This window comes from [Clostridium] scindens ATCC 35704, assembly GCF_004295125.1.
In the GTDB taxonomy this organism is placed as follows: Bacteria; Bacillota; Clostridia; order Lachnospirales; family Lachnospiraceae; genus Clostridium_AP; species Clostridium_AP scindens.
Genome location: NZ_CP036170.1, coordinates 2,230,172 through 2,684,749 on the forward strand (window position 1 = coordinate 2,230,172; position 454,578 = coordinate 2,684,749).

Genomic DNA, 454,578 nt, shown 5'->3' on the forward strand with positions numbered 1-454,578 from the left:
AATAGCTATGATAGACCCAGCGTTGATTGACGTTGGGTCTTTTTATATAGAAAGTTTTTATTTTATGACACAAATATACGTATGGTCAATAATTAGAAGAATATATAAAAAGAAGCGATTAGACATTCTTTTTTTTATGTCTGATAATTAATAAGGCACGGTAAGTGTAATCTGATTGTACAAAGGAGAAGAGAGATGAAGAAAATTATTTCGAGCATGTTAATCGTAGTAATGTTTGCGACAATGCTGGTGGGATGTGGAAAACAGACGGAAGAAAACAAAGAAACCAAGACAGAGGAAAAGAAGAAAATCGTTATGGGAGGTCCTGCCATGTTCATGGATTATATCGATTTCCTTCCAGAAGTTATGGCAGAAAAAGGATATGAAGTGGAAATTCAGGTATTTGATGATGTGGTAACACCGGATAATGCTTTGGCAGAAGGTTCTATTGATGCTAATTTCTATCAGCACAAGCCATATCTGGATGCTTATAACGAAGCTAATGGAACGGACTTATATGCGTGTGAGCCATATATTATGGCGTCTTATGATTGTGTAGTCAGCAAAAAGTATACAAGTTTAGATGAACTACCAGACGGCGCAAAAGTAGCAATTTCAGATGATGCGAGCAATTTGTCTGCAAATCTGCACAGCCTGGAGTTCCTGGGATTAATTGAATTAAAAGATATTCCGGAAGGCTCTTATTATACAACATTTGATATCACAAAGAACCCAAAAAATCTGGAGTTTGTTGAAGTTGAGATGAATTCTAAATATGCGATTCTAGATGATGTGGACATTGCAATGGTATTCTACAGCAATAAATCAGCAGAAAAATATCAGTGTAATATATTGAAAATCTTAGATGATGATCCGGTTGTTGCATTCCCGGTAATCGTAGCTGTAGATGGTAAGAATAAGGACCAGCAGTGGGTGAAAGACATGATGGAAGCTATGACTGGCGAGGAAATGAAAGCAAAACTTGATGAATTAAACACACCGAATAAAGCATGGAGAGTTCTTTTTGAAGAGAAGTAAGTTGTTATGATAGAAATTTGTGATTTAAATAAATCTTTTGGAGAGTTAAATGTATTAAAAAATATAAATCTTACAATACCAACAGGTGAAATATACGGACTTGTTGGCAGAAGTGGGGCTGGAAAGTCGACATTGCTGCGCTGTATGAATGGGTTGGAAGGATATGATTCAGGCAGTGTGAAGATAGATGGCATCGAAGTAAAAGACAGAGATAAAGATGAGATGAGAGATCTTCGCAAAGAAATGGGAATGATTTTTCAGACATTTTCATTGGTAAGCAGACGTTCTGTTTACCAGAATGTTGCGTTGCCATTAAAGTGTTGGAAATATCCTAAACAGGAAATAGATAAACGTGTAAAAGAATTACTTGAGTTAGTAGAAATTACTGAGAAAGTAGATGAACGCCCGGAAGTGTTGTCGGGAGGACAGAAGCAGCGGGTCGCTATCGCAAGAGCATTAGCCCTGAATCCGAAGATACTGCTATGTGATGAAGCGACTTCTGCATTAGATCCGAAGACTACGCAGTCCGTGCTGAATCTTCTGCAGGATATTAATCGTAAATTAGGTCTTACAATTGTCGTAGTAACTCATCAGATGGAAGTAATTCGTAGCTGTTGTGATAATGTTATGATTTTGGAAAATGGAAAGATTTCTGAACAGGGTTCGGTAAAAGAGATATTCTTGAGAAGACCTGTGGCTCTTCTTAATTTGCTGGGTGAGAATTCTTATCTGAAAGGAAATTATGACCAGATGATTTCGTTTTTAATAAAACAGGATCAGACAGATGTTATCTCATACCTATTTAGTACATATCCCGGACATATCAAAATTGTAGAAACAAGTACGAATGAGTATCAGAATAATGTGTACACACAGTATACAATAGAACTGGATTTGCCAGAAGAATGTCGGAAAATAAAGCAGTTTTTGATACAAAGCATATTTTATGGGTGCAGCCTGAAGAGAGGAGGCTAAAGGATGGAACGGCTTAGCTTATCTGAATATATAACCAAAGTTGTCTGGCCTGCATTTGGAGTGACAATGCGGATTCTGATTGCAACGGTTATTCTGGCAACCATATTAGGGCTTATCATGGCTATGCTTCTTACGGTTACAAAGAAGGATGGAATAAAGCCTAATAAATTTATTTTCAATACACTGGACTTTCTTATTAATATTATACGCTCTTTTCCGTTTTTGATATTATTGGTTTCACTTGTACCGGTGACGAGATTTATTATGGGAACATCTATCGGGGAAAGAGCAGCTATTTTTCCACTGACAGTGTCAATGTCTCCTTTTGTTGCACGATTAATTGCGTCTCATATGGACAGTGTCGAAAAACAATTGATAGAGGCGGCGCAGTCCTTTGGTGCTCTGCCACGCCAGATACTGTGGCATGTTATTATGGTAGAAGCTGTTCCTGGAATTGTATCAGTTATAAGTTTTACATTTGTGACAGGATTAGGAGCAACAACAGCTGCTGGTATGGTCGGTGCAGGTGGACTGGGAAGTATTGCAATGCGGTATGGGTATAGCAATTTTAATGATAAAATTATGTATTCCACAGTTTTAATTCTAATTATTCTAGTTCAGATTATTCAATACATTGGAGATTGGGTTTATAGAAAGGTGAAATAGGGTGGAAGGATGACATATGAAGAGTTGCTTCGAGAAATGGAGAAGCAAAAGGATGAAATGACGGTAATGGAGCGTATGATGGAGTACGCGAAAGGAAATGAAGTGGACCATATTCCGTATATGCTTTGTGGAGCAGATACGGCGGCTAATATGTATGGATATACATTGAGCAGTATCGAGAATCATTGGATGTGAGATTTGATATTATGGAAAAGATGAATAAAGAGTTTGGTACAGCGGCAGTAGGAATCGGAGTTGGCTTGAAGTCAATTGGAGAAGCAGTAGGCTCTACTCTGCGTTATCCGGAGGATGGTTTGGATTTTGTAACAGATCATATATTAAAGGATTATGACCAGCTTGATGATATGAAGGTAGTGGATCCATATAAATGTTCAAACCTCAAGAAGATCATGGATGATTTTAGAAAATCAAAAGAAAGATTCCCCAATTGGGGGTCAGGAAACAATGTGGCAGGTCCTATGACAACAGCTACATCTATACGGAGTCTTGAGGCAATCTTAAAGGATAGTGTAAGACGTAAAGAAGATCTGCATAGATTGTTAGATTACTGTGTAGAATGTAATTTGAGCTGGATACGTGCTGTGACAAAAGAATTCGGAGTGCTTCCGGTTAACATTGCAGAACCGGCAGCTTCTCTGAGTGTGCTGAGTAAAAAGCAGTTCCTGGAATTTGAAAAGCCTCACTTGCAGGATATGATTGCTGGTATCAAGGAAATTACAGGCAGAATGCCTACAACACATATATGTGGAAAAACGAAAGGAATATGGGAAGATTTGATCGAGATGGGCTTTACATCTTTAAGTGTTGATAATAGCGAAGATCTGGAAGAAGTAAAGCATTGTGTGGGAGATAGAATGAGAATTTCCGGTAATGTTCCGCCAGTAGAAGTGTTGAAGTATGGAACAATTGATGAAGTTATTGCGTCTGTAATTAGTTGCTTGAAAAAAGGAAGTGACAGTCCGATGGGTTATGCTTTAGCAGCAGGATGCCAGGTTCCGCCAGGAGTACCAAGAGAGAATTTGTATGCATATATCTATGCGGCAAGGAAATACGGAAGGGGAGCGAAAAAAGGCTGTCTTCCAAAAGGACTAAGTGAAACTGTATAGTAGTATTTTATATTATTTATGTCAAAAATAGGGGCTGTAAAAAAAGTCCCCTAAAAGAAAAATCGCTGAGGTCGTGAGACTTCAGCGATTTTTGGGTATAATTAATTATGCTAAAAATAAAAAATACCAATATCCGTATCTTCTCGACGGCATGAAAACTCCTTCTTACCTTTATGCGAATCAAACGGGATTACATGGGAAATGATCAGCTTATTCCGGCGTACAACTTCCAGGCTGCCATATCCTTTTTGGCAAGCGGATCATTACTGGCAGTATTTTTCCATATCTTCTTCGAAGCCTGCAATCTGCCTGGCAAGGGACTCTCTGTGTGCATCAGTCAGGGCCGCTGCCAGAGCTGCCATATTCTCTTCAATCTGGGCAGGGTTATAAGGAATATCCAGGGCAAAATCGCTGAATGCGCGTATCTTCTGAAAATACAGATTCGTATCAGGCTCCTCATGACCGTTTCTGCACATGTGGTACATAGTAACGCAGTCTGTTGCCTCGGTATCTGTACATTCCTTGCAGATCCATTTTCCCAGATAATAATACCTTCCCCCAATATCATACAAGAATCCAGGGAGTTTTAATAATTTTTCCACCATCATTGAACGATACCTCCTTTATCTAAATACAACAGTAGCAAATATGGCGGGAAAAAGCAAGCCTTCTGAAGACTTCTGGCGGAGAGGGAGATTCGCCTGCTTCTGCGCCTATATAGACAGGTTCTTCCGGCTGAAATGCGCGATTGCGATCAGGTAGCAAAGAATCCCGACGGCATACAGGATCAGGCATCCGAGAAAGGCATCGCTTTTGGAGGTGGCCAGGCCGTCCGGATCAAAGAGGGTGAGCGGCGTAGCGTACTTTAGATTCTCAAATTTGTCCCCTACCTGGGAAATCATCTGCATCAGGATGGAGTACACAACGATTGCAGACGATGCTCCCGTGCAGTATCTGCTTTCATTAAAAAGGCAGGAAAAGAAGAAGCAGATTCCCCCAAAAAAGAGGAACAATCCCAAAAGCCCGACATTTACCCGCAGGAAGGCGGTCTTTTCCAACTTGCCGGGGAAGAGCGCTTCACTAACGATAAGTATCAAGAGAGTGACGTATACTGCCATCGCAAGAAGGCAGGCGACCATGAAAAAGGCCTGTGTCCCTGCCAGCTTGCTTCGCTTATGAGGAACGGACAGCAAATATGCCATAGAGCCATTGTCTACATATCTTGCAATAAGCCGGTTGGATAGGAGGATGATGAAGACTCCTGGAAACGCTGTAAACAGTATACCATATAAATAGCCTATGATAGACTCCAACAGCGTGGTTCCTACATCTGCCATTCCAAACGCGGAGAACAACTGGGGCATGCTCTCGGCCATGGCTCGCAGGCTGTCGCCAAGCTTAGGGTCGAACATGGCAATGATCATGCAGGAATACATGCTTAAAACGGCAAGAAATATGAGAAGCAGTATATAGTTGGATTTGAATTCTTTTTTTAATAAGGTCGTGTTAATCATCTTCCTTCCCTCCGTAAAAATGCATGAATATTTCCTCCAGCGACTGGGTCTTTATATCCAGATCAGCCACAGAATACTCGGAAGCCAACTTAACCAAGGCATCCATATTGCCCTTAATCTTGACGGTGACGGATTCCCCGTTCCGGCGGGCAGAAGGCATTCTGGATGCAAAGTCCAGGGCCATTTCCGCGGAGGGGAATTTTAATTCTACGATCTTACGCTTGTTCTGGCGAAGTTTTTCTATATCCTCCACTGCTGCCAGACGTCCTTCACGTATGATGGCGGCGCGGTCGCAGGTACGCTCCACCTCTTCAAAGATATGAGAGGACAGAAGGATCGACTTACCCTTCTTCTTCTCGTCAAGAATCAGGTCGATGAAGGCGCTTTGCATCAGAGGATCCAGGCCACTGGTGGGCTCATCCAGTAAAAGGATGTCAGGATCCTGCATAAAAGCACATACGATACCTATTTTCTGCTTGGTTCCTTTGGACATTTTCTTGATCTTGGGAGAAGGATCCAGTTCAAACTGCTCCATCAGCTGACGGGCGCGGCCAAGTTCCTTCATGCCCTTCATCCGCGCAATGAACCGGATGAATTCCATGCCGGTCATAGAGTCGATGAACGCGATTTCCCCGGGAAGATAACCAACAAAGCGCGCAATCTGGTCTGCTTCCTTGAAGCAGTCTTTTCCCAGAATCAAGACCTTGCCTTTGTCAGGCTTTAGGAATCCCATCAGCTGGCGGATGGTAGTGGTCTTTCCGGCGCCATTGGGGCCGAGGAAGCCCAGGACTTCCCCGCGCTTTACCTGGAAGGCAATGTCAAAGACGCCCCGGCCGCCGCCGTAATCTTTGGTTATATCCTGAATGTCTATAATGTTCATGCCAGATATTCCTCCTTGTATACGAATTTGCGGAACATATCCATCCATTTCGTGAATTCGGTCATCAGTGCGTCCATATCCGGTTCCTGATTCAGCATGCGGATTTCATGCAGATAGCCGTCTGCCATCCAGATCAGCATCTTGCAGATCTCATGGGGGGATATGCCATCCTTGAATTTGCTGGCATCTATATGGCTGAAATAAGCCTGATAGATCACATCCTGCTGGACGAAATTATGATTCCTGAGGTCATTCGAAACATCCTCTTTCTCAGAGTAAAATGCCCGCATGGCAAAATCCATGATATAGGGGCTGCCTTGCTCCATTACCTTTGCTTTTTGACGGGCCGCGTATTCCAGAAGTTCAAAGAAATCGGTAATATTAAGAATGTCCCTGTCAGGTAACTGTTCCTTCATCACATCCATGATATAGTCATAAAGATACAAATACAGTTCCTTCTTATTATGAAAATAATAGAACAGAGAGCCTTTGGAAATCCCTGCTTTTGCGGCGATCAGGTCGGTGGAAGCGTGCTTGTAATCGTACTTGGAAAATACTTCTATGGCTGCGTTGATGATCTGATGGCGTTTTTCTTCTGGAAGGGCAAAGAATTTTTCGTTCATATAACCTCCTTTATATAGCCGGCGTTGGCCGTTCACCGGTCTTATTGACTGGAATGGTCATTCCTTAAATATCAGAATACCTGATTGACTGGAATTTACAACCCCTTTACGAGCAATTTCTTCTATTTTTCAAAGCAGTTTTCCAGGACTGATGGAAGAGCCAGCCGCCAAAGACCGTGGCTGCGATATAGGAGAGGATTCCGGCCTCATTGCCCCATAAGCGTACGATATCACGGAACACGATCTGGTTCATATAATAATGAGGTCTGATATAGAACATATTGATAGCGTCATAATGTACCCACGGAATTACCAGGCACAGATACATGGGGATGCTGCATGGCTGAAATGGAAAATACCACCAGTTATATTGCCTGTGGTTCAGGATATAAGTAAGGCACCATTGCTTCCATAACTCGCTTAAAAGTATCAGGATGCCGCAGTATAGGTAAAAATGATTCTGCTTCCTCATATCAGATAATCTCCTTGCTTTTATTATACACAAATAAATGGCATTATGCTATAATACGGATAGTTGTCTGCTGACAAAAGAAATATAGATATCGGAGTGAGCGTTATGAAAATTAAAAATGGAATTATGCTGGTGCTGACCGCATTTATATGGGGGACGGCCTTCGTGGCCCAAAGCGTTGGGATGGACTATTTGGGGCCTTTTACTTTTAATGGCGTGCGAAGCCTGATTGGCGGCGCAGCGCTGCTTCCCTGTATCTGGCTCTTTCAGAAGGGAAATGGCAAAGACCCGGAGAAACGCAGCGGTGGCGCCAGAAAGGATCTGATCGCAGGCGGAATTGCCTGCGGGTTTCTTCTGTTTGCGGCCAGCAGCCTGCAGCAGATTGGAATCCAGTATACTACGGCAGGAAAAGCAGGATTTATCACTGCGTTTTACATCGTGATCGTCCCGGTGCTGGGGATATTTCTTCACAAGAAGATCGGATGGAAGGTCTGGGGGGCCGTGACCATAGCGCTGGCGGGACTGTACTTCCTCTGCATTACGGAGAAGGTTGCGATGGGAAAGGGGGATATCCTAATATTCCTATGTGCTCTTGTATTTTCCATTCATATACTGGTGATTGACTATTTTTCACCCAAGGTGGACGGAGTGAAGATGTCCTGCATCCAGTTCTTCGTCTGCGGCATCGTATCCCTGCCGCCCATGTTCTTTAAGGAGACGCCGAAGATCGGGGCTATGGTGGAAGGGTGGGCGCCGCTTTTATATGCGGGCGTGCTGTCCTGCGGCGTGGCTTACACTTTGCAGATCATTGGCCAGAAGAACGTGAACCCGGCGGTCGCTTCATTAATCTTAAGCCTGGAGTCCTGCTTTTCCGTGTTAGCCGGATGGATGGTACTGGGAGAAAAACTTTCCGTGAGGGAATCCGTAGGATGTGTCCTGATGTTTGCCGCGATTATTCTGGCACAGCTGCCGGATAGGAAGAAGGAGGTGCTGCAATATGAATAATCAGCTGATCATGGAGATGACACGATATTATAGCGGGGATCCAAAACATATCCAGCATTTTATGAAAGTCTATGCATATGCCAGGATGATCGGCGAGATGGAGAGGCTTGACAGAAAGACGCAGCACATGCTCGAGACGGCGGCAATCGTCCACGATATAGGGATTAAGGAAAGCATGGAAAAATATGGAGACAGTGCTGGGCATCATCAGGAGCAGGAAGGTCCTGCGGTGGCGGAGAATATGATGGGGCGTTTGGGTTATGAAGAAGATGTTATTAAAAGGGTCTGCTATCTGGTAGGCCATCATCATACTTATCAGGACATAGAAGGCCTGGACTATCAGATCCTGGTGGAGGCGGACTTCCTGGTGAACCTGTATGAGAATGGCTCATCCAAAGAGACGGCTCGTGAGGTCCTTTACAGAGTATTTGTTACAGAAAGTGGAAAAGATATCCTAAGGAATATGTTCCTTGCTTGATATGAAACTATGAAAAAGGAGAAAATGGCAATGATCAGAGAAATCAGAGAAGAAGATAAGCAGCTGTATATGGATTTAACGGAAGAGTTTTATAATTCCGAAGCCGTGCTTCATCCGATTCCGGAAGCATACCGAGAGGCGACCTTTCATGAGATGATGCGCTCGCAAGATTATGTAAAGGCCTATATTCTGGAAAAAGATGGGCAGGCCGCAGGCTATGGTCTGACCAGCTATACATTTTCACAGGAAGCTGGCGGCAAGGCAGTATGGCTGGAAGAATTGTATATCCGCCCCCAATTTCGCTGTCATGGACTGGGAAAGGAGTTCTTTGCCTACGTGGATGAACAGATTGCCCCTAAGGTAATGCGCTTGCGGCTTGAGATCGAGCCGGATAACCTGAGGGCCAAGAAACTCTACCTGGCAATGGGATATGAGGATCTTCCTTATGCACAGATGATAAAAGAAGTACAGGAGGTACAGTAGATGCGTTTTGTAATACAGAGAGTGTCCGAAAGCGAGGTTAAAGTAGACGGACAGGTAATTGGAAAGATCGGGAAAGGCTTTATGGTGCTGATTGGCGTATGCGATACCGATACCAGGGAAATTGCAGACAAGATGGTTAAGAAGATGCTGGGGCTTCGGATATTCGAAGACGAGGAAGGAAAGACGAACCTATCGCTGGATACGGTGGGCGGAAGCCTCCTTCTGATCTCGCAGTTCACGCTGTACGCAAACTGCAAGAAAGGAAACCGTCCAAGCTTCATCGAGGCCGGAGAGCCGAAGATGGCGGAAGATATGTATGAGTACATTATCGGGAAATGCAAAGAACAGGTAGAAGTGGTAGAAAGAGGCCGGTTTGGCGCTGATATGAAGGTAAGTTTGGTAAACGACGGGCCGTTCACGATTATACTGGATTCGGAGAAGCTGTAGGCTAAGTGGACACGTAACACTTTTCAAAAGTGTTACGTGTCCACTTAGCTTTTTTGGTTAAAATATCTAATTAAATTTCTGTAAAAAGTTATAGTGAATTCTTAAATAAATATAAATACATTGACATTTATGGTAATATTGACTAATATAATCGTTAGATATCTAACTAATTGTTGGATTAGACTTTTGAGAGGAGGCGCATCATGCAGGATACAAAGGATGTATCTGTCTTTATACTGCTGTTCCAGATACAGCATCTAAGCAGATATCATGCCATGAAACGGCTGGAGGAACTGGAATTAAAGCCAGGGCAGGCCGGAATATTATTTACATTAAATGTGGAAGGGGTACTCTCCCAGCGGCAGCTGGCCGAGAAAATTGGGATTACGCCTCCGTCCATGACGGTTGCCTTAAGAAAACTGGAAGAACGGGGATACGTTCTGAAGGAGCCTGACGGCAGAGACCAGAGGATCATCAGAATCCGCCTTTCAGAGAAGGGGAAAAAATGTGTAGAAGACCTGAAGAAGGTTATGGGAGATATGGAAGAGATTATCTATCAGGGAATGTCCCGGGAGGAGAGACTGCTGCTGAAGCGCCTGCTTCTGGAAATGCGAAAGAGTCTGATGGATTCGAAAGACTTTAAGGGGATGGATATGTGCTCTATCATGGAGAAGACCCGTCCGTCCAAGGGACCTAATGATTTCTAGAAAAGAAAGGAAAGACGTTATATGAGTAAATTATTGAAGTTTTTGAAGCCATATGCGGGCGCGGTCCTTGCGATCCTGTGCGTGCTGATCGTTCAGGCGTACTGCGACCTGTCGCTGCCTACCTACACCTCCGAGATTGTAAATGTAGGCATACAGCAGGGCGGCATTGATGAGACTGTGCCGGATACCATATCGGAGGAAGACTTGGATCACCTGCTGCTATTTGTGCCGTCGGATAAGAGAGAGGCAGTAGAATCCGCGTATAAAGAAGATGCGGGTGATTATGATTATGACGGAAAAGTCATGAAGCTGAAATCTTCCGTGAAGAAAGACGAGGATAAGATGGATGAACTGTCCTCCCTTCTTGGCAAGCCTATGCTCCTTGCTTCCGGATTCGATTCCGACAGCGACATGACGAAGAAGATGGAAGAGCAGATGAAGCAGCAGATGCAAAGTCAGATGCCGGATGTAAGCAAGATGTCCGTCTATGACATATTTGAGATGATGGAAGACGGGCAGAGAGATTCTGCGGTAGAGGAGATCGAGAAGCAGATGAAATCCATGCCGGATTCCATGATTGAACAGGCTGCGGCCACATATATCAGGAGCGCGTATGGCAGGATAGGCCTGGATACTGATAAAATAGAAACAGACTATATCCTGGCTACGGGGGCAAAGATGCTTGCGCTGGCGGCTCTTGGCATGGTGGCCAGCATCATCGTAGGGCTGATGGCGTCACGGGTGGGCGCCAGCGTAGGAAAAGGCTTGAGAAGGGATGTATTCCGCAAGGTAGTCGGATTCTCCAACGGGGAGTTCGATAAGTTTTCCACAGCCTCGCTGATCACAAGGAGCACCAACGATATCCAGCAGATCCAGCTTCTGACCGTCATGATCCTTCGAATGGTGCTGTATGCGCCGATCATGGCAATTGGAGGAATCTGGAAGGTATTTAATACAAACGTGGATATGTCCTGGATTATCGGCATTGCGGTAGGCCTTATCGTGATGGTCGTAATCGTACTGTTCGTGGTGGTAATGCCAAAATTCAAGATTGTACAGAACCAGGTAGACCGGCTGAATCTGGTAAGCCGGGAGATACTGACAGGGCTTCCGGTTATCCGGGCATTCAGTACGGAAAAATATGAAGAGAAGCGTTTTGACGGAGCAAACCGTGACCTGACGAAGACGAACCTGTTTGTAAACAGGGCTATGACTTTCATGATGCCTTTGATGATGCTGATCATGAACTGTATTGCAGTGCTTATCGTATGGATTGGCGGCCATAGCGTAAATGACGGCGCTATGCAGGTTGGCGATATGATGGCATTTATCCAGTATACGATGCAGATTATCATGTCCTTCTTAATGATCTGCATGATCTCTGTCATGCTGCCAAGGGCAGCCGTATCCGCAACCCGTGTGGATGAAGTCCTTGTGAGCCATACGCTGATCCACGACCCTAAGAATCCGAAGAAACTTCCGCAAGATGGCCATGGAGAAGTGACATTTGATCATGTATCCTTCCGGTATCCGGGGGCAGAAGAGGATGTCCTGCATGACATATCCTTTACGGCTAAGCCAGGACAGACCACGGCCTTTATCGGAAGTACGGGAAGCGGCAAGTCCACGCTTGTCAATCTGATACCGAGATTCTATGATGTGACCGAAGGGAAGATCACCCTTGACGGCGAGGATATCCGCAATATCACGCAGCATGAGCTGAGGGATAAACTGGGATATGTGCCGCAGAAGGGAATCCTGTTCTCAGGAGATATTGCTTCGAACATATTATACGGCAACCCTGACGGAAGCGAGGAGGATATGAAAGAAGCCGCTACGATTGCCCAGGCTACGGAGTTTATCGAGGCGAAGAAAAAGAAGTACCAAAGCTCGATATCCCAGGGCGGCTCAAATGTGTCCGGCGGACAAAAGCAGCGCCTGTCTATTGCAAGGGCGATCGCGAAGCATCCAAAGATCTATATCTTTGATGATAGTTTCTCCGCGCTTGACTATAAAACGGATGTAACGCTGCGGAATGCGCTGAAAGAAAAGACGGCCGACAGTACAGTCCTGATTGTGGCACAGAGAATCAGCACGATACTGCACGCAGAGCAGATTATCGTGCTGGATGAAGGAAAGATCGTAGGAAAAGGAACCCATGAGGAACTGCTTAAGAATTGCGATGAGTATTATCAGATTGCGTCTTCCCAGTTATCGGAGAGGGAGTTGGAAGACAATGTAAAGGAGGTGGGCTAATATGCCAAGAAGAGGTCCAGGACATGGTCCGATGCCTGGGGAGAAGGCAAAGGACTTTAAAGGCACTATGAAAAAACTGATGGGTTATATGGGAAAATATAAGATCGCCCTGCTCTTTGTGGTCATATTTGCCATCGGCAGTACTGTATTTAATATTATAGGCCCCAAGATTCTTGGAAAGGCGACCACGGAGATATTTACCGGCCTGGTAGGCAAGATATCCGGAGGAAGCGGAATTGACTTTGCAAAGATCGGAAGAATTCTGGCGACATTGCTCTGCCTGTACCTATGCAGCGCCTTCTTCTCGTTTATCCAGGGATACATCATGACAGGCGTGTCCCAGAAGCTGACCTACCGGATGAGAAGGGAGATCTCCGAGAAGATCAGCCGGCTGCCAATGAATTACTTTGATAAGCTGACCCACGGAGAGAGCCTGTCACGCATCACCAATGACGTGGATACCCTGAGCATGAGCTTGAACCAGAGCGCGACACAGGTAATCACCTCGGTGACGACGATCATCGGAGTGCTGATCATGATGCTCAGTATTAGCCCGCTGATGACGGTGATCGCCCTCTTGATCCTTCCGGTGTCCATGGGACTGATCTCTGTGATCGTCAAGCGCTCCCAGAAGTTCTTCAAAAGCCAGCAGAGGTACCTGGGCCATGTCAATGGGCAGGTGGAAGAGGTGTACGGCGGACATAGCATCGTAAAGGCATTCAACAAGGAGGAAGACGTGATCGAGGCATTTGACCGGGACAATGAGATCCTCTACCAGTCTGCATGGAAGTCCCAGTTCCTCTCAGGAATGATGATGCCTATCATGCAGTTTGTTGGAAATCTTGGCTATGTGGCCGTAGTCATCCTTGGTGGCTACCTTGCGATCAAGAAGACGATAGAAGTAGGCGACATCCAGTCATTTATCCAATATGTAAGAAGCTTTACCCAGCCGATCCAGCAGGTAGCGCAGGTGGCAAACATGCTTCAGTCCACGGCAGCGGCTTCCGAGCGTGTATTCGAGTTCCTGGAAGAGCCGGAAGAAGACCAGACGGTACCGGATGCAGTGGCTTTGGAAGGCCTGGAAGGGCGTGTGGAATTTGACCATGTGCATTTCGGATACAATCCGGATCATATCATTATCAATGATTTCAGCGCCAAGGTAGAGCCTGGGCAGAAGATTGCCATCGTTGGGCCTACCGGAGCCGGCAAGACCACCATGGTCAAACTGCTGATGCGGTTCTATGACGTCAACAGCGGCGCCATCAAGGTAGACGGCCATGATATCCGTGACTTTAACCGCAGCGAGCTGCGCCAGATGTTCGGCATGGTACTGCAGGATACCTGGCTGTTTAAGGGGAGCATTGAAGACAATATCCGCTATGGCAAGCTGGACGCTACCCATGAAGAGGTGGTCGAAGCTGCCAAGGCTGCCCATGTACACCGTTTTGTACAGACGCTGCCGGGAGGCTATAGCATGGAGCTGAACGAAGAGGCAAGCAATGTGTCCCAGGGACAGAAGCAGCTTCTGACTATTGCCAGGGCAATTCTGGCGGATCCGAAGATTCTGATCCTTGATGAGGCTACCAGTTCCGTAGATACCCGTACGGAAGTCCGGATTCAGAAGGCGATGGATAATTTGATGCGTGGCAGGACCAGCTTCATTATTGCACACCGTCTCTCAACCATCCGAGACGCAGACCTGATTCTGGTCATGAAGGACGGAGACATCGTCGAGCAGGGGACTCATGAAGAACTGTTGGCAAGAAACGGCTTCTATGAGGATCTTTATAACTCTCAGTTTGAAAGAAGCGCATAGGAGGGCAAAATTATGGAGCGTATAGATCAGCAGTTTGAATTCTTAAGAGAGATTGACAAAGAGAAGTTTATTGGCCGCCAGACCTATCTGACAGACGGAAAACGTAAGGAAAATGATGCGGAGCATGCATGGCATATGGCGATTATGACCATTCTTCTTGGCGAATATGCCAATGAAGAGATTGACGTCTTAAAGACGGTGACCATGCTGCTGATCCATGACATTGTGGAGATTGACGCGGGTGATACCTATGCCTACGATGAAGAGGGTAAAAAGACCCAGCGGGAGCGGGAAGAGAAGGCGGCAGAGAGGATATTCGGCCTCCTGCCAAAAGACCAGTGCAGGAAGATGAGAAGCCTGTGGGAAGAATTCGAAGCCTGCGAGACAAAAGAGGCTAAGTTTGCCCGTACCATGGATAACCTTCAGCCGGTCATGCTCAATGATGCTACAGACGGAAAAGCGTGGGAAGAGCATGACGTTTGGCTTCAGCAGATACTGAACCGCAACCGAAATACTGCGGATGGCTCCCAAACCCTGTGGGAGTACTCCCTTAATCGCTTTATCAGGCCGAATGTAGAGAAAGGCCGTATAAAAGACAGTGAAAAAAGGAAGGATAGCATCTGATCTGCAATGGAAACAGCCGCCCGGATTCGGGCGGCTGCTCTTGTGTAAGGCCTGCTAGTAAAATATGCGGTCCATTACTTCATGGAAAGTCCTGTCAATACGGATTTTACGTGGTCGATCTCCTGCTGTGTCGCTTTTGCGGCAGGGACATAATAACTCTTTTCTCTTGCAACCTGGTAAAGTTTTTCCTGAGACATTTCGCATTCGTTGCGAAGCTGCTTTAAGCAGGCTTTTAATTCCTTGTTTTCTGTCTGTGAAATCATCTCGCCGTAGCGTACAAGTTCTCCATTGACGCCTGCTAAGGCGTCAGATACCATTGTTTTGTCATCTAACATCTCGCTTACCTCCTATAAGAATTTCATCAAGTCTTGCTTATTCTTCATTGCAGATTGTGCAGCATCCTGGAAGAGTTTCTGCACTTCCGGATCCTGTGCCTGTGAAGCATAGTCCTGCATCTTGCAGTGACTTGTGTCAAAGCCGCCGATCAAGTGGCGTAAGTTCTGTAAGTCGAGTATAGATATATCAGCCATATTCGTTTCCTCCTTTTACCCTTTGGATTCAAGATTATTTTGTCCCTAAGTCGGAGAAAATATACTGTAGATTCTTTGCATCTGCGGCTTTTTTTAAAAAAGCATGGAACAACTTCTGCATAGGCTCCATGGACTGGTACATGCATTCCGGATGCCACTGTACGCCGAGGACGAAAGGGCGGCTTACAGATTCTACCGCCTCGATGACGCCGTCAGAAGCGATGGCAGTAATTTTAAGGTCCGTTCCCAGCGTATGAACAGATTGGTGGTGGAAACTATTAACGCACGCGGAGTCTCCGAGAATATTATATAGCATGCTATTTTGTGAGACCGTGATTTTATGGCTCGTGTCCGCGCGGCTCTCAGATAACTGCATATGGTTTAGGGAGGATGCCGGACGTAAGGCAAGATCCTGGAAGATGGTTCCGCCGAGAGCAATATTAAGAATCTGCATGCCCCGGCAGATGCCTAGGATTGGAAGTCTGGTCTTGAGGGCATATTCCATGAAGGAAAGGTGGAAGATATCCGTACGGGTATCCGTCCTGCCACGATCTGTCTGTAGTTCTTCGCCGAACAGGAGCGGACTTACATCATCACCTCCGCAGAACAGGAATCCGTCGCAGATCTTCCCATAGTGAGGATATGCCTCATCTTCCTTGGTACAGGGAAGGATCACTGGGATGCCTCCGGCATCTTCAATGGCACTGATATAAGTCTGCGGCACGAATTGGCGCTGGTCCGTGGATCCGCACGCTACGATTCCGATGATAGGGTTCATATATGGCTCATCCTTTCAAAATAATGTTCATTTTATACGCAAACGGAGTATACTTATAATTGACAAATGTTACTATGAAAGTATGAAAAGAGGCTGGTAATTATGAAACTAATCGATATGCACTGCGATACTTTGTGGAAATTGATGGATCTGGATAAGAAAGGGGATCTGATGGAAAATGCCTGCAGCATAAGCATCCCTTATATGAAAAAAGCGCGATCCAAGGCTCAGTTTTTTGCATGCTTCACCTATATAAAAGATTATGAGTCCAACGGAGGGTATGATAAGGCATATGAACATGTATTTGAGATGATTGCCTATATGAATTCCCAACTGGCTGCGTATGATGGGGAGATATCCATGGCCCGTTCATATGCGGAGATGGAGAATAACGCAGCAGAAGGAAGGATATCCGCATTTCTGACGGTGGAAGAAGGCGGAATCCTGAATGGGCAGATGAAGCGTCTGGAAGATCTGTATGGAAGCGGCATAAGGCTGATGACGCTTATGTGGAATTATGAAAACTGCATCGGATATCCCGCCAGCAAGGACGCATCCGTGATGTGGCAGGGGCTGAAGCCCTTCGGGATAGAGGTGGCGCGTCGGATGAATGAGCTGGGAATGATCATAGATCTTTCCCATGCGTCGGATGGCACGTTCCGCGATGTGCTGGAATATGCGGCAAAGGGCCCGGTGGTAGCGTCCCACTCCAATTGCCGGGCAATCGCGGACCATCCCAGGAACCTGTCGGATGAGATGATACGGAGGCTGGCAAACGCAGGAGGCGTTGCAGGCCTGAACTTTTATGGCCCGTTTCTTGGAAACGATGAAGAGTCAGGAATTGACCAGATGGTGGCTCACATTCTTCATATGATCCGGACAGGAGGAAGCGAATTCCCTGCAATTGGAACGGATTTTGACGGTTTTGACGGAATGAAGGTTATGGAGGTTCCGGATATATCGCAGATGGAAAGACTATGGGATGCGATTAAGAAGGCGGGCGTTGGGGAACGTCAGCTGGATAAACTATGGGGTGGAAATGTGGAGCGGATTTTAAAGTACATATAAAGCATGGCAAAGGCGGGCAGTTCGATTTATGAACTGCCCGCCTTATGTATAGTGGGATTCTATTTAGGATTATTTCTGGCTTTTTTCAACTTCCTGCATCTTCAGGGCGCGAACCTTTAATGGCAGTCCAAACAGATTGATGAACCCTTCCGCATCATGATGATCGTACAATTCTCCGGTGGTAAAGCTTGCCAGAGACTCGCTGTACAGGGAGTATGGAGATGTGGTTCCAGCCTTGATGATATTTCCTTTATAAAGCTTGAATTTTACTTCTCCGGTCACATATTCCTGAGTGCTTTCAATAAATGCCTGCACTGCCTCGCGAAGAGGCGTGAACCATTTTCCTTCATATACGATCTGACTAAGCTTGTTGCCCATTTCTTCTTTTACTTCATAGGTGGCGCGGTCTAACACCAGCTCCTCCAGCTGCTGGTGGGCCTCATAGAGAATCGTTCCGCCAGGAGTCTCGTATACGCCGCGGGACTTCATGCCTACGACACGGTTCTCTACGATATCGCAGATACCGATGCCGTGCTTGCCGCCAAGTTCGTTTAACTTGCGGATGATATCGGAGACTTTCATCTCTTCTCCATTGATGCTCTTAGGAACGCCTTTTTCAAAGGTCATGGTAACATACTCGCCCTCGTCCGGCGCTTTCTCAGGCGTTACGCCCAATACAAGGAGATGGTCGTAATTTGGCTCGTTTGCCGGGTCTTCCAGTTCCAGGCCTTCATGGCTGATGTGCCATAAGTTACGGTCACGGCTGTAACTGTGGCTTGCATCGAACGGAAGGTCGATTCCGTGCTGCTTACAGTACGCAATTTCCTCTTCACGGGAATTCATGGTCCAAACGTCCGTCATTCTCCATGGAGCGATGATCTTAAGATCAGGAGCAAGGGCTTTGATGCCAAGCTCGAAACGAATCTGGTCATTTCCTTTTCCAGTAGCTCCGTGGCAGATAGCGCTGGCGCCTTCCTTTCTTGCAACCTCAACCAGTTTCTTGGCGATTGCGGGACGTGCCATGGAAGTACCCAGAAGATACTTGTTCTCGTATACAGCGTGTGCCTGTACGCAAGGAACAACATAGTTGTCGCAGAAATCATCGACGATGTCTTCTATGTATAACTTGGATGCGCCGGAAAGTTTTGCCCGCTCTTCCAGCCCGTCTAATTCTTCACCCTGTCCGCAGTCTACGCAGCAGCAGATGACTTCGTAATCAAAATTTTCCTTTAGCCATGGAATAATGGCTGTGGTATCCAGTCCGCCTGAATATGCTAATACAACTTTCTCTTTCATGTGTAAATCCTCCTAATATAGAATCTTTATTTGACTTTTTTAAAATTCATAACTGCATCATTGTCAATCGCAAAACATACTATACACTATTTTTTATAAATATGCAAGAATAAAATGCGAAAAAGTAAAAAATATACAATATATGCATGTGATTTGAATATAAAGTAAAAAATATGCAGCCTTTATGAATAAATCTCCAGAAGAAATGTAAGGGCACCGCTTGACATATATCGACAGTCTATGTATTATATAGATAGTCGATATATAGACTGCCAAAATAAATTGGAAAGGAGAAACGATATGGCGATTGATAGAAGTCTGGTGTCCGGAAGCACGTCAATGCTGATATTGAAACTGCTGGAAGAAAAGGATATGTATGGCTATGAGATGATTGAAGCCTTGCGTGAAAAATCGAACAACGTATTTGAATTGAAGGCAGGAACCTTGTACCCGCTTCTGCATGGGATGGAAGAAAAAGGATATCTTGGATCTTACGAACAAGAAGAGGGAGGGAAGATACGAAAATATTATAGTATTACGAAAGAAGGAAAGAAGATCCTGAAGCAGAAAAAAGAAGAATGGATGGCATATTCCAAGGCTGTCGTGGATGTATTGAGCGTACAAGGAGGGATGGCATGAAGGCGGAAGAATATTTGAATAAACTGACGGATCAGATTCGCTGCGCGAAAGCCAGGGCGGCGATCGCTGAAGAGATGCTGGGACATATTGACGAGCAGAAGCATGCCTATATAAGCCAGGGGATGGACGCTGAGGAAGCGGAGGAGGCCGCTGTAAAGGAGATGGGAGATCCAGTGGAAGCGGGTAGCCTGCTGGATAGCATCCACCGGCCCAGGATGGCCTGGAGAATGATCGGCCTGATTGGCGCGCTTAGCATTGCAGGCTTTATAATCCTGAATCTGCTGCAAAGAAACTTTAGCGACATGACTTTTGTGGTGGGAAGCGCAATACATTATGGAGGCTGGGTAGTTGCGGGATTTGTCCTGATGATAGGGGTGTGCTATACAGACTACAGCAGGATCGGGCGATGGGCAAAGGAGATCATGCTGGGGGCTTTTATAGTTCTGTTTCTGGGCGTGACAGCCTTCGGGACAGCAGTAAATGGCTCTGTCACCGTTATCTATGGATATCATGTGAATGTAAAAATGCTGGTATTCCTTTTTGTTCCCCTGTATGGGGCTGTATTATGCCGATACCGCGGAGAGGGGAAAAGAGCAGTTGTAAAAGGTCTTCTTTGGATGGCCCCGGCGCTTCTGATCGCCCTTAAGATACCCAGTCTGGAAGCGGTGCTTATTCTTTTTCTGGCGTTCATGGCAGTCTTGTCAGTTGCTATATATAAGAACTGGTTTTGCGTATCCCGCAAGGCGGCGCTTGGCATTCTATGGCTGTCAGCGCTTCTGATTCCAATCCTGTTCTGTCTGCGGCTTCTTGGAAGCGGCCCGGCATATCAGCGTTCAAGGCTGCAGGCCATGCTGCACCCGGGAGAGGCAGCCAAAGGATCACAGATATACGCCATAAGGCAGCTGCTGTCTGACAGCCGGCTTCTTGGAAACGGGAACCGAGGATATGGAAAGGCAGCGCGGCTTCCAGATGGCAGTGACTATGTACTTGGCTATGTTGCGTCCTGCTATGGAATTCTCATAGCCGTGCTTCTTGTAACGCTGATGACGGTCCTGTTCCTGTACTTCCTGAAGGTATCGTTAAAGCAGAAGAATCAGCTGGGAATGATCATGGGGTGCGGATGCTCTGTGGTGCTGTTCGCCCAGCTGCTGTTTTATATCCTTATTAATACGGGGGTGCTTCCGGCAGGAAGCGTCTATTGTCCATTCATAACTTATGGAGGTTATGGGATGCTGGTGACTTACGTGCTTCTTGGGCTTCTGCTAAGCATATACAGGTATCAGGACGTGCCTCTAAAAGTAGAGAAAACTGCTAGGAAAAGAAATAAAAGGAAGCCTGTTTCAGAGTAAAAAATTGTTTAATCATGAAAAATTACTTGACAAAGATGAAAACATGAGTAAAATTATTAGAAAATGGGATACTAAATAACGACTATACACAAAAAGGAGTAGTTATTATGAAAAGTTCATACATCATAAATAATGACAGCATCATAAATAACGCATACTCTGCTCTGCCTTCTACAGACAGTGTTGTTTTTGTGCCGTGCCGCCCCAATCCCCTTGGGGTGTATTTGGCATAAAATTCAATATTGTTTTTGGAAGATAGGATACGTTGTACTTGTCGCTTTATATTTGCATAGATAATAGACGGAATATAGAGAAACAGAAGTGTGGCATATGCTTCTGTTTCTTTTTTTGCTTATTTTGCTCCGATCATGCAGGAAAGACGACAGGCATTTATATGAGCAGAGGAGAGAAAAATCATGGACTACAGGCAGGATTTAAAAGATAAGAAAAAGATTGTGATCAAGATAGGGACGTCGACCATTACCTATCCTGAGACAGGCAATATCAATCTGGACAAGCTGGAAAAATTCGTAAGGATACTGATCAATCTTAGAAATAAAGGAAAAGAAGTCATCGTAGTGTCTTCCGGCGCCGTGGGAATCGGAAGGAATGTGCTGGGCTTTTCCGAACGGCCAAGGGAGAAGGCAATCCGCCAGGCCTGCGCGGCGGTAGGGCAGGGAAGGCTCATGATGATGTACGAAAAACTCTTCGCAGAGTACAGCCAGCTTACGGCACAGGTACTTCTGACGAAAGAGTCTATTACCAATGAAGAGTGCAAGAAAAATGCGAGGAATACTTTTGATGAATTGGCCGCAATGAGCGTGGTGCCTATCGTAAATGAGAATGACGCGATATCCGTAGACGAGGAGTTGTATGGAAACTTTGGGGATAATGACACAATGGCTGCGTATGTGGCGTCTCTGGTAGATGCAGACCTTCTGATCCTGATGTCGGACATCGAGGGGCTGTATACGGATGATCCAAAGAAGAACCCAAACGCACGATTCGTCCATACGGTAGGGAAGATAGACGGGGAACTGGAAAAGATGGGGAAGGGATCTGGAACCGGACTTGGAACCGGAGGAATGGCAACCAAGATAGAAGCCGCAAAGATCGCGACACACTCCGGCGCGGATATGGTGATTGCCAATGGAGATAATATCTATACGATCAATGACGTGATGGCAGGAAAGAAAGTAGGGACGCTGTTCCTGGCAAAGGACAGAGGCGATATGGCAGGAAATGAACTGGCGCCGGTTCGCGAGCAATTCCGCAGGCAGGCAAAGAGACGTAAAAAGGAAGGCATAAACAAAGAACTGGCAGGGAATGTTATTGGCAGCCAGATTAGTACAGGAGGACAGGCATATGGATTACATGCAGGAGATTGGTAGGACGGCAAAAGAGGCTTCATCCAAGGTTCAATTCTTAAAGCAGACGCAGAAAAATGAAGGACTGTGTTCTGTGGCAAGAGAACTGCGGATGCAGACGCCTTTTCTGCTCAGGGAAAATGCGAAAGACGTGGTAAGAGTCAAAGGGGAAGGAATGAAGCCAGCTATGATCGACCGGCTGCTGCTTACGGATCAAAGGATCAATGCCATGGCGGACGGGCTGGAGCAGATAGCGGAACTAAAGGACCCAATCGGAGAGACTGCCACCATGGAAGTAAGGCCCAACGGACTGCAGATTGGCAAAAGAAGGGTGCCTCTTGGAGTGGTGGGGATCATCTATGAATCCAGGCCGAATGTGACTGCAGATGCCTTTGGACTTTGCTTTAAGACTGGGAATGTGGCCATCTTAAGAGGCGGTTCGGATGCAATCCGATCGAATAAGGCAATCATAAAAGTGATTAAGGATGGGCTTAAGAAGGAGCAGCTGCCCCAGGATGCGGTGCTTCTGGTGGAGAATACGGACAGAGACGTGGCCACCCAGATGATGCGGATGAATGAGTATATCGATGTGCTCATCCCGCGGGGAGGCAAGGGGCTGATCGCAAACGTGGTGAAAAACAGCACGGTACCCGTGATTGAGACAGGAACTGGCAACTGCCATATCTACGTGGACGCAACGGCGGATATTAACATGGCGGTATCTATCATCGACAATGCAAAGACGCAGCGCATGGGCGTGTGCAATGCCTGCGAGTCTCTGGTGGTCCATGAAGAGATTGCGCCTGTGGCAATACCTGCAATCTACGAACGGCTGAGGCAGAAGCAGGTGGAGGTACGCGGAGATGACAGGGCATGCCAGATCCAAGAAGGAATGATCCGGGCAGGGGAAGAAGACTGGGGAATGGAATATCTGGACGCAGTCATATCCCTTAAGGTTGTCTCCGGGATTGAGGAAGCCATTTCCCATATCAATCAGTATAATACCGGTCACTCAGAGTCCATTATTACCAGGGACTATGCCAGCGCGCTGAAGTTCCAGGACGAGATTGATGCGGCAGCCGTATATGTCAATGCATCCACGCGCTTTACAGACGGGCATGAGTTTGGCTTCGGGGCTGAGATTGGAATCAGCACCCAGAAACTTCACGCCAGAGGGCCCATGGGGCTGGAGGCGCTTACAACGACAAAATACATTATCTTTGGCAATGGACAGATACGTCCTTAAGCAGCATATTTGAATTCCCCCCAAAAAAGTACTTGCATATTATTCATATTGGATGTATAATTATGCAAGTACTTTAATTTTGGACTGTACCTGGACATTTGTAAAAAAGTGGTATAATACTTACAGGTGCATGGTTATAAATACATTCAGGAGGATATAAAATAGATGATTAAGGTAGGAATTATAGGCGCTACAGGCTATGCCGGCGGCGAACTGGCAAGGATATTGATGGGGCACAAGGATGCAAAAATCGTATGGTATGGCTCCAGAAACTACATAGATAAGAAGTACGCGGATGTATACCAGAACATGTTCCAGATCGTGGACGCCAAATGTCTGGATGACAATATGGAGGAACTTGCAAAGAAGGCAGATGTCATCTTTACCGCCACGCCGCAAGGATTCTGCGCTTCCGTGATCAGCGAAGCCATCCTGGCTGATACGAAGATCGTGGACTTAAGCGCTGATTTTCGGATCAAGGATGTGGATACTTATGAGAAGTGGTATGGAATCCAGCATAAAAGCCCGCAATTTATAGAAGATGCCGTGTATGGCCTGTGCGAGATCAACCGGGAGGATGTCAAAGGCGCAAGGCTGGTTGCCAATCCGGGCTGCTATACGACTTGCTCGATCCTTACTGCCTATCCGCTGGCCAAAGAAGGGCTGATCGATATGAGTACCTTGATCATAGACGCAAAGTCCGGGACATCCGGCGCGGGAAGAGGCGCCAAGGTGGGGAATCTCTACTGTGAGGTAAACGAGAACATCAAGGCCTATGGAGTGGCAAGCCACAGGCATACGCCGGAGATTGAGGAGCAGCTGGGGTATGCGGCGAAGGAGGATGTGCGGATCAGTTTTACGCCGCATCTTGTCCCCATGAACCGGGGCATTCTGGCAACCGAGTATGCAACGCTTACAAAGCAGACAACCTATGAAGAAGTAAAGGCAGTCTATGATAAATATTATAAGGAAGAGAAGTTCATACGCGTGCTGGATGAAGGCATATGTCCGGAGACAAAGTGGGTGGAAGGAAGCAACTACGTGGACATTAACTTTAAGATAGACCCCAGGACGAACCGCATCATTATGATGGGAGCCATCGATAATCTGGTAAAAGGAGCGGCCGGCCAGGCGGTACAGAATATGAACCTGATGTTTGGCCTTCCGGAAAGCGAAGGACTGGAACTTGTTCCAATGTTCCCATAGAGGTGGCTTATGATACGGACAATGACGATTGAAGATTACGATGAAGTATATGCGCTGTGGACCAAGATCCGCGGGTTCGGGCTAAGAAGCGTAGATGACTCCAGAGAGGGGATCGCGCGCTTCCTTAAGAGGAATCCAACAACCAGCGTTGTAGCGGTAGAAGATGGGAAGGTGGTTGGGAGCATTCTCTGCGGGCACGACGGACGAAGGGGCTGTCTGTACCATGTCTGCGTGGATGAAGATTACCGGAGGCGGGGAATCGGAAAATCCATGGTGGTAAAGGCTATGGAAGAGTTGAAAAAAGAACAGATCAATAAGGTATGCCTCATAGCATTTACAAAAAATGATGTGGGCAATACCTTCTGGAACACGATTGGATGGGCGGAGAGGCTGGATCTGAATTATTATGATTTTGTACTGAATGAAAAGAATATTACGGCATTTAATGAACAATAACAGGCCGCATATAAGGAGGAAGAAAGTTATGGAGATCATAAAAGGCGGGGTTACCGCGGCAAAGGGATTTGAAGCAGCAAGCACGGCAGCAGGAATCAAGTATAAGGATCGGACAGATATGGCGCTGATCTACAGCCAGGCGCCTTGCGTGGCCGCTGGCACATTTACGAAGAATGTCGTAAAGGCTGCGCCGGTCAAATGGGACCAGCAGGTAGTCGGAAGCGGCGCCAAGGTTCAGGCGGTCGTGGTAAACTCCGGAATTGCCAATGCATGCACAGGAGCAGAAGGGTTTGGCTATTGCAAGGACACTGCCGTGGCTGCGGCCAAGGCTCTGGATATCCCTGAAGACGGTGTGCTCATAGGCTCTACCGGAGTCATTGGGAAACAGATGCCGATTGATAAGCTGACCGCGGGCATCGATGTATTGGCTGGAAAGAAGAATGATACGCTGGAGAATGGCACAGAGGCTGCCAAGGCTATCATGACAACGGATACCTGCGAGAAAGAACTGGCAGCTGTCATAGAAGTAGGAGGCAAGCAGGTGACCATCGGCGGCATGGCGAAAGGCTCCGGCATGATTCACCCCAATATGTGCACCATGCTGGCATTTGTTACCACGGATGCCGTGATTGCCAAGGAGACCCTTCAGAAGGCGTTAAGCGGGGATGTGGATGATACATACAACATGATATCCGTAGATGGGGATACTTCTACCAATGATACGGTGATTCTGCTGGCAAACGGGCTGGCAGGCAATCCGGAGATTGTGTATGGAAGCCCGGAGTACGAAGAATTCGCGCTTGCCCTTCATGCCATCAACGAGTATCTGGCCAAGAAGATCGCAGGGGACGGCGAGGGAGCCACGGCGCTGTTCGAAGTAAAGGCCGTAGGCTGCGAGAGCGTGGAGCAGGCCAAGACTCTTGCTAAATCCATCGTATGCTCCAACCTTACCAAGACGGCAATCGCCGGTCACGACGCTAACTGGGGAAGAATCCTCTGCGCGATGGGATATTCCGGAGCGCAGTTTGATCCGGAGAAGGTAGATCTGTTCTTTGAGAGCAAGGCAGGAAAGATCCAGATCATCGAAAATGGAACAGCAGTGGACTACAGCGAGGCAGAAGCCACGAAGATTCTTTCCGAGCCTGAGGTTACCGCTATCGCGGATGTGAAGATGGGAGCGGAGGAAGCAGTCGCATGGGGATGCGACCTGACCCATGGCTATATCGAGATCAATGCAGACTACAGAAGCTGATGCGAAAAATAGGGGGGGCGAAGATATCATGAATCAATCAATGCAGAAATATCTGGATAAGGCGGAGGTGCTGATTGAAGCCCTGCCATATATCCAAAGATTCAACCGGAAGATCATTGTGGTGAAGTATGGCGGAAGCGCCATGATAGATGAGGAACTCAAAGAACATGTCATCCAGGATGTGACTCTGCTGAAACTGGTAGGATTCAAGCCGATCATCGTACACGGCGGCGGCAAGGAGATAAGCAAGTGGGTTGGCAAGGTAGGCATGGAGCCGGAATTCGTCAACGGACTGCGGGTGACGGATGAAGCGACGATGGAACTGGCCGAGATGGTTCTCGGGAAAGTAAATAAAAGCCTGGTACAGCTGGTGGAAAGCCTGGGCGTGCGCGCGATTGGAATCAGCGGAAAAGACGGCGGATTGCTGAAGGTGGAAAAGAAACTGGCAGATGGCGAGGACATCGGATTCGTGGGGGATGTCAAAGAGGTGAATGCAGATATCCTTTATGACCTTCTGGAGAAGGATTTCCTTCCAATCGTATGCCCGGTGGGACTGGACGATGAATTTAATACATATAATATCAATGCGGATGATGCCGCGTGTGCCATCGCCAGAGCGGTAAAGGCGGAGAAACTAGCATTCCTTACGGATATCGAGGGCGTATATAAGGATCCGAAGGATCCGGATACCCTAATCTCGGAACTGCGAGTATCAGCAGGCAAACAGCTGATGGAGGAAGGTTATATCGGAGGCGGAATGCTCCCGAAGCTTCAGAACTGTATCGATGCCATCGAGAACGGCGTTTCCAGGGTGCATATCCTGGATGGAAGAATTCCTCACTGCCTGCTTCTCGAGATATTCACCAACAAAGGAATCGGGACGGCAATTTTAAATGATACTGAGGAAAAATATTATCACGGAGAATAGAAATGAATAAATATATAGAAGAAACAAACAGTGGACTTGTGCACACTTATAATCGCTTTCCGCTGGTGCTGGACCGGGGGGAGGGAGTCTATCTTTACGATGAAAAAGGCGGCAAATATCTGGACTTTGCAGGAGGCATAGCTGTATCCGGCCTGGGATATGGCTGCCAGGAATTAAATGATGCCCTGAAAAGCCAGATAGACAAGATGATTCACAGTTCCAACCTATACTATAATACGACCTGCGGACATGCGGCAGAAGAACTGAAGCGTATCAGCGGGATGGACAGGGTATTCTTTACCAACAGCGGGACAGAGGCCATTGAAGGCGCGCTGAAGGCAGCCAGGAAATACGCGTATAAAAAGCAGACCGGGCGGTATGAATTCATTGCAATGGAGAATTCATTTCATGGCAGGAGCATGGGCGCATTGTCGGTGACGGGAAGCGATGCTTACCGGGAACCCTTCGAGCCATTGGTTCCGGGCGTGTCGTTTGCAGAATTCAATAACCTTGACAGCGTCAAGGCTCTGGTGACCAGTCAGACTTGCGCGATTATCTTAGAGCCTCTCCAGGGAGAAGGTGGAATTAATGTTGCCACAGAAGAATTCATGGCCGGAATCCGAAAACTTTGCGACGATGAAGGCATACTGATGATCTGCGACGAGATTCAGTGCGGCATGGGACGGACCGGCGCTATGTTTGCCTACCAGTCTTATGGGACTAAGCCGGATATTATCGCTATGGCCAAGGCTATCGGAAGCGGCATGCCGGTAGGGGCATTTGCCATGACGGAAGAGGTGGCGGAGTTTTCTCTGGAGCCTGGGGATCATGGAACGACCTATGGGGGAAATCCGCTGGCCTGCATGGCAGTAAGCAAGACGATAGAAATCTTTGAGAAGAAAAATATGATCTCCCATGTGCAGGAAATTGGCGCCTATCTGGCAGAACAGCTGGAGAGGCTGGTGCAGGAAAAAGACTGCGTGATCGCGAGAAAAGGAAAAGGCCTGATTCAGGGAATCGAGATATCAAAGCCCGTAGGAGAAGTAACAAACGCCGCGCTTAAGGAAGGGCTTCTGGTTATCAGCGCCAGGGGAAACGTGATCCGTCTGGTTCCGCCTCTTGTGATAGAGAAGCAGCATGTGGATGAAATGATCGATAAATTGTCAAAAGTGCTATAGACATAAAAAAACAATCATTGGATATACTATCTACAGGAATGTAGGAGGTATATCTGATGATTGGTTTTTTTATTGCGCTTTTATCCGGGGCGCTGATGAGCGTCCAGGGAGTATTTAATACACAGGTTACAAAGACGACAGGCATGTGGGTGAGCAATGCATGGGTGCAGTTGAGCGCATTTGCGCTGTGCCTGGTGGCATGGCTGATCGCGGGGAGGGATAGTGTTACTACCCTGGCAAAAGTAGAGCCGAAATACGTCCTTTTAGGAGGCGTCATTGGGGCAGGCATTACCTGGACCGTAATTAAGAGCATGGAGCAGCTGGGGCCTGCCAAAGCGGCACTTCTCATCGTCATTTCACAGTTGATCGTCGCCTATGTGATAGAGCTTCTTGGCCTGTTCGGCGTGGATAAGGAGCCTTTGGAATGGCGCAAGATAATCGGCATGGTGATTGCACTGATTGGAGTTGCAATTTTCCAATGGAAATAGTACAATAACTTTATCTAGGCATAATCGGGGGATTTGCAGTTTCGACAGACTGTAAAGGAGTTTTTTATGCATAGAAATAGAATAAAAATGATATGTTTTACTATCGGTTTAATGATGGCGGTCCTCTTGGCCGGATGTTCCGGGAAACAGGATGCCAGGACTGTGGAACTGTCGGAGGCAAAAGAAGGCAGCGTTGCCGAAGAAAAAGAAGAAGAGACAGAAGATAGCGCCATCGAGGAAAACGAAGATATCTATGTACATGTATGCGGGGAGGTAAATCAACCGGGCGTATACTGCCTCCCGGCAGGCAGCAGGCTGTATGAGGCGATTGAGGCGGCTGGAGGGCTTAAGGAAGGTGCGGCGGCAGAATCTCTGAACCAGGCACAGGAGGCCAAGGATGGGCAGCAGATTTACGTTCCTTCTATAGAAGAGTCGTTAAAGGAAGGAGTATCTGGAGAGGGAGAACCGGCTGAGGCATCCGATGGAAAGATTAATCTTAATACAGCAGCCAAAGAGCAGCTGATGACCTTAACTGGAATCGGAGAGACTAAAGCAGCGGCAATCATCCGCTACCGGGAAGAGAACGGAGGCTTTCAGAGCATAGAGGAATTAATGGAAGTAGAAGGAATCAAGGAAGGCGTATTTAACAAAATCAAAGACCAGATCAAGATTTAATAAGGGAGATATGTAATGAGTAGACGAGTATTGGTTGTGGATGATGAAAAACTAATCGTAAAAGGCATCCGTTTCAGCCTGGAGCAGGATGGAATGGAGGTTGACTGCGCTTATGATGGGGAAGAGGCGCTGAAACTGGCGAAAGAGAATGCATATGATATGATACTTCTGGATATTATGCTGCCAAAGCATGATGGCTTTGAAGTGTGCCAGCAGATCCGGGAATTTTCCGATGTTCCGATTGTAATGCTGACTGCCAGGGGAGATGACATGGATAAGATACTGGGCCTGGAGTATGGGGCGGATGATTACATAACAAAGCCGTTTAACATCCTGGAAGTCAAGGCGCGTATCAAGGCAATCATGCGACGTACCAGTAAGAGAGATAAAGCCCAGCCGAATGACAAGATTATTATCAAGGGAGATATGAAGATAGACTGTGAAAGCAGAAGGGTATTCATTGGCGAGAAGGAAATTAATCTGACGGCCAAAGAGTTCGACCTGCTGGAACTGCTGGCTATGAATCCGAATAAGGTATACAGCCGGGAGAATCTGCTGAATATCGTATGGGGCTATGAGTATCCGGGAGATGCAAGAACAGTGGACGTACATATCCGGAGGCTGCGGGAGAAGATAGAGACGAATCCGAGCGATCCGAAGTACGTTTATACAAAATGGGGAGTTGGTTATTATTTCAGGGGTTAGGAAGTATTTTAAACACAGGGTATTCAGGAGTCTCCGCTTTCGGATTATCCTTCTGGTTATGCTGGCAGGGATTATTCCCGGGATAATCATGAAGGCGGTGATTCTGAACAGTTATGAGAAAAGGGCAGTAGATGTACGGACTGCAGAGATACAGAATCAATGTACAATTCTATGTAACCAGCTGAGTAATTCCAGTTACTTGGACGGTATTACATCCGAAGTGATCAAAAGCGAGCTGGTTCAGCTGTCCAATATTTACAATGGACGAGTCATGGTCATCGCAAATGATTTCCGAATTGCTGAAGATACATATGATATGGATAAGGGAAAGACCATCGTGTCGGAAGATGTCATCCAGTGCTTTCAAGGAAAGGGCACCAGTAATTATGATGCAAAAAACAAGTATATTGAGGTGACGTCGCCAATCCTGGATGGAAATACGGAGGATGTCACCGGAGTCATGCTGGTCAGCGTTTCTACGGATACCATCGTGGACAGCCTTGCCGTCCTGGATGGAAAGGCGAGCATTGTTGGCATTACCATAGGAGTGGTAATCCTGGTGCTGGCATCTCTTGCGGGGGTTGTTATGGTGAAGCCCTTCCAGCGCATCACGCGTTCTATATCGGCTGTGACGGAAGGATACGATGACAATTATCTCCATGAAAATGCCTATACTGAGACACAGCTGATCTCAGACGCATTCAATAAGATGCTGGGTAGGATGAGGGTTCTGGATGATTCCAGGAATGAATTCGTCTCCAATGTGTCCCATGAACTGAAGACGCCTCTTACATCCATGAAGGTACTTGCAGATTCCCTTCTGTCGCAGGAAGATGTTCCGGCCGAATTGTATAAGGAATTCATGGGAGACTTATCCGAAGAGATCGAGAGGGAGAATAAGATCATCAATGACCTGCTGTCTCTGGTTAAGATGGACAAGACGGCAAATACGCTGAATATTAAGTCGGAGAATATGAATACCCTGGTAGAAAAGATCCTGAAGCGGCTGCGTCCAATCGCGGCAACCCGGAATATTGAAGTGGTATTTGAAAGTTTCAGGCCGGTCACTGCAGAAGTAGATGAGATGAAGCTGTCTCTTGCAATTTCCAATCTGGTGGAAAATGCCATCAAGTACAATAAAGATGATGGCTGGATCCACGTATCTTTGAATGCGGATCATAAGTATTGCTACATCGAGGTGGCGGATTCCGGAATCGGAATTCCGGAAGAATCGGCGGAACATATCTTCGAGAGATTTTACCGCGTGGACAAGTCTCATTCCAGGGAGATCGGCGGAACCGGGCTGGGACTGGCCATTGCAAGAAGCGCTGTTTTGATGCACAGAGGAGCCATCAAGGTGTACAGCCAGCTGGGGGAAGGAACTACATTTACCATACGTATCCCATTGACATATGTATCATAGTTCGGAGGTAAGAGGTATGAAAAACAAATTTTGGTCCAGCCTGTGCGTAACGCTGTGTGTCCTTCTTCTTGCCGGGTGCGGAAAGGGAAAGGAGCCGGATGGCTCCGGCACGTATCTGTACTATGTGAACCAGAAAGGCACGGGGCTGGTTAAGGAATCCTATGAGTTCAAAGGCGATTCTGTGGAGGATGAGATTAAAGATGTGCTGAAAACAATGAAAAAAGAGCCCGACTCCATAGATTATAAAAGCGTGTTCCCCAAAGAGGTACGCATCAAGAACTGGACGCTGAATGATACCAAGCTGGATCTTCATTTTAATGGGAGCTATAAGGATATGCCGCTGGCATCTGAAGTGCTGCTTCGAGCGGCGGTAGTCCAGACGCTGGTACAGATTGCCGGCGTCGACTATATAGACTTTTTCATAGAGGATGAGCCGCTTACGGACAGGAACGGAAACCTGATCGGATACATGCGGGCCGAAGATTTTATACAGAATACGGGCTCGTCTTTGCATTCCTATCAACAGGGGGAACTGCGCCTTTATTTTGCCAATGACAAGGGCGATAAACTGGTGAGGGAGGATGTAAGCGTCCGGTATAATAGTAATATCTCCATCGAGAAACTGATCGTGGAGCAGTTGATAAAGGGGCCCTCATCGGATAAGGGAAAGCCGGCGATTCCGCCGGAAACGAAAGTTCTGGGGGTTTCGTTAAAAGACAGCATCTGCTATGTGAACCTGGATGAAGGGTTTCTCAACAACGCCTATGTGCTAAATCCCAGGCTTACGGTGTATTCCATTGTCAATTCGGTGATAGACGGTGGCAATTCCAGCAGGGTACAGATATCCATCAATGGAGAATCCGATATCAAGTATATGGACAGCATTGATCTAAGCAAGCCTTTGTCCAGAGACCTGGATATTGTGGAGGAGAGTGGAAAATGAAAAACAGGCCGCTGTTATGTACATGCCTGATACTGCTGGCGGGGGTCATCTTAAGCGTTTTCGCGGGAGGCAGCGCGCTGATCCGCCAACTGCGGCCCTCCCCGCTGGAAATACACGCGAAGCAGGGAGAGGTGCTTGCCATTACGGGCCAGGCATATAAGATTGAGAAAAAAGAGAAGCATCAGGCAGTCTATCTAAAGAATAATTCTATTTTACAAATTCAAAAAGATCAGAAACAGTCGTTTCAAGAACCCAATTTTATTCTATATACAGATCCCGAAATACAGATACATATAGGCAATGCCATAAGGGCTACAGGAGAACTGTCCTTTTTCCAAAATGCCCGCAATCCGGGGAACTTTGACCAGAAACTCTATTATCAGAGACAGGCCATACATGGATTGGCCTGGGCCAAAGAGGTGGAAGTCGCGGACGACTCCGTCTGGAAGATCAGGGACTGGCTGGCCGGATTCCGCAGCCAGTGGAAGAAGGCCCTGATCGAGGCCTTGGGGGAGAAGGATGGCAATGTCCTAAGCGCAATGATGCTGGGAGAAAAGTCGGAGATGGATCCGGACACGAAGGAACTGTATCAGGCGAGCGGAATCGGGCATATCCTGGCCATCTCCGGGCTTCACCTGTCCTTTATCGGTATCGGAGCGTACCGAATCTTTAGAAGGATGACAGGCTCCTATACGGCAGGAGGCATTGCGGGCATTCTGCTTCTGGTCCTATATGTCATGATGATCGGGTTTACGGTATCCGCTGTCCGTGCCCTGGTCATGTTCTTATTCCGGGTGGGCGCGGATATGACGGGACGACATTATGACCCGCCTACAGCGCTTGCGGCAGCTGCTGCGGCTGTCCTTTTATGGAGGCCGCTTAGCCTGTATGACGGAGGCTTCTGGCTGTCCTTTGGCGCGGTATTTGCCGTGATCATCGTCCTCCCCATCTTCAAGGGGCTGCCGGTGCAAGGATTCTGGGCAAGCGTGAGCATCAACCTTACGATACTTCCTGCCATGTTATTCTATTTCTTTGAATTTCCGTCCTATTCCCTACTCCTGAACCTGTTCGTAATCCCCTTGATGTCTGCCATGCTGTTCCTGGGCTTGCTGGGAAGCGCGGCGTACGCGGCAGGCATTCCTATAGCCGTCTTTGGGCTTAAGATATGCAAGGCAATTCTCTGGTTTTATGAGAAATGCTGTGAGATTGGCATGGGCATACCCAGGGCGCGTATGATTGCAGGAAAGCCCCGGTTGTGGCAGATCGCGGCTTACTATATCTTGCTGGCGGCAGCCCTGGTATTCCTTAGGCGGTTGCGCCGGAAAGAAAAAAAGAAAGCCTCCGGAATGGAAACTGCGGGCAGGATAAGAATCATACCATTGCTTGCCCTTGCCGCCGGAATTTTCATACTGACATTCCGGTTCGGAGAAGCAGGAAGACTGTCGGTGACGATATTGGATGTGGGGCAGGGAGACGGGATATTCATCCAAGGCCCGGCTGGCGGGACCTATCTGATTGACGGAGGAAGCAGCGATATAAAGAAGGTAGGGCAATACCGGATAGAGCCATTCCTCAAATCCCGTGGAGTGGGGAAGTTGGATTATGTCCTGATATCCCACGGTGACAGCGACCATATAAACGGCGTGGCAGACCTCATTGAGCGCAGAAGGATCGGCATAGAGATAGGCACCCTGGTACTGCCGATGCGGGAGGTGTGGGATGAGGCTCTTTGCAGTCTTGCCGATATGGCGGGCCGGGCAGGGATACAAGTGGCGGCAATAGGACCGGGACAAGGCATCCAGGAGAAGGATATGTCCTTATCCTGCATACAGCCGGCAAAAGGAGATGATATTTTGCCAGGCAATGAGGCATCCATGGTTCTATCCCTCTCAAGCGGGAAGTTCGATATGCTGCTGACCGGGGACGTGGAAGGGGATGGGGAAGAACTGCTGACAGAACGCCTGACAAGAAAGGAGCAGGCCCGGACTTGGGAGGTGCTGAAAGTGGCACACCATGGATCCGGGAATTCTACGAGCGAACTCTTCCTTCAAGGTGTTCAACCGGCATTTGCTATCATATCCGCAGGGGAGCAGAACAGCTATGGGCATCCCCATCAGGAGACGCTTTCTCGTCTTAAGGAAAGGGGAACGCAGATTTATTCTACCCAGGACAAAGGCGCGGTTATGATAGAAGTCAAGGATGGGAAAATGACCATCTACTGAAAATTGGAAAATCTGGGGTAGAAAAATAGTTTTCTTATACCAGACTGGTAGTTGAATTTGAGGGAAAAAAACAGTATACTTCTAAGAAGAGATGAAAACAGACAGATAGGAAAAGAGGGAACTAAAAATGACTTATGAAGAGGTATTAAGCAATGCCAAAACTTGTATGGGAGAATTCTGCAAGGCTTGTCCGGTATGCAATGGCAAGGCGTGCAGCAACAAAGTGCCGGGACCGGGCTCAAAAGGGAGCGGGACGGTGGCAATCCGCAACTATGACAAGTGGCAGGAACTGTGTATAAATATGGATACTATCTGTGAGAATAAACCGCTGGACCTGACATCTGAGATCTTTGGCAGAACATTCAAGTATCCAATCTTTGCGGCACCGATTGGCGCCATGAAGCTTCATTATGGAGACAAGTATGATGATCTGGAATATAATGATATCCTGGTATCGTCCTGTGCGGACGCGGGGATTGCAGCATTTACCGGAGACGGAACCAATCCGGCGGTAATGGAAGGCGCAGCCAGAGCAATCAAGCAGAAGGACGGAAACGGCATTCCGACCGTAAAGCCATGGGATATCAATACACTGAAAGAAAAACTTGCGATGATCAAGGATGCAGGATCTTTTGCAGTGGCTATGGATATTGACGCGGCAGGGCTTCCATTCCTCAAGAACCTGACACCTCCGGCAGGAAGCAAGACAGTGGAAGAACTTCGCGAGATCGTGAAGGAGGCAGAAGTGCCATTCATCATCAAGGGCATCATGACGGTAAAGGGCGCGCTGAAGGCAAAAGAAGCAGGAGCGGCAGCGATCGTCGTATCCAATCATGGCGGGCGCGTGCTCGACCAGTGCCCGGCTACGGCAGAGGTGCTGGCAGAGATTGCAGATGCAGTGGGAAATGATATGAAGATTCTGGTAGACGGCGGTATCCGTTCCGGCGTGGATATCTTTAAGGCATTGGCGCTTGGCGCAGATGCGGTGCTCATTGGACGTCCGTTCGTAACCGCGGTATATGGCGGAGGCGCCGAAGGGGTTGCTGCCTATACGGCAAAACTGGCGGCAGAACTGGAAGACACTATGGCAATGTGCGGCGCGCACAGCCTTTCTGAGATATCAAGAGATATGGTAAGGTAATGAAAAGTTTAAACGAAGATATTAAGACAGGACAATTCAAGCCGGCCTACCTCCTCTATGGGGAGGAGGCCTATTTAAAAAAGCAGTATAAGGATAAGCTTACAAAAGCCATGCTTCCGGAAAGCGACACCGTGAACTATGCTTACTATGAAGGGAAAGGCACGAACCCGGCGGAACTGATCGATCTGGCTGAGACAATGCCGTTTTTTGCAGACCGCAGGCTGATCGTGGTGGAGAACTCTGGCTTCTTTAAAAACGCGACTCCAGAACTTGCGGATTATATTAAGAATATGCCAGAGACGGCATGTTTTATTTTTGTGGAAAGCGAAGTAGACAAGCGTGGCAAGATGTACAAGGCCGTCAAGGACAAGGGGCGGGCCGTGGAGATGGGCCGTCAGGACGAGAAGACGCTTCTGTATTGGCTGGCCGGGATGGTTAAAAAGGAAGGAAAGCAGATCAAAGAGTCCACTGCCAGGTATCTGGTGGCCAAAACCGGGACGGATATGGAGAATCTGGAAAAAGAGATGGAGAAACTCTTTTCTTATACGCTTGGACAGACGGAGATTACCGTACAGGATGTAGATGAGATCTGCACCACGCAGGTTACCAATAAGATCTTCGACATGGTGGAAGCAGTAGCCGCAAAGCAGCAGAAGCAGGCGCTGGATTATTATTATGACCTGCTGGCGCTGAAAGAACCCCCCATGCGGATCCTGTATCTACTTGCCCGCCAGTTCAAACTGCTGATGGAAGTAAAGGATTTGTCGGGACGCGGGTATGATAAGCCGCAGATCGCGAAGACGGCAGGCCTTCATCCTTTTGTTGCAGGCAAGTATATAAAACAGTGCCGCAGCTTCTCCAAAGAAGAATTAAGAAGCATCATGGAAGAAGCGGCGAATACGGAAGAAATGGTGAAGACCGGGCGGCTGAACGACAGGATGAGCGTGGAACTTTTCATTGTAAAATATAGTTCCCCGTGATATACTGGACGCATGGCAGCGGGCAGGACAGGCAGGTGTCTTCATAAGTATGTCCGCTGGAACTTCGAGAAATATACAGCTAAGGGGAAGGATATAAGTGGCAGGAATAGATCAAAGCAGAATTCGTAATTTTTGTATTATCGCGCATATAGATCATGGAAAATCTACGCTGGCAGACAGGATTATAGAGAAGACAGGCCTTCTTACCAGCAGGGAGATGCAGTCCCAGGTATTGGATAATATGGAACTGGAACGAGAGCGGGGCATTACCATCAAGGCCCAGGCTGTTCGTACCGTCTATCAGGCCAAGGATGGGGAAGAATATATCTTCAATCTTATTGATACGCCGGGACATGTAGATTTTAACTATGAGGTATCCAGAAGCCTGGCAGCCTGCGACGGCGCCATTCTCGTGGTGGATGCGGCCCAGGGAGTGGAGGCACAGACACTTGCCAACGTCTATCTGGCGCTGGATCACGATCTGGATGTCATGCCGGTGATCAACAAGGTAGATCTGCCAAGCGCAGAACCAGAGCGTGTCATCGAAGAGATCGAAGACGTGATCGGCATTGAGGCAACGGATGCGCCGCAGATATCGGCAAAGACAGGACTGAATATAGACCAGGTGCTGGAGCAGATCGTGGAGAAGATCCCTGCGCCCCAGGGGGACCCAAAAGCGCCTCTTAAGGCGCTGATATTCGATTCCCTGTATGATTCTTACAAGGGCGTCATTGTCTTTTGCAGGATTAAGGAAGGCAGCGTAAAGAAAGGCACGCCGATTCAGATGATGGCAACAGGCGCAAAGGCGGAAGTCGTGGAAGTAGGCTACTTCGGGGCCGGACAGTTCATTCCTTGCGACGAGTTGAATGCCGGAATGGTAGGCTATATTACTGCAAGCCTTAAGAATGTGAAGGATACGCGGGTAGGCGATACCATCACGGATGCATCCCGGCCATGCGACAAGCCTCTGCCGGGCTATAAAAAGGTCAATCCCATGGTGTACTGCGGCATGTATCCGGCGGACGGGGCGAAGTACCCGGATCTTAGGGACGCGCTGGAGAAACTGCAGCTCAATGACGCATCCCTGCAGTTTGAGCCGGAGACATCCATAGCGCTGGGATTCGGATTCCGCTGCGGCTTCCTGGGACTTCTGCATCTGGAGATTATCCAGGAGCGTCTGGAGAGAGAGTATAATCTGGATCTGGTAACCACGGCGCCGGGGGTTATCTATAAAGTATATAAGACCAACGGGGAAGTGATCGAACTGACGAATCCCTCCAATCTTCCTGACCCGTCGGAGATCGAATATATGGAAGAGCCTATGGTAAAGGCAGAGATTATGGTGACTTCCGAGTTCATCGGCGCGATCATGGATCTGTGCCAGGAGCGGCGTGGTATCTATGAAGGAATGGAGTATATCGAAGAAACCCGTGCGGTGCTTCGGTATCATCTGCCCTTGAATGAGATTATCTATGACTTCTTTGATGCACTGAAGTCTCGTTCCAGAGGCTATGCCTCTTTTGATTATGAGATGGACGGCTACGTGCAGTCGAATCTGGTGAAACTGGATATTCTGATCAACAAGGAGGAGGTAGATGCCCTTTCCTTTATCATTCATGCGGATACGGCTTATGAGCGGGGCCGCAAGATGTGTGAGAAACTGAAGGAAGAGATTCCGAGGCAGCTCTTCGAGATTCCAATCCAGGCGGCGATCGGAAGCAAGATTATAGCAAGAGAGACGGTAAAGGCTATGCGAAAGGATGTGCTTGCCAAGTGCTATGGCGGTGACATCAGCCGGAAGCGAAAACTTCTGGAGAAGCAGAAGGAAGGCAAGAAGCGCATGCGGCAGGTAGGCAACGTGGAGATCCCGCAGAAAGCCTTTATGAGCGTATTAAAGTTGGATGATAAATAATGAGACCATTAGAATTATATATTCATATTCCATTTTGCATCAGTAAATGTAAATATTGTGATTTCCTGTCCGCGCCTTCGAAAGAGGGAGAGCGGCAGAAGTATGTGAAAAGCCTTTGCAAGCGGATCCGTTCTTATGGGACGCTGGCAGAGGCTTATCATGTTGTAAGCATATTTATAGGAGGAGGAACCCCCTCCCTTCTTGATCCAGTACAGATATCTGCCATATTTCACGCGGTCCGGGAGACGTTCATGGTGGACAAGGATGCAGAGATTACCATTGAGATGAATCCGGGAACGGTATCCCCGGAGAAGCTGATAGCATATCGCCAGGCCGGAATCAGCCGCCTTAGCATCGGTCTGCAGTCCATCCGGAACGAAGAATTAGAGGTGCTGGGTAGAATCCACACATTTGAGGAGTTTCTTCATACCTACGAGATGGCAAGAAGAGAGGGATTTGGAAATATTAACATTGACCTGATGTCCGGGATACCGTTCCAAACCCTGAACGGATGGAAGGAAAGCCTGAAAAGGGTGGCAGACCTTGAGCCGGAGCATATCTCAGCCTACAGTCTGATCATCGAAGAGGGAACTCCTTTCTATGAGCGTTACCGGGATGCAAGGCATGAGGAAGAACTGCCGGATGAGGAGACGGAGCGCCAGATGTATCATCATACCAGGGAAATACTTGGGGCGTATGGCTATCGAAGGTATGAGATATCCAACTACGCAAAAGAAGGCTATGAATGCAGGCACAATCTTGGCTACTGGAACCGGACGGAATATCTGGGCATCGGAACCGGCGCAGCTTCCTTGATCGGTAACAGGAGATGGAGCGAAGGAGAGGAGCCGGAGGCATTAAGCCGGGAAAATCAGATGGAAGAGTATATGTTTCTGGGACTTCGCAAGATGGAAGGCGTTACAAAGTCAGAATTCCTGAAAGAATTTGGCTGTACCATGGAGAGCAAGTATAGCCATGTGCTTAAGCGGATGTATGCCGAAGGCTTGATGGAGGAATCAGGGGATTATGTAAGGCTTACCGACCAGGGGATTGATATCAGCAATTATGTGATGAGTGAATTTTTGTTCTGATCATGAGTGTTCTCAGGATCCGTAAAAGAAAATGCAAGATAAGGAGACAGACGGATGTATTTTGAATATGGTGATACAGAGATTGAATACCTGAAAAGAAAGGATAAGAAATTAGGAGAAGCCATTGATCATATCGGACACATCTACCGGGAGGTGGACGCAGATATCTTCCAGTCAGTAGTGCACCAAATCATAGGCCAGCAGATATCCAATGCAGCTCTGGCTACCGTGTGGGGGAGATTCAGGAATATGGTGGGAGAAGTGACGCCGCAGGCGGTCTTAAAGTACCAGGCGGAGGAACTAAAAGGTCTGGGGATGTCGTTTAGAAAGGCTGAGTATATCCGGAATTTTGCCGAAAAAGTCTGTCAGGGAGAACTGGATTTGGAGGAGTTGTGCCAGATGGATGACCAGAAGGTGATCAAGACCCTGTCATCCTTGAGGGGGATTGGCGTATGGACCGCCGAGATGCTTCTCATCTTCTGCATGCAGAGGCCTGACGTGCTTAGTTATGGAGACGGCGCGATTCTGAAAGGAATGCAGATTCTGTACCATCACCGGAAGATGGATAAAAATCTGTTTGAGAAGTACCGAAAGAGATACAGCCCATATGGGTCGGTGGCAAGCCTGTACCTTTGGGCGATTGCCGGCGGAGCCCTGGAGGGCTGATAGTTGGGCGGCTCTTTTTGCCTATATTTAAATTTTCAGAACGATTCCAATGACTGCTCCGGCCAGGATCCACAAAATGGGATGCAGTTTTCCCAGTTTCTTTACCTGTAGGAGCAGGAAGGTTCCAAGGCATATGACGACGCTAGTTACGTTGATATGCAAAGAACCATTCACGGTAGATACCAGGGCGATCTTTAACAGTTCCCATACCGCGTAGCCAATCAAGGCGGCCACGGTAGGGCGGATGCCATAGAATACGGCCTTTACCGTAGGATTCTCGCTGAAATTCTCCAGGAACCTTGCGATGATCACGATAATAATCAGAGCAGGCGCCGTCAGCGCCAGGGTTGCCACCAGCGCGCCTGGGATGCCGGCTACGCTGTATCCGGCAAAGGTAGCCATGTTGATGCCCACCGGGCCGGGAGTGCTCTCGCTGATTGCCACCATGTTGGCCAGATCGCTGGCAGTGTACCAGTTGTATTTTGTGGTCAGGTCCATAAGGAATGGAAGGGTGGCCATGCCGCCTCCAATGGAGAACAGGCCGATTTTAAAGAATTCAAATGCCAGTGTCAGATAAATCATGATTCTTTCCGCCCCCCAATCTTTTTGATGACGACTCCCGCGATTCCCGCCAGGATGACGATGGCGGCGGTAGGAACGGGAGTGAAGCATGCCAGCAGAAATGCTGCGACAAATAGCAGAGCGCCCAGCTTATCCACGATTCCTTTCTTTGCCATGGTGACTACGGTATTCAGCATCAGCGCGCAGACGATGATCCGAATGCCTGCCAGAGCATGAAGGACGACAGGAAGATGGATGAAGTTCTGCAAGATGGATGCTGCTAGGCAGATGATGATAATGGAGGGAGAGATGACGCCCAAGGTGCCAAATACGCCGCCCAGGAATCCAGCCTGCCTGTAGCCCACATAGGTGGCAGTATTGACGGCGATAATGCCGGGCGTGCACTGCCCGATCGCGTACATATCCAGCAGTTCCTCGTCGGTACACCATTTTCTGGCTTCCACCACTTCCCTCTGGAGCATGGGAAGCATGGCAAGCCCTCCTCCGAACGTAAGGCCGCCAATTTTAAAGAAACTGATATAGAGTTCAGCCATTTTTTTTAATTTCATAATAATACCTCGCTGCTTGACTTTCAAAGTAGATTAGACATGATCAAGGCATAAACTTCCTGATTCTTTTTCGCCCAGTTGTTGGCGATCGTCTCAGCCTCGGCCTGTGTGGGAACAGACAGCGTCAGATCGATCAGAGGAGTATCATGCTCAATGACCTGGCAGCGGACAGAATATTCCATGTTGGAATTCCGGTAATAGTCTGACTTGACGGCCACTTCATTTTTCAATTCATATTGCTTTTCCTTCAGGAAAGTATCGATATCTTCCTGAATAGCAGGAGAGATATCATTTTTGAAGAAATGTATCGTCTGTGCCCCTTCTTCCGTGAGGTGGTAGAAGGTACGGCTGTGGGTGGATTCTTCATGAATGAAGCCGGAGCCGATCAGTTCTGATATTGCCTGCTGGAGCTTAAAGTAGGTAGTATAGCCCTCATCCAGGATAAATTCCGATATCTGGGAATTGGTCAGGGGGAAGTCTACCTTGTTCAGCATATAGAGTATGATTAGTTTGTATAATGTAAAAGATTTGGCCATTGTTACAACTCCTTTCCTTGCCAGATGTCCTGCTTTTTTAAGTATGCCTGCATCTGGTTCAATACCTGGCGCTTATTCCCTGTCCATAAGGGGGCTATCAGGAGTGACTTGGGACCGTCTCCGGTCAGCCGGTGTATGACGATATCCGGGCTAAGAGCACACAGGCATTGGCCTAGGATTCCAAAATACTCTTCCATGGAAGGGAGGTAGAATGGATGCTTTTCATAATAGCCTGCAAGGTCCGTATTCTTTAGTATGTGCAGCAGCTGGAACTTCATGCCTTGTATGTTCTGGCAGTTCAGATACCGCACCGTGCGCAGCATCATTTCCATATCTTCGCCGGGAAGGCACAGGATTGTATGGACAATTACGTCAATGTTCAGCAGACGCAGGCGGGATACGGCCTGCTCAAATACCGAAAGATCATATCCTCTGCGGATGAAGCGGGCTGTATCAGGATGGATTGTCTGGAGGCCTAATTCAATCCAGACAGGCTTGATCTGGTTTAGTTCATCCAGAAGCTTAAGCACATCCTCTCCAAGGCAATCCGGCCTTGTGGCAATGGAGAGTATCTTTACCTCGGGATGCCTGATAGCCTCCATGAACATATCGCGTAAATAGGCAATTGGCGCATAAGTGTTGGTGTATGCCTGGAAGTAGGCAATATAGGAGGTGCCTGGATGTTTGGCGGCAACCTGCCTTTTTCCCTGCTCGATCTGTTCCGTAATGGATAACTTGCGGTCAGATGCAAAATCGCCAGAACCGCCGGCGCTGCAGAATACGCAGCCCCGGCGTCCCAGCGTGCCGTCACGGTTAGGGCAGGTCATGCCTCCGTCCATAGAGATCTTATATAGTTTTTCTCCATAAGTATTCTTAAGGTAATGATCCAGAGAGTAGTATCTCTTATCACCCCAGCGTTTGACCATACTAAATCAGTTCCTTTACTGCCTGGCTGACAACATCTGCAACGCGCGGATCAAAGGCTTCCGGCAGAATGTTGTCTTCGTTTAGCTCGTCTTTTGGAATCAGCCCCGCAATCGCCTTTGCGGTAGCCAGCTTCATCTCTTCTGTGATCCTGGTGGCGCGTCCTTCCAGAGCACCCTTAAAGATTCCGGGGAATGCCACTACATTGTTGACCTGGTTCGGGAAGTCGGAACGACCCGTTCCCACAACTTTTGCACCGGCTTCTTTGGCAAGATCCGGCATGATCTCCGGAACGGGATTGGCCATGGCAAAAAGAATGGAATCCTTATTCATGGAAGCCACCATCTCCTTGGTGACAATGTTGGGGGCGGAGACGCCCACGAAGATGTCGGCACCTTCCAAGGCGTCGCTGAGAGTTCCCTTCCTGCCTTCCAGATTGGTTACCTCCACCATCTTTTCCTGCATCCAGTTCAGATGCGGGGACTCCTTGCTGAGGATTCCATTGATATCGCACATAGTGATATGCCTGAAGCCGTAAGTAAGAAGCAGCCTGGTGATGGCGACTCCTGCGGAACCGGCGCCATTTACCACGACCTTGGCCTCTTCTTTGTTCTTGCCTGTGACCTTCATGGCATTGATGATGCCCGCAAGAACGACGATGGCCGTGCCGTGCTGGTCATCATGAAAGACGGGGATATCCAGCAGTTCTTTTAGACGCTCTTCAATCTCGAAGCAGCGGGGAGCGCTGATGTCTTCCAGATTGATGCCGCCGAACGCGGGGGCGATGTTGACGACCGTGCGGATGATCTCTTCCGTATCCTGGGTGTCCAGGCAGATAGGAAATGCATTAACGCCGCCAAATTCTTTAAACAGTACGGCCTTTCCTTCCATGACCGGCATAGCGGCATGCGCGCCGATGTTGCCAAGTCCGAGCACCGCGCTCCCATCGGAGACGACGGCTACCGTGTTTGACTTTATGGTATAGGTATAAGCAGCCTCTTTATTGTTGGCAATGGCCTTGCAGGGTTCCGCAACGCCAGGAGTGTAGGCAATAGACAGATCCTCGCGGGAATGCACATGGGATTTTGCGGTCGTTTCGATCTTTCCATGCCATTCCTCATGCATTTTCAGTGCTTTTTCATTTGTTGTCATAGGATTACCACCTCTTTTATTTTCTTCTTATTAATAAGTTTTATAAGTCCGTATTTTTTATAATAGCATTCCTTTAGCCTCAAATCAATAAAGTTTCGGGAAAGTTTTGAGGAGGGGCAGGATAAGAAAAGGGGGGGGCGGCGGAAACGGGAAAACCCGGGATTATGTCGCGATTTTTTGTATTTTGTCATAAAAACTCGGATATAACATGGTTTAAAAAGAGGCGAATTATAAAGAAATACTTTTAAAATCAAGATTATTGTAGTATAATACTTTCATATTTCAGATGAGTCAAGTCAGACTGGTGTTCCCGATATAGATAATTTTGGTGAATATGAAAGGAATAAATGATGATGAGAGAAAAGTATGAATCACTGCCTTTAGCTACGTTAAAAGATCTTGCAAAAGCAAGAAGGCTCAAAGGCATATCTACGATGAAGAAGGCAGAGCTTATTGAGCGCATGCTGGAAGAAGATGAGAAGGAAAAGCAGGCTTCCAAGGAGACGGTAAAAGAGATGTCTGCCAATACCGGAGATAAGGAGATCCATGACATTGACAGGCTGGACAGCGGAGTGATCGCCCATGGCATCCTGGAAGTGCTTCCGGACGGATATGGATTCATCAGAAGCGCTAACTATCTGCCGGGAGAGAATGACGTCTATGTATCCCCATCCCAGATACGCAAGTTCAACCTTAAGACGGGAGACATCTTGGAAGGCCATACCAGGATTAAGACGCAGCAGGAGAAGTTCAGCGCCCTGCTCTATCTGACCAGGATCAATGAGATGGACCCGATGAAGGCCATGCGCCGAACCAATTTTGAAGATATGACCCCGATCTTCCCGGATGAAAGGCTGCGGCTGGAGTGTGGAAGGACAAGCACCGCCATGCGGATCGTTGACCTCCTGTCGCCGATCGGAAAGGGACAGAGGGGAATGATCGTATCCCCGCCAAAGGCCGGAAAGACGACGTTGCTTAAGCAGGTAGCCCTGTCTGTCCGTCAGAACAATCCGGAGATTCATCTGCTGATCCTTCTTATTGACGAGCGGCCGGAAGAAGTTACGGATATTAAAGAAGCCATTGAGGGAGAGAATGTGGAAGTCATCTATTCTACGTTTGATGAACTTCCGGAACATCATAAAAGAGTGTCAGAGATGGTGATCGAGCGGGCGAAGCGCCTGGTAGAGCACAAAAAAGACGTCATGATCCTTTTGGACAGCATTACCAGGCTTGCAAGGGCTTACAACCTGACGGTACCGCCATCAGGAAGAACCTTGTCCGGCGGTCTTGATCCTGCGGCCCTCCATATGCCGAAGCGGTTCTTTGGAGCGGCAAGAAATATGCGCGAGGGCGGAAGCCTTACCATATTGGCAACTGCGCTGGTTGATACCGGCAGCAAGATGGACGATGTAGTGTATGAGGAGTTTAAAGGAACGGGTAATATGGAACTGGTGCTGGACCGTAAATTGTCTGAAAAGCGGGTGTTCCCTGCAATTGATATACCCAAGTCAGGAACCAGAAGAGAGGACCTGCTGCTTAGCAGGGAAGAACAGGAGGCAGTGGAGACCATGCGCCGGGCGCTGAATGGTATGCGCGCGGATGAAGCCGTGGACAATATCCTGAATATGTTTACCCGGACCCGCAATAATGAGGACCTGATACAATTAGTAAAAAAGACAAAATTTATCTAGACAAGGCCGCGCTTTTATGATACAATGACAACGCTGTTTAGATAACGAACATTTATCGCACATCGTGCATGTGACAAAATAAAGAAGAGGTGAAAATCATGAAAGAAGGAATACATCCAGCATATCATCAGGCAACAGTAACTTGTAACTGTGGCAACACATTCGTAACAGGATCTACAAGCGAAGACATCCACGTAGAAATCTGTTCCAAATGCCATCCGTTCTATACAGGACAGCAGAAAGCTGCTCAGGCTCGTGGCCGTGTTGATAAGTTCAATAAGAAATACGGAATGGACAAATAGTTTCACAAGTATCGGGTTGAGGTTGTATAATCTCAACCCTTTTATGTTGCAGAGGAGTTCTATATGAAGTCATCAAATATTGGCGGACAGGCCGTCTTAGAGGGAATCATGATGAAGCACAAAGATGCCTACTCCGTTGCAGTACGCAAGCCGGACGGGGAGATTATCGTGCAGAAGGATGAGTACCACAGCATTGTGGGAAAGTGGAAGAAACTGACTATGATTCCGTTTATCAGGGGAATATTTAATTTTATAGATTCTATGGTGCTTGGCATTAAGACCTTGACTTACTCAGCCAGTTTTTATGAGGAAGAAGAGCAGGAAAAATTTACGGAAGCAGAGACTTTGAAGAAGGAGAAGCAGGAGAAATGGCTGATGGGCGGAACAGTGGCATTTTCCGTGGTAGCAGCGGTAGCCATCTTCATGGTGCTGCCTTACGTTCTATCCTCGTTTCTTAAGCCGCTCATTCCATCTTATCACATCCGCACAGTGATCGAAGGCTTTGTGAGAATCGGGATATTCATAATGTATGTGCTTCTGATATCAAGGATGGAAGATATCCAGAGGACATTCATGTACCATGGGGCAGAGCATAAGTGTATCAACTGTATCGAGCATGGCCTGCCACTGACGGTGGAAAATGTAAGGATCAGTTCCAGGCAGCATAAGCGCTGCGGGACCAGTTTCTTGTTCTTTGTCCTTGCAATCAGCATTATCCTTTTGCTGCTTGTACAAGTGGAGTCGCCCCTCATGCGGGTGGCAGTCAGGATTGTCCTTCTACCGGTGATTGCCGGAATCTCCTATGAGATACTCAAACTCGCCGGGAGCAGCGATAACGCGCTGATCAATCTGTTTAGCAAGCCAGGGCTGGCAATTCAAAAACTGACCACCAAAGAGCCGGATGAGGGCATGATCGAAGTGGCCATCCAGGCCGTGGAGGCAGTATTTGATTGGAGAGCATATGAAGAAGAGAACTTTGACATTTCAGCAGATTTATAGGGAAGGGACTTCCATGCTTAAAGAGGCAGGCATCCGGGAGGCAGCGCTGGATGCGTGGTATCTGCTGGAATTTGCGACTGGAATCTCCAAGGCTTCCTATTATGGCGACCCGGATAAAGAGATAAAGGAAGAAGAGGCGGCCCGGTATCTTGGTTATATAGAGATCCGCAAGAGCCGGATTCCATTGCAGCATATTACGAAGGAACAGGCATTCATGGGCTATCCCTTCTATGTGGATGAGCATGTGCTGATCCCAAGGCAGGATACGGAGACGCTGGTTGAAGAAGCGCTCAAGGTATTAAAGCCCGGCATGCAGGTACTGGATCTATGCACCGGATCCGGGTGTATCCTGATAAGCCTGATGAAGATGTGCAAGGGGCTTTATGGAACCGGAAGCGATATATCCGAAGATGCGCTGGAAGTGGCCAGGAAGAATGCCTGCAGGCTGGAGGTCAATGCAGCGTTTATAAGAAGCAGCCTGTTTGAGCATATCAGTGGAAGATACGACCTGATCGTATCCAATCCTCCCTATATCCCTACGTCGGTTATCGAGGGACTCCAGGAGGAAGTAAGGCTTTACGATCCCTTCATTGCCCTTGACGGCAAGGAAGACGGGCTGTATTTTTACCGGGAGATCATCAAAGCAGGCATACGTTATCTCAGGCCGGAAGGATATCTGATGTTCGAGATCGGGTACGATCAGGGAAATGAAGTGGCCTGCCTTATGGAGAAGCAGGGATATAGGAATATACTGGTAAAAAAGGATTTGGCAGGTCTTGACCGTGTGGTTTCAGGCATGTACAATGGAGAATAACTGTTAGAGAAATGTTAAGGAGGAAATGGTATGTTTGACAAATTAGAGGATTTGCTCATTCGTTTGGAAGAGGTACTTAGCGAACTGCAAGAGCCGAATGTGGCTAATGACCAGAACCGGTTCCGCAAGCTTATGAAAGAACAGAATGAACTGACTCCTATTGTTGAGGCATATAAGGAATATAAGGCCTGCAAGCAGGCGATCGAGGACAGCCTTCAGATGCTGGAGGAAGAGTCCGATGAAGAGATGAGGGAACTCGCCAAGGAAGAACTGAATGACTCAAAAGCAAGGGTTGAGGAATTAGAGCATGAACTTAAGATTCTGCTTCTGCCCAAGGACCCCAATGATGATAAGAATGTCATAGTCGAGATCCGTGCCGGCGCCGGCGGGGATGAGGCGGCCTTGTTCGCGGCCGAGATCTACCGCATGTATCTTCACTATGCAGAGAGCCGGCGATGGAAAGTAGAACTGGTGGAATGCGAAGAGATCGGTATAGGCGGCATGAAGAATGTGACTTTCATGATTAACGGAAAGGGAGCATATTCCGTGATGAAATACGAATCCGGGGTACATCGGGTGCAGCGGGTGCCCGAGACAGAGTCCGGCGGACGTATCCATACTTCCACGATTACGGTTGCTGTCATGCCGGAAGCGGAGGATGTAGATATCCAGATTGATGAAAAAGATATCCGCATCGACGTCATGCGGGCATCCGGCAACGGCGGACAGTGCGTCAATACGACAGATTCGGCAGTGCGCCTGACCCATTATCCAACAGGAATCGTGATCTACAGCCAGACGGAGAAATCCCAGCTGCAGAATAAGGAAAAGGCATTCGCCCTTCTCCGGGCAAAACTGTATGATATGGAATGCCAGAAGCGCCATGACGCAGAAGCTGAGGCGAGAAAGAGCCAGATTGGTACCGGAGACCGTTCTGAAAAGATCCGTACTTACAATTTCCCGCAGGGACGCGTGACGGATCACCGTATCGGCCTGACATTATATAAACTGGATAAGATCATGAACGGTGACATCCAGGAGATTATTGATGCCTGCATCGCAGCAGACCAGGCAGCAAAACTGGCAAATATGAATGAGTAAGGCAAGACAGGAAAAGGCCATGAGAGAAAATTGGAAAGATTCAAAGAAGGTAAAATATGAAGGAAATACAGTTTAAACGAGCAGAATTAGAAGATAAGGAAGTTATTTCTCATTATTTTAAGCACCATACCAGCAGAAGCTGCGAGAGGACATTTGCCAATGTGTATTTGTGGTCCAGGCAGTATCCTGTCAAGTGGGCAATTGTGGAGGACGCGCTGGTATTCAAAAGCGAGGATGAGAATCATCTGGCATTTGCCTACCCGGCCGGAGAACCGGAAAATGTGAAAAAGGCGCTGGAAGTACTTATGGAGTACAGTAAGGAAAGGGGCGTTTCCTTCCAGATGTATAATGTAACGCCGGATAATTTTGATATGCTGGAAGAATGGTATCCGGGAAGATTCCAGATCGAGTATAATAGGGATCTGGCGGACTACGTGTATGAGGCAGAGAAACTGGCAACGCTCTCCGGCAAGAAACTGCACGGAAAGAGGAACCACATCAATAAATTCAAGACGATGTATGAGGGACGCTGGTCCTATGAGAGCGTGACCAAGGAGAATCTGGAAGATTGCTTCCAGATGGCTCTTAAGTGGCGCAACCAGAACGGGTGCGAGGATGATCCTGAGAAAAGAGGCGAAATCTGCGTAACGCTGAACGCGCTTCGTCTGTTTGAAGAATTGGAACTTGTAGGAGGCATTCTTAAGGTAGATGGAGAGATCATAGCTTTCACACTTGGGGAGCCGGTCTGTTCCGATACGTTTGTGGTCCATATCGAGAAAGCATTTGCCGAGATCCAGGGCGCATATCCTATGATCAACCAGCAGTTTGTGGAACATGAGTGCCAGGAATATACGTATGTGAACCGGGAAGAAGATACAGGTGCGGAAGGCCTTAGAAAGGCCAAATTATCCTACCGCCCGGTTTTCATGGTCGAAAAAGGAAGAGTAACTGAGCGTGCATAGAGAATAGAGAAAGGAGAAAGGATTATGATAGCAGAGAAAATGAAGAACATGGTAGCAAATAGTTCCGCCATCCGGGCAATGTTCGAAGAAGGCAATCGTCTTGCGGGCATCTATGGAGCGGAAAATGTATATGACTTCAGCCTGGGCAATCCGAATGTGGCTGCGCCGGAAGCGGTGAAAAAGGCCATTATCGAATTGCTGGATGAAGATGATCCGGTCGTGCTTCATGGCTATACGAACAGCAACGCCGGCTATGCAGACGTGAGGGAGACTGTGGCGGAGTCGCTGAACGAACGCTTTGGTACTAGTTTTGAGGGCAAGAATATCGTGATGACAGTTGGCGCCGCAGGAGGCCTGAATGTAATACTTAAGACCTTGCTGAATCCGGGGGATGAAGTAATCGCATTTGCTCCATATTTTGGAGAATACCGTTCTTATACCAATAATTATGACGGGGTGATCGTAGAGATCTCTCCGAATACGACGGATTTTCAGCCGAAGCTGGACGAGTTCGAAATAAAGATCACGCCAAAGACCAAGGCTGTCATCGTGAATACGCCAAACAACCCTACCGGCGTAGTTTATTCCGAAGAAACCATTAAGAAGATGGCTGCTATCATGGAGGCAAAGCAGAAAGAGTACGGCACAGATATTTATCTCATCGCAGATGAGCCTTACCGCGAGCTTGTCTATGACGGGACAGAGGTTCCTTACCTTACAAAGTATTATGACAATACGATCGTAGGCTATTCTTACAGCAAGTCCCTGTCGCTTCCGGGAGAGCGTATCGGATATCTGGTCATCCCGGACGAAGTGGAAGACAGCGAGACGATACTGACCTCGGCAGGCGTTGCCACCCGCATCCTTGGGTTTGTAAACGCGCCGACCCTGCAGCAGAAGGTGGTGGCGAAGTGCATCAATGAGAAGACGGATCTCTCTTACTATGACAGGAACAGGGAGACTCTGTACAATGGCCTGAAGGAGTGCGGATTTGAATGCATCAAGCCTCAGGGGGCATTCTATCTGTTCGTAAAGTCTCCGGTTGCGGATGAAAAGGAGTTCTGCGCGGCTGCCAAGAAGTATAATATCCTGATCGTGCCGGGAAGTTCCTTTGCGTGTCCCGGATATGTGAGAATTGCGTACTGCGTATCCTACGGCACGATCGTAAACGCCCTTCCAAAGTTTAAGGAACTGGCAAAAGAGTATTTCTAGAGGGATGAGTCATGAAGGCATTTGAAAAGAACATACGAAAAGTTGAGCCTTACGTTCCCGGGGAGCAGCCCCAGCGCAAGGTGATTAAGCTGAACACCAACGAAAATCCATATCCTCCGGCACCCGGGGTTGCGAAAGCCTTAAAAGGGATGGAGACTGACCGGCTCCGCCTGTATCCGGATCCGGCAGCGACGCCTCTGGTGGAGGAACTTGCCAGATTCTACCAGGTGCAGCCTGATCAGGTATTTGTAGGAGTGGGGTCAGATGACGTGCTGTCCATGTGCTTCCTGACATTTTTTAATTCCAAGAAGCCGCTGCTGTTTCCTGACGTTACCTATTCCTTTTACAAGGTATGGGCAAAATTATACCGGATTCCGTACGAATGCCAGGAACTGGATGAGGACTTCCATATAGTGAAAGAGGATTATTATAAGGAGAACGGGGGAGTAATCTTCCCGAATCCCAACGCCCCAACCGCCATCTATGAAGAACTGGATGTGGTGGAGGATATCATCGCCCATAACCAGGATGTCATCGTCATTGTGGATGAGGCATATATCGACTTTGCCGGACGGTCCGCACTGGAATTGATTGATAAGTATGAGAATCTCCTGGTCGTGCAGACATTTTCAAAAGCCCGCTCCATGGCTGGGATGCGGATCGGATATGCCATCGGCAATCCGGTGCTGATCCAATATCTCAATGATGCGAAATATTCCTTTAATTCTTATACGATGAACCAGACATCGCTGGCCTGCGGAGTCGAGGCAGTCAAGGATGTCCGGTATTTTGAAGAAGGAATCCAAAAGATCATTAGGACTAGGGAATGGGCAAAGGAAGAACTGGAGAAACTTGGTTTTAAGTGCCTGGAATCTCAGGCAAACTTCATATTTGCCATGCATCCGGAATATGATGCAAAGGAAATGTTTGAAGCATTAAAAGCGAACGATATCTATGTCCGCTATTGGGGAAGCAAACGGATCAAGCAGTATATGCGGATTACGATAGGAACCAGGGAAGAGATGGAAGCCTTGTTTGCTTTTCTTAGAAAATATATGAACAAATAAAGGAGAATTCTATGACTGAAACTTTAGTGCAAAGCATTATCGATGCCCTTGGCGGAAGTGTTGGAAAGGAAGCGATCGTATTTATCATATCCATGATACCGATCCTGGAACTTCGAGGCGGCCTGCTTGTGGCAGGCCCATTGCTTGGCGTGCCGGTATCGACGGCAATTCCGCTATGTATTATCGGCAACATTATTCCGGTGCCGTTTATCCTGCTCTTGATCACTCCCATCTTTAAATGGATGAAGGGGACGAAGACATTTAAGCCGATGGTAGATAAACTGGAGGCAAAGGCAATGAGTAAGAGCGATAAGATAGAGAAATACGAGTTCTGGGGACTGGTGCTGTTTGTTGGAATCCCACTGCCCGGGACAGGGGCCTGGACAGGATCCCTGATCGCAGCCCTCCTTGGCGTGAAGTTTAAGAAGGCATTTCCGGCAGTGATACTTGGAATCTGTATAGCAACTGTCATCATGTGGTTCATATCCTATGTTATCCTGGGCGGTGTCCAGGTGATCCCATAGAAATTGGAAATATAAAAGAGAAGCGTTGGCTTCTCTTTTGCTATTTGGCGAATGCGCCAGGAACTTTGCAACGCATTTTCGGGCACTTTAAAAATTACTCATAGTGTGGTAAAATGTTTAAAAATGTTTGGATAAGGAGTATAGGGTATGGAAAGATTATATGATGTAACTGCAATGGGCGAGATGTTGATTGACTTTACATTGAATGGACAAAGCGAGCAGGGGAATCATCTGTTTGAGGCATGTCCGGGAGGCGCGCCATGCAATGTACTGGCGATGCTCAATAAATTAGGACGTAAGACCGCCTTTATCGGCAAGGTGGGTGAGGATCAGTTCGGACGCCTTCTAAAAGGAACGATTGATGAACTGGGAATAGAGACCAAGGGGCTGATTCTGGACAAGGAGATTCATACGACGCTGGCGTTTGTACATACTTTCCCGGATGGGGACAGGGAGTTTTCTTTCTACCGCAAGCCAGGGGCAGATATGATGCTGACAGAAGAGGAGGTGGATTATGACTTGATCCGCCAGTCCAGGATCTTCCATTTCGGAACCCTTTCTATGACAGACGAGCCTGTTAGGTCTGCGACAAAGAAAGCGCTGGAGGTAGCAAAAGAAGCAGGCTGCCTGATCACCTTTGATCCGAACTTGCGCCCTCCGCTTTGGAATTCCCTGGACGAGGCCAAGAAGCAGATGGAGTATGGATTCCAATACTGTGATATGCTGAAGATCTCTGACAACGAGATCCAGTTCGTATCAGGCAAGGAAGATTACGATGAAGGAATCTGCTATCTTCAGGACAAATACAACATTCCCCTTATCTTCCTGACCATGGGAAAGGATGGAAGCCGTGCATATTACAAGGATATACGGGTGGAGAGAAAGGGATTCCAGGTAAAGGCCATTGAGACCACCGGCGCCGGGGATACGTTCTGTGGCTGTTCTATTCACGGGCTTCTGACCCATGGGCTGGAAGGGCTCACAGAAGAGATCCTTGGGGATATGCTGACTTACGCGAATGCAGGAGCGGCGCTTATCACCATGAAGAAAGGCGCGATCCGCTCTATGCCGGAGCCGGAAAATATAACAAAATTAATCGAGGAAAAATAAAAATATGAGACTACGCAGAATGCTGGCCATTTGGGCGGCCAAGATTACCGAGAAAATCAGCGTCCATGTATTCCATCGCCAGGGTGTGACATGGGCAGGAAAAATCGCTTTAAAGATATGCCCAACTATACTGAAAGAACTGGCAGGACAGGTAAAGAAGGATATCTTTATCGTCTGCGGCACCAATGGAAAGACGACCACCAACAATATGCTTTGCGCAGCCATAGAAGCTGAAGGATACCGCGTCATCTGCAACCACACAGGCTCCAACATGCTCAACGGCGTGGTTGCGGCTTTTGTGCTGGGGGCCGGGAACGGAGGAAGCCTTCATGCTGACTATGCCTGCATCGAGGTAGACGAGGCATCCACCAGAAGGGTTTTTCCCCACTTTAAGCCGGATTATATGGTGCTGGCCAATCTATTCAGAGACCAGCTGGACAGGTATGGGGAGATTGATATTACTATGAATATCCTGAAAGGCGTCATGCAGGATGCTCCGGATATGAAGGTGATTGTCAATGGAGACGACGCCCTGTCCGCATATCTGGCGATGGACAGCGGCAATCCTTATATCACTTATGGCATCAGCGAGAAGGTGGTTGAAGATGAGGATTCCAGAGAGATCCGGGAAGGGCGCTTTTGCAAGCGCTGCGGCGCGCCTCTTCAATATCGTTTCTACCATTACAGCCAGTTGGGCGATTATGCCTGCACCGGGTGTGATTTTAAGCGTCCGCAGATAGACTTTGACGCTTCGGAAGTTGAAGTTGGCACCAGATTGGCGTTTACGGTGGAAGGACGAAGGATTGAGGCGAATTACAAGGGGTTCTATAATGTTTATAACATACTGGCGGCATATGCGGCAGCCAGGACAGGCGGCCTTGCACTGGAACACTTCAATGAGATGCTGTTAAGATTCAATCCAGAGAACGGACGTATGGAGCAGTTCCAGGTAAAAGATACGAAGATACTGCTGAATCTTGCCAAGAATCCGGCAGGCTTTAACCAGAACATATCTGCCGTGATGCAGGATGAGGCTCTCAAGGATATTATTATCGTAATCAATGATAACGCGCAGGACGGAACCGATATATCCTGGCTGTGGGATGTGGACTTTGACCGGTTTAAGAATGACAGCATAAGTTCCATCACAGTCAGCGGAATCCGGTGCCAGGACATGCGGCTGCGCTTGAAATATGTAGACATCCCGACCGCGCTTGAGGCAGACGTAGAAAAGGCTGTCCGCGGGCGCATAGAAGATGGATGCGGCAACCTGTATGTTCTTGTGAACTATACCGCGTTATTTAGCACCCGGAATGTATTAAAGAGATTGGAGGGGGAGAAGTGATGGATACGACAGACATGAAGATAACGATCGGGCATCTCTATCCTGACCTTCTGAACCTGTATGGGGATAGAGGCAATATCGCCTGCATGATGAAGCGCTGCCAGTGGCGGGGCATTGAGGCGGAGACGATCGAATTCAATACGGGCGATGAGATTGATTTTTGCGGACTGGATATTGTGCTGCTTGGCGGCGGCTCAGACAGGGAGCAGGCGATCGTATGCCAGAATCTCCTGAAGATACAGAAACAGTTTCAAGAGTATGTAGAAGATAATGGAGTCGTTATTGCCGTATGCGGCGGATACCAGCTGCTGGGAAGATACTATAAGACGGATGACGGCATGATAGAAGGGTTGAACCTGGTGGATATCTATACTGAGCAGGAGGAAGGAAGGCTGATTGACAATATTGTGCTTCAAAGCGAGTTAGCGGATATGCCGATAGTTGGATTTGAGAATCACGGCGGGCGAACCTACATTAATGGTAACAAGCCGTTTGGCAAAGTATTATATGGTTCCGGCAATGATGGGAAAAGCGGATATGAGGGAGTGGTATATAAGAATGTGATAGGTACTTACCTGCACGGCCCATTGCTTCCCAAAAATCCGCAGATCTGTGATTACCTGATTCAGAGAGCATTGGAGAGAAAGTATGGGCCGATGACGCTTTTACCATTGGATGACAGCCAGGAGCAGGAGGCTAACGAGTATATATACCGCAGATTTGTGAAAGAATAGATGAGATGTTAGGTGGCTTCTTGTTCTCGGTCACGTAATTCTAGAAGATGAATATATTCCAGCAGATCTTTCTGGGAACGGGAAGAAAGCATCTTATACTTATACAGGAGGTTCTGTTCCATGGGAGGCAGATTATCATTCTGCGCCAAAGCCATGTGGATGACCTCGTCATCTTCCAGGAGATAGTCGATTGTTACGTGGAAGAGATTGGCAAGGGCTGCCAGTTTCTCATGCGATGGCTGTCGGTTCTTCGTCTCATATCCGGCTATGGTTGAACGTGCGACGTTCAAGCGGCTAGCAACATAGTCTTGTGTCATTTCGTTTTCTAGACGTAACGTTTTTAACTTTTTGGAAAAAGACATGGCCGGCACCTCCTTAGTTTTTTTGTTAATTTTATCAATTGTTGCAGTAAAGAACATAAAAAGTGCCGAATATCAACAAAGTGTTGCGTTAGGTTGCAAAGTGGAACAATGTTGAGCAAAAGTAAAGAAATAGAAAGGAATAGGCAATAAATGAGGCAGGAAAGATTCAAAATGGAGAGAGAAGGCTTGGTTAAAGAGGGACAGGAAGTAGAAATCAGCGAGCGGAGTGCCGTGACAGGACAGTATACATATCTGGTTGAACCTTCGATTGCCATGTCCGGAATATACCGGACCAGCCAGAGATTCAAATCCCGCAAAGGAAGGATCAGAAAGATCGAGAAGACAGAGAAAGGATTCTACCTGCTGGTAGACATAGATGAGTAATGGGAAGTACCCCGTTGACACCAGGGGGCAAAGAACATATAATTTAAAGTGAAGCAAATAATGTAAGACTCGAAAGGAACTGGATAGATGATAATAGCGAAGAATGATGAAGCGAAAAGAAGTAAGATCTGGAGGATTGTCACACTTGTCTCATCTGTCCTGATTATAGTTATAGCGATTTTTCTTCTGACAAAACTCTTCACAGCCAATCCGCTGGAAGGAACATGGGTGGACGAAGACAGAAGTCTTAGGCTGTCAATAAAGAGCAATGGAACGATCGACGTGAGTGTTCCGGAGGTTGCTGAAGATGTCAGCGTGGGCGTGAAGTTGAATTATACGATGGACAAAGAAGAAAAGACCATTACAATTAAGGCGGATGAGTCGGAATTTAAGAAAATTGCAGAAAAGTCTGATGGAAAGTATACGCAGGAGGACTTGAAGAATGCCCTGGATTCCGTGACTACGACATTTGACTACAGCGTGGATCAGGAGCAATTGACGCTGACAGAACGCGAATATGGAGAACAGATGACCTTTATAAAAGAATAGCAATGATATGCCCCTCTATTTGAGACACCGATCAGACAAGGTGACCGATAGAGGGGTTCTACTGTTCGCAGGATACTGTATTATGGAAAGGATAAAGCCAATGTTTAGAGACAAGACGAAAAAGGTTTGGATAGGAGATGTGTGCATAGGCGGGGGGAGCCCGGTTGCCATCCAGTCTATGACGAATACCAGGACGGAGGATGTGGAGGCGACGGTGGCCCAGATTCTTGAACTGGAGAGGGCGGGATGCCAGATTATCCGCTGCGCGGTTCCGACGATGGAGGCAGCGCAGGCGCTTGCAAAGATCAAGAAGAAGATTCATATTCCGCTGGTGGCGGATATTCATTTTGACTACCGCCTGGCAATTGCGGCAATTGAGAATGGCGCAGACAAGATCAGGATCAACCCTGGAAATATCGGGGCCAGAGAACGCGTACAGGCAGTGGTGGATAAGGCAAAGGAACACCAGGTGCCTGTCCGCGTCGGCGTAAACAGCGGCTCTCTTGAGAAGCCTCTGGTAGAAAAGTATAAAGGCGTGACGTCGGAAGGCCTGGTTGAGAGCGCCATGGACAAGGTGCACATGATAGAAGAGATGGGATATGACAATCTGGTGGTAAGCATCAAGTCTTCCGATGTTATGATGTGCGTCAAAGCCCATGAATTAATTGCAGATAGGTGTCAGTATCCGCTGCACGTAGGGATCACAGAGTCAGGGACCCTGCTGGCAGGCAACATCAAGTCTTCCATAGGCTTGGGGCTGATACTGAACCAGGGAATCGGAGATACCATCCGGGTATCCTTAACCGGAGATCCAGTTGAAGAGATCAAGTCTGCCAAACTGATACTTAAGACGCTGGGCCTTAGAAAAGGCGGCATCGAAGTGGTATCCTGCCCGACTTGCGGCAGGACTAAGATCGACCTGATCGGGCTGGCAAACCAGGTAGAGCAGATGGCGGCGGATATTCCGCTGGATATCAAAGTGGCGGTAATGGGCTGCGTTGTCAACGGGCCAGGAGAAGCCAAGGAGGCGGATATCGGTATAGCCGGCGGCATAGGAGAAGGCCTGCTGATCAAAAAGGGACAGGTCGTAAAGAAAGTAAAAGAGGATCAATTGTTAGAAACGTTGAGACAGGAGTTGGTGCGCTGGAATGAGTAAGCCGTTCTTTGAAGTATTTCCAACATTAAAAGTAAATGAAGATATCCGCATGCTGTTTGAAGGCGTGGAAGTAACGAAAGTTGCGACCAATTCCGACCGGGATTTTATCAAGGTGCATCTTTACAGCCGCCATCTGATCCAGAAAAGGCGTATCTACGAAGTAGAGAGGCTGCTGAAGGATCAGCTGTTCGGACGCAGCCGCATCCAGATCGAAGTGAAGGAAAGGTATGAACTGTCAGAGCAGTATACGCCTGAGAACCTGATGAATGAATATTTTGACAGCCTTCTGCTGGAACTGAATGAAAAAAGCGTGGTGGAGCGCAGCATGCTCCAAGGCTCAAGGTATCAGTTCGAAGAGGGGAATATCCTTTGCCTGACGCTTACTGACACCATAGTAGCCCAAGGGAAGAAAGAATCCCTGTCCGGTTATCTGGCAGAAGTATTTCAGGAAAGATTCCAGAGGCCCATTGAAGTACGGGTCACATATGAGAAGCCCAAGGATAGCAAGTTAAGATATAATGATGTCAAACTCAAGCAGGAAGTAGACGCCATACTGGAACATGCAGAAGCAGTTCAGGAGGAGAAGGAACTTAAGAAGAAGGCCCAGGATGAAAAGGAAGGCGCTTCTTCAAAGCCCACGAAGAGCCAGAATGGAAATGGCGCGGGCAAAAAGGAAAAGAAGGCGTTCTTCGGGAATGGCAGAAGGGATGGATTCTCTTATAAGAAGAATTCCAATGATCCGAACCTGATCTTTGGACGAGATTTTGATGATGAGACGATAGAACTAAAGCAGTTAGTTGGCGAGATGGGTGAGATTACCATCCGCGGCAAGGTCATCAGTTTTGACACCCGGGAGATCCGTAACGAGAAGACAATCATCATGTATGCGGTGACAGACTTTACAGATACGATCATGGTCAAGATGTTTGTGCGAAACGAGCAGCTGCCGGATATTCTGGCAGACGTAAAGAAAGGCGCGTTCCTTAAGATCAAGGGAGTCACCACCATTGATAAATTTGACGGGGAACTTACCATTGGGTCGATCACAGGAATCCGAAAGATTAATGATTTTACGGAGTCCAGGAAGGATACGGCTCCGGAAAAGAGGGTAGAGCTTCATTGCCATACGAAGATGAGCGATATGGATGGCGTATCGGAAGTAAAGGATCTTGTAAAACGTGCCCATGACTGGGGACACAAGGCGATTGCCATTACTGACCACGGAGTAGTCCAGGCATTCCCGGACGCCAACCATTACATCGAGACCCTGGATAAGGACGATCCTTTTAAGGTGATCTACGGAGTAGAAGGCTATCTGGTAGATGACCTTACGGATGTGGCCTTGGGTGAAAAGGGGCAGACCCTGGACGATGTCTATGTAGTATTCGATCTGGAGACGACGGGCTTTAGTCCGATTAAGGATAAGATTATTGAGATAGGCGCGGTGAAGGTAGAGAACGGGAAGATAACAGAGCGGTTCAGTACATTTGTGAATCCCAAGATTCCAATCCCGTTTCGTATTACCCAGCTGACCAGCATTACGGATCAGATGGTCATGGATGCGCCGGATATTGATACGGTGCTCCCACAATTCTTGGAATTCATTGGGGACGCAGTTCTGGTAGCGCATAATGCGTCTTTCGACGTGGGATTTATCGAGCAGAATTGCAGATACCAGGATATTGTGCCGAATTTTACTTCTGTGGATACGGTGGCCATGGCCAGAATCCTTCTTCCTACATTGTCGAAGTTTAAGCTCAATGTAGTAGCCAACGCACTCCATATATCCCTGGAGAACCATCACCGGGCAGTGGACGACGCAGGCGCCACCGCGGAGATCTTCGTGAAGTTCGTGGAGATGCTGAAGGAACGCAATATCAATGATCTGGCAAGGTTAAACCAGTTTGGCAGCAATAATGCGGATGCGATCAAGAAGCTTCCCACATACCATGTGATCATACTGGCTCTGAATGAAGTAGGCCGGGTGAATCTATATACCCTGATATCCAAGTCTCATCTGGATTATTATGCCAGGCGGCCCAGAATCCCCAAGAGCGAGCTGTCCAAATACAGGGAAGGACTGATGGTAGGCAGCGCCTGCGAGGCGGGAGAACTGTATCAGGCTATCCTGAACGAAAAGTCGGAAGAACGGATCGCGAGGATCGTTAATTTCTATGATTATCTGGAGATACAGCCATTGGGAAATAACCGATTTATGATTGCCAGCGACCGTATTGAGAATGTACAGAGTGAAGAAGATCTTAAGAAGATCAACAAGAAGATCGTGGATCTGGGAGACCGATTCAACAAGCCGGTGGTAGGTACCTGCGATGTGCATTTTATGGATCCGGAAGATGAAGTCTACCGGCGCATCATCATGGCAGGAAAAGGCTTCGGGGATGCGGACGAGCAGGCGCCACTCTATCTGCGCACCACCGACGAGATGTTAGAAGAGTTTGAATATCTGGGTTCGACAAAAGCAAAGGAGATCGTGATAGACAATCCCTGTAAGATTGCGGATATGGCAGAAAAGATTACGCCGGTAAGGCCGGACAAGTGCCCGCCCGTAATTCCCGATTCCGATAAGATGCTGAGGGAGATCTGCTACAATAAGGCCCACTCCATGTACGGGGAAGAGCTGCCGCCGATTGTTACGGAGCGTCTGGAGAGGGAACTGAATTCCATCATCTCCAACGGCTTCGCAGTAATGTACATTATAGCGCAGAAACTGGTGTGGAAGTCCAATGAGGATGGCTATCTGGTTGGATCCCGTGGCTCCGTAGGATCTTCCTTCGTGGCGACTATGGCGGGAATTACCGAGGTAAATCCCTTGAGCCCTCATTACTACTGCAAGCATTGCCATTACAGCGACTTCGAGTCTGAAGAAGTGCGGGCATTTGCCGGCGGCTGCGGATGGGATATGCCGGATAAGAACTGCCCCGTCTGCGGGGAGAAGCTGGTTAAGGACGGATTCGATATTCCTTTCGAGACGTTCCTTGGGTTCAAGGGGAACAAGGAGCCGGATATTGACCTTAACTTCTCTGGCGACTATCAAAGTAACGCCCACAAGTATACGGAGGTCATCTTCGGCGCAGGCCAGACATACCGTGCAGGCACGGTAGGAACATTGGCAGATAAGACGGCGTTCGGCTATGTGAAGAATTACTATGAGGAGCGGGGGCAGCGGAAGAGAAACTGCGAGATTGACCGGATTGTCCAGGGGTGTACTGGAATCCGAAGGAGTACCGGACAGCATCCGGGAGGCATCATTGTGCTTCCTCTGGGGGAAGAGATTAATTCATTTACTCCGGTACAGCATCCGGCCAATGATATGACGACGGACATCGTCACCACCCACTTTGACTACCATTCTATTGATCACAATCTGCTGAAACTTGACATCCTGGGCCATGATGATCCGACCATGATCAAGACGCTGGAAGAGTACATCAGTTCTCCAGCGCTGGAAAATGAATACAATGAGTCGGACAACCGATTCGTGGCAACCAAGATTCCTCTGGACGACAAGGGGGTAATGTCCTTGTTTCATGATACGTCGGCCCTGGGAATCAAGCCGGATGACATTGGCGGCTGCCCGGTGGGATGCCTTGGCATCCCGGAATTCGGAACGGACTTTGTCGTACAGATGGTGGTTGATACCCAGCCAAAGACCTTGTCTGACTTGATCCGTATCTCCGGTCTGTCCCATGGCACGGACGTGTGGCTTAACAACGCCCAGGAATTGATCAAGAGCGGAAAGGCTACCATATCAACGGCAATCTGTACCCGCGATGATATCATGACCTACCTGATCAATAAAGGGATGGACAGTGAATTATCCTTTACCATTATGGAAAAAGTAAGAAAAGGAAAAGGGCTTACAGACGATTTCGAGAAATCCATGAAGGAGGCCGGAGTCCCTGACTGGTATATCTGGTCTTGCAAGCAGATCAAGTATATGTTCCCGAAGGCCCATGCGGCGGCCTACGTTATGATGGCGTACCGGATCGCTTACTGCAAGATCAATTATCCGCTGGCCTATTATGGGGCGTATTTTGGAATCCGCGCGGACGCGTTCTCCTATGAGATCATGTGCCGAGGCAAGGATGTGCTGCAGCATTATATCGATGAATATAACAGCCGGTCTGCGACTCTGAGCAAGAAGGAACAGGACACGATGAAAGATATGAAGATTGTCCAGGAGATGTATGCCAGAGGGTATGAATTTATGCCCATGGACATCTACAAGGCTCAGGCGACCAAGTTCCTGATTATTGACGGGAAACTGATGCCGCCCCTTTCAAGCATTGACGGAATGGGAGAAAAGGCGGCAGAAGCGGTGGCGGAAGCGTCCAAGGACGGGCCATATCTGTCAAGGGACGACTTCCGGCAGCGTACCAAAGCCAGCAAGTCGGTCATTGACTATATGGTGGAACTGGGCATACTGTCCGACTTGCCGGAATCCAATCAGCTGTCGCTGTTTGACTTCTAGCGTGCCGGAATCCGAAGTGACTGTGCGGTATGATAGAAGAAAAATAAGAAATAAGAAATGAGAGGAAAACCAAATGTGGCTACTATATGCTGTGGGCTCTTCGTTTTTTGCAGGGATTACTGCGATCCTTGTGAAAATCGGAGTGGAAGATACGGACTCCCACTTGCTGACTGCGCTTAGGACGATCGTAGTATTAATATTTTCCTGGATTATGGTATTTGTCGTTGGATCCCAGGGAACCATCTCAGAGGTATCGCCAAAGACGCTGCTATTCTTGTGCGCGTCCGGAATTACTACCGGGGCATCCTGGATCTGCTATTTTCACGCATTGCAGATCGGAGATGTCAATAAGGTGGTGCCCATCGACAAGTCCAGCGTAGTGCTGACGATTCTTCTGGGCGTCCTGTTCCTGGGGGAGCCCATGAGCGTGTCAAAGGGAATCTGCGTTATACTGATTGCCGCGGGAACCTATCTGATGATCGAGAAGAAGCAAGGGACGGAAGAAGGAAAGAAAAAGAGCAAAAGCGCCATTCTATATGCCCTGCTGTCGGCTGTCTTTGCGTCGCTGACAGCACTGCTTAGCAAAATTGGCATTGTAGGGATAGAATCCAATCTTGGCACGGCTATACGTACCATTATCGTTCTGATCATGGCGTGGCTGATCGTGGTGGCGGGAGGAAAGCAGAAGCAGATCAAGGATGTAAGCAGGAAAAGCTGGACTTTTATCATCCTATCCGGAATCGCTACCGGCCTGTCGTGGCTATGCTATTACCGGGCCTTGCAGGATGGGCCGATCAGCGTAGTGCTGCCGATTGACAAGTTAAGCATCCTGATATCCATCGCTTTTGCATATATTATATTTAAGGAACGGCTTACGAGGAAATCAGGCCTGGGACTTGCCATGATTGTAGCCGGGACACTGGGGATGGTGGTGCTATGAGTGGCAGCAGGCGTTATAAAGGAATCTTATACATTATCCTGTCCGCATTCTGCTTCGCGCTTATGAACCTTTTCGTCCGCCTGGCAGGCGATTTGCCTTCAATCCAGAAAAGTTTCTTCCGTAACTTTGTTGCGGCAATTTTTGCATGCATGATCCTTTTAAAAGATGGCGTGCCGTTTCGGTGCAGGAAGGAGAATCTAAAGTTTATGCTTCTGCGCTCCGTCTTCGGGACGCTTGGAATTCTTTGCAATTTCTATGCAGTGGATCATCTGGTGCTTGCAGATGCGTCCATGCTAAATAAGATGTCTCCATTTTTTGCGGTGCTATTTAGTTTCCTGATTTTAAAAGAGCAGGTGAAGGTACCCCAGGCATTGATGGTGGCAGGCGCATTTGCAGGAAGCATGTTCGTTGTAAAGCCGACGCTTACGAATATGGATCTTGTCCCATCCATGATCGGGCTTCTCGGCGGAATTGGCGCGGGCGCGGCTTATACGATGGTCAGAAAACTGGGAGAGAATGGGGAAAAAGGCCCGTTTATCGTGTTCTTCTTCTCGACGTTCTCATGCTTATTCACCTTGCCTTGGCTGATCTTTGACTATCATCCTATGTCCCTGTCCCAGACCGCTACCCTTCTAATGGCTGGTATTGCGGCGGCAGGAGGGCAGTTCTCCATAACCGCGGCCTATTGCCATGCGCCGGCAAGGGAGATCTCCGTCTATGATTATTCGCAGATTATCTTCTCGGCTGGATTGGGATTTGTCATATTCGGACAGGTTCCGGATGCTTTTAGCTGGGTTGGATATGGAATTATATGTACGATGGCAGTACTGATGTTTTTATATAACATAAGAAACCAATAGCCTCTTTTCTGTATACACTATAAGTGAAAACAGAAATAGAGGCTATTATTATGAAATTAAGATACTGCAATAAGAATCAGGAATGCATTGACTTTTTTGCACAATATGGGACAAGTTCCAATCCGGCAAGTGGAAGTTTTATCCCGGATGCGCGTTTAGGCTGGCTAAAAAAAGTGGTGAAAGAGCAGTTTGTGCATATACTATTTCAAAAGACTAAATTATAAGGTATGCAAAAATATGAATCAATATGTGACATTATCATTAGAGTCCCACTTATTTTTTGGAAGAATTATGAAAGAGCACGCGCTATTTCTAATGGCAGGATTTCCTGCAAAGAATGAGGCGTTCATTGAGAAGGCGGATTGGTATCGTGCCCAGTTTGAAGACTTGCTGGCACAGGCCGTAAAAATCAGCAATGGGACTATAAGGCAAGGCGTGCTGAAGTCAGGAGAAATATTTACCGAATATACAATAAAAGCCGAAAAAAGCACGAGTTGCCTTACGGGAATTTCTATTGATACTTGCATTACAGAAGATGAGATGAAGTTGGTGCCAGGTGACAAAATGACCTTGAACAGGGAACAGAGCCAGTTGATGGCAAGGCGGGTGAGGATGCTGAATGAAAGAGCGCTGGAACTGGTAACCGGCCTGATCTGCCTAAAGGAAGAGATATTGGAAGCCATGACAAAGTGTAAGATATATAATAGCAATTATCCGTTATTGATCCGGCATATCATAAGAGAGGCCAAACTATACAAGGAAACGATTACGGAACTCAATACCAAAGGCTATATCTGTTCCAGAAATCTAAAAGCTATAGAAAAATTCTGGAATCAGATCATGATGGAACATGCGCTATTTATCCGCGGGCTTCTGGATCCTTCGGAAGAAGAGTTGATTGAGGCTGCCGATGCATTTGCAGGAGATTATAAGAAATTGATTCGAGAGGCCCGGGAAATGGACTGTAGGACGATGGACGGACTGACAAGAAGGACGATAGAGGAGACAGTACGGTACCGGGAGTTTAAGGCAGCAGGAACAAAGGGAATTACGGAATGCAGGATTGAGTCGATCATACTTCCTTTGCTGGCGGATCATGTTCTAAGGGAAGCAAGCCACTATCTGCGCATCCTGCAATCGGAAGCAAAACGGTAAGACTTCCTCCATGATACATGATTATGTGTCGAAAGAGCAGACGGCAAGGGCGGTATTAATAAGACAAAAGCGTGACAGGATCGCCCATCTGAATGCCAAGTTCTCCATTCAGGCTGATAAGCGCGATACCGAGGATTGCGATAAATGCAGCCAGGCCATCCTTTTTCAGTGGCCTGGCTTTTGTGATGGACCATGCTGCAAGCGGCGTAAAAGGGGGGATGAAGAAAATGGTCCGTGGATTTGCAGCGGGATGCCTTCCAGATTCGAAATTATGCTCGTCGGAGGAATGTATGTTATAGTAGTAGCAGGTAAGTAAAAGGGAGGAAGACGATGAAGATTGACAGACTGATCGGTATATTATCAATATTGCTGCAGCAGCAGCGGGTGACGGCTCCTTATCTTGCAGAGCGGTTCGAGGTCTCCAGGCGTACGATCAACAGGGATATCGAAGACTTGTGCAAGGCCGGAATTCCGCTAGTGACCGTGCAGGGCGCAAATGGCGGCATATCAATCATGGAAGGATACAGGCTGAATCGGACCCTTCTTACATCTTCGGATATGCAGGCGATCCTTGCCGGGCTTCGCAGCCTGGACAGCGTATCCGGTACCAGCAGGTATCAGCAGCTGATGGATAAGCTGGAGGTGAATCATACGACGCTTGCTTCCAACAGCCATATTCTGATCGACCTGTCCTCCTACTACAAGTCCACCCTGGCGCCGAAGATCGAATTGATCCAGGATGCCATTGAGGGAAGACATTATATCCAGTTTGACTATTATGCGCCAGGCGGGGAGGGCGGTCGGTTGATCGAGCCTTATCTTTTGGTCTTCCAGTGGGCCTCCTGGTATGTGTGGGGATGGTGCACGAAGCGGGAAGATTACCGGCTGTTCAAGTTAAACCGGATGCTGGAATTAAAGGTCGCAGGAGAGCAGTTTGAAGAACGCGATCTTCCCAAGTACGAGCCAAAGGTGGAGGCGGCATATCCTTTTGAAATCTCGGTGTCGGCCGTGTTCGAGCCGGAGATGAAGTGGAGGCTGATCGAAGAATATGGCGTGGACAGTTTCAGAATCAGGGAGGATGGGAAGCTGCAGTTTCAATTTTATTTTCATGACAAGGAGAATCTGTTTAGTTGGCTGCTTACATTCGGCGATAAGGTGGAATTATTAGAGCCGGAAGGCCTTCGGGAGGAAATCCGGCTGCTGGCAGAAAATATCGGCAAAAAGTATAAGAAGAATTAGAAACATGACACATAGGTGTCGTGTTAGGCGTGATATGCTTGTCATAAATAAAGAAAGCAAGAGGAAAACAGCATGGATTATGAAATAGTGGAACTGAAAGAAAAGGCGTGACGGCGATGACGATCCCGGGAGGCAGATATGCCCGATTCGTTGTCTATGGAGACATGCAGGCAGCTGTGGCAAGATTCTGGCAGGAACTTTGGGAGATGGATCTTGACCGGGCCTTTACCTATGATTTTGAAGAATACCAGGATGACAGTATGGAGGAGACTTGTATCCATATGTATATCGCGCTGAATTAGAGGAGGTAGCGTATAATGGCTTCCAGCAAAGAGTTTGTTCATTATGTAGAAGAGCAGTTAACAGATGCAGGAGAGATTACGTGCCGGAAGATGTTCGGAGAATATGGAATCTACTGCAATGGCAAGATTATAGGAGTGATCTGTGACGATCAATTGTTCCTCAAGATTACGGAAGCAGGAAGGCGCATCTGTCCGGATGGAGAGGAAGCGCCCCCATATGAAGGTGCAAAGCCGTATCTGCTGATAGATGATATTGATGACCGTGGTTTTATGACGAGGTTGGCGCAGGCAGTCTATGAAGAATTACCGGAGCCGAAGCCGAAAAAGGCAAAGAGAAAAGGGGGACAAGAAAATGGAAAAAATGGATTATAAGAAGGCATATAAGGATCTGTATATGCCCAAGAAGAAGCCTTCCGCTATTCAGGTGCCAAAGATGACGTTTATCATGGTGGATGGCAGAGGGAATCCGAATACATCAAATGATTATGAGGACGCCCTGGAAATTCTCTATGGCCTGTCTTTTACCATTAAGATGAGTAAGATGAGCGGCCGACAGCCGGAAGGATATTTCGAGTATGTGGTTCCGCCGCTGGAAGGCCTGTGGTGGGCGGATGACTGTGCCTTTGACGGCAGGAATATTACGGATAAAGACAAGTTCTGCTGGACTTCTATGATCCGGCAGCCGGAGTTTGTAACGTCAGAAGTATTTGAGTGGGCCAAGGCGGAACTTAAGAAGAAAAAACCAGAGATTGATTTTACAAAGACCAGGCTTGAGACTTGGGAAGAAGGGCTGTGCTGCCAGATTATGCATATAGGTCCATATGATAATGAGCCGGCAACGATAGAGGTTTTGGAAGAGTATATCCAGGCATCCGGGTATATTACGGATATTTCAGATCAGAGATGGCATCATGAGATCTATCTGGGAGACCCCAGGAGGACAAAGCCGGAGAATCTCAAGACGGTGATACGACACCCCATCAGACAGGAGGCATAGAATTTATCAGGATTACGAAGGAAAGTCTGGAAAAGGAGCACATCTGCTGTGCGATTTCCGGTAATAAAGACTGCCAGGTGGCTTCAAAAAAGCAGTGGCTGTCAAAACGATTCCAGGAAGGACATGCCCATTTGCCTTCACATCCTACTGCCTGTTTTATGACGGAAAGTTTCTGACCAATGAGATTCTATCGGAAAAGAAGTTTGAAAAGATTGCAAAACGTCGGGCATGAGGGCCGTGTGGTCTCTGCGCCGGCGCTGTTTTATGTATGGGCTTTAGCCTGTTCAGGGCATTGGAGGTTTTCGTGTTGGTATGAATCGACAATGAAACAGCTTGCAATGTATCGGGATATAGAAATATCTGAAAGACAGATAGAAGCAGGGCAGGTAAAAGATGCAAGAATGGCACTTAAAGAAATGAGGACGAAATATGGGTTATAAATTGAATGTTACAGAGCATGCAGAAGAGTTGCTTGATCATCTTGTGTATCATTTGATTTATCGTTTGAAGAATAAAGAAGTTGCAAGACATTTATTAGATAGTATATATTGTAAATGTAGTTGGCATTTTTCATCAGTTGGAGAACTATCAGAGCAAATTATAGTAAACGATTGGAAAAGATGAAGAATTGGATCAATCGGCATCGAGCTTGGTGTAGAAGGAGTACTCGCAGGAGGCGCCCTGATAGACACCAAAGAGAAATCGCATATGGGTTAATTAAGGACAAACTACAGTTTGTATGCCTTGTGATGGGCGTATCAATAAAGGAGGAGGTGTTTCTATGACAGAATTAGAAAAATGTATGTCGGGGGAAGTTTATAATTGTCATGACGAAGTCTTTCTGCAATATAAGAAGCAGGCGAAAGAGATGCTTGACATTTATAACAGATTAACTTATGACCAAAAAGAAGAGAAGAAAGAAATTCTACATAAACTATTTGGCAGGATCGGAACAAATGTGTCAGTAGGGGCCCCATTTTTGTGCGATTATGGATGTAATATTTTTACTGGCAGCAATGTGTCAATCAATATGAACTGCTCATTTATAGATTGTAATCAGATAAAAATCGGCAATAATGTTATGATTGCTTCAAACGTGCAGATATATACGGCAACGCATCCGGTAGAACTGGTGGAACGTTTAACATCAGATTGGACGCCGGAGAGTGGAAAGCACTTCTGCCAGGTGTATGCGCTGCCTGTTGAGATTGGAGATGGATGCTGGATCGGCGGAGGCGTCATCATTCTCCCCGGGATTAAGATCGGGGCAGGCAGTGTGATTGGAGCCGGCAGCGTTGTGACTCATGATGTACCGCCCAATTATGTGGCAGCCGGAAACCCGTGCAGAGTGATACGCAGAATTAACGAGGAATCAGAGCATGATTAAATTAGTGGTATTTGACTTGGATGGAAAGTATGAAGGCATCATCCCCAAAAGTTAGCTTGGCCGGATTTCTTCAGGTAAATGGGCTTTACTTAGATGATCATCGGACAGGTTCAGCATATTTCTGTTGAGAAAGAATATGCACAGGGTTATGAACAACGATATGGCAAAGATGGATTTAGGAAGGCCTATAGGAATTTATATGGAGGAATCAACGAATATGAAAATATATATTGCGTTTCTGCGCGGCATTAATATAAGTGGTAAAAATAAGGTTCCAATGGCTGAATTAAAGAAAGCCTTTGAAGAACTTGGGGGTGGAGCAGTTAAGACATATCTGAACAGTGGAAATGTGATTTTTTCAAGTGGTGAAGATAATATAGGGAGTCTTACAAGCCGGATCGAGGTAATGATAAAAGATCGGTTTGGTCTGGATATACCGGTTTTCGTCATATCAAAAGAAGATCTTGAAGATATTTTGCAGCATGCACCTGACTGGTGGGGTGACGAAAATAAGGAAATCTATGATAATTTAATTTTTATTATGCCTCCTGCTACATTTGCCGAATTATGGGGTGAGATCGGAGAACCCAAGGAGGGCTTGGAAAAGATTAAGGATTATAAGGAAACGGTATTCTGGTCTTTCAGCCGGAAGGATTATCAAAAAACAAACTGGTGGCCAAAGACAGCAAGCACGAACATTAGCAGAAAACTGACAATCAGAACGGCAAACACCATCAGAAAGATAGTTGGAATGTAATTGCTTTACAGATTCCGGGGTTAGCAGGAGTTTATGGGATTCTCTGCTTTGGGATGGGGCTCACATTGCGGGATGGGAAAAGGGAATATTTCTATAAACAGTTGGACCTTCTGTTTCCAGGTATGAAAGAACGATATATACAACAATGAATAGTTTGGCAGAGGAAAATTTTACAGTCTACAGATGGTAACGCAGAAATGATTTCCGTTGGTTCGGGAAGTTCCTCAAAATTAAGAAAAAGCAGCGTAACATACGTTTGTACATTACGCTGCTTATTATATAACGAAAGAATTTTCCCGCTGGCCTGGCACTGTTATAAAACTAAAGAGGGCGCGGAATATACCCTTGCAGCCAGTTCGGAATCCAGCATATAGAGGCTTCTGGAGTCATGGCCGAAGAGGTTGAACTTGGTAATCAGATCATCCGCATTCTTCTCTTCCTCACCCTGTTCCTTTACAAACCAGTCTAGGAACTGCATGGTCCGGAAATCCTTCTGCGCATAGGCAGCGTCATAGATGGCGTGAATCAGGCTGGTGACAAACTGCTCATGCTCAAGGCCCGCTTTTAGAGGATCTTCAAATCCGGCCAGAACAGCATCAGGCTTATCGATAGATTCCAGTGTTACTTTCTCCCCGTTATTCTGTAGATATTGAATGAAAAGCATGGCATGGTCGCGTTCTTCCTGTGCCTGGATATTATACCAGTTCGCGAATCCATCCAGCCCTTGGTCTTTATAGTAATTGGCGAAATCCAGATATAGGTAGGCGGAATAGAATTCCTTATTAACCTGCGTGTTTAATAATTCAGCTACTTTTGGATCTAACATATTGATTTCCTCCTTTAAGTTTAAGGTCTGCAGAATTTCTGCAAATTTATTATAACATTTTAACGGGATGGTGGCAATGGGAAGTGTCGGAAGGAAGTGTCGGAAGGAGTAGAAGTGGATTTTCTGATTCTTATATGATACGATATATCCAGAAAAAAGAAGGGGGAAGAATTATTGAGACCATCGCAGATAACGGACTGGTGCCATGAGATCATCCGTTCCCAGGCTGCTGCCGGGGGATTCTATATTGATGCCACGATGGGAAATGGAAAGGATACGCTGATGCTTTGCACGCTGGCCGGAAAGGCCGGAAGCGTGCTGGCTTTTGACATCCAGGATACGGCGCTTCAAGCCACACAGAGGCTCCTGAAAGAACAGGGATGCCTTGAGCGTGCCAGTCTTATAAAGGACGGACACGAACATATGGACTTGTATGCAGGGGAAGGCACCGCAGATGTCATCTGCTTTAACTTCGGGTATCTTCCAGGCGGGAGCCATCACATAGCCACCAGAGCCACAACCAGCGTGGAGGCAATCCAAAAAGGATTAAAGATTCTGAAAAAAGGCGGCATGATGAGCCTGTGCATCTACAGCGGAGGAGACACGGGGTTTGAAGAAAAGGAGAGGATACTGGACTATCTCAGGGAACTTCCGGCGCGGGAGTATACGGTAATCGTAAATGCGTACTATAACCGGGCAAACAACCCTCCAATCCCTGCGTTTATCTTTAAGAATTGACGCTAAAAGCAGGGAGTTTTACGGGAAAGGGTTTGACATTTCAGGAAGATTGAAGTATGCTTAAAAGGTCCAAAGAATCATAGATCAATATATCCAGGAAAGGAAGGCGAGATTATGGACGGTAATTCGGCGCGAAGTTGTAGCTTTACAATGACAATCGGATACGGGAACACCATAAGTATGCCTTCTTTTAGGATTTACTGTAGGGAGAGGAGGACTCTCCTTCGATAAATGCCTTTTCATCTGAAGGTTTGATTTTGCGTGCTGCCATATCCGGTTGGAGATGGCAGTATTTTTATGCCCGAATGCGCGAAAATAACATTTCAGACAGGAGGCAGAGACAATGGCAAAGAGTATTTTATTAGAATTATTAGAGGCGAGAAACTACAAAGAATTAAAGAGACTGATGGGAGAGTATAACCCGGTGGATCTGGCAGAACTTTTGATGGAATTAAACGACCGGGATCTGGCAATCGTATTCCGGATGATTGAGAAGGATAAGGCAGCAGAAGTATTTTCCTATATGGACGATGACCAGAGGCAGACACTTCTTGACTGCTTTACCAGCCAGGAGATCAAGCATATCCTGGACTCCATGTATACGGACGACGCGGTAGATCTGCTGGAAGATATGCCGGCCAATGTAGTCAATAAGCTGCTGGATCAGGTGAGCAAGGATACGCGTGCGGATATCAACCGGCTTTTAAATTACCCGGAGGATAGTGCGGGAAGCATTATGACGGTAGAGTATGTGGATCTGTCCCCAGACATGACGGTAAGGCAGGCCCTGCAAAAGATCCGTACCATCGGAATCCACAGTGAGACGGTGTATACCTGCTATGTGATCGTCCAGAGGAAGCTGGTTGGCATTATTACGGCACAGGCGCTGATGACCAATGATGAGGATGTACAGGTGAAAGATTTGATGGAAGAGAATTTTATCTTTATCCGGACCACCGACGACAGGGAAGATGCAGCCAAACTCTTCCGCAGATATGGACTGATCGCAATACCAGTACTGGATAAGGAAGGATTTATCGTAGGAATCGTAACCTTTGATGATGCTATCGGGGTTCTGACGGAAGAGACTACCGAGGATATCCACAAAATGGCTGCGATCTCTTCCAGCGAAGAGTCTTATCTTAAGACATCCGTATTCCAGCATGCGAAGAACCGTATTCCGTGGCTGCTGATCCTGATGTTCTCGGCGACGATCACAGGAGCGATCATCACGAAGTATGAGAATGCATTCCAGGTGGTCCCAATCCTGGTGTCCTTTATTCCCATGCTGATGGATACAGGCGGAAATTGCGGCTCGCAGAGTTCAACGCTGGTGATCCGGGGGCTGGCGGTGGATGAACTGCATTTTTCAGATTTCTTCTCCATCGTGTGGAAGGAATTCCGCGTATCCCTGATCGTAGGAATTGTGCTGGCAGCGGTCAACGGCGTAAGGATATACTTGGTATATGGCGGCGATGTGCAGTTGGCGATGGTGGTTGCGGCTTCGCTGATAGGAACGATCGTGGTGGCCAAGATGGTAGGCTGCATGCTGCCAATTTTTGCAAAGCAGCTGCATCTTGACCCGGCAATCATGGCATCCCCTTTGATTACGACGATCGTAGATACCTGCTCTATCATGATATATTTCCGTATAGCGACCCTTGTATTCCGACTTTAGGATTGCGTCCGTCTATATCTTTGCTACATGGCAGCAGGATTCCTCCTGAAGGGAGAATTAAATTCCCCGTGCAAGCCGGTAGATATCTGCTATGTGCTCCCGGTTGAGTTCCCGTACTTTTCCGATTGTACGGGTATTGCCAAAACTGCATTTGTCGGCGAGTTCCAGAATCTGCTCTTCGCTGGGGGCGATTCCAAGTTTGTGGAGGCTGGTAGGCATTCCGATGCTGCGGAAATAATCTTCCATAGCCTGAATGCCCAGAAGAGCCATCTGTTCCAAGTCTTCACTGTGAGGAATCAGAAGAACATTCTCGGCAAACTTGGCAAACCGGTCCAGGCGATCCTTGCACACATAGCGGGCCCAAGTGCCCCATATGGCCGCAAGGCCCGCGCCATGGGCTACGTCGAACATGCCGCCCAGTTCATGTTCCAATTGGTGGGAAGCCCAGTCTCCGCCATCGGTACCGCATCCGGTGAGGCCATTATGAGAGAGGCTGGAAGCCCACATGACTTCTGCACGGGCGTCATAATTTTGGGGATCCTTTTTCAGAATCAGAGAATTCTTCATGACGGTACGAAGCAGCGTCTCGCTGATTCCGTCCGTCATCTCCATATTCGTGCTTTGGTTGAAGTAGCGTTCCATCGTATGCATCAGAACATCCACGCATCCGCTCTGCGTCTGGTAATCCGGAAGCGTATATGTAAGTTCCGGATTCAGGATGGCAAACCTGCAGCGGCAATATTCACTTTTATAGCCACGCTTCTTTAAGCCGTCTTCATTCGTAATGACAGAAGAGTTGCTCATCTCGCTTCCGGCAGCCGCGATGGTAAGGATGGCGCCAATTGGCAGGCAGGCGGAAGCGGTACGCTTCCTCGCATAAAAGTCCCAGACATCTCCCTCATTTGCCACGCCATAGCCGATTGCCTTGGAGGAATCGATAACGCTTCCGCCGCCTACTGCCAGGATAAAGTCGACTCCTTCCCGCTGGCACAGTGCGATTCCCTCGCGTACTTTGGTAAGACGGGGGTTTGGAACCACGCCTCCCAAGGAAGCATAGGGGATGCCTTCGGCATCGAGGGAGGCATATACGCGATCCAGAAGGCCGCTTCTTATGACGCTGCCGCTTCCGTAATGAACCAGGACCTTCCTGCATCCCTGCTCTTTGATAAGGCTTCCGGCTTTGGACTCGGTATCTTTGCCAAAGACGACTTTGGTAGGCGTATGATATTCAAAGTTTAACATATTAGACACTCCTTCTTGCTCATTTTTTCATGACCATTCTATCATATTTAGCCATAATAGGGTATGGTACAATAAAATATCGAATCATTAACGGAGATTATTCAATCTGGCTCGATATACTGGTACATTAAAGACAAGGACGTCGTATCGTTGATACGGCGTCCTTTTTTGATCTTAACAGGCGTTTATCTGTCTAACTTGAGTTCCAGGGCATAGACGATACCGGATAATGTATCCATACCGGAAGAATGTCCGATTTCAGAAAAAGATTTTAAAATATCTTCGAACGGAGGCAGCAAGGTCAGCGAGATTACGGCGCGGCTGAAATGGGATACTAAGGCACAGTTAAGGAAAGCCCTGCTGATCTCGTTTGTATTGGCAAGCCGTGGGCGTATCTGGCAGCCAAGTTCCAGCGCGAAAGGATGCGAGCCCTGATTTCTAAGGAGGAGGCCAGCCAATACGCCGCACAGGAAATCATCGCCGCTGGGAGTAAGGCCGATCCCAAGTCCGAGAAGTCCGGCTAAGGTGCTGGCAGCTTCCTGATACTGCCCCTGCTCCAGAAGGAGCATGCAGGATGACATCCGCTTCCTGGCAGTTTCCAGGATGAGATCAAAAGGTTCTGCCGAACTTTTATAGGAGTCAGACAGCAGGCAAAATCCTCCAGTGTCCGATGTGGACAGGACGGATGGAAAGCGGATCCATGGATTGCCCCTCCATATCTGTGATCAGGCTGATAGGGGACAGAGGGGACGCGGTTGACTGCAGTGCCAGCAGATGCTATCCCAGCCGGATATTGATCGTCTTTTTATAAACAGAATGGACAGTCCCGGATATACGGCAACTTAATATCTGGTCTGCATAAGTGGATGTCGTGGTAATTACATGGCACATGATATAAATACTCCTTTGTCTATAGATTTTACCAAAGAATAGAATAAATTACAAAAAATAGATAGAAATCCATATTTTTTTATACATATCAGACAAAAATAACACGTTTTTTTCCGTTTTCATGTAATTGTTTTTCAGAATTGTATCTAATAAAATACACTTAAGTATTATTAATGGTTAATCAGAGAATGATAAAAAAGACAAAAAAATATGAATATAGCAGTTCTTATAAAACAGGTTCCTGTTTCCAATGACGTTTCCGTTGATCCGGAAACCCACGCTCTGGTTCGTGCAAGTTCGGAAGGAATGATCAATCCCGCGGATTTGAACGCCATAGAGGCGGCAATGGTCTTAAAAGAGCAGACAGAAGGAAAAGTCGTAGTATTTACGATGGGACCTCCGGACGCAGAGAAGGCTTTAAGAGATGCTATGGCTATGGGCTGTGATGAGAGTTGTCTCATTACAGACAGATGCCTGGCAGGAGGAGATACCATTGCTACTGCAAAGGTCCTTGCCAGAAGCATTGAGAAATTTGGAAAATTTGACCTGATATTAAGCGGTGCATTATCCGCGGATGGAGCCACCGGACAGGTGGGAGCTATGGTAGCGGAATATATGGGGATTCCTCACGTATCTGAGATTCAGGGAATCGCATACGATGAGAACATGGCGGACAGCATTATCGCCACTAAGAAGGCCCAGGGAATGGAATGGAAGATCAAGGCTTCATTGCCGGCGCTTATGAGCGTATGCTTCGGCTGCAACGAGCCGCGCCTGGCTACCCTTCGTACCAAGAGGGCAGCCAAGAGCAAGCCGATGGAGGTGTACACCAACGCAAAACTTCAGATGGACGCAAGCGAGATCGGGCTTGCAGGATCGCCAACGGTAGTCACAGACTCCTTCGTGCCCGAGAGTACCAGAAGAGCCGAGATGCTTACCGGAACTCCGGAAGAACTGGCGCTCAAGCTGCAGGAGTTAATCGAGATTGAGAAAGGAAAAGAATAAATGGCTAGTGGAATTTGTGTTTTCGCAGAAAATTATAATGGTAATATAGAATCTGTCGTGGCAGAACTGGTTCGTGCAGCACATTTCATTAAAGAGACAACCGGCGAGAAGATACAGGCTGTTGTCGTGGCCAAGGACTGTGATCATCTCGTAAAACAATTGGAACAGTTTGGCATAGATGAAGTATATGCTGTCAAGGCAGACAGAGAATGTGCATTCCAGGATGATGCGCTAAGCCAGGTGATCGCTGAGATGATTCAGAGAATCGACCCGTCAAGCGTGCTGATTCCGGCAACCCCAACGGGGCGCTCCATCTTCTCAAGAGTTGCTGCACGCTTAGGCTGCGGGCTTACAGCGGACTGCACAGAGTTATTGGTAGATGCACGGGAGGACAACACCTTTTATATCAAACAGAATAAACCTTCCTTCGGAGAAAATGTTTTCGTTACGATTGTGACAAAAGAAGGATTCTACCCCCAGATGATGACGGTAAGGCCGGGCGTGTATAGGCCATATGAGGCCGCCGAAGATAGAAAGGCAGAGGTCATATATTTTGACGATATTGTCCTTCCGGAATCTAAAATAGAGGTAATCGAGTCTGTTCTGGCATCCAATGAGACCGATAGCATCCTCTCGGCAGAAGTCGTGGTTGTAGGAGGCCGAGGAGCAGAAAGCGAGGAAAACTTCGCGCTGTTAAAAGCATTCGCCGATAAGCTTGGTGCGGCAATCGGGGGCACAAGGCCGCTGGCAGACACAGGCTTCATTCCGTTCGAGCATCAGATCGGACAGACCGGATTCACCATCCGTCCGAAGATCTGCATCTCCCTTGGAGTATCCGGAGCCATACAGCATACAGAAGGAATTAAAGACACAAAATTATTTGTGGCGATCAACCTGGATGAAGGCGCTCCAATTTTCAATGTATCCGACTATGGCATCATTGGGGATATGAAAGAGGTGCTGAAATCCTACCTGAAACTGTAATCAACCCTCCAATCGATATAGCAGATAAAATCAGAAAAAGATATCTTGACACGGATATCTTTTTCTGGTGTAACTATAAGTAGAAAGCAAGGAAAGGATGATATTTATGGATTTATTAGAAATTATGAGAAAGAGACGCAGCATCAGAAGTTATACGCAGGAGCAGATTCCGGAAGAGAGCCTGATGAAGATCCTACAGGCAGGCCTTCTGTCCGAATCAGGGAAAGCAAAACGCCCCTGGGAGTTCATTGTTGTCCGTGATAAGGAAACGCTTGCATACCTGTCCGGCTGCAGGGCAGGCGGCGTGAAAATGCTCAAAGAGGCGCAGTGCGCCATCGTGGTGATCGGTGACGCAAAAGAGCAGGATGTCTGGGTGGAGGATTGCTCCGTGGCAATGGCTCACATGCATCTGATGGCATCCAGCCTGGATATAGGCAGCTGCTGGATTCAGGGAAGGCTCAGAGAGTCGGATGAAAAGACTACGGAAGAATACGTCAGAGAAAAACTAGAATTCCCGGAGCATTATAAGTTAGAAGCAATCCTGTCTCTTGGCATGCCGGCAGTTAAAATGCCAGCCTACCAGTTGGAAGAACTTCCTATGGAAAAAGTAAAGTGGGAGAAGTTTTAGGGGATGGCTTTGGATGCGGACGGCAGGGAGGATTTCCCTTCCGGCTCCCTTCGCCGGGGAAGTATAAGCAGAAAGGCCCTGAAATGAGAAATGGACATGTGGCCGGGAATGGATTAAAATAGATATTACTGGTGCAGTTACTGCATCTGGAAGAGGAGGAGACGGGTATGCGTAGGAAAGACCGGGAAGTGACGGATATTGAAAAGATAGAGGAGATACTGGATGCCTGCAAGGTGAGCAGGATTGGCCTTATGGATCAGGGAAAGATCTATATCGTGCCGATGAACCATGGCTACAGCCTGGAGGATGGCCGGCTGGTATTGTATTACCATGGAGCCGATGAAGGGAAGAAACTGGAACTGGTGAAGGAGAATCCGCAGGTGGGATTCGAGATGGATTGCGGCCATGAACTGGTGGAGGGAAGGCTGACCTGCCAGCACAGTTATCATTATGCCAGCATCATAGGAAATGGCGAGGCCAGAGTTATTACGGAACCGGAAGAGAAGTTGAAGGCACTGGCAGTAATTATGAAGCATCAGACGGGAAAGGAGTTTCAAGAATTTGAGACGAATCCAAGACTTGAAAAGGCCGTATCAATCATAAAAGTAGAGGTAGGGGAATATACCTGTAAACGTTATGGCAAATGATAGAAAATGATTTTTGTATGGTTTTCGCAAATTAATGCTTTAACTTGCGAAAGTAATGTGCTATACTTAACAGGTAACAGACGTAGTTTGCATTTTGCGCCTGCTTTTCAATAGAGTAAGGGGAAGGTTCCCTTTGGGATGAAGGAGGAAATAACATGATTTGGGCGAAGGAAGAAACCCTGCCAAGAGTTGAGATTGAGAGCATCCAGCTTAAGCGACTGAAGGAGACGGTACACTATATCTACGACAGAGTAGAGCCTTATCGCAGGAAAATGGAAGAAGCAGGGATAAAACCCGATGATATCCAGAGTCTGGATGATTTAAAGGAGATGCCATTTACATATAAAGCAGACTTTAGAGACAATTATCCAATGGGATTATTTGCAGTAGATAAGAAGGAACTGGTACGGTTCCATGCCAGTTCGGGGACAACCGGAAAGCCGACGGTGGTAGGATATACCAGGAAGGATCTGGATGTCTGGCTGAATAATGTAGCCAGAATCGCGTGCATGGGCGGCGCAACGCCGAATGACGTGGCACAGATCGCATTCGGCTATGGAACCTTTACAGGAGCGTTAGGACTACATGGCGGCTTAGAGAAACTGGGGGCATCCGTAATCCCAATGTCATCCGGCAATACCAAGAAGCAGATCATGTTCATGCAGGATATAGGCACGACGCTTCTGGTCGCAACCCCTTCCTATGCGCTGCATCTTGGAGAGGAGATACGGGCCAGGGGCCTGGATCCGTCAAAAGATCTGAGGGTGCATATTGGATTATTTGGCGGAGAAGGCATGACGGAACCTATGCGGGATGAGATGCACAAGGTCTGGGGAGAGCAGTTCTTCTGCACCCAGAACTATGGCATGAGCGAACTATGCGGCCCCGGTGTGGCGGGTGAATGTGAAGAGTTATGCGGCATGCATATCAATGAAGACTGGTTTATCCCGGAAGTGATCAATCCCGAGACAGGCGAGGTACTTCCTCCGGGAGAGCGGGGAGAACTGGTCGTGACCTGTCTGGGAAAGGAAGCGATCCCTTTGATCCGCTATCGGACCGGAGACTTGACCCGGCTGTTCTATGAGCCTTGCAAATGCGGCAGGACGACTGCGCGTATGGAGAACCTCTCAGGCCGGGCCGACGATATGCTGGTGATCAGAGGCGTCAACGTATTCCCGACACAGATTGAAGAAGTGCTTCTGCAGATTCAGGAGATCGGGCCTCATTATGAGATTCTCGTGGAGCGGAAGAATCGTCTGGATGTCATGACGATTACGGTAGAACTGGTAGATGACAGACTGCTTGACAGTTATGCGCAGTTAAGCGAGCTGGAACAGAAGATTAAGAAGGGGCTGAAAGCACAGCTTGGCCTTGCAACCCATATTAAGCTGGTTGCGCCATATTCCCTGCAGAGATTTGAAGGGAAAGCAAAGAGAGTGACAGATTTACGAAAGGATGGATTATAAGATGTCGGAGAATAAGAAAGTAGTTATGCTGGGCAACGAAGCGATTGCCAGAGGGGCATACGAGGCGGGCGTGAAAGTATCCGCTGCCTACCCGGGAACGCCAAGCACGGAGATCAGCGAATATCTGGTACAGTACAAAGATGATTTATATTGCGAATGGTCGCCGAATGAGAAGGTTGCCACAGAGGTAGCGATCGGCGCGTCCGTAGTAGGCGTACGCTCTATGGCCTGTATGAAGCATGTGGGGTTCAATGTGGCTGCCGATCCGGCTTACACCGTGTCCTATATGGGCGTGAACGGAGGCCTCGTCATCGTCGTCGCAGACGATCCGGGACTTTACAGTTCCCAGAATGAGCAGGATACCAGAATGGTGGCAAGAGCGGCACAACTGCCGGTACTGGAGCCGTCCGACAGCGCGGAGGCAAAAGATTACATCAAAGTGGCTTATGAGTTAAGCGAGAAATATGACCGTCCATTCGTATTCCGCATCACTACGAGGCTGGCGCATTCCCAGGGGCTGGTAGAACTTAAGGATCGTGTAACGATAGAAGATAAGGAATATGTAAAAGATGTCAAGAAGACGGTTATGATGCCAGGCAATGCAAAACTGCGCCATGTAGAGATTGAGAAGCGGAACCTGGAACTGGCGGAGGCTGCCGAGATGCTTTCTATCAATACGGTTGAGATGAAAGATACGAAGATCGGAGTCATTACGAGCGGAATTCCTTATCAGTATGTGAAGGAAGCGCTGCCAGATGCCTCGGTATTGAAGCTTGGAATGGTGAACCCGCTTCCAAGAAAGATGATTGAAGATTTTGCGTCTAAGGTTGGTACCCTCTATATTGTAGAAGAACTGGATCCGGTTATTGAAGAACAGGTGAAATCCTGGGGGATCAAGGCAATCGGGAAAGAGATCTTTACCGTGCAGGGCGAATACAGCGCGAATATGATTCGAAGGGCGATTCTGAAAGAAGAACTGGACATAGACCAGCCAGCTAAGATCCCTGGAAGACCTCCGATTCTGTGTCCGGGATGTCCGCACAGAAGCGTATATTACGTGCTGAAGAAACTGAACATGCATGCGGCGGGAGACATTGGATGCTATACCTTAGGGGCGGTTCCTCCGCTTAGCACCGTTGATACGACGATCTGCATGGGAGCCAGCATTTCCAGCCTGCATGGAATGGAAAAGGCAAAAGGCAAAGAGTATATCAAGAACTGGGTAGCGGTAATCGGCGATTCTACGTTCTTACATACAGGCGTGAACTCTCTGATGAACATGATGTATAACAACGCGACCGGAACGGTTATGATCCTGGATAACTCAACCACCGGAATGACCGGACATCAGGACCACGCGGCAACCGGAAAGACCTTGCAGGGAGACGCCACCTACGCGATTGACATTCCGGCGCTCTGCCATGCGATAGGCGTGAAGAATGTGACGGAAGTCAATGCATTCGACATAGAGCAGCTTGAAAAAGTCATAAAAGAAGAAGTGGCGAAGGATGAAGTCTCCGTCATCATTACGAAGTCACCTTGCGTACTGCTTAGCAAGGCGAAGAAGCCGGTATATATCGCCCATGAGGATAAGTGCAAGAAGTGCGGCATGTGCATGAAGCCGGGATGTCCTGCAATGACCAGGAAGCCGGATGGAACGATCTACATTGACGATACGATGTGTACAGGATGCGGGCTTTGCGAGAGCCTGTGCAAGTTTGGCGCGATTGAATTAGTAAAGGCAGGTGACAGATAATGGCTACAAAAAATATTATGATTGTTGGAGTCGGAGGACAAGGAACGCTGCTTACCAGCAGAATTTTAGGCGGCCTTGCCATTGCCAGAGGGCTGGATGTAAAACTTTCAGAAGTACACGGCATGGCACAGCGAGGCGGAAGCGTAGTTACATTCGTCCGCTATGGCGAGAATGTGGCGGAGCCTATCGTGGAAGAAGGGCAGGCAGATGTCATCATTGCCTTTGAAAGGCTGGAGGCTATGAGATATGCGCACTACCTCAAAAAGGGAGGAGTGCTGATCGTCAATGACTGGAGAATCGACCCTATCTCGGTTGTTATCGGGGCAGCCGAGTATCCGGAAGATATTATAGATACATTAAAAGAGAATTACAAGGTCTATACCGTAAATGCCACGGAGGAGGCTAAGAAACTGGGCAATTCAAGAGTATTTAACTTGATCGTGCTTGGAATCGCGGCGCAGCACATGGAGTTTTCCCTGGATGAATGGTATGACGTTATTGAGAAGACCGTGCCATCAAAAACGATTGACATAAACAGACAAGCGTTTGATGTTGGATATCAATTATAAGGAGGTGTCATATGATCAGGCAACTATCAGTATTCGTGGAGAACAAGCCGGGCAGCCTTATGGATGTTACGTCAAAGCTTACCGAAGCGCACGTCAATATCCGGGCTGTAGCGACTTTTGATACACCGGAATTTGGGATCCTTCGTCTCGTAGTAGATAAGCCAGCAGAGGCGAAGGGTTACTTGACTGAGCGGGGATTTGTCGTAAGAGTCCATGAGGTCATGGGCGTGGAATTAGAAGATAAGAAAGGCAATCTCAATCAGATGTTGGCAATACTTGCCGATGGCAAGATCAATATTAACTACATCTATTCATTTGTGATCCGCGAAGGGAAAGCGCCGGTTATGGTATTTAACACGGATGATTTTGAGAAAGCAGCTCAGATTCTTAAGGAAGCAAATGTGAAGATCGTAGAAGAATCAGATTTATAAAATTAAGAATAGGAGTAGGAAGAACATGGGAGGAGTAGCATTAAAAGACTGGAAAGAACAGATCAGAGATCCCAAAATTGAATGTATGAGCAGGGATGAGATGTCCGCGCTTCAGAGCGAGCGTCTCGTAAAACAGGTAAAGAACGTCTATGAAAATGTAGAGTTCTACCGCAAGAAGATGGATGATCTGGGCGTGGAGCCTGGAGATATAAAAGGAATAGAAGACATTAACAAACTTCCATTTACGACGAAGGAGGACTTAAGGGACAATTATCCATTCGGGCTTCTGGCAGTTCCTCAGGAAAAGATTGTAAGAGTACAGGGGACATCTGGAACCACCGGCAAGCTTACCCTGGCTTCCTATACCCAGAAGGACGTGGACGTATGGGGCGAGTGCGTGGCCAGAGGGCTTACAATGGCAGGGCTTGATGCAACGGACCGCATCCATGTGTGCTATGGATATGGGCTCTTTACAGGAGGCATGGGACTGGACTTTGGAGCAAAGGCACTGGGGGCTATGGCAATTCCGATGTCAGCCGGCAATACGAAGCGCCAGCTGATGTGCATGGAAGACTTCGGGGCAACCGCATTTGCCTGCACGCCTTCTTATGCGCTGTATCTGGCTGAGGCAGCAGAGGAAGCAGGCGTTGTAGACCATCTTCAGTTAAAAGCCAGCATTAACGGCGCAGAGCCGTGGACGGATGAGATGCGTAAGAAGATTGAGGGAATCCTCCACATCAACAGTTTTGATATCTATGGGCTGTGCGAGATTACCGGACCTGGCGTTGCCATGGACTGCATCCACCATAAAGGACTGCATGTATATGAAGATTATTTCTATCCGGAGATCCTGAATCCGGCTGACCATACCGCATGCGCGGACGGTGAGACAGGAGAACTTGTCTTCACCACTCTTGCCAAAGAAGGCATGCCGTTAATTCGCTACAGGACCAAAGATTTGACGAGCATTGAGTACAGCATCTGCGAGTGCGGAAGAACGCTTCCGAGAATCCAGAAGTTTACCGGACGGACGGATGACATGAAGGTTATCCGCGGCGTCAATGTATTCCCGACACAGGTTGAGACAGCTCTTCTTTCTATGGGCGGCGGCGTAGCGCCTCACTACATGCTGATTGTAGACCGGGAGAATAACCTGGACGTACTTACGGTAATGGTAGAGGTTGACGAGAAGTACTTCTCAGATGAGATCCGTAAGCTGGATGAACTTAAGAACAGAGTCGGGGCCGTATTAAAACAGGCATTGGGCCTGGCAGTAAAAGTAAAACTCGTAGAGCCTAAGACAATCCAGAGAAGCGAAGGCAAGGCAAAACGTGTAATTGACAACAGAGACCTGTAAAAGGAGGGGAATAGAAGATGGGTATGAGCAATACGATTCAGCAGTTATCAGTATTTATGGAAAATAGGGAAGGACGTCTGGATGAGATACTAAAGATCCTTTCAGAGGCAGGCGTCAATATCGTGGCACTTAGCCTGGCAGACACCTCAGAGTACGGCATGCTCCGCATGATCGTATCAGATCCGCACAAGGGACGCGCGGCGCTGAAAAATGAAGGAATCACCGCCATGCTGACGGATGTGGTGGCGCTTAGGGTTCCACATGCCACAGGCTCCCTCAGCAAAGCAATGCACCAGATTGTAGAGGGAGAAGTAAATATCGAGTATATGTATGCATTTGCCAACGGAAGCGATGCTGCGGCAGTGCTTAAGAGCGATGATCCAGCGAGAGTAATCGATATCCTAAAAGGCAGCGGGTTCGACGTATACAGCGCGGACGAGGCATACAGGGCTAATATGTAAGAATGGTTTTTAATCAAAAAGATATCAATATATCAGATTTTAGCAGATCCATTAAGAGTTGTCGGGCATCTTCGTAAAGTTTCTTAAGAGGGACGTTTTCGGAATGCCCTTCATTGATGAATCCCACCATGCCATAGCAGAGGAAGCCGGCGATTCTCTGGGGAGAATACTTTAACTTCATGACCCGGCTTTCTTTGGCGGTATGCATTTCTACCGTCTGAAGCACATAGTTGTAGAAACTGAAGGCCAGATGGGGATTCTCGTCAGGAGCCGTGTGGCGGAAGAAATCCAGATTGTCGTAGAACAGGATCAGGATGCTGTCCAGCACGTTGCAGTAGCTGACCACAGGATCCATCTGCTGGTTATTTTCTATCTGCATGCCTTCGTAAATCTTCGTTCCGGCCTCAATCATGTCCATGAAAATATCGTCTGCCAGAGCATATTTATCACTGTAATGGGTATAGAATGTAATGCGGCTCGTGTCTGCACGGGTGCACAGTTCGGTGACGGAGATACGTTCAAAAGGCATATCCTGAAGCATGTCTATCAAAGTGCGTTTGAGATTTCTTTTTGTCTTCTTTATGCGGCGATCTTCCATAAGTTTACACTTCCTTGAATTTGTATAGATAACTGACAGATCCCGGAATTTGTCAATTGTTAAGAAACCGGGCACTGTGCTATAATTTTAACACGTGTAATAATAATGGTCAACGTGTAAAGGAAACAGATGAGGTTATCAGGAGGTTAAGATGTCTGATATTGCAGTAATGACAGACAGTAATTGTGGATTGATGCCGGAAGAAGGCAGGAGATATGGAATCTGCATTTTGCCTATGCCGGTATTGATAGACGGAAATACATATTATGAAGGAGTAGACATTACGTCAGAGATGTTTTACGAAAAGCAGAAGGCAGGCGCCTTGATTACTTCGTCCCAGCCTTCGCCTGGAGACGTGATGGGGATGTGGGACCGGCTTCTTAAGGAGCATGACGAGGTGGTATATATTCCGATGTCCAGCGGGCTTAGCCAGTCCTGTGCAAGCAGCATGTCGTTCGCTAGGGAGGAAAAGTATAAAGATCGCGTATTTGTGGTGGATAACCATAGAATATCGGTGACGCTTACCCACGCCGTGCTGGATGCGCTTAATCTGGCAAAGCAAGGGAAGAGCGGTGCGAAGATCAAAGAGATTCTCGAGCAGGAAGCCATGGATTCCACCATCTATATTGCTGTGGATACGCTGGAATATCTCAAGAGAGGCGGAAGGGTGACCGCGGCCGGCGCGGCTATCGGAACGGCTCTTAATATTAAGCCGGTGCTTACGATACAAGGAGACAAGCTGGATGCATTTGCTAAGGTAAGAGGAATGAAGTCGGCATTTCGCACCATGTGCAAGGCGCTTCATAAGGATATAGAGACCAGATTCTCACATCTGTATGAAAAAGGGCTGCTTCAATTGGGAATTGCCAACACGTGGATGGATACGGAAGCGATAGAAAGATGGAAGCAGGCGCTGACTTTAGAATTTCCGGGAATGGAACTGACCCATATACCGCTGACGCTCAGCATCGGCTGCCATACAGGCCCGGGGGCTCTGGGAATCGGAACTGTCAGAAAACATGTACTATGAAAGGAACTTCAGCCTATGATAGAAAAGGCTGGAGTTTTTACTTTTCTTACCGCAATATTCATGTTATCCTAGAAAGAAATAGTAAGAATTATGCCTGAAAAGGCCGTCTGAAAAGGGGGCAACCACAGGTTGACAAATTACCAAGCGCTGTTTTCTTGTGGATTGGACAGACATCTACTATTCTATATGCATCAAAAGGAAAAGGCAGGGAAACTATATGGAATTTTCTGAGAAATTAATACAGCTTAGAAGGAAACAGGGGATGTCCCAGGAGCAGTTAGCGGATCGTCTGGGGATCACGCGCCAGTCTGTCAGCAAATGGGAATCCGGCAGCGCCGCGCCGGAATTATCCAAATTAATCACGCTGTCAGAGATGTTCCAAGTGAGCATAGACTACCTGGTAAAAGATGCCGAAGAACCGAAAGGGGCAGAGAAAGAAGAAAGCAGGCGCTTGGAAGAAAAGGTGGACAACATCGTCCGGTATATGAAAGGATATCATTACACAAGCAAGGCCATGATAAAAGGCGTGCCTTTTGTATGCGTCCGGCTATCCAGGCGGCTCGGTAAGGAAGGGGTGGCGAAAGGGATTATTGCCGTCGGAAACGTGGCCATTGGCGTGCTGTCGTTTGGCTGCATCTCCGTGGGAGTCATCAGCATTGGCTGCCTGGGCTTCGGAATTCTGGCATTGGGGTGCATCGCCGTTGGCTTGATGGCCCTAGGGGCAATGGCAGCCGGAATCGTAGCGATCGGTTCCCTGGCGATCGGGATCTATGCGGCTGGCGCGGCGGCGTTTGGAAAAGAAGTCGCGATAGGAGCCGCTGCACATGGAAATACAGTGATTGGAGAGTCCGTGAAGGGGGCACATTGCCTCAGATGGTACAGCGGACTTAGCGCAGAGGAGGCCGAGCGGTTTATTCTGGAAAGCCATCCCCGCCTGTGGAGTCCTCTGCTTAAGTTTCTCGCCGCAATAGCCGGCAGCATGGGAAGATAAGGGATAAGGCTATGAAAAAAGAGGAGATAAGGATGAATTTTTTAGAAGAACGTATATTGAAGGATGGAATTGTAAAAGATGGAAATGTGCTCAAGGTGGACAGTTTCCTGAATCATCAGATGGATATCGCTCTGTTTAATGAGATTGGAAAGGAATTCAAGAAACGATTCAAAGGAAATAAGATTAATAAGATCCTTACCATCGAAGCGTCCGGGATCGGAATCGCCTGCATCGTGGCACAGCATTTCGACGTGCCGGTGGTGTTTGCCAAAAAGGCTAAGAGCATCAATCTGGAAGGCGAGATGTATGTGGCGGAGGTAGAGTCGTTTACCCATAATTGCAAGAATCAGGTGATCGTAGCCCAGAAGTTCCTCGGTGAAAAAGACCATGTCCTGATCATTGATGATTTCCTGGCAAATGGCTGCGCGCTTCAGGGACTGATCCAGATCGTGCAGTCCGCGAAAGCCACGGTGGAGGGAATCGGGATCGCCGTGGAAAAAGGCTTCCAGCCAGGGGGAAGGATCATCCGGAATCTGGGAATCCAGCTGGAATCGCTGGCGATCGTGGAACGCATGGATTCTACGACCGGCGAGATTGAATTCAGAGTGCAAGAAGGATAGAAAGAAGATGGAAAAGACAATCTTAGTGGTGGAGGATGACCGGGGACTTAACCAGGGCGTGGCTATGGCCCTTAAAAATCCACAGTATCATTTCCTGCTGGCTTATACATTGAAAGAAGCCTTTGAATACTGGAAGGACGATCAGATCGACATGGTCATTCTGGACATCAATCTGCCAGATGGTAGCGGCTATGGATTCTTAGAGTCCGTACGGAAGGAATCGCAGATTCCTGTGATCATGCTGACAGCCAATGACATGGAGATCGACGAAGTGCGAGGCATCGAGATGGGTGCGGATGATTACATTACGTAGCCTTTCAGTCTGATGGTCCTTCGGGCCAGAGTAGAGCGCCTGTTTGCCAGAGTGGGCAGACAGGAAGGCAAGGAGTATCAAGAGGAAGGATACCGATTTTCCTTTGACCGCCAGGAATTTGCTGTGGAGGGAAGACCTGTTGAATTAAGCCGGACGGAACAGAAACTTCTGCGGATGCTGGTTACGCGTCCGGGACAGACGCTTACCAGAGAGATTCTCAATGAGGGGATCTGGCAGGAAGGCTCGGACTATATAGATGAGAATGCTTTGTCAGTTACTGTGGCAAGGCTTAGGAAGAAACTTAAACTTTCGCAAGAGGAATGTCCGATACGTACGGTTTATGGAATAGGCTACGTGTGGGAGAGAGGGAAGGAGAAATGAGCATTTTGAGGACCGGGAGGACGCTTAAGCGTTTGGATGAGATGCTGACGGAAGCAATCGAGGGAAGGTTTGAAGAGGGAAAATACGATGAGACAGAACTTTCCAGGCTGGAATCCCGGTGGAAGGAGTATCTGACCACATCCAAACTGTCGGTAGAAGCAGCCAGAAGGGAGAGGACGGATATCAAGTCTATCCTGTCCGACATCTCTCATCAGACGAAGACGCCGCTTTCGAACATCATTCTATATAGCGAACTGCTAAAAGAGCAGCCGCTTACCCCGGAGGGGCTGGAGATTGCGGAACAGCTTGGCGGTCAGGCTAAAAAATTGGAATTCCTAATCCAGGCACTGGTCAAGATGTCCCGGCTGGAAAGCGATATTCTGGAAGTAAAGCCTAAAAAGCAGCCTCTGGCGCCGCTGGTGGAGCGGGCCGTAAGGGACGTATCATCCAAAGCCAAGAAGAAATCTATTACGATTAAGCAGGAACCATTCGGCGAGATTCAGGCAGTGTATGATTTGAAATGGACCCGGGAGGCGCTGTTTAATATCCTTGACAACGGCGTGAAATATTCTCCGCCCGGGAGCGCCATCACAATAAGCGTGAAAACTTACGAGATGCATGTCTGCATCCAGGTGGAAGACGAGGGCCCGGGGATACCGGAAGAAGAACGGACCAAGATCTTTCAGCGGTTTTACCGCAGGGAAGTCAACCAGCAGGAAGAAGGCGTAGGCATCGGCCTGTACCTGGCCCGGGAGATCCTCAGAAAGGAAGACGGATATATCAAGACAGGCTCGGGGCACGGAAAAGGAACGGTCTTCGGGATATATCTGGGAATTGATGAATTCTTTCAGAATTGTTAGAATCCGGACAGAATGTGGTAAGACTTATCCTGTAATATGTTAGATAGCAAAGGAGATTGTACTTCAGTGCAGTCTCCTTTTCTTAAAAAAGAAGCAGGAGGCGTTATGTAATGGCAATATTGAAGACAGAAAACCTGAAGAAATATTATGGGAAAGATACGACACTGGTGAAGGCCCTAAACGGGGTGGACTTGGAAGTGGAAAAAGGAGAGTTCCTGTCCATCGTGGGAACCAGCGGCTCGGGAAAGTCTACGCTCCTTCATATGCTGGGAGGCCTGGACCGTCCTACCAGCGGCAAGGTATATGTAGATGGCAAGGACATCTTCAAGCTAAAGGATGAAGAACTGACCATCTTCCGCAGAAGAAAGATTGGCTTCGTGTTCCAGAACTATAATCTGGTCCCTATATTAAATGTATATGAGAACATCGTGCTGCCAATGGAGCTGGATGGAACCCGGGTGGATCAAAAATATGTAAAAGAGGTTATAAAAACGTTGGGATTGCAGGAAAAGATCTACAGCCTTCCATCCCAGCTCTCCGGCGGTCAGCAGCAGAGGGTTGCCATCGCCCGGGCGCTGGCGGCAAAGCCAGCCATCATCCTGGCAGACGTAAACTGTACCCATTGTACTTGCTGTGCATAGAGTATATACAGTCAGAAAACAAGGGAATATAGGTACAGGATACACAGGTGATAAGAAAATATGTGTATATAGTGAATAAAAGATTTGAGTATGATTGGTATTGGAAAGGAAATCCAAGAACCAGTCTTTTTTTATGAATATGGAAGGATTGTTGTGTAATTGGGAACAAAGGGAAAAGTCGTTGTATAGTTGTACCAGATCCAGAGCGAAGTTTTTTAGTAAGTTTAATGAATAGCTTTTTATGAGAATTATGGTAAAGTGTTGGCTGGAAAAGTAAAAGGGAAGGAGTGAGAATAATCAAAAATGCTATTCAAAAAATTCCTTGGATAAAAGAATCAGATATGGATGTGGATAAACGAATTGTTGAATATCTAAAAGAGCATAATCAGGAATATATGGATTTAGGAAAAGAAGTTGATAAAATTCTTGATGATTATCCAATTTTGTCACAGCTTTTAGATAAGGAAAATGCAATTACATTGACGGAAGAGCAGCACAAAGCATACCGAAAATATATTTTCCTGAAGGAAGATATGGAAAATTTGGAGCGGAGTGGAAGATACCTTATGGGACAGGCAGACATGATACCTTACATGATTGTGATGAGTCAAATCGAAAGGAAGCTGGAAAAAGATAATGGAAACTATAAAGAATTGAAAAAGACACAAAAGGATTTGTTTATGAAGGGATTACGTGATGGATATAAGCTGGCACAGATTTTGAAAGAAGAATAGATATTTGTTTCTTCTGGATAAGAGAGCCGAGGCCGCCAGAGAGCGCAAGATGTTCCGGTATAAGGCGTTTTACTCCCTCGATTGTAACGATGGAATCGAAAATGCCGCTATCGGCTGGGCACAGCCATCGCCGGAGGATCATCTGATAGAAAAAGAAGAATTAGCCGAATACGAAGAACTGATACGGCGGTTGTATGAAGCCATTTCTTCTCTGCCGCCTATGCAGGCCCGCCGTGTCCACGCCCGCTATATGCTGGGTATGAAAGTGAAAGATATTGCCGCAATGGAGGGCATCACGCCATCACAGGCGGGAAAATCCATCCACGCCGCACTGCGGAGGCTGCGCCGGTATTTTGCGTGTCGGAAATGGACGGTCAATCTATGAGCGTTTCCAAAGAAAAGAGGTACATGATATGAACGAAAAAAATACAGCCCAAACCCCAAAAGAGGAACGGGAGGAAGTCCTGAAGGAGATCCGGCAGCTTGAAAACCGCAAGAAGATTTTGGAGAATACAAGGGAACCGGAAACCCTCATGTCCATATCATGCTGACGCTCCGGCCTCTGAAAGAAAATGGACAGTGGGGCGCAAAGTGCCGCAAGGCATACGATCTGGACGAGAATGGACAGCGTATCCCGGATGGGAAAGGCGGCTGGAAAAATCATCGGGAGGATACGACCGACTGGAACGATAAAGGGAATGTGGAGATTTGGCGGGCAGCGTGGGCGGCCTACACCAATCGGGCACTGGAATCTGCCGACAGACCAGAGCGCATTGACCACCGCAGCTACAAGCGGCAGGGCATTGATAAAATTCCCTCTGTCCATCTGGGGCCAGCTGCCAGTCAAATGGAAAAGCGCGGCATCCGCACCGACAAGGGGGAAGTAAACCGGCAGATTGCTGCTGACAACAAGCTGCTGAAAGAAATCAAAGCCCGTATTACCCGCCTTTATCGCTGGTCGAAAGCGGAAACGGAAAAACCACAAACACAGCAAAGTAGCTTGACCGCCTTATGGGAAGCCCAGCAGCAGTTGAACGCTCCCCGCACCCGCACCGGCAAAATCCGGGCTTTGCAGGAAAGCGCCGCACTATTCAGCTTTTTGCAGGCAAACGGCATCCAGTCTATGCAGCGGCTTCATGAAAAAATCTCTGATATGAACAGTCATTACTATGACCTGCGGGGAAAGATCGTCAAGGCCGAGCGCCGGATCGCCACCCTTACCGAGCGCGGAGAGATGTGGGAACAGTACAACCAGTACAAGTCCATCCACAAGTAGCTTGCCAAAGTAAAGCCGGAAAAGCGGGAACAGTTTGAGCAGCGCCACAGCCGGGAACTGATCCTGTATGACGCAGCAGCCAGGTATTTGAAAGAATTGAAAGACTGCGGCGAGGCAATCACCCCGAAGGCATGGCAGCGGGAGATCGACCAGCTGGCCGCCGGAAAGCAGACGGACACGCTTGCCATGAAATCCATGCGGGAGGATTTGAAGGCAGTGGAACGGCTCCGCAAAACCGCCGAGCAGCTGTCCCGGCAGGAACGAAACAAGTCTCACGACCGGGAGCCGGAGCGGTAAGGGCTACCGCGTTTTGGCGTACCCCTGTCAAGGGCGTCGCGTTTCACGACATCCTTTTGCACATAGAAAAACCGCCGTACAGGTTTCCCCATACGGCGGCAGACTGTTTATTTGCCGAACAAGTCGCTGTGTGTGCCGGTGCGGGCCAGCGTCAGCACCAGAACATCATCCTCTATGCGGTAGACAAGCAGCCAGTCCGGGAGAATATGACATTCCCGATGTCCTGCCCAATCGCCGGACAGGTCATGGTCACGGTTCTTATCCGGCAGCGGTTCGCCCATCGCCAGCAGTGCTACGATCTGCTCCAGCAGCTCGATCTTCAAGCCACGCTTTATGGCTCGTTTGTAGTCTTTTTTGAAACTAGTCGTGTACTTGACGGTATATTTGGTTTCTCTCATCTTTTCAGGTCAGCAAACAACTCGTCAAGGTCATTGTAGCCCTTTACAGACGGGTCTTTTGCAATCCTTTCCGCTTCCAGCATGGCAGCAACCGTTTCTTTGTTCGGCTGTTCCAGCCTTACTTCAAAGGGAATGCCGCCCTCACGAAGCGACTGGCGCACAAAGATGTTAAACGCCGTAGTCAGGTTCATGCCAAGTTCCGAAAACAGTGCGTCCGCCTGGGCTTTCAAATCTGCGTCCATGCGGATACTGATGTTTGTGGTATTTCCAGCCATACGATCAACCCCTTTCTGCTGGCAATTATAGTATATGCCATTTGCACGAAGAAAACAATACTTTGCACGAATATTTAACAATAAATTCATTCAAGGAGGTTACACGCTTTATGCAAGAAATCACTTTACCTGTCACGATCCATCTGAATATCCGCCTGCTTCTTCCTCTGGTGCAGCCGGAACCGGCAGATACGGACAGCCGCCCGGAGGCTCAACACTGCCACAGCTGCGGTGGATGTGGAAACTGCCGCTATGAAGAACAGCAAGACTGAAGCTATCCCCGTCATGGATTACCGCCAGTATCGCAGAGCGCGGAGGCTGGTGCATGAGTGCTGCAACTACATCGACGGAAACTGTATCGCCCTGGACGATGGGGAGGAATGTGTCTGTGTCCAGTCTATTTCCTACTCCCTGTTGTGCAGGTGGTTTCGGGCGGCAGTGCTGCCGCAAGATAAGGAACTGGAAACGGCTCTGTTCTATCGGCTGAATGCTAAGAAATGCGCCGTATGCGGGGCGCTGTTTACCCCCGCTTCTAACCGGGCCAAATACTGCCCGGAATGTGCCGCGCGCATGAAGCGGATCAACGCCGCAAAGCGCAAGCGGAAACAACGGGCTAAATGTCACGCTTTAGGGGCTGAAAAACCCTTGTAAATCAAGGCTTTTTTCGAGGGTGTCAAAGGCAGTCTGATAGATTTATCCTCTGACCCCTAAAATGTCCTTAAAATGCGTACAGAATCCCAAGAGAACCCCCAAGGAGGAACCCTATGTCAGACAATCGAAAATATTATTACCTGAAACTCAAAGAAAACAATTTTGACGATGATTCCATCGTGCTGCTGGAAAGTATGCAGGACGGTGTGCTGTATTCTAACATTCTGCTCAAGCTGTATCTGAAATCGCTGAAACATGGCGGACGGCTCCAGCTTGACGAGGACATCCCTTACACGGCGCAGATGATTGCCACCATCACCCGCCAGCAGATCGGCACTGTGGAGAGAGCCTTGCAAATCTTTCTGAAGCTGGGGCTTGTGGAAGTGCTGGACAGCGGCACATTCTACATGAGCAACATCGAACTTTTGATAGGCCAGTCCTCTACCGAGGCCGAGCGAAAGCGGGCTGCGAGGCTTCAAAATAAGGCGCTTTCTGCACCCCGGACAAGCGGCGGACATTTGTCCGACATTCGTCCACCAGAGATAGAGATAGAGTTAGAGAAAGAGTTAGAGAAAGAGAAAGAGATAGAGATGGACAAGCTGAAGCTCTCGCTTCAGGGATATAATTACGGGAATAGATACATAACATGGGCAATCCGGAATCATGGAGGCTACAGTGCGGCCAACGCTCTGCAGTTTTCTCAGGAACAGGCTGCCGCTTATGGATGGGAACGGTATGGAGATCCGGAGTATGTGCCTCATGTTTTAAGATATTATTCGGGTGGAGGTCTGTTTGCCGGACTATTCGGAAACCAGCAGATCGTTACCATAGCAAAGAGCCAGCTTGGAAATGAAGGCGGTCAGAAGTTCTGGTCGTGGTGGGGATTTACCCAGAGGGAAGAATGGTGTGCCTGCTTTGTCAGTTGGTGTGCGGAACAGGCAGGACTACTTCAAAATGGAGCAGTACCGAGGTTTTCGTATTGCCCGGATGGAGTGGACTGGTTTCAGGCGCAGGGGAAATGGCAGGCGGCAGGGAGTATTCCAGCAGCGGGAAGTATTATCTTTTTTGACTGGGATCATGATGGCGTCAGTGATCATGTAGGAATCGTGGAAAGCTGTGATGGAACGACAGTCTATACGGTGGAAGGAAACTTTGGGGATGCGGTTGAGGAGAATAGTTATACGGTTCAATCAACATCTATCATGGGATATGGAATTGTTGGAACTAAGTAATCGATTTATTAGGGAGTAGCAAAAGAAAAGACCTGAACATGAATAGGAAATTTTCACTACAAAAGGCAATAAAAAATGTAGCGTGCCGGAAAAGTTTTTAGTATAATTTAAATGAAATTTTTTGTAGTGAGGGTAATACGATGATACATGTAGCGATTTGTGATGATGAAAAAGAATTTGTATCAGAAATGAGAGGATTGATAGAGCGTTATTCGGAAGAAAAGCAGAATGAAATTCGTATTTCTTCTTTTGCGAATGGTTTGGAATTAATGGAGCATTATGATAAAACTATAGATTTGATTTTTCTTGATATACAGATGAAGGGAATGGATGGATTAAAAGCAGCAGAAAAGATCTGCCAACAGGATGAGGAAGTTGGTATTATATTCCTTACATCTTTAAAACAATATGCATTGGAGGGATACAAATATCGGGCAGTAAATTATATTGTGAAACCGATGAAATATATTCGATTGAAGGTTGAGCTGGATCGGTGGATAGAGAGGTTTCGGAACAAAAATCCGCATATTGTAGTAACAAACGATAGTGGTACATTTAAGGTAATGCTGAATACACTTCATTATGTGGAAACATATAAGAGAAATCTTTTATTACATACGGATGATGGAGAAGTAATTTCATATAAAAATATGAAGGAACTGGAAAAAGAGTTAGTACCTTATGGGTTTTATCGGTGTCATGTGGGATTTCTTGTAAATATGGAGTTTGTAAAACGAGTAGAGAAGTTGAATATAGAATTAACTTCTGGTGAAACCATTTATGCCAGCAAACCCAAAAAGAAGGAATTTATGGAAGCAATGGCTGAGTATTGGGGGAAAAGGCTGTGATCGTTTTAGAAACTTTATACCGGTTGATAGACTTACTTTATACTATGGTGTTATTGCTTATTTTTTGTGAAACACTGACTATTCGCAAAAATAAAATTTTGCAGATATTAGCACTTTGCCTTTTATGGTTTATAGGAACTGTGCCGATATATTCTCATGATGTGAGAAGCGTGATTATTGCCTTAGTTGAATTTATTGTATTTTTGGCGATTTTCTTCAATGACGGGTGGGTTAAAAAAGTTTTGATGCTTTCATTTTTTTATCCATTCATTGTTTCGATAAATTATTTGATGATAAATCTTTCTGAGAGAATATTCTATGCAGTTACTAGTGTAGAGCGGACAGCAGACTGGACGCAAGAAGTAATTTTGATAGATAAGAGTATTATTTGTTCATTTTCTTTTGTTCGGCTCCTGCTAGGGATTGGTTTTTATTTATATTTGCGTAGATATTTAAGAGAAATTTCGGAAATGATGCCAGATAAGATTTGGAAAGTCTTGGCTACGATATTGATAATGCCGCTTTCTTCAATTCTAGGAATAGTTTATTTCTTTCCAGAAGGAACGGTATTCTTATATCCGATTTGTATCGTAACTATAATTACTGAATTTGCATGCATTTATCTTTCGGCTTATATCTGCAGAAAGATAGTATCTGAAAATGAAGCTCGTGAATTGAGAATGAAGCAGGTGTTTTATGAAGAACGTCTAAAAGAAGAAGATCGTATTCGTTCAATTTATCATGATCTGAAAAATCATTTGTTAATTTTACAATCGAGGGTAACTAATGGAGAAGAAACTCAGGAAATGATTCAATCTTTACAGAAACAAATATCAGATTATGAGAATTATGTAGAAACAGGGAATTCCTTTTTAGATGTGATATTTGGGGATAAAATGAAAATGGCGAAAGAGAAGAACATTGATTTTCATTCTGAGATTGATTTTTCTAAAGGAGATTTTTTAGATGGTCTGAGTGTTAGCACCATATTTGGAAATGCTTTGGACAATGCGATAGAAGCGTGTGAAAAAATTTCTGAAGAAGAGCGTTTTATTACTGTTAGAGGCAGTGTAGAACAAAGTTTCCTTGCCATCCAGATTGAAAATGCTGCGTGTCAGAATGATTGCGGACAGAGTGTGAATACTACAAAAAGTGATAAGTTCCTGCATGGCTTTGGAAAACAGAATATTCAAAGGGCAGTAGAAAAATATGATGGTAATGTTGCATGGGGGTATAAAGACGGAATTTATACGTTGTCTATCCTGATTCCTCTGGCGAAGTAAAATAAAATATTGAATGCAGATAAGCTGTATACGGTTCAGTCGTATATGGCTTTTCTTTATGAAAAATTATGAGAGGTCAAATTGCGCATTGTAGAGGTCAAACAACGCATCTGGCATTGAAAAATTCTGCTGAAAAAATATACTGAAATCAAAGAAACTAAAGGAGGAATATTTACATGAGCATTTTGGCTGCAAGAGAATTAAAAAAATATTATGGTAAGGGTGAGAGCCTTACAAAAACTCTGGATGGAGTCAGTCTGGATATAGAAAAGGGAGAGTTTGTAGCGATTATTGGAGCCTCTGGAAGCGGAAAATCTACTCTGCTTAACATGATTGGGGGATTGGATATATCTACTTCTGGGAAAGTAATGATTGGTGGGAAAGAGATGGATCAGTTGTCAGCAGATGAATTGACGGTATTTCGGCGGAGGAACATTGGATTTATTTTTCAAAATTACAACTTAATTCCAGTATTAAACGTGATGGAGAACATTACTTTGCCGATTGAGTTGGATGGAAAGAAACCGGATAAGAAGTTTATTCAGCAAATTATTGGATTATTGGGATTAACAGAAAAGGTTCAGAAAATGCCTTTCCAGCTTTCAGGAGGTCAGCAACAGAGAGTGGCAATCGCAAGGGCTCTGGCAAGTAAGCCGTCCATTATTCTCGCCGATGAACTGACTGGAAATCTGGATTCGGAAACTAGTGATGAGGTGATGAAATTATTAAAGATGACTAGTGAGAAATTTCATCAGACCATCATTATGATTACTCATAATCCAGAGATTGCAGAGCAGGCAGATCGGATGATTCGGATTGCAGATGGGAAAATTGTGGAAGGGGAATGTCATGCGGGAAGATAAGAAGATACAAAAACAGGCAATAGTCCGTCTGGTAAAAAAGAATTTCAAGAAAAACAGGTTAAGGAATATAGTTTTAATACTGGCAATTATGCTGGTTACGATTTTGATGACAGTTATGTTTGGCGTAGGCATCAGTATGATGGAAAATATGAGTCAGGCGAATTTGCGTATAAAGGGAACTGAGGCGAATGGACTTTTACTGAACTAAGGTAATGTAGATGAATATTTGCGGATTACGGATAAAATCATATATAATGATACTGAGAATATCCATAGAATGAAGAGAGCATATGACTCAAAAACAGAACTCTTAAATGAAAATCCTAATCCCCCAGCTATGCTGGGGAGAATGGAGTAAGCAGAAGCGTGTATGATATCAATAAAAAACCTCCTATGATACAATGAGAATGGTATCGCAAGCCAAACTCAAACATAGGAGGTGGTCCTTATGGACAATAAAAGTTTATCACACACAAGATGGAAATGCCAGTACCATGTAGTTTTTATACCTAAGTATCGCAAGAAAGTGTTATATGGGAAATTGAAAGTTGATGTACGAGAAATACTTAGCATCTTATGCCGCTATAAAAATGTGGAAATAGTAGCAGGAGCAGTATGCGATGATCATGTACATTTAAGTGTAGCGATTCCACCTAAAATCAGTATATCAGATTTCATGGGATATTTGAAAGGAAAAAGTACATTAATGCTATATGATAGGCATCCCGAATTACAAAGTAAGTGGGATAAGGCATTTTGGGCAAGAGGGTATTACGTAGAAACAATTGGTAATATTACAGACGAAGCAGTACAGAAGTATATTAAAGAGCAAGCAGAGGATTCAAGAAAAGAAGATTCAAGAGGTGCGGCTTTATAGCGGACCAGTAAAAGTGCTTGCGATACCGCCCTTCGGGGCGAGCAGTAACAATAGCCCTTTGGAGGGCTAAGGCTAAACCACCACTTGAAGTGGTGGTTGTAACTAATCATTCCCATACTTTTTTCGATTATTTCGCCACCCAGATAAGGTATAATATGGGATTCCCAACTGAGCCGCAGCTGCTTTGACTCCGATCTCATCGGATAACTTTACTGCTTCATCTTTAAATGATTTGTCGTATTGCATTATCTCACCGCACGTTCAGCGGTATTATTCGGGTGGGGGCTTATTTGCCGGTCTATTCGGGAATGACCAGCTTGTGACGATCGCAAAAAGCCAGCTTGGGAATGAGGGCGGAGAGAAATATTGGTCATGGTATGGATTTGCACAGAGAGAAGAATGGTGCGCTTGTTTTGTCAGCTGGTGCGCGGATCAGGCCGGACTGATCCAGAGCGGAGCAGTCCCGAAATTTTCTTTATGCAGCGCCGGTTTGGAGTGGTTTCAGAGCAAGGGGAAATGGCAGGCTGCCGGGAGCGTGCCAAGCGCTGGAAGTTATGTCTTTTTCGATTGGGATTCTGACGGAACGTGCGACTATGTAGGAATCGTAGAAAGCTGTGACGGTACGGTTTTACATACGATAGATGGAAATAGCGGCGATGCGGTAAAACAGAACACTCATTCAGTAAATGCAACGTCTATTATGGGATATGGAATAGTTAGTGGATAAAAATCCTCTAACTATTCCAATAAAAGCCAGTACATTCAGCGCCACGCAGATTTATCCTATCATTTTTATACTATTTATTCTGCTCAGAGAAATGCTGATGAGGCGCATATTTCTGCCTGTATTCACTGGGGCTGAATCCAGTGTATTTCTTAAAAATAGAAGAAAAATAGGTCGCATCATTGTAACCAACCTGATTTGCAATTTCATATGTGAGCATATTGGAGTCTTTTAAGTACTCTTTCGCCTTTTCAATCCGGGTTTTATTTACATATTCAGTCAGAGATTCATCACAATATTTTTTAAACGTACGGCTCAGATGAGAAGCTGATATATGTAAATGCTCGGCAATGACTTCCAAAGATAAAGCGGTCGCTAAGTTTTGATGGATAAATTTTATCGTGTTTTCAATGATCCTGTTCTGCGTGCCGTTAGAACCATTGAACTGATTTTTCGTATATTGAAATAATTCATTTACCGTGTTTTCCAGTATGAAAATATCCGGAGCGGAGTGGATCCTTGCAAGCAGCTCGCTGGATGGCGGTATGGCTTCTCTTTTTTTGAGAACGCGGTAACAGATATAATATATCTGAAAACAAATATTTTTGGTCTCTATGGACGATACAAAGTTGCTTTTAAATTTAGAAAAAATATTTTTTAAAACCTGTTCTGCATCTTCAAATAAGCGGTTGAAAAGATGGTTTTCAAATTCGAACAGATCAAAAGTATTTTCAGCGGTCAGATCATACTCTGAAGATTCTACACAATCAGAAAAAAGAAAAATATTTTTTTCTGAATAAAAATTTTGCGTTAAGGCATGAATAGATTCCGCCACGGCAGAACGAAAATCCGCAGCGCCCCGGTGGCAATGGCTGATGCCGATCGCTACGTGCTTAGAATCTAACATTTCTGTAATCGTACTGATCTCCTGACAGTTTTGCAGTATATGTTCAGGTATTTGTCCCTCAAATTTTTCCAAAAAGTAAATAGTTATGATCAGATTATTATAACGGTAACAGTAGGCGTTTTTCTTCTCGTCAATGATTATTTTTTTCAATGCAGTAATATCGTTTTCCAGAGGAACCAATTGAAATGCGGCGACATAATAATCGTTTAAACTCAAATTCAGTTTAGACAGCCGCTTCACAAAAGACGGGACATAGGGCATGGTCGTCATTTCGAGCAGCAGCTGGTCGCGGAGAAAAGCAATTTCTTCTTTGGCAATGGAGGAACGGTTTCTTGAGATTATGATTTGTTCCTGCGCCTTTTTGACCGCGTCAAATAAATCTCTTTTATTTGTTGGTTTTACAATAAAAGAAACGACGTCGTATTTTATAGCGGTTTTCGCGTATTCAAAATCTGCATATCCGGTAAGGATGATCACTTTTATCTGCGGATATTCGTCGTGTATGAACCGTGCAAGTTCCAAGCCGTCCGCTCCCGGCATTTTAATATCTGTCAGGACGATATTAACGTCACTATTTTTTAGAAAGTCCATTGCGGCCAGACCGTTTTCAACGGCTCCGACAACCTGACAGTCTAAAGAGTCCCAATTCATAAAATTGGTGATGCCTTTTCTCATAGTAGCTTCATCGTCAACAACTAATATTTTAAAGATCATGTAAAGATACCCCTCCCCCCCGTGAAATAGGTATTTTGAATGATATGCTTGTACAGACGCCGGGCGTACTGTCAATACTTAAATGCGCCATGTCTCCATACAGCAGGAAAAGCCGTCTGTCCAGGTTTTTCAGACCGATATGTGTATGACTGTCGGTATCAGAGGAGGCAATGTCCCTGACCTGAAAGTCTTTCGGGAATCCGACTCCGTTATCAATGATCGAGATTTCCATACAATGATCGTCAGTTTCTAAAATTTGCACGATTAATTTCCCTTTGCCCGTTTTTGGCTCCAACCCATGTACGATCGCGTTTTCCACGAGCGGCTGGATACTGAAACAGGGGATTAGAAAGTGCATAAGCGTTTCCGGCACGCGGATATCGCAGGAAATTTTATCTTCAAAGCGCTGCTGTTGTAAATAAATATAAAATTTCACATATCTTAGTTCTTTTTCAAGAGCAATACAGTCCTGTTCTTTGGACAGAGTGTTAGCCTTTAAAAATTCGCCTAATGAGATTACCATCTGATAGATTTCCTCGTTATCACTGATCTGTGCTTTCCATGCGATCGTGTTTAAAGTATTCAGCAGGAAATGTGGATTCATCTGTGTCTGCAGCGCATGGATTTCCGAATTTTTAAGTAATAATTGTTTTTGGAAAATATCATTATAATATATATCCAGTTGTTTCAGCATTTTGTTAAACGAATCCGCCCAGACATCAAACTCACGGTATATTTTCATTGGCGGCAAAGCGCTCTGTTTCTTTTCGGATATCTGATTAATATTGTAAATCATTTTATCTATTGGTTTTGTAATCGCGCGGCTGATCGCAATAGCGGTAAACAGACCGATCAGAACGATCCCCGTTAACAATAGTAAATAAGATTTCAGGATACTGTTCAGGTCGGCAAACATTAAAGATTTCGGCGCGGCGACGCTGGAAGTCAGATCAAGTCCCGACAGTTCCTGTGAAGCGACGAAATATTCCCTGTCATTTAAGCGGGCTGTCTGGAATGAAAGTTCTCCGATCCTCTGCCCGTGTTCTTTGAGCGCCATACATTCCTTCTCCATATCAGGATCAGAGAAAACAGCCATAGAGGAATTATACAGGCACAGAAACCAGGACGGATCCAGATCTTTGGTGTGGTAAGATAAGAATCTGTCTTTATCAATATTAATTATGAAAGTTCCAATATAGTTTCCGGTGTTAGAGCTAAACAGGTTCCGGATAAAATAGATATTTCCATCGTCCCGGGGCAAAGTCTGACAGATCAGTTTCGGTTCTTTTTTGTCCAGCGTTTTTAATAGTTCCCGGCATTGAAACTCCGCAGGCTCAGGAGAACTGGAGGTTCCAATCTTAAAAATGGTCTCGTCCTGTGAAATAATATAAATGCTGTTAGTAAAATTTTTGCTTGCAAGAGACGTACTATAATATAAGTAGGACATCTGTTTCTCGATCTGCAGCCTGTTTTCAGCCGATTGCTTACCGGTATCTACGGATTCCAGAGGTTCCGAGATAATGGTATCTGCTAAATAAAGCGGGATAATAGAATCAATCAGGTCTATTTGCTCAATAAATTGATGGTTTATTAACTCCAGGTTTTGTGTAATACTGTTTTCATAATTTTCAGTTAAAATCGCAGATGTTCTTGAATAACAAAACCAGATTGAGCATAGCAAGACGACGGTTACAATGATAGAAATCGCGGCGGTTATAAACGTACGGAGAGATGGTATTTTTGTTTTTTTATATTTATCCATAGTCATATAAATCACTCTTACTCGGTTATTATCGTAAAATAATTATGACATATCCAAAATGAAGATTCAATGTATGTCAAATAAAATGCGGAAATATTCAAATGAAACAACAAAATATTAAAAGAATCAGAATTTCATATATTTTTTTCAAAAATATGACATCTGTTTTGAACTTTAAAATGTAAGAAAAAGGCAATGTAATTTATTAAAAAAATATAAAATTGAATATATAATAAATGTAAATTTATTACGTGAGGAGGAAAAATTATGAAACGTAAATTTGTGAAAAGGTTAATGGCATCTGCCCTGATCGGCAGTATGGCGCTTGGACTTGTTGCCTGCAGCGGCGGCGACAAAGACAAGGAATCCTCAGATGATTCAGGGAAAATAGTACTGAATGTCATCAACTATCATGTCGGAACAGATTATGCGGCAGATTACTACTCATATCTGTTTGAAGAATTCCAGAAAACTGAGGCGGGTAAGAATGTAGAATTCAATTTCGAGGAAATTCCTACTACCGACGCGTATAACCAGAAGATCAAACTGCTGATCTCCAGCGGCGATCTGCCGGATATTGTGTTCAACGGCGGAAACAATATCACAGAATTAGCGGCAAAATCAGGAAAGGTAGCAGATTTAACACCGTACTTTGATGAGGATCCGGAGTGGAAAGCGCTCTTTGATGATACGTCATTAGAGTTTAACACCGTAGACGGCAAGATTTACGGCGTTCCGGTTTCTAAAGAGATCTCTTACATATATTATAATAAAGAACTGTTTGAAAAGGCAGGGATCGAAGCTCCGGAAACAGCATTCGCATCCTGGGACGAGTTTTTTGAAGTATGCGATCAGTTAAAAGCAAAAGGAATCACCCCGCTTGGAATGGATACCGCGGATTCAGGCTGGCTGACAAACCTCTGGATGAGCGCGTTGATCGGAACGAACGGTGAAGCTGGAAATGAGTGGATGAATACCATGTATCCAACAGATTTCAATACGCCGGAAGTAGAGGCTGCCGCTGAGAAGATCCAGACAATGTTCAAAGAATATACGACGGCAGACGCAGTTGGCGGGAAATATGATCCGATGGCAACACATTTCTTTAACGGCGAAGTAGCAATGTTCCCGAATGGTCCATGGATGATCCCGGACTTCCGGGAGCCGGAGAAAGCGCCGGAAGGATTTTATGATAAAGTTGGTATCATGTTAATGCCTGGCAACGGTATGGAAATGGTTCCGACACCTGGCGATATGGTAGGAGCAACAGAGAAAGAAAAGATTGAAGCGGCAGTCGCATTCCTGAAATTTGAAACAAGTCCTGAGAACCAGATTAAGGCGCTTGAAATGACAGGTCTTCAGCCTGTATCAAACGATCTGGAAATTCCAGACACATTGACAGAGAGCGATCCTCTTATGGCGCAGGTATTAGAAATTCAGAATAAAGCAGAAGTTACTTATGGACAGAATCAGGCATATTGGTATCAGAATACGATCGATACATTTTCAACAGAGCTTCCGGAACTTGCATACGGAAATATTACACCAAAGGAATTCTGCGAGAAATTGACAGAGTCAGCGGCAAAAAATCAGGAATAGCTTGAATGAGTGAAAGGTCCGCAAGTATTCAATACTTGCGGACCTTCTTTTGTAGGAGGTAGAACGTATGAAGGTAAAGAATAGAGGGGTCTGGATCGTACTGTTTACAATGCCCTGCATGATTTTATTCGCAATTGTCTACGCGGCGCCCATTATAACAGTTCTTTACACATCTTTTTGTAATTATACGACATTTTCAGGACCGGAGTTTGCCGGTTTGAAAAATTTTACACAGATATTTGGAGATAAAGACTTCCTTATGTCTATAAGAAACACATTGGTATGGGTTCTTTTGCAGTCTACGTTCCATGTGACTCTTGGACTTGTGATGGCGCTGGTTTTGAGACGCAAGCCGAAAGGATGGAAAATTGTGCGTACAGCATATATGATCCCCAATATCATCCCTACGGCGGCGACCGGCGTTATGTTCACACTGCTGTTAAACCCGACATTTGGAGTGGTCAATCCATTTCTTGAGGCGATTGGTATACACATGGATCAGGTGCCGAACCTGTTCGGTAATTCCAGATATGCGTTTTGGACAGTGACCGTTACATGGATGCTGTATTCCGGTTTTAACACCATTATCTTCCTGGCGGAAATGGGAGCTATTGATAAAGAGATCTATGAAGCGGCGAGAGTAGACGGAGCAAGGCCGTGGCAGCTGGATCGTTATATCACACTTCCGCTCATGAGAAATATATTCGGAACCTGTGTGACCTTAGCATCGGTAGCGATGGTATCCCAGTTTGATATTATCTATATGACAACGAAAGGCGGACCGGGAAATACAACGCTGAACCTGCCGATCTATCTGTACAAAGCGGCGACGCTGGAAAACAATTACGGAAAAGCCAATGCGGTTGGAGTGATACAGATTATCATCGGTCTTACGCTTGTTCTTGCAATACAGCGATTATTTAAGGAAAGAAATGAAGTGGAAAGGAGGAAAAATAAATGAAACAGACATCACAAATTTCAATCATAAGTGCGAAAACGGCAAAATATATTTTCATGCTATTTTTCTCTCTGATAGCAATAGGACCTATTGTATGGGCGTTTATCAGTTCGTTTAAAACATATGCGGAGATCAATTCTTCGGCGCTGTCCTGGCCGTCCTCATTTAATCTGGACAATTATAAGGCGGCGTTTATGTACGCGCCGATTGCTAAATATTTCTTAAACAGTGTAATTATTGTCGGGACCAGCGTGCTGGTCACAGTGACATTAGTAGCGATGTGCGCTTATATTATTTCCAGGTTTAATTTCAAATTAAAGACACTGATCATATTGCTGATATCCGCATCTTTAATGTTACCGGCGCAGGCAATATCACAGCCTCTGTTTGCGATTTTCCAGAAATTAGGAATATTCGACACAAAGTTGGGACTGATCATTGTTTATTCAGCGATGGGAATCCCGATGTCATTCTTTGTTATGACAAGTTATTACAAGACTATATCTATGGCGTTAGAAGAATCTGCCTATATTGACGGGGCGTCGTTTTTGCAGACGTTCTGGCATATTATTCTGCCATTGGCGAAACCAGGACTTGTAACGATCGCCCTTTTGCAGTTCATCAATACCTGGAACGAATTTTACTTTGCGTTGATGCTTACGAGCGGCGATACGGCGAGAACCGTTCCAATCGCGCTGAATTATTATATGGGAACATTTGCAAATAATTATTCGGCGTTGTTTGCGGCGGTTGTTATGACTGTTTTGCCTACGATATTCGTATTTATTATTTTACAGAGACAGGTTATGGAAAGTCTGACGGCTGGAGCAGTGAAAGGATAAGACAATATGAGATTAGATAAGAAAGCAATTTATCCGATTCAGGAGTGGGATATTACAGAAGACAAGTTCGACCGGAAACATAATTATCGGAATGAGACGACGTTTTCGTTGTCAAACGGCTATATCGGAACAAGAGGGACTTTTGAGGAGGCGTATGCGTTTGATATTGATACCGGACTGGAAGGCAATTTCGTGAACGGTTTTTACGAGCGCGAGAAGATCCGGTACGGGGAAGCGAACTTCGGCTCTCCCTTATTCAGCCAGTCCTTATTGAATCTTCCGAACCTGAAAGAGACGAAGTTATACATAGACGGCGAAGAGTTCGATATGGAACAGGGGACGATGGAAGATTATCAGAGGACGCTGCATATGAAAGACGGCGTCCTGGAGAGAAAGATGGTCTGGCGTTCGCCGCAGGGAAAACGGATTAAGATTGAAATTAAACGGCTTGTCTCTTTTGAGATGAAAAATATTATGAGTATTTCTTATGAAGTTACGCCAATGAATTTTTCGGGAGAGATCAGGTTTGTCTCCAGGCTTCAGGCGGATGTGGAGAACCATACGCGAAAGACCAATCCGATCGTGGACTATGGACCGTTTGGGCGGAAATTAGAACCGGAGAAACTTTTCGGAGATGAAAAACGCTTATATTACAAAGGTATTACACAGAACAGCCGTCTCACCGTAGCGTGCGGAAGCGCCCACAAGATCGTTTCAGAAGACGCCGTTGTAGAAACGTCAACGGAGGTTGGAGAGCTGGACGCGGCGCTGACCTTAAAAATAACAGGCTGTGAAGGGAAAAAAATCACGCTGGAAAAAATGATCTGTTATTCTACCAGCCTGGATATGGCTGAGGAGAAGCTGGAGACCTTTGTGGAACAGACGTTGTATGCCGCAGAGGAGAAAGGCTATCTGAAACTGGAGCAGGCGCAGAAACGGTATATGCAGAGTTTCTGGAACGTAGCCGATATCGAGATCCGGGGCGAGGAGAGCGCGTCGCTGCAGCAGGGGATCCGGTTTAACCTCTTTCATGTTTTACAGTCGGCGGGCAGAGACGGAAGAACCGGAATGGGCGCGAAGGGTTTGTCTGGCGAAGGGTATGAGGGACATTATTTCTGGGATACAGAGATGTATGTCCTTCCGGTGTTCGTATATACCGAGCCGGAGGTAGCCAGAAAATTGCTGGATTTCCGTTACAGTACACTGGATCAGGCGAGGGCGAGGGCAAGGATCCTGGGTCATGAAAAAGGCGCTCTGTATCCGTGGAGGACGATCAACGGCGAGGAGGCATCCACCTATTATCCGCTGGGAACGGCGCAGTATCACATTAACGCAGATATCGCGTACGCCCTGTCTCTGTATCTGCAGGTTACTGGGGATACCGGGTATTTAAAAGAAAAGGGCGCGGAAATGTTTATCGAGACTGCCAGAGTATGGGCGGATGTAGGAAGTTTTGCGAAAAATAAAGACGGCAAATACTGTATCTGCTGTGTGACGGGACCGGATGAATACAATGTGCTGGTGGATAATAATTTTTACACTAATCTGATGGCGAGAGAGAATTTGAAAGACGCGGTTGCAGCCGTGGCATATCTGTCGGAGAAAGAGCCGGAGTTGTTTGAAAGATTAAAAGAGAAACTGGGATTTTCAGAGGACGAGCTGGAATTGTGGAAACGTATCATCGACAATATGTATTTTCCGTATGATGAAGAACGCGACGTCTATCCGATGGACGATGGCTTTATGATGCGTAAGCCGTGGGATGAGTCTAAGATCCCGGAGGAAAAGCGGGCGTGGTTATACGAGAATTATCATCCGTTATTTATTATGAGACACCGGATGTCCAAGCAGGCGGACGCGATCCTGGGGATGTATCTTCACAGCAATTTATTTGAAGAAGATGAGATCCGCAGAAATTATGACTTTTATCAGGAAGTGACCCTGCATCATTCCTCCCTGTCTACGTGTATCTTCGGGATTGTTGCGTGCGACATCGGGTATTATGACGAGGCGTACCGTTATTTTGCAGAATCTGCAAGAATGGATCTGGACGACCACCATAATAATTTTTACGCTGGTATCCATGCGGCGAATATGGCGGGTACATGGCAGGCGATCGTCAATGGTTTTGCGGGAGTACGCTGCCAGCAGTCGGCGCTGAAGTTTAAACCGTGGCTGCCAAAGCGCTGGGAGAGGTATTCGTTTAAGATGAGATTCCGGGGAAGTCTCCTGAAAGTAGAAGTGTCAAAAGGACAGGCGAGGTTCGTGCTGGAAGAAGGAGACAGTATCCGGTTTTTCATAAGTGGGAAAGAAGTAATGATTCACGAAAAGGGAGGTGAGTACATTGAAAAAATATAAAGCCATATTTTTTGACTGGGACGGAACGGCGGTATTGTCGAGGACAGCGCCGGTGGATGAAGTGGTCGTTCCCATGAAGAAACTTCTTGCACAGGGAATAAGGCTTGTGATTGTGAGCGGAACAACGATTGAAAATATTGCGAAGGGAAAACTGCACGAGTATTTTACACCGGAAGAACTGAAAAATCTCTATATGGGTCTTGGGAGAGGCGCGTTTAATTACGCATATGATCAGGCGGGACAGCCGTTCCTTCTTTCCCACAGGATCCCGGAAAAAGAGGAACTGCTGAAGATCCACAGGATCTGTTATGAAATCCACGAGACGTTATTGAAAGACTATGATTTCAGAACGGATATCGTGTTCAGCCGCCCCAATTATTGTAAGATCGACCTCATGGTTGAAAATAACCGGGGAGATAACTTGTTTTTCCAGGAAAATGAGTTGGAGATCCTGAAGGAGAACTTAAACGGACATGGATTTGAAGGGGGACTGAAAGGTCTTGTAAAACTTGCGGAAGAAACTGCGAGAGAGTATGGGATGGATCTTTCCGCCACTACAGACGCCAAATATCTTGAAGTGGGCGTGTCCAGTAAAAGCGATAATGTGGATATGATCTTACAGCATTTATGGGAACAGGATCAGATACAGCCGGAAGATTGTACCTTCTGGGGCGATGAATATATCGGCCTGGACGAAGGTCTCTTTGGAAGTGATAACTTTATGAGAACAGAAAAGACAAAAAAGGGCGATTTCTTTGACGTATCAGAGGCAAAGGGAATACGCCCGGAGGCAGTAACAGTTCTCGGAGGCGGCGTACAGACATTTATTCGGTTCCTGGAAGATCAAAGCAAAATGTAAAGTGTAAAAATGAGGAGAAAGCATATGCGTAAAAGTATGAAACGAGGATTTGCAGCGATTTTAACGGCGGCTCTCGTATTGCAGTATATACCGGAAATATCTGTAAACGCCGAAAAATCAGCGGGGGAGGGTAAAACCTACTATGTAGATCAGGACGGAGGAAATGACGCCAACAGCGGAACAAGCGAAAAGGAGGCATGGTCTTCGCTTGAGAAAGTAAATGAAACGACTTTCCAGCCCGGCGATAAACTTTTATTTGAAAAAGGCGATGAGTGGGTTGGGCAGTTAAGTCCGAAAGGTTCAGGTGAAGAAGGCAATCCAATTGTGATCGGCTCCTATGGAGACGGGAATGAACGTCCGTTGATTTCCGGTAATAACTGGTGCGGAGAGAATGGGGACGACTTAGAGAACCGTATCTTTAATGCGGCTGTATATTTTTATAATCAGCAGTATTGGGAGATTACAGATTTAGAAGTCACGAACAGGATCCCGGGAGACAACCCGGACGACCACATTAAAAAATATGGCGTGCTGATCATGGGAGAGGATGCTGGAACCCTTCGCCATATGTATTGTAAAAATCTGGACGTACATGACGTAGTGTCACATCCGATCGGCAATCAGGCAGGTATCGGGCGGGGCGGCATCGTGTATATTATCCGTGGAAATGAAGTCCCGACAAACTGGGATGATATTTTAATTGAAGGAAATCAGGTAGGACCGAATATCAATCACTATGGAATCAGTTTCCTGTCGACCTGGGGAAGCAGTTCTTTTCCGGCAGAATCCGGAATCCCGGCGAACGAATATGCCGATCAGAGAGTGAACAGTACCAATATCGTGATTCGCAACAATTACTGCGAGGATGTTGGAAACGCGGCAATTTGTCCATCTGCCTACAGCAACGCGCTGATCGAATATAATGTGTGCGACGGATGTAACAGCGGTCCGAACGGAAACGTGCCAATCTGGTGGGAATATGGCGATTATACAGTGGCGCAGTTTAATGAAGTGTTTGGCTCGGGAGCATCCGACAGCAAAGAAGATTCACAGGCTTTTGATGCGGACGTAGCCGCCAAAAAGAATTATATCCAATATAACTACACACATGACAATCCGTCGGGAGCATTTTTCGAGTGCGCGCTCGGGTCAAAATATGAGACGCATATCCGCTACAATGTCAGCCAGAATGACGGGAGCGGAACAAACAGTTACGGCGGCGGAGCGATCGTGACGATCGGCGGTTATTCTACTGGCGACGGAAATAAACTCAATGTTTATAATAATGATTTCTATCTGGCAGAAGGCTACGATAGTTGGATCACAAACAACTGGGACGGTCGGGAAGTGAATCCGGAGACTTATCAGTTCCGTAATAACGTTATCTACAGCGACGGAGAATCGAAAGGCTGGCATCAGTATCTGCAGGGAAGCGCAGATCACAATGCTTACGGCGGTTCAGACAAGAATATTTTAAGGGCTGATGATGAAAACGCAGTTTCTATATCCAAGGCAGATTTTAAAGCTATCGGAACAGGCGCGAGCGGAATTGACTCTGTGGATGGATATCAGCTCGCGGAAGGTTCCGCTTGTATCAACGCAGGTACATTGATCGAAGGGAACGGCGGGAGAGACTATTGGGGCAATCCTGTTTCCATAACAGAAGTTCCGAATATTGGTGCAGACAATAAGGGAGCGGCGGGAGTCAAAGAAGATTATGGAATTGACTTTGAGGACCGCGCGGCAGAAGAAAAAGCGCTTACTGGAGAGTATGAGGGGTGTAATTTCGGAGAGGGATGGCTTACGGCGGAAGTGAAAAATTCCAAAGTATTATATGCAGACGGAACAAAGACAACCTATCTTATTGAATTACCGGACAACCGGACGTTGGAATCTTTCCAGGCATTCTGCGAAGATTCAGCCCTTGTAACGCTCAGTGGAAACGGATATGAAAGAGAATTTGCGATCACATCCGCAAAAACCACATATTTAACGGATTTCCCATCTGCGCTGAAAGAGGTAAAAATAGAGATCGTTTCTCCGAAAGGAAGCGGCGCGGTGAAATTTGATAATCTCGTTCTTCGTGAAGCGCAGTACGAGAGAAATAACATCGCGCGAGGAAAATATTCCTGGGAGGAAGGAAAGTCACAGTATCCCGCATCCAATGGAAATGATGGCGATGAAGACACTTTATGGGTCCATGAAGGCAATGATAAAGTGGGTTGGATGGTAGATTTAGGGCAGGATTATGACCTCTCTGATTTTGAACTGGTATTTGAGAATGAAGGAGACGTATGGAAATATGAGCTTCAGGGTGCGCGCGATGGAGACCAATACTTTGAAGAAATTCCGATTTATGACGCCACAGACAATACCGACGGTTCCAAAGTGCAGAAGGGATCCTTTGAACCGGGAACTGTATACCGCTATGTGCTTGTGAAACTTACGGACTTCCCGGCAGAAGATTATTGGCCGGGCTTTGCAGAATTCAAATTGTATGCAAGAGATTACAGCGAACTTGATAAGTCGGAACTGACAAAGCTGATTTCAGAAGTAAAATATATGAAGCCGGGCAATTACACAGACGAGAGTTATGCAAATCTCCGCACAGCTTTCGAACAGGCGAAAAAGGATTTTGAGGAAGCGGATACCAAAGAAAAGGTCAGCGCTGCAATTGAAAAATTGCAGGAGGCGATAGACGCTTTAAAGATTAAGGAAGGCGCTAACCTCGCACTTGGAAAGCCAACGAAATCATCTACGCAGAATGTAGACGAGAGACCTTCTTCTAATGGAAATGACGGAGATGAGAGTACCCTGTGGGTAGCAACCGGAAACTATGAAGACACTCCATTACCACATTGGTGGCAGGTAGATCTTGAAAAAGAATATGTGCTGGATAAATACCGCATTGTCTTTGAGGATGACAAGAATCCGGGCGCATGGAAATACCGGATTGAAGGTTCTAAGGATGGAGAGAACTTTGACGTATTGTTTGAACAAAAGTCTTCACCGGATGGAACGAGAGAGGACGAGCAGAAGATACAGAGCAAAGAGTCTTACCGTTATGTCAGAGTTGTGATCACAGACTATCCAGAGTGGGAAGGAGCTGACTATTGGACTGCATTTGCCGAGTTTGAAGTATATGGAAGCAAAGCAGGGTCAGAAGTCGTGACAAAGAATCTGGAGATCAAGCTGGCAGAGGCGAAAGCGTATACAGAAGAAAAATATACAGAAGAAAGCTATAAGGCGCTTCAGGAAGCAATCAAAGCAGCGGAAGCTGTTCTGGCAGATGAGGAAAAAACGCAGGCGCAGGTAGACGAACAGGTGAAGAAACTTGCAGAGGCGATCAAAGAACTTGAGAAGAAAGAGGATCCTGGTCAGCCGGGTACGGAGAATCTGGCGCTGAATAAACCGACCACATCATCTACGAAGGACATTGATGAGAAACCTTCCTCTAACGGAAATGACGGAAAGGCAGATACGCTTTGGGTAGCAACCGGAAATTACGAAGATACTCCATTACCACATTGGTGGCAGGTAGATCTCGGAAAAGAGTATGCACTGGACAGATATAAAATCATGTTCGAGGAGGATCAGAACTCAGGCGCATGGAAATACAGGGTTGAAGGTTCTAAAGATGGAGAGAACTTCGACGTATTATTTGAACAGAAGGATTCGCCGGACGGAACGAGAGTGGACGAGCAGAAGATACAGAGCGGGGAGACTTACCGCTATGTCAGAGTTGTGATCACGGGCTATCCAGAGTGGGATGGTTCTGTCGAATGGGATTATTGGACAGCAATGGCAGAATTTGAAGTGTATGAGAAAGAAGTTTCCCCATCTGTTGATAAGTCGGGTCTGGAGAATAAACTGAAAGAAGCAAAGGATTATAAGGCGGACGGTTACACGGCAGAAAGCTATGCGACGCTCCAGAAAGCAATAGAGGAAGCGGAAAGTGTTCTGGCGGATGAGAAGGCAACGCAGGATGCACTAGACGCACAGGTTGTAAAACTCGAGACTGCCATTTCAGTTTTGGACGAAGTAACGGAACCAGAAGAACCGGAGGATCCGAAAGATCCGACGCCCAATCCGGACAAAGAACATCCAGTCGATAAGCCGGGAGATCAGTCTGACAAGAATATAGATCATTCCCAGTCAGGTAAAGGACAGAATAATTCTGGCAGTCATGGCGGGAAGTTAGTACAAACCGGAGACGAAGCGCCGATCATGGCATCCGCTTTCCTGATGATGGCGGCAATGGTTGTGATCTGCGGAGTTATAGTACGAAAAAAGAGGAGATAATATGAGACGTCGGATATTAAGATTACTTCTGCTAATGTTTGCAGCATTTATATTGCCGGCTTGCGCAGGATCGGAAAAAGCGGCAGAGTCTGAAAATGAAATGTTTGATACGCATACAAAGCAATTTCTGAAGTATGCTGAAAAATATGGACTGATAGAATCAGCAGAATACCAGGATTTGGAAGATCAGTTGGAAAAAGAAAATGACCGGCGAAAAAAGGCTCTGGAACAGGGGGAAGTAATCTATGGTCCGACACAGTATACTATGGAGACGTATATAAAGTATATATGCGGCTCCATGGAACCAGAATTGATAGAAAAAATGAAGGGGAAAGAAATCTCATGTACAGAAGAAGACGTACGGGCTTATTATGAAGATAATAAGGAATATATTGCGGTTCAGGAGGCTGCAATGCAGTTTGACGTGATCATGACGTCACAGGAAAACAAGGAGTTACTAGAAAAAATAGCGCAGGAGGATGACGTTATAAAGTACGCAGAATCCGATGCAGAGGTTTTTACTGTTTCTGAGATGGAGTTTCAGGAAAATAGTGTGGTATATAACCGGAATCCGGACTTAATGGAACAACTATTTGGAATGAAATCCGGAGACCGCTATCTGACGGAAGATATAGAAGGGATCGTATATCTCTATGTGTATAAAGGAGAGACAGAGAGTTGTATTCTGCCTTATGAGCAAGTAAGAGAAAGTGTAGAAAATATGTATTTAAGAGCGGAATTTGATGAAATTCTTTCACGGGAATAAAAGAGGAGGAAAGGCAATGAAGGAGAGAAAGCTAATAGCTTTGGGTATGGCTGGCATGTTGTCGCTGAGTGGTTTGTTTACTTTTTCAGGGATAGAAGCTGAAGCTAAACTTCCAGATAATCAATTAGTGATCGACTTTGAAGATTTGGGAACGGAAGCACAAAGTTTAACAGGTAAGTATCAGAATTGTAATTTTGGAAACCGGGGCTGGAACACAGGAGCGGTTGACGGAGACGTTAAATTATGGGCAGATTCTTTCACGAAAGATGGCCAGGTGAATAAAATTGCGATTCCATATGGTAAGATATTCAGAGGCTTTTCTGCAAAATGTTCTGAGAGCGCGACTATAAAAGTAGTGTCCGGATCTGAGACAAATACATTTGAAATAGGCGCAACAGAAAAAGAATTTACTACAGACTTCCGGACAAATCAAATGGCGGTATATCTAGTGATCGAATGTGCAAAGGGAACAAGCGACGTAAAGTTAGATGATTTGATTCTGGAAGAAGTAGATATAAGTAAACTGAATGTTTCACAAGGGAAACCAACAAGTACATCTGGAGATTCGGAGCGTCCGGCATCAAACGGAAATGACGGCGATGAGAATACGATGTGGGTAAATAATGGTGCTGGAGCTGATAAATGGTGGCAAGTGGATCTTCAGGAAGCATATACTATTTCTGATTATGAATTGGTTTTTGAAAAAGAAGAAAGTAATCCGTGGAAATATAAAGTTGAGGCATCAGCAGATGGCGAAAATTTTGATATGCTGAGTGATAAGACAGAAAATACGGATAGTGCAAAAGTTCAGACAGGTGAAGTTTCCGCAGAAACAAAATACAGATATGTCAGAGTTACAATTACAGGATTGCCAGCAGAGACGTATTGGGCTGGATTTGCAGAGTTTAAAGTGTATACAAAAGATATCATGTCTAATGTTGCACAGGGAAAATCAACAAGTCAATCCGGAGGATATAACAGTTCTGATCTGGCGGTAGATGGAGATGTGACAACTTTTGGTGGAAATACAGATACATTCCCATACTGGTGGACAGTTGATTTAGGTGATACATATAACGTAAAAGAAGTGGAAATCGAATGGGAAGATTTGAAAGACGGAGATACCAATATTGCAGAAGACTGGAAATATAAAATAGAGTATTCTGCCGACGGTGGAAGTACATGGGAAGAACTAGTGGATTATACATCCGAAACACCATATACAGACCCGGAAACATCTGTTGTTCAAAATGAAGCCTGTGATATCGAGTGTAATGCTTTTAAAGTGACCATTACAGACAAGCCGCCAAAGAGACCTTTGGCGTGGGCTGTTCTTCCTGAATTCAGAGCCTTTGCCGTGGATACACATATACCGGAAGAAGAAGGGCAGAATATCAATATTGATATAGCATATGGACAGCCGGTGAAGGCATCGTCTGTTGCTGAGGGATATAAGGCATCAAATGTTACAGATTATGACAGCGCTTCCACATGGAAACCGGTTTCTGAAGACGATACTGCATATTTACAGATTGATTTAGACAGAGAATATAATATTCAGAATCATAAAGTAGAATTTACATCTGCTGTATCTTCTTATAAGTTCTATGTATCTATGGATAATGATACATGGACAGAGGTCTCCGATGTATCCGCGGATCAGGCTGATAAAACGGTAGATATCGAAGTAACAACTGCAAAATATGTTAGATTTGAATTTGCCGGTCAGTCTGAAGACTTAGAAGTAAAAGAGATTCATTTTGACGGATTAGATGCAGGAGTACCAGGAGAAAAGAAAATCCTAGTTTTAGCGCCGCATGAAGATGATGAGATGTTGATGGCAGGCGGTGTTATGAATCGTGCCGCAGAAGTCGGAGATGAAGTGAAAGTTCTCCTTGCAACTAACGGAGATTATAATGGCAAGAGTACGGGAAAAGGAAGAATTGTAGAAACCATCAATGCATTGGAAGTTATAGGTGTGGAGAGCGAAGACATCATGTTTATGGGATATGCAGATACAGGAGGTCTGGGCGGAGCCCAGACATATCAGGACAGTTTTCTGTATAAAATGTATACTGCAGACGATACACAAGTATTTAAAAGCAGATGGGGTAATGAATATACTTATGGAAATCCAAATGCGAAACAGGATTATCATTATGAGGTGACAGGTGAGCACGCGTTATATACTCGTAAAAACTTCCTGAATGACTTAGAGTATGCGATCAGTACCTATAAGCCGACAGATATATATGTACCTTCACGTTATGATATGCATTTTGATCATGCATACTTTGATTTATTTGCGATTGAAGCAATACAGAATATACAGGCAGAAGATCCTTCCTATAACCCGACTTTGCACGAAAGTATTATTCATTCATGTGCCGGAGACAGCAATTGGCCAATTGTAAATTCGGATGAAAAAGGAATCAGAGCATTAAATATGCCAGAAGGTTTGGAAGAATTAACAATGTTTAATTGGGATGAGCGAGAAAATATCAATGTTCCATATGCTATGAGACAAGTTCCGTTCGCGTTTAACCTGAAAGATCAGGCGTTAAGACTTTATACTTCCCAGTATTACGATTATATTGGCTCATTTGCGAAGGTAAATGAAATATTCTGGAGCAGAGATTTTAGTAGCTTTGCTAAAGAAGCGGAAATAACAGCATCATCGGAGTGTGCAAACGAAGATAGAAAAATAGATCAGAGTGCTGTTAAAGCTGTTGATGGAGTACGGGATGGCGCTGCAGAAGGCTTGCCATATGATCATCCGAGATTCCCGCACGCAGAATGGGTATCTGACAAAGAAACAACAGGCGCGTGGATAAATCTGGAATTTGATAATGAAAAAGAAATTAAAAAGGTCGTGTTATATGACAGACCAGATATGGATAATCAGATTTTAGAAGGGAAACTGATTTTTGATGATAATTCTGAAATTATTGTCGGTGAGTTACCAAATAATGGTGAACCTTTAGAAGTCCAAGTTGATAAAAACTCTAAAAATGTTAAGTTCGTAGTAACAAAAGTTTCTGTTAGCACTGAAAGTGTCGGTTTGGCAGAAATAGAAGTTTATTAGAGCATGAAGCCCGACAGGCGATATCGGCCTCTTGTCTTTTGGACAAGAGGCTGATTAATGTTCCGCAATATTTATTTGGATTTATGATGGCGATATTAGGGGTGGTGAAGTATTGATATTTTGACATTTCCGTAATTCAGAGGAAATGTGATTGGTGTCAACAAAACTTACAAAGGAGACAATCTTACCTGCATATAAATCGTTTGAAAATGCCATATTCTTTTAGAATCGGATAAAACGAAGCTACAGATCTTACTGCTTAAGATATGGGGATTTACTGTGAAAGAAATATCTTACCGGATAGATATTCCGGAAAAAACCATTTGACGTGCCGACGGGAAATTTGGACTCCGTGACCAGCCAGGACGTATTAAGCCTGATGAAGATTACCAGCCAGCGTTACGGACAGACCATGGTCATGATTACCCACAATGAGGAGATTGCTCAATTATCAGACAGGATCATCCGTATCGAGGACGGGAAGATTACAGGCAAAGGCGGTGAAGCATATGCGTAAGGTAGCAAATAGAGAAACTGTGCGCCGCCATCGCAAGCAACGGGAACTGGGCCTACGTGTCCGATGAGGCAGATGCAGACCCTATGACCATAGGGGCTGTTGCAGGAGGGCTGCTTGCGGGATTCTTTGTAGGAAAAGGGCTGGTGCCAGTCATCATGAAATCCCTGGGAGATATGGTGGAATACAGCACGGTGCCGGCAAATCCGCTGATCTTTATCGGTGCGGCCATCTTTTCCCTGGTAACGGTATTCATTTCCACGGGGCATCCGGCCAGAATGGCAGCCCGGGTATCCCCGATCGAAGCGCTGAGGTATACGGAGGGAGCAAGGCGCGCAAAAAAGGAAAGCACTCTTTAAGCGGAGGCAGGATATGGCGGATGGCTTTGTCGAATCTGGGAAGAAGCAAGGGAAAGACGACGATTATCATTGCATCGCTGTCCCTGGCGATCATCCTTCTAAACAGCGTATTTACGATAACCCATTCGTTTGATATGGATAAGTACCTGCAAAGTTTTATGAAGCCGGATTTTATCATCGGGAACGCAAAATATTTTGGCATGGACAATTATAGAGGCAGGAACTTAGAAACCATTGATGAGGAAAATCTGACGGAGTCGTTTATCGAATACTGCCAGGGATTAAAAGGCTATGAAGATGGCGGAAGGCTCTACGGGGCAGGTTCCTTCGTGGGCGTAAAACAGAAAGGCATCACCATTCCTTCCGGAATAGAACAAGATTCCAGCGGAATGCCCGGGGAATACTATGGGAAAGAATTCATTCCATTTAACACCAATGAGCAGGGTGATTTTGAAGTGTACCTCTATGGGGCAGAAGACTTTGCCGTAAATGAGATGCAGGTCTGGGAAGGAGTTTCTATACGCTGACGAATATGTTCTTGCTTATCGGCGGAGCCTTGGCTTTTGTCATAGGAGTAATCGGAATTTTGAATTTTATCAATTCCATCCTTACAGGAATCATTACCAGGCAGAGAGAATTTGCCATGATGGAGGCCATCGGAATGACGAAGAGGCAGCTGACAAAAATGGTGATCGCAGAAGGGCTTTATTATGCCATTCTGACCGTAGTATTCTCGCTTGTGGCCGGCGTCCCAATCCTGCTGGCATTAGGAGGACTGGTGCCTTACCTGGCATTCCGGTTCGGAAGAAGGGGAACCGTGGTAGAAGAATTGCAAAAAGAATAAGCATTCGCTGTCTTCCCCAAAAAGTTTTTTGTTGACACATGTGAAAATAATGCTATGATAACATCATGTGACATTCCAGAATAGGGGGAAAAGGCTATGGATTACCAAAGAATCGTGCAGGGGATTTTGGACATTGGAGAAGCGATGCTAATCTGCGGAGCGGAAAATTTCAGGCTGGATGACAGTCTTTATAGAATGTGCAGAAGTTACGGCTTTAAACGTTATGATGTGTTCGCGATACCCAGTAATATCCAGATAACTGTAGAGACTCCAGAAGGCGAAATTATTACTCAGGTCCGGCATATTGAATCTACAGATATAGATTTTGACAGATTGGATTATCTGAATAATCTATCCAGATATGTATGCCAGAATAAGCCGGATGAACAGACGCTTCGTGAGAAATACGAAGAGGTCATGAACAGGCAGTCCCAGAAGCCGTATACGAAGTATTTTGCGGCAGTAATGGGGGGCACCGGGTTCGCAGTATTCTTTGGGTGTAATTTTGCGGATGCAATTGTTGCAGTTATTGTCTCGCTTATGATTGTTATAGTAGGGGGATGGCTCAGCAGAAGAGAAGAGAATTTGATGGCCTATAATATGATACTATCTTTTTTGTCGGAAGTTATTATTATCCTGGCGGTACGGATGGGGCTTGGCAGTCATCCTGAGAGAATTATGATAGGAATTGTTATGCTGCTGATCAGCGGTCTTAGTACCACCAATGGAATCCGTGAAGTGCTGCAAAGAGACTTTATATCCGGTACGTTGAACATCATGAATTCTATGCTTGGGGCGGCTGGCATTGCATTTGGAACTGCGCTTGCAATGCTGTTGCTTAACGGAGTGTCTGCGGAAGGGTATGTACTAAATCATAATACTTGGATTCAGTTGATATCCTGTACAGTGGCCTGTATTGGATTTGCCTTTTGGTTTAAAATCCGTGGGAGACAGGTAGTCTATTCAGGAGTAGGGGCTTTTTTTACATGGGGAATCTATGTTGTGATCTATCATTTCTGGCCTAGCAATTTTTTGGCCACACTGGTTGCAGCAGTGTTTGTGGCTTTTTATGCATTTATCATGTCCAGAATTAACAAGGCACCGTCCACTATCTTTTTGACAGCATCCGTATTCCCGTTGATTCCTGGACCGAATTTGTATTATATGATGTATGGCTGCGTGAGCCGTGATTATGGAATGGCTGTTGGTGAGACGATTGTATTGCTGGCTACCTGCCTTGCAATTGCTTTTGGCTTTAATATTGTAGATATTATATCGAGGACAATCATGAGAGTCATGAAAAGAGAGTATCATATCGGGAAAAATCCACAGGGCCGGGAATAAAGAGAACAGGTGTCGGATTATGAATCAGCCCTCCCGGGAATGATTCATAATTATAAAAAGACATTTGCAGACAGAGAAGAAATGTTCTAAAATGGAGAGAGCAGCGGCTGATCATATGGAAAATAAAGTCTGGCCGCAGGGGGTATGAAATGAACGAGATTGTAAATGAAAATCCTAATCCCCCAGCTATGCTGGGGAGAATGGAGTAAGCAGAAGCGTGTATGATATCAATAAAAAACCTCCTATGATACAATGAGAATGGTATCGCAAGCCAAACTCAAACATAGGAGGTGGTCCTTATGGACAATAAAAGTTTATCACACACAAGATGGAAATGCCAGTACCATGTAGTTTTTATACCTAAGTATCGCAAGAAAGTGTTATATGGGAAATTGAAAGTTGATGTACGAGAAATACTTAGCATCTTATGCCGCTATAAAAATGTGGAAATAGTAGCAGGAGCAGTATGCGATGATCATGTACATTTAAGTGTAGCGATTCCACCTAAAATCAGTATATCAGATTTCATGGGATATTTGAAAGGAAAAAGTACATTAATGCTATATGATAGGCATCCCGAATTACAAAGTAAGTGGGATAAGGCATTTTGGGCAAGAGGGTATTACGTAGAAACAATTGGTAATATTACAGACGAAGCAGTACAGAAGTATATTAAAGAGCAAGCAGAGGATTCAAGAAAAGAAGATTCAAGAGGTGCGGCTTTATAGCGGACCAGTAAAAGTGCTTGCGATACCGCCCTTCGGGGCGAGCAGTAACAATAGCCCTTTGGAGGGCTAAGGCTAAACCACCACTTGAAGTGGTGGTTGTAACTTAGAACATTATATCTGGAATGCTATTCCGGCATCAGCGGCGATATGATGGCTGCAGCGCTTTTGGACCTTGGAGCGGATCAGCAGGCGTTAAAGGATGCACTTGAGAGCCTGCCGCTGGAAGGCTTCCGGATCGAAATCGGCAGGGTAAAGAAATCCGGGCTTGATGCCTGCGACTTCGCGGTGATTCTGGACAGCGCCCATGAAAACCACGATCATGATATGGAGTATCTGCACGGACATGGAACGGTACATAGCCATAGTCATAAAGGAAGCCATGAGCACCGTGGAATGAAGGAAATCCTGCATATCATAGACAATGGCGCAATGACACGGGAGGCGAAAGCAATCGCAAAGCGTATCTTTGGCATATTGGCTCAGGCAGAAGCCAAAGCCCACGGCGTTCCTTTGGAAGAGGTTCATTTCCATGAAGTGGGGGCAGTGGATTCTATCGTGGATATTATCAGCGTCGCCGTATGTCTGGATAATCTTGGAATTACGGAATGCATCGTCCCTGTCCTGTATGAAGGGTGCGGCACCATCCGGTGCCAGCATGGCATTCTTCCGGTGCCGGTACCGGCGGTTGCGAATATCGCATCCGAACATAATCTGGATCTTTGCATAACTGAATCCAAAGGCGAATTCGTAACGCCTACCGGAGCGGCAATCGTAGCGGCAATCAGGACAGCAAAGGAGTTGCCGGAAACATTTTCCCTAAGGAAAATAGGCATAGGGGCCGGGAAAAGAGAGTATGACAGGCCTGGAATCCTAAGAGCCATGCTGATTGAAGGGCAGGCGTCTTATGGCAGAGACTGCATCTGGAAGTTGGAAACCAATATGGATGACTGCACGGGAGAGGCGCTGGGGTACGTAATGGATCGCCTCTTTGAGGCCGGAGCCAGAGATGTAAGCTATACGCCTGTCTATATGAAGAAAAACCGTCCGGCTTATCAGTTGAACGTCATCTGTACGGAAGAAAATGTAAAGCAGATGGAACAGATCATATTTGAAGAGACGACAACCATCGGCATCCGCAGGCAGCAGATGGAGCGGAGCGTCCTCGCGCGCAGCATGGAGACGGTTCGCACATGCCTCGGGGATGCGCAGGTAAAAGTATGCGCTCTGGGCTCGCAGATAAGGAAATATCCGGAATACCAGAGTGTTGTCAGACTTTGTAAGGAGCATGATAGATCATTTCAGGAAGTTTACCAGATGGTCCTTTCGGAGTGTATGAAGGAGGAAGGGAGTCGGACAGAAGTTCCTCGTTGGTAACGCCTATCTTGTCCGGGATAGAGGGTATCAAATGCTTCTGAAATGGCATCCCAGCCGGGGGCCTCTGAGTTTTCGCCTAGCAACTCTAGCTGAGGGGGTTCGTTATCTTCCTTTTTTCTTTTGAATTTATCTAAGATTCCCATACATTAATATCCTTTATATGCTTGCTAATATATAGTTTCATGCCATAACCCGCTGGGTATGACCTTATATAGAAGCATAATTGGGCTTATTTCTTGTGCCAAGCAGGAAAGAAGTGAGATAGAAACATTTGGAATTGGCTAAACCAAATACCAAAAATAAAAAACAAAAAATGTGCATAAAAAGCGAAAGAATAATAGTGCATAATATATAAAAATGTTGCTTTAAATTGACAAATATTATATAAAATAATATAATAATCATACAATGACAGAAAAATAACAAAAACTGGTATGACCAGAAAAGGAGTTGTGAGTGATGGGAGAATTCAGGGTTCTTGAAATCAAGCAGAGCGTTTTTGCGGATAATGACAGGCGTGCAAAGGAACTGAGGAAAGAATTAAAAGAAAAGAAGGTATTTCTGCTGAACCTTATGTCTTCGCCGGGATCAGGAAAGACGACGACTCTGTCGCGTACGATCGAGCGGCTGAAAGACGAGATGAAGATCGGCGTTATGGAGGCAGATATCGATTCCGATGTGGATGCAAAGACGATTGCCAGCCTTGGAGTTAAAGCAATCCAGCTTCACACCGGAGGCATGTGCCACCTGGATGCAGATATGACGGCACAGGGACTTGCCGGACTGGAGACTGGAGATGTGGAACTTGCCATTCTGGAAAATGTGGGCAATCTGGTATGCCCGGCGGAATTTGATACGGGAGCGGTAAAGAATGCCATGATTCTAAGCGTGCCGGAGGGAGACGATAAGCCGCTTAAATATCCGCTCATGTTTTCCATCTGCGATGTAGTCCTTATTAACAAGATTGACGTGCTGCCGTATTTTGATTTCGATATGGAAGCATGCAGGAAGAATATTCTGATGCGTAATCCCAATGCACGGATCATTCCAATCTGTGCCCGTACCGGGGAAGGCATGGAGGAATGGACGGACTGGCTGAGAGATCAGGTAAAGGAATGGAACGGATAGCGGACAAAAAGATAAGCGGAGAGGAGAGAGAGAATGTCAGAACGAAGGGAATTGATTTTGCAGCTGGGTCAGATGATCACAGACCGAATAGGCCATAAAGTGACCACAGAGGATCCGGAATACTGGGGGCTTGCCTGTATCGTCACCGATGAGATGGCAGAAGTAGCGTTAAAGATGAAGGTGCGAAAGCCTATGACGTTTGAGCAGATGCTGAAGGTTACGGGGAAAGAGGAAAAGAAGCTTCAGGAACTGCTGGATGAAATGAGCCGGGTAGGGCTTATCGAATACAACTGGGAGAATCCAAAGCGGGAGAAGCAATATGTGCTTCCCATGTTCGTGCCAGGCAGCGCGGAATTCACTAATATGAATAAGCAGCAGCTTGAAGAGCATCCGGAACTGGGCAGGTTCTTCGAGCGGATGTCCAGGCTTCCTTTGGAGAAGGTAACCCCTATGGTTCCTCCGGGAGGCGCAGGCATCGGCATGCATGTCATACCAGTGGAGAAAGCCATTGAGATGGAGAATCAATCCATTGATATCGAGCATATCTCCCACTGGCTTAAGAAATATAATGGCAAATACGCCGCAAGCCCCTGCTCCTGCCGAATGTCCCGCCAGACTTATGATGAAGGCTGCGCCGATGATCCCGAAGACTGGTGCATCGCGGTAGGAGATATGGCGGACTATGTGGTGGAGACGAATAAGGGTGGAAGATATATTACATACGACGAAGTGATGGAGATTCTCAAGCGTGCGGAGGACAACGGGTTCGTGCATCAGATTACCAACATTGACGGCGAGAATAAGATATTTGCCATCTGTAACTGCAATGTCAATGTCTGTTACGCCCTTCGGACTTCCCAACTGTTTAATACTCCCAATATGTCCCGCTCTGCCTATGTGGCAAGAGTGGAGACGCAGGACTGCGTAGCCTGCGGGCGCTGCGTGGAGTATTGTCCGGCAGGCGCGGTCAAGCTGGGACAGAAGCTGTGCACCAAGGACGGTCCCGTATCCTATCCGAAGCATGAACTTCCGGATGGCGCAAAATGGGGACCGGAAAAGTGGGATGAGGATTACCGGGATAAGAACCGGATCAATTGCTATGATACTGGAACGGCCCCATGCAAGACCGCCTGTCCGGCGCACATCGCTGTACAGGGGTATCTGAAGAAGGCAGCCCAGGGCAAGTACAGGGACGCGCTGGCGCTGATCAAAAAGGAGAATCCATTCCCCGCAGTCTGCGGGCATGTGTGCAACCGCCGATGCGAAGATGCTTGTACCCGGGGAACGGTAGACCAGGCGGTGGCCATCGACGAAGTGAAGAAGTTTATCGCCCGGCAGGATCTGGAAGCAGAGAACCGGTATATTCCGCCAATCGTTCCTCCTACGACAGGCCGTCTGTTCGAAGAGAAGATCGCGATCATCGGAGGCGGACCGGCCGGACTAAGCTGCGCATTCTATCTGGCAGAGAAGGGATACCGTCCGGTCGTATTCGAGAAGAATGAGAAGCCGGGAGGCATGCTGGTGTATGGCATTCCATCGTTTAAGCTGGAAAAGGATGTGGTGGATGCAGAGATAGAGATTATCCGCCAGATGGGCGTTGAGATACGCTGCGGTATCGAGGTGGGCAAGGATATCACCTTGGATGAACTGCGCGCCCAGGGATATAAGGCATTCTATCTTGCCATAGGGTGCCAGGGCGGAAGACTGGCAGGCATCCCTGGCGAGACGGCAGAGGGCGTGATGACGGCGGTAGACTTCCTTCGTAAGACGGGAGCAGATAAGTCCTATCCGGTAGAGGGACGCACGGTCGTTGTGGGCGGCGGAAATGTAGCGATCGATGTGGCGCGCACCGCGACAAGATGCGGCGCTTCAGAAGTGTCTATGTATTGTCTGGAAGGCAGGGACATTATGCCGGCATCCGCGGAGGAAGTAGAGGAAGCAGAGGAAGAAGGAATCGCTGTGAACTGCGGCTGGGGGCCAAAAGAAATATTGACGCAGGATGGAAAGGTCACCGGCATCGTATTCAAGAAATGCCTGTCTGTGTTCAATGAAGAAAAGCGCTTTGCTCCTGTCTATGATGAAGAAGATACGGTTACGGTTCCTTGCGAGCGAGTGTTCTTAAGCATCGGACAAAGCATCCAGTGGGGAGAACTGCTGAATGGCTCCAAAGTAGAACTTGGAAGAGGAAATGCGGCGGTAGCGGATCCGGTGACCTATCAGAGTTCCGAGCCGGATATCTTTGTAGGCGGCGATGTATACACAGGACCCAAATTCGCGATTGACGCCATTGCGGCAGGCAAGGAAGGAGCCATCTCCATCCACAGGTTTGTGCAGCCGCGCAGCAGCCTTACCATCGGAAGGAACCGGCGTCAGTTTATCGAACTGGATAAAGAGAATATCAAGCTGGATGCTTATGACAATTCCTCGCGCCAGATACCGGGAATAGATGAAACCATTGATCGGCGCAAGTCATTCAGGGATGCACGCAAGACGTTTACGGAAGAACAGGTGCGGATTGAGACTGCCCGATGCCTGGGCTGCGGCGCGTCTGTCGTGGACGAGAATAAATGTATCGGCTGCGGCGTGTGCACGACAAAATGCGAATTTGACGCGATCCATCTTTACCGCGAGCATCCGGAGTGCAGTAAAATGTACCGGTCTGAGGATAAGTTCAAGGCGATTCTGCCATATGCGATGAAGCGGGGGCTTAAGATTAAGTTTGGAAGGAAGAGCCAGTGATAGAAAGGATCGGTAGATTATGCACGAACTGGGAATTGTATTTCATATCATCAACAGCCTGGAATCGGTGGGCAGGGAAAACCAGCTTACCCAAGTGGCAAATGTAACGCTGGAAATCGGGGAAGTCTCAGGCGTAGTGGATTCTTATTTGAAAGACTGCTGGAAATGGGCATCTGAAAAATCGTCTCTGCTGCGGGGAGCCAAACTGATTACCCAGGAGATACCGGCGGTGACATATTGCGAGGACTGCCATCAGACCTATGGAACGGTGGAGCACGGGAAAGTATGTCCGTTCTGCTTGGGGGGAAATACATATCTGGTGGCAGGAAACGAATTTAATATCAAGGAAATAGAGGCATGCTGAGAAAGAGGGAGGGATAATCATGCTATTTCAAATCTATGGAGAGAATGCCGGCTGGCAGCTGCTTGGATGGCTATTGGTATTTGCGGGACTGATTCTTGCGAATGAACTGGCAAGACGTACGAAGGTGGGAGGGATATTCTGCTTTCTGATCGTACCGGCAGCATTGACCGTGTACTTCATTGCCATCTATGTTGGCGCGGCTAACGGTGCGGAGTGGGCGCTTAATAATCCTACCTATGTACATATGAATAGCTGGTTCCACTATGCAAAACTATACGCGGCTACCGCGGGATGCATCGGCTTCATGATGCTGAAGTATAAGTGGAAGATCGGCAAGACCAACTGGTTCAAGGTGTTCCCGTTTGTGATCGTGGCAATCAATATCCTGATCGCAGTCGTAAGCGACTTTGAGTCTGGCGTAAGGGGCGCGATGGCCCTGGCAGAGTATGGAGACCGCTGGTGGCTGTCATCCGAGAACGTATGGCTGTATGGCGGATGGTGGAACTGGGTCAACGGAATCGCCGGCATATTAAATATCCTTTGTATGACAGGATGGTGGGGAATCTATTCCTCCAAAGACAAAAAGGATATGCTGTGGCCGGATATGACCTGGTGCTTTATCATAGCCTATGACCTGTGGAACTTCGAGTATACTTACAACAACCTTCCGACCCACGCATGGTACTGCGGACTGGCGCTTCTGCTGGCTCCTACTTTTGCCAATGCGCTGTGGAATAAGGGCGGATGGATTCAGAACCGTGCTAACACGCTGGCATTGTGGTGCATGTTCGCGCAGGTATTCCCGATGTTCCAGGATACCAGCCGGTTCGCCACGATTCCGATCCTGTATTCCGATGGATTCATGGATGCAGCCACAAGACCTGCGGCAGTTGATCCGACGATGCAGGGCGTAGTGGCATTGCTGGCACTGGCAGCGAATGTGATCTGCCTGGCTGTGATTATCAAGCGGTCAAAACAGCAGAAGAAGAACCCCTATAAGAATGAAATATTCACGGATCAGAAAGATTTCCAGATTGCAATGGAAAGAGCGGAGGTATAAGGGATGGATTTGTGGATTGGTGGACGCCGGGGCGGCAGAAGCGGGTTTTCTGCGACGTTCCGGCACCTGCGGCTAGTCCACCGGTATGTAAGTCTGCAGAAGAGTCGTCATAGGACTCCTCTCCTGCGGACTAACATACCGGGGACGGATCCTCCGGATGCCTTCACTTACCTTCGAAAACCCGCTTCTGCCGCCCCGGCTTGCGCCAATTTGCTGGCAATCTGCGAGGAGTGCGGGCGTTAACGTACACTGTGCAGGGAGAAGATTGCGGCAGGGGAGCGGTTGAAAGAGCGGATAAGAGCAGGGATTTTTAGTTAGAGATTAGACAATACTGATATTTAGAGATAAGCCTACAGCGGGAGCGATGGAGTCGGTTCTGCTGTAGGCTTATTTTATTGGAATTAGACAGGTCAAGGCCGCAAAAGAAGTTTCGGCGTAAGGTGTGCATATGGGGCAGCGCGGGCGCTGAATCGCCGGTAAATTGTCGGGAGCCCGGGGGTGTCTGGGGAATTCTGGAGGTAAGCGGATGGGACGAAGAATCCCCCAGACCCCCCGGGCGGTCGCCAACTCGCCAAGATTCCTTTACTCGTAATAGATCTGCCGGCTTCCGCTGATGCATTCGCCCAGGGAATAATTAATCCACTCGATGGCGCCTTTGGTGTCCCGGTTGCGGATATAGGTCCACATGACATAGTTGCTCTCGTAGAGGGACTGGATGCCATAGAGGTCGCAGTAGCGCTCCCACATCGTGAAGATAGGAGCCCGGAAGGACTGGAAGATCAGTGGAAGCAGGGTGTTCTGGGATGCCAGGGCGAATTCATGCTGGAATTCGAACGCGGCCTGGATTGCCTCTTGATTGTCTTTGGCATCCCGGATCTGCTCGATGATTTCCAGAAGCACCTGCACTTCCTCGTCGCTGATACGGTCAATACACAGTTGGGCGGCCAGAGTGTCAAGCGCGATTCGCACTTCAAAGATGGAGCGGATTTCTTCGTTCCGGATGCGGCCTCCGTTGTATTTCATTATGGACATCAAGGTGTCCAAGGTTCCCTTGCGTCTGTAATCGGCTACATAGGTTCCGCTTCTTGGCTTTACGATAAGGAAGCCTTTCTTTTCCAGTTCAGAGATGCCGCTGTTCACTACGGCGCGGCTTACCTGCATCATTTCTGCCAGCTGGCGTTCGGGAGGCAGTTTTTCGCCAATTTTTAGTTTGCCGGACAGAATCATATGTTCCAGCTGGTCTACGAAGAGTTCCCGCAGAGACGGAGAACTGATCTTTTGAAATTCCATGAAATCCCCTCCTTTGTACTGGCTTGATTGTATCATATACCATTGGACGGTTCAAGAAATTGGAAGTATATTGGCGCAAACCATTTATTTAAGAAGCGACAGCCAGACGGCGTAAAAATGTAAGGACAATGAAAGGTTCCGGAAATGTCCACGTAAGGATGGCGTGATAGAATTTTCCTAGAAAGAGATAGGAGGATACTATGAGACGAAGAATGATTACGATACTATTAACATCCGGATGCATGATGTTCCTGGCCACAGGCTGTTCCAAGGCTCAGATCATAAAACAGTATGACAATGTGCTGCAGTCCATCGGAGAGAAAAGCATTACAAAGGACCGGAAGCTGCAAGGGGAGCGAAAACTTGGGGAAGATAGCTATGTGGGGAGCTATAAGGCAGATTATGAGTCTTTTAGCGGAGAAGAAATCGTGTTCGGGGGAACAGGACTTTCGCGGGATGCAGGAAATAAAATTAAGGTCTCCTGCAAGATTGAGGCGGAAAACGGCACGGCGAAGATCACCTTCCAATCAGGAATGGAGGATGCAAGAATATTGTGCGATGGCACGGGGGAACATACGGAGACGATAGAACTGCCTTGCGCCAGCAACTATCTGAAAATCGAGGGGAAAGATTTTACCGGGACAATCGAACTGGACAGCGAATAGGAGAAACAGAGGCATGATCTGGCAGCGGGACCAAAAAGTAGGCGTATCCCGAAAGCCGAGATTGTGGATGTGCCATTGAAGATCAAGATTGTCGGACAAGAAGGACTCCGGGAATGCGTGGAGGGATGCCCTGGTTTTTCGGGACGCTTTGTCCAAGATCCGTTTCGGAGGTAGCGGCCATCTTTTCTATGAATTCTTCATAAACATTGCAGCATTGGGCCTGTTCTGTGAAGTCTACCACCGTCAGGTCTCCGTAGTCCGGGGTGAATAATCTGGCTCATAAGGTGTTCAATAGCTGTGCGTCGCCCTTTAGAATGGGAACAGGAAATTGGATGATTCCGATATGGGAGTTTCCTTCCTTATCGGCAACATCCCTTCCTGCCACATCCGGCATCTTCATGCCCATTGTAATTCCAAGAATGGCGGCGGTATTGGCAATTATGCCCAGCGGGAGCGCCTCGTCGATAATCATTACGCATTTTTCATTTTCCAGATTCATAGCTATATCCTCATTTCCATTTTAAATTTCATGCGATAAATTTCATGCACCGTTCTATTTTACTTGGCATTAGAATTCATTTCTTGCAAGATATCTTCAATTTTATAAATTCATCTTTAAATGCAGAAATTTGGCAGGCTCTGATTATACGGGGCTTCCTTTGGCTTGCGTGTTGACTTTGCGACATGAGTGTCTTATAATAAATTACAGACACATGTGTCGCAAAAAGCGAGAAAAGAAGAGGAGTTTGATATGAACAGAAAGGGAATGGAGACAAGGCAGCATATAAAGACTAAGGCCTGCCAGCTGTTTGCCAAAAAAGGATTTAAAGAAGTGACGATGAAGGATATCTGCGATTCGACAGGATTAAGCCGTGGGGGACTATATTGCCATTATGACAGTACCGCCCGGATATTCGATGAGATTCTGAATGACTTTATGGATAACCAGGATGAAGAGTTTCGCTCTAAAATGCTGGAAGGGCTGTCTGCCGTAGAGATTCTGGACGACGTCCTGGATCGTTACAGGGAAGAAATGATCGACGGCGAGGCGTCCTTAAGCGTCGCGATTTTCGAGTACTTCAGCGGGAGAGGGAACGCTTGCGAGGAAAATCCTCTGTACCAGCAGTACCTGTTTTCACGAAGGATGTGGGAAGAATTGATCCAGTATGGCATTGACAGGAAGGAGTTTTACCAGGTAGACAAGACGGCGGTATTTGATCTGATCGTGTTTTCCTATCAAGGGGTGCGGATGTACAGCCGGATCATGACCATTACAGAGGATATTCCGCTGCGCATCACGTCCCAGATCAGGAAGATCTTAGTAAGGAGGGAAGGATAATGGCAACTGTATTTGAAAATTATGATGCTGCAAGGACAGCGTTTATAAATCCTGGCGATTGCGTAAAGGCACAGGAAAACTTTCCGGAAGTCTGCATCACGACTTTTTCAGAGAGCATTATCGAAGATTTTGCCAAAAAGAATTCCGCAGAAAAAATCGCGGAACTATACACGGCAAACGGAGTACTGCCAGTCTATGGCATCGAATATGCAGGGATAAGAATGGCTTTCTATCTATCCAGGGTAGGTGCGCCGGCCTGTGTGGCAGGACTGGAAGAGATGATTGCCATGGGAGCGAAAAAGATGATCATCTTTGGATGCTGCGGCGTTCTGGATGAGGTGGAGGTGCAAGATAAGATCATCATTCCCAGCAGTACCATCCGGGATGAAGGAACCAGCTACCATTATCTTCCCGCCGGGGAGGAGATCGGGCTGGAGGATTCCTGCGCCGGGATATTGGAGGACTGCCTTGTAAAGACGGGAATGCCTTATGTTAAGGGAAAGATCTGGACGACGGATGGAATTTACCGGGAGACTCATGGACGCTTGAAGGAGAGGAGGGAACAGGGGTGTATTGCGGTTGAGATGGAATGTTCGGCTGTATTGGCAGTGTGCAGGTTCAGAGGTGTTCCGGCCATTCAGTTTCTATATGGAGCGGATAACCTTTCTACAGATAAATGGGAGCCCATGGACCTGATGGAATATGGAATCAGGGAATGCGACAGATATATGGCCCTTGCGCTGGAATGCGGGGCTAGATTGTAGCCGGAGCCTCCTGATATCCAGGCAAATAAAAAATAATCATAAAATCCAAAGAGAATCTTTCAGATATGTTAAGAATTACTCCAAGGAAATCTTTAGAATTGGCGAGTAAGATAAGGACAAAGATGAAGAAAGAATGGGGAAGGAACATGAACGTACTTATACTCAGCAGTCAATTCGGGATGGGTCATCAGATGGCAGCAAAGGCAATTGGAGAAGAGATTCTTAAGTTGGATAAAGATGCAAATGTTATAGAACTTGATTTGTTAAGATATTATTATCCAAAGGCAAGCCGATATATTTTCCGGCTATTCCAGATGATGGTAGAACATTGCTATGGAATCTATAATCTGGTATATAAGACAACCGGAAAATTGAAGGTAGATCTAAAGCCTATGGGCATTAATCTCTACAGAAAACTGGAAAAGTTGATGGAGGATCATTATCCGGACATGATTGTATGCACCTTGCCGCTGTGTGCCAAGTCGATTGCCTCGTATATGGAAAGGACCGGGAAGCATATTCCGCTGGTCACCTGCATTACGGATATCAGCATCCATCCGGAGTGGATCACGCCTCAGGCGGATGCCTATCTGGCGCCAACGAAAGAAGTCAAGGAGAATCTGGTACGCAATGGTGCAAGTCCGGAGCAGATATTCGTCACGGGAATTCCGGTCAGGCAGCAATTCCTGGGAGAAGTGCCGATGCGTGATAAGGGGCAGAAAAAAATACTCATTATGGGGGGCGGGCTTGGAATTATCCCGAATCTGGATCGGCTGATGCAGGTAATCCACCGTATGCCGGGCATCACGGCAACCGTCATAACCGGGAAAAACCGAAAGGCTTATGAAGCGTTCCAGGGGAGATATGAAGACATTGAAGTACTTGGATACACGGAGAATATCAGCAAATATATGAAGGAAGCAGACCTTGTAATAACAAAAGCAGGAGGAATCACGCTCTTTGAACTGATCCATTGCCAGGTGCCTCTGTTCGTCATCCATCCTTTCCTTGAGCAGGAAGTGAACAATGCAAGATACGCCCAGAATATGGGGATTGCAAAGGTCATATGGAATAAAAGCAGTGATTTTCCCGGAATATTAGAGAAATTCTTATCCGATGGAAGACAATGGGAGCAGATGGCGGAGAACATAAGCAAGGCAAAGGATGAGATTATGGAATGGAGCCTGGATGATGCGATGAATACGGTGATGGAAAGGATGGCGGCATAATGAAGAAAATGATATTGATGACCGCATTAGCGGGCGCGTTTGGCTACAGCATCCTCCCATCGTTCGGACTCAGGCATTATCAGAGTCTGCGACGCAGGAAGAACAATGAAGGCAGGATTCTCTACCTGACCTTTGATGACGGGCCAAGCGAGGCATATACGGAGGCCTTGCTTGATCTGCTTGATGAATATGATATCAAGGCATCCTTCTTTGTAGTGGCAGAGTTTGCGCAGAAGAACCCGCGGATCATCCTGAGAGCTAAGAAGGAAGGCCACCTTATTGGCATTCATTCTGTGAATCATCAGAACGCGCTTTTTCGGGGGAACAGATTTGCCTTTTCTGACTTGGCAGCATCCATTCTGACTTTGAAGAAATTAGGATGCGACGCAGGGTATTACCGTCCGCCGTGGGGACACCTGAATCTATTCATTCTGTACTGGGTAAAGAAGATGAATCTGAAACTTGTATTTTGGGATGTTATGGCTCAGGACTGGGCAGCGGACGCTACGCCGACATCCATCCGCGCGAAACTGCTTCGACGCGTTTACCCGGGAGCCATCATCTGCCTGCATGATGGAAGAGGCGCCGCGGGAGCGCCAGGAAGGACCATAGAAGCATTGAGAGATGCGCTTCCCCAATTGCTGCGGGAAGGATATGAATTTAAAAGGCTTGACCAATATGAATGATACGATATCAATAAAAAAGACAGGAAAACAGATACTGGTATTTCTCTTCTTTCTTTTTTTGATTTTTTTATTTCTTTTAAAAGGAAAAGATGTAAGCCAGATACTTAAGATCGCCGCTTGTGCTTCCTTTCCGGCTATTGCGGCAGGAATTGCCATGGCTGGAGCCTTTAACCTCTCAGAAGGCTTGAATCTTGGTATTCTGCTAAAGGCAATGGGCCATAAGGTGTCTTTTGCCCAAGGGATGAAGTATGCTTATACGGGATTCTTTTTCAGTTCCATCACCCCTTCGTCTACAGGGGGACAGCCTATGCAGCTCTACGCGATGAAAAAGGATGGAATAGACCTGTCCCATGGCTCGCTGGCGCTTTTGATGGAACTTGCCAGCTTCCAGGCTATGGCGTTCTTGTTTGAACTATTTGCGGTGGCCATGATTCCTGTGCTGGGGATAAGCCTGCCAGTGACGATCAAGATCCTGATCATTGCCGGATTTATCATGAACGCGGCTTTTGTCGCTTTCCTGCTGGTGGTGATTTTCTCAGAACGGATGGGGCAGAGGATCTTGGGCCTGCTGAAGAAGATCTTGCCGCGACTCCCATTTGTGAAGGAAGAGACCAAGAGCCAATGGATTGGGAAAATGGAAGATGGGCTGCAAGAATTCCATGCCTGCGCCCTGCTGATGAAGGAGCATAAGAGGGCCATCGCAAAGATGTGCGTTATCAGCGCAGGCCAGATTATCTGCTGGTTTGGCGTGCCGTATATGGTGTATCTGGCGCTGGGGTATCAGGGGAGTTCCTTCCTCCATCTCTTTGTACTGCAGATTCTGATCTATATGTCCTCGTCCCTTCTGCCTCTGCCGGGAGCCATGGGTATCAGCGAATATGCCTTCCTTCAACTGTTCGGAAGCATTTACAGTGGCAGTTCCATGACGGCGGCGGTTCTTTTAAGCCGGGGGATCAGTTTTTACTTTCTGCTTGCATTGAGCGGAATCATGCTGCTTCTTATCTACGGCGCTGCGCGGCAGCGCAAATGTAAAACTATTTTTTCCTGATTTTTCTATACTTTAAGCAGGCCTTGCGGTATAATGGGAAAATAAGGTTTTAACAGAGAGGTTAGAGACAGAATGAGCAGGAATGATAAAGATGCGAATGTAAAACAGGATACGATGGAGAAAATGCGTAATTCGGAGGCAGTCTTTGTGATTTTGTCGGATTACACGCATATGCCATATGTGGCTTGCGATCCTAAGACTTTTGATGACCAGGTGTTCTTGTATTTTAGCGAGGAGGATGCCAAAGAAGCGGTGAGAAGATTTGCCGGGAACCAGGAGAGCACTCGTGCTGCAAAACTTGAGAAGAATGGGTTCCTTGCATTTTATACGAATCTTTTCGCGATGGGAGTGAACTGTATCAAGATGAACCAGGGAACTTCCCGGGAAGTGGCAGTCCAGCTGGGGGAACTGGTACGAAGGCCGGAGGCGGACAAACTGCCGCAAGGGCAGGTGAGAATCGAGAATCCAGAACTTCATCTGACCGCCCTGTATTATATGCAGGAACTGCGAAAAAGACGGGATGGAGGAACCGATCAATTAAAGGAATTGAATGAGGAATTAATGGCCCATTTCAAAGAGGGCAGATATATCGTCGCGGTGCAGGAGGGAAAGGGAATCCCGATGCTGCAGAAAGAGGGAAAGGTATACCAGCCATTATTCACTGACTTCCAGGAATTCCAGAAGTTTAACAAAGAGAAGAAGTTCAAGACAGCAGTCGTAGAAGCCGGCAAGATAACAGAATTCCTTTCATCACAGGCGGTTGGCGTAGTCATTAATCCGATGGGCGTAAACCTTCTGCTGAACATTGCAAGATAAGGAATTGGCAATGTAAACAAGAGTAAAGAGGAAATAACCCGGACAGGGCGCGGATATGAAAAGGCCAGGCAGCGATACGCTGCCTGGCCTTTGCCATAATCTCATTTCGTGTAGTTCTTTTAAATATCTAAATCAAATCTTGCTTTATATATATAAAAGGTACAACTAAATTCCGATTAGTGATTTTGAAATTAAAGTCTTGTTACGTTAACTGCCTGAGGTCCTTTTGCTCCTTCAGTCACATCGTATTCTACTTCCTGTCCTTCTTCCAGAGACTTGAAACCATCCATATTAAGTCCTGAGTAGTGTACGAATACGTCGTTTCCAGCCTCATCAGAGATGAAACCGTAGCCTTTTTGGTTGTTGAACCATTTTACTGTACCTTTCATTACGATACCTCCATAAAAATAAAAATAAATAATTAGATACCGCATTATCCATAAAACTAATCTATAGATAATACCCCGTCAGATTAGCATATATTTATAAAAAAGTCAATGGATTTGACAATCTTTTTATTGTTTTTCACAAAAAAACGGACATAAGAATTGCCCTGGGCCGCTTTTTCAGATACAATGAATATCAAGAATAGTTAGGAAAGAAATGAGAGGCCTATGAAAATATCAACAAAGGGAATCTACGCATTGGAGATCATCACTGACCTGGCCATGCATACAGGGGATGGGGCGCTGGAAAGCATCGGCAGCATTGCCAGGAGAAGAGGGCTTTCGGTCAAGTACTCCGAACGCCTGATTAAGGAACTGAAGGAGCAAGGACTGGTGGTCAGCATCAGAGGCGCCCATGGGGGATACTGCCTGGGAAGGGATGCCGGGGAGATAACGGTCAGGGAAGTGCTGCAGGCTGAGGAAGGAGAACTGGCTCCTGTGGAGTGCCTGACAAAGGAAACTGATTGCGGAATCGACTGCAATACCTGCGCCACCCGGGAGATATGGAGCCAGATATGGCAGATCATTCTCGATACGGCACAGGAGGTGACGATCGGGGATATTATTGAAAAGTCAAAAAATTTGAGATAAGTATTGACATATGGAAAAAATAGGTGTATAAAATAACTCATATAAAACTTATTGGTTTAGTAGGATATGCAGGAGGAAGTATGAAGATATCAACGAAAGGAAGATATGGTCTTCGGGCATTGGTTGATCTTGCAGTATATTCCCAGGGCGAGCCCACCGCGCTTGCTATGGTAGCTGCTCGCCAGAAGATTTCGCTGAACTATCTGGAACAAGTATTCGGGCAGCTTCGGAAGGCTGGACTGGTGCGAAGCATCAAAGGGCCCAGCGGAGGATATCTGCTTGCAAAGCCGGCGAAAGATATTACGGTGAAGGAGATACTGGAAGTCTTGGAAGGGCCATTCTCTATCGTGGGAGAAGATCTGGACAGAAGCAGCCTGGATGCCATGCAGCTGGCGATCAAGAGCCTGGTGTGGGATGAGATTGACGCCCGGATCAATGAGTTCATGGAGAAGCGTACGCTGGAACATCTGGTTAACGAGTATAGAAGTTATCAGGATAGTCAGGATATGATGTACTATATCTGATATTTTTAAAAAGTTAAATCCTACTATACCGATAGGTAATATATGATATAAAAAAATAAAGAAAGAAGGACAACGATATGAGCCAGAGAAAAGAATTGAGATTTGAAACGTTACAACTGCATGTAGGGCAGGAACAGCCGGATCCGGCAACGGATGCAAGGGCGGTTCCAATCTATCAGACTACGTCCTATGTATTCCGCGACTGCCAGCATGCTGCGGACAGATTCGGACTTGCGGATGCAGGCAATATATATGGAAGGCTGACCAATTCCACGCAAGACGTGTTCGAGAAGAGAATGGCGGCTTTGGAAGGCGGGGCGGCAGCCCTTGGAGTTGCCTCAGGAGCGGCAGCCATCACTTATACATTCCAGAATCTGGCTCAGACAGGAGATCATATCGTGGCCAGCAAGTACATATATGGCGGGTCCTATAATCTTCTGGAACATACGCTTCCAACCCAGGGGATTGCCACTACATTCATAGATCCGGACAAAGAAGGCGCGTGGGAGGCTGCGATACAGGAGAATACCAAGGCATTGTTCGTGGAATCCATCGGCAATCCTGGCGCTAATCTGGTGGATATTGAGAAGGTTGCAGAGATTGCCCACAGGCATGGCATCGTACTGGTCGTGGACAGTACGTTTGCTACGCCATACCTTCTGCGCCCGCTTGCGTACGGGGCGGACATCGTGGTTCATTCCGCCACTAAGTTTATCGGAGGACATGGCACGGCCCTTGGCGGAGTCATTATCGACGGCGGCCGATTCGACTGGGATGCATCCGGGAAGTATCCGCAGCTGACTGAGCCGGATCCCAGCTATCATGGCGTCATATTTACCAAAGCGGCAGGGGAGGCCGCATTTGTGACCAGAATCCGCGCGGTGCTGTTAAGGGATATGGGAGCGACCATCGCGCCGCTTCATGCGTTTTTGTTCCTGCAAGGGATAGAAACCTTATCTCTTAGGGTGGAGCGTCATGTACAAAATACATTAAAAGTAGTAGAATATCTTGAGAAGCATCCCAAGGTAGAGCGGGTGAACCATCCGGCGCTGCCAGACAGCAGATATCATGGCCTGTATCAGAAATATTTTCCAAAGGGAGGCGCATCCATCTTTACTTTCGAGATCAAGGGCGGGGAGGAAGAGGCCAGAAGATTCATCGATCACTTGCAGATATTCTCTCTGCTTGCCAATGTGGCCGATGTGAAATCCCTGGTGATCCATCCTGCTAGTACCACCCATTCCCAGATGACGGAGGAAGAACTAAAAGCCTCGGGGATCCAAAAGAACACAGTACGCCTTTCCATCGGGACAGAGCATATTGATGATATTATTGAAGATCTTGAACAGGCATTTCAGGCAGTATAGACGGTGATAGAACGCATATCATTGATTAAGGACGATCTACTATATTAATATGGAGGAGACAGACATGGGAAAAGTATACCAGAATGTAGAAGAATTAATCGGAAAGACGCCTCTAATGGAGGTGTCGAGGATTGAAGAGGTGGAAAAACTGGAAGCCAGGATCTACGCGAAGCTGGAACTATTCAATCCGGCGGGAAGCGTTAAAGACAGAGTGGCGTTCTCCATGATCCTGGATGCGGAGGAGAAGGGGCTGATTAGCCCCGGAGCAACGATCATTGAGCCAACCAGTGGCAATACCGGTATCGGCCTGGCAGCCATAGCCGCGTCAAGAGGATACAAGGCCATTTTCACCATGCCGGAGACGATGAGCATCGAGAGAAGGAAACTCTTAAAAGGCTATGGAGCCGAGATTGTGCTAACGGACGGCAAGGCTGGCATGACAGGAGCGATAAAGAAGGCGGAAGAACTGGCGGGCGAGATGGACAATGCCATTGTCCTGGGACAGTTTGTGAATGAATCCAATTCCAAAGCACACATCAATACTACCGGGCCGGAGATCTGGGAGGATACGGACGGGAAGGTAGATATATTCGTGGCTGGCGTAGGAACCGGGGGGACAATTACGGGAACCGGCAGATATCTCAAGGAAAAGAATCCGCTAATCCAGGTAGTGGCAGTGGAACCATCCGATTCTCCCGTGCTCTCGGGCGGCAAGCCGGGACCTCATGGCCTGCAGGGAATCGGCGCGGGATTCGTGCCGGAGATTCTGGATACGGATATCTATGATGAGATATTAAAGGTGGAGAATGAGGAGGCCTATCAGGCTGCCCGCCTGATCGCAAGGAAGCAGGGGATTCTGGTAGGGATCTCGTCAGGGGCCGCGCTTCACGCTGCAATCCAACTGGCGAAGAGGCCGCAGAACGCAGGAAAGACCATCGTCGCGCTGCTTCCGGACACGGGTGAGAGATACCTTTCAACCCCGCTGTTTGACTAATCATTTCTCTTGACGAAATGCCCGTAAGCGTGTAAAGTATATAGTGCTAATTACCAATAAAAGATACGAATCAAACAGTAGAGGATATAAGGTATGATTACACTGACGGGGAAAAAGGTGTCCGAGGGCATAGCCATCGGGAAACTGTCTTTTTACAAGAGAGATACGAAGGAGAATCGTCGCATCTATGTAAAGGATGTGGAGAAAGAGGTCATGCGTTTCCAGAAGGCCCGGCAGAAGGCAATATTGGAATTGAAGATTCTCTATGACACAGCGGCGAAGGAAGTGGGAGAAGCCAATGCCGCTATCTTTGAGATGCAGCAGGCAATCCTGGAAGACCGGGATTTTATAGATCAGATTACGAATATCATCGCGACTCAGAAACTGAATGCAGAATATGCCATCCAAAGCGTAGCGCAAGGCTTTATATCAGATGCGGTAGCGAAGGAGAAAGACTATGTGCAAGGACACGATGCAGACGTGAAAGATGTGGCAAACCGTGTCCTTCGCATTCTGTCCAGAGGATGGAAAGACAAGATGCTGACGGATGAGCCTTTTGTACTGGCGGCGGGCGAACTGTACCCGAGCGAGGCAGTGCAGCTGGATAAGACCAAGGTGCTGGGGTTTGCCACGCGGTATGGAACGATCAATTCCCATACGGCGGTACTGGCGCGCACGAAAGGAATCCCCTCTGTCATTGGACTTGGAGAGGCGCTTAAGAAAGATTATGAAGGCAAGATGATCATCGTTGACGGTTTTGAGGGCAAGGTTTATATTGAGCCTGATTATACTACGATTACCAGGATGAAGCAGAAGCAGGATGAGAAGCACACCCATGTGAAGAACCTGGAGCGTCTGAAAGGAAAGGACAATATTACTCAGAGCGGCCAGAGGATTGATGTCTGCGCCAATATTGGAAGCCGGGAAGATGTAGAGAATGTTATCCGCTGTGACGCAGGCGGAATCGGACTGTTCAGGAGTGAATTCCTGTACATGGAGAATGGGGCCAAGCCTCCTACAGAGGAACAGCAGTTCCAGGCATACAAGCTGGCGGCAGAATCCATGGGCTCGAAAAAGGTGGTCATCCGTACTGCCGACCTTGGAGGAGATAAAGTGGCAGAGTGCCTGGATCTGGGCGAGGATGCCAATCCAGCCATAGGGTATCGTGGAATCCGCGTCTCCCTGGATAAGGAAGAACTATTCAAGACCCAGTTGCGGGCAATTCTGCGGGCATCCGCGTTCGGGAATCTGTCGATCATGTTTCCGATGATAACATCCATTGAAGAAGTGACACATGCCAAGGTCATGCTGGAAAGAGCCAAGAGAGAATTAAAGGATGAAAAGACTTCCTTTGATGAGGAGATTCCTGTAGGCGTTATGATAGAGACTCCGGCGGCCGTCATGATAAGCGGAGAATTAGCCAGAGAGGTTGATTTCTTCAGTATTGGAACCAATGACCTGTCCCAGCTTACTCTGGGAATGGACAGACAGAACGGCAAGATTGATAAGTTCTATGATCCGCATCATCCGGCATTGCTTAAGATGATTCGGATTATTGCCAATAATGTACATCTGGAAGGCAAGCATATCAGCATCTGCGGAGATCTGGCGGCAGATTTGGAACTGACGGAATATTTTATCCAGATAGGAATCGATGAACTGTCGGTGGCTCCGAACCAAGTACTGAGCCTTCGCAAGAAGATCAGGGAAATTCAGTAAGTTCAGATAAGATTATAGATAATAAGAATAAGAATCACCATGATATCACATGATAATCATGGTGGTTTTTTCTTACTTTATAGGAAAGTTCTCCTTTCGGAGAACTTGGGGACTAAAATAGCCCGCTCAAAAGCGGGCATAGTGAATCAGACGGTTTGGATTAAAAGATGTAAAAGCCCTCTTCACCAAAATCGTCATCATCAAGGTTATCAAATTCATGTAAGAAATAATCCATATCCAGAAGTTCGTCGTCACTCATGTCATGGACTTCTTTAGAAGTCATACCTTCTGGTGGATTTTTAATGTACTGTTCCCTTAGTTCCTTTGCGAGTTCTGCTTCTGTTATACGTTTCATAGTGTGGCCTCCGTTCTTAAGATATATTGAGTTTATCATGAGAAAAGAGGTTTTGGAAGATATGAAAACGAGGCAGGCGAACGACATCTATGTTTTTGCATAGCCTTTTCGTATAATTCATGCAAAGGAACAGGATTATGATTAAAATATAGTTCTAAAAATAGCATGGTTTTTCCACAGTTCGGACATTTTAAAGGATCGTAACCAAAAGAATGTAAGATTGAATCACGCCACCTATTGAGTGAAAGAAAAAAGTTATGTTTTTCTCTGGAAATGGCTTTTCGTAAAAAATTGTCAGAATTACGGTGACGAGCGTAAATACCATAATAGCGAATCATTTTAAAATGTTTTTCAGGGATGTGTTGTGTTAAGCGGTCAATGAATTCCAAAACAGGAACAGTTTCTGTAATAAGTTTATTGTCTTCATGACGGTTGTAATGGAAGGTGACAAAATCACCATCGTAAGAATCAATGCGAGAAGTAGCAATAACAGGTCTGCCAAGATAACGACCGATATATTTGATAACCTGAGAAGGATTACACTTGTTAGGCATGGCGCGAACATAAAAACCATTTTTATCTTTTGCATAGATAGCAGATTTTACTTTTTTGAAAGCTGGACCTATTTTTTGATGGAGTTCATTTAAAAGAGCAGTTTGGAACGCATCACGTAAAAAATGATAGTTAAAATGTTTGAAGTGTCGCCAGGAAAGAGTATTACCAACACCACCTTCAGAAACAAGGCAGTGAATGTGAGGATTCCATTTTAAATCTCTGCCAAAGGTATGAAGGACGCAAATAAATCCAGGAGTAAATAATTCAGATTTATTTTCTTTATGGAACATACGAGAAATCACGCTGTTGACTGCCGAAAAAAGGCAGTTAAGAAGAGAACGGTCTTTAAGAAAAAAAGGCCGCAAAGAATCATCAATGGTAAAAACACAATGCCGATGTTGTACATCAATAATCTTAAAAGACATAGCAGTAGTTCTGTCAATGGAATACATGTTACCACAAGTTGGACAGAAGCGAGAATGACAACGAAAAGCAGTAAATTTGAAATTACCACAATTGGGACAAATATACATGGCGCCACCATAAGATGGATCGCCACAATGAATCATTTTTTCTACATTCTCAACAATAGCATCACGAGGATGTTGAAGATAAATCATTTCTTCATAATGTTCGATAAAAATTTTTTGTAAGATATTCATAAGACCATTATGAAGCAAAATGAAGCAAAAAGAAACCCCTATCCCTCATGATTGAGGGGCAGGGGAGTTGAAGTGTCGAAGACACTATTTTTATTATAAAATGGATATCATTCGCAAGTCAGCCCTTAGTCATTCATAGTCTGTTCAAACTTGGTTAATGTGTAAACGTCAAACCATACGCCTGACGTTTACTTTTAATCTGTCTCAGAAGATGATTCTCTGGAATCATGGAATCTATATCAAGGATTATTATTTGGATTTGTCCGTTTTGTATTCCCATCATAAAAAGTAACCTCCTGCAATTGATATAATAAGTATACCATACAGAAAGTCATTTTTCTTTAGTTTGTCAACAGGTCCACTAATCTTATATTTATTCAATTGTCTACTTGACGGGATGCACACCAAATGACTCCTGCCCACTTTTTTGCAAAGTCCAATAAATGAAAGCATGTTGCGGGTGAGGTATTTGCTTTTGTGATAAATAATATTCAGATTTCGAGTTAACGGGGTTTTAAACGGCAGGTAATTGACGTTATGTTCTTCAATATCTCTTTTAATTAAAAGATAAGGAAGAACAGCAACACCAAGATTCATAGAAACTCCTTTTACAATAGCCTGAGTACTGGAACTTTCCCATAAAGGGTTTACATGAATATTTTTTAAAGAAAAGCAGGCGTCCAGAATTTCTCTCCCGGCACTTCCTTTTTCACGCATTAGAAATGGACGTGAAGCCAGTTCTTCAAGGGTAATATACGCCTTAGAAGAAAGTGGATCTTCGTTTGGAACGATTGCGCAAAGATTATCTTTCATAAACGGTTGAGAGAGAATCTCGGGATGATCAGGCTGGTTTTCAATTAACCCAATATCAATTTTATTATCTAAAATATGTTGTTCGATCGTGGCTGATTTATTTACAGTTACCTTGATTCTGAGATAGGGAAAGTCTTTCTGATATTCCTTGATTAATCCAGGAAGAATGTGTGTACCGATTGTAATGCTAGCACCGATACGCAGAGTTCCAACATTATCCCAGTTTTTTATACGCTGCGCCATTTCATTGAAGAGAGAGACAATATGAATTGCATAGCTGTAAAGTTCTTTTCCCGCTTCTGTAGGGGTAATCCCACGCCCGATCCGGTCGAATAGTTGAATTCCATAATATTCTTCCAATTCTTTTATTACCAGACTGACAGAAGGCTGTGCAATGTGAAGTGCATCAGCAGCTTTGGTAATACTGTTGTACTCATATACAGAAACAAAAATATTCAAATGCCGTAATGTCATAAGCGTTCCTCCTAAAATACATAATGAAAAAGTTATCTATTTCATATAATAATAGTATTTTACATAAGTGTCAACCGAGGATATACTAAGAGACGGTGAAGGGAGATAAGATAGTTATGAAATGTAAGAAAAAAGTACTATGGAAAATATTTATTTCAACATTATATTTAAGTGCCTTTACATTTGGCGGTGGTTATGTAATAGTTACGTTGATGAAAAAGAAGTTTGTAGATGATTATCACTGGATTGAAAAAAATGAAATGCTGGATCTGGTAGCGATTGCGCAGTCATCACCAGGGGCAATCGCGGTGAATGGAGCAATTGTGGTGGGATATAAGCTGGCGGGAATGTTGGGAACGCTGGTTGCAATTGTTGGAACTATTATTCCGCCATTCCTGATTATATCTGTGATATCTGTTTGCTACAATGCATTTCGGAGTAACTATCTTGTGAGTCAGATGCTGGAAGGAATGCAGGCGGGAGTTGGTGCAGTGATTGCTTCAGTGACTTATGAAATGGGAGCAGGAATTGTTGAGAGTAAAGACGCATTATCTTTACTGATCATGGCAGGTGCATTTGGAGCGTCCTGCATTTATGGCGTGAATGTAATATATATAGTCATTACTTGTGGAATGATTGGAGTAATCCGGACTTTCCTTGTAAGGAAAGGAGCACAAAAATGATTTATCTGCAGTTGTTTTTTAGTTTTTTACAAGTTGGTATGTTTAGTTTTGGTGGAGGATATGCAGCAATGCCGCTGATTCAGGGGCAGGTTGTGACGGCGCATAAGTGGCTCAGCATGTCAGAATTTACCGATCTGATTACGATTTCGCAGATGACACCTGGACCGATTGCTGTTAATTCAGCTACGTTTGTTGGAATCAAGATTGCGGGAATTCCAGGTGCTTTGGTGGCAACCTTTGGATGCATCTTACCATCCTGTATTATTGTTACAGTTATTGCGAAATTGTATCTGAAATATCGGAATATGGCTATGCTGCAGGGAGTATTGAACTCTCTAAGACCGGCAGTGGTTGCGATGATTGCCTCAGCAGGAATTTCTATTTTAATTACTGCTTTTTGGGGAAATGCAGCAGCCATTGCACTGGCAGGAACAAAATGGAGTCTGGTCGTGATTTTTGTGGTATGCATCGTATTACTTCGGAAAATCAAGATGAATCCAATCTGGGTTATGGTTCTGGCAGGGGTTATGAAGGTTGGAATATCATTCATTGGAGGATAAAGAATGAGGAATATAAGTGTATTAGTGAAGCCGGCATCCGGGATGTGCAATATGACATGTGATTACTGTTTTTACTGTGATGAAGCAGCCAAAAGAGAGCAGGAATTCTATGGAATGATGAGTGAAGATACTCTAAAGAATTTGATTCGCAGAACAATGCTTCAGGCAGAAGGTGTTGCGAGCTACACCTGGCAGGGCGGAGAACCGTCACTTCGTGGACTGGAGTTTTTCCGGAGGGCAGTCTGGTTTCAGAAAAAATATAATCGAAACCATGTACGGGTGATCAATGCATTTCAGACAAACGGATATGCAGTTACAAAGGAATGGTGTGAATTCTTTAAAGAAAATCAATTCCTGGTTGGATTATCAGTAGATGGTACTGCCAGGATACATAATTCTATGCGTCACAGTAAGAATGGGGAAGATACGTTTGAGCGGATAAATAAGACTGCAAAGTTACTGGATAAATATGGTGTGGAGTATAATATTTTAACAGTGGTAACACCAAAGATTGCTGAAAATATAAAAGAAATTTATTCGTTTTACCGGCAGCAGGGATGGCATTACCAACAATATATTGCCTGTCTGGATCCATATGGAGAAGAACATGGAAAAACTGCATATTCAATTAAGCCAGAACAGTATGGAAAGTTTTTGATGGAACTATTTGGGTTATGGTATGAAGACCTGAAAAAAGGATGTCATCCGTATATCAGACAGTTTGAAAATTATGTGGGGCTGGCAGCAGGGTATATGGCTGAGTCCTGTGAACAGAGGGGGCAGTGTGGAATTCAGTATGTAGTGGAAGCGGATGGCAGCGTGTATCCTTGTGATTTTTTTGTGCTGGACGACTTTTACCTGGGAAATCTGAATACGGACATTATTTCAGAGATTGATGAAAAACGTAAAGAGTTAGGATTTGAGGAACGTTCAATGGAGCTTGATTTAAAATGTAAAAAGTGCAGGTACTACAGACTTTGCGGAGGCGGATGTATGAGAAACCGGGAGCAGGGGGACTCCGGATATTTGAATTACTTTTGCGAAGGATATCAAATATTTTTTGAACATTGTTATGAACAAATCATGGAACTTGGAAATCGTGTAAATTGTTGATGGTTTATGAGAGAAAAAGTGCATATTGCTTATAATTTTGTGCATGTACAGACAGGCATAACATTTTTATAATCAATAGTAGAACAAGTAAACGAAACTATCAAGAGGTATGAAAATGCTGAAAAAATAAAATAGTGGACTGAATATTAATCAGCCCACCAGTCGGGAGTATTTGAAGTAAGCAAAGACTGCTGGAATTCTTTTGGAGGAATTCCGGTAGTCTTTTTAAATACTCGGCTAAAGTAAAGGGAGTCGGTAAATCCTACCATTTGAGCAATATCTGATAAATTCATGGAATTAGTAGCAATCAATTCTTTTGCCTTTTCTATACGAAGTTCTGTGAGATATTTCATAGGAGCACTCCCCATACGTTTCTTGAAGAGATGTGAGAAATATCCGGTACTGAGTTTACAATACTCTGCCATAGACTCTATGTTCCAGTCATCCATATATTTCTGATTCAACTGGATTACAAGGCGGTTTATGGAAAAATCATTCTCAAGAGGAGAGAGAATCTGCTGATGAGAACGTGCGATGGTAGCAAGAATCTGTAGGAAATTACTTAACACCATCTCTTCAAAATAGGGTTTCTTTATTTGTAATTCGATAATTATTTCCTGAAATAGCGTTTTTAATAAACTATGTTCACCGATATAACAGTTATGCAGGTTGTATTTTTGGATTATTTCTTTACATTCATTTCCAGTGAAGTGTATCCAATAGATTTCTGGATGTTCTTCAAAATAATAAGAATAAGTTTGAGGCTCATGTGGTCGGAACAGCAGAATATTTCCGGCACTCAGATTTTCCCATTTTTTGTGCAGGTAATAATGTCCAGCTCCTTTATGGATGTAGATTAACTGGTAATCTACACGACCAGCTGCACGATTCTGCGTATAATCCTTAGTTTTAAAGATCTGCATGCCACAGCAATTTACAGACAGTGAAGCGGAATGATCTTCAAAGCCAATGGATCTTCGTTCGTTTCTAAAGTGACCTGATACGTTAATCATAGAGGTCCCTCTCTTTCGCATATATTCATATTCAAATACTGTCAAGATAGCAGGCGTTTGCCTTTGGTTTCTGTAAATTCAGATCTTCTATGATAATTAATGGGGCTTGACGGCGGATTCCGCTGTCAAGTCCTTGGTTAATACATATCAGAAATAAACTGGTATGTCAAGAGCGGCCGGAAGATAATCCATAATCCGGGCATGCATTTAGTCTTGGCATTCCGGCGGTTTTTGCTACTCTGGCATCCTTTCCGGATACATGATTGCGAGTTCACCCCTTACCTTCCCCCCAATACCGTATTTGAAGCCTTATACAACAGAAGGTTTTCTTGAACCACGTTCTGTGAATGAGTCAAAAGTATTGACAACTTCACAGGCACTTATCTTTTTCACATAATTCCTGAGAAGCCAAAAGTAAATCCGTCCATTGATATTTTTTTAATCTCTTTCGGATCTGTCTTAGTTCTTAGAATGTTTCTGTGTATATATAACCATTCGTTGACGTTGGTATTTCTGCTGTGATAAGATTGACATGCAAGGATTCTCCCTTCGTTTAGATTATTATCGAAGCGAATCCTTGTTTTTTTATGTTACCTATCTATTGTATCCCAACAGCAAGCGCTTGCCTTTGGAAAAGCAGAATCGTCCATACGAAACACATAATCTGATATAGGAATACTACAATCGGGGTACTATACTGAGTATGCAATTAAGTGACGGGCAGAATCAATCATAAATTGAAATCGAGGAGGATGAAAGATGAAAAAGCAAGTGATATTTCTGATGACAGATACGACCAGGAAAGATATGGTGGGATGCTATGGAAATCCGAAAATGAAGACACCAAATCTGGATCGTCTGGCAGAAGAAGGTATCCGTTATGAAAATGCATATACCTGTCAGCCGGTGTGCGGTCCAGCAAGAAGTGCAATTTTTACTGGTACATTTCCACATACGAACGGAATGGTAACGAACAGTATTGCAATGGGGGATAATGTTAAAACAATTGGACAGAGATTGCACAATCATGGGATTTCATGTGGGTATATTGGAAAATGGCATCTGGATGGATCTGATTATTTTGGAAATGGGCGATGTCCAGAAGGATGGGATCCGGAATACTGGTATGATATGAAAACATATCTGGATGAGTTGACGGATGAGGAAAAAGTAAGGTCCAGAGATCCAAAAGAATGTTATAAAGATGGTTTCTCAGAAGAATTTACTTATGCACATCGTTGTTCAGACCGTGCGATCAAATATTTAGAAAACCATCAGGACGAAGATTTCTTTTTAAGTGTATCCTATGATGAACCACATGGACCATCACTTTGTCCGGAGCCGTTTAACCATATGTTTGATGGATTTAAATTTGAAAGTTGTCCGAACTTTCAGGATGATCTTTCAAAAAAACCATTTATGCAGAGACTTTGGTCGGGAAAGAATCTGCATGCAACTGAAGATGAAATTAACCAGCCGTCAGATGGATTATCACTGTTCTTGGGATGCAATTCCTTTGCGGACTATGAAATTGGAAGAGTTTTAGATAAAATCCGGGAAGTTGCACCAGATGCACTGGTCATTTTTACTTCGGATCATGGCGATATGCTAGGTGCACACAGATTATTTTCTAAAAATGCAGCGGCATATAAAGAAGTCGCAAATATTCCATTGATTATTAAAGGTGGGGAAAGGGGATATGTAGAAGACGCAATGGCATCCCATATTGATATTGCACCAACGATTCTGGATTATTTTGGACTCCCGATTCCGAAATTACTGGAAGGAAAGAGTATGCTTCCACAGATTAAGAACCCGGAGAAAGAAATTAATGATGTAGTATTTACAGAGTTTACAAGATATGAGATAGATCATGATGGATTTGGTGGACTGCAGATTATGAGAGCAGTAATGTCTAAACGTTATAAACTGGTCATCCATCTTCTGGATACAGATGAATTCTATGATCTGGAAAATGACCCATATGAGATGAACAACCTGATCGAAGATAAGAAGTATATAGAAGAGCGCAATGCATTACATGATAAACTGATTCAGCATATGAACGATACGAGAGATTTATACCGTGGATATCAGTGGAGTATGCGTCCGTGGAGAACCGATTTTATTCCAGACTGGGAAAATGAAGGATATACAAGACAGCGAGAGAATGAAGAATATGAACCAAGACAATTGGATTATGATACCGGGCTTCCGATGGAAGAAGCAGTAAGAAAAAAATGTTAAATGAATAGGGGAGTGAACACGATGGAAGAAAAGAGATATTTAAAATGGTATAACAAAGTAGGATATGGCTCCGGCGATATAGGAGGCAATGTGGTATTTGCATTCTTATCTTCGTTTATTATGATTTACCTGACAAATACTGTTGGATTAAAGGCTGGTGTAATTGGTTCGCTGATCGCAGCATCGAAGGTACTCGACGGTGTTTCGGATGTTATTTTTGGTTCAATGATTGACCGTACACATACCAAGATGGGAAAAGCAAGGCCATGGATGTTTGGTGCATATTTTGGATGTGCAATTACACTGGTTGCAGCATTTTCAGTTCCGACTACATTAGGAAAAACTTCTCAGTATGCATGGTTCTTTATTACTTACCTGTTATTAAATGCAGGATTTTATACAGCAAATAATATAGCATATTCCACATTAACAGCACTGGTAACAAAGAATTTAAAAGAACGTGTGCAGATGGGATCTATCCGCTTCATGTTCGCATTTGGTACAAGTTTTCTTATTCAGACAATTACAGTAGGATTGGTTAAGCAACTTGGCGGGGGAGCAGAAGGCTGGAGAACAATCGCAATTATTTATGCGATTATTGGCTTGATTTCTAATACACTGACTGTATTTTCGGTAAAAGAACTTCCAGAGGAAGAACTGAGAAATGGAGAGGAAAAATCCGAAGAAGAAAAATACAGTTTGATTGAATCTATTAAAATGTTAATACATAACAGATATTATATCGTAATTCTTGTTGTTGATATCCTCAGACAGACATATTCGGCAATTATAAACTGTGGAATTTACTATATGACATACGTACTCGGAAAAGCAGAACTGCTCGGAACATTTTCTGGAGCGATAAATCTGGCGCTTATTATAGGTCTTGCGTTTTTACCGGCAATGGTAGCAAAATATAAAGGATATTATAAGTTGAACTTCTCTGGATATTTGATTGCAGCAGCTGGACGTGGAATTGTGATCATTGCAGGATATATGGGAAGTGTTCCTCTTATGCTGGTGGGTACAGCGATTGGAGCGATTGGTATGGCTCCATGGCAGGGAAACTTAAATGCATTAGTAGCTGAGTGCTCTGAACATACATTTTTACAGTATGGAAAGAGAATTGACGGAACGATGTATTCCTGTACTTCTATGGGATTAAAAATTGGTAGTGGACTTGGCACAGCAATTGTGGGATGGTTACTTGACTTTGGTGGTTTCGATGGAAAACTGGCAGTACAGTCACAGTCTTGTATTAATATGCTTCACTTTATGTATCTGTGGCTCCCAATGATTATTAATATTCTGGTAGCTTTACTGCTTACACAATTGAATGTAGAAAAAGCAAATCAAAAATTAAGAGAACAGAAAGCGATAGAAGCAAAATAATAAGTGGTTAGTAAGATAGGGTTCGTAGAAACTTATTCGCTCCGGCAGTCATGTAGACATTAACAAGTTGGTTGCAAATATCCGAAAATAGATCTTTATTTCTCATTTGTTAAACCAAGCATATAATCTGCGGAAACGTTATAAAACTGGCAGAGTCTGATAATATATTCTACTGGCATGGAACGTTTGCCAAGTTCGTATTGGGAATAAGTAGTCTGACCAATGCCGAGATAATCCGCGATAGTTTTCTGTGAAAGATCGCTATCTTCTCGCAGCGCCCTAAGACGATCTCTATAAATCATATACAAGTCTTCGTGATACGTCATACAAATTCCCTCCTATCGGAAACATATTATTATACTTGAACCAATCACGTTGAGATTTAACTCAAAATGAGTTATCATATATTAAAAAACAGTAGATGGTGGTATAAATATGTGTATGAATAAGATAAGGATTTCTTTAAGCAAAATTAAATATTATATACGCGTAGTATTTGCGTACGGGACAAGGACTAATCGTAATCATGGCCTTTCTTTTAATGGATATATGAAGATGGCCAGGAGGATGCTGGAAGAGGACAGGATCGTTGAATATACGGAATTTATGGAGCGGTATCCGGAGTATGCCAGCCTGGAATGGGAGTATTTGGAAAAGTATGTCATTCCGGAAGAGGGCGTGGAGGAGACGGAGTATAAGGAGATGTCGGAAAGAGTCTGGGAAAATATTAAGAAAGAGATCAAGAAACAGGATGAATAGCATGCATACATACAGGAGGAGATTATGGAGACACGCGAGATACTGGAAAGGTTAAAGAAGGGGGAACTGAGCCTTGAGGAAGCAGAAGGCGCCTTGAGACGCCAGCCTTTTGAGGATCTGGGGTATGCCAAGCTAGATACCCACAGGAAGATACGCTCCGGTTTCCCGGAAGTCGTATTTTGTGCCGGAAAAGCAGATGCGCATCTCCTTGCGATCTTTGGCAGGCTGTATGAGGAAGAAGGGGAAGTCCTTGGCACCAGGGCATCCAGGGAACAATATGAACTGATAAGGAGCAAATACGCACAGGTGCAGTATGATGAGACGTCAGGAATACTGAAGATAGAACATGAGGGAAAGGAAAGAGCAGGCCGCATCTCCGTCTGTACGGCAGGCACGGCAGATATTCCGGTAGCGGAGGAAGCGGCCCAGGTGGCCGAATATTTTGGCGCCTGCGTAGAGCGCGTTTACGATGTGGGAGTAAGCGGGCTGCACAGGCTGCTCGCCAGGCTGGAGACCATACAGCGGGCCAATTGCGTGATCGCGGTGGCCGGCATGGAAGGCGCTCTTGCCAGCGTTATCGGAGGCCTGGTGGATAAGCCGGTTATTGCCGTCCCGACTTCGGTTGGCTATGGCGCCAGCATGCATGGACTGTCGGCCCTTCTGACCATGATTAATTCCTGCGCCAATGGCATCTCGGTGGTGAATATTGACAATGGATACGGGGCGGGCTATATTGCGGCCCAGATAAACAGGCTGGGATTAAGAGGAAGGCAGGAAGAGGAAAGGGAATGAAAAGGAACGAAGAGAAGATGCAGTGCCTGAGAAGACAGATGGAAGGCTATGCCAAGAAGGACGTGATCGTTGCATTTTCCGGCGGAGTGGACAGCAGCCTGCTGCTGAAACTTGCCTGCGAAGCGGCGTTAAAAAGTAATCGGAAGGTGTATGCAGTCTTCCTTCATACGGCGATGCACCCGTCTGGTGACGCGCAAAGCGCCAAAAGGGTTGCCGAAGAGATTGGGGCTGATTTCAGGATACTTAAGATTGATGAACTGGAAACCGCGCAGATTGCGGACAATCCGACAGACCGGTGCTATCGCTGCAAAAGGCATTTGTTTGAGCAGATCCAGGGCGAGGCCGCTAAGCTGCAGGCAGGATGGATAATGGAAGGGACCAATGCGGATGACCTTAAGGCCTATCGCCCGGGTATCCGCGCGATAAGAGAACTGGGAATCATCAGTCCTTTGGCGGACGCCTGCATTACCAAAGAAGAGGTCAGGCTGCTTGCGAAAGAATATGGGATCTCCGTAGCGAAGAAGCCTTCGACGCCTTGCCTGGCCACCAGATTCCCTTATGGAACCAGGCTGACTTATGCGGATATGCGTAAGGTGGAAGACGCAGAGTCTTATCTTAAGGAACTTGGGATTTACAATGTACGGGTCAGAGTTCATGGCGATATTGCCAGAATCGAGGTGGACTGCCAGGCTATGGACGTGGTCATGGAATACAAAAAGGAGATTGCAGAATATCTCAAGAGCCTGGGCTATGTCTATATTGCGCTTGATCTGGAAGGATTCCGGTCTGGGAGCATGGATCAGAATATAGAGGCTCATGATAGGGAGGATTAAGATACTAATATGATTATTATAGCCGGAAAATGTGAAGCAGATATGTCAGAAGACGGAAATGTTTCTAAAGAATCTTAAAAAAACGGAAGAAATTATTGGAAAAATATATCCTGCATGTACCGAAAGAGATGTACTGGCAGGATATAACGCAGCAGGAGGGATTTGAACCCCCGGAGCCTTTCGGCTCTTCTGCTTTCGAGGCAGACGCCTTCAGCCAACTCGACCACTGCTGCATAGTGTATGGCTTCGGATGGAAGCCACGTACTGATTATAGCATAAGAGATTCGTCTGAGGGAATACCTAATGTAAAAATTATTCATTTTTTTGCACAGAGAGAGAGCCGGCACTTATGCGCCGGCCCGAAAGGGGGATGAAAAAATCTATGTAAATTTTACGTATTGTTAGGCGAAGTCCGGTAATCATACAGACACCTCAGTACGACTACCGTCTTCTTTAATTGATAAGTTTATTATAAGGAATAAATGTGACGTAAGTATGTCAACAGTCAGAAAAATTTCTAAAGATTCTTAAGAAAATCATAAGCCAGGCAAAAGGCCTGTTAAGGTTTATGGATCCAGCACCGATTGCATGTCCTCGGGAAGCGGCGCGATGAATTCCATATCCTCCCCGGTAATTGGATGAGGGAATGAAAGCTTATGGGAATGAAGCGCCTGTCTCCCAATATATTCCATGTCAGGATTATACAGATAATCTCCGATGAGAGGGTAGCCCAGATGTTTCATATGAATGCGTATTTGATGTGTGCGGCCAGTCTCCAGGCGAAGTGAGACGAGGCTGTGTCCGTTCTTTTCATCTACGACGCAATAATGGGTGATGGCTGTCTCTCCCTGCTCCCAGTCTACGGTGCGCTCGATAATGGAGCCGGGCTTTCGTGATAAAGGAGCATGGATGGTTCCGGCAGAGGGCGTGATATGGCCTCTGCAGATTGCCAGGTATTCCCGGTGAAGCATCCTGTCGGCGGCCATGGACGACAGAACATTGCCGCTTAGCATATGCTTGGAGACAACGGTGAGTCCGGAAGTATCCCGATCCAGCCGGTTCGCGCACCGGAATACGAAAGCCTTCCCCTGTTCCTGATAATACCAGGCAAGGGCATTGGCAAGAGAATTCCTGTAATTATTCTGGGAGGGATGGATAGGCATTCCGGCAGGCTTATTGATGACGATGATGTCCTCATCCTCGTACACAATATCCAGAGACAGGTTTACCGCAGGAATATTTTTGGAGGATTCATGTTCCTGTATGTGGATCACCAGTTCGTCACCAGATGTAAGACGGCGGTTCAGATGAAGCCACTGGCCGTTTACAAGCACGCTTTCTTTCATTTTCTTTAACTGGGTGAGATTCTGAAGCGAGTATCCTCTGCGCAGGAGAAACTGCTCAATCCGAAGCCCTCCCTCGGAAGGGCCAATCTGATAAGTTAATATTCTGTCCATATTCCGTCCCCCATATTTCGCAGACATCCGTTAGGCATATCTGCGTATTCTTAGTGGTATATCCAGCGAGGCGGCCAATTTCTTGCATGCCTCGATTTCCTCCTTGGGCAGCACATCTACAATCGTAAGTTTCACCGAAGGAATTTGTCCTTTGCATTCCGTTGCGAATTGAAGGAGTCCTTCAAACGCGTTGTCAAGCTGTGGGCGGGAAACTTCATTATACTGCTCGCTGGTAGGCGCATTCAGGCTGATGGATACGGAATCTACCGCTTGTGCAAGAAGGGGAATGACATCTTTTCCATAGTATAGGTTTGCCAGCCCGTTGGTGTTCACCCGGATGGACAGTCCATATTTCTCTTTTGCATATTTTGCCGAAGCGACCAGGTTATCGATCGCGCAAGTGGGCTCTCCATAGCCGCAGAAGACCAGTTCCTTATAGCCGGCAAAGTCAAAGGCGTCCATAGCTTCCTTGATCTGCTCAAGTGTGGGATCAGTCTTGTGCCAGAGAGTGTCTGCATCGCCTACGCCGTCTTCGTGGCTTCGGATGCAGAAGCGGCAGCGGCAGTTGCATTTGTTGGTAATATTAGCATATACCTGGTCTTTGTAAGTGTATAAAATATCAGCCATCGTATATCCTTCCCTTCTGTAATCTTAGTGATTGCTGAATAAAAACTGCTGTGTCTTGGCTTTTATATGGATTCGGTCAAGCGCTGCCGCGGTAAGAAGAAAGATAACCGCGCTTCCGCCGGACTGTATGGCGCTTCCTGCAAGAGAAGCCAGCGGCGCTGCAAAAGAGCCGAAGAGGATGCCCTCCGCCAGATAGTAGCCTGTTGCGGACAGGAAAAGGGCAGGGAGCGGAGCGATTATATTGCGCATCTCCAGCATCTTTGTGCTATGGCTGGTAAATGGAAGCGTGATAAGCATCTTGATCAATATGGTCGCGGGCGCCCACATTGGCGCGGTCATGAGATCTGCAAGCCCGCCCCCGATCGCCGCTGCGGCCAAGGCATACGGACGGGGCAGGAGGACGGCGGCGATATAGATCAGAGCATCTCCAAAGTGGATATATCCTCCGTTCGCTCCATAGGGTATGTGGAAAATATATGCGGTCATCAAGGCGATCATTGCTGCGAATAGGCCGGTGACGGTGATGAGGGCAGCGGGCCTGTTGGTAGTTTTCATAATTCATCATCCTTCCTTATGATTAAAAAAATTGTTACATTCCGGAATTAGGCAAGACAGGTATTTCTCGTAGTTTACGCCATCATTGCGGGGGATTCCATCTGCTACGGTATCCTTGATGGCCAGTTCCAGAAACTGTCCGGCAGTTTGCATAATGTCTGGGAGAGGAATGCTTCTGGCCATCCCCGCGCTGATACAGGAGGCGAATAAATCCCCAGTGCCCGAGTAGCTTCCGCCAACATAAGGCAGAGAGCAGAAAAAAGAATCCTTATGATTCATATATAGGTTGCCTACCTGCTGCGTCCCGTCAGCATCCGTGAAATTGATTCCGGTGACGACGATGTCACGGGGGCCGTCTTGGCAGAACGACTGGCCCAATGCGCGGATGGCGGACAGCTGCTGGTCTATCTGTGTAAAGTTGGCGATCTTGTTATAATCCGCTTCCGCCAGAAGACAGAATTCCGTAAGATTAGGGGTAATGATATCTGCCCTCATAGCAAGCCTTCTCATCTGTGCCAGGAGGGACGGAGTAAAGATAGAATAGGTACGTCCATTATCCCCCATTACTGGATCTACCAGCAGAAATGTATCCGGGCTGTCGAAGGTGTCTATGAAGTTGAAAATCTGCCGGATCTGCGCTTCTCCGGCTACAAAGCCGGTGTATATGCCGTCGAAATGCTGCCCCATCTTCTTCCATTCGGCGCGGTAATGCTCCATCTTGTCTGTGTAGTCATCACAGTAGTAGCTGGGATAGCCGGTCTGTGCAGTCAGGATTGCGGTTGGAAGCGGGCAAGCCTGGACGCCCATGGCAGAATGGACGGAGATGGCCGCAGTGAGAGAGCAGCGGCCGAATCCGGACAAATCATTGATTACAGCGATCTTTTTCGTCAAGTCGGTTCACATCCTTTAATGTATTATAGATTGCAATTGCTTTTCTGTAGACTATACTATCACTAAAGTGGATGGCTTAAAAAGTCCAGATACAAAGAAAACAAACAGGCCAGTTTTTTGAAAAGTTTCTATTTACTTTTAAAGCAATACATGATATAGTAATAAATGTAATCGGGTAATGTATGAATCGGACCTATGTTTGTAAGTCGTTTCCACATGATTTACGAATAAAGGACGTTTTTTTATTATCCAAAAAGCACAAAATTAGAATATGGAGGTACCGCTTAATGAACAATGGTACAGTAAAATGGTTTAACTCAGAAAAAGGATATGGATTTATTACAGGAGAAGACGGCAAAGATGTATTTGTACATTTTTCAGCTATTATGTGCGATGGATTCAAGACTCTTGAAGAAGGTCAGGCAGTGACTTTTGATGTAGAGGCAGATCCAAAAGACAGCAGAAAGCTGAAAGCAGTTAACGTTTGTACTGTTTAGTCGTTTATAATATACAGAACGATCTTTTTCAGGGCAGAGTTATCTGCCCTGTTTTTATTAAGGCTTGTAAATGAGTAGGTTCGCAGAGATATGAATATAGAGGAAAAAGTAGTGATCGCTAAGTATGCGGCGGCCCTGATTGAAAAGGATGATTTTGTCTACCGGTGCAGGGTCTTTCTGCCGGGCGGCGAGTTAAAAGAAGTGACGGAGGCGATCGTAGGTGCTCAGGCAATAGATAGCCTGAAAAGATATAACTTTACGAAAGGCTTTTTCGGGGCTAACGGAGTACATAGGGAGCGCGGCCTGACGACGCCGGATATTACAGAAGCGCCGGACTTGAAAAAGGAATGATCCTGACTACCAGGCTGCGGGATGCGCCCTACAAGGCATGCAAGAATATTTTGGAGGTTGGATAAAACATGATTTACACGGTAACATTTAACCCTTCCCTGGATTACGTCATCCGGGCGGAAGAACTGGTGCCCGGCAGGCTTAACAGGACCACCCATGAATGCATCTACCCGGGAGGAAAGGGGAACAATGTATCAGTGATACTGTCAAATCTGGGGCTAAAGAGCAAGGCCCTTGGGTTTGTAGCCGGATTTACCGGCGAGTCCCTTGAGAAGATGCTCAATGATTATGGGTGCTACACTGATTTTATCAAATTAAAAGAGGGATTTACGCGGATCAATGTAAAAGTCAATGCAAAGGAAGAGACGGAGATCAATGGACAAGGCCCGGTGATTACCAATGAGGCGATTGATCTCTTGTATGAGAAGCTGGATCAGTTGGAGGAAGGGGATGTGCTGGTGCTTGCGGGAAGCATTCCCAATACGCTGCCCTCGGATATGTATGAGCGGATCATGGCAAGGCTTGAAGGCAGGGATATCCGGGTGGCGGTAGATGCCACGAAGGATCTGCTGCTAAATGTGTTAAAATACCATCCCTTCCTGATAAAGCCCAACAATCATGAACTGGGCGAGATGTTTGGAACCACCTTAAAAACGCAAGAAGAGATCATCGAATACGCGGGAAGACTAAAGGAGATGGGAGCCAGGAATGTACTGGTGTCAATGGCTGGAGATGGAGCGATTCTCCTGGCGGAGGACGGAAGCATCCATAGCGGGAAGCCTCCCAAGGGCAAGGTGCTCAATTCCGTAGGGGCAGGCGATTCTATGGTGGCGGGATTTTTAACCGGATACCTGAATACCGGAGATTATGAAAAGGCGTTCAGGCTGGGAGTCGCAACCGGAAGCGCAACGGCATTTCTTTATTGGCTGGCAGCCAAAGAGGATGTAGTGAGGCTGCTTAATGAGGATCCGAAGAAATTTGGATTATAGGAGGGAAAAAGAGATGAAAATCGTAGACTTGCTCAGGAAAGAGAGCATTAACCTGAATGGAGAGGTTCATTCAAAGAAAGAAACCATTGACCAGATGGTAGATCTTATGGCTGCCGGAGGCAACATTGCGGACGTGGATGCATATAGAGAAGGCGTATATAAAAGAGAAGAAGAAGGCACCACGGGGATTGGGGAAGGAATCGCGATCCCACACGCCAAGACTGATGCCGTCAAGGCGCCGGGACTAGCGGCCATGGCGGTGAAGGAAGGCGTGGACTATGATTCTCTGGATGGAGAGCCGGTTCATTTGATCTTCCTGATTGCCGCGCCGAATACAGAAGACAATGTCCATCTGGAAGTATTGAGCAGGCTTTCCATGCTGCTGATGGATGACGGATTCCGTGAAAATCTTATGAGCGCCGGGACAAAGGAGGAATTCCTGGGCTATATCGACGCTGCTGAAAAAGAGAAGTTTCCGGAAGAATCCAAAGAGCAAAAGGAAAACGATAAAGAGGACAAAAAAGGCTATCGGATTCTGGCAGTCACCGCGTGCCCGACCGGTATTGCCCATACCTATATGGCGGCCGAAAGCCTGGAGAACAAGGCACAAGAGATGGGCTACACGATCAAAGTGGAGACCAATGGATCAGGCGGGGATAAAAATGTGCTGACAGCCGATGAGATTGCCGGATGCGACTGCATAATCATCGCTGCGGATAAGGATGTAAAAATGGCGAGATTCGATGGCAAGCCAGTCATTATTACGAAGGTCGCCAACGGAATCAGCAAGGCGGAAGAACTGATTACGGAAGCCATGAGCGGCAAGGCGCCAATCTACCACAGCAAAGGCACGGATGAGGCAAGCGTAAGCCAGGACGGGGAAGGCCTGGGAAGAAAGATCTACAAAAGCCTGATGAACGGCGTGTCCCATATGCTTCCATTCGTGATCGGCGGCGGCATCCTGATCGCCCTGTCCTTCCTGGTGGACAGCGCCAACGCGGGAGCCGCGGACTTTGGATCCGGGACGCCGCTTGCGTTGTTCTTCCATACGGTGGGCAATACTGCATTTGGCATGATGTTCCCAATCCTGGCCGGATATATCGCGATGGCAATCGCGGACAGGCCAGCGCTGATGCCAGGCATCGTGGGCGGATTACTTGCCAAGGCGGGAACATCCGTATCCCTGCCGGAAGACCAGTGGGTATCTTCCGGCTTCTTCGGAGCACTGATTGCAGGCTTCGTTGCAGGCTGCCTGATGGTGCTGATTAAGAAACTGTTAGATAAGCTGCCCAAATCCCTGGAAGGCACCAAGCCGGTACTGCTGTATCCTTTCCTTGGAATCCTGGCAATGGGCGCGATTATGATATTCCTTGTAAACCCTCCGGTAGGAGCCTTTAATACCTGGCTGAATGATATGCTGGCAGGCATGGGAGAATCCAGCAAGATTCTTCTGGGGGCCGTCTTAGGCGGGATGATGTCCATTGACTTCGGAGGACCATTCAACAAGGCGGCCTATGTGTTCGGGACGGCGGCCATTGCAAGCGGCCAGATTGACATCATGGCAGCAGTTATGATCGGAGGCATGACGCCGCCAATCGGCATTGCGCTGGCGACTACCTTCTTTAAAAAACGGTTCACCAAGAGTGAGAAACAGACCACGGTTACGAACTATATCATGGGTCTATCCTTTATTACGGAAGGGGCCATTCCTTTTGCGGCATCCGATCCGCTAAGAATCATTCCTCCATGCGTAGCAGGCTCTGCAGTGGCAGGGGCATTGTCCATGGCGTTTGGATGCGGGTCAAGAGCCCCTCACGGCGGGATCTTTGTTATCGGGATCGTGGAGAATGCGCCGATGTTTCTTCTGGCGCTGGCAATCGGGGCCGGGGTGACCATGGCAGGCATCATACTTTTGAAAAAGCCGCTTCCTGTAGAAAAACAATAGACAGCGAAAATATAAATAATTATAATAAAGAAGAGGAGAACGAAACAATGAAAGAATTCCAGTACACCATTACTGACCCGGAGGGAATCCATGCAAGACCAGCTGGCCTGCTGGTTAAGAAGGCCAATGAATTTACATCCAAGATTATGATTGGAAAGGGCGGCAAAAGCGCGGATGCCAAGAGAATCTTTGGAGTTATGAGCCTTGGAGCCAAGAAAGGCGACGAGATATTCATGACGGCAGAAGGCGCGGATGAGGAGACTGCGGCTCAGGCACTGGAAACATTTTTAAAAGAGAACCTGTAAAAGGGGATGATGAAAAGATGATTACACTAACAGGAAAAAGCGTATTTGGCGGAGTGGCAATCGGCAGGATTGCATTTTACAAACGAAATGAGATTACGATCAAAAGGACTCATGTGGATGATATCGAAGGGGAAGTAAAGAGATTCGAGACGGCGAAGGAAAAGGCAGTGGCCCAGCTTCAGGAACTATATAATAAGGCAATGGAGGACGTAGGCGAATCCAATGCCATGATATTCGAGATCCATCAGATGATGCTGGAGGATCTGGATTATGTAGAGTCTATCGTAAATATCATTACCACCCAGAAAGTGAATGCCGAATATGCCATCGGCACCACGGCAGATAACTTTGCAGCCATGTTCCAGGCTATGGATGATGCATATATGCAAGGACGGGCAGCTGATGTAAAGGATGTGTCCGAACGGCTTCTTCAGGTGCTGTCCGATAACAGCACGGATGCAATGAAGATGGATGAGCCGTCGATCATCGCCGCGGATGACCTGGTTCCAAGCGAAACGGTACAGCTGGATAAGGAGAAGGCGCTGTCCTTCATCACCATGTATGGATCTGCCAATTCACATACCGCTATTCTTGCAAGGACGATGAACATACCGGCAGTGATTTCTCTTGGAGAAGACCTGAAAAAGGAGTATGACGGGAAACTTGCCATTGTTGACGGACTGGAAGGAAAGGTCTACATCGAGCCGGATGCAAAGACCATGGAGGCCATGCAGGAAAAGCAGAGGAAGGACCAGGAGCAGAAGGAACTTCTAGAGCAGTTAAAAGGCAAGGAGAACATAACAAAGAGCGGACAGAAGGTAAATCTGTATGCTAATATCGGGAACCTGGCCGATGTAGGCGCTGTTCTCAAAAATGACGCTGGCGGCATCGGGCTGTTCCGAAGCGAGTTCCTTTATCTGGAAAGCGAGACGTATCCGACGGAAGAACAGCAATTTTCCGTATATAAGACGGTGGCGGAGAATATGGCCGGCAGAAAGGTCATTATCCGCACCCTGGATATCGGCGCTGACAAGCAGGTGGATTACTTTGGCCTTTGCAAGGAAGAGAATCCGGCCATGGGATACCGGGCAATCCGTATCTGCCTTACAAAGCCGGAGATATTCAAGACCCAGCTTCGGGCATTGTACCGGGCATCCGCATTCGGGCAGATCGCGATCATGTTTCCCATGATCATCTCGGTCAATGAAGTGCGAAGAATCAAGGATATCATTGAAGAGGTGAAGAAGGAACTGACAGAAGAAGGAATTGCCTTCCGGGAGAATGTAGAACTGGGCATCATGATCGAGACGCCGGCGGCAGTTATGGTAAGCCGGGAATTGGCAAAAGAGGTTGATTTCTTCAGTGTCGGAACCAACGACCTGACGCAGTATACGCTGGCGATCGACCGCCAGAACCAGAAATTGGACGCATTCTACGACTCCCATCACCCCGCAGTCCTGGAAATGATCCGCATGGCAGCGGCGAATGCCCATGCAGAAGGAAAATGGATTGGCATCTGCGGAGAACTGGCAGCGGACTTAAGCCTTACGGAGACATTCCTTGAGATGAAAATTGACGAGCTTTCCGTGGCGCCTGGCATGGTGCTGCCGCTTAGAAAACGGATCAGGGAAGCCTGGTAATAGTTATTGATAACAATAATTAATAGATAGACCCATTTACTTTATGGGTCTATTTTGTTAATATTAACTTGTTATTGTTTCTAATGGTGAGAGACGAAAAGGAGGGAAACACATGTTAGAAAAGTTTTTTAAACTGAGTGAGAATGGCACGGATGTAAAGACTGAGATCCTGGCCGGAATCACGACATTTATGACAATGGCCTATATCCTTGCTGTTAATCCCAGCATCCTTTCCGCTACAGGAATGGATCAGGGAGCCGTATTCACTGCTACGGCGCTGGCATCTTTGATTGGCACATTGCTGATGGCATTATTCGCGAATTATCCGTTTGCACTGGCTCCGGGCATGGGACTGAATGCTTACTTTGCATACACGGTTGTCCTGGGTATGGGATACAGCTGGGAGGTTGCGCTTACCGCCGTATTCGTGGAAGGTATTATTTTTATCATCCTTTCGCTTACCAACGTGCGTGAGGCAATCTTCAATGCGATTCCGAAGAACTTAAAGGCTGCTGTCAGCGTAGGTATTGGTCTGTTTATCGCATTTATCGGCCTGCAGAACGCAAAGATCGTTATCGGAGGCTCCACGCTTCTCCAGTTGTTCTCCGTGGACAAGTACAATGAGGCGAATGGAGTGGCAGCATCCTTTAATGATGTAGGAATCACGGTACTTCTTGCGATTATCGGCATTATCATTACCGGAATCCTTGTAATCAAGAACATCAAAGGCAATATCCTGTGGGGCATCCTGATTACATGGCTGCTTGGAATCATCTGCCAGATTGCCGGCTTATACGTTCCAAATCCGGAACTTGGATTCTACGGGCTGCTTCCTGATTTCAGCAGCGGGCTGTCAGTGCCAAGCCTTGCGCCGATATTCTGCAAGCTTGATTTTACGGGAATCTTCTCATTGAACTTTGTTGTTGTAATCTTTGCATTCCTGTTTGTTGATATGTTTGATACCATCGGAACGTTGATCGGCGTATCATCCAAGGCAAATATGCTGGATGAAAACGGCAAGCTGCCACGCATCAAAGGCGCGCTTCTTGCAGATGCGGTTGGAACGACGGCAGGCGCACTGCTTGGTACTTCTACTACCACGACATTCGTAGAGAGTGCATCCGGCGTATCAGAAGGCGGAAGAACAGGCCTTACGGCAGTGACTACGGCGATCCTGTTTGGGCTTGCCCTGTTCCTGTCGCCAATCTTCCTTGCGATTCCTTCTTTCGCGACAGCGCCGGCTCTGGTAGTCGTTGGATTCTATATGCTGACTAACGTTGTCAACATCGACTTTGGCGATATCGCAGAAGCGCTTCCGTGCTATATCTGTATTCTGGCAATGCCATTCTTCTACAGCATTTCAGAAGGTATCTCCATGGGAGTCATCTCTTATGTAGCCTTGAATCTTTTGACAGGAAAGACGAAGGAGAAGAAGATCAGCATACTGATGTATGTACTGGCAGTATTATTTATATTGAAATATATATTCCTGTAAAATATAATGGGAATAGGAGATTTGAACGACAAAGGACCGGAATTTCCGGTCCTTTTTTTAAAGGAGGTAAGAGAATGGACATACCGGTGGTGAAGCAGATCGCAAAGGCAGAAGAAGTGGGATGGGTGAATCCAAAATGGATGCCATGGAATGAGGCAAAGGATAGCCTTGGCATTTCGATGGAGGATATTGATGACGCAGAGGCGAGGCTTTTACGCTTTGCTCCCTTTATAATGAAGTGCTTCCCAGAGACGAAGGAGCGAAATGGGCTGATCGAATCCGCCCTGACACCGATACCGAAGATGCAGGAATTTCTGAACCAGACGTATGGAGATACGATCCAGGGACGTCTCCTCTTGAAGCAGGACAGCCACCTGGCAGTGGCTGGTTCTGTGAAGGCAAGGGGAGGGATCTACGAAGTGCTGAAGCATACGGAAGACCTGGCTTTGGAAGCAGGGCTTATAACGCTTGAAGATAACTATTCCAAACTGGCAGCGGATGAATCCAGGGAATTCTTCAGCCAGTATACCATACAAGTAGGCTCTACCGGCAACCTGGGCCTGAGCATTGGCATTGCCAGCGCGGCGGTGGGGTATGAAGTCATCGTGCATATGTCTGCGGATGCAAAGCAATGGAAGAAGGATATGCTGCGTAGCCATGGAGTAAAAGTGGTGGAATATGAGTCGGATTACAGCGAGGCAGTAAAGAATGGCAGAAAAGAATCAGACGCCAATCCGAATAGTTACTTTGTGGATGATGAGAATTCCAAGAATCTATTCATGGGATATGCAGTAGCCGCAAAGCGCCTGATCGGACAGATAGAAGAACTGGGCATCCAGGTGGATGAAGAGCATCCGCTCTTTGTCTATATTCCCTGCGGCGTAGGCGGGGCTCCGGGCGGCGTGACGTTTGGCCTGAAGGAGATATGGGGGGATCATGTGCATGTGTTCTTTGTAGAGCCCACCCAGGCTCCTTGCATGATCCTTGGCATGGCGACCGGACTTCACAATCAGGTTTGCGTCCAGGATATAGGGCTTACCGGACTCACCCATGCAGACGGCCTGGCGGTGGGGCGTCCGTCGGGATTCGTAGGAAAGGTTATGGAGCCTCTGCTAAGCGGCGAATTTACGCTGAAGGATCAATGGCTCTATGAGTATATGAGGGCTTTATGGGATACGGAGAATATCTTCATCGAGCCAAGTTCCTGCGCGGCATTTGAGGGACCGCTGAAACTTACGCGTTATGCTGAGACGCGGAAGTATATTAAGGAACATGGCCTGGAAGACAAGATGGAGCAGTCTGCCCATATCGTGTGGGCGACCGGAGGAAAACTGGTTCCGGAAAATATCCGTGAAGAGTATAAGAATACATATCTGGACTAGGACAGAAGGCAGGAGGAGAAAAAATGGAATTCAGTCATTTTGATGAGGATGGCAATGCGGTAATGGTAGATGTCTCCGGTAAAGAAATCACGCAAAGGAGAGCCCTGGCAGAGGGAAAGATCCGGGTAAGCCGGGAAGTGTTTGAAGCCATCGCCGGCAGGAAGGTGAAGAAGGGCGACGTGCTGACGGTAGCCCAAGTGGCAGGGATTATGGGAACGAAGAGGACGGCGGAACTGATTCCTATGTGCCATCTGCTGAATCTTGCCAATTCGGAAGTCAGGTTCGAGATGAACCCTGAAAAACTTGAGATCAAAGCCTTCTGCCAGGTTAAGACGGAAGGAAAGACAGGGGTGGAGATGGAGGCGCTGACTGGCGTGTCGACGGCGCTTCTGACCATATATGACATGTGCAAGGCCATTGATAAGCGGATGGTGATCGAAGAGATCCATCTCTGTGAAAAAAGCGGCGGCAAAAGCGGAACTTTTATGTTTGAAAGGTAGAGGAGAACCGGATATGGCGGCAGATAGGGTAGAAAAACTATTTAAGAAGCAGTTGACCGCATGCAGGGGATGGATGCCATCCGCATGGCAAGGATGCAAGGACTTATGAAGGATTTCCGAAGGCTTATGGACAGGTGCTCCGATTCGTGGAGAACAATGGTTATGAGATATATGGAAATCCGAGGGAATCGTATATCAACGGCGTATGGAACAAGGAATCGGAAGAAGAATGGCTGTCGGGGATTCAGTTTCCGGTAAAGAGAACAAGTATGAAACCACTGTAAAAAAATAAAGATTAACAGTGTATCGAATTGACAAATGCGGGGAAATCATGCAATATAGATTTGAGAAAGTACCCTTCCGGGAGATTGGAGTATGCGACATGCTTTTAATAAAAAATGCCGAAGTCTATGCGCCGGCCAGTATTGGAAAAAAAGATATTCTTATATGTAATGAAAAGATAGAACTGATAGAAGACAAAATAGAAGGACTGCCTGGAAACTGCCGGGTGATGGATGGAGAAGGGCTTCTCCTCGCCCCGGGGATGATCGACCAGCATATACATGTGACCGGAGGAGGGGGGGAAGGAAGCTTCCATACCCGCACCCCGGAACTTGCCCTGTCTGAGATGATAAAGGGAGGGATTACCACGGCAGTCGGCCTTCTCGGTACCGATGGCATAACGAGAAGCGTGGAGAACCTGTATGCAAAGACTGCAGCGCTGAATGAGGAAGGGGTTACCGCATATATGCTCACCGGCGCCTACGGATATCCGGGGCCATCCATAACGGGTGAGCCTGACAGAGATATCATGTTTGTCAAAGAGGTGCTTGGAATGAAGCTTGCGCTGTCTGACCACCGGGCGCCGAATGTGACGCCAGGACAGCTGATGCAGATTTCGGGCCGGGTCAGGGTGGCCGGTATGCTGAGTGGGAAACCGGGAGTGGTCGTACTGCATATGGGTGATGCACCGGAAGGGCTGGAACCGGTCTATGAAGCCCTTGAAAATAGCGCGCTTCCTATCCGCATCTTCCGTCCGACTCATGTGAACCGCAATAAGGCGCTTCTTGAAGCCGGATACGGGTTCCTTGAAAAAGGCGGCTATGTAGATTATACATGCGGTATGAAGGGACAGCCTTCACCGGGACAATGTATTGCGGAGGCGGCGAGAAGAGGGCTTCCGCTTGCACATATTACAATCAGTTCGGACGGTCATGGCAGTTGGTCAAACTACGATGAGGACGGGACCCTTCTGGATATTGGCGTATCCGGGGTAGACAGCCTCTACAGGGAACTGCAGCTTATGGTTAAGGACCTGGGAATGGACCTCGAAGATGCCCTTGGATATGTGACCTCCCATGTGGCTGAAGCGCTCGACCTGTACCCGGAGAAAGGCTGCATAAAAGAAGGGGCGGATGCGGATATGCTGCTTTTCACAGAACAACTGGATCTTCACACGGTGATAGCGCGAGGCGCGGTCATGATGGAAGGCGGGGTTTTGAAAAGGAAGGGCACATATGAAAGTTAGAATTTCGCAAGACATGGAGAAAGAACACAGTCAGGGTATGCAAAAAAGCATCACCATAAGAAGGGTCACCACAATTAATCATTTTGGAAATGTTTTCGTAATTATTTACAATAAAGAAACACAAAGAAAAACCCCACCCCTCATGATTGACAATGTCATGATTGAGGGGCAGGGGAGTTGAGAGTGTGCTCAGCACACTTTTTATTATCATAAAGGCGGACAGTTTTTGCGTCACCGGCTTTCCATGTATGCCTGAAATACATCGGCCACGCGCTGCATATCGTCTCTTGTAAAACGCTGGTCGCAGCTGATGGACATGATATGGTCATAGATGTAGTGTGCGCCAGGATACTTTCCGATGTCTATGAAAGGCGGTACCGGCCAGTATACTTTCGGCGGTATGCCGGCGGCAGCCAGATGCTTCATGAGAGATTCCCTGTCTTCGCAGAGGAAGGGGAAGAACATAGGGCAGGTGTCCTGCAAAAGATTAGTATATACAGGGCATACCGATGGATTGCCAGGTAGGTGCTCCAGCAGATATGCATAATTGTCCCGGCGCTTTTTAACGGCATCTGCGAGCGGGTAATGGAGGATGGTCTGAAGGGATTCGCCGTCGCCTTCCTGCATATCGAAGATCTCCCGCAGCATCCATTCTGCCTCCCAGAATGCATCGGTGCTCTTTTTGTTCCATGCCTCGTCTCCGGTTCTCTCGTACGCTTCTCTTGCCCGGAGCGCTCTGTCCCTTATCTTGAGATGTTTTTTGTCCGCGGGGACAGGTGATACGCCAAAGCGTCCGTTTCGTTTGAATGCCAGCCCTCCTGAGGTGACCCCCATCCATTTTCGGAGGCTGACCGCGATATAGTCGGTGTCCGGACAGGCACCGGACGGTGAGAATGCTGTGTGGGTCGTGTCCTGCATGACCGTCACGCCGCGGCTTCTGCATGTTCTGACAAAATCCGTGTCATAAGTAGAAAAGCCGTAATAGCCGCAGATGAGCAGAAGACTGATCTTGTCAATGAGTCTGTCATCAAACTGCGGTACAAGGCAGCGGTCTACGTCGTAGTAGTAGATCTTATAGCCTGCTTTTACAAAACAGCCACTTACCGTCTCGCACGTATATGCCGGGAGATAGGCAGTACGTTTCATATCTGTGAGCATGGAATCCTGCAGGCAGAGATAGATGGCGCAACGGCCGGACATGAGGTGGCTTATGTCACCAGCGTCCGGGCAGACGAGGTCTAAGTAACCGTTTGTTTCAGAACTGTTCTTTTCGTAGGGGAAGAACCCTCCTATTTCCATATGTAGATACCTCCTGATATAAATATGCTGATACTGGTCCGTGGTCTGGAACTGGCTGCGTCGGCTCAGGATGACAGGGTCTTTTTGAAATCTTTTCGTTCCGACTCCGGAACCATGTCGATGACGAGGCAGGACGCGAGAAGATTTAATATTGTCATAGGCAGCGTCAATGAGTTGTAGAACATCTTCGTCGAAGTCTGACAGAGAAGCAGGTGGGTGCTGTGTTCGGCGGCCGGCGATGAGATGCTGTCAGTGATGGTCAGGATAGGGACGCCTGTGTCCGCCGCCTTCCTGGCAATGCTCCCCATTGGATAATAATACTTGGGGAAGGAAAAGAAGATGACAAGGTCACCCTCGCAAAGCTGCTGCAGGCGGTTCTGCGTCTCAGCCAGGTCGTCCAGATCGATGAGGGTCGCGTTGAAATACAGCAGCCGGAGCCTTGCTGCCAGAAAATCTCCGAGTATTTTGGAGATATCATGGGCAAAAATGAAAATCCGTCTGCTTTTCTTAATCTTTCCCGCGGCGGCCACGATGGATTCCGGATTGAATGAAGCTGAGAAATCAGCGACCGCGGCGGCCTCCTGGCGGCAGATGTCTGTAAGCAGCGCCTCCTTTGCCGAGCGTTCGCAAGACGCATTTTCAGGCGGAAAATAAGCGGGCGCAGAGAGCAGGCGTATCATATGCTGCGTGTATTCCCTGAATTCATTCTTAAGTTCCAGGAAGCTGGAACAGCCTATTTTTTCGCAGAAGCGCAGCAATGTCAGTTCGGAAGAGGCTGTCTGCTGGCTCAGCTGGGCCAGAGTGATGTAGCAGACGTCCTCTGGGTTTTCCATCAGATAATCTGCGATTCCCTTCTGCTTCTTTGTCAATGCGGGATACATGTCCCGGATTCTCTGTAATATGTCCATGTTGTTTCCTTTCCATATATGGTACCCATGTCAAATATAGGCGGCAGTGATGCGTCATAAACTGCCTATAAAATAAATATAAAGAATCCATAAACAATTTGCAAGTAAATACTTTACAATTTTGCTGTTATATGTATAATAATAATTAAAAAATAAAGTAAACACTTTATATTTTGAGAATTCCGGATATCTCACTATAAATAAAGTAGGACAACTTTGCAGAAGGAAGTACAAAAGGGAGGAGAGAAGCAGCAATGAAAAAACTATTTGAAAAACACTTTGAGCGTACATGGCTTGTAATCTTTCTGATCATGTTCGTCATCATCATGATTCCGTTTCCATTTTTTTACAGCGAAACTTATATTCCGGCGATAGGAGGGATCCCCTCATATATCTTCGGATGGTTCGTACATACGGCGATCACGTTTGCCCTGATTATCGTCTACTACAGAATGTGTATGAAACGAAAAGAATACCACGTGTATGATGAGAAAAACGAGGAAGTTACTGAAGGAGGAGAGAAATAATGTCTGAAGCAATCCAACCATCACCGGCACCGTTTTACACAGTCCTGGCTATATATCTTGGTATTATGGCATTTATCGGCTGGTATGCCAGCCGAAAGACGAAAAATATTGGCGATTTCTTCGTTCTCAGCGGGAAAGCGGGTGTAATCGTAAGCGGTATCGCTTATTTTTCTACGCAGTTTTCCATGGGTACTTTCCTTGGCACTCCGGGTACGATATTTGGCGTCGGTTATGCGGGCATGGCAATCTCTGTGCCTGGCGCTGTCTTCTGTATGATACTGCCGGCCCTTCTGATAGGAAGGAAACTTGTGACACTTGGGCATGAATACGGTTTCCTTACGATGGCAGACTATCTGACCGACCGATATCATTCCAGGTCCATGAGCGGCGTGCTCGGTGTCATGATGCTGTTTTTCCTTATCCCTATGATGGGAGCACAGATAATCGGCGCAGGGGTTATCGTGCATGTATTTACCGGCCTGCCTGAATGGGTAGGGGTTGTAGGAATGGGAGTAATCGTTATACTATATTGTATGAGCGGCGGAATGAAGGGCGCGATGATGACCGACGTCATCCAGGGATCCCTTATGATAGGTACGGCCGTTGTTACCTTTATCGTCTCGGTTGTAATGGGAGGCGGCTTTGACAATATCAACAGCACGCTTCAGAATATGAATGAATCCTACCTGACCTTCCCCGGGGCGAACGGGTACATGCCGTGGGCTTACTACGTGTCCAACATCGTGCTTTGGTCCTTCTTCACGATGGGGCAGCCCCACCTGTTTACGAAGTTCTTTACGATGAAGGACCATAAGACGATGTTCAAGGCCATACTGCTCGGCACAGGAGGGATGTTCGTCTCTGCCACGCTGATTGAATGGGCAGGCGTCAATGGAATCGCTTCCATCCAGAATATTGAGAAGGCGGATCAGATTGTTCCTATGATTCTGCAGAGAGGGCTGAACCCATTCCTGGCGTCCCTGTTCATAGCCGGAATTGTGGCAGCCGGAATGTCTACCATTGACGGCATCCTCGTCACTACGACGGGGGCTGTGACACGGGATATCTATCAGAAGATAGTGAACAAGAAGGCGACCGATGAGAGCATCATGAAACTGTCCAAAGTTGTCACCATATTGATCGGCCTGGTCGTTATACTCTTTGGCGTATTCCAGCCTGGTAGCATCTTTGAGATCAACCTGTTCGCCTTTTCCGGAATGGCGGTCTTCGTCGTGCCGATCCTGTTTGGCATGTACTGGAAGGAATCGACGGCCCCGGGCGCTATAGCGGCTGTGGCGGTAGGGGTAATTGCCCTTCTTAGCTTTACGCTTGTTCCGGAAGTGAAGGAACTGGCCCTTGGGTTCCATGCACTGTTCCCGGCTACGATACTCGGCGCGGTCACGATGGTAATTGTCAGCAAGTTGACACAGGCTCCGCCGCAGGAGACGATTGACCGTCACTTTAAACTGTTTCAGAAAGGTTAGTGCCACATAAAAGAGGAGGTAGTTAGATGTATCTTGGTAAGATGACAACAGCCCAGGCAAAAGAGGCATTTCAGAAAGATCCGGTGCTGGTGATACCGGTGGGCAGCACAGAACAGCATGGTGCCCAGTGTGCGCTCGGGACGGACTATATGGTACCGTCGTATCTGGCAGACCATGTGGCTGACATGGAAGATGTGATTATCGCTCCCACGGTTCCGTATGGCGTCTGTCCTTATCACCTGAGTTTTGAAGGTAGTATAAATATCGGATATGAGGGGCTGTATATGGTTCTGCACGGAATCATGGACTCGCTTATGCAGCATGGGGTGAGAAGGTTTGTCGTACTGAACGGACACGGGGGCAATACGCCTTCCATCGACCGCGCGGCGCTTGAAGTCTATCATAAGGGCGGTATCTGCGCCAGCATAGACTGGTGGAGCCTGGTAGCAGAGTTGGATGAGAAGTTCCGGGGCGGACACGGCGACATCTTGGAGACGTCCGCTATGATGGCGGTCGACCCGGATGCGGTGCATCTGGAACTTGGTCAGCCTATGAATCCGCAGCATCCTTCCAAAAATGTAGAGGCAGCCTATATACAGGCAGTCCGCTATAAGGGCGGCACGGTCCGCCTTGTGAGAGATACGAAAGAGATAGCCCCAAGCGGGTGGTTCGGTCCTTTTGACCCGAAGGACTCGACGTCTGAACTCGGGCAGGAGGCGCTCGATATGTCTGTAACGTTTATCCGGGGATTCCTGGAGGAAATAAAAGGGTTTGCATAGTTGTATGTCTTATTCTCTGATGGGAAGCGTGTACCAGATGGTGAAAGACTCCCTGCCGTTCCCTATGGTAGAGGAGTGGATTGCTAGAAACATTCCCCTAGAGCCGGATCAGCATGGTTACCGTGAAGGTGTCCTCCGTATAGGAGATATCCAGCGTGCCATTATATCTGTCTATGATTTCACGTATATTTCGGATGCCGAGTCCATGGGACTTGGCATCTTTTTTGTCCGACAGGATATGGCCGTTTTTCTCCACGATGGGGTTTGCCTTTTGGTTCGAGATCTCATAACTGAAGTAGCCGGAATCCGTGGAACGGGCCTTTACGGAGATCTTTCTTGCGCCAGGATCTCTGACTTTCAGGGACGCCTCTATGGCATTGTCCAGAGTATTAGAGAACAAGGAACAGAGGCTGACAGAGTCGATGCTCTGTATATTATGGAGATCTACATGGAAGAAGCAGTCAATGCCTTGCCCGGCTGCCTGGCTGTATTTAGCGTTGAGAACGGCATTGACGATGCTGTTCTTGCAGAATACCCGGTTTTGCACGGCAATCTGGGACTCTACTTCTTTAAAATATTCCTCGGCTTCCATTCTGTTTTCGGAATAAAAAAGATCCTTTATCACACTTAAGTGATGATTCATGTCATGGCGTAACTTACGGATCTCCGTCTGATTGCGTTCCAGTTCTTCATAATATTCCTGCTGCAGCTTCAGGTTATTCCGCTCTGCCTCAAGGCGGATGCTGTTGGAAAAATATCCGGCCAGGCAGAGGCTGCCTATGTTGGTAATGATGCAGGCCAGGGCGCATAGCCAGATCTTGTAGCTTTCCGCCGGCGTATAGTAGATGACGGTAGTGATGCTGACCAGCGAAGCCAGGCAGACCGCGCCCAGCAAGATCCAGGTGTTCTGGTCGAAGAGCCTGCTGATATCAAAAAGTCTCTGGCGGAAAAGCCTATACAGCACATACCAGAAGAGGATGTGCAGGAATGCATCTGACAGATGACAGAATATGCTTGCAAAAAGTGTGGCATCTAAAGAAAAATATACTACTCCCAACAGATCCTGGATGAGAAAATTTAATGAGATGATCAGCGGGTAAAAGATTGCCACCGACGCAAGCTTGGGTACGACTCTTCCTTTGAACGCTACCAGCATCAGCGCGGTAAACCACAGAAGATCCAAGGTCACATTGAACATATCGTTGGTAAAGATGGTCATTCCAAAGAGAAAGTAGCAGGATACGCCTATGACGGCGGTCCAGAACTTTCCGTCCTTCCTTGGAACTACGGAGTAAAGCAGTCTACAGAAAAAAGGAAGCCCAAAGGCGTACAGGCATTTGGAAAAGACTTCCATTATTGTGGACACTGACTCTTGATTTCCCATTTTTATCCTCCCTTATTGGAGCAGCGCCCGGGCAAAGGCGATCTCCAGCTGCTGTCTGTAAGTCCTGCTGACAGGCAGGAAATGATCCCCGCACACGCATCCGTCAGGTTCCAGGGCTGTAATGTGGTTGAGGTTTGCCAGATATCGGTTATGAATCCGGATGAAATAGTCCGGTAGCTGCTTTTCTACCTCTCCAAGCTTACCATAAAAGTCCAGCTTCCCATCTGCTGTTAAGATGGAGACCTTCCTACGGTCGCTGCAAAAGGCCAGGATATGTTTCAATGGGACTCTCAAGATGCCGGATTTCTGCTCAACCGTATAGTACTGCTCGCCCAGATTGCCAAGCAGTTTTAAAGCCTGTTCCAACACCTCCAGGATTTTCCGGTCTTCGTAGGGCTTCAGGATATAGTGGAATGCATGGACGTCATAACCCTGGAATACAAAGTCAGGGTAAGCAGTCACGAAGATCAGGATGGTGTCGGACTCCATCCACCTTAAGGAGCGCGCAGTCTCCATGCCATTTAGTCCATCCATCTCAATATCCAGAAAGAGGATATCCAGTCCATCCGTCTGGGATCCTGCAAGCAATGCCTCGCCGGAAGCATATTCCTGGATGCGGTATTCTTCCCCCAGTAGCTGAAGCTTCCTTTCAAGCGGGACTCTCAGAGCCTTTTGCATCTTTGGCTCGTCATCGCATATTCCGATCGTGATCATATTTCCACCGTCTCCTTATCATGCCTCTGCCGTCAGGCATAAGGCTTCTAAACGTTATTATACAGAAATATCCGGGTTTTGCAAACTTTACAGAAACCATGTCAAACTTGACATCTTGAATGAAGATATCCTTGCTCTCTTCTTCTAGAATAGAAGACAGAAAGAAGAAGGGAGCAATCATTATGTTAAAAGTAGAGCATTTAGCAAAAAGTTATCAGACCGGAAGCCAGGTATATCCGGTCCTTAAGGATATATCGCTGGAAGTGGAAAAAGGAGAGTTCGTGGCTGTCATGGGGCCTTCCGGCAGCGGGAAGACTACGCTTTTAAACTGCATTTCCTGCTTTATTCCTTACGAAGACGGGAGCATCCTGCTGGCAGGAAAGGATCTGTCGGGGCTTAAGGAGGAAGGGCTTGCCAAGGTCCGTAATCAGAGTATGGGGTTTGTGTTCCAGGACTTTATGCTTCTGGACGGCTTGAGCGTATTCGAGAATATTTGCCTGCCCCAGATCATTGCGAAGCGGCCGATTCCTCAGATGGAGGCAAAGGCCAGGCATATCTGCCGCCTGTTCGGCATCGAGAAGATTATGGAGAAGTACCCGGCAGATATCTCCGGCGGGGAGAAGCAGAGGACGGCAGTCGCAAGAGCCCTGATGAACCAGCCCTACGTGATTCTGGCCGATGAGCCTACCGGCAATCTGGACAGCAAGTCCTGCAAGGCGGTCATCGATGCGTTTCTCCAGGCCAGATCAGAGATGGACGCCACCATATTCATGGTGACCCATGACAGTTATGCGGCATCCTTCTGTGACCGTGTGATCGTGCTTAAGGACGGCAAGGTTCATGGAGAACTGAAAAGAACTGGTACCAGAAGAGCGTTCATGGATGAGTTGCTGGACACCATCAGAGAACTGGGAGGGGATTCGCATGACGATGAGTAAGATTCTAGAGAAATTGCGAAAGGAGAATAAGGACCAGTACAGGATTCTTGGCATCTGCATCTTCCTGTCCATCCTTCTGGTGTCTTCTTACGCTATGATGTATTTTTCGCCCACTATCCAAAAGATGCTGCCGGAGGGAGGCGATACGAGAAAATTATGCTGGCTGATGTTCGGCGTGACGGTAGCAGGCTGTACCATATTCACGATATACGGAGCGAGTTTGTTTTTTAAATACAAAAGCAGGGAATTCGGAGTGCTTCTGGCGCTGGGAGAGCGGAAGAGGCAGCTGGCCGGCTGCCTGGCAAGAGAACTCGCCGCTGTGATCCTGGGCTATACACTGCTGGGCGTTATCGGCGCCTTCCCAATATCCTTCCTTATCTGGAAGGGATTCCAGGCCTTGCTCCTTGATGCCCGGAATCTTAGGTACAGTATCAGTATGATGGGAATCGCGGCGGGCGTTCTTTTTGCCTGTCTGCTTGCTTGCTGCATATTTGCCGCCGGATACCGTTTTATCAGGCGGGCAGATATTATGGAAATTCTGAAAACCCAGAGAAAAAGCGAGATCGTAAAAGATATCAGGCCATGGACAGGAAAACTAGGCATGGCCTGCGTAATAATAGGCCTGGCGCTTGCGATGGCCGTGCCGCCGATATGGGCCAGAGTGTTCCATCATCAGGCCTCCCCGCTTTGGAATGGAGCCTATCTGATCAGCGCCGCAGGCCTGTATCTATTCCTCCTTGGCGCGGTAGGCCGGGCAAAGAAGGGACGCTATCCAGAAAAATATTATAAAAATATTATTTCCACTAATCTAATGCGATTCACGGCGAGGCAGACGACAAAGAATATGTGCGTGATCGCGATGCTGATCTTCGTACTTCTGATCTCTGCCTTCTGGGGAATGTCGTACTATGATTCTGCATTCCGAAACGGTGAAAATGCTCCGGTCGATTATTCCCTGCATTATCCGGCAGCAGAACAGCAGATTACGAAAGAAGAGATCTATGATCTGGCAGCCAGGCATGGGGTAGAAATCACAGATTATAAGGAAGCACAGGCAGCAGAACTTCTGATCACCTATGCCGGCACCGAATTAAGCGATGACGGGGAATACTATGATGTGAAGCGGGAAAAGTATGCCACATTCCTTTCTGCCTCTGTATTTTCCAGAATCGCGGGAAAACAGGTGTCTTTGAAGCCAGGAGAGTATAAAGCCATTGTTCAGCAGAGATATCAGGAAGAGATATGGGCTAAGCCGGAATGCCTGCTGAAGGTGGCAAGCCCGGCTGCCGGGGAAGAGATGAAGCCGGCTTATAAAGGAACGGTAAGGTTCGATAATCTGACACGCGTAAGCGATCCATTTGCATTTATCCTGTCTGATGCGGATTATGCATCGTATACCGCTGCCCTTACAGAGGATAACAAAGTGGATATGGTTTTCTTTAACGTGAAGGATGTGATGGATACCTATCCATTCGCCAAAGAACTGGAAGAAGAATACATCGCGCATGCCACAGATATCTCGGACCATTATTTCCTTTATGATGCCCGTGAAGAAGAACTTGCGGAAAAAGCAGGGGAACCCTACGCATATTCAGGCAGGGTAGGGATGACGGCAGATAATCCGGAACTCCTTCAGGACTGGAAATATGCGCCTGTCTTCAAAGTTCTTACAAAAGGGGAGGTTATGCAGATGATCGCGGTATTCGTGCTGCTTAGCGCCTATATTGCGATAATTGCCCTGGCGGCAATCGGGGTCATGACTTATGTAAGAAGCATTACCATTGCTGTCGATAACAGGCAGCTGTTCGAGGATATGAAGAAGCTAGGGGCCAGCCGGGATTATGAGACGCGGGTGGTAAAAGTACAGCTTCGCAAGATCTTCTTATATCCCGGCATCGGAGGATGCGGGATATCCCTGGTATTTACGATCCTGATGCTCTTTTTTAACGATATGCGCCTGGAAATGGAAGAAGTCAGGCTGATCGGAATCGAGAGCATTATGATTGGGGCATCTGCCATCTTCCTGTACGTACTGTACCGGATCTCTTTTCGGAAGATGAGAAGCATGCTGGATCTATAAGGAAACAAAAAGTGATAGTGATTGTAAACTTTTTGTCCATGGACTGCTTATATTTTGCAATTAAAAAAGAACTCTACAAGTTGTAAGATGCCGTGTGATTTTCCGATGTCGCGTCCTATGAAATGTTAAAGTTATATCAATCGATACTTTGGCAGATATGATAAGCCAAAGGAAAAGAAAGGAAGGAAAAGTTCATGAAACTTGTACAGGACAAAATTACAATTATCACAGGCGGAACCCGTGGAATCGGATTCGCAGCAGCAAAAATCTTTATTGAGAATGGAGCAAAAGTCTCCATATTTGGCGAGACCCAGGAAGAGGTAGACACAGCGCTGGCTCAGTTAAAGGAACTCTATCCGGAGGAAGAAGTATTGGGATTCGCTCCAGACCTTACATCCAGAGATGCTGTTATGGCAGCAGTTGGAACGGTTGCACAGAAATACGGAAGACTGGATGTCATGATCAATAACGCTGGCATTACGATGAACACCGTATTCTCCAGAGTTTCGGAAGAAGATTTTAAACATATAATGGACATCAATGTTATCGGCGTATTCAATGGCGCATGGTCTGCTTACCAGTGCATGAAAGAGGCAAAGCAGGGCGTCATCATCAATACGGCTTCTGTTACCGGAATCTATGGATCCTTATCAGGAATCGGCTATCCTACCAGCAAGGCAGGCGTGATCGGCCTGACTCATGGTCTTGGAAGAGAGATTATCCGTAAGAACATCCGTGTGGTTGGTGTAGCGCCTGGCGTTGTAGATACAGACATGACGAAGGGGCTGCCGCCGGAGATTCTGGATGACTACTTGAAGTCATTCCCAATGAAGAGAATGCTTAAGCCGGAAGAGATCGCAAATGTATATCTGTTCCTTGCATCTGACCTGGCTAACGGCATCACAGCTACGACGATTAGCGTTGATGGGGCTTACAGGCCATAGACGAAGACAAACTGCTATTAATTCCATAGTTCATACTCCAAGAACAGGCAGGCAAGAGGAATCCGCGTTTTAGCGCGGATTCCCCGGGCCTGCCTGATTTAATTCAGCTGGTATATCATGAAGTTCAGATACGCGGCGAACAGGCACCATATAAGGTAGGGAATCTGTAGATATGCGGCAACAGGACTTATCTTGTGAAACTGATATATCATCAGAACTATGAGGATGATAAGTACGAGAAGCCATAAAAATGCAAAGAAGTACATGGAAAAGCCGAAAAAGAATATGCTCCAGAAGAAGTTGAAGAACAACTGGATAAAATATAGTCGAAGCGCCTTATTCTTTTCAGGATCTTCGGATTCATAGATTATATAGGAAGATATTCCCATCAATATATATAATATGGTCCAGACGATGGGAAATATAAAGGGCGGAGGACTAAGAGGCGGCTTATTCAATGTAGAATATGCCGCCGAATTGCCGCTTAAGACAGCAGACAAGGATCCTACCGCAAGAGGAATAAGAATAAAAATAATGAGAGCGCTTTTGTTTTTGATATTCATATATACAGGCTCCAGGAACGACTTTAAATATTATATGAAAAATCTCCGGAAAATATGAGCGTCATGCTGTTCTCCATATAGATTACGGAACACCTGGTATTCAATGTACGTCCGGCCATGGGAATATAGCGCAGTCCATCCATGGACATCTCCTTCATGCAGGCGGGGACAATGCCAAAGCCAATATCACATATCTGCCATTCATAGGAGATGATGTCATTTGATATTGCCGTATTCGGCGCAGGCGGACTTGCGGCGGCAGACAGACCAACGGCCAGGGCGGACTTCGGAAAGCCATCCAGATCCCTGAATATGTAACGCCTTATGTCCGCTTTGCCTTGTGATTTCGTTCTTTATTCTGTATAATAGGGAAAGAAATTGCGAAGAGGAGCAGATGATAAAGATGAATTTGCTGACAATGGAACATATAACGAAGTCTTATACGAACCGGGTGCTGCTGGACGATGAAGGATTTAGCATTAATGAGAATGAAAAGATCGGCGTAATCGGAATTAACGGAATGGGAAAGTCCACGCTGCTTAAGGTGGCAGCCGGGATCGAGCCATGCGATTCGGGAAAGATCAGCATGGGCGGGCAAGTGAAGATCTGCTATCTGCCCCAGACGCCTGTCTTTCAGGAAGGAACCACGATACTGAAAGCTGCGGTGGAGGGCAATGTGGATGAATTGAACCGCTGGACCATAGAGGCGGATGCCAAGGCCATGCTGAACCGGCTGGAATTCACAGATTATGAAGAGCGTATCGACCACATGTCCGGCGGGCAGAAGAAGCGGGTGGCTCTGGTCAATGCGCTTCTTACGCCTGCGGACATCCTGGTATTGGACGAGCCGACCAACCACCTGGACAATGCGATGTCCGAGTGGCTGGAAGAGTATCTGATCAGTTTCCGGGGAGCCATCCTGATGGTGACTCATGACCGCTATTTCCTGGATCGGGTGGCTACCAGAATCGTTGAGGTGGATCAGGGTAAGATATACAGTTATCCGGGTAACTATTCTCAGTTCGTACGCCTGAAAGAGGAGCGCCAAAGTATGGCGCTGGCAACAGAGCGCAAGCGGAAGAGCATCCTGAAGACGGAACTGGAGTGGCTAAGCCGTGGGGCCCGGGCAAGAAGCACGAAGCAAAAGGCTCATATAGACCGCATCAAGGCTATGCAGGAGATCCGGGATATCCAGGAGGAAAAGCGGGTTTCCATGGATTCCGTGGCATCCAGGATGGGCAATAAGACGATTGAACTTGCGGGAATATCCAAATCTTATGATGGCAGAAAAGTGATAGAGGACTATAACTACATCTTTCTGAAAAACGACCGTATCGGCATCATCGGACCAAATGGGTGCGGAAAATCCACACTCCTTCGGATTATCAACGGAATTGTAAAGCCGGACGCAGGAAGTCTGGATATAGGGCAGACGATCCGTATGGGATATTTCTCCCAGGAAAATGAATACATGGATGATTCCATGCGGGTCATCGACTATGTAAAAGAAGTGGGAGAGTATATCACAACTTCCGACGGCAAGATCACTGCCTCTCAGATGCTGGAGAACTTCCTGTTTGACGGGGCGCTTCAGTGGTCGAAGATCGAGAAACTCTCCGGCGGGGAAAAGCGCAGGCTATATCTGCTGCGGATTCTGATGGGCGCGCCCAATGTACTGATCTTAGATGAGCCAACCAACGATCTGGACATCCAGACGCTGACCATACTGGAAGATTATCTGGACCGGTTTGACGGCATCATCATCATCGTATCCCATGACCGCTATTTCCTGGACCGTACGGTGAACCGTATCTTTTCTTTTGAAGGAGACGGCGTGATCCGCCAGTTCGAAGGCGGCTACTCCGACTATCTGATCCGCAAGGAATTAGAAGCGCTTCCGGAGGAAACGGCTGTTTCCGGCGAAATAAAGGAATGCAATACGAAGAACGCATGGAAAAAGCGTGAGAAGAAGTTGAAGTTCAGTTTTAAAGAGCAGCGGGAATTTGAGACCATAGACGATGAGATTGCTGCCCTGGAAGATAAGATAGAGGAACTTAATAGCCAGGTGGCGGCAAATGCGACCAATTCTGCCAGGCTGAATGAACTGCTGGGGGAGAAGGAAGAGATGGAGCAGAAACTGGAAGAAAAGATGGAGAGATGGGTATATCTGAATGACTTAAATGAACAGATCCAGAAGTCCCAATCCGGCATGTAAAATCCATTGACGGTTTTTTAATCCTATGATACGATAGATTTATAAAAAATGAAATAACTGGAAACTTATATAGGTTCATAATCGGTTGAACGTTTCTACCAACTACCGGAATAGTTGTCTATAAGCATCCGCATGAGAAGTCTGCGGATAACTTGCGGACTTTGGGAAAGGAGGGCATTGCCGATGAATGAACCTATTTTTATTTTACGAGGGGATATCTGCTATAGCAGGAATCTGACGGAACTGGCAGTCATAAAGCAAGGCTATGTGATCTGCAAGGAAGGGATGTCTCTGGGCGTATACCAGGAACTGCCAGAGGAATATCAGGATCTTCCTGTCAGGGACTGTGGGGATGATCTGATTCTTCCGGGGCTATGTGATCTGCATGTCCATGCGCCCCAGTATACCTTCCGGGGACTGGGAATGGATCTGGAACTTCTGGACTGGCTGAATGAGCATGCATTTCCGGAGGAAGGCAAGTACCGGAATCTGGAATACGCCAGAAAGGCATATGGAAGTTTTGTACAGAACTTGAAGGAAAGTGCGACGACAAGAGCCTGTATATTCGGAACTATCCATGTGCCCGCAACGGAACTTTTAATGGATATGCTGGAGGCGTCAGGCTTGCATACCATAGTAGGAAAAGTGAATATGGACCGCAATTGTCCGGCTTATCTGACGGAAAAGAGCGCGGATATATCCGCGGAAGATACCGTAGAATGGATTAAGGACTGTAAGAAGCGCTGCCAGATTACCCGGCCTATCCTGACGCCGCGGTTTATTCCCAGCTGCAGCGACGCTTTGATGGAGAATCTCAAGAAGGTGCAGATGCATTATGGCCTTCCGGTACAGTCCCATCTGTCGGAGAATCAAAGCGAGGTTGCGTGGGTGCAGGAACTGTGTCCCCAGTCAGAATTCTATGGGGATGCCTATGACCGGTTCGGGCTGTTTGGGGCAGACTGCAGCACGGTGATGGCCCACTGCGTATACTCGGACGAAAGGGAGCGCAGGCGCATGAAGGAAAATGGCGTCTATGTGGCCCATTGCCCGGAGTCTAATATGAATCTGTCTTCCGGCATCGCGCCGGTACGGGCATTTCTTAACGAGGGAATTCCTGTCGGGCTTGGAAGCGATGTGGCAGGAGGAACGAGCGAAGACATCTTTGCCGCCATGGCACATGCCATCCAGGCGTCGAAACTCAGGTGGAGGCTGGTGGATGATACGTTAAAGCCGCTGACGGCTATAGAAGCATTCTATCTTGGAACCAAGGGCGGCGGCTCCTTCTTTGGCAAGGTGGGAAGCCTGGAAGAAGGATATGAATTCGATGCGCTCATCGTTGATGACAGCGCCATCTCCAGCCGGGATATGGAGGTGAAAGAGCGGCTGGAGCGTCTGATCTATCTTAGCGGGGGCGCGAAGATCAAGGGAAAATATGTAGCAGGAAAAGAGATATTCTGGAGGTGATAGGATGGAGGAACGCAGAGAAGTTATTGGCGCCAGCGTAAGGAGGATCGACGCCTTTGACAAGGTTACAGGCTATGCAAAGTATACGGACGACCTCTGCGACAAAGGCGCATATATCGCGAAGATATTGCATTCCACAGTCGCAAACGGCAAGGTCATATCCATAGATACGGAGGATGCCAGGAAGATACCGGGCGTGATCAAGGTGGTTACTTGCTTTGACGTGCCGAAGAATTATTTTCCTACCGCAGGCCACCCCTGGTCTACGCAGGAAAGCCATCAGGACGTGGCGGACCGCCTGATACTGACGGACCGTGTCCGGTTCTACGGTGACGATGTGGCCGCGGTTATTGCAGAAGACGAAGTGGTCGCCAGCCAGGCTCTTCGGGCCATTCAGGTACAGTATGAGGAGTACCCCTTCGTGCTGGATGTAAAGGAGGCCATGGAAGAAGGCGCGCCTAGGCTTCATGAGGAATATCCGGGGAATGTACTGAAGCATACCAGCATCCGAAACGGAAACTACGAGGAAGCCATTAAGGAGCCGGGCCTGATCAAAGTGGAGGGATGGTACGATACGCCTTCCGTGCAGCACTGCCATATCGAGAACTTTATCTGCTACGCCTATCAGGTCAATCATAAGATGAATGTGGTTAGTTCCACCCAGATCCCGCATATTGTAAGGAGGGTCGTAGGCCAGGCGCTGGGAATCCCCTGGGGCAAGGTAAGAGTCATCAAGCCATACATAGGGGGAGGATTCGGCAATAAGCAGGATGTGCTCTATGAGCCGCTGTGCGCCTATCTAAGCCAGGTGACAGGCGGGCATCTGGTGAAACTGGATGTAAGCAGGGAAGAGACCTTTGCCTGCAACCGGGTAAGGCATGCCATCCGAAGCCATATTATATCCTATGTCAGGCCGGACGGGACATTCGCGGCCAGGAAACTGGAGGCGTTCTCCAATCAGGGGGCCTACGCGTCCCATGGTCACAGCATAGTGGCAAAGGGAATGGGCGCGTTCCCGCAGCTGTATCCCTGCCCGAATGTGGAGGCAGACTCCTATACGGTATTTACCAACCGCCCGGTGGCAGGCGCCATGAGAGGATATGGGATTCCCCAGGCTATGTTTGCCGTGGAGAGTCATACGGACGACGTGGCAAAGGCGATTGGCATGTCCCCGCTGGAATTCAGGAGGAAGAACCTGATGCCGAAAGGATTCGTGGATGGATTCTCCAAGAATGAGAATTATGAAGATACCTTTGGCCAATGCATGGATAAGGCGATCGCGCATACGGATTATGTCAGGAAGGCAGAAGCATATAGCAATCAGACGGGAAAGATCCGAAGAGGCATCGGAATCGCGGCATTCTGGTATAATACGGCGGTATGGCCAATCTCATTAGAGTCCTCTTCCTGCCGCATGGTACTGAATCAGGATGGGTCCATCCAGGTACAGCTTGGAGAGACGGAGATTGGACAGGGGGCGGATACGGCGTTTGCCCAGATGGCAGCATCTACGCTGGGAATCCCGCTGGAAGATGTCCATGTGATATCCAATCAGGACACGGATCTTACGCCGTTTGGAACGGGAGCCTACGCTTCCAGGCAGACGTATGTGGGCGGCTTTTCGATCCAGCAGACCGCGCTCCTTCTAAAGGAGAAGATCTTAGGCTATGCCCATGAGATGACAAGGATGCCCGCTGGAATTCTGAATATTGTGGACGGGATGATTGTTAGAAAGTTGGATGGAAGAGAATTGCTGTCCATGGAAGAACTGGCGCTGGAAGCGTTCTACAGCCTGAGCCACAGCCAGCATATAACGGCGGAGAGCACTTATCAGATCAAAAGCAATGCTTATTCCTTTGGATGCACGGTTGCGGAAGTGGAGGTGGACATCGAGGCCTGCAAGGTCAAACTGGTGGATGCAGTCAATGTCCATGACTGCGGCAGGCTGATCAACCCGGCGCTGGCCAAGGCTCAGGTTCACGGCGGGATGAGCATGGGAATCGGATATGGCCTGTCAGAATGCCTGAAGTTCGATCCCAAGACCGGAAAGACGTTGAACGGAACGCTGCTGGACTATAAGCTGTCCACTACCATGGACCATCCGGAACTTAAGGCGGACTTTGTAGAAAACTATGAGCCTACCAGCGCGTACGGAACGAAAGCGCTGGGAGAGCCTCCGGTCTGTTCTGTGGCTCCAGCTATCCGCAATGCAGTATTCAACGCGACAGGAGTCGGCGTAGACACGCTGCCTCTAAGTCCCCATGTCTTATTCGAGGAATTCCGGAAAGGAGGGCTTCTGGATGTATGATATAAAAGCATTATATGAGGCAGATAATATATCGCATGCAATTCAATTACTGGAGGAGCACCCGGAGGCTTTTATCATCGCAGGAGGAAGCGATGTCCTGATTCAGATCCGGGAAGGCAAGAGGGCTGGAGCAGAACTGGTCAGCATCTATGGATTGGATGAACTGCGGGGCGTGAAGATGGAAGAAGATGGAACCATCCGCATCGGTTCCCTGACCAGCTTCTCCCACATTACGAAGGATGATGTGATAAAGAAGTACATCCATGTATTAGGCGAGGCTGTCGATAAGGTGGGCGGTCCGCAGATACGGAATATCGGAACCATCGGCGGCAATACCTGCAATGGAGTGACCTCGGCAGATTCGGCCTCCACCTTATTTGCCTGGGATGCCATTATCGAACTGACGGGGCCGCAGGGCGTAAGAAAGGTGCCGATCCAGGAGTTCTATATCAAGGCCGGGAAGGTAGATCTAAGACCTGCTGAGATTCAGACAGCCATCCTGATACCGAAGGAATCTTACGACGGCTATGAGGGCCACTATATTAAGTATGCCATGCGCAATGCCATGGATATTGCCACGCTTGGATGTTCTGTGAATGTAAAACTAACCGCGGACAGACAAGAGATAGAAGATGCCAGGATTGCCTACGGCGTCGCCGGTCCCGTGCCTATGCGCGCGCCGTCGGCAGAGAAGGCGGTGGCAGGGTGCAAGGTGTCAGCCGAAAGCGTCGAGCGGTTCGCAAAAGAAGTTCTAAAGGACATCCGTCCAAGGGACAGCTGGCGCGCAAGCAAGGCATTCCGGGAGCATATTTCCTATGTGCTGGCGAAACGTGCCCTTACGGAAGCGATAGAGAGGTCAGGAGGTGCGGTGGTATGAGTGACAGGCAGTTTAAAAGAATTCATTGTATCATTAACGGGAGAGAAGTGGAAACCATGATAGATGTCCGCGCTTCGCTGACAGACCTTCTTCGCAATGATTTCCGACTTACCAGCGTAAAGAAAGGATGCGAAGTGGGCGAATGCGGGGCCTGCAACGTGATCATAGACGGCGAGTGCTTTAATTCCTGCATCTATCTGGCTGCGTGGGCGGACGGAAAGAATATCCGTACGCTGGAGAGCCTGATGGGGCCTGATGGGGAACTATCTGACATCCAGCAGGCATTTATCGATGAGACGGCTGTACAGTGCGGCTTCTGTACGCCGGGCTTTATCATGAGCGCGGTGGAGATCCTGGAGTCAGGAAAGGAATATTCAAGAGAAGAATTAAAAAAAATGCTTTCCGGGCATCTATGCCGGTGCACAGGTTATGAAAACATTATCAATGCAGTGGAAAAGACGATGAAAAAAAGGCTGGGCATTTAATCTGTCCGCGTCAGTCCCAAGAATAAGAGAGGGGCAAGAGCAGGGATATCCTGCTGCCGGATGCGTGTATCCTACAGAGTGGCCTTGATATCCAAGCCCTCTCCCTTCTTGCGGCTGTTCCCGATAGTTCCATGCCTGCAGAAGCAGTCCTCTTGCTTCCTTTTTATCTTGGTTATTGATATCTGATTTCTTTGTCTAGAATACATCTATTTCTAACACCTCGAAATATCCTCTTTGGAATCCTGGATGAAACTGCCTGTTTCAGGCAAATAATAGAATGATAGAAAGATGATTGAAGACAACAATATATTGTGGTATGATGTTGGATAGAATCAATAAATTGTATGTGAGGTAGACGTGTATATGAGAATCAGCAAGAGGAACGGAACAAATGAAGCGTATTGCCCGGAAAAGATCAAGCGGGCAGTCAGCCTGGCATTCCAAAGTGTAGGAAATCTGCTTTCTGATGAAGAGGCAGACAGGCTTCTTAAGAATGTAGAGCAAAAGATTGATGATAGAATTACAGAAGAGCCATCCGTATCCGTGGAGGAGATTCAGGATTTTGTGGAACAGGCGCTGATGGAAGCAAATCATTATAAAGAATTAAAAAGTTATATCTTATATAGAGAGGAGCGGGCCAGAAAGCGAAAGTCAAGAAAGAAGCTGGCTGACAAGATTCCGGCCTTTGACCGGCTGGCTTTAGTACTAGCGGATATCCAGAAGGAATTTACGCAGGAAGAGTATGACTTGGAGCATCTGTATGCCAAGTTCCAGGCTTTTGGAAAGCCGGAACTTAACGACCAGGAGAAACTTTCTATGCTGATCAAGGCGGCGGTAGAACTGACGACCCAGGAAGCGCCCCAGTGGGAGATGGTCGCGGCTAGGCTTCTGATGCTGGACTTTGAGCAAAAACTAGAAAAGAATATGAGACGCTGCCATATCGAATGCTTCTATGACAAACTGGCATATCTTACGGAACAGGGCTTATACGGAGACTATATCTTAAAAGCATATGATAGGGACGAGATAGAGCGTCTGGTTCTTTTTATCGAGCCGAAGCGGAATCATCTGTTTACTTATAGCGGGCTTGAACTGCTGCTTGGCAGATATGTAATCCGCACGGGAAAGGGAGTGCCGATGGAATCGCCTCAGGAAATGTTTCTGGGGATCGCCATGCATCTTGCCATGAAGGAGAAGAAGGACAGGGAATCGTGGGTCAAGCGTTTCTACGATATGCTAAGCCAGCTGAAGGTGACGATGGCCACGCCAACGTTGTCCAATGCAAGAAAGCCCTACCATCAGCTGTCTTCCTGCTTTATAGACACGGTGCCGGACAGCCTGGATGGAATCTACAGAAGCATTGACAATTTTGCCAAGGTCAGCAAATTCGGCGGCGGCATGGGTATGTATTTCGGAAAGGTGCGGGCAAGCGGCAGCGCGATCCGCGGGTTCGAAGGGGCAGCAGGGGGCGTTATCCGCTGGATCAGGCTGGCCAATGATACTGCGGTTGCGGTGGATCAGCTGGGCATGCGACAGGGCGCGGTTGCGGTTTATCTGGATGTATGGCACCGGGATCTGCCGGAATTTCTGGGCCTTAGGACGAATAACGGGGACGACAGGATGAAGGCTCATGACGTATTCCCGGCAGTCTGCTATCCGGACTACTTCTGGAAGGGAGCAAGGGATAACATCGAAGGAGACTGGTATCTGATGTGTCCTCATGAGATACTGACGGTGAAAGGCTATGCGCTGGAAGATTATTTTGGAGAAGATTGGGAAGAAAGGTATCAGGACTGCGTCCGGGATTCCCGGATACAGAAAAGGGTCATTCCTATCAAGGATATTATAAGACTGATCATCAAAAGCGCGGTGGAGACGGGGACGCCTTTTACGTTCAACCGGGATACGGTAAACCGCGCTAATCCCAACAGCCACAAGGGAATCATCTACTGCAGCAACCTGTGTACGGAGATCGCGCAGAATATGAGCGCCATCGAGCAGGTGGAGCAGAAGATTGAAGAGATAGATGGGGAGACGGTGGTGGTGACGGTTACAAAGCCGGGCGAATTCGTGGTGTGCAACCTTGCCAGCCTCTCTCTTGGAAGATTGGAACTTGCAGATGAGGAGGAGATAGCCTATATAACGGAGAGCGCCGTAAGAGCATTGGACAACGTGATTGACCTGAACTTCTTCCCGGTTCCCTATGCCAGGATCAATAACCGGAAATACCGGCCCATCGGGCTGGGAGTCAGCGGCTATCACCACATGCTGGCCAAGCATGAGATTGCCTGGGAGAGCGAGGAGCATCTGGAATTTGTCGAGAAGGTGTTTGCCGATATCCACTATGCTGCCATAAAGGCCAGCAGCAGGATTGCCAGGGAAAAGGGAAGTTACGAATATTTTGAAGGAAGCGGATGGCAGAACGGCAGCTACTTTGCCGACCGGGGGCTTACGGATGGCCGGTGGGAGGAACTGCGGGCGGAAGTGGCGGAATATGGCCTTAGAAACGGCTATCTTCTTGCCGTGGCGCCTACCAGCAGCACCAGCATCATTGCCGGAACCACCGCAGGGCTGGATCCGATCATGAGCCGTTACTTCCTGGAAGAGAAGAAGAACGGCCTGATGCCCCGGGTAGCGCCGGAACTATCCATGGATAACTTCTGGTATTATAAGAATGCCCATTATATCGACCAGTACTGGTCCGTGCGGGCATGCGGAGTCAGGCAGCGGCATATTGACCAGGCCCAGAGCATGAATCTGTATATTACCAATGAGTATACCTTCCGGAAAGTGCTGGATCTCTATATACTGGCCTGGGAAGAGGGCGTTAAGACCATCTATTATATCCGCTCCAAGAGTCTGGAAGTGGAAGAATGCGAAGTATGCTCTTCATAAATATTCGAAGAAGACGGAGGAAACGATATGTCTGAATTAATGAAAAAGCCGCTGTTTAATCCATCCGGGGATACGCAGGTGAATAAGCGCAGGATGATAGGCGGCAATACGACGAACCTGAATGATTTTAACAATATGAAGTACGACTGGGTCAGCGACTGGTACCGGCAGGCCATGAATAACTTCTGGATACCGGAAGAGATCAACATGGGCGTGGATATCAAGGATTACCGAAAACTGCCGCAGGCAGAGCGGAGAGCCTATGACAAGATCCTGTCCTTCCTGATCTTCCTGGACAGCATCCAGACGGCGAACCTGCCAAATATCGGGGAATACATTACGGCAAATGAAGTGAACCTGTGCCTGTCCATCCAGACCTTCCAGGAGGCTGTGCACAGCCAGAGCTACAGCTATATGCTGGATACCATCTGCGAGCCTCAGGAGCGGAACGATGTCCTGTACCAGTGGAAGGAGGACCAGCACCTTCTTAAGAGGAATGAGTTTATTGGCAATCTGTACAATGAATTCCAGAAGAAGAAGGATGCAGGCGTGCTGGTTAAGACGCTGGTAGCCAACTATATTCTGGAAGGAATCTATTTCTACAGCGGATTCATGTTCTTCTATAATCTGGGAAGGAATAACCGGATGCCCGGCTCTGTCCAGGAGATCCGATATATCAACCGGGATGAGAATACCCATCTGTGGCTGTTCCGCAATATCCTGCTGGAACTTAAGAAAGAAGAGCCGCAATTATTTACGGAAAGCCGGATAGAAGAATACCGGGAGATGATAAAGGAAGGGTGCCAGCAGGAAATCAGCTGGGGGCATTACGTGATCGGTGACGATATCCAGGGATTGAACCGGGATATGGTTACGGATTATATCCAGTATCTTGGAAACCTGAGGTGTACCAATCTGGGTTTTGCGCCAATCTATGAAGGGCACGTAAAAGAGCCGGACAGCATGTCCTGGGTAAGCCAGTTTTCCAATGCCAATATGATCAAGACGGATTTTTTTGAGGCGAGAAGCACGGCTTACGCAAAAAGCAGCGCTTTGGTGGATGATTTATAGAAAGGGGCCTGGAACAGTGGAGTATCAGTGGACAAAGCAAGACGGCGCATACCAGGAATCCGACGTGCCTGCAAGACAGAACTGCCGGATCAATATTATGACGGAAGAGGAATTTATAAATGAAAGGTGGTTCCGGTGGTTCCCCTGACGGCCTCCCGGGCCTTCTCAAGCAGCGTGATCAAGGCGGTTCGCCCTTCTTTGGAACTTGCAAAGTCTACGGCTGCCTGTACTTTGGGGAGCATGGAGCCCGGCGCGAAATGGCCTTCTTCCATATACTGCCTGGCTTCGTCTATAGACAGATCGCCAAGCCATTTCTCCTCTGGCTTTCCAAAGTTGATCGCCACTTTTTCAACCGCGGTCAGGATGATGAGATAATCCGCGTCCAGTTCTTTGGCAAGCAGGCAGCTGGCGAAATCTTTATCGATGACGGCGCTTGCGCCTTTGAGGTGATTGCCCTGGCGGACGACAGGAATGCCGCCTCCGCCGCAGGCAATGACCAGATCGCCGGATTCTACCATGTTCCTTATGGTGCCGATCTCTATGATTTCCACTGGCTTTGGGGAAGCAACCACGCGGCGGTAGCCCCGGGCGGAATCCTCCATCATGATATAGTCGTATTTCTCTTCCATCTCCCGGGCCTGTTCGGCGGATACGAACTTGCCGATTGGCTTGGAGGGACTCTGGAAGGCTGGGTCGTTCTCATCCACGCGTACCTGGGTGATCATGGTAGCAACGGGAATGTCTGTGATGCCTCGGTTCAGCAGTTCTTCACGAAGCGCGTTCTGCAAGTCATAGCCGATATAAGCCTGGCTCATGGCCACACAGACAGAGAGAGGAGTATTGGGCTGCTCTTTATCTTCATGCGTCAGAGCAATCATGGCATTGTTCACCATGCCGACCTGTGGTCCGTTTCCGTGGGCGACGACGACTTCGCAGCCTTCCTCTATGAGATCCACGATTGCTTTGGCGGTAATCTTAACAGCTGCCATCTGTTCCGGCAGGGTGTTCCCGAGCGCATTGCCGCCAAGCGCGATTACAATTCTTTTTTTCTTTGCCATAGGTTAAGCCTCCGCTTCTTATTTGAATACTCTTGGCTTGCCGTTTTCTTCCAGTTTTTTAAGAATTACCGCCGGATCAGCGAATTTGGCCAGGAAGATCATGGCAGCTATGATATAAGGCTTATAGCTGGCTTCCTTGTATAATAGGGTACGGTAGCGGTCGAATACGCTTGCATCCACTTCGCCGGTCTCGCAGCTTACGCCTGTGATATCCGCCGGCAGGCAGTGCAGATAGAGCGCCTTGCCGTCTTTGGTGGTGGACATCAGTTCTTCCGTACATGCCCAGTCCTTATGCTGGGCGTTCTGTGCCAGAAGTTCTTTCTCAAGAGCATCTATGCCAGCCTGGTCGCCCTGTGCATAGAGTTCGGTTCTCTGTCCCATTGCCGCGAATGGAGCCCAGCTCTTTGGATAGACGATATCGGCATCCTTGAAGGCTTCTGCCATACTGTTGGTCTTGGTATAAGAGCCGCCGGATTTCTTTGCGTTTTCCGCCGCTACAGCCTCAACTTCCGGGAATACTTCGTATCCTTCAGGGTGTGCCAGCACGACGTCCATTCCAAATCGTGTCATCAGTCCGATGACGCCCTGCGGAACAGAGAGCGGCTTTCCATAGGAAGGAGAGTAAGCCCAGGTCATGGCAAGTTTCTTGCCTTTTAAGTTTTCTACGCCGCCGAATTCGTGGATGATATGAAGCATATCTGCCATTACCTGCGTGGGATGGTCAATGTCGCACTGAAGGTTTACAAGGGTAGGCTTCTGCTCCAGGATGCCATCCTTATGGCCCTGGGTAACGGAATCCACCACTTCGTGCATGTAGGCGTTTCCTTTGCCAATGTACATATCATCCCGGATGCCGATGACATCGGCCATAAAGGAGATCATGTTGGCTGTCTCGCGGACCGTCTCGCCGTGGGCGATCTGGGACTTGCCCTCGTCCAGATCCTGTACCTTAAGGCCTAAGAGGTTGCAGGCAGAAGCGAAGGAGAAGCGGGTGCGGGTGGAGTTGTCACGGAATAAGGAGATGCCAAGGCCGCTTTCGAATACCTTCGTGGAGATATTATTCTCCCGCATGTAGCGGAGCGCGTCTGCCAGCGTAAATACGGCTTCTATCTCGTCGTCCGTCTTCTCCCAGGTGAGAAAGAAGTTTCCATTGTACATTTCCTTAAAGTTCAGTATGTTTAATTTATCAAGATAATCCTGTAATGTTTTCATAATTCATATCCTCCTGATATTGTGATACTAAGATACAAAGGGCTGCCTGGGGCAAGAGCCTACTTGCAGTACATGGCTGGCAGGGCCGCATAGACGGCGGCGCACCTTACCAGATCGTCTTTCCAGGTCTTTTCGTTAGGAGCGTGAGCCTGGGCCTCCGCGCCCGGGCCAAAGCCTATGCAGGGGATGCCGTTTCTTCCCATGATGGATACGCCGTTGGTGGAGAAGGTCCATTTATCAGTCAGGGGCCTGTTGATCCGGGATGGGGCCGTCTCTTCATTCCCCAGGCGCTTGTCGCCGTAGAGTCCTTTATAGGCCGCTTCCAGAGCCTTGGTCACTTTATGGTCTTGTGGGATGACCCAGGTCGGGAAATAGCATTCGATGGGATAGACGCATCCGGTGTAGGATGGACGGTCATAATTGTACATGGATACTTCTACATCGTCTCCATACTTCTGTACGCTTGGCAGCGCGCGGATCTCATCCAGGCAGCTTTCCCAAGTCTCGCCTGCGGTCATGCGGCGGTCCAGAGAGACTGCGCAGGAGTCTGCAACGGCGCAGCGGCTGGGAGAGGTGTAGAAGATCTGGGAAACCGTGACGGTCCCTTGGCCGAGGAAGCGGGCTTCTTTCCACTCTGGATTATATTTCTCATCCAGCATCTTTACCAATCCTTTGATGCTGGTTTTTTCATCTGCGTCATTCTCATTTAACGCGCGGATTTCCAGCAGGATATCTGCCATCTTGTAGATCGCGTTGTCTCCGCGCTCCGGAGCGGAGCCGTGGCAGGATACGCCTTTTACATCTACGCGGATCTCCATGCGTCCCCGCTGCCCGCGGTAGATGCCGCCGTCGGTAGGCTCGGTGGATACGACGAATTCAGGCTTTACGCCGTCCTCGTTGATGATGTACTGCCAGCATAGGCCGTCACAGTCTTCTTCCTGGACGGTTCCGGTGACTACGACCCGGTATGTATCATCCAGAAGTCCCAGATCCTTCATGATCTTTGCTCCATATACAGCAGATACGATGCCGCCGCACTGATCAGAAGTTCCACGCCCGCCAATCTCTGTCTCGGACTCAAAACCTTCATAAGGGTCGAACTCCCAGTTGTCGATGTTGCCAATGCCTACAGTGTCGATGTGGGCGTCGTAGCCGATCAGCGTCTTGCCGGTTCCCATGTAGCCCAGCACATTGCCCTGGGGATCGATCTCTACCTTGTCAAAGTCTAATTTGCGCATCTCTTCTGCGATCCGGTCGATGTGGGCTTTCTCCCCGCAGCTTTCTCCCGGGTATTTGACAATATCCCTTAAGAATCTGGTCATGTCTGCTTCATATTTCTGTGCCGCTTCTTTTATCCGATTAAAATCTAACATTTTTTCTTACCTCCTATATGCCTTCAAATGGTTCTTTATCGGTTCCGCATAAGCCTTCCCAGACGATTTCCCGGTAACGGTCCGGATCGGTATCGCCTTCTGAGGATACCAGCAGGACTTCGGAACTGTCATCCAGCTTCAGTGCTTCCCTTAACTCTCTGTACTCAGGCTTGGTCATAAGGGCTGCAACCAGTCCCATGGTGACGGAGCCGGATTCGCCGGAGAAGACTCTGTCATCGCCGCGAAGAGGCGCCCCATAGATACGTGTTCCGTTGGCGCTTACCCAGTCCGGGCAGGATACGAATGCGTCTGCATGATTTCTCAGGATATCCCAGGATACGGTGTTGGCTTCCCCGCATGCGAGGCCGGCCATGATAGTCAGCATATCCCCGGTGACATCGATCCTGCTTCCGTCGCCCTTGACGGCAGAGCGGTAGAGGCAGTCGGCAGCCATGGCCTCCACGACGACCATGATGGGCGGATTCTCCTTAAAGCGGTTGGCAAAATATCCGATGACCGCACCTGCAAGGGACCCGACGCCAGCCTGGATAAAGATATGGGTTGGACGGCATCCATCCTTGGCAAGCTGCTGATCAGCTTCCAGGGCAAGGGTTCCGTAGCCCTGCATGATCCAGGTAGGGATCTCTTCATAGCCTTCCCATGCAGTATCCTGCACCATAATGCCATGTTCCGTATTCTCGGCTTCCTTGGCGGCCATCCGCACGCAGTCGTCATAGTTGAGATCCTCGATGGTTACGGTGGCATTTTCCTTTGCGATATTTTCAAGACGGGTCTGGGTAGAGCCTTTCGGCATTCTTACCACGCATTTCTGGCCCAGCTTGTTGGCAGCCCAGGCAATGCCTCTTCCGTGATTGCCGTCGGTCGCGGTAAAGAAGGTGGCCTGGCCGAATTCTTCTCTCAGTTCTTTGGAAGTAAGCACATGATAAGGAACCTCGCTTACATCCTTTCCCAGCTGCTGCGCGATGTATCTTGCGATGGCGTAGGAACCCCCCAATACTTTGAAGGCATTCAGGCCAAAACGGTAAGACTCGTCTTTGACGTACAGCCGTTTCAGGCCCAAGTACTCCGCCAGATTGGAAAGCCTGGTCAGCGGGGTCACGCTATACTGGGGAAAACTTTGATGAAAGGCGTGCGCCTTCGCCATCTCTTCCCCCGACATATTGCGCGCTTGCAGGTCATCCGTCTTCGGCATGGTATTGAGTGTCCATTTTAATTGATTATCTGATGCTTTGCTCATGATCGATCTCCTCTAAATCATATATTTATTTGTTGATATCTACATAACTATAGAGTGTGTACTTGGAGATGCCAAAGTACTTGGCAACTTTATCTCCGGACTTTGTAATAAGAAAGGCGCCTGCATCATTGAGGAAATTAATCGCCTTTATCTTATCTTCCTTGCTCATCAGAGGTACAGGCACTCCAACCAGCGCTACGGACTGCTCGATTAATTCATCCAGAAGTTCATTTACGTCGTGGGTAATCCGCTTTGGAGAGTTGAAATCCTCGCTGCCGGATTCCTCTGGGATCTTGCAGGCGGTGAGAGAGTGGATGCTCCCTTCCAGAGCCAGAAGATTGGTGATGTCGTAATTAATGGACAGTATATAGCGCGGTTTTCCGCTGTCGTCGTTAATATAGATGGTACTGGACTTTAAGATGCGTCCGTTGTCCGTCTTGGTCAAGTAGGACAGTTTGTCGGCGAGCGGTCCGTCCTGATGGCGGATCGCATTGAGCACTGCGCCGGACGGCCCGTCGCCTACCTTCCTTCCTGTAATATGGCCATTTTCAATATGGACAATGGAACTTTCCGCTACATTGCGTGCCAGATCGTGAACCACGACTTCGCAGTTATCGCCGAACTGGGCTGCAAGTCCTGTAGCAATCTGTTTTAACATGTCTAACCTGGACCCTGCCATGATCGTACCTCCTTCGTAAGGTTTTTCGTCTCCCTAAGTTCATCATAGCAGATAATTTTAGAAAATCAATAGAAAATCTAAAAAAATTTTTAGGAAACAAAAATATTTTTGTAAAACCCGTTGCAAATTATATATAATGATGATAATATGGTAGAAACAGAAGCGTTCTTTGTAAAAAGTGTACGAAAAACAGCAAAGGAAAAGAAGAGAAATATTAAGCAGAATGCCGGGCTGCATGGTCTTTCCTGCCTGATGCGGACAGAGAAATCGACAGATATCCCAATGCCAAATCCGCAGGGAAGAACCGGCCTTTATACAAAAGGCAGAAACTACAATTTTATAATGCAGACTGTGAAGATGCCGGTGGGCGCCATGGGAAAGGCCGGTATCCGGGCAGCCTGCAGCAAGGCTCTCCCTGGATATTTGAGGGAGATAACCGGGAGGTAGAAATGTAACCCCGGCAATTATAATAGGAGGAATCGCGCAAAGAAAAGGCGAGATCAGCCAGGCGAATATTACGGTTCTGGTGCAGTCAGCGCTTCTGATAGCAGGCATATCCACCCTGATCCAGTTGATTTCCTTCAAGTATACGATGGGCTCCGGGCTGTCGGTCATTATCGGCGTCAGTTTTGCCTATCTTTGTGCCTGTAGGGAATTGCGGAGCAGTTTGACCTGGCAACCCTGTTTGGAGCCCAGCTGGCAGGCTCCCTGGCTGCCATACTGGTGGGGATATTTATTAAGAGGCTCGGATTCCTGTTTCCGCCTTCCAACGGCGACATTCATTCAGAATGTAGGGATTGTGGCGACAACCAAGGTTGTGGCAAAAAGGGTATTCTATGATTCCGGCCTGCGTGCTTGGCGGGGCCGACGATCAGCGTATTCTCATCCATAGCCATGACGGAAATGAAACTGATCGCGGGAAATCAGCGGTGGTATTATCCACCATCGTAACGGTGGTGCTAAACCAGGTACTTCCAAAAGAACAAGAAGAAGCAGCAGAATAGGAGGCGGACATATGTTAATAATAGGAAATGGAAAGACAATTACAAGGGATGCTAATCTCCCTTTTATAGAGGACGGGGCGGTGGCCATCGAGGGAACCCGGATCAAAGAAGTAGGAGCCACCAAAGATATGAAAGAGAAATATAAGGATGCAGAATACATAGATGCCAGAAGCGGAGTCATTATGCCGGCGTTCATCAATACCCATGAGCATATCTACAGCGCCATGGCCAGAGGATTAAGTATTAAGGGCTATCATCCGAAAGGATTTCTGGACATCCTGGATGGCCAGTGGTGGACCATTGACAGGAAGCTTACGCCAGAACAGATTCGATACAGCGCGGCTGACACCATGATCTCCTGTATCCGTAACGGCGTGACGACGATTTTCGACCACCATGCAAGTTTCGGGCATATCAAAGACAGCCTGTTTACCATTGCGGAGGTGGCGAAGGAACTGGGCGTACGCTCCTGCCTGTGCTATGAAGTATCAGACAGGGACGGCATGGAGAAGGCCAGAGAGGCGGTCATGGAAAATGCGGCGTTTATCAAGTACGCGCTTCAGGATGACTCAGATATGCTGGCAGGAATGATGGGAATGCATGCGCAGTTTACCATCTCGGACGCGACTATGGAACTGGCAGCTGCCAATAAGCCAAAAGAGACAGGATATCATATCCATGTGGCCGAAGGAATCGAAGACCTTCATGACTGCCTGAAGAAGTATGGCAAGCGGATCGTGGACCGGCTGATGGATTGGGATATACTGGGAGAGAAGACGCTGCTTGGCCACTGTATCTATATTAATTCTCACGAAATGGATCTGATCAAAGATACGGGCACGATGGTGGTCCATAATCCAGAATCCAATATGGGCAATGCCTGTGGCTGTCCCCCGACTATGGAGCTGGTGCGCCGCGGGATACTGACCGGGCTTGGAACCGACGGATATACCCACGATATGACGGAATCCTACAAGGCAGCCAACGTGCTGCATAAGCATCACCTGTGCGATCCCAATGCGGCGTGGGGCGAAGTGCCCAGGATGCTTTTTGAGAACAACGCCGTTATTGCTGGCCGCTATTTTAAAGCGCCTCTTGGCGTGCTGAAAGAAGGGGCCGCGGCAGATGTGATCGTCGTAGACTATAATCCGCCTACCCACCTGGATGAGAACAATATCAATGGCCATATTTTATTTGGAATGACCGGCAGAGATGTGGCGACCACCGTCGGAAACGGCAAGGTCCTTATGAAGGACCGGGAAGTGAAAGTGATCGATGTAGAAGAAACCATGGCAAGATGCAGGGAAGAGTCTGCGAAACTGTGGAAGAGCATCAATGGTTAGGAGGAAGGGTATATGAGCGATATTATGACATGCATGTCTTTTGAGCGGTTGTTAGATTGGATCAGGACAGAGCATGATACAAAAGGAACCGTATTTGGCGTACACAGACCTTATGTGGCGGCAGAAGGCAGGAATCTGTCCATCTTCGGAAGGAATCTGGAGACGCCTATCGGCCCGGCTGCCGGACCCAACAGTCAGCTGGCCCAGAATATTGCGGCGGCCTATTATGCGGGCAGCCGGTTCTTTGAACTGAAGACGGTGCAGATTATGGACGGCGCGGAACTGGCGTCCTGCGTGAATAAGCCATGCATCAAAGCGGATGACGAGTGCTATAACTGCGAGTGGTCCACCGAATTGTATGTGCCTCAGGCACAGGAAGAATATATCAAGGCGTGGTTCCTCCTGGCATTCATGGCCAGGGAGTATGGACTTGGCAGCATGGGTGGCTACCAGTTTAACATCAGCGTAGGCTATGATCTGGCAGGAATCAAGTCGAAGAAGATCGACACCTTTATCGAAAGCATGAAGGATGCATCTGCTACCGAGACGTTCAGGGAATGCAGGCAGTATCTGCTGGACCATGTGTCGGAGTTTCAAAATGTGGCGAAGGAAGATATTGAAGGGATATCAGCCTGCATCTGTAACTCAGCCACCATCTCCACGCTGCATGGATGTCCGCCCCAGGAAATTGAAAGCATTGCCAACTATCTGCTGAAAGAAAAGAAGATGCATACATTCATCAAGTGCAATCCCACGCTGCTTGGCTATGAGTTTGCCAGGGAAACGCTTAATAAGATGGGATATGACTATGTGGCGTTCGGGCACTTCCATTTTGAAGACGATCTTCAGTATGAGGATGCCATCCCAATGCTTGGAAGGCTGATGGAACTGGCGGAGAGCCTGGAACTGGAATTCGGGGTCAAGATTACGAATACCTTCCCGGTGGATGTTAAGGCCGGGGAACTGCCAAGCGAAGAGATGTATATGTCAGGAAAGTCTCTGTATCCCTTATCCATCTCACTGGCCGCAAAATTATCCGAAGCATTTGAAGGGCGCCTTCGCATCGCCTATTCCGGAGGCGCGGACGCATTTAACATAGATAAGATCGTGGGGACCGGCGTGTGGCCGGTAACGGTAGCCACTACCATCTTAAAGCCCGGCGGATACCAGAGGCTTAAGCAGCTGGCAGAGATGCTGGACGATATGGGGGTTTTGCCCTTTAAAGGAATCGATGTAGAAGCACTGAAGCGGGTAGCGGAAGATGCCATTACAGACAGGCATTATGTAAAGCCGGCAAAACTGCCGATATCCAGGAAGTCGAAGGAAAAGGTTCCGCTTCTTGACTGCTATACGGCGCCTTGCGAGAATGCCTGTCCGATCCACCAGGAGGTCAGCGCCTATATGCAGCTGGCAGGGGGAGAGAAGTATGAAGAGGCACTGCAGGTTATCCTGAACCGGAACGCGCTGCCATTTATTACAGGAACCATCTGCGCCCACGGCTGCCAGAGCCACTGCACGCGCAACTTCTATGAGTCGCCGGTGCAGATCCGCGATACCAAGCTGCAGTGCGCAAAGGCCGCATATGAGTCTGTTCTTTCATCTCTGAAGAAGCGGGATTGCTGCCATAAGAAGGTGGCCATCGTTGGCGGCGGGCCATCCGGCATGGCTGCAGCCTTCTATCTGGCAAGGATGGGGGCTGACGTCGCCATCTATGAGAAACGGCAGAAGCTGGGCGGAATCGTGAGCGCAGTGATTCCGGACTTTCGGATTGATGACAGCGTGATTGAAAAGGATGCCGCTCTGCTTGAGAAACTGGGGGTTAAGGTTTTCTATGGCAGGGAAGTCACTTCCGTCGCGGAACTTCAGGAAGAATATGATGCGGTTATTCTTGCCGTAGGCGCGTATAAGCGGGGACAGCTCAAGCTGGATGGCAAGGAAGTAAGAAATGCGCTGGAGTTTCTGGAAGAATTCAATCGGGCGAAGGGAAAGGTCAATCTTGGCAAGCGTGTGGTGGTGATCGGAGGCGGCAATACGGCCATGGATACGGCCAGGGCAGCCAAGCGGTGCGCGGGCGTAGAGTACGTATACCTGGTATACCGGCGGACGAAGCGATACATGCCGGCAGACGAGCATGAACTTCTGTTGGCGATTAAGGACGGGGTGGAGTTTAAAGAACTGCTGGCTCCGGACCGGATGGAAGAAGGCCGCCTGATCTGCAAGGTGACGAGGCTTGGCGAGCCGGATGGCTCCGGACGCGCCAGTGTCATCGTGACGGATCAGACAGAGGAAATTCCTGCGGATACGGTGATCGCGGCAGTCGGCGAACAGGTTCCTATTGACTTCTATGAGGCCAACGGCATCCATGTGGACGGCAAGGGCCGCGCCTTGGTAAGCGATTCCCTGGAGACAAATCGGAAGGGCGTTTATGTGATCGGAGACGGATTATTCGGACCATCCTTGGTGGTAAAGGGCATGGCCAATGCAATAAAGGTAGCGGAGTCTATTCTGGGCATGGAAATATCCGGCAGTATGGCGAAGGCAGCCAGGGAAGAAGAGATCTACGCAAAGAAGGGAATTCTCGCGGAACCGGGACAGAAGGAGGCGGACAGATGCCTAAGCTGCTCTACCGTATGCGAAAACTGCGTGGATGTCTGTCCAAACCGGGCAAATATATCCATTCACGTGCCGGGTATGGACAAAAGGCAGGTCATCCATGTAGACTATATGTGTAATGAGTGTGGTAACTGCAAGAGTTTCTGTCCATATAAAAGCGCGCCTTATCTGGATAAGTTTACCCTGTTCGCCAGCGAGGAAGATATGGCAGACAGCAGGAATGAGGGATTTACAGTGCTGGATAGGGGAAAGGCCTCCTGCAAGGTGCGGTATCTGGGTGAAGAGTTCGCATGGGAAAAGGGAAAAGATGCGAAACTTCCGCTGGGCCTTATGAGACTGATAGAGACCGTGTGCAGAGACTATACATATTTACTTTATAAATAATAACTAAGATTTGTATAGAAAGAAGGCAGATGCTATGAAACGATTATTCCGCGGCGGCACCGTGGTAAGCGGTGACGGACTTAAAAAAATGGATGTCCTGGTGAAGGGTGAGAAGATTCTTGCCATGGGCGAGGATCTGAAATTTAAAGACGCAGAGATAGTAGACGTGACGGGGAAACTACTGTTTCCCGGGTTCATTGACCCGCATACCCACATGGATCTGGAGGTGTCGGGAACCGTGACTGCTGACGGGTTTGATACAGGAACCAAGGCAGAAATCGCAGGAGGCACCACCTGCATCATCGACTTTGCCACCCAGAATAAGGGGGAGAGCCTTTCCTTTGCCCTTCAGCATTGGCATGAAAAGGCCTCCTGCAAGGCCAGCTGTGATTATGCGTTCCATCTCGCCCTGTCCGACTGGAAGGATGAGATCTGCGAGGAACTGGAAGCGGTGGCAGCAGGCGGAATACATTCGTTCAAACTATATATGACATACGATGCCATGATGGTAGATGATAAAAGCATGTATGAGGTTCTCTTAAGGCTTAAGGAACTGGGCGGGATCGCAGGCGTGCACTGCGAGAACCATGGCATCATCGGGGCAAGGCTTGATGAGACGCTAAGGAACAAAGGCTCCAGGAAAAATGTGGCGGATTATCCGGACACCAGGCCGGCTCTGGCTGAGGCCGAGGCAATCGGCCGTCTGCTTAAGATTGCCAGATGCGTGGATACTCCGGTCATCATCGTGCATCTAAGTTCCAAGGAAGGATACGAAGAGATCCGAAGAGCAAGGGATGCAGGGCAGACGGTGTATGTGGAGACCTGTCCGCAGTACCTTCTGCTGGATAGAAGCAGATATGAGCTGGAAGGACAGGAAGCCAGGAAATATATGATCGCGCCTCCTTTAAGGAATCAGGAAGACCAGGAAGTACTGTGGAATGCCCTGAAGGAGGGAACGATACAGACGATTGGAACAGATCACTGCAGTTTTACCGCCCAGCAGAAGGAGATGGGGGCAGAAGACTTCTCCAAAACGCCCTGCGGCATGCCAGGAGCACAAGAGCGGCCGGCGCTCATCTATCATTTCGGCGTGAATGAAGGAAGGATTACTTTGGAGCAGATGTGCAGCTATCTGGCAGAGAATCCGGCGAAACTGTACCACCTTTATCCAAGGAAAGGGGCAATCCTGCCTGGAAGCGACGCGGATATCGTGGTGTGGAATCCAGAGACTGCGTGGACCCTTGCCGCCGAAAACCAGCAGTCGGCATCCGGGTTCTGCCCGATGGAAGGAACGCAAGTCAAAGGAAGGGCAGAGCAGGTCTATCTGCGAGGAACCCTGGTGGCGGAAAATGGCGAGATTAAAGAAGCATATCAAGGAACGCATGTAAAGGCAGAAGCATGAGGATAGAAAGTTATATAGAGGACGGCTGGAAAAAGCAAGGCAGCCTGTATGAAGCACTAGGATTAAATAGGAAAGAGCCCGGGATTCTCTCGGTCGTGGGAGCAGGAGGAAAGACGACGGTAATTGCCAGGCTTATGAAAGAGCATGAAAAGAGAGGCATTCCCGTCGTGGTGTCCACCACTACCCACATCCAGCAGATCAAAGCATCTTATTTTCTGGATAAGCCGTCCGGGCAACGCATGAGACAGATCCTGAAGGATAAGGGAAAGGTCTGGATGGGGTATCCCTGCGGGAATGGGAAGATCAAAGCATTTACGGAACAGGAACAGAAGAAACTGCTTGACGAGGCAATTGCGATGGGAGCCTGCGTGCTAATTGAGGCAGATGGGGCGAAAGGGCGTCCCTGCAAGGCGCCGGCGGACTACGAGCCGGTACTTCACCCCGATACGGTCCTGGTGCTGTCGGTCTATGGGCTGCAGGCAATCGGCGCAGCCATCGAAGATTCCTGCCTGAGAGTTGATAAGGTGGAGGAAATATTGGGAAAGAGTGGTCAGGATATCCTGACCACTCATGATATAGCGATATTAGCCGCAAGCAGAAAAGGCGGAAGAAAAGGCGTTGCCTCTTCTATGGATTATCAGGTGATTCTGAATCAGGCAGACGATGAAAGGTTAAAAGAGGCAGCGGCTGGAATCGGAGAGGAACTTTTCCGGCAAGGCATTCGAAGGGTACACAGGACGACGGGGCTGTCAGAAGAGACCGGACAGTTACGGGTATCCGGGCAGACAAGATTAGGTGGACAGGAGGGGACGGAAGAATGAAGATCTTGATAAAGGGCGCGGGGGATCTGGCCACAGGAATTGCGGCGAGGCTGCATGCGTGCGGTTATAAGATAGTGATGACAGAGATAGCGGTTCCTCTTACTGTGCGAAGATCTGTTGCATTTTCCAGGGCGGTCTATGAAGAAGAGGCCCAGGTGGAAGATGCGTGGGCAGTCCTGGTGCAGGATATGGAAGGAGCCGGGGCCGTGCTGGAAGAAGGAAGGATAGCGGTGATCGTGGATGAGACTGCCGGCATTCGGGAATCGTATCGGCCGGAAGTGGTGATCGATGCGGTGATGGCAAAGCGAAACATAGGAACCTGCATCACGGATGCGCCTTTGGTCATCGGAATCGGCCCGGGATTTACCGCAGGAGAGGACTGCCACTTTGTCATTGAGACGAAGCGGGGGCACGATCTTGGACGGGTGATCGCGAAAGGTTGCGCTATCCCCGATACGGGCGTGCCAGGAGAGATCGGAGGATATGCGTCCGAACGGCTGATAAGGGCCCAGGCGGACGGAATCATGGAGCCTTGCGCCATGATCGGCGATGTGGTGGAAAAAGGACAGAAGGTGGCAGAGACAGGCCGCGCCGCGGTATATGCCGAGATGACGGGAATTGTCCGGGGAATGCTGCAGCCGGGCGTGAAAGTGACAAAGGGATTAAAGATCGGCGATATTGACGCGCGCCAGTGCCGGGAGTATTGCGAGACCATATCGGATAAGGCGAGGAGCATCGGCGGAGGCGTGCTGGAGGCAGTGACGAGGTACGAGCGGCAGAAATATGAATGGGGCAGCAGGTATGCCATCATCCTTCTGGCTGCCGGAAGCAGTGTCAGGTATGGCGCCAACAAGTTGCTTGAGGAGACGGGAGGCATGCCCATGTATCAGCATATGCTGAAGGCCTTAAGCACGTTTCCGGCCCTCCATAGGATTGTGGTGAGCCGCTATCCTGAGATTCTTGAGGATGCCGAAAGGCTGGGCATGCAGGCGGTTGTGAATCGGCAGCCCGCACTTGGCATTTCCCATTCCCTGATCCTGGGGCTTCAGGAAGCCATAGCGGAAAATACGGATCTGAAAGGCGTCCTGTTTGCCGTGTGCGACCAGCCGGGACTTAAGGCCGATACCATCAGCCGTCTGCTGCGAAAGGCACAGGAGAATCCAGGGAAGATCGTGTGCGCGGGAAGGAAGGGAAGGCCCGGGAATCCTGTAGTCTGGGATCAGAGATACTTTAAGGAATTGCTTGGCCTTGCCGGAGATACCGGAGGGCGCCAGGTAATGAAAAATTATCCCGGAGACATCCTGGTATTGGAGACGGCGGAGGGAGAACTGTGGGATATAGACAGGAAAGAAGATATGACCCAGTAGGGAGGGGTTCTATGTATCGGTTACATATAAATGGACAAATCTATGAGACGGAGACGGATAAGAAGCTTATCCGGTACTTAAGGGATGACCTTCGCCTGACATCGGTAAAAGACGGATGCAGCGAGGGCGCATGCGGCACATGCACGTTGATTGTGGACGGGAAGGCCACAAGGGCATGTATTCCGATGGTGTCAAAGATGGAAGGGAAGAAGATTCTTACGGTGGAAGGATTAAGCCAGCGGGAAAAGGACGTATATGGCTATGCATTTGCCAAGGCAGGGGCCGTACAGTGCGGGTTCTGCATCCCGGGCATGGTCATGTGCGCCAAGGCTCTGCTGGATGCGAACCCGACTCCTGACAGGCTGGAAGTCATAGCGGCAATCCGTAATAATGTCTGTCGGTGCACCGGCTATAAGAAGATCATTGAGGCGATTCTTTTAAGCGCCCGGATCTTAAGAGAAGGTCTGCCGGTGAAAGAAGAGCAGGGAAAGGTTCCTGTGGGAATGGCCATGCAGAGGATCGACGCGCGAGAAAAGGTGCTGGGGACGGGGGAATACCCGGATGACGTCTATCTGGATGGCATGATCTACGCAAGCGCGGTCAGATCCAAGTATCCCAGGGCCCGGGTGCTGGCGATTCATACAGAGAAGGCCAGAGAACTGCAAGGGGTCGTAGGCGTATTTACCGCCAATGACATTCCCGGCGATATCAAGGTGGGCCATCTGAAGCAGGATTGGGATGCCCTGATCCCGGTAGGAGGAATGACTCATTATCTGGGGGATGCCATCTGCCTGGTGGCAGCGGAAAGCATGGAAGTGCTGAAAGAGGCGAAGAGCCTGGTGGAAGTGGACTATGAAGTGCAGGATGGGGTATTCGACCCATTCGAGGCCCTTAAAGAAGGCGCTCCAAAGGTTCATGAAAGCGGAAATATATTGGCCCATGAACATCTGATAAGGGGAGACGCAGGCCAGGCAATCGCCGGGGCAAAGTATAAGGTGACCAATCATTATGAGACCCCCTGGACAGAACACGCCTTCCTGGAGCCGGAGACAGCGGTGGCAATGCCTTTTGACGACGGGGTATTCATCTACTCTACAGACCAGGGAACCTATGACACGCAGCATGAGTGCTCCTTGATGCTGGGCCTTCCCAAGGAAAAGATCATTGTGGAAAATAAACTGGTGGGAGGCGGATTCGGCGGCAAGGAAGACGTGACCGTGCAGCACCATGCGGCGCTGGTCGCCTATCTGACCAAGCGGATCGTGAAGGTGAAGCTGACCAGGAAAGAGAGCATCCTGATTCATCCGAAGCGTCATCCTATGTGGATCGATGTGACTACCGCCTGTGACGAAGAGGGATACCTGGTGGGGATGAAAGCAAAAGTAGTGTCAGATACTGGCGCTTACGCATCCCTTGGCGGGCCGGTGCTCCAGCGGGCCTGTACCCATGCGGCCGGACCATATAACTTCCAGAACATAGACATCGACGGCACGGCAGTCTATACCAATAACCCTCCGGCAGGGGCATTTCGTGGATTCGGCGTGACCCAGACCTGCTTTGCGTCGGAGATGAATCTGAACCAGCTGGCGGAATTGGTGGGCATCTCGCCATGGGAGATCCGCTACCGCAATGCGATCCGTCCGGGACAGGTGCTGCCAAATGGCCAGATTGCGGATGCTTCCACAGCGGTGGCGGAGACTCTGGAAGCGGTAAAAGACATCTATGACAGCGAGCCTTATGCCGGAATCGCCTGTGCGATGAAGAATGCGGGCGTGGGCGTAGGACTGCCGGACTGGGGACGATGCCGCCTGCTGGTCAAGGGAGGGAAGGTTCAGATTCATACCGGCGCTTCCTGCATCGGGCAGGGACTAGGCAGCGTGTTGGTGCAGGTGCTATCGGAAACCACAGGCCTTACGCTTGACGAGATCGAATATTGCAGGCCGAATACTTCCATGGCTCCGGATTCCGGCACCACATCCGGCTCCAGGCAGACACTGGTAACTGGAGAGGCAGCCAGGCGGGCGGCCTTGAAACTGTGCGAGGACCTAAAAGAGCATAGCCTGAGTGGGCTGGAAGGAAAGGAATATTATGGAGAGTATCTGGCAAAGACGGATAAGATGGGGGCGGACGTGCCAAACCCGGTATCCCATGTGGCTTACGGATATGCCACCCAGCTATGCGCGCTGAATGAGGACGGAACCGTGAAGAAGATGGCGGCGGCCCATGCCCTTGGCAAGGCGGTCAATCCGCTGAGCGTGGAAGGCCAGATTGAAGGCGGCGTGGTCATGGGCATGGGATTCGCCCTGACGGAGAAGTTCCCTCTGGAAGAGGGAATGCCGAAGGCCAAATTCGGAACCCTGGGGCTGTTCAAAGCGGATAAGGTCCCAGAGTTACAGTCTATTATTGTAGAGAAGCCGGGCATCGAGGAGGCATACGGGGCAATCGGAATCGGAGAGATCACCTCCATTCCGACGGCGCCGGCCATAGCCGGGGCATATTACAGATGGAACGGCAAGTTCCAGACGCAATTGCCTTTGGAAGGAACGCCCTATAAGAAATGATAGAGGCAAGGAACGCGGCTCTTGAAAAAGCGCGTTATTATCAGGAACTGCCAGATTGGTCCTTTTTTGATATGTTCTGGCAATGTATGCTGACTTAGAGTATAATAGGAGTAACATTTAGGGAGGGCATGAGATTATGTGGACTAGAGAACAATTGAAGAGGAATGGAAAGTTTGCTTTTCAGAGAAATTACTGGCCTTGCGTTGGCGTAGCCTTTATTATGACGGTGGTGTCAGCGGTCTTCAGCGTAGGCAGTTCCTGGGGAAACCGGAGATATTCGATATCTGCCACCAATTATTATAACAGCGGCCATCATCTTTTCAGTCACAGCTATACCAGATATTTCCCCAGGATCGGGGCGGCAATGGGCATCGTCATATTGCTGGTGGCTCTGCTTGTCGCGCTGCTTCGGATATTTATAGGGAACCTTCTGGAAGTCGGCGGCAAGCGTTTCTTTATATTGAATAAGAATGGAGCCCCGGATGTGGCCACCATATTTGACGGATTCAAGTCCGGACATTATGGGAATATCGTGCTGACAATATTTCTGAGGGACCTGTTTATATCCCTATGGACTCTGCTTTTAGTAATTCCGGGAATTGTCAAGATTTATGAGTATCTTATGGTGCCTTATATCCTGGCAGAGAATCCGGCAATGGATAGAAAATCGGCTTTTGCGATCAGCAAGCGGATGATGGATGGGGAAAAACTGAAGGCATTTGAACTTACGCTTTCTTTTCTGGGCTGGTACTTCCTATCCCTGATCACTTGCGGGATAGTGGGGATCTTCTATGTGAATCCATATGCGGAGGCAACAATGGCGGAACTGTATGCCTATAATAAGGCAAAGGCATTCCAGGAAGGATATATCAGGTAGCATCAACGCGCGTGCTTAGAATAGTCAAGGAGGGGCAGTTATGGAACTGGAAAGATACCGCCTGTGCGCAGAGGCGGCAAAGAAGAATGCGAAGGCAGAACTTGTGCTTAAGAATGCAAATGTGGTCAATGTATTTACCGGAGAAGTCATCAAAGGGGATGTGGCTATAGCAGAGGGCATCGTCGTGGGCGTGGGCCAATTTGAAGGAATTGAGGAAAGAGATATGGAGGGAAAATATCTCTGTCCGGGATTCATCGACAGCCATCTCCATCTGGAGTCTACGCTGGTGACGCCTTCCGAACTGATCGGCCAGGCGGTGCAGTGCGGCACCACGACCTATATTGTGGATCCCCATGAATCTGCCAATGTTTCAGGGGCGGCGGGAATTGACTATATACTGGAACAGACCGAGAATGTCAAGGCGAATGTGTATGTGATGATGCCTTCCTGCGTGCCGTCTACGGAATTTGATGATAATGGATGTGAATTTACGGCCGATAAGATGAAGCCTTATCTTGATCATCCCCGGATACTCGGCCTTGGGGAAGTGATGGATTATGTATCCGTGGTAAGCGGGGATGCCAGAATGCATGAGAAACTGGAACTATTCCAAGGGAGGACATTGGATGGCCATGCGCCAGGGCTTGGCGACGAGGATATGGCAGCGTATGCAATGGCCGGAATCGCTACAGATCATGAATGCACGGACTTTGATTATGCGCTGAAAGAACGACGCTTAGGCATGCAGATCTTAATCCGGGAAGGCAGCGCCGCCAGGAATCTGGAGGCAATCGTGAAGGGAATCGTAGAGCATGGAATCAGTACGGAAGGCTTCTGCTTCTGCACGGACGACAAGCATATAGAGGAGATTCAAAAAGATGGGCATATTAATTATAACGTTAAGAAGGCCGTGGAATTAGGCATCCCTGCCGTACAGGCAATCCAGATGGCCACGGTCAATGCGGCAAAATGCTATGGGCTTAGGCATATCGGGGCGATTGCGCCGGGATATCAGGCCGACATCGTGGTGCTGGATGATCTATGCAGCATGAATGTCAGCGAAGTGTTCTTTAAAGGGAGGAAAGTAGGCAGGAATGAACTGGATAAGAGAAGAGAATGCCCGAGTGGATTGAAGCACACGATACATCTGAAGAACTTCTCAAAAGAATGCCTGAAACTTCCGCTGCAAGGGAAGCGTGCGCATGTCATCCAGATGGAGGAAGGGCAGATCACCACGAAGGATCTTGTATGCCGGGTTCCGGGAGAGAAGGAGTTCGAGGCAAACGGAGAATTCAATAAGATTGCCGTGATCAAGCGGCATAAGGGAACCGGCAGAACCGGAGTCGGCATCCTGGCCGGGTTCGGGCTTCACGGCGGAGCCATCGCTTCCAGCGTCTCCCATGATTCCCACAACATCATCGTCGTAGGAGATAATGATGAGGATATGGAACTGGCGGTCAATGAACTGGTACGCACCCAAGGTGGCTATACCATCGTTGAGAATGGAGCGGTGTCTATGACGCTGGCGCTTCCGATCATGGGGCTTATGAGCGACGCAGGATATGAAAATGTTAATGCCATGCTTAAGAAGATGCTGGTGAAGGCACATCAGATGGGCGTTCCGGAAGCTATGGAGCCATTTATAACCCTGTCTTTCATGGCTCTCCCGGTGATACCGGAACTGCGGATCACGCCAAGGGGACTATTTAGCGTCTCCGAGTTTTGCCTGCTTGATACAATTAGGAATGGAGAAGATAATGGCAATTAACAGATCAATGAGAATGGTTCTTAAAGCACTGTCGTTTGACGGAATAGAGGTAGAGGCTTCCCGGCATCTCGCGAATCTCAAAGCGATCGATCCTATGAAGATATTCTACCGTACCATGGATTATAAGATATATAATGATGACTATGAGATTCCGGTGAGGATCTATCTGCCAAGGGAAAAGGAGACGGAAGGCCTGCCAGTCATGCTGTTCTTCCACGGCGGCGGATGGGTGACCGAGAGCATCGATAATTATGAGCGCATCTGTGCCAGGATGGCGGAGGCCACGAACCATATCGTGGTATCCGTGGGCTATCGGCTGGCCCCGGAATATAAGTTTCCCACAGGCTTAAATGACTGCTATGCGGTGGCCAAGGCCGTGTATACGAATCGCTTCATACTGGAGGTGGATCCGGAACGGATTACGCTGATCGGAGACAGCGCGGGAGGAAATCTTGCGGCAGCGCTGTCGCTGATGGCAAGGGATAAGGGAGAGTTCCTGCCAAAGCGACAGATCTTGATCTATCCGGCTACGTACTGCGACTATGGGGAGAATACGCCTTTTTGCTCTGTGCGGGAGAATGGGAGCGACTATCTTCTGACAGCCGGAAAGATGCAGGATTACATCAATCTGTATGCTTCCTGCGAGGAAGATAAGAGAAATAAATATTTTGCGCCGCTAAGGGAGCGGGATTTTTCGAATCAGCCAAAGACATTGATCCTTACGGCAGAATATGATCCCCTCAGAGATGAAGGGGAAGCATACGGCAGGCGGCTTGCCAATGCCGGGAACGAAGTGGAGATCCACCGGATTAAGGACGCGCTCCATGGGTATTTTGCTCTTGGAATCAAGTATTACCATGTCCAGGAAAGTTTTGAGATTATCAATCAGTTTTTAAGGGAGGACTAGCCAGTGTTTCAGCAAAAAAGAGCATATTGGAGGAATCTGGATAATGCAGCGAAGTTATTTTCCGCCACAAGCAGTCTGAAAGATACCCGGGTATTCCGGTTCTACTGCATATTGAAAGAAGAGATCGATCCAGAACTTTTGCAGGAGGCATTAAACCGGACGGTCAAACGATATCCGGTATTCCTGTCTGTCATGCGAAAGGGGCTGTTCTGGCATTACCTGGAAAAGAGCGAGTTAAGGCCGGTTATAAGAGAAGAGTACAAGGAGCCTTGCAGCTGCCTGTATGTAAGAGACAAGAAGGCGCTTCTGTTTGAGGTGACCTATTATCACAACCGGATTAATTTTGAAGTGTTCCACGCCTTGACGGACGGAACCGGGGCTACCCAGTTCCTGCGCGAATTGGTAAAGAATTACCTGCATCTCGCGCATCAGGAGGATGGCCTTGCAGATGTTATACTGACGGATGAGAAGGTTACGATACGCGATCAGGAAGACGATAGTTTCAGCAAATATTACAATCCAGATATGAAAAGGAGCAAAAAGAAAAAGCCGCATGCTTACCAGATAAAAAAGATGCGCAAAGAATATGATGAGTTACGCGTAATCGAAGGCACGGCATCGGTAAAAGATGTGCTTGCGGTATCCCGGGAAAAGGGCGTGTCTATGACGGTACTGCTTACGGCAGTCTATCTGTGCGCGATCCACGAGGAGATGTCCAGGCTTCAGGAAAAGCGGCCGGTAATATTGATGGTGCCGGTGAATCTGAGAAAGGTATTTCCATCGGATTCCATGTTGAACTTCTTCGGATATATTGAGCCGTTACACAAATTTGGCGAAGGCCGTGACGAATTTTCAGAGATATTGGAAGAAGTAAAAGAATATTTTGATGAAAATCTAAAAAAAGAACAGATTGCCCGTGGTATGAATGAATTAATCGCCTTTGAGAAGAATAGGATTCTTAGATGGGCGCCTCTTGAACTTAAGAATCCCTGTATAAAAGTGGGAGCAAAAATGGCGGAAAAGGAAGTGACAGCAATCCTTTCTAATATGAGCACGGTTAGGATGCCGGAGGAATATACGCCGTATATTGAGCGTTTCGGCGTCTTTACAAGCACGCCGAAGGTAGAATTGTGCGTCTGCTCGTTTCAGGACGTGCTTTCCTTTGGCTTCACGTCCCGATATGACAGTTCCAATATTCAGCGTAATTTTTACCGTATCTTGGAAGAACTGGGGATTCCCAGCAAGATTGAAAAGCCGGATTTCCCGGAAGAAGTGAGGCCGAATTATGAGGGAATGAAGTTTTTTAAGGTGTTCTCATTCTGCTGCATCGCGGCAGTTGTCATAGGAATAATGGGAAATGTCATATTTACGCCTGAAAGATACTGGGCAGCGTTTGTCGCGGCGGGGGCGCTTAGCATGTGGTTTGCCCTGGCTGTGGGATATCTGAAGCGGCATAACCTGCTTAAGAACGCCATGTGGCAGCTGCTTGTGGTGACGATTGGGTGCATCCTATGGGACTTGTGCACCGGATGGCATGGATGGTCGGTAAATTATGTGTTGCCGGGCGTCTGCATGATCATCCAGATCTCCATGATGATCATATCAAAGATTCAATCCCATTCGCCGCGGGAGTATATGATTTATTATGTCATGGCAGCGGGATATGGAATTCTTCTTCCGTTCATACTATTATTGACAAGGGTCATCACGTTTACTGCCCCGGCGGTGGTGTGCGTGGGATTCAGCTTCTTATTCCTGCTTGCGCTTATCCTGTTTAAGGGACGGGAGTTCAAGGAAGAGATGCATAAGAAGTTGCATGTATAAAAATGGCATGTATAAAAAAGTATGTAAAAAGGAGCATGATTCTATGGGAAAACGAGTATTCCTGATTGTACTGGATAGCGTTGGAGTAGGCGAAGCGCCGGATGCGGGCAAGTTTAACGATGCCGGATGCGATACATTTGGCACCTGTGTCCGAAGTGGCAAGCTGAATGTGCCGAACCTGGAAGCCTTAGGCATTTATCATATCCAGGGGACATCTTTTTACAATCCGGGGAAAGAGGTGGCCGGATGTTATGGCCGTATGCAGGAGAAGTCGGCAGGAAAGGATACGACGGTAGGGCACTGGGAGATCGCGGGCGTCGTGTCAGAAAAAGCAATGCCTACTTATCCCCATGGATTTCCGAATGAAATTATTGAGAAATTTGAAACGAGCACCGGAAGAGGAACGCTGTGCAATCTTCCATACTCCGGGACAGATGTGATACGGGATTATGGAAGGGAGCATGTCCGTACCGGAAAGCTGATCGTCTATACTTCCGCGGACAGCGTATTCCAGATTGCGGCCCATGAAGATGTAGTCCCTCTGGAAGAATTATATGAGGACTGTAGGAAGGCAAGAGCCATACTGAAAGGCGAGCACGGCGTAGGACGCGTGATCGCAAGGCCCTTTGTTGGAGAATATCCGGATTATGCAAGGACGGTGAACCGTCATGATTTTTCCCTGGAACCGCCAGGGCAGACGGTGCTGGATGCGCTTAGGGAGGCAGAGTATGCGGTCATCGGCGTAGGAAAGATCTATGATATCTTTGCAGGGAAAGGGATAACCGAGACCTATCCCAATGAAGGGAATACCCGGAATATGGAACGTACCCTGGAATTGATGAACAGAGATTTCGAAGGGCTGTGCTTCGTGAATCTGGTCGACTTTGACATGATGTACGGGCACAGGAATGATATCGACGGGTATGCAGCGGCGCTCAACGAAGCGGATCTCCAGATCGGGCGGCTGATGGAGAAGATGGGGCCTGAGGATCTGTTGATGATTACGGCTGACCATGGGTGCGACCCGGGCTTTAAAGGTACGGATCACAGCAGGGAATATACGCCCTGCCTGTGTTACGGCAGGAATCTAAAGAAAGGAATCGACCTTGGCACCAGAAGCAGTTTTGCCGATATCGCGCAGACGATCGCAGACGTATTCGGGGTGGCATACGGAGGTGACGGAGAAAGTTTTTACAAAAATATTCTTACATCAAAATAATTTACATGATATAATATAGCGTATAGAGGAATTATGTCGGTATAAAAAGAACTTCATAGATGTAGGTCCAGACAGGAGGGAATTATGTGTTTAAGATTGGTGATTATGTAACTCATTATAAAGAAGGGGTCTGTGAAGTAATTGATATCGGAAAACTGGACATGAGATGTTCGGACAGAAAGAAGGAATACTATACGCTGAGGCCATTATATGATGCCGGTGGAACATTGTATATGCCAGTTGCCAACGAAAGAAACCAGATACGGGGAGTGATTACTTACGAAGAAGCCCGGGCTTTGATAGAGGATATCCCGAATATTGAAGTGTTGTGGGTGACTGATGAGAAAAAGCGGGAAGCCTTGTATAAGGAAGCGGTATTTAAGAATCAGTGCAAGGAATGGATCGCGATTATCAAGACATCCTATCTGCGCAAGATGGACCGTCTTTCTTCCGGGAAAAAATCAATAAATGTAGACGATAAATATCTGAGCATTGCAGAGCAGTTCCTGTATGGCGAACTGGCTGTGGCTCTTGAAATACCCAGGGAAAAGATTCGCAAGTACGTCACGGAGCGGATGGGAACACTGGAGGCATAGAAGAAAAAGGCTTTCTACAGTTAGGCGGAGGCTCATAAGGAAATAAATGAAATTTCCCGGTAGAACCGGCGTGGTGGAAATCACGCCGGTTTTTCCGTGCTTGCAGGCAGTTTTGGTTTTTGAAGCGGAATCCGAATCTTGCCTACATAAGTAAAATAAATCTTAATCGTCATATGCTTTCTTCCGTTTCTTCTGTGATTTCCCGTTCCAGTGCTTCGGGAAACTGCCGGATTTCTGCCTGTTCCGTCTCATATTGTGCTGATAACTTTTTGTAAACGGATTTCCGCTTCTGCGTCAGTTCTGCTTTCCGGCTGGCTTCATCCTGCAGTAACATTTCCTGTGTAAAATCATCCTTAAACAATCGAACATAGGTCAGAGTCCGCTGTTTTCCACAATAGACATGTCATGTAGTCGCTTTGCAGGTCGTCGTACTGCAAGGAAAGACGCAAATAAAACAATAGCAATTATCGATCCAAGAGGAACAAAAGGAACACTCCATGCAGTTCCCCATATATTTGTAATTAAGCTCACAAATATAACCCAATGCATAGGTACTCCTATGATACAGCCTAAAAGAATACCTCTGATTGCATACGTTCCGGCTTCTGCATAAATCATTTTTGAAAGCTGTCGGTTACTCATACCGATTGCCCGCATTGCTCCGTACTCTTTCATTTTAGCAGCAACTCCTATGCTGATTGTATTCATAATGTGGAAAATAGTAATGGCAACAATAATTGAGAGGAAACCATAAACAAGTACAGAAAACGCACGATACAAATTTCTTTGCTGCTGCACTTGAGCAAGTTTGTCAGCAAATATAACTTCACTGTCAGAAAAAATATTTTCAATGTCTTTTACATCTTCTGCGGAAGCGTTGTTATGAAATTGAACATCAATAATCGTATAATTGTTTTGTCCCGTTAATGCTGAAAAGGTCTTTTCTGAACAGAAAATAGTTTCTGTTCCGTCTATACGGGCTAATGGGCTATTTGCTAAAATCCCGGCAACAGTAACGGTATGCTCCTTGTTGTCGATAGAAAGAGTAATGTTATCGCCAACTTGAATATCTGTATTTTCGGTTTGCACAAATAGCACTTGATTTTCCCGCTGCATAACGGCATCTATGGAACCGTCAACCAAAGTCTCGGCAGCCCATTCAAATTGATTTTCTTCATAGGAAATCACATTTGTGTTATAACTCGTTGCATTACTTATTGCCGGAATATCATAAGCAAACATACGCCCGTATGCCCGTTTAACGGTTTTGTTTTGAACGACTTCCTCTAACAGGGCTTTATTAAGGCAACAGGTATTTGCTTCACTTGCTATGGATAAATCCGGCGTCCACACCGGCGGGGTAAAGGCATTTTTCATAAAGCCCACAAGGGTACTGAATGTCAGAAACAATGTAATACATACAGCAAATGCTCCTGTCATCAGAATATAATTCTTTTTTCTTGCTTTTGCATGATGAACCCCCAATGCTGTTTCAATCCTAATTTTTTTTGTGTTTGCCGCCTTTCGGAAAGAAACAGTATGTCCTGTATTTCCAGATACAGCCGTAAGCGGAGATACTCTTGCGGCTCTTTTTGCAGGAGATCGCGCTGCCAATAAAACCGTAACTAACCCTAATATAGTGCTAACGACTATACTAATCTAACTAATTCCAAAATGGGGCATATAAGAAAACCAATTGGGACTAATCATTCGCATTACAGCAGATAAAATCCAAATAACAAAAACAGATGATACAAGTCCTAAGGGGATTGCCGCTTTGCACCAATAGATACCCTCATATCGGACAAAGCGCATGATTTGTTTTTTTGTCGCACCCAAGCAGCGAAGCATACCGAAAAATTTTGTTCGCTGTGAGATATTGCTGTTCAGACTGCTTGAAATCATTAAAATACAGGTCAGCATAACAATAAAGGAAAGCATAAGAGCAACTTGATAAATTTGATTTACACTTGTTTTTCCCGCAATTTGCCCCTGTATGCTCAATAAAGATAAGTTCTCTGTTATTTGCTCGTCAGATATATTATTTTGTACTTTTATATCCTTAATGACGTTTGGTATATTGCTAAGTCGCGAAAACTGAATCATGTAATTTTCTGTAACGTAGCTATCTGAAAAAGCAGTAAGGCTTGAAAGTCCCTCTACGGTTATTGCAGCAATTTGTTCCGTTCCAGACATCATCCTTGCTGCCTGCTCATCATCTAAAAAACCGACAACCAAGAAACTCATGCTTTTTCCATTCGGGCATAACAAATTGATTGTTTCATTTAATGAAAGAGAAGCGCTTTTTTTAAGTGAAGAAGAAACTGCAATCTCATTTTCCTTATTTGGATATTTGCCCTCTGCAACCTTATTCAAAAAGATATTCTCAAACACACTTTCATCCTGTGCGCTGATAGAAATATTCTTTCCATTTATGGAATACCCTGTGTCAGCAGAAATAGTGTTATGCCAGCCGGAAACTTCTACTTCTGGACGGGCAGAAATAAAAACTGCTGTTTTTGTATCAGTTGAAGCAATCTGATAATGCCAGTTTCCGCTTGTCTGCATTTCCTTTTGAGTAATCCCTTGTAAGTACATATCAGCAAGACCAAACATAACCGCAACTAAAAATACCGCAAGCGTAATACAGATACGGGTCATTTTACTATGCTTGTGATGAACTTTTGCAGATATGGGAACAAGTTTAAGATAATTTTTCATTCGTTGTGCCTCCCAAATCTGTAAGCACACCGTCACTTACGCGAAATACTCTGTCAACAGAAGCCGTTAAGTTATGATTGTGTGTAATCATTAAAATTGTTTGTTGGAAGCGTCTGGAAGCATTGATAAGCATATCCATAACATCTTGGCTATTTTTGCTGTCAAGGTTTCCTGTGGGTTCATCAGCTAAAATCAGTTTTGGTTTTGTAATCAAAGCTCTGCCAATGGCTACTCTTTGCTGCTGTCCGCCGGATAACTGACTCGGCAAATGGTGGCGGCGTTCTGTAAGACCAAGTAAATCCAGAATTTCCTCAACTTCTGCGGGGTCGGGTTTACGATAATCTAACAATAAAGGGAAGATAATATTTTGTTCTACATTGAGTTCTGGAACGAGTTGAAATGATTGAAATATAAAGCCTATATTTCTACGTCTAAAAATGGTTCTTTTTTCCTCTTTCATAGAAAACAGGTTTTGTCCGTCAATCGAGATAGAGCCAGATGTTGGTGTGTCCAAAGCGCCTATACAGTTCAATAAGGTGCTTTTTCCAGAACCGGATTCTCCAACTACAGCGGCAAATTCGCCTTTTGCAAGGGAAAAGGACACGTCCTTTAAGGCGTCTACCTTTGCTTCTCCCTTGCCGTAAGTTTTACATAAATTTTCTACTCTTAAAATTTCCATAGTGCCTATAACCTCCTTTTTTCCTATGATAGCAAGGTCAACTTACAACCCGGTGAATTTAACCTTACGGTTTTGTAAGAAAGGAAAGCGTAAATGTAGTCCCCTCATGGAGAGTGCTTTGTACAGAAACCAGTCCGTCCTGTCCCTCTACAATAGACTTTGCAAGCGGTAAACCTAAACCAATTCCCTGTGTGTCCAAAGAATGTTTGCTGCGGTAAAAACGCTTAAAAATGTGGTGTATATCTTCTGGGGCAATACCACTTCCATTATCAGAAATGCAAAGCCGCAGCATATTAGGTGTATTTTCCCATGAGATACGGATAATCCCACCCGCCATAGTGTGATCCAAAGCATTTTTAACAAGATTTCCAACAGCTTCACTTGTCCAATCCATATCACACCAAATGGATTGTTCCAAATTTCCCTCTATTACAATTTGTTTATCTTCATTTTGGGCTCTTGTTGTAAGCTCGTTGAGGGCAGTTTTAATAACTTCGCTCACACGACATAGCTTTTTCTCAAAAGAGATATTTCCCGTATCTAATCGTGTGATTTTTAGCATGGATTGAATGAGCTGTTCTATACGCTTTAATGCTGTATCAATTTTCTTTGAAAATTCTTTTACCGTTTCTGCATTATCCGGTTCGGATTCAATAATTTCCTGATACATAGTAAGGGCAGCTAAAGGGGTTTTTAGTTGATGTGAAATGTCGGAAATTGTATTTTTCAAAAATTCCTTTGTTTTGCATTCTGCTTCTGTTTTTGATTGCAGCATGGTCGCAAGTTGTTCAACAGAAGAAAATAGCCGATAGATTTCTCCCTCACTATTTTGTGATAAATGGTTGAAATAATCTCCGTTAATATAACAGCCCACAATATTTTGAGCCTGCAAATAAAGTCTGTTTCTTACCCAAAGAAAAAACAAGGTGCCCGCGCACAAAAGAAAAATCAATACCATAGTACCAGTTAACAAGATACGAAAGGTATGGGATTGAAACTGCGAAAGAAACGGAAGCAAACTACTAAGTGTATTAGCACTAATTCCAATTTTACTTAGCAACTCAATTCCGTCTTTATCGGTGGTTGTATTTGAAATAGCAGTTGCAATTATTTCTTCGGAAACCCCTTGTTCCAAGAGGGAAGATACAACAGCCGTATCGTGTTCTAAATACATTGACTTTGTTACCGATACTTGACTTTGACAGAAGCATATTACTACACCTATCATCAAAGCGGAATAGACAATAATAAACAGTAAATAACCTTTTAAATGCTTGTCACGGAAAATAGTCATACCTCCACCTCTTTCCATTGATAACCAAATCCTCTTACGGTTATTAAATGCTGCGGGTGGGAAGCGTCAGCTTCAACTTTTTCGCGGAGCCGACGTATATAGACCGACAATGTATTATCATCAACAAAATTTCCGGCGTCGTCCCATAAATCGTTTAGAATAATTTCTCTGGAAACAATTCTATTTGCGTTTCTTACTAATAAGCAGAGCAGGCGGTATTCAGCACTTGTCAAGTCTAAAACTTTTCCATTCAAGAGTACACGACTTCCCAACAAGTCAATCAAAATATCCCCACATTCCAATATATTTGTTTTATCCTGTGCTGATATTCCTGCCCGGCGCAGCAAGGCACGGATGCGGGAACATAATTCCCCCAGTTTAAAAGGTTTGGTAACGTAATCATCCCCGCCGCAATCCAATCCCCGAATTACATTTACTTCTTCATCAGAAGCAGTAAGAAATATAATCGGTATCTGTGTATTCTGCTTCCGCACTCTTTCGCAAATTTCAAAACCAGTTCCATCCGGCAATGTAACATCAAGAATGAGCAAATCGTATTTTTCAATTTGAGTTAAATGTTGCTTTGCTTCTTCAACAGTACGGACAACATCTATGTCAAAACCATTCTTTTTCAGGGAGTAGCTTAATCCGTCAATTAGACTTATATCATCTTCCAATAGTAGCAATTTATTCATGTTTTAGTTCCTTTCCTCGTTTTGTCCTGCCGTCAATCGGCTTTTTCGCACCCTTTGGTATGAGCCAAACCCGGCTAAGATGTATCACACCGTCAATTCTATTGTCAGCACAAAGCTTCTGAATCCGCCGTTCGGACAGTTCCCATTTCTTTGACGCTTCTTGTACGGTCATATATTCAAACATAATAAACCTCCCATAAAATATTCACTATATATTATAGGCGTTTGACCGAATGATATCAATGCGTTACTTGTGAATATTCCTTTATCTGAGATCGCCACCTGCGGTGACGGCTGCGCGTTCTGCGAACACTGAAAAAGTAAAAAAGTAAAGTCCTTAACATAAAAAACTCTAATAGTATTCAGAAGCCGAGAAGACTGAATATAGAAAGTGAAATGATGGAGTAACAGGAAATATAAAAATAATTGAAAAGTATATTGACAAATAGGAGTAAATATGCTAATATTATAAACAAATAATAGACGAGACAAAAACAAATAGTTCTATAGTTAATTCGTTTGGAGTCAGTTTATTATTTCAAAGATTTGAAGAGCATTGTATCATTTATAAAAGATTTTGAAAAGATATTTTATCAGAGGATAAATCATAGTTTCAAAATAAAATGTTTATAAGTGTGAAGATGCAGATTCAAATTATAGTTTATGAAAGGGAGGTACAGACCACCAAAGAATTAAACTATGAGTGCTGATTCAGATTAGCGGACTTGAGGAAGGCGGATATCGGAAAGCAGAGTACCGTGAGATGGAGATTAAAAGATTGAAACAGTAACGGGAAGGTCATATGCCGGAGGGTAGGATGCCAGAAGAGAAGGTTAAGAAAGATCAGTAAAAAATTACCACACCCTGTATACAGGAGAAAGAGGTAAGAATGATTGAAGAATCAAAGTAAAGATGGGTATCAATGTAAGATTAGTTGATACCCATCTTTACTGTTGTATTTTAGAAGGCGATCCGAATAATAGAGAAAGGAAAAGTATGAGTATTCAAAGGTAATATCATATAAACACTACTATGCAGATTGATATATAGGCAGTTATGAAACTCCCTGCTTTTGCGGAAAGCAGTCAGAGGCAGAGAGGAATATGCAGAGAATCTCGGGAAAGAGCAAGGGCAACTTCCGCCATCGCTTCGGGAAACTGCGATGGGCGGCCTTGCAGTCACAAGGACGGCAAGAAGATGAGCAGATGTCTGACAGAAAAAACTTCAGGCTGAAGCATAGCATGCTCAGCCTGAAGGAGAAGCAGGTAGATGGGCTGCCTTATTATTTTGTAGCCTTATCAGCAAAATCTGTTGTCACAAGGTCTTTATACGGCGCGCGTTTATCCAGTTCGCCGGCGTCTTCCAGGATATCCTGCAGAAGGTTGAAACTGTCTTCTTCAAATACCAGATTGTCTTTCCAGGTATCCTGATCGTAGTAACGTTCCACAATCATAGTAATCGTGTCCAGATCGGTCTCTTTGAACTGAGGGGCTATAATGCCGGCAATATCTTCCGGCGTGTGGGACTGGACATAATCCATGCCTTTCTGCAGCGCATTGGTAAATCCCTGGATGACTTTGGGGTTCTTGTCAATATAACTCTGCTTTGCGGAGAATGCAGTGTATGGCACATAACCGCTGTCTGTTCCGAGAGAGGCAACAACATAGCCTTTGCCTTCTTTTTCAAGGTTGGTGGCGCCTGGCTCGAATTCAACCGTAAAGTCAGCCTGCCCTTCCGAGAATGCGGCAGCAGTAGAGCCGAAGTCGATACTCTGGTCGATATTTACATCCTTTGCAGGGTCGATATTGTTCTGGTTAAGGATGTATTCAAATACCATCTCAGGCATGCCGCCTTTGCGGCCGCCAAGCACATTTTTACCTTTGATATCTTCCCAGGTGAAGTCAGGCATCTCTTCCCGGGCTACTAGGAAGTTGCCGGCCCGCTGGGTCAGCTGGGCGAAGTTGACGACGTAGTCGTTGGCGCCCTCGTTGTAGGTGTAGATGGATGCTTCAGATCCCATGAAGCCGATGTCTGCGCTGCCTGAAAGGACTGCGGTCATGGTCTTGTCGGCGCCAAATCCTGTAACCAGATCCAGGTCGATCCCCTCATCCGCAAAATATCCTGCCTCAATGGCTACATACATCGGTGCATAGAAGATAGAGTGGGCCACTTCATTTAAGATGACCTTTGTTGGCTCCTTCTTTGTCTCTTCTTTCTTTGCTTTCGTATCTGAAGATGCGGTTTCTGCGTCATTTTTGGATGAGCAGGCAAGAAGAGAGGTCATTGCCATGGCAACGACGAGTGATACAGCAATGAATCGCTTTTTCATATAATCCTCCTTAAAATTCTAATGCTATAGTATATTCGGCAAAGAAGGATTTGTTACCATCCGTATGGGTTAGCAGATTACGATGATTTTTCGAGGCGTGGTCTGCGGCGGAATACTTCTGGTTGTCGTGGAATAGTATACGATTAGCAGTTTTCCTCCAAGAGAGCATTCGAAGGGCTGGCCATTGGAAGTCACGACTGGCGTGTAACGCTCCAAATTCAATTTAAGAGACCCATCCAGGGCTTCTAGATTATCATCGAAGTAGCCTGCATACATGGTCTCATACGGATTGCGGCGTCCGATAAAGACTGCCTGGTATTGTGGTGGAAATATGAGTGGTATGGGAAGGTTGGCATCATAGAAGGCGGCCACATTCATGCCGGGCCGCAGACGTACTTCATTGATGACGTACGTATCCGGCCCGACAATAAAGTTGCTGATCCCATCAGAATTGCGTATGCTGACCTGCCGCTGGCAGCAGTCATCGCCAAATGCTGTGATGTCCTGGATTACTCCTGTAATTGGAACTAGATTCATGGAAGGCATAATTAATCCCCCGTTTTTGATTAATATATGCCGGGATTATTTGGATTGTTCTTCTGGCTTGATATTGGCTACCTTGGCATTGGGAGGAAGGAAATGGTACAGATCCTCATATGACTCAAGTTCTTCGATGGAGATGGGCTCGGAAGGGATAAGTCCGGTACAGTCCTGCTTGGAAGCCGCATTGGACAAGTAGTCATAATCATCAATAGTTTTCTGGTTTTTCTCATCTTTCATAAGTATATTACCTCCGGTTCTTTGCAAAAATATAAAAAGATTAACATTAGATTGTGTAGAAAAAGAGAAGGGTATACTGTATAATATTTCCATGAGTGTTTAGATTGAAGAAAGAAGGTCCTATTATGAACATTGAAATTGACACGCATACCCATACGCTGGCCAGCGGCCATGCATATAATACCCTCAGGGAGATGGCGGCCATGGCTGCCGAAAAAGGACTTAAAGGACTGGCTATCACCGAACATTCTCCAAAGATGCCTGGAACTTGCCATATCTTCTACTTTCAGAACCTTAGAGTGGTTCCAAGAACCATGTACGGCATCGAACTGCTGATGGGCACGGAGTTGAATATTATGAACGAGCAAGGAGAAGTAGACCTGCCGCAGACTCTATTAAAGGAAATGGATATAGCCATTGCCAGCATGCATACACCCTGCTATGAGGGAGAGAAGACCACGGAGAAGATTACGCAGGCATATTTGAAGGTAATGGAAAATGAATATGTAGATATTATCGGACATCCGGATGATGGAAGATTCCCGGCAGACTACAAGGAACTGGCGAAGGCCGCCAAAAGGACGCATACGCTGCTGGAAGTTAACAATTCCTCGCTCCGTCCTACTGGCTTCAGGGTGAATACCCAGGAGAACTGCCTGAAGATGTTAAAAGCATGCAAAGAAGAAGGAGCCATGATCGTGCTTGGAAGCGATTCTCATGTGGATGTGGATATTGCTAATTGCCAGTATGCCGCAGAATTGGTAAAGAAAGCGGATTTTCCAGAAGAATTAGTGGCTAATTCCAGTCTGGAAAAATTGAAGGCTTCTTTAAAACGGAATAAAAAGGTATAGACTTTACAAATTTAGTGTGTTAAAATGTAACAGTAATGAAATTTGTTACAAAGGAGATAATATTATGAGTAAAAAGATTAGGACTGAGGCAGTAGATTATCTGTTTAGTGCTATATTAAGTCTGAAAGATAAAGAAGAATGCTATACTTTTTTTGAGGATATCTGTACGATTAATGAATTGTTGTCATTGTCCCAGAGATTTGAAGTGGCAAAGATGCTGAGAGAACATAAGACATACCTTGAGATTGCGGAGAAGACAGGTGCATCAACAGCGACCATAAGTCGTGTAAATCGTTCGTTAAATTACGGAAATGACGGATATGACATGGTATTCGAAAGAATCAAGACAAAAGAGGAAGAATAAAGAAGAAATAAGGCTGACTGGCCTTATTTCTTCTTTTTATCCTGAATCGGCTCAGGAAGATCATCAATTAACTTTTCAATCAGCAGTTTCTTTACGTATACGTCGAAACTCAGGCTGCAAATGAATGCGAAGAACTGCAAATAATCTTGCTCTGCGTCAGGGGCATCTGCAAAACTGTTAAGCGCCGCATTGTAGGACTTGGCAACATCCTTCTGCAAGTTCTCAATCCGGGATTTCTCCAGTTTGCAGATCTCTTCATAGATAGAAGTAATATTGAAGTCCTTGTGATTATCGAAATGTTTTTCTGTGATCGGCGCTAAAAGCGTCTCGATATCCTTGATGGAAAGAATATTTTTAAAATAGTATATGAATATCATGACCAGGACATGCTCTTTGGAATACTTCTTCTTAACCGGAGGCGGCAGAAGATTATTTTTTGCGTAATTGTTGATCATCGTCTTAGTCAGAATCTTATCGTCCTTATGTCTTTTGGTAGACTGAAGCTGTTCCTCCATAAAGGTAGTTACCTGATCCATGTATAGATCTATATTCGGGATATTCTCCGGTCTCACGTAATCGATTCGCGAGATGCTGAATAGAATGCTGTTCAGCATATCTTTTGTGTCAATTGTCATGTTAATCACCTCAATATAGATATTATATAGTATTAAAAACTAGATGACAAGGGCTTTTTGTCTCTAAGACAGTTTTTACCAGTACATTTTTAATCGGCTTGATTTTAGCGACCAATGTTGATATTCCAATTTTCATGGTTTATAATAGATAAATCTCAACCCGGCAAGCAGCAGTTTGACGGAACTGTCAAGATTTTGGAAGCAGGTAGAGCCTATGATGGAACTATGTCATAAGAAAAGTCAGGAGGAAATGAAAGTATGAGCGTATATTCAATATATTTTAGCCCTACAGGAGGCACGGAAAAAGTAATGGATATTCTTGCAGATGTATGGAAAGTGGATGCGCAGATTGATCTGTCCGTATTAGAAGATGATTATGAGAACTATCAGTTTAATCAAGAAGACATCTGCCTATTCGGCGTTCCGTCCTATGGAGGAAGGGTTCCGGATGCGGCGCTTGCCCGTATTCGGAAGATGAAGGCAGGAAATGCCTCGGCAGTCATGGTGGTGGCATACGGGAATCGCGCCTATGATGATACGCTATTGGAACTTAAAAATGAACTTTGTGAATGTGGGTACCGGGTAAAGGCCGCCATTGCCGCAGTTACAGAGCACTCTATTATGAGGCAGTTTGCAAGTGGACGGCCGGATCAGCAGGATGTAAAGGAATTAAGGGAGTACGCCCGCAAGATTCAGGATTCTATGGCTAAGCCTGGGGATGGGGAATTGAAAGTGCCTGGAAAAATGCCTTACAGGGAATATAATGGGGTACCCTTTAAGCCAAAAGCAAGGAGCAAGTGCACCAGCTGCGGCAAATGCGCGGCGGAATGTCCGGTAGGGGCAATCCCGAAGGATGCGCCGTCAACGGTAGATGATAAGAAGTGCATCTCCTGCATGCGCTGCGTGGCGATCTGCCCCTATGGGGCAAGGACGCTTGGAAAGGTAATGCTGCTTGCTGCGTCTCAAAAGATGAAGAAAGCATGCAGCGGCCATAAGGAGAATGAGTTGTTCTTACCTTAGAAAGTTCAAGAAGGGAAATGTTAGAGATGTTAAAAGCAGTGTCAGCTGCACGATCTGTGCCGTCGCTTCTGGGTTCATGCCCCGGCATTCGACGACACTGCCGGAAAAATTGGATTATATAGACAAAGATGCAGAGTAAGATTTGTGAAATATGCACATATATAGCAGAGGGAAACTTTGGTTACTTTATAACTTAAAAAGCCATTTAGAACATGATATAATGATTTAGAAATATGGTTGTAGTTTTTTCGTGAAGACCATGCACGAAAAAGCCGCAGCCTTTTTTTGTTGTCTTGTACTTGAAGGGGCCTTGCGACGATTATCGTCCAGATCGTATCGGCATTGCTTGCCTCATACTATCTGTTTCACACCAAATCTTTTCGCTTAAGATCATTAATATATTTGGAAGTGAAGATGGGCTGTACAATGAATTAGCCGTACTGTCTTTTTGAATATTCTTAAGTATGATAGCCCTGTGCTGCGTTCAGGATGCTGCGAAAAGAAGAATTCGGGAAAGAGAAGACAGTACTTGTGGAGGCAACATTGCAGCATAGTTAAAGCGGATGATAGAAAAAGACCCGGCAGCATGTTGGGCTGCCAGGCCTTTTCGTGAGGGGGATTATCCTTCAATCGCAATATACTTATTATTTTCGATTGCCTTCATATCTTCACTCTTTGGCACGGAAAGTTTCAAGATTCCATTTTCAAATCTAGCCTTGATGTTGCTTTCCTCTACATTCTCACCGACGTAGAAGCTCCGGCTGCAAGAGCCATAGTAGCGTTCACGGCGGATGTACTTGCCGTCTTTATCTTTTTCATCCGTATTCTTATCTGTCGTTGCGCTGATGGTCATATAGCCATCTTTAAGTTCTGCCTTGATATCCTTTTTGTCAAAGCCCGGCATATCAATGTCCAACTCGTAATGGTCCCCGGCATCCTTTACGTCTGTCTTCATTACACTACTGGATGCATGCCTGCGGAATGGAAAATCCATAAAGTCTTCAAATAAACTATCTCCAAAAATACTAGGCATCAACATAAGTCATCTCTCCTTTTCTATGTGAATGCTGTTTGTTTTACTTGTTCTACAAGTAATATAACAGATATAATTAGCACTGTCAATAGATGAGTGCTAATTTTTTAAAAAGCGGGCGACAAAATTTGCCATCAAATATCTGCCTTGCACTTCTTCTCCAAAGAACTTATAATAGAAACAGACTTTTTGGCGGAGGTAAAAACATATATGAAATCTACCGTATTATGTTATAATTTGAAAGGCACGAAAAAGGGAAAGCAGATTGCCATGATCTTTGGGTTTCTTGGATATAAGATACGCCATGTGGATAAAGAAGAGTATGAGGTTCCCATAGGCGTACTGGCGGGGTCAAGCAGTCAGGAGCAGGAGACTGCGCAATATGAAGGAGAAGGTTTTCCGGAAGAGATGCTGGTCATGCATGCCGCGACAGAGGACATGCTAGACAAGGCATTATTCCTGATGAAGAAGGAGAAGTTACAGGTTGGACTGAAAGCCATGGTGACTGAGACCAACCAGGAATGGACGTCTCTTGCGCTTCATGATGAGATACAGAAAGAGCATGAGTATATGAAACAGAGGAAGGAAGAAAGGAAACAGGAAGATTGAGTATATACGATACATTGAATGAACAGCAGAAAGAGGCGGTGCTTCATACAGAAGGCCCGCTTCTGATACTTGCCGGGGCAGGCTCGGGAAAGACCAGAGTGCTGACCCACAGAATCGCATATTTGATAGAAGAGCAGGGAGTAAATCCCTGGAATATATTGGCTATAACCTTTACCAACAAGGCGGCAGGCGAGATGAGGGAGCGTGTGGACAAACTGGTAGGATTCGGCGCGGAGAGCATCTGGGTAAGCACGTTCCATTCCACTTGCGTGCGGATCCTCCGAAGACATATCGATCTGCTGGGCTATGATAATAACTTTACCATTTATGACAGCGATGACCAGAAGACGCTGATGAAAGACGTATGCAAGCTGCTTCAGATTGATACGAAGATTTTTAAGGAAAGAGCATTGCTTAGCACCATCTCTCATGCCAAGGATGAACTGATTACGCCGGAAGAATTTCGAATCCGTGCAGAAGGCGATTTCAGCCAGAAGAAGATCGCTGAGGTGTATGAGGAATATGAGAAGCAGTTGAGGGCCAACAATGCCCTGGATTTTGATGACCTTCTTGTTAAGACGGTCCAACTCTTCCAGACGCAGGCAGATATGCTGGAATATTACCAGGAACGTTTCCGTTATATCATGGTGGATGAGTATCAGGATACGAATACGGTCCAGTTTGAACTGATCCGGCTGCTGGCTTCGAAGTACCGCAACCTGTGCGTAGTAGGCGATGACGACCAGTCTATCTATAAGTTCCGGGGAGCCAATATCAAGAATATCCTGAATTTTGAGCATGTGTTCGAGGATGCTAAAGTGATCAAGCTGGAGCAGAACTATCGCTCTACCAGCAACATTCTGAATGCTGCCAACGCGGTCATCCGCAATAACCGCGGGCGTAAGGATAAGACCTTGTGGACGGACAACGGGGACGGCGAGAAGCTGGAATTCCGCCAGTTCGATACGGCATACGACGAGGCGGAATATATCGTGGGAGATATCCGGGAGCATGTGGACCGGGGCGAATGTACATACAATGACAATGCTATCTTATACAGGACAAACGCGCAGTCCCGTATCTTTGAAGAAAAGTTCGTGAACGCTAATATTCCTTACAAGATCGTGGGCGGCATCAATTTCTACGCAAGAAGAGAGATCAAAGACCTGCTGTCCTATCTGAAGACGGTAGATAACGGCCAGGATGACCTGGCGGTGCGCCGTATTATCAACGTACCCAAGAGGGGAATCGGACTTACCAGCATTAACCGGGTGCAGGAATACGCCGTCCGGCATGAGGTGGGATTCTATGAGGCTCTGCGGGCCGTGGATCTGATTCCCAACATTGGCAGAGGGGCGTCAAAACTGGAATCCTTCGTGGCGCTGATTGAGCATTTTAAGACGGATGCGCAGGAGATGAGCATTTCCAGACTGATGAAAGAGATTATTGAAGAGACCGGCTATGTAGAGAGCCTTGAGGCTGAAGACAGCGAAGAAGCAGAGGCAAGGATCGAGAATATCGACGAGTTGATGAGTAAGATCGTGGCCTATGAGGATACCTGTGAGGAAATGAATGAACCGTCCACTTTGAGCGGATTCCTGGAGGAGGTTGCCCTGGTGGCGGATATTGACAGCCTGGATGAAAATAGCGACTATGTGGTGCTGATGACCCTGCACAGCGCAAAAGGGCTGGAGTTCCCACATGTATATCTGGCAGGGCTGGAAGACGGAATATTCCCAAGTTATATGACCATTACGGCAGATGACCCGGAAGAAGTGGAAGAGGAGCGAAGACTCTGCTATGTGGGAATAACCAGGGCAGAGAAGGCGCTGACGCTTACCTGCGCAAGGAGCCGGATGATCCGGGGAGAGACGCAGTATAACAAGATGTCCCGTTTCCTAAAAGAAATACCCATGGAACTATTGTCCACAGGGGCGGTCTTTGAGAAGGAAAAAGAAGAACCCGCCAAGCAGGCAGCGTATATGCAGGCCAGGCAGGCATTTCGGACGAAGGCATTTACAGCACCTAAGCCGGCCAGACAGTTTGGCACTCCGGCCGGGGACGGACCAGGGTATGGCGTAGGCGACCGAGTGCGGCATATGAAGTTCGGGGAAGGAACGGTAACGGCGATTGTGGAAGGCGGAAGAGATTATGAAGTGACGGTTGATTTCGACGGGCCGGGGACGAAGAAGATGTTTGCGACATATGCAAGATTACAGAAAGTATAGATATAAAAGACGAAGGCGGTGCCGCTCTGGAGGAGACGGCATCGCTTTCTTGTGTCAATAATGTATCCATGGTTTCTGAACAGCTGCCGGCTGTTATCAGAACCCTCAGCCTACGGTACAGTCTGCCGGATGACCTCCGACATAGGCTTCCTGAAGATGGTATAACTGGCTGAATGCCTCGGAATCCAGCAGCTGGGTATAGTTGATGGCTCAGCGACTCCAGCATTCCCATTTCTTTTGCGCAGGAAGTGCAGGAAGCATTCCACACATTTATAACGGTTAGTTCTGATTGTGTGAAAAGGCCCTTGGAGTCCATCTCATATCCGCTCAAAGTCTTTAATTTTATGTTGTCAGAGTCTTTTTCCTGTGGCTGCTGCCGTGTGTCATTTTTTGCGGTTTCATTCTTCGCAGCGTTATTTGCCGGTGCTTTTTAGTGTCGGTGCCGGTTTTCGCACTGCAGGCAGCAGTGAAGATTATCGTCGCCATGAAAAGAGGAAAAAGCATCCTTTTCGTTAAAAAAAGGTTACAGCCATACTGTAATAATAGAAGTTACAGAATGAGATGTCAATAGGTTTTTGAGAAAGTATGTGTCGGATAAAAATTATTGATTTTGGCATAAATATATAGTAATCTCAAAATGATAGTGTTATAATAAATACAATATTTGAACTTGCTATGATAGCAGAAAGGATGTGGGAGCATGAGTAAAGTAGAGGATATCATTGCAGCAACAAAATTAAGCGAGCTGGTGAATAAAAAGGAAGAAGACAGCCATTGTAAGACTGTTCTTTGGATTTTGGCAATCGTAGGAGCAGTTGCTGGAATTGCAGCGATTGCTTACGCCGTATATTGTTTCTTTACACCGGATTATCTGGAAGACTTTGAAGAAGACTTTGAAGATGATTTCGACGATGATTTTTTCAATGATGATGATCAGGTATAAGGGTTAACGGAATAGCCTGAGAACGCAATAGAGGAAGCAGGTTGGAAGCCTAACTGGTGTTAGAAGGGCCTCTTGCCTGCTTTTATCTTGGAAGGAGAAAAAGATGGACGAGCAATGTTATGCACTATTGATAGATGCGGACAACGTATCTGCCAAGTATATCAAGCCTATATTGACAGAGTTGTCTAAATATGGGGTTATCACATACAAAAGGATATATGGAGACTGGACGAGCACGCAGAATTCCAGCTGGAAGGAAGAACTGCTGACCAATTCCATAACGCCAATTCAGCAGTTCAGTTATACCCAGGGGAAAAATGCGACAGATTCTGCCATGATTATAGATGCCATGGATATTTTGTACACGAATGATGTGGATGGATTCTGCATCGTGTCCAGTGACAGCGACTTTACCAGGCTGGTAAGCCGCATCAGGGAGAGCGGAAAGATGGTGATCGGCATGGGTGAGAACAAGACGCCGGAGCCATTCAGAAAGGCATGTGATAAATTTACAATTCTTGAGAACCTGTTAAATGAGCAGGAGCCGGGAAGCCCGAAGACCGAGGATACCCAGGATACGCTGGGCCGGGAGAAGATCGAGATCGAAGACGCGATCATCAAGATGATCATTGAGAACCAGGACAGCAATAAGGCTACGGGCCTGGGCGAGGTAGGAAGCCGCCTGGTTAGCCTGTATCCAGACTTTGACGTTCGTAGCTATGGCTATAACATGCTGTCAAAATTCCTGGAGGAATTCACCAGAATTCAGCTGGTCAAGCATGGAAATATCGTGTCCGTAGCCTTGCGGGAAGACTGGGGTATGAAAGAAGACATTGACGGATATGTGGTTTATATTGTGAAGAAGGCTGGAAAAGACGGCATAGAACTCAGCACCCTTGGAAATAAAGTGTATGAAAAATATAAGGATTTTAAGATCAGCGATTATGGATATGCCCAGTTGAATCAGTATGTTAAGAGCATAGAACATATTAAGGTGGAACAGGTCGGCACCATATTGAAAGCAAAATATATCAAGTAAGGATAGAGGAGAATTACGGCATGAAAAATGGGCAGGTATACGAAGGAATCATTGAATCAGTAGACTTTCCAAATAAGGGGAAGGTATTCCTACCTGAAGAAGAAAGATATGTAATTGTGAAAAATGGAATTCCGGGTCAGAAGGTCCGTTTTTCCGTCAATAAGATAAGAAAAGGAAAGGCAGAAGGAAGGCTGCTGGAAGTGCTGGAGCCTTCACCTTCGGAGATTGCTCCCTCCTGTCCTCATTTTGGACAATGCGGGGGATGTACTTATCAGAATCTTCCCTATGAAGAGCAGCTTAAGATGAAAGAAGCACAGGTGAAGGCTATGATGGATGAGGCAGTTGAGGGAGATTACTGCTGGGAAGGAATCATGCCGAGCCCTGTAAAGGAGGCCTACCGCAATAAGATGGAATTCTCGTTTGGCGATGAGTATAAGGATGGGCCGCTGGCTTTGGGAATGCATAAAAGAGGCAGTTTCCATGATATTGTGAATGTAATGGAATGCCGAATCGTAGATGAAGACTATCGGAAAATATTGGCATGTACCCTGGGTTTTGCCAGAGAGACGGGGCTTCCTTACTACCATCGTATGCGCCATATAGGATATTTCCGTCATCTGCTGGTCAGAAAGGCCGTAAAGACCGGGGAGATCCTGATCGATATCGTGACAACGACAGAACATAACTTTATTGAAGAAGCAGGTGGAAATCAGTGGGTCAGCCAACTGCTTTCTCTTGAACTGGACGGAAAGATCGCCGGCATACTGCATACGAAGAACGATAGCCTAGCGGACGTGGTAAAGGATGATGGGACCGAGATTCTTTACGGGCAGGACTTTTTCTATGAAGAACTGCTGGGACTGAAATTCAAGATTACGCCATTTTCCTTCTTCCAGACCAATTCCCTTGGGGCGGAGGTTCTATATGAGAAGACCAGGGAGTATATCGGAGAGACCAAAGACAAGGTTCTCTTTGATCTGTACAGCGGGACAGGTACCATTGCCCAGATCGTGGCTCCTGTGGCAAAGAAGGTCGTAGGCGTGGAGATTGTCGAGGAGGCGGTGGAGGCTGCAAGGGAAAATGCGGCGCTAAATGGCCTGGATAATTGTACCTTCTGGGCAGGAGACGTTTTGAAGGTCATCGACGAACTGGGCGAGGTGCCGGATGTTATTATCCTTGACCCGCCAAGAGACGGCGTACATCCCAAGGCGCTTGAGAAAATTACCAACTTTGGCGTGGAGCGGATGGTGTATATTGCATGCAAGCCTACCAGTCTGGCCAGGGATCTGGAGATGCTACAGGGGAGAGGATACCGGGTGGAACGGATGGGATGCGTGGATCTCTTTCCCGGGACAGTGCATGTTGAGACCGTAGTCTTGATGTCAAGGGTTAAGGATAAATAGCCCTGAAAAGCCTTGATTTCAAGCCATTCTGGGTATTTGGCATCAGGAGCCGAAGCCTAAGAAGAACTCTCTGTGAGAACTTATCGACCGCACCGGCTCGGAGACGATTTTGATGATTTTCACATAGTTTAGGCTGTGAGTTAGATGTCAGAAATTGAGTTAGTGAATTAGATGTTTTTTGCCGCTGAGTGAGCGGATTGGATGTTAAGGAGAATTGGTGCTTTGGGACAGATATTTGATTTTTGTGACATTGAAAAAAGTGAAAAATCAATAAAGAGAACATGGCAGGAGTTCAGAAATGCACTTTCCAGAGGAGAGTTTTCTTTTAATGATATTGCATCAGCAAAGAAAAACACATTTCTGAAAGTTTATGATGACTTGTTTAATAAGAATGTTGGAATAGAATATAATACAGTTTTAGTTTCAGAGCTTGAAAATTATTGCGTAGGGAGAGGTACAGTTCTTGGAGAAGATGAGAATCCTGATTTTGAGCGTTTTATTCCGAAGAAAGAATTTATAAAGTCAGATAATAGATTTAGTCCTACGGGAGTAGAATGGCTGTATTTAGCAATAGGAAAAGAGGCAGATATACATGAATGTGCACAGGCGGAATGTCGGGCTAAATTAAATGATAGGTTTGGTTTTTGTCATTTTCAATTTAACGCCAATAGCACTTCGCTTAAATTAGTTAATTTAACAATCGCAGATGAAACGACATATATAGCACTGAATGATGGCTTGGAGGCTTATGGTCAGAAACAGGTTAAGAAAGGTATCAAAAAAGCTAAAGCATTAGGATTTATTCCAAGGAATAATGTGAATGTTGAGGAGTTTAAAAAGCTGTTCACTAAATGGGCAGTGTATACTTACTCAAAATTGCTTTCAGAACAGATATTTGAGCCACTTGATGAAAATGATGATAAAAGTTTGATGTATTTACCTTTTCAAACGATGGCTCAGTATTATATTTCGTTAGGATACGCTGGAATTATTTATGGTAGTACGGTTTCTAAGACTGGTAAGAATATAGTTTTGTTTGATAAGACAATGGCTCATCCAACAGGTTCCATTGAAGATTATAGAATTATATGATTCGCGATTTTTACAAAGCCTCCTAAGAATAAACAATAGGGGGTATTACGATTATGCGATGTGGATGTGATAGCAGTAGACGTCGTTCGATCTATTATCTGCCGGAAAGCTGCGCGGAGAAATAAAAGTTTGGAGGTGGGCTTTATTGCAACAGCTCGAACCAGAATTAAAGGTGGCATTATTTGACGGAAATGGAAAAGTGCTTTTTTCTCAGTCATACCTTGATTATGAAAGAGGTCATAGAGATCTTAAAATCATCTTGCCGGTCTATGGAAGAAGGCTTGGTGAGATATTAATTGATGAAACAGGAAGTATTTGTTTCGAAGATAACAAGTGGAAACTTGCTGAAATCATTACACTTGATCCGAATATTGCTGCGATGAATTTACTCGGGAAAATAGCAGAAGCTGTTATTGTAAGGGAATGCGCAGAAAGCATAGATACAAATAAAGAATTTTTTCAAAGAGCGAGAAGAACTGGAACGCAGATGAGGACTGCTGCTCGTTTTCATGCAGTAGGAACAGGATTAAATTCCACTAAAAATCGTTTTCCTCAAAGATATAATCCATCAGATCCTCAAAGAGATATTATTTGGCTTGATGATGATAATATTCCAGCTCTGATGTATGGAGCTTCTAACAGAGGCGCTGGGATCGAAGCTGGACTTCAAATAAAGGTAAGTACGGATGGAATGCGGTATATTTTAAATGACCTTCTGTCAAGAAGATATGAGGTGCCGCTGGTGTATTTTCCGCTTTACAATGATTTTGAGCGAATTGTAGATGCGCTTGCACGTAAAACAGTAAATGATCCAATTACAGACGAGATTCGCCCGATTAATATCGGAGAAGATTTTATTGATGTACGTGCTTTGGATTACGGCGTGTTTGATGAAGTAAAATCTTATCTTCCGCTTGTGCTTGCATTGATAAATGACGAGATAAGCCCACGGGATTTGGTATATGAGGCAACTCATAATCCATTGCTTCAAAATGCAGTCGTTTCAAGTGTATTGCAGGAATCTCCCAATACCGAACCAATAATTATTCATTAAGTACAAAGGCTCCCCATCTCAAAGAAGTTTCCAGAGGTGAGGAGTCCTTTTACTCTGCAATATCGACGCTGAAGCCTGACTTGAATTCGACAGTGAACCTATCCTCGTAGACGGTGATCTTCTGAATGAGCTTCCGGACGTCTGCCTCGTCAAATTCTGTAATGACGGTATCCTGCTCGGCGATGAAGTCCTGTAATTCTTTGATGCGGTTCATGGTTTCGGTGCGCCTATGGTCATCGACTTCCGAGTCCTTTTTCATTTGTTGAAGCCTAAGAATCTCGTCGGTCAGGGCATCATAGTTTTTCTGGTCACCGACTGCTTTGACGAGGTCTTTTTGCAGTTCTTCCAGTCTGGCCTGTATGCCGTCAGGCGAAAGCGTGTCAGTCGTGACAACTGCTCTGGCAATGTTCTCCTGCAGATGTTTTAGGAAGGCCTTTCTGCTGCTCAGGATCTGGTTAAGCGCCTTGACGGTTACTTCTTCGAGGACGGCTTCGTTGACTGTTCGGTTGGTGCAGTTCATGTCGGCAGCAGTAGGTTCCAGCCTGCTGATGCAGCGCCAGACGATGGATTTGCAACCGTGGTTGTTCCAGTGGACTCTCCGGTAAAGCTCACCGCATTCACCGCAGACAATGATCTGTGCGAAGCAGTGATTGCAGGAGTAAGTACGTTTCCTGCCGGATGGACTTTTATGTACTACTCGGCGGCGGACAAGTTCTTCCTGCACCTGCATGAACAGCTCTTTCGGAATAATGGCTTCGTGGTCATCCTCGACATAGTATTGAGGAACCGTGCCGTTGTTTTTGATGCGCTTCTTTGTAAGAAAATCCGTGGTGTAGGTTTTTTGCAGAAGGGCGTCACCCATGTATTTCTCATTCCTGAGAATCTTGTTGATGGTACTGGTGTGCCATTTTGTTTTCCCTGCTCCGGTAAGAATCCCATCAGCCTCAAGCCCGGCAGCAATCTTATCCATGCTGGAACCCTCAAGGTATTCTCTGTAAATGCGCTTTACGACTTCTGCCTGCTCCGGATCAATGACGAGCTTTCCATCCTCGCCTTTTGTGTATCCGAGGAAGCGGTTATGGTTGACGGTGACCTTTCCCTGTTGGTAGCGGTACTGGAGGCCAAGCTTCACGTTCTGGCTAAGCGACTGGCTTTCCTGCTGTGCTAAGGAGGCCATAATCGTGATCAGCACCTCGCCCTTAGCATCCATTGTGTTGATGGACTCTTTCTCAAAGTAAACCGGGATGTTCTTATCCTTGAGCTGACGGATGTATTGCAGGCAGTCGAGGGTGTTTCGGGCGAATCGGCTGATGGATTTGGTGATGATCATGTCGATGATATTGTCAATATTAGTTGACACATTTTTCTCAAGGATATCACTGACTATGCTGCCAGTTCCAAATCCTCATAATACTTCCTGCGTTTTATCATAGGAGGAAGCCCGCCATTGGCAGAGCAGATCCTCCGGTTATTCCAGTAACTGTGGAAATATCTCCAAATGAGTACTTTTAATTCCTCTACCGTCATCTGCTTTGTGTCATAACGGCCGTAGAGAAGTTCCGTCTTCATTCTGGCCCACATGCTCTCGCAGCGGGCATTATCATGGCAGCGTCCTCCGGCACTGTTCATGCTTTGATGGATGTGGTACTTCCGGATGGTCTGGCGGTAGGCCTCACTGGTATACTGGGTTCCACGGTCACTGTGGATGATCGCGCCTTCCAGTGCAGGATAAGCAGTCAGGGCGCTTTCCAGTGTATGGATACACAGATCTGCTTTCATGGTTGTTTCCATTGCCAGACCAAGGACACTAAGATCAAAGCAGTCGAAAATCGCAGATACATACAGTTTCCCATTGGATGCCGGGATCTCCGTGATATCTGTAATACATTTTTTCAATGGGGCATCTGAATGAAAATCCCGCTTCAGCAAATCATCCGATTTCATAGCCTCCCGGTCTGCCTTTGTAATTCCGTTCGGTTTTCGCTTTGGCCGATGGCTCAGGCCAATCTGCTCCATAACCCGGTATACGGTTCTCTCGCTGGGAATTGATACTCCCTCCGGCTGCTTCAGGCACAGCGCCTGATACATTCGGAGCCGTCCGTAAGTATCGTTACATTCATCCTCGCTGGCAATCTCTTTCATGGCATCCGCCAGATCCTGGTACTTCCAGGGACGGTCTTTGTTTGCAAGATATTTATAGAAGCCTTGCCGACTGACACCAAGCATCCGGCAGTAAAATGAAATTTTCCCGGTCATCCTGCCGTCCTCTGTTTTCAAAGCCAGAAAGATCATTCTCTGGTTTTTGCTGACTTCCGACGGCTGGCGGCGAAAAAAGCACTGGCTTCCTCCAAAAATTCGTTTTCTTCCTTCAGGCGGCGGATTTCTTTATCCTGCTCCTTAACCCGCTTACGCAGCATGGTAATCTCTTCTGACAGGCTCATTGCGCTGGCAGGGGTATGAGAACCTTCCCCAATATCCAACTTACCAGCTCTTACGGCTTTCAGCCATGTATGCATGGTTCCTTCAGGGATTCCTAGTTCTTTACCTGCCTTAGCGCCACCGATTTCTTTGGCAAGTTTTACTGCCTGTACTTTGTATTCATGGTCATATTTACGTGCCACTTTAAATACCTCCTTATTCTCTTGGTTTTATTATGAAATCCTTGAGAATAAGCTGTCAACTTTTTTATACCACACCATTATATACTTCCGGAGGAACATAACCATCCTCGCGGCTGATCTTCCCATAAAAGCGCTGGGCGCTGTGCCATATGGTGGTAAGCTCGCTGTTATCAAGCGGCGGTATACAGGCAGCAGCCTTTTCCAAGAATGCCTGATAGGCTTTTTCTGTATCTCCGTATTTCTTGATGACAATACCGGCGAAGCGGGACATGGTAGCATTACGGCTGCCTTCCGGGATAGCAACATCGTTTTCATGACCGCCGGGAAGGCCTGCATCGAACTCATCGTCATTCAAGAATTCCGTAAGGTTCATTCGACCGGGATATATTTCAACGTCTGGTTCCTGCGTACCGAAGAAAAAGCGTGCTGCATCCAGAACTTTCGTATCGAAATAGGGAAAGATGGAATTGACCAGCTTTTTCACTTTATAGGAAAGTTCTCCTTTCGGAGAACTTGGGGACTAAAATAGCCCGCTCAAAAGCGGGCATAGTGAATCAGACGGTTTGGATTAAAAGATGTAAAAGCCCTCTTCACCAAAATCGTCATCATCAAGGTTATCAAATTCATGTAAGAAATAATCCATATCCAGAAGTTCGTCGTCACTCATGTCATGGACTTCTTTAGAAGTCATACCTTCTGGTGGATTTTTAATGTACTGTTCCCTTAGTTCCTTTGCGAGTTCTGCTTCTGTTATACGTTTCATAGTGTGGCCTCCGTTCTTAAGATATATTGAGTTTATCATGAGAAAAGAGGTTTTGGAAGATATGAAAACGAGGCAGGCGAACGACATCTATGTTTTTGCATAGCCTTTTCGTATAATTCATGCAAAGGAACAGGATTATGATTAAAATATAGTTCTAAAAATAGCATGGTTTTTCCACAGTTCGGACATTTTAAAGGATCGTAACCAAAAGAATGTAAGATTGAATCACGCCACCTATTGAGTGAAAGAAAAAAGTTATGTTTTTCTCTGGAAATGGCTTTTCGTAAAAAATTGTCAGAATTACGGTGACGAGCGTAAATACCATAATAGCGAATCATTTTAAAATGTTTTTCAGGGATGTGTTGTGTTAAGCGGTCAATGAATTCCAAAACAGGAACAGTTTCTGTAATAAGTTTATTGTCTTCATGACGGTTGTAATGGAAGGTGACAAAATCACCATCGTAAGAATCAATGCGAGAAGTAGCAATAACAGGTCTGCCAAGATAACGACCGATATATTTGATAACCTGAGAAGGATTACACTTGTTAGGCATGGCGCGAACATAAAAACCATTTTTATCTTTTGCATAGATAGCAGATTTTACTTTTTTGAAAGCTGGACCTATTTTTTGATGGAGTTCATTTAAAAGAGCAGTTTGGAACGCATCACGTAAAAAATGATAGTTAAAATGTTTGAAGTGTCGCCAGGAAAGAGTATTACCAACACCACCTTCAGAAACAAGGCAGTGAATGTGAGGATTCCATTTTAAATCTCTGCCAAAGGTATGAAGGACGCAAATAAATCCAGGAGTAAATAATTCAGATTTATTTTCTTTATGGAACATACGAGAAATCACGCTGTTGACTGCCGAAAAAAGGCAGTTAAGAAGAGAACGGTCTTTAAGAAAAAAAGGCCGCAAAGAATCATCAATGGTAAAAACACAATGCCGATGTTGTACATCAATAATCTTAAAAGACATAGCAGTAGTTCTGTCAATGGAATACATGTTACCACAAGTTGGACAGAAGCGAGAATGACAACGAAAAGCAGTAAATTTGAAATTACCACAATTGGGACAAATATACATGGCGCCACCATAAGATGGATCGCCACAATGAATCATTTTTTCTACATTCTCAACAATAGCATCACGAGGATGTTGAAGATAAATCATTTCTTCATAATGTTCGATAAAAATTTTTTGTAAGATATTCATAAGACCATTATGAAGCAAAATGAAGCAAAAAGAAACCCCTATCCCTCATGATTGAGGGGCAGGGGAGTTGAAGTGTCGAAGACACTATTTTTATATCGCTGTAAAGGGCGGCATCAGTCATGCGTTCAATAGGAAAGAGTACATGGAACTTAGGCCTTGCCGGTTTGCCGTTTTTCTCACGGTTATTGAAACGGCTGTAATGAATGGCAAGGCTGACTCCCGGAAAGGCATCCAGCATATCGGAAGGCTTGATCCAGTCCTTGGGATCTTCCGAGTGGTCATTGTCGCAGTCTACGGGGAGACAGTCGGCGGAGATGAAGTTGTCTCCGTTACGATAGTGGTTTTTATATTCTGCACATATATAGTCATGACCGACAGCATTCTTCAGACTGTCGGCATCCATGACTACGGTTTTGTGAGGGTAGGAACAGTTACCGGGATTACCGATAAAATCTGCGCTGTAGAGAGTAAACATCAGTCATACACCTCCCCGGATTCATCTTCGAGCACCTTGGTGATGAACTTCAGTGCGCGGATCATAGTTTCAAGTTCGCAGTCGCCGCCAAGGGTAACCTCAAAGCCTTCACTGCCGAATCTATCCATGAAAGGCTTTATATCGATGTCTGTGCCGCCTTCATCCTTGATACGAAAATAGGTGCGGCCTCCATGACCGGTATCGCCACCCATGTATCCTGTGGTTCCGGCTTCAACTTCGAGAATATTGGCGCTGACCACATCACGGGTATAGGTTGTAATTTCGGTTCCGTCCTGCAGCTTTCTGCGATTTTCTCTTACTTCATACATAGCGTTAAACCTCCTGACATTCTTCTGTGAAATAGCGCAAGCGGTAATCTTTCCACTTGGCGCGTTTGATTTCTGATTCCATTCCTGCCGAGATACGGCTCCCGAATACCCAGACCTCAGCACACTTGCTCATGAGGGCATTTCCGAAGAAAAGACCGAGCTCACGTTCCGGCGGGTTGGTGTCATCAAGGAACTGCGGAAATAGCAGGTGCGGAGCGATGGGGATGTATCCCTTATCTACTGCGAAGCGACTGTAGCGTCTGGCAGCAGCCACATTTGCTTCTACGTCACCAGAATAGGGTGAGCAGATATAGACGATAGGCCTGAAAGCACGCAGGGACAGCTTTTCATTAGCTGCAATCTTTGAGAGTGCTTCACCAGCAGTCGGGTCAGGATAGCCTTCGCTGTTGTGATAATCGTTACTCAAACCAGAGTCCTCCTTTCCGGGCAGACTAAAGGCGTCCACCTCTAATTCCCACTGGAGATGAACGCCTGATTTGAGCGGATGATATTTAATCTTTTTTATAGAAGGGGCAAGTATAACCATCGGCGCGGAGCTTTAAGCCGCGAGCCCAAGGCGGAGTCCTGCCCATCTGTTCACAGAGAACATCAAGGGACATACACGGATCAGCTTCTATGACCAGCTCATCATGGATGTGCATGACAATTTCACAGTTCCGGAGCGTTTTCATGGCATAGCAGAGAATGTCGCGAGATGTGGCCTGCACGATGTTTTCCACAAATTTCGGGCCGTATGAGTCGAGGCGTTCCCACTTCTTTGTGGAGCCTACGCCTTCGTAGGTGATGCATTCGCCGCCGAACTTATTCGTTCCGATCTTAGGCTTTACGTATGCGAGGTTCCTGCCGGAAGGCAGTGTGATAAAAAGCATCCCGGAGCGGCAGGAGAAGGTAAGTCCGTAGCAGCTGGTCGTATGCTTGTGCTTCACAGCTTCCATGACTGCGCGGTCGACGTCCCACCAGAACTTTACGATATTCGGGTTTGTCTGCCTCCAAGCATCTACCAGAGGAGGAAGCTCATCTTCGGATAAGCCCATCTCAATAGCACCCATAGCCTTGAGAGCACCGATCGAACCACCATAGCCGAGTGCGAGCTCTGCAATCTTGCCTTTCTGGCGCAGGTGGCCGTTTATACCGTGCTTCTCAACCGGAACATGAAACATCTGACTCGCACTGGCGCAGTAGATGTCGCCGCCTTCGGCAAATACCTTCTGCCGCCAAGTCTCGCCTGCATACCATGCGATGACTCTGGCCTCGATGGCACTGAAATCAGAAACATAAAACTGCGTATCGGATTTAGGTATAAATGCAGTCCTTATCAGTTGGGAGAGTGTATCCGGAACATCTTCGTACAAGAGCTTAACGGCATCAAAGTCGCCGGATTTCACAAGAGCACGGGCATCGGCCAGATCCTCCAGATGGTTCTGCGGAAGGTTCTGCAACTGAATAAGCCTGCCTGCCCAACGACCGGTGCGGTTGGCTCCATAGAAAGCAAACATGCCGCGAGCCCTGCCGTCGTCGCAGACAGCACGTTCCATCGTCTGATATTTACGAACAGAGGATTTGGCAAGCTGCTGTCGAAGCTCCAGTACATTTTGAAGTTCCGGAGGAGCCGTTTTTATAAGCTCTGCAACGACTTTTTTGCCAAGGCTGTCAGTCTCAAGACCGTTATTAGAGAGCCATTGCTTCATTTGCTGTACGCTGTTCGGGTTTTCGAGGTCTGTCATTTTTTTTATAGCAGAGGTCAGTTCCGTCCGGGAGCGGGTATCCATCTCGATGGCTTCAGTGACAAGATCCATGTCAATGCGGACACCACGGTCGTTGATTTCCTGATCGATGTGGTATTCATACCACACCGCTTCCGGCACCGGGAACTTGGAGAGCCTGTCCTTGATGCCCATCTCGGTTTCGACGTCGCGGATGTTATAACGCTTGAAGGCATCCCATTTTTCAGGATCATGAAAAGGGCGGTTTCTGGTTCGACCGCCGTTTGCTTTGGTGGGAGCACATGGCACGGAGAAGTATTTGATGAGTTCCTTTCCTTCGGTGAGCTTTTGCTTTTCAAGGCCGAGAACAGAACCGACACCTTCCAATGACAGCGGAAGTCCCATAGTAGCTGCCCAGACCATAGAGCAGCGCCAGCTTTCAGAGTTTAAGAAGTGGGAGCATTCCTGCGAAAGATGGTGGCTGTCGTGGAAAGGGTCAAGACTTATACCTAAATCACGCAGGTATCTCGACAGGCATACGCGTTCAAAATTGGCGTTGAATGCCCACTTTATAATGGAATCATCTGTCAGGGCGTCTATAAGTTCCTGCGGTAAGTGTTCTCCTTGTGCAAGGTCGATTACTTTTACATCGCAGCCGTCGACAGAGTATCCGAACAGCAGTATCTCGAAGTCAGGAGCCTCCGCGTATTTATATACGCCGCATTTGCTTAGGTTGATACTGCTGTATGTTTCAATATCAATACTGAGTGTTTGCATAGATTTCACCTCAATTCAAACAGGCGACAGAGAAGAATCCCTGCCGCCTGCCGTACATTATTTGTCTAAGAACTTCATGCGTTTTTCGTGATATTCAAGGTCACGAGCGGCCTGATCCTTTTCTCGCTGCTCACGTTCCACGCGGCGCTTTTCCTCGTTTCGGTCATTGAAGAGTGTCTGTATGGCTACGGCTGCCCATGAGAGGATAAGCACGCAGAAGCAACCGACGAGAATGTTACAGAGAACTGTAGAGATCATTACTTCGTTCATTGTCGCACCTCCCTTAGTTCAGAAAATCTTCGTCGTCATCGGTAGCGAAGTCGGACTCAGCGCTTGCCTTGCCGCCGAGAGGCTCACCGTCACGGATCTTCTGCAGGTTGTTGAGCCCGCATGCGATTCCCTTATTACCGGAAGAGTTGAAAGCATAGAACGTGATGCTGGCTCTGCCGTATACTCCGGAGTAAACCTCGGAGCGTGTAAGGATAGGATTGAGATCCGCATCCACGATGCCGGGAGCAGAGGTTGCATTGGCATTAACAAAGTAGGCATTCTTATATGCCTCGTCGTCAGGACGCTCTGCATCGCCGTCACGGAGCGGAGTCTTTAAGACAGAGAGAGCAGGTACGGACTTGCCGTTGCCCTTGAGCTTTGCTTCGCCTTCTTTGTAAGCAGCCTCAATGGCAGCCTTGATCTTGGCGATGGTCTTGGTGTCGGACTTAGGAATGATGAGGCTTACACTGTATTTGGGAGTGCCGCCGTTGATGGACTTAGGCTCCCAGACATTTGCGTAGCTCCAGCGAGTGTCGACACCGGTGATAACCTTCATAGGATTTGATACTTTTACATTCTTGTTCATATTAGTTTTCCTCCATAAAATCATTTTTTGCTGTATTCATGGCCGGGCGCTTATCTGACTCCGGCACAAGTGTGGGTTTGCCCTGTGGCTTTTCGATGTAAGCCGACAGGAGTTCATCAAAGCGGGACTTGCCGAGAAGTTTCTGCATGGCGGTGATGCCCAGCAGCTTTTTCTCATACGGATCAAAGCCTGCTTTCTCGACTGCATCGATAACTGCAGTCTCATTGCTGTATTTACGGTTAGCTCTGCCTTCGACGAGTTTGAAGCCAGACCATTCTTTTCCGGAGAGAGCCTGCTGGAGAGCATATTCCTTGATGTCGTATGCCCAGCTGACAAGCTCATCAACCTTTCCGAGAATGACTTCAATCTCAGTGTCTGTAAGTAGCGGCGGTAGCTTGAAATCATGCTGCGCGAGCTTCAGATTTGCTTCGGCTCTGGCACGGCACTCGTTCTTGGCCTTACAGAAGCCGCACCATTCACCACACAGGAAGTTTCCATCTCCGGCAAATGCCAGCTCTGCGGTAGGCTTCAATACTTCATCCGCCCAGCGGTACAGGTCTTCCTTGCTTATTTCGTAGGTGCTGACGTTCTGACGTCTCGGTTGATAGATGGTCATGGAAACCGTGTCGATGTTGTAAATATCATCAAAAAGCTCCAAAGCACCGAGTGCATAGCACTGCATCTGCGGGTTTGCCTCAGCAGAGACCAGAACGCCTAAGCCGTGTTTGTAGTCAATTACCCGGAGTGTGCCGTCAGCGATGATGATGCAGTCGGCTGTACCGAAGCCTTGTTCTACCCAGCGGGAGAAGTCTACACGCTGTTCAATAAGGACTACCGGGTCGGCACAGGTTTTCTTTGCTGCCTCGACCTGCTCCAGCACATATTCGGAATAGCCGCTGGCGCAGTCTTCCATTTCCTCTGAGTACCATTTGAGGCTTTCGGTCGGATCTTCTGTGGAAAGTCCCAGTGCTGTCTTGAGCTTGTATTCGCCAAGAGCATGAGCATCGGTTCCTTCGGCAGCGTAGTCACTTCCTTTATCCTCATAGGTTTCACAGAGCCTTGCTGAAGGCGGGCAGTGAATCCACCTATCGGAGCTTGAGGCGGAGAGGATTGCATGCTGTTTACTTGCCATTTGCAATTACCTCCGCGTCTTTAAGTAAGGCTTCATAGTTCGCCGGATCAACTGCTGAGAGCTTTGCGGCACCGTATTTCTGAAGAAGCGCACGAACCTCTGCGGTATGACCGGAGCGTGAAAGATTTGCAAGAACAGGTCTTACATCTTCAAGCTTCAGTTCCTTCTTGGGTTCAGGCTTCACAGGCTCAGGTGCTTCAGATTCATCAGAGCCGGAGAATTGCTTGTAGAGCCAGTCGGCTGCGTCGTTAATAGCGGCAGCTGCATTTCTCAGGTCTTCTATGGTCTGTGCCATATCTGCCATCTTTGACATTTGTTTTTCCTCCTTCCTCGGATTTGCTTTGTGCGGCAAGAATAGAGAGGTTTCTTGCCAATCTTGCGGATACGTGACTGATGGAGTTCAGAAGCTTGATCTCCTCGTTTACGTTCCCGCCGGTGTCTGCGTAACTGCGATACATACTGTTCACCTCGCTTCCTGAAGGCGTTTCTCTCTGTCCTTCAAGTTCCACTGGAGATGAGCGAGCATTTTGAGCGGAAAAAAATAAAAAAGTTCCGACCACCATTCCAAAGCAGGACAGTGGCCGGAAAGACGGCTTGTATTATATAGGTAGTATTAGTAACCGCGAACCTTGCGAAGTTCAGTACGATACTTCTTCATTTGATCAGCAAAGGTACGCTGTGGTCTGCCGAGTGCTTCGGCGATTTTACGGTCGGAGATGCCTTCCGGGTGATCCTTCCAAAGCTGAATGATGGTATCAGCCTCCGGATCAAGTTGACGCAGCTTGTCGATAAGCTGAGCAAGAAGCTGACAGTCAGCAACAACATCTTCTATAGAAGGACTGTCGTCCGGAATGTAATCGCCGAGAGTGCCTTCGCCGTCAGGCAGGGGCTGATCCAAAGATGTGGTGTCACCTGCTGCGTGATACTCACAGCCGATGCAGTCGCCGTCACACTTCCAGATGAAGCGGTAAGGACACATGCATCTGCCATGATTCTGTTCCTTATCACGGATACGCGAAGCTTCTCTATAGAAAGAGTCGTGCTGTGCTTTTGTGACCGGAACCTTTTCACCGGTGCTGCGGACGTAGATGAAATAAGTCTTCTGATTGTCTTTGTTTTGCATAAGAAAGCCCTCCTTCGGCTTTTGCCGAAATGGAGAGCTCCAGACATGCAAAACCAGACCACAGGTGTGAGAGCATACCGAAGGATTACTCCATTTCGGCTGCACCTCACTTCCGGTGATCGGTACAGTATTTGATTGTCAATTGAGTCACGTGGAACCGGAAACACCCTGCGCAGATGGCTCCCACGTGCTAATTAGAAGTATGCCATCTTTGGGGTCGAAAACCCCGGACACGAATATGTCCTTTATTTCCGATAAATGCCTTGTTTTCAAGGGCATTTTGGGCTTTTAGAGAAGGAATAAAAAGGAAAAGAGCACCGGACACAGTCATGTCTGGTGCTCGAAAATCACAACGCAAAAATATAACGAAATGATAACAAATAACAGAAAACTCTTGAAAAATTCACACTTGGGGTGTATACTAAAATAGTTAAACTGTATGCAGATTCAAACCACGAGGTGAAACCATGGAAGAACTAATGAACGATAAATGGATAAGTATAGATGAAGCTGCAGAGTACTTGGGTATAAAGACGGTTACGCTCCGCAGTTGGATCAGAAACGGTAAAGAAGGTTTGCCTGCTCAAAAAATAGGTAAACAGTGGAAGTTTAAGATCTCAGAACTCGATGAATGGGTCAAAAGTGGTAAGAGTGCAAACGACTGAATATAAGTGAAAACCTAAGAAAATCAATAGACAAGGAGCAGGCAAATATGGCTGTCAAGAAAACACAATTATATGCATCGCTGTGGGCGAGCTGTGACAAACTTCGCGGAGGCATGGATTCCTCTGAATACAAGGACTATATCCTGACGCTTCTGTTCATGAAGTATGTCACTGATAAATTTAAGAATAAAGGAGCCTATGAGGATATCAAAGTCTTCGACAAGGCACACGATAAAGACCCTGATCCAGAGAAGAGAACAGGTTGCTCCTTTGACGACTTTATAGCTCTGAAGGGAAAGAAGAACATTGGCGAAGGTATGGACAAGATCATTGCCCGACTCGCCGATGAGAACACTGACCTGAAGGGTGTCATTGATATTGCCCATTTTAACGATGAGAAGAAGCTTGGCAGCGGTAAGGAAATGGTCGACAAGCTGACCGACCTGATTTCTATATTCCAGCGTCCGGAGCTCGATTTCTCTCGTAATAAGGCTGAAGGCGATGACATCATCGGAGATGCGTATGAATATTTGATGAGGAAGTTTGCTACAGAGAGCGGAAAGAGCAAGGGACAATTCTATACGCCTGCAGAAGTCTCCAGAATCCTCGCAAACGTTGTAGGCATCAGCCGATGCACTGATTCCAGTGCCACTGTATGTGATCCGGCATGCGGCAGTGGCAGTCTGTTAATCCGAGCTATTGATGCGGCTCCTATTCCAATCATGGGATACGGTCAGGAAAAAGAAAGCACAACTGCTGGTCTTGCAAAGATGAATGCCGTACTGCATCGTAAAGCAGAAATTACAATTAAGAGCGGCAACACATTCTCGAATCCGCAGTATCTCGACAAGTCCGATAATTCCATTCTTGAACGTTTTGACTATATCGTAGCCAATCCACCGTTTTCAATGAAAAACTGGAGAGATGGGCTTAAAGAGTATGGCCGTTTTGAAGGCTATGGTGATACGCCTCCGGAAAAGAATGGCGACTATGCTTGGCTGATGCATATTCTGAAGACACTAAAATCAAACGGAAAGGCTGCGGTTATTCTGCCTCATGGTGTTCTTTTTCGTGGGAATGCCGAGGCTACCATCAGAGAAGCAATCATCAAGAAGCACTGGATCAAGGGCATCATCAGCCTTCCAGCAAACCTGTTCTATGGTACCGGTATTGCCGCCTGCGTTCTTGTTATCGATAAAGAGGGCGCGGCAAACAGACAGGGTATCTTTATGATCGATGCAAGTCGCGGCTATGTTAAAGACGGAAATAAGAACCGTCTGCGTGAGCGTGATATTTATAGGATCATCACCACATTCAACGAGCAGATTACAACAGATCCGAAGTATGCCCGTTTTGTGCCAAACGATGAAATAGAGAAAAAGAACGAATACAACCTGAACATCACCAGATATATCGATTCAACCGATCCGGAGGATATTCAGGATATCTATGCGCACATTCACGGCGGAATTCCGGCAGTGGATATTAACAGTCTGTCCAAATACTGGGATGTATTCCCTTCCCTGAAAACCGAGCTCCTGACGGCAATCAGCGAGAAGTATTACAGCCTGAATGTTGAACACGAGAACATCCGACAGACTATTTACAAGAATGCGGAATTCTCAGAATACGGCGAGAAGCTTGACGATGCCTTTGCAGAATGGAAGACCAAGGAGTATCCTGCGCTTTCAACTCTCGATGAAGATGTCTCTGCAAAAGAACTGATTGTAAGCCTTGCTGAAGACATTTTGGCAGAGTTTGAGCATCTGACATTGATAGATAAATATGATGTCTATCAGGTGCTGTTGGCATATTGGAACGAGGTCATGAACGATGACGTGTCATTGATCATCAGTGAACCGGACGGCTATGCAAATGCTCGCGCAACAGACAACATCGAGGAGGAAATTACATCCGGAAAGAAAAAGGGAGAAATGAAGATCACCGGCTGGGAAGGCCGACTGATTCCGAAAAACATAGTAATCGATGCTTTTTTCCGTGAAGAAAAGAACGCCATCGAAGAAGCTGAGAACGTTGCAACAGAGACCGAATCACAGCTTTTAGATTTAATCGAAAGTGCGGACGAAGAATCCGCTCTGGCCGATGTGGCAGAAAACGGTAAGGTTAAAGTAAAAGACATAGAAGCAAAAATTGCTGAACTTACGCAGCACGTCGAAACCGAAGAAACCATTGAACTTGAAGTTATTCTCATGGATCTTCATTTGGTTAATACAAAGAAGCGTCTGGAAGCTTATCTTGTTGGCCATCCGCTTTGTAAGAGTGCGGTTAATGAAAATGGGAAAATCACAAAGAGTTCAATCGAATATCGTTTATCTGTCATAAGGACTGAAGAAAGTGTGCCTGAAGACTTACAAGATGATGTAAATCAGTTAAAGATGGCGCTGGAACTTAGCAATAAGATTTCAGAATACAATAAAATCGTCAAAGAACTCTATCAGGCACTGGATGAAAAATGCCGTGCAAGATATGAAACACTGACTGACGAAGAGATTATTGACTTGCTCGTAAACAGAAAATGGTTCGACAGCATCTTCTCCGGCATCAGTGATTTGTATGCGGCTATTTCTCACCGCCTGACGAACAGAATTGTTGAGCTGGCAGAGAGATATGAAAGTACACTCCCAGAGCTTTCAACTGATACAGCGGAGTATGAGACGAAGGTAAAGTCTCATCTGGAAAGGATGGGATTTGAATGGTAAACGGAAACTGGAGTTATTGCAGATTAGATGAATATTTAAATCTTCTTACGGATTACGATGCGAACGGTAGTTTTGCTGACATGGCCGCAAATGTACATACCGAATGGGGACATGGATATGCTTGGTATGTGAGAGCGACTGATTTGGAACAAAAGTTGCCGTTATCTGAAGTTCGCTATGCCGATAAATCTTCTTATGATTTTCTTAAGAAATCATCATTATTTGGCGGAGAACTTCTTATGGCAAAAAGAGGAGAAATTGGGAAGGTATACTTTTTTGAAATGAAAACAAAGTATGCCACATTGGCTCCAAATTTATATTTGTTAAAGCTGAATGATAAGGCAGATGGCAGGTTTTTGTATTATTACTTTCTTTCGAAGGAAGGACAGAAAAGAATAAAGGCAATAAATGCAAGCACTTCGTTAGGGGCAATTTATAAGGATGATGTAAAGGGGCTTTTAGTTCCATCCATACGGAAAAAAGAACAAGAGAATATTGCTGCATCATTGTCCGACGTTGATACTCTCATAACTGACCTGCAAAAGCTTATCCGTAAGAAGAAGGATATCCGTCAGGGTACGATGCAAATGCTGGTGACAGGCAAGAAGAGACTGGATGGCTATTCTGGTGATTGGGTAAAAATCAACCTTGCCAAGAATTCAAAATTGAAAGCTCGAATCGGTTGGCAGGGGCTTACTACGGCTGAATACTTAGATGAAGGTTATTCATTTTTGATCACAGGCACGGATTTTGACGGCGGACGGATTAATTGGAATGGATGCCATTTTGTGAATTACGACAGATATGCCCAAGATCCCAACATTCAGGTTTCGAATGGCGATCTCCTTTTAACAAAAGATGGGACTATAGGAAAAGTCGCGTATGTAACGGATTTGAAGAGACCGGCAACATTAAATAGTGGCGTTTTCCTTGTAAAACCTATTACAGATGCCTATGTGGCGCATTTTATGTTTTATGTGCTTGAGTCATCTGTGTTCAAGGATTTTCTGCAACAGCTGTCTGCAGGATCAACAATAAATCATCTCTATCAGAAGGATTTGGTGAAGTTTGACCTCTATGTTCCTCCGACAAAGGAAGAACAAGAAGCTATAGCGACGATCTTATTTGATATGGATTCAGATATTCACAAGTTAGAGGAGAAACTCTATAAGTATCAAGAAATAAAACAAGGCATGATGGAAGAGCTCCTGACCGGCAAGGTCAGATTATCGTAAGGAGGTGCCTGTCGAATGAGTATTGGCGATGCCGAAATTAAAACACAGGAAAGAGTGATCAACTTTTTTAAAGATCCGGAGATACTGGGCTACCAGTATCTTGGTAATCTTTCCGATTTTCAGAACAAAAATATCAAAGAAGACCGGCTGCGTCAGTATCTTCGTTTGAAGGGCTATTCTGATAAGCTGGTTGATGCTGCCGTTATGCAGCTTCAGCAGGAATCGGGTAATCTTTCTCGCGGAGTATATGATGCCAATAAGACTGTTTATTCTCGTTTGAAATATGGTATTCCGGTCAGCGAAAGCCCGGAGAAACCGCCCGTTACGGTAGAACTTATTGATGAGAAGAATCCTCTGAACAATGATTTTGCGATTGCTGAGGAAGTTACTGTTGTCGAGCAGCAGGAAAAGAGACCGGATCTTGTTATTTACTTGAATGGTATCGCTGTTGCTGTTATCGAGCTGAAACGAAGCAGCATCTCCGTTTCAGAAGGTATCCGTCAGAATCTCACAAACCAGAAAGACTCGTTCATTCAGGGTTTCTTTACCACCATGCAATTCTGCATGGCCGGAAACGAATCAGAAGGGCTGCGTTACGGTACACTCCTGACTGGCGAGAAGTTCTACATGGAGTGGAAGGACGATGGCTTTAAAGAACACGAGGATGAACGTGATCCTGTGGATGTTCGTATCAGCAAGACGTGTGCTGGCATTGAAAACAAGCTCCTGCAGCAGATATACGCAATGTTCGATAAGGAGCGTTTCATCGACCTTATCATGAATTTCGTTGTCTTTGATAAGGGTATTAAGAAGGTATGCCGCTACAATCAGTACTTCGGCATCAAGCGTACTCAACAGAGACTGAACAATCTGAGAACAGAGCTCCATAATCCTGACAGAGATCAGGACAAGCCAATGGGTGGTATCCTGTGGCATACACAGGGCTCAGGAAAGACCTTAACGATGGTCTGGCTCGCTAAATGGATTTTAACGCATTGGGAAGAACTGAATGCTCGTGTCCTGATTGTTACTGACCGTGATGAGCTTGATGAGCAGATTGAAAAGATATTCACGGGAGTGGACGAGAATATTGTTCGTACCAAGAGCGGTAAGGACTTGCTGAACCGTCTGAACGTGTTTGATGATTCTCTTATTTGCTCTCTGGTTCATAAATTTGGCCGCCGTGGCGGTGAAGCAACCGAGAATGACTATGACAAGTACATCGAAGAGTTGAAGGCGTCCCTTCCTGCTGATTTTGAGGCAAAAGGAAATCTTGTGGTATTCGTAGATGAATGTCATAGGACGCAGTCCGGTAAGCTGCATACAGCTATGAAGACCATCATGCCGAATGCTGTATTTATCGGTTTCACCGGCACTCCTCTTTTGAAAAAAGATAAAAAAATAAGTATTGAAGTATTCGGAACCTACATTCATGCCTATAAATACAACGAAGGCGTAGCCGATGGTGTTGTTCTGGATCTGCGTTATGAATATCGTGATATTCCACAGGATTTGTCATCACAGGATCGTGTTGACCAGTGGTTTGATGTAAAGACCAGAGGTCTCTCTCCACGTGCCAAAGCAAAGCTCAAAGAGAAGTGGGGCACGATGCAGAAAGTTTACAGTTCCCGCTCCCGTCTTGAAAAAGTGGCATGGGACATCATTCAGGACTTCAATATGAAGCCTCGTCTGATGGATGGCAACGGAAACGCTATTCTTGTAGCTGATTCCATTCCGACCGCCTGCAAGTATTATGAAATTTTCCAGCAGATGGGCTTTAAGAAGTGCGCCATCATATCGTCCTATACTCCGAATAAGGGTGAACTGCGCACAGACACCGTCAGTGATGAAGACGACACAGAGACTTTCTTGAAGTATGATACCTATCTTAGAATGCTGGGACTCGATCCTGCAAATCTTCCGAAGAACTTCGGATCTATTCAGGCGAAGGTAGAGGAGTTTGAAAAAGAGGCAAAACGTAAATTCGTTGAAGAGCCTGCTAACATGAAGCTCCTTATCGTTGTGGACAAGCTTCTTACAGGATTTGATGCGCCGCCTTGCACTTATTTGTATATCGACAAAAATATGCAGGATCATGGTTTGTTTCAGGCTATCTGCCGTGTAAACCGTCTTGATGATGATTCTAAAGAATTTGGCTATATCGTTGACTACAAGCAGCTGTTCGGAAAGCTTCAGACAGCAATGAAGGATTACACATCTGGCGCGTTTGAAGGTTATGATCCGGAAGATATTAAGGGGTTGGTAAAAGACCGCCATGATGAAGCTATCGCATATTTTGATGCAGTCTATGATGCGGTAGAGGAGCTTTGCGAAGGCGTTGAGGAACCTCGCGAAGACCTCCAGTACATTCATTATTTCTGCGGCGTTTCCGGTCAGTCAGAAGAAAGCGATGAGATCTACGCTCGTTTGAGAGAAAAGCTGTACAGGCTTGTCAGCAGCCTCGTCAGAGCATTTGCCGAAGCAAAGCCGTATCTGGTTGACGATATTTCATCCGGCAAACTGAATGAGTACGACAAGAAGGTCACCTTCTACATAGAACTGAAAAAGACTATCGGTACGGCCAGTGGAGACTTCCTTGATTTGAAGGCATATGAACCTGATATGAGGAAGATGATCGATAATTATATCACCGCATCGGATGCTGAGAAAATTGGCGATTTTGATGACCTAACGCTGCTTGATTTTGTCGCAAAGCAGGGTGAGACGTTGACCGGTGAAGGCGATGAAGGACACAAAGAAGGCGCTGCGGAAGCAATTGAAAATAACATCCGCAGGAAGGTCATCGAAAAAGTAACCGTCAATCCGCGCTATTATGCCAAGATGTCAGAAATCCTTGATAAGCTCATCGAAGAACGTAAGCAGGGAGTTCTTGACTATGCGCAGATGCTTGAAGAATATATAAAGCTGGCTAAGGACGTCGATTGCCCGGAAGACAACGACAAATACCCGGAGAGCATTCGGAAAAGCAAGGCGCTCATGGCTATCTATGATAACAGTGGTGAGGATGAGAAGCTTGCACTCAAAATTTATAAAGCAGTCAAAAAACAGGCCTTGTCCGGATTTAGAGACAATCAGGTGGTTGTCAGAAGAATAAAAAAAGCCCTCTTTGAAATTTTAGGTGACGATTCCGAAGTGGAGCGCATCTATAAAATCATTGAGAAGCAGGAGGAATTTTAATGCGCATTGTCATTTCCGGTATTCCGATAGATGTGCAAAAAAAGAATATTAAGAACATGCATCTTCAGGTGAAACCGCCAGATGGACATGTGGTAATCTCTGCGCCTTTATCGGTAGATGACAAAGCGATAGAAGCGTACGCAAGGACACAGCTCGGTTTTATCAAGAAGTCAATCGGCAAATTTCAGGATCAGCCGCGTGCTTCAAAAAGGCAGTATGTTTCCGGGGAAACAATATATATCTGGGGAAAGCAGTACTTTCTTGTCTTTAAGCCGGATAACCAGAAGAACAGCTTCGAGATACAGAATCAGAATATCATTCTTTCTATGAGCGCCAAGAGCACCGTAAAGCAAAGGGACGCTTATGTAAAAGAGGAATACCGGAAGATCCTGAAAGAAGAAATCGAAAAGCGCCTGCCAAAATGGGAAGCCCAGACCGGACTGAAATGTGACTCTTGGCAAACAAAATACATGGTTACGAAATGGGGAGCTTGCAGCACCGACAAGAAGAAGCTGTGGTTCAATCTGCAGCTCGCCCAGAAGCCCTATAGATGCCTTGACTACATTATTCTTCATGAGCTTACGCACCTGATTACAAGAAAACACGATGCTACCTTCATTGCGCATATGGACAGATATATGCCGAATTGGAGAGAAGTTCGTAAGGAACTCAATGACAGCAGACTTGACTACTATGAAGCACAGGACGAGAGCCCACTTCAGAAGCTGATCGACCAGTCTCGTTACGACGACATACGGGATGCAGCCATTGCTTACATAAATGAAGAACTTTCCGGTGAGCAGAAGAAAACGTCTGTTGTTGATGTTGAAATTGAAAATGTTATACGAATAGAGCAGCCGGAGGAAGGTGTAATAGCGTTTGACGTCATTGCATCATGTGACGTGGAAATGCCTTCCAGCTCTCGTAAGGGATATTTTACTGAGAAGTGGCTTAAGATTCATTGTCAGGTCACACTTGGCATTGATATGAGCGGGTTTAGAATCATGTCAATCGGTGACTGCGAACCACAGGAAGAATCGGATAATGACCGTCTTTCCGGAGAATTAGTACCGATCATTGCTCGTGACCAGTTTGAGGATGAGGCGGAAAAATTCCTGATTCGATATTGTCCGGAAGCATTGGAAAAAGCAAAAAGAGTTCCTATCGAAACAATAGCCAGCGACATGAAATTGCAGATTATTGAGGATGTGCCGCTGTCAGATGAACTCGCTTATTTCGGAACAATCATTTTCGACAATGGAAATGTGCTTGATAAGCAACGGAAAATTACAATACGAAACGCAAAACGAGGAACCATATACCTTGACCCGCGCGTATCGTATGAACGCTCAGTAGGTACAAAAAGGACAACTATTGCTCATGAATGCTTTCATTGGCATAGGCATCAGCCTTACCACGTGCTGATGAAAATGATCGGAGCAAACGATAACCTCGGAAGAGCGATTCAATGCCAGATATTAGCTAATACTACAGATTCAGATAAATGGAAAGCTGTAGATTGGATGGAGTGGCAGGCAAAAGGCGTCGCTCCAAGAATCCTGATGCCTGCAAAAACGACTCGTATGAAAACCGATGAGCTCCTTGCTGAATACGGCGGGGCTATGGAGGCTGGCATCAGTGATTACGAGAACATAATCGACGAGCTTGCGGCATTGTTTGACGTCTCCCGTCAGGCAGCAAAAGTTCGCCTGATTGATTTAGGATACACTAAGGCCGAAGGTGCGTATCCATTTGTGGATGGCCACTATGTTCGCGGGTATTCGTTTGAGCCGGAATCCTTGGAGAAAAATCAAACCTTTACGATTCCTTATGCGGATTTGTTCAAGGCATATTGCTTTGACCGGGAATTCAAGAAGCTGATTGATACCGGAAATTTTATATTTGCTGATCGTCATCTGGTCTTAAATGATGAACGGTACATCGTGCGAGATCAGGACGGAAATGCGGCTCTTTCGGAATATGCGCTTTCTCACATGGATGAGTGCTGTGTTGTATTCACAAAAGGCTACAGCTATCAGTCAAAGTATCAGGGCGCACGGTATTACACGCAGTTCATGCGTAATGCTGCTCCGATTGATAATCAGGTTGAGTATTCATTTGAGATGAATGCTCATAACAAAGCATTACTTGACCAGATAACAAATGCCAAGCGTAGATCAGAAGCACTGCGCAGGTACCCCGGTTCGTTTGCTGAAACGCTGGTAGAACTGCAGAAAGAGCGAAAACTCTCTAATAAACAGTTGGCGGATCGTTCGCTTGTCGGGGAAAAGACCATCCAGCGATTAAGAAATAACGAGGAATACCCCACAACGGTACAAACCGTACTGGCTTTATGCGTCGGGCTGAAGTTACCGCTGCCTGAAGCTGAGATGTTACTCGGAAAAACAGACTTCAAATTGAATTCCATGAAAGGCGAAGGATACGTGTATCAATGCGTATTATCAGCATGTGCAGAGAACTCAATTTATGAAATAAATGAAATGCTTGAAGCAAACGGTGTCCCGCCACTTGGCAGTGATCCGTCTTTGCAATAAAGCTGATGGAGGGAAAACACTATGGCAAATGAGCTGCAGCCGTTATCGCTGCTATTCCAAAATAGATTATTTCGAATACCGGACTACCAGCGTGGCTATGCATGGCTGCAACAGCAACTGGTGGATTTTTGGGATGACCTTGTAAATTTGCAGCCAGACCGCTACCACTATACAGGTCTTCTTTCTCTGAAACCACTGAAGAGCAAAGAAACCGTAAGCTGGGGTGAAGACCTCTGGCTTGTGGAGAACGGTTATAAGCCTTGCCATATTGTTGACGGTCAGCAGAGAATTACGACATTCGTGATCCTCTTGAATGAGATCGTAAACTTCGTCCGTGGTTTGGATGAAAATAAGGATAAGTCCGATAAGGAAATCACGCTGGGCTATGAGACGGTTGAGGAGATTGTCTCAAAATATATCTGTCGGAAGAGACCACCAAATGGCGTGGTGACTACATACCTCTTCGGATATGAAGTCGACAATCCAAGCGCAGAATACATGAAATATAAGGTCTTTGAGGAGCCGTACTCCGGTGCGGTGAACGAGACCTACTATACCAAGAACCTGAAATTCGCCAAGAACTTCTTTGCTGAGAATATCAGGAAGCTGTATGAGGAATCCGGAGCAGACGGACTTGAAGCCATAAACACCTTGTATAAGAAGCTCACCCAGCGCCTGATGTTTAATCTTCATGAGATAGATGATGACTACGACGTGTTCGTGGCCTTTGAGACCATGAACAACAGAGGCAAGAAGCTGACAAACCTTGAACTCTTGAAGAACAGACTGATCTATCTGACCACGCTCTATGAGGATGAGGTATTTGATGAGAAGGATAAGTCTGCTCTCCGGAAGAAAATAAACGATGCTTGGAAAGAGGTATATTACCAGCTCGGAAGAAATAAGAGTGTTCCGCTTTCAGATGATGATTTCCTGCGTGCGCACTGGATTATCTATTTCAGATATTCCCGTAAGCGCGGCGATGATTATATCAAGTTCCTTTTGAGTAAGTTCTCATCAAAGGGGATCTTTGAAAAGACTCCAGTTCTTGTGGAGGCTGAGACAGAAGCCGCTATCAGTGACGATGTTGCAGAATCCGACGATGTTGAGGGTGTGGATACAGAAGAACCTGAAACCATAGAGGTATCTAAGCTCCAGCCGAAGGAGATCGAGGAGTACGTCAACAGCCTGAAAGATATGGCAAAGTACTGGTACGATACCTACTTTCCGTTTGAAAGCACAAATCTTACCGCAGAGGAGCAGAAGCGTGTTGATAGGCTCAATCGTATCGGTATCGGGCATTTCAGACCGCTGGTTACTACGGTTATCAGCAGAAGAGATATTTCTGCAAGCAGCAGAGTGAAAATCTTTGAGGCTATTGAGCGTTTTATCTTCGTTGCATTCCGCTTGGGTAATTTCAATGCATCTTATGGCAGCAGTGATTATTATCGAGCCGCCCGTCAGGTGTATGTGAAAGAGATAGATGTTGACGAACTCAGCAAGGAAATCTATGACAGAACGACGAATGATATAGAATTTGCATCTCAGAACTTTGTGACCAGAATAGAAAAGTACTTCTCGACCGGAAACGGCTATTATGACTGGAACAGCCTGAGATACTTCTTCTATGAGTATGAGGCCAAGCTGGCTGAGAAGAACAACATTGACCCAGCTTCTGTACATGGTCGATGTTTACGAAATCAGAGAAGGTTAAGGTGTCTATCGAGCACATCCTTCCGCAGACACCTACAAAGTTTTACTGGCGTAATATGTTCCGTCAGTTTAAGGACAATGAAATCAAGATGCTTTCAGGAGCCCTTGGAAATCTCCTGCCGTTATCGCAGAGTGTGAACTCGGCTCTACAGAACGACAGCTTTGAGGATAAGAAGCACTCCAAGACTACTGGCCGACGCGGCTATGAAAACGGCTCCCATTCTGAGATTGAGGTGTCTAAGCTCGACGACTGGGATGCATTTGAGATATACAGCCGTACCGAGAAGCTTCTTGTCTTTATGCAGGAACGTTGGAACATTCAATTTGATGACGAGAAGTTAGAAAAGCTGATCGGTATTTCCTTCGTGAAGGATGGCCGTGAAATTCCGGAGGAGTTGGAAGAATCAACTGCAGCAAAACCGGAAACAGAAGACAGCTCCGATGGAGACGGGGATGACCAGAAGCTTCAATTCTGGACAGCCTTCGTTAATTATGCGACTGAGCATGGCAGAGCAAATGATATAGCAAAGCAGAAAGCGTCCGGTCATACTTACTATGATGTTCATATCGGTGCTAACGGGTATCATCTGTTTTTCTCGATTCCTTATGGAAAGCGAATCAAGATGGGAATCTACACCTACAATGTGGATACCTATAATCGTTTGAAGGAACTTAAGGATCAGATTGAAGCGGAATTTGGAGAGAGCCTGAATTGGGAATATTCAAAGCCGACAGGGACAACCAGATCTATCGTCATTGAAGAAAAAGCTGACGATTTCAATCAGGCAGAGCAGCCGAAGATCTTTGACTGGATCATTGATCATTTTGACAGGATCACTACGGCGCTTTCTATGGCAGGAGAAAGACTGAGCCTTAGCGGAGAGAATTCTGAAACAAGATTCGAAATAAGAAAACGCTACTGGACTTATGCGTTAGTGCAAATACATGAAGCGCATGGTAATCCCGGTTCCTTCAGCAATGTCAATCCGAGCACAGATAACTGGATCAATGGCTTCTTCGGCATAGGTGGCTTTTATCTTTGCTGCGTTGCGAATTTTGATTCAGCGCGTTCTGAAGTGGTATTTGGCAGAGCTGACAAAGATGAGAACAAGGCAGCCTTTGATGCGTTATATCAGCACAAGACAGAGATTGAATCAAAACTTGGTACAGAGCTCCAGTGGAACCGAGGAGACGATATAAAGTCTTCAAAGGTGTTTATCCAACTGGATGGTGTGAGTATCGAGAATGAAGACGACTGGCCTCGGATGGCGAAGTTCCATGCGGAATGGTCAAAGAAATTCTACGATGTGATCGTGCCTTATATAAATTTGTAAGTTGGAGGTAGTGAAGATGTCATCACTCGGAAAAAGTATACATCTATATTTGATGGACGGCTCTGCTTCCGGGAGATGGCAGGCTACGCTTTCTAACTGGAATGGAGTCGCCTACAAGATCCCACGAGGTGATCTGAAAGATTGCAGCGACCTTCCGGAGCTGAACACGCCGGGAGTGTACTTCCTTTTCGGTAAAGACGATGAGACCGGAAAGCTGTTCATCTATGTGGGAGAAGCCGATGACGCTCAAAAGCGTTTGCTGCAGCCACATACATTTGAAAAAGACGGCAGTTATTGGACAGAAGCAGTAATCTTCGTTACTCCCGATGGAACGCTTGAGAAAGGCCGTGTGAAGTATCTGGAGAACAGGTTCTTCACAATAGCAACGGAAGCCAAGCGATACATTGTAAAGAACGGAAATACACCGCCGCAGTCTCCAATGCCAAAGCAGATAAGAGATCTGCTGGAAGAATTCATCATCAACGCGCAGCTTATATTACCAGCGTTGGGCTATATGGCATTTGAGCCGCTGCCTTCATCGGGCAAAGATGATGCTGATGCCGATAATGAGCTCCTTTACTTTAGCAGGAATAAGGGCAAGGGTGGCAGTGCAATCGGCAGAATTACATCAGATGGATTCTGGGTACTCAAAGGCAGTTACATATATCCGCAGGTGGCAGATTACACGGCTTCCGGCATTAAAAAGGCCAGAGAAAACTACGCTGCCAGCATCGATAAAAACGGAATCCTTCAGGAAGATATATGCTTCGGTAGCCCGTCCTATGCGTCCACGTTCGTTTGCGGCAAGAACTCAAACGGTCTTGTCGAATGGAAGGATAAGTTCGGTGTCTCTCTGAAGAATCTTGATTCTGGTGAGGATGAAGCACCTGCTTCTGATAAGAAAAAAGCTGCAGTGAAACCTCAGCCAGCACCCGCTGTAAGCGCTAATGCCGAGATACTTCATCTTGCGGGTAAAAAGGTAGCGGCAACAGGACAGATAAGTGGCGACGGTTTTATCGTTATGAAGGGCTCCGGATTTAGTTCGAGTGAGACAAAATCATGCCAGACATGGATAAAGAGCCTCCGTGCTCAGCTCGTGGCTGATGGGAAAGTAAAAGACTGTGTGTTCACAGAGAATGTTTATTTCAAGAGTACTTCGGCAGCAGCGGCCTGCGTGACTGGCGGTTCTGCGAACGGAAACATTATGTGGCTCTATTCTGATGGGCAGAGCATAAAGGATAAAGCCAGAAAATAAGTATGTGACGGAGAAATGCTATATGGAGAAAGAAATCATAAGAATAACCATCAAGGGTAGTTCAGGCTACTGCTCATATGAGTATGTTTATGAGGACAGGCTGTCCCTTACTTCCGATAGCATTTCCTATGAATTTGTACCAGCACTGAATTCCCATATTCGTAAACCACGGAAGTGGTCATATAAGTCGAATAATCCGGAGTTCAAGAAATCCTTCAAGGCCATTGCAGAAGGCGTGAAAGAGGCTCTGGTAAACGAAACGATTGCCTTTTGCACCGACGTCGGCGGAATCGAATTTATTGTATCCTATGACGACAGATCGAGAGACAGACGTCAGTTCTGGTGTACAGCAGAAGATTTCAAAGAGCTGTTTGCGTTGATTAAGAGACTGGTGCCTGCAATCGAAGAGGTGCCGGAAACGCTGAAAACCAATGAAGATTATGAGGATAGTGATCTTTGATTCGCAAAATTACAAGTCCTATAATGAAATACAAATTGACAACGAAAGGTCGTGATTAAATGAGCAGAATCTTATGCCCGGAATGTGGCACAAAAATATCTGATAAGGCTACTAAGTGCCCGTATTGTGGTTTTCAGAGCGCTGATCCAAAGCGGCCTATTAGCGAACAGGATAAATACGAGGTGGTACCAATCTTTGAATACGACATCGAAGAGTGGAAGCCTAACCGCGGAGAATTAAGTGTTATTTCTTATGAAGATAACAAAAGCCTTATTCAGTATTTTGGCAAATGGGAAAACATACAGGCAAAACTTCCGGCTATTGCTGAAGTGATAGGAGCAATGGCTGGTAAGGATCATATTATGATCGCAAAGATGGATTCTTATGTTAAGGATCTGATTGATAAAGGAATCTACCGGTTTACGATAGATAAACAAGGAGAAATTCTTCCTACAATTCGTGACGCAGATGGCTTCGTGAAGCAGGTACGCCTTGAGGATATGGCGCTAACGCCTAATCTCACGCAGTCCTTAAACAATCTGTCAACACATGCGGTTATGGCACAGATCCTTGACGAAATAGAATATGTTGGTGATGCCATCAGAGAAATACACGTTGAGCTTCAGAATGACCGACTTGCGATGGCCGAAGGCGCAAGTGGTGTGGTATAAAAAAGTTGACAGCTTATTCTCAAGGATTTCATAATAAAACCAAGAGAATAAGGAGGTATTTAAAGTGGCACGTAAATATGACCATGAATACAAAGTACAGGCAGTAAAACTTGCCAAAGAAATCGGTGGCGCTAAGGCAGGTAAAGAACTAGGAATCCCTGAAGGAACCATGCATACATGGCTGAAAGCCGTAAGAGCTGGTAAGTTGGATATTGGGGAAGGTTCTCATACCCCTGCCAGCGCAATGAGCCTGTCAGAAGAGATTACCATGCTGCGTAAGCGGGTTAAGGAGCAGGATAAAGAAATCCGCCGCCTGAAGGAAGAAAACGAATTTTTGGAGGAAGCCAGTGCTTTTTTCGCCGCCAGCCGTCGGAAGTCAGCAAAAACCAGAGAATGATCTTTCTGGCTTTGAAAACAGAGGACGGCAGGATGACCGGGAAAATTTCATTTTACTGCCGGATGCTTGGTGTCAGTCGGCAAGGCTTCTATAAATATCTTGCAAACAAAGACCGTCCCTGGAAGTACCAGGATCTGGCGGATGCCATGAAAGAGATTGCCAGCGAGGATGAATGTAACGATACTTACGGACGGCTCCGAATGTATCAGGCGCCGTGCCTGAAGCAGCCGGAGGGAGTATCAATTCCCAGCGAGAGAACCGTATACCGGGTTATGGAGCAGATTGGCCTGAGCCATCGGCCAAAGCGAAAACCGAACGGAATTACAAAGGCAGACCGGGAGGCTATGAAATCGGATGATTTGCTGAAGCGGGATTTTCATTCAGATGCCCCATTGAAAAAATGTATTACAGATATCACGGAGATCCCGGCATCCAATGGGAAACTGTATGTATCTGCGATTTTCGACTGCTTTGATCTTAGTGTCCTTGGTCTGGCAATGGAAACAACCATGAAAGCAGATCTGTGTATCCATACACTGGAAAGCGCCCTGACTGCTTATCCTGCACTGGAAGGCGCGATCATCCACAGTGACCGTGGAACCCAGTATACCAGTGAGGCCTACCGCCAGACCATCCGGAAGTACCACATCCATCAAAGCATGAACAGTGCCGGAGGACGCTGCCATGATAATGCCCGCTGCGAGAGCATGTGGGCCAGAATGAAGACGGAACTTCTCTACGGCCGTTATGACACAAAGCAGATGACGGTAGAGGAATTAAAAGTACTCATTTGGAGATATTTCCACAGTTACTGGAATAACCGGAGGATCTGCTCTGCCAATGGCGGGCTTCCTCCTATGATAAAACGCAGGAAGTATTATGAGGATTTGGAACTGGCAGCATAGTCAGTGATATCCTTGAGAAAAATGTGTCAACTAATATTGACAATATCAGTCGCGCTCTTTATTGTGACAAAAGGCAAGCATGGTGGTGGTGGCAACAAAGCCTGAATCAAGGTTGAGGCTATGGCAGCGGCTACAGCTTATTGGCCACTCAACCACTGTGGCAGGTCGAGGCGATAGGCAGATATGTGAAATCGCATATTATAGGTAAGAGAGCAGTTTTCGACTTGTTCCCGTGAACGGTCAAAGTGGCTTATTGATAAGTTCTCGTGAACCGAAAATGCCCTTGACCAGTTCCCGATTACAAACGGAGCCGTTTTTCGGTAGTAAGGGGTAACTGGTCGATATGCAGACATCAAGATGGAGCAATCGTGCCATGTGGAGACGGTAGTATTGATGTCACGGACTGAAAAAAAAGGAACTGAAAAAGTGTAGGAAACAAGGGATTTCCGGGAGTCGGGGCCTGTCAGAGGATAGGTTCTGGTTCCCGGATTTTTTCATTTTATGGGTAAGTGGGAATTGGTCTACTATGGAAAATGGCGGAGAGTTGAGTGGATAGGATAGATATTGGGTATGTTGTGGAGACAGGATTGTTAACAAATGCAGGTTGAGTGGATAGAATGATTGTAAAAAGGCTAGTTATCATGTAAAATATGAATACAGATGTTAGTTAGCCTATGCTGATAGGCTGTTAGAAAAGATTACCTATTTGTAGAGGAGATGAGGTATGGACAATTTAAAAAAAGTTCATTTCATACCACCTAAACCACAGAAACGGGACAAGCGCGTCGGAATATATTGTCGTGTTAGTACGAAGAGTTTAGAGCAGCTACAAAGTTTGGCTGCACAAGTATCACATTTAACAAAAATAACGGCGGCTACACCGCAATGGCTTCTTGCGGATGTGTATATAGATATTTCTTCTAGCAAAACAGGTTCTTCGCGCAAGGAATTTAACCGTATGCTGGATGACTGTACATCTCATAAACTAGATATTATTTTTACAAAAAGCATCAGCCGTTTTGGAAGAGATACTGTCGAAACCATGGAAGCATTGAGTAAATTAAAAAGTGCTGGTGTTCGTGTAATATTTGAGCAGGAAGAACTTGATACGGCAAACACAGATAGTGACTTAATGATTTCAATTATTGAATCTTTTGCACAAGCGGAAAATGAGTCTCGCAGTGAAAATATAAAATGGGGCATTAAGCAGGGAGCAGCTTCAGGAACTTCGAAATTATATGATAGAAAGTGTTATGGGTATAAACATAATGAAGATGGCAAGTTAATCATTGATGAAGAAACAGCAGAAAATGTAAAAATCATATTTGACTTGTATTTGAGAGGACAAAGTGTATTGGGTATTATCAAAGAACTTGAGAAACGGAAAATCCCTTCTCCTACAGGGAAGGAGAAATGGTGTAAGAGAACAATAGATGTCATGCTGAGTAATGAGAAATACACAGGGGATGTTCGACTATTGAAAACTGGTAAAAGCAAAGTACATTATTTAGCAACGGATAATAATCCGGCGATAATATCAAAAGAAGTTTTTGAGGCAGTGCAGGTTGAGAAAGCTCGTAGGAGCAATGTGATGAAAGATGAAAATGGTAGCCAGAGAAAAAATCAAAAGTACAGTTCAAAGAGTAGATGATTATCGGTTATGTAAATGATAAGAAACAAATGACAATCAGGAGGAGATTATGAGTACAGAGTTTGAAGATACTGGTAAAAACGTAGTAAAAAAACCTCAAGTTTTTTTGAAGAGTGTCACATTTAATGATGATGTTCAACTAATGCTTAAACAGAATAGTATTATCGTATTTACGGGTCCCAATAATAGCGGTAAGAGTCAAGTATTAAAAGATATAGAATCTTGTTTAGATCAATCTAATCAAAAGCGTACTATTGTTATAAAAAGCTTTGAATGTGATTATCAAGGTATGATTGACGAAACTACTTTTCTTAAGGAACGCTTTTTAGAAGATAAACAAGGCAATTATCAATTATATGAGGCAGGAAATGCTTTTGCGAGAGATACATTGCAGCAGTATTGGCATAATCATACGCTATACAGCGGGCTTTATAAATTATTTGTTAAGCGTCTTAGTACAGAAATTCGTTTGACTTCATCAAATGCACTAAATAGACATAATCAACCTGAAAAACATCCTATATATAAATTGAATCAAAGTGAGACCCTTGCGCAGAAAATATCATATTTGTTTCGCCAAGCTTTTGATGTTGATTTAATTGTAAATCGAAATGAAATGCAAACTATTCCGTTACATATTGGAAAAGCTCCAGATAAGAAAGATTTTACGATCGATAGACAGGATGATTACTATAATCAAGTTGCTAAACTTCCAAAGCTTCAAGAGCAGGGGGATGGTATGCGTAGCTTTGCAAGTATTCTACTTGACACATTTACATCTGATTACACCATTACTCTTATTGATGAACCAGAAGCTTTTTTGCATCCGCCACAGGCAAGAATGTTAGGGAAAATGCTTGCAAAAAATAATCCAAATAATCGACAGTTGTTAGTATCCACTCACAGCGAGGATTTTCTTCAAGGTTTGCTTGATGCGGATAATGAAAATGTAACAGTGATTAGAATTAATCGCATAGACAACATTAATAAGATGAGTATCCTTCAAAACGATGAAATTAAAAAATTATGGGGAAATCCTCTCCTGCGTTATTCAAATATTTTAAGCGGTCTGTTTCATGAAAAAGTTGTTGTTTGTGAAAGCGACTATGATTGCTTATTTTATCAAGCAGTAATAGATGCAGTATATGAATATAGAGGAGAAACTGCCCCAGATGTGTTATTTACACATTGTGGAGGAAAGACACGAGTTAAAGATGTTGTAAGCGCATTGAAAGCGGTTAATGTTCCAGTAGTTGCTATTTGTGATTTTGACCTACTCAATGCAAGTCAAAACTTTAAACCAATTGTCGCATCATTTGGACTGGATTGGAAAACTACATTATCTGCAGATATGAAAATTATTTATGATAGTATGAATGCAAAAAGCAGTGGCGAAAATGATGCATGGACTCAAATTAAGAAAATAGGAAAGGTTGGTTTTTCAGGTGATGCGCCGGCTGCATATGAAAGAGTAGAAGCTGTATGCAAATCAGTAGGACTTTTTGTTGTTCCAGTCGGTGAAATGGAGTGTTTTGATAAAACCATCAATAAGGAAAAGAAAGATTGGGTTTATAATGTATTAGAAAAGTATAATTTGGCTGAGGAACCGAAACTTGAAGATGCACGAAAATTTGTACAATCGGTGGTAGATTATAAATCTTCCCCGGAAGTGGATCCGAAATAACTAATATGTTGATTTTAAATAACTTTTATTTGAAATAGCCCAATTAAAAAAGTATAGGTTGTTATATCAGAATGATTAAAAATGCTGTAAAATTAAGAGCTTTTCAAGCTATGAACATATTTCCTAGAATAGCCTAACTACTACATGTGGAGTGCGTAGTATTGATGTCAAAAGTCAAAGGATAGAATAGCAAAAAAATGTAGAAAACAAGGGATTTCCGGGAGTAGGGGCTTGTCAGAGGACAGGTTTCGGTTCCCGGATTTTTTCATTTTATGGGTAAGTGGGAATTGGTCTACTATGGAAAATGGCGGAGAGTTGAGTGGTTGATTTTGATATCGGGGGTGTGGAGTTGACAGGTTGGATAAATGGTATGTGGAGTTGACAGGATTGTTAAATCATATAAAACTTGCAATTCTTTTTATATTCGATTAATATGCGACTACCTTGAAAATGCGTATGAAAAGTGCCGTTGACTTTTCCCTTGGGGCAAAGTTTATACTGGTACTGGAAAGGAGGCCTATTATATGTTGACGATTGGAGAATTTTCGAGTATATGCCGAGTATCCACAAAAACACTTCGGTATTATGCAGAAATAGGATTGATACTTCCAGAAGAAATCAATCCAGAAAATGGGTATCGTTATTATTCTATTAATCAGTTGGAGACGATGCTGTTTATTAATCGGCTGAAAGCGTATCATTTTTCGTTGGAAGAGATTAAGGCAATTCTTGAGTCAGAGGAGGCAATGGATGACAAACTATATGCGGCTCTTAGTAAAAAGAAAAAAGAGATTTCAATGCAAATGATGATGTATAAAAATATGTTGGAGCAGATAGATGCTGATATGTCCGCCATAAGAAAGGGCAAGTCGATTATGTCATATATGGAAGATATTGGTATAGAACTGGTGGAGGTGCCAAAGATGTATCTTCTGTCCATACGAAAGATGATTCAGGAACAGGATTTTCCTGCTGAGTATGGGTATTGCTTTGAAAAGCTGTTTAAGAAAATGAAGGAAAAGAACCTGACAGCATCCGCTCCACCAATGGTTTTATTTCATGGTGATGAATATAGTCCATTTGGACTGGATACAGAATTTGCTGTCCCAATCAACGAGTATGCAACGGGAACAAGGGATTTTTATCCTGGACTTTGTTTGAAAACTGTTGTTCATGGTTCCTACTCTCAGCTCTCTTCTGTTTATGCGAAGCAAATTGAATGGGCAGAAAATGAAGGGTACGAAAATTGCAATGCACTTTATGAAGTTTATGTAACAAGTCCTTCGGAGGTTTTGCAGGAGAGCGATTTCATTACAGAGGTCTATTATCCAGTAAAAAAGATATTAAAAAAATAAAACAGAAAAAATGCGTCTACAAATAGGTTAAAGTAAAGGAGATATCATGGATCAGAAAAGAATTAGAGAACTCGAACAAAAAATCAGCACTGATTATGGGAATACCACAGGCGTGGCGGTATTAAAAGAAGGAAAATTGGTATATGAAAAATATTTCAAGGGATGTACAAGAGAAAGCCAGGTTCATGTTTATTCTGTAACAAAAAGTATTATTTCAATACTGATTGGGATTGCAGTAGATAGAGGATATATCCAAAGTATTGATCAGAAAGTGCTGGATTTTTTCCCTGGATACATAGTAAGAAAGAGAGAAAACACCATCCAAAATATCACAGTCAAGGATATGCTGACAATGACAGCACCTTATAAGTATCGTTTTTTTGCTCCATATGTGAAATATTTTACTAGTGAGGATTGGGTGAAATTTTCTTTAGACCTGCTAGGGGGCCAGGGGAAGATCGGAACATTCCGATATGCACCTCTGATTGGTCCGGATATTTTTTCAGGAATATTAGTAAAAGCAACAGGGCAGTCGGTATTTGAGTTTGCAGATGAAAATTTATTTTCTCCATTAGAAATTCATGTAGAAGGAGATTTGATGTTTAAAAGCAAGGAGGATCAACTGGCATTTAATGAATCTATAGATACCAGCGGATGGGTACGGGACTCATTAGGGATTCATACAGCGGGTTGGGGACTTACACTTTCTCCTATGGATATGGCAAAAATTGGTCAGTTATATTTGAATAAAGGCATATGGAACGGAAAACGAATTGTATCAGAAAAGTGGGTGGAAGAAAGTACGAGAGAGCATAGCCGATGGAAGAAACATGATTTATCGTATGGATATTTATGGTGGGTAAATGAAGATGGTTATGCAGCGATGGGGGATGGAGGAAATATAATTTATGTGAATACAAAAGATAAAATAGTTGTGTCATCTTCTGCGCTTTTTGTGCCAAAGGTAAGGGATAGGATAGATTTAATCAAAACATATATTGAACCAATATTTAGATAGACTGAGAATAAACTTGCTATTCAGGGCATTCTACGGTAAACTAAAAAACCCTATATTATAACACCAGACTTATAAAATATGACATAATGAGGGATGGAGGTGCGTTGAATGAATACATATAAGACAATAGACATAGCAAGGATAATCGGCATACATGTAAATACAGTACGCTTATATGAAAAATGCGGTTTAATTCCAAAACCAGAACGGTTAGGGAATGGTTACCGGATATTTACTGATCTGCATATCGAACAATTTAGATTAGCGCGGGCGGCTCTCCAGGTGGAAGTTCTTCAAAATGGACTTCGTAAACAGGCGGTTGACATTATTAAGGTTTCTGCTTTGGGGAATTATGAGAAAGCTATGGAATTGACCAGGCGATACATTGCTCAGATAGACATCGAAAAAGCCAATGCAGAAGAAGCGATACGGATTACCCATAGTATTTTATCGGGTATGAGTGAAAGCAATGTTGGAGTGCAGAGGACATATAGAAGAAAGGAAGCAGCAGATATATTAGGGGTAACGATCGATACATTAAGAAATTGGGAGTTGAATGGTCTGTTTACCATCAAGCGAACTGAAAACAGATACCGGGTGTATACAGAAGAAGATATGCTTCGCTTGAAAATTATACGCTCTCTTCGTTGTGCAAACTATTCTCTCTCTGCTATTTTGAGAATGCTTCAGGCCTTATCGGATGATCCGCAAACTAATATCCAAATAGCTATTAATACGCCAAAGGATGATGATGATATCATAAGGGCTTGCGATAAGCTATTGACTTCATTGAATGAGGCAAAAAACAATGCTTTTTATGTAACTTGTCAGATTGAGAAGATGAAAAAAATATCAGAATAAAAACCCTACAGTTACCCACCATAGTTGGATTGGATGCTAATCTTTATTTCAGAATTAAAATAAGGAGGCATACGAAATGGAAAAAACAATCCAAATTTCCGGGCTGAGCAAATCTTATGATGGAAAGAAAGTGATTGAGAATCTCAGCTTCTCAGTTGCTGCGGGTGAAGTGTACGGTCTGCTTGGAGCAAATGGCGTAGGCAAGAGTACTACAATAGAATGTATCCTTGGGACAAAGAAAGCGGATTCGGGAACGGTTCGCATTTTGGGGTTAGACCCGTGGACGGAGCGAAAGCAACTTTTTAAGCAGATTGGGGTACAGTTCCAGGAAGTAAATTATCCAGACAAGATCAAGGTAAAAGAATTGTGTGAGGAAACGACCTGCCTTTATAGGTATCCAATGGCATATAAAGAGTTGCTGCACAAATTTGGTCTGGCAGATAAGGAAAACGCTTTTGTAAACGAGTTATCTGGAGGACAGAAGCAAAGATTATTTATTGTGCTGTCTCTTATCCCTAATCCCAGGGTGGTCTTTTTGGATGAGCTTACCACAGGGCTTGATACAAAAGCGAGAAGAGGTGTTTGGAAAAGCCTGCAGGAGTTAAAGAAACATGGCCTGACAATATTTCTGTCTTCTCATTTCATGGATGAGGTGGAAATTCTCTGTGACCGGATTGGTATCCTGAAGGATGGCGGATTTGCCTTTGAAGGGACTGTGGAAGAAGCGGTGGCATTAAGTCCCTATGAGAGATTGGAAGATGCGTATTTGTGGTTTACTGGAGAGGAGGAAGAGGACAATGAATAAATTTTTTACAATGTTGAAAACAGAACTGAAGCTATCCTTCCGGGGAATGGACATGGTTATTTTTGCTCTCTGTATGCCGGTAGTGGTTACTATAATTTTGGGAGTCATTTATGGAGCAAAAACAGCGGCTCCCGAAATAACATATACCTTTTTGGAACAGTCCTTCGGGGCATTATCGACCATTGCGATTTGTGCAGGTGGTGTGATGGGGCTTCCGCTGTTGATTTCCGATTACCGTCAGAAAAAGATATTAAAAAGATATAAAGTTACGCCTACAAGTCCGGCATTTCTGCTCGCAGTGTGGGTGACGATTTATGCAATCTACTCGTTGCTGTCCTTGTGCCTTGTTTTTGGAGTTTTATCCATATTTTTTGGATGCAGGTTCAACGGGGCGATAGGAATTTTCTTGTTCATGTATCTTCTGGTGATGTTTTCGATGTTCAGCATCGGACTTATGGTAGGAGGTGTTGCGCCTGATACGAAAACAGCCAGTGTGGCTGCCAGCCTCCTGTATTTTCCGATGCTCATTTTTTCAGGGGCAACCTTACCTTATGAAGTGATGCCGTCTGCATTGCAGAAAATTGCAGATGTTCTGCCTTTGACACAGGGGATTAAGTTGCTGAAAGCAACTTCGTTGGGCCTACCGTTAGAATCAGTCTGGTTTCCAATTGCCATAATGGCGGTGGTCACAGTGGTCTGTGGAGGCATTGCCATACGTTTTTTCAAATGGGAATAGATGCGGAATTTGTAGTTAACTTTATACTGATGACGATTTAAATTGCCACCTACCAAAGTACGAGAGTCGTTTGACTCTCGTATAATGTGAAGTTTTATAATGAAGAACAGGTGGTTTCTTTGTTAAAATAGGACAGTTTTCAGTCCTGTTTCAAATCAGTATCTACATGTTGAGGCATTATGATGAAATTGGTCTGTTGATTCCGGAGCAGGTAGATGAGCTTACAGGGTACAGATATTACAGTGAAAGGCTGCCGCTAATTGCGGGGAAGATACAGGCATTGAAAAGTATGGGCCTGAGTCTGAATTTGATTAAGGAAATATAGACAAAGTATTTGGACAACAAAGGGTTAAAAATTATTTTGAACTCCAGGCTATGGAGCAAAAAGAGAAGATAAAATAGAAACTGCAAGTTTGTTCTTATGATTTTAGTGGCACAGCGAGGTGAGTATGTGGGAAAGCTGATTGTACTTTCGTTGGATGAATCAGAAAAAATTATATATGACAAAATAATGAAAATCGTAGGAGAATCAGATATTTGTGTGGATAAAACATTATTAAAAGAGCAGGAACCAATGCGAATCGGCGAATTATATATTCAGTCGGAACAGCATAAAGTTTTGAAACGAGATCAGGAAGTGAGACTGACAAATATTGAGTTCCGAATTCTGTATGTACTGGCTCTTCATCAAGGTAGCATTCTTTCTAAAGAACAAATTTATAACTTCGTCTGGAATGGGGAGTATCTCTGGGATGACAGCAACATCACTTCCCATATCCGCCGCCTTCGAAAGAAAATTGAAGATGACCCTAGCCGGCCTGAGTATATCCAGACTGTACGAGGGGTTGGTTATCGAATGAATATGGTAAAAAAGGAATAGGCAGTGTTCTGAAGCGTAACGCTTGGAATGCTGCCTATTCCTTTTTTAGGAACGAGTAGGGTTTGGTATGGTGTAATATCTGCGGATATATTAATAATAATTAGCAGACTGGAGGAATGGAATATGCAGAACAAAGTATGGGAACAGGTTGGATGCAAATTCCGGTCGAACGGTACGCTAATTCCAATATTATCGGTATGTGCATTCTGATATAACGGTATGAACTTTCTGCTCGAACGGTACGCCTTTCCTTTATTATTGTGATGTAACTATTATTCATCACAGTGTAAAGGAGGAGCAATTATGCACGACTACACTACTATCATAGGTGTCATAGAACTAAGACTTAACAAGATCAGCTATGACAATGTTCAGAAACGATATCGAATTGGAAGAAGCGGAATCTCACTGATTATGGAACGCTATCGGGATTCTGGATTATCATTGGATGATTTAAAGCAGATGCCGGCCGAAAAGGTGGTCAATCTGATTTATCCCAAGGATAATCTTCGCCACAAAAACATTCCGTTGCCTGATTTTCACCAAATTCATGAGAACATGATCCAAATGGGAAAGAATGCAGACCTTGGATTTCTGTGGATCGAGTACAAAAAGAAAAATCCTAATGGTTATCAGCTATCACAGTTTTACAAACTGTATAGAGACTTTCTGGTAAATACTTATGGATCCACAAAAGTATCCATGCCGGTTGAACGAATTCCCGGTGAAAAGATGTACATCGACTGGGTAGGTGATCAACCAGAGCTGCTTCTGGATCCTTCAACTGGAGAACTCAAGAAAGTACACATTTTTGCAACAACTCTTGGTTTCAGCAGTCTTGTTTATGCAGAAGCCTTTCCAGATGAAAAACTGCCACATTTTATCACTGGTACCGTACATGCATTATCTTTTTACGGTGCTGTTCCCAGATATCTTGTGCCGGATAATCTGAAAACGGCTGTTACCCGACATAATAAGGATGAGCTTGTATTACAGACGGCTTTTTCAGATCTGGAAACTTTTTATGATACAATCATACTTCCACCACCGCCGCGCAAACCAAAGGGAAAAGCAACGATTGAAAATCATGTTCGCTTTCTGGAAATCTATTTAGTCGAAGAACTTAAGAAAAATACCTATACCTCGCTTGAGGCTTTAAATGATGCTACAAAAAGAATTGTAGAGGACATCAATCAGCGACCATTTCAGAAAAAATCAGATATCCGTAAATCAAGGATAACTGGATTTGAAAAGTATGACAAACCGCGTATGAACAAGCTTCCCGGCGAGAATTACACGCTTTGTGATTATAAGTACTTTCTTAAAGTTCCTGATAATTATCATCTTGAATATGATGCCCACTACTACTCTGTATTGTATACCCAAAGAGGAAAGCCGGCAATTCTAAAGGCAACAATGGCAGAAATAAGGATCTGCGATGAGTACAACCGTCTGATCTGCCGACATCCGAGATCCTACAGGGATTTTCCGCTATATATCACAGATGACAGCCATATGCCGCAAGAACATCTTTATTATAAAGAGGTTAATGCCCATGATGGTGCTTATTATCGGCGGTGGGCATCTGTATACGGCGATTCTATGGTCACTCTTATAGATAGGATCCTGCGCAGTCCAAAACATGAAGAACAAGCTTACAACAGTTGTGCCGGAGTCCTTCATTCCTGTAAGGATGTGCCACACAGGCTCGTACAAGAAGCTGCGGATAAATGTGTAGAAGCAAATGCCTGCAAGTATTCTTATTTTAAAAAAGTACTTGGCATGGTCCAAAACAATCATTCTATTAATAACACAGCTGCATCAGGAACACTTCCTTCCCATGCAAATATCCGTGGAAAGGAGGCCTATAAATAAGTGAGAATACAAAGCGAAATCACATTGACACCGGAAGAACAGGCCCTGATTTCTCGACTGAAAAGTTTCAGAGTTCCGGAAATGGCACGTATATTGGAGGAACAGTTGAGAGATCCGAATGCGGATCTGAATACTTTTAAGGAACGTATGTCAGCGATGATCAATTCGGAATGGCAATCAAGGGCGGATAAACGCTTCAATCGTTTGATGAAAGAAGCTCATCTCAGGTATCCGGCTGCAGATCTTGATGAGACGATTTATCGTCCTGAGCGTCAGTTAGACACGCAGATAATTGAACGTCTGAGCACTTGTCACTGGATAGAGGAAGGAAAAAACCTGATTGTAACAGGTTCTTCAGCAAGTGGTAAAACGTATTTGATCAATGCTTTTTGCGTAACAGCTATGAAACAGTCCAAAAGTGTCAGGTATATCAAAGCGAACACTCTTATGAGTGAAATGGAACAAGCACGTATCAAAGCTACTAATCTGGATTATCTGAACAAACTTACGAAACTCGATCTTCTTGTGATAGATGACTTTGGCCTGATGGATCTTGATCTCGATAAATGCCGAGATCTTTTTGAAGTACTTGATACCCGTGATGGACGGAAATCTACAGTTGTGATTTCTCAATTTCCTGTCAGCTCCTGGTTTGATATGTTTGCAGATAACACTTACGCAGATGCCTGCCTTACAAGAATTACCGACAAGCATCATACATATCGTCTGGAAATGAATGGTATCAACATGAGAGAAACGGAATAAAAGATATCAATAGTATTTTGTACCGCTAAAAATGGAATAGCCGTTCCGCGCATGCGGAACGGAAATCCCATTCAACCGTAATTTACAAGGTTGGATGTTTTTTGAATAAGCTTCGTTGTGAAAATGTGACGAGGGACACCGCAGTTGAGGTGCCGGGATATAGAGATACACAGCAGGAATTAGAGGAGATGCGTGAAACGTGTGAGGAGATAGTTCGTAGTCTTCCTGAAGCTCAGTGGCAAACGCTGTTGGAGTGGATGGCAAAGCTGGAAGATATGAATTCTATGGAGGGGCAGAAGGCATACTGTCAAGGATATGTAGACTGCATCCTTCTATTAAGCGGTCTGGGACTTTTCCGGCAGGAAATATCTCCAGAGGAATTGATTAAACAGATACAGTGACGAAAAGGCTCATTTTTGCAGGAGGATTCCGGTGCAGGGATGAGCCTTGAAAATTACAGGAAAAATGTGATGTAAACACCGCCTGAATACCGCCTTTATCTGTTACTCTGAATCTGAAGGCATTTCACTCTCGGACAGCAACGCTTCTGTGGTGGCAAGGATGACACGGAGTTGCCCTTCATCACAGCGTGTAAGTAGACGCTCAATCTGCTGATATGTAGTATTGGTCAGATTCTCATTTGGATAGATAACAGTATCTGCTGACAGGTTGAAGTAGCGGATTACTTTTTCGAAGACATCGTAGCTCGGATTGTTCCGGAAGCGCTCCAGGTCTTTGAGATATGGTAAAGAAATATCCAGTATTTCAGCTAATTCTGCTTGTGTGAGTTTCTTATCCATTCGTGCATTTTTCAGCATGATGCCGAACTGTCTTGGATGAATAGCCATGATATCACCTCCTGTAAGTATGTTAGTGCCATACCTTTGAAAAGTAAAAATGGCGATACAAGACTTTTTGAGAATGGTACAACCATACTTATTGGAAGAATGGAGATGTTTTTGATGGATAGAGGAGTGGCTTTACGGTTAAAAAAATTCAGGCAGTATCCGTAGAGAACTGCACCATCAATAGTATGGCAGAGCCATACTTCCACAAAATTATTATCGCACATAGGGAAAAGGCGTGAACGCAGTGTTGTCTGCAGGAACGCCTTTTCCCTATTTTGTATTTCAGGGAGTATGGGACATGGGAAAGGAGTGAGGAAGAAATAGGACCATAGAAATAATAGTCAGTTATATGAATACATGAGATAGAGTGCCATTGGAAGAGATTGGACGGTGGAAAATACAGATTGTTATGAAAGGAACATAAGAATGATAGAAACGGATTTATTTGATTTTGCTTATGTGCCGGACTGGTACGGACAATTGGACGAGTTGTCGAAACTGGCTCTACCGGAGCCATGGCGGTTCAAGAAGCCAATTTATAAGACGAAAAATGAGGATACCCCCATACTGGAGCGGTACATACATATTGTTTTCCGAAAGCAGAGCATTGATTTTAATTCAGAAAGGGATGCCAGGAAAGCGGCAGGTTATTTTCATGTGGAAAATGAGTGTGCCTGTTTTCATACAGGATTATACACATCCCGATACAAAGGGATTTATGCCTGCTTTGATCGGAACCATAAAAAGACTTCGATGAAAGATTGGTACTTCAGGGGATTCTGCGATGAACTGTCACCGTTTCTGAAATATGTGCAGCCATTGCCGCAGATGCCCTCCTACTATATGGCGCAGAACGGCGCAGGTTTTCAACCAGACTGGCCTATCAGGGTCAACGTGGAACACATATTGGGAGACACAGATAATCTGGAGCGTATTCCAGCGAAAATCCGTAAAGCCAGGAATCTGCCACTTTTATTTGAAACGGCAGTGGAACTTGGCAGGAGAAAGACAGTAGTTGAGCCGGGGCTTATAGTGCCGCAAGGGTATCAGGGAAAGATGCAGTATCTTCTCCCGATATATCTGACGAATGAGAAAAAGCCTGATCTTGCTCTGACACTGACAGTTATGGAAGGATACTATTTGGGTAATACATGCCTGACACTGGAAATGGCTTATTTGAATGCCAGAGTAATATCAAGTCCGATAGCTCCCTGGCTGACAGAACTTGTAAAATAAAAGGAATCAAGATGATTCATATACTCCCTACCCCTGAATGCCGGATAGCAGCCAAGAAAGGAGTGTATGTGATATGCAAAGAAAGAAGGAGGTACAGGCTAATGGACTAGAGAAGAAAAGGAGATCCATTCTATGTCCAAAATGCGGACACAGGCTATTGGATGCATCTGTAAATACAAAAGCACAGTTGGTTACCCCGACAAAGAACTGTAATCCCGATTTCGTGATAAAGTGCAGGCATTGCAGTTCAGAAATCGGGGTAATTAAAACTGAATAGAGGAAATCTGATTCGCTCCAAATGTTTACGCAGGGAGCTGACCGAGGCGCTACGGTAATACGGCAAGTCTCATAAGGAATGTATATGGGATAGGGAAACGGATAGCTAAATCGGGACAAGGATCATTCGTTTGTTTGAGCATGATGCACGAGGGGGAGATTTCATTCCTTAGTTATCGGTTAAACCCTCACGATACCATCTGAAAGATGATGGAGACGACATTCAGCCTGGCAAGCGGCACTTTTGTGCTGCTTGTCAGGCTCTTTTTTTATTTTAGCGGCTAAGGTGCCGCCTGCCGGGCTCCGAAAGGAGAACGGCAAATTGAAAATCAATTACACATTTGCAAATGGTGAGACCTCTGACGTAGAGGTCAATGAGGAAATCGGAAACTTAATCCTGGATTCCAGACGGGAGGAAAGCAATCAGGATCGGAAGGAGCGGTACCATTGCTATTCCCTGGATGCAGCGGAATATGAAGGCGAGGATTATGCGGACGGCAGTACTCCGGAGACAGAACTTTTTCTGCAGCTTGAAAACCAGCGGATCAAAGAGGCGTTCGAGCAGCTCTCAGAGGTACAGCGGCGCAGGCTGCTGATGCTGGCCGAAGGGGTATCCCTCCGGGAGATCGCCCGCCGGGAGGGTAAGGACATCAAGTCCATCCGAGAATCCATCGAATGGGCCAGAAAAAAGTTTTTGAAATATTTCTGAGACACCCCCTCAAAACAGCCTTCAAATCTCCGTATGTTGAAGGACATCCCGATACCGTCCTTCAGAAAGCAGAGGTGATGAGATGAAACACACATTACAGATCCGTGTTTCAAAGAAGCCTGTGAACAGCGGAGCAGTCAGTGTGCGGAATGTCTCTGTGCGGGAGCGGTTCATGCGTTTCCTGCTGGGTGACAAGGTCAGGCTGACAGTCATTGTTCCGGGCAGTTCTGTGGAGGAACTCTCGATCCGGGAGATAGCGGAAGGAGGGCTGGCACATGAGTAAGATAAAACTTCTTTTGGATGTGGTATCCGATCTCCGTTCCCTGGCAGACAGCCTGCAGGCGGTGGCAGACGCTGTAGCACAGAACGGGCAGGAACAGCCGGATCAAACCACGGAGGAAAAACTGGCTCAGAAACCGGAAAAGAAAAATGCTGCAAAGAAAGTGGAGCCGCCTGTGGAGAAGCCAAAGACAAAGCCGCTGACCCTGGAACAGGTGCGGGCGGCCCTGGCGGAGAAGTCCCGTGCCGGCCATACATCGGAAGTAAAGGCGCTCCTGATCAAGCATGGTGCGGATAAGCTATCGGACATTGACCCGGCAGAGTACCCGGCGCTCCTTGCGGAAGCGGAGGTACTGTGATGGGAAAACAGAAGGTGAATTGTGCCGCAGGCACAAGAAAAGCTGGCCTGGGCCACGCATTGCTTTCCGCTTCCTCCAGCCACCGGTGGCTGAACTGCCCTCCATCCGCAAGGCTTTGCGAGAAGTATGAGGATACGGGCAGCGAATATGCCCAGGAAGGGACGGACGCCCACAGCCTGTGTGAATACAAGCTAAAACAGGCGCTTGGCATGGATGCTGCAGACCCAACGGAGAACCTTTCCTTCTACAACGAAGAAATGGAACAGTGCGCCTTGGACTATGCGGCCTATGTACTGGAACTGGTGGAGGAAGCAAAGAAAACCTGCAAAGATCCAGTGATGCTGATCGAGCAGCGGCTGGACTTTTCCCGTTTCGTCAAAGACGGCTTCGGAACCGGCGACTGCGTCATCATTGCAGACGGCACTCTCGATATTGTGGATTATAAGCACGGGAAAGGTGTGGAGGTGTCCGCCGTAGAAAATCCCCAGATGATGCTGTATGCCCTGGGCGCTCTGGAACTGTTTGACGGTATCTATGATATTGATACCGTCCGCATGACCATCTTTCAGCCACGCCGGGATAACGTGAGTGTCTGCATGATGGCAAAAGATGATCTTTTGCAGTGGGCTTATAACGACTTGACCTATAAAGCGAAATTGGCCTATGAGGGCAGCGGGGAGTTTGCCTGCGGGGACTGGTGCCGGTTCTGCAAGGCAAAGGCGGTCTGCCGGAAGCGGGCGGAGTACAACCTGGAACTGGCGAAATACGATTTTGAGATGCCGGACACATTGGAGGATGCGGAGATTGCCGCCATCCTGGACAAGGCGGATGAACTGACTGTCTGGGCTGTGGATGTGAAGGAATACGCGCTCCGGCAGGCACTCAGTGGGACAGAGTATCCTGGCTATAAAGTGGTGGAGGGACGTTCCAACCGCCGATACATCAGCGAGGATGCAGTGGCCGATGCCGTTTCCCAGGCAGGATATGATCCCTATGCCAAAAAGGTGCTGGGCCTTACGGAGATGCATAGGCTCTTAGGTAAAAAGAAGTTTGACGAGCTGCTGGGCGGCCTGATCGAAAAGCCCCAGGGTAAACCCGTCCTTGTGCCATTGTCCGATAAGCGGCAGCCTATGAATACGGCACAGAATGATTTTAAAGATTGAGGAGGAAATCAGAATGTCAAATAAAGTCAACAACCCGATGAAAGTGATCACCGGTCCGAATACCCGCTGGTCCTATGCCAATGTGTGGGAACCAAAGGCTATCAACGGCGGCACTCCAAAATACAGTGTCAGCCTGATCATCCCTAAGTCGGATACGGTGACCATCAACAAGATCAAAGCCGCTATTGAAGCTGCCTACAAAGAGGGCGAGGCTAAGCTGAAAGGCAACGGTCGGAGTGTTCCGGCGCTTTCTGTTTTAAAAACTCCGCTTCGTGACGGGGATGTGGAACGCCCGGATGATGAAGCCTACGCAAACGCCTATTTCGTCAATGCTAACAGCACCACGGCTCCGGGAATCGTGGATGCAGACCGGCAGCCGATCCTGGAACGCAGCGAAGTTTACAGCGGTGTGTATGGTAGGGCGAGCATCAACTTCTATGCCTTCAATTCCAATGGAAATAAAGGGATCGCCTGTGGGCTGAATAACCTACAGAAGATCCGGGATGGAGAACCGTTAGGCGGAAAGTCCCGCCCGGAGGATGATTTTGCAGAGGAGGATGAGGATTTCCTTTCCTGACAGAACGATAGTCTTACGACAGGGCGGCGGGGATCTTTCCTGCCGCCCATAAGGCAGTTGAAGGGAGATGATAAAAATGAGGACATTGTCTATCGATATTGAAACGTACTCGGATGTGGATTTGTCCAAGTGCGGTGTATATAAATATGCCTCTTCCCCTGCTTTTGAAGTCCTGCTGTTTGGTTATGCCGCAGACGGCGGGGATGTGCATGTGGTCGATCTTGCCTGTGGGGAACAGATCCCGGAAGAGGCAATTTCTGCATTGTCTGATACCTCTGTGACCAAGTGGACGTTTAACGCCATGCTTGAGCGGGTGTGCCTGTCAAACTTCCTGGGGGAATGGCTGGAGCCGGAAGGCTGGTACTGTACGATGGTGTGGTCTGCCACACTGGGGCTTCCCCTCTCTCTGGAAAGTGCTGGAGCGGCTCTGGGGTTGGAGAAACAGAAGCTGACGGAGGGCAAGGATCTGATCCGTTACTTTTGCGTCCCCTGCAGACCGACCAAAGCAAACGGCGGTAGGACACGGAACCGGCCGGAGCATGCCCCAGAGAAATGGGAACGGTTCAAGGCATATAACCTCCGGGATGTGGAGACGGAGATGCAAATACAAAAACGGCTCTCCAACTTTCCGGTGCCGGATGCCATCTGGGAAGAATACCATCTCGACCAGGAGATCAATGACCGGGGCATTGGAGTGGATATGGAACTGGTCCGTCAGGCCATTGCAATAGATACCCGTTCCCGTGAGCGGCTGACCGCCGCTATGCGGGAGCTGACGGAACTGGAAAACCCGAATTCCGCACAGCAGATGAAACAGTGGCTGGCAGACCACGGGCTGGAAACGGACACCCTGGGAAAGAAAGCGGTGGCGGAGCTGGTTAAGACGGCCCCGGAGCCGCTGCGGGAGGTCCTATCACTCCGGCAGCAGCTCGCCAAGAGCAGCGTAAAGAAATACACGGCGATGGAGAACGCAGTCTGCGCAGACAGCCGGGCCCATGGAATGTTTCAGTTTTACGGAGCCAATCGGACAGGCCGGTTCTCCGGCCGTCTCATCCAGCTTCAAAACCTGCCACAGAATCATATGGGCGATTTGGCTGAAGCGAGAGCTTTGGTGCGAAGCGGTAACTATGAAGCGCTTTCTGTGCTTTATGAAGACATCCCGGATACCCTCTCCCAGCTTATCCGCACGGCATATGTGCCGCAGGATGGCAGGAAGTTCATTGTAGCAGACTTCTCCGCTATTGAGGCCAGGGTGATCGCCTGGTTTGCCGGGGAGCGGTGGCGGCTCAAAGTTTTTGAGGATGGCGGCGATATTTACTGCGCCTCCGCAAGTCAGATGTTCCATGTGCCGGTAGAGAAGCATGGCGTCAACGGGCATCTCCGGCAGAAAGGGAAAATTGCTGAGCTGGCCCTGGGCTATGGCGGGTCGGTGGGTGCGTTGAAATCTATGGGTGCGCTGGAGATGGGGCTTGCCGAGGAGGAATTACAGCCCCTGGTAGATGCGTGGCGCGGTTCCAATCCCATGATCACGCAGTTCTGGTGGGATGTAGACCGGGCAGTAAAGGACTGTATCAGACAGAGAATCCCCACGGAGACACACGGGCTCCGCTTTGATTACCGGAGCGCCATGCTCTTTATCAACCTTCCTTCCGGCCGGCGGCTCGCCTATGTGAAACCAAGGATCGGCGAGAACCAGTTTGGTGGGGAGTCGGTGACTTACATGGGCGTGAGCGGTACGAAGAAATGGGAACGCCTGGAGAGCTACGGCCCCAAGTTTGTAGAGAACATCGTCCAGGGTACCGCCCGCGATATTCTCTGCTATGCCATGCAGACCTTAAAAAACTGCTCCATTGTCGCCCATGTGCATGACGAGATTATCATTGAGGCCGACCGGCGGATGTCGGTTGCGGCGGTGTGCGAACAGATGGGAAGGACGCCGCCCTGGGCGAAAGGGCTGAAGCTCCGAGCAGACGGATACGAATGCGAGTTTTATCAGAAGGATTAGAAGGAGGTGTAGCCTATGGGTATTAACAAATATAACAGCGAGGGTTATTACGATCCAACCACATACGAGGCTCTTTCCAATATTGAGAAAGAGGAAAAAGCAGCAAGGCGTGTATACCGGCCGCTGGTCTATATATGCTCTCCCTACGCTGGTGATGTAGAACGGAATGTGAACATGGCAAGGCTATACAGCCGCTTTGCGGTACGGAATACCTGTATCCCGCTGGCTCCTCATTTGCTTTTTCCACAGTTTATGGATGACGGCATCCCGGCAGAGCGGGAACTTGTTCTTTTCATGGGAATGGTGCTGCTCACGAAATGCGAACAGGTGTGGGTGTTCGGCAGCGTCATATCATCGGGAATGCGGGCAGAGATTGAGAAAGCGGAAAAGAAAAACATACCAGTGCGGTATTTTACGGAGGAATTGGAGGAGACGCCATGCGTGAATTAGACATTGCATACGGGAACAGCCGCAGCGCAAAGCAGTGGACCAATAAGAAAACCAGCTTTACCACCTTGACAGAGCGTTTGAAGGTGACGGTCCGCACAACGGAATCTGTGGAAGAATATGCCCGCTTCCCAAAATCAAAGAAGGATGCTGCAAAGGATCATGGCGGTTTTGTTGCGGGTGTGCTGAAAGGCGGAAGGAGAAAAGTTGACACGGTGGTATCCCGCTCCATGGTAGCACTGGACGGCGACCGCATCGAGCCGGAATTTCTGGAAGATTATGAAAAGAAGGTATCCTATGCCTCGGCCCTCTACAGCACCCACAGCCATACGCCGGATACGCCGAGGGTGCGTCTGGTCTTCCCGCTGGCAAGAGATGTGACCCCGGAAGAGTATGTGGCGGTGGCGAGGTATCTGGCGCAGTCACTGGGTATGGACTATTTTGATGAATGCTCCTACCAGCCGAATCAGCTCATGTACTGGCCGAGTACACCGGCCAATGGGGAATTTGTCTACAAGGAGACGGATGGGGCGTGGCTTGACCCGGATGAAATCCTGTCAGCTCACCCGGAATGGCGGGACCCTACAAGGCTGCCCACTTCTTCCAGAGAGAGCCGGGCGAATTCCATCAGCATACAGAAGGTGCAGGACCCACTGGAAAAAGAAGGCGTGGTTGGGCTGTTCAACCGGGTGTTCTTCCCTATCAATCTTGCCATCGACACCTTCCTGCGGGATGTGTATGAGCCTACGGATAAGGGAGACCGTTATCATCTGATCGAGTCCAGCAGCATGGCCGGTGTGGAAGTTAAGGAAGGTGGGAAATTTGCTTACAGTCACCATGCGAAAGATCCCGCCTATTTGAAATTGTGCAATGCCTTTGATCTTGTCCGTATCCATAAGTTTGGCGATGTGGATGAAAAAGAGTCCTTCCGGCAGATGTGTGATTTCGCTCTCTCGGTGGACAGCGTGAAGCTGGAAGCGCTGGAGGAGCGGCACCGGCAGGCCGGTGATGAATTCGCAGAGGAGGATGACTGGAGAAAGGGGCTGGAACTTGACCGAAAAGGGAACATCAAAGATACGCTGGACAATATCGTCCTGATCATCCGCAATGATGAAGGGCTGAAAAGTATTGCTTTTAATTGCCACCGGGACGGCATCGATGCGCGGGAGGGGCTGCCATGGGAGCAGATCAAGGGCGGCTGGAGTGATTCTGATGCTGCATCTCTCAAGGTGTATCTCTCCAAAAACTATGGAATTTACTCTCCGACCAAGACAAAGGACGCCGTGGTGGCGGTAGCGGCAGAACGGGCCTACCATCCTATCCGGGAGTATCTGGAGAGTCTTCCGGAATGGGATAGTATTCCCCGCGTGGATACACTGCTGGTGGATTATTTTGGAGCTGCGGACAACAGCTATACAAGAGCGGTCAGCCGGAAATCACTGGTGGCGGCTATCGCAAGAGTCTACCAGCCGGGGACGAAGTTTGACAGCGTCCCGATCTTAAACGGCCCACAGGGGATCGGAAAATCTACTTTTTATGCGAAACTGGCCGGGGAATGGTTCTCCGACAGTCTGACACTGACGGATATGAAGGACAAATCCGGCCCAGAGAAACTGCAGGGGTACTGGATTCTGGAGCTGGGTGAACTGGCAGGCATGAGAAAAGCCGACATTGAAACCGATAAATCCTTTATCAGCCGGGTGGATGATAAATACCGTGCTTCTTATGGTGTCAACGTGGAAAGCCATCCAAGGCAGTGCATCATTGTCGGGACCACGAATGCGGAGACGGGCTTCCTGCGGGACATCACGGGCAATCGCCGCTTCTGGCCGGTGCGTGTGTTTGGCCATTCCCAAAAGAAACCTTGGCAGCTTACCTATGAAGATGTAGCCCAGATCTGGGCGGAGTCGCTTGTGCTTTACCAGAAGGGGGAAAAGCTCTATCTGGAAGGTGCGGACGCAGAGATCGCCGTAGCGGAACAGGCGGACGCTCTGGAAATGGATGAACGGGAAGGTCTGGTGCGGGAATACCTGGACACCCTGCTCCCGGAAAAATGGACGGAGATGTCGCTCTATGAAAGGCGGAGCTATCTCAGTGATTCGGACTTTGGTGTTAGTAAAAAAGACGGTACGGCGCAGCGGTCATACGTCTGCAACATGGAGATCTGGTGCGAGTGCTTTGGTAAGGAAGCGTCTGCCATGAAACCAGCGGATTCCTATGCCATTGCTGCCATCATGCGGAAAATCGAGGGATGGGATAAGGCAGAACGGACAACATATCCCATCTACGGACGACAGCGGGGGTACAAGCGGAACCTGTCCTGACACGCCATACGGACAGGCGGTAGCCGTCCAAATAAGTGTCCTGCCGCCCGTCCTGTAAAGAAGCGGCGGTATATCAAAGGGAAACAGCAATTCTCGGACAAGAGGACAAGACAAAACCTATAAAAGAAGAAGAAAAGAAAATATAGGAATGGGCGTATGTATATGCGTATATACGCGCGTATAGAAAAAAACAGGTTGTTGTCCATCCTTTTGTCCAGAAAGGAATACGGAATGCGTGAGAAACAGATTGAGCAGAAGCTGGTGCGGGAGGTAAGGAAACGCGGCGGTATCTGTCCGAAGTTTACCTCTCCGGGCTTTGCCGGGATGCCGGACAGACTGTTGCTCCTGCCTCATGGCAGAATGGCTTTTGCAGAATTGAAAGCGCCTGGATGCAGGCCAAGGCCACTCCAGGAGGCAAGGCATAAATTATTGGCGCGTCTCGGCTTCCGGGTGTATGTCATTGACAGCCCGGAGCAGATAGAAAAAATTATGGCAGAGATGGGAGGTGAAGCAAAATGAAGTACGAACCACATGAGTATCAGAAATATGCCACGGGGTATATTGAAACACACCCCATTGCGGCGGTGCTTTTGTCGATGGGGCTTGGCAAGACGAGCATTACCCTGACCGCTTTGAACGATCTGCTGTTCGACCGCTTTGAGATTCACAAAGCCATCGTGATTGCGCCTCTCCGTGTGGCACGGGATACCTGGCCGGCAGAGATTGAGAAATGGGACCACCTGAGTAACCTGATCTATTCCGTGGCTGTGGGAACAGAGGCGGAACGGCTGGCGGCGCTGAGACGGCAGGCAGACATTTACATCATCAACCGGGAGAACGTGCAGTGGCTGGTAGAGACAAGCGGCATCCCCTTTGATTACGACATGGTGGTGGTCGATGAGTTATCTTCTTTCAAGAATCACCAGTCCAAGCGGTTCCGTGCCATGATGAAGGTACGGCCGAAGGTGGGACGGATCGTGGGACTGACCGGGACGCCCAGCAGCAACGGGCTGATGGACCTGTGGGCTGAGTTCAAGTTGCTGGATATGGGACAGCGGCTGGGGAGGTCCATCGGCCAGTACCGCACTCGGTTTTTCCTGCCGGACAAACGCAATGGGCAGGTGGTGTTTTCCTACAAGCCCCTTCCAGGGGCGGAGGAACAGATCTACTGGCTGATCTCTGACATCACGATTTCCATGAAATCCACAGATTACCTGCAGATGCCACAGTTCGTTTCCTCTGGCTATGAGGTGTATCTCTCTGAGGAGGAAGTGCAACGGTATGTTTCCTTCAAGCGGGATCTGCTGCTGCAGCTCCCAGACGGGGAAATCACCGCCGCCAATGCTGCGGCCCTTTCCGGGAAACTCTCCCAGATGGCGAACGGCGCGGTGTACACGGATGACGGAGAGACCATCGCCATCCATGACCGGAAGCTGGATGCCCTGGAGGATATCATCGAAAGCATGGGAGGAAAGCCGCTCCTGGTGGCTTACTGGTTCCGGCACGATCTGGAACGGATCGCGGGGCGGCTCCATAAGCTGAAGATCCCGTTTTCCAGGCTGGATTCTTCAGAAAGTATCCACAGATGGAACGCCGGGGAACTTCCGGTGGCCTTGATCCACCCGGCATCGGCGGGACACGGGCTGAACCTTCAAAGCGGAGGCTCCACCCTTGTGTGGTTTGGACTGACCTGGTCCCTGGAACTTTACCAGCAGACTAACGCCCGCCTCTGGCGGCAGGGGCAGCAGTCCGATACCGTGGTGGTCCAGCATATCATCACGAAAGGCACGATTGACGAGCGGATCATGAAAGCCCTGTCGGAAAAGGACACCACACAGGCTGCGTTGATCGAAGCTGTAAAAGCGGATTTGAAAATCTGAGCCAAGCCATGAAAACAAGAGCCAATCAAAGACAATCTGTGAAAATCCGGGGGAAATAAAAAATCTTTGATTGGAGGTGCCGGGTATGAGCATTATCTGGAAGTATCTTGATAAACGGTCGGCTGCTGTGGACGCATTGAAGGATTACGGCAGCATGAAATTTATTATCGGCCACACGGATGACGAAATCAAAAACGCCTATGAGAAAATGGAAGGCATCAGCAGCCCGCAGCTTGACGGGATGCCTCACAGCCATAATCCGCAGGCTTCAGAGGAGAGGATCGTCAAGGGCATTGAGGAGATTGATGTTTTGAGGGAGCGATACCGGCAGGCAGTAGAATACATGGCGTGGTTCGTTCCAGCCTGGGAAGAACTGACGGAGGATGAGCGGTATGTGCTGGAAGCGTTCTATGGTGAGGACAACCAGTACGGAAGTAATGCCGCTGACGATGTGGCAGACTATTTCCAGATTGAACGGGCTTCCGCATACCGCAGGAAGAACCGGGCGCTGGAGCGTCTGACCATCCTCCTGTTTGGAAAAACTTGATGTCCACTTTGTGAGATGAATTTTCCATTTGGACATGGTACGATAGTAACATCGAAAACTGCATAAAGACATCCAGCCTCATGGGAGAAATCCTGTGGGGCTTTCTTTATGCCTGGAGGAGGTGAGCCGATGCCAAGGAAACCAAAGCGGCCGTGTTCCTACCCCGGCTGTCCCAAGCTGACGGATGGCAGGTTCTGTGAGGAACATCAAAAGCTGGAGAACCAGCGTTACGAAAAGTACGGCCGGGACCCAGCAGCCAAGCGCAGGTACGGACGAGCATGGAAACGCATCCGTGACCGGTACATGAATGCACACCCGCTTTGTGAGCAGTGCCAACGGGACGGCAGGCTCGTCAAGGCGGAGCAGGTGCATCACATCAAGCCTCTGGCAGAGGGTGGGACACATGAGGAAAATAATCTGCTTTCCCTGTGCAAAGAGTGCCATGCCAGAATTCATGCAAAACGGGGTGAACGATGGAATAAAAAAAGGACCACTAAAAAGTGATCCAGGATAGACGGAGTGCGGAGGATTCGAACCTCCATGCGCGCCTCGAACTATTGCCTTTAAGGAGACAGCCTCGGCCACTCCGCAAGCGCACACTATACCCGCACGTAAACTGTTTTTAGACATTTTGTGTCCCCCTCTCATTGCTATATAAATCTGTTCTAACATCAATGATAGAGTGAGTATGTCAACTGGAACTCCAAATGCATAAAGCATTAAGGCAATAAGTCCTTGCATATTTGGTACAAAATTTACAGATTTAGTATAGCGTTTGTCGCAAATTTAGTCAAGCCAGGGGCGGTCAAAATCTCTACGGCAGAGCGGCCGGGGAACGGGCGCGGGGTCAAACGCGCAAAAATAGAAAATCAAACGGTGTATTAACCCCTTTCGTGAATTGAGGTGAGGAAACCATGGCGAAAGACGGTACGAACAGGGGCGGTGCGCGGGTCGGCTCTGGCAGAAAACCCAAGGCACTGGCGGATAAGATCAGCAAAGGTACATCCGTCATGGTCATGGAGCTGCCGGAGCCGCCTGCATTTGAGGGTGCGGATGTACCGCCCATCAAAGAATATCTGAAAGCGAGACAGAAAAACGGCAAGGACCTCTGTGCGGCGGAGGTGTATGAGGAAACGTGGAAATGGCTGAAGGAGCGTGGCTGTGACAGGCTGGTCAATTCCCAGCTTGTGGAGCAGTACGCCATGTCGGTGAGCCGATGGATACAGTGCGAGGAATGTATTTCTGAGTATGGTTTCCTGGCAAAGCATCCCACCACAGGAAATGCGATTGCATCCCCTTATGTTTCCATGAGCCAGACGTATATGAAACAGGTCAACCAGATCTGGTACCAGATTTACCAGATTGTCAAGGAAAACTGCTCGGTGGAGTTTAGTGGCAATACCCCGCAGGATGATGTGATGGAGCGGCTGTTAAGGACGCGGAAAGGAATGTAGATGAAAACAGAACTAACACAGTTTTTGGATACGCTGAAATTCAATAAAAAGAATCTGACCCGTCAGCAGTATCGCACCATCCGTGGCCAGGCGTTGAAAGGTGATGTGATGAATGCCAGAAAAGGGCTCCAGAAGGTATTGAAACGGAGGTGTGGCTGATGGGAAAGACAACAACGGAGATGCAGCTTGTCCAACTGGGAAAGCTGGTGCCCTATATCAACAATGCCCGGACACATTCGTCGGAGCAACTTACCAAGCTACGCTCGTCTCTGCGGGAGTTTGGGTTTATCAATCCTGTCATCATTGATCGGGACTATAACATCATTGCCGGACACGGCCGGGTACTGGCGGCGAAGGAAGAAGGCATTATGGAAGTTCCTTGTGTGTTTGTGGATTATCTTACTGAGGCACAGAAGAAAGCCTATATCCTGGCGGACAACCGTATGGCATTAGATGCCGGATGGGACGAGGAACTGCTGCGGATTGAGATTGAGTCTTTGCAGGGTGAGGATTTTGATGTGTCACTGACAGGCTTTGAGGAGCAAGAACTTGCGGATCTGTTTGCCACAGAAGGTGACAAGGCGGCAAAGGATGATGATTTTGACCTTTCTGCTGCATTGGAGAAGGCGTCTTTTGTAGAGCGGGGCGATCTGTGGATCGTGGGCAGGCACCGGCTGCTGTGTGGAGACGCTACCCGGACGGAGGATGTGGAAAGACTGATGGACGGGAAAAAAGCCAACCTGATCGTGACCGATCCTCCCTATGGTGTTTCCTTCAAGAGTTCTGATGGTCTGACCATCCAGAACGACAGTATGAAGGACGAGGAATTTTACACCTTCCTTCTAACTGCATTTCAGTGCATGGCAGAGCATTTGGAGAACGGCGGCTCCGCTTATGTGTTCCATGCGGATACGGAAGGACTAAACTTCAGGAAGGCGTTCATTGACGCCGGGTTTCACCTGGCGGGTGTGTGCATTTGGGTAAAGAACAGCCTTGTGCTTGGCCGCAGCGATTACCAGTGGCAGCATGAGCCTGTTCTTTTTGGATGGAAGAAAGGCGGCAAACACTCCTGGTACTCCGACCGCAGGCAGACCACCATCTGGAACTATGACAAACCGAAGCGGAACAAGAACCATCCAACTTCCAAACCGCTGGATCTGCTGGGGTATCCTATCTGTAATTCCTCCCAGGAAAACGCTATCATTCTGGATACCTTTGGTGGCAGCGGCTCTACGCTGATGGCCTGTGAGCAGTTAAACAGGATCTGCCATATGATGGAACTGGATGAAAAGTACGCTTCCGTTATTCTGCGCCGGTATGTGGAAGATACCGGGGATAAAGAGAATGTATATGTGATCCGTGGGGATGAGCAGATTCCCTACTCCGCACTGGTGAAGGAAGTGGAGGTGTGATGGATGCTATATATCCATAGTAGGAAGTTCGGCATCTCCCACAGAAATACACCGTAATTTAGGTATTGTGTACTACTTACAATTTCCAGACGATATGTTGTGACATATTTTGCTGTGGATTTGCTTGCTATTTCTTCCGTTCAGAGTAATTAATGTAGTACCGAAAATAAAGGAGGTACATGGATATGCGAATTGAATTTCACAGAACCGGAGTAGAAAGAAAAGCATTGGTAACGGCTTTGGGTGAGATTTTGGAGACCAGACCAAAGTACAAAGGAATGCCGAGCGCAGCCTATGAGGTTGGAGATTTCACAGTAACGAAGGATGGCACTTTGGAATTTGACGACACTCTTGATGATGCAATACTGGAAAATCTTCTGGAGCGGCTGGCCAATTACGGAATTGCTGCAGCAGCACCAGAAATGGCGCAGACTTGGCTTGACGCAAGGGCGGCGGAATTATCCGAAGAAAGCGGAACTGAGCCGCAGGAGGAAAACGTGGGGCTTACCGTGGAAATTCCGCTCGACAAAGTGGCGGTGGGAAACCTCACCAAGCTGCTGGATGCCAAAGGGAATTTGATACGGAAAGCCCTGGGTATCACTGACCTTCGCATCGAGGTGCTGGATGACCGGGTGGTATTCCCCTGGTTTTCTCAGGTGGATGCAGACTCCGCATCCGCCTACACCCACTTCATTTCTGCTCTCTGCGAGATGAGCAAGAATGCAAAGCGAGTAACAGCAACCGAGAAGCCAGTGGATAATGAGAAATACGCTTTCCGGTGTTTTCTTCTGCGGCTTGGATTTATTGGGGCTGAGTACAAGATGGAGAGAAAAATCCTTTTGAAAAACCTTTCTGGAAATTCGGCATTTAAAACCAAGGTAGACGTTCTTCAGCCAGAACCGATACCATCCGCTATGTATGTAGCTGCCGATGAGCCCCCCGATCTGACGGAGGCTTTACTGGACGAGATATTAATCCAACAAGTCAATCATGAGATGGAGGATGATAGAAATGAAATTTCCGAGTAGAGAAATTGTGGAGCGTGTCCGTAGAGAATACCCCACAGGAACACGGGTGGAATTGATCCGGATGGATGATCCACAAGCGCCACCCACCGGAACAAGAGGGACAGTGGCAGGGGTGGACGATACGGCCTCCATTATGGTCCGATGGGATAACGGCTGCGGTCTCCATGTAGTTTACGGGGAGAATGAATGCCGAAAACTGTAACTTTGAGCGTATGTCCGATGGGTAAATTTTTGTGGATTTATAAGGACAGGGCGGCATAAATTACACAATTTCTACCCCAGATCCTTGTGTAATATATGCCTTCAAATTGACTTGCTATTATCCTCTTTTAGAGCGAATATGTGTACACCGAAAGGGAAAACAAACAAAACGAAAACGGAGGATTACACCATGAATGAGAAAATCGCAAGGCAGATTGAGGAAATGAAAAAACAGACCATCGGGGTTGAGGTAGAGATGAACAACATTACAAGGGAAAAAGCGGCAAAGATAGCAGCCAGATTTTTCGGAACCGGCAGGTATGAAAACACAGCACGGCGCAACGGATACTGCACCTGGTCGGCCTGGGACGCACAGAACCGTGAATGGAAGTTTCAAAAAGACGTCAGTATTGAAGGACCGGAAAGTGAGGAGTGCGAACTGGTTACCCCGATCTTGACTTATGCGGATATGGAATCTCTGCAGGAACTGATCCGGCAGCTTCGGCACGCAGGCGCAAAGAGCGATGCCTCCAGGGGCTGTGGAGTCCACATCCACATCGGAGCCAAAGGCCATACGCCGCAGACACTCCGCAACCTTGCGAATATTATGGCAAGCCATGAGAGCCTGATCGCAGACGCGCTGAACCTCGACCGGGGACGGATGAGACGATACTGCCGGACGGTTGATCCCCGATTTTTGGAAACCCTGAACCGGAAGAAGCCGAAGACCATGTCAGCACTGGCAGACATCTGGTACACTTCCCACGGGGAGGATTACGGGAGAAACCACCATTATAACGGCAGCCGCTACCATATGCTCAACTATCATGCGACTTTCACAAAAGGGACCATTGAATTCCGGCTTTTCCAATTTGATGCGCCTACTGCAGAACGCCGGGGCGGGCTTCATGCCGGACAGCTTAAGAGTTACATCCAGCTTTGCCTGGCTCTCAGCCAGATGGCGAAGACGGTAAAAACCGCAAGTCCCAAACCTCAGCAGAATGAGAATCCAAAGTATGCCATGAGGACTTGGCTCCTCCGGCTTGGATTTATCGGGGACGAGTTCAAAACTGCAAGGGAGATCCTGACCAAGAGACTGGCTGGCGATACCGCTTTTAGAAATGGCAGAGCCGCTGTTTGAAGGAACCGCAGGAGTTAGCCTCCTGCCACCTTTCCCCTGGCCGCTTCGGCGGTCTTAAGGTGGTAGAAGGGTAACCCCTTCGGAAAGGATGGATACCAGAATGAAAAAAAGATACTACATCGCTTATGGCAGCAACTTAAACATCCGACAGATGCGGATGCGCTGCCCTTCTGCAAGGCTCATCGGGACTTCTGAGATCCCAGATTATGAGCTGCTTTTTAAAGGCAGCCGCACCGGCTCCTATCTGACCATTGAGCCGAAAAAAGGCAGCCGGGTTCCGGTGGCAGCCTGGGAAGTGACTGCGGAGGATGAGCAGGCCCTTGACCGATATGAGGGTTTCCCCACATTTTATTACAAGGCGGAAATGAAGCTGCCCATTAAAGGAATCCGGAGCGGTAGAATACGGCTGAGAGACACCTTTGTGTACATCATGCATGAGAACCGACCCTTTGGTGTGCCAAGCCGATTTTATACGGCCACCTGCCTGGAAGGTTACCGGAGTTTTGGATTTGATGAAACGTATTTACTTGATGCCATAAAAACCAGCAGGAGGATGAGCCATGAAAGAAAATAATATCACCAGGATTAAGATATGCCCGCGGTGCGGAAAACCATACCATGATGTTCCAGCACTTTCCAGAATGGATAACGAAACGCTGATCTGTCCGGACTGCGGCACCAGGGAGGCACTGGAAAGTATCGATGTTGATCAGGCAGAACAGGATGAAATCCTCGCCATTATTCATCGGACCAGGAGGGGATTATGAAACGAGAGATGTTAAAAGGCATCTGGGAAGATGCGGCTGAAAAATTCGAAAATAGTTTTGCTCCAGATATCCTTGGATATTGGTATTCTCGTTATTGTGGTGGTGAAATGATTGATTTGAAGGAAGTTCTGGAAGATGTGCAACAGGAATGCCCATCTATTCTAAGAATACAACTTAATCCATATGCGGCGATTCTGAAAACAGAAGAAGGAAATCTGAGAATTCGATATTGGAAGAAAGGAAGATTGATCGGGCACTCATATTTTCCGGAGAAAATATAGGATAAAATACACAGTTTCTTGGAAAATAATTGTGTAGATTATGCTCCGAAATAACTTGATAATATTCGCATTCAGAGCGAATATGTGTACTACCAAAAGGAAAACGAAGAAAACGGAGGTACACAGATGAAAGGATATTTTGCAAGAAAACTAGAAACGATGGAGGATCTGGAAAGAGCAAAGGAATGGGGCGAGGCTCAGGAGATCCGGGTAGTCGCAGAGGTTACATTAGCTAAAAAAGAATACGATAGGTTCCGGGAAAACCTTATAGAGGATTACGGATTTATCAGCCAGCATACGCAGAAAACCGGAGTGGAGGATGGGCAGTTTTTATGCATCCTTGTTAGGAAAGCCGGAACGAAGCATACAGCAATCGCCGTAGAGAGCGATGGCTACGATTATACCAGATACGCAGCTTTGGTACGGATTTAAAAGAACTTGTACTTTAAGCGCGGACGAGTGGATAAACAAAGGAGGCATCGGTTTATGAAACTTAGATTATTTAAGGTGACCTACAAGGAATGGAACCATACTTTTTCCGGTAAGAATTGGAGAGAAATGCTCGCAGTCGGTAGGGATGCAAAGGATGCGATTTCCAGGGCAAGAAAAGAAGCAGATAAGGATGCGACAGACTTTGAGGCTTGGGAGATCACAAACATTATGGGATATAAAATTGCAGTCGGGGAAAAGGTTCTCCAAAAAAAAGTAAATAAAAAATAGGATTCTTTCATAATTGAATATTCCAGAGTACGGAAGCCGCCAGGCTTCTGTATCTCTTTGCAATCGATTGGCGGCTTGCCACAGGGCAGGCCATTTTTATGTCCGGGAGGAGGTGTGGTAAATGGCGAAATTCTTGATTGACCGGACGCAGCTCCCCTATGATGCCATGGTGGCAGATCCGTCCTGGCTGGGAGTGGTTGAAGAAGAAAAGAAAGGGGATGCCGCCGATGGCGATACGGAAACTGAAGAAATACAAACCAACGAAGTTTAAGGCAAAGGACTCCGTATATAGTCAGGAGATGGCAGACTATGCGGTGGCTTTTATTGAGTGCCTCTGCCATACCAAAGGTACCTGGGCGGGAAAGCCCTTCGAACTGATCGACTGGCAGGAACAGATCATCCGGGATCTTTTTGGAACGCTGAAACCCAATGGGTACCGGCAATTCAATACGGCCTACATTGAGATCCCGAAGAAACAGGGAAAATCGGAACTGGCGGCGGCTGTGGCTCTGCTGTTGTGCTGTGGGGACGGGGAGGAACGGGCCGAGGTATATGGCTGTGCCGCCGACCGGCAGCAGGCGTCCATTGTCTTTGAGGTTGCGGCCGATATGGTGCGGATGTGTCCGGCTCTTTCCAAACGGGTAAAGATCCTGGCATCACAGAAACGGATCATCTACCAGCCGACCAATTCCTTTTACCAGGTGCTGTCAGCGGAGGCGTATTCCAAGCATGGGTTTAATATCCACGGTGTGGTCTTTGATGAGCTGCATACCCAGCCGAACCGGAAACTTTTTGATGTTATGACAAAGGGCTCCGGGGATGCCAGGATGCAGCCCTTGTATTTTCTGATCACGACAGCGGGAACGGATACCAACTCGATCTGTTATGAGACACACCAGAAAGCGAAAGACATCCTGGAAGGCCGAAAGATTGACCCGACCTTTTATCCTGTGATCTATGGGGCGGAAGAATCCGATGACTGGACAGACCCGAAGGTGTGGAAGAAGGCAAATCCATCATTGGATATTACAGTTGGCATCGACAAGGTGAAGGCTGCCTGCGAATCGGCCAAGCAGAACCCAGGGGAAGAAAATTCCTTCCGGCAGCTTCGTCTGAACCAGTGGGTAAAACAGGCGGTACGCTGGATGCCGATGGAGAAGTGGGATGCCTGTGCATTTCCCGTTTCTGAGGATGACCTGGAAGGCCGGATTTGTTATGGCGGTCTGGATCTTTCTTCCACCACGGATATCACTGCGTTTGTGCTGGTGTTCCCTCCGGAGGATGAAGATGACAAATACTGTGTTCTTCCCTATTTCTGGGTGCCGGAGGAAACGCTGGAGCTGCGTGTGCGCAGAGACCATGTTCCATATGATGTATGGGAGCGGCAGGGATACCTGCAGACTACGGAAGGAAATGTGGTGCATTACGGATATATTGAGAAGTTCATTGAAAGTCTGGAGGAACGGTTTAATATCCGTGAGATTGCCTTTGACCGCTGGGGAGCCGTGCAGATGGTGCAGAACCTGGAGGGCATGGGCTTTACAGTTGTCCCCTTCGGGCAGGGCTTTAAGGATATGTCCCCTCCTACCAAAGAACTGATGAAGCTGACGCTGGAGCAGCGGATCGCTCATGGCGGGCATCCTGTGCTGCGGTGGATGATGGATAACATCTATATCCGCACAGACCCGGCAGGAAATATTAAAGCGGATAAGGAAAAATCTACAGAGAAGATTGACGGAGCTGTTGCCACCATTATGGCTTTGGACCGTGCGATCCGCTGTGGAAATGATAAAAGTGCTTCGGTGTATGACAGCCGGGGCCTTTTGTTTCTCTAAGGGTTGTTGCTATTTACCGGTCTGTACCCGGTATCTTTGGTGGTATCTGGTATGGCTATTTTGCAGGAAATCCTTTATCCTTGCCGGTAAAGGAGGTGGCACATGGACAGTGAAGATTTTAAGGCAATGCTTGTGACAGAACGGATGCAGATGCACTACGGGGAATTCCGAAAGGAAAATCCGGCAGAACCGGCAAAGATCCATCGGGAAGATCAGATCGAATGGGCATTTGAGCGTGTCGTAGAAAAGTTAGATACTAAGAGCCAGAAAATCTTAAGGGACTATATCAATGCAATCAGTGCAGACCTGTCGGAAGAAAATGAGTTATTCTATCGGGCGGGAGTCTGGGATGGCGTCAACTTGGATCGTCTGGTAAAAGAAATGAAGGAAAGCAAATAAACAGAACAAGCAGTACAAGGAGAACACCCGTCAGAAATGGCAGGTGTTTTTCTTATGCTCTTTTTGAGATTGGATGGTGATTAAAAATGGGATTACTTTCAGGACTTTTTCGTTCCAGAGATAAACCGCAGAACCGTACCTCCGGCAGCGCCTACAGCTTTTTCTTCGGGGGAAGTTCGGCAGGCAAGCGGGTCAATGAACGATCTGCCATGCAGATGACGGCCGTCTATGCCTGTGTGCGTATCCTCTCAGAGGCCATCGCCGGTCTGCCACTTCATCTGTACCGGTATAAGGAGGATGGAGGTAAGGAAAAGGCTCTGGATCATTCGCTATACAGGCTGCTCCATGATGAACCGAATCCGGAAATGAGTTCTTTCGTATTCCGGGAGACGCTGATGACGCATCTGCTCCTGTGGGGCAATGCTTATACACAGATCATCCGCAATGGAAAGGGAGAAGTGATTACTCTCTATCCTTTGATGCCGGACCGGATGACAGTGGACCGGGATGGGAATGGGCAGTTGTATTACGAGTACACCGTCAGCATGGATGATGCGCCTACAGTAAAAGGAAGCGTTGTCCGTCTGAAGCCTTCCGATGTGCTGCACATCCCAGGGCTGGGGTTTGACGGTCTGGTGGGATATTCGCCGATTGCTATGGCAAAGAATGCCATTGGCATGGCGATTGCCTGTGAGGAGTACGGGGCGAAATTCTTCGCTAACGGTGCGGCTCCCGGCGGAGTTTTGGAGCATCCGGGTACCATCAAAGACCCGCAGCGTGTCCGGGAAAGCTGGCAGTCCACCTTTGGCGGCAGCGGCAATGCCAATAAGATCGCTGTCTTAGAGGAAGGTATGAAATATACGCCCATTGGTATTTCGCCGGAACAGGCGCAGTTTTTGGAAACCAGAAAATTTCAGATTAATGAGATCGCTCGAATTTTCAGAGTCCCACCTCATATGGTCGGAGACCTTGAAAAGTCGAGCTTTTCTAATATTGAGCAGCAGTCTCTGGAGTTCGTGAAATACACGCTGGAACCCTGGCTGGTGCGTTGGGAGCAGTCCATTCAGCGGACGCTTTTTTCTGAGGAAGAGAAAAAGAACTACTTTGTGAAGTTCAATGTAGAGGGGCTGCTCCGGGGCGACTATGCCAGCCGGATGAGCGGATATGCTACCGCAAGGCAGAACGGCTGGATGAGCGCAAATGACATCCGGGAACTGGAAAACCTGGACCGGATTCCGAAGGAAGAAGGCGGAGATTTGTATCTGATCAATGGCAATATGCTCCCGCTTGGAAATGCCGGGGCTTTTGCAAACACCGAAGTTAGCGATGACGGAAAGGAGGAAGATTCCGATGAAGAAGTTCTGGAAGTGGAAGAACCAGGCGGAGACGGAGACAGCTCCAGCGGAACGGACGCTGTTCCTGAACGGCACCATCGCCGAGGAAAGCTGGTTTGACGATGACGTTACGCCGCAACTTTTTAAAGAGGAACTGATGGGCGGAAGCGGAGACATCACGGTCTGGATCAACAGTCCCGGCGGCGACTGCGTAGCGGCTGCCCAGATCTACAACATGCTGATGGATTATCCGCACAACGTGACTGTGAAGATCGATGGTATCGCAGCCAGTGCCGCCTCGGTCATTGCGATGGCTGGCACAAAGGTGCTGGTATCGCCGGTGTCCATGATGATGATCCACAATCCCATGACCGTGGCCATGGGTGATACCGCAGAGATGCAGAAAGCCATCGATATGCTTGGCAGCGTGAAGGATTCCATCATCAACGCCTATGAAATCAAGACCGGGCTGTCCCGCGCCAAGCTGTCCCATCTGATGGACGCTGAGACCTGGATGGATGCGAACAAGGCGGTGGAGCTTGGCTTTGCTGATGAAATTCTCAAACGCTCCGATGTACTGGAGGACATGGAGCCACCTGTGGTGTCCATGCTGTATTCCAAAGCGGCTGTGGTCAATTCTCTTATGGATAAGATTGCAGCCAAGTGCAGGACCAATCCTAAAAAAATTGAAGATTCCAAACCCAAGGGCCGCTCCGTAGACAGTCTCTACGAGCGGCTCAATCTTTTGAAAAATTAAAGGAGGACACCACTATGACTATTCTTGAACTGCGCGAGAAGCGCGCCAAAGCCTGGGAAGCTGCAAAGGCATTTTTAGATTCCCATAGAAACGATAAAGGCATCCTGTCTGCCGAGGATGATGCCGCCTACACCCGCATGGAGCAGGAGATTACCGACCTGGGTAAGGAGATTGCCCGCCTGGAACGCCAGGAGGCACTGGATGCAGAACTGAACCGTCCGGTGAACAAGCCCTTGACAGGTAAGCCTATGAATGGCAAGGAGGAGGCTAAAACTGGCCGTGCGGCGGATGAGTACCGCCAAAACTTCTGGAACATGATGCGTTCCAAAGCACCGATGCCTTCTGTGGTGAATGCGCTGCAGATCGGGACGGATTCCGAGGGAGGTTATCTGGTACCGGATGAATATGAGCGTACTCTGGTTGAGGCACTGGAGGAAGAAAACATCTTCCGCCAGCTTGCCAATGTGATCCAGACCTCCAGCGGCGACCGTAAGATCCCGGTGGTAGCATCCAAGGGAACTGCCTCCTGGATCGATGAAGAAGGAGCCTACACGGAAAGCGATGACTCCTTTGCGCAGGTATCCATTGGAGCCTACAAGCTGGGGACGATGATCAAGGTTTCCGAGGAACTGTTAAATGACAGTGTATTTGACCTGGAGTCCTATATTGCCAGGGAGTTTGCGAGAAGGATCGGAACCAAAGAGGAGGAAGCCTTCTTTACCGGAGATGGTACCGGAAAGCCTCTGGGAATCCTTGCTGCCTCTGGCGGTGCGGAAACCGGTGTGACGGCTGCATCCGCCACTGCGGTGACAGCAGATGAACTGATGGATCTGTTCTATTCTCTGAAATCTCCGTACCGTAAAAATGCGGTGTGGATTTTAAATGATTCCACCATCAAAGCCATCCGTAAGCTGAAGGATAATAATGGGCAGTACCTGTAGCAGCCGTCCCTGGTAGCCGGTACGCCGGACACGATCCTTGGCCGGCCGGTAAAAACCTCTGCTTATATGCCTGCCATCGCGGCCGGGGCGAAGACCATCGCTTTTGGTGATTTCTCTTATTACTGGATCGCAGACCGCCAGGGGCGTTCCTTTAAACGCCTGAACGAGCTGTATGCGGCAAACGGTCAGGTAGGTTTCCTTGGCTCTCAGAGAGTGGATGGAAAGCTGATCCTTTCTGAGGCCGTGAAGGTACTGACCCAGAAAGCAGGAACGAGTCAGAGCGCCTGATGATATGGCAAAGTGCAGGAGGGTGTGATATTCTGTCATGCCCTTCTTCCAATATGGGAGGTGAGGATGATGGTGGTAACGCTGGAAGAGATGAAACAGTATCTTCGGGTTGATTATGAAGATGATGACCAGTTGATTACGGGTTTTATAGCATCTGCCGAGCAGCTGTGTCGGGATGTCCTCCGGGCCGATGAAACAGCGGATTTGAAAAAGGATGAGACCGTAAAAATTGCCGTCATGTATGCAGCCGCATATTTCTATGAACACCGGGAGGAAGCGGACCATCATGATTTGGCTCTGACAATCCGCTCCCTCCTGTTTGGCTCAAGGAAGGAGGCTTTCTGATGAAAATCGAACTACTGAATGTCAGGATTTTCATTTCAAAGAGTACGGTGGTCACCGATGCCATCGGAAACCGCCGGAATGAATGGCAGCCTTTCTATACCTGCTATGCGACCGTAAGCGGCGAGACCGGGAAAGAACAGACCGATGCAGGGCTGGTGGTGGATGACTCCAGCGTTGATTTAACGATCCGCTGGTGCAAAAAGTCAGCTGAAATAGACAGTACCCATTTCCGGGTGGAGTTCAATGGAGAACTTTATAATATTGCCGCCGTGGATCACATGAATTACAGGCGCAAAAGCATCAAGCTGTCCTGTGAGAAGGTGAGGCGGTAGGATGGGGAAGAAAATTTCTATCAGCCAGCTTTCTGCGGCAGTGATGGAGGAATTGGAAGAATATGCAGATCTGGCCGCAGAAGATATGAAATCGGCGGTAAAGAAAGCGGCGGCAACAGTCCGGAAGGATATTGAAGCCAGCGCTCCAAGGAATACCGGGGACTATGCTAAAAGTTGGACCGTGAAAACTACAAAGGAAAGTTCCAATGCCCTACAGGTAACCGTGCATTCACGGAACCGGTATCAGCTTGCTCATCTGTTGGAGTATGGTCATGCGAAGCGCGGCGGAGGCCGGGTTGCAGCAAGGCCCCATATCGTTGCTGCGGAAGATGCTGGAATTGAACAGCTGGAGCGTGAGATTGAGAGGAGCCTGACGAATGGATGATTTGATAAGACTTTTAGAGGAAATGGGCATCCCTTTTGCTTATGACCATTTTGCGGAAGGGGAATCCCCTGATCCTCCGTTCATTTGCTACCTTCTGCCCCAGAGTGATAACTTTTCCGCAGATGGGAAGGTTTATCTGAAGGTCAGCAGTGTGAATATCGAACTGTACACAGACTGCAAAGATTTGTCTGTCGAGCAGAAGCTGGAAGCCGTGCTGGATACGCACGGTATTTTTTATGACAAAACAAAGGTCTGGATCGAGAGTGAAAAACTCTATGAAGTCCTCTACTCATTTGAAATGGAGGTATGATTTTCATGGGAAACAAGGTTAAGTATAATTTGAAAAATGTCCATGCTGCGAAACTGACCGAGACGGATTCCGATGGTACGACTACCTTTTCGTATGCGGAGCCAAAGGCAATTCCTGGTGCAGTGAGTATCAGCTTGGATGCGGAGGGTGAAACCAGCCCGTTCTATGCGGACGGAATCGTTTACTTCCGTAGTGTGACCAACAACGGTTACAGCGGCGATTTGGAGATTGCCCTGATCCCGGAGTGGTTCCGGACGGAGATCCTGCAGGAAAAACTGGATGCAAAAGGCGTGCTGGTAGAAAACAGTGGTGTCGGTGAGAGCGTGAAATTTGCCCTGCTCTTTGAATTTGACGGGGATGTGAATGCCATCCGTCATGTGCTGTATAACTGCTCTGCCTCCCGCCCGTCCATCGAATCGGAGACGAAGGAAGATACGATTGAACCGGGAACGGAGACTTTGTCGATTACGGCTGATCCACGTTCCGATGGGCTGGTCAAGGCGCGTACTGGTGACACTACAGACTCCGGTACTTATACGAATTGGTATAAAGCAGTGTACACACCAACTGAAGAAGAACCAGAAGAAACAAGTGGAGAGGATGAAAGCGTATGATTAAGCGTGAGATAGAAATCAGCGGGAAAAAGGTGCCCTTCCGTTCCTCTGCCACGATCCCCCGCTTGTACCGGGCAAAGTTCAAACGGGATATTTTCAAGGATCTGTCCAAGCTGGAAAAATCCTACAAGGGTAAGACGGAAAATGGTGAGGAATTGCAGATTGAGGATCTGGAGATTTTTGAGAACGTGGCCTATGTGATGGCCTATCATGCCGATAACAGCATTCCGGCAAAGATTGAGGACTGGCTGGATCAGTTTGATATGTTCTCCATTTATGAGGTACTGCCACAGATTTTGGAACTGTGGGGTGAGAACCTTGTGACGGATGTGACGTCAAAAAAAAGATTGGCAGAAGTGAGCGGGAAATGACCACGCCGCTGTTCCTTCTGCGGAGCGTGGAACTGGGGATTTCCATCCGGGATCTGGATCTGCTCACGATTGGGCTGGTTCTGGATATGTGGACGGAAAAATCCAATGACGGCGTGAAATATAGGAGAGTGGCAACCCAGGAGGACTTCGATAAGTTTTAGAAATTATTGAATGTATGACTTCCAATTGTTATACTCAAGAGAGGAAGTCATACATTAATAAAAGGAGTCAGGATTGTGGAAACATTAGAGCAGTGGTACTCAGGAAAAATATTTTTGCTTAACGATAAAGAGGTAGAACTTAGGGCAGAACTCAAATTCAATCAATTTCGACAGGCGATTATCAATATTTATGGAATTGACCGGGATTTATTCTTTGAATTAGAAAAAGGTAGCTATAATTCGGCAGTAATGTTGTTAGAATCTAAAGAATATGTTTCAATTTTTGATTTTTATATAAAAAGTGGTACATATAAAGCAGGGAATTCTGATGAGCATCCAATATTTACTGAAGGTATGATGTGTATAGTATCATCAACAGTCCTTAAAGGGGAAAAGTATTTTACCAGAGGAGATACATTTAAAGAATTAAGTATGGAGATAACAGATGGGGTTGAATTAATTGGATTATGCCCATATGATTTGAATAAAAATTATATGGAACTTTTCTTATATAAAGATATAGAAATATCTGTTCAACTGCAAAAGATTTATGTACAGACTATATTAGGTGAATTAAGCTTTATAGTACTTCCAAAATACAAATTTAGAAAGGACTCCATGTCGTTATGTTTTTCACATCAGATTTGTTTTTGCCCCGCACAAACTTTGAAGATAATGGAAATCCATGAACTATTAAATAAAATTGTATCCTTCTTCTCTTTATTGTGTGGGGAAAATGTGACTGTTAATAAACTTTCTGTTTTGGATACAGATAGCCCTAAAAATAGTATGACAGATTACATCGGGGTATGTAATTTTGTAAAAGGAAAATTACATATACTGGAAGATTCGGGAATAGATAGTACGAGCTTTAAAAGAAGGGCCATTTTTAAGATTTCTGACTTTGCAGATTTAAAGAATGCACTAAATTACTGGTTTTCACATTATGAAAGTCTGCAAAATGCTCAAAAAGCATATGATAGAATTTTGCTGGATGAAGAAATGAAGATTGTAACTATTAACAAATTTTTAGCGGGTATGCAGCTTATCGAAGGTTATACACAAGCATATGCAGATGAAGAGCAAGAATTAGCCGCTTTTAAGAATAAGAAAAAACAGATAATTGAGCAACTTGAGAAAATAGAAGATAAAGAATTAGTGGAAGCGGGGCTTGGTTTTTCAGGAATTTCATTTAGAAAGGCAGTGAAGGAATATCTATATAAAAGCAGTAGTTGTTTACAAAAAGAGAGTAAAACGGCATTTCACAATAAAAATAAAGATCTAATTGAAAAGATTATAAATGATAGAAATTTTTATACTCATTCATCGAATCGTATAAAGCCACAGTTAAATTTTGATGAAATGCTTAATGTGGCAACTTTATGTAAAGAATTCTATAGGATTTTGCTTCTGAATGAGATGGGAATTTCAGATGAATTATTAAGGCATCGTTTTGCTCATAATCGTTTGTGTACACATGTATTTGAAAATTTATTGGGAATTAAGCTGTCTAGTGTAAATGATATATCTGAATTCGATAAAGATATGAGGCTTTTTTCAGATCCAAATTAATAAGATGTAATTAAGGCATCGGTTAGAAATAAGCGGTGCTTTTTTATGCTCGGAGACAATCCGGGCTTTTTTCATGCCCATTTTTAAGGAGGTGAGGGTTGTGGCGAACCGGATCAAAGGTATTACGGTGGAGATTGGCGGCGATACCACAGGTCTTGATAAAGCACTAAAGAACGTCAATTCTTCTATCACGAAAACGCAGTCTGCTTTAAATGATGTGAACCGTCTGCTAAAACTCGATCCTTCTAATACGGTGCTGGTGGCACAGAAGCAGGAACTGCTGGCGCAGGCAGTCAGCCAGACCGAAGAAAAGTTGTCGGCTCTGGAAACCGCACAGGAGCAGGTTGCCGCAGCCTTTGCCCGTGGGGATATCGGGGCGGATAAGTATCAGGCATTTCAGCGGGAGATTGAGGAAACCCGTGGAAAGCTGAATAAATATAAAGCTGATCTTTCCAATCTACAGACAGAGCAGGACAGCCTTTCTCAGAACACAGCACGATTAGAAAAGCTGTTCGCTTCCACTGGGACGCAAGTCGATGATTATGCGGATGTCCTTGGTACCCGGCTGACCTCGGCTATAAAAAGCGGGACTGCCAATTCTGATCAGTTGCGGACGGCCCTTGAGAAGATCGGGAAGTCTGCCACAGGAGGGAAAGCCGATATCCGCCAGCTGACGGACGCTCTGGATACCGTGGATGATGGGCAGGCGATCCAAAACTTGATCCAGCAGCTGAAAGAGGCTGGAGACGCTGCGGAAAATACAGCGGATGATGTGGGCCAGATTGCGGAGAATACGAAAGGCGCTGCGCTGATGCAGGCGGCGGATCAGCTGTCTGCTGTGGGCGATAAGATCCAGGAGATCGGGGATAAGGCGCTGGATGCCTATACGGATACCGAGAACGCCGTGACCAAGGTGAATGCCTACTTTGGAGAGACGGGACAGGCAGCGGAACAGTCTGCTAATGTGATTAAAAACGTGTACGCCTCCGGGGTTGGGGAAAGCATGGATGCCGTGGCCAATGCTGTCCTCATGGTAAAAAAGAATCTTGGGGATTTGAGCGAAACCGATCTGACCAACCTTACCCAGCAGGCGATTACGCTGGAGGAACTGTACGGCATTGACATGAATGAAACCCTCCGAGGTGTCAATTCCCTGATGCAGCAGTATGGCCTGACCGCTCAGGAGGCTATGGACTATATTGTGGTGGGGACCCAGAATGGTTTGGATAAGACCAATGAGCTGGGCGATAACCTTAGTGAGTATGCAGGCAAGTTCTCCCAGGCTGGATATTCCGCCTCGGAATATTTTCAGCTTCTGGATAACGGCCTGAAGAATGGCGCTTACAACCTGGACAAGGTCAACGATGCCATTAATGAGGTCACCACCCGTCTGGTGGATGGCACTATTGGGGAGTCCATCGGGATGTTCTCCACGAAGACACAGGAATTATTTACCTCTTGGCAGAATGGCGGTGCTACACAGAAACAGGTGATTGACTCCATTGTGGCGGATATCGCCGGGTGTACGAACCAGCAGGAAGCCCTAAACCTTGCGGCGCTGGCCTTTGGCACCATGGCCGAGGATGGAAACCTGAAATTTATCACTTCCCTGACCTCGGTAGGAAGCACCTATGATAGTGTAAAGGGTTCTGCGCAGGGGCTATTTGATGCGACCACCACACCCATGCAGGAGATGGAATCCAACACCCGGAAACTGCAGCAGTCCCTTGTCCCTCTGGGAGAAAAGCTGGCGGAGATCGCCAATACCATCCTGCCTCCTCTGGTTTCTATGATTCAGACGGTGAGTGGATGGTTTCAGCAGCTGCCGGGGCCGGTACAGAACTTTATTGTTATTCTTGGTGTGTTACTTGCAGCCTTTACAGCCTTGACTCCGGTCATTGCGGCAGTGGCGGTTTCCGTAGGCGCGTTGAATATCGCCCTCCTACCGATCATTGCTGTGATTGCGGCGGTAGCGGCGGCTATTGCCGGGATTATTGCCATTATCCAGAACTGGGGTGCTATCACGGAGTGGTTTGGGAACCTGTGGAATACCATCTGCACTGGGATTGGCACCATGATTGAGAACGTGAAAACGTGGTTTTCAAATCTTTGGACACACCTGCAGAATGTATGGAATGGTATCTGTAACGTAGTGCAGACAGCAGTGATGCTGCTTGGCTCTATTATCCAAGGAGCCGTGGACATCATCACGTTACCCTTCCGGTTTATCTGGGAGAACTGTAAAGATATCGTTATTTCTGTATGGAATAGCATTAAAAATACGGTCAGTTCTGTATTATCGGCCATCTCCGGTGTGATCTCCAGTATTATGGGAGCCATCCAGAATGTCATCAGTTCTATCTGGGACGCCATTAGCAGCAAGGTATCAGCAGTGGTTAATGCTATCAAAAACACAGTAACGACCGTATTTAATGCTATCAAATCCGTAGCTTCTACGGTGTGGAATGGCGTTAAGTCGGTCATTTCAACTGTGGTTGATGGAATTAAAAGCAAGGTTTCCAGTGTATTCAATGCTGTAAAAAGTACGGTTACCAGTGTGTTCAATGGAATTAAGAATACTGCGACAACTATCTGGAACGGAATAAAAAATGCGATTGTAAAACCTGTGGAGGCGGCGAGAGATGCCGTGAAAGGTGTGGTCGATAAGATTACAGGCTTTTTCTCCGGCATGAAACTGGAGCTGCCTAAGATCAAACTGCCGCATTTCAAAATCAGCGGCAAATTATCCCTCTCCCCGCCAAGTGTTCCCCATCTTTCCATTGACTGGTATAAGGAAGGCGGTATCATGACGAAACCGACCATCTTTGGCATGAATGGCAGCAGCCTGATGGCGGGCGGTGAGGCTGGCCGGGAAGCGGTTCTTCCGTTGAAGGGATTTTACCAGCAGCTGGATCAGATGATTTCCAGCTATCTGAACACCAGTGCTTTGGAGAAATATCTGGCGATCATTGCGGAAAACAGCTGCAAGGGACTGTATCTGGATGACGGGATGCTGGTGGGACATCTGCTTCCGGCCATTGACAGCGGCCTTGGAAAAACACAGAAACTGCAAAGGAGGCTGAGCCTATGAGGGCAGATGTGAAAATCAATGATTTGTGGATGTTTTTGATGGGCTGGCTCCGGGAGGAGATCGACTTTCCAACGCCGCAGTCACAGACCAATACGGTTGTGGTACCGGGGCGCAATGCTCCGATCCGTTTTACGGAGGCTCTTGGGCGGGTATCCTACCAGCCCCGGAGCTTTACCATTACCCTGTCCATGTTAGGGAGCCGGGAAAAGTTTCATCAGATGAAGGATGTTCTTGCCAATCTCTATGCCGGGCAGCTATGCCACGTGATTCTTAGTGAGGAGCCGGAACTATATGCCGTTGGTACCTTGGAACTGGAACCCGCCTATGATCCCCTCACTGGAAAGGGCCAGATGGTGCTGTCCTGCGCGGATGGGGATGCCTACAGGTATCATACAGAAGAAACGGAAGTTTCTATTACGGGAGGCGGCACGGCGATCCTGAACAATGATTATATGCCTGTCGTACCTACGGTAGTCACGACAGCGGAGACAGCACTGAACTGGAGGATTGGTGAAGATGTATTCCGCAAATCCGTCAGTGTCGGGACATGGACATTCCCGGAACTGGAACTGCAGGAAGGGCAAAACTCGGTCAGCATTACGGGAGAAGGAACGACTACCTTCCGGTATCGGGAGGGACGCTTATGAGCCTGTTTCGAGTTTTTGTAGACAATCAGTTATTTTACCACCCACACCTGTCTCAGCTTTCCATCACGGAGGCGAAGGTGCAGGAGGATGCGGAGAATATTGACAGCCTGACCCTCTCTGCTCCGTTCAACCATCCTTATCTTTCTGCGATTCAGCCGATGGCTTCGACCATTGTCTGCAAAAAGGATGCTCTTACGGTATTTGAGGGGCGGGCCTTAGATGATGGGACGGATTTTTATAATACGCACACATGGACCTGCGAGTCCTGCCTTGCGTATTTGAAGGACACCATGCAGCCTCCATTTTCCTATCAGGGGCCGCTCCGTGGGCTGCTGGAGCAGTTCCTCTCTGTGCATAACGCTGCGGTGGAAGAAAAAAAGCAGTTCACCCTTGGCATGGTGACAGTGACGGATAACAACGATTATATCAGCTACAGCAATTCCGACTATTCGGTAACAATGGATGCCATACAGGACAAGCTGATCAAGACACACGGCGGCTACCTGCAGGTGCGTTATACCGAGAATGGGAAGGTGCTGGATTATCTGGAGGACTTTCCAGACCGGTCGCTGCAGACCGTGGAGTTTGGCAAGAATCTCACGGATGTGAAGATTACCCGTGACCACACGGAGCGGGTGACGGCTCTGATTCCGCTGGGGGCGAAACTTACGGAGACCGATGAGGATGGCAACGAAACCGAGACGAATACCCGGCTGGATATTACGGCGGTGAACGATGGCAAGAACTATGTGTACGATGAGGAAGCGGTCGAAGAAATCGGATGGATCTGGACGACCGAGATCTGGGAGGATGTGACGCTGGCAGGGAACCTGCTGCGGAAAGCAAATGCCAGACTCTCGGAACTTGTGAAAGGTGTCACCAGCATGGAACTGACCATCGTGGATGAATCGGATACGGGTGCGGATATCGGAGACATAAGGGCAAGGATGTATGTGCGCTGCATTTCCAAGCCACACGGGATTGACGGGACATACCTGTGTCTCAGCCGGACACGGGACTATCTTGACCCTTCCGGCAACACCATTACCATTGGTGCCGCAGGTGTCCGGCTGACTTCCCAGTCCGCCAAGCAAGAGCAAAATATCACTTCTATTGAAGATGATCTGTTAGGGCAGACCTCCAAGATCGAGGTGATTACGGGAAAAGTCGATCAGATCAATGCACAAAAGATGTACCGGACGGAACTGGTGGTGGATGGGGTGAACATCTTCCGGGATAAGGGGCAGCGCAGTATCCTTCGCTGCCGGGTGTATTCGTGGGATAAGGAAATCACGGATACCCTTCCGGCCAGCAGCTTTGTCTGGCATCGGAATTCCGGCCGGGAAGACCTTGATGCAGACTGGGACAGTTCCCATATTGGGATGAAATCTATCACGGTTACCACGGAAGATGTGACTGACAACGCATCATTCTATTGTGAAATCACAATTTAAGAAGGAGGAAATCGATATGCCTACTGTATTAACTTCCAGCCAGCAGACCTTTGTAGATATTACGGACCAGAGGAAACTGTCGGCCTATATCACATCCAATCTGCCAAAGTCTCAGATTGAAGATCCCAACGTGCTGCCCCATACCTATGCGCCGGACTGGGCCAGCACACCCCTGACCCTTACTCCGGTGGTATTCCTCGATCAGACCAACCTGGCGCTGGACGCATCGGGGCTTACGATTTCGTGGAAACGGAAGGAGGGAAACGGAGCGGAGGCAGCGCTGACCTCCGGGGAGAGTGTCTCTAAAGGCGTTCTAACGGTCAATGCCAACAAGTTGGCGGCAGCCACTTCTGGGATGCTCACCTACTTCTGCTATATCAGCTATTACGACTCAGAGACAAAGAATACCGTCAACATCTCTGCCGACATCACTTATACGCTGATCCGTAATGCACAGAACGCAAAGCTGGCCTATCTGTCTGCGGACACCTATGTGTTTAAGTATGATTCCAATTCTTCTCTGGTCGGGGCCAAGCAGGCAACGCTGACGGCACAGGTGCAGGGAGTCACGATTACGGCATGGCAGTATAAGGACAGCACCGGGGCATGGAAGGATTATCCCACGACTCCGGACAACGCCAGCATTTCCGGCGGTACGTTAGTAGTGAAACCAGATCATGCTGTCTTTTTTAATGGGGTGGCCCAGATCAAGCTGGCGACCGATGACCCGGATGTTTATGATACGACTTCCCTCACGAAGATATATGACGGCTCCCAGGGTGAACCGGGTGCAGCCGGAACGGGCGGACTTTCCGTCATCCTTGGGAATGAGGCACAGAATATTGCCTGTACCTCCGGCGGGCTGGTAGCAGCGGCAACTGAGATTACCATTCCCTTTATGGGATATTTAGGCATTGCACAGGTTGCCTGCACCTGTACGGTAGGGGCGCTGCCTTCTGGCGTGACCGTAAAGAGCAATACTGCAGCGACCGCTTCCAAGGCCGGATCGGTGGTATTGACTTTTGCTGCCAATGCGACCCTCGGAGGTGCAACCGTTCTGAATGGCACGATAGATCTGACCTTTACTATGTCCGGGGCATCTGTTGTGAAGAAGTTTGCATGGACAAAATCCAACAAGGGCAGCAACGGAGCCAGCGGTGCCAATGCGATTGTGTTCTCCGTGTATGCACCGGAAGGTACTGTTGTCATTAACCAGTCCGGCAGCCTTGCGTTGGCAGCGGTTGGTTATGACGGCGCTTCTGAGATTACGACAGGAGCTACCTATCAGTGGGCGAAATACACGGGCGGTGAATGGGAAGATATTAGTGACGAAACTTCCTCTACCCTGTCTGTATCGGGGGCAGATATCGTGAATATCCAGTCCTACCGCTGCACGCTGACCTATAAGGGCAATACCTATGAGGATGTGATCACGGTGGAAGATAAATCCGACCCTTATGTATCGGAGATGCTTTCCATCGGAGGTTTTACGGTCAAGAACAATCTCGGCGGTGTGGTGCCTTATGTGATCGTCCGTACCAATCAGAAGGAAGTCGATCCACTGCTCGGCAGTATCTCGGAGACAGCCCCGTCTAATCCAAAAGAAGGTGACTTCTGGTATCAGGTGGATCATTCTGCGCAGACGGTCACCCTGATGAAATATTCCGGCTCGGCTTGGGCGGTTGCGACAGAGAAACAGTCGTTGACTTACACATGGTACGCGCAGGATAAGGATGGCCATGCGGCAGAATTTGATAAGGCCGGGAAGGTGATTTACCTTTCCGCAGCGGATATTGACAGTATCCTGACACTGCAGTGTGATGTATCCAACTGACCGGAGGTGATCGCATGGCGCTTATCACCAGCTGTCAGGCAACCTTCCAGAATTTCTCCGGTTATGAGGATGACATTGCTTCTTTGGAGGAAAACATCCGGGAATGCTACTCCGAGATCACGAAAACCTCGGAACAGATTAATATGTCCGTCCGGGAGGAATTCATTTCCCGCTCAGAAATGGAGACGCTCCAGAAGGATTTTGAAACCAGCATTACCCAGAGCAGCACAGAAATCCGGATGGATTTCACTACGATTACGGATGAAATCAAGGAAAATGTCTCTACGAACCAGTTGCTTTTGGAGGAGTATATCCGGTTTAAAGGTGCTTTGATTGAACTGGGAAAAGTCGGGAACGCCTTCACAGCAGAACTATCCAACGAGGAACTGGCCTTTAAAGAGAATGGGCAGAAGATCGCCTATATCTCCAACCAGAGCCTTGTGATTACCAATGCGGAGATCCGCAACAAGCTATCCCTCGGCAATGAAAGCCGGGGGTGGTTTGATTTTATACCGAGAACCAATGGGAACCTTTCGATCAAATGGAGAGGTCCAGTCTAAGATGCTGAGAAAAGGAAGGGGTGAGAACGATGGCATCCAGCGGCAGTTTTTCCGGTTCCATCCGGGACGGCCACTATAAGCTGCGGGTGGACTGGTCGCAGAGCAAGAATGTCTCTGCCAATACGTCTACGGTTACCTGTAAGCTGTATCTGGTGAATGACTGGAGTCTGAATATCAGTGGGCGAAGCGACAATACCTGCACCATTGACGGATCGGCTCAGACTTTTTCCTCCCCAGCGATTAGTATCACGGGGACACATTTGCTGGGAACAGTATCAAGGACGGTCAATCATGCCAGCGATGGCAGTAAGTCCTTAGCGATTTCAGCAGTGTTCCAGATCCGGGCAACCTTAAGTGGGACGTACTATGGAACAATCACAGCCAGCGCCAATATCACGCTGGATAGCATACCCCGTGCCTCCAGCGTATCTGCTGCGAATATGACGATAGGGTCTGCCGGTACGATTACGATCAGCAGGGCCTCTTCTTCGTTCACCCATACGCTGACGTATTCCTTTGGAAATACCAGCGGGACAATTGCAACCAAGACAACGGCAACTTCTGTATCGTGGACGCCAGCCTTGTCTCTGGCCAGCCAGATCCCGAATGCCACCAGCGGTACCTGCACGATCACCTGCACCACCTACAACGGGAATACGAATATCGGCTCCAAAACCTGTACGCTCAGTTTAAGTGTCCCAGCCAGTGTGAAGCCCACGATCACCAGCCTGACTGCATCCCGGATTGACGGGGAAGTACCCAGTGCGTGGGGCATTTATGTACAGACGAAATCGAAGGCCAAGCTGACGATCAATGGGTCGGCAGGAAGCTATGGTTCTACGATCAAGTCCTATTCCATTACGGGCGGCGGATACAGTGGCTCGGCATCTACGCTGACCACAGGTTTCCTCAACAATTCCGGGACGATTACTTTTAAGGCCACGGTAACGGATTCCAGAGGACGGGTATCGGCGGAGGCTTCCGTTTCCATCACGGTGACCGCCTATTCCCCGCCATATTTCAATTCCTCCCTGTCCCAGCGGTGCTTAAGCAACGGGACGCTGGATGATGACGGGACATATATCCATGCGCTGGTGTCCTTTGGATATTCTACCTGTGGCGGAAAGAACACCCTCAAAACTTCTGCTCAGTACAAGCAGGTGTCTGCGGAGCAGTGGACGGATGCCGGGGTAACCTTTGCGTCCAATACGGCTTTCACTTACGGAAAAGGGCAGATCTCTACGGAGACTTCCTATGATGTGCGGTACATACTGGAAGATGCCTTCAGCACCATTTCTGTGCAGGAGATTGTCTCCACGGCGGCTGTGGTCATGGACTTTAAAAACGGCGGCAAAGGTGTGGCGATTGGAAAGGTATCGGAAAGTGATAATACCTTTGAAGTGGCCGAGAACTGGGATGTAAAAGTCTATGGGATGCTCCTGAAAGAATATATCCAGCAATTTGCAAAAACGATTTATCCGGTAGGCAGCATCTATATGAGTGTCACTTCTACCAATCCCGCTACTTATTTTGGAGGCACTTGGGTGGCGTGGGGCAGCGGCAGGGTGCCGGTAGGAATTAACACATCGGATAGCAACTTTAATACGGTGGAGAAAACAGGCGGAGCATCGGCCGTCACACTGACTGCCAGCCAGATGCCAAGCCATACACATACGTTTACCGGAAGTTCTACCACGACCAACAGTGCAGGCGGTCATACGCACAATATTGGTCGTGATACGGATGGAGGTGCAGGCAGCAGCCGATACACAGTGCATAGTGCAGGAACTTCTGGGGCACAGGCTACTTCCCCGACCAGTAGTGCCGGGGCGCATACTCACTCACTGACTCCAAAAGGGAAGAACGCAAATACGGGAGGTGGCGGCTCTCACACCAACCTGCAGCCCTATATCGTCTGCTATATGTGGAAGCGGACAGCATAACTTTATATTTTCTGGAAATCAGCGACTACTCTTCGGGGAAGCCGCTTTTTTCATATCCAAATTTCAAAGGAGGAACACACCATGAAAGAATTCTGGAACACCATCCAACTCATCTTTTCCGCTGTGGGCGGCTGGCTGGGGTATTTCCTTGGCGGCTGTGATGGCTTGCTTTATGCCCTGATCGCCTTCGTGGTGATCGACTACATCACGGGTGTGATGTGCGCCATCATCAACCGGGAGTTATCCAGCGCGGTCGGCTTCAAAGGGATCTTCCGAAAAGTGCTGATCTTCCTGCTTGTCGGGATTGCAAACATCATCGATGTGCAGGTGATCGGAACTGGGGCGGTATTACGGACAGCGGTGATCTTTTTCTACATCTCCAATGAAGGCGTGAGCCTGCTGGAGAATGCAGGACATCTGGGACTGCCAATCCCGGAAAAGATCAAAACGGTATTAGAGCAGCTCCATGACAGAGCAGAAAACGGAAAGGAAGGTAATGAATAATGGCTTACACAAACAGTTCACTTGTATCTTACACAAAACTCAGCCCCAACCACTCTGGGCAGAGGACGCATTCCATTGACCGGATTACGCCCCACTGTGTGGTCGGCCAGCTGACGGCGGAGAGCATCTGCGGATGCTTTACCAGCCCGTCCAGAGAGGCCAGCTGCAATTATGGCATCGGGAAAGACGGAAAGATCGCACTTTGCGTGGAGGAGAAGAACCGCTCCTGGTGTTCTTCCAGTAGCGCCAATGACCAGAGGGCAGTCACCATTGAGTGCGCCAGCGATTTGAATCATCCCTATGCAATGACCAACGCCGTTTACAATTCCCTCGTGAAACTGTGTACGGATATCTGCAAACGGAATGGGAAAAAGAAACTTCTCTGGCTGGGGGATAAGAATAAGACGCTGAATTACTCGCCGAAGTCTGATGAGATGGTACTCACCGTCCATCGCTGGTTTGCGAACAAATCCTGTCCGGGGGACTGGCTGTATTCCCGGCTTGGGGATCTGGCCTCCAAGGTAACGGCAGCACTGGGAGGCTCGTCTTCCGGATCGGCAGGCTCGGTCTTATACCGTGTCCGCAAAAACTGGTCGGATGCCAAGAGCCAAAAGGGGGCTTTCAACAATCTGGATAATGCCAAGAAATGCGCTGACTCCAATGCTGGCTATTCTGTATTCGATGAAAGCGGCAAGGTGGTTTATACCGGAAAGCAGTCGGGCGCTGAAAGTTCAACCGGTTCATTCTTAGTTCAGGTAACAGTAACAGATCTGAATATCCGCAAAGGTCCTGGTACGAACTATGGCAAGACGGGGAAATATACGGGAAAAGGTGTGTTCACTATTACCGAGGTGAAATCCGGCACCGGATCGACCAATGGCTGGGGAAAACTCAAGAGCGGCGCTGGTTGGATTTCCCTGGATTACTGTAAACGACTTTAAATAAAACGGAAAGAACAGGATGCCCGTGGGCTGTGCGATAGATGCATGGCCTGCGGGCTTTATTTTTTTGCCTGCGATACCCCCTCAAAACGCTGTAGAAATCTCCGTATTCTGAAGGAGGTTATCCTTCGGATTGGAGGAATATCATGCAGGTGACAAAAGTGACGGCTGATTTTCAAAATCAGAGGGTTGGACGGAAACCTTTCACAGACGAGGAACTGCAAAGGGAATTTGACTATTACATGGCGCAAAAACTGCTGGAAAAGCTGCGGGAGGCGGAACTGATTTCTGAGGGTGAATTGAACAAAATTACGGTGAAAAACCGCCAGTCTTTCTCTCCCTATCTGGCTCGGATTATGCCCTGAATGACTTGCTATTTGCAGGCGTCAGAGCGAATATGTCCGTACCGAAAGAGAGGTGAGAGGATGAAACGGATCACAAAGATTGAAGAGAATATGCTCCTCGAAAAGAGAAAACTTAGAGTGGCGGCCTACTGCCGGGTATCTACAGCCAGAGATGAACAGCTTGTTAGTCTGGCAGCGCAGAAGGCCCACTATGAGAATTATATCAAATCCAATGATGAGTGGGAGTTTGCCGGACTTTACTATGACGAAGGCATTTCCGGTACGAAAAAAGAAAAGCGGGACGGGCTGCTGGCGATGGTTGCCGCCTGCGAGAGAGGAACGATTGACTTCGTCATTACCAAATCCATCAGCCGTTTTGCCAGAAATACCACGGACTGCCTGGAACTGGTGCGGAAGCTGCTGGACTTAAATATCTACATCTATTTTGAAAAAGAAAATCTAAACACGGGCTCCATGGAGAGTGAATTAATGCTTTCCATTTTAAGCAGTCTGGCAGAAAGCGAGTCGGTGTCCATTTCTGAAAATGAGAAGTGGGGTATCAAGCGACGCTTTCAGAATGGAACCTTCATCATTTCCTATCCCCCATATGGTTATGACAATGTGGACGGGGAGATGGTGATCGTGCCGGAGCAGGCGGAGATCGTGAAACAGATCTTTGCGGACACGCTTGCGGGGAAAAGTACCCACGAGATTGCGGATGAATTAAATGAGCGTGGCGTTGCTACCAAGAAGGGCGGACATTGGACACCGGGTACCATCAATGCCATCATCGGGAATGAAAAGTATACGGGTGACGTCCTGTTCCAGAAAACCTATACGGACAGCAGCTTTAACCGACACCAAAACCGGGGAGAGCTTGACCAGTACCTGATGCAGGACCACCATGAAGCAATCATTAGCAAGGAAGAGTTTGAACTGGCCAATGCGGTTTTGAAGCAGCGGGGGCGTGAAAAAGGAAATGGCTATGATACCGGGAGATACCAGAACAGGTACGGCTTTTCCGGCAGGATCTGCTGTGGAGAATGCGGCGGCAAATATAAGAGACGGATGCATTATAAACCCAGTGGTCAATATGTAGCCTGGGCTTGTGCCAATCATCTGAAAGACAAGGAAAGCTGTTCGCAAAAATACATCACGGATGATGCCCTGAAACTGGCTTTTGTTACCATGATGAACAAGCTGGTCTTTGGACATCAAATGGTGTTGCTCCCTCTTTTGCAGAGCTTGCGGGGCCTGAATGATCAATCCCGGCTGCTAAAGATTGAGGAACTGGAAACGGCCATCGAGAAAAACAAGGAGCAGAAACAGGTGCTGACGAACCTGATGGCAAGCGGCTATCTGGAACCTGCTCTTTTTAATAAGGAAAGTAATGAACTTGCAGCGGAAGCAGAAACCCTGCGGCAGGAAAAGGATGGGCTGATGCGCTCCGTCAATGGAGATATGGCCAAGATAGAAGAATTGCAGCGGCTGCTCCGGTTTACATCCAAAGGAACCATGATGACGGAATTTGATGATGAGACCTTTCTTTCCTTTGCGGAATGGATTACCGTGCTGTCCAGAAAAGAAGTGGTTTTTGAATTGAAATGCGGACTGTCCCTGAAAGAAAGGCTGGTGGAACCATGAGACACATTCCATATGGATACCGGATTGAAAACGGCCGGGCGGTCATCGATGAAGAACAGGCTGCCACGGTTCGGGATTTTTTTCAGAACTATATTTCCGGCATGGCCCTTGTGCCTGCCGCCGAGAAGGTCGGATTAAAGCTGTACCACGGAAGTGCTGGCAGGATGCTCCGGAATAAGAAGTATCTTGGAGATGATTACTATCCTGCCATTATCGACAAAGAAACCTTCGATAAGGCAGAAGAAATACGCATGGACCGGGCAAAAGCACTGGGGCGGGTTTGGGAACTGGAAGGAAAGAAGGACATCCTCTTTCCTACTAACTTTACCATGCCTGCAGTGAAAAAAGCTTCTGACGATCCCTTTGAACAGGCGGCGTATGCATATAGTTTGATTGAGAGTGAGGTGGATATGGGTGGAACTGAGTAGGAATATTACTGTGATCCCAGCCAGAAAGCGTGTGGGTAACACAGCCGCAGCGGAACAGAGACCAAAGCTGAGAGTCGCTGCTTACTGCCGGGTTTCCACGGACAGTGAGGAGCAGGCATCCAGCTACGAAGTGCAGGTGGCGCATTATACGCAATTTATCCAGAAGAATCCGGAATGGGAGCTGGCGGGGATTTATGCCGATGACGGGATCACCGGAACGAATACGAAAAAGCGGGAGGAATTTAACCGCATGATCCAGGACTGCATGGACGGGAACATTGATATGATCATTACCAAGTCCATCAGCCGGTTTGCCAGAAATACTCTGGATTGCCTGAAATATATCCGGGAACTGAAGGAAAAGAACATTCCGGTTTTCTTTGAAAAAGAGAATATCAATACCATGGATTCCAAGGGTGAGGTGCTGCTTACCATTATGGCAAGCCTGGCACAGCAGGAAAGCCAGTCTTTGAGCCAGAACATCAAACTCGGCCTGCAGTACCGTTTCCAGAACGGAGAAGTCCGGGTCAATCACAGCCGTTTCCTGGGCTACACAAAGGATGAGGAAGGAAACCTGATCATAGAGCCTGCGGAGGCGAAAGTGGTAAAGCGGATTTACCGGGAATACCTGGAAGGGGCAAGCCTGCTCCAGATTGGGCGTGGCTTGGAAGCGGATAGCATTCTTACCGGGGCAGGGAAAACGAAATGGCGTCCGGAAACACTGAAGAAGATCCTGCAGAATGAAAAGTACATCGGAGACGCCCTTTTGCAGAAGACATATACTGTTGATTTCCTCAATAAAAAGCGGGTGCAGAACAAGGGGATTGTTCCACAGTATTATGTGGAAAACAGCCATGAGCCCATTATTCCACGTGACCTTTATATGCAGGTGCAGGAGGAGATGATCCGGCGGGCAAACCTCCACAGCGGAGCCAACCGGAAAAAGAGGGTTTACAGCAGCAAGTATGCCTTATCCAGCATTGTTTACTGCTCCAAGTGCGGCGAGATTTACCGGCGGATCGCATGGAATAACCGGGGAAAACATTCCACCGTGTGGCGGTGCTGTACCCGTGTGGAATACGGACCGGAAGAATGTGACGCACCGACGATCCAGGAGTCAGAGTTACAGGAAGCGGTGGCAAGGGCAATCAATGACCTGTTAGGCGGCAGAGATACTTTCCTGCCCATCCTGCAGGCGAATATCTTTCAGGTGCTTGAGAATAACAGCAGCGGGAAGATTGCAGAGATTGACCGCAGGCTGGTGGAACAACAGCAGAAACTACTGAAATTGGCAAATGGAAAGAAAGATTACAACGCTGTAGCTGATGAAATCCACAGCCTCCGGGAGCAGAGGCAGAAGGTGCTGGCACAGGATGCAGAGCGTGACGGGCAGAAAAAGCATATCGAAGAGATGAAAGCATTTCTGGAGGAACAGAAAGATATACCGATAGAGTATGATGAACAGCTGGTTAGGCGGCTGGTGGAAAAGGTAACCGTTTTTGATGAGAAGATAGCAGTGAAATTTAAGTCTGGTGTGGAGATAGAAGTGGATAGATAGGTATGGCATGGAGGCATCCTGCAGGTTCAGATGAGCTTGTGGGATGCCTTTTTTCGTGGGAAAATTAGTGCGTATATCGAGGGATAGTGGATTGTATTTAGCAACCATGTGGTTTATAATGGAAATGTCTGGAGGAGTGAAAATGACAACATCTGATATGATTCGGGAACTTTGTGAAAAAATGAATATCAGCATCTCAGAGCTTGCTCGTAGGATTGGGCAGTCGCCGCAGAATTTTAATAAGAAGTTGCAACGAGGGACTGTTAAAGCAGAAGAAATGATGGAGATTGCGGATGCGTTGGGAATTACGTTTGAGCAGAGTTTTATGTTGCCGGATGGAGAAAAAGTAGGTTTATTTTGAATGATATATCTTTTTTACGGTGAGATAAGGCGCGGAGGAGGAAAAAGCTGTGGCAAAAAGTAGGCGGGCAAATGCTGTTGTGTTTGGATTTGATTTTCAGGTAAATGCAGCAATTGTACTTATGATTGAAAATATTGAGGATTTGAAATCTTTACGCTTAGAGGGCAACTATGAAGATATCGAAATAGAGTTAGAAAATAATCAATACATTTTGGCACAAGCTAAAGCAGTGGAGCGAAGTAGTTCAGATTTCCGAAATGTCCGAAAAAATTTGGAGAAATCTCTTATTTCTTTATCAGAGGGAAATCAGAAAGTTGATGCACAGCGATTGATATTAATTACTAATTCGCCCAATCCTTTGAATGAAGAAGCCTCTAGAAGTATATTTTGGGGAGATGCTCACCGTGAGTTTTTGTCTTTACCTGAGTCTTCACAGGAGTTGATTAGACGTTATTTGGATAATATAAATCAGCCATTAGATACTGATAAATTTATGATTCAAATATTACCTTTTGAAACAGATAATGATATAGAAAGATATAAAGTGGTTAAACGAGTAGTAGATGATTTTATTGGTGATTTGAATTTGAATATTCCCGGTTTGGGGAAGAAACTGTTAAGTATTTGGCATGAGGAAGTATTTGAAAATGGAACCAAAAAGGATGCTGCTATTCAATTGAAGAAAAAAGATCTAATATGGCCGATTATGGTCGTTGCTACTGATGTTGGTTATTGTGACAATTCTTTCGCTGATATATTTGATTCCAGTGCGTATGATGAAATTGTCCGTCAATATAGGGAGACTATAGAATCTTGTTGTGAACGCTGTGAGTTTTTCATAAAGGTACTTTGTGATTATAATACATATCAAACAACAAAGAAACCATCGGAAAAGTGTTTGGATTTTGTGATGAATAAATGGAGAGATTATCTTTTGGAGTTTGAACTAGATGGTATGGATGAAGAAATACAAAAAGGTTTAATACAGATTATTTTATATAGGATAGTTCGCAATAGAATTGTTATTCAAAACATTAAGAAGGGGGTAAAACTGTGATTTTCAAATCAATTCGTCTCAAAGAAGGCTTTTTTGAACGTGCGATTATATTCTCGGAAGGTGTTAATTTGATTCACAGTGAAAAAAATAGTTGTGGAAAAACTACCCTTCTGCGTTTTATGTTATACGCGCTTGGTTACAACATTCCTAATACACGGAAAATTAAGTTTGACCGCTGTGAGGTGGAACTAGTGATAGAATGTGAGACAGTAGGGCAGATTTTATTACTACGTCATGGTGATATTGCGATTGAAGCTACAGTAAAGGATCAAAAAAGAACGTTCGTACTTCCAGAACAGCAAAATGATTTGCATACAATTATTTTTGGAACAGAGAATGTGGACATTTTAGGAAATTTATTAGGGGCTTTTTATGTAGATCAAGAAAAAGGATGGACATTGCTGAACCGGGGGATTGTAATTGGAAGCATTCATTTTAAGATTGAAGAATTGATTCGTGGATTATCAGATTGTGATTGTTCTGAATTAATCCGTAAAGAAGCACAGCTATCAAGAGAGATGACGAAGTATAAGCAAATGTTTAGTGTTGCACAGTATAGGGAAACTTTGGATCAAGAGGCAGGAGAGCTAGTAACAGATAGTTATGAAGAAGAATCGGATGTTACTGTTAATCAGCTCCTTCTGCGCAAAAAGAGATTAAAATCCGAACTTCGTAGAATTGATAATACCTTATCGGATAATAGAAGGTTTAAAAAGTTTGTTGCTGATATGAAATTGCTTGTTCAGGCTCCCGATGGGTCAACTTTTCCAGTAACTGAAAATAATATTGTCGGCTTAAACGATGCAATAGATTTGCTGATTGCAAAGAGAAAAATGGTATCTAAAGAATTTGCCACGGTTTCTGGATTACTTGATAGAATTGAAAAGGATAAAGATAAGGAATATGAACAACTGGAATTTTATAAATCTGCCAGCCAGTTAGAAATATTTGATAAGAGAATAGCGAGAATGCCAATGAATCCGGTTGCGATTGATCAGGAAATAAAACGACTAAACAAAGAAATTAAATCAATTAGAACAGAAATCAATAATATAACTCGGAATAATAATAGTGTTGTTTCGGCCATATCTAAGAATGTAATTAAATATGCAGAGGAGCTTGGTCTGGGTAATAAAGAGACAATACCTGCATCGTATCTTTTTACATCAAACCTAAAAGAACTTTCAGGGGCAGTTTTGCATAAAACGGCTTTTGCATTTAGGCTTGCATACATTACTGTAATTGAGGACACCCTTAAAATCAAACTGCCAATTATTCTTGATTCGCCCAGTGGAAAAGAGGTTGACCAAGCTAATATTAAGCTGATGATGGATATTTTGAAAAGGGATTTTGCAGATCATCAGATTATTATTGCTTCTATTTTTAATTATGATTTTGACGAAGCGAAGATTATAGAAATTAAAGACCGTCTGATCACAGAGAATTCTTTGTAAAGAAAATACGAGAGAGTATAAAGAATATCGCAAAGGAAGGAAGAGTTATATTATGCCAATGTATTTGAAGCGAGATGCTATTCGGTTTATTGAAGCAAGTGTATCGGCGATTAGCATGGCGGTTGCTGCTTTGGGGATGCCTAGAAGATATGATTTTAGAGAAGAGGCTGCTGAAAATGCTATTGCTATTGGACTTGCAGGTGTGGCAGCAGAACTTTCGATGAGTGCAGTTATCGTTCAGGCACAGGGGGAGGACGCATTGAAATTTCCTACAGGTTTTTATAAGACGGGGTCTCATATTGTGGATGATTTCAAGAAGCTTGTTGGATCGCAAGTCCCTAAAATGATGTTTTTAACACAGGGTATTGAAGAACCTTCAATGCATATTGCTAAACTGTTAGAAATGGCATCGAAATTAAAACTTTTAACAAAGTTAAGGGCAGGGGGGTTACACGCTGGCCGTGGACCATCAATGGATGTATCTATAGCTTGTGTTAATGATGTAATTGCGTTTATCAGTCTATTAGGTACATCTTCTAGAATAAAGTCATATATAGACACATTGCCCAAACCTATTACTATAACAAAAAGTTATGATTTAATTGTTGATGAGTTGATTCAAAAAGTTGCACAATCAAACACTACTTTAGAAAAAGTTAGTTCATTGGCTTCTGTATATCTTGTTATTCCAGAATTGCCAGATGATGAACCTGAGTGGTTTCCGGCATTTGAGCGAGCATTAGTCGCTCCACAAGAAAATGATATTTCTTTTCTGTTAGATACATTAGAAAAATCAAGATATGGGTCATTGATTAAAGTGTCAAAAGGCAAGGAGAGCATACCAGTTACTATTCAGAAAGGGAATATACATGCGTTACCAATAGAACCGCAATATTTAAAAAAGTCTTTTCGAGACATTAAGGATCGTTTATATGCTGATATTGGTACGGCAAATGGACGTTTAGATCAAAAACAATTTGATGCGCCACCTATTGAATCAGTATATGAAATGTTTGCATTTCCATATCATGTAATTGGTATAACACAACAAGAAGATGAACAACTTTCTGCTACGGAAACATGGCCTTTAGTGGCATCAAGTTTGTCATATTCCGGTACATTAGGTCCGTACTGGTATTTTGTACGAAAGACAGCCGATCTTGGGCAGTTAGAGAGTTATATTAATAGAGCTGCAAAATATGCTGGAAAGACATTGAAAAATGGCATTAAGGAATTTAAACCATACATAGAAAAAATGAGAAAAGAAATTCCGCTTTCCAAAAATGATAAGCAGATTTCAGTATTACTTTCTGAATATGAGAAATCAGGCGAAAAGAAAAAGAAATTAATTGATTTATCTAAAAAATATATAGGTAAAGAAAAAGAATTATGCCAAGAAGCACAGGATGATTTGCAAAAACTTATGGAGGAAGAACTACATGTTGGAGATTTACTTATAAAACTTGTGGAGAATGTATATAGTTTTCAAACAGAGGAAAGCCAGAAATATTGGGCCAGAACTTTATGTGAGTGTGCGACAGAGTTGGAAGATGCGCGTGGTTTATATGCAGTAATTTCAGAAACAAATTTTTCTTCGGCGTATACGGCAGTACGTAAAGCATTTAGAATTATTGATTTTATTAATTATGGACCTAAACTGGAATAAAATCAAAAATGTAGGTCTATTTCCAAATACTATAGAAGGGTAGTGTGTATTATGAATGTCCAAATTCAATAGAAGACTTAGAAGAATTATTAAGTTGTTTTATAATCTAATAACCATAAAAAATGAACGTAAGGAGAAAAGGTATGTTTAGAATACTACATTTATCAGATATTCATATTGGAAAGACCTATAAAGAACCCGATAGTATTGCATGTAAAATAGCGTCTGATATTGATTATAACGGATTAAGTGCCATTAACTGTATTATAGTAACTGGAGATATTTTTGATGGGCAGGTCGCAGTAACGGATTCATTAATTAATACTGCTGTAGACTTTTTCGAGACTTTACTCATTGAAATAAATAGTAATCAAGAGAAAAGTCAAATTAAAAAAGAAGATGTTATATTTGTTCCTGGGAATCACGACCTGATAAGAGTGGATGATCTTCAAAAAAGATGGAGTAAGTATCAAGATTTTTTGAAGAAATTTTATGGGGGTATTCCCTCTTATTATTTTGAGAAGAACTATTCCCTGTTTAAGGAATATAAAGAGCATAAAATAGCTTTTGTAGGTTTTAATTCATGCGAAATTGAGAAAAGAAATTTATTTGACAATAAATATATTAGTAAGTTTGAAAAATATATTAAAGAGAGTGAGCTAGAGAAGTGTGGAATAGATAAAACTAAAGTGGTTGAAGTTATGAGGTCTGAAATTGCAAGTGAATATGATGATTATGGGTATATACCACTATCTCAAATTACTCCTATTGAGCGTAAAATTAAAAAATTAGATGATTATATTGTTGTAGCTTTGTTTCATCATCACTTTTATTTATTCCCCGAAGTTGCTCATCAATTTGGAGATAGTAGTTTAATACGGAATTATGCAGAAGTTATACAGCATCTGCGATATATGAATGTGAGTATTGTTTTGCATGGGCATAAACATTTTGCTTTAGAGCGTCCTTTTATTATGGATGATTATTATGAATCTGCTGACAATATTATTGATGTATTTGCGGGTGGATCGGTAGGTACAGATAGGAAAGAAGAACATACTTTTGGTGTATTGGATTTATATGAGAAGAAAGATGATATTAAATTAAAGCATAATAAATTTGTTTACAATGGCGAGAACTTGGAACCTATAATAAAGAAACAGGTACCTCCACAAAAATTAAGCGGTAGAGTTGTAAAACTACTAGAAATTCTAAAAACGCTAAATCCTGAGAAATTTGAATTATATGAAGAGACCGCTGAAAAAGCATTTAGGTCTTATGATAGTTGCAGCAAAATTATATCGTGGGTTAGTGAAGCAATAACTGGCTTTACGGAAGTATATAAATATCTTGATAGAGATTATAACAATATTTTATTTCTTCTTTACGCTATTAATTATAGGGCTATTTGTTATATGAAAATTGTCGGTAAAGAGAATTCCTATTTTGAGTCGGCATCAGAAACATGGAATACTTTTTATGATATGAGCTTGGGACAAACAGATTTTATGATTTCAAAGAACGACTATCATGAAATGTTTATGTTTAAAAAACTTAAAGAAGCAGCATCATATTGTGATAAATTATTGAATAATTGTGATAACAAAAAATCACAAATTTACTTAGCGTTTACTATGCTTGGAATGTTTTTTACGGATTTATATTTGGTTTTAACTAAATATGCAGATGATTTCAAAGAGAGTATTAAGTATAAAGTTAATATAAAAATTGAGGAAAATAAATTTCATGAAAATGTTCCGGCACCACGTATTGTTGTGAAGTCAGATGCTGATAGGAGAAGCGCATATATTGATTTATTATGTAATGAGGCTACTGCACATAAAATGGCAGTTCTGTTTATAAAGGAATTTGATCTATTAATAAATAAATTTGAGGATTATTTTAAAATTATAGGATTAAAATTATATTATTTATTACCGAGAATCGATAAGGACAGAATGAAAAATACGTTAGATAACTATAATTTTGAAGCATATATTCCAACGTTGATACCATTATTAACGGGAGATAATATTTATTCTTCTAAAGTTGTATTTGCGAGAGAATTAATTCAAAATTCTATTGATGCCATATCTGTACGGGAAGCAAAAGATGAGAGAATGTTTTCTAAAGAAATATTAATAGAAATAAAAGTTGATGAAAACGGAAAAAGATATTTTAAAATTGTGGACAGAGGCACTGGAATGGATAGGTACAAGATTGAAAGATACTTTACAAGCATTGGACGTAGCTTTTATTCCGGTGAAGAATATGAAGATTTAAACATTAGTTATAAACCAATTAGCAATTTTGGTATTGGATTTTTGTCTTCTTTTATGGTTTGTCAAGAAATTGATGTAAAGACAAAATACTACATAGATAATTCCGAAGGTCTCAAATTACATATTCCTAATTACGATGGCTGTTTTTTTATTGAATTGGATAAAGAAGCTAATATTGGTACAGAATTAAAACTCTACTTAGATACAACTATCGATGATAAAAGCGTAGTTGATTATATACGAAAGGTTATGCAAGATATAAAATATGCTATTAATATTCGGTGTTTAAATGAAAATGGGGAGGAAAAACAAATTTATATTCCGGCTCATGCAGTTAGAAGACAAGGTGAATTAGAAGAATTCAAGTTTTTTATTCCTTTTCTAGAGAATGGTGATGTAGGTATGATTAATTATTCGGAAGAAATACTTAATAATAAATATATTGATAAATATGAATATGGCTTGTTAATTCGTAAGAAAAAGGATTTTAAAACTGACAATAAGCATATGATACTTAATTCGGGAATTGCTGTAGAAAGAGCTTCTTTGGGCAGCGTTTTTGGAAAAAATATCAGAAGATCTAATTATATATATGATTCTTATGAAGGAGAAAGAACGTATAATGATATTATCGTTAATTTTCCATCCAACTGGCTTCAACTGGATGTGGCTAGGGAAAATATTACGGGGTTTTCAAATATATCAAATTATAAAAATTCTAAAAGAACAGCTTATTTAGTAGGAGTTAAAATCGCGAGTTGTCTTTATAGCCAGATATCGCAGTATATCCAATATACAGAGGGGAGAAAGACAAACATTCCCGCTATTTGTTTGCAGGATGTGATTCAATATGCGCTTGATTTTTGTGGAAACCAAAGATCGGAAGAAGAATTGCGTACAAAATTAGCAGATTTAAAATACATATTGTCAATAGAATTTACGGAAAAAGGGCTATGTTACAAAATAATTAGAAATGGAGTGCACGGAGAGAGAATTAGACTTATATATTCTGGAGCAAATGCTAAAAAAGAACGTGATAAATGGCTACATCGATTGCATAAACAGGAAATAGGAATGAACCATCCTTTAGGTGAGCAAATTGACGATGAGTATGATATACGAATATCAAGTAGGGAGATGATTCGTTTATTTGAAGAAACCGTACACAGAAATGATGTGTATGTTAGTGAAAAAATAAGATACAGATTAGACCATTTAATGAAGGATATGCCCGGAGCATTGCGAATAGGAGGTAACGATAAAAATATATTTAGATTTCTTTCGTTGTTTCTTTTGAATATACCAGATAAAGCGATTTGCGATTCATCTAAAGAAATTTCAATAAATGTTTTTATGCTAGAAACGGTGTTTTTACAATATTTTCGCATTGGTTCAGAAGATACACAGGAAATGAAGATAATGTATGATGAACTACTGAAAATGTTTAGTATACATTAGGCTGAATGATAGAGATGTTTTTGGCAGAGGCAAAATGTAGATTGTTGCAAAATGTTATGTATGTAGGTTGTTGCAAGCCAGACCTTGGGGGTTACACCCACAAACCCCTGTAAAATCAACGGATGTGGCAATTCAAAACCTACATTTACCCCATCCGTTGATTCTGCAATTACCTACAAAAGGAATCTGTAACTTTCTGTATTTTACTTTTGTAATAAACAGATAGAGAGATATTATTAATCGATATTTTTCTGTAGACAACCGAAAAAGCAAAAAACATGTTGATATGTTTCTTCATACGAACAAGGGTATTTGACGTACTTCTTATCCGCTCGTGCCACGTGGAGACGGTATGTTTATTGTCCAAACTCAATGTCGAGCATCATATTGAGGTGGAACTCACGATGGACGAGCTTGATTTAACGGCTGCGGAGAGCAAAGCTACCTATGAAGAAATCAAGGGTTATGTACTGGAGCATACCGGACTCAAGGTCAGTAGCTTGTATATCGCTCAGGTGAAGCAGAAATGCGGTATCATCGAGCGAGAAAACTACAATAAACCGAAGTCCGAGGATGCAAGACAGCCTATATGCCCACCCGATAAGGAAAAAGCAATCAAGGAGGCGCTTCTGCATTTCGGCATGATCTAAAGGAGGTCAAGATGAAGCGATTACTTTCTTGTGAGTTCAACATGGATACGGCTTGTGTGGAGCTGAAATTCAGTGACGGCAGTATGATTGCCATTGACACCATTGCCGTAGAGAACGAGGTTGCCGACAATATGTATCAGCGGTCGGAGCTTGATTATCTGATTTACAATGACCCGATAGGATATGCAGACCTTGTACTGAACGGAGATCCCATAACCTATCTGAAAACAGTTACGGAATATAAACCTTTGGATTGAAAAACGCAATAAGCAAACGATGGAGAAAGAACATGAAAATACTGGTAATTGATGCACAAGGTGGCGGCATCGGAAAGCAAGTTGTAGCCGCTGTGAAAAAACAACTCCCTGAGTTGACTATTACTGCTGTTGGCACTAATAGTATAGCAACAGCGGCTATGCTGAAAGCCGGAGCAGACCATGCTGCAACGGGTGAAAATGCGGTTGTTGTTGGATGTAAAAAAGCAAATGTTATTATTGGCCCGATTGGAATTGTTATTGCTGATGCAATGTTTGGAGAAGTAACACCTGCTATGGCGACTGCTGTTGGTCAAAGTTCAGCTAAAAGACTGTTAATTCCTGTTAATCATTGCGATAACATAATTGCTGGTGTTTCAGACCTATCAGTTGGACGATTAATAGACAGCGCTATAAAAGAACTGGAAGCGTTGTATAAAGAAAAACAATAATTGCAAAATATTTAGCATAGGTATTGACATTTTAGAACGAATATGTTATACTTGCGCCAAGTGTAAGCGCGAAGCTTGCGAGAAAACACAGAAGTGTTTGTTCCGATGTTATTATTAAGTGGCAGATAATGTATGCATATGAAGGCATACGGCTTTTCAAGAAGAAAGGCTGTATGCCTTTTTCTGTTTTACATGGGAATTCGCTATAATAACAATCAAAAAAATTTTGGAGGTACATAATTATGGCATGTTTTCTTATTCGTATACGGTAGACCATGAGTACCGTGCTAGTTTCCTCGCTCCATGAGATAATAACTCCAGAAAACTACAAGTTTTTTAAAGGAGTTAGTACCATGGATAAAATCACACATCAGGTCCGTGCAGAGCACTGGACCAAGATCCTGAATGAATGTATGAATAGCGGGATGTCAAAAACCGCCTGGTGTCGGGCAAACGGGATTTCTGAGAAGCAGTTTTTTTACTGGCAGCGCATCCTGCGCCGGGAAGCTTATGAAGCATCTCAGAATCCATCATTGCCTGCAGCTGCAGAGACAAAACAATTGTCTGCTGTTCAGCAGTCCGTATCTTTCGCTGAAATCAAACTTCCTGCCGTGTCACCGGACGCATCACCTGTTTTCCGTCCAGATCTGGTGATCCGGAAAGGGAATCTTGTTCTGGAGATTTCCAATTCAGCCTCATCAGAACTGTTCTCCCGGGTAGGAGGAATTCTTCATGCTGAATAACGCATCCGGCTTCCGGAAGGTTTACGTTGCTGCCGGCTATACGGATTTGCGGCGCGGAATCGACGGGCTGGCATCTATTGTGAAATTTAACTTCCAGCTGGATCCATATGAAAAGGATATCCTCTTCCTGTTTTGCGGAAGACGCAGTGACCGCATCAAGGGGCTCGTATGGGAAGGAGACGGATTCCTTCTCCTTTACAAAAGACTGGAACTTGGCGGCTTCAGCTGGCCCCGCACAAAAGAAGAAGCACTGGAGATCACCCAGGAGCAATACCGTGCACTGATGCAGGGACTGGAGATCGTATCCAGACACCCAATCCAGGAAGTGCAGCCCAGCGATCTTCTGTGAAATGTTGTGCAAAACGGAGAAAATAAAAAATCTTTTTGTATCTCCTGCCACAGACGCGACGGAAGTTATCCACAGCCAGATCTCATATCATTCATTCAATCAAGAGTACTTCACAGCTATAAGCTGCTGTGTGGATAAGTACTCTGAAAAACTGAAAAAACTAATAGTTTTTTCGGCTTTTCAGAGTGTTTATCCTTTGGTGAGAATGACGAACCTTCTTTATTATCCCGTTCGCTTTTTCTTTTGGTTTGCGGTACAATAGTTCCAGTAAAACAAAGGAGCACCGAACATGCAGAAGATCTACTCACCGGAAGAACTGAACAGTTTCAGCAGGGAAACACTCGTGGCAGTGATCCTGTCCATGCAGAACCAGCTTACCCAACTGAATACAAACATGGAACGCCTGATTGAGCAGATCGCATCTGCAAACAATCATCGTTATGGGCGTTCTTCCGAAAAGCTGGACGTTATCGCCGGACAATTGGAACTGGAGCTCATCTTTAACGAAGCGGAAGCTTTGACTGAGACGCTTTATGTTGTCGAACCTAGGGAAGAAGATGTGATCCAGGTCACGCGCCGGAAGAAAAAAGGAAAGCGCGAGGCAGATCTTAAGGATCTTCCTGTGGAAGTGATCCCTCATACCATTCCAGAAGCAAAGCTGCAGGAAATTTTTGGCTCCGTTGGATGGAAGCAGCTCCCGGATGAAGTTTATAAAAGAGTCCGGGTTCAGCCGGCAGTCTACACGGTGGAAGAACATCATGTGGCCGTGTATGCAGGAAAAGATAATCAGACGATTGTCAAAGCGGACCGACCAAGGGAATTGCTCCGCAACAGCATTCTGACACCGTCTCTGGGTGCAAGCATCATGAATGCCAAGTATGTCAATGGACTGCCTTTATACCGGATCAGCCAGGAGTTCCAGAGAAACGACATCCATATCTCCCGGCAGGTAATGGCGAACTGGATGATCCAGTGTGCGGACCGGTATCTGGGACCGCTTTATGATTACCTTCATAACAGGATGTACCATTTCCATGTGCTGCAGGCCGACGAGACTCCGGTTAAGGTATCGAAGGATGGGCGCCCGGCAAACAGTAAGAGTTACATGTGGGTCTACCGGACGGGAAAGGGATATAGTGATCCCCCCATTATCCTGTATGAATACCAGAAGACCCGGAAAGCAGACCATCCGCGGGAATTCCTGAAAGGATTTACAGGCACTGTTGTCTGTGACGGATACTCCGCCTACCGGAAGCTGGACCGGGAAAGCGAAACCATCGTTTTCGCAGGGTGCTGGACCCATGCGAGAAGGTATTTTGCCGATGCCCTGAAGGCATTGCCAAAAAAAGATCATCAGGCAGCCAAAGATACGATCGCTTACGAGGCAATCAAGCGGATTGGCGCCATCTACCATCTGGACAACCAGCTTGCTGATCTGAAGCCGGATGACCGTAAAAAACAGCGGCAGATCAATCTCAAACCTCTGGTGGAGGCTTTCTTTGTGTGGGCAAAAGAAATCCAGTTCTCCGGTCGCCTTACCAAGGGTAAAACTCTGGAAGGGATCAACTACTGCATCAATCAGGAAGAGGCATTAAAAGTATTCCTGGATGATGGTGAAGTCCCGCTTGATAATAACGCAACGGAAGGGGCTCTGCGCAGCTTCTGCCTGCACAAACATGCATGGAAGCTGATCGACAGTATTGACGGTGCACAATCCAGTGCGATCATCTACAGTATCACGGAAACAGCAAAGGCGAATCATCTAAATCCCTTCCGCTATCTGGAATATATCCTAACCGTGATGAAAGACCATCAGGAGGATACGGATTATTGTTTTATGGAAGAACTGCTTCCATGGTCTGAGCAGCTGCCGGAAATCTGCATAAGCAAAACAAAAACAACAAACGTGTAAACCGACCGCCGGAAACGGCGGTCATAAAATGAACTGGTACTCATGGTCTACCGTATACTCTTATTCCGGCTGCAGAAGCAGTTATTACTACCGTTGCTACAAAGGTGATAAAGTCCAAGGAAAAAGAAGAAACGATGAAGGTTTCTTTTTCGGATGGAACAATTGCTGATGCAACGAAAATCAAATTCTCCACAAAACTCGGTTGGTTGAACAAGTTACTGTGGGGCGGCTCTGCACTACTCGCTTTTGAACACGTATGGCATGGTGAAGTTGTTCCTTTCTTCCCATTCCTTACAGCAGTTGAAAACGGAGAAACAGCAGAAATGCTTGCAGAAATGGGTAGTGCTGGTGTTATGATGGCAGTACTCGTTACGGCCGTATGGGTTGGTATGCTGGCAGTATCGTCTATTGTTGAAAAGAGAGCGATAGCAACACCCAATATCGCTATGGAGGGTACAAAGGCATGACACTTTTAACAACTGTTTTTGCAGCAATCATTTGTACCATCATTTGGTATAAGGGTGCTCCCAAAAGTGAGATGAAGGTCGGTACACTCTGTTGGATGTACTGGGGTGCATCACTCATGTGGTTGATTGATGCAGTTTTTGAATATGCTGAGCTTGGGGCTGAATTCTTTGCTCCTGCACCGATTGATATGCTCAACGATTTCTATCTTGGCTTGTCGGTTGTAGCGCTGGGACTTATCATTTGGCTTATTATCTTACTTGTTAAAGATCCGAAGGGTGTTGTTAAAGAGGCACTATTCAAGAAAAAATAAGAAATAGATAATGGGTGGCTCTGTGCTTTTTGCAGATCCACCCATTTGTCTTACAGAGGTATCTATGAATTTACATGAGTTTTTTACGGACCATCCAAGAGTGGCAATTGCTTTTTCCGGAGGAGTTGACTCGGCATATCTTTTATATGCAGCTAAGCAATATGCGAAAGACGTATGCGCCTATTATGTGAAATCAGCTTTTCAACCACAGTTTGAGCTGAATGATGCTTTGCACATTGCCACTGATTTGGGTGTGAAAATGGAAATAATAGAATTAAATATTCTTGCCTGTAAATTACGGTTGAATGGGATTTCCGTTCCGCATGCGCGGAACGGCTATTCCATTTTTAGCGGTACAAAATACTATTGATATCTTTTATTCCGTTTCTCTCATGTTGATACCATTCATTTCCAGACGATATGTATGATGCTTGTCGGTAATTCTTGTAAGGCAGGCATCTGCGTAAGTGTTATCTGCAAACATATCAAACCAGGAGCTGACAGGAAATTGAGAAATCACAACTGTAGATTTCCGTCCATCACGGGTATCAAGTACTTCAAAAAGATCTCGGCATTTATCGAGATCAAGATCCATCAGGCCAAAGTCATCTATCACAAGAAGATCGAGTTTCGTAAGTTTGTTCAGATAATCCAGATTAGTAGCTTTGATACGTGCTTGTTCCATTTCACTCATAAGAGTGTTCGCTTTGATATACCTGACACTTTTGGACTGTTTCATAGCTGTTACGCAAAAAGCATTGATCAAATACGTTTTACCACTTGCTGAAGAACCTGTTACAATCAGGTTTTTTCCTTCCTCTATCCAGTGACAAGTGCTCAGACGTTCAATTATCTGCGTGTCTAACTGACGCTCAGGACGATAAATCGTCTCATCAAGATCTGCAGCCGGATACCTGAGATGAGCTTCTTTCATCAAACGATTGAAGCGTTTATCCGCCCTTGATTGCCATTCCGAATTGATCATCGCTGACATACGTTCCTTAAAAGTATTCAGATCCGCATTCGGATCTCTCAACTGTTCCTCCAATATACGTGCCATTTCCGGAACTCTGAAACTTTTCAGTCGAGAAATCAGGGCCTGTTCTTCCGGTGTCAATGTGATTTCGCTTTGTATTCTCACTTATTTATAGGCCTCCTTTCCACGGATATTTGCATGGGAAGGAAGTGTTCCTGATGCAGCTGTGTTATTAATAGAATGATTGTTTTGGACCATGCCAAGTACTTTTTTAAAATAAGAATACTTGCAGGCATTTGCTTCTACACATTTATCCGCAGCTTCTTGTACGAGCCTGTGTGGCACATCCTTACAGGAATGAAGGACTCCGGCACAACTGTTGTAAGCTTGTTCTTCATGTTTTGGACTGCGCAGGATCCTATCTATAAGAGTGACCATAGAATCGCCGTATACAGATGCCCACCGCCGATAATAAGCACCATCATGGGCATTAACCTCTTTATAATAAAGATGTTCTTGCGGCATATGGCTGTCATCTGTGATATATAGCGGAAAATCCCTGTAGGATCTCGGATGTCGGCAGATCAGACGGTTGTACTCATCGCAGATCCTTATTTCTGCCATTGTTGCCTTTAGAATTGCCGGCTTTCCTCTTTGGGTATACAATACAGAGTAGTAGTGGGCATCATATTCAAGATGATAATTATCAGGAACTTTAAGAAAGTACTTATAATCACAAAGCGTGTAATTCTCGCCGGGAAGCTTGTTCATACGCGGTTTGTCATACTTTTCAAATCCAGTTATCCTTGATTTACGGATATCTGATTTTTTCTGAAATGGTCGCTGATTGATGTCCTCTACAATTCTTTTTGTAGCATCATTTAAAGCCTCAAGCGAGGTATAGGTATTTTTCTTAAGTTCTTCGACTAAATAGATTTCCAGAAAGCGAACATGATTTTCAATCGTTGCTTTTCCCTTTGGTTTGCGCGGCGGTGGTGGAAGTATGATTGTATCATAAAAAGTTTCCAGATCTGAAAAAGCCGTCTGTAATACAAGCTCATCCTTATTATGTCGGGTAACAGCCGTTTTCAGATTATCCGGCACAAGATATCTGGGAACAGCACCGTAAAAAGATAATGCATGTACGGTACCAGTGATAAAATGTGGCAGTTTTTCATCTGGAAAGGCTTCTGCATAAACAAGACTGCTGAAACCAAGAGTTGTTGCAAAAATGTGTACTTTCTTGAGTTCTCCAGTTGAAGGATCCAGAAGCAGCTCTGGTTGATCACCTACCCAGTCGATGTACATCTTTTCACCGGGAATTCGTTCAACCGGCATGGATACTTTTGTGGATCCATAAGTATTTACCAGAAAGTCTCTATACAGTTTGTAAAACTGTGATAGCTGATAACCATTAGGATTTTTCTTTTTGTACTCGATCCACAGAAATCCAAGGTCTGCATTCTTTCCCATTTGGATCATGTTCTCATGAATTTGGTGAAAATCAGGCAACGGAATGTTTTTGTGGCGAAGATTATCCTTGGGATAAATCAGATTGACCACCTTTTCGGCCGGCATCTGCTTTAAATCATCCAATGATAATCCAGAATCCCGATAGCGTTCCATAATCAGTGAGATTCCGCTTCTTCCAATTCGATATCGTTTCTGAACATTGTCATAGCTGATCTTGTTAAGTCTTAGTTCTATGACACCTATGATAGTAGTGTAGTCGTGCATAATTGCTCCTCCTTTACACTGTGATGAATAATAGTTACATCACAATAATAAAGGAAAGGCGTACCGTTCGAGCAGAAAGTTCATACCGTTATATCAGAATGCACATACCGATAATATTGGAATTAGCGTACCGTTCGACCGGAATTTGCAATTCTTGCCGATGAAAAGATTGCAGCCAATCCGTGGAATCGTTGCTATTATTGTAAAAAACAAATCTTTACAGCCATTGTTAAACAGGCACAGGCAGACGGATATACTGTTTTACTTGATGGAACCAATGCGTCTGATGACGAAGGAGACCGCCCGGGCATCCAAGCTATTCATGAGTTAAATGTACTTTCACCTCTACGGCTGTGTGATCTGACAAAAACAGAAATACGCAGATTGTCTAAAGAAGCGGGATTGTTTACATGGAACAAACCGGCATATGCTTGCCTTGCGACCAGAATTCCTACAGGACAGCCAATCAGTGAATTTTTGCTTCGCAGAACAGAGTTAGCAGAAAACTTTATGTTTAAAAAAGGTTTTTCTAATTTTCGTATCAGAACGATTGGGGAAACCGCTAAAATCCAGATCACATTACAGCAGCTTCCGTTGCTGTTGGATAACAGAAAAGAAATCTTGGATGAACTGAAGAAGAACTATGCATCGGTTTGTCTTGATTTGGAGGTGCGGAATGAAAACTGAAATAAAGCAACTGCTTGAATCGGTCAAAAATGGAATAATGACCGTTGATGAAGCCCTGCTTCAAATAAAAACAAAGCCATTTGAAGATGTTGGGTATGCAAAGGTTAATTTGCACAGAAAAGCCCGTCAAGGTGTAGCAGAAGTAATTTATGGAGCTGGAAAAACTGCGACACAGATGATAGGAATTATTGAAACTATGCAGCGCAACGGACAAAATTGCATCTTGATTACTCGTTTATCTCCAACAGCTGCAGATGAAATTCGTGAGAAGGTTTCATTACGATATTTTCCAGAAGCTCACATTGGAATTATTGGTGAAATGCCGAAACCGGATGGTATCGGAAAAATTGTCATAGCTACCGGGGGAACAAGTGATATACCCGTAGCAGAAGAAGCTGCTCTGACAGCGGAGGTGTTGGGAAATGAAGTAGTTCGTTTGTTTGATGTAGGTGTTGCTGGCTTGCATCGTCTTCTTTCTCATTTGGACGATATTATGAATGCATCGGTTATCATTGCTATAGCGGGTATGGAAGGTGCGCTTGCAAGTGTAATCGGCGGGCTTGCGTGTTTATTGTAAAATAGAATTACCGAAAGTTGCAAACGGGAATTGGAGAATGTTGCATCTCCAAATTGGAGAAAGTTGCAAGGCATTCGCTAGAAGCGCTCAGGAACGGTGTAGCGCTTGAGTGGCAGCCACCAAGTATGAGCATTCCCATGAAAAGATCCATTGCAGGTATATCCAAAAACCATTAACCTTATCTTTATTGTAGTCCAAACAATAAAGACAAGGAGGAAAGGAGAATGTCAACTACAATGGATCAGATACATCATATCAGAGATATGTTCTACCGGCAAGATAAGAACATTTCTGAAATCGCATCTGAGACCGGCCTTAACTGGAAAACGGTCAAAAAATATGTGGATATGGAGGACTTTAACAATCCATCTCCCAAACCTGCATCATCAGAGGTTCACGAATCCAAGCTTGACCCATTCAAACCTTTGATTGATGAATGGCTGCAGGCAGACAAGCTTGCACCAAGAAAGCAACGGCATACAGCCAAAAGAGTATTTAAACGCCTCAAGGATGAAGCAGATGGTTTCGGCTGCAGTTATCGGCTTGTTGCCTTATACGTCAAACAGAAGAAAGAGGAACTACGGCTAAAAAGAACCGATGGCTATATCCCTCTTAATCATCATCCCGGCGAAGCCCAGTCAGACTTTGGAACAGCCGATTTTTATGAAAATGACAGGCTTCATCACGAGGCTAAGTACCTTGTGCTCAGTTTTCCCTACAGTAACGGAGGTTTCCTCCAGCTTAATTATGGCGAAAACATGGAATGTCTTCTGGAAGGACTGGTTGCCATATTTGAGCACATCGGTGGTGTTCCCACGGAAATCTGGTTTGACAATACCAGAACCATTGTTACCGAAATCATCAAAGGTGGCGGGCGTAATGTAACAGAGCGGTTTCAACGCTTTTGTGAACACTACCGCATTAAGCCGGTTTTTATGAATCCTGAATCCGGATGGGAAAAAGGAAACGTGGAAAACAAGGTTGGCTACCTGCGCCGCAACGAACTTGTACCGGTACCCCGCTTTGATGATCTTGTGAAAGAAAACAAGCATCTTCTGGATCGTTGTGAAATCGATATGCAGCGTGAGCACTATGATGACGATGATGACCGCTTTATCAGTAAACTGTTTGAAGAAGATAAGGCTCGTTTACTGCCGCTTCCTTCCGTTCCGTTTGATACGGCACTTTACACAACGGCAACAACGGATAAATATGGAAAGTTTACTCTTGACGCAGGAAAGCACCGTTATTCTGCTTCACCGGCTTTCTGTGAGTCCATTGTAAATCTCAAGATTACATCCTCTGATGTGATTGTCATGGACAAAGATATGCACGAAGTGGTGCGTCATAAGCGCCTTTACGGCAATGAACATGAAAGAATGGACTGGCTGCCATACCTTACATATATCGCCAGGAAACCCCGTTCTCTTCGAAACAGCGGCATATATGACATGATGCCACAAACCATGCAGATATACATGGATAACTGCGAAAGCAAGGAACGCGGACGTGTCCTGAAGGTGCTTGCAGAACTTACGGAAAGAACCGGGTTTGCTAGTGCTGTCAGAACAGTTGACGAAGCAGTCCGGCTGAATGCCACAGATCCGGACAGTCTGCAGAGCCTTTACAGGCGAACCTATGCAGATGTACCGCTTCTGCCTCCGCTTGAAAACAAAGTTTTACTGCCACAGCAGAAGGTCATTCCGTTCAGAAATGATCTGAAAATGCTGGATGCCGCCCTTAAGAAGGGAGGTGTCTCAAATGGCTGATATAGAAAAATCCATTGCAGCATGCTGCAAACAGCTCAAGCTGTCCACGAACTTTGCAGGACAGGCTTTCGAGCAGAAAGGAGACACACCGCAGGAATACCTTTTAAACCTCCTGACAAACGAAATTGAATACCGTACAGCAAAAAGGAAGAGCAAGTTCCTCAATACCGCCGGCTTCCCACGTAGATACCGCGTGGAGGAATTCAGGGCAGATGAGATAGATTTCCCGGAAGACGTCAGCTTCCAAAGCCTGTTAGACCTGGAGTTTTATCATACAGGAAAAAATGTCATCATGTATGGAGGAACAGGAACCGGTAAAACAATGCTTTCCATTCTGATTGGAATGTCTGCATGTAATCAGGAAATTCCGGTAAGATTCTACCGCACTGCCGGACTTATCAATCTCTTTTCCGAGAGTCAGAGCAGCGGAAAGCTTACTGCACTGAAAAAGAAGCTTAACAGTGCCCGGATACTGATTCTGGATGAATTCGGATATGTTCCGTATGACCGCACCGGTTCACAGCTTCTGTTTGATTATCTTTCTGAGATACACGAGCAGAAATCGGTGATTTTAAACACGAATCTTGAATTCTCACAGTGGGTGAACGTTCTTTATGACCAACGGATGACAACAGCACTGATTGGCAGGCTCACCCACCATGTGGAACTGATTCTGTTCCCGGGGATCAATAATCGGTTACGTGAATCAAGCATCAATGCAACTCTTTCAAGAATCAGCAGTCAGGAGGCAGGTAACAATGGCTAAAAATAAAAAAGTTATCAAAGAACAGAAAAAATATCAAAACCTTCAGGAACGCTATGAGGAGATGAATGATTATCTTCTTGATCTCATAGAAGATCACCGATGCGCAGAAGAAGATCTGAGATATCTAAATGATTTTATCCATTATAAAGAGCTGGATGAGGAGTTCCGCTATTTCAGGGAACATGCACATGAAGATGAAAACTCGGAACTTCCGTTTCCATATCTCACGCTATAACAACTAAATATGGTCTGCAATGGCTATGTAGCTGGCAGAATAGCTGCCAGCCGAGGCCTTGCAACTTTCTCCAATTTGGAGATGCAACATTCTCCAAAAATATTTTGCATTTTTCTCCAAAAAGTGCTTGCAAAAAACAGGCTTGCGGATTGTCCTGTGATTGCTGTCCCTACAAGCGTCGGATATGGTGCCTCATTCGGAGGACTCTCTGCTCTTTTATCCATGCTGAATTCCTGTGCAAGCGGCGTGTCTGTGGTAAATATTGACAACGGCTTTGGGGCAGGATATTTAGCGAGCATGATCAATCATATGGAGGCAAAATAAAATGAAAACATTGTATTTAGATTGTGGTATGGGTGCAGCGGGCGATATGTTGACGGCTGCTTTGCTTGAACTTCTACCCGACAGAAATGCGTTCCTTGCTGAATTGAATAACATAGGCATACCCGATGTCATAGTGACCAGTGAGGTATCCACGAAATGTGGAATTCAAGGCACACATATTACAGTAAAAGTAAATGGCGAAGAAGAAACCGAAGAAATGCATGATCATGGACACAATCATTCCCACGAGCATGGTCATGAGCATACGCACGAGCATAGCCATAACCATACACATGAGCACTCTAATGACGCTGCTCATACACACCACCACAGCGGTATGCATGAAATAGAGCATATCGTCAGTAATTTGCGAGTATCAGAAAAAGTGAAAAAGGATATTTTGGAGGTATATTCGCTTATTGCAGAAGCCGAGAGTAACGCTCGCGGTGTTCCTGTCACAGAAATTCATTTTCATGAAGTTGGAACAATGGATGCGGTCACAGATATAACAGCTGTCTGTATGCTTATTGACCGTCTTTCTCCCGAGCAAATTTTGGCTTCTCCTGTTCATGTAGGCAGTGGTCACGTAAAGTGTGCACACGGAATTCTTCCTGTTCCTGCTCCTGCGACAGCATATATATTACGTGATGTCCCAATCTATGGCGGTGGAATTAAAAGTGAATTATGCACGCCTACCGGAGCTGCATTATTGAAACACTTTATTACAAAGTTCGGAGAAATGCCGGTTATGAGAACGGCAGCAATCAGTTACGGAATGGGTAAGAAAGATTTTACTGCAGCAAACTGTGTTCGGGCAATACTTGGGACATCGGAAGATTCAGGTGACACAATTACTGAACTCTGTTGTAATCTGGATGACATGACTGCGGAAGCGATAGGCTTTGCTGAAAAACTATTCTTTGAAGCAGGAGCATTGGACGTATATACAATTCCTGTTCAAATGAAAAAATCACGTCCTGGAATTCTGCTCTCGGTTATGTGCCATGAAAAGGACAAAGAGCTTATTCTTCGCTTGATCTTCAAGCATACCACTACATTGGGTGTGCGTGAGAACATCAGCCGCCGCTATACACTTTCCCGTTCAATTGTGTCGGTACCAACAAAATACGCAAATGTACGCAAAAAGGTTGCTGCCGGATATGGTGTAACAAAAGAAAAATATGAGTTTGATGATATTGCTCATATTGCAAGAGAAAATGAAATGAATCTTTTTGATGTATCTGAGCAAATCAAAAAACAGGAGAATTAATTATGGAAGTATCAAAATATGCTTCTATTGAAAGTCAACTTGGAAATGCCCCCTGCTTCTGTGAGGATACAGAAGAAATGTTTTGGCTGCGGGAGTCAGATGACTACAAAAGTCGAGTGCGGCTTGGAAATCTGCTTTCAAAGCAGTACCGTTTTAGAGAAGCAATAGATGCATATCATTCCGCAGAAATGATTCGTTCCGATGATCCATTGTTGTATGTTTCTATAGGTGGAGCGTATTTAACCTTGCGTCGATTTGATGAAGCGAAAAAGGCGTATGACAGAAGTTTTGTGCTTAGCGGAAATGAAAAGGCCGTTGCATACCCTATGGGTATATGGCTTTATCTGCAGGGAAACTATAAAGGCGCAGCAGAAATGATTAAAAAAGTTTTGCCCTGCACAGATGAGATGAAAATTGCAATCATCTATTGGAACGCCATTTGCTGTATGCGTGAAATATGTCAGATGATCTACTGGCAACATATAATGAAAATATGCAGGTCGGACATCATACGGCATATAAATTAGCGGTAGAAGTGTTTCTTGGTAAAATATCGGTTGAGGAAGCACTTCTACAATCTGAAAAGGATGCAGATGACTTGAATGCGGTCGTTGCTATGTATGGCATTTCAGTTTATCTTGAACATCGTGGTAACAAGACTGATGCAGATAAAGTTATGAAGGCATTGCTCGAACGAGATTCCATATGGCCATGTATTCCGTATCTTGCTGCGTGGAGTGACAAGCAAATGGCAGAGTAACGCAGCATCTGTAAAAAAAGCAAGTGTCCAGAGGGATGCAATCCCTTTGGCTCTGGGTTTCCAATAGGGGCGAGTAGCATCCCTGTTGGCACACGATTTTGCTTGCAAAGTCTAGTGTGTTATACCTTTTGCGACCGCTGACGCTTGAAAGGGGCTGCCGCCATACCGGGCAGGATATTTCAAGTGGCAGCAGAATGGGCGGATTTTGAGGATGAGCAATCCGAAATATCCGTCTGTTCGGGTGTAGTTGTCACAGAAAATCTTGGAGCACAGCGGAGAGATTTTGTGGGGCAACGGGGTCGCAAGAGGTATATAAAAACCCGCCGCAGCGACGCATCCCCGTTCCTCCGTTTCTCTCGTTTGCTCTCGTCACAGTTCCAGCACCATCGTCAATTTCTTCGGCAACTCGCCAAAAGGAATTTTCAAAATATGGCGGATGGCAGCTTTGGCAAAAACTTTCGTCTTACAAAAATCACCGTCAGCCAAATTTACAATTTCCGCACTCTCGCTTGGAAAGTCAAATTGTATTTTGCCCCATTCATCGTCCTCGTTGCTATACCGATGTATAGCTTTGTACTCGTAAGCGGTGAGGGCGATTTTTTTGTTTTTCTCAGTTAGCTTCAATTCTACAAGACCCAGAACACCGGCATCCACCAGAAGTCTCGTCAGCTTCTCCACGGTTTTCTTATAGAATTTTTCTGCACCGCTGGTGGTGCTATACTCATAGTCGGTTGCCATCTTTTCAAAAGAAGCTCGTTCCGCCCATGAGTCGACACGCCCGCATCTCATGCAGATGGCATTTCGCATTTCAAGGAAATCCTGCTCCTGGTAATTGAGTTTATGAAAGGCTGCTTGTACCGCATCTGCTCTGATGCCATTCCACAGGATCTCGGCATAATTCCAACTATCGTCACGGGTAACGTCCTCACCGGTTTCTTCGCCGTCCTCGTCCTGCATGGTGGAATAGAATGGCACACGACTTCGGTTTTGCCTTGCCAGCGTCAGATATTCGGCTGCAGTTTCCTCGGTGCAATTCTGCTCGGCGGCGTATTGGGTAATGACTTCCTTGGTGGTCTTGCCGGAATTGTTGTAAAGCCACGCACTGCCACGGGCGGCTTTGTATTCATCCAACGATTTGAATGAGCCTGTTTCTTCATAACGGCGACAATCCAAAAGTGTGTTGCCTATGAAGTGATGGGCATAGGTTAGGAAATCCGCCCCCTTGTCGGGATCGTAATTCTGCAAACATTCCAAGAGCGCAAGCACGACGCTGAGCTTGTAATCCATAAAGCGCAATGGGTCATATCGGTCGATGCCCTCGGTCAGCAGAAAACGGTACACTCGCTTGTTCAGCCTCGGCTCGTAGTGATGCAGAAAGTATGTAAAGTAGATCGGGTCATTTTCACGGATAGCGGAAACGATGTAATCATTGATGCTCTCCACCATGGGCGGCACAGGATCAAGACGGAAGATGCGCCCTGCCTGCCGCATGGTCATGGCTCCCTCGGGTACAGCGAATTTTGCTGTGCTGGCATATTCATCGGTATTCCAGAAGCGTTCTTCTGACATCAGCGGCGCACCTCCTCTCTGAAAATCAGTGTGTAAAAAAATCTTTAGAAAGCTGGAATTTTCACTTGCTCTCAAACCTCTTTTTCAAGGTTTCGTAATGATTTTTGTTGGACTTATCTCCGTTATTATCGGGGAATAAGCAGTACGGAAAACTGTCCGTTTCTCTGTGCTTAATGACACATTGGCAGCATTTTCCGTGGTTGGGGCAGGTCAGTTTGGGACAGATGCACTCCTTGACGTTCGGACATTCACTCATAGATATTTTCTCAAAAGGGTTTCAACCTCGGCTGATTTCAGTACCTTGCCGAACACAGCAACTTTTTCATTTACCACGATTGCGGGCATAGACATTACACCATAAGCCATTACTTTTTCCATATCGGTTACATACTCAACCTCAACAGACAAGCCCATATTGGCAACTGCGGTCTTTGCATTTTCGTATTGGTCGTGGCAGGATTTACAGCCTGCACCTAAAACCTTGATACAGCAAATACCCTCAACGGCTTCACCGTAGCAAGAGTTTGTGTTTTCAACGGGTTCCTGTGCTTCACAACTGCAGGAGCAACAACAGGATTTCTTTTCTTCCTTTTTCTTTCCAAAATTAAATAGTGCCATAATGACAACCTCCTATATTTTTATAAAATTAAGCCTTGAATCGCATTAAAGAAATAGCCAACGATAATAATTCCGGCAGCGCAGATGCCGATAAAGATACCGAGCAGTTTCGGCTTGATTGCCTTTTTCAGCATAATCATTGACGGGATGGACAATGTTGTGACACCCATCATAAAAGCAAGGACAACACCGAGATTTGCGCCCTTTGCCAAGAGTGCTTCTGCAATCGGGATTGTACCGAAGATGTCAGCGTACATCGGGATACCGACAATGGTTGCAATAATAACACCAAAAGGATTGCCTGTGCCGAGAATTTTGACTATCAAATCTTCGGGTATCCAGTTATGGATAAATGCACCGATCCAGAAGAGCGAAAACAACCGTTTCAGCCGAGCAGACCTTGAAAGCAAACTGCTAATGGTGGATGACGACATGGACATGAGCGCCTTCGTCTATGAAGCTTAAGAATGCTGGTGTGGATGGATATCCTCTGTCCATGACAACTAAATATGGATATCTGTCACCTATAGTATCCTTTATTCCCTTTAGCTGTTCCTGGGCTACTCGCATTTCATCAAATTTAACAGTATTAATACTACTTTCCAGTATAAAGCGATTGAGAACATCATAAATACATCCTAATCCAATCTGAGCACATGGTTTTCCTCCCCTTACCGAAGCACTGCCATATTTTTCTACAGTTTCGTTAGTGGTTGGAATATTTATATCTGATCCATCGGCCGCAAGAACTAAAAAGCCTTTGTAGGTATATGGCTCGATTTCTAAATCTTGATAAAAGTTTTTATTGTGCTCTTGATAAAGATACTTAAAGGCGTCTGGATTGGATGAGAAAGGAAAAACGCTGATTTCAGCAAAGGGAAAGACGGTTTTGAAGCCCTCTTATAGTGTGTTGCAGGATGATTTTTTCCATGCGATGCGTGCTGCCGGATACACCGATGTGGAACGTGGGGAGCGTGGCAGTACCGAGGAGCATTTGACCGTGACACAGTTTAAGGTAGCACAGGAGCAACAGCGATTGGAAGATATCACTGCACAGGTGGAGAAATCCCAGCAGACATTAGCAAAAGCGGATGCCGCCAAAGAGAAAAAAGAAAAAGAATTATCGGCTCTTGAAGAAAAGACTAAGGTAGCAAAGCAAGAAGCCTTGATAATCATGGAAATTGAATCCATGGGAAAGAAAACACTTACCGGAAATATTACTATGACACAGGCGGAGTGCCGCACACTAAAAGAGTATGCAGTCAGTAGCTTTGCAGAAAAAGCAGAGAAACTGAAATACAAGCAACAATATGAGCAGGCAACAAAAGAAGCCCATATTTGGAAAAAGAAATATATCAATCTGAAAGAAAAAGCCCAGCCTTATCTGGATGCACTGGAAATTGCATCGGAAAAGGTTCGGGCTTTTCTTTCTGTCATCCTCGCAAGAGGAAAAATGGAACCTGAAAGAAAACAGCCAACCCATAGTCGTAAAAGAGATATGGAAATTTAATGGAGGAATTGCCTATTGAGTAAATATTATGATGATGCAAGATATAATGCGGCATTTGACCGTTGTGTGGATGTAATGACCCGATTGATTCAGAAATACGGTCATCAGGTCTTAGAGGAAGAGGATGTTCAGACAATGACAGAGCATCAGGGAGAGGAGAAGCAGTCGATTATTGATAAGGCTGCTTAAAAGTTGGATTACACGTTGCGTATTTACAAAAAGCCATGCTATAATGAATACGCAACGTGGTATTTTTTTCGTTGTGGGGAATTTGACGAAACTAATTATTAAAAAAATTAACCTAAATTGGAGGTATATTTTATGAATACGATGGATAATATCGAGCTTATTAAACAAGCGTACTCTCTTATAAAGAATGAATACACTTTTCATAAAAGTACGATGTATTTACAAAATTCGATTTGGGATGGAGTATCTGGAGATGACCATCTCAAATTAGATTATAAGTTAAAAGCTATTCGACAGGATTTTGCTAAAATATTGGTTATAATGAACTCCATCAATACAACATATTTGAAATATCAGCAGGATGAATTTGATGCATCTTATTTTTCGATGATGAGTGAGCAAGCAACAGAAGAATTAGGGTGCTTTATTGAATACTTATTTGCAAAATATCGTGTTTTATTAGAATATATTCAGCAAATTATGGAAATTTGTATTCCACCTCAATTCAATGATACTCAGAAAAATGAGTATATCAAGCTAAAGAAAGCCCACACTAAATATAAATTTTTGTTAAAATATGTAGCTGAAAATATTGAAGATTCAAGTGGTGTGTTAAATATGGAGTGGTTTCAAAATATTCGGATAGATAGAGATTTTATAATTCATGATGGTGCTACTTGCCTTGTTTTTGGGGATAAAGAGAATTTATTATTTAAGGTCATGACTACAGACGCATTGGATAAAGAAGATGTCGAACCTGACATGTTTTATTTAAATGCTAACGGATTAATTTACTATGTACGTTATTGGGGTCTGCAGATTTCGAAATTAATTATTTTTGCTGAAATGATAATGCAATTTTTAATCAAAATTGGTAATATGCCTGTGGGTAAAAAGGAACAAATAGATTGGAGTTTGTCAAAAGGCAGAAATAGATTTATCGATAGTGACGGAACAGAACTCAATGATAAACAGGATGTTTTAGATGAAATGCTGAAAAACTTAATCAGTATGGAAATTTTGTCCTGAAATTCGAATTTACAGGATATAGGAAAAGGAAACATTTAAGCAAGTATAAGACTCTCCCATAAGGAGGAAATGTAGGAGAAAAATGGATTGCAAAACGAAAATTAAAGAATTAAGAGAATTGACGGGTATGAACCGTAAAGAATTTTGTGAATATTTTCAGATTCCGTATAGAACGGTCACAGAGTGGGAATTGGATAATCGTCATGCACCAGAATATGTCTTACGGTTGTTAGAATATTATATCCACATGGAAAATATTACAAAGAAATCAAAAGAGGAAATAGAAAAAGAGGATATTTGAAATACATAATGAGGAGGATGAAATGGCTAAGAAAACGGTAAAGGAAACGATTCATGCCAAAGGAATAGACATTGGCATTTATACATCTGATTTTCAAAATGAATACATTTCATTGACGGATATTGCAAAATATCGTAATGAAGATGACCCTCGTTTTGTAATTCAGAACTGGATGCGTAATCGAAATACAGTTGAATTTCTTGCAGTATGGGAAGAATTACACAATCCGGATTTTAACCGTGTGCAATTCGAGGCGGTTAGAAGTGAAGCAGGGTTAAATCGCTTTGTTATGACACCTACAAAATGGATTGAAACAACAAATGCTATAGGAATTGTATCGAAAGCAGGACGTTATGGTGGTACATATGCTCATAGTGATATAGCAATGGCTTTTGCAACATGGATTTCACCAGAGTTTCAGTTGTATATTATGAAGGACTATCGGCGACTGAAAGAAGATGAAAATAGCCGTTTGTCATTGAATTGGAATCTTAATCGTGAAATTGCAAAAATTAACTATCGTATTCATACAGATGCCATAAAGGAAAATTTGGTTCCACCAGAGCTTACACCAGAACAGATTTCTTATACCTATGCCAGTGAAGCTGATTTGCTGAATGTGGCATTGTTTGGTAAAAGAGCAAAGCAATGGCGTAACGAGAATCCGGAAAAGAAAGGTAATATTCGTGACGAAGCAAACTTGAATCAGTTATTAGTATTGGCAAATATGGAAAGTTATAATGCTATTCTGATTGAACAGGGAAAAATACAATCAGAAAGATTGATTCTTTTGAGAGAATTGGCGATTAAGCAGATGCAGACCTTGTCAGCAATCAATAATACAGCATTGGCAAGATTACCGGGAGGAGATGTGGATTGAAAAGAAATGTAAAATGTTATATTTATACCCGTGTTTCTACTGCTGTACAAGTAGATGGATACAGTTTAGATGCCCAACGTGATAAGCTACGGAAGTATGCTGCATACGAAGATATGATTGTTGCCGAAGAGTATTCTGACGAAGGCTTTTCTGGAAAGAATATTCAAGGGCGACAGGAGTTCCAGAGGATGTTAAATGACATTCAGGAGAATAAAGATGGTGTTTCCTATGTTCTTGTATTTAAGCTCTCCCGATTTGGTAGAAATGCGGCAGATGTTCTAAATTCTTTACAGCTTATGCAGGATTTTGGAGTGAATCTGATATGTGTGGAAGATGGTATTGATAGTTCAAAGGATGCCGGAAAATTGATGATTTCCGTATTATCCGCTGTTGCAGAAATTGAGCGAGAGAACATTCGTACTCAAACCATGGCAGGTAGGGCAAAAGGCTCGTGAAGGGAAATGGAACGGTGGTTTTGCCCCTTATGGCTATAAGTTGGAGAATGGAAATCTTGTCATTGCAGAAGATGAAGTAGAAGTTATCCGAGTGATTTATGACCGTTATATCCATACAAATGAAGGTGTTGCAGGAGTTGCAAAGTATCTGAATCGTAACGGTTATATAAAGAAACTGAGACAGAATAACACCATACCCGGATTTTCAAGCAATTTTGTAAAGGATGTGTTGGACAATCCTATTTATATGGGGAAAATAGCTTATGGCAGACGAAGAACCGAAAAGAAGCAAGGAACACGAAACGAGATGCACGTAGTAGAGCAATCGGAGTTCAATGTTTATGAGGGGCAGCATGAAGTTATTATATCCGAGGAAGATTGGGCATTGGCACAGGAGAAGCGAAAACGCAATGCTTTCAAAAGGGAAAAGGTCAATAACCCAGACCACGCACATATTTTGTCGGGTATCTTAAAATGTCCTTGTTGTGGTAAAAACTTGTATGGTAATATCGCCAAGGCTCATAGTAAAGACAATAAAACAAGATATTATTACTATTGCAAGAATACAGTCACACCAACAGGGCATGAGTGTAGTTTCCGATTAAACATTGAGCAGACAGAAATCAATAAAATGGTAGCAAAGATTATTTCTGCTATGGTAAATAAGCCACGATTTGTAGAAGCTATCAAAGCGAAGATTGGAACGGCTGTTGATACGGTAGACATGGAAAAGCAGCTTGATGTTTTGAAAGGGCAATTAAAGCAGGCATTTGGAACAAAAAGCCGAATAGAGTGTCAGATGGATACCTTGGATATTAACGATGCTCATTACGATAGAAAAATTTTAGACTTGCAGAGACGTTATGATGAACAGTATGATACCATAGAGGAAATCGAAGGGCAGATTGGAGAACTGCAAGGACAGATTCGCAGTATTCAGCAGGAAAAAATATCCGGCGATAATATCTATCAGCTTTTATTGGCATTTGATGAAATCTATGATTCTGCAACAGAGGTAGAGCAAAAAGAATTTATGAAAGCCTTTATTGAGCGAATTGATATATTCCCGGAAAAGAGGAAAGATGGCTGTTGGATAAAGAATATCGTATTCAATTTTCCTGTTCCGGTTGATGGGAAAGAAGTAAAAGAACTTCCCTTGGAATACGAAACAACTGTCGAGACGATCTGCTTACTGTCGAGAAAGGCCCGATAAATCAAAGGATTTCGCTATTATGGGAATAAAATAGATGTGTATTTCTGTTTCCGAAGAGTGATGATATAACAGAAGGTTTACCCCAGGGGATAGGCTTTGGGGAATATCCAAAAGCATGTTCCTATTATGGACGGTATATCATAAATGTAGTAAACTAAACTTACCAGAAAACAGAATTTCGGAGGAATAGCGGTGGGGAAAAAGACGGAACAGTCTCAAAAAGTATATAATGAGATGGCGTGGGAATATGATTCTGCCCCGGAGGGCAGATACACAAGACCCCATAAAGAAGAAATTATTAAAAAGGCAGCGCTCAGGGATGGAGATAATATTCTGGACGTTGCCTGCGGAAATGGATATTTGCTTGGAGAGCTTTCCAAAAAGGCGAGAGTCAATGCTTTTGGCGTAGATATTTCTGAAAATATGATTGCCTCTGCCAGAGAAAGATACCCGGCATGTACATTTACGGCGAGTTACTGTATTCCTCTCAGTTTTGAAAATGAGAGTATGGATGTCATAACGGTGTCTTGTGCATTTCATCACTTTGAAACACCCCAGGTCTTTGCCAATGAATGTATGCGGGTATTGAAGAAGAATGGAAAAGTCCTTATTGCTGAACCATTTTTTTCTCCAGTGGTGCGTTGGCTTGCCAACACGGTAGTATTTCCATTTTCCAAAACAGGTGATGTGAGGGTGTATAGCCAAAAGGAACTTCAATTATTTTTTGAATCGGCTGGATTTACTGATATTGAATCGTACACAACAGGTACAGTGTTATTTTTTTCAGCAAGAAAATAAATAACAATTCGCTGGATTGTAAAGAGATAATAGGAGCTGATTGCAAATGAAGATGCCAGAAAAGATAGAGCCTGTCATGTTTGCCCCCTGTGGGATGAACTGCCTGGTTTGTTATAAGCATTGTTATCATAGAAAGCCATGCGCAGGCTGCCTGAAAAGTGACCAGGGAAAACCAGAGCATTGCCGGAAATGCAAGATTAAAGATTGCGTGGCAAAGCGGCAGATTACATATTGTTTTGAATGCCCTGAATATCCCTGTAAGCAGATAAAGCGGTTGGAAAAAAGTTATAATATCCGCTACCATGCCAGCTTGATGGGAAACAGCCAAATGGTAAAGGAGCAGGGAATGGCCGGATTTCTTGCACGGCAGAAAGAGAAATATACCTGCCTGGAATGTGGAGGAATTATTTCAATCCATGATGCAGAGTGCAGTGAGTGCCAATACAAGCTAAGTGATAAATAGAAGCATAGGGAGAACTGAGATGATTGATATAAAAGATATAAGCCATGCGCCGTCGCTTGGGGAAATTGGCGCTTATATTGGATTTCCGTTATTTGATACGTTTTGTCAATACATGGATACGGAATATAAAGCAATCCGTAAAATCGAATATAGTAAGGATGTCTGGGCGCGCGGGTGGAATGTAAAATTTAAAAAGTCTGGGAAATCCCTATGTGTTGTCTATCCGAAAGACGGATATTTTACAGTTCTGGTTGTGGTGGGCAATAAAGAGAAGGAACATGTGGAAAATCAACTTCCGCACTTATCGGAGGAAATCCAGGAGTTGTATCAGAATACAAAAGAAGGTAATGGACAAAGATGGTTGATGATTGACGTGCATTCAGATGATTGTGTTTATGGAGATGTATTGCAGCTTATCCATATTCGTAGAATCAGTAAATGAAAATTGACACAAACATGAGTGGTGTGGTATAAAAAAGTTGACAGCTTATTCTCAAGGATTTCATAATAAAACCAAGAGAATAAGGAGGTATTTAAAGTGGCACGTAAATATGACCATGAATACAAAGTACAGGCAGTAAAACTTGCCAAAGAAATCGGTGGCGCTAAGGCGGCTAAAGAACTAGGTATCCCTGAAGGAACCATGCATACATGGCTGAAAGCCGTAAGAGCTGGTAAGTTGGATATTGGGGAAGGTTCTCATACCCCTGCCAGCGCAATGAGCCTGTCAGAAGAGATTACCATGCTGCGTAAGCGGGTTAAGGAGCAGGATAAAGAAATCCGCCGCCTGAAGGAAGAAAACGAATTTTTGGAGGAAGCCAGTGCTTTTTTCGCCGCCAGCCGTCGGAAGTCAGCAAAAACCAGAGAATGATCTTTCTGGCTTTGAAAACAGAGGACGGCAGGATGACCGGGAAAATTTCATTTTACTGCCGGATGCTTGGTGTCAGTCGGCAAGGCTTCTATAAATATCTTGCAAACAAAGACCGTCCCTGGAAGTACCAGGATCTGGCGGATGCCATGAAAGAGACTGCCAGCGAGGATGAATGTAACGATACTTACGGACGGCTCCGAATGTATCAGGCGCTGTGCCTGAAGCAGCCGGAGGGAGTATCAATTCCCAGCGAGAGAACCGTATACCGGGTTATGGAGCAGATTGGCCTGATCCATCGGCCAAAGCGAAAACCGAACGGAATTACAAAGGCAGACCGGGAGGCTATGAAATCGGATGATTTGCTGAAGCGGGATTTTCATTCAGATGCCCCATCGAAAAAATGTATTACAGATATCACGGAGATCCCGGCATCCAATGGGAAACTGTATGTATCTGCGATTTTCGACTGCTTTGATCTTAGTGTCCTTGGTCTGGCAATGGAAACAACCATGAAAGCAGATCTGTGTATCCATACACTGGAAAGCGCCCTGACTGCTTATCCTGCACTGGAAGGCGCGATCATCCACAGTGACCGTGGAACCCGGTATACCAGTGAGGCCTACCGCCAGACCATCCGGAAGTACCACATCCATCAAAGCATGAACAGTGCCGGAGGACGCTGCCATGATAATGCCCGCTGCGAGAGCATGTGGGCCAGAATGAAGACGGAACTTCTCTATGGCCGTTATGACACAAAGCAGATGACGGTAGAGGAATTAAAAGTACTCATTTGGAGATATTTCCACAGTTACTGGAATAACCGGAGGATCTGCTCTGCCAATGGCGGGCTTCCTCCTATGATAAAACGCAGGAAGTATTATGAGGATTTGGAACTGGCAGCATAGTCAGTGATATCCTTGAGAAAAATGTGTCAACTAATATTGACAATATCAATAGCAGAAATACAGATTTATGAGGAACGCAAACCCAATGGTCAGTGGCTTAAATCAATTCGGTTTAAGCTGCCGATTATTGAAAATGATTTGAGCATAGGTTTGGACAATGGTGAACACGTTGAGACGGTAGTATTGATGTCAAGGGTCAAGGATTAAAGTGTGCGAAAATCCTTGAAATCAGGCCCTTTTCGGCTTTCGCCAGCTTTGAGAGAGACCGGGTGGACAGACGCTTGGCGGTAACATATCAAAGCGCATTTGAGGCAAAAATGTGATAGGGTCGGGTTGCCGGTTTAGATGTCAGGGGTTGAGTTGCCAGATTAGATGTTGGGTAGGTTGTGGCTATGGATTAGATGTCAAGGCCGAGACTGAATAATATAGGATTTGTGGAGGTGAGCAATCATGAGGATATTTGCTTTGCAGCTTGATAATGACATTAAAGGTATAAAAGTCAGAAAAGAATATATCGAATCTCTGATTGCCATCTTGCCGTCGCCGGAATTTGTTGTCCTCCCTGAATTGGCAATTTGCAGTTATATGGCAAGTCAGAAAGTCTGGGAATATGCAGATGATTGCGGACGGGATACCGCAGCGTGGGCAATACAGATGGCTCAAAAATACGACACCTATGTGGGAGTCGGATATTTGGATAAGGAAAACGGAGATTACTATAACCGTTACATGATTGTCAACGCCGATGGCGTTTGCGGCATTGTCACAAAGTCCGAAGGAGAATCTGCCATCTTTAAGCGCGGTAATTTTGATAATCTGATAGAAACACCGTTCGGGAATGTCGGCGTAGCGATTTGCTATCATTCCCGGAGAAAACACTTCTACGACAATATGAAAGATAAGCAGGTATCGCTTATTCTCTTTCCACACGGTTCTCCGGCTGATCCTTCAAAAGCTGATGATGAAATAGCGACAAATGATTATTTCTGCGGATGTTATGCAGAAGCTTTTGAGACTCCGGTAGTTTATGCTAACAGCATCGGTGCACTGGAATATATGCCGGGAAAAATGGGACGGATGATGAAAAAAGCAGGCTTTCGCATGAATGGCAGAACGAAAATATACGGGAGTGATTGTAAACAGATTCCGTGCGAGATCCCGGAAGCGGTCGGTATAGAGACGGATCTTGTAAATAAGAGCCGTAAGTCTGATATCAGGTTTTACGGCGAAGATATCAATAAAGGAAACTGGTTCTTCCGCAAATTCATACTTGAACCAGATACAAAAAACGGCATCAGACAATATGAGCAGGGAAAAAATAAGGAGAACGATAGATAGATGTTGCTGGAAACCGAAAGATTGATGCTGCGGGAAATGAGCCAAGCTGACTTTGACGCGCTGTATGCCGTACTCGCTGATTCTGATATTATGGAGCACTATCCATATACTTTTGATGAAGAACGTGTACGCAACTGGATTCGGAAAAACGAGGAACGCTACAGCATATTCGGGTTCGGGCTGTGGGCAGTTTGCCTGAAAGACACCGGTGAGATGATCGGTGATTGCGGGTTGACCATTCAGAATATCAACGGAAGCTTCAAGCCCGAAATCGGTTACCATATCCGCAAAGACTGTCAGCGAAAAGGTTACGCAAAAGAAGCGGCTGCGGCCGTCCGCAACTGGACATTTGAACACACTCCGTTCCGCTTCGTATATTCCTATATGAAAGTTGCGAATGACGCCTCATCAGCAACGGCAAGGGCAATCGGTATGCAAAAACTTGATGAATACGTTGATAATGAGAATGAGCTTACCGTGGTATACGGTATTTCACGGGAAACGACTGATGAATAGATTGAAAGCTGCAAATGCTATTACTTCAAGTAGAATCGTGTTTGCTCTGCTGATTCTGTTTGCCCCTGTTTTCTCAGTTCCGTTCTACGTTTTTTATTTTCTGGGCGCTGCCACTGATATGGCAGATGGGATCATAGCGAGAAAACTGAATCAGGAATCATCTTTCGGAGCAAAGCTGGATACAGTTGCGGATCTGGTATTCGTCATTGCTGTCCTTATAAAAATAGTCATGAACGTGATGGTTCCTACATGGCTATGGATATGGACGGCGATTATTGCCTTGATAAAACTGATCAATCTCATATCCGGATTTGTAGTCTGCCGCAAATTTGTGGCTGTCCACTCGATCATGAATAAGATAACCGGCGGCATCATGTTTTGTCTGCCACTCTTTATTGGCCTTAAGCTGCCACAGGAAGTGATTTCCGGTATATGCATCATCGCCTGTGCAGCAGCGACATTTGCCGCAATTCAGGAGGGGCATTATATCAGGACGGGCAAAGTAACTGAGCAGCAAATCAGAAACGAGAGGTGATAGGATGAAGCTGAAGAATGTATTGATTGTGGTGAAGGATATCGAGAAATCGAAGAAGTTCTATCACGATTTGTTTGGACTTGAAACGGTGCTGGATAATGACGGCAATATGATCCTGACTGAGGGGCTTGTTCTTCAGGAGGAAAAAATCTGGAAGGACTTTTTGGGGGCGGGTACGATCCCGCAGAATAACACAAGTGAACTCTATTTTGAGGAGCCCGATATCGAAGCGTTTGTTGATAGGCTTGAGAGATACTATCCTTCGGTTCAGTATGTGAACCGATTGATGACGCACAGCTGGGGTCAGAAAGTAGTGCGCTTTTATGATCCGGATGGGAACCTGATCGAAGTCGGGACACCGGTGTAACGGGGAGAGTATAAATAGCGGACTCAAGATGTCTAATGACGATTTTGAATCTCGTTGGAGCGCAGATTAAACATAACAGGATTCTCCTCATAAAATATCACAACGAGGAATGGGGTGTCCCACTCCACGATGACCAGAAGCAGTTTGAATTCCTCATGATGGAGGTCATGCAGTGCGGTTTGAACTGGAACATGATGATGGAAAAGCGTGAGATATTTCGGACTTGCTTCGAGAACTTCGATTATGACAAGGTCGCCGAGTACGGAGAAGCTGACATTCAGCGCATCTTGGACACACCGGGCATGATCCGATCCTGCAGGAAGATTGAGGCTGTAATCAATAACGCGAGATGCTTCCAGCAGATTCGTGAGGAGTACGGCAGCTTTTCTGACTACATTTGGAGCTATTCGGGCGGCAAGACCATTCTTTATAACAAGCACGCAGACGGGTGGATTCCCGCCAGCAACGGTTTGTCAGAACGGATCAGTAAGGATCTGAAGAAGCGAGGTTTCAAGTACATGGGTGAAATAACCGTTTATTCACACCTGCAGGCTTGCGGTATCATCAATGACCACGGATCAGATTGTCCGTGCTACAGAAGAATCAATGACAGCCACCCGACGGTAAATAAGCGCCGGGACAAGGAAAAGAACGTCGTCTACTATGGAGACAGGTAAACCTTTTAAGGTTTCCTAAACAATTTAAGGATTGCACACTTTTTAAGGATTGCCTGTTAGGGGTTTCGGAAAGGAGGCACAGCCGGAATGAGTACAGCGACAGCAAGAGCATATCAGCCGTATTTCGCAGGCCGGTTTATGCCCTCTGAAAAGCGAAAGAGCCCGCAGAATAAGGCTTTCTACGGGCATCGGGACACATATTCGGGAAAAGCACATTGTATCAAAGATAGCGTCTTGTTAGACGACACCTGCGGGAGCGGTGGTTTCCGTGCGGGTGCAAATTAAGAATTAGTGAGGTGAGGTCACATGGACAAAGATCCTTTTAAGGAGTATATCAAGGAGTCCGAGCCGGACAAGCGGGACAAAGGTTATGCTTGGCATACAGCCATTGGCCTGCAGGCGGTTGATGGACTCAAGACATCGGAATATCTGGTGCGGACGGCTGTCCGGAATATCGAGGGCGAGATCACATTTGAAGAAGCAAATGAACTCCTGCAGTCCTACTACAAGGAAAATCCTGCCCGTGATGCATCTGACCGCACTGAGGAGGCAGATAAGGTTTCCGCGAGGATTGCAGCACTTCTTTCTGAGCGAGCTTTCAGTTTTACGCCGAATGAGTATCTTTCTATCCATAGAAAGCTGTTCACCGGGATCTATTCTCACGCAGGCCGGATTCGGGATTACAACATTACGAAGAAGGAATGGGTGCTGAACGGCGCGACCGTACTCTACGGCAGTGCCACGGAGCTTCGGGCAACATTGGATTATGATTTTTCCGAAGAGAAGAAGTTCTCTTATAAAAATCTGTCGATGGACGAGATCATTCATCACCTTGCTTATTTCGTTTCCAGACTGTGGCAGATTCATGTTTTCGGCGAGGGCAACACCAGAACGACAGCGGTATTCTTTATCAAATATCTGCGCACGCTGGGCTTTGATGTGACAAACGATATTTTTGCCGAGAACGCATGGTATTTCCGTAATTCGCTGTTCAGGGCAAACTACAACGATCTGAAAAACGGCATTCATGAAACGACAGAATACCTTGAGACATTCCTCCGCAATCTCCTGCTGGATGAAAACCATCCGCTGCATAACCGGACATTGCATATCAGCGGAGCATTTGGCGAGCCTGAAAAAGTGAACATTGACGAAGAAAAAGCGAACATTGGAAAAGAAAAAGTGAACATTGAAGATGTGTTCACAGCAAAGACCGCTTCGCATATTCAGGAATTGAGAGAGAAACTAGGCCAGCAGGCCGTTTTCGGCAGATCGGATGTTCAGAATGCACTTGGGCTGAAGCCAACGAGAAGTTCCGCGTTGCTGCGTGAGATGGCAGAGCACGGGATCATCGAGCCGGTCTCTGGGCACGGAAAAGGAAAGTATCGTTTTCGGCAGCAGTAGGGTTGAGGCGATGGGATTTCAGACTTGTTCCCGTCGAGCGAAGTCTTGAAGCGATCGGCGATTTGTCCGGACTGCATATAATAGGTAGAACAGCGGGTGTTGACCTGTTTCCGCTAACGAGCGCGGTCGTGAAAATGGCGATTTTCGGGTAAAAATGCCCTTGGAGCAATTCCCGTTTACAGACGGGCTAAATTTGACATCAATTCGGAGCAATCGAGCCATGTTGAGACGGTAGTATTGATGTCAAGGCGAGACACATAAGAGGCTCGAAAGCCCTTGAGCACTTTCCGGATTCCGTCAGCTTCGAGAGAAGTCAGCTGGACAATCGCTCTGCGGTAACTTATCAAGACCAATTTACGGCCAAAATGTGACAGGGTTGGGTTGCCGGATTAGATGTCAGGGGTTGAGTTAGCGGATTAGATGTTGGGCAGGTTGTGGCTGCGGATTAGATGTCAAGGTCGGGAAGGGTTGAAAATAAAGGAATTGTGGGTGAGCAAATCAGACTGATGGAGGTAGATTGGCTGGAACCTGATACGCAACTAAAGTTTACAAAAGTCATATAAATATGTCGCGTTTGGTTGGTGGAGTCTACACGCGCCCTTGGGTATAATTAATATAGAAACTATCGAAAGAGGGTGCGAAATGAGAGTGATAAAAATCATTTTAATTATTATTCTGATAATTGCTGCCGTAGGTACGATAGTATTCAGTATATATTGGTATCGTAACATCCATTGGTATAATAAATATGAGAAGGCTTTGCATGAGGTTCACGCTACAGAAAAGCAGATTACATTACCGACCGGAAGCATCATCAATTACGGAGAGGTTGAAAATGATAAACCGCCACTTCTCCTGATTCACGGACAGATGGGCATATGGGAGGATTATGCGCTTGTCATGCCTGAACTAGGCAAAAAATGGCATATTTATGCTGTTGATGTATATGGACACGGAGAATCATCACACGATGAAAGTCTCTATTATCTCGGCGTGAACGGTGACGATCTGATCTGGTTTATCAACAATGTCATCGGCAAGCCTACAGTTGTTGCCGGATATTCCAACGGAGCTATCACGGCAGCATATGTTGCGGCATACGGCGGTGGCAACATTGCGGGTGTGGTGCTTGAAGACCCTCCGGTATTTTCAACCGAGGGAGAAGGCTGGGAGGACAGCTTTGCCTATAAGGATACGTACAAGCCTTTGCATGATTACAATAAGTCGGATAAGACGGAGTGCTGGGAAGCTTATTACCTCCGTCACTGCTACTGGGGGCAGCTGTATATGAAAAATGCAATGCCGGGTATTGCTGATTATGCTCAGAAATATCATGACAAGCATCCTGATGCGGCTGTGAAGATTGGGTATCTGCCTTCTTCTATTTGGTATGTGTTTGAATATGCCATAGAGTATGATTTTGCATATGGAGAGCGTTTCTATGACCTGAGCTGAAATCATGGCCTCAGGCACGAGGATATCCTGTCGGATATTGAAATTCCATGCGTGTACATTCACGCGAAGGAACAGGTGGATGATAATGGAACATATCTCTGCGCTGCTTCCCGCGAGCAGGCTGAGCGTGCCGTTTCTTACATCGGAGATAATTGCAGCCTGTTGGAGACGGATACAAGTGATCATGTAATTCATACCGTTCATAGTGATTTCTATATCCAAGCCGTTAATACATTGCAGAAATGAGGATTTTGATTTGCTGAAAGAGAATCTGATCATGCTGCGAAAATTGAAAGGTTTTTCGCAGGAGGAAATTGCTGAAAAGATAGATATTTCCCGTCAGGCATATGGTAAATGGGAGAGCGGAGAGACAATACCGGATATAGAGAAGTGTGCCTTGCTGGCCGAAGTATATGGCATCACCATCGACAGCTTGATTCGTGAGTACCAGGTAGAGAATACGCCTATGGCACCGGCTCCGGAAGGTAAGCATATTTTCGGAACCGTTGCAATAAGTGAGCGCGGACAGATTGTTATTCCAAAGGAGGCACGGGAATTGTTCGGATTGACCGGCGGGTGTAAGATGGTAATCCTTGGAGATGAAAAGGAAGGGTTAGCGTTGGTCAGAGCTGATAAATTTGAGAAGAGAATAAAAGATGTTCTGACGAATGCTGGAATGGATACCAATATTGAAAAAAGCAAATGATGTTATTAAACAAAGAGAGCAAGCCGCCCCATAGGTAAATCCCATGGGCGACTTGCTCTTATTCTGTAATATTGATGCTGAGACCGGATTTGAACTCGACCGTGAAGTGGTCTGCCTCAGTGGGCGTATAAAATTTAAAGTTTTGTCACAAAATATCTTTTGCAAATGCTTGCAATCGCAAGCGAAAGCGAATATAATATAAGAAAAAAGGAGGCGATACTATGGCAAACACATCCGCTGTATATGCAAGAATAGATACCAATCTTAAGGATACCGCTGAAGGAATTCTTTCTCAGCTAGGCATTTCTCCATCAAGTGCAATTCAGATGCTTTATAGTCAGATTGTACTGAAGAAGGGCATGCCGTTTGATTTACGTCTTCCTTCTTCAAAACCTGTCGCTGTCGGTGCAATGACGAAAGAACAGCTTGATGCAGAACTCCAAAAGGGTGTTGATTCTATCAAAGCAGGAAAAGTATATTCTGCAGATGAAGTTGATGCAGCACTTGCGAAGGAGTTTGGTATATGACGGAAAATTATACAGTCAGCTACTCTGGGGATGCACTTAATGACCTAAGAGAAATCTACACCTACATTGCAAATGAACTTCTTGTTCCGGAGACCGCCGCTGCTCAGGTGGGGCGCATCCGAAAAGAGGTTCTTTCCTTGGATTTCATGCCTGCACGCTACGCATTAGTCGAATGGGAACCGTGGCATTCTATGGGAATGTACCAGTTTCCAGTGAACAACTTTATTGTGTATTATCTGGTCGATGATGAAGCAGGAACTGTTACAGTAGTCCGTGTCTTCTACGGTGGTCGTGACATCGAAGGAATCGTAAATTCACATGAGTAATGAGTAAACAGTAGTGGAGCTTTTGCGTAAAAACAAAGGCTCCATTTTTATATGAACAAGATTCCTCTGTCATCATAAACAGAAGCACCGGTATTATTTCCACAGCGAATGGCACGGTCGAGCCCCATGATGGTCGCAACAGCACCGTCGATTTTTTCTGTGGATTTTTCTTTGTCTGCTTTTACGTTTCCTGCCTGATCAGCACGGATATAAATGTTATCCATCATCCAGCGAAGTACCGGATGACCGCCGTGAGCCAGCCTTTGCTCCAGCGTCAGTTTCATGAGCTCTTTTGTCGGAAGTGACATGTCCTTAAAGATCTGACCAAAAGGAACAACAGTAAATCCCATGCCCTCAAGGTTCTGGACCATCTGGACAGCGCCCCAGCGGTCAAAGGCAATTTCACGGATATTGAAACGTTCTGCGAGCTGTTCGATAAATTTTTCAATGTAACCGTAGTGGACGACATTTCCTTCTGTAGTCTCAAGGTAGCCTTGGCACTCCCATATATCATAGGGCACATGGTCACGCCGGACTCGGAACTCAAGCGTATCCTCCGGTATCCAAAAATACGGAAGGATGCAGTGAATATTCTGAAGTGGCGGAGCCACTCAATCTCATAGGATAGAGCCAGCGAATCCGTTATCGGGAGCCAGCCGTCCGATGGCGGGAGCCATAACCTGTGTCGTGGCTCCCGATAGGATGATTTAGTTCTTAATCATCCCTTTCCTTTGTCGCATGGAAACATCTCCGTCAATCCGCATGGTATAGGCAGATGGTATGATGCGATCCAGGATAGAATCGGCAAGGGTACTGCCGCCTCTATGGCATCATGATGCTGCAACATCTTGATGCCTGGGAAATGCCGTCAGTCGAGGCATTTCAAAAATCATTAGGGTTAGCCGCCTAACAAGAATATCTTAAACGGCTTTATATGATTTTTCAAGACATAGTACCCGCTATGTCTAATGTTTATGTCCATTTCTCGCAAATTTCTTTTCCTGCACGATATTCAGTTGTCAATTTCCAGTAACTTTCCAGCTATTTCGTACCGATGCGTTACTGGTTTGCTGTGATTTCAGTTTACTGGAAACAGATGGGGAACACATTGAGCGTAAATTGAGGGGGAATTGAGCAAAATAAGAGATATGTTTTGTGGACTGTTACGCAGATTTAAAGACGTGATTGTTTAGATTTTGTTTAACTTTTATGGAGTTGTAGTTTAGTATTGCCTGTTATACTGGATTCATCAAAACGAGAGGAGCGTACATTATGAGCAAGATTCATGAAAGAATAATGAGGATGAATACTGGTAAACATTTAAAGCAAATAATTATTGCAGTGCTTTGTGTTCTGCTGATTGGAGGTGGATTATCCGCTGTCATGCTTCGTACTCAAATCGGTGAGGTAGTTACTACTGTACAGAAATGGGATGATGAAGAAGGAGATAAATCGGAAAAGCATAAAGATACGAGAGAAGAACAGGATGGTGAGAAATTCAATTCACAGTTTGAAAACGATTATGAGGGCGAATTTGACGATATAGATTATTTCGATCATATAACAGAACCATCTCCGGCTGCCAAGGTAGTTGTAGGTCTAACAGGTCTTTTGGGTACGTTGTTGACAATTGCATATTGGATTCTGGTTGCGGCATGGCTTTATCAACGGGCAATACAGGCGGATATGAACGGATTGCTCTGGTTCCTTTTGGGAATAGGCGGTAACCTTGGTGCAGTGGTTGTGTTTCTTGTAATACGCGGCATATTTCGTGAAAAATGTCCGTCCTGCGGAAAATGGCAGAAAGAATCCATATTTTGCAGAAAGTGCGGCGCAGCCGTAAGTCAGGTGTGCTCAGATTGCGGTCAGACTTGCAGAAATACGGATAAATTCTGTGGAAGTTGTGGAAGAAAATTGAAGGATGAGAAATAAGGGATTCCATGAATCCTATTAGAAAACAGTGCTTTGCTTTACGGAATATTTGAGATATAATAAATCGTAGCGGAGTTCCTATAGGACAGAAGCATATTGCAGAATAAATTTCAAGGGAAGGGAACAGGCAGATTCTCTTCCCTTAAAGGTGGTTATAAAGGATATGGGAAAAGAAAAGAGAACAGTAAAAAAGAAAATCTTTTATTCGAATACGTTGATGGTGCTCGTTACACTGCTGATTTTTCTTGCAGTAAATCTTGTAATAGCAAAAGTCTATATAGAAATAATTGAACAGGACTTCCGGGAAAGTATTACATGGAGTGACAACGAAGAAGATTTAGAGGATGTTTTGCAGGAACTGACGGTTTATAAAAATGCATTCATTTTCCTGTTGCTGCTGGACGGAGTGATTTGTATTGGTGTGTTGCTGTTTATCAGTCAATTGTTTACCAGAAATTTAACAAATCATATCCTGAAGCCACTGAATGAACTGGCAGATGGAGCCAACCGTGTGAAAAATGGTGATTTGACAGTTCCCATTGCGTATCAGGGAGAATCGGAGTTTGAGGATGCCTGTCATACATTCAATAATATGCAGTCCCATATACTTACAGAGCAGGAGAAAAATCGAAAATATGAAAAGGCTAGGACTGATATGGTAGCCGGGATTTCCCATGACCTTCGGACACCGCTTACGGCTGTTCGAGGTACTATTAAAGGACTGATGGATGGAATCGCTTCTTCACCGGAGCAGCAGAAGCTTTTTTTGGAGACGGCATATCGAAGAACAGGAGACATGGATGCACTTTTACAGAGACTTTTCTATTTTTCCAAGATGGAAACAGGAAATATGCCGCTGCATATGGAAAAGGTAAACCTGGCTGTATTTGTGAATCGTTATGTCAGAGGGAAACAGGATGACCCGAAAAAAATAGAACATTCTATTTTGGCAGATGTCGGGGAAGATATTTGGGCAACGGTTGACCCGGAACAGATGCAGAGAATTCTGGATAATCTGTTGGAAAACAGTTTGAAATATGCTGAGGCAGATGAACTGAGAATTAAGGTGGAATTGAGTAAGAAAGAACAGACAGCACATTTGGTTTTCTTGGATAATGGACAAGGTGTTTCGGAAGAAAAACTCTCCCATATTTTCGAAGAATTTTACCGGTGTGATGAATCCAGAAACCGGAAAGAAGGAAATGGGCTGGGACTTCATATTGTGAAATATCTTGTGGAAGCTATGGGTGGAAGCGTTTATGCAGAGAATCTGGAGGGATTGGCTGTTCACATAATTTTTCCACTGGCAGAGGAGAATGAGAATGGGTGAGAAACGAATTTTAATTGTGGAAGATGATGCGGATATCAGCATGATAGAAGAAGCGTATCTGAATACAGCCGGTCTGGAAACAAAAATCGTATCCGAAGGATCTCAGGTTGTTCCATTACTGGAAAAAGAACGCTTTGACCTGATTCTGCTTGATTTAATGCTGCCGGATAAAAGCGGATACGAGATTTGTAAGGAAATCAGGGATAAACTGGATATTCCAATCCTTATGGTGACAGCCAGAACGGAATCTGTGGATAAACTTCGTGGATTCGGGGCCGGAGCAGATGATTACATCTCCAAGCCTTTTGATCCTGCAGAGCTTGTGGCAAGGGTGAATGCGAACCTCCGTCAATATGAGCGCAGCCGGTTCGGAGCAGCCAAGAAATCAGAGAAAAATCCGGATGAAATTGTCATTGGAGATCTGCGAATTCTTACGGAAGGCTGGAAGGTTTACAAGGGCGAGAAAGAAATTCGCTTTCCCAACAGAGAATTTGAACTTCTGCAATTTCTTGCGATGAATCCGAATATTGTTTTTTCAAAAGAGCAGTTATTTGAAAAAATATGGGGTTATGATTATGTTGGTGACAGTGCGACTGTTATGGTGCATATCAATCGGATTCGGGAAAAAATAGAGGATGACAGCAGGAAACCTAAAATATTGGAAACCGTATGGGGCGCAGGATACCGGCTGAATAAATAAGAGGGAAATGTTTACAAATCTGGGAACAGCAATCGGAATGCTTTTGATTACTTTTGGGACAATCCTTTTAGCAATCGTTTAGAAATTGTTTAGAAAAACACCTTCTGTTTGTTTAAGGTAGATTGTTAAGATATCTATCAAAATCAGACAGGAGGTTTTTTTGATGTTAAAGGAAGGAATAGAAGGATTTTGTATGGCACTGGCTGACAGTGTGCCAGGAGTATCGGGTGGAACAGTGGCATTTATTATGGGATTTTATGACCGTTTTATCGGTTCGATCAATAATATTGTTTTCGGAAAGGCGGAAAAGAAGAAGGAAGCAGCAAGTTATTTGCTCAGGCTTGGTGCAGGCTGGGTAATTGGAATGGCTCTTGCGGCATTGGCACTTTCTTCTTTATTTGAAAGTCATATTTATGTGGTCAGTTCACTGTTTATTGGATTCATTGCGGGAGCTATCCCGCTGATTATAAAAGAGGAGAAGGAGAATTTTTATAAGATTGGAAAAGGTGTATTGTTTCTGATATTGGGAATTCTCCTTGTTGTAGGGATTACCTGGATGAACGGAAAAATCGGTGGTACATCTGTTAATCTTTCCAGTTTTTCCATGGGGCTCGGTTTGAAATTGTTTCTGATTGGGATATGTGCAATCTCTGCTATGTTCCTGCCGGGGATTTCCGGTTCAACATTGCTTTTAGTGTTTGGAGTCTATATGCCAGTCATTACTGCAATTAAGGGAATCCTTCATTTGGAACTTTCCTATTTCCCATCACTTGCTATGTTTGGAGGAGGCATTCTTGTGGGAGCACTTACAGTAGTGAAAATCATTAAGTTGTGTCTGGAGAAGTTCCGGGTGCAGACTGTGTATTTAATTCTTGGTATGATGATCGGGTCATTTTATGCAATTATAATGGGGCCTACGACTTTGGAAAATGCAATGCCTGCAATGAGCCTGAATAGTTTCCAGGTGATTTCATGCATTCTTGGATTTATAATGGTTTTAGGAATGCAGATGATGAAAGAGCGGAATGATAACTTATCCAAGAAAGCCTCTGGGATTATGATGTGGTGGGAATCATGGACGGGGACGGTCAGCATCAGGTACAAGATATGGAAAAACTGATTTTGAAGGCAAGATCCTGCGGCAAATCATTGATTCTGGGAACTAGACAGATTTCTGAAAAGATGCCGCTCCGTTCCCGGTTTGGCAATACGATCACGAGAAATATATTTCGTTTAATGACGGGGACTGCAGTTAGTGATACACAATCCGGTCTGCGGGCATTTTCAAGTGAAATGAACCGTGAGTTTTGCGAGGTTTCTGGAGAACGTTATGAATATGAAACGGAGGTATTGCTTTATTGTGTAAAACAGAAAATTCCGATTGTGGAGGTTCCGATTGAGACAATTTATCGGGATAAAGAGAACAGCACCTCCCATTTTCGTGTAATACGGGATTCTTTCCGTATATATAAGGAGTTTATAAAAGAATAGATCCCGTGGAGATTTTCAAAGTTCACAGCATTTCCTTTTCCAGTTTTCTCCTGGCTGGGTCTATTCTTATCATGAATAACCTGATTTTGGAAGAGTTCATATTCGTACTCCATCTTCCAATCCATCCGGCAAAGTTTTTGACAGAGTGTATATTGTTTCTTATTAGCTGGTTTGTGCAGAACAAGGTGATTTTCGGACAGAAAAAAATGTTTACATTCAGAACGGCAAAAGAGGTAAAAGGTTATCCACAAGAAAATAATAAAAATCTTATCTTTTCTACACATAAAATACAAAGTTGCATGATAATATATGTACATTTAAGGAGATGAAAGCATGAAAACGATATTGATAATAGAAGATGACCTTGATATACAGGAGATGCTGCAATTCTTCTTAGAGGATCAGGGGTATCAGGTGCTTGCGGCAGAAAACGGAATTGACGGTGTTACCGCATTTAGAAAGGGAAACCCGGATCTGATTCTATTGGATATTATGCTTCCTAAAATGGATGGTTATACTGTATGTGAGATGATACGTCAGGAATCGGAGATCCCAGTTATTATGATTAGCGCATTAGGAAGCGAGGAAGACCAGCTAAAAGGTTTTGAACTGCAGATTGATGACTATATCCCAAAACCTATTTCACTTCCAATCATGATGAAAAAAATAGAGGCTGTAATAAGGCGGTATGAAAATAAAGGGCTGGAAAAAAAAGAAGAGCTACATTATAAAGAAATGACATTGATGGTTGATAACTACCGGGTGAAGGTTGGAAAGAAGGACATTAATCTGACGCAGAAAGAATATGAAATCTTGAAGGAATTATTGGAGAATCAGGGCAGGGTCATTAGCAGGGACAGCTTCTTGAATAGGTTGTGGAGATATGAATATGTAGGGGAAGAGCGTGCTGTGGACAACCATATTAAGAATCTCAGAAAAAAATTAGGAGATGCCGGGAACTATATTGAGACAGTAAGGGGAGTAGGATACCGAGTTGAAAAAATATATTAAAGAGCACTTAGGAGTTAAAATATTTTTATTGACAGCTGTTCTGTTACTGACTGTAAGTGGGCTGGCCTATGGAATGGTAGCTTTTGGGGTATCCAAGAGCTATTTGGCAGAGTTGGATGACAGCCTTGATAAATCCACACAAAATTTAGTGTCACAATTATCAGAAGTGTCCGAGCAGGAGATGGGAACCATGCTGAAAATGTTTGCTTTAGAATACAGCCTTTCCATTACGTTAATGGATGAGAATGGAAAAGAGTTACAATCGTTCGGACAGATTGAATACAAGCTGGATCCGAAAACAGACAGCGAGAAATCCCAGATAAGCAAAGGGATAACAAAAACCTATTTTGTGGATAGAAAGGAGGGTTCTGATTACCAGATACTGATATTTGGGACGAAACAACGGACAAATGCTGCTTTGGATTCCCTAAACAGGATTTTGCCTGCTTTAATCATCATTGCTTTTTTAATCTCGCTCATAATTGCTGTGTTTTACAGCAGGTATGTGACTAACCCTATATTAGTGTTAAGCAGGGCATCAAAAAAACTAGCTGATCTGGACTTCCAAATACAGCGTCCCGTTAACCGAAGCGATGAAATCGGCATATTGGGGGAAAATCTGAACCGCCTGGCAGAAGGACTGGAGGAGGCACTGGATGAGCTAAAAGAAAAAAACCTGTTGCTGCAGCGGGACATTATGCGTGAGAAGCAAATGGAGCAGCAGCAGCTGGATTTCTTTTCTGCAGTTTCACATGAACTAAAGACCCCTGTTACTGTTCTGAAGGGACAATTACAGGGAATGCTTTATAGAGTCGGCGGGTATAAGGACAGAGATAAATACTTAAGACGTTCCTATGAAGTTGTAAATTCCATGGATGACATGATCAAGGAAATATTGTCAGTTGCCAGGATAAAGTCTTCCGGGTTTGCTCTGAGCAGGGTTACAATAGCTTTAGATAAAATAGTACAGGGGGTTATTCATAACTTAGAGGATATAGCCATTAATAAGGGGCTACAGCTGCACATTGAACTTTTAGAACAAGCGGGCGTGACTGTTGACAAGGCACTTTTTGAAAAAGTAATTAGTAATTTGATTGGGAATGCAATTAAGTATACCCCAGACAATGGCAGCGTTTGGATTCGTATTTTCAGGGAAGGGGGAAATATTATCTTTTCAGTAGAAAATGAATCTGAAAACATACCCGAAGCGGAAATCCCCCAATTATTTGATGCATTTTACCGAAGAGATAAGTCACGAAGCAGGAAGACAGGTGGAAGCGGCCTTGGGCTTTATATCGTTAAAATGATTCTGGAACTCCATGGCTTTGCGTATCAGTTTTATAATACAGAGCATGGTGTGGCAATAAAAATCATATTCAGTTAAAAGCACGGACAGGTTATCGCAGACGAATCGTTTGCGGCAGCCTGTTTTTTGTGCAATGAGTTAGGGAGAAACAGAGCTACACATAAACTACACATAAAATACGCAGTAAACTTATAATACGCAGGTATATTAATATGCAGAGAGGAGGAAATGATGTCCAGGAGAAAAAAATACGCAGTAATAATGGTGTAAACGAAGGGGTAGTTCATTGGAATGCCAAAACTGCTTTTTCGTTTACCCCATCATCGATTCTAACCTAAAGAATTTACAAGCCATAATTTTACTGGGCTGAAGATTCCGAGTGATTATTAATAAATACAGGAGGTTGAGTTTCATGAAAAAAAGAATAATGGTAATTATATTGGCGGCAACATTAGGGGCGGCAGTAATAACAGGATGTGGTGATAATACAGCTTCGGATACGGGGAAAAGCGTTGTGGATATGCTTTCTGAAGCAAATATGGTGGCTACAGTAGTAGATTTCTCTGAATCAGGATGTACTGTCATAAAGGGAACAGAATCAGAGGATGAGCAAAAACTGGCGTCAGCCGGGGGGGATGTTGATGACAAAAGTAAAATTAATGTTGTTTATAGCAATAGCGTGAGTTTCCAATTAGCCACCGCTACTGTCGGTGCAAGTGACGCAAACTTGGAGGATACAGGTAAGAGCGAATTAAAAAAGCAATCCAACGTATATCTTTATGGAACTTATCAAGATGACGGGACTTTCTTAGCAGACAAAGTAATTATTTATAGAACTCTCAGATAGAGGTGAACGGAATGGAATTTTATAAAAGGGCTATCCGGTATCTTGCCAGAAAAAGGTCAAAAACGGCTATCTTATTTTTGGTGTTGTTCGTTGCGGAAACCATGATTTTATGTACGGTTACGATATTGAGGGCTTCAGAGGAAGCCAAAAGCAGCCTGCAGGAAAAAACAAAATCAAAGGTAATCGCAGAAATTTCAGATAAGGACCATCTTATTACAACAGAGGATATCAATGCTATTTTTAATTTTGATGGCGTAAAGGATATCAATAAAATGGCAAAAAGTCAGTGCTGTCCGGTTGGGTTCCGTTTGTATACGGGAAACCAAGATTCAACAAAGGAGAATTCGCAGGCACAGGTTGTTAGTTATGACAGTCTCAGTGCAGATGGCCCGTTCGCCGAAGGGCAGATAAGGCTTATAAAGGGGGATTTTCCGGAAGATAAAAATGAAATAGTGGTAAACCAAAACCTTGCAGAGATGAACCAATGGGAATTGGGGGATACCGTGCTGCTGAAAAATGATGCCGGGGAAAAAATCAATGCCGTGATATCCGGGCTTTACCTATCGGGGACGGAATCGAAGCAGACCAAAAGCACCTTGGCTGTTTACCGGATAGAGAACACGATTTATGGGATGCCTGAACTGGCGCTGAAGCTGCAGAGACAAAAAGGATTTGAGAGTGCTTCTGTATATGTAAAAAACCCAGAGCAGCTTACCAGTATCGAGCAGCAGATATCCCGGAAACTGGGAAAAAAAGTGGAATTGACAAAATCTGATGTCCTATACAGGCAGATGGAACAGCCGCTTAAACAGGTGGTGCGCGTTGTGAAACTGATGCTGATACTTACCATAGGGACAGCAGCTATTGTTATCACACTTCTTTTATGTATGTGGATGCGCGCCAGGAAAAAAGAAACAGCAGTCTATATTAGTCTGGGTGAAAATAAAGGGACTATTTTTCTTCAGATACTTTTGGAAGGCCTTTTAGTGTTTTTTATGGCAACAGTCATCTCTGTCTTGTCAGGAAACTACATGGCCGAAGCCTTAAAAAAACTGCTGTTCACGGAAAACCAAATTTCTTCTGTTCCGTTAGAAATCGGCATCCGTGTAGCAGACATTGGATGGCTTGCAGTTGCCGGGGCAGGAATTTTATTGATAGCAGTAGGTATTTCATTGATTCCCATTTTGCTTGCGAATCCCAAAGATACTTTATCAGAAATGGAGGGATAGAATGAATATAATGCAGAGGGGATTTCGGTCCATAATCAGAAAACCCATAAAAAGTATACTCCTTTTGCTGGTGGTCGTGGTAATCAGCAGTTTCTTTATGGCTGGTCTTTCCGGTCAATCGGCAAATATTAAAACACAGGATGCAACACGACAGGCTGTTGGTGCTACTTTCAGGCTGGAGGAAAATGAAGCCAACCGGCACAAAAGAATAGACGAAGCGACAAAAATAATCGGTGAGGATAAAGAAGGGACATATGGCGGCTTTACGCAGAAACAATTGCCCAATGGCGCGTGGATGGGTAAAGCAGACAATTCATTTGAAACCATAAAACCGGAGGATGCCCAAAAGATTGCCGGAGTAGACGGGATTGAGGCTTATAACTTAATTACCGTATCGACACCCGTTAACCCGGTGAATTTCAAACGCATTGAGGATCCAGATGTAGACCAAAGCAGCGATCTCGGCGGCGTGAATGTGCGAGGAAACCGTATCATGGAAATGGACATGGATGTGGCATCCGGGAAAATCAAGCTCGTGGAAGGACGGATGATCAAAGAGAATGAAACCGATGTCTGCGTGGTTTCCGATGAACTTGCTAAGTTAAACAGCTTAAAGCCTGGGGATGAGCTTCAGTTTAATAACGCCAAAGACAAGGAAAACTCCCAGGAATACAGTGCAAAGATTGTAGGAATCTACAAGACGACACAGAAAATAAAGCCTGTGATGTCCGGTGACACCTACCGGTCGGAGAACACAATCTTTACAGACCTGCATTTTCCGGAGAAGGCGTCCGGAGAGGAGGGCAATCCCCTCTTCCAATATGCCATCTTCAAGGTGAAGGACGTGGATGCCTATGACCGCGTCAAAGCGGACATCCAGAAGGTGGATATTGGATGGGAGCGGTATGACCTGATAGACAACAACGGGAACATCAAGAGCATGGCTGAGAACTTCAATGACATGGAGAAAATCAGCAGGATGCTGCTGCTGTTAGTATCCTCAGCAAGCTTTATCATCTTGGTCCTGATTTTTCTGTTCTGGATGAAAAACAGGACACAGGAGATCGGGATACTGATGGCGCTGGGGGAAAGCAAGAAGCGGATATGGATGCAGTTCCTGGTGGAGGCATTATTGGTTGGGTGTATTGGGTTTGTCCTGTCGATGGGTGCATCCCCGTTCCTGTCAAAGGCGACAGCATCCTATCTGGCCCGCCAGACACAAGAGCAGGCAGAGGAGCAGGCAGAGGCTGATGCGGACAGCATATCAACAGACCGCGTTGCACCAGAACTGACAATGAAGGGAACTGAGATTGTAATAACTGGGAAAATGGTGGCGGCGGATGCGGCAGTTATAGTTACACTGCTATTTGTTTCAGTGTCGGTAGCTGGAATTACCATCATGAGAAAGAAACCAAAAGAGATCTTAAGTGAAATGAGCTAAGGGGAGGGGTGTTATAATGGCAGAGAAACAGAGTGAAAAGTCAATATTGGATATTCTGTCTTTTGACGCGGTGCTACAGGAAGCAGAGGAGATAGAAATCGGCCATATATGTCTGAGACTATATAGGATATTGAAAAAGCAATGAATGAATTAGGGATACACATAATGTTAAATGTTTATGAAGGGGCGGAGAATATGAATTGCCTTTTACGGCGAAGGCGATGGGCTAAAGGCTGATTTTGAGGCACAGCATAACGCACGGAACCAAAACCTTGATTATGCTATGGAAATTGTACAGCAGTTCATGTGGCAGCATAACATATGTCCGATGGTCATACTCAATGAAGATATCTGGAAGCTGGGAATGGGATTTGAATTTATAGATAGGAGAGAAAATACATGATATTAGAAGTCAGGAATGTGAACTATCATTATAAAGCGAATAAGGATAAAAAAATTCTGAATAATATTTCTTACTGTTTTGAAGAAGAAAATGTATACGCTATTTTGGGACCGAGCGGTTCCGGGAAAACAACATTTTTGTCGCTGCTGGCTGGCTTGGATGTTCCCGTATCCGGAAAAATTCTCTATAAAGGGGAAGATATTCAGAAAAAAGGCTTGAATCGCCATAGGAAGGAAAATGTTTCCCTGGTATTCCAGAATTACAATTTGATCGATTATTTAACACCAAAGGAAAATGTAATGCTTGGCGGGAAAGAAAACCCGGAAGAATTATTGACGGCAGTGGGAATCCCAAGTGGTGACTGGAACAGAAAAGTCTTACAGCTATCGGGAGGACAGCAGCAAAGAGTTGCGATTGCAAGGGCGCTGGCCAGCCCTGCTAAAGTATTGCTGGCGGATGAGCCCACGGGTAACCTTGATGAAAAAATTGCGGATGAGATTATTGGTATTCTACAGAAAAGCGCCCATGAGTTAGGAAAATGTGTGATAGTAGTTACCCACAGCAAAGCGGTTGCTGACGCGGCAGACATGGTAGTTAAAATCAGTTCGGGGGTCATCCAAGAGGTTAAAGATAATTTCTTTCAAAACGGCACCAACCAGCAAATATAAAATTTACGCAGTCAGCAATTTGGATTCAATCGTAGGCAAAAACCAATATTTTTAAGAGGAAGAAAATGATGAATGTGTTTCAAAGGGGAATCAGATCGATATTCAGAAAGCCTGTTAAGAGTATTCTTCTATTGATAGTGGTTGTGGTAATCAGCAGTTTCTTTATGGCTGGCCTTGCAGGGCAATCGGCAAATATTAAAACACAGGATGCAACACGCCAGGCAGTCGGCGCAACTTTCAGGCTAGAAGTAAATGAGATGAACAGTCAGAAAAGAGGCGAAGAAGCTAGCAAAATTCTTGGAAATAAGGAAGGAGAATATAATGGATATGTGCAGAAGCAGATGCCTGATGGGGCATGGCTTTCAACAGGAGATAATTCTTTCTACACAATCAGACAGGCTGATGTCCAAAAGATTGCCGAAGTAGATGGAATTGAAGCCTATAACTTAATTACCGTATCGACACCCGTTAACCCGGTGAATTTCAAACGCATTGAGAATCCAGACGTAGACCAAAGCAGCGACCTTGGCGGCGTGAATGTGCGGGGAAACCGTATCATGGAAATGGACATGGATGTGGCATCCGGGAAAATCAAGCTCGTGGAAGGACGGATGATCAAAGAGAATGAAACCGATGTCTGCATGGTTTCCGAGGAGCTTGCTAAGTTAAACAGCTTAAAGCCTGGGGATGAGCTTCAGTTTAATAACGCCAAAGACAAGGAAAACTCCCAGGAATACAGTGCAAAGGTTGTAGGAATCTACAAGACGACACAGAAAATAAAGCCTGTGATGTCCGGTGACACCTACCGGTCGGAGAACACAATCTTTACAGACCTGCATTTTCCGGAGAAGGCGTCCGGAGAGGAGGGCAATCCCCTCTTCCAATATGCCATCTTCAAGGTGAAGGACGTGGATGCCTATGACCGCGTCAAGGCGGACATCCAGAAGGTGGATATTGGATGGGAGCGGTATGACCTGATAGACAACAACGGGAACATCAAGAGCATGGCTGAGAACTTCAATGACATGGAGAAAATCAGCAGGATGCTGCTGCTGTTAGTATCCTCAGCAAGCTATATCATCTTGGTCCTGATTTTTCTGTTCTGGATGAAAAACAGGACACAGGAGATCGGGATACTGATGGCGCTGGGGGAAAGCAAGAAGCGGATATGGATGCAGTTCCTGGTGGAGGCATTATTGGTTGGGTGTATTGGGTTTGTCCTGTCGATGGGTGCATCCCCGCTCCTGTCAAAGGCGACAGCATCCTATCTGGCCCGCCAGACACAAGAGCAGGCAGAGGAGCAGGCAGAGGCTGATGCGGACAGTATAACTACAGACTATGTCGCACCAGAGCTGACAATAACGGGTACGGAAATTGTAATAACTGGAAAAATGATTGCAACAGATGTTCTTGCAATCATCGGTCTGCTGTTATTTGCTGTATCAATTGCAAGCATTTCTATTATGAGGAAGTCACCCAAGGACATCTTAAGTGAAATGGGTTGATAATTATATAGAAAAAGTCACTTTTACAGATAAAAGGACACATTTTGCAAAAGAGATACCAACTTTTCGCTTTAAACAACCTCTTTTGTTTGAAAACTGGATTTTACTAGGACAAATTGATAAAATGTTAACAATAAGATAAAGGAGATGGGCAAGATGCAGAATCAAGTAAGTGACTATATTAAAAAGATAAAAGATTTATTGATGGCAAGTAAAAATTATTCAAATATGAATGAAGGTGGAAAACCGGGAGCAGTCATTTATATTCCGTCTGGTGATTATCATCTTCGTACACAAGTAGTGATTGATATCAGTTACTTGAAAATTATGGGTTTAGGACATGGTTTTGTATCTTCCAGTAGAGGTACTGCTTCAGGCATGCCACACCTTTGCCATTGAAGCCGATAGTGTGAAAAGTTATATAACAGAGAAGAAACAGATTCCATATATGACAATTACCACAGACTATTCTATTTCCGATCAAGGGCAGATAGATACCAGAATTGGAACTTTTATTGAGCTTCTTCAAAGTTGCTAAAGCTTTATTGTTTTCCCGGCTCGTGGTTTCACAACAGAAATTTGGGGAAAACATACATCTGTTTTTTGTTTTAATTTCTTTGTATCTATGTTACGGGATATAGGTGGGAATGCGTCATCAAAATGCTTGCTGTTCCTAACCATATGAGTTTCATTGTTATGTTTCCCTTTCCCGTAATACGTTTTTCCTTGTTTTAACAGCAGGATATTATTGTGGTAAATTACAGGCTAATAACCGAAGCAATTCATCTTTTTCTTCATTTGTCAAATCGTTCTTATCAATCAAAATCATTTTGTTGTCTTTCCTTTTAACATAGATATATTCTCCGAAAGTGCCATATTCTTTGAACGCATTCCAATAATTTATGCTTTCTCCAATGTTAGAGATAATTGTTATTCCATTAGTATCAAAGGTATATTCAACTATTCCGGAACGGAAAGACTTATCCAATAATTTTTCTGACTTTTTTAAGACATATCTTTGGAAATCTTTTGCTGTATATCCCAAAATAGCAATAAAAATTCCAAGAAGCAGTAAAATGATTCCAGAGGTATAGGAGGCTTTTGTGCAGTAGTATATACCAATAATAATTTCAAGAATACTCAAAATATAACAAATAGGTTTTAGTTTTTGCCTCTTTCGGATATTTCCTTTGCTTTCCAATGCAATGTTAATGGCAGCATCTTTCTTTTCCTCACTTAAATCCATTTTATATTTAATCATAAAAGGTTTACCTCCATATGTAATCTGTGATTCATTTTATGAAGTTATTGTATCATAACTGATTTCTAATGGCGCTAAATTTTTTTTGATATTTGAAATGTTACATAGTTAATATCCAGAAATTTCCGATAGAGTATACACATTTCTTTATGAAATAATATATATTTCAGGAGGTGTGAAACAGATGAAAAAAAATTATGGATACGCAAGAGTATCAAGTATCAGCCAAAATATAGATAGGCAGATAGTAGCATTAAAAGATGTTGGGATTCATGATGAATATATATTCGTAGACAAACAGTCAGGAAAAGATTTTAATCGGCCTAATTACAGGAAGCTGGTAAAGAACCTGAATGAGGGTGATTGTCTCTACATAAAGTCTATTGACCGATTGGGAAGAAATTATGATGAAATTATAGATCAGTGGCGATATCTCGTTAAGCATAAACATATAGACATTGTAGTTTTGGACTTACCTTTACTGGATACCCGAAACAAGGACAACGAAATCACTGGAAAGTTCATATCCGACATAGTTTTACAAATATTATCTTATGTAGCGCAGATGGAACGTGAAAATATCAAACAGCGCCAAGCCGAAGGGATTAGAATTGCCAAAGCACAAGGAAAACACTTGGGAAGACCAAAACTAAAACCACCAAAACAATTTTCAAAAGTATTTAACTTATGGTATTCAGGGAAAATTACAAAAGCGGAAGCATCCAGACGCTTAAATACAAATCCTCATACGTTTGCACGATGGGCGAAAGAACACGAAAACACCCAATTTTTGTTAAAAAATAATGAAAAAAGGTAGGCTTTTTTTCATAGTTGGAAAAATAGTATTTTTCTGTCATATCGTTGTAATTATACTGCAAAACCCATATGTACCATCTCTATACCAGATTATATTACATGACTGAAAAAATGTCTACCTTTTTTCAATGGTAAATACTGCCAACCTAATGGCTGTCTAAAAAACGAAGAAAGGAGTGTAGATGTGTGAAGATTGTAAAAAGCCTTCGCCGAAAGTCTCTTATGTTCTTTTTACTGACAGCAGTCATCGTATCGTCTATTCCTTTGGGAAGTACATATGCCACAGAAACAGATGGCCTGCCGGAAAGTGAAAATCCCTATCATGTAGAGATTTTACCATCCGAGGATAATTCCTATGAGGGAGAGACACAGGCAAATTTTACGGTAAAGGTAACTTACTCCGGCGTGGATGTTATCCAAAAGGAATCGGTACATCTGGAAACCATAATATCAGATTCTGTGATTGCTTCCTTCAATACAGAAGCACTTTCGGAGAGACGACTGAATTCTTCGGAATTTACAGGAAATTCTGAATGGGAAGAATCATATAGTATCTCCCTCCCGGCACTGGAAACAGATACCGAGGCTGATTATATGGTTATGCTAAAAGATGGAGAGGACAACATTCTTGCATCGTCAAATCAAAGGTTTACCGTCAAGAAATCAGGAGCGGATATGTGGGATACCTATGCAAATGAAAGCGGAGAGGAAGAAGTATCACCGAAATCAGAGGGAGCATCATCTGCAAATGCTTTGAGAAGTTATACAGCAATCACAGGAACACTGCCAAACGGAATTTCAGGGCTGGATAAACTTTATTATGGAAGTGTTGAAAAAGATGATACCGCTCCATTCCATAATGCGAACGAGTTACAGGATATCTTGGAAAACAGTGATGAAACTTATGCAAGAGAAATCTGGAAAAAATATCAGTATGACCTGTATGACCCGAATTTCAGCGGTAGAGGTGGATGCGGTGCTTTGCTTACGCCTTCTGGTGAAAAGTATTCAGAGAAGAACCTGATAAAATACCCGGATGACAGACCGGACTATGCAGATGAATTACTGACGAGTACGAATCATGAATATCCAAAGGATGGCGACAGTCCTTTTCATGCAAATGTGAAATCACAGATAGATGCAGTAAAAGACGGTACACTGGTAAATGGGGCGTTGGTAGAGAATGACGAAAGTGCATTTGAAAACCTTACAAAGACAGCATCACCAGACATCGGAGATTCTAATACCAGTCGTGAGTATACGGTGGATTTAAAAGCGACACCGAATCTGAAACAAGTCAAGCCAACGGTACTGCTATTCCAGATACAGACCAGCTGGCAGATGTTCGATTTGATACATGCCAATGACAGGGCGTCACTGGTAAACAAGAATGAAGTCACAAAAGAATTGTTATCTCTCTATGAGATGAAGCAAGGATTCCTTGATTTCATTGAGTGGATGCAACAGTACACAGATGGAAGTCTGATGATCGGAATAACGAATTACCAGCATGGTGGCAGCAATTCCATGTTTGGAGCACCATATTTTACGAACAATACAAATAACATTACAGAAGGTCTTTATGGCTGGGACAGTTTTGGGGATTGTGAACACATTCACTATACCAATAAAGCATTGGCAGATGCAATGAAAGAACTAAATCAGGCAAGTAACTTTGCTAATTGGGCAGACAATAAAGGGAACCTAATCTATCAGGATGCAGAAATGATTTCCGTTATCGTAGGTGGCGCGTGTGAAGCAAAGGATTTGAAGACGGGGAGCACCAAACTGCCAGCAATACCCGACGGGGTTTTAAAATGTCAGTACGGAATCCGCACCAATAGCGGAACTGCCTATGGAAAAAATATGCTGGGTGACATGATATCATGGATGGATTACGAAGCTCAGGGGAGCGGAGAGAAGGGTGATGCTCCAGCGTTTGAAACAGGGGAATACTATAAAGATGTTGTTACAAGAGATCAGTTCTTTGAGACATTGAAATCTATCTATGCAGATGCGCAGGCAAAAGCGCCAAATATGCAAAAAGTAACTGATGTGAAGGTCGAAGATACCATCACGGCTGAATTTAAAGTGGATAAATCGAACATCAAGGCTTTTGTAGGCGGAGAAGATATTACATCGAAAGCTAAGATTACTGTGGAAGAACAAGCAAATGGAACAACAAAAGTCACCTGCAATTTTGGGACAGTGGAGCACAGCAAAGAAGTACATCTTCAAATTCCGGCACAAGCAAAGAGTAACTATATTGGAAGCAATAATGTTTATACTAATACAGGAACACCAGTGATATCTTATAAGGGACGTGTTAACAGTTCAAAAACTTATACACAAAATTTTACGGATAACCCGGCTGTTAATGTGCCAATCAGACTGACTGTTGCTGACGGACAGCGTATAGACCTTGAACCGGGACAGAGTGTTGATTTGGCAGACCTTGCAAAAGATACTACAACGAACGAGTTGATAACAAAAACTGTAGAAGATTCTTTAGGTGATTATGCGCAGATTGAAGGAACGTTAACTTATCAATGGGTAGATACTGATGGAAACCCGATAGGAAATTCGGCAACGTCTATCATAGATAGTGGTAACCGTGTTCCTCCAACGATTCCATCCTATATAGTTCATGTAACAGAGAACGATATTGGGAAGAGTGAAACATATAAATTAAAGGTGACATTCACTCCAGCAGATGTCAAAGAGGAAACAACTTCAAAAGTCGCTGTAAGCGCACAATCACAAACTGGAGATGTTGGAATTAGTGTTTCACAGAAACCGGTTGGAAGAGTTCGTATCAAGAAAATGATTGACAACTATGATAACACTCTTGCAAATGATGAGTTTATGATGAGGATAAACAGTGTAAGCGGAACTGCTGTTTCTTCACAGGTCGTATTAAAACATAACGAAACCAGCGGATATGTTGAAATCAAGGAGCCTACATGGCTAAATATCGTGGAAATCCTGCCTATGGAGTATTCTTTTATAGAAATCACGATAGAGGGTACGGGAGCAGATACCGCCGATATTAAAAACGGCCAAGTCTATGTGGAGCGTGGTGACGATATAACCATAACTGTACATAACAAATATTCGTGGAATCCTTTCTTCCATACATTTGATTCCATTATGAATGTATTCAAGAGAACATAAGAAAGGAAGGATGACATATGAGCAGGGTAAGAAAAAAACTATGGGTGGTGTGTGGCTTATCAGTTCTGCTAGTCATTGGAACAACCTTGGCTGTGTGGCATCAGCATATCCAGCACACGAATCATCTGGAAGCAGATACCATCAAAGCACAGGTCGTGGAGAATTTTACGCCGAGTGAGCCAAAGGATACCGTCACAAAGGATGTATCTTTTAAAAACGAAGGGACTACAGATGTTTTCGTCAGGGTAGCATATGTAGAGACTTGGGAAAAAAAGGACAAAAACAACGAAACCATGCTGTTAAGCAATCAGTTAAGTGGAAAGGATGTGGCTACAAAGAACTGGACAGACTCCTTTTCTGCTGACTGGCAGGATGGAGGGGATGGCTGGTTTTACTATAAATACGTCCTTCCAGCTGGCGGAAGCACAGCAAAAATTCTAAACAATGTCACGTTCCCGGATTATATGCAGGAAGCATATCAGAACTATGGAGATGCGGACTACTCTCTGTATTTCAAAGTAGAGATGCTACAGGCAAGCACAGGGGATGCAACGTTGAATAAAGATACGGTTAATCAGGAAGCGTCACAGACTGTGTTTGGAAAATCTGCAGATGTAGACTATAAAACCAATGCTGTGACATGGCAGTAAGGAGGTCGAAGATGAAAAAAATATCAAAGAAAATCCTCCTGCTTGTCGGCGGATGCGCCGTATTGGCGGTATCGTGTATTTTGGCTTACTTTTCCAGCAGTATGCCGGTAACAAACCCATTCTCTATAGGACAGGCAAACATATATCTGGACGAGACCTTTGACGTAGATGATAAATGGGTTCCGGGAGAAGAAAAGCAAAAGGAAGTTGCATTTGGAAATGACGGAGATGTAGATGTTGTCATCCGTGCCAGATTCACACCAGAGCTGATTTTGAAAAACGGAACAAAAGTAACCGATGCAGAAGTCTTAAATGGATTTCAGTTAAATTATTCTGAAAGTTTTGAGCAAGAGTGGGAAAAGCATGACGATGGCTGGTACTACTATAAAAATGTGCTGAATCCAAAAGAGAGAACAAAGCAGACGCTGGTATCTGTCACGATGAACAAAAACATCAGCAATGATATTCATGGAAATAAGACCGATTATTCTGGCGCAGGTATGGATGTAGATATTGAATGCGAATCCATCCAGACGACCGTCTCAAAAGACAGCAGTGATTTGCAGAACTGGGATTCATACCCGGTAATCAGTGGAACAGATGTTTCATGGGTAAAAAAATAATCTGTTAGAAATAACAGTTTATTTTATAAAAACTAAAAATATTTATATACCGTAGGAGGAACAAAATTATGAAGAACAAAAAATTAAAAGCAATCGCAGGATTAGTAGCAGTTGCAGTCATCGGAGGGTCATTAGCATATTTCAATCAGACAATGACTGTAGAAAACCCGTTTGATACAAATAAGTATTCATCAGAACTCGTGGAAACATTTAATCCGGGAGATGGTGATGACTGGCAGCCGGGAGCAACTGTAAACAAAGATATTCAGGTTGACAATACGGGTGACTATGATGTTATCGTTCGTGTAAAATTTGATGAAACATGGACAAGAAAAGGCGGTAATAGTGCATATGTAAAAAATACTGGAATTAATGATTCAACAAGTCAGACAGATGAGACGGATGGTTTAGTGACAGGCGATTACTCTGTTGTAAAGAAAAACTTATTAAACGCTGACAAATGGTTCTACAATACTAAAGATGGTTACTACTACTATTTAGACAACTTAAAAGCAGGTCAGAATACAGGTACATTCCTTGACAGCGTAAAACTGATTGATAATGCAGATATGGGCAAATATGAGGTCATTAAATATTATACAAGTGCAGATAATAAGCCGGCTGATGATGTGATCGGAGATGATGCGTCTACTGGATGGAAAGTATATACTGGAGAAGTGCCAGCTGATGCTAAACACACAAGAACAGTGACTAAACTTGTAAACGGTTGTGAAGGATATGCAGATTCTGATTATAAACTGACTATTACAGCACAGACTGTACAGGCTTCAAAAGAAGCCGTTAACGGTGTATTCGGATTAACAAGTGTAACAGGTTCAAATTGGACTTTAGCTGAATAACAGATTACAGGATTACATATAGGGAGTGCTGTTATTGGCACTCCTTATTTTGGTAGAAAGATGATGAATTTGATGCGAAGAATTTTTAATATCCTTTCATGGCTTGTCATCGTGGTTATCATCGGCTATATTGCTGTTGCATCCCCAATGCTGTTTGGAAACCGTCCGGTAGTGGTTCTTACAGGAAGTATGGAGCCGTCTTATCCGGTCGGAAGTCTGACATATTATCATCCGGCAACATTTGAGGAAATCAAAATTGGTGATGTGATTACTTTTAAAGCCGGAGACAGCCTTGTGACACACCGTGTGGAAGAAAAGAATGAACTGTCCAGAAACTTCATCACGAAAGGTGACAACAATGAGACGCAGGATATCAACCCGGTGGAGGAAGCTGACCTTATCGGGAAGACAAGCACGATTGCCATTCCCTATCTTGGCTATATCGTAAGCTATGGAAAAAATATCTTGGTGATTATCGTTATGGGAACGATACTGCTCATCAGCCATCTTTTGGATACTCTGGACAAGAGACAAAGGGAGGAAGCATGAAAAATAAAGTATGGAATAAGAAATATCTGTTTACATTCGCTTTCCTATGCATTTTCCTCATTGGCGGTGTCTTCGCCTACTGGACACAAGAACTACAGGTACGCAATGAATTTAAGACGGCAAAGTATGATACAACGATTGTAGAGGAATTTACGGCACCTTCTGAATGGCTGCCGGGCCAAGAAGTCAATAAGGATGTGTCTGTCCGAAATAAAGGAACGATTCCAGTCTTTGTGCGTGTTTCTATCCATCAAAAATGGGTTCGCAGGGAAGATGTTTATGATGGTGAAGGGAAGCCAATATCGCCGCTGAAAGGGGAAACTATTCCTTTAACCTTTGAGACCGGGAACGGCTCAGCCTATGCATCTCAAGTGACATGGGGCAACGATGTGGTTGTGCTGTCCAGCGGAAAACAGGGAGATATTGACTTAGGAATTCCTTCCGTGGATACGATTAGGGATGCCAAAGGGAAATGGCTCTTATTGACCGATAAGGTGGATGAGGAAGGAAACCTCCATTTCTATTATATTGGTAATATTCAGCCGAATACAGATGCTCCCCGGCTTGTAGACGCTGTAACCATGCACCCTGCAATTGAACCGGAAATCAAGGGTGAAAAAGTGTGGTATGACGGTTCTGACAATAAGGTGACACAGGAAATCAAAAATACAACATACGGCTATGAAAACGCAAGGTATACAATGACGGTCAGTGCAGATACCGTACAGGCGACATCCGGTGCAGTAAAAGCAGTATTCGGTAATGAAGATAATGCAAAGGATGTCATAGCATATCTGGCAGAGTATGAAGTCATGGAATAGGAGGGATGGTATGAAAAAGGGAAAAATAGGGGCAAGCCTGTTGCTGTTCATACTTCTTTTAAGCACTGTCATCCCTGTCTATGCTGATGAAAAAGTAAAGAAGCTTTATTTTGAACAACAGAATGGAACAATGGTATGGAATGCTGATAAAGGTTCAAATGGAAACTGGTTCATGAGTTTTACGAACATGGTTCCGGGAGAATCTTATCAGGACAGTCTGGTGATTGAAAATGGTTCTTCAAAGACTTATGAACTTTATTTTCAGATTGTCCCTTTAGAGCAGGCAGAATTAAAAGATGAACTGCTGGAAAAGATACAGATGACAATCATGCAGGACGGAAAGCAAATCTACAAAGGGAATGCCACGGGAGAGCCTGGCACAAAAGATTTACAGAATATTGTACCTCTGGGAACTTATACACCTGCTAAGGAATCAACGTTAGTCGTTGAACTGACACTGGATGGAGACATTGGGCTGGAATACTGTGACCTTCTGACACAGATTGACTGGAAGTTCATGGTGAAGGAAAAGGTGGATTCTAAGGATACACCGGTTACGGAAATCAAACCGCCCAAAACAGGTGATACGACCAATACGGGACTATGGATATTTGTTGTGATAGGTTCAATGACCGTGATGGGCGTAGTAAATGTATTCCGGCACAGGAAAGAGACTGCTGAAAAACAGTTAGAAAAATAATATCGAAAGTAGGGAAAGGTTTGAAAGCGTTTATCAAAGAATTTAAGGAATTTATCAGCCGTGGGAGTGTGCTGGACATGGCAGTTGGTATCATCATAGGAGGTGCTTTTACAAGTATTGTAAAGAGTCTGGTCGATGATATTATCAATCCTCTTTTAGGTCTTTTTGGCGGAATGAATTTTGACCTGCTTACAATCAGTTTAGGAAAAGACGTAGTTTTATATTACGGCAGATTCTTAACGGCTGTCATCAACTTTCTGATTATGGCACTGATTGTTTTCGCCATCATAAAAGTAATCAATCGTTTCACCGCAAGGTGGAAAAATCAGGAAATACCAAAAAAAGAAACAAAGATTTGTCCATACTGTCAGAGTGAGATACATATTGATGCAAGAAAATGCCCGCACTGTACATCGGCAATTCAATGAGAGGGACAGTCTATGAAAGATATTTTTGAGGATATGAGGAAAGCACTTGGTTTGGACTACATTTCAGATATTCCGTTGGACAGAAATAAAGAATATATCAGAATAGTGCTGAAAAGTCTTCCTATGGATGCTTATTCTGAGAAAGAGGTAGAAGAATTTAAAAAATATGCTTTTCAAAAACGGATGATAGGAAGTCGATACCTAAAAAACGATACTTAATGCAGTAATGCATGGATCGAATACAATCATGGATAAGAAAATACTGGAAATGAATAGAGAAAGCTCGTACAAGAAACGGTTTTGTACGGGCTTTTTTGACGTACTCCATTTTGCGAATAAAATCCGCTGTTCTTCTGTCCATACAGTAGAATTATCTTCTGTGAAAAATTGGATTAATGCAATACTAAATGCGCTACCTGCATTGCCCTTCAAGAATTTCCTGTTCTAGAGAAATGCATTTATATGGATAAACTTAGCGGGAAAGATTTTAACAGGCCACAATATCAGAAACTTCTGAAAAAATGCGGTCCGGCGACTGCTACCAGATACGTTGATTTGATGTTACAGAAGATTCAAAAAGGTGAATTTGATGCAACAGATATCATAACCCATACGCTTTCTTTAGAAGAAGGAAGCCACGCTTACAGTATTTTTGATAAAAAAGAGGATAACTGTATTAAAGTTATTTTAAAGCCATGATATAAGACGCTTAATTTACCCGGCTGAAGGCGATGGTTGGAACAAGAAATCTAGATGACAGCGTTCAAGAAGAATTTGCGGGAGATAATAATACAACGAGAAATGAAAATCAGAAAACAGAGGATAATATGGCTCATTTCCTAAATTTAATGTCCCAGCCGCAAATTAATAGCATGTCTGTTCATGTGCTCCTTGGGATTAGCGCTACTGACGCTGAACGACAGCCTTCGTCCGGCATTAGGCGATATCATCCGTCTTGGCGTGCCGATTTGCTATGCTTTTGACCTGTTTTTTTGCTGGCGAGGTACTTACTTCCCACGGTTATGTGGAAATGGCATTATTATGTTGTTTTAGTAGCGAATGTTAAGGAAACTGCATAGAATAAACCATGGATGCTAAAATGCGAGAACATCAGTGGGACTGTTGTATGTTCCATAGGTGTGTTTGCTATACTTATGGATGGATCAATCTCAAAATAGGGAGGATTCTTATATGACAGCCAGCAAAGACATTTTGGCAGATAGATATTTGGCTAAATCGTCTATTCATGAAAATGCAATCATTAAAAAAATATCTTTGGTCAGCATTGTCGGAAATATTATTCTTTCTGGATTTAAATTGTTTGCGGGGATTTATGGCCGCTCGGGAGCAATGATTTCCGATTCCATTCATTCTATGTCAGATGTAATTACCACATTTATTGCTTTTTTAGGAGTTAAAATATCAAAAAAGCCTGCGGATAAAGAGCATCCTTATGGACATGACCGGCTGGAGTGCGTAGCCGCGCTGCTTCTCGGAGCCATTCTTCTAGTTACCGGTATTGGCATTGGAAAAGCAGGGATGCAGAATATTATCGCTGGAAATTATAATACTCTTGCAGTTCCCGACATGATAGCACTTGTTGCGGCGATTCTGTCAATTGTTGGAAAAGAGGCTATGTACTGGTACACAAGGTATTATGCCAAAATCATTGATTCTGCGGCATTTATGGCGGATGCATGGCATCATAGATCGGATGCTTTTTCTTCCGTTGGCTCTCTGATTGGCATCAGCGGCGCAATGCTTGGCTTTCCGGTGCTGGATTCTGTAGCCAGTGTTGTAATATGCTTATTTATATTGAAAGTCTCGTGTGATATATTGTGGGATGCTGTAAGGAAGATGCTGGACACTGCCTGTGATGCGGACTATGAGAAAAAACTGGCGGATTACATCAGCTCTCAGGAAGAAGTAATTCGTGTTGATTTGCTCCAATCCAGAATGTTTGGGAATAAGGTGTATATAGACCTGGAAATTGCGATAGAAGGCGACAAGTCTCTTCGTACCGCCCATTTCATTGCCGAGCAGATTCATGACAAGGTAGAGAAAGCCTTTCCCGAGATCAAGCACATTATGATACATGTAAATCCGGCTGGGAACTGATTGTTATATCTGTAAGGAGCAGAAGTAGAAATAGTAAAAGTTCCGAGGATGGTGATACATCATCTCCCGGAACTTTTAAAGTTATTTTATTACTTTTTAAAATAGTCAGATATAGGAACCGGGCCTTCCAAGATTTCTCTCTCCACGGATAGATACCGGTCTCTTCCAGAACGTACAGACCATTTTATTAAGGTTATATGATTATTTTCTATTTCAATGCCAGTGATACACCGGGGATGCACACAGCTTCCCGTGTTAAAATAATTTCCCTCTTTCGGTTGTGAAAACACGGGTCTGTGCGTGTGGCCGGCGATCAGAATTGGGTAGTGCTCCTGCGCATAAGACGATAGTTTTTTTTCTACGCGTTCCTTTGCTTTCCTGGGGCGCCCAGCACCTGTGGGATCTAAAAAGCCTACTAATTCAAGATGACGCCATATATATCGTACCAGGAACCTTGCTACAGGCCACAGCGTGTCATTTAGGAGGTCGCCCTGATGTCCATGGACCAGGAATAGTTCCTCTTTTTTGCAAATATTTTCTAGAATCAGGCCTTCAGAAGCGGTTTCAGTCAAGAGAACTTTTTCACACCGGGATGACTCGCAGTAATAGGTGCCACAGTGACGTTCCATATAACCTTTCCTTCGTTTTACAATGTCGTGATTGCCATACAGTAGATGGAGCCTGCCTGACTTGTTAAATTCAGAGAGTATCCAAAAGATGTCGCTGTGTACCTCGACAATGGTTTTTAGCTGCCTGTTTTCCCACAATTCATCTCCGTCACCCAGTTCAATATAGGTAAAGCCCTTCTGATAATAATATTGCAGGGCTCCGAAACAGACTGTCTGATTTGCCAGGAAATTATCTCCCGCATTTCCCTGGCCACGGTGGCAGTCGCTCATAAGAATCAGTTTCGAATCAGAATCAAAAGGGAGTACCTGGGCGTGCTGGTATATCTCATCCAGTCTTTTTGGTGTCGAGACAGCCTTCATGGGAACTACCTCCTTGTGCTATCATCAAAGTCGCAGTTGTGAGCATGGCTGCAGTACTGCCTGCAAGGATCGCACCGTGGATTTGACGGATGGGGCCTGCAAGGATGGCATGGACATACAGGAGGGCAAGGCGGATCCGGATGTGGTTCTGGCGGCGGGGGCGGCAGCGGATTCGGGGTTGGATGAGGCGGGCGGCCCTCCAGCCATTCCTTTATCCATTCAAAAGCGTCGTAAACGCCTCTTGTGTAAAGCGAGTCAATAAATAATTTATAGAGTTCTGGAACCATAGCCTTTATATATTCCAGTTTGTCGAGGGTCTGGCTGTATTTGGCTGTGGTGAATTCATATAATCTGCAATTATTACTGTTTATCTGCTGTACTAAGGCTTCAGCAGCCTCATTTCGTGACAGAGGCTGTGGGGAATGAGGGGCAGCATAATGAATAGATACGGTCTTTCTTCCTGAGGAATATTCCTTTTTGGTGTATCCGATTTCGATTAATGCCTTTAGGAATGCATCTTTCATACCCTGATCCGGGAATACGATTTTTGCATCCATAGTCAGCATATCCGTATCAGAAAATTGTCCTAATTTAAATCCTGTAAGCCACCAATGCATGGCACTGCGTTTTAGTATGACTTTTCCATTTCTGCGCAGTACAAATGAAAGATTAAGCATTTCTTCATTTCCGATATTTTCATAAAAAGTGCCTTTAAATTCGTCTGTATCCACATCTTCGCGGATTGTATTATATACTCCGATTTCTCCTCCAGTCGTGATTCCATACTGGCCTTTCCAGAGTTCGATAAGCCAGCGCTTTCCCCTATAGGAGAAAGTAATTGGTTCACAGTCCATAATCATATTAAACAGCGGGGCTGCCTCATCATAGAGGCGACAGTATCCTACTTGTCTCTGCCAGCAGTTCATAAGGGAATAAAAATAATCGCCTTTTATTTCGTAAGCAAAACCAGTTTCTTTAAGATCGGCATTTAATTCCCTCTGCTGGCGTAATTTATCGGGATCCGGATGGAATCGATGGCTTCGAATCCGCCAGATTATAAGAACTACAATTACAGCAGCGAGAATAGCCGCCCCAATTATTAATAATATTGTGGGCATGATAAGCGTCCTTTCTTTTCATGTTAATATATTCTATTCTTCGTCATTTTTTTTGTGAAAACGACTGGCTAAGTCTAGGTTTTACAGAGGGTAGCAGACTGCAAAAATGGACAATAAAAGGCAGCAGACAAAACATTGCCTGTTATGGAAACACCTCCGCAAATCAGTAAAAACGTAAGCATGACCATGATGGGAAGCCATACAGAGTCTATCGGCAGACCGAGGGATATCGCTTTTATCAGTTTGATTCCCTGGGTCAATGGCAGTAAATCAGATGCGCCCACCATCATGCCAATGCTGAATGTGGTACCGCCAGGAGCAAAGCCTATCAGAAGAAAATTCTCTATGTCCACAAGAATTCAAATTAAGATATTAATATAGAGGATGTTTCAGACACTTTGGCAAAAAAATAAAAGCGAGAGTGGAATTTATTCTGCATTATGTTATACTAAAAAGATCAGAGGAATGGAGAGATTAAATGAAACGAATTTTTTTGGTCGAGGATGATAAAGAAATTGCCAAGAACCTTGCGCTTTTGCTTCGCACGGAAGGATTTAACGTTACCCACGCCTCCTCGCAGAGCGAAGCCATATCCGTTCTTGACGGAAACAGGTTTGATCTGGCGCTGGTAGATATTTCCCTGCCGGATGGGAATGGTTTCACGGTCTGTACGGAGATTAAGCAGGCGCAGAATATTCCTGTTATTTTTCTTACGGCTTCCGGAGATGAGGCAAGCGTGGTAACAGGGCTTAATATGGGAGCGGATGACTATATTATCAAGCCTTTCCGCCCACGCGAGCTGACCGCGCGGATTCGTACGGCCTTGCGGAAATACGGACACTCGCCAGCGGCTTTTGAGATGTGCGATCTACATGTGGATACCGCCAGCGGCGTTGTAAAAAAAGGCGGGCGGGAGGTCTTTTTATCCGCCTTGGAATATCGGCTGCTGCTTATATTTATTAACAACCCTAATGTGATCATCACGCGGGACCGGCTGTTGGACGAATTGTGGGACGCGGCAGGCGAGTTCGTTAATAACAATACCCTTACCGTTTACATTAAGCGTCTGCGGGAGAAGATTGAGAATGATCCCGGAAATCCGCAGATCATTCTCACCGTCCGGGGGACAGGATACCGGCTGGGAGGTAGTTATGTTTCGGAATAGAGAAATACGGTGGTTTGCTGTTTTATTTATTTTTATTACCGCGACCTCAGCTGCGGCAGGATTTGCCATCCATCCGGCAGCAGGGATACTGACCTTTGTTTCTGCCGCTGCTTTTGGAGTGGCATTTTTTGCTTTATAGGAAAGTTCTCCTTTCGGAGAACTTGGGGACTAAAATAGCCCGCTCAAAAGCGGGCATAGTGAATCAGACGGTTTGGATTAAAAGATGTAAAAGCCCTCTTCACCAAAATCGTCATCATCAAGGTTATCAAATTCATGTAAGAAATAATCCATATCCAGAAGTTCGTCGTCACTCATGTCATGGACTTCTTTAGAAGTCATACCTTCTGGTGGATTTTTAATGTACTGTTCCCTTAGTTCCTTTGCGAGTTCTGCTTCTGTTATACGTTTCATAGTGTGGCCTCCGTTCTTAAGATATATTGAGTTTATCATGAGAAAAGAGGTTTTGGAAGATATGAAAACGAGGCAGGCGAACGACATCTATGTTTTTGCATAGCCTTTTCGTATAATTCATGCAAAGGAACAGGATTATGATTAAAATATAGTTCTAAAAATAGCATGGTTTTTCCACAGTTCGGACATTTTAAAGGATCGTAACCAAAAGAATGTAAGATTGAATCACGCCACCTATTGAGTGAAAGAAAAAAGTTATGTTTTTCTCTGGAAATGGCTTTTCGTAAAAAATTGTCAGAATTACGGTGACGAGCGTAAATACCATAATAGCGAATCATTTTAAAATGTTTTTCAGGGATGTGTTGTGTTAAGCGGTCAATGAATTCCAAAACAGGAACAGTTTCTGTAATAAGTTTATTGTCTTCATGACGGTTGTAATGGAAGGTGACAAAATCACCATCGTAAGAATCAATGCGAGAAGTAGCAATAACAGGTCTGCCAAGATAACGACCGATATATTTGATAACCTGAGAAGGATTACACTTGTTAGGCATGGCGCGAACATAAAAACCATTTTTATCTTTTGCATAGATAGCAGATTTTACTTTTTTGAAAGCTGGACCTATTTTTTGATGGAGTTCATTTAAAAGAGCAGTTTGGAACGCATCACGTAAAAAATGATAGTTAAAATGTTTGAAGTGTCGCCAGGAAAGAGTATTACCAACACCACCTTCAGAAACAAGGCAGTGAATGTGAGGATTCCATTTTAAATCTCTGCCAAAGGTATGAAGGACGCAAATAAATCCAGGAGTAAATAATTCAGATTTATTTTCTTTATGGAACATACGAGAAATCACGCTGTTGACTGCCGAAAAAAGGCAGTTAAGAAGAGAACGGTCTTTAAGAAAAAAAGGCCGCAAAGAATCATCAATGGTAAAAACACAATGCCGATGTTGTACATCAATAATCTTAAAAGACATAGCAGTAGTTCTGTCAATGGAATACATGTTACCACAAGTTGGACAGAAGCGAGAATGACAACGAAAAGCAGTAAATTTGAAATTACCACAATTGGGACAAATATACATGGCGCCACCATAAGATGGATCGCCACAATGAATCATTTTTTCTACATTCTCAACAATAGCATCACGAGGATGTTGAAGATAAATCATTTCTTCATAATGTTCGATAAAAATTTTTTGTAAGATATTCATAAGACCATTATGAAGCAAAATGAAGCAAAAAGAAACCCCTATCCCTCATGATTGAGGGGCAGGGGAGTTGAAGTGTCGAAGACACTATTTTTATGTTTACCAAATCTCGGTATAAAAGCATAGCTCAGATATCAGAACAGATCGATCTGGTGCTTCATAATGCGGATCATCTGTTTGTCAGCGAGGCCCAGGAAGGCGAACTATCCATTCTGCAAAGCGAGATCACCAAGATGACCCTGCGTATCCGGGAGCAGAATAATGCGCTGAAAGGGGAGAAGAAGCATCTTGCTGATTCGCTTGCCGATATTGCACATCAGCTTCGCACGCCGCTTACTTCTGCTAATCTGATCCTGTCGTTGCTTAAAAATACTTCTGATGAGAACGAGAGGAAGAATCTGCTGCGGGAAGTGGAAGGCTTGTTCGTGCAGATGGACTGGCTGGTTACATCCTTGCTGAAACTTTCCCGGCTGGATGCAGGCATCGTTGTATTCCAGCGTGAACAGATGGACGTCGGTAATCTGATAGATGCCTCTATCCGTCCATTGCTCATATCCATGGAACTGCATAATATTGACTTACAGACAGAGATACCGGAAGGGGTAGTCATAGAAGGGGATTCAGGGTGGCTTTCAGAGGCAATCCAAAATATCCTTAAAAACTGCATGGAAAGTGCAGGTGACAACGGGAAGATTGAAATTATGTGCGAGGATAATGCGCTGTTTACCGAGATCACTTTGCATGACAGCGGGCCAGGCTTTGAAAAGGAAGATCTGTTCTGTCTGTTTGACCGGTTCTATCGTGGGAAAAATGCGGGCGCGGTAGGCTATGGAATCGGACTGGCGCTGTGCAAGACGATTATCAACCGTCAGGGAGGCACCATTGCCGTAAAGAATCATCCGCAGGGCGGCGCAGTATTTTCCATTCGTTTTTCAAAGTGATGAATTTATATATGAAATGTCTCCCATAATGGCTGTCGATTTGCTAGAATATATTTAAAGAGAGGATATAAACAGATATGGATGAGATAAATCGTTACAAAGAGCGGCTGCAGATTGCATTGACAGCGGCAAAGATATGTATTTTCGAAGTTGATCTTTTACAGCAGCTTTACACCTATTTTGAAAATGCGGAAGTTATTTTTGGCATTTCAGGTGAAAAGATATTAAAAGATGTGCAGCCTTTTAGCAAGCTGGAGCCGGTAGAATACCGAAAAGCGGCAAGCGCGTATTTTTCGCATCCGGAGGACGAAGCGGTGATAGAGAAGGCCTTCAAGGATATCCTAAGAGGCAAAGAATCAACCTATGAAGCACGCATGAGGGCTGGAGGATCAGGATATGTGTGGTGCAGGATCCACGCAACGCCTATCATAGAAAATGGAGTACCGGCAAGGATGGTAGGCGTGATCGCAGATATCTCTGATCTTAGAGAACAGACGGAAAATCTGAAAAAGGCCGTTAATATGGATGCATTTACTGAATTATTTAACAAGGAGTATGCAATCGGCCTGATAAGCGAGATTTTAAGGAAAAGCAAGGATTTAAATCATGCTCTGCTCATATTAGATATTGATAATTTTAAAAATTATAATGATACCTTTGGCCATAGCGAGGGGGATAAGGTTATCAAGGCAGTATCCAGAAAGATAAGAGATACATTTCGGGAAACGGATATCATGGGCAGATTCGGAGGCGATGAATTTATTCTTTTGGTTAGGGATATCAAAAACATGCAGTGGCTTAACCGCAAGTTATCCGATCTTACATGCTTTCAAGTGGGAGATATTACTTGCACTACCAGCATTGGCATCTCACTATTCCCGCAGGATGCAGCGAGATTCAAGGAATTATTTGCAAAGGCCGATGCCGCATTGTACCAGGCGAAGGCGCAAAAGGGAATTTTCATATATTATCATGAGTAACAGCGGCAATTCTAAGGAGGGCCTGTTCTTTTTTCTGTTCTTATTCCAAGGCAACACAAATCATGACTTCTTAACCAAATAGAAGGTTTGTATTTTATCGTTTTTGTGGTATAGTTACATTAATGAATTCGACTGTGGGAAACGGTAGAAAAAGGAGGATTAACATGGCATTTTATTATGAGGAGCCATCTAGGACATTCAGCGAGTATCTTTTAATTCCAGGCTATTCTTCTGTGGAATGTGTTCCATCGAAAGTAAGCCTTGAGACGCCGCTGGTGAAGTTTGAGAAGGGTAAGGAGCCGGAACTGTCGATGAATATCCCTATGGTTTCGGCAATTATGCAGTCGGTCTCTGACGACAGGCTTGCGATTGCCCTGGCTCAGGAGGGCGGTCTGTCTTTTATCTATGGATCGCAGCCTATAGAATCTCAGGCAGAGATGATCGAAAAAGTCAAGCGGTACCGGGCAGGATTCGTAGTAAGCGATTCCAATGTATCGGCGGAGATGACGCTTCAGGATGTGCTCAGACTGACTGAGCAGACCGGCCATTCTACCATAGCGGTAACGGAAGACGGCAGCCCCAACGGAAAACTGCTGGGAATTGTAACGAACAAAGATTACAGGGTAAGCAGGATGACTCCTGATACAAGGGTCAAAGATTTCATGACCAAGTTGGATGACCTTGTATATGCGCAGGAAGAGACTACGCTGAAAGAAGCGAATGACATTATTTGGGACCATAAGATTAACTGCCTTCCTTTGGTCAATAAGAACCAGGAACTGGTATATCTGGTTTTCCGCAAGGATTACGATACCCATAAGAAGAATGAGTATGAATTGATCGATAGTTCCAAGCGTTATATGGTAGGCGCCGGAATTAATACCAGGGATTATGAAGAGCGGGTGCCTGCACTGCTTAAGGCAGGCGCAGACATTCTGTGCATAGACAGTTCAGAAGGATTTTCAGAGTGGCAGAAATTGACCATTGACTATATCCGCAGAAATTATGGAGACCGCGTGAAAGTAGGCGCAGGCAACGTAGTAGATGCAGAAGGCTTCCGATTCCTCGCTGAGGCTGGGGCAGATTTTGTCAAGGTAGGAATCGGCGGCGGAGCCATCTGCATTACCCGCGAGCAGAAGGGCATCGGACGGGGACAGGCTACAGCACTCATCGAGGTTGCAAAAGCCAGGGATGCCTATTATGAAGAGACGGGAATCTACGTTCCGATCTGTTCTGACGGAGGCATTGTGCATGATTACCACATTACCCTTGCACTTGCTATGGGGGCAGACTTTATTATGCTGGGCAGATATTTTGCAAGATTTGATGAAAGCCCTACAAAAAGAGTGAATATTAATGGAAGCTATATGAAGGAATATTGGGGAGAGGGAAGCGCCAGAGCCAGGAACTGGCAGAGATATGACATGGGAGGAGATAAGAAACTGTCTTTTGAAGAGGGCGTAGATTCTTTTGTCCCTTATGCCGGAAGCCTGAAGGACAATGTAAATCTTACGCTGAGCAAGGTAAGGTCAACGATGTGCAATTGTGGAGCGATCAATATACCTGAGTTACAGCAGAAGGCCAAAATTACGCTGGTGTCTTCCACAAGCATCGTAGAAGGCGGCGCGCATGATGTCATGCTCAGAGATAAGAGATAGAAGTGCGAAGTAGAGCAAAAAAGAGTAGGTATATCGACATGTCGAATGATTAGTGCGGGAGAGAATATGGAATATACACCGTCTGAAAGCCCGCCAGAACCGAACGTTGGAAGAGGCGCACAGGCTTGAGAAAGAACTGACGCATAAGATGGCTGCGTGCGAGGCAGCCGCGTAAAAAGGGCAGGACTCTTGCATTTGCAGGGACTGTTCTTTTTGTGTGCAGGAAAATAAAGGGGATTACAAAGACTAGGCTTGACATGCAAGTCTTACAAGTGTAATATTAACGAAAGATTACTTTTGTAAGAAAAGGAGGCAAAAGATGAAAAAAGCGATTTTGGTCATTGTATTCTTACTGCTTGCCATGGCAGGATGCTCAGGCAAAAACACGAAGGATAGTCCTAAGGAGCATGCAGATAAAAAGCCGGTTGAAATTGCAAAGGGTTACCAGGATATATATGATAAAGCCTGTGAGGATGGAAAGTTAGATGATCTGGCAACTATCCGCCAAATCGTAGAACGTCTGGGAGAGGATGGACTTGTGGCAGTGGACGCTAAGAATCTGGTTGATATGGAAAACGCGTCGCAGGCTGAAGCGTTCTGCAAAAGAGCCAGTGAAGGAAAGGAGGCTGCCCAGACGATCATCGCCGTAAAGGACGATGGAGGATTTATACGCTATGACCTGCAGGCTTTGGATGGAACTTTAAAGGTGCGGCAGGGGTATGTCACATGGAGCAAAGGCGAGCCAGTGGAAAAGGGGACGGATGAATATCAGGCATATGCTTGGAGTTATTCCAGCAAAGGGTACCTGTTTTTTGAAAAGTACCAGCCACCCGGGTATGATGGATTTTCAGGGCATACGGCTATAAGAGTGAAGCCCCTGGATCAAGATTGCCGGGAGTTGAACCAGAAATATATCATTCCGGTAGGGTACTATCTGAATAATTTGTTTCTGGAGGACTGGAGCGAGAATGATTATGGCGATTTGAATTTCTATGACATTTTCGAGCCTATGTATCAGATGAAGTATGGAAAGAGACTGGATGTGGAATTTGCCTTTACAGGAAAGACATACAATGTGCCGGAAAAAGAATTCGAAGATGTCTTCCTGACTTTTTTTCAGATTGATCCAGCCATGCTGCGGCAAAAGACCACCTATGATGAAGTCAGTCATACTTACCAGTACAGGCCCAGAGGAATGTTTGACTTTGGCTCTACTCCGGATATTCCCTACCCGGAGGTTGTGGCTTATGAAGCGCAGGAAAATGGGACGATCAAACTCGTCGTGGATGCAGTATGGCCTGATCGGAATATGGACAAGGCGTACAGCCATGAAGTTGTGGTACGTCCTCTTGATGGTGGCAGGTTCCAGTATGTTTCCAACCATGTGATTGACTCTGAGGATAATGCTGAGCCTATCTGGTATAGGGAGAGGCTCAGTGATGAAAAGTGGGATGAATATTATGGCGATTAAGACTAAGAATGGAGCTTATTATGTTTAGTTCCATACAAAAGGAGATATTTCCGCTATAATAACGCTTGAGAAAGGAATTAAGTTGATTCTCAATATGTTGGAAAAGGACGAAGGCAGCATTCGGGTATATTTTTGCCCTTCAGGAAAAAATGATCTGGTGTGTTGCTACAGAAATAGAAAATACTAAATGTGAAGGAGTTGCGGATATTAAATAAATTTACAGGAATAGTATTATTTTTAAAAGATTTTATGTTATACTGAATATCGCTATGACAGTAAATTCATTCAAATAGGATGAAGAAGGCATGCAGAAGAATAGAAACGTGTGGAGGAGAAGATGCTGACAATAGGAACGCATATGTCTATTGCCAAAGGAATTGCCAAAACGGCTGAAAATGTGGTAGAGATGAAGGCCAATACCATGCAGATATTCAGCCGTAATCCCAGAGGCTCGAATTATAAAACCTATACGGAAGAGGAGATAGGAAGATTCCAGGAGATCCGTCGCAAAAACCAGTTTGGCCCCTTGCTGGCTCATGCGCCATATACGATGAATCTGGCAAGCGATAAGGAGAAGGTCTATGAATTTGCATGTACGGTTATCCGTGAGGATATCGCAAGGATGGATGCCCTGGGGATTGAAAATATTGTATTTCATCCGGGAAGCCATACGGGCATCGGCATCGAGGCAGGAATCCGCAATATTATCGCAGGACTTGACCAGGCAATTACCGGGGATGAGAATATCATGGTGCTGCTGGAGACTATGACTGGAAAAGGGACGGAAATTGGAGCAAAGTTCGAGCACTTAAGAGCAATCCGGGATGGAGTAAGACATCCGGAGCGGATTGGAATCTGCCTGGATACCTGTCATGTGTTTGCCGCCGGGTATGATATAGTAGGAAATTTGGATGGCGTATTGGAAGAGTTTGATAGGGTGATTGGCCTGGATTTGCTCAAAGCAGTCCATTTTAATGACAGCATGATGCCTTTTGGCTCTCATAAGGATCGGCATTCCACGATAGGAGCGGGCGAGATTGGCCTGGAGCCGCTGCTAAGGGTCATGAGACATCCGGCGCTTAAGGAACTTCCGTTTTACTTGGAGACGCCGCTTGAGGATGCAGAGCACAAAATAGAGATAGAGATGATACGCCAGAAACTCTAAACGTGGAGGAAGGAAATGGGAGCGACGTTAAAGATAATAGCACGTATTCACACGGATTTTCCATCCAAATTCGGCATTCCACGCCAAAGCGGACTGGCGGATACACATGGATTCATAATATTTGAGCCAAAGTTCAGAAACCCGGATTCCATTAAAGGAATCGAAGAATATTCAAGACTTTGGCTCCTTTGGGAATTTTCAGAGAATAAAAGAGAAGCATGGAATCCCATGGTTAGGCCTCCCAGGCTGGGAGGAAACAAGAGAGTGGGGGTATTCGCCTCGCGTTCCCCATTCAGGCCCAATCCTATCGGTCTGTCCTGCGTAGAACTGGAACGGGTGGAGGCAGAGACGCCCAAGGGTCCCATTCTCTATATCAAGGGGGCGGATCTGATGGATGGAACGCCCATATACGATATTAAGCCTTATCTTCCCTATGTGGACGCCTATCCCCAGGCAGAGGCAGGCTTTGCGGATCGGGTAAGGGATTATTGCCTGACGGTGGAATTCCCGGAGGAACTCCTTAAGCGGGTGCCGGCAGAGAAAAGAGAAGCGCTGAGACAGATACTGGCCCAGGATCCACGGCCATCCTACCAGGAGGATCCGGAACGAATGTATGGAATGGAATATGCGGGGTTTGAGATACGCTTCCAGGTGGAGGAGAGACGGCTGGCCGTACGGGATGTCTATGCAAAAGCGGACAGGCAGGATATAGTTTCCGGCGTGTGAATGGAGGAATTCGTACCAAAAATGGGTTTACACGAACAGGATACAGGTATATAATGGTAGCCAGCAGATGATGTTACTGCAATCACCTATTCAAAAAAGAATAAAGAAGTCTTTGTGGCAGGGTGCAAATCCCTACCGATGGTATAGTCCATGACCCGCGCAAGCGGCTGATCTGGTGACCTTTTTGAGGAATTCCAGAACCGACGGTATAGTCCGGATGAGAAAAGACATTTTCTGCGTAATTACGCCCGGGACATAAGTATATGTGCCGGGTTATTTTTTTGAGGAGGATTCAGTATGAACCAGATGAAAGAAACAACCAATGTAACTACAGGAGAAAACCTAAAAAGCCGTGATGACGCCAGGACGAAGGTAAAGAAGATTGCGTTTATCGGTCTGATGGGGGCGGTCAGCGCGGTGCTGATGCTATTTCGCTTCCCGATTCCGTTCATGCCCCCGTTCTTATCCTTTGATCTGTCCGGGCTTATGGAGATGCTGGGCGGATTCATGTTCGGACCTATGGCGGCCGCATGCATCATTGTCGTAAAGATCCTGCTGCAGCTTGTGATGCAGGGAAGCTTCTCCCTGGGAACCGGAGAATTGCAGAATCTGATCTTAAGTTGTTCTTACGTGCTTCCGGCGCTGATTATCTATCACAGGAATAAGACGAAGAAAATGGCAATTACTGGTATGGCGGTGAGCACCATATTCGTATCGGTGATGGCGGTATTTACCAACCTGTATCTGATCATTCCGTTCTATGTCAAGTTATTTGGCATGTCCATGGACGACATCATTACGATGTGCCGGACGGTAAACCCGGCGATGAAGAATGTAACCACTATGGCGGTGTTCGGACTGCTTCCATTTAATCTTATCAAATACGGCGTTACGTCTCTGGTGACGTTTATCGTGTACAAGAGGCTGAGCCGTGTAATAAAAGGAATTATAAGCAAATAAAGGAGAGAATCATGAAATTTACATTGGACAAAGACATTACTTATGAGCAGGCGGTGGGCCGCATGTTCGAAATGCTTGGCAACAGCCAGATCATGGCGCTGGCATCCAGCCTGAACGACTACGTTATGGTGCGCAATGTAAGCTGCCTGTTCTATGACGAGAAGATCTACTTTAAGACGGACAAGAACTTCCGCAAGACAAAGCAGCTGCTTGAGAATCCGAATGTAGCCATGTGCTGGAGCGGCGTACAAGTAGAAGGAACTGCAAAGAATAAAGGGCTCGTGGTGGACGAGCCGGGACAGAGATTTGCAAAGGGATATGAGAAATACCTGTGGCAAAGTTACAACAAGTATAGCCACGAGGATACGGAGATTCTGATTGAAGTATCGCCCAAGTATGTAGAGATATGGGACACCAGCGATGATGGGTATGCATTCCAGCTTTTTATTGATTTTGAGAAGAGGCAGATCCAAGTAAAGCCGTATGATCAGAAGTAGACAGGAAGGCTCTGTTTTAGGACCGGGAAACCGGAATCCTGAATAGAGCCTTTTTTATTTGGCTGAAAAATGCACTTGCAATATACCCCATATGGGTATATAATGTGCTTGTAAAGCGAGGTGGTACAGATGGAAGAAATAAAAGAATGCTGTCATAAGAAAAAAGAGCGTTCTGAGAAGGAGTATAAAGATTTGATTCACCGCCTGAACCGTATTGAGGGCCAGGTACGCGGAATAAAAAAGATGGTTGAGAGCGATACTTACTGTACGGATATTCTGGTACAGGTATCAGCGGTCAATGCAGCATTGAATAGTTTTAACAAGGTGCTTCTGGCAAATCATATCCGGACCTGCGTGGCGAACGATATACGGGATGGAAAGGAAGAGACCATTGATGAACTGGTGGCGACGTTGCAGAAGCTTATGAGATAGGAGGCAGGGTATGGAGCAATATACAGTGACGGGCATGAACTGCGCTGCATGCAGTGCCCGGGTGGAGAAGGCGGTTTCCAAGGTGCCGGGGGTAACCTCCTGTTCGGTGAGCCTATTGACGAATTCCATGGGCGTGGAAGGGACAGCAGGGCAGGCAGACATCGTGGCAGCGGTGGAAGAGGCTGGCTACGGCGCTGCGCCGAAGGCTTCCGAGGCGAAGGGAAAGGCCGCTTACGGGACAGCGACGGATGATTTCCTGAAAGATAAGGAAACGCCGCTGCTTAAGAAGCGGCTGATCGCATCTTTGTGCTTTCTGGTGCCGCTGATGTACGTGTCCATGGGGCATATGATGTGGGGCTGGCCGCTTCCGGCATTTATGGCAGACAATCATGTGGCGATGGGATTATACCAGCTGATATTTACGGCTGCAGTCATGGTGATCAACCAGAAGTTTTTTATCAGCGGCTTTAAGAGCCTGTGGCACCGCTCGCCCAATATGGATACCTTGGTAGCCCTGGGGGCAGGAGCATCCTTTGTCTACAGCACCTATGCCTTATTCGCGATGACGGATGCCCAGATGCACGGCGACATGGCAAAGGTAATGGATTACATGCATGAATTCTATTTTGAATCCGCCGCAATGATCCTGACGCTGATTACCGTAGGAAAGATGCTGGAAGCCCGTTCCAAAGGGCGGACGACGGATGCGCTCAAGAGTCTGATGAAGCTGGCGCCAAAGACTGCGACGATCATCAGAGACGGCATGGAGGCAGAAGTATCCATAGACCAGGTGAGAAAGGGAGACGTCTTTGTAGTAAGGCCGGGTGAGAATATTCCCGTGGATGGCATCGTGCTGGATGGCAGCAGCGCGGTCAATGAATCTGCGCTGACCGGGGAGAGCATACCGGTGGACAAGGAAGTAGGAGACACGGTGTCCGCTGCAACCTTGAATCATTCAGGATTTCTCCGGTGCGAGGCCACCAGGGTGGGGGAGGATACGACCCTTTCCCAGATTATTCAGATGGTCAGCGATGCGGCAGCCACCAAAGCGCCCATTGCCAAGGTGGCAGACCGGGTATCCGGCGTTTTCGTGCCAGCGGTAATCGGCATAGCGGCGGGAACCATCCTGGTATGGCTGGTTGCGGGACAGAGCATAGGTTTTGCCCTGGCGAGAGGAATCTCGGTGCTGGTAATCAGCTGTCCTTGCGCGCTGGGCCTGGCGACGCCTGTAGCGATCATGGTAGGAAATGGCATGGGAGCGAAGAACGGGATCATGTTCAAGACCGCCGTTTCCCTGGAAGAAGCAGGCAAGATGCAGATCGTGGCACTTGACAAGACCGGGACGATCACCAGCGGGGAGCCAAAGGTAACGGATATGATTCCGGCATCTGGGATTACAGAAGATGAATTGCTTCGGATGGCCTACGGACTGGAGAGTAAGAGCGAGCATCCGCTGGCCCATGCGATCTTGGCGCTGGCGAGAGAAAAAGGTCTTTCCGATGGGCATGAGGTGGCGGAATTCCATGCGGTTCCCGGAAATGGACTTACCGGTCGGATGGGCGAGGATGTGCTGGCCGGAGGAAATCTTAAGTTTATCGGTGATAAAGCATCGGTGACAGAAGAGATGAGGCAGAATGCAGAACGTCTTTCAGAAGATGGAAAGACGCCGCTGTTCTTTAGCAGGAACGGAGAACTGGCAGGAATCATCGCTGTCGCGGATGTCATCAAGGAGGATAGCCCGCAGGCGATCAAAGATTTGCAGAATATGGGAATCCACGTAGTCATGCTGACCGGCGACAACGAACGCACGGCAAAGGCTATCAGACGGCAGGCCGGTGTTGATGAGGTGATCGCAGGCGTGCTTCCGGACGGAAAGGAAAGCGTGATCCGATCATTGAAAAGAAAAGGAAAGGTTGCCATGGTGGGGGATGGAATCAATGATGCCCCGGCTCTTACTAGGGCGGATATTGGCATCGCCATAGGCGCAGGCACGGATATCGCCATTGACGCCGCGGATGTGGTGCTGATGAAGAGCAGGCTCAGCGACGTGCCGGCAGCCATACGGCTCAGCCGGGCGACCCTTCGCAATATCCATGAGAATCTATTCTGGGCATTCTTCTATAATGTGATAGGAATACCCTTGGCGGCCGGCGTGTGGTACCCGCTGCTTGGATGGAAGCTGAACCCTATGTTCGGGGCTGCGGCCATGAGCCTGTCCAGTTTCTGCGTGGTCACCAATGCGCTGCGCCTGAACTGGTTCAAGATGCGTGATGCAAGCAAAGATAAAAAAATAAAAACCAAAAAGAAAGAGGAGGAGACAACGATGGAAAAAACCATGAAGATTGAAGGAATGATGTGCGGACACTGCGAGGCAAGAGTAAAGAAATGCCTGGAGGCCCTTGAGCAGGTGGAGGAAGCAGCGGTAAGCCATGAGGAAGGAACCGCGGTCGTAAGGCTGAATGGAGAACTGGCAGACGATGTGCTGAAGAAGGCGGTGGAAGATCAGGACTACAAGGTGCTGGATATCCAGTAGTAAAAGGCATTTCTAAAAATTAAATAAACAGTCAGACAGTCATATTGACGCAAAAGCATTTTCTTGCTAGGATAGCCATATGGTTCAAAATAGAACTAAATATGGAGGCGAGAAAATGCTTTTTGATTTGTGGGATGGATTATCCCTGTTTAAAAAAATCTATGACCAGTCATTGGAGCCGGTCTGCAAAAAATACCAGTTGACCCGTATGGAACTGGACATCCTTTTGTTTCTGGCCAACAACCCGGGCTATGATACTGCCAAGGATATCATCGAGCGCCGGCGGCTCACCAAATCCCATGTATCCATGTCGCTCAAGGATTTAGAGAGGCGGGATCTGGTGCAAAAGGAATATTATCCGGGCAACCAGAAGACGGCGCATCTGAAACTGTCTTCGGCATCCATCCAGATGGTGGCAGAAGGGCAGCAGGCCCAGAAGAAGTTTTTTCAGACGGTTTTCCGGGATTTTAATCCGGAAGATGTAAGCCGGATGGAGGATTACTTCGAAAGAATGCGGAAGAATATGCAGAATGCGCTGAAGGAGGAATTATAGAATGCTTACGAAATTTATTGTATGTTTTATCGCAGGGATCGGGGCAGGCCTGGGGACCGGATTTGCCGGAATGAGCGCGGCGGCGGTGATAAGCCCGATGCTGATTACCTTCTTGCATATCCCCGCCTATGAGGCTGTGGGAATCGCCCTGTCAAGCGACGTTTTAGCCAGCGCGGTCAGCGCTTATACTTATGGGAAGCATAAGAATCTGGATATCAAAAATGGAATCGTCATGATGATTTCCGTGCTGTGCTTCACCCTGGTGGGGAGTTATATATCCAGCCTGGTCCCAAGCCATGCCATGGGCGGCTTCTCCGTGTTCATGACGCTGCTTCTGGGAATCAAGTTCATTGTAAGGCCCGTCATGACGACAAAGGAGTCTATGGAGGCTGTCAGCCCGAAGAAGCGGTTTATACAGTCCATATTCTGCGGCATGCTGATCGGATTCATCTGCGGATTTGTAGGAGCGGGCGGCGGCATGATGATGCTTCTGATTCTCACCAGCGTGCTAGGATATGAACTGAAGACTGCGGTAGGGACCAGCGTGTTTATCATGACGTTTACGGCATTTACCGGAGCGGTGAGCCACTTTGCCATCGGCGGGGCGCCGGACTGGTGGTGTATGGCTTTCTGCATCCTGTCTACATTTTTATGGGCAAGGGTGGCCGCCAAGTTTGCGAATAAGACGAGCCCGATCATCTTGAACCGTGCGACAGGAGTCGTGCTGTCCGTTCTTGGCATTTCTATTATTGCAGTGAATTACCTGGCTTAAAAATGCCTCTTTTGGTCAATAATGTCAATAAAGACGTTTATTGAGGAAAGAGGAAGAATAATGAAGACATTTGAAGAATTATATAAGGATGTTCTTAGCCGGAAGATATCTCTTAAGGAGCCGCTTCCATCGGAATATAATCCGCTGCATCTGGACTGCCTGCTCCATCCAAAGAATTATGCCCCGGTCATACCTTCTGTCGAGTGCGAGGAATGTGCCTATGAGCGTGCCTGCCAGAGAAGCTGCATCTTTGATGCCATCGAAGAAGGAGAAGACGGAAAACTGCGGATCAATCCCTCGCTTTGCACAGGCTGCGGCGTGTGCATGGATGCCTGCAAAGAAGAAAAACTGACTGCCAGCAAGGATGTACTACCTGCCATGAAGGCAGTCCGGGAGGCCAAAGGACCGGCCTATATGATGGTAGCGCCTGCATTTCTGGGGCAGTTTGATGAGGCGGTAACGCCAGGGAAGCTGCGCAGCGCGTTCAAGGCCCTTGGATTTACAGGAATGGTAGAGGTGGCGCTCTTTGCGGATATCCTGACTTTGAAAGAAGCCTTAGAGTTTGACAGCCACGTGAAGGAGAAAGGGGATTATCAGCTGACCAGCTGCTGCTGTCCGGTGTGGATCTCCATGATCCGCAATATCTACCATGAACTGATGCCCCATGTCCCGGGAGCCGTATCGCCTATGGTGGCGTGCGGGCGTATGATTAAGAGGATGTATCCGGATGCGGTGACCGTATTTGCAGGGCCTTGCCTGGCGAAAAAGAAGGAGGCCCGGGAACCGGATATCGCTGACGCGGTGGATTATGTGCTGACATTCCAGGAAGTGAAGGACATCTTCGAAGCAGCTGATATTCATCCGGAAGAACTGGAAGATGACCAGAAGGAACACGCTTCCAAGGCCGGGCGGCTTTATGCAAGAACCGGCGGGGTCAGCCAGGCAGTGTCGGAGATGGTGGAACAGTTAAGACCCGACCGGAGCATAGCCGTTCATGCTGAGCAGGCCAATGGCACCAAGGAATGTATGGCAATGATCAAACGGATCCAGAATAAGGAGACGGATGCCAATTTCTTTGAAGGGATGGGCTGTATCGGAGGATGCGTAGGAGGCCCGAAAGCGATCCTTCACAAGGAAGAGGGAACAAAATTTGTAGATGAATACGGGCAGGAGGCGCCTTTTAAGACCCCGCTTGAGAATCCTTATGTACGGAAGGTCCTGAAGGAATTAGGGTTTGAGACGGTGGAGGATCTGGTGACAGACGATTCTCTTCTGACCAGGGATTTTTCGGCTGCCAGGTAGGTAAAATGTAAAAGTTGTGGTATGATATAGGGGCACGCATAAGAGAAAGGACAATGAAGGAAGATGAACCGATACTATCTCGCCCCGCTGGAGGGCATTACCACGCACATTTACAGGCGGGCGTATCACGCCTGCTTCCATCCTATGAATAAATATTTTACGCCGTTTCTGGTGCCCCACACAAAGCGGGGATTCAATACAAGGGAATTAAATGATATCCTGCCGGAGAATAATGAAGGGATGAGGCTGGTTCCTCAGATCCTGACCAATGATGCCAAAGGGTTCTTGCAGACCGTCAAGAAACTAGAAGATTATGGATACGAGGAAGTCAATCTAAACCTGGGCTGTCCTTCCAAGACGGTAGTATCCAAAAACAGGGGATCCGGATTCCTTGCCATGCCCGATGAACTGGACCGGTTTCTGGATGAAATCTACAGTGGGACTCAAGTCAGGATATCCATCAAGACCAGAATCGGGAAGCATAGCCCGGATGAGTTTGGAAGGCTGCTGGAAATCTACAACCAGTACCCGGTAGAAGAATTGATCATCCATCCCCGCCTGCAGCAGGACTTTTATAAGAATACGCCGAATTTGGAAGTATTTGCGGAAGCGGTGAGAGAAAGCAGGAATCCGCTCTGCTATAACGGAGACATATTTTCGGTGACGGATAGGGACAGGATAAAGGAGAGATTCCCGGAGGTAAAGACCTACATGATGGGACGAGGAATCCTTGTGAATCCCGGGCTGGCAGGGGAACTGGCAGGCGAAGAGCCGGCGGATTGGGACAGGATTCGAAGGTTCCATGACCAGATCTATGAAGATTACCAAAGGATCAGCATGGGAGATAAGAATGTGCTGTTTAAGATGAAGGAACTCTGGTGCTATCTGGGACATCATTTTCCGGGCTGTGAAAAGCAGCTTAAGAAGATTCGGAAGGCAGAGCGGCTGGACCGCTATGAAGCCGCGGTGGCGGAAATCCTGTAAGAGGCTGCCGCCGCATCTTGACAAATCGTGAAGGATACGGTATATTTAATAGCGTAAATTGAACAGGGGAGCCTATGGATAGGCTGAGAGGAAGTTGCGAACTTCGACCCATATACCTGATTTGGATAATGCCAACGTAGGGACGGATGTGAATTGTTTGCGGAAGGTGCCTTGGCATTTTCCGCTTTTTCGTATCATAGGAAGTTCCGCTTCTTTGTTCATTTGCAAAGAAAATGATATAGCAATACCAATGTGAGTGAATGAGAGTTCATGAAGGGGTGCACCACCGCGGGTGTATTTCTTTCATGAACTCTTTTTTGCCGCAATGGAGAGAGCGCTGTTGCAGCAAGACTTGAATTTTGGAAGGAGGGTGGATGATGGTAAAAGTGAACGGAACCGAAAGAGAATACAGGCCCGGCATGTCGGTCTTACAGCTGTTGGAAGAGATGGGGTATTCCATCACGCGTGTGGCGGTGGAAAAGAACGGGGAAATAGTCCCGAAGAACCGGCTGTCGGATACGTACCTTGAGGATGAGGACAGCCTGGAAGTCGTAAGTTTTGTAGGAGGGGGCTAGGAGATGGAGGAAAAGAGACTGACCAAAGAAGAGATCAGGAAGGCGCTGACTAAGCGTCACACGCAGACGGTCCAGGAAAGGCTGGAGCGTGCAAGAGTGGCGATTGCGGGTCTTGGAGGACTGGGGTCGAATGTGGCGTTTTCCCTTGCGAGAATCGGGGTTGGGCATATCCACCTGATTGATTTCGACCGGGTAGACATCACCAACCTGAATCGGCAGCAATACTTTATGCGCCATATCGGTATGTATAAGACGGATGCGCTGAAGGAGGAACTGGAACAGATCAATCCTTATCTGGAGATCATAACAGATCGCGTCAAAGTATCCCGGGAGAATCTTGCTTCCTTATTTGCCGAAGACAAGATTGTCTGCGAGGCCTTTGACGACCCGGAGGCGAAAGCCATGCTGGTTAATGGGATCCTGGAGCATTATCCGGGGAAACTTCTGGTGGCGGCTTCCGGGATGGCAGGATATGGGGCCAGCAATGAGATCCATACCAGAAAGGTGGGAAGCCGATTTTACCTGTGTGGGGACGAGACCTCGGAAGCAGGCGGGGATCGGGGGCTTATGGCTCCGCGGGTGGCCATCTGCGCGGCCCACGAGGCCAACCTGATCACGGAATATATTATCAATCAAGAAACTTAGTAGGAGGAGACAGACATGGAACATATAGCAAACGATGCATTTGTACTTGGAGGACATACATTTGAATCAAGGTTTATCTTAGGCTCCGGGAAGTATTCCCTGGAACTGATCCAGGCGGCAGTCGAAAAAGCGGGCGCGCAGATTATCACGCTGGCTCTTCGCCGCGCCAATGAAGGGGGGATGGCAAACATCCTGGACTATATCCCAAAGGGCGTGACGCTTCTGCCCAATACGTCGGGGGCAAGGAATGCCGAGGAGGCGGTGCGCATTGCCCGCCTGTCCAGAGAATTAGGCTGCGGCGACTTCGTGAAGGTGGAGGTGATCCATGATTCCAAATACCTTCTGCCGGATAACTATGAGACCATAAAGGCTACCGAGATTCTGGCAAAAGAAGGGTTCGTAGTAATGCCTTACATGTACCCGGACTTGAATGCCGCCAGGGACATGGCAAACGCAGGAGCTGCCTGCATTATGCCGCTTGGCGCGCCGATTGGCTCCAACAAGGGAATCTGCACGAAAGAATTCATTCAGATACTGATCGATGAGATCGACCTGCCCATCATCGTGGACGCCGGAATCGGCAGGCCTTCCCAGGCCTGCGAGGCGATGGAGATGGGGGCGGCTGCCGTGATGGCCAACACGGCGATTGCCACAGCTGGGGATATACCGGCTATGGCGGAAGCATTCAAGAAAGCAATTGAGGCCGGAAGGACGGCATATCTGTCAGGCATGGGAAGAGTTATGGACAAAGGCGCCAGCGCTTCTTCCCCATTGACAGGATTTTTGCAGGATTAGGAGGCAGTTATGAGTACAGACAATCATGTGAACGAAAGCATTTTAAACAGCGATATCAAGGAATGGCAGAAAAAGAACCGTATCGACCATATGGCCTATCTGCCGGGGATGGAAGTCCTGGAGTCAGAGGTGCAGGCGCAGGTGATCGAATCGATGAATGCCTATGATTATACGATATATACGGAAAAGGACATACGCCGGGCGTTGGAGCATGACAACCGTACGCCGGAGGATTTTGCGGCGCTTCTGTCCCCTGCGGCGCTGCCGCTTTTGGAGGAGATGGCGCAGCGTGCCAGAATCGAGACCAGGAAGCATTTTGGCAATGGCGTCTATATGTTCACGCCCATCTACATAGCCAATTACTGTGAGAACTTCTGTATATACTGCGGATTTAACTGCCACAACAAGATTAACCGGGCACAGTTGAACGAGGAAGAGATCGACAAGGAAATGCAGGAGATTGCCAAGACGGGCCTGCAGGAAATTCTCATTCTTACCGGCGAGAGCAGGAGCAAGTCTACCGTGGAATATATCGGCAAGGCCTGCCGGATTGCCCGTAAATATTTCAAGGTCATCGGGCTTGAAGTGTATCCGATGAATTCGGATGAATATGCCTATCTGCACGAATGCGGCGCGGACTATGTCACCGTGTTCCAGGAAACCTATAATTCGGAAAAGTACGAGACGCTTCATCTGGCCGGACATAAGCGGATATTCCCTTACCGCCTGAACGCCCAGGAAAGGGCCCTCAAAGGCGGCATGCGGGGCGTGGGATTTGCGGCTCTCTTAGGGCTGGATGACTTCCGCAAAGACGCATATGCCACAGGAATGCATGCCTACTTGCTGCAGCGGAAATATCCGCATGCGGAGATCGCATTCTCCTGTCCCCGCCTGCGTCCGATCATCAATAATGATAAGATTAACCCTATGGATGTGCACGAGCCCCAGCTCTTGCAGGTGGTGACGGCGTACCGCCTGTTCATGCCGTTTGCAAGCATTACCGTCTCCACCAGGGAATGTGCCCGCGTCAGGGACAACCTGGTAAATATTGCTGCTACGAAGATCTCCGCTGGCGTAAGCACCGGAATCGGGGAACATGTGGAAGATCTTGAGACGAAAGGGGACGACCAGTTCGAGATCTCCGACGGACGTTCTGTAGAAGAGGTGTATGAAGATCTGCTGCATCTGAATCTCCAGCCGGTGATGAATGACTATGTCTATGTGTAGGCCTGGGGTTGAGGAGGGACAGAAGGGTATGGGAATTCTCGGTAATAGCGAGGACTTTTATAGCCGTGTGATCGCCGTGACGAACCGGCATCTGTGTGCCGGGCCTTATCTGGAACAAATAGAAAGAATCTGCCGGAGACAGCCGGGGGCGGTTATCGTACGGGAAAAGGATATGGGGCCCGAAGATTATGAACTCCTGTATCGCCAGGTTCGGGAAATCTGCCAAACCTATGGCGTGCCGTGTATTGCCCATACCTACGCGAAGGCAGCGCTGCATGTAGGAAGCCGGGCGATTCACGTTCCTTTGCATTTACTTAAAGAAACTCCTAAGATCCGGGGACAGTTTGATATAATCGGAGTCTCCATCCATGGGAAGGAGGAGGCGCTTCTGGCGGAAAGATTGGGAGCCTCCTATCTTACTGCCGGACATATCTTTGCGACAGACTGCAAGAAAGGCGTGGCTCCAAGAGGCGTGGAATTCCTTGAGAATGTCTGCGAGGCAGTTTGCCTTCCCGTATATGCCATCGGGGGAATGAAAGGGGAAATAGGCTGCGTGGAGGAGATGATGGCCCATGGCGCCCGGGGAATCTGCGTGATGTCGGAATGCATGGGGTGGTAAAAGCGGGTTTGGACTTTACTTTTTTCTTTGTATGCAATATAATAGAAAAAAATTCCATATACAGGAATCTTAAGGAGGAGTCCTTTTGGAGAGATTAAATCAAATCATAGCCGAGAATCTGAAAGAGATACGGAAAGGAAAAGGATTGAGCCTGGAGCAGGCATCTGCTCTTACTTCTATCAGCAAGAGCATGCTCAGCCAGTTGGAGCGAGGGGAAGTAAATCCTACCATCTCTACCGTGTATAAACTTTCGCTGGGATTAAAAGTTCCAGTGACGGCATTTACACTAGATAAGCCCAAGCCGTTTTCCAAGACGGGCAAGTCCGAGGTCGTGCCGTTAAGCGGCGATGACGGAAGGTACAGGCTCTATCCCATCTTCAACTTCCGGGACGGACAGGACTTTGAGATATTCGATCTGGAATTTGACGAGGGAGGCATGATGCCAGGGAACCGGCAGATGAACGGAACCAGGGAATTCATTACTGTATATTCGGGACAGCTTACCTTAAGCTTCCAGGATCGGGAATATGTATTGGAAGCCGGGGAGGCAGCCTCCTATAACGCTTTCGACGATTATATCTATAAGAACACAGGAACCGGGATGGTGACTGCCAGCATAGTAGTCCATTACCCGAATTAGAAAGGAGCATTGCAGCATGGAGAATCAGAAGCAGCGCGTGTATGACGCATTGGACAAGTTGAAAATCAAGTATGAGGTGGTAGAGCACGAGCCGGTGCACACCATGGAAGACATGGACAGGCTTGGCCTGCCGGAAAAGGGAACCCTATGTAAGAATCTGTTCTTAAGAGATTCTAAGGGAAAGAGGCATTTCCTGGTGACTTGCGAGGAAAGCAAGAAGGTAGACTTAAAATCATTGGGAAGGCAGCTGGGAGGAGGAAACCTCAGCTTCGCTTCAGAAGACCGCCTGGAAAAATATCTGGGCCTTAAGCAGGGCAGCGTGTCTCCCTTTGGCCTCATGAACGATACCGACCATGCAGTAGAGTTCTTTATCGACAAAGACTTAAGCAGATGCAAGAGTCTGGGTATCCATCCGTTGGAAAATACGGCCACGGTATTTTTGTCTTTTAAGGATCTGGATAAGTTTTTGTGGGATCTGGATGTAGATGTGGTGAAGATTAAGTTGTGATTTTAGGGAAGTAGTGCCCGCCTCCAAGCCGCCCGGTACTTCGCTGGCAATCCCGCGAGGTGCAGGCGGTAATGACGCAAAAAATGATTTAAGGAAGTATCATCTTTACCATGAAAAAGGCCCTTGAAGGGCCTTTTCTTTTGCCAATACAATGAAATCATTCTGGTAAACCCCATATAACGCCTTTATAGATGCCCCCTGCGTAAAGCGTACAGAAACGCCGGCACTCACCGCAGAATTGCCAGTAAATTGCCGGTAGCCCGGGAGGGAGGAATCGCACCCCCTCCCTCCCGGGCGTACCACCAACTTACCGAATTCCTACACCAACCTGCTTCAACGCCTTTGCAACCGGGGGAATGGAGATGATCACCAAGGTGATGACTGCCTCAGCGCCCAGATATCCGCCCTGGTACATCGCGGAATATGCCCAGGGATTCATGCCTTTTGGAGCAAATGAGGCGAAGAAGATAACGCCGGACAAGGTCGAGCAGAGGAACCTTCCAAGAACGCCTGCAAAGTATCCAACCTGTAGGCCGTATTTTCGATTGCTGAAAAAGCCTGACAGGCCAAGAGCGCCGAAAGCCAGGGGATAATCCAGGATTACCTGGGGGATGGTCAGCATATAGGGATCAACGATGAATTGAAGCAGGCCATAGGCGGCGCCAGCCAGCAGACCATATTTGGGGCCGAACCAGTAGCCGATCAGACAGATAAACAGCATGGACATCAAAGTGATAGAGCCGCCCATTGGCATTTCCCATACTTTGATGTAGGATGTTACCATTGCAAGAGCGATTCCCATAGCAGAAAAAACGAGTTTCTTCGTTGCGGCGTGTGTTGCGCCGCTTTTTGTGATATTTGATTTTGACATATTATATTCTCCTTCCTTACGCCAGCATTACCCGGATCAAGTTCAAGGGTCTGCGCGTCTTCGCGCATCTCAGCCATATCAGCGCCCCATATGGGTCTTATGATAGGAGTCATGCCGGAAATTGTCAAGTAGGAGAGAAAGTTTATACTTTTTTTATTGCAAGTTAGGGGAATGAGAAGTAGAATAGAGAAGGTATTGATAGATGAAAGTGAGGAAGCGTATGGAACAACAACAGAACAGACAGGGTCAGGGCGGCCAGGTGCCACCTATGAAGCCGGAAAGTTATGGCAAGCGGCTGTGGCACCTGTGGGGGCCGGTCGTAATATGGCTGGTGATCGGGATACTCGTAAGCATGATTGCAGAGTATGCTTTGACTTCTGTGTATATAGTAAGCCATTATGGCAATGAATTGAATCAAGGAAGCAGCCTCAGCCAGACGATGGAACTGATGGAAAAGGACGGGGCTTCTATCATGAATGCTGTCGTCAAGCAGATGAATGCCTATTCTACTCCGATCAATGGAGTGCGGGCTCTGATCGTGATACCGGTTATGGCATTCCTGTTCCATAAAGACAGGGCAAAAGAGAAGGCAATGGGATTCCACCCCAATAAAAAGGCGCCTATCTGGAAATATTTCGCAGTCATTGTCATTGCCGCTGCTATGTGCCTGGGGCTGAATAACCTGATTACTATAGGGAATTTCTCGGCGGCCAGCGAAACTTATACAGAGACGCTGGAAGGAATGTATTCCGCGCCGCTGGCTTTGCAGATCGCGGTATTGGCAATCATCGTGCCCATCAGTGAAGAACTGGTATTTCGCGGGCTGCTTTTTAAGCGTTTTAGGGAAAATGGAGGATTCATGCAGGCAGCGCTGCTGTCGGCATTCGTATTTGGATGGATTCATAATAATATCGTCCAGATGATATACGGGTTTGTAATTGGAATGATGCTGGCTTATCTGTATGAGAAGTATGGCTCGGTAAAGGCGCCGATTCTGGCGCATATGTCTATGAATCTATTATCAGTGCTGGCGACGAAGTACAAACTGCTGGAATGGCTGGCAGAAGATGTTCTGCGTATCGGAATCGTAACGGTTGCGTGCGCGTCCATAGCCGCCACCATGTTTGTGTTCATCCAGAGAATAGAAGAGAAACCAGATATCCCGGGGAAATCCGAAGAACATGAGAATCTGGCAGCCGTATAAACTGCCAGATTCTTTGCTTTCATGAAATAAATAGTCTGATTATCTGACAATTTGAGAAAAGTTACGGTTTACAAGCCGGGGAAAATGTAGTATAGTAATAAAAAATTAAATGAAAGGACTGAATATATGAGCGGACAGAGCGCAAGCGGTCAATGTGGCTTGTACCGTCCCGGGTTTGAACATGATAACTGCGGAATCGGTGCAATCGTCAACATTAAAGGGCAAAAAAGTCATAGTACTGTGGCAAATGCATTAAAGATTGTAGAAAACTTAGAACATAGAGCTGGCAAGGATGCCGAAGGTAAGACAGGTGACGGAGTTGGAATCTTATTACAGATATCCCACAAGTTTTTCTCCAAAGTCTGCAAGCCTCTCGGCATCCTTTTAAGTTCACAGAGAGATTACGGAGTCGGGATGTTTTTCTTCCCTCAGGATGAGCTGAAGAGAAATCAGGCGAAGAAGATTTTCGAAGTAATCGTAAAAAAGGAAGGCATGAATTTCCTGGGCTGGAGGGAAGTGCCGGTTAAGGCGGAGGTCCTGGGAAGCCGTGCGCGGGAATGTATGCCCTGCATTATGCAGGGATTCATCGAGCGCCCGAAAAAGGTGGAGAAAGGCCTGGATTTTGACAGGCGGCTGTATGTGATCCGGCGGGTATTTGAGCAGAGCAGCGATGACACTTATGTGGCATCCCTGTCAAGCCGCACGATTGCCTACAAGGGAATGTTCCTGGTAGGCCAGCTGCGTTCGTTCTTCGAAGACCTGCAGGATGCGGACTACGAGTCCGCGATAGCTCTCGTGCATTCCAGGTTCAGCACCAATACGAACCCCAGTTGGGAAAGGGCGCATCCGAACCGGTTTATCGTACATAACGGAGAGATCAATACGATTCGCGGCAATGCGGACAAGATGCGGGCAAGGGAAGAGAACATGGAGTCAGAATACCTGAAGGGCGAGCTTCACAAGGTGCTGCCGGCCATCAATATCGCAGGATCTGACTCTGCCATGCTGGATAATGCCATTGAATTCATGGTGATGAGCGGGATGGACCTGCCGCTTGCCGTCATGATCGCGATTCCTGAACCTTGGGCCAATACGAAGAATATGTCCCAGGAGAAGAAGGATTTCTATCAATACTACGCCACCATGATGGAGCCGTGGGACGGGCCCGCGTCTATTCTTTTCTGCGACGGGGACTGCATGGGAGCCGTCCTTGACAGGAATGGCCTTCGTCCTTCCAGATATTATATCACGGATGATGACACACTGATCTTGTCTTCCGAGGTGGGTGTGCTTGATATTGACCCGGGCAAGATCGTCGTAAAAGAGCGCCTGCATCCTGGAAAGATGCTGCTTGTAGATACCGTGCAGGGAAAGGTGATCGACGATGAAGAACTGAAGGAGAGATACGCGAGCCGTCAGCCTTACGGAGAATGGCTTGACAGCAACCTGACAGAACTTAGCAGCCTTAAGATTCCAAACCAGAAGGTCCCGTCCTATACGCCGGAAGAATGCAAGCGCCTCCAAAAAGCCTTCGGCTATTCCTACGAGGAAGTGAAGACATCCATCATGAACATGGCGAAAAATGGAGTGGAAGGGACGGCAGCCATGGGAATCGATGCCCCTCTGGCGGTGCTCTCGGACAAGCATCAGAATCTGTTCGGGTACTTCAAGCAGTTGTTCGCGCAGGTGACCAATCCTCCCATTGACGCGATCCGGGAGGAAGTAGTGACTTCCACCACCGTCTATATCGGCGCGGATGGCAACCTGTTGGAAGAGAGGGCTGAAAACTGCAGGATGCTGAAGGTGGAGAATCCGATTCTTACCAGCACGGATCTTCTAAAGATCAAGAGTATGAAGGCAGACGGATTCCAGATAGCGGAGATTCCCATTATCTATTACAAGAATTCTAGCCTGGAGAAAGCGATCGACTACTTGTTCATCGAGGTAGACCGGGCAATCCGCGAAGGCGCCAATATCCTGATCCTCTCGGACCGGGGCGTGGATGAATATCATGTAGCCATGCCGTCCTTGCTGGCATTGTCGGGATTACAGCAGCACCTGGTGAGGACGAAAAAGAGGACTTCCGTCGCAATTATTCTGGAGACGGGAGAGCCAAGGGAAGTGCATCATTTTGCAACCCTTTTGGGCTACGGCGCTTGTGCGATCAATCCCTATCTTGCCCATGAGTCGATCCGGCAGCTGATTGATACGGATATGCTTCAGAAGGACTACTATGCGGCCGTGGATGATTATAACCATGCGGTGCTTTCCGGAATTGTAAAGGTTGCGTCCAAGATGGGAATATCCACTATCCAATCTTATCAAGGAGCAAAAATATTTGAGGCGATCGGCCTGAAGGAAGCGTTTATAGATAAATATTTTACCGATACCGTAAGCCGTATCGGCGGCATCGGAATCGAAGAGATTGCCCAGGACTATGTGGCGCGCCATTCGCAGGCATTTGACCCGCTGGGGCTGGAAGTGGATCTGACCTTGAACAGCATCGGGCAGCATAAGTCCAAAAGCGGCGGAGAAAAGCATCTTTACAATCCGCAGACCATCCACATGCTGCAGCAGTCCGCCAGACGCGGCGATTATGAAATGTTCAAGAAATATACGGATATGGTGAATGAGGAAGGCGCGCACATCAATCTGCGTGGCCAGCTGGAATTCAAGTATCCGAAGAAGGGGATTCCCGTAGACGAAGTGGAGAGCGTGGATTCGATTGTCACCAGGTTTAAGACAGGAGCCATGTCCTATGGCTCCATCTCCAAGGAAGCCCATGAGACGCTGGCCATCGCCATGAACCAGCTGCACGGCAAATCCAACAGCGGCGAAGGCGGCGAGGAGATTGAACGTCTGGATACAAACAGATGCTCGGCGATCAAGCAGGTAGCTTCCGGCCGATTTGGCGTGACGTCCAGATATCTGGTCAGCGCCAGGGAAATACAGATTAAGATGGCGCAAGGAGCCAAGCCGGGGGAAGGCGGACACTTGCCGGGAGGCAAAGTATATCCATGGATTGCAAAAACCCGTCATTCTACGCCAGGAGTAAGCCTGATCTCCCCGCCGCCTCACCATGACATTTACTCCATCGAAGATCTGGCCCAGTTAATTTATGACTGTAAGAACGCCAATAAAGACGCAAGGATCTCGGTAAAACTGGTGTCGGAGGCAGGCGTCGGCACGGTTGCCGCAGGAGTAGCCAAAGCAGGCGCGGGACTGATCCTGATCTCAGGCTATGACGGCGGTACCGGGGCGGCCCCAAGAAGTTCCATCCATAACGCTGGCCTTCCGTGGGAACTGGGCCTGGCCGAGACGCATCAGACGCTGATCCAGAATGGCCTTCGGGAGCGGGTGCGGATCGAGACGGACGGCAAGCTGATGAGCGGCCGGGATGTGGCTATTGCCGCGATCCTTGGGGCGGAGGAATTCGGCTTCGCCACAGCGCCTCTGGTAACGATGGGATGCGTCATGATGCGGGTCTGCAACCTGGATACTTGCCCGGTGGGGGTTGCCACCCAGAATCCGCAGCTGCGGAAACGATTCACAGGCAAGCCGGAATATGTCGTGAACTTTATGCGCTTCATCGCCCAGAATCTGAGAGAATATATGGCGAGGCTGGGAGTGCGTACCGTGGATGAACTGGTTGGACGCACCGATCTTCTGAAAGTCAGGGAAGACGCCACCTCCGACAGGGCGGCCACGCTGGATCTTAAGCAGATTCTGTATAATCCATATGAAGGAACGAAGACGCCGGTTACATTTAACCCAAAGAAGAGGTATGACTTTGAACTGGAGAAAACGCTGGATGAGAAGGTATTGGTCAAGGAATTGCTGCCATCTCTGGAAAAGAAGCAAAAGAGAAGCATAGAAGTGGATGTTACCAATACAAACCGGACATTTGGAACCATTTTTGGATCTGAGATTACCAGGAAGTATCCGGAAGGACTGCCGGAGGACAGTTACGTGGTAAAATGCAGTGGTGCCGGAGGCCAGTCTTTTGGCGCGTTCATTCCTCAGGGACTGACACTGGAACTGATTGGCGACAGCAATGATTATTTTGGAAAGGGACTTTCCGGCGGCAAACTTGTCGTATATCCGCCACGCAGCGCAAAATATAAGCATGATGAGAACATTATAATAGGAAATGTGGCGCTCTATGGAGCGACAAGCGGAAAAGCATTCATCAACGGAGTCGCAGGGGAACGTTTTGCAGTGCGAAACTCAGGCGCGACGGCCGTAGTGGAAGGCGTAGGAGATCATGGATGCGAGTATATGACGGGTGGACGCGTGGCGGTTCTTGGAAAGACCGGTAAGAACTTTGCGGCAGGAATGAGCGGCGGCGTGGCGTACGTACTGGATCTGGACAACAGCCTGTACAGGAATGTGAATAAGCAGCTGGTAAATATCGAGCATGTGACATCCAAATTCGATGTAAATGAACTGAAAGGCATGATTGAGGAGCATGTATCCTATACCAATTCCCAGATCGGGAAAGAGATCCTCAATCATTTTACCGGATATCTGCCAAAGTTTAAGAAGATCATTCCGGTTGACTATGAGCGTATGCTCACCACCATCCTTCAGATGGAAGAGCAGGGCATGAGCAGCGAGCAGGCAAAGATTGAGGCATTTTATGCAATTAAAGGCGGAAGATAGGAGGCGCAGGAAAGTGGGAAAAGCAACAGGATTCATGGATTATGAAAGACAGGATAAGGCAGCGGAAGCGCCAAGAGAAAGAATTCGGCATTTCAACGAATTCTATACGCCGCTGGCAAAGGAAGAGCAGGAACTGCAAGGGGCAAGATGCATGTCCTGCGGCGTTCCGTTTTGCCAGTCCGGGCAGATGATCATGGGAATGGCAAGCGGATGTCCTCTCCATAATCTGGTGCCGGAATGGAACGACTTGATCTATCATGGCAACTGGGAAGAGGCATACTACCGGTTGAAAAAGACCAACAACTTCCCGGAATTCACCTCCCGCGTGTGTCCGGCCTTATGCGAGGCGGCCTGTACCTGCAGCCTGAACGGGGATGCAGTCACGACAAAGGCAAATGAATATGGGATCATTGAAAATGCATATGAAAAAGGGTATGCGTCAGCGCGTCCGGTGAAGGTGCGTACCGGTAAAAAAGTGGCTGTCATTGGCTCTGGCCCTTCCGGGCTGGCTGCTGCGGACATGCTGAATCGGAGAGGGCACAGCGTCACGGTGTTCGAGCGGGAGGATAAGCCGGGTGGACTCCTTCGGTATGGCATTCCCAATATGAAGCTGGAGAAACAGGTGATCGACCGGAAAATATCGATACTGGAAGAGGAAGGAATCGAATTTGTGACAGGGTGCAATGTAGGCAAAGAACGGAAGGCATCCACGCTCCTTCGAGAATATGACAGAGTCATCCTCTGCTGTGGCGCTTCCAATCCCAGGGATATCAAAGTACCGGGGAGAGACGCGAAAGGAATCTACTTTGCGGTTGACTTTCTGAAATCCACCACCAAGAGCCTTTGGGCGAATGAAATGCAGTTAAAAGACGGCGATTATATTTCTGCCAAAGGCAGGAAAGTCATGGTGATCGGCGGAGGCGATACGGGAAATGACTGCGTGGGGACCTCCATGCGCCACGGCGCCAAATCCGTGCTGCAGTTGGAGATGATGCCAAAGGCTCCGGATGAACGGACGCAGGATAATCCATGGCCGGAATGGCCCAAGATCTGCAAGACAGACTATGGGCAGCAGGAGGCCAAGGCAGTCTTCGGCCATGATCCGAGGGTTTACCAGACAACAGTCAAAGAATTCAAGAAAGATAAGGAAGGCAGAGTGTGCCAGGCTGTTCTGGTGAAACTGGAAGCAAAGAAGGACGAGAAGACCGGCCGGATGATGATGGCAGAAGTGGCGGGGAGCGAATATACTGTAGAAGCGGACCTGGTGCTGATCGCTGCCGGATTCATCGGCAGCGAGAACTATATTACCAAGGCATTCGGAGTAGAAGTGAATGAACGGACCAATGTGGCAACGCCGGCAGGGGAATATGGAACCAACGTTGCGAATGTATTTGCCGCAGGGGACATGCACAGAGGCCAGTCCTTGGTTGTCTGGGCAATTCGGGAAGGCAGAGAAGCGGCCAGGGAGGTGGATATAAGCCTGATGGGCTATACGAATATGGACATACAATAAGGAAAATAGTTCCTGCAAGATGTTACAAAAGTGTTAAAAAATGTTGCAAATTTTAGTGTAATAGAGTATAATCGATTCTAGATGTAGGGGTACTATGTCAAATGAGGGTAAATAAGAGTATAAGAATAAGTAAAAAGGATGATTAAAATGAAAAAATTTGGAACAAGGCTGCTGACTGCTGTCGTTGCTAGTTCAATGATTGTGACACCAGTTTTCGCAGCGCCATCAGTCGATGACTTGAAGGATAACAAGGCAGCCAAGGAAAGCGAAGTGTCATCGCTGCAGGATCAGTTGACGGATATCATGTCCAAACTGGGAGATCTGGAGGAAAGCCTGATTGAAAAGGGCGAGGAAATTACAAAAGCAGAAGAAGATCTGAAAGAGGCTCAGGAAAAGGAGCAGGAACAATACGAAGCCATGAAGAAGCGTATCAAATTCATGTACGAAGAAGGAGATACGACCGCGTTAGAGACGCTGGTGACGGCAGAGAACTTCTCGGATCTTGTGAATAAAGCGGAATATGTACAGAACGTACATACATATGACAGGAAGCAGCTGGAGGAATACATAGAGACAAAACAGCAGATTGCAGATCTTAAGACGACGCTGGAAGACGAACAGAAGAATATGGAATCTATGCAGGCTGAATATGAGAATAAGGAAAGCGAGCTGAGTTCTACCATCGAATCCAAAAAGGCAGAAGTCGCGAACCTTGACTCTCAGATTCAGGCAGCAGCCGAAGCGGCAGCGGCAGAAGCCCTTGCAGCACAGCAGCAGGCAGCGGCAGCAAATAATAACAATGGCGGGGGAAGTGGAAACCGTAATAATGGCGGCAATGGCACCAAGCCAGCACCGGCACCGACCCCAAGTGGCGGCGGCTCAGGCAATACGTCCACTGCACAGGCTATCGTAAATGCGGCATACAGCCAGTTAGGCGTGCCTTATGTATGGGGTGGAACGACTCCGGGAGTAGGACTTGACTGTTCAGGGCTTACACAGTATTGCCACAGAGTTGCAGGTATCAGCATCGGACGTACTTCAGAAGTGCAAGGAGGAGGCGGAAAGGCTGTCAGCAATCCGCAGCCGGGAGATCTGGTATGCTACGGAAGCCATATCGGCATCTACATCGGCGGAGGCCAGATGATCCATGCGCCTCATACAGGAGATGTGGTAAGAGTTGCCAACGTATATGGATCCCCGTGGTATAGACGTTACTGGTAAATGGTAAACGAGGGAAAGTAAACAGGAGAACTTATGAGAAGAATTAAGAGTGCTTTGTTGGTCACGGTACTGACATGTGGATTGGTTGTAACACCGGTTTTTGCAGAACCGTCGGTTGATGATTTAAAGAAAGACAAGGAAGCAGCACAGAGCGAAGTTGATTCCTTACAAAGCAAATTGACGGATTTGTTATCCAAGATCAGCCAGCTTGAGGGAGACCTGATTTCAAAAGGCCAGGAGATTACCCAGGCGGAAGAAGACTTGGCCGCGGCTCAGGAAAAAGAAGAAGAGCAGTATGAAGCCATGAAGCTTCGCATAAAGTTCATGTATGAAGAAGGCGATACCAGTGTTCTTGAGACATTGGTATCTGCAAAGGATTTCTCCGATTTGGTCAACAAGGCCGAGTATGTGCAGAATGTTCATTCCTATGACAGAAAGATGCTGGAGGAGTATGTTGCAACCAAGCAGCAGGTTCAGGATCTGAAGTCTACTCTGGAGACGGAAATGGACAATCTGGAGAATATGCAGGCAGAATTTGAAAGCGATAAAGAGAACCTGGACGCGACGCTTGCAAGCAAGCAGGATGAGTTAGGCAGCCTTGACGAACAGCTGCAGGCGGCAGCCGAGAAAGCGGCCGAAGAGCAGAGACGTCAGGAAGAAGCGCAGCAGGCGAACAATAATAACAATAGCAGCAACAACAATAATAGCAACAAGAAGCCGAGCGGCGGCGGAGGCGGCGGAAGCAATCCTTCCTATGAAGGACAGGGAAATACTGCTGTAGCACAGAAGATCGTGCAGGCGGCGTACAGCCAGCTTGGCGTGCCATATGTATGGGGCGGGACGCAGCCGGGAGTAGGATTAGACTGTTCCGGACTTGTGCAGTACTGCCATGCGGTTGCGGGAATCTCACTGCCGCATTATTCTGAGTCACAGTATGCCGGAGGAAGAAAAGTGTCCAGTCCGGAACCGGGAGATATCTGCTGGAAGCCGGGCCATGTAGGCATCTATATCGGCGGTGGAATGATGATTGAAGCGCAGCAGACGGGCACCAATATCATGATAAGCCCGGTGAGAGCGCAAGGCTATGCAAGATACTGGTAAGGAAGTATCTGGAAATTGTTGAATTATATTGAAAATAACTGGAAAATGTAGTATTCTGACCTTAAGGTATGCAGGGGAGCATATGATCCAATCGGTTGTATTATAAACTGATAAGATGAATAATTGATAAGGATGGGTGAGAATATGAAAAAAAGATTTGTACAGACACTCATCACAGTTTTTGTGATGAGTTCTTTAATTGTAACGCCTGTTTTGGCTACGCCACAGGAGGATGCCCAGTCTCTGGAGACGCAAAAGGAAGAACTGGAGGGGCAGGCGGCAGATATAAACAGCCAGCTGGTGGGCCTTCTGGTAAGTTATGATGCCCTGCAAAAAGATATGGCTGACCAGGAGCAGAAGATTACCCAGGCGCAGTCGGATCTGGAAGAGGCTCAGGCGAAGGAGCAGAAACAGTATGAAGATATGAAGCTTCGCATAAAGTACATCTACGAGCAGGGCGATACTTCTGCTTTTGAAGCGCTGGTTACCGCCAAGTCCTATGCGGAACTGGTGAGCAAGACGGAATACGTCCAGAACGTACATAGTTATGACAGAAAGAAATTAAAAGAATATGTGGAAACCAAGGAGAAGGTAGAAGCGCTTAAGACGGAACTGGAAGCAGGACAGGCAGATATGGAAGTGATGGCCGCGGACTTAAGCCAGCAGCAGACGAATCTTGAAAATACTCTGGCGGATATGAGAAGCCGTATTGCTGATTTCGACTCCCGGCTTGCAGACGCGAAGGCGCAGGCTGCGGCCCAGCTTGATCAATTGACGGAAGCCACGCAGAATGTAGTCGCTTCGGCGCAGACCGGAAATGGCGGGGGAGGAAAACCTTCATCATCGACCAATAATTCCACGCAAAAGCCTGGCAACAATACCAATAATAATGTGGCTAACAATGGGAACTCCGGAAATCAATCCAACTCTCAGGGCGGGGGCTCATCAAATAATAGCGCGCCGCCGGCTACAAAGCCAGGCAATGCTTCCCTGGGCCAGCAGATCGCGAACCGGGGATGCGAATATGTGGGGAATCCTTATGAATATGGAGGGACAAGCCTGACCAACGGAATTGACTGCTCTGCTTTCGTACAGGCTATCCACCGGCAGTTCGGCATATCCACGCCAAGAGACTCCTGGGGACAGTTAAGCGGCGGAAAGGCAGTGGCTTATTCAGATATCATGCCCGGCGATGTAGTCGTCTACAGCAATCATGTGGCAATCTACATCGGAGGCGGCAAGATCGTGCATGCTTCTAACAGCAAGCCATACCCCGCGGGAGGTATTAAGATTAGTTCTCCTTGGAACTACAGGACAGTTCTGGGAGTGCGCAGATACTGGTAATATCGGACATGGATTATGAATATGGATTGTATAAAAAGCCTTGCATTTGCGGGCTTTTTGTGCTATTATATTGCAGTCGCAAAAAATCACGCATTTGTTTATCCGAGATGGTGCCAAAGCTTGGCGACAAGCCGGTTTCAAGGATTTACACATATGCGGAAGCAAAAAACCAAATGGAGGAAAGAAACATGAGCGTTATTTCAATGAAGCAACTTTTAGAAGCAGGTGTTCACTTTGGACATCAGACAAGAAGATGGAACCCTAAGATGGCTCCATACATCTACACCGAGAGAAACGGCATCTACATCATCGACCTGCAGAAGTCTGTAGGAAAGGTAGACGAGGCATATCAGGCAGTATCTGATATCGCTGCAGATGGCGGAACAATCCTGTTTGTTGGAACTAAGAAGCAGGCACAGGATGCGATCAAGGTAGAATCTGAGCGTTGTGGAATGTATTATGTAAATGAGAGATGGCTTGGAGGAATGCTTACAAACTTCAAGACGATCAAGAGCAGAATCGCACGTCTGAAAGAGATTGAAAGAATGTCTGAAGACGGGACATTCGACGTACTGCCAAAGAAAGAAGTTATCCAGTTAAAGAAAGAATGGGAGAAGCTTGAGAAGAACTTAGGCGGCATCAAGGAAATGAAGAAACTTCCGGATGCAATCTTCGTAGTTGATCCTAAGAAAGAAAGAATCTGCGTACAGGAAGCACATACCCTTGGAATCCCGCTTATCGGAATTGCAGACACGAACTGTGATCCAGAAGAACTTGACTATGTAATTCCAGGAAATGATGATGCGATCCGTGCTGTAAAATTAATCGTATCTAAGATGGCAGACGCTGTTATCGAGGCAAACCAGGGAATGACAGGCGATGAAGTATATGATGAAGCTGCTGAGGAAGCATACGAGGAAGCAGTAGAAGAATAAGCGATTCATTTCAATACTAATATATGGAGGAAATTAAAATGGCAGTTACAGCTAGTATGGTAAAAGAATTAAGAGAAATGACAGGCGCAGGAATGATGGACTGTAAAAAAGCTCTTAACGAGACAAACGGCGATATGGACGCAGCCGTAGAGTTCTTGAGAAAGAACGGACAGGCTAAGGCTGAGAAGAAGGCTGGAAGAATTGCGGCTGAAGGTATCGTTATGGCTGAAGTAAAAGACGATAAAGTAGCAGCAATCGTTGAAGTTAACTCTGAGACAGACTTCGTTGCAAAGAATGCGGAGTTCCAGGGATTTGTAAAGGCTGTCGTAGAGCAGGCAATGGAGACGGAAGCAGCAGACATGGATGCATTCATGGCTGAGAACTGGAAGGAAGATACATCCAAGACTGTAAAAGATGCCCTTACTGAGAAGATTTCCGTAATCGGAGAGAACTTAAGCATCCGTAGATTTGAGAAAGTCGTATCTGATGGATGCGTAGTCGCATACATCCACGGCGGCGGACGTATCGGCGTTCTTGTAGAGGCTGACACAGACGTAGTCAATGATGAGATCAAGACATGCCTGAAGAATGTAGCAATGCAGGTTGCAGCGATGTCTCCGAAGTATGTATCCCGTGAAGAAGTTTCAGAAGAATATATGGAGCATGAAAAGGAGATTCTTCTCGCACAGGCAAAGAAGGAGAACGAGGAAAGCAATAAGCCAAAACCGGACAATATCATTGAGAAGATGATCGTTGGACGTCTGAATAAGGAACTGAAAGAGATCTGCCTGCTTGACCAGGTATACGTACAGGACGGAGACTTGACGGTTGCGAAATATGTAGAAAAGGTTGCTAAAGAGACAGGCGCTAACTTAAGCGTTAAGAAGTTCGTTCGTTTCGAGACAGGCGAAGGCCTTGAGAAGAAGAATGAAGACTTTGCTGCTGAAGTTGCAGCTCAGATGGGAAACTAATCTGAATGAAAATAAAGTCTGAAAATGTGCTTAAAGTCAAGTGATTACGCATGATTGAGGCAGTTTTGAACCTTTCGTAAATTACTGAAATCTATCGTAAAATATCAGGTGGATTAAAGTTTGCGTAGAATTTAACAGAAAGGGACAGATGATATTGAGTGTTGAGGGTATATTGCGAAAGCGATGTATCCTCATTTTTTTTGGAAGAAATGCTGTGTTTAATGAGTATTTAATAAAATATATAATATAGATTTAACAGGGGTGTGATATTATAGAAAAAAACTAATATAAGTATTCTCTGGGTTAGGAGGTATCCTTTATGAAGAAAAAAGTATTGGCTTTAAATGAATGTGAAGAGGTAGTTACAAATCAGAAGGTTGTCAATGAAGAAAATCCAGATGGTACGATTACACAGGTAGGATGAGTAACATTTGAATATCAACCCGTTCCGTCTGATATAAAGGCAAGTGGGTGTGCATCTGAATATCATACAAATGTAGTAAATAATGGTGCTCCAGAAACTAAAACGTATCCATGGAAACACACATCCTGGCTATTGCCAAGTTAGAACTACAACTTATTGGAGATGTAAAAATTGTAATACAACAGGTCATGATGTCAGTAGAGAAACTTATATAGATTTTTATATCAGGATGTTGGAAAAGTGTCTAAAAAGGTAGTAAGGTCAAGGAACAAGGCGAAGCCGATACGCCGTAGGGCAGTCCTTGACGGAACGGACATAGCCAACAGAGCTATGATGTGAAAGCGGACTTGAAAGGTCAGAAACCTTGCAAGTCCGCTTGTTTGCTATTTGACGTTGTGTTTTAGGTAGAGTGATTCTTTTTTCAGTTCCCTTATAAGTCCAGAAATAACTGAACGATTTTGACATCATAAAAACATGGAAAATTAGAATGACTGTCCTAACGGTTCAACGGGGAGAAAGGAATGTGTATGTCGTTTCGGTCAGCCTTGGCATTTTCCACTAATGCCATTTTATGAATGCAACTCCTGCAAATAGTAGTATAGTATTTGCCTCCAGTCAAAATCATTGGGTAGGCGGACTGGCTCTTACAAGTTGTCAGTTAGTATGATTGTTGATAAGGAGAATTGAAATTAATGACAGATAGAGATTATGCAATTAAATCAATGAAAGAAATTACATTCCAGATGGCAAGTCACGCACAGGACTATTTGGAAAATACAATGAAATAGCAGTATGAAGATATGGCTTATGCATTGTCTTATCTTGATATTTACAGTAAACAGCTCAATGATTTAAACCATCGTTGGGTGTGGAAGAGGAGTAGGTGATGGAAAACAACGGTTAGAGCTTGTTCATGGTAAAAAATAATTTTACTAGCTGTTTATGTAAATTTTACATTAGTGTGGTAGAAAAAAAGAAACAAAGTGTGATATTTTGTACAAAGAGATACTATAATTGTTGGAAGGAGATATTTATATGGGTGAAATAACTTTAGTAGAAACAAATTCAATGGTGTATGGACTAATAAAGGCTGTTTTACGTTTAAAATCTAATAGGTTAGCATTCTAGGGCTCTGTTTCTGTATGGAACAGAGCTTTTTGGAGGTTTATTAAGGATGAAAAGATATAATGTAGGCGAAAAAGTAATACATTGTCCGGAAAGAGTATGTAAAGTTGAAGATATTTGTCAAATGGTATATTCCGACAAAATATTTATTCGTGGAGGAATGTCGTTATGAGAAAAATATATGTAATTGATACGAACATTTTGATTCATGCGCCAGAGGCAATTTTGAATTTTGAAGATAACGAGGTACTGCTCCCTATGGTAGTATTGGAAGAACTTGATGGATTGAAAAATTCTGAAAAGGAAAAGGGGAGAAATGCCAGAGAGGCAATTCGTCATCTGGAGAATCTTCGAGTGCAGGGCAATCTTGTAGAAGGTGTGGAGACAGAGCAGGGAGGAATCATCCGGGTAGAAAAAAATTATGTTGATATTGAACTTCCAACGGATATGCCGGAAGATAAGATGGACAACCGGATATTAAAGGTATGTCTGGGACTTCAGAAAGATTATCCGGAAGGACAGATTATTTTGGTTACAAAAGATATGCTTCTTAGAATCAAGGCGCAGATGCTGTCAATTACGGCTCAGGATTATACAACGGACAGAATATTAAAGGAAGAAGAACAGTATAGCGGAAGGCTGGAGGTTTATGTAGAGGAAGATCATTTTAAAGAACTTAAAAAGAAAGGAATCAAACCGGAATATATTTATCAAATGGGAGAGGATGGAATTCGTCATCAGGTTGTGCCGGAGATGAATCAGTTCCTTATCTTAAAGGCAGACCAATCTACGAAAAAAACCCAGCTTGGACGTTTTGATGGAACAAAAGTAGTTCCATTGCAATATAAGAAAAGCAAGCCGTATGGTGTGTCACCAAGAAATGTAGGTCAGTTGTTTTTTGCAAGCACTTTTTGGAGAAAAATGCAAAATATTTTTGGAGAATGTTGCATCTCCAAATTGGAGAAAGTTGCAAGGCCTCGGCTGGCAGCTATTCTGCCAGCTACATAGCCATTGCAGACCATATTTAGTTGTTATAGCGTGAGATATGGAAACGGAAGTTCCGAGTTTTCATCTTCATGTGCATGTTCCCTGAAATAGCGGAACTCCTCATCCAGCTCTTTATAATGGATAAAATCATTTAGATATCTCAGATCTTCTTCTGCGCATCGGTGATCTTCTATGAGATCAAGAAGATAATCATTCATCTCCTCATAGCGTTCCTGAAGGTTTTGATATTTTTTCTGTTCTTTGATAACTTTTTTATTTTTAGCCATTGTTACCTGCCTCCTGACTGCTGATTCTTGAAAGAGTTGCATTGATGCTTGATTCACGTAACCGATTATTGATCCCCGGGAACAGAATCAGTTCCACATGGTGGGTGAGCCTGCCAATCAGTGCTGTTGTCATCCGTTGGTCATAAAGAACGTTCACCCACTGTGAGAATTCAAGATTCGTGTTTAAAATCACCGATTTCTGCTCGTGTATCTCAGAAAGATAATCAAACAGAAGCTGTGAACCGGTGCGGTCATACGGAACATATCCGAATTCATCCAGAATCAGTATCCGGGCACTGTTAAGCTTCTTTTTCAGTGCAGTAAGCTTTCCGCTGCTCTGACTCTCGGAAAAGAGATTGATAAGTCCGGCAGTGCGGTAGAATCTTACCGGAATTTCCTGATTACATGCAGACATTCCAATCAGAATGGAAAGCATTGTTTTACCGGTTCCTGTTCCTCCATACATGATGACATTTTTTCCTGTATGATAAAACTCCAGGTCTAACAGGCTTTGGAAGCTGACGTCTTCCGGGAAATCTATCTCATCTGCCCTGAATTCCTCCACGCGGTATCTACGTGGGAAGCCGGCGGTATTGAGGAACTTGCTCTTCCTTTTTGCTGTACGGTATTCAATTTCGTTTGTCAGGAGGTTTAAAAGGTATTCCTGCGGTGTGTCTCCTTTCTGCTCGAAAGCCTGTCCTGCAAAGTTCGTGGACAGCTTGAGCTGTTTGCAGCATGCTGCAATGGATTTTTCTATATCAGCCATTTGAGACACCTCCCTTCTTAAGGGCGGCATCCAGCATTTTCAGATCATTTCTGAACGGAATGACCTTCTGCTGTGGCAGTAAAACTTTGTTTTCAAGCGGAGGCAGAAGCGGTACATCTGCATAGGTTCGCCTGTAAAGGCTCTGCAGACTGTCCGGATCTGTGGCATTCAGCCGGACTGCTTCGTCAACTGTTCTGACAGCACTAGCAAACCCGGTTCTTTCCGTAAGTTCTGCAAGCACCTTCAGGACACGTCCGCGTTCCTTGCTTTCGCAGTTATCCATGTATATCTGCATGGTTTGTGGCATCATGTCATATATGCCGCTGTTTCGAAGAGAACGGGGTTTCCTGGCGATATATGTAAGGTATGGCAGCCAGTCCATTCTTTCATGTTCATTGCCGTAAAGGCGCTTATGACGCACCACTTCGTGCATATCTTTGTCCATGACAATCACATCAGAGGATGTAATCTTGAGATTTACAATGGACTCACAGAAAGCCGGTGAAGCAGAATAACGGTGCTTTCCTGCGTCAAGAGTAAACTTTCCATATTTATCCGTTGTTGCCGTTGTGTAAAGTGCCGTATCAAACGGAACGGAAGGAAGCGGCAGTAAACGAGCCTTATCTTCTTCAAACAGTTTACTGATAAAGCGGTCATCATCGTCATCATAGTGCTCACGCTGCATATCGATTTCACAACGATCCAGAAGATGCTTGTTTTCTTTCACAAGATCATCAAAGCGGGGTACCGGTACAAGTTCGTTGCGGCGCAGGTAGCCAACCTTGTTTTCCACGTTTCCTTTTTCCCATCCGGATTCAGGATTCATAAAAACCGGCTTAATGCGGTAGTGTTCACAAAAGCGTTGAAACCGCTCTGTTACATTACGCCCGCCACCTTTGATGATTTCGGTAACAATGGTTCTGGTATTGTCAAACCAGATTTCCGTGGGAACACCACCGATGTGCTCAAATATGGCAACCAGTCCTTCCAGAAGACATTCCATGTTTTCGCCATAATTAAGCTGGAGGAAACCTCCGTTACTGTAGGGAAAACTGAGCACAAGGTACTTAGCCTCGTGATGAAGCCTGTCATTTTCATAAAAATCGGCTGTTCCAAAGTCTGACTGGGCTTCGCCGGGATGATGATTAAGAGGGATATAGCCATCGGTTCTTTTTAGCCGTAGTTCCTCTTTCTTCTGTTTGACGTATAAGGCAACAAGCCGATAACTGCAGCCGAAACCATCTGCTTCATCCTTGAGGCGTTTAAATACTCTTTTGGCTGTATGCCGTTGCTTTCTTGGTGCAAGCTTGTCTGCCTGCAGCCATTCATCAATCAAAGGTTTGAATGGGTCAAGCTTGGATTCGTGAACCTCTGATGATGCAGGTTTGGGAGATGGATTGTTAAAGTCCTCCATATCCACATATTTTTTGACCGTTTTCCAGTTAAGGCCGGTCTCAGATGCGATTTCAGAAATGTTCTTATCTTGCCGGTAGAACATATCTCTGATATGATGTATCTGATCCATTGTAGTTGACATTCTCCTTTCCTCCTTGTCTTTATTGTTTGGACTACAATAAAGATAAGGTTAATGGTTTTTGGATATACCTGCAATGGATCTTTTCATGGGAATGCTCATACTTGGTGGCTGCCACTCAAGCGCTACACCGTTCCTGAGCGCTTCTAGCGAATGCCTTGCAACTTTCTCCAATTTGGAGATGCAACATTCTCCAATTCCCGTTTGCAACTTTCGGTAATTCTATTTTACAATAAACAGTCAGTATTTCCTACAGGAAGCATTAATGACATCTGCGGAAGATGCCCCGCTTGTAATTGTAAAGGGAATGGCAGGTACTGCAAAGACATTTTATGCGGTTGCCGTAGGATTGGAAAAGGTATTCAATGTTGAAAAAAAGGAATATAGGAAAATCCTTATCAGTAGACCGAATGCTCAATTTGATGATGATATTGGTTATCTTCCGGGAACGGAACAGGAGAAAATCTCACCGTTAATGCGTCCGATTATTGATAATCTGGAACAATTGATCGATTCTGATGAAGAAGAACGATATAAAGATGAGGAAGAACTGCATGCTAAAATAGATGAGTTATTTTCAAGAGGACTGATTGAAACGGAAGCGATGAACTTTATTCGTGGAAGGTCATTTGTAAATACATATCTGATAATTGATGAAGCTCAGAACATGACACCAAAACAGGTAACAGGTATTATTACCCGTGCCGGAAAAGGAACGAAAGTAATTCTTCTTGGAGATCCGAAGCAGATAGATAATCCATATCTGGATGAACAGACAAATGGCTTGAGTTATGCATCGGAGCATATGAAGGACAGTCCGTTCTGTTATCAAATCACATTAAACGCGGAAGAATGTGAACGGTCAGAATTGGCTATGGATGCAATACAAAGGATGTAGAAAGACAGAGGCAAAAAATTGAATTTAACATATCAGGATATAAAGGCAAACAAAGAAATTAACCAGTATATCACGATGGGAAATGAAATACTGGGGGTTCTTGGATATACAGACCATTCGCAAAAACATGCTGTGATTGTTGCCGAACGAGCAGCAGGGGTGTTGGAGGTATTGGGATATTCAAAAAAAGAAATAGAATTATGCAAAATTGCAGGATTTATGCATGATATAGGAAACTGTGTGAATCGTTCAGATCACGCACACAGCGGAGCGATTATGGCAATGCAGATACTGCGGAGTCTTGGAATGAGTGCAGAAGATATTTCGGTTGTGATTTCCGCAATTGGAAATCATGATGAAAAAACCGGAACTGCGGTAAATGCAGTTTCTGCGGCCATTATTCTGGCAGATAAAACTGATGTGCGGAGAAACCGTGTACGCAATAAAAAAAAGTCAAGTTTTGATATTCACGACCGAGTCAATTTTGGTGTACTTTCAACAGAACTTACAGCGAACCCTGAGAAAAAAGAAATACATCTGAATTTAGAATTAGATGAAGAAAAATGCTCTATTTTAGATTATTTTGAAATTTTCACAGAACGAATGCTGATGTGCAGGAGAGCTTCGGAGATGTTGGGAATGCATTTTAAGTTTACAGTCAATGAAAGAAAAGTATTGTGATTTGCAGTACCTCTATTTTATCACTTGTGGAGAGAAAATTTATATAAAAGTAGTAAGAAAACCCAGTAAAATCGCCTTGTGGCAAAACTGCTGAAGAAACGTGATAATCTTTCAGTAGAGCGTATGGAAATCAGCCAAAAAAAGTGCTGCAAATAATAGCTATGGTTAGATGTGATTAAAAACGAAAGGAGATTGAAGATATGCCATCGACATATGCACATTATAAATTCGGTCAGGAAATACGACACAAATTAACCAGAAAAGAAAAACAGATTATAGACGAATTTCCGGATTACTTTAATATCGGACTTCATGGCCCGGATATTCTCTTTTATTATAAACCGTTACGAAGCAACTCTGTTAACCAAATTGGTTATAGTACTCATGATAAAAGCGGCCTTATATTTTTTGAAAATGCCGCCAAGATTCTCAAACTGCATCCGCAGGATAACCGCTACTACTCCTATCTCTATGGAGTAATCTGTCATTTTGCATTAGATACAACCTGTCACGGATACATTGCAGAAAAAATTGCTAAGAGTGGAATTTCCCACACGGAAATAGAAGTGGAATTTGACCGTGCTCTTTTGACTGCTGACGGACTTAACCCTATCACTCAGCCGTTAACCGAACATATCAAAACGAGTGAAGAATTCGGTGATGTGATACATTCCTTTTTTCCACCTGTAAGTGGAGCAGAAGTGACTACTGCCTTAAAGGGTATGATTCACAATAACAATTTGCTGGTCGCGCCATCCCATTTTAAGCGCAGTATCATATATCTGATTTTGTTTTTATCCGGTAACTACAAAGAAATGCACGGGCTGATTGTCAATTATCATGAAAATCCAAGCTGCCGTGACAGCACGGAAATGCTTATGCAGTTATATCAGAAAGCTAAAATCACAGCCCTCGCGTTAATTCGTGAGTATGAATATTCTGTAAATGAAGATATACCGTTAAATCCAATATATCAATATAATTTTGCAGGAAATCTGATAAAGGAGGAAATTCACTCATGAAATTAACAAGAGAAGAAAAAAACTGGATATTGTATGATGTAGGTAATTCTGCTTTTGTTTTACTCGTTACTACTATTATGCCGATTTATTTTAATTATCTTGCAGGTAATGCAGGATTGTCCGATGCACAGTATTTAGCCTACTGGGGCTATGCCGCCTCCATTGCTACGCTTATTACTGCATTTCTCGGACCTGTTATCGGAACATTAGCAGATACCAAAGGGTTTAAGAAACCAATTTTTCTGATCTCCTTAATTATAGGAACGGTTGGCTGTATCAGTCTCGGTCTGGCAAAGCAATGGACTATATTCTTAGTTATTTATATCATTGCAAAAATTGGATTTTCCGCCAGCACTATTTTTTACGATTCCATGCTGTCAGATGTAACAATCGAAGAACGATTAGATAATGTCTCATCTCAAGGATATGCCTGGGGATATATTGGAAGCTGTATTCCATTTATCTTATGCATGGTTGTAGTCCTGGGCGCAGATAAAATCGGAATTAGTCTTGAAACTGCTATGATTATCTCATTTGCAATAGTTGCAGTATGGTGGTTTTGCCTGACGATCCCGCTGTTAAAAACCTATCAGCAGAAATATTTTGTGGAACGCCAACAACATGCAGTATCAGCAAGTTTTAAGCGTATTGGAAATACAATCCGCAATGTTCGAAATGAAAAAAAGGTGTTTATATTTTTGCTGGCTTTCTTCTTCTATATTGATGGAGTCTACACCATTATTGATATGGCAACCGCATACGGTTCAGCTCTTGGGCTGGACAGTACCGGACTGCTGTTAGCACTTCTTGCAACACAGTTTGTAGCATTTCCGTGTTCTATTTTATTCGGAAAACTGGCTAAAAAACATGCTGCTGAAAAACTAATTGGCATATGCATTGCAGCTTATTTTGGAATTGCCATTTTCGCTATGTTCCTACAGCATCAATGGCAGTTTTGGATGCTTGCTGTGCTGGTTGGTATGTTTCAGGGCGGTATTCAGGCATTGTCCCGTTCCTATTTCACAAAGATTATTCCGGCGAAACAGTCCGGCGAATATTTTGGGTTAATGGATATTTGCGGCAAAGGGGCTTCCTTTGTAGGAACTACTGTTGTCAGTCTTGTATCGCAACTTACAAATGATGTCAATAAAGGGGTTGGCATGATCGCCTTTATGTTCATTATTGGCGGTATTCTGTTTTATATTGCAGCACGAGCTGAGAATGCTTCATCCTGTTCTGTCAAATAATGAAGAAATTTTTAATGGTTTATGAATTAAAGAAGGAGTATCATTTTGTGCATGTTTTGACGAAGGTAGTTTATGGATAGTACAGATAATAATTAATATAATTACATTTAATACCTGTTGAGTTAAATGAAAAAGGACCAGTTCCGAAGAAATGGCCAGTTTCGCTTCATGAATTAAACACATCAGGTTTCTAAATGTTTTATTTAGTAATTACATGCGATAATTGCACTTATAGAAACCAGCGTAAAAATTCATTACATAGTTTAAGTAATTGATTAATTTTTTCATATATTAATTCTCCTTTCTCTTATTTACAAGTTCATTCTAAATCATAAAAGGAAGTATTACTTGCCAAATGTGAATAAAAAGTAGCCAGATTTTGTTAGGGAGGGATGGCAATGATTTCTGTGTATGAACAAAAAAGGGAACAATTTAATATTGTACATAAAGTGTCAAAGCATTATCCACCGCATCTACATGCCAACCTGGAGATTGTGTATGTAACAGAAGGAACATTGGAATTGGGGGTTGGGCAAGATTTCTTTCATATGGAAAAAGGAGATTTTGCAATCGTATTTCCAAATATGATACATCATTATCAGGTGTTTTCAAATGACAGCAGTAAAGCATTTTATCTATATCCGCCACTTTCGTATGCGGGGCAGTTTGTGGGCAAACTTCAAAAATATTGTCCAGAGAATCCAGTTATTAAAAAAGAATGTGTACATGATGATATTTTGAATGCGATTCGTTGTTTATATCGTGAGCATACAAGAAACACTATTGTGGAGCAGTGTTATGTTCAAATCATTATGGCCAGAAGTTTGCCATGCTTCCAGTTGATTGAAAAGGATAGTTTTAGTAGTGGGGATATTATTTATCGGACGGTATCTTATGTGGCGGCACATTTTAAAGAAGAAATTACATTGGATATGATGGCAAGAGATTTAGGAGTCAGTAAATACGTTTTATCCCGAGTATTCTCGGCAACATTTCATAAAAATTATAATCAATACTTAAATGAGCAAAGGATGAATTATGTAATCTCACTATTGGAGTGTTCAGACGAACCCATTACCGATATTTGCCTGGATGCAGGATTCCAGAGTCAGCGGACGTTTAATAGGGTGTTCCAAGAAATGTATAAAATGAGTCCGAGAGAATACAGAAATTATTTTAGAGAAAAAAATATTACACATGAATATTTCGAAGGTTAGACATAGGGTGGACAACTTAAGATCAGGCCGTACAAGCCTGATCTTAAGTATCCTGCTGAAGTTGTTTGCGAAATTCTGAAGGCGACAATCCGCTTTGCTTCTTGAAAACCCGACTAAAGTAAAAAGGATCATCGTATCCAAGAATTTGGGCAATTTCTGAAACATTGTAATTAGTTGTTTCAAGAAGAGTTTGTGCATTGGAAATCCGTAAGGATTGAATATATTGGGTCGGAGTTGCTTCTGTATATTCTTTGAAATTCCTGATAAACCAGCTGATGCTCATATGATGTTCAGTGGCGTATTCTTCAATACTGATTGCTTTAGTATAGTTCTCATGAAAATATCGAACTGCAGAATCCATTTCTTCCATAAGCAGACGGTTTTTACCTTTGGGTTTGTGGCTGTCTAACCGATGCAACATAATCAGAAGATGTTTTAAGTAATTGACAAGAAGTTCTTCATAATCCTCTTTACATAACTTCAATTCTTGGATCATTTGTAAAAAAATATGCTTATATTCAAAAGAAGTACCGGTATGAATTACATGTGCCTCATCCGGAATACCGTATTTTCTTAGAATATTTTTTACGTTATTACCGGTAAAGTGAACCCAATACACTTCCGTATGGTCAGTTCCATAGTAGTAATAGCGTTGCTCTTCTTTAGGGCGATAGATGACCATATTACCTGCATTAACGATTTCTTCAATACCGTTAAAGTAGAAATGGGCTTTGCCGGAAGCAATGTAGAGGATTTGATAGTCAATTCTGCCACGGGGACGGTTGGTAGGAAGTTTTGGTTTTGTAATCAGACGATAGGTACCGCAACTAGTAACAAACAGAGCGTATTTTTTGTCTTTGAAGTCAAGTACCTTATTATGCCAATAAGCAGAATCTATATACATAACAAAGCCCCCTTAGAGAATGAATTTGTCCATAATTATGAAAATTATAAGTAAATTATATCATTTTGTGCATGGTTTGTCCAATCTTATTCATGTTAATAGAATGTGCTACTGTATATAATTATAGAAAAAGAGAAAACAAGGAAATGCAAAAAAAACTATAAATTCAAGAAGGAGGTAGTTTAAATGCATTCATTAGTGAAATCCCGGGAAGAATCGGACCGCTTCCAGTTATTAAACGGAGAGTGGGGGGGTCCGGTATTATGAGAGTATTTAGGACTTGCAGGAAAAATTCTATGAGAAAGATTTCGATGCAAGCCAATTTGACCAAGTGAAGGTTCCGGGCGTGTGGCAGTTTTATGGTTACGCTTCCCATCAGTATACAAATATCCGATATCCATTTCCATTTGACCCACCGTATGTACCACAGGATAATCCATGTGGAACATATATATATGATTTTGAATACAAGATAAGTGAGTTGGCGCCAAAAGCATACCTGTTATTTGAAGGTGTAGATTCATGCTTTTATGTGTGGATCAATGGAGAGTATGTTGGATATAGCCAGGTTTCCCATTCTACAAGCGAGTTTGATGTGACGGATGTTTTGGAAGAAGGAAAAAACCGTATTGCAGTGCTGGTTCTGAAATGGTGTGATTGAAGTTACTTAGAAGACCAGGATAAGTTCCGTATGAGCGGCATTTTCAACGATGTATATTTGCTGAATCGTCCTAACCAGTGTATTTATGATTAATTATATTACGACGACGCATACAGACAAAAAGCAAAAAATCTGTATACGATTGTATTTGAAACGGAAAAAGAGGTCATCACAGACCGGGTGGGTATTCGTGAAATTCATATTGAGAATCGTGTAGTTTACTTCAATGGAAAACGATGAAGCAGCATAAAATGCTTCCGTCTATACGCAGGAAGAACTGACGGTTTTATGCCTGGATTATGCACAAAACGGCATTGGATCAAACAGTTGCGGACCGGAACTGGCAGAGCAGTACAGATTAGACAGCAAAGAGTTTGTATTTGGAATCAGGCTAATACCGTACAAAAATTGATGATTTATAAGAAAAATGGGAGAAAAAAGATGGAAGAAAAGAAATACTTAAAATGGTATAACAAAGTCGGATATGGTTCCGGAGATATTGCGGGAAATGTGGTATATGCATTCCTTTCCGCTTTTGTTATGATTTATCTTACCAATACAGTGGGGCTGAACCCAGGTATTGTAGGTACATTGATTGCAGTTTCTAAACTTTTTGATGGAATAACAGATGTTTTCTTTGGTTCAATGATTGATAAAACCAAGAGCAGGATGGGAAAAGCCAGACCATGGATGCTTTATGGATACATTGGTTGTGCAGTTACATTGGCAGCGATTTTCGCAATCCCGACTGATCTTGGGGAATTTGCACAGTATGCGTGGTTTTTCATTGCATATACGCTCCTTAATGCAGTATTCTATACAGCAAACAATATTGCTTATTCTGCACTGACCGCTTTGATTACAAAAAACAACAAAGAAAGAGTAGAGATGGGTTCTTATCGTTTTATATTTGCTTTTTCAACCAGCCTTTTGATTCAGTCTGTAACGCTTGCTTTTGTAGATAAACTTGGCGGAGGCGCAGATGGCTGGAGAGCGGCAGCTATTATCTATGCAATTCTTGGTTTGATTGTAAATACGATATCCGTACTGTCCGTAAAGGAATTACCGGAGGAAGAACTGAATGATGGTATGGAAAAAAATGATGATGAAAAGTATACACTTATAGATGCCGCAAAACTGTTATTCTCGAATAAGTATTATGTAATGATCTGTGCCACATACATTTTACAGCAGATTTATGTTGCCATGATTAATATGGGACTGTATTACATGATGTACATTCTGTTTAATAAAGAGTTATATCCAATATTCTCTTGGGCAATTAATATTCCACTGATAATTGCATTGTTAATTACACCATCTCTGGTTGCGAAGTGGAAAGGAATGTATAAATTAAACCTGACCGGTTATGTAGTTGGAACGATTGGTCGTGCATTAGTAGTTGTTGCAGCATATTTAGGCAGTGTAGAGTTGATGCTTGTATTTACAGCCGTTGCTGCATTTGGTACAGGTCCATGGCAGGGAGACATGAATGCTGTTATTGCAGAATGTTCGGAGTATACTTATCTGACAAAAAAGAAGCGTGTAGATGGAACGATGTATTCGTGTACATCATTGGGTGTAAAACTTGGTGGTGGATTAGGAACGGCAATTTCAGGATGGCTTTTGGAATTCAGTGGATTCAGTGAAAAATTAACGATACAGCCGGATTCTTGTATCCAGATGCTCCATATCATGTATTTGTGGATTCCATTTGTGATCACGCTGATTATTACGATTATCATGTCAAAAATGAAAGTCGAAAAAGCAAATACAGAATTAAAAACTCAAGAATTAAATTAGTATAATAAAAACTGGCGATGTATAGATATACCGCCAGTTTTTATGTCTGTTATTTAAGAAAAGATAGAATTTAGTATCTCTATGGTTATTTCGGAGGCAGTGCTGCCGGTAGCATTATCAGCATTCTGCAAGTTTGTCGCAAAGCAGTAAACTCGTTCGCCGTGTTCAATAAAGCCGATAAACCACCCATTTGAATTTTGCCCGTTAACAACTCCTGTACCGGTTTTTCCATATAATCTTCCGATGGAGATATTAGAAATAAATAAAGAATTTTTTATTGCCTGTATATTCTCTTCTTTAAAATTCCATTTGTTTTTCAGCAGATTTGATAAAAGCATCACTTGTTCTACTGGGGATATCTTTAAGGAAGATTCTGCCCAATAATAGTTAATATCAGCAGTCAGATCGCAGTTTCCATAAGAAATTTTCTTATAATAGGAATAGAGTTTCTGATATCCTAACTGTATATCCAGGTTTTGAAAATACCAGTTTACGGAATTTTGCATGGCAGTTGCAAGGGTTTGATCTTTATTCCATGTATCAAAAGAATAAGTAGTTCCGTCCCATTCTCGATTGGAAGCATCGTAATGGATGATGCCTTCTTCCAATGCAAAGAGTCCGCTATATATTTTAAACGTAGAATCAGGAGAGATACGTTTGGTGCTTAATTCCTGATTGTATATTTGATATTGACCGCTAGATGTATCATATAAGATGAATGTTCCGTCCGTTCCTTTGAAATAGGAGGACAGATCCATAGTTTCTACATTTTGAGATTGAAAATCATAGGAGACATCATGCGCAGCGTAAACGGTCAGCAAAGGGCTTATGCAATAGACAATTGTGCAAATCAATAGTAATAATGCGGCGCTTTTCCGTCTTTGTTTTGGAGTATTAGTTTTGTAGTTGGCAATTTCCTTTATCCGCTGAATCATTACTTTCTTTTCTCCGCCTAAACGTGATAGAGGGGAAAGAAAGGCGTTGTGCTGCATCCTCTGGGCATACTTGATTAATGTATAGCCATAATTTGTGGATTGGCTTTTTCCAACAATATGAATCACGGAACTATCACAAGCAATTTCCCGATCTTTTTGTAATTCCCGGAATCCATACCAGATAAAAGGATTGAACCAATAAATAACTTGCAGGATACAGGTTATGTAATTCAATGCAGCATCTTTATGCCTATAATGCAGCAGTTCGTGCAAGAAAATAAACCGTACATCTTCATTCGACAAAAGTATGTCCATGTCTTGCGGAATAATAACCTTTGGATGGAGCAGACCGTAGGATACCGGACTGGACATATTGCAGGAAGCATAGAGAGAAACCTTGCGTTTGATACGAAGTTCATTCAGGCATTCGGAATATTGCCTATACAAATCGGGTTCATTTTCTTTCGATATTAAATACGCAGACTTTCTGATGGAATAAATTTTTATAATGTTATATGCAAAATATAATATGGTTATCAAACAGCCGATGATCCATATAGGAATGAAGATGCTGTTTAACTGATTCAGGGCAGAACTGCCATATGATGCTGCAAAATCAGATATACCCAACTGAGTAGGCAAAGCCGCATTGTCTAACGGTTTCATAGAGCTTCCAAGCGTATTAGCAGCCTCTGGGTAGAATAAATATTGTATCCTTTGCAGCAGCGAAGCAGGAGTAATGCTTTTAAGAGGTATAAAGGGAATTATCGCTGCACAGACAAAAATATACCATAGATGATATTGGCTGCTTATAGTAAGATGCTTTTTTAAAATCTTTTTCACTAAGAGTATCAATCCCAGCAAAATAATAATTACAAGATTACACAATAGAAAATGTATTGCAAACATCAGATTTAATCACCACCATTCAATTTTGAATCAAGCAAATGGTACATATTTCTTAAATCTTGATCAGATAACTGTGCGTTTGATAGCAGTGATGACAATAGTGGGGCTGCCTCGCCATTATAAAAACGCGTTAAAAATGAGCGATTTTCCTGTAATAAATATTTGCTTTTCGAGATGATAGGAAAGTAGTAATACATGCGCCCTCTTTGTTCATAAGATATGACATGTTTTGAGACTAAACGGGATAATAAGGTATGAACCGTTTTGGAACTCCAGTTATGAACAGAAGGTACTTTTGCACAGATATCATTCGTACTGATAGGAGAATCCTCCCATACAATTTTCATGATTTCATATTCAGCTTCTGAAATTTGAGGTAATTTTTCCATGCTTTATGCTCCTTTAATCTTACTTTTGTAGTAATTATAAAAGATAGAGCTGCAAACGTCAAGAATCCTATTGACAAAAAGTCGTGAAGGGTACATAATATTATGCACTACGTACGTAAGACTAATGTTCGGGCAATGGCTTTATAAGAACAAGAAGATGTATGAGGATCTGAAGGTCTGGCTCCCTGAGTTTCACAAAACAGGGGCAAAATTGTTCGTCCAGCTGACGGCCGGATTTGGCCGGTCTTTTACGATCACCTTCCAGATAGATGACGGTGGAGGAAATCCATGAATTTGTAGTGGCTTTCGTCAAATGCGCGAAACTGCTGCAGGAGGCAGATGGAAGTGCTGAATATCGAAGTCCATCTGGGTGAAGCGGTCAGGGATATGGCGCAGTTTGGCAATGACCCGGTGATTGTCGCCACGGAATAGCCATATGGTTATGTTAACATGATAAGCAATCAAAATGATAAGGAATGAAATAGACAGAATAGATCAAGAGGAAAGTGGAGTCAGAACAGATGATAGGCATAGAAGAAGTAATGCAAAGAATCAGTCTTCCGGAAGGGGCAAGAAAAATCGTACGGCATATGGAACTGACGCAGAATGAGTTTGACGCATGGAGGATGTTGTTCTATGAAGATATGGAGGAATTCCTTGCGCATTGGAATCAGCTGCCGGACAAGTATGCGTGGGCGCTGGGATTATACATCCGTCTTGCGGCCGAAGTACATGACAGATATCGTGAGAAGGGGATTGAAGAGTGCATTTATGACCAGACCTTCTATGATATTACAATCTGGTGCAAAGAATGCTATCGGAAGCATGGCGTGTATGGGCTGGAAGAACTTTGGTGGCTGGGTCAGTCCGTGAAGATGAAACTCTTTCGACTGGGAAGACTTCAGTTTGAGCCTGTTGTCATAAAAGAGTTCTTGCAAGGAAAGGATAGAACCATAGCGGCAGGAACACATGTCTTGAATGTGCATATTCCTGCAGGGGTTCCTTTGAAATATGAGGAATGCGAAGAATCCTTTGCGTGGTCCACACGATTCTTTGAAGGAGGATATGAGGCATATATCTGTGAATCCTGGCTGATGTCGCCTCATCTTAGGGAAATGCTGCCATCAGACAGCAATATCATAAGATTTCAGGAGATGTTCGAAGTCGTCAAGGTGCACTATGATTATCCGCAGGCAGAGCAGAGGATATTCGGGGATGTGCTGGAAGATAAGGAGAGATATCCGGAAGATACCTCCCTTAGAAGAGCAGCAAAACAGTATTTGATGAGTGGAAAAGATATAGGGATCGGAATTGGAGTTATAGATGTTATCTATAAGAATATATAGATTATCAATTTGTTCGATTTTGCGGTATCATATATAATGTCTTATAGACAAAAGAATATATAGGAGAGGGAAATCTTATGAAAAAGAAGCTGTTAAGCGTATTGTTATGTGCCGCTATGGTTGGCTCTCTTGCCGCCGGATGCGGATCAAAGGAGGACAAAAAGGATGCCTCGAATGGAGATGGGAAGACGGTACTTACATTCTGGTGCCATGATAATGCTCCATGGGTAAAGGCTTACAAAGAGATGGGCAAGAAGTTCGAGAAAGCAAATCCGGATTATAAGGTAGAGGTGCAGGAGTACCCCTTCGAAGTCTACAATGACAAGATTCAGACCGCATTGACTTCCAGTACATCCGGCCCTGATATCATAGCGGTATGGGGAGGCCTGGCGCCTTCATTCATCCAGTCAGACGCCTTGTCCGAAGTGCCGGAGGACCTTTCCAAGGAATTAGAAGAAGATTATCTGGCGCCAACGGTTGGCATCTATCAGAAGGAAGGCAAGTATTATGGCGTTCCGATGGAATTCAATCTGGAATATGGCGGAATGATTGTTAATAAGAAACTATTTGATGATGCGGGAATCTCATACCCAAAGACTTGGGAAGACCTTCGCAAGGTATCCAAGGAAGTAGCCAAGCAAAATGGCGAGGTTGTAGAGATGAAGGGCTTCGAGATGATTGATACGGATGCGCTGATTTGTAACTATCTTGCAATGATCCTTCAGCAGGGAGGCCAGTATCTGCAGGAAGATGAATCAATTAATTTTGCTACGCCGGAAGGCATCAAGGCAATGGAAGAGATTCTGAGTATGGTGAAGGACGGCGAATGCGATCTGGACAACCTGACTGCCGGAGAATATTGCTACAACGACGTATATCAGGATAAGGGCTACATGTCTTCTGTCGGCTCCTGGGCAATCGGCGAGGGAACAGATTCCTATGATCTGACATATGGAGAAGACTTCGAATATGTGCCGGTACCGCAGTACGGCGAACAGATGGCATTTGCATCTGAGACAGGATGGGGAATCATGGTTCCGGATAACGGAAAGAACAAAGACGCAGCCTGGGAATTTGTCAAGTTCTTCAGCGAGCCGGAGAATCTGGTACAGCATAATATAGCATGCAACCAGCTTCCGCCGAGAAAATCCTTGCTGGACAGCGAAGAGTATAAGGAGGCAATGCCGAATGTAGCGTTCCTGCTGGATATTCTTCCTAGCGGACAGTGGATGGGGCCTTATAATACCTCCGATATGCGTGAGATCTTCGACCAGATGTTTATCGGGCTTTGCCAGTCCGACAATCCGGATATCGAAGGAGCGTTAAAAGAAGCGTCTGAGAAGATAACAGAGGAATGCCAGATAGGCTATTCGATGGATTAATACATGAGAGGCAGGGAATTCTTTGGGGGGATTCTCTGCCCCTTTCATATGACGGAAGGAAATGAACCAATGAAAAATAATCGTTTTGTGGCTGCAGTACTGATTCCCGGATTCGTTTTTATGCTTATCTTTGCAGTCTTTCCGGTGGCGTATGGCCTGGGAATATCGTTCTATGACTATAACCCTGCCAGCACGCACAATCTGTTTCTGGGTATAGAGAACTATAAAAGGCTGATCCAGGATGAGACGTTCTGGAAAGCGGTGCGAAATACCGTCTTTTTCTGTGTGGCTGCCGTGGCTGGAAATATTGTGATCACGCTGTTTCTTGCGAAAATCATCTCCGTGCTTCCATCCAAAAGATTAAAGACTCTTTTCCGGACGCTCCTATTTATCCCATGTATCGCGCCGATGGTAGGAACCTCTATGGTATGGAAGTATGGAATCGTAGGAACGGATGGGGGTACGATCAATCAAATTCTTGCATTCTTCGGAAGGAGCCCGAAGAACTGGCTTTTGACTACGCTTCCGCTCATGATCATCATTATCGTTTATACGCTGTGGGCGGATATCGGATACAACGTGGTACTATTTACTGCAGGAATCGAGAGCGTGCCAAAGGAGTTCGATGAGGCGGCTGCCATAGACGGCGCAGGCCCAATCCGCAGATTTATCTCAATCAAGCTGCCTCTGATGGGGCGTACGTTTGCGTTTGTGACCATTATGACAATGGCCAACTATTTCCAGATGTTTGCGCAGTTCCGCATATTTGCAGCCAAGGGTGGGATCGATAATTCTGCAATGGTGCTTACGAACTATATCTTTAAGACCAGTTTCTTAAGTTTTGACATGGGATATGCCTCTGCGATCGCAACCGCGTTATTCCTGATCGTATTCCTAGTCGCCCTGGTACAGAATAAGATGATGCGTTCAGATTGGAGTTATGAATGATGAAGAGAAGAAAGAACGTGTATAAAAGGTATCATTACTTGATTATTGCATTTATGAGCGTGTTTTCCGTGATTATGATGTACCCCATGGCATGGATGCTGGTGACTTCCTTTAAAAGCAATGCGGACATTCATAAGAATAAGGAGAAATTCTTTCCGGCAGAGTGGACTGTGGAAGGCTACCGCAGCGCTTTTGAAAAGGCGCCGATTGGAGACTGGCTTGTCAACAGCATCGTGATAACAGCTGTGATTACCTTTGCCGTAATCCTTACCAGTACATTGATTGGATATGTGTTTGCAAAATACGAGTTTAAGTTTAAAAGATCCCTGTTTCTTCTAATGCTGGCGACAATGATGGTTCCGCCCCAGGTGACGATGATACCAAGATACCTGATGATCCAGAAGATGCATCTGTTCAATACGAGATGGGCGCTGATCGTGCCCGGGCTGGTAAGCGCGTTTGCCATCTATCTGGCCAGGCAGTTTATCACGGATGTGCCGGACAGCCTGTGCGAGGCGGCTAAGATGGACGGAGCAGGGCCGCTTAGAATCTATTGGAGCGTGATCCTGCCGAATATCAAGCCAGCGATCGGCTCAATCGGAATCTTTACCGCCATGGCAAACTGGAATGATTATCTGAATCCGCTTCTGATGCTCAACGATATCGATAAGATGACGCTTCCGCTTGGCCTGGTGATGTTTGACAGCCAGCGTTCGGTGGATCTGGCGGCGACCATGGCCGCGGCTGCCATGATCATGATGCCGATGATTCTTATATTCGTCTTGTTCCAAAGACAGTTTATCAAGGGAATGACCATGAGCGGCATAAAATAAAGCACGTGCGATTAGTAAATGAGAGGTAAATCAGAATGAAGAAAAATACAGAGATACATTATGAAATGAAACTGCTAAGTTCGCTTGCGAAGGTATTTCCGGACGAGACGCCCATATACAGGCCGGAATGCCTGCTTCTAAGCGCGCTGTGGGGAGAGACGGTATCCTTTCAGGCTGCGTATACCGGGGACTTTTTTATGCGGGAACGCCTGGACGTGAAGATTACATCACCGCTGGAGAAATGGATAAGGGTAAGGAGCGTAGAACAGGTTCCTGTGGGACGGGCCACCAATGGAATTGTAGACGACAATTACCTAAAGACAACCTCGGGACTGTATCCGGATCTATTAAGAGACTTAAAGGACGGAAAAGCAATCGTGTGCTCCAACCAATGGCGAAGCCTGTGGATTGACGTGGAGGTAACAGAAGAGATTGCTCCCGGTGAGTATACGATCGAAATCAGCCTGCAAAAAGAGGGCCGTGTAGTATGCTCCTGCGTAATGAAGATTACCATAATTGGCGCCAGCCTGCCACAGCAGAAGATCATACATACCGAATGGATGCATGCAGATTGCCTGGCAGATTATTACCAGGTTGACGTATTTTCGGAAGAACACTGGGAGATACTTGAGAATTATTTCCGCCAGTATGTGAAAAGAGGCTGTAATATGATGCTTACGCCCCTGTTTACCTCTCCTCTGGATACGGCGATAGGACTGGAAAGGACCACGACCCAGCTGATCGATGTGGAAGTGAAGGACGGGGAATACCTGTTTGGCTTTGATAAGCTCAAGCGGTGGGTGGACCTGTGCAAGAAATGCAAGATTAAGTATTTTGAGATGTCCCATCTGTTCTCCCAGTGGGGAGCAAAGTACGCGCCAAAAGTCGTGGCAATGCGTGACGGGAAGGAAGAGAAGATATTCGGGTGGCATACGCCTGCGGTGGGAGAATATACCAGATTCCTCCAATGCTTCCTTCCGCAGCTGATTGAGAAATTGAGGGAATGGGAGATTGCGGACGTCACATATTTCCATATCTCAGACGAGCCAAGGGAAGAAGATCTTAAGACCTACCGGGCAGCCAGGGAATCCCTGGGAGATATGCTGGGTGGATTCCAGACGTTTGACGCATTGTCGAGTTATGAATTCTACCGTCACGGCCTGGTTGAAAAGCCCATACCCGGCAATAATGAGATTGAGGAATTCCTGGAGCATGGGCTTACGGACATGTGGACCTATTATTGCACCGGACAGTACTATGAAGTAAGCAACCGGTTTATGTCCATGCCATCTGCAAGAAACCGTATATATGGGGTTCAATTGTATAAGTACGATATTGTCGGAATCCTGCACTGGGGATACAACTTCTATAACAGTCAATTTTCCATCGAGCACATCAATCCCTATGAAGTGACGGATGCAGGCAACGCGTTCCCTGCGGGAGATCCATTCCTGGTGTACCCCGGGGCGGATGGGCATCCGGAGGAGTCTATCCGGATGATGGTGCATGATGAGGCAATGGCGGATCTGAGGGCGTTGGAATTATTAGAATCCCTGACCAGCAAGGAGCATGTGATGGAACTGATCGAGGGAGAACTATTTGAACCCCTTACTTTTTGCACCTATCCCAAATCAGAGATGTACCTGATTACTTTGAGAAACAGGATAAACCGCGAGATTGGCAGATACCAGCCGGAAGGATGTGTAAGAAAATGAGCAAGACAAGGATCGTAAAAACAACCTGCTCCATCTGCGGCCCGTGCTGCGAAGTAGACGCCTATGTAGAAGACGGGAAACTGGCAGGCGTGGAAGGCGCCAGAAATACGCCGGCCCAGTCAGGAGGCCTGTGCGCGAAAGGGGCGGCAGCGCTTCAGTATGTCTATAACAAAGAAAGGATTCTCTACCCTATGAGACGGGCAGGGGAAAAGGGAGAGGGGAAATTTGAGCGGATCTCCTGGGATGAGGCCTATGAGATGATCGCAGAGAACCTGCTTCGAATCCGCGAGTCTTATGGAGCCAGATCTACCGTATTCTATGCAGGCTATCCCAAGTGGTTCCGTCCGGCGCTGCTGCGGATGGCCAATGCCTACGGATCGCCGAACTTCTGTACCGAGTCCAGCACCTGCTTCCAGGCTGCGGCGCTTGCCTGGCGCTCCATATATGGCAATGGAATCTGCGGGCCGGATATGCCCAATGTCAAGACGCTGATGCTATGGAGTTCCAACCTTTATCATTCCAATACGCCCATGAGCGGCATGTATAAAAGCCTGAAAAAGAGGGGCATCAAGGTGATCGATGTGGATCCGAGGCATACGGTGACTGCCCACGACGCAGACCTTCATCTGCAGCTGATTCCAGGCACGGATGGGGCGCTGGCTCTGTCTATGGCGCAGGTGATTATAGAGGAAGATCTGTATGACAAAAAGTTTGTAGAGCAGTATGTCTACGGCTTCGAAGAATATAAAGACTATGTACAGGATTTTACGCCTGAGAAGGCGGAGAAGATAACAGGAGTCCCGAAAGACATGATACGTCTGGCGGCCAGGACCTACGCCGGTGAAGGCCCGGCCGGAATCATGTTCTCGGCATCTCCGGTGGTCCATCATATGAACGGAGTGCAGAATTACCGGGCCGTATTCTCTCTGATCGCCATTACCGGAAACTACGATGTAAAAGGGGGCAATCGGCAGTGTCCCGCCCCTTCATGCCCGGTAAATGAGTTTGGGAAAGTCCGGCGCTATGATCAGGAAGAAGCCATCGGACAGAAGGAATTCCCGGCCTGGTTTGACCTGTCCTGCGACGAAGCGCAGTGCATCAGGCTGGCAGACTACATACTTGAGGAGGAGGCTTACCAGATTAAGGCGGTGTTTGCCATGGGACTAAACCACCGCATGTGGCCGCAGCCGCAGAGGCTGAATGAAGCGCTCGGGAAGCTGGACTTCTATGTAAATGTGGAATTATTCATGTCCGAATCAAGCAAGATGGCGGATCTGGTACTTCCGGCATGCACTTCCTATGAAAGGGAAGAGGTGCATGCTTTAAGAGGCGGAAGATTCTTCTTCTCCAATCAGGCGATCCGGCCATTGGGTGAATCAAAGAACGATATTGAGATTATCATGGGAGTGATGAAGAAGATGGGCCTTAAAGACGAAGTGCTTTTACAAGGATATGATTCTTACATGGAGTATATCCTAAAGCCTGCGGGGATTACTCTGGAAGAATTAAAAAGCCATCCGGAGGGCATGCAAGGGAAGAATCTGATTCCTCCGGCAGAAAAGACTTATGAAACGCAGCCTTTTCACACACCCTCTGGAAAAGTAGAGTTAAAATCCCTGGTACTTGAGAAATACAAGGCAAGCCATGGCTATGAAGGCTTGCCGGTTTACCATGACTATCGCACAGAAACCAGCATTGACAGAGAGGAATATCCGCTTATCCTCAATACGGGCAGCCGGAAGCCGCAGTTTTTCCATGCCAGGCTATATCGTATGCCATGGCTGGCAGGTATAGAGAAGGAGCCGCTGGCAGAGATCCATCCGGAAGACGGCAAACGCTACGGCATTGCAGATGGCAGTCCGGTAAGGCTGATTACTCCGGCTGGGGAGGCCGAGGGAATTGCGGCCTACGATATAGCCGGGCAGCCGGGCATTGTTTATATCTATCATGGAAGTTCCAAAGGGGACGCCAATGAACTGATTGGAAAGGATTATCTGGATCCGATATCAGGATTTCCGGGATTTAAAGGATATTTTTGCAGGATAGAGGCAGTGAAGGAGGAAGGGGGCCAGTATGATAAAGTTTAATGAAGATATTTGTATCGGGTGCTATGCCTGCTATGTGGCTTGCATAGCCGAACATAACCCTCCCGAGGCAGAGAATGCGTATAGTTTTCGCAGCATCAAAAAGACGCTGTCTAAGGATGCAAAGATGCAGAAAAATGTCTGCGACGGATGCACCCACTGCGGAAAATGCTTGGAGGCCTGCCCGTTTGGGGCAATATACAAAGATGAGCAGTATGGGCTGATATTGACGGATAAGGACAAGTGCAGGAAGTGCAGGAAGTGCCAGGCAGTCTGCCCGAATGACGCCATTCGCTTCGATGCGGATGGTAAGATGGAAAAATGCGACGGATGCATTGATCGGCTTAAGGAAGGCAGAGAGCCTGCATGTGTAAGAGCGTGCCATGTGAAGGCCATACAATGGCAGTAATAAAGATGAAGGATCATATCATGGAGAAAGAGATTGCAGGATATATATTGGCAGGCGGCGATAACCGAAGGATGTCAGGCAGGAAAAAAGCTTTGCTTACCTACCAGAACCAGACATTCTATGCCCACATCAAGGAACGCATGCCTGCTTTCATGAATGTCTACCTGTCGGTGGAACAGGCGGCCCCTTATGAGGCGTTGGATGCAGATCTTGTCATTGACCAATATGCAGACATGGGTCCCTTGGGCGGAATCTTAAGCGGCTTGGAAAAATGCGGCGCGGATGCTTTGCTGGTAGTGCCCTGCGACATGATTCCTTTTCCGGGCGACATGGCTTTGTGGATGGCGGAGCAATATAGGAAGACGGGCCGTCCGGTAATTCCATGCGTAAAAGGAAGGATCCTGTCATTTCCGGGAATCTATACGAAGAAAATGTGGCCGACATTAAAGCAGATGGAAGAAGCGAAGGATTACCGTATAAGGAAGGTATGGGAGACGTTAAGGATTCCTTACGAGAAGGTGCCTGTAGAGGATCATGGCTGGAAGATCGCCAACATTAATTCTGAGGAGGATTATAGCCTTCTTACCGGCGCGAAGATTAATATCTCTCTGGAGGAGGCTCTAAAGATATTAGAACAGCACATTACAAGGATCACGGACACCCAGGTGGTTGGATTGATAGAGGCAGTTGGGCGCCGGACGGCGCAGGACTTGTATTCCCCCATCGATCAGCCGCCTTTTGCAAGATCCCCTCTGGATGGATATGCGCTGCGCTCAGAAGATTCCAAAGGCGCGTCGCCAGAGAATTCCGCAGAACTGAATGTTGTAGACGAGATTCTTGCCGGAAGCTATTCGCCGCGAAGGATAGGGCCGAAAGAAGCAGTGCGGATTATGACCGGAGCCCCTATTCCGGAAGGGGCGGATGCAGTGATCCGCCAGGAAGATACGGATTATGGAGAAGAAATGGTACATATCTTTAAACAGGTAAATCCATATGATAACTATTGCTTCCAGGGAGAAGATTACCAGGCCGGCGCCTGCCTGGTGCATAAAGGCGAGCGGATGAATGCGGCTAATACCGCCCTTGCTGCCAGCATGGGGTACGACAGCGTAGCCGTGTTTCGCGAGCCGAGGATTGCGATCATAGCCACCGGAGACGAACTTCGGATGCCGGGGGAGGATCTGGAGGCAGGCCAGATCTATACATCCAATCAATTCCTTCTTGCCGGGCGGCTTATGGAATTGGGAATCGCACAGATGACCACCAGAAAGGCGCCGGATGCTCCGGCCAAAGTCGCAGCCTGCATCAAGGAACTGGCAGAAAACCATGATCTTATTATTACGTCCGGCGGAGTATCGGTGGGAAAGAAAGACATCATGCACGACGTGGCAGAGAATCTGGGCTGCCGGAAACTGTTCTGGAGGATCCGCTTTAAGCCGGGCACTCCGGCTATGGCATTCATGTATGACAGCACCTGCGTGCTGTGTCTGTCAGGAAACCCTTTTGGGGCAGGGGCAGGGATGGAACTTCTGGTCCGGCCGGCCTTGTCTTATCTAACTGGAGATGCAGGATTTCTGGCGAAGGAAGAAAGTGCTGTAATGTCAGAAGATTTTCCAAAACCCAGCAAGATGCGAAGATTCCTGCGGGCAGTATTAACGGGAGAGGAGGTCAGGCTTTCAAAGGGCCTTGCTTCTTCGGGGGTCTTAAGCACCTTAAAAGACTGTAACTGTATGATTGACATCCCGGCAGGAAGTCCGGGACTTAAGAGAGGCGAGGAAGTATGCGTGAGGATTCTGTAAAAGACGATAGGCAGCTGATATTTGCAATTAGCGGATATAAGAATTCCGGGAAAACGACAATGATCGAAAATCTAATCCCTATTCTCACGGGATATGGATATAAAGTGGCGACTATTAAGCATGATGCCCATGACTTTGAGCCGGATGTTCCAGGTACGGATACGTATCGGCATAGAAAGGCAGGAGCCTTGGGTACGGCTATATTCTCAGGCCGCAGATGGAGGATTGAAAGGGATGCCAAAGAAAAGATCAGCGTGAAAGAGTTGATAAAGGCCTTTCCTGACGCGGATGTTATATTGTTAGAAGGGTTTAAAAACAGCGGGTATCCCAAATACGTCTGCAGTTGTCCTGAGGAAAATGCGGACGCATCAAAGATCGCAGAGGTCATCCTGGATATGATAAATAGCAAATAATAAGAAACAGAAAGCCGGTATAAATCCGGATTCTTTTACACGTTCAGGCAGGAGGCAGAGAGATGAACAAGGAAATGACAGCGGGAAAGCCGGGGAAAATGATACTGAATTTTACGATTCCTATTTTTATCGGAAATATATTCCAGCAGCTCTACAGCATGGCAGATACGGTGATTGTAGGGAAATTCGTGGGGAATGAGGCTCTGGCAGCCGTGGGCGCATGCGGGACGCTGATGTTTCTGATCATCGGGTTCCTGCTTGGCCTTACAGCCGGATTTACGGTGATAACGGCGCAGCACTATGGGGCGGGGAATCTGCAGGCCATGCGCCAGTCCGTGGCATCGGGGGCGATTCTGTCCGCGGCGGTATCCCTGATTCTTACCATTCTCAGTATGGCAATGATGAAGGATATCCTGCGCTGGATGCATACGCCAGCGGATATGTATGACCAGGCATATGGGTATATTATGGTCATCTGCGGAGGAATTGCCGCTCAGACGTTATATAACCTTCTGGCCAGCATCCTAAGGGCCCTTGGAGACAGCCGGCGCCCTTTGTATTTCCTAATCCTGGCAGCGTTTTTGAACATCGTGCTGGATCTGTTGTTCATTATAAAGTTTGGGATGGGGGCGGCCGGAGCGGCATACGCGACCGTCATATCCCAGGGCGTATCCGGGCTTCTGTGCCTGTTCTACATTATGCGGAAGATTCCCGAATTGCATCTTGGAAAAGAAGACTGGAAGATGAATTGGGATCTTGCAAAGTGGCAGATGAAGATTGGATTTCCTATGGCTTTCCAGTTCTCCATAACGGCAATCGGAACCATCGTGGTCCAATCCGCCCTGAATATGCTGGGCTCGGTAGCTGTTGCCGGATTCTCGGCTGCCAGCAAGATCGAGCAGGTGGTTACCCAGGCTTATGTGGCCCTTGGAACCGCCATGGCGACCTACTGTGCCCAGAACGTAGGGGCAGGCCGGATCGACCGGATACGCAAGGGATTTCGAAGCGCTGCCTGGATGGGCGCCGCTTATGCCGTGGCCACGGGTATCTTAATCTTCTTCTTTGGGAAATATATGACGGCGCTGTTTGTATCCCATAACGTGGACAGGATCATGGAATATGTGGATATCTATCTAAAGTGCGTTGGCATCTCCTTTATCCCGCTGTCCGTCGTCAATCTGTATCGGAATGGGATACAGGGGATGGGATTCGGCCTTCTTCCGATGACTGCGGGCATTGCGGAACTAATAGGGA

At 45.9% G+C, this 454,578-nt stretch carries 464 protein-coding genes, 1 tRNA gene, 16 pseudogenes and 4 riboswitches (1 of these 485 running past the window's edge); of the genes and pseudogenes, 387 read left to right on the forward strand and 94 right to left on the reverse strand.

The genetic code is table 11. The features are described from left to right. The first annotated feature begins 195 nt into the window (after positions 1-195). From HDCHBGLK_RS11480 to HDCHBGLK_RS11500, 5 genes are read left to right on the forward strand one after another with little or no spacing between them, the layout of a single operon-like run. Complete coding sequence (locus HDCHBGLK_RS11480; RefSeq protein WP_004607036.1) at positions 196-1,038, forward strand: MetQ/NlpA family ABC transporter substrate-binding protein; 843 nt, start codon at positions 196-198, stop codon at positions 1,036-1,038. Positions 1,039-1,044: 6 nt separating this feature from the next. After that, positions 1,045-2,013 carry a methionine ABC transporter ATP-binding protein gene (locus HDCHBGLK_RS11485; RefSeq protein WP_004607035.1) on the forward strand — a complete coding sequence of 323 codons (969 nt, stop codon included), beginning with the start codon at positions 1,045-1,047 and terminating at the stop codon, positions 2,011-2,013. A gap of 3 nt (positions 2,014-2,016) precedes the next feature. Continuing rightward, the gene (locus HDCHBGLK_RS11490; RefSeq protein ID WP_004607034.1) at positions 2,017-2,679 is read left to right on the forward strand and encodes a methionine ABC transporter permease; all 663 of its coding nucleotides are present in this window, start codon (positions 2,017-2,019) and stop codon (positions 2,677-2,679) included. A 9-nt stretch (positions 2,680-2,688) separates the two neighbouring features. Further along, entirely contained in the window at positions 2,689-2,874 is a 186-nt protein-coding gene (locus HDCHBGLK_RS11495) for a hypothetical protein (protein ID WP_004607033.1), read from the forward strand. An 11-nt stretch (positions 2,875-2,885) separates the two neighbouring features. Further along, complete coding sequence (locus HDCHBGLK_RS11500; protein ID WP_130574598.1) at positions 2,886-3,806, forward strand: uroporphyrinogen decarboxylase family protein; 921 nt, start codon at positions 2,886-2,888, stop codon at positions 3,804-3,806. A 263-nt stretch (positions 3,807-4,069) separates the two neighbouring features. Here HDCHBGLK_RS11500 and HDCHBGLK_RS11505 read toward each other — a convergent pair whose 3' ends face one another. The 5 genes from HDCHBGLK_RS11505 to HDCHBGLK_RS11525 all read right to left on the reverse strand — a co-directional run bounded on the left by HDCHBGLK_RS11505 (position 4,070) and on the right by HDCHBGLK_RS11525 (position 7,295). Then, complete coding sequence (locus tag HDCHBGLK_RS11505; RefSeq protein ID WP_004607030.1) at positions 4,070-4,414, reverse strand: hypothetical protein; 345 nt, start codon at positions 4,412-4,414, stop codon at positions 4,070-4,072. Between the two features lie 105 nt (positions 4,415-4,519). Continuing rightward, positions 4,520-5,320 (reverse strand): ABC transporter permease subunit, encoded by an 801-nt coding sequence (locus HDCHBGLK_RS11510; RefSeq protein WP_004607029.1) that lies wholly within the window; start codon positions 5,318-5,320, stop codon positions 4,520-4,522. Continuing rightward, positions 5,313-6,200 (reverse strand): ABC transporter ATP-binding protein, encoded by an 888-nt coding sequence (locus tag HDCHBGLK_RS11515; RefSeq protein WP_004607028.1) that lies wholly within the window; start codon positions 6,198-6,200, stop codon positions 5,313-5,315. Before HDCHBGLK_RS11515 ends, HDCHBGLK_RS11510 begins: the two co-directional genes overlap by 8 nt. Beyond that, the gene (locus HDCHBGLK_RS11520; RefSeq protein WP_004607027.1) at positions 6,197-6,823 is read right to left on the reverse strand and encodes a TetR/AcrR family transcriptional regulator; all 627 of its coding nucleotides are present in this window, start codon (positions 6,821-6,823) and stop codon (positions 6,197-6,199) included. Before HDCHBGLK_RS11520 ends, HDCHBGLK_RS11515 begins: the two co-directional genes overlap by 4 nt. A gap of 106 nt (positions 6,824-6,929) precedes the next feature. Further along, positions 6,930-7,295, reverse strand: a complete 366-nt coding sequence (locus HDCHBGLK_RS11525) for a hypothetical protein (protein ID WP_004607026.1) — start codon at positions 7,293-7,295, stop codon at positions 6,930-6,932. Between the two features lie 105 nt (positions 7,296-7,400). Between HDCHBGLK_RS11525 and HDCHBGLK_RS11530 the strand changes: the two genes are divergently transcribed. The 8 genes from HDCHBGLK_RS11530 (at position 7,401) to HDCHBGLK_RS11565 (ending at position 15,111) form a co-directional block, all read left to right on the forward strand. After that, positions 7,401-8,300, forward strand: coding sequence for a DMT family transporter (locus tag HDCHBGLK_RS11530; RefSeq protein WP_004607025.1), 900 nt, complete (start codon positions 7,401-7,403; stop codon positions 8,298-8,300). After that, positions 8,293-8,778 (forward strand): HD domain-containing protein, encoded by a 486-nt coding sequence (locus HDCHBGLK_RS11535; protein ID WP_004607024.1) that lies wholly within the window; start codon positions 8,293-8,295, stop codon positions 8,776-8,778. The genes HDCHBGLK_RS11530 and HDCHBGLK_RS11535 overlap by 8 nt, the downstream gene beginning before the upstream one ends. A gap of 30 nt (positions 8,779-8,808) precedes the next feature. Further along, entirely contained in the window at positions 8,809-9,261 is a 453-nt protein-coding gene (locus HDCHBGLK_RS11540; protein ID WP_009248112.1) for a GNAT family N-acetyltransferase, read from the forward strand. Then, entirely contained in the window at positions 9,262-9,708 is a 447-nt protein-coding gene (gene dtd / locus HDCHBGLK_RS11545) for a D-aminoacyl-tRNA deacylase (protein ID WP_004607022.1), read from the forward strand. It begins immediately after the preceding gene. A gap of 203 nt (positions 9,709-9,911) precedes the next feature. Continuing rightward, entirely contained in the window at positions 9,912-10,415 is a 504-nt protein-coding gene (locus tag HDCHBGLK_RS11550) for a MarR family winged helix-turn-helix transcriptional regulator (protein WP_004607021.1), read from the forward strand. A 21-nt stretch (positions 10,416-10,436) separates the two neighbouring features. Continuing rightward, complete coding sequence (locus HDCHBGLK_RS11555) at positions 10,437-12,671, forward strand: ABC transporter ATP-binding protein (protein WP_004607020.1); 2,235 nt, start codon at positions 10,437-10,439, stop codon at positions 12,669-12,671. 1 nt (position 12,672) lies between these two features. Then, positions 12,673-14,487 carry an ABC transporter ATP-binding protein gene (locus HDCHBGLK_RS11560; protein ID WP_039909704.1) on the forward strand — a complete coding sequence of 605 codons (1,815 nt, stop codon included), beginning with the start codon at positions 12,673-12,675 and terminating at the stop codon, positions 14,485-14,487. Between the two features lie 12 nt (positions 14,488-14,499). Next, complete coding sequence (locus HDCHBGLK_RS11565; RefSeq protein WP_004607018.1) at positions 14,500-15,111, forward strand: HD domain-containing protein; 612 nt, start codon at positions 14,500-14,502, stop codon at positions 15,109-15,111. A gap of 74 nt (positions 15,112-15,185) precedes the next feature. Here the strand turns inward: HDCHBGLK_RS11565 and HDCHBGLK_RS11570 are convergent, their stop codons facing one another. Genes HDCHBGLK_RS11570 through HDCHBGLK_RS11580 form a run of 3 tightly spaced genes read right to left on the reverse strand, consistent with a single transcriptional unit; the run spans position 15,186 to position 16,419 of the window. Then, positions 15,186-15,446 (reverse strand): spore coat protein, encoded by a 261-nt coding sequence (locus tag HDCHBGLK_RS11570; RefSeq protein ID WP_004607017.1) that lies wholly within the window; start codon positions 15,444-15,446, stop codon positions 15,186-15,188. Positions 15,447-15,458: 12 nt separating this feature from the next. Further along, complete coding sequence (locus HDCHBGLK_RS11575; protein WP_004607016.1) at positions 15,459-15,641, reverse strand: hypothetical protein; 183 nt, start codon at positions 15,639-15,641, stop codon at positions 15,459-15,461. Between the two features lie 34 nt (positions 15,642-15,675). Continuing rightward, positions 15,676-16,419 (reverse strand): gamma-glutamyl-gamma-aminobutyrate hydrolase family protein, encoded by a 744-nt coding sequence (locus HDCHBGLK_RS11580; protein ID WP_004607015.1) that lies wholly within the window; start codon positions 16,417-16,419, stop codon positions 15,676-15,678. Positions 16,420-16,521: 102 nt separating this feature from the next. On the opposite strand from HDCHBGLK_RS11580, the gene HDCHBGLK_RS11585 reads away from it, so the two are divergent. Beyond that, on the forward strand, positions 16,522-17,487 hold the full coding sequence (locus HDCHBGLK_RS11585; protein WP_004607014.1) for a dipeptidase: 966 nt from the start codon (positions 16,522-16,524) through the stop codon (positions 17,485-17,487). Positions 17,488-17,556: 69 nt separating this feature from the next. Here the strand turns inward: HDCHBGLK_RS11585 and HDCHBGLK_RS11590 are convergent, their stop codons facing one another. Continuing rightward, positions 17,557-18,783 (reverse strand): argininosuccinate synthase, encoded by a 1,227-nt coding sequence (locus HDCHBGLK_RS11590; protein WP_004607013.1) that lies wholly within the window; start codon positions 18,781-18,783, stop codon positions 17,557-17,559. 300 nt (positions 18,784-19,083) lie between these two features. Here HDCHBGLK_RS11590 and HDCHBGLK_RS11595 point away from each other — a divergent pair, with 300 nt between their 5' ends. From HDCHBGLK_RS11595 to HDCHBGLK_RS11690, 20 genes are all read left to right on the forward strand, one after another. Further along, complete coding sequence (locus tag HDCHBGLK_RS11595) at positions 19,084-19,422, forward strand: PadR family transcriptional regulator (RefSeq protein WP_009248109.1); 339 nt, start codon at positions 19,084-19,086, stop codon at positions 19,420-19,422. Then, complete coding sequence (locus HDCHBGLK_RS11600; protein WP_004607011.1) at positions 19,419-20,771, forward strand: FtsW/RodA/SpoVE family cell cycle protein; 1,353 nt, start codon at positions 19,419-19,421, stop codon at positions 20,769-20,771. The genes HDCHBGLK_RS11595 and HDCHBGLK_RS11600 overlap by 4 nt, the downstream gene beginning before the upstream one ends. Before the next feature lie 416 nt (positions 20,772-21,187). Continuing rightward, entirely contained in the window at positions 21,188-22,162 is a 975-nt protein-coding gene (proB, locus tag HDCHBGLK_RS11605; protein WP_004607009.1) for a glutamate 5-kinase, read from the forward strand. Continuing rightward, positions 22,137-23,384, forward strand: coding sequence for a glutamate-5-semialdehyde dehydrogenase (locus tag HDCHBGLK_RS11610; protein WP_004607008.1), 1,248 nt, complete (start codon positions 22,137-22,139; stop codon positions 23,382-23,384). The genes proB and HDCHBGLK_RS11610 overlap by 26 nt, the downstream gene beginning before the upstream one ends. A 165-nt stretch (positions 23,385-23,549) precedes the next feature. Continuing rightward, positions 23,550-24,590, forward strand: a complete 1,041-nt coding sequence (gene argC, locus HDCHBGLK_RS11615; RefSeq protein ID WP_004607007.1) for an N-acetyl-gamma-glutamyl-phosphate reductase — start codon at positions 23,550-23,552, stop codon at positions 24,588-24,590. 9 nt (positions 24,591-24,599) lie between these two features. Beyond that, positions 24,600-25,046: a GNAT family N-acetyltransferase gene (locus HDCHBGLK_RS11620; RefSeq protein WP_039909702.1), complete on the forward strand. Its 447-nt coding sequence runs from the start codon at positions 24,600-24,602 to the stop codon at positions 25,044-25,046. Between the two features lie 28 nt (positions 25,047-25,074). Continuing rightward, complete coding sequence (gene argJ / locus HDCHBGLK_RS11625) at positions 25,075-26,298, forward strand: bifunctional glutamate N-acetyltransferase/amino-acid acetyltransferase ArgJ (RefSeq protein ID WP_009248103.1); 1,224 nt, start codon at positions 25,075-25,077, stop codon at positions 26,296-26,298. 28 nt (positions 26,299-26,326) lie between these two features. After that, positions 26,327-27,226: an acetylglutamate kinase gene (gene argB, locus HDCHBGLK_RS11630; RefSeq protein ID WP_009248102.1), complete on the forward strand. Its 900-nt coding sequence runs from the start codon at positions 26,327-26,329 to the stop codon at positions 27,224-27,226. Between the two features lie 2 nt (positions 27,227-27,228). Beyond that, positions 27,229-28,404, forward strand: a complete 1,176-nt coding sequence (locus HDCHBGLK_RS11635; protein WP_004607003.1) for an aspartate aminotransferase family protein — start codon at positions 27,229-27,231, stop codon at positions 28,402-28,404. A gap of 56 nt (positions 28,405-28,460) precedes the next feature. Then, complete coding sequence (locus tag HDCHBGLK_RS11640; RefSeq protein WP_004607002.1) at positions 28,461-28,892, forward strand: DMT family transporter; 432 nt, start codon at positions 28,461-28,463, stop codon at positions 28,890-28,892. Positions 28,893-28,958: 66 nt separating this feature from the next. Further along, the gene (locus HDCHBGLK_RS11645; protein WP_004607001.1) at positions 28,959-29,567 is read left to right on the forward strand and encodes a helix-hairpin-helix domain-containing protein; all 609 of its coding nucleotides are present in this window, start codon (positions 28,959-28,961) and stop codon (positions 29,565-29,567) included. A gap of 15 nt (positions 29,568-29,582) precedes the next feature. Continuing rightward, positions 29,583-30,272 (forward strand): response regulator transcription factor, encoded by a 690-nt coding sequence (locus HDCHBGLK_RS11650; RefSeq protein WP_004607000.1) that lies wholly within the window; start codon positions 29,583-29,585, stop codon positions 30,270-30,272. A gap of 88 nt (positions 30,273-30,360) precedes the next feature. Next, on the forward strand, positions 30,361-31,695 hold the full coding sequence (locus HDCHBGLK_RS11655) for a sensor histidine kinase (protein ID WP_009248099.1): 1,335 nt from the start codon (positions 30,361-30,363) through the stop codon (positions 31,693-31,695). Between the two features lie 16 nt (positions 31,696-31,711). Next, positions 31,712-32,638, forward strand: a complete 927-nt coding sequence (locus HDCHBGLK_RS11660) for a GerMN domain-containing protein (protein ID WP_039909700.1) — start codon at positions 31,712-31,714, stop codon at positions 32,636-32,638. Further along, positions 32,635-34,860, forward strand: a complete 2,226-nt coding sequence (locus HDCHBGLK_RS11665) for a DNA internalization-related competence protein ComEC/Rec2 (RefSeq protein WP_004606997.1) — start codon at positions 32,635-32,637, stop codon at positions 34,858-34,860. Before HDCHBGLK_RS11660 ends, HDCHBGLK_RS11665 begins: the two co-directional genes overlap by 4 nt. A 127-nt stretch (positions 34,861-34,987) precedes the next feature. Next, on the forward strand, positions 34,988-36,001 hold the full coding sequence (locus tag HDCHBGLK_RS11670; RefSeq protein WP_004606996.1) for an alpha-hydroxy-acid oxidizing protein: 1,014 nt from the start codon (positions 34,988-34,990) through the stop codon (positions 35,999-36,001). Then, positions 36,001-36,981, forward strand: coding sequence for a DNA polymerase III subunit delta (gene holA / locus HDCHBGLK_RS11675; protein WP_004606995.1), 981 nt, complete (start codon positions 36,001-36,003; stop codon positions 36,979-36,981). The genes HDCHBGLK_RS11670 and holA overlap by 1 nt, the downstream gene beginning before the upstream one ends. 97 nt (positions 36,982-37,078) lie before the next feature. Continuing rightward, the gene (gene lepA, locus HDCHBGLK_RS11680; RefSeq protein WP_004606994.1) at positions 37,079-38,893 is read left to right on the forward strand and encodes a translation elongation factor 4; all 1,815 of its coding nucleotides are present in this window, start codon (positions 37,079-37,081) and stop codon (positions 38,891-38,893) included. Next, entirely contained in the window at positions 38,893-39,984 is a 1,092-nt protein-coding gene (gene hemW / locus HDCHBGLK_RS11685; protein ID WP_004606993.1) for a radical SAM family heme chaperone HemW, read from the forward strand. The genes lepA and hemW overlap by 1 nt, the downstream gene beginning before the upstream one ends. Before the next feature lie 54 nt (positions 39,985-40,038). Beyond that, positions 40,039-40,650 (forward strand): DNA-3-methyladenine glycosylase family protein, encoded by a 612-nt coding sequence (locus HDCHBGLK_RS11690; protein WP_004606992.1) that lies wholly within the window; start codon positions 40,039-40,041, stop codon positions 40,648-40,650. A 27-nt stretch (positions 40,651-40,677) separates the two neighbouring features. Here HDCHBGLK_RS11690 and HDCHBGLK_RS11695 read toward each other — a convergent pair whose 3' ends face one another. From HDCHBGLK_RS11695 to HDCHBGLK_RS11715, 5 genes are read right to left on the reverse strand one after another with little or no spacing between them, the layout of a single operon-like run. After that, on the reverse strand, positions 40,678-41,232 hold the full coding sequence (locus tag HDCHBGLK_RS11695) for a chromate transporter (RefSeq protein WP_004606991.1): 555 nt from the start codon (positions 41,230-41,232) through the stop codon (positions 40,678-40,680). Continuing rightward, positions 41,229-41,780 (reverse strand): chromate transporter, encoded by a 552-nt coding sequence (locus HDCHBGLK_RS11700; protein ID WP_009248095.1) that lies wholly within the window; start codon positions 41,778-41,780, stop codon positions 41,229-41,231. The genes HDCHBGLK_RS11695 and HDCHBGLK_RS11700 overlap by 4 nt, the downstream gene beginning before the upstream one ends. Positions 41,781-41,803: 23 nt before the next feature. Further along, positions 41,804-42,316 carry a DUF4364 family protein gene (locus tag HDCHBGLK_RS11705; protein WP_004606989.1) on the reverse strand — a complete coding sequence of 171 codons (513 nt, stop codon included), beginning with the start codon at positions 42,314-42,316 and terminating at the stop codon, positions 41,804-41,806. A gap of 2 nt (positions 42,317-42,318) precedes the next feature. Next, positions 42,319-43,242 carry a TIGR01212 family radical SAM protein gene (locus tag HDCHBGLK_RS11710; RefSeq protein ID WP_004606988.1) on the reverse strand — a complete coding sequence of 308 codons (924 nt, stop codon included), beginning with the start codon at positions 43,240-43,242 and terminating at the stop codon, positions 42,319-42,321. 1 nt (position 43,243) lies between these two features. Then, positions 43,244-44,392 (reverse strand): NAD(P)-dependent malic enzyme, encoded by a 1,149-nt coding sequence (locus HDCHBGLK_RS11715; RefSeq protein ID WP_004606987.1) that lies wholly within the window; start codon positions 44,390-44,392, stop codon positions 43,244-43,246. A 353-nt stretch (positions 44,393-44,745) separates the two neighbouring features. On the opposite strand from HDCHBGLK_RS11715, the gene rho reads away from it, so the two are divergent. From rho to HDCHBGLK_RS11775, 12 genes are all read left to right on the forward strand, one after another. Then, positions 44,746-46,083, forward strand: coding sequence for a transcription termination factor Rho (gene rho / locus HDCHBGLK_RS11720; protein WP_009248092.1), 1,338 nt, complete (start codon positions 44,746-44,748; stop codon positions 46,081-46,083). A gap of 98 nt (positions 46,084-46,181) precedes the next feature. Further along, positions 46,182-46,385, forward strand: coding sequence for a 50S ribosomal protein L31 (gene rpmE / locus HDCHBGLK_RS11725; RefSeq protein ID WP_004606984.1), 204 nt, complete (start codon positions 46,182-46,184; stop codon positions 46,383-46,385). A 63-nt stretch (positions 46,386-46,448) separates the two neighbouring features. Then, complete coding sequence (locus HDCHBGLK_RS11730) at positions 46,449-47,384, forward strand: DUF1385 domain-containing protein (RefSeq protein WP_004606983.1); 936 nt, start codon at positions 46,449-46,451, stop codon at positions 47,382-47,384. Next, complete coding sequence (prmC, locus tag HDCHBGLK_RS11735) at positions 47,347-48,198, forward strand: peptide chain release factor N(5)-glutamine methyltransferase (protein ID WP_004606982.1); 852 nt, start codon at positions 47,347-47,349, stop codon at positions 48,196-48,198. Before HDCHBGLK_RS11730 ends, prmC begins: the two co-directional genes overlap by 38 nt. A gap of 30 nt (positions 48,199-48,228) precedes the next feature. Continuing rightward, positions 48,229-49,299, forward strand: coding sequence for a peptide chain release factor 1 (prfA, locus tag HDCHBGLK_RS11740; protein WP_004606981.1), 1,071 nt, complete (start codon positions 48,229-48,231; stop codon positions 49,297-49,299). Positions 49,300-49,355: 56 nt separating this feature from the next. Beyond that, positions 49,356-50,261 carry a DUF2156 domain-containing protein gene (locus HDCHBGLK_RS11745; protein WP_004606980.1) on the forward strand — a complete coding sequence of 302 codons (906 nt, stop codon included), beginning with the start codon at positions 49,356-49,358 and terminating at the stop codon, positions 50,259-50,261. Between the two features lie 24 nt (positions 50,262-50,285). Beyond that, the gene (locus HDCHBGLK_RS11750) at positions 50,286-51,473 is read left to right on the forward strand and encodes a pyridoxal phosphate-dependent aminotransferase (protein WP_004606979.1); all 1,188 of its coding nucleotides are present in this window, start codon (positions 50,286-50,288) and stop codon (positions 51,471-51,473) included. Between the two features lie 11 nt (positions 51,474-51,484). Continuing rightward, entirely contained in the window at positions 51,485-52,540 is a 1,056-nt protein-coding gene (gene hisC, locus HDCHBGLK_RS11755) for a histidinol-phosphate transaminase (RefSeq protein WP_004606978.1), read from the forward strand. Between the two features lie 11 nt (positions 52,541-52,551). Beyond that, positions 52,552-53,064, forward strand: a complete 513-nt coding sequence (locus HDCHBGLK_RS11760; RefSeq protein WP_004606977.1) for a COG2426 family protein — start codon at positions 52,552-52,554, stop codon at positions 53,062-53,064. 147 nt (positions 53,065-53,211) lie between these two features. After that, complete coding sequence (locus HDCHBGLK_RS11765) at positions 53,212-54,174, forward strand: carbohydrate kinase family protein (protein WP_004606976.1); 963 nt, start codon at positions 53,212-53,214, stop codon at positions 54,172-54,174. 4 nt (positions 54,175-54,178) lie between these two features. Next, positions 54,179-55,519: a MurT ligase domain-containing protein gene (locus HDCHBGLK_RS11770; protein ID WP_009248087.1), complete on the forward strand. Its 1,341-nt coding sequence runs from the start codon at positions 54,179-54,181 to the stop codon at positions 55,517-55,519. 14 nt (positions 55,520-55,533) lie between these two features. Beyond that, positions 55,534-56,253, forward strand: a complete 720-nt coding sequence (locus tag HDCHBGLK_RS11775; RefSeq protein WP_039909725.1) for a type 1 glutamine amidotransferase — start codon at positions 55,534-55,536, stop codon at positions 56,251-56,253. An 8-nt stretch (positions 56,254-56,261) separates the two neighbouring features. Here HDCHBGLK_RS11775 and HDCHBGLK_RS11780 read toward each other — a convergent pair whose 3' ends face one another. Beyond that, a complete protein-coding gene (locus HDCHBGLK_RS11780) occupies positions 56,262-56,615 on the reverse strand; it encodes a helix-turn-helix domain-containing protein (protein WP_004606973.1) in 354 nt (117 codons plus the stop codon). Positions 56,616-56,765: 150 nt separating this feature from the next. Between HDCHBGLK_RS11780 and HDCHBGLK_RS11785 the strand changes: the two genes are divergently transcribed. The 19 genes and pseudogenes from HDCHBGLK_RS11785 to HDCHBGLK_RS20050 all read left to right on the forward strand — a co-directional run. After that, positions 56,766-56,999 carry a hypothetical protein gene (locus HDCHBGLK_RS11785; RefSeq protein ID WP_004606972.1) on the forward strand — a complete coding sequence of 78 codons (234 nt, stop codon included), beginning with the start codon at positions 56,766-56,768 and terminating at the stop codon, positions 56,997-56,999. An 87-nt stretch (positions 57,000-57,086) separates the two neighbouring features. After that, positions 57,087-57,548: a hypothetical protein gene (locus HDCHBGLK_RS11790; RefSeq protein ID WP_004606971.1), complete on the forward strand. Its 462-nt coding sequence runs from the start codon at positions 57,087-57,089 to the stop codon at positions 57,546-57,548. Positions 57,549-57,648: 100 nt separating this feature from the next. Next, complete coding sequence (gene ispG / locus HDCHBGLK_RS11795; protein WP_039909723.1) at positions 57,649-58,704, forward strand: flavodoxin-dependent (E)-4-hydroxy-3-methylbut-2-enyl-diphosphate synthase; 1,056 nt, start codon at positions 57,649-57,651, stop codon at positions 58,702-58,704. Beyond that, a complete protein-coding gene (locus HDCHBGLK_RS11800) occupies positions 58,697-63,196 on the forward strand; it encodes a PolC-type DNA polymerase III (RefSeq protein WP_004606969.1) in 4,500 nt (1,499 codons plus the stop codon). The genes ispG and HDCHBGLK_RS11800 overlap by 8 nt, the downstream gene beginning before the upstream one ends. A 73-nt stretch (positions 63,197-63,269) precedes the next feature. Beyond that, entirely contained in the window at positions 63,270-64,136 is an 867-nt protein-coding gene (locus tag HDCHBGLK_RS11805) for an EamA family transporter (protein ID WP_004606968.1), read from the forward strand. Then, positions 64,133-64,996: a DMT family transporter gene (locus tag HDCHBGLK_RS11810; RefSeq protein ID WP_004606967.1), complete on the forward strand. Its 864-nt coding sequence runs from the start codon at positions 64,133-64,135 to the stop codon at positions 64,994-64,996. The genes HDCHBGLK_RS11805 and HDCHBGLK_RS11810 overlap by 4 nt, the downstream gene beginning before the upstream one ends. Positions 64,997-65,046: 50 nt before the next feature. Beyond that, positions 65,047-65,220: a hypothetical protein gene (locus HDCHBGLK_RS19010; RefSeq protein ID WP_167738460.1), complete on the forward strand. Its 174-nt coding sequence runs from the start codon at positions 65,047-65,049 to the stop codon at positions 65,218-65,220. Between the two features lie 67 nt (positions 65,221-65,287). Continuing rightward, positions 65,288-66,151, forward strand: a complete 864-nt coding sequence (locus HDCHBGLK_RS11820; protein ID WP_004606965.1) for a DUF2935 domain-containing protein — start codon at positions 65,288-65,290, stop codon at positions 66,149-66,151. A 10-nt stretch (positions 66,152-66,161) separates the two neighbouring features. Then, on the forward strand, positions 66,162-66,467 hold the full coding sequence (locus HDCHBGLK_RS11825) for a hypothetical protein (RefSeq protein WP_004606964.1): 306 nt from the start codon (positions 66,162-66,164) through the stop codon (positions 66,465-66,467). Positions 66,468-66,481: 14 nt separating this feature from the next. After that, on the forward strand, positions 66,482-67,390 hold the full coding sequence (locus tag HDCHBGLK_RS11830) for a helix-turn-helix transcriptional regulator (RefSeq protein WP_004606963.1): 909 nt from the start codon (positions 66,482-66,484) through the stop codon (positions 67,388-67,390). A 116-nt stretch (positions 67,391-67,506) separates the two neighbouring features. Next, positions 67,507-67,692 (forward strand): effector binding domain-containing protein, encoded by a 186-nt coding sequence (locus HDCHBGLK_RS11835; RefSeq protein WP_004606962.1) that lies wholly within the window; start codon positions 67,507-67,509, stop codon positions 67,690-67,692. 15 nt (positions 67,693-67,707) lie between these two features. Next, the gene (locus tag HDCHBGLK_RS11840) at positions 67,708-68,064 is read left to right on the forward strand and encodes a TfoX/Sxy family protein (protein WP_004606961.1); all 357 of its coding nucleotides are present in this window, start codon (positions 67,708-67,710) and stop codon (positions 68,062-68,064) included. Further along, positions 68,045-68,689: a GyrI-like domain-containing protein gene (locus HDCHBGLK_RS11845; RefSeq protein ID WP_004606960.1), complete on the forward strand. Its 645-nt coding sequence runs from the start codon at positions 68,045-68,047 to the stop codon at positions 68,687-68,689. Before HDCHBGLK_RS11840 ends, HDCHBGLK_RS11845 begins: the two co-directional genes overlap by 20 nt. After that, a pseudogene (locus tag HDCHBGLK_RS20045) lies at positions 68,686-68,829 on the forward strand (GNAT family N-acetyltransferase); the annotation flags it as partial. The gene HDCHBGLK_RS11845 and the pseudogene HDCHBGLK_RS20045, both read left to right, overlap by 4 nt. Then, positions 68,784-68,921, forward strand: a complete 138-nt coding sequence (locus HDCHBGLK_RS20215) for a YoaP domain-containing protein (RefSeq protein ID WP_004606959.1) — start codon at positions 68,784-68,786, stop codon at positions 68,919-68,921. The pseudogene HDCHBGLK_RS20045 and the gene HDCHBGLK_RS20215, both read left to right, overlap by 46 nt. Positions 68,922-69,118: 197 nt before the next feature. Continuing rightward, entirely contained in the window at positions 69,119-69,313 is a 195-nt protein-coding gene (locus HDCHBGLK_RS11865; RefSeq protein ID WP_004606957.1) for a hypothetical protein, read from the forward strand. 157 nt (positions 69,314-69,470) lie between these two features. Beyond that, on the forward strand, positions 69,471-70,076 hold the full coding sequence (locus HDCHBGLK_RS11870) for a sugar O-acetyltransferase (protein WP_039909698.1): 606 nt from the start codon (positions 69,471-69,473) through the stop codon (positions 70,074-70,076). A 217-nt stretch (positions 70,077-70,293) separates the two neighbouring features. Beyond that, the gene (locus HDCHBGLK_RS11875; protein WP_039909721.1) at positions 70,294-70,833 is read left to right on the forward strand and encodes a DUF1697 domain-containing protein; all 540 of its coding nucleotides are present in this window, start codon (positions 70,294-70,296) and stop codon (positions 70,831-70,833) included. 23 nt (positions 70,834-70,856) lie between these two features. Continuing rightward, a pseudogene (locus tag HDCHBGLK_RS20050) lies at positions 70,857-70,976 on the forward strand (radical SAM protein); the annotation flags it as partial. A 170-nt stretch (positions 70,977-71,146) separates the two neighbouring features. Here the strand turns inward: HDCHBGLK_RS20050 and HDCHBGLK_RS11885 are convergent. Continuing rightward, the gene (locus HDCHBGLK_RS11885) at positions 71,147-71,659 is read right to left on the reverse strand and encodes a ferritin (protein WP_004606954.1); all 513 of its coding nucleotides are present in this window, start codon (positions 71,657-71,659) and stop codon (positions 71,147-71,149) included. Between the two features lie 174 nt (positions 71,660-71,833). Here HDCHBGLK_RS11885 and HDCHBGLK_RS11890 point away from each other — a divergent pair, with 174 nt between their 5' ends. Then, positions 71,834-72,397 carry a tRNA (mnm(5)s(2)U34)-methyltransferase gene (locus tag HDCHBGLK_RS11890; RefSeq protein WP_004606952.1) on the forward strand — a complete coding sequence of 188 codons (564 nt, stop codon included), beginning with the start codon at positions 71,834-71,836 and terminating at the stop codon, positions 72,395-72,397. Between the two features lie 343 nt (positions 72,398-72,740). Continuing rightward, a complete protein-coding gene (gene mgtE, locus HDCHBGLK_RS11895) occupies positions 72,741-74,075 on the forward strand; it encodes a magnesium transporter (protein WP_004606951.1) in 1,335 nt (444 codons plus the stop codon). Positions 74,076-74,132: 57 nt separating this feature from the next. Here mgtE and HDCHBGLK_RS11900 read toward each other — a convergent pair whose 3' ends face one another. Continuing rightward, entirely contained in the window at positions 74,133-75,317 is a 1,185-nt protein-coding gene (locus HDCHBGLK_RS11900) for an iron-containing alcohol dehydrogenase (protein ID WP_004606950.1), read from the reverse strand. Positions 75,318-75,502: 185 nt separating this feature from the next. Then, entirely contained in the window at positions 75,503-75,898 is a 396-nt protein-coding gene (locus HDCHBGLK_RS19445; RefSeq protein ID WP_050755142.1) for an oxamate carbamoyltransferase subunit AllH family protein, read from the reverse strand. Positions 75,899-76,418: 520 nt separating this feature from the next. Between HDCHBGLK_RS19445 and HDCHBGLK_RS11910 the strand changes: the two genes are divergently transcribed. From HDCHBGLK_RS11910 to HDCHBGLK_RS11955, 10 genes are all read left to right on the forward strand, one after another. Further along, the gene (locus HDCHBGLK_RS11910; protein WP_004606948.1) at positions 76,419-77,213 is read left to right on the forward strand and encodes an electron transfer flavoprotein subunit beta/FixA family protein; all 795 of its coding nucleotides are present in this window, start codon (positions 76,419-76,421) and stop codon (positions 77,211-77,213) included. Then, positions 77,214-78,197, forward strand: a complete 984-nt coding sequence (locus tag HDCHBGLK_RS11915) for an electron transfer flavoprotein subunit alpha/FixB family protein (RefSeq protein ID WP_004606947.1) — start codon at positions 77,214-77,216, stop codon at positions 78,195-78,197. Between the two features lie 106 nt (positions 78,198-78,303). Beyond that, positions 78,304-78,825 carry a nitroreductase family protein gene (locus HDCHBGLK_RS11920; protein WP_039909697.1) on the forward strand — a complete coding sequence of 174 codons (522 nt, stop codon included), beginning with the start codon at positions 78,304-78,306 and terminating at the stop codon, positions 78,823-78,825. A gap of 167 nt (positions 78,826-78,992) precedes the next feature. After that, on the forward strand, positions 78,993-79,472 hold the full coding sequence (locus tag HDCHBGLK_RS11925) for a pyridoxamine 5'-phosphate oxidase family protein (protein ID WP_050755141.1): 480 nt from the start codon (positions 78,993-78,995) through the stop codon (positions 79,470-79,472). Between the two features lie 155 nt (positions 79,473-79,627). After that, positions 79,628-80,938, forward strand: coding sequence for a phenylacetate--CoA ligase family protein (locus HDCHBGLK_RS11930; protein WP_004606943.1), 1,311 nt, complete (start codon positions 79,628-79,630; stop codon positions 80,936-80,938). Between the two features lies 1 nt (position 80,939). Beyond that, on the forward strand, positions 80,940-82,694 hold the full coding sequence (iorA, locus tag HDCHBGLK_RS11935; RefSeq protein WP_009248055.1) for an indolepyruvate ferredoxin oxidoreductase subunit alpha: 1,755 nt from the start codon (positions 80,940-80,942) through the stop codon (positions 82,692-82,694). Next, a complete protein-coding gene (locus HDCHBGLK_RS11940; RefSeq protein ID WP_004606941.1) occupies positions 82,694-83,263 on the forward strand; it encodes an indolepyruvate oxidoreductase subunit beta in 570 nt (189 codons plus the stop codon). Before iorA ends, HDCHBGLK_RS11940 begins: the two co-directional genes overlap by 1 nt. 11 nt (positions 83,264-83,274) lie before the next feature. After that, positions 83,275-83,694, forward strand: coding sequence for an ACT domain-containing protein (locus HDCHBGLK_RS11945; protein ID WP_004606940.1), 420 nt, complete (start codon positions 83,275-83,277; stop codon positions 83,692-83,694). A 25-nt stretch (positions 83,695-83,719) separates the two neighbouring features. Then, complete coding sequence (locus HDCHBGLK_RS11950; protein WP_004606939.1) at positions 83,720-85,051, forward strand: phenylacetate--CoA ligase family protein; 1,332 nt, start codon at positions 83,720-83,722, stop codon at positions 85,049-85,051. Positions 85,052-85,068: 17 nt separating this feature from the next. Next, positions 85,069-85,512 (forward strand): ACT domain-containing protein, encoded by a 444-nt coding sequence (locus HDCHBGLK_RS11955; RefSeq protein ID WP_004606938.1) that lies wholly within the window; start codon positions 85,069-85,071, stop codon positions 85,510-85,512. A 13-nt stretch (positions 85,513-85,525) separates the two neighbouring features. Here the strand turns inward: HDCHBGLK_RS11955 and HDCHBGLK_RS11960 are convergent, their stop codons facing one another. Further along, complete coding sequence (locus HDCHBGLK_RS11960; protein ID WP_004606937.1) at positions 85,526-86,110, reverse strand: TetR/AcrR family transcriptional regulator; 585 nt, start codon at positions 86,108-86,110, stop codon at positions 85,526-85,528. A gap of 151 nt (positions 86,111-86,261) precedes the next feature. Here HDCHBGLK_RS11960 and HDCHBGLK_RS11965 point away from each other — a divergent pair, with 151 nt between their 5' ends. The 12 genes and pseudogenes from HDCHBGLK_RS11965 (at position 86,262) to HDCHBGLK_RS20275 (ending at position 93,253) form a co-directional block, all read left to right on the forward strand. Beyond that, on the forward strand, positions 86,262-87,140 hold the full coding sequence (locus HDCHBGLK_RS11965) for a DegV family protein (protein ID WP_004606936.1): 879 nt from the start codon (positions 86,262-86,264) through the stop codon (positions 87,138-87,140). Between the two features lie 217 nt (positions 87,141-87,357). Next, positions 87,358-88,131 (forward strand): helix-turn-helix domain-containing protein, encoded by a 774-nt coding sequence (locus HDCHBGLK_RS11970; protein WP_004606935.1) that lies wholly within the window; start codon positions 87,358-87,360, stop codon positions 88,129-88,131. A 32-nt stretch (positions 88,132-88,163) separates the two neighbouring features. Continuing rightward, positions 88,164-88,751, forward strand: coding sequence for a xanthine phosphoribosyltransferase (locus tag HDCHBGLK_RS11975; RefSeq protein ID WP_039909696.1), 588 nt, complete (start codon positions 88,164-88,166; stop codon positions 88,749-88,751). A gap of 7 nt (positions 88,752-88,758) precedes the next feature. Next, entirely contained in the window at positions 88,759-89,064 is a 306-nt protein-coding gene (locus HDCHBGLK_RS19765; protein ID WP_004606933.1) for a response regulator transcription factor, read from the forward strand. Positions 89,065-89,076: 12 nt separating this feature from the next. Beyond that, entirely contained in the window at positions 89,077-89,445 is a 369-nt protein-coding gene (locus HDCHBGLK_RS19770) for a winged helix-turn-helix domain-containing protein (protein ID WP_004606932.1), read from the forward strand. Continuing rightward, positions 89,442-90,305: a sensor histidine kinase gene (locus tag HDCHBGLK_RS11985; protein ID WP_004606931.1), complete on the forward strand. Its 864-nt coding sequence runs from the start codon at positions 89,442-89,444 to the stop codon at positions 90,303-90,305. Before HDCHBGLK_RS19770 ends, HDCHBGLK_RS11985 begins: the two co-directional genes overlap by 4 nt. Before the next feature lie 110 nt (positions 90,306-90,415). Further along, a pseudogene (locus HDCHBGLK_RS11990) lies at positions 90,416-90,913 on the forward strand (ABC transporter ATP-binding protein); the annotation flags it as partial. 320 nt (positions 90,914-91,233) lie between these two features. Beyond that, positions 91,234-91,680 (forward strand): DUF6664 family protein, encoded by a 447-nt coding sequence (locus HDCHBGLK_RS11995; RefSeq protein WP_004606929.1) that lies wholly within the window; start codon positions 91,234-91,236, stop codon positions 91,678-91,680. A gap of 49 nt (positions 91,681-91,729) precedes the next feature. Continuing rightward, entirely contained in the window at positions 91,730-92,065 is a 336-nt protein-coding gene (locus tag HDCHBGLK_RS12000; protein WP_233440761.1) for an RNA polymerase sigma factor, read from the forward strand. 28 nt (positions 92,066-92,093) lie between these two features. Further along, positions 92,094-92,231: a hypothetical protein gene (locus tag HDCHBGLK_RS19015; RefSeq protein WP_004606927.1), complete on the forward strand. Its 138-nt coding sequence runs from the start codon at positions 92,094-92,096 to the stop codon at positions 92,229-92,231. Continuing rightward, positions 92,225-92,956 (forward strand): MobA/MobL family protein, encoded by a 732-nt coding sequence (locus tag HDCHBGLK_RS12005; RefSeq protein ID WP_004606926.1) that lies wholly within the window; start codon positions 92,225-92,227, stop codon positions 92,954-92,956. Before HDCHBGLK_RS19015 ends, HDCHBGLK_RS12005 begins: the two co-directional genes overlap by 7 nt. Before the next feature lie 87 nt (positions 92,957-93,043). Further along, entirely contained in the window at positions 93,044-93,253 is a 210-nt protein-coding gene (locus tag HDCHBGLK_RS20275) for a hypothetical protein (RefSeq protein ID WP_004606925.1), read from the forward strand. Positions 93,254-93,360: 107 nt separating this feature from the next. On the opposite strand, the gene HDCHBGLK_RS12010 is transcribed toward HDCHBGLK_RS20275, so the two are convergent. Both HDCHBGLK_RS12010 and HDCHBGLK_RS12015 read right to left on the reverse strand, forming a co-directional pair. Continuing rightward, positions 93,361-93,651 (reverse strand): type II toxin-antitoxin system YafQ family toxin, encoded by a 291-nt coding sequence (locus tag HDCHBGLK_RS12010; protein WP_004606924.1) that lies wholly within the window; start codon positions 93,649-93,651, stop codon positions 93,361-93,363. Further along, positions 93,648-93,926: a type II toxin-antitoxin system RelB/DinJ family antitoxin gene (locus tag HDCHBGLK_RS12015; protein WP_039909695.1), complete on the reverse strand. Its 279-nt coding sequence runs from the start codon at positions 93,924-93,926 to the stop codon at positions 93,648-93,650. The genes HDCHBGLK_RS12010 and HDCHBGLK_RS12015 overlap by 4 nt, the downstream gene beginning before the upstream one ends. A gap of 110 nt (positions 93,927-94,036) precedes the next feature. On the opposite strand from HDCHBGLK_RS12015, the gene HDCHBGLK_RS19020 reads away from it, so the two are divergent. The 10 genes and pseudogenes from HDCHBGLK_RS19020 (at position 94,037) to HDCHBGLK_RS12065 (ending at position 100,407) form a co-directional block, all read left to right on the forward strand. Further along, on the forward strand, positions 94,037-94,198 hold the full coding sequence (locus HDCHBGLK_RS19020; RefSeq protein WP_004606922.1) for a hypothetical protein: 162 nt from the start codon (positions 94,037-94,039) through the stop codon (positions 94,196-94,198). After that, on the forward strand, positions 94,179-94,577 hold the full coding sequence (locus tag HDCHBGLK_RS12020; protein WP_039909694.1) for a cysteine-rich VLP domain-containing protein: 399 nt from the start codon (positions 94,179-94,181) through the stop codon (positions 94,575-94,577). The genes HDCHBGLK_RS19020 and HDCHBGLK_RS12020 overlap by 20 nt, the downstream gene beginning before the upstream one ends. 113 nt (positions 94,578-94,690) lie before the next feature. Then, a pseudogene (locus HDCHBGLK_RS19120) lies at positions 94,691-95,311 on the forward strand (phage replisome organizer N-terminal domain-containing protein); the annotation flags it as partial. Positions 95,312-95,329: 18 nt separating this feature from the next. Continuing rightward, the gene (locus HDCHBGLK_RS19125) at positions 95,330-95,809 is read left to right on the forward strand and encodes a CHAP domain-containing protein (protein WP_318586149.1); all 480 of its coding nucleotides are present in this window, start codon (positions 95,330-95,332) and stop codon (positions 95,807-95,809) included. A 140-nt stretch (positions 95,810-95,949) separates the two neighbouring features. Then, on the forward strand, positions 95,950-96,657 hold the full coding sequence (locus HDCHBGLK_RS12030) for a LytR/AlgR family response regulator transcription factor (RefSeq protein ID WP_004606919.1): 708 nt from the start codon (positions 95,950-95,952) through the stop codon (positions 96,655-96,657). Further along, positions 96,654-97,940: a sensor histidine kinase gene (locus HDCHBGLK_RS12035; protein ID WP_050755140.1), complete on the forward strand. Its 1,287-nt coding sequence runs from the start codon at positions 96,654-96,656 to the stop codon at positions 97,938-97,940. The genes HDCHBGLK_RS12030 and HDCHBGLK_RS12035 overlap by 4 nt, the downstream gene beginning before the upstream one ends. A 176-nt stretch (positions 97,941-98,116) precedes the next feature. Next, positions 98,117-98,803 carry an ABC transporter ATP-binding protein gene (locus HDCHBGLK_RS12040; protein WP_004606917.1) on the forward strand — a complete coding sequence of 229 codons (687 nt, stop codon included), beginning with the start codon at positions 98,117-98,119 and terminating at the stop codon, positions 98,801-98,803. After that, positions 98,790-99,011, forward strand: coding sequence for a hypothetical protein (locus HDCHBGLK_RS12045; protein ID WP_004606916.1), 222 nt, complete (start codon positions 98,790-98,792; stop codon positions 99,009-99,011). The genes HDCHBGLK_RS12040 and HDCHBGLK_RS12045 overlap by 14 nt, the downstream gene beginning before the upstream one ends. A 240-nt stretch (positions 99,012-99,251) precedes the next feature. Next, positions 99,252-99,680, forward strand: a complete 429-nt coding sequence (gene tnpA, locus HDCHBGLK_RS12055; protein WP_004605464.1) for an IS200/IS605 family transposase — start codon at positions 99,252-99,254, stop codon at positions 99,678-99,680. 319 nt (positions 99,681-99,999) lie between these two features. Continuing rightward, positions 100,000-100,407, forward strand: coding sequence for a CHAP domain-containing protein (locus tag HDCHBGLK_RS12065; RefSeq protein WP_039909693.1), 408 nt, complete (start codon positions 100,000-100,002; stop codon positions 100,405-100,407). 70 nt (positions 100,408-100,477) lie between these two features. Here the strand turns inward: HDCHBGLK_RS12065 and HDCHBGLK_RS12070 are convergent, their stop codons facing one another. Together HDCHBGLK_RS12070 and HDCHBGLK_RS12075 are read right to left on the reverse strand one after the other, a co-directional pair. Beyond that, on the reverse strand, positions 100,478-102,025 hold the full coding sequence (locus HDCHBGLK_RS12070) for a response regulator (protein WP_004606912.1): 1,548 nt from the start codon (positions 102,023-102,025) through the stop codon (positions 100,478-100,480). Next, positions 102,015-103,793 (reverse strand): sensor histidine kinase, encoded by a 1,779-nt coding sequence (locus HDCHBGLK_RS12075; RefSeq protein WP_004606911.1) that lies wholly within the window; start codon positions 103,791-103,793, stop codon positions 102,015-102,017. The genes HDCHBGLK_RS12070 and HDCHBGLK_RS12075 overlap by 11 nt, the downstream gene beginning before the upstream one ends. Before the next feature lie 261 nt (positions 103,794-104,054). On the opposite strand from HDCHBGLK_RS12075, the gene HDCHBGLK_RS12080 reads away from it, so the two are divergent. From HDCHBGLK_RS12080 to HDCHBGLK_RS12175, 19 genes and pseudogenes are all read left to right on the forward strand, one after another. Then, positions 104,055-105,386: an ABC transporter substrate-binding protein gene (locus HDCHBGLK_RS12080; RefSeq protein ID WP_004606910.1), complete on the forward strand. Its 1,332-nt coding sequence runs from the start codon at positions 104,055-104,057 to the stop codon at positions 105,384-105,386. Positions 105,387-105,453: 67 nt separating this feature from the next. Continuing rightward, entirely contained in the window at positions 105,454-106,347 is an 894-nt protein-coding gene (locus HDCHBGLK_RS12085) for a carbohydrate ABC transporter permease (RefSeq protein WP_004606909.1), read from the forward strand. After that, positions 106,344-107,186 carry a carbohydrate ABC transporter permease gene (locus HDCHBGLK_RS12090; RefSeq protein WP_004606908.1) on the forward strand — a complete coding sequence of 281 codons (843 nt, stop codon included), beginning with the start codon at positions 106,344-106,346 and terminating at the stop codon, positions 107,184-107,186. Before HDCHBGLK_RS12085 ends, HDCHBGLK_RS12090 begins: the two co-directional genes overlap by 4 nt. Positions 107,187-107,192: 6 nt before the next feature. Continuing rightward, a complete protein-coding gene (locus HDCHBGLK_RS12095) occupies positions 107,193-109,544 on the forward strand; it encodes a glycoside hydrolase family 65 protein (RefSeq protein ID WP_004606907.1) in 2,352 nt (783 codons plus the stop codon). Beyond that, complete coding sequence (locus HDCHBGLK_RS12100) at positions 109,531-110,403, forward strand: HAD family hydrolase (protein WP_004606906.1); 873 nt, start codon at positions 109,531-109,533, stop codon at positions 110,401-110,403. Before HDCHBGLK_RS12095 ends, HDCHBGLK_RS12100 begins: the two co-directional genes overlap by 14 nt. A gap of 24 nt (positions 110,404-110,427) precedes the next feature. Further along, the gene (locus HDCHBGLK_RS12105; RefSeq protein ID WP_039909692.1) at positions 110,428-114,705 is read left to right on the forward strand and encodes a discoidin domain-containing protein; all 4,278 of its coding nucleotides are present in this window, start codon (positions 110,428-110,430) and stop codon (positions 114,703-114,705) included. Position 114,706: 1 nt separating this feature from the next. Then, on the forward strand, positions 114,707-115,471 hold the full coding sequence (locus HDCHBGLK_RS12110; protein WP_039909691.1) for a peptidylprolyl isomerase: 765 nt from the start codon (positions 114,707-114,709) through the stop codon (positions 115,469-115,471). 16 nt (positions 115,472-115,487) lie between these two features. Continuing rightward, a complete protein-coding gene (locus tag HDCHBGLK_RS12115; RefSeq protein WP_050755139.1) occupies positions 115,488-118,556 on the forward strand; it encodes a discoidin domain-containing protein in 3,069 nt (1,022 codons plus the stop codon). Between the two features lie 325 nt (positions 118,557-118,881). After that, positions 118,882-119,073 (forward strand): annotated as a pseudogene (locus tag HDCHBGLK_RS12120) (ABC transporter ATP-binding protein); the annotation flags it as partial. 56 nt (positions 119,074-119,129) lie between these two features. Then, positions 119,130-119,429, forward strand: a complete 300-nt coding sequence (locus HDCHBGLK_RS12125; protein ID WP_004606901.1) for an ABC transporter permease family protein — start codon at positions 119,130-119,132, stop codon at positions 119,427-119,429. A 20-nt stretch (positions 119,430-119,449) separates the two neighbouring features. Then, positions 119,450-119,956: a hypothetical protein gene (locus HDCHBGLK_RS12130; RefSeq protein ID WP_004606900.1), complete on the forward strand. Its 507-nt coding sequence runs from the start codon at positions 119,450-119,452 to the stop codon at positions 119,954-119,956. A gap of 59 nt (positions 119,957-120,015) precedes the next feature. After that, positions 120,016-120,273: an FtsX-like permease family protein gene (locus HDCHBGLK_RS12135; protein ID WP_233440666.1), complete on the forward strand. Its 258-nt coding sequence runs from the start codon at positions 120,016-120,018 to the stop codon at positions 120,271-120,273. Between the two features lie 96 nt (positions 120,274-120,369). Continuing rightward, complete coding sequence (locus HDCHBGLK_RS12140; RefSeq protein ID WP_004606898.1) at positions 120,370-121,617, forward strand: threonine/serine exporter family protein; 1,248 nt, start codon at positions 120,370-120,372, stop codon at positions 121,615-121,617. A gap of 299 nt (positions 121,618-121,916) precedes the next feature. Next, positions 121,917-122,345: an IS200/IS605 family transposase gene (tnpA, locus tag HDCHBGLK_RS12150; RefSeq protein ID WP_004605464.1), complete on the forward strand. Its 429-nt coding sequence runs from the start codon at positions 121,917-121,919 to the stop codon at positions 122,343-122,345. A 150-nt stretch (positions 122,346-122,495) separates the two neighbouring features. Next, positions 122,496-123,719 (forward strand): nickel pincer cofactor biosynthesis protein LarC, encoded by a 1,224-nt coding sequence (gene larC / locus HDCHBGLK_RS12155; RefSeq protein WP_233440667.1) that lies wholly within the window; start codon positions 122,496-122,498, stop codon positions 123,717-123,719. Positions 123,720-124,178: 459 nt separating this feature from the next. Beyond that, the gene (hypB, locus tag HDCHBGLK_RS12160) at positions 124,179-124,847 is read left to right on the forward strand and encodes a hydrogenase nickel incorporation protein HypB (protein WP_004605937.1); all 669 of its coding nucleotides are present in this window, start codon (positions 124,179-124,181) and stop codon (positions 124,845-124,847) included. A gap of 33 nt (positions 124,848-124,880) precedes the next feature. Continuing rightward, positions 124,881-127,586, forward strand: coding sequence for an FAD-dependent oxidoreductase (locus HDCHBGLK_RS12165; RefSeq protein WP_004605936.1), 2,706 nt, complete (start codon positions 124,881-124,883; stop codon positions 127,584-127,586). Positions 127,587-127,605: 19 nt separating this feature from the next. After that, positions 127,606-127,950, forward strand: a complete 345-nt coding sequence (locus HDCHBGLK_RS12170) for a hydrogenase maturation nickel metallochaperone HypA (protein WP_004605935.1) — start codon at positions 127,606-127,608, stop codon at positions 127,948-127,950. 19 nt (positions 127,951-127,969) lie between these two features. Further along, on the forward strand, positions 127,970-129,010 hold the full coding sequence (locus tag HDCHBGLK_RS12175; protein WP_004605934.1) for a DUF5692 family protein: 1,041 nt from the start codon (positions 127,970-127,972) through the stop codon (positions 129,008-129,010). 582 nt (positions 129,011-129,592) lie between these two features. On the opposite strand, the gene HDCHBGLK_RS12180 is transcribed toward HDCHBGLK_RS12175, so the two are convergent. Beyond that, positions 129,593-130,300: a FadR/GntR family transcriptional regulator gene (locus tag HDCHBGLK_RS12180; protein ID WP_039909473.1), complete on the reverse strand. Its 708-nt coding sequence runs from the start codon at positions 130,298-130,300 to the stop codon at positions 129,593-129,595. A 200-nt stretch (positions 130,301-130,500) separates the two neighbouring features. On the opposite strand from HDCHBGLK_RS12180, the gene HDCHBGLK_RS12185 reads away from it, so the two are divergent. Continuing rightward, a complete protein-coding gene (locus HDCHBGLK_RS12185; protein WP_009249387.1) occupies positions 130,501-130,965 on the forward strand; it encodes a hypothetical protein in 465 nt (154 codons plus the stop codon). Between the two features lie 277 nt (positions 130,966-131,242). Here the strand turns inward: HDCHBGLK_RS12185 and HDCHBGLK_RS12190 are convergent, their stop codons facing one another. Then, positions 131,243-131,464 carry a DUF2000 domain-containing protein gene (locus tag HDCHBGLK_RS12190; RefSeq protein WP_004605930.1) on the reverse strand — a complete coding sequence of 74 codons (222 nt, stop codon included), beginning with the start codon at positions 131,462-131,464 and terminating at the stop codon, positions 131,243-131,245. A 252-nt stretch (positions 131,465-131,716) separates the two neighbouring features. Between HDCHBGLK_RS12190 and HDCHBGLK_RS12195 the strand changes: the two genes are divergently transcribed. The 6 genes from HDCHBGLK_RS12195 (at position 131,717) to HDCHBGLK_RS12220 (ending at position 136,847) form a co-directional block, all read left to right on the forward strand. Continuing rightward, positions 131,717-132,304 (forward strand): TetR/AcrR family transcriptional regulator, encoded by a 588-nt coding sequence (locus HDCHBGLK_RS12195; RefSeq protein WP_009249385.1) that lies wholly within the window; start codon positions 131,717-131,719, stop codon positions 132,302-132,304. After that, positions 132,304-133,068, forward strand: coding sequence for a nucleoside phosphorylase (locus HDCHBGLK_RS12200; protein WP_004605927.1), 765 nt, complete (start codon positions 132,304-132,306; stop codon positions 133,066-133,068). The genes HDCHBGLK_RS12195 and HDCHBGLK_RS12200 overlap by 1 nt, the downstream gene beginning before the upstream one ends. 122 nt (positions 133,069-133,190) lie before the next feature. Beyond that, positions 133,191-134,297: an MGDG synthase family glycosyltransferase gene (locus HDCHBGLK_RS12205; RefSeq protein ID WP_050755133.1), complete on the forward strand. Its 1,107-nt coding sequence runs from the start codon at positions 133,191-133,193 to the stop codon at positions 134,295-134,297. Then, positions 134,297-134,983, forward strand: a complete 687-nt coding sequence (locus HDCHBGLK_RS12210) for a polysaccharide deacetylase family protein (RefSeq protein ID WP_004605924.1) — start codon at positions 134,297-134,299, stop codon at positions 134,981-134,983. The genes HDCHBGLK_RS12205 and HDCHBGLK_RS12210 overlap by 1 nt, the downstream gene beginning before the upstream one ends. After that, positions 134,952-136,031: a lysylphosphatidylglycerol synthase transmembrane domain-containing protein gene (locus tag HDCHBGLK_RS12215; protein ID WP_233440669.1), complete on the forward strand. Its 1,080-nt coding sequence runs from the start codon at positions 134,952-134,954 to the stop codon at positions 136,029-136,031. The genes HDCHBGLK_RS12210 and HDCHBGLK_RS12215 overlap by 32 nt, the downstream gene beginning before the upstream one ends. A gap of 72 nt (positions 136,032-136,103) precedes the next feature. Then, positions 136,104-136,847, forward strand: coding sequence for an SseB family protein (locus HDCHBGLK_RS12220; protein ID WP_004605922.1), 744 nt, complete (start codon positions 136,104-136,106; stop codon positions 136,845-136,847). Positions 136,848-137,038: 191 nt separating this feature from the next. Here the strand turns inward: HDCHBGLK_RS12220 and HDCHBGLK_RS12225 are convergent, their stop codons facing one another. Beyond that, positions 137,039-137,236 (reverse strand): cold-shock protein, encoded by a 198-nt coding sequence (locus HDCHBGLK_RS12225; RefSeq protein ID WP_009249381.1) that lies wholly within the window; start codon positions 137,234-137,236, stop codon positions 137,039-137,041. 225 nt (positions 137,237-137,461) lie between these two features. Between HDCHBGLK_RS12225 and HDCHBGLK_RS12230 the strand changes: the two genes are divergently transcribed. The 5 genes from HDCHBGLK_RS12230 to ptsP (HDCHBGLK_RS12250) all read left to right on the forward strand — a co-directional run bounded on the left by HDCHBGLK_RS12230 (position 137,462) and on the right by ptsP (HDCHBGLK_RS12250) (position 142,488). Further along, positions 137,462-137,884, forward strand: a complete 423-nt coding sequence (locus HDCHBGLK_RS12230) for an RrF2 family transcriptional regulator (RefSeq protein WP_004605920.1) — start codon at positions 137,462-137,464, stop codon at positions 137,882-137,884. Positions 137,885-137,964: 80 nt separating this feature from the next. Beyond that, a complete protein-coding gene (locus HDCHBGLK_RS12235; protein WP_009249380.1) occupies positions 137,965-138,408 on the forward strand; it encodes an RrF2 family transcriptional regulator in 444 nt (147 codons plus the stop codon). A 77-nt stretch (positions 138,409-138,485) separates the two neighbouring features. Beyond that, positions 138,486-139,775: an O-acetylhomoserine aminocarboxypropyltransferase/cysteine synthase family protein gene (locus HDCHBGLK_RS12240; RefSeq protein ID WP_004605918.1), complete on the forward strand. Its 1,290-nt coding sequence runs from the start codon at positions 138,486-138,488 to the stop codon at positions 139,773-139,775. 64 nt (positions 139,776-139,839) lie between these two features. Next, complete coding sequence (cysK, locus tag HDCHBGLK_RS12245; RefSeq protein ID WP_039909468.1) at positions 139,840-140,769, forward strand: cysteine synthase A; 930 nt, start codon at positions 139,840-139,842, stop codon at positions 140,767-140,769. 93 nt (positions 140,770-140,862) lie between these two features. Continuing rightward, entirely contained in the window at positions 140,863-142,488 is a 1,626-nt protein-coding gene (gene ptsP, locus HDCHBGLK_RS12250) for a phosphoenolpyruvate--protein phosphotransferase (protein ID WP_004605916.1), read from the forward strand. Positions 142,489-142,648: 160 nt separating this feature from the next. Here the strand turns inward: ptsP (HDCHBGLK_RS12250) and HDCHBGLK_RS12255 are convergent, their stop codons facing one another. From HDCHBGLK_RS12255 to HDCHBGLK_RS12265, 3 genes are all read right to left on the reverse strand, one after another. Beyond that, complete coding sequence (locus tag HDCHBGLK_RS12255) at positions 142,649-142,843, reverse strand: hypothetical protein (RefSeq protein WP_004607984.1); 195 nt, start codon at positions 142,841-142,843, stop codon at positions 142,649-142,651. 35 nt (positions 142,844-142,878) lie between these two features. Next, positions 142,879-144,060 (reverse strand): IS91 family transposase, encoded by a 1,182-nt coding sequence (locus HDCHBGLK_RS12260; protein ID WP_039909242.1) that lies wholly within the window; start codon positions 144,058-144,060, stop codon positions 142,879-142,881. Between the two features lie 279 nt (positions 144,061-144,339). Then, positions 144,340-145,347: a LysR family transcriptional regulator gene (locus HDCHBGLK_RS12265; protein WP_004605692.1), complete on the reverse strand. Its 1,008-nt coding sequence runs from the start codon at positions 145,345-145,347 to the stop codon at positions 144,340-144,342. A gap of 116 nt (positions 145,348-145,463) precedes the next feature. Here HDCHBGLK_RS12265 and HDCHBGLK_RS12270 point away from each other — a divergent pair, with 116 nt between their 5' ends. The 3 genes from HDCHBGLK_RS12270 to HDCHBGLK_RS12280 are packed head-to-tail and all read left to right on the forward strand — an operon-like array spanning position 145,464 to position 147,703. Further along, on the forward strand, positions 145,464-146,030 hold the full coding sequence (locus tag HDCHBGLK_RS12270; RefSeq protein WP_039909402.1) for a chromate transporter: 567 nt from the start codon (positions 145,464-145,466) through the stop codon (positions 146,028-146,030). Beyond that, positions 146,027-146,590 (forward strand): chromate transporter, encoded by a 564-nt coding sequence (locus HDCHBGLK_RS12275; protein ID WP_004605694.1) that lies wholly within the window; start codon positions 146,027-146,029, stop codon positions 146,588-146,590. Before HDCHBGLK_RS12270 ends, HDCHBGLK_RS12275 begins: the two co-directional genes overlap by 4 nt. 3 nt (positions 146,591-146,593) lie before the next feature. Further along, entirely contained in the window at positions 146,594-147,703 is a 1,110-nt protein-coding gene (locus HDCHBGLK_RS12280; RefSeq protein WP_004605695.1) for an anaerobic sulfatase maturase, read from the forward strand. 146 nt (positions 147,704-147,849) lie between these two features. Here the strand turns inward: HDCHBGLK_RS12280 and HDCHBGLK_RS12285 are convergent, their stop codons facing one another. Further along, positions 147,850-148,716, reverse strand: a complete 867-nt coding sequence (locus HDCHBGLK_RS12285; RefSeq protein WP_009248855.1) for a helix-turn-helix transcriptional regulator — start codon at positions 148,714-148,716, stop codon at positions 147,850-147,852. Between the two features lie 759 nt (positions 148,717-149,475). Between HDCHBGLK_RS12285 and HDCHBGLK_RS12290 the strand changes: the two genes are divergently transcribed. Both HDCHBGLK_RS12290 and HDCHBGLK_RS12295 read left to right on the forward strand, forming a co-directional pair. Then, positions 149,476-150,963: a sulfatase-like hydrolase/transferase gene (locus tag HDCHBGLK_RS12290; protein WP_004605697.1), complete on the forward strand. Its 1,488-nt coding sequence runs from the start codon at positions 149,476-149,478 to the stop codon at positions 150,961-150,963. Between the two features lie 21 nt (positions 150,964-150,984). Next, positions 150,985-152,355, forward strand: a complete 1,371-nt coding sequence (locus HDCHBGLK_RS12295; protein ID WP_039909403.1) for an MFS transporter — start codon at positions 150,985-150,987, stop codon at positions 152,353-152,355. A 95-nt stretch (positions 152,356-152,450) separates the two neighbouring features. Here HDCHBGLK_RS12295 and HDCHBGLK_RS12300 read toward each other — a convergent pair whose 3' ends face one another. Then, entirely contained in the window at positions 152,451-152,681 is a 231-nt protein-coding gene (locus tag HDCHBGLK_RS12300) for a helix-turn-helix domain-containing protein (protein ID WP_004605699.1), read from the reverse strand. Between the two features lie 229 nt (positions 152,682-152,910). Here HDCHBGLK_RS12300 and HDCHBGLK_RS19450 point away from each other — a divergent pair, with 229 nt between their 5' ends. From HDCHBGLK_RS19450 to larE, 3 genes are read left to right on the forward strand one after another with little or no spacing between them, the layout of a single operon-like run. Further along, a complete protein-coding gene (locus HDCHBGLK_RS19450; protein ID WP_233440671.1) occupies positions 152,911-153,114 on the forward strand; it encodes a hypothetical protein in 204 nt (67 codons plus the stop codon). A gap of 24 nt (positions 153,115-153,138) precedes the next feature. Further along, positions 153,139-153,906, forward strand: a complete 768-nt coding sequence (gene larB, locus HDCHBGLK_RS12310; protein ID WP_004605701.1) for a nickel pincer cofactor biosynthesis protein LarB — start codon at positions 153,139-153,141, stop codon at positions 153,904-153,906. After that, the gene (gene larE / locus HDCHBGLK_RS12315; protein ID WP_004605702.1) at positions 153,903-154,739 is read left to right on the forward strand and encodes an ATP-dependent sacrificial sulfur transferase LarE; all 837 of its coding nucleotides are present in this window, start codon (positions 153,903-153,905) and stop codon (positions 154,737-154,739) included. Before larB ends, larE begins: the two co-directional genes overlap by 4 nt. Before the next feature lie 147 nt (positions 154,740-154,886). Here larE and HDCHBGLK_RS12320 read toward each other — a convergent pair. The 5 genes from HDCHBGLK_RS12320 to HDCHBGLK_RS12340 all read right to left on the reverse strand — a co-directional run bounded on the left by HDCHBGLK_RS12320 (position 154,887) and on the right by HDCHBGLK_RS12340 (position 158,269). Beyond that, a tRNA-Ser gene (locus tag HDCHBGLK_RS12320) sits at positions 154,887-154,972 on the reverse strand. Positions 154,973-155,305: 333 nt separating this feature from the next. After that, positions 155,306-156,196, reverse strand: a complete 891-nt coding sequence (locus HDCHBGLK_RS12325) for an RluA family pseudouridine synthase (protein ID WP_039909405.1) — start codon at positions 156,194-156,196, stop codon at positions 155,306-155,308. A gap of 30 nt (positions 156,197-156,226) precedes the next feature. Then, the gene (locus tag HDCHBGLK_RS12330) at positions 156,227-156,823 is read right to left on the reverse strand and encodes a TIGR04100 family radical SAM protein (protein WP_004605704.1); all 597 of its coding nucleotides are present in this window, start codon (positions 156,821-156,823) and stop codon (positions 156,227-156,229) included. 24 nt (positions 156,824-156,847) lie between these two features. Beyond that, on the reverse strand, positions 156,848-157,378 hold the full coding sequence (locus tag HDCHBGLK_RS12335) for a TIGR04002 family protein (RefSeq protein WP_004605705.1): 531 nt from the start codon (positions 157,376-157,378) through the stop codon (positions 156,848-156,850). A 6-nt stretch (positions 157,379-157,384) separates the two neighbouring features. Continuing rightward, positions 157,385-158,269, reverse strand: a complete 885-nt coding sequence (locus HDCHBGLK_RS12340) for a pyridoxamine kinase (RefSeq protein ID WP_009248849.1) — start codon at positions 158,267-158,269, stop codon at positions 157,385-157,387. Between the two features lie 287 nt (positions 158,270-158,556). Here HDCHBGLK_RS12340 and HDCHBGLK_RS12345 point away from each other — a divergent pair, with 287 nt between their 5' ends. The 12 genes and pseudogenes from HDCHBGLK_RS12345 to HDCHBGLK_RS12400 all read left to right on the forward strand — a co-directional run bounded on the left by HDCHBGLK_RS12345 (position 158,557) and on the right by HDCHBGLK_RS12400 (position 169,082). Then, a complete protein-coding gene (locus HDCHBGLK_RS12345; protein ID WP_009248848.1) occupies positions 158,557-158,766 on the forward strand; it encodes a cold-shock protein in 210 nt (69 codons plus the stop codon). A gap of 78 nt (positions 158,767-158,844) precedes the next feature. Beyond that, positions 158,845-159,182: pseudogene (locus HDCHBGLK_RS12350) on the forward strand (DeoR/GlpR family DNA-binding transcription regulator); the annotation flags it as partial. 3 nt (positions 159,183-159,185) lie between these two features. Then, entirely contained in the window at positions 159,186-160,106 is a 921-nt protein-coding gene (pfkB, locus tag HDCHBGLK_RS12355) for a 1-phosphofructokinase (RefSeq protein ID WP_004607769.1), read from the forward strand. A gap of 13 nt (positions 160,107-160,119) precedes the next feature. Further along, positions 160,120-162,051, forward strand: coding sequence for a PTS fructose transporter subunit IIABC (locus tag HDCHBGLK_RS12360; RefSeq protein WP_039909871.1), 1,932 nt, complete (start codon positions 160,120-160,122; stop codon positions 162,049-162,051). Positions 162,052-162,098: 47 nt separating this feature from the next. Then, entirely contained in the window at positions 162,099-162,356 is a 258-nt protein-coding gene (locus HDCHBGLK_RS12365) for an HPr family phosphocarrier protein (RefSeq protein WP_004607767.1), read from the forward strand. 17 nt (positions 162,357-162,373) lie between these two features. Next, on the forward strand, positions 162,374-163,996 hold the full coding sequence (gene ptsP / locus HDCHBGLK_RS12370) for a phosphoenolpyruvate--protein phosphotransferase (RefSeq protein ID WP_004607766.1): 1,623 nt from the start codon (positions 162,374-162,376) through the stop codon (positions 163,994-163,996). Positions 163,997-164,108: 112 nt separating this feature from the next. Then, on the forward strand, positions 164,109-165,491 hold the full coding sequence (locus HDCHBGLK_RS12375; protein ID WP_004607765.1) for an NCS2 family permease: 1,383 nt from the start codon (positions 164,109-164,111) through the stop codon (positions 165,489-165,491). A 74-nt stretch (positions 165,492-165,565) separates the two neighbouring features. Beyond that, positions 165,566-166,873, forward strand: a complete 1,308-nt coding sequence (gene dsdA, locus HDCHBGLK_RS12380) for a D-serine ammonia-lyase (protein ID WP_004607764.1) — start codon at positions 165,566-165,568, stop codon at positions 166,871-166,873. Positions 166,874-166,896: 23 nt separating this feature from the next. Next, positions 166,897-167,373: a cyclic pyranopterin monophosphate synthase MoaC gene (moaC, locus tag HDCHBGLK_RS12385; RefSeq protein ID WP_004607763.1), complete on the forward strand. Its 477-nt coding sequence runs from the start codon at positions 166,897-166,899 to the stop codon at positions 167,371-167,373. 146 nt (positions 167,374-167,519) lie between these two features. Beyond that, positions 167,520-167,657 (forward strand): hypothetical protein, encoded by a 138-nt coding sequence (locus HDCHBGLK_RS12390; RefSeq protein WP_004607761.1) that lies wholly within the window; start codon positions 167,520-167,522, stop codon positions 167,655-167,657. Positions 167,658-167,755: 98 nt separating this feature from the next. Next, positions 167,756-168,901: a beta-aspartyl-peptidase gene (iadA, locus tag HDCHBGLK_RS12395; protein ID WP_039909869.1), complete on the forward strand. Its 1,146-nt coding sequence runs from the start codon at positions 167,756-167,758 to the stop codon at positions 168,899-168,901. Further along, on the forward strand, positions 168,891-169,082 hold the full coding sequence (locus HDCHBGLK_RS12400) for a hypothetical protein (RefSeq protein WP_004607759.1): 192 nt from the start codon (positions 168,891-168,893) through the stop codon (positions 169,080-169,082). The genes iadA and HDCHBGLK_RS12400 overlap by 11 nt, the downstream gene beginning before the upstream one ends. A gap of 50 nt (positions 169,083-169,132) precedes the next feature. Here HDCHBGLK_RS12400 and HDCHBGLK_RS12405 read toward each other — a convergent pair whose 3' ends face one another. Both HDCHBGLK_RS12405 and HDCHBGLK_RS12410 read right to left on the reverse strand, forming a co-directional pair. After that, positions 169,133-170,200 (reverse strand): aspartate aminotransferase family protein, encoded by a 1,068-nt coding sequence (locus HDCHBGLK_RS12405; RefSeq protein WP_004607758.1) that lies wholly within the window; start codon positions 170,198-170,200, stop codon positions 169,133-169,135. 65 nt (positions 170,201-170,265) lie between these two features. Continuing rightward, entirely contained in the window at positions 170,266-171,108 is an 843-nt protein-coding gene (locus tag HDCHBGLK_RS12410; protein WP_004607757.1) for a MurR/RpiR family transcriptional regulator, read from the reverse strand. A 254-nt stretch (positions 171,109-171,362) separates the two neighbouring features. Here HDCHBGLK_RS12410 and HDCHBGLK_RS12415 point away from each other — a divergent pair, with 254 nt between their 5' ends. From HDCHBGLK_RS12415 to HDCHBGLK_RS12425, 3 genes are read left to right on the forward strand one after another with little or no spacing between them, the layout of a single operon-like run. After that, positions 171,363-171,635: a hypothetical protein gene (locus tag HDCHBGLK_RS12415; RefSeq protein ID WP_004607756.1), complete on the forward strand. Its 273-nt coding sequence runs from the start codon at positions 171,363-171,365 to the stop codon at positions 171,633-171,635. Beyond that, positions 171,635-173,119, forward strand: a complete 1,485-nt coding sequence (locus HDCHBGLK_RS12420; protein ID WP_004607754.1) for a sodium/pantothenate symporter — start codon at positions 171,635-171,637, stop codon at positions 173,117-173,119. Before HDCHBGLK_RS12415 ends, HDCHBGLK_RS12420 begins: the two co-directional genes overlap by 1 nt. A 26-nt stretch (positions 173,120-173,145) precedes the next feature. Beyond that, positions 173,146-173,898: a creatininase family protein gene (locus HDCHBGLK_RS12425; RefSeq protein ID WP_004607753.1), complete on the forward strand. Its 753-nt coding sequence runs from the start codon at positions 173,146-173,148 to the stop codon at positions 173,896-173,898. Between the two features lie 97 nt (positions 173,899-173,995). Here HDCHBGLK_RS12425 and HDCHBGLK_RS12430 read toward each other — a convergent pair whose 3' ends face one another. Beyond that, positions 173,996-175,282 (reverse strand): sensor histidine kinase, encoded by a 1,287-nt coding sequence (locus tag HDCHBGLK_RS12430; RefSeq protein ID WP_004607752.1) that lies wholly within the window; start codon positions 175,280-175,282, stop codon positions 173,996-173,998. Positions 175,283-175,294: 12 nt separating this feature from the next. Next, complete coding sequence (locus HDCHBGLK_RS12435; protein ID WP_004607751.1) at positions 175,295-175,996, reverse strand: LytR/AlgR family response regulator transcription factor; 702 nt, start codon at positions 175,994-175,996, stop codon at positions 175,295-175,297. A 182-nt stretch (positions 175,997-176,178) separates the two neighbouring features. Here HDCHBGLK_RS12435 and HDCHBGLK_RS12440 point away from each other — a divergent pair, with 182 nt between their 5' ends. From HDCHBGLK_RS12440 to HDCHBGLK_RS12450, 3 genes are all read left to right on the forward strand, one after another. After that, positions 176,179-176,934, forward strand: coding sequence for an ABC transporter ATP-binding protein (locus HDCHBGLK_RS12440; protein WP_039909867.1), 756 nt, complete (start codon positions 176,179-176,181; stop codon positions 176,932-176,934). Next, positions 176,921-179,014, forward strand: a complete 2,094-nt coding sequence (locus HDCHBGLK_RS12445; RefSeq protein WP_130574601.1) for an FtsX-like permease family protein — start codon at positions 176,921-176,923, stop codon at positions 179,012-179,014. Before HDCHBGLK_RS12440 ends, HDCHBGLK_RS12445 begins: the two co-directional genes overlap by 14 nt. Before the next feature lie 194 nt (positions 179,015-179,208). Continuing rightward, a complete protein-coding gene (locus tag HDCHBGLK_RS12450) occupies positions 179,209-179,958 on the forward strand; it encodes an SDR family NAD(P)-dependent oxidoreductase (protein WP_004607746.1) in 750 nt (249 codons plus the stop codon). A 98-nt stretch (positions 179,959-180,056) separates the two neighbouring features. On the opposite strand, the gene HDCHBGLK_RS20055 is transcribed toward HDCHBGLK_RS12450, so the two are convergent. Further along, positions 180,057-180,458: a TspO/MBR family protein gene (locus HDCHBGLK_RS20055; protein ID WP_334295442.1), complete on the reverse strand. Its 402-nt coding sequence runs from the start codon at positions 180,456-180,458 to the stop codon at positions 180,057-180,059. Here HDCHBGLK_RS20055 and HDCHBGLK_RS19775 point away from each other — a divergent pair. The 8 genes from HDCHBGLK_RS19775 (at position 180,373) to HDCHBGLK_RS12490 (ending at position 191,836) form a co-directional block, all read left to right on the forward strand. Then, on the forward strand, positions 180,373-180,579 hold the full coding sequence (locus HDCHBGLK_RS19775; RefSeq protein ID WP_330489992.1) for a hypothetical protein: 207 nt from the start codon (positions 180,373-180,375) through the stop codon (positions 180,577-180,579). The two genes, HDCHBGLK_RS20055 and HDCHBGLK_RS19775, sit on opposite strands and share 86 nt — an antisense overlap. Positions 180,580-180,924: 345 nt before the next feature. Next, the gene (locus tag HDCHBGLK_RS12460; RefSeq protein ID WP_009249365.1) at positions 180,925-182,736 is read left to right on the forward strand and encodes an ABC-F family ATP-binding cassette domain-containing protein; all 1,812 of its coding nucleotides are present in this window, start codon (positions 180,925-180,927) and stop codon (positions 182,734-182,736) included. Between the two features lie 45 nt (positions 182,737-182,781). After that, a riboswitch (purine riboswitch) is annotated at positions 182,782-182,877 on the forward strand. A gap of 42 nt (positions 182,878-182,919) precedes the next feature. After that, positions 182,920-184,200, forward strand: coding sequence for an amidohydrolase family protein (locus HDCHBGLK_RS12465; protein ID WP_004607741.1), 1,281 nt, complete (start codon positions 182,920-182,922; stop codon positions 184,198-184,200). Between the two features lie 4 nt (positions 184,201-184,204). Then, positions 184,205-186,508 (forward strand): xanthine dehydrogenase subunit XdhA, encoded by a 2,304-nt coding sequence (xdhA, locus tag HDCHBGLK_RS12470; RefSeq protein ID WP_004607740.1) that lies wholly within the window; start codon positions 184,205-184,207, stop codon positions 186,506-186,508. Beyond that, positions 186,501-187,385 (forward strand): xanthine dehydrogenase subunit XdhB, encoded by an 885-nt coding sequence (gene xdhB, locus HDCHBGLK_RS12475; RefSeq protein WP_004607739.1) that lies wholly within the window; start codon positions 186,501-186,503, stop codon positions 187,383-187,385. The genes xdhA and xdhB overlap by 8 nt, the downstream gene beginning before the upstream one ends. Further along, complete coding sequence (xdhC, locus tag HDCHBGLK_RS12480) at positions 187,382-187,870, forward strand: xanthine dehydrogenase subunit XdhC (protein WP_004607738.1); 489 nt, start codon at positions 187,382-187,384, stop codon at positions 187,868-187,870. Before xdhB ends, xdhC begins: the two co-directional genes overlap by 4 nt. Positions 187,871-188,233: 363 nt before the next feature. Further along, positions 188,234-190,765: a ribonucleoside-diphosphate reductase subunit alpha gene (locus HDCHBGLK_RS12485; RefSeq protein ID WP_004607736.1), complete on the forward strand. Its 2,532-nt coding sequence runs from the start codon at positions 188,234-188,236 to the stop codon at positions 190,763-190,765. A 27-nt stretch (positions 190,766-190,792) separates the two neighbouring features. After that, positions 190,793-191,836, forward strand: coding sequence for a ribonucleotide-diphosphate reductase subunit beta (locus tag HDCHBGLK_RS12490; protein WP_004607735.1), 1,044 nt, complete (start codon positions 190,793-190,795; stop codon positions 191,834-191,836). 113 nt (positions 191,837-191,949) lie between these two features. On the opposite strand, the gene arcC is transcribed toward HDCHBGLK_RS12490, so the two are convergent. Genes arcC through HDCHBGLK_RS12515 form a run of 5 tightly spaced genes read right to left on the reverse strand, consistent with a single transcriptional unit; the run spans position 191,950 to position 197,416 of the window. Beyond that, positions 191,950-192,894 (reverse strand): carbamate kinase, encoded by a 945-nt coding sequence (gene arcC, locus HDCHBGLK_RS12495; protein WP_004607734.1) that lies wholly within the window; start codon positions 192,892-192,894, stop codon positions 191,950-191,952. An 18-nt stretch (positions 192,895-192,912) separates the two neighbouring features. Beyond that, positions 192,913-194,106, reverse strand: a complete 1,194-nt coding sequence (ygeW, locus tag HDCHBGLK_RS12500) for a knotted carbamoyltransferase YgeW (RefSeq protein ID WP_004607733.1) — start codon at positions 194,104-194,106, stop codon at positions 192,913-192,915. A gap of 59 nt (positions 194,107-194,165) precedes the next feature. Further along, entirely contained in the window at positions 194,166-195,479 is a 1,314-nt protein-coding gene (locus HDCHBGLK_RS12505) for a YgeY family selenium metabolism-linked hydrolase (protein ID WP_004607732.1), read from the reverse strand. 13 nt (positions 195,480-195,492) lie between these two features. Beyond that, positions 195,493-196,737, reverse strand: a complete 1,245-nt coding sequence (gene dpaL, locus HDCHBGLK_RS12510; protein ID WP_004607731.1) for a diaminopropionate ammonia-lyase — start codon at positions 196,735-196,737, stop codon at positions 195,493-195,495. A gap of 25 nt (positions 196,738-196,762) precedes the next feature. Next, entirely contained in the window at positions 196,763-197,416 is a 654-nt protein-coding gene (locus tag HDCHBGLK_RS12515) for a helix-turn-helix transcriptional regulator (protein WP_004607730.1), read from the reverse strand. A 147-nt stretch (positions 197,417-197,563) separates the two neighbouring features. On the opposite strand from HDCHBGLK_RS12515, the gene HDCHBGLK_RS18820 reads away from it, so the two are divergent. From HDCHBGLK_RS18820 to HDCHBGLK_RS12585, 14 genes are all read left to right on the forward strand, one after another. After that, on the forward strand, positions 197,564-197,863 hold the full coding sequence (locus HDCHBGLK_RS18820) for a hypothetical protein (protein WP_039909864.1): 300 nt from the start codon (positions 197,564-197,566) through the stop codon (positions 197,861-197,863). 389 nt (positions 197,864-198,252) lie between these two features. Next, positions 198,253-198,420, forward strand: a complete 168-nt coding sequence (locus tag HDCHBGLK_RS19025; protein WP_004607728.1) for a hypothetical protein — start codon at positions 198,253-198,255, stop codon at positions 198,418-198,420. A gap of 11 nt (positions 198,421-198,431) precedes the next feature. Then, positions 198,432-199,763, forward strand: a complete 1,332-nt coding sequence (gene ssnA, locus HDCHBGLK_RS12530) for a putative aminohydrolase SsnA (protein WP_004607727.1) — start codon at positions 198,432-198,434, stop codon at positions 199,761-199,763. A 12-nt stretch (positions 199,764-199,775) separates the two neighbouring features. Then, on the forward strand, positions 199,776-202,760 hold the full coding sequence (ygfK, locus tag HDCHBGLK_RS12535) for a putative selenate reductase subunit YgfK (RefSeq protein WP_004607726.1): 2,985 nt from the start codon (positions 199,776-199,778) through the stop codon (positions 202,758-202,760). A 34-nt stretch (positions 202,761-202,794) separates the two neighbouring features. Next, positions 202,795-204,162 (forward strand): dihydropyrimidinase, encoded by a 1,368-nt coding sequence (gene hydA / locus HDCHBGLK_RS12540; RefSeq protein ID WP_004607725.1) that lies wholly within the window; start codon positions 202,795-202,797, stop codon positions 204,160-204,162. Continuing rightward, positions 204,159-204,983, forward strand: coding sequence for a selenium cofactor biosynthesis protein YqeC (gene yqeC / locus HDCHBGLK_RS12545; protein ID WP_004607724.1), 825 nt, complete (start codon positions 204,159-204,161; stop codon positions 204,981-204,983). The genes hydA and yqeC overlap by 4 nt, the downstream gene beginning before the upstream one ends. Next, positions 204,980-206,350: a selenium-dependent molybdenum cofactor biosynthesis protein YqeB gene (gene yqeB / locus HDCHBGLK_RS12550; protein ID WP_004607723.1), complete on the forward strand. Its 1,371-nt coding sequence runs from the start codon at positions 204,980-204,982 to the stop codon at positions 206,348-206,350. The genes yqeC and yqeB overlap by 4 nt, the downstream gene beginning before the upstream one ends. A gap of 11 nt (positions 206,351-206,361) precedes the next feature. Continuing rightward, complete coding sequence (xdh, locus tag HDCHBGLK_RS12555; protein ID WP_004607722.1) at positions 206,362-208,911, forward strand: selenium-dependent xanthine dehydrogenase; 2,550 nt, start codon at positions 206,362-206,364, stop codon at positions 208,909-208,911. Positions 208,912-209,047: 136 nt separating this feature from the next. After that, the gene (locus HDCHBGLK_RS12560; RefSeq protein WP_004607721.1) at positions 209,048-209,788 is read left to right on the forward strand and encodes a DUF975 family protein; all 741 of its coding nucleotides are present in this window, start codon (positions 209,048-209,050) and stop codon (positions 209,786-209,788) included. Between the two features lie 40 nt (positions 209,789-209,828). Beyond that, positions 209,829-211,556, forward strand: a complete 1,728-nt coding sequence (ade, locus tag HDCHBGLK_RS12565; RefSeq protein ID WP_004607720.1) for an adenine deaminase — start codon at positions 209,829-209,831, stop codon at positions 211,554-211,556. Next, positions 211,546-212,463, forward strand: a complete 918-nt coding sequence (locus HDCHBGLK_RS12570; RefSeq protein WP_009249703.1) for an alpha/beta hydrolase — start codon at positions 211,546-211,548, stop codon at positions 212,461-212,463. Before ade ends, HDCHBGLK_RS12570 begins: the two co-directional genes overlap by 11 nt. Before the next feature lie 3 nt (positions 212,464-212,466). Then, entirely contained in the window at positions 212,467-214,287 is a 1,821-nt protein-coding gene (locus HDCHBGLK_RS12575; protein ID WP_004607718.1) for a DUF6320 domain-containing protein, read from the forward strand. A gap of 43 nt (positions 214,288-214,330) precedes the next feature. Next, positions 214,331-215,506, forward strand: a complete 1,176-nt coding sequence (locus HDCHBGLK_RS12580; protein ID WP_039909875.1) for a phosphopentomutase — start codon at positions 214,331-214,333, stop codon at positions 215,504-215,506. A gap of 86 nt (positions 215,507-215,592) precedes the next feature. Further along, a complete protein-coding gene (locus HDCHBGLK_RS12585; RefSeq protein ID WP_004607716.1) occupies positions 215,593-216,102 on the forward strand; it encodes a CarD family transcriptional regulator in 510 nt (169 codons plus the stop codon). Between the two features lie 169 nt (positions 216,103-216,271). Here HDCHBGLK_RS12585 and HDCHBGLK_RS19455 read toward each other — a convergent pair whose 3' ends face one another. From HDCHBGLK_RS19455 to HDCHBGLK_RS12630, 10 genes are all read right to left on the reverse strand, one after another. Further along, the gene (locus HDCHBGLK_RS19455; RefSeq protein ID WP_233440672.1) at positions 216,272-216,436 is read right to left on the reverse strand and encodes a hypothetical protein; all 165 of its coding nucleotides are present in this window, start codon (positions 216,434-216,436) and stop codon (positions 216,272-216,274) included. A 38-nt stretch (positions 216,437-216,474) separates the two neighbouring features. Further along, the gene (locus tag HDCHBGLK_RS19460) at positions 216,475-217,716 is read right to left on the reverse strand and encodes an ABC transporter permease (protein ID WP_004607714.1); all 1,242 of its coding nucleotides are present in this window, start codon (positions 217,714-217,716) and stop codon (positions 216,475-216,477) included. A gap of 45 nt (positions 217,717-217,761) precedes the next feature. Then, entirely contained in the window at positions 217,762-218,823 is a 1,062-nt protein-coding gene (locus tag HDCHBGLK_RS19465) for an FtsX-like permease family protein (RefSeq protein ID WP_004607713.1), read from the reverse strand. Beyond that, positions 218,807-219,502, reverse strand: coding sequence for an ABC transporter ATP-binding protein (locus HDCHBGLK_RS12600; RefSeq protein WP_004607712.1), 696 nt, complete (start codon positions 219,500-219,502; stop codon positions 218,807-218,809). The genes HDCHBGLK_RS19465 and HDCHBGLK_RS12600 overlap by 17 nt, the downstream gene beginning before the upstream one ends. A gap of 64 nt (positions 219,503-219,566) precedes the next feature. Then, positions 219,567-220,796: a sensor histidine kinase gene (locus HDCHBGLK_RS12605; RefSeq protein WP_004607711.1), complete on the reverse strand. Its 1,230-nt coding sequence runs from the start codon at positions 220,794-220,796 to the stop codon at positions 219,567-219,569. After that, the gene (locus HDCHBGLK_RS12610; protein WP_004607710.1) at positions 220,793-221,491 is read right to left on the reverse strand and encodes a response regulator transcription factor; all 699 of its coding nucleotides are present in this window, start codon (positions 221,489-221,491) and stop codon (positions 220,793-220,795) included. Before HDCHBGLK_RS12610 ends, HDCHBGLK_RS12605 begins: the two co-directional genes overlap by 4 nt. After that, positions 221,484-221,675 (reverse strand): hypothetical protein, encoded by a 192-nt coding sequence (locus HDCHBGLK_RS12615; protein ID WP_004607709.1) that lies wholly within the window; start codon positions 221,673-221,675, stop codon positions 221,484-221,486. The genes HDCHBGLK_RS12610 and HDCHBGLK_RS12615 overlap by 8 nt, the downstream gene beginning before the upstream one ends. A gap of 1,098 nt (positions 221,676-222,773) precedes the next feature. After that, positions 222,774-223,820, reverse strand: coding sequence for an ABC transporter substrate-binding protein (locus tag HDCHBGLK_RS12620; RefSeq protein WP_004607707.1), 1,047 nt, complete (start codon positions 223,818-223,820; stop codon positions 222,774-222,776). 69 nt (positions 223,821-223,889) lie between these two features. Beyond that, a complete protein-coding gene (locus tag HDCHBGLK_RS12625; protein ID WP_009249255.1) occupies positions 223,890-224,366 on the reverse strand; it encodes a hypothetical protein in 477 nt (158 codons plus the stop codon). Positions 224,367-224,402: 36 nt separating this feature from the next. Beyond that, positions 224,403-224,600 carry a hypothetical protein gene (locus tag HDCHBGLK_RS12630; RefSeq protein ID WP_009249254.1) on the reverse strand — a complete coding sequence of 66 codons (198 nt, stop codon included), beginning with the start codon at positions 224,598-224,600 and terminating at the stop codon, positions 224,403-224,405. A 125-nt stretch (positions 224,601-224,725) separates the two neighbouring features. On the opposite strand from HDCHBGLK_RS12630, the gene HDCHBGLK_RS12635 reads away from it, so the two are divergent. Next, positions 224,726-225,451, forward strand: coding sequence for a phosphatase (locus tag HDCHBGLK_RS12635; protein ID WP_009249253.1), 726 nt, complete (start codon positions 224,726-224,728; stop codon positions 225,449-225,451). A gap of 64 nt (positions 225,452-225,515) precedes the next feature. Continuing rightward, entirely contained in the window at positions 225,516-225,815 is a 300-nt protein-coding gene (locus tag HDCHBGLK_RS12640) for a YerC/YecD family TrpR-related protein (RefSeq protein ID WP_004607703.1), read from the forward strand. 23 nt (positions 225,816-225,838) lie between these two features. Here the strand turns inward: HDCHBGLK_RS12640 and HDCHBGLK_RS12645 are convergent, their stop codons facing one another. Further along, the gene (locus tag HDCHBGLK_RS12645) at positions 225,839-226,450 is read right to left on the reverse strand and encodes a DUF1836 domain-containing protein (RefSeq protein WP_004607702.1); all 612 of its coding nucleotides are present in this window, start codon (positions 226,448-226,450) and stop codon (positions 225,839-225,841) included. A 258-nt stretch (positions 226,451-226,708) separates the two neighbouring features. On the opposite strand from HDCHBGLK_RS12645, the gene HDCHBGLK_RS12650 reads away from it, so the two are divergent. Beyond that, positions 226,709-227,470 (forward strand): 4Fe-4S binding protein, encoded by a 762-nt coding sequence (locus tag HDCHBGLK_RS12650; protein WP_004607700.1) that lies wholly within the window; start codon positions 226,709-226,711, stop codon positions 227,468-227,470. Positions 227,471-228,089: 619 nt separating this feature from the next. Here the strand turns inward: HDCHBGLK_RS12650 and HDCHBGLK_RS12655 are convergent. Next, positions 228,090-228,509: an Hsp20/alpha crystallin family protein gene (locus HDCHBGLK_RS12655; RefSeq protein WP_004607698.1), complete on the reverse strand. Its 420-nt coding sequence runs from the start codon at positions 228,507-228,509 to the stop codon at positions 228,090-228,092. A 204-nt stretch (positions 228,510-228,713) separates the two neighbouring features. Between HDCHBGLK_RS12655 and HDCHBGLK_RS12660 the strand changes: the two genes are divergently transcribed. The 7 genes from HDCHBGLK_RS12660 (at position 228,714) to HDCHBGLK_RS12690 (ending at position 236,871) form a co-directional block, all read left to right on the forward strand. After that, positions 228,714-229,112, forward strand: a complete 399-nt coding sequence (locus HDCHBGLK_RS12660) for a DUF3783 domain-containing protein (protein WP_009249251.1) — start codon at positions 228,714-228,716, stop codon at positions 229,110-229,112. Beyond that, complete coding sequence (gene pcrA / locus HDCHBGLK_RS12665; RefSeq protein WP_004607696.1) at positions 229,109-231,340, forward strand: DNA helicase PcrA; 2,232 nt, start codon at positions 229,109-229,111, stop codon at positions 231,338-231,340. Before HDCHBGLK_RS12660 ends, pcrA begins: the two co-directional genes overlap by 4 nt. A gap of 700 nt (positions 231,341-232,040) precedes the next feature. After that, entirely contained in the window at positions 232,041-232,283 is a 243-nt protein-coding gene (locus HDCHBGLK_RS12670) for a hypothetical protein (protein WP_004607694.1), read from the forward strand. Between the two features lie 103 nt (positions 232,284-232,386). After that, the gene (locus tag HDCHBGLK_RS12675) at positions 232,387-233,322 is read left to right on the forward strand and encodes an NYN domain-containing protein (RefSeq protein WP_004607692.1); all 936 of its coding nucleotides are present in this window, start codon (positions 232,387-232,389) and stop codon (positions 233,320-233,322) included. Between the two features lie 20 nt (positions 233,323-233,342). After that, a complete protein-coding gene (gene rlmD / locus HDCHBGLK_RS12680) occupies positions 233,343-234,725 on the forward strand; it encodes a 23S rRNA (uracil(1939)-C(5))-methyltransferase RlmD (protein WP_004607691.1) in 1,383 nt (460 codons plus the stop codon). Positions 234,726-234,947: 222 nt separating this feature from the next. After that, the gene (locus HDCHBGLK_RS12685; RefSeq protein ID WP_233440674.1) at positions 234,948-235,817 is read left to right on the forward strand and encodes an RES family NAD+ phosphorylase; all 870 of its coding nucleotides are present in this window, start codon (positions 234,948-234,950) and stop codon (positions 235,815-235,817) included. Between the two features lie 145 nt (positions 235,818-235,962). Continuing rightward, a complete protein-coding gene (locus HDCHBGLK_RS12690) occupies positions 235,963-236,871 on the forward strand; it encodes a hypothetical protein (RefSeq protein ID WP_004607689.1) in 909 nt (302 codons plus the stop codon). 49 nt (positions 236,872-236,920) lie between these two features. Here the strand turns inward: HDCHBGLK_RS12690 and HDCHBGLK_RS12695 are convergent, their stop codons facing one another. The 16 genes from HDCHBGLK_RS12695 to HDCHBGLK_RS12765 all read right to left on the reverse strand — a co-directional run bounded on the left by HDCHBGLK_RS12695 (position 236,921) and on the right by HDCHBGLK_RS12765 (position 247,888). Further along, positions 236,921-238,231 carry a recombinase family protein gene (locus HDCHBGLK_RS12695; protein ID WP_330362651.1) on the reverse strand — a complete coding sequence of 437 codons (1,311 nt, stop codon included), beginning with the start codon at positions 238,229-238,231 and terminating at the stop codon, positions 236,921-236,923. A 23-nt stretch (positions 238,232-238,254) separates the two neighbouring features. Next, the gene (locus tag HDCHBGLK_RS12700; RefSeq protein WP_004607687.1) at positions 238,255-239,163 is read right to left on the reverse strand and encodes an IS3 family transposase; all 909 of its coding nucleotides are present in this window, start codon (positions 239,161-239,163) and stop codon (positions 238,255-238,257) included. Then, on the reverse strand, positions 239,160-239,492 hold the full coding sequence (locus HDCHBGLK_RS12705; RefSeq protein WP_004607686.1) for a transposase: 333 nt from the start codon (positions 239,490-239,492) through the stop codon (positions 239,160-239,162). Before HDCHBGLK_RS12705 ends, HDCHBGLK_RS12700 begins: the two co-directional genes overlap by 4 nt. A gap of 64 nt (positions 239,493-239,556) precedes the next feature. Next, on the reverse strand, positions 239,557-239,976 hold the full coding sequence (locus tag HDCHBGLK_RS12710; RefSeq protein WP_233440676.1) for a primase alpha helix C-terminal domain-containing protein: 420 nt from the start codon (positions 239,974-239,976) through the stop codon (positions 239,557-239,559). Between the two features lie 84 nt (positions 239,977-240,060). Next, positions 240,061-240,255, reverse strand: a complete 195-nt coding sequence (locus HDCHBGLK_RS12715) for a hypothetical protein (RefSeq protein ID WP_004607984.1) — start codon at positions 240,253-240,255, stop codon at positions 240,061-240,063. 35 nt (positions 240,256-240,290) lie between these two features. Beyond that, positions 240,291-241,472 carry an IS91 family transposase gene (locus HDCHBGLK_RS12720; RefSeq protein WP_039909242.1) on the reverse strand — a complete coding sequence of 394 codons (1,182 nt, stop codon included), beginning with the start codon at positions 241,470-241,472 and terminating at the stop codon, positions 240,291-240,293. A 7-nt stretch (positions 241,473-241,479) separates the two neighbouring features. Then, positions 241,480-241,947, reverse strand: a complete 468-nt coding sequence (locus HDCHBGLK_RS12725) for a hypothetical protein (RefSeq protein WP_004608182.1) — start codon at positions 241,945-241,947, stop codon at positions 241,480-241,482. Next, complete coding sequence (locus HDCHBGLK_RS12730; protein WP_004608183.1) at positions 241,947-242,276, reverse strand: hypothetical protein; 330 nt, start codon at positions 242,274-242,276, stop codon at positions 241,947-241,949. The genes HDCHBGLK_RS12725 and HDCHBGLK_RS12730 overlap by 1 nt, the downstream gene beginning before the upstream one ends. Positions 242,277-242,280: 4 nt before the next feature. Further along, on the reverse strand, positions 242,281-242,703 hold the full coding sequence (locus HDCHBGLK_RS12735; RefSeq protein WP_039909994.1) for a DUF7768 domain-containing protein: 423 nt from the start codon (positions 242,701-242,703) through the stop codon (positions 242,281-242,283). Between the two features lie 85 nt (positions 242,704-242,788). After that, positions 242,789-244,777, reverse strand: coding sequence for a DNA polymerase (locus HDCHBGLK_RS12740; RefSeq protein WP_004608185.1), 1,989 nt, complete (start codon positions 244,775-244,777; stop codon positions 242,789-242,791). Positions 244,778-244,834: 57 nt separating this feature from the next. After that, complete coding sequence (locus HDCHBGLK_RS12745; protein ID WP_004608186.1) at positions 244,835-245,047, reverse strand: hypothetical protein; 213 nt, start codon at positions 245,045-245,047, stop codon at positions 244,835-244,837. 13 nt (positions 245,048-245,060) lie between these two features. Further along, entirely contained in the window at positions 245,061-245,633 is a 573-nt protein-coding gene (locus HDCHBGLK_RS12750; protein ID WP_039909995.1) for a DUF2815 family protein, read from the reverse strand. Between the two features lies 1 nt (position 245,634). After that, entirely contained in the window at positions 245,635-246,765 is a 1,131-nt protein-coding gene (locus tag HDCHBGLK_RS12755; RefSeq protein ID WP_004608188.1) for a DUF2800 domain-containing protein, read from the reverse strand. Beyond that, a complete protein-coding gene (locus tag HDCHBGLK_RS12760) occupies positions 246,755-247,078 on the reverse strand; it encodes a hypothetical protein (RefSeq protein ID WP_039909997.1) in 324 nt (107 codons plus the stop codon). Before HDCHBGLK_RS12760 ends, HDCHBGLK_RS12755 begins: the two co-directional genes overlap by 11 nt. Next, positions 247,014-247,223 (reverse strand): hypothetical protein, encoded by a 210-nt coding sequence (locus HDCHBGLK_RS18825; protein ID WP_161567392.1) that lies wholly within the window; start codon positions 247,221-247,223, stop codon positions 247,014-247,016. The genes HDCHBGLK_RS12760 and HDCHBGLK_RS18825 overlap by 65 nt, the downstream gene beginning before the upstream one ends. A 155-nt stretch (positions 247,224-247,378) precedes the next feature. Continuing rightward, positions 247,379-247,888, reverse strand: a complete 510-nt coding sequence (locus HDCHBGLK_RS12765) for a sigma-70 family RNA polymerase sigma factor (RefSeq protein WP_004608191.1) — start codon at positions 247,886-247,888, stop codon at positions 247,379-247,381. Positions 247,889-248,355: 467 nt separating this feature from the next. Between HDCHBGLK_RS12765 and HDCHBGLK_RS12770 the strand changes: the two genes are divergently transcribed. The 25 genes and pseudogenes from HDCHBGLK_RS12770 (at position 248,356) to HDCHBGLK_RS12880 (ending at position 277,027) form a co-directional block, all read left to right on the forward strand. Continuing rightward, positions 248,356-248,553 (forward strand): helix-turn-helix domain-containing protein, encoded by a 198-nt coding sequence (locus HDCHBGLK_RS12770; RefSeq protein WP_004608193.1) that lies wholly within the window; start codon positions 248,356-248,358, stop codon positions 248,551-248,553. Positions 248,554-248,600: 47 nt separating this feature from the next. Then, the gene (locus HDCHBGLK_RS12775) at positions 248,601-251,273 is read left to right on the forward strand and encodes a type I restriction-modification system subunit M (RefSeq protein ID WP_004608194.1); all 2,673 of its coding nucleotides are present in this window, start codon (positions 248,601-248,603) and stop codon (positions 251,271-251,273) included. Further along, entirely contained in the window at positions 251,267-252,508 is a 1,242-nt protein-coding gene (locus HDCHBGLK_RS12780) for a restriction endonuclease subunit S (protein WP_004608195.1), read from the forward strand. The genes HDCHBGLK_RS12775 and HDCHBGLK_RS12780 overlap by 7 nt, the downstream gene beginning before the upstream one ends. Before the next feature lie 15 nt (positions 252,509-252,523). Continuing rightward, positions 252,524-255,706, forward strand: a complete 3,183-nt coding sequence (locus HDCHBGLK_RS12785) for a type I restriction endonuclease subunit R (RefSeq protein ID WP_004608196.1) — start codon at positions 252,524-252,526, stop codon at positions 255,704-255,706. Further along, positions 255,706-258,261: a YgjP-like metallopeptidase domain-containing protein gene (locus tag HDCHBGLK_RS12790; RefSeq protein ID WP_004608197.1), complete on the forward strand. Its 2,556-nt coding sequence runs from the start codon at positions 255,706-255,708 to the stop codon at positions 258,259-258,261. Before HDCHBGLK_RS12785 ends, HDCHBGLK_RS12790 begins: the two co-directional genes overlap by 1 nt. A 21-nt stretch (positions 258,262-258,282) precedes the next feature. Beyond that, entirely contained in the window at positions 258,283-260,112 is a 1,830-nt protein-coding gene (locus tag HDCHBGLK_RS19470; RefSeq protein WP_004608198.1) for a DUF262 domain-containing protein, read from the forward strand. Continuing rightward, complete coding sequence (locus HDCHBGLK_RS20220; protein WP_233440762.1) at positions 260,031-261,308, forward strand: DUF4268 domain-containing protein; 1,278 nt, start codon at positions 260,031-260,033, stop codon at positions 261,306-261,308. Before HDCHBGLK_RS19470 ends, HDCHBGLK_RS20220 begins: the two co-directional genes overlap by 82 nt. A gap of 16 nt (positions 261,309-261,324) precedes the next feature. Further along, positions 261,325-262,563 (forward strand): GIY-YIG nuclease family protein, encoded by a 1,239-nt coding sequence (locus HDCHBGLK_RS12800; protein ID WP_130574602.1) that lies wholly within the window; start codon positions 261,325-261,327, stop codon positions 262,561-262,563. A 22-nt stretch (positions 262,564-262,585) separates the two neighbouring features. Further along, positions 262,586-263,023: a hypothetical protein gene (locus HDCHBGLK_RS12805; RefSeq protein ID WP_004608201.1), complete on the forward strand. Its 438-nt coding sequence runs from the start codon at positions 262,586-262,588 to the stop codon at positions 263,021-263,023. A 59-nt stretch (positions 263,024-263,082) separates the two neighbouring features. Beyond that, positions 263,083-263,694: a zinc ribbon domain-containing protein gene (locus HDCHBGLK_RS12810; RefSeq protein ID WP_130574603.1), complete on the forward strand. Its 612-nt coding sequence runs from the start codon at positions 263,083-263,085 to the stop codon at positions 263,692-263,694. A 64-nt stretch (positions 263,695-263,758) separates the two neighbouring features. Continuing rightward, on the forward strand, positions 263,759-264,091 hold the full coding sequence (locus HDCHBGLK_RS12815; protein ID WP_004607686.1) for a transposase: 333 nt from the start codon (positions 263,759-263,761) through the stop codon (positions 264,089-264,091). After that, on the forward strand, positions 264,088-264,996 hold the full coding sequence (locus HDCHBGLK_RS12820; RefSeq protein WP_130574604.1) for an IS3 family transposase: 909 nt from the start codon (positions 264,088-264,090) through the stop codon (positions 264,994-264,996). The genes HDCHBGLK_RS12815 and HDCHBGLK_RS12820 overlap by 4 nt, the downstream gene beginning before the upstream one ends. 724 nt (positions 264,997-265,720) lie before the next feature. After that, positions 265,721-266,647 (forward strand): recombinase family protein, encoded by a 927-nt coding sequence (locus HDCHBGLK_RS12825; protein WP_004605814.1) that lies wholly within the window; start codon positions 265,721-265,723, stop codon positions 266,645-266,647. A 49-nt stretch (positions 266,648-266,696) separates the two neighbouring features. Then, positions 266,697-268,331 (forward strand): ATP-dependent nuclease, encoded by a 1,635-nt coding sequence (locus tag HDCHBGLK_RS12830; RefSeq protein ID WP_004605813.1) that lies wholly within the window; start codon positions 266,697-266,699, stop codon positions 268,329-268,331. A gap of 524 nt (positions 268,332-268,855) precedes the next feature. Further along, positions 268,856-269,008: pseudogene (locus tag HDCHBGLK_RS20060) on the forward strand (MerR family DNA-binding transcriptional regulator); the annotation flags it as partial. A gap of 30 nt (positions 269,009-269,038) precedes the next feature. Beyond that, complete coding sequence (locus HDCHBGLK_RS12835) at positions 269,039-269,686, forward strand: GyrI-like domain-containing protein (RefSeq protein WP_233440764.1); 648 nt, start codon at positions 269,039-269,041, stop codon at positions 269,684-269,686. A 46-nt stretch (positions 269,687-269,732) separates the two neighbouring features. Next, on the forward strand, positions 269,733-270,704 hold the full coding sequence (locus HDCHBGLK_RS12840; RefSeq protein WP_004605811.1) for a serine hydrolase domain-containing protein: 972 nt from the start codon (positions 269,733-269,735) through the stop codon (positions 270,702-270,704). A gap of 108 nt (positions 270,705-270,812) precedes the next feature. Beyond that, positions 270,813-271,565 carry a MerR family transcriptional regulator gene (locus HDCHBGLK_RS12845; RefSeq protein ID WP_004605810.1) on the forward strand — a complete coding sequence of 251 codons (753 nt, stop codon included), beginning with the start codon at positions 270,813-270,815 and terminating at the stop codon, positions 271,563-271,565. A 76-nt stretch (positions 271,566-271,641) separates the two neighbouring features. Continuing rightward, a complete protein-coding gene (locus HDCHBGLK_RS12850) occupies positions 271,642-272,370 on the forward strand; it encodes an ABC transporter ATP-binding protein (protein WP_004605809.1) in 729 nt (242 codons plus the stop codon). Next, positions 272,363-273,106: an ABC transporter permease gene (locus tag HDCHBGLK_RS12855; protein WP_004605808.1), complete on the forward strand. Its 744-nt coding sequence runs from the start codon at positions 272,363-272,365 to the stop codon at positions 273,104-273,106. The genes HDCHBGLK_RS12850 and HDCHBGLK_RS12855 overlap by 8 nt, the downstream gene beginning before the upstream one ends. 166 nt (positions 273,107-273,272) lie before the next feature. After that, positions 273,273-273,431, forward strand: coding sequence for a MerR family transcriptional regulator (locus tag HDCHBGLK_RS20065; RefSeq protein WP_004605807.1), 159 nt, complete (start codon positions 273,273-273,275; stop codon positions 273,429-273,431). A gap of 126 nt (positions 273,432-273,557) precedes the next feature. Beyond that, the gene (locus tag HDCHBGLK_RS12865; RefSeq protein ID WP_233440678.1) at positions 273,558-273,986 is read left to right on the forward strand and encodes a winged helix-turn-helix domain-containing protein; all 429 of its coding nucleotides are present in this window, start codon (positions 273,558-273,560) and stop codon (positions 273,984-273,986) included. Between the two features lie 303 nt (positions 273,987-274,289). After that, positions 274,290-275,861 (forward strand): Mu transposase domain-containing protein, encoded by a 1,572-nt coding sequence (locus HDCHBGLK_RS12870; protein ID WP_004605805.1) that lies wholly within the window; start codon positions 274,290-274,292, stop codon positions 275,859-275,861. After that, positions 275,862-276,626 carry an ATP-binding protein gene (locus tag HDCHBGLK_RS12875; protein WP_004605804.1) on the forward strand — a complete coding sequence of 255 codons (765 nt, stop codon included), beginning with the start codon at positions 275,862-275,864 and terminating at the stop codon, positions 276,624-276,626. A 101-nt stretch (positions 276,627-276,727) separates the two neighbouring features. After that, complete coding sequence (locus HDCHBGLK_RS12880; RefSeq protein WP_233440680.1) at positions 276,728-277,027, forward strand: hypothetical protein; 300 nt, start codon at positions 276,728-276,730, stop codon at positions 277,025-277,027. A gap of 102 nt (positions 277,028-277,129) precedes the next feature. Here HDCHBGLK_RS12880 and HDCHBGLK_RS12885 read toward each other — a convergent pair whose 3' ends face one another. Then, the gene (locus tag HDCHBGLK_RS12885; RefSeq protein WP_004605802.1) at positions 277,130-277,474 is read right to left on the reverse strand and encodes a helix-turn-helix domain-containing protein; all 345 of its coding nucleotides are present in this window, start codon (positions 277,472-277,474) and stop codon (positions 277,130-277,132) included. A gap of 426 nt (positions 277,475-277,900) precedes the next feature. On the opposite strand from HDCHBGLK_RS12885, the gene HDCHBGLK_RS12890 reads away from it, so the two are divergent. The 65 genes and pseudogenes from HDCHBGLK_RS12890 (at position 277,901) to HDCHBGLK_RS13195 (ending at position 334,658) form a co-directional block, all read left to right on the forward strand. Beyond that, entirely contained in the window at positions 277,901-278,710 is an 810-nt protein-coding gene (locus HDCHBGLK_RS12890) for a DUF3825 domain-containing protein (RefSeq protein ID WP_004605801.1), read from the forward strand. A gap of 73 nt (positions 278,711-278,783) precedes the next feature. Next, the gene (locus HDCHBGLK_RS12895; RefSeq protein ID WP_004605800.1) at positions 278,784-278,987 is read left to right on the forward strand and encodes a hypothetical protein; all 204 of its coding nucleotides are present in this window, start codon (positions 278,784-278,786) and stop codon (positions 278,985-278,987) included. Between the two features lie 321 nt (positions 278,988-279,308). Continuing rightward, the gene (locus HDCHBGLK_RS12900) at positions 279,309-279,695 is read left to right on the forward strand and encodes a sigma-70 family RNA polymerase sigma factor (RefSeq protein ID WP_039909430.1); all 387 of its coding nucleotides are present in this window, start codon (positions 279,309-279,311) and stop codon (positions 279,693-279,695) included. 82 nt (positions 279,696-279,777) lie between these two features. Continuing rightward, positions 279,778-279,978, forward strand: a complete 201-nt coding sequence (locus HDCHBGLK_RS12905; RefSeq protein ID WP_004605798.1) for a hypothetical protein — start codon at positions 279,778-279,780, stop codon at positions 279,976-279,978. Continuing rightward, positions 279,971-280,333 (forward strand): hypothetical protein, encoded by a 363-nt coding sequence (locus HDCHBGLK_RS12910; RefSeq protein WP_004605796.1) that lies wholly within the window; start codon positions 279,971-279,973, stop codon positions 280,331-280,333. The genes HDCHBGLK_RS12905 and HDCHBGLK_RS12910 overlap by 8 nt, the downstream gene beginning before the upstream one ends. Further along, complete coding sequence (locus HDCHBGLK_RS12915; RefSeq protein WP_004605795.1) at positions 280,333-281,496, forward strand: DUF2800 domain-containing protein; 1,164 nt, start codon at positions 280,333-280,335, stop codon at positions 281,494-281,496. The genes HDCHBGLK_RS12910 and HDCHBGLK_RS12915 overlap by 1 nt, the downstream gene beginning before the upstream one ends. Further along, entirely contained in the window at positions 281,480-282,073 is a 594-nt protein-coding gene (locus HDCHBGLK_RS12920) for a DUF2815 family protein (RefSeq protein ID WP_004605794.1), read from the forward strand. Before HDCHBGLK_RS12915 ends, HDCHBGLK_RS12920 begins: the two co-directional genes overlap by 17 nt. A 76-nt stretch (positions 282,074-282,149) precedes the next feature. Next, entirely contained in the window at positions 282,150-284,078 is a 1,929-nt protein-coding gene (locus HDCHBGLK_RS12925) for a DNA polymerase (RefSeq protein WP_174722015.1), read from the forward strand. Between the two features lie 15 nt (positions 284,079-284,093). Further along, complete coding sequence (locus HDCHBGLK_RS12930; RefSeq protein WP_004605792.1) at positions 284,094-284,528, forward strand: DUF7768 domain-containing protein; 435 nt, start codon at positions 284,094-284,096, stop codon at positions 284,526-284,528. Next, positions 284,516-286,849 carry a virulence-associated E family protein gene (locus tag HDCHBGLK_RS12935; protein ID WP_004605791.1) on the forward strand — a complete coding sequence of 778 codons (2,334 nt, stop codon included), beginning with the start codon at positions 284,516-284,518 and terminating at the stop codon, positions 286,847-286,849. The genes HDCHBGLK_RS12930 and HDCHBGLK_RS12935 overlap by 13 nt, the downstream gene beginning before the upstream one ends. Positions 286,850-287,080: 231 nt before the next feature. Continuing rightward, positions 287,081-287,368, forward strand: coding sequence for a VRR-NUC domain-containing protein (locus HDCHBGLK_RS12940; protein ID WP_039909436.1), 288 nt, complete (start codon positions 287,081-287,083; stop codon positions 287,366-287,368). Then, positions 287,365-288,729, forward strand: coding sequence for a DEAD/DEAH box helicase (locus HDCHBGLK_RS12945; RefSeq protein WP_004605789.1), 1,365 nt, complete (start codon positions 287,365-287,367; stop codon positions 288,727-288,729). The genes HDCHBGLK_RS12940 and HDCHBGLK_RS12945 overlap by 4 nt, the downstream gene beginning before the upstream one ends. A gap of 85 nt (positions 288,730-288,814) precedes the next feature. Continuing rightward, positions 288,815-289,276 (forward strand): hypothetical protein, encoded by a 462-nt coding sequence (locus HDCHBGLK_RS12950; protein ID WP_004605788.1) that lies wholly within the window; start codon positions 288,815-288,817, stop codon positions 289,274-289,276. Positions 289,277-289,405: 129 nt separating this feature from the next. After that, positions 289,406-289,780: an HNH endonuclease gene (locus HDCHBGLK_RS12955; RefSeq protein WP_004605787.1), complete on the forward strand. Its 375-nt coding sequence runs from the start codon at positions 289,406-289,408 to the stop codon at positions 289,778-289,780. A 410-nt stretch (positions 289,781-290,190) separates the two neighbouring features. Further along, positions 290,191-290,730, forward strand: a complete 540-nt coding sequence (locus tag HDCHBGLK_RS12960; protein ID WP_004605786.1) for a P27 family phage terminase small subunit — start codon at positions 290,191-290,193, stop codon at positions 290,728-290,730. Then, on the forward strand, positions 290,731-290,889 hold the full coding sequence (locus HDCHBGLK_RS19030) for a hypothetical protein (RefSeq protein ID WP_004605785.1): 159 nt from the start codon (positions 290,731-290,733) through the stop codon (positions 290,887-290,889). Continuing rightward, positions 290,889-292,142: a site-specific DNA-methyltransferase gene (locus tag HDCHBGLK_RS12965; protein ID WP_004605784.1), complete on the forward strand. Its 1,254-nt coding sequence runs from the start codon at positions 290,889-290,891 to the stop codon at positions 292,140-292,142. Before HDCHBGLK_RS19030 ends, HDCHBGLK_RS12965 begins: the two co-directional genes overlap by 1 nt. 185 nt (positions 292,143-292,327) lie before the next feature. After that, positions 292,328-293,170, forward strand: coding sequence for a virulence protein (locus tag HDCHBGLK_RS12970; protein ID WP_174722016.1), 843 nt, complete (start codon positions 292,328-292,330; stop codon positions 293,168-293,170). After that, positions 293,154-293,372, forward strand: coding sequence for a DUF4314 domain-containing protein (locus HDCHBGLK_RS12975; protein WP_039909426.1), 219 nt, complete (start codon positions 293,154-293,156; stop codon positions 293,370-293,372). The genes HDCHBGLK_RS12970 and HDCHBGLK_RS12975 overlap by 17 nt, the downstream gene beginning before the upstream one ends. A 189-nt stretch (positions 293,373-293,561) precedes the next feature. Beyond that, positions 293,562-294,512 carry an amidoligase family protein gene (locus tag HDCHBGLK_RS12980; RefSeq protein WP_039909425.1) on the forward strand — a complete coding sequence of 317 codons (951 nt, stop codon included), beginning with the start codon at positions 293,562-293,564 and terminating at the stop codon, positions 294,510-294,512. A 100-nt stretch (positions 294,513-294,612) separates the two neighbouring features. Beyond that, positions 294,613-295,086 carry a gamma-glutamylcyclotransferase family protein gene (locus HDCHBGLK_RS12985; RefSeq protein ID WP_039909423.1) on the forward strand — a complete coding sequence of 158 codons (474 nt, stop codon included), beginning with the start codon at positions 294,613-294,615 and terminating at the stop codon, positions 295,084-295,086. Further along, positions 295,073-295,279 (forward strand): hypothetical protein, encoded by a 207-nt coding sequence (locus tag HDCHBGLK_RS12990; protein ID WP_004605779.1) that lies wholly within the window; start codon positions 295,073-295,075, stop codon positions 295,277-295,279. Before HDCHBGLK_RS12985 ends, HDCHBGLK_RS12990 begins: the two co-directional genes overlap by 14 nt. Beyond that, positions 295,276-295,560: a hypothetical protein gene (locus HDCHBGLK_RS12995; protein ID WP_004605778.1), complete on the forward strand. Its 285-nt coding sequence runs from the start codon at positions 295,276-295,278 to the stop codon at positions 295,558-295,560. Before HDCHBGLK_RS12990 ends, HDCHBGLK_RS12995 begins: the two co-directional genes overlap by 4 nt. Before the next feature lie 126 nt (positions 295,561-295,686). Next, positions 295,687-295,992, forward strand: a complete 306-nt coding sequence (locus HDCHBGLK_RS13000; protein WP_233440682.1) for a hypothetical protein — start codon at positions 295,687-295,689, stop codon at positions 295,990-295,992. A gap of 54 nt (positions 295,993-296,046) precedes the next feature. Further along, positions 296,047-296,280 (forward strand): hypothetical protein, encoded by a 234-nt coding sequence (locus HDCHBGLK_RS13005; RefSeq protein ID WP_004605776.1) that lies wholly within the window; start codon positions 296,047-296,049, stop codon positions 296,278-296,280. Between the two features lie 121 nt (positions 296,281-296,401). Beyond that, on the forward strand, positions 296,402-296,551 hold the full coding sequence (locus HDCHBGLK_RS18830; protein ID WP_154648383.1) for a hypothetical protein: 150 nt from the start codon (positions 296,402-296,404) through the stop codon (positions 296,549-296,551). Next, positions 296,508-298,115, forward strand: coding sequence for a terminase large subunit (locus tag HDCHBGLK_RS13010; protein ID WP_039909422.1), 1,608 nt, complete (start codon positions 296,508-296,510; stop codon positions 298,113-298,115). Before HDCHBGLK_RS18830 ends, HDCHBGLK_RS13010 begins: the two co-directional genes overlap by 44 nt. A gap of 102 nt (positions 298,116-298,217) precedes the next feature. Further along, a complete protein-coding gene (locus tag HDCHBGLK_RS13015) occupies positions 298,218-298,514 on the forward strand; it encodes a hypothetical protein (protein ID WP_004605774.1) in 297 nt (98 codons plus the stop codon). Between the two features lie 86 nt (positions 298,515-298,600). After that, positions 298,601-299,968 (forward strand): phage portal protein, encoded by a 1,368-nt coding sequence (locus tag HDCHBGLK_RS13020; RefSeq protein ID WP_004605773.1) that lies wholly within the window; start codon positions 298,601-298,603, stop codon positions 299,966-299,968. Further along, a complete protein-coding gene (locus HDCHBGLK_RS13025; protein ID WP_039909421.1) occupies positions 299,865-300,605 on the forward strand; it encodes a head maturation protease, ClpP-related in 741 nt (246 codons plus the stop codon). Before HDCHBGLK_RS13020 ends, HDCHBGLK_RS13025 begins: the two co-directional genes overlap by 104 nt. Positions 300,606-300,619: 14 nt before the next feature. Continuing rightward, positions 300,620-301,834: pseudogene (locus HDCHBGLK_RS13030) on the forward strand (phage major capsid protein). 66 nt (positions 301,835-301,900) lie between these two features. Next, a complete protein-coding gene (locus HDCHBGLK_RS13035; protein ID WP_330362620.1) occupies positions 301,901-302,179 on the forward strand; it encodes a head-tail connector protein in 279 nt (92 codons plus the stop codon). After that, positions 302,179-302,511 carry a phage head closure protein gene (locus tag HDCHBGLK_RS13040; RefSeq protein ID WP_004605768.1) on the forward strand — a complete coding sequence of 111 codons (333 nt, stop codon included), beginning with the start codon at positions 302,179-302,181 and terminating at the stop codon, positions 302,509-302,511. Before HDCHBGLK_RS13035 ends, HDCHBGLK_RS13040 begins: the two co-directional genes overlap by 1 nt. 1 nt (position 302,512) lies before the next feature. Next, entirely contained in the window at positions 302,513-302,896 is a 384-nt protein-coding gene (locus HDCHBGLK_RS13045) for an HK97 gp10 family phage protein (protein WP_004605767.1), read from the forward strand. Continuing rightward, complete coding sequence (locus HDCHBGLK_RS13050) at positions 302,889-303,206, forward strand: hypothetical protein (RefSeq protein WP_004605766.1); 318 nt, start codon at positions 302,889-302,891, stop codon at positions 303,204-303,206. The genes HDCHBGLK_RS13045 and HDCHBGLK_RS13050 overlap by 8 nt, the downstream gene beginning before the upstream one ends. A 5-nt stretch (positions 303,207-303,211) precedes the next feature. Continuing rightward, positions 303,212-303,820 carry a major tail protein gene (locus tag HDCHBGLK_RS13055; protein WP_039909418.1) on the forward strand — a complete coding sequence of 203 codons (609 nt, stop codon included), beginning with the start codon at positions 303,212-303,214 and terminating at the stop codon, positions 303,818-303,820. After that, positions 303,817-304,191, forward strand: a complete 375-nt coding sequence (locus tag HDCHBGLK_RS13060; protein ID WP_004605764.1) for a hypothetical protein — start codon at positions 303,817-303,819, stop codon at positions 304,189-304,191. The genes HDCHBGLK_RS13055 and HDCHBGLK_RS13060 overlap by 4 nt, the downstream gene beginning before the upstream one ends. Continuing rightward, positions 304,188-304,352, forward strand: a complete 165-nt coding sequence (locus tag HDCHBGLK_RS19035; RefSeq protein WP_004605763.1) for a hypothetical protein — start codon at positions 304,188-304,190, stop codon at positions 304,350-304,352. Before HDCHBGLK_RS13060 ends, HDCHBGLK_RS19035 begins: the two co-directional genes overlap by 4 nt. A gap of 75 nt (positions 304,353-304,427) precedes the next feature. Then, positions 304,428-305,924 (forward strand): ApeA N-terminal domain 1-containing protein, encoded by a 1,497-nt coding sequence (locus tag HDCHBGLK_RS13065; RefSeq protein WP_004605762.1) that lies wholly within the window; start codon positions 304,428-304,430, stop codon positions 305,922-305,924. A gap of 73 nt (positions 305,925-305,997) precedes the next feature. Then, complete coding sequence (locus HDCHBGLK_RS13070) at positions 305,998-309,015, forward strand: phage tail tape measure protein (protein ID WP_004605761.1); 3,018 nt, start codon at positions 305,998-306,000, stop codon at positions 309,013-309,015. Beyond that, positions 309,012-309,662: a phage tail family protein gene (locus tag HDCHBGLK_RS13075; RefSeq protein ID WP_004605760.1), complete on the forward strand. Its 651-nt coding sequence runs from the start codon at positions 309,012-309,014 to the stop codon at positions 309,660-309,662. The genes HDCHBGLK_RS13070 and HDCHBGLK_RS13075 overlap by 4 nt, the downstream gene beginning before the upstream one ends. Next, positions 309,659-311,116: a phage tail protein gene (locus tag HDCHBGLK_RS13080; protein WP_004605759.1), complete on the forward strand. Its 1,458-nt coding sequence runs from the start codon at positions 309,659-309,661 to the stop codon at positions 311,114-311,116. The genes HDCHBGLK_RS13075 and HDCHBGLK_RS13080 overlap by 4 nt, the downstream gene beginning before the upstream one ends. A 16-nt stretch (positions 311,117-311,132) precedes the next feature. After that, positions 311,133-312,950 carry a hypothetical protein gene (locus tag HDCHBGLK_RS13085; protein ID WP_039909416.1) on the forward strand — a complete coding sequence of 606 codons (1,818 nt, stop codon included), beginning with the start codon at positions 311,133-311,135 and terminating at the stop codon, positions 312,948-312,950. Positions 312,951-312,964: 14 nt separating this feature from the next. Further along, positions 312,965-313,510 (forward strand): hypothetical protein, encoded by a 546-nt coding sequence (locus HDCHBGLK_RS13090; protein ID WP_004605757.1) that lies wholly within the window; start codon positions 312,965-312,967, stop codon positions 313,508-313,510. 29 nt (positions 313,511-313,539) lie between these two features. Then, positions 313,540-315,453: a DUF859 family phage minor structural protein gene (locus HDCHBGLK_RS13095; RefSeq protein ID WP_039909415.1), complete on the forward strand. Its 1,914-nt coding sequence runs from the start codon at positions 313,540-313,542 to the stop codon at positions 315,451-315,453. An 81-nt stretch (positions 315,454-315,534) separates the two neighbouring features. Next, positions 315,535-315,957, forward strand: coding sequence for a phage holin family protein (locus tag HDCHBGLK_RS13100; RefSeq protein WP_004605754.1), 423 nt, complete (start codon positions 315,535-315,537; stop codon positions 315,955-315,957). After that, complete coding sequence (locus HDCHBGLK_RS13105) at positions 315,957-316,898, forward strand: N-acetylmuramoyl-L-alanine amidase (RefSeq protein WP_039909414.1); 942 nt, start codon at positions 315,957-315,959, stop codon at positions 316,896-316,898. The genes HDCHBGLK_RS13100 and HDCHBGLK_RS13105 overlap by 1 nt, the downstream gene beginning before the upstream one ends. A gap of 146 nt (positions 316,899-317,044) precedes the next feature. Then, positions 317,045-317,263 (forward strand): SHOCT domain-containing protein, encoded by a 219-nt coding sequence (locus tag HDCHBGLK_RS13110; RefSeq protein ID WP_004605751.1) that lies wholly within the window; start codon positions 317,045-317,047, stop codon positions 317,261-317,263. 60 nt (positions 317,264-317,323) lie between these two features. Beyond that, positions 317,324-318,886, forward strand: a complete 1,563-nt coding sequence (locus tag HDCHBGLK_RS13115; RefSeq protein ID WP_039909413.1) for a recombinase family protein — start codon at positions 317,324-317,326, stop codon at positions 318,884-318,886. After that, the gene (locus HDCHBGLK_RS13120; RefSeq protein WP_004605749.1) at positions 318,883-319,314 is read left to right on the forward strand and encodes a hypothetical protein; all 432 of its coding nucleotides are present in this window, start codon (positions 318,883-318,885) and stop codon (positions 319,312-319,314) included. The genes HDCHBGLK_RS13115 and HDCHBGLK_RS13120 overlap by 4 nt, the downstream gene beginning before the upstream one ends. After that, positions 319,301-320,872, forward strand: a complete 1,572-nt coding sequence (locus HDCHBGLK_RS13125; RefSeq protein WP_004605748.1) for a recombinase family protein — start codon at positions 319,301-319,303, stop codon at positions 320,870-320,872. Before HDCHBGLK_RS13120 ends, HDCHBGLK_RS13125 begins: the two co-directional genes overlap by 14 nt. 55 nt (positions 320,873-320,927) lie before the next feature. Continuing rightward, on the forward strand, positions 320,928-321,233 hold the full coding sequence (locus HDCHBGLK_RS13130; protein WP_456300763.1) for a helix-turn-helix domain-containing protein: 306 nt from the start codon (positions 320,928-320,930) through the stop codon (positions 321,231-321,233). 49 nt (positions 321,234-321,282) lie between these two features. Next, positions 321,283-322,290 (forward strand): hypothetical protein, encoded by a 1,008-nt coding sequence (locus HDCHBGLK_RS13135; RefSeq protein WP_004605746.1) that lies wholly within the window; start codon positions 321,283-321,285, stop codon positions 322,288-322,290. Continuing rightward, on the forward strand, positions 322,287-323,744 hold the full coding sequence (locus tag HDCHBGLK_RS13140; RefSeq protein ID WP_004605745.1) for an AAA family ATPase: 1,458 nt from the start codon (positions 322,287-322,289) through the stop codon (positions 323,742-323,744). Before HDCHBGLK_RS13135 ends, HDCHBGLK_RS13140 begins: the two co-directional genes overlap by 4 nt. A 52-nt stretch (positions 323,745-323,796) precedes the next feature. Then, positions 323,797-325,410 carry a hypothetical protein gene (locus HDCHBGLK_RS13145; RefSeq protein ID WP_004605744.1) on the forward strand — a complete coding sequence of 538 codons (1,614 nt, stop codon included), beginning with the start codon at positions 323,797-323,799 and terminating at the stop codon, positions 325,408-325,410. A 143-nt stretch (positions 325,411-325,553) separates the two neighbouring features. Beyond that, on the forward strand, positions 325,554-329,150 hold the full coding sequence (locus HDCHBGLK_RS13150; RefSeq protein WP_130574606.1) for a metallophosphoesterase: 3,597 nt from the start codon (positions 325,554-325,556) through the stop codon (positions 329,148-329,150). A 338-nt stretch (positions 329,151-329,488) separates the two neighbouring features. Next, positions 329,489-329,800 (forward strand): annotated as a pseudogene (locus tag HDCHBGLK_RS13155) (hypothetical protein); the annotation flags it as partial. Between the two features lie 11 nt (positions 329,801-329,811). Further along, on the forward strand, positions 329,812-330,057 hold the full coding sequence (locus HDCHBGLK_RS13160) for a DUF6061 family protein (RefSeq protein ID WP_004605741.1): 246 nt from the start codon (positions 329,812-329,814) through the stop codon (positions 330,055-330,057). Between the two features lie 32 nt (positions 330,058-330,089). Further along, positions 330,090-330,506: a DUF3842 family protein gene (locus HDCHBGLK_RS13165; protein ID WP_009249248.1), complete on the forward strand. Its 417-nt coding sequence runs from the start codon at positions 330,090-330,092 to the stop codon at positions 330,504-330,506. A 353-nt stretch (positions 330,507-330,859) separates the two neighbouring features. Beyond that, positions 330,860-331,249, forward strand: coding sequence for an IS66 family insertion sequence element accessory protein TnpA (gene tnpA / locus HDCHBGLK_RS13170; RefSeq protein WP_039909411.1), 390 nt, complete (start codon positions 330,860-330,862; stop codon positions 331,247-331,249). Continuing rightward, the gene (tnpB, locus tag HDCHBGLK_RS13175; RefSeq protein ID WP_004605738.1) at positions 331,239-331,598 is read left to right on the forward strand and encodes an IS66 family insertion sequence element accessory protein TnpB; all 360 of its coding nucleotides are present in this window, start codon (positions 331,239-331,241) and stop codon (positions 331,596-331,598) included. Before tnpA (HDCHBGLK_RS13170) ends, tnpB begins: the two co-directional genes overlap by 11 nt. A 289-nt stretch (positions 331,599-331,887) precedes the next feature. After that, a complete protein-coding gene (tnpC, locus tag HDCHBGLK_RS13180; protein ID WP_130574567.1) occupies positions 331,888-333,510 on the forward strand; it encodes an IS66 family transposase in 1,623 nt (540 codons plus the stop codon). Positions 333,511-333,644: 134 nt separating this feature from the next. Further along, positions 333,645-333,977, forward strand: a complete 333-nt coding sequence (locus HDCHBGLK_RS13185) for a hypothetical protein (protein ID WP_233440683.1) — start codon at positions 333,645-333,647, stop codon at positions 333,975-333,977. Further along, positions 333,974-334,288, forward strand: coding sequence for a hypothetical protein (locus HDCHBGLK_RS13190; protein ID WP_004607664.1), 315 nt, complete (start codon positions 333,974-333,976; stop codon positions 334,286-334,288). Before HDCHBGLK_RS13185 ends, HDCHBGLK_RS13190 begins: the two co-directional genes overlap by 4 nt. Before the next feature lie 64 nt (positions 334,289-334,352). Then, on the forward strand, positions 334,353-334,658 hold the full coding sequence (locus HDCHBGLK_RS13195; RefSeq protein ID WP_130574607.1) for a 7-cyano-7-deazaguanine synthase: 306 nt from the start codon (positions 334,353-334,355) through the stop codon (positions 334,656-334,658). A 6-nt stretch (positions 334,659-334,664) separates the two neighbouring features. On the opposite strand, the gene HDCHBGLK_RS13200 is transcribed toward HDCHBGLK_RS13195, so the two are convergent. Next, positions 334,665-335,429: an ATP-binding protein gene (locus HDCHBGLK_RS13200; protein ID WP_004605804.1), complete on the reverse strand. Its 765-nt coding sequence runs from the start codon at positions 335,427-335,429 to the stop codon at positions 334,665-334,667. Then, entirely contained in the window at positions 335,430-337,001 is a 1,572-nt protein-coding gene (locus tag HDCHBGLK_RS13205) for a Mu transposase domain-containing protein (RefSeq protein WP_004605805.1), read from the reverse strand. It abuts the gene before it with no gap. A 384-nt stretch (positions 337,002-337,385) separates the two neighbouring features. Between HDCHBGLK_RS13205 and HDCHBGLK_RS19130 the strand changes: the two genes are divergently transcribed. From HDCHBGLK_RS19130 to HDCHBGLK_RS13250, 8 genes and pseudogenes are all read left to right on the forward strand, one after another. Then, the gene (locus tag HDCHBGLK_RS19130; protein ID WP_004607667.1) at positions 337,386-337,688 is read left to right on the forward strand and encodes an adenine nucleotide alpha-hydrolase family protein; all 303 of its coding nucleotides are present in this window, start codon (positions 337,386-337,388) and stop codon (positions 337,686-337,688) included. Then, complete coding sequence (locus HDCHBGLK_RS13215; protein ID WP_004607668.1) at positions 337,678-338,265, forward strand: AIR carboxylase family protein; 588 nt, start codon at positions 337,678-337,680, stop codon at positions 338,263-338,265. Before HDCHBGLK_RS19130 ends, HDCHBGLK_RS13215 begins: the two co-directional genes overlap by 11 nt. Before the next feature lie 236 nt (positions 338,266-338,501). After that, positions 338,502-340,034 (forward strand): IS21 family transposase, encoded by a 1,533-nt coding sequence (istA, locus tag HDCHBGLK_RS13220; RefSeq protein ID WP_004605483.1) that lies wholly within the window; start codon positions 338,502-338,504, stop codon positions 340,032-340,034. Continuing rightward, positions 340,027-340,800 carry an ATP-binding protein gene (locus tag HDCHBGLK_RS13225; protein WP_004605482.1) on the forward strand — a complete coding sequence of 258 codons (774 nt, stop codon included), beginning with the start codon at positions 340,027-340,029 and terminating at the stop codon, positions 340,798-340,800. Before istA (HDCHBGLK_RS13220) ends, HDCHBGLK_RS13225 begins: the two co-directional genes overlap by 8 nt. After that, positions 340,793-341,035, forward strand: coding sequence for a hypothetical protein (locus HDCHBGLK_RS13230; RefSeq protein ID WP_004604852.1), 243 nt, complete (start codon positions 340,793-340,795; stop codon positions 341,033-341,035). Before HDCHBGLK_RS13225 ends, HDCHBGLK_RS13230 begins: the two co-directional genes overlap by 8 nt. 141 nt (positions 341,036-341,176) lie before the next feature. Further along, a pseudogene (locus HDCHBGLK_RS20070) lies at positions 341,177-341,359 on the forward strand (nickel pincer cofactor biosynthesis protein LarB); the annotation flags it as partial. A 1-nt stretch (position 341,360) separates the two neighbouring features. Then, on the forward strand, positions 341,361-342,629 hold the full coding sequence (larC, locus tag HDCHBGLK_RS13245) for a nickel pincer cofactor biosynthesis protein LarC (protein ID WP_004607670.1): 1,269 nt from the start codon (positions 341,361-341,363) through the stop codon (positions 342,627-342,629). Between the two features lie 2 nt (positions 342,630-342,631). Beyond that, positions 342,632-343,156 (forward strand): tetratricopeptide repeat protein, encoded by a 525-nt coding sequence (locus HDCHBGLK_RS13250; protein ID WP_004607671.1) that lies wholly within the window; start codon positions 342,632-342,634, stop codon positions 343,154-343,156. 602 nt (positions 343,157-343,758) lie between these two features. Here the strand turns inward: HDCHBGLK_RS13250 and HDCHBGLK_RS13260 are convergent. The 4 genes and pseudogenes from HDCHBGLK_RS13260 to HDCHBGLK_RS20075 all read right to left on the reverse strand — a co-directional run bounded on the left by HDCHBGLK_RS13260 (position 343,759) and on the right by HDCHBGLK_RS20075 (position 346,443). Then, complete coding sequence (locus HDCHBGLK_RS13260) at positions 343,759-344,958, reverse strand: hypothetical protein (RefSeq protein WP_004607673.1); 1,200 nt, start codon at positions 344,956-344,958, stop codon at positions 343,759-343,761. A 252-nt stretch (positions 344,959-345,210) separates the two neighbouring features. After that, positions 345,211-345,576: a thioredoxin family protein gene (locus tag HDCHBGLK_RS13270; RefSeq protein WP_004607674.1), complete on the reverse strand. Its 366-nt coding sequence runs from the start codon at positions 345,574-345,576 to the stop codon at positions 345,211-345,213. 20 nt (positions 345,577-345,596) lie between these two features. After that, positions 345,597-345,938: pseudogene (locus HDCHBGLK_RS13275) on the reverse strand (permease); the annotation flags it as partial. Between the two features lie 52 nt (positions 345,939-345,990). Next, positions 345,991-346,443: a transposase gene (locus HDCHBGLK_RS20075; protein WP_318586150.1), complete on the reverse strand. Its 453-nt coding sequence runs from the start codon at positions 346,441-346,443 to the stop codon at positions 345,991-345,993. Here HDCHBGLK_RS20075 and HDCHBGLK_RS13285 point away from each other — a divergent pair. The 22 genes and pseudogenes from HDCHBGLK_RS13285 to HDCHBGLK_RS13390 all read left to right on the forward strand — a co-directional run bounded on the left by HDCHBGLK_RS13285 (position 346,418) and on the right by HDCHBGLK_RS13390 (position 362,041). Beyond that, entirely contained in the window at positions 346,418-347,086 is a 669-nt protein-coding gene (locus tag HDCHBGLK_RS13285) for a hypothetical protein (protein ID WP_004607677.1), read from the forward strand. The genes HDCHBGLK_RS20075 and HDCHBGLK_RS13285 overlap by 26 nt on opposite strands. Before the next feature lie 15 nt (positions 347,087-347,101). Then, the gene (locus HDCHBGLK_RS18835; RefSeq protein ID WP_009249238.1) at positions 347,102-347,275 is read left to right on the forward strand and encodes a hypothetical protein; all 174 of its coding nucleotides are present in this window, start codon (positions 347,102-347,104) and stop codon (positions 347,273-347,275) included. Positions 347,276-347,407: 132 nt separating this feature from the next. Beyond that, positions 347,408-348,304, forward strand: a complete 897-nt coding sequence (locus tag HDCHBGLK_RS13290; protein ID WP_004607678.1) for a hypothetical protein — start codon at positions 347,408-347,410, stop codon at positions 348,302-348,304. Between the two features lie 82 nt (positions 348,305-348,386). Further along, positions 348,387-348,605, forward strand: coding sequence for a helix-turn-helix domain-containing protein (locus HDCHBGLK_RS13295; protein WP_004607679.1), 219 nt, complete (start codon positions 348,387-348,389; stop codon positions 348,603-348,605). A 22-nt stretch (positions 348,606-348,627) separates the two neighbouring features. Next, a complete protein-coding gene (locus HDCHBGLK_RS13300) occupies positions 348,628-349,485 on the forward strand; it encodes a KilA-N domain-containing protein (RefSeq protein ID WP_004607680.1) in 858 nt (285 codons plus the stop codon). Next, positions 349,482-351,153 (forward strand): annotated as a pseudogene (locus HDCHBGLK_RS13305) (recombinase family protein). The gene HDCHBGLK_RS13300 and the pseudogene HDCHBGLK_RS13305 overlap by 4 nt, the downstream one beginning before the upstream one ends. Before the next feature lie 234 nt (positions 351,154-351,387). Continuing rightward, positions 351,388-351,951, forward strand: coding sequence for a class I SAM-dependent methyltransferase (locus HDCHBGLK_RS13310; RefSeq protein WP_154567883.1), 564 nt, complete (start codon positions 351,388-351,390; stop codon positions 351,949-351,951). A 46-nt stretch (positions 351,952-351,997) separates the two neighbouring features. After that, positions 351,998-352,414, forward strand: coding sequence for a DUF3795 domain-containing protein (locus tag HDCHBGLK_RS13315; protein ID WP_004607684.1), 417 nt, complete (start codon positions 351,998-352,000; stop codon positions 352,412-352,414). 19 nt (positions 352,415-352,433) lie between these two features. Then, the gene (locus HDCHBGLK_RS13320; protein ID WP_004607685.1) at positions 352,434-352,856 is read left to right on the forward strand and encodes a DUF3788 domain-containing protein; all 423 of its coding nucleotides are present in this window, start codon (positions 352,434-352,436) and stop codon (positions 352,854-352,856) included. 96 nt (positions 352,857-352,952) lie between these two features. Then, positions 352,953-353,285: a transposase gene (locus tag HDCHBGLK_RS13325; RefSeq protein ID WP_002584636.1), complete on the forward strand. Its 333-nt coding sequence runs from the start codon at positions 352,953-352,955 to the stop codon at positions 353,283-353,285. Beyond that, positions 353,282-354,190, forward strand: a complete 909-nt coding sequence (locus HDCHBGLK_RS13330; RefSeq protein ID WP_004608039.1) for an IS3 family transposase — start codon at positions 353,282-353,284, stop codon at positions 354,188-354,190. Before HDCHBGLK_RS13325 ends, HDCHBGLK_RS13330 begins: the two co-directional genes overlap by 4 nt. A 450-nt stretch (positions 354,191-354,640) precedes the next feature. Next, on the forward strand, positions 354,641-355,528 hold the full coding sequence (locus tag HDCHBGLK_RS13340) for a carbon-nitrogen hydrolase family protein (RefSeq protein WP_004608041.1): 888 nt from the start codon (positions 354,641-354,643) through the stop codon (positions 355,526-355,528). After that, complete coding sequence (locus HDCHBGLK_RS13345; RefSeq protein ID WP_004608042.1) at positions 355,529-356,044, forward strand: GNAT family N-acetyltransferase; 516 nt, start codon at positions 355,529-355,531, stop codon at positions 356,042-356,044. It abuts the gene before it with no gap. Then, positions 356,037-356,579: a CDP-alcohol phosphatidyltransferase family protein gene (locus tag HDCHBGLK_RS13350; protein ID WP_004608043.1), complete on the forward strand. Its 543-nt coding sequence runs from the start codon at positions 356,037-356,039 to the stop codon at positions 356,577-356,579. Before HDCHBGLK_RS13345 ends, HDCHBGLK_RS13350 begins: the two co-directional genes overlap by 8 nt. A 4-nt stretch (positions 356,580-356,583) precedes the next feature. Next, positions 356,584-356,946 carry a VOC family protein gene (locus tag HDCHBGLK_RS13355; protein ID WP_004608044.1) on the forward strand — a complete coding sequence of 121 codons (363 nt, stop codon included), beginning with the start codon at positions 356,584-356,586 and terminating at the stop codon, positions 356,944-356,946. 35 nt (positions 356,947-356,981) lie between these two features. After that, on the forward strand, positions 356,982-357,623 hold the full coding sequence (locus tag HDCHBGLK_RS13360; protein WP_004608045.1) for a DNA-3-methyladenine glycosylase I: 642 nt from the start codon (positions 356,982-356,984) through the stop codon (positions 357,621-357,623). Between the two features lie 87 nt (positions 357,624-357,710). After that, positions 357,711-357,908, forward strand: a complete 198-nt coding sequence (locus HDCHBGLK_RS13365) for a hypothetical protein (protein ID WP_039909955.1) — start codon at positions 357,711-357,713, stop codon at positions 357,906-357,908. Positions 357,909-357,929: 21 nt separating this feature from the next. Next, entirely contained in the window at positions 357,930-359,027 is a 1,098-nt protein-coding gene (locus HDCHBGLK_RS13370) for a Fic family protein (RefSeq protein ID WP_130574609.1), read from the forward strand. A 642-nt stretch (positions 359,028-359,669) separates the two neighbouring features. Next, positions 359,670-360,482 carry an alpha/beta fold hydrolase gene (locus tag HDCHBGLK_RS13375; protein WP_004608047.1) on the forward strand — a complete coding sequence of 271 codons (813 nt, stop codon included), beginning with the start codon at positions 359,670-359,672 and terminating at the stop codon, positions 360,480-360,482. Between the two features lie 256 nt (positions 360,483-360,738). After that, positions 360,739-361,188 (forward strand): helix-turn-helix domain-containing protein, encoded by a 450-nt coding sequence (locus tag HDCHBGLK_RS13380; protein ID WP_198524586.1) that lies wholly within the window; start codon positions 360,739-360,741, stop codon positions 361,186-361,188. A 221-nt stretch (positions 361,189-361,409) separates the two neighbouring features. Further along, positions 361,410-361,715: a type II toxin-antitoxin system RelB/DinJ family antitoxin gene (locus HDCHBGLK_RS13385; RefSeq protein WP_004608049.1), complete on the forward strand. Its 306-nt coding sequence runs from the start codon at positions 361,410-361,412 to the stop codon at positions 361,713-361,715. Then, entirely contained in the window at positions 361,712-362,041 is a 330-nt protein-coding gene (locus HDCHBGLK_RS13390) for a type II toxin-antitoxin system RelE/ParE family toxin (RefSeq protein WP_004608050.1), read from the forward strand. Before HDCHBGLK_RS13385 ends, HDCHBGLK_RS13390 begins: the two co-directional genes overlap by 4 nt. Before the next feature lie 47 nt (positions 362,042-362,088). Here HDCHBGLK_RS13390 and HDCHBGLK_RS13395 read toward each other — a convergent pair. Beyond that, positions 362,089-362,628, reverse strand: a pseudogene (locus HDCHBGLK_RS13395) (terminase TerL endonuclease subunit); the annotation flags it as partial. A 685-nt stretch (positions 362,629-363,313) separates the two neighbouring features. Between HDCHBGLK_RS13395 and HDCHBGLK_RS13405 the strand changes: the two are divergent. The 15 genes from HDCHBGLK_RS13405 to HDCHBGLK_RS20080 all read left to right on the forward strand — a co-directional run bounded on the left by HDCHBGLK_RS13405 (position 363,314) and on the right by HDCHBGLK_RS20080 (position 376,442). After that, a complete protein-coding gene (locus HDCHBGLK_RS13405; protein ID WP_004608053.1) occupies positions 363,314-363,973 on the forward strand; it encodes a zinc ribbon domain-containing protein in 660 nt (219 codons plus the stop codon). A gap of 163 nt (positions 363,974-364,136) precedes the next feature. Further along, on the forward strand, positions 364,137-365,303 hold the full coding sequence (locus HDCHBGLK_RS13410) for a sensor histidine kinase (RefSeq protein WP_009249229.1): 1,167 nt from the start codon (positions 364,137-364,139) through the stop codon (positions 365,301-365,303). After that, entirely contained in the window at positions 365,296-366,003 is a 708-nt protein-coding gene (locus tag HDCHBGLK_RS13415; protein WP_004608055.1) for a response regulator transcription factor, read from the forward strand. The genes HDCHBGLK_RS13410 and HDCHBGLK_RS13415 overlap by 8 nt, the downstream gene beginning before the upstream one ends. A gap of 163 nt (positions 366,004-366,166) precedes the next feature. Next, complete coding sequence (locus HDCHBGLK_RS13420; protein ID WP_004608056.1) at positions 366,167-367,123, forward strand: DUF368 domain-containing protein; 957 nt, start codon at positions 366,167-366,169, stop codon at positions 367,121-367,123. After that, on the forward strand, positions 367,111-367,494 hold the full coding sequence (locus HDCHBGLK_RS13425; protein WP_004608057.1) for a glycosyltransferase family protein: 384 nt from the start codon (positions 367,111-367,113) through the stop codon (positions 367,492-367,494). The genes HDCHBGLK_RS13420 and HDCHBGLK_RS13425 overlap by 13 nt, the downstream gene beginning before the upstream one ends. 333 nt (positions 367,495-367,827) lie before the next feature. Continuing rightward, entirely contained in the window at positions 367,828-368,505 is a 678-nt protein-coding gene (locus HDCHBGLK_RS13430; RefSeq protein WP_004608059.1) for a response regulator transcription factor, read from the forward strand. Then, positions 368,489-369,889, forward strand: coding sequence for a sensor histidine kinase (locus HDCHBGLK_RS13435; RefSeq protein ID WP_004608060.1), 1,401 nt, complete (start codon positions 368,489-368,491; stop codon positions 369,887-369,889). The genes HDCHBGLK_RS13430 and HDCHBGLK_RS13435 overlap by 17 nt, the downstream gene beginning before the upstream one ends. Positions 369,890-370,223: 334 nt before the next feature. Then, positions 370,224-370,658 (forward strand): hypothetical protein, encoded by a 435-nt coding sequence (locus HDCHBGLK_RS13440; RefSeq protein WP_004608061.1) that lies wholly within the window; start codon positions 370,224-370,226, stop codon positions 370,656-370,658. 11 nt (positions 370,659-370,669) lie between these two features. Further along, positions 370,670-371,887 carry an ABC transporter permease gene (locus HDCHBGLK_RS13445; protein ID WP_004608062.1) on the forward strand — a complete coding sequence of 406 codons (1,218 nt, stop codon included), beginning with the start codon at positions 370,670-370,672 and terminating at the stop codon, positions 371,885-371,887. Between the two features lies 1 nt (position 371,888). Next, positions 371,889-373,328 carry an ABC transporter permease gene (locus HDCHBGLK_RS13450; RefSeq protein ID WP_004608063.1) on the forward strand — a complete coding sequence of 480 codons (1,440 nt, stop codon included), beginning with the start codon at positions 371,889-371,891 and terminating at the stop codon, positions 373,326-373,328. 16 nt (positions 373,329-373,344) lie between these two features. Then, entirely contained in the window at positions 373,345-373,473 is a 129-nt protein-coding gene (locus HDCHBGLK_RS19565) for a hypothetical protein (protein ID WP_004608064.1), read from the forward strand. Positions 373,474-373,727: 254 nt separating this feature from the next. Continuing rightward, complete coding sequence (locus tag HDCHBGLK_RS13455) at positions 373,728-374,399, forward strand: ABC transporter ATP-binding protein (RefSeq protein WP_004608066.1); 672 nt, start codon at positions 373,728-373,730, stop codon at positions 374,397-374,399. Positions 374,400-374,464: 65 nt separating this feature from the next. After that, on the forward strand, positions 374,465-375,904 hold the full coding sequence (locus tag HDCHBGLK_RS13460; protein ID WP_004608067.1) for an ABC transporter permease: 1,440 nt from the start codon (positions 374,465-374,467) through the stop codon (positions 375,902-375,904). A gap of 156 nt (positions 375,905-376,060) precedes the next feature. Beyond that, entirely contained in the window at positions 376,061-376,303 is a 243-nt protein-coding gene (locus tag HDCHBGLK_RS13465; protein WP_009249223.1) for a hypothetical protein, read from the forward strand. Then, complete coding sequence (locus HDCHBGLK_RS20080; RefSeq protein ID WP_130574610.1) at positions 376,245-376,442, forward strand: 2-hydroxyacyl-CoA dehydratase; 198 nt, start codon at positions 376,245-376,247, stop codon at positions 376,440-376,442. The genes HDCHBGLK_RS13465 and HDCHBGLK_RS20080 overlap by 59 nt, the downstream gene beginning before the upstream one ends. A 207-nt stretch (positions 376,443-376,649) precedes the next feature. Here HDCHBGLK_RS20080 and HDCHBGLK_RS13475 read toward each other — a convergent pair whose 3' ends face one another. After that, complete coding sequence (locus HDCHBGLK_RS13475) at positions 376,650-377,165, reverse strand: YcxB family protein (protein ID WP_004608070.1); 516 nt, start codon at positions 377,163-377,165, stop codon at positions 376,650-376,652. A 184-nt stretch (positions 377,166-377,349) separates the two neighbouring features. Between HDCHBGLK_RS13475 and HDCHBGLK_RS13480 the strand changes: the two genes are divergently transcribed. The 12 genes from HDCHBGLK_RS13480 to HDCHBGLK_RS13535 all read left to right on the forward strand — a co-directional run bounded on the left by HDCHBGLK_RS13480 (position 377,350) and on the right by HDCHBGLK_RS13535 (position 387,904). After that, entirely contained in the window at positions 377,350-377,982 is a 633-nt protein-coding gene (locus tag HDCHBGLK_RS13480) for a recombinase family protein (RefSeq protein ID WP_004608071.1), read from the forward strand. Positions 377,983-378,386: 404 nt separating this feature from the next. Then, positions 378,387-381,155 carry a hypothetical protein gene (locus HDCHBGLK_RS13485; protein WP_233440685.1) on the forward strand — a complete coding sequence of 923 codons (2,769 nt, stop codon included), beginning with the start codon at positions 378,387-378,389 and terminating at the stop codon, positions 381,153-381,155. A gap of 17 nt (positions 381,156-381,172) precedes the next feature. Then, positions 381,173-381,805: a BsaA family SipW-dependent biofilm matrix protein gene (locus HDCHBGLK_RS13490; protein WP_004608073.1), complete on the forward strand. Its 633-nt coding sequence runs from the start codon at positions 381,173-381,175 to the stop codon at positions 381,803-381,805. A gap of 11 nt (positions 381,806-381,816) precedes the next feature. Further along, complete coding sequence (locus HDCHBGLK_RS13495) at positions 381,817-382,428, forward strand: BsaA family SipW-dependent biofilm matrix protein (RefSeq protein ID WP_009249220.1); 612 nt, start codon at positions 381,817-381,819, stop codon at positions 382,426-382,428. Positions 382,429-382,496: 68 nt separating this feature from the next. Further along, a complete protein-coding gene (locus HDCHBGLK_RS13500; protein ID WP_004608075.1) occupies positions 382,497-383,288 on the forward strand; it encodes a BsaA family SipW-dependent biofilm matrix protein in 792 nt (263 codons plus the stop codon). Positions 383,289-383,360: 72 nt separating this feature from the next. After that, a complete protein-coding gene (locus HDCHBGLK_RS13505) occupies positions 383,361-383,837 on the forward strand; it encodes a signal peptidase I (protein WP_233440687.1) in 477 nt (158 codons plus the stop codon). After that, positions 383,834-384,658 carry a BsaA family SipW-dependent biofilm matrix protein gene (locus HDCHBGLK_RS13510; protein WP_004608077.1) on the forward strand — a complete coding sequence of 275 codons (825 nt, stop codon included), beginning with the start codon at positions 383,834-383,836 and terminating at the stop codon, positions 384,656-384,658. Before HDCHBGLK_RS13505 ends, HDCHBGLK_RS13510 begins: the two co-directional genes overlap by 4 nt. Before the next feature lie 10 nt (positions 384,659-384,668). Beyond that, the gene (locus HDCHBGLK_RS13515) at positions 384,669-385,358 is read left to right on the forward strand and encodes a hypothetical protein (protein ID WP_130574611.1); all 690 of its coding nucleotides are present in this window, start codon (positions 384,669-384,671) and stop codon (positions 385,356-385,358) included. Between the two features lie 20 nt (positions 385,359-385,378). Continuing rightward, positions 385,379-385,786, forward strand: coding sequence for a large conductance mechanosensitive channel protein MscL (mscL, locus tag HDCHBGLK_RS13520; protein WP_004608079.1), 408 nt, complete (start codon positions 385,379-385,381; stop codon positions 385,784-385,786). 12 nt (positions 385,787-385,798) lie between these two features. Beyond that, entirely contained in the window at positions 385,799-386,005 is a 207-nt protein-coding gene (locus HDCHBGLK_RS13525; RefSeq protein WP_004608080.1) for a hypothetical protein, read from the forward strand. 243 nt (positions 386,006-386,248) lie between these two features. After that, complete coding sequence (locus tag HDCHBGLK_RS13530; RefSeq protein WP_004608082.1) at positions 386,249-386,485, forward strand: hypothetical protein; 237 nt, start codon at positions 386,249-386,251, stop codon at positions 386,483-386,485. Between the two features lie 492 nt (positions 386,486-386,977). Continuing rightward, complete coding sequence (locus HDCHBGLK_RS13535; protein ID WP_039909965.1) at positions 386,978-387,904, forward strand: cation diffusion facilitator family transporter; 927 nt, start codon at positions 386,978-386,980, stop codon at positions 387,902-387,904. Positions 387,905-387,993: 89 nt separating this feature from the next. Here the strand turns inward: HDCHBGLK_RS13535 and HDCHBGLK_RS13540 are convergent, their stop codons facing one another. Both HDCHBGLK_RS13540 and HDCHBGLK_RS13545 read right to left on the reverse strand, forming a co-directional pair. After that, on the reverse strand, positions 387,994-388,893 hold the full coding sequence (locus HDCHBGLK_RS13540) for a metallophosphoesterase family protein (protein WP_004608085.1): 900 nt from the start codon (positions 388,891-388,893) through the stop codon (positions 387,994-387,996). A gap of 5 nt (positions 388,894-388,898) precedes the next feature. Beyond that, positions 388,899-390,011 carry a DUF4474 domain-containing protein gene (locus HDCHBGLK_RS13545; protein WP_004608086.1) on the reverse strand — a complete coding sequence of 371 codons (1,113 nt, stop codon included), beginning with the start codon at positions 390,009-390,011 and terminating at the stop codon, positions 388,899-388,901. Positions 390,012-390,146: 135 nt separating this feature from the next. Between HDCHBGLK_RS13545 and HDCHBGLK_RS19795 the strand changes: the two genes are divergently transcribed. The 3 genes from HDCHBGLK_RS19795 to HDCHBGLK_RS13560 all read left to right on the forward strand — a co-directional run bounded on the left by HDCHBGLK_RS19795 (position 390,147) and on the right by HDCHBGLK_RS13560 (position 391,315). After that, on the forward strand, positions 390,147-390,392 hold the full coding sequence (locus tag HDCHBGLK_RS19795; protein ID WP_147574665.1) for a hypothetical protein: 246 nt from the start codon (positions 390,147-390,149) through the stop codon (positions 390,390-390,392). Positions 390,393-390,489: 97 nt separating this feature from the next. Further along, positions 390,490-391,176 (forward strand): response regulator transcription factor, encoded by a 687-nt coding sequence (locus tag HDCHBGLK_RS13555; RefSeq protein ID WP_004608088.1) that lies wholly within the window; start codon positions 390,490-390,492, stop codon positions 391,174-391,176. Continuing rightward, the gene (locus tag HDCHBGLK_RS13560) at positions 391,163-391,315 is read left to right on the forward strand and encodes a hypothetical protein (protein ID WP_233440689.1); all 153 of its coding nucleotides are present in this window, start codon (positions 391,163-391,165) and stop codon (positions 391,313-391,315) included. Before HDCHBGLK_RS13555 ends, HDCHBGLK_RS13560 begins: the two co-directional genes overlap by 14 nt. A 77-nt stretch (positions 391,316-391,392) precedes the next feature. Here the strand turns inward: HDCHBGLK_RS13560 and HDCHBGLK_RS13565 are convergent, their stop codons facing one another. Together HDCHBGLK_RS13565 and HDCHBGLK_RS13570 are read right to left on the reverse strand one after the other, a co-directional pair. Next, positions 391,393-391,587: a hypothetical protein gene (locus HDCHBGLK_RS13565; protein WP_004607984.1), complete on the reverse strand. Its 195-nt coding sequence runs from the start codon at positions 391,585-391,587 to the stop codon at positions 391,393-391,395. A gap of 35 nt (positions 391,588-391,622) precedes the next feature. Continuing rightward, complete coding sequence (locus HDCHBGLK_RS13570; protein ID WP_039909242.1) at positions 391,623-392,804, reverse strand: IS91 family transposase; 1,182 nt, start codon at positions 392,802-392,804, stop codon at positions 391,623-391,625. A gap of 89 nt (positions 392,805-392,893) precedes the next feature. On the opposite strand from HDCHBGLK_RS13570, the pseudogene HDCHBGLK_RS13575 reads away from it, so the two are divergent. The 22 genes and pseudogenes from HDCHBGLK_RS13575 to HDCHBGLK_RS13675 form a co-directional block, all read left to right on the forward strand. Next, positions 392,894-393,742 (forward strand): annotated as a pseudogene (locus HDCHBGLK_RS13575) (sensor histidine kinase); the annotation flags it as partial. Between the two features lie 77 nt (positions 393,743-393,819). Further along, positions 393,820-394,722 carry a sensor domain-containing diguanylate cyclase gene (locus tag HDCHBGLK_RS13580; RefSeq protein WP_004604990.1) on the forward strand — a complete coding sequence of 301 codons (903 nt, stop codon included), beginning with the start codon at positions 393,820-393,822 and terminating at the stop codon, positions 394,720-394,722. Positions 394,723-394,886: 164 nt separating this feature from the next. Next, a complete protein-coding gene (locus HDCHBGLK_RS13585; protein ID WP_039909243.1) occupies positions 394,887-396,380 on the forward strand; it encodes an IMP dehydrogenase in 1,494 nt (497 codons plus the stop codon). 52 nt (positions 396,381-396,432) lie between these two features. Further along, positions 396,433-396,555 (forward strand): hypothetical protein, encoded by a 123-nt coding sequence (locus tag HDCHBGLK_RS19570; protein WP_004604992.1) that lies wholly within the window; start codon positions 396,433-396,435, stop codon positions 396,553-396,555. A gap of 144 nt (positions 396,556-396,699) precedes the next feature. Next, complete coding sequence (locus tag HDCHBGLK_RS13590) at positions 396,700-397,851, forward strand: DUF6070 family protein (RefSeq protein ID WP_004604993.1); 1,152 nt, start codon at positions 396,700-396,702, stop codon at positions 397,849-397,851. A 337-nt stretch (positions 397,852-398,188) separates the two neighbouring features. Continuing rightward, entirely contained in the window at positions 398,189-399,016 is an 828-nt protein-coding gene (locus tag HDCHBGLK_RS13595; RefSeq protein ID WP_009249660.1) for a deoxyribonuclease IV, read from the forward strand. Between the two features lie 15 nt (positions 399,017-399,031). Further along, entirely contained in the window at positions 399,032-399,742 is a 711-nt protein-coding gene (gene tsaA, locus HDCHBGLK_RS13600) for a tRNA (N6-threonylcarbamoyladenosine(37)-N6)-methyltransferase TrmO (RefSeq protein WP_004604995.1), read from the forward strand. Between the two features lie 104 nt (positions 399,743-399,846). Then, a riboswitch (FMN riboswitch) is annotated at positions 399,847-399,975 on the forward strand. A gap of 64 nt (positions 399,976-400,039) precedes the next feature. Further along, the gene (locus tag HDCHBGLK_RS13605) at positions 400,040-400,702 is read left to right on the forward strand and encodes an ECF transporter S component (protein WP_004604996.1); all 663 of its coding nucleotides are present in this window, start codon (positions 400,040-400,042) and stop codon (positions 400,700-400,702) included. Positions 400,703-400,713: 11 nt separating this feature from the next. Next, positions 400,714-401,199 carry a pyridoxamine 5'-phosphate oxidase family protein gene (locus tag HDCHBGLK_RS13610; protein WP_004604997.1) on the forward strand — a complete coding sequence of 162 codons (486 nt, stop codon included), beginning with the start codon at positions 400,714-400,716 and terminating at the stop codon, positions 401,197-401,199. Positions 401,200-401,328: 129 nt separating this feature from the next. Further along, complete coding sequence (locus HDCHBGLK_RS13615) at positions 401,329-401,631, forward strand: metal-sensing transcriptional repressor (RefSeq protein WP_004604998.1); 303 nt, start codon at positions 401,329-401,331, stop codon at positions 401,629-401,631. Between the two features lie 10 nt (positions 401,632-401,641). Beyond that, on the forward strand, positions 401,642-404,164 hold the full coding sequence (locus HDCHBGLK_RS13620) for a heavy metal translocating P-type ATPase (protein WP_004604999.1): 2,523 nt from the start codon (positions 401,642-401,644) through the stop codon (positions 404,162-404,164). A 115-nt stretch (positions 404,165-404,279) separates the two neighbouring features. Next, positions 404,280-404,717, forward strand: a complete 438-nt coding sequence (locus HDCHBGLK_RS13625; protein WP_009249657.1) for a MarR family winged helix-turn-helix transcriptional regulator — start codon at positions 404,280-404,282, stop codon at positions 404,715-404,717. A 1-nt stretch (position 404,718) separates the two neighbouring features. Beyond that, entirely contained in the window at positions 404,719-405,489 is a 771-nt protein-coding gene (locus HDCHBGLK_RS13630) for a sulfite exporter TauE/SafE family protein (RefSeq protein ID WP_004605001.1), read from the forward strand. Positions 405,490-405,549: 60 nt separating this feature from the next. Then, positions 405,550-406,791 carry a [Fe-Fe] hydrogenase large subunit C-terminal domain-containing protein gene (locus tag HDCHBGLK_RS13635; protein ID WP_009249656.1) on the forward strand — a complete coding sequence of 414 codons (1,242 nt, stop codon included), beginning with the start codon at positions 405,550-405,552 and terminating at the stop codon, positions 406,789-406,791. Positions 406,792-406,854: 63 nt separating this feature from the next. After that, positions 406,855-407,775: a tRNA dihydrouridine synthase gene (locus HDCHBGLK_RS13640; RefSeq protein WP_039909244.1), complete on the forward strand. Its 921-nt coding sequence runs from the start codon at positions 406,855-406,857 to the stop codon at positions 407,773-407,775. Between the two features lie 54 nt (positions 407,776-407,829). Continuing rightward, a riboswitch (TPP riboswitch) is annotated at positions 407,830-407,936 on the forward strand. Positions 407,937-408,152: 216 nt separating this feature from the next. Next, positions 408,153-408,350, forward strand: a complete 198-nt coding sequence (gene thiS, locus HDCHBGLK_RS13645; protein ID WP_009249654.1) for a sulfur carrier protein ThiS — start codon at positions 408,153-408,155, stop codon at positions 408,348-408,350. A gap of 3 nt (positions 408,351-408,353) precedes the next feature. Next, positions 408,354-408,995, forward strand: a complete 642-nt coding sequence (thiF, locus tag HDCHBGLK_RS13650) for a sulfur carrier protein ThiS adenylyltransferase ThiF (protein ID WP_004605005.1) — start codon at positions 408,354-408,356, stop codon at positions 408,993-408,995. Between the two features lie 15 nt (positions 408,996-409,010). Then, positions 409,011-409,790, forward strand: coding sequence for a thiazole synthase (locus HDCHBGLK_RS13655; RefSeq protein WP_004605006.1), 780 nt, complete (start codon positions 409,011-409,013; stop codon positions 409,788-409,790). A gap of 9 nt (positions 409,791-409,799) precedes the next feature. Beyond that, complete coding sequence (gene thiH, locus HDCHBGLK_RS13660; protein ID WP_004605007.1) at positions 409,800-411,017, forward strand: 2-iminoacetate synthase ThiH; 1,218 nt, start codon at positions 409,800-409,802, stop codon at positions 411,015-411,017. A 28-nt stretch (positions 411,018-411,045) separates the two neighbouring features. Beyond that, positions 411,046-411,636, forward strand: a complete 591-nt coding sequence (locus tag HDCHBGLK_RS13665; protein WP_009249653.1) for a thiamine phosphate synthase — start codon at positions 411,046-411,048, stop codon at positions 411,634-411,636. An 85-nt stretch (positions 411,637-411,721) separates the two neighbouring features. Further along, a complete protein-coding gene (locus HDCHBGLK_RS13670; RefSeq protein WP_004605009.1) occupies positions 411,722-412,276 on the forward strand; it encodes a helix-turn-helix domain-containing protein in 555 nt (184 codons plus the stop codon). 16 nt (positions 412,277-412,292) lie between these two features. Continuing rightward, positions 412,293-412,784 carry a prolyl-tRNA synthetase associated domain-containing protein gene (locus HDCHBGLK_RS13675; protein WP_004605010.1) on the forward strand — a complete coding sequence of 164 codons (492 nt, stop codon included), beginning with the start codon at positions 412,293-412,295 and terminating at the stop codon, positions 412,782-412,784. A 307-nt stretch (positions 412,785-413,091) separates the two neighbouring features. Here HDCHBGLK_RS13675 and thiT read toward each other — a convergent pair whose 3' ends face one another. Further along, positions 413,092-413,655, reverse strand: a complete 564-nt coding sequence (gene thiT / locus HDCHBGLK_RS13680) for an energy-coupled thiamine transporter ThiT (RefSeq protein ID WP_039909245.1) — start codon at positions 413,653-413,655, stop codon at positions 413,092-413,094. Next, positions 413,652-413,754: riboswitch (TPP riboswitch) on the reverse strand. It overlaps the preceding gene by 4 nt. Positions 413,755-413,857: 103 nt before the next feature. Between thiT and HDCHBGLK_RS13685 the strand changes: the two genes are divergently transcribed. The 9 genes from HDCHBGLK_RS13685 (at position 413,858) to HDCHBGLK_RS13725 (ending at position 429,163) form a co-directional block, all read left to right on the forward strand. Then, positions 413,858-414,859: a CPBP family intramembrane glutamic endopeptidase gene (locus HDCHBGLK_RS13685; protein WP_004605013.1), complete on the forward strand. Its 1,002-nt coding sequence runs from the start codon at positions 413,858-413,860 to the stop codon at positions 414,857-414,859. Positions 414,860-414,985: 126 nt separating this feature from the next. Further along, positions 414,986-419,521, forward strand: a complete 4,536-nt coding sequence (gene gltB, locus HDCHBGLK_RS13690; protein WP_004605014.1) for a glutamate synthase large subunit — start codon at positions 414,986-414,988, stop codon at positions 419,519-419,521. A 13-nt stretch (positions 419,522-419,534) separates the two neighbouring features. Next, entirely contained in the window at positions 419,535-421,034 is a 1,500-nt protein-coding gene (locus tag HDCHBGLK_RS13695; protein ID WP_039909246.1) for a glutamate synthase subunit beta, read from the forward strand. 147 nt (positions 421,035-421,181) lie between these two features. Further along, positions 421,182-422,255 carry a C40 family peptidase gene (locus HDCHBGLK_RS13700; RefSeq protein ID WP_009249650.1) on the forward strand — a complete coding sequence of 358 codons (1,074 nt, stop codon included), beginning with the start codon at positions 421,182-421,184 and terminating at the stop codon, positions 422,253-422,255. Between the two features lie 33 nt (positions 422,256-422,288). After that, the gene (locus HDCHBGLK_RS13705; protein ID WP_004605017.1) at positions 422,289-423,356 is read left to right on the forward strand and encodes a C40 family peptidase; all 1,068 of its coding nucleotides are present in this window, start codon (positions 422,289-422,291) and stop codon (positions 423,354-423,356) included. Between the two features lie 144 nt (positions 423,357-423,500). After that, complete coding sequence (locus HDCHBGLK_RS13710; RefSeq protein WP_039909247.1) at positions 423,501-424,700, forward strand: C40 family peptidase; 1,200 nt, start codon at positions 423,501-423,503, stop codon at positions 424,698-424,700. Positions 424,701-424,888: 188 nt separating this feature from the next. Continuing rightward, entirely contained in the window at positions 424,889-425,635 is a 747-nt protein-coding gene (gene rpsB, locus HDCHBGLK_RS13715) for a 30S ribosomal protein S2 (RefSeq protein ID WP_009249647.1), read from the forward strand. 38 nt (positions 425,636-425,673) lie between these two features. Then, complete coding sequence (tsf, locus tag HDCHBGLK_RS13720; protein WP_009249646.1) at positions 425,674-426,606, forward strand: translation elongation factor Ts; 933 nt, start codon at positions 425,674-425,676, stop codon at positions 426,604-426,606. A gap of 1,717 nt (positions 426,607-428,323) precedes the next feature. Further along, positions 428,324-429,163, forward strand: a complete 840-nt coding sequence (locus tag HDCHBGLK_RS13725) for a PIN domain-containing protein (RefSeq protein WP_004605025.1) — start codon at positions 428,324-428,326, stop codon at positions 429,161-429,163. Between the two features lie 23 nt (positions 429,164-429,186). Here the strand turns inward: HDCHBGLK_RS13725 and HDCHBGLK_RS13730 are convergent, their stop codons facing one another. Genes HDCHBGLK_RS13730 through istA (HDCHBGLK_RS13740) form a run of 3 tightly spaced genes read right to left on the reverse strand, consistent with a single transcriptional unit; the run spans position 429,187 to position 431,720 of the window. After that, the gene (locus HDCHBGLK_RS13730; RefSeq protein ID WP_004604852.1) at positions 429,187-429,429 is read right to left on the reverse strand and encodes a hypothetical protein; all 243 of its coding nucleotides are present in this window, start codon (positions 429,427-429,429) and stop codon (positions 429,187-429,189) included. Beyond that, the gene (locus tag HDCHBGLK_RS13735; RefSeq protein ID WP_004605482.1) at positions 429,422-430,195 is read right to left on the reverse strand and encodes an ATP-binding protein; all 774 of its coding nucleotides are present in this window, start codon (positions 430,193-430,195) and stop codon (positions 429,422-429,424) included. The genes HDCHBGLK_RS13730 and HDCHBGLK_RS13735 overlap by 8 nt, the downstream gene beginning before the upstream one ends. Further along, positions 430,188-431,720: an IS21 family transposase gene (gene istA / locus HDCHBGLK_RS13740; protein ID WP_004605483.1), complete on the reverse strand. Its 1,533-nt coding sequence runs from the start codon at positions 431,718-431,720 to the stop codon at positions 430,188-430,190. Before istA (HDCHBGLK_RS13740) ends, HDCHBGLK_RS13735 begins: the two co-directional genes overlap by 8 nt. Before the next feature lie 250 nt (positions 431,721-431,970). Here istA (HDCHBGLK_RS13740) and HDCHBGLK_RS13745 point away from each other — a divergent pair. The 5 genes and pseudogenes from HDCHBGLK_RS13745 to HDCHBGLK_RS13765 all read left to right on the forward strand — a co-directional run. Further along, positions 431,971-432,627 (forward strand): annotated as a pseudogene (locus HDCHBGLK_RS13745) (PhoH family protein); the annotation flags it as partial. A gap of 18 nt (positions 432,628-432,645) precedes the next feature. Then, a complete protein-coding gene (locus HDCHBGLK_RS13750) occupies positions 432,646-433,308 on the forward strand; it encodes an HD domain-containing protein (protein WP_004604979.1) in 663 nt (220 codons plus the stop codon). Between the two features lie 200 nt (positions 433,309-433,508). Next, positions 433,509-434,330 carry a zinc dependent phospholipase C family protein gene (locus HDCHBGLK_RS13755; RefSeq protein ID WP_004604980.1) on the forward strand — a complete coding sequence of 274 codons (822 nt, stop codon included), beginning with the start codon at positions 433,509-433,511 and terminating at the stop codon, positions 434,328-434,330. Continuing rightward, positions 434,327-435,577 carry an MFS transporter gene (locus tag HDCHBGLK_RS13760; RefSeq protein ID WP_004604981.1) on the forward strand — a complete coding sequence of 417 codons (1,251 nt, stop codon included), beginning with the start codon at positions 434,327-434,329 and terminating at the stop codon, positions 435,575-435,577. The genes HDCHBGLK_RS13755 and HDCHBGLK_RS13760 overlap by 4 nt, the downstream gene beginning before the upstream one ends. Positions 435,578-435,975: 398 nt before the next feature. Continuing rightward, complete coding sequence (locus tag HDCHBGLK_RS13765; protein WP_009249020.1) at positions 435,976-436,794, forward strand: helix-turn-helix transcriptional regulator; 819 nt, start codon at positions 435,976-435,978, stop codon at positions 436,792-436,794. Positions 436,795-436,837: 43 nt separating this feature from the next. Here HDCHBGLK_RS13765 and HDCHBGLK_RS13770 read toward each other — a convergent pair whose 3' ends face one another. Then, positions 436,838-437,698, reverse strand: a complete 861-nt coding sequence (locus HDCHBGLK_RS13770; protein WP_004604983.1) for an AraC family transcriptional regulator — start codon at positions 437,696-437,698, stop codon at positions 436,838-436,840. 186 nt (positions 437,699-437,884) lie between these two features. Between HDCHBGLK_RS13770 and HDCHBGLK_RS20085 the strand changes: the two are divergent. The 3 genes and pseudogenes from HDCHBGLK_RS20085 to HDCHBGLK_RS13785 all read left to right on the forward strand — a co-directional run. Beyond that, positions 437,885-438,587 (forward strand): annotated as a pseudogene (locus HDCHBGLK_RS20085) (sugar-binding domain-containing protein); the annotation flags it as partial. An 85-nt stretch (positions 438,588-438,672) separates the two neighbouring features. After that, positions 438,673-438,771: a beta-galactosidase small subunit gene (locus tag HDCHBGLK_RS20090; protein ID WP_233440763.1), complete on the forward strand. Its 99-nt coding sequence runs from the start codon at positions 438,673-438,675 to the stop codon at positions 438,769-438,771. A 29-nt stretch (positions 438,772-438,800) separates the two neighbouring features. Continuing rightward, on the forward strand, positions 438,801-440,162 hold the full coding sequence (locus tag HDCHBGLK_RS13785) for an MFS transporter (RefSeq protein WP_009249017.1): 1,362 nt from the start codon (positions 438,801-438,803) through the stop codon (positions 440,160-440,162). A 53-nt stretch (positions 440,163-440,215) separates the two neighbouring features. Here the strand turns inward: HDCHBGLK_RS13785 and HDCHBGLK_RS13790 are convergent, their stop codons facing one another. Together HDCHBGLK_RS13790 and HDCHBGLK_RS13795 are read right to left on the reverse strand one after the other, a co-directional pair. After that, the gene (locus HDCHBGLK_RS13790; protein WP_233440690.1) at positions 440,216-441,940 is read right to left on the reverse strand and encodes a BlaR1 family beta-lactam sensor/signal transducer; all 1,725 of its coding nucleotides are present in this window, start codon (positions 441,938-441,940) and stop codon (positions 440,216-440,218) included. 71 nt (positions 441,941-442,011) lie between these two features. Beyond that, complete coding sequence (locus HDCHBGLK_RS13795; protein ID WP_004607208.1) at positions 442,012-442,395, reverse strand: BlaI/MecI/CopY family transcriptional regulator; 384 nt, start codon at positions 442,393-442,395, stop codon at positions 442,012-442,014. 521 nt (positions 442,396-442,916) lie between these two features. Between HDCHBGLK_RS13795 and HDCHBGLK_RS13805 the strand changes: the two genes are divergently transcribed. The 10 genes from HDCHBGLK_RS13805 to HDCHBGLK_RS13850 form a co-directional block, all read left to right on the forward strand. After that, positions 442,917-443,741: an acyltransferase domain-containing protein gene (locus HDCHBGLK_RS13805; protein WP_004607206.1), complete on the forward strand. Its 825-nt coding sequence runs from the start codon at positions 442,917-442,919 to the stop codon at positions 443,739-443,741. Between the two features lie 77 nt (positions 443,742-443,818). Continuing rightward, a complete protein-coding gene (locus HDCHBGLK_RS13810; protein WP_004607205.1) occupies positions 443,819-445,123 on the forward strand; it encodes an ABC transporter substrate-binding protein in 1,305 nt (434 codons plus the stop codon). 69 nt (positions 445,124-445,192) lie between these two features. Then, positions 445,193-446,071, forward strand: a complete 879-nt coding sequence (locus tag HDCHBGLK_RS13815) for a carbohydrate ABC transporter permease (protein WP_039909736.1) — start codon at positions 445,193-445,195, stop codon at positions 446,069-446,071. Continuing rightward, positions 446,068-446,904 carry a carbohydrate ABC transporter permease gene (locus HDCHBGLK_RS13820; RefSeq protein ID WP_004607203.1) on the forward strand — a complete coding sequence of 279 codons (837 nt, stop codon included), beginning with the start codon at positions 446,068-446,070 and terminating at the stop codon, positions 446,902-446,904. The genes HDCHBGLK_RS13815 and HDCHBGLK_RS13820 overlap by 4 nt, the downstream gene beginning before the upstream one ends. A 35-nt stretch (positions 446,905-446,939) precedes the next feature. After that, positions 446,940-448,619 carry a DUF4091 domain-containing protein gene (locus tag HDCHBGLK_RS13825; RefSeq protein ID WP_004607202.1) on the forward strand — a complete coding sequence of 560 codons (1,680 nt, stop codon included), beginning with the start codon at positions 446,940-446,942 and terminating at the stop codon, positions 448,617-448,619. Next, the gene (locus tag HDCHBGLK_RS13830; protein ID WP_130574613.1) at positions 448,616-450,706 is read left to right on the forward strand and encodes a molybdopterin-containing oxidoreductase family protein; all 2,091 of its coding nucleotides are present in this window, start codon (positions 448,616-448,618) and stop codon (positions 450,704-450,706) included. The genes HDCHBGLK_RS13825 and HDCHBGLK_RS13830 overlap by 4 nt, the downstream gene beginning before the upstream one ends. Continuing rightward, positions 450,693-451,112, forward strand: coding sequence for a 4Fe-4S dicluster domain-containing protein (locus tag HDCHBGLK_RS13835; protein WP_004607200.1), 420 nt, complete (start codon positions 450,693-450,695; stop codon positions 451,110-451,112). The genes HDCHBGLK_RS13830 and HDCHBGLK_RS13835 overlap by 14 nt, the downstream gene beginning before the upstream one ends. After that, positions 451,103-452,911 carry an NTP transferase domain-containing protein gene (locus HDCHBGLK_RS13840; RefSeq protein WP_004607199.1) on the forward strand — a complete coding sequence of 603 codons (1,809 nt, stop codon included), beginning with the start codon at positions 451,103-451,105 and terminating at the stop codon, positions 452,909-452,911. Before HDCHBGLK_RS13835 ends, HDCHBGLK_RS13840 begins: the two co-directional genes overlap by 10 nt. Next, positions 452,893-453,324 (forward strand): molybdopterin-guanine dinucleotide biosynthesis protein B, encoded by a 432-nt coding sequence (gene mobB / locus HDCHBGLK_RS13845; protein ID WP_004607198.1) that lies wholly within the window; start codon positions 452,893-452,895, stop codon positions 453,322-453,324. The genes HDCHBGLK_RS13840 and mobB overlap by 19 nt, the downstream gene beginning before the upstream one ends. Before the next feature lie 62 nt (positions 453,325-453,386). Continuing rightward, positions 453,387-454,578, forward strand: partial view of an MATE family efflux transporter gene (locus tag HDCHBGLK_RS13850; protein WP_004607197.1) — the 5' portion only. Its footprint extends 152 nt past the window's final position; the window shows 1,192 of its 1,344 coding nt (coding positions 1-1,192); it begins with the start codon at positions 453,387-453,389; its stop codon lies beyond the right edge, outside the window.

What these genes read in the sequence shown, in the direction of transcription:
- HDCHBGLK_RS11480 (WP_004607036.1), top strand. Translation starts at nt 196, where the DNA reads ATGAAGAAAATTATTTCGAGCATGTTAATCGTAGTAATGTTTGCGACA.
- HDCHBGLK_RS11485 (WP_004607035.1), top strand. Translation starts at nt 1,045, where the DNA reads ATGATAGAAATTTGTGATTTAAATAAATCTTTTGGAGAGTTAAATGTA.
- HDCHBGLK_RS11490 (WP_004607034.1), top strand. Translation starts at nt 2,017, where the DNA reads ATGGAACGGCTTAGCTTATCTGAATATATAACCAAAGTTGTCTGGCCT.
- HDCHBGLK_RS11495 (WP_004607033.1), top strand. Translation starts at nt 2,689, where the DNA reads ATGACATATGAAGAGTTGCTTCGAGAAATGGAGAAGCAAAAGGATGAA.
- HDCHBGLK_RS11500 (WP_130574598.1), top strand. Translation starts at nt 2,886, where the DNA reads ATGGAAAAGATGAATAAAGAGTTTGGTACAGCGGCAGTAGGAATCGGA.
- HDCHBGLK_RS11505 (WP_004607030.1), bottom strand. Translation starts at nt 4,414, where the DNA reads ATGATGGTGGAAAAATTATTAAAACTCCCTGGATTCTTGTATGATATT.
- HDCHBGLK_RS11510 (WP_004607029.1), bottom strand. Translation starts at nt 5,320, where the DNA reads ATGATTAACACGACCTTATTAAAAAAAGAATTCAAATCCAACTATATA.
- HDCHBGLK_RS11515 (WP_004607028.1), bottom strand. Translation starts at nt 6,200, where the DNA reads ATGAACATTATAGACATTCAGGATATAACCAAAGATTACGGCGGCGGC.
- HDCHBGLK_RS11520 (WP_004607027.1), bottom strand. Translation starts at nt 6,823, where the DNA reads ATGAACGAAAAATTCTTTGCCCTTCCAGAAGAAAAACGCCATCAGATC.
- HDCHBGLK_RS11525 (WP_004607026.1), bottom strand. Translation starts at nt 7,295, where the DNA reads ATGAGGAAGCAGAATCATTTTTACCTATACTGCGGCATCCTGATACTT.
- HDCHBGLK_RS11530 (WP_004607025.1), top strand. Translation starts at nt 7,401, where the DNA reads ATGAAAATTAAAAATGGAATTATGCTGGTGCTGACCGCATTTATATGG.
- HDCHBGLK_RS11535 (WP_004607024.1), top strand. Translation starts at nt 8,293, where the DNA reads ATGAATAATCAGCTGATCATGGAGATGACACGATATTATAGCGGGGAT.
- HDCHBGLK_RS11540 (WP_009248112.1), top strand. Translation starts at nt 8,809, where the DNA reads ATGATCAGAGAAATCAGAGAAGAAGATAAGCAGCTGTATATGGATTTA.
- dtd (WP_004607022.1), top strand. Translation starts at nt 9,262, where the DNA reads ATGCGTTTTGTAATACAGAGAGTGTCCGAAAGCGAGGTTAAAGTAGAC.
- HDCHBGLK_RS11550 (WP_004607021.1), top strand. Translation starts at nt 9,912, where the DNA reads ATGCAGGATACAAAGGATGTATCTGTCTTTATACTGCTGTTCCAGATA.
- HDCHBGLK_RS11555 (WP_004607020.1), top strand. Translation starts at nt 10,437, where the DNA reads ATGAGTAAATTATTGAAGTTTTTGAAGCCATATGCGGGCGCGGTCCTT.
- HDCHBGLK_RS11560 (WP_039909704.1), top strand. Translation starts at nt 12,673, where the DNA reads ATGCCAAGAAGAGGTCCAGGACATGGTCCGATGCCTGGGGAGAAGGCA.
- HDCHBGLK_RS11565 (WP_004607018.1), top strand. Translation starts at nt 14,500, where the DNA reads ATGGAGCGTATAGATCAGCAGTTTGAATTCTTAAGAGAGATTGACAAA.
- HDCHBGLK_RS11570 (WP_004607017.1), bottom strand. Translation starts at nt 15,446, where the DNA reads ATGTTAGATGACAAAACAATGGTATCTGACGCCTTAGCAGGCGTCAAT.
- HDCHBGLK_RS11575 (WP_004607016.1), bottom strand. Translation starts at nt 15,641, where the DNA reads ATGGCTGATATATCTATACTCGACTTACAGAACTTACGCCACTTGATC.
- HDCHBGLK_RS11580 (WP_004607015.1), bottom strand. Translation starts at nt 16,419, where the DNA reads ATGAACCCTATCATCGGAATCGTAGCGTGCGGATCCACGGACCAGCGC.
- HDCHBGLK_RS11585 (WP_004607014.1), top strand. Translation starts at nt 16,522, where the DNA reads ATGAAACTAATCGATATGCACTGCGATACTTTGTGGAAATTGATGGAT.
- HDCHBGLK_RS11590 (WP_004607013.1), bottom strand. Translation starts at nt 18,783, where the DNA reads ATGAAAGAGAAAGTTGTATTAGCATATTCAGGCGGACTGGATACCACA.
- HDCHBGLK_RS11595 (WP_009248109.1), top strand. Translation starts at nt 19,084, where the DNA reads ATGGCGATTGATAGAAGTCTGGTGTCCGGAAGCACGTCAATGCTGATA.
- HDCHBGLK_RS11600 (WP_004607011.1), top strand. Translation starts at nt 19,419, where the DNA reads ATGAAGGCGGAAGAATATTTGAATAAACTGACGGATCAGATTCGCTGC.
- proB (WP_004607009.1), top strand. Translation starts at nt 21,188, where the DNA reads ATGGACTACAGGCAGGATTTAAAAGATAAGAAAAAGATTGTGATCAAG.
- HDCHBGLK_RS11610 (WP_004607008.1), top strand. Translation starts at nt 22,137, where the DNA reads ATGGATTACATGCAGGAGATTGGTAGGACGGCAAAAGAGGCTTCATCC.
- argC (WP_004607007.1), top strand. Translation starts at nt 23,550, where the DNA reads ATGATTAAGGTAGGAATTATAGGCGCTACAGGCTATGCCGGCGGCGAA.
- HDCHBGLK_RS11620 (WP_039909702.1), top strand. Translation starts at nt 24,600, where the DNA reads ATGATACGGACAATGACGATTGAAGATTACGATGAAGTATATGCGCTG.
- argJ (WP_009248103.1), top strand. Translation starts at nt 25,075, where the DNA reads ATGGAGATCATAAAAGGCGGGGTTACCGCGGCAAAGGGATTTGAAGCA.
- argB (WP_009248102.1), top strand. Translation starts at nt 26,327, where the DNA reads ATGAATCAATCAATGCAGAAATATCTGGATAAGGCGGAGGTGCTGATT.
- HDCHBGLK_RS11635 (WP_004607003.1), top strand. Translation starts at nt 27,229, where the DNA reads ATGAATAAATATATAGAAGAAACAAACAGTGGACTTGTGCACACTTAT.
- HDCHBGLK_RS11640 (WP_004607002.1), top strand. Translation starts at nt 28,461, where the DNA reads ATGATTGGTTTTTTTATTGCGCTTTTATCCGGGGCGCTGATGAGCGTC.
- HDCHBGLK_RS11645 (WP_004607001.1), top strand. Translation starts at nt 28,959, where the DNA reads ATGCATAGAAATAGAATAAAAATGATATGTTTTACTATCGGTTTAATG.
- HDCHBGLK_RS11650 (WP_004607000.1), top strand. Translation starts at nt 29,583, where the DNA reads ATGAGTAGACGAGTATTGGTTGTGGATGATGAAAAACTAATCGTAAAA.
- HDCHBGLK_RS11655 (WP_009248099.1), top strand. Translation starts at nt 30,361, where the DNA reads ATGAAGGCGGTGATTCTGAACAGTTATGAGAAAAGGGCAGTAGATGTA.
- HDCHBGLK_RS11660 (WP_039909700.1), top strand. Translation starts at nt 31,712, where the DNA reads ATGAAAAACAAATTTTGGTCCAGCCTGTGCGTAACGCTGTGTGTCCTT.
- HDCHBGLK_RS11665 (WP_004606997.1), top strand. Translation starts at nt 32,635, where the DNA reads ATGAAAAACAGGCCGCTGTTATGTACATGCCTGATACTGCTGGCGGGG.
- HDCHBGLK_RS11670 (WP_004606996.1), top strand. Translation starts at nt 34,988, where the DNA reads ATGACTTATGAAGAGGTATTAAGCAATGCCAAAACTTGTATGGGAGAA.
- holA (WP_004606995.1), top strand. Translation starts at nt 36,001, where the DNA reads ATGAAAAGTTTAAACGAAGATATTAAGACAGGACAATTCAAGCCGGCC.
- hemW (WP_004606993.1), top strand. Translation starts at nt 38,893, where the DNA reads ATGAGACCATTAGAATTATATATTCATATTCCATTTTGCATCAGTAAA.
- HDCHBGLK_RS11690 (WP_004606992.1), top strand. Translation starts at nt 40,039, where the DNA reads ATGTATTTTGAATATGGTGATACAGAGATTGAATACCTGAAAAGAAAG.
- HDCHBGLK_RS11695 (WP_004606991.1), bottom strand. Translation starts at nt 41,232, where the DNA reads ATGATTTATCTGACACTGGCATTTGAATTCTTTAAAATCGGCCTGTTC.
- HDCHBGLK_RS11700 (WP_009248095.1), bottom strand. Translation starts at nt 41,780, where the DNA reads ATGAAATTAAAAAAAATGGCTGAACTCTATATCAGTTTCTTTAAAATT.
- HDCHBGLK_RS11705 (WP_004606989.1), bottom strand. Translation starts at nt 42,316, where the DNA reads ATGGCCAAATCTTTTACATTATACAAACTAATCATACTCTATATGCTG.
- HDCHBGLK_RS11710 (WP_004606988.1), bottom strand. Translation starts at nt 43,242, where the DNA reads ATGGTCAAACGCTGGGGTGATAAGAGATACTACTCTCTGGATCATTAC.
- HDCHBGLK_RS11715 (WP_004606987.1), bottom strand. Translation starts at nt 44,392, where the DNA reads ATGACAACAAATGAAAAAGCACTGAAAATGCATGAGGAATGGCATGGA.
- rho (WP_009248092.1), top strand. Translation starts at nt 44,746, where the DNA reads ATGAGAGAAAAGTATGAATCACTGCCTTTAGCTACGTTAAAAGATCTT.
- rpmE (WP_004606984.1), top strand. Translation starts at nt 46,182, where the DNA reads ATGAAAGAAGGAATACATCCAGCATATCATCAGGCAACAGTAACTTGT.
- HDCHBGLK_RS11730 (WP_004606983.1), top strand. Translation starts at nt 46,449, where the DNA reads ATGAAGTCATCAAATATTGGCGGACAGGCCGTCTTAGAGGGAATCATG.
- prmC (WP_004606982.1), top strand. Translation starts at nt 47,347, where the DNA reads ATGAAGAAGAGAACTTTGACATTTCAGCAGATTTATAGGGAAGGGACT.
- prfA (WP_004606981.1), top strand. Translation starts at nt 48,229, where the DNA reads ATGTTTGACAAATTAGAGGATTTGCTCATTCGTTTGGAAGAGGTACTT.
- HDCHBGLK_RS11745 (WP_004606980.1), top strand. Translation starts at nt 49,356, where the DNA reads ATGAAGGAAATACAGTTTAAACGAGCAGAATTAGAAGATAAGGAAGTT.
- HDCHBGLK_RS11750 (WP_004606979.1), top strand. Translation starts at nt 50,286, where the DNA reads ATGATAGCAGAGAAAATGAAGAACATGGTAGCAAATAGTTCCGCCATC.
- hisC (WP_004606978.1), top strand. Translation starts at nt 51,485, where the DNA reads ATGAAGGCATTTGAAAAGAACATACGAAAAGTTGAGCCTTACGTTCCC.
- HDCHBGLK_RS11760 (WP_004606977.1), top strand. Translation starts at nt 52,552, where the DNA reads ATGACTGAAACTTTAGTGCAAAGCATTATCGATGCCCTTGGCGGAAGT.
- HDCHBGLK_RS11765 (WP_004606976.1), top strand. Translation starts at nt 53,212, where the DNA reads ATGGAAAGATTATATGATGTAACTGCAATGGGCGAGATGTTGATTGAC.
- HDCHBGLK_RS11770 (WP_009248087.1), top strand. Translation starts at nt 54,179, where the DNA reads ATGAGACTACGCAGAATGCTGGCCATTTGGGCGGCCAAGATTACCGAG.
- HDCHBGLK_RS11775 (WP_039909725.1), top strand. Translation starts at nt 55,534, where the DNA reads ATGAAGATAACGATCGGGCATCTCTATCCTGACCTTCTGAACCTGTAT.
- HDCHBGLK_RS11780 (WP_004606973.1), bottom strand. Translation starts at nt 56,615, where the DNA reads ATGTCTTTTTCCAAAAAGTTAAAAACGTTACGTCTAGAAAACGAAATG.
- HDCHBGLK_RS11785 (WP_004606972.1), top strand. Translation starts at nt 56,766, where the DNA reads ATGAGGCAGGAAAGATTCAAAATGGAGAGAGAAGGCTTGGTTAAAGAG.
- HDCHBGLK_RS11790 (WP_004606971.1), top strand. Translation starts at nt 57,087, where the DNA reads ATGATAATAGCGAAGAATGATGAAGCGAAAAGAAGTAAGATCTGGAGG.
- ispG (WP_039909723.1), top strand. Translation starts at nt 57,649, where the DNA reads ATGTTTAGAGACAAGACGAAAAAGGTTTGGATAGGAGATGTGTGCATA.
- HDCHBGLK_RS11800 (WP_004606969.1), top strand. Translation starts at nt 58,697, where the DNA reads ATGAGTAAGCCGTTCTTTGAAGTATTTCCAACATTAAAAGTAAATGAA.
- HDCHBGLK_RS11805 (WP_004606968.1), top strand. Translation starts at nt 63,270, where the DNA reads ATGTGGCTACTATATGCTGTGGGCTCTTCGTTTTTTGCAGGGATTACT.
- HDCHBGLK_RS11810 (WP_004606967.1), top strand. Translation starts at nt 64,133, where the DNA reads ATGAGTGGCAGCAGGCGTTATAAAGGAATCTTATACATTATCCTGTCC.
- HDCHBGLK_RS19010 (WP_167738460.1), top strand. Translation starts at nt 65,047, where the DNA reads ATGAAATTAAGATACTGCAATAAGAATCAGGAATGCATTGACTTTTTT.
- HDCHBGLK_RS11820 (WP_004606965.1), top strand. Translation starts at nt 65,288, where the DNA reads ATGAAAGAGCACGCGCTATTTCTAATGGCAGGATTTCCTGCAAAGAAT.
- HDCHBGLK_RS11825 (WP_004606964.1), top strand. Translation starts at nt 66,162, where the DNA reads ATGATACATGATTATGTGTCGAAAGAGCAGACGGCAAGGGCGGTATTA.
- HDCHBGLK_RS11830 (WP_004606963.1), top strand. Translation starts at nt 66,482, where the DNA reads ATGAAGATTGACAGACTGATCGGTATATTATCAATATTGCTGCAGCAG.
- HDCHBGLK_RS11835 (WP_004606962.1), top strand. Translation starts at nt 67,507, where the DNA reads ATGACGATCCCGGGAGGCAGATATGCCCGATTCGTTGTCTATGGAGAC.
- HDCHBGLK_RS11840 (WP_004606961.1), top strand. Translation starts at nt 67,708, where the DNA reads ATGGCTTCCAGCAAAGAGTTTGTTCATTATGTAGAAGAGCAGTTAACA.
- HDCHBGLK_RS11845 (WP_004606960.1), top strand. Translation starts at nt 68,045, where the DNA reads ATGGAAAAAATGGATTATAAGAAGGCATATAAGGATCTGTATATGCCC.
- HDCHBGLK_RS11865 (WP_004606957.1), top strand. Translation starts at nt 69,119, where the DNA reads ATGGGTTATAAATTGAATGTTACAGAGCATGCAGAAGAGTTGCTTGAT.
- HDCHBGLK_RS11870 (WP_039909698.1), top strand. Translation starts at nt 69,471, where the DNA reads ATGACAGAATTAGAAAAATGTATGTCGGGGGAAGTTTATAATTGTCAT.
- HDCHBGLK_RS11875 (WP_039909721.1), top strand. Translation starts at nt 70,294, where the DNA reads ATGAAAATATATATTGCGTTTCTGCGCGGCATTAATATAAGTGGTAAA.
- HDCHBGLK_RS11885 (WP_004606954.1), bottom strand. Translation starts at nt 71,659, where the DNA reads ATGTTAGATCCAAAAGTAGCTGAATTATTAAACACGCAGGTTAATAAG.
- mgtE (WP_004606951.1), top strand. Translation starts at nt 72,741, where the DNA reads ATGGCAAAGAGTATTTTATTAGAATTATTAGAGGCGAGAAACTACAAA.
- HDCHBGLK_RS11900 (WP_004606950.1), bottom strand. Translation starts at nt 75,317, where the DNA reads ATGTTAAACTTTGAATATCATACGCCTACCAAAGTCGTCTTTGGCAAA.
- HDCHBGLK_RS19445 (WP_050755142.1), bottom strand. Translation starts at nt 75,898, where the DNA reads ATGTCATCCTGCATGCTCCTTCTGGAGCAGGGGCAGTATCAGGAAGCT.
- HDCHBGLK_RS11910 (WP_004606948.1), top strand. Translation starts at nt 76,419, where the DNA reads ATGAATATAGCAGTTCTTATAAAACAGGTTCCTGTTTCCAATGACGTT.
- HDCHBGLK_RS11915 (WP_004606947.1), top strand. Translation starts at nt 77,214, where the DNA reads ATGGCTAGTGGAATTTGTGTTTTCGCAGAAAATTATAATGGTAATATA.
- HDCHBGLK_RS11920 (WP_039909697.1), top strand. Translation starts at nt 78,304, where the DNA reads ATGGATTTATTAGAAATTATGAGAAAGAGACGCAGCATCAGAAGTTAT.
- HDCHBGLK_RS11925 (WP_050755141.1), top strand. Translation starts at nt 78,993, where the DNA reads ATGCGTAGGAAAGACCGGGAAGTGACGGATATTGAAAAGATAGAGGAG.
- HDCHBGLK_RS11930 (WP_004606943.1), top strand. Translation starts at nt 79,628, where the DNA reads ATGATTTGGGCGAAGGAAGAAACCCTGCCAAGAGTTGAGATTGAGAGC.
- iorA (WP_009248055.1), top strand. Translation starts at nt 80,940, where the DNA reads ATGTCGGAGAATAAGAAAGTAGTTATGCTGGGCAACGAAGCGATTGCC.
- HDCHBGLK_RS11940 (WP_004606941.1), top strand. Translation starts at nt 82,694, where the DNA reads ATGGCTACAAAAAATATTATGATTGTTGGAGTCGGAGGACAAGGAACG.
- HDCHBGLK_RS11945 (WP_004606940.1), top strand. Translation starts at nt 83,275, where the DNA reads ATGATCAGGCAACTATCAGTATTCGTGGAGAACAAGCCGGGCAGCCTT.
- HDCHBGLK_RS11950 (WP_004606939.1), top strand. Translation starts at nt 83,720, where the DNA reads ATGGGAGGAGTAGCATTAAAAGACTGGAAAGAACAGATCAGAGATCCC.
- HDCHBGLK_RS11955 (WP_004606938.1), top strand. Translation starts at nt 85,069, where the DNA reads ATGGGTATGAGCAATACGATTCAGCAGTTATCAGTATTTATGGAAAAT.
- HDCHBGLK_RS11960 (WP_004606937.1), bottom strand. Translation starts at nt 86,110, where the DNA reads ATGGAAGATCGCCGCATAAAGAAGACAAAAAGAAATCTCAAACGCACT.
- HDCHBGLK_RS11965 (WP_004606936.1), top strand. Translation starts at nt 86,262, where the DNA reads ATGTCTGATATTGCAGTAATGACAGACAGTAATTGTGGATTGATGCCG.
- HDCHBGLK_RS11970 (WP_004606935.1), top strand. Translation starts at nt 87,358, where the DNA reads ATGGAATTTTCTGAGAAATTAATACAGCTTAGAAGGAAACAGGGGATG.
- HDCHBGLK_RS11975 (WP_039909696.1), top strand. Translation starts at nt 88,164, where the DNA reads ATGAATTTTTTAGAAGAACGTATATTGAAGGATGGAATTGTAAAAGAT.
- HDCHBGLK_RS19765 (WP_004606933.1), top strand. Translation starts at nt 88,759, where the DNA reads ATGGAAAAGACAATCTTAGTGGTGGAGGATGACCGGGGACTTAACCAG.
- HDCHBGLK_RS19770 (WP_004606932.1), top strand. Translation starts at nt 89,077, where the DNA reads ATGGTCCTTCGGGCCAGAGTAGAGCGCCTGTTTGCCAGAGTGGGCAGA.
- HDCHBGLK_RS11985 (WP_004606931.1), top strand. Translation starts at nt 89,442, where the DNA reads ATGAGCATTTTGAGGACCGGGAGGACGCTTAAGCGTTTGGATGAGATG.
- HDCHBGLK_RS12000 (WP_233440761.1), top strand. Translation starts at nt 91,730, where the DNA reads ATGTTCCGGTATAAGGCGTTTTACTCCCTCGATTGTAACGATGGAATC.
- HDCHBGLK_RS19015 (WP_004606927.1), top strand. Translation starts at nt 92,094, where the DNA reads ATGAACGAAAAAAATACAGCCCAAACCCCAAAAGAGGAACGGGAGGAA.
- HDCHBGLK_RS12005 (WP_004606926.1), top strand. Translation starts at nt 92,225, where the DNA reads ATGCTGACGCTCCGGCCTCTGAAAGAAAATGGACAGTGGGGCGCAAAG.
- HDCHBGLK_RS12010 (WP_004606924.1), bottom strand. Translation starts at nt 93,651, where the DNA reads ATGAGAGAAACCAAATATACCGTCAAGTACACGACTAGTTTCAAAAAA.
- HDCHBGLK_RS12015 (WP_039909695.1), bottom strand. Translation starts at nt 93,926, where the DNA reads ATGGCTGGAAATACCACAAACATCAGTATCCGCATGGACGCAGATTTG.
- HDCHBGLK_RS19020 (WP_004606922.1), top strand. Translation starts at nt 94,037, where the DNA reads ATGCAAGAAATCACTTTACCTGTCACGATCCATCTGAATATCCGCCTG.
- HDCHBGLK_RS12020 (WP_039909694.1), top strand. Translation starts at nt 94,179, where the DNA reads ATGAAGAACAGCAAGACTGAAGCTATCCCCGTCATGGATTACCGCCAG.
- HDCHBGLK_RS12030 (WP_004606919.1), top strand. Translation starts at nt 95,950, where the DNA reads ATGATACATGTAGCGATTTGTGATGATGAAAAAGAATTTGTATCAGAA.
- HDCHBGLK_RS12040 (WP_004606917.1), top strand. Translation starts at nt 98,117, where the DNA reads ATGAGCATTTTGGCTGCAAGAGAATTAAAAAAATATTATGGTAAGGGT.
- HDCHBGLK_RS12045 (WP_004606916.1), top strand. Translation starts at nt 98,790, where the DNA reads ATGCGGGAAGATAAGAAGATACAAAAACAGGCAATAGTCCGTCTGGTA.
- tnpA (WP_004605464.1), top strand. Translation starts at nt 99,252, where the DNA reads ATGGACAATAAAAGTTTATCACACACAAGATGGAAATGCCAGTACCAT.
- HDCHBGLK_RS12070 (WP_004606912.1), bottom strand. Translation starts at nt 102,025, where the DNA reads ATGATCTTTAAAATATTAGTTGTTGACGATGAAGCTACTATGAGAAAA.
- HDCHBGLK_RS12075 (WP_004606911.1), bottom strand. Translation starts at nt 103,793, where the DNA reads ATGACTATGGATAAATATAAAAAAACAAAAATACCATCTCTCCGTACG.
- HDCHBGLK_RS12080 (WP_004606910.1), top strand. Translation starts at nt 104,055, where the DNA reads ATGAAACGTAAATTTGTGAAAAGGTTAATGGCATCTGCCCTGATCGGC.
- HDCHBGLK_RS12085 (WP_004606909.1), top strand. Translation starts at nt 105,454, where the DNA reads ATGAAGGTAAAGAATAGAGGGGTCTGGATCGTACTGTTTACAATGCCC.
- HDCHBGLK_RS12090 (WP_004606908.1), top strand. Translation starts at nt 106,344, where the DNA reads ATGAAACAGACATCACAAATTTCAATCATAAGTGCGAAAACGGCAAAA.
- HDCHBGLK_RS12095 (WP_004606907.1), top strand. Translation starts at nt 107,193, where the DNA reads ATGAGATTAGATAAGAAAGCAATTTATCCGATTCAGGAGTGGGATATT.
- HDCHBGLK_RS12105 (WP_039909692.1), top strand. Translation starts at nt 110,428, where the DNA reads ATGCGTAAAAGTATGAAACGAGGATTTGCAGCGATTTTAACGGCGGCT.
- HDCHBGLK_RS12110 (WP_039909691.1), top strand. Translation starts at nt 114,707, where the DNA reads ATGAGACGTCGGATATTAAGATTACTTCTGCTAATGTTTGCAGCATTT.
- HDCHBGLK_RS12115 (WP_050755139.1), top strand. Translation starts at nt 115,488, where the DNA reads ATGAAGGAGAGAAAGCTAATAGCTTTGGGTATGGCTGGCATGTTGTCG.
- HDCHBGLK_RS12130 (WP_004606900.1), top strand. Translation starts at nt 119,450, where the DNA reads ATGGCTTTGTCGAATCTGGGAAGAAGCAAGGGAAAGACGACGATTATC.
- HDCHBGLK_RS12140 (WP_004606898.1), top strand. Translation starts at nt 120,370, where the DNA reads ATGGATTACCAAAGAATCGTGCAGGGGATTTTGGACATTGGAGAAGCG.
- tnpA (WP_004605464.1), top strand. Translation starts at nt 121,917, where the DNA reads ATGGACAATAAAAGTTTATCACACACAAGATGGAAATGCCAGTACCAT.
- larC (WP_233440667.1), top strand. Translation starts at nt 122,496, where the DNA reads ATGGCTGCAGCGCTTTTGGACCTTGGAGCGGATCAGCAGGCGTTAAAG.
- hypB (WP_004605937.1), top strand. Translation starts at nt 124,179, where the DNA reads ATGGGAGAATTCAGGGTTCTTGAAATCAAGCAGAGCGTTTTTGCGGAT.
- HDCHBGLK_RS12165 (WP_004605936.1), top strand. Translation starts at nt 124,881, where the DNA reads ATGTCAGAACGAAGGGAATTGATTTTGCAGCTGGGTCAGATGATCACA.
- HDCHBGLK_RS12170 (WP_004605935.1), top strand. Translation starts at nt 127,606, where the DNA reads ATGCACGAACTGGGAATTGTATTTCATATCATCAACAGCCTGGAATCG.
- HDCHBGLK_RS12175 (WP_004605934.1), top strand. Translation starts at nt 127,970, where the DNA reads ATGCTATTTCAAATCTATGGAGAGAATGCCGGCTGGCAGCTGCTTGGA.
- HDCHBGLK_RS12180 (WP_039909473.1), bottom strand. Translation starts at nt 130,300, where the DNA reads ATGGAATTTCAAAAGATCAGTTCTCCGTCTCTGCGGGAACTCTTCGTA.
- HDCHBGLK_RS12185 (WP_009249387.1), top strand. Translation starts at nt 130,501, where the DNA reads ATGAGACGAAGAATGATTACGATACTATTAACATCCGGATGCATGATG.
- HDCHBGLK_RS12190 (WP_004605930.1), bottom strand. Translation starts at nt 131,464, where the DNA reads ATGAATCTGGAAAATGAAAAATGCGTAATGATTATCGACGAGGCGCTC.
- HDCHBGLK_RS12195 (WP_009249385.1), top strand. Translation starts at nt 131,717, where the DNA reads ATGAACAGAAAGGGAATGGAGACAAGGCAGCATATAAAGACTAAGGCC.
- HDCHBGLK_RS12200 (WP_004605927.1), top strand. Translation starts at nt 132,304, where the DNA reads ATGGCAACTGTATTTGAAAATTATGATGCTGCAAGGACAGCGTTTATA.
- HDCHBGLK_RS12205 (WP_050755133.1), top strand. Translation starts at nt 133,191, where the DNA reads ATGAAGAAAGAATGGGGAAGGAACATGAACGTACTTATACTCAGCAGT.
- HDCHBGLK_RS12210 (WP_004605924.1), top strand. Translation starts at nt 134,297, where the DNA reads ATGAAGAAAATGATATTGATGACCGCATTAGCGGGCGCGTTTGGCTAC.
- HDCHBGLK_RS12215 (WP_233440669.1), top strand. Translation starts at nt 134,952, where the DNA reads ATGAATTTAAAAGGCTTGACCAATATGAATGATACGATATCAATAAAA.
- HDCHBGLK_RS12220 (WP_004605922.1), top strand. Translation starts at nt 136,104, where the DNA reads ATGAGCAGGAATGATAAAGATGCGAATGTAAAACAGGATACGATGGAG.
- HDCHBGLK_RS12225 (WP_009249381.1), bottom strand. Translation starts at nt 137,236, where the DNA reads ATGAAAGGTACAGTAAAATGGTTCAACAACCAAAAAGGCTACGGTTTC.
- HDCHBGLK_RS12230 (WP_004605920.1), top strand. Translation starts at nt 137,462, where the DNA reads ATGAAAATATCAACAAAGGGAATCTACGCATTGGAGATCATCACTGAC.
- HDCHBGLK_RS12235 (WP_009249380.1), top strand. Translation starts at nt 137,965, where the DNA reads ATGAAGATATCAACGAAAGGAAGATATGGTCTTCGGGCATTGGTTGAT.
- HDCHBGLK_RS12240 (WP_004605918.1), top strand. Translation starts at nt 138,486, where the DNA reads ATGAGCCAGAGAAAAGAATTGAGATTTGAAACGTTACAACTGCATGTA.
- cysK (WP_039909468.1), top strand. Translation starts at nt 139,840, where the DNA reads ATGGGAAAAGTATACCAGAATGTAGAAGAATTAATCGGAAAGACGCCT.
- ptsP (WP_004605916.1), top strand. Translation starts at nt 140,863, where the DNA reads ATGATTACACTGACGGGGAAAAAGGTGTCCGAGGGCATAGCCATCGGG.
- HDCHBGLK_RS12255 (WP_004607984.1), bottom strand. Translation starts at nt 142,843, where the DNA reads ATGAAACGTATAACAGAAGCAGAACTCGCAAAGGAACTAAGGGAACAG.
- HDCHBGLK_RS12260 (WP_039909242.1), bottom strand. Translation starts at nt 144,060, where the DNA reads ATGAATATCTTACAAAAAATTTTTATCGAACATTATGAAGAAATGATT.
- HDCHBGLK_RS12265 (WP_004605692.1), bottom strand. Translation starts at nt 145,347, where the DNA reads ATGACATTACGGCATTTGAATATTTTTGTTTCTGTATATGAGTACAAC.
- HDCHBGLK_RS12270 (WP_039909402.1), top strand. Translation starts at nt 145,464, where the DNA reads ATGAAATGTAAGAAAAAAGTACTATGGAAAATATTTATTTCAACATTA.
- HDCHBGLK_RS12275 (WP_004605694.1), top strand. Translation starts at nt 146,027, where the DNA reads ATGATTTATCTGCAGTTGTTTTTTAGTTTTTTACAAGTTGGTATGTTT.
- HDCHBGLK_RS12280 (WP_004605695.1), top strand. Translation starts at nt 146,594, where the DNA reads ATGAGGAATATAAGTGTATTAGTGAAGCCGGCATCCGGGATGTGCAAT.
- HDCHBGLK_RS12285 (WP_009248855.1), bottom strand. Translation starts at nt 148,716, where the DNA reads ATGATTAACGTATCAGGTCACTTTAGAAACGAACGAAGATCCATTGGC.
- HDCHBGLK_RS12290 (WP_004605697.1), top strand. Translation starts at nt 149,476, where the DNA reads ATGAAAAAGCAAGTGATATTTCTGATGACAGATACGACCAGGAAAGAT.
- HDCHBGLK_RS12295 (WP_039909403.1), top strand. Translation starts at nt 150,985, where the DNA reads ATGGAAGAAAAGAGATATTTAAAATGGTATAACAAAGTAGGATATGGC.
- HDCHBGLK_RS12300 (WP_004605699.1), bottom strand. Translation starts at nt 152,681, where the DNA reads ATGACGTATCACGAAGACTTGTATATGATTTATAGAGATCGTCTTAGG.
- HDCHBGLK_RS19450 (WP_233440671.1), top strand. Translation starts at nt 152,911, where the DNA reads ATGGCCAGGAGGATGCTGGAAGAGGACAGGATCGTTGAATATACGGAA.
- larB (WP_004605701.1), top strand. Translation starts at nt 153,139, where the DNA reads ATGGAGACACGCGAGATACTGGAAAGGTTAAAGAAGGGGGAACTGAGC.
- larE (WP_004605702.1), top strand. Translation starts at nt 153,903, where the DNA reads ATGAAAAGGAACGAAGAGAAGATGCAGTGCCTGAGAAGACAGATGGAA.
- HDCHBGLK_RS12325 (WP_039909405.1), bottom strand. Translation starts at nt 156,196, where the DNA reads ATGGACAGAATATTAACTTATCAGATTGGCCCTTCCGAGGGAGGGCTT.
- HDCHBGLK_RS12330 (WP_004605704.1), bottom strand. Translation starts at nt 156,823, where the DNA reads ATGGCTGATATTTTATACACTTACAAAGACCAGGTATATGCTAATATT.
- HDCHBGLK_RS12335 (WP_004605705.1), bottom strand. Translation starts at nt 157,378, where the DNA reads ATGAAAACTACCAACAGGCCCGCTGCCCTCATCACCGTCACCGGCCTA.
- HDCHBGLK_RS12345 (WP_009248848.1), top strand. Translation starts at nt 158,557, where the DNA reads ATGAACAATGGTACAGTAAAATGGTTTAACTCAGAAAAAGGATATGGA.
- pfkB (WP_004607769.1), top strand. Translation starts at nt 159,186, where the DNA reads ATGATTTACACGGTAACATTTAACCCTTCCCTGGATTACGTCATCCGG.
- HDCHBGLK_RS12360 (WP_039909871.1), top strand. Translation starts at nt 160,120, where the DNA reads ATGAAAATCGTAGACTTGCTCAGGAAAGAGAGCATTAACCTGAATGGA.
- HDCHBGLK_RS12365 (WP_004607767.1), top strand. Translation starts at nt 162,099, where the DNA reads ATGAAAGAATTCCAGTACACCATTACTGACCCGGAGGGAATCCATGCA.
- ptsP (WP_004607766.1), top strand. Translation starts at nt 162,374, where the DNA reads ATGATTACACTAACAGGAAAAAGCGTATTTGGCGGAGTGGCAATCGGC.
- HDCHBGLK_RS12375 (WP_004607765.1), top strand. Translation starts at nt 164,109, where the DNA reads ATGTTAGAAAAGTTTTTTAAACTGAGTGAGAATGGCACGGATGTAAAG.
- dsdA (WP_004607764.1), top strand. Translation starts at nt 165,566, where the DNA reads ATGGACATACCGGTGGTGAAGCAGATCGCAAAGGCAGAAGAAGTGGGA.
- moaC (WP_004607763.1), top strand. Translation starts at nt 166,897, where the DNA reads ATGGAATTCAGTCATTTTGATGAGGATGGCAATGCGGTAATGGTAGAT.
- iadA (WP_039909869.1), top strand. Translation starts at nt 167,756, where the DNA reads ATGCTTTTAATAAAAAATGCCGAAGTCTATGCGCCGGCCAGTATTGGA.
- HDCHBGLK_RS12400 (WP_004607759.1), top strand. Translation starts at nt 168,891, where the DNA reads ATGAAAGTTAGAATTTCGCAAGACATGGAGAAAGAACACAGTCAGGGT.
- HDCHBGLK_RS12405 (WP_004607758.1), bottom strand. Translation starts at nt 170,200, where the DNA reads ATGGAAATAGGAGGGTTCTTCCCCTACGAAAAGAACAGTTCTGAAACA.
- HDCHBGLK_RS12410 (WP_004607757.1), bottom strand. Translation starts at nt 171,108, where the DNA reads ATGGACATATTACAGAGAATCCGGGACATGTATCCCGCATTGACAAAG.
- HDCHBGLK_RS12415 (WP_004607756.1), top strand. Translation starts at nt 171,363, where the DNA reads ATGAAAAAACTATTTGAAAAACACTTTGAGCGTACATGGCTTGTAATC.
- HDCHBGLK_RS12420 (WP_004607754.1), top strand. Translation starts at nt 171,635, where the DNA reads ATGTCTGAAGCAATCCAACCATCACCGGCACCGTTTTACACAGTCCTG.
- HDCHBGLK_RS12425 (WP_004607753.1), top strand. Translation starts at nt 173,146, where the DNA reads ATGTATCTTGGTAAGATGACAACAGCCCAGGCAAAAGAGGCATTTCAG.
- HDCHBGLK_RS12430 (WP_004607752.1), bottom strand. Translation starts at nt 175,282, where the DNA reads ATGGGAAATCAAGAGTCAGTGTCCACAATAATGGAAGTCTTTTCCAAA.
- HDCHBGLK_RS12435 (WP_004607751.1), bottom strand. Translation starts at nt 175,996, where the DNA reads ATGATCACGATCGGAATATGCGATGACGAGCCAAAGATGCAAAAGGCT.
- HDCHBGLK_RS12440 (WP_039909867.1), top strand. Translation starts at nt 176,179, where the DNA reads ATGTTAAAAGTAGAGCATTTAGCAAAAAGTTATCAGACCGGAAGCCAG.
- HDCHBGLK_RS12445 (WP_130574601.1), top strand. Translation starts at nt 176,921, where the DNA reads ATGACGATGAGTAAGATTCTAGAGAAATTGCGAAAGGAGAATAAGGAC.
- HDCHBGLK_RS12450 (WP_004607746.1), top strand. Translation starts at nt 179,209, where the DNA reads ATGAAACTTGTACAGGACAAAATTACAATTATCACAGGCGGAACCCGT.
- HDCHBGLK_RS19775 (WP_330489992.1), top strand. Translation starts at nt 180,373, where the DNA reads ATGGGAAATATAAAGGGCGGAGGACTAAGAGGCGGCTTATTCAATGTA.
- HDCHBGLK_RS12460 (WP_009249365.1), top strand. Translation starts at nt 180,925, where the DNA reads ATGAATTTGCTGACAATGGAACATATAACGAAGTCTTATACGAACCGG.
- HDCHBGLK_RS12465 (WP_004607741.1), top strand. Translation starts at nt 182,920, where the DNA reads ATGAATGAACCTATTTTTATTTTACGAGGGGATATCTGCTATAGCAGG.
- xdhA (WP_004607740.1), top strand. Translation starts at nt 184,205, where the DNA reads ATGGAGGAACGCAGAGAAGTTATTGGCGCCAGCGTAAGGAGGATCGAC.
- xdhB (WP_004607739.1), top strand. Translation starts at nt 186,501, where the DNA reads ATGTATGATATAAAAGCATTATATGAGGCAGATAATATATCGCATGCA.
- xdhC (WP_004607738.1), top strand. Translation starts at nt 187,382, where the DNA reads ATGAGTGACAGGCAGTTTAAAAGAATTCATTGTATCATTAACGGGAGA.
- HDCHBGLK_RS12485 (WP_004607736.1), top strand. Translation starts at nt 188,234, where the DNA reads ATGAGAATCAGCAAGAGGAACGGAACAAATGAAGCGTATTGCCCGGAA.
- HDCHBGLK_RS12490 (WP_004607735.1), top strand. Translation starts at nt 190,793, where the DNA reads ATGTCTGAATTAATGAAAAAGCCGCTGTTTAATCCATCCGGGGATACG.
- arcC (WP_004607734.1), bottom strand. Translation starts at nt 192,894, where the DNA reads ATGGCAAAGAAAAAAAGAATTGTAATCGCGCTTGGCGGCAATGCGCTC.
- ygeW (WP_004607733.1), bottom strand. Translation starts at nt 194,106, where the DNA reads ATGAAAACATTACAGGATTATCTTGATAAATTAAACATACTGAACTTT.
- HDCHBGLK_RS12505 (WP_004607732.1), bottom strand. Translation starts at nt 195,479, where the DNA reads ATGTTAGATTTTAATCGGATAAAAGAAGCGGCACAGAAATATGAAGCA.
- dpaL (WP_004607731.1), bottom strand. Translation starts at nt 196,737, where the DNA reads ATGAGCAAAGCATCAGATAATCAATTAAAATGGACACTCAATACCATG.
- HDCHBGLK_RS12515 (WP_004607730.1), bottom strand. Translation starts at nt 197,416, where the DNA reads ATGGCAGGGTCCAGGTTAGACATGTTAAAACAGATTGCTACAGGACTT.
- HDCHBGLK_RS18820 (WP_039909864.1), top strand. Translation starts at nt 197,564, where the DNA reads ATGGTAGAAACAGAAGCGTTCTTTGTAAAAAGTGTACGAAAAACAGCA.
- HDCHBGLK_RS19025 (WP_004607728.1), top strand. Translation starts at nt 198,253, where the DNA reads ATGATTCCGGCCTGCGTGCTTGGCGGGGCCGACGATCAGCGTATTCTC.
- ssnA (WP_004607727.1), top strand. Translation starts at nt 198,432, where the DNA reads ATGTTAATAATAGGAAATGGAAAGACAATTACAAGGGATGCTAATCTC.
- ygfK (WP_004607726.1), top strand. Translation starts at nt 199,776, where the DNA reads ATGAGCGATATTATGACATGCATGTCTTTTGAGCGGTTGTTAGATTGG.
- hydA (WP_004607725.1), top strand. Translation starts at nt 202,795, where the DNA reads ATGAAACGATTATTCCGCGGCGGCACCGTGGTAAGCGGTGACGGACTT.
- yqeC (WP_004607724.1), top strand. Translation starts at nt 204,159, where the DNA reads ATGAGGATAGAAAGTTATATAGAGGACGGCTGGAAAAAGCAAGGCAGC.
- yqeB (WP_004607723.1), top strand. Translation starts at nt 204,980, where the DNA reads ATGAAGATCTTGATAAAGGGCGCGGGGGATCTGGCCACAGGAATTGCG.
- xdh (WP_004607722.1), top strand. Translation starts at nt 206,362, where the DNA reads ATGTATCGGTTACATATAAATGGACAAATCTATGAGACGGAGACGGAT.
- HDCHBGLK_RS12560 (WP_004607721.1), top strand. Translation starts at nt 209,048, where the DNA reads ATGTGGACTAGAGAACAATTGAAGAGGAATGGAAAGTTTGCTTTTCAG.
- ade (WP_004607720.1), top strand. Translation starts at nt 209,829, where the DNA reads ATGGAACTGGAAAGATACCGCCTGTGCGCAGAGGCGGCAAAGAAGAAT.
- HDCHBGLK_RS12570 (WP_009249703.1), top strand. Translation starts at nt 211,546, where the DNA reads ATGGCAATTAACAGATCAATGAGAATGGTTCTTAAAGCACTGTCGTTT.
- HDCHBGLK_RS12580 (WP_039909875.1), top strand. Translation starts at nt 214,331, where the DNA reads ATGGGAAAACGAGTATTCCTGATTGTACTGGATAGCGTTGGAGTAGGC.
- HDCHBGLK_RS19455 (WP_233440672.1), bottom strand. Translation starts at nt 216,436, where the DNA reads ATGTTACTGCAGGATGAAGCCAGCCGGAAAGCAGAACTGACGCAGAAG.
- HDCHBGLK_RS19465 (WP_004607713.1), bottom strand. Translation starts at nt 218,823, where the DNA reads ATGAAAAATTATCTTAAACTTGTTCCCATATCTGCAAAAGTTCATCAC.
- HDCHBGLK_RS12600 (WP_004607712.1), bottom strand. Translation starts at nt 219,502, where the DNA reads ATGGAAATTTTAAGAGTAGAAAATTTATGTAAAACTTACGGCAAGGGA.
- HDCHBGLK_RS12605 (WP_004607711.1), bottom strand. Translation starts at nt 220,796, where the DNA reads ATGACTATTTTCCGTGACAAGCATTTAAAAGGTTATTTACTGTTTATT.
- HDCHBGLK_RS12610 (WP_004607710.1), bottom strand. Translation starts at nt 221,491, where the DNA reads ATGAATAAATTGCTACTATTGGAAGATGATATAAGTCTAATTGACGGA.
- HDCHBGLK_RS12615 (WP_004607709.1), bottom strand. Translation starts at nt 221,675, where the DNA reads ATGTTTGAATATATGACCGTACAAGAAGCGTCAAAGAAATGGGAACTG.
- HDCHBGLK_RS12620 (WP_004607707.1), bottom strand. Translation starts at nt 223,820, where the DNA reads ATGAAAAAGCGATTCATTGCTGTATCACTCGTCGTTGCCATGGCAATG.
- HDCHBGLK_RS12625 (WP_009249255.1), bottom strand. Translation starts at nt 224,366, where the DNA reads ATGCCTTCCATGAATCTAGTTCCAATTACAGGAGTAATCCAGGACATC.
- HDCHBGLK_RS12630 (WP_009249254.1), bottom strand. Translation starts at nt 224,600, where the DNA reads ATGAAAGATGAGAAAAACCAGAAAACTATTGATGATTATGACTACTTG.
- HDCHBGLK_RS12635 (WP_009249253.1), top strand. Translation starts at nt 224,726, where the DNA reads ATGAACATTGAAATTGACACGCATACCCATACGCTGGCCAGCGGCCAT.
- HDCHBGLK_RS12640 (WP_004607703.1), top strand. Translation starts at nt 225,516, where the DNA reads ATGAGTAAAAAGATTAGGACTGAGGCAGTAGATTATCTGTTTAGTGCT.
- HDCHBGLK_RS12645 (WP_004607702.1), bottom strand. Translation starts at nt 226,450, where the DNA reads ATGACAATTGACACAAAAGATATGCTGAACAGCATTCTATTCAGCATC.
- HDCHBGLK_RS12650 (WP_004607700.1), top strand. Translation starts at nt 226,709, where the DNA reads ATGAGCGTATATTCAATATATTTTAGCCCTACAGGAGGCACGGAAAAA.
- HDCHBGLK_RS12655 (WP_004607698.1), bottom strand. Translation starts at nt 228,509, where the DNA reads ATGTTGATGCCTAGTATTTTTGGAGATAGTTTATTTGAAGACTTTATG.
- HDCHBGLK_RS12660 (WP_009249251.1), top strand. Translation starts at nt 228,714, where the DNA reads ATGAAATCTACCGTATTATGTTATAATTTGAAAGGCACGAAAAAGGGA.
- HDCHBGLK_RS12670 (WP_004607694.1), top strand. Translation starts at nt 232,041, where the DNA reads ATGAGTAAAGTAGAGGATATCATTGCAGCAACAAAATTAAGCGAGCTG.
- HDCHBGLK_RS12675 (WP_004607692.1), top strand. Translation starts at nt 232,387, where the DNA reads ATGGACGAGCAATGTTATGCACTATTGATAGATGCGGACAACGTATCT.
- rlmD (WP_004607691.1), top strand. Translation starts at nt 233,343, where the DNA reads ATGAAAAATGGGCAGGTATACGAAGGAATCATTGAATCAGTAGACTTT.
- HDCHBGLK_RS12700 (WP_004607687.1), bottom strand. Translation starts at nt 239,163, where the DNA reads ATGATCTTTCTGGCTTTGAAAACAGAGGACGGCAGGATGACCGGGAAA.
- HDCHBGLK_RS12715 (WP_004607984.1), bottom strand. Translation starts at nt 240,255, where the DNA reads ATGAAACGTATAACAGAAGCAGAACTCGCAAAGGAACTAAGGGAACAG.
- HDCHBGLK_RS12720 (WP_039909242.1), bottom strand. Translation starts at nt 241,472, where the DNA reads ATGAATATCTTACAAAAAATTTTTATCGAACATTATGAAGAAATGATT.
- HDCHBGLK_RS12725 (WP_004608182.1), bottom strand. Translation starts at nt 241,947, where the DNA reads ATGTTTACTCTCTACAGCGCAGATTTTATCGGTAATCCCGGTAACTGT.
- HDCHBGLK_RS12730 (WP_004608183.1), bottom strand. Translation starts at nt 242,276, where the DNA reads ATGTATGAAGTAAGAGAAAATCGCAGAAAGCTGCAGGACGGAACCGAA.
- HDCHBGLK_RS12740 (WP_004608185.1), bottom strand. Translation starts at nt 244,777, where the DNA reads ATGCAAACACTCAGTATTGATATTGAAACATACAGCAGTATCAACCTA.
- HDCHBGLK_RS12745 (WP_004608186.1), bottom strand. Translation starts at nt 245,047, where the DNA reads ATGAACGAAGTAATGATCTCTACAGTTCTCTGTAACATTCTCGTCGGT.
- HDCHBGLK_RS12750 (WP_039909995.1), bottom strand. Translation starts at nt 245,633, where the DNA reads ATGAACAAGAATGTAAAAGTATCAAATCCTATGAAGGTTATCACCGGT.
- HDCHBGLK_RS12755 (WP_004608188.1), bottom strand. Translation starts at nt 246,765, where the DNA reads ATGGCAAGTAAACAGCATGCAATCCTCTCCGCCTCAAGCTCCGATAGG.
- HDCHBGLK_RS12760 (WP_039909997.1), bottom strand. Translation starts at nt 247,078, where the DNA reads ATGTCAAAGATGGCAGATATGGCACAGACCATAGAAGACCTGAGAAAT.
- HDCHBGLK_RS18825 (WP_161567392.1), bottom strand. Translation starts at nt 247,223, where the DNA reads ATGTATCGCAGTTACGCAGACACCGGCGGGAACGTAAACGAGGAGATC.
- HDCHBGLK_RS12765 (WP_004608191.1), bottom strand. Translation starts at nt 247,888, where the DNA reads ATGCAAAACAAAGACAATCAGAAGACTTATTTCATCTACGTCCGCAGC.
- HDCHBGLK_RS12770 (WP_004608193.1), top strand. Translation starts at nt 248,356, where the DNA reads ATGGAAGAACTAATGAACGATAAATGGATAAGTATAGATGAAGCTGCA.
- HDCHBGLK_RS12775 (WP_004608194.1), top strand. Translation starts at nt 248,601, where the DNA reads ATGGCTGTCAAGAAAACACAATTATATGCATCGCTGTGGGCGAGCTGT.
- HDCHBGLK_RS12780 (WP_004608195.1), top strand. Translation starts at nt 251,267, where the DNA reads ATGGTAAACGGAAACTGGAGTTATTGCAGATTAGATGAATATTTAAAT.
- HDCHBGLK_RS12785 (WP_004608196.1), top strand. Translation starts at nt 252,524, where the DNA reads ATGAGTATTGGCGATGCCGAAATTAAAACACAGGAAAGAGTGATCAAC.
- HDCHBGLK_RS12790 (WP_004608197.1), top strand. Translation starts at nt 255,706, where the DNA reads ATGCGCATTGTCATTTCCGGTATTCCGATAGATGTGCAAAAAAAGAAT.
- HDCHBGLK_RS19470 (WP_004608198.1), top strand. Translation starts at nt 258,283, where the DNA reads ATGGCAAATGAGCTGCAGCCGTTATCGCTGCTATTCCAAAATAGATTA.
- HDCHBGLK_RS20220 (WP_233440762.1), top strand. Translation starts at nt 260,031, where the DNA reads ATGTTCCGTCAGTTTAAGGACAATGAAATCAAGATGCTTTCAGGAGCC.
- HDCHBGLK_RS12800 (WP_130574602.1), top strand. Translation starts at nt 261,325, where the DNA reads ATGTCATCACTCGGAAAAAGTATACATCTATATTTGATGGACGGCTCT.
- HDCHBGLK_RS12805 (WP_004608201.1), top strand. Translation starts at nt 262,586, where the DNA reads ATGGAGAAAGAAATCATAAGAATAACCATCAAGGGTAGTTCAGGCTAC.
- HDCHBGLK_RS12810 (WP_130574603.1), top strand. Translation starts at nt 263,083, where the DNA reads ATGAGCAGAATCTTATGCCCGGAATGTGGCACAAAAATATCTGATAAG.
- HDCHBGLK_RS12820 (WP_130574604.1), top strand. Translation starts at nt 264,088, where the DNA reads ATGATCTTTCTGGCTTTGAAAACAGAGGACGGCAGGATGACCGGGAAA.
- HDCHBGLK_RS12825 (WP_004605814.1), top strand. Translation starts at nt 265,721, where the DNA reads ATGGACAATTTAAAAAAAGTTCATTTCATACCACCTAAACCACAGAAA.
- HDCHBGLK_RS12830 (WP_004605813.1), top strand. Translation starts at nt 266,697, where the DNA reads ATGAGTACAGAGTTTGAAGATACTGGTAAAAACGTAGTAAAAAAACCT.
- HDCHBGLK_RS12840 (WP_004605811.1), top strand. Translation starts at nt 269,733, where the DNA reads ATGGATCAGAAAAGAATTAGAGAACTCGAACAAAAAATCAGCACTGAT.
- HDCHBGLK_RS12845 (WP_004605810.1), top strand. Translation starts at nt 270,813, where the DNA reads ATGAATACATATAAGACAATAGACATAGCAAGGATAATCGGCATACAT.
- HDCHBGLK_RS12850 (WP_004605809.1), top strand. Translation starts at nt 271,642, where the DNA reads ATGGAAAAAACAATCCAAATTTCCGGGCTGAGCAAATCTTATGATGGA.
- HDCHBGLK_RS12855 (WP_004605808.1), top strand. Translation starts at nt 272,363, where the DNA reads ATGAATAAATTTTTTACAATGTTGAAAACAGAACTGAAGCTATCCTTC.
- HDCHBGLK_RS20065 (WP_004605807.1), top strand. Translation starts at nt 273,273, where the DNA reads ATGTTGAGGCATTATGATGAAATTGGTCTGTTGATTCCGGAGCAGGTA.
- HDCHBGLK_RS12870 (WP_004605805.1), top strand. Translation starts at nt 274,290, where the DNA reads ATGCACGACTACACTACTATCATAGGTGTCATAGAACTAAGACTTAAC.
- HDCHBGLK_RS12885 (WP_004605802.1), bottom strand. Translation starts at nt 277,474, where the DNA reads ATGGCTATTCATCCAAGACAGTTCGGCATCATGCTGAAAAATGCACGA.
- HDCHBGLK_RS12890 (WP_004605801.1), top strand. Translation starts at nt 277,901, where the DNA reads ATGATAGAAACGGATTTATTTGATTTTGCTTATGTGCCGGACTGGTAC.
- HDCHBGLK_RS12895 (WP_004605800.1), top strand. Translation starts at nt 278,784, where the DNA reads ATGCAAAGAAAGAAGGAGGTACAGGCTAATGGACTAGAGAAGAAAAGG.
- HDCHBGLK_RS12905 (WP_004605798.1), top strand. Translation starts at nt 279,778, where the DNA reads ATGAAACACACATTACAGATCCGTGTTTCAAAGAAGCCTGTGAACAGC.
- HDCHBGLK_RS12910 (WP_004605796.1), top strand. Translation starts at nt 279,971, where the DNA reads ATGAGTAAGATAAAACTTCTTTTGGATGTGGTATCCGATCTCCGTTCC.
- HDCHBGLK_RS12915 (WP_004605795.1), top strand. Translation starts at nt 280,333, where the DNA reads ATGGGAAAACAGAAGGTGAATTGTGCCGCAGGCACAAGAAAAGCTGGC.
- HDCHBGLK_RS12920 (WP_004605794.1), top strand. Translation starts at nt 281,480, where the DNA reads ATGATTTTAAAGATTGAGGAGGAAATCAGAATGTCAAATAAAGTCAAC.
- HDCHBGLK_RS12925 (WP_174722015.1), top strand. Translation starts at nt 282,150, where the DNA reads ATGAGGACATTGTCTATCGATATTGAAACGTACTCGGATGTGGATTTG.
- HDCHBGLK_RS12930 (WP_004605792.1), top strand. Translation starts at nt 284,094, where the DNA reads ATGGGTATTAACAAATATAACAGCGAGGGTTATTACGATCCAACCACA.
- HDCHBGLK_RS12935 (WP_004605791.1), top strand. Translation starts at nt 284,516, where the DNA reads ATGCGTGAATTAGACATTGCATACGGGAACAGCCGCAGCGCAAAGCAG.
- HDCHBGLK_RS12940 (WP_039909436.1), top strand. Translation starts at nt 287,081, where the DNA reads ATGCGTGAGAAACAGATTGAGCAGAAGCTGGTGCGGGAGGTAAGGAAA.
- HDCHBGLK_RS12945 (WP_004605789.1), top strand. Translation starts at nt 287,365, where the DNA reads ATGAAGTACGAACCACATGAGTATCAGAAATATGCCACGGGGTATATT.
- HDCHBGLK_RS12950 (WP_004605788.1), top strand. Translation starts at nt 288,815, where the DNA reads ATGAGCATTATCTGGAAGTATCTTGATAAACGGTCGGCTGCTGTGGAC.
- HDCHBGLK_RS12955 (WP_004605787.1), top strand. Translation starts at nt 289,406, where the DNA reads ATGCCAAGGAAACCAAAGCGGCCGTGTTCCTACCCCGGCTGTCCCAAG.
- HDCHBGLK_RS12960 (WP_004605786.1), top strand. Translation starts at nt 290,191, where the DNA reads ATGGCGAAAGACGGTACGAACAGGGGCGGTGCGCGGGTCGGCTCTGGC.
- HDCHBGLK_RS19030 (WP_004605785.1), top strand. Translation starts at nt 290,731, where the DNA reads ATGAAAACAGAACTAACACAGTTTTTGGATACGCTGAAATTCAATAAA.
- HDCHBGLK_RS12965 (WP_004605784.1), top strand. Translation starts at nt 290,889, where the DNA reads ATGGGAAAGACAACAACGGAGATGCAGCTTGTCCAACTGGGAAAGCTG.
- HDCHBGLK_RS12970 (WP_174722016.1), top strand. Translation starts at nt 292,328, where the DNA reads ATGCGAATTGAATTTCACAGAACCGGAGTAGAAAGAAAAGCATTGGTA.
- HDCHBGLK_RS12975 (WP_039909426.1), top strand. Translation starts at nt 293,154, where the DNA reads ATGAAATTTCCGAGTAGAGAAATTGTGGAGCGTGTCCGTAGAGAATAC.
- HDCHBGLK_RS12980 (WP_039909425.1), top strand. Translation starts at nt 293,562, where the DNA reads ATGAATGAGAAAATCGCAAGGCAGATTGAGGAAATGAAAAAACAGACC.
- HDCHBGLK_RS12985 (WP_039909423.1), top strand. Translation starts at nt 294,613, where the DNA reads ATGAAAAAAAGATACTACATCGCTTATGGCAGCAACTTAAACATCCGA.
- HDCHBGLK_RS12990 (WP_004605779.1), top strand. Translation starts at nt 295,073, where the DNA reads ATGAAAGAAAATAATATCACCAGGATTAAGATATGCCCGCGGTGCGGA.
- HDCHBGLK_RS12995 (WP_004605778.1), top strand. Translation starts at nt 295,276, where the DNA reads ATGAAACGAGAGATGTTAAAAGGCATCTGGGAAGATGCGGCTGAAAAA.
- HDCHBGLK_RS13000 (WP_233440682.1), top strand. Translation starts at nt 295,687, where the DNA reads ATGAAAGGATATTTTGCAAGAAAACTAGAAACGATGGAGGATCTGGAA.
- HDCHBGLK_RS13005 (WP_004605776.1), top strand. Translation starts at nt 296,047, where the DNA reads ATGAAACTTAGATTATTTAAGGTGACCTACAAGGAATGGAACCATACT.
- HDCHBGLK_RS18830 (WP_154648383.1), top strand. Translation starts at nt 296,402, where the DNA reads ATGGCGAAATTCTTGATTGACCGGACGCAGCTCCCCTATGATGCCATG.
- HDCHBGLK_RS13010 (WP_039909422.1), top strand. Translation starts at nt 296,508, where the DNA reads ATGGCGATACGGAAACTGAAGAAATACAAACCAACGAAGTTTAAGGCA.
- HDCHBGLK_RS13015 (WP_004605774.1), top strand. Translation starts at nt 298,218, where the DNA reads ATGGACAGTGAAGATTTTAAGGCAATGCTTGTGACAGAACGGATGCAG.
- HDCHBGLK_RS13020 (WP_004605773.1), top strand. Translation starts at nt 298,601, where the DNA reads ATGGGATTACTTTCAGGACTTTTTCGTTCCAGAGATAAACCGCAGAAC.
- HDCHBGLK_RS13025 (WP_039909421.1), top strand. Translation starts at nt 299,865, where the DNA reads ATGAAGAAGTTCTGGAAGTGGAAGAACCAGGCGGAGACGGAGACAGCT.
- HDCHBGLK_RS13035 (WP_330362620.1), top strand. Translation starts at nt 301,901, where the DNA reads ATGATGGTGGTAACGCTGGAAGAGATGAAACAGTATCTTCGGGTTGAT.
- HDCHBGLK_RS13040 (WP_004605768.1), top strand. Translation starts at nt 302,179, where the DNA reads ATGAAAATCGAACTACTGAATGTCAGGATTTTCATTTCAAAGAGTACG.
- HDCHBGLK_RS13045 (WP_004605767.1), top strand. Translation starts at nt 302,513, where the DNA reads ATGGGGAAGAAAATTTCTATCAGCCAGCTTTCTGCGGCAGTGATGGAG.
- HDCHBGLK_RS13050 (WP_004605766.1), top strand. Translation starts at nt 302,889, where the DNA reads ATGGATGATTTGATAAGACTTTTAGAGGAAATGGGCATCCCTTTTGCT.
- HDCHBGLK_RS13055 (WP_039909418.1), top strand. Translation starts at nt 303,212, where the DNA reads ATGGGAAACAAGGTTAAGTATAATTTGAAAAATGTCCATGCTGCGAAA.
- HDCHBGLK_RS13060 (WP_004605764.1), top strand. Translation starts at nt 303,817, where the DNA reads ATGATTAAGCGTGAGATAGAAATCAGCGGGAAAAAGGTGCCCTTCCGT.
- HDCHBGLK_RS19035 (WP_004605763.1), top strand. Translation starts at nt 304,188, where the DNA reads ATGACCACGCCGCTGTTCCTTCTGCGGAGCGTGGAACTGGGGATTTCC.
- HDCHBGLK_RS13070 (WP_004605761.1), top strand. Translation starts at nt 305,998, where the DNA reads ATGCCCATTTTTAAGGAGGTGAGGGTTGTGGCGAACCGGATCAAAGGT.
- HDCHBGLK_RS13075 (WP_004605760.1), top strand. Translation starts at nt 309,012, where the DNA reads ATGAGGGCAGATGTGAAAATCAATGATTTGTGGATGTTTTTGATGGGC.
- HDCHBGLK_RS13080 (WP_004605759.1), top strand. Translation starts at nt 309,659, where the DNA reads ATGAGCCTGTTTCGAGTTTTTGTAGACAATCAGTTATTTTACCACCCA.
- HDCHBGLK_RS13085 (WP_039909416.1), top strand. Translation starts at nt 311,133, where the DNA reads ATGCCTACTGTATTAACTTCCAGCCAGCAGACCTTTGTAGATATTACG.
- HDCHBGLK_RS13090 (WP_004605757.1), top strand. Translation starts at nt 312,965, where the DNA reads ATGGCGCTTATCACCAGCTGTCAGGCAACCTTCCAGAATTTCTCCGGT.
- HDCHBGLK_RS13095 (WP_039909415.1), top strand. Translation starts at nt 313,540, where the DNA reads ATGGCATCCAGCGGCAGTTTTTCCGGTTCCATCCGGGACGGCCACTAT.
- HDCHBGLK_RS13100 (WP_004605754.1), top strand. Translation starts at nt 315,535, where the DNA reads ATGAAAGAATTCTGGAACACCATCCAACTCATCTTTTCCGCTGTGGGC.
- HDCHBGLK_RS13105 (WP_039909414.1), top strand. Translation starts at nt 315,957, where the DNA reads ATGGCTTACACAAACAGTTCACTTGTATCTTACACAAAACTCAGCCCC.
- HDCHBGLK_RS13110 (WP_004605751.1), top strand. Translation starts at nt 317,045, where the DNA reads ATGCAGGTGACAAAAGTGACGGCTGATTTTCAAAATCAGAGGGTTGGA.
- HDCHBGLK_RS13115 (WP_039909413.1), top strand. Translation starts at nt 317,324, where the DNA reads ATGAAACGGATCACAAAGATTGAAGAGAATATGCTCCTCGAAAAGAGA.
- HDCHBGLK_RS13120 (WP_004605749.1), top strand. Translation starts at nt 318,883, where the DNA reads ATGAGACACATTCCATATGGATACCGGATTGAAAACGGCCGGGCGGTC.
- HDCHBGLK_RS13145 (WP_004605744.1), top strand. Translation starts at nt 323,797, where the DNA reads ATGCCAATGTATTTGAAGCGAGATGCTATTCGGTTTATTGAAGCAAGT.
- HDCHBGLK_RS13150 (WP_130574606.1), top strand. Translation starts at nt 325,554, where the DNA reads ATGTTTAGAATACTACATTTATCAGATATTCATATTGGAAAGACCTAT.
- HDCHBGLK_RS13160 (WP_004605741.1), top strand. Translation starts at nt 329,812, where the DNA reads ATGAAGCGATTACTTTCTTGTGAGTTCAACATGGATACGGCTTGTGTG.
- HDCHBGLK_RS13165 (WP_009249248.1), top strand. Translation starts at nt 330,090, where the DNA reads ATGAAAATACTGGTAATTGATGCACAAGGTGGCGGCATCGGAAAGCAA.
- tnpA (WP_039909411.1), top strand. Translation starts at nt 330,860, where the DNA reads ATGGATAAAATCACACATCAGGTCCGTGCAGAGCACTGGACCAAGATC.
- tnpB (WP_004605738.1), top strand. Translation starts at nt 331,239, where the DNA reads ATGCTGAATAACGCATCCGGCTTCCGGAAGGTTTACGTTGCTGCCGGC.
- tnpC (WP_130574567.1), top strand. Translation starts at nt 331,888, where the DNA reads ATGCAGAAGATCTACTCACCGGAAGAACTGAACAGTTTCAGCAGGGAA.
- HDCHBGLK_RS13185 (WP_233440683.1), top strand. Translation starts at nt 333,645, where the DNA reads ATGAAGGTTTCTTTTTCGGATGGAACAATTGCTGATGCAACGAAAATC.
- HDCHBGLK_RS13190 (WP_004607664.1), top strand. Translation starts at nt 333,974, where the DNA reads ATGACACTTTTAACAACTGTTTTTGCAGCAATCATTTGTACCATCATT.
- HDCHBGLK_RS13195 (WP_130574607.1), top strand. Translation starts at nt 334,353, where the DNA reads ATGAATTTACATGAGTTTTTTACGGACCATCCAAGAGTGGCAATTGCT.
- HDCHBGLK_RS13205 (WP_004605805.1), bottom strand. Translation starts at nt 337,001, where the DNA reads ATGCACGACTACACTACTATCATAGGTGTCATAGAACTAAGACTTAAC.
- HDCHBGLK_RS13215 (WP_004607668.1), top strand. Translation starts at nt 337,678, where the DNA reads ATGAAAACTGAAATAAAGCAACTGCTTGAATCGGTCAAAAATGGAATA.
- istA (WP_004605483.1), top strand. Translation starts at nt 338,502, where the DNA reads ATGGATCAGATACATCATATCAGAGATATGTTCTACCGGCAAGATAAG.
- HDCHBGLK_RS13225 (WP_004605482.1), top strand. Translation starts at nt 340,027, where the DNA reads ATGGCTGATATAGAAAAATCCATTGCAGCATGCTGCAAACAGCTCAAG.
- HDCHBGLK_RS13230 (WP_004604852.1), top strand. Translation starts at nt 340,793, where the DNA reads ATGGCTAAAAATAAAAAAGTTATCAAAGAACAGAAAAAATATCAAAAC.
- larC (WP_004607670.1), top strand. Translation starts at nt 341,361, where the DNA reads ATGAAAACATTGTATTTAGATTGTGGTATGGGTGCAGCGGGCGATATG.
- HDCHBGLK_RS13250 (WP_004607671.1), top strand. Translation starts at nt 342,632, where the DNA reads ATGGAAGTATCAAAATATGCTTCTATTGAAAGTCAACTTGGAAATGCC.
- HDCHBGLK_RS13260 (WP_004607673.1), bottom strand. Translation starts at nt 344,958, where the DNA reads ATGTCAGAAGAACGCTTCTGGAATACCGATGAATATGCCAGCACAGCA.
- HDCHBGLK_RS13270 (WP_004607674.1), bottom strand. Translation starts at nt 345,576, where the DNA reads ATGGCACTATTTAATTTTGGAAAGAAAAAGGAAGAAAAGAAATCCTGT.
- HDCHBGLK_RS13290 (WP_004607678.1), top strand. Translation starts at nt 347,408, where the DNA reads ATGAATACGATGGATAATATCGAGCTTATTAAACAAGCGTACTCTCTT.
- HDCHBGLK_RS13295 (WP_004607679.1), top strand. Translation starts at nt 348,387, where the DNA reads ATGGATTGCAAAACGAAAATTAAAGAATTAAGAGAATTGACGGGTATG.
- HDCHBGLK_RS13300 (WP_004607680.1), top strand. Translation starts at nt 348,628, where the DNA reads ATGGCTAAGAAAACGGTAAAGGAAACGATTCATGCCAAAGGAATAGAC.
- HDCHBGLK_RS13310 (WP_154567883.1), top strand. Translation starts at nt 351,388, where the DNA reads ATGGCGTGGGAATATGATTCTGCCCCGGAGGGCAGATACACAAGACCC.
- HDCHBGLK_RS13315 (WP_004607684.1), top strand. Translation starts at nt 351,998, where the DNA reads ATGAAGATGCCAGAAAAGATAGAGCCTGTCATGTTTGCCCCCTGTGGG.
- HDCHBGLK_RS13320 (WP_004607685.1), top strand. Translation starts at nt 352,434, where the DNA reads ATGATTGATATAAAAGATATAAGCCATGCGCCGTCGCTTGGGGAAATT.
- HDCHBGLK_RS13330 (WP_004608039.1), top strand. Translation starts at nt 353,282, where the DNA reads ATGATCTTTCTGGCTTTGAAAACAGAGGACGGCAGGATGACCGGGAAA.
- HDCHBGLK_RS13340 (WP_004608041.1), top strand. Translation starts at nt 354,641, where the DNA reads ATGAGGATATTTGCTTTGCAGCTTGATAATGACATTAAAGGTATAAAA.
- HDCHBGLK_RS13345 (WP_004608042.1), top strand. Translation starts at nt 355,529, where the DNA reads ATGTTGCTGGAAACCGAAAGATTGATGCTGCGGGAAATGAGCCAAGCT.
- HDCHBGLK_RS13350 (WP_004608043.1), top strand. Translation starts at nt 356,037, where the DNA reads ATGAATAGATTGAAAGCTGCAAATGCTATTACTTCAAGTAGAATCGTG.
- HDCHBGLK_RS13355 (WP_004608044.1), top strand. Translation starts at nt 356,584, where the DNA reads ATGAAGCTGAAGAATGTATTGATTGTGGTGAAGGATATCGAGAAATCG.
- HDCHBGLK_RS13360 (WP_004608045.1), top strand. Translation starts at nt 356,982, where the DNA reads ATGACGATTTTGAATCTCGTTGGAGCGCAGATTAAACATAACAGGATT.
- HDCHBGLK_RS13365 (WP_039909955.1), top strand. Translation starts at nt 357,711, where the DNA reads ATGAGTACAGCGACAGCAAGAGCATATCAGCCGTATTTCGCAGGCCGG.
- HDCHBGLK_RS13370 (WP_130574609.1), top strand. Translation starts at nt 357,930, where the DNA reads ATGGACAAAGATCCTTTTAAGGAGTATATCAAGGAGTCCGAGCCGGAC.
- HDCHBGLK_RS13375 (WP_004608047.1), top strand. Translation starts at nt 359,670, where the DNA reads ATGAGAGTGATAAAAATCATTTTAATTATTATTCTGATAATTGCTGCC.
- HDCHBGLK_RS13385 (WP_004608049.1), top strand. Translation starts at nt 361,410, where the DNA reads ATGGCAAACACATCCGCTGTATATGCAAGAATAGATACCAATCTTAAG.
- HDCHBGLK_RS13390 (WP_004608050.1), top strand. Translation starts at nt 361,712, where the DNA reads ATGACGGAAAATTATACAGTCAGCTACTCTGGGGATGCACTTAATGAC.
- HDCHBGLK_RS13405 (WP_004608053.1), top strand. Translation starts at nt 363,314, where the DNA reads ATGAGCAAGATTCATGAAAGAATAATGAGGATGAATACTGGTAAACAT.
- HDCHBGLK_RS13410 (WP_009249229.1), top strand. Translation starts at nt 364,137, where the DNA reads ATGGGAAAAGAAAAGAGAACAGTAAAAAAGAAAATCTTTTATTCGAAT.
- HDCHBGLK_RS13415 (WP_004608055.1), top strand. Translation starts at nt 365,296, where the DNA reads ATGGGTGAGAAACGAATTTTAATTGTGGAAGATGATGCGGATATCAGC.
- HDCHBGLK_RS13420 (WP_004608056.1), top strand. Translation starts at nt 366,167, where the DNA reads ATGTTAAAGGAAGGAATAGAAGGATTTTGTATGGCACTGGCTGACAGT.
- HDCHBGLK_RS13425 (WP_004608057.1), top strand. Translation starts at nt 367,111, where the DNA reads ATGGAAAAACTGATTTTGAAGGCAAGATCCTGCGGCAAATCATTGATT.
- HDCHBGLK_RS13430 (WP_004608059.1), top strand. Translation starts at nt 367,828, where the DNA reads ATGAAAACGATATTGATAATAGAAGATGACCTTGATATACAGGAGATG.
- HDCHBGLK_RS13440 (WP_004608061.1), top strand. Translation starts at nt 370,224, where the DNA reads ATGAAAAAAAGAATAATGGTAATTATATTGGCGGCAACATTAGGGGCG.
- HDCHBGLK_RS13445 (WP_004608062.1), top strand. Translation starts at nt 370,670, where the DNA reads ATGGAATTTTATAAAAGGGCTATCCGGTATCTTGCCAGAAAAAGGTCA.
- HDCHBGLK_RS13450 (WP_004608063.1), top strand. Translation starts at nt 371,889, where the DNA reads ATGAATATAATGCAGAGGGGATTTCGGTCCATAATCAGAAAACCCATA.
- HDCHBGLK_RS19565 (WP_004608064.1), top strand. Translation starts at nt 373,345, where the DNA reads ATGGCAGAGAAACAGAGTGAAAAGTCAATATTGGATATTCTGTCTTTT.
- HDCHBGLK_RS13455 (WP_004608066.1), top strand. Translation starts at nt 373,728, where the DNA reads ATGATATTAGAAGTCAGGAATGTGAACTATCATTATAAAGCGAATAAG.
- HDCHBGLK_RS13460 (WP_004608067.1), top strand. Translation starts at nt 374,465, where the DNA reads ATGATGAATGTGTTTCAAAGGGGAATCAGATCGATATTCAGAAAGCCT.
- HDCHBGLK_RS13465 (WP_009249223.1), top strand. Translation starts at nt 376,061, where the DNA reads ATGCAGAATCAAGTAAGTGACTATATTAAAAAGATAAAAGATTTATTG.
- HDCHBGLK_RS20080 (WP_130574610.1), top strand. Translation starts at nt 376,245, where the DNA reads ATGGTTTTGTATCTTCCAGTAGAGGTACTGCTTCAGGCATGCCACACC.
- HDCHBGLK_RS13475 (WP_004608070.1), bottom strand. Translation starts at nt 377,165, where the DNA reads ATGATTAAATATAAAATGGATTTAAGTGAGGAAAAGAAAGATGCTGCC.
- HDCHBGLK_RS13480 (WP_004608071.1), top strand. Translation starts at nt 377,350, where the DNA reads ATGAAAAAAAATTATGGATACGCAAGAGTATCAAGTATCAGCCAAAAT.
- HDCHBGLK_RS13490 (WP_004608073.1), top strand. Translation starts at nt 381,173, where the DNA reads ATGAGCAGGGTAAGAAAAAAACTATGGGTGGTGTGTGGCTTATCAGTT.
- HDCHBGLK_RS13495 (WP_009249220.1), top strand. Translation starts at nt 381,817, where the DNA reads ATGAAAAAAATATCAAAGAAAATCCTCCTGCTTGTCGGCGGATGCGCC.
- HDCHBGLK_RS13500 (WP_004608075.1), top strand. Translation starts at nt 382,497, where the DNA reads ATGAAGAACAAAAAATTAAAAGCAATCGCAGGATTAGTAGCAGTTGCA.
- HDCHBGLK_RS13505 (WP_233440687.1), top strand. Translation starts at nt 383,361, where the DNA reads ATGCGAAGAATTTTTAATATCCTTTCATGGCTTGTCATCGTGGTTATC.
- HDCHBGLK_RS13510 (WP_004608077.1), top strand. Translation starts at nt 383,834, where the DNA reads ATGAAAAATAAAGTATGGAATAAGAAATATCTGTTTACATTCGCTTTC.
- HDCHBGLK_RS13515 (WP_130574611.1), top strand. Translation starts at nt 384,669, where the DNA reads ATGAAAAAGGGAAAAATAGGGGCAAGCCTGTTGCTGTTCATACTTCTT.
- HDCHBGLK_RS13525 (WP_004608080.1), top strand. Translation starts at nt 385,799, where the DNA reads ATGAAAGATATTTTTGAGGATATGAGGAAAGCACTTGGTTTGGACTAC.
- HDCHBGLK_RS13530 (WP_004608082.1), top strand. Translation starts at nt 386,249, where the DNA reads ATGGATAAACTTAGCGGGAAAGATTTTAACAGGCCACAATATCAGAAA.
- HDCHBGLK_RS13535 (WP_039909965.1), top strand. Translation starts at nt 386,978, where the DNA reads ATGACAGCCAGCAAAGACATTTTGGCAGATAGATATTTGGCTAAATCG.
- HDCHBGLK_RS13540 (WP_004608085.1), bottom strand. Translation starts at nt 388,893, where the DNA reads ATGAAGGCTGTCTCGACACCAAAAAGACTGGATGAGATATACCAGCAC.
- HDCHBGLK_RS13545 (WP_004608086.1), bottom strand. Translation starts at nt 390,011, where the DNA reads ATGCCCACAATATTATTAATAATTGGGGCGGCTATTCTCGCTGCTGTA.
- HDCHBGLK_RS13555 (WP_004608088.1), top strand. Translation starts at nt 390,490, where the DNA reads ATGAAACGAATTTTTTTGGTCGAGGATGATAAAGAAATTGCCAAGAAC.
- HDCHBGLK_RS13560 (WP_233440689.1), top strand. Translation starts at nt 391,163, where the DNA reads ATGTTTCGGAATAGAGAAATACGGTGGTTTGCTGTTTTATTTATTTTT.
- HDCHBGLK_RS13565 (WP_004607984.1), bottom strand. Translation starts at nt 391,587, where the DNA reads ATGAAACGTATAACAGAAGCAGAACTCGCAAAGGAACTAAGGGAACAG.
- HDCHBGLK_RS13570 (WP_039909242.1), bottom strand. Translation starts at nt 392,804, where the DNA reads ATGAATATCTTACAAAAAATTTTTATCGAACATTATGAAGAAATGATT.
- HDCHBGLK_RS13580 (WP_004604990.1), top strand. Translation starts at nt 393,820, where the DNA reads ATGGATGAGATAAATCGTTACAAAGAGCGGCTGCAGATTGCATTGACA.
- HDCHBGLK_RS13585 (WP_039909243.1), top strand. Translation starts at nt 394,887, where the DNA reads ATGGCATTTTATTATGAGGAGCCATCTAGGACATTCAGCGAGTATCTT.
- HDCHBGLK_RS13590 (WP_004604993.1), top strand. Translation starts at nt 396,700, where the DNA reads ATGAAAAAAGCGATTTTGGTCATTGTATTCTTACTGCTTGCCATGGCA.
- HDCHBGLK_RS13595 (WP_009249660.1), top strand. Translation starts at nt 398,189, where the DNA reads ATGCTGACAATAGGAACGCATATGTCTATTGCCAAAGGAATTGCCAAA.
- tsaA (WP_004604995.1), top strand. Translation starts at nt 399,032, where the DNA reads ATGGGAGCGACGTTAAAGATAATAGCACGTATTCACACGGATTTTCCA.
- HDCHBGLK_RS13605 (WP_004604996.1), top strand. Translation starts at nt 400,040, where the DNA reads ATGAACCAGATGAAAGAAACAACCAATGTAACTACAGGAGAAAACCTA.
- HDCHBGLK_RS13610 (WP_004604997.1), top strand. Translation starts at nt 400,714, where the DNA reads ATGAAATTTACATTGGACAAAGACATTACTTATGAGCAGGCGGTGGGC.
- HDCHBGLK_RS13615 (WP_004604998.1), top strand. Translation starts at nt 401,329, where the DNA reads ATGGAAGAAATAAAAGAATGCTGTCATAAGAAAAAAGAGCGTTCTGAG.
- HDCHBGLK_RS13620 (WP_004604999.1), top strand. Translation starts at nt 401,642, where the DNA reads ATGGAGCAATATACAGTGACGGGCATGAACTGCGCTGCATGCAGTGCC.
- HDCHBGLK_RS13625 (WP_009249657.1), top strand. Translation starts at nt 404,280, where the DNA reads ATGCTTTTTGATTTGTGGGATGGATTATCCCTGTTTAAAAAAATCTAT.
- HDCHBGLK_RS13630 (WP_004605001.1), top strand. Translation starts at nt 404,719, where the DNA reads ATGCTTACGAAATTTATTGTATGTTTTATCGCAGGGATCGGGGCAGGC.
- HDCHBGLK_RS13635 (WP_009249656.1), top strand. Translation starts at nt 405,550, where the DNA reads ATGAAGACATTTGAAGAATTATATAAGGATGTTCTTAGCCGGAAGATA.
- HDCHBGLK_RS13640 (WP_039909244.1), top strand. Translation starts at nt 406,855, where the DNA reads ATGAACCGATACTATCTCGCCCCGCTGGAGGGCATTACCACGCACATT.
- thiS (WP_009249654.1), top strand. Translation starts at nt 408,153, where the DNA reads ATGGTAAAAGTGAACGGAACCGAAAGAGAATACAGGCCCGGCATGTCG.
- thiF (WP_004605005.1), top strand. Translation starts at nt 408,354, where the DNA reads ATGGAGGAAAAGAGACTGACCAAAGAAGAGATCAGGAAGGCGCTGACT.
- HDCHBGLK_RS13655 (WP_004605006.1), top strand. Translation starts at nt 409,011, where the DNA reads ATGGAACATATAGCAAACGATGCATTTGTACTTGGAGGACATACATTT.
- thiH (WP_004605007.1), top strand. Translation starts at nt 409,800, where the DNA reads ATGAGTACAGACAATCATGTGAACGAAAGCATTTTAAACAGCGATATC.
- HDCHBGLK_RS13665 (WP_009249653.1), top strand. Translation starts at nt 411,046, where the DNA reads ATGGGAATTCTCGGTAATAGCGAGGACTTTTATAGCCGTGTGATCGCC.
- HDCHBGLK_RS13675 (WP_004605010.1), top strand. Translation starts at nt 412,293, where the DNA reads ATGGAGAATCAGAAGCAGCGCGTGTATGACGCATTGGACAAGTTGAAA.
- thiT (WP_039909245.1), bottom strand. Translation starts at nt 413,655, where the DNA reads ATGTCAAAATCAAATATCACAAAAAGCGGCGCAACACACGCCGCAACG.
- HDCHBGLK_RS13685 (WP_004605013.1), top strand. Translation starts at nt 413,858, where the DNA reads ATGAAAGTGAGGAAGCGTATGGAACAACAACAGAACAGACAGGGTCAG.
- gltB (WP_004605014.1), top strand. Translation starts at nt 414,986, where the DNA reads ATGAGCGGACAGAGCGCAAGCGGTCAATGTGGCTTGTACCGTCCCGGG.
- HDCHBGLK_RS13700 (WP_009249650.1), top strand. Translation starts at nt 421,182, where the DNA reads ATGAAAAAATTTGGAACAAGGCTGCTGACTGCTGTCGTTGCTAGTTCA.
- HDCHBGLK_RS13705 (WP_004605017.1), top strand. Translation starts at nt 422,289, where the DNA reads ATGAGAAGAATTAAGAGTGCTTTGTTGGTCACGGTACTGACATGTGGA.
- HDCHBGLK_RS13710 (WP_039909247.1), top strand. Translation starts at nt 423,501, where the DNA reads ATGAAAAAAAGATTTGTACAGACACTCATCACAGTTTTTGTGATGAGT.
- rpsB (WP_009249647.1), top strand. Translation starts at nt 424,889, where the DNA reads ATGAGCGTTATTTCAATGAAGCAACTTTTAGAAGCAGGTGTTCACTTT.
- tsf (WP_009249646.1), top strand. Translation starts at nt 425,674, where the DNA reads ATGGCAGTTACAGCTAGTATGGTAAAAGAATTAAGAGAAATGACAGGC.
- HDCHBGLK_RS13725 (WP_004605025.1), top strand. Translation starts at nt 428,324, where the DNA reads ATGAGAAAAATATATGTAATTGATACGAACATTTTGATTCATGCGCCA.
- HDCHBGLK_RS13730 (WP_004604852.1), bottom strand. Translation starts at nt 429,429, where the DNA reads ATGGCTAAAAATAAAAAAGTTATCAAAGAACAGAAAAAATATCAAAAC.
- HDCHBGLK_RS13735 (WP_004605482.1), bottom strand. Translation starts at nt 430,195, where the DNA reads ATGGCTGATATAGAAAAATCCATTGCAGCATGCTGCAAACAGCTCAAG.
- istA (WP_004605483.1), bottom strand. Translation starts at nt 431,720, where the DNA reads ATGGATCAGATACATCATATCAGAGATATGTTCTACCGGCAAGATAAG.
- HDCHBGLK_RS13755 (WP_004604980.1), top strand. Translation starts at nt 433,509, where the DNA reads ATGCCATCGACATATGCACATTATAAATTCGGTCAGGAAATACGACAC.
- HDCHBGLK_RS13760 (WP_004604981.1), top strand. Translation starts at nt 434,327, where the DNA reads ATGAAATTAACAAGAGAAGAAAAAAACTGGATATTGTATGATGTAGGT.
- HDCHBGLK_RS13765 (WP_009249020.1), top strand. Translation starts at nt 435,976, where the DNA reads ATGATTTCTGTGTATGAACAAAAAAGGGAACAATTTAATATTGTACAT.
- HDCHBGLK_RS13770 (WP_004604983.1), bottom strand. Translation starts at nt 437,698, where the DNA reads ATGTATATAGATTCTGCTTATTGGCATAATAAGGTACTTGACTTCAAA.
- HDCHBGLK_RS13785 (WP_009249017.1), top strand. Translation starts at nt 438,801, where the DNA reads ATGGAAGAAAAGAAATACTTAAAATGGTATAACAAAGTCGGATATGGT.
- HDCHBGLK_RS13795 (WP_004607208.1), bottom strand. Translation starts at nt 442,395, where the DNA reads ATGGAAAAATTACCTCAAATTTCAGAAGCTGAATATGAAATCATGAAA.
- HDCHBGLK_RS13805 (WP_004607206.1), top strand. Translation starts at nt 442,917, where the DNA reads ATGATAGGCATAGAAGAAGTAATGCAAAGAATCAGTCTTCCGGAAGGG.
- HDCHBGLK_RS13810 (WP_004607205.1), top strand. Translation starts at nt 443,819, where the DNA reads ATGAAAAAGAAGCTGTTAAGCGTATTGTTATGTGCCGCTATGGTTGGC.
- HDCHBGLK_RS13815 (WP_039909736.1), top strand. Translation starts at nt 445,193, where the DNA reads ATGAAAAATAATCGTTTTGTGGCTGCAGTACTGATTCCCGGATTCGTT.
- HDCHBGLK_RS13820 (WP_004607203.1), top strand. Translation starts at nt 446,068, where the DNA reads ATGATGAAGAGAAGAAAGAACGTGTATAAAAGGTATCATTACTTGATT.
- HDCHBGLK_RS13825 (WP_004607202.1), top strand. Translation starts at nt 446,940, where the DNA reads ATGAAGAAAAATACAGAGATACATTATGAAATGAAACTGCTAAGTTCG.
- HDCHBGLK_RS13830 (WP_130574613.1), top strand. Translation starts at nt 448,616, where the DNA reads ATGAGCAAGACAAGGATCGTAAAAACAACCTGCTCCATCTGCGGCCCG.
- HDCHBGLK_RS13835 (WP_004607200.1), top strand. Translation starts at nt 450,693, where the DNA reads ATGATAAAGTTTAATGAAGATATTTGTATCGGGTGCTATGCCTGCTAT.
- HDCHBGLK_RS13840 (WP_004607199.1), top strand. Translation starts at nt 451,103, where the DNA reads ATGGCAGTAATAAAGATGAAGGATCATATCATGGAGAAAGAGATTGCA.
- mobB (WP_004607198.1), top strand. Translation starts at nt 452,893, where the DNA reads ATGCGTGAGGATTCTGTAAAAGACGATAGGCAGCTGATATTTGCAATT.